The sequence below is a fragment of the Bifidobacterium sp. ESL0800 genome, assembly GCF_029395355.1.
Lineage (GTDB): Bacteria > Actinomycetota > Actinomycetes > Actinomycetales > Bifidobacteriaceae > Bifidobacterium.
The window spans coordinates 980418-1441790 of record NZ_CP113913.1 but is presented as its reverse complement, the minus strand read 5'-3'; the positions used below and the strand labels follow the sequence as shown (position 1 = coordinate 1441790).

The window sequence follows — 461373 nt, the reverse complement described above, 5'->3', positions numbered from 1 at the left end:
TTCGTGGCCGAAGACGACCGGCAGTGTCTCGCCGGAAAGCGGGTGCGGCTCGGTGGCCGAGTTGCCGCCGTTCTGCTCGCCGTCATAGTAGAGATGCAGGTCGGAGCCGCACAGCCCGGTGAAAGCGGGGTGGATCTTGATGGTTCCTGGCTTGAGTTGTGGTTCCGGAATGTCGTCGATCTGGACGTGTTCCTTACCGTAATAACGAACAGCTTTCATATTTTGCCTCCTTGCAATAACTTAAAACGTTCTATCATTATATGTGCGAATCGGCTGTGAATATCGGAAAATAGTAATTAAAAATGATTGATTCCTCACATTGATAACAATGGCTATGCGGCAAAATGATTAATGTTCATAGATTTGACCAAATATAGTTTTAGTGACCTCAATGCAAAAGGCTCTGCCATAATTGGAAGGTTTGCGGTAAGTCATGAGAGGGGATTAGTGTAGCAGGCTATGGATATGGAAAATACGGGTGTTGAGGCAGCCGGTGTCGATGGCTTGGGCCCGCTGATCAAGGTGGCGAATACCCTGATCGAAAAGGAACTCAACAACCGTGTCGCTTCGATGTTCGAGGGATACAGCCTCACCGGGCCGCAGATCACCCTGATGGTCTATCTGCACGACGCTCGCGGGCGCTGCGTCACCCAGCGTGAGATCGCCGACCGCTTCGTGCTGAGCCATCCCACGATTCGGGGTATCGTCAAACGGCTCGAGAGTGCCGGGCTTATCGAGACTTCGCAGCTGGAAAGCGACCGCCGGCAGATTCTGCTCGAGCTCACTGCCGCGGGGCAGCGGCTGATGGACGCTCATATTGACGATATCCACGCCGTGATGGGGCAGATCAACGCGCGTATTACCGACGGTTTGTCGCAGGCCGAGCAGAAGAGGTTGGTCGGCGCTCTCAAACGAGTCGTCGCGAATTTTGCGGAATAAGTGTGATGGTACTCGTTAAAAAGGTATCTTTATATATCAAAACTGTAGCTTGCTATAAATTAGGAAAGGTTGGCAATGACAAATCAACAATCGCAAAAGCGCAAAGACGGGGAGCGCAACGCTTTGGGTGCGCGGCCGGTATCTGAGCAATCCATACCATCCGAATCGGGGCGGGAGAGCAACGTGCGATCTGCACAGCCGAAGTCAGCTGGGAGTGAAGGCACCGTAGCGTCGATTACTCCGCGTCAGCGCGGGCTGATGATGGCGGTGCTGCTGCTGGGGTCGTTCACGGCGTTGATGGCCGAGACGTTTCTGAACAACGCGCTGCCGACGATTATGGGCGCGTTCGCCGTCGGCCAGGCCACGGCGCAATGGCTGACGACCGCCTACCTGCTGGTGGTCGGGCTGATGATTCCGATGTCGGCGTGGGTGTTCGAGTCCTTCAACCTGCGCACCACGTTCGTGACCTTGATGGCCGTTTTCCTTGTCGGCTCGGTGATCTGCATTTTCGCGCCGAACTTCTGGGTGCTGCTCGCGGGCCGCATTATCGAGGCGATTGCCGCCGGCGGACTCATGCCGTTCATCCAGAACGTCATCCTCATGATGTTCCCGCCCGAAAAACGCGGCATGGCCATGGGCATCACCGGCCTGGTCATCGGTTTCGGCCCGGCGGTCGGCCCCACGATTTCCGGCCTGATTCTCAAGGTCTCGGGTTGGAAAACGCTGTTCGTCATCCTCGCGCTCGCCAGCGCCGTCACCGCGATTCTCGCCGTCCCGCTGGTACGTAACGTCACCTCGCCGCACCACAGCACCACCGACGTCATCTCCTTCGCAGAGTCCATCTTCGGCTTTGGCCTTATTCTTTATGCGCTTTCCGAGGTCGGCAACACCGGGCGCATCACGTTGCTGCTTGCGGTGCTGTTCGTCGTCGGCGTGATTATCATGACGCTCTTCTGCGTCCGCCAGTTCAGGCTTTCCACGCCGCTGCTCGACCTCCACGTCTTCGGCAACGCCCGCTTCAACCTGTGCACGCTCTTGAGCACCATCTCGAACATCGCCATGGTCGGCGTCGAACTGGTGCTGCCGCTCTACCTGCAGACCACACGCGGCGAATCGGCGCTCACGAGCGGCTTGGTGATGATGCCCGGCGCCTTGGTGATGGTGGTCTGCAACCCGATTTCCGGCACGCTGTACGACAAGCTCGGCATCAAGAAGCTCTCGCTTTTCGGCTTCCTGATGCTCTTGCTCGGTTCGGTGCCGATGCTCTGGTTCAGCGCGAAAACCAGCCTGTGGCTTATCGGCCTGTGCTATGCGCTGCGCATGGTCGGCATTTCATGCACGATGATGACCACGTTCACCGCCGGCATCAACCTGAGCGCCGCCCGCCTCACCGCCCATGCCAATGCCGCCTCGTCCACGGTGCGTCAGGTCGGCGGGTCGCTCGGTACGGCGCTCGCGATGCTGGTCATCTCGCTTGCCGCGACGTCTCAGGCCTCTGCCGGCAAGGCCGCAGCCCAAGCCATCGGCTACAACTGGGGCTTCATCCTCATGGTCGTCTTCGCGCTCATCGGCCTCGCCGCCTCGTTCTTCCTGCCGAACGCCGACACCGAGCGTAAGGCCATCGCCACAGCGAGCAAGTGAGCGTAAAATCTGTGAGAAAAGCACTGGTCCGCGGATGATTCGGTGCTTTTCTCATGGGTTTTGGGTGATGACGGCGCAAAAATATCGTTGAAATTCATCGGCAACATCGCAATGAGGCGTAAATGAATAAGATGATACTGCCAAGAAACGAAGCGAAAAAGAGAGCCGCTTGACAGAATCGAACTGTCGACCTTCTCATTACGAGTGAGACGCTCTACCAACTGAGCTAAAGCGGCAATTGCCCGAGCGGTATGCACCACTCGCGCACAAAACAATAATAATACCGGGTACTGTGTATTTTGTCCACAAGCGTCGCGTTCGGCCGTGTCTCGTTGGGCTGACTTGGTTTTTAGGGCTTGTTTTTACCATGCAATCGTGAAATTGCGAGGGAATTTGGCCGTGGAAACTATGGAATTGCGGGGAATCAGGGCGATGTGACGTTGAAAGACATGAGCGAAGCCGGCAATGACAAAGGCCCGCGCGACAATATATAAGAAGATATAAGGAGCAGGCAGGCTGGGAATCGCGCGAAAAGGGATGGGCAACTTGGAAAATGAAAAGCCGGCGGTATCGACGCCAAGCAAAGGTTTTGAAGATTTTTACGCCATCATCCCGGCCGGGGGCACCGGCTCGCGTCTTTGGCCGCTGAGCCGAGGGGCCAGGCCGAAGTTCCTTTACGATTTGATGGGCAGCGGACGCACGCTCATTCAGTCCACGTTCGACCGGCTCGCGCGGCTTGCCGGCTCCGACCGCATCGTGGTGAGCACGGGCTGGAGGCACGTCGCCGCGGTCGAGGCGCAGCTGCCGGAGCTCAAGGAATCCAACGTTTTTGCCGAGCCGGTGCCGCGGGATTCGACGGCGGCTATCGCGCTGGCCACGGCTATTCTGGCTAGGCGGCATGGAGAGAAGATCGTCGTCGGGTCGTTCGCGGCCGATCATGTCATTCGAGGCAAGGAGGCGTTCGCCGAGGCGGTGCGGCAGGCCGTGGCGGCTGCGCGTGCCGGGTATGTGACCACGATCGGCATTGCCGCCTCGCGGCCGTCGACGGCGTTCGGCTATATCCATCAAGGCCGGTCGCTGGCCGGTGAAATTCCCGAGGCGCCAAGCGCGCGTCTGGTGGAGCGTTTTGTCGAGAAACCGGATTCGGCCACGGCTCAGGCCTACCTTTCCACCGGTGAATATCGCTGGAACGCCGGCATGTTCGTGATGCGTGCCGACGTGTTGCTTGAGCATTTGCGCGAATATAAGCCCGATATGTATGACGCGATTTCGCATATCGCCGATGCCTATATGGCCGTCGATAGCGATGCTGATAGTGATGAGGCCGCCTCCGAGGCCGAAATCGCTGCGGCGAAGCGTACGGCAATCGAGACCGGAAATGGTGATAACGGCGAAGACGGAGATCATGCGGATGTGATTGGAGCTATTGGCGGCGATGACGACAATGACGACGATTCCGGTGGTGCCGCTGACGTCGACGGCGGTAACGACGCTGATGCCGGCAATGAGGCCGCTATCGACAACGATGCCATCGATGAGGCGATGGCGACCTACTGGCCGGGCATCGAGAAAATCGCGTTCGATTACGCGGTGGCCGAGCCGTTGAGCGTGGCCGGCGGCGTGGCGATGGTTCCAGGCGACTTCGGCTGGGACGACATCGGCGACTTCAATTCCGTGGCGGCGCTTCTGCCCAGTACCGGCACCCGCAACATCAAGATCCTGGGCGACGGTGACAAGGTCGTCAGCCTCGACAGCGCCGGCGACGTGGTGATGCCGCTGACCGAACGCACCATCGCGCTGCTCGGCGTCAACGATATGGTCATCGCCGACACCCCCGACGCGCTGCTCGTCGCGCCGCGCGCCCGTAGCCAGGAGGTCAAGGATCTGGTCGCCTATCTTGAGCGGGTTGGCTGTGACGACATCCTCTAGTCCTTCCGCTCCTGCCGGTTCTTCTGTCCGCCGGGCGCCGTCCCGCCGTCGTATGTTCTCTGTTGAACTGCTACGGCTTTTGGCCATCGGCGGCATCGCCGTCTTCCACGCGTTTCTGCCCACGTATGGGCAGATAGTGGCTCTGGGCCCTCAGGCTGCGGCGATGGCGAGCCGTTCCGGGGCACTCATCCCGGCGCTCGCGGTTCTGGCCTCGACCCGTCCGCTGGTATGGGCTGTGGCCGTTCTCGAATTGCTGGGGGCGTGGGGCAACCATGTGTTCTTTATGATTTCGGGATTCTTCCTTGTCCCGAAGGCCGCCGAACGCTCGCGTGAGCCTCATTACTGGGCTGGCCAGCTTCGTTCGACCGCTCACCGCATATTGAAAGTGGTTGCCGCGGTAGTGTTCTACGCCGTGATATTCATGGCCGTGAACCGCTGGATCATGCCGGTCAGCGATGCCGGAACCATGTGGTGGGTCACCTACAACCTCGAATTCATCTGGCTGTATATGTTCTTCATCGCGCTCGCGCCGGTCATCGGCTGGGTGGCCGGGCGTTGCCGGAAACGTTGGCAGGCTGGCTTGGTGGGGATTGCGCTGGTGGAGCTATACGTGCTGAACGCTTACGTCGCACTGGGCGCACGAGGGGATTTCGGCCAGCTCTCCGCTATGAATTGGCGTAAGCAGATCGGTGCGGTGAGCTATCTTGCCTCCTTCATCATTGCCGGGGTATTGGGCAGTGTGATCCGGCGGTCGCGCAGGAATGTTGCGGCGGGCGAGGTTTCGGGCAAGACTTCAAAGCGAGAACCGGCGTGGCTGACCAGGCGTTTTTGGCTCGCGGTGATCGTGGGTGTGGCGGTTCTGGCGATGGTGCTTTCGGCGGTGTTCGTCGCGCGTGACGATTATGGCCTGCTGTCGGCGCTGTCGTTCAAATCGACTTCGGTGATTTCGTTCCTTTTGGCGCTCTCTTCGTTGATGATCGCGGTTTGCGGCGGGCGTGTCCGTAAGGGTACCAATGACGAGGGCGTTTCCTTGCCACGGAACGGAAATGTGAGATCTGCCGCCGAGATGCAAACTGCTGGGTCCGCTGCAGCGCCTCCGGCTGGAAAGACTAAGGCTGCACTCGAGGCGCTGGCGTCGGGGATTCTGGGCTTTTATATCGCTCAGGCGTTGGGTTACAGCATCATGGAAATCGTCCAGACGTATTTCACGGCTATCCCCCTGAAACATGTAGCCGCAGCCGCGCTCGCAGGTTCTGTATTACACTCTGCTTTCTGGGAGGTGGCGTGGTTCCTGACGGCCATTGTCGTCGCCTTGGCGCTTGTCGTCATCATCTGTCTCTTCGACCGTTTCGTCCGTCAGCCCTTGTTGCGCTTGGTCAATTTGGCGTAGACGGATTGCGGTATGGCGAAAATCGGATTCGTTGCGATTGTGGACAGCTGCTTTGTCTGGATCGTAGATGGATTCTGTTCCTTGGGAACTGACGGCGTTTGAAGTTGGTGGTCGCTAGTTCGAGCGGGATGATGACGCTGGCGATGAAGCCGGCGATGGTCGGTCGGTCCTGTGGGGAGAAGGCCGACTGACGTGTCAGGAGCAGGTCTTGAGCGAAAGCGGTTGTCTGTTCGGGATCCGATCGTGTCAAAGGTTGCAGCATAAGGCTTCTGATCACTTCCGATGCGATCTTGCACTATAGTGTCAATAGTGATACTATGGTGCAATGGGAGATATAGGGAAGCTGGTCGGGAAGATGCGCAGCAGCCCGAAAGGCGTGCGCTATGAAGATTTGCAGAAGGTGTGCGAGGCCTATTTCGGCCGACCTTGCCAGCGTTCCACGATCCATTGCCTCTACAAGACGACTTGGCCGGGTAATCCGAGGGTAAATATCCAAAACGAGCATGGCAAGGCGAAGGCGTACCAAGTTCGTCAGATCCTGAAGGCCATAGATAAAATGGTCGATGACCATACGTTAGGAAAAAAATGAGCGATATTCATCATTACACATATCGAGTCAGTTGGAGTCCGGAAGATGGCGAATTCGTGGGCACGGTCGCAGAGTTTCCGAGTCTTTCATGGCTGTCTTCCAGCCAGATTGAAGCGTTTCAGGGCATCCTTGATATGACGGCGGAAACAGTGGCCGATATGCAAGCCAATGGTGAGAAGGTGCCTGATCCCATCGCGGACCGTCACTATTCCGGAAGGTTCGTCGTGCGGGTCACTCCGGAGCAGCACCGTGAACTGGTGCTTGAAGCTGCTGAGGAAAAGGTGAGCCTTAATCGGTTGGTCAGCGGCCGTGTCTTGGTGGGCGCCTGAATTTTAGCGGTGTCGATATACGTCTGTTTACCTCTCATTCGGTAGATGGTGCCTCGTGGAACGTGGATTTTTATTACGCTTGAAAAGTTGTTGATTGAGTTTGAAATCGGTCGTGCAACAGGGTTTATCGGCACGACGCTTTTTGTGCTGTTGTGTCCGCTTTTGTGAGTAACTTGGTGCTATGTAGCAAGCGGGGAAACGGCATTTTCGGATAAGCAACGACAAAGCCATGAAGCCCCCGCGGCACGTGATGAAAGGACCTTAATAATATGGCCATCAATCCTCCTATCGACGCCACCAAGACCCCGGAGTGGGCGGCGCTGCAAAAGCATTTTGACGAACTACAGAGCGAAGGCATCGACCTCAAGAAGTGGTTTGCCGACGAACCCAACCGCGTTGAAGAGCTGAGCTTCGATGCCGGCGATCTGCACTTCGACCTCTCCAAGGACCTCATCAAGCCCGAGACCCTGCAGCTCTTCGCTAACCTTGCCAAGGCCGTGCACCTCGAGGATCGCCGCAAGGCCATGTATTCCGGCGTCCATATCAACAACACCGAGGACCGCGCCGTGCTGCACACCGCGCTGCGCCGACCGGTTTCGGACGAAGGCAAGTACATCGTCGACGGCCAGGACGTGGTCAAGGACGTGCACGAGGTGCTCGACCGCATCTACGCGTTCGCCGACAAGGTACGCAGCGGCGAATGGCGCGGCGTGACCGGCAAGAAGATCGAGACTGTCGTCAACATCGGCATCGGCGGCTCCGACCTGGGCCCGGTCATGGTCTACGAGGCCCTCAAGCCCTACGCAGACGCCGGCATTTCCGCCCGTTACGTCTCCAACATCGACCCCAACGACATCACCGAGAAGACGAAGGACCTCGACCCCGAGACCACGATGTTCATCGTCGTCTCCAAGACCTTCACCACCCTCGAGACGCTCACCAACGCTCGCGAGGCCCGCACCTGGCTCTTGAACGGCCTCAAGGCCTCCGGCGCCATCGACGGCAGCGACGCCAAGCGCGCCGAAGCCATCCGCAAGCACTTCATCGCAGTCTCCACCAACCTGAAGGGCGTCGAGGAGTTCGGCATCGACCCGACCAACGCCTTCGGCTTCTGGAACTGGGTCGGCGGCCGCTATTCCGTGGATTCCGCGGTCGGCACCTCCATCGCCATCGTCTGCGGACCGAAGCGCTTCGAGGAATTCCTCGCCGGCTTCCACGAGATGGATGAGTACTTCGCCAACACCCCGATCGAGAAGAACGTCATTGCGCTGATGGGCATGTTGAACGTCTGGTACCGCAACTTCTTCCACGCGGCCACCCATGCCGTGCTGCCCTACGACCAGTACCTGCATCGCTTCCCGGCCTATCTGCAGCAGCTCACGATGGAATCCAACGGCAAGTCCGTGCGCTGGGACGGCACCCCGGTGACCTGCGACACCGGTGAGGTCTTCTGGGGCGAGCCCGGCACCAACGGCCAGCACGCCTTCTACCAGCTGATCCACCAGGGCACGCAGCTCATCCCCGCCGACTTCATCGCCTTCGCCAACACCCCGAACCCGGCGAAGGACGGCGACCAGGATGTGCACGAGCTCTTCCTGGGCAACTATCTGGCGCAGACCAAGGCGCTCGCTTTCGGCAAGACCGCCGACGAGGTGCGCGCCGAGGGCACGCCTGAAGCCATCGTGCCGGCCCGCGTTTTCAGCGGCAACCGTCCGACCACCTCGATCTTCGGCGATGCGTTGACCCCGTTCTCGCTGGGCGAGCTGATCGCGCTTTATGAGCACATCACCTTCACCGAGGGCACGGTCTGGGGCATCGACTCCTTCGACCAGTGGGGCGTCGAGCTCGGCAAGCAGCTTGCCCGCCAGATCACTCCTGCGATCTCGCAGGACGACGAGGCGCTGGCGGCGCAGGACGCCTCCACCCAGAGCCTCATCCGTTTCTATCGCGCGCATCGCAAGTAGTCAAAAGCGCTGAGGCATTGTGCCTTCTTCCGACTTGATGTTTGGACGAGGGTAGCAATGCGGGCAAAGTGCTCAGTCACCATACTCGGGTGACTGAGCACTTTTGTGTTTCTGAGCGTATGATGCGTGCGTATGATGCGTTGAAAAGCTGATTGTTGGCCTCACTTTTCTGCTTTTCAACGCAGTAGCTAGCGTCGATGCGTTCAAAAGCATGAAAAGGCCCCGAAAACGTGCTTTTCAACGCAACTTACTGAGTGGCTACCGATTAGCGATGGAAAACGGGCGGGGCAGCTTATTTGATGGTGTATATCGTCGTGTACAGGTCTTTCATTTCCTTGCTCGGCTTCGCGTCGTCCAGTTCTTTGTAGACGGGATTGCCGTCTCCGTATTCTTTGGTCTCGTAGAGATAAATCCTGATTTTGTCTTCTATGGCCCAGTATTTCTGCGATTTTTCAGGATTGTTCATAATCTCGTCACGTGAGCCGAGAGCTTTGATTTGCTCGAGCAGTTTTTGCGCTTTGCCCATGCGTTTGAGGGACGCGTTTGCGTAGGCTTTGATGAACGGGTCTTTGGACGCGGTGACGCTTTGCGCGGAGGTCTCGCAGTTGGTGATGATGGTCTGTATGGTATTGACGGAATCGGGGTCATCGTTGAGGTTTGTGTATTTTTGCGCGTCCTCTTGGCAGGTTTTGATGGTGGCGGTGTAGCCGACCACCGAATCGCTGAAGTTGTTGAGTACGTTGACGTACTTCTTATTTTTGGCTTGGTATGCCTGGTAGGCCTTGCGGATATTGCCGTAATCGCGGTAGGCCTGCGTTTTGGTGAATTTGCTTCCCGAATTGGCCACCGTGGCCGTGGCGGCCTTGAGATCGTCGAGATCGTCCTGCTCGATGGTGTCGGCTGGGCCGTTCATGCCGCTGCTTTGGGTGATGATATAGAGTGCGTTACCGAGTTGGTCTTGTGGCTTCTGGATATCCGCGGTGAACGTGTCGTTCGCCTTGTTGAGGATATGGGATTTTCTCACGCTCTCTTCGAATGCCTTGTCGTCTGAAGCCGAGGACGACGAGGCGGAATGGCCGCCGAGGTGCGGAAGGACGAACGGTGCGGCAATAAGCACTATGACAAAGAGGAAGGCGCAAGCGCTCGCGATTTTCGACTTGGGTTTGTCGCTGCTTTCTTTGCTGTCGTCGTCATCGTCGTCTTCGTCATCCGTGTCGTCGTCATCGTCGTCTTCGTCTTCGTCTTCGTCACTGTCTTCTTCATCGTCGTCGATATCGTCCGCGTCATCGCTGTCGTCGCCTTCTGCGGTATCGTCTTCATCGCCATCGGCGACGTTATATCCGGTATCGTCTTTCTGATTGTCTTCGTTGCCGTCGCCATCGCTGTTTTCATCCTCGTTTTCGGCATCTTCGTGGATCCCGTTATTGCCGGTTTTGCCGTGTCTGTTGTCACTTTGGTCCAACCACGGCTTGCTTTCGCGCTCAACTCGGTTGTCTTCGTCTTTGTCATCGACGTTGCTTTCGGTGGGTATTTGGCCGGAGTGCGTCGAATCGAGTTGGGATGAGGTGTCGTCGATGGATAGATTCTCGTCCGATACTGGTATTTGCGTGTCTTCCGACCGCTTCTTCCATTGACGCAATGTTGGCCGTCTCTTTCATGCCCTCAAGATGATAAGGCTGTTATCTGCTCTCGTTGAGCATTGTATCAGTGCGTTTGGCAAGGTGCTGGGCCTCCCTGCCTTTCAAGAGCCAGGGTCCTTGTATCATGAGTGAGAGAAGCTGTCCGGTGGTGAAGCCGAATGTCGAGAATGAAGCGACGTCAGCTGAACATGTTCGTCAGAGAACGGAGAAGATATGAGCGCAGGGATAATTGTATTGCTGGTCGTGTTGGCCATCGTCATCATTCTTTTGGTGTGGGGCATTGTGTCCTATAACCATCTGGTCGCGTTGCGCAACCGCGTGCAGAACGGGTTCTCGCAGATTGATGTGCAGCTCAAGCGGCGCACGGATCTGGTGCCGAATCTGGTCGAGACCGTCAAGGGGTATGCGACCCACGAATCGCAGGTTTTCCAGAAGGTGACCGAGGCACGCGCTGAAGCCGTCAAGGCGGCCAGCAGTTCTTCTGCGACCACCGCCGATCGTGCCCAGGCCGAGTCGGCTTTGAGCAACGCTTTGATGGCCCTGCAAGCCACCGCCGAGGCGTATCCCGACCTCAAGGCCAACCAGAACTTCCTGCAGCTGCAGGACCAACTCTCCGATTTGGAGCAGAAGATCGCCTACGCCCGTCAGTTCTACAACGATGTGGTGCAGAAGCTCAACACGGCCGTCCAGACGTTCCCTTCCAACGTGATCGCCGGCATGTTCCACTTCAGCCAGGCCCAGTATTTCCAGGTCGCCGAATCCGACAAGGCGGTGCCGCAGGTCAAGTTCTGAGGTTGCCGGTGAAGCGATGGTTCTGATACGCAACATGAAATCGTGGGAAGGCGCGTGGTGATGGGCGAGGTCTACAGCCTCAAACGGCTCGGCAAAGCGGCTCTGGTGGCCCTGGTGGTGGTTGTGGTCGTCGTCGGCTTCTACGGGTTCTGCGCCTGGCAGGGCAGCGGCAGCGGCAACCAGATGAGCTACAATTCGCTCGATGACGATGCTGTGGTGATGTCAAATGGCGATTTGCGTATCACCCAGCATATCGACGTCAAGCTGGGCAAACGCAAGGGGGGCGACAACGGCGCCAAACCGTGGCGTGAACTGTTCCAGCGTTACCGCTTGGCTGACGCCCCGGGAAAAGCGGCGGATGAGATCGAGGACGACGAGGACACGCTCAGCGCCATCACCGACGTCTCGGTCAAAAACGTGACCACGGGCCAGACCTATCGCCATGGCGACGCGGATTCTCCCAACGCCCTGCACAGCTCACGCTGGGACGCGACGCAGGCCGGGACTTGGTACGCGCGCAATCTGGGGCCTGATGCGAATGTGGATGACGACAAGCCCGGCGTGGATTACCGGCCCGCGGCCATGAGCTCGGCCAAATACGACGTCAAGAAGCAGCAGGACGACATGGCGAAGAGGCAGCAAAGGCAGCAGATTCTGCAGGGGCAGACGCAGAGCCGGCAGCAGACGCAGGCCGGAGGCGACAAGAACACGGATACAAACGCGGATTCAGATACCACGGATTCAGGCACAGATTCGGACGCAGGTTCCGATACGAAATATTCTTCGCGCGACTGGTATCCCGGCACAAAGCCTTCGGAAATGGGTGCGGCGCGCGACGTCATCGAAATCGGCTGGAACATTCCGACCACCACGTCGGCCGAAAGCATGAAATTCGACGTGACGATGACGTTCAAGGACGTCGTCAAGGTCTACAACGACGTGGCCTATATGAAGTGGGAGCCGGTCGCCGACGACAACGGCGTCCCCATCGGGCGTTTTCATGCCAAGGTTTCTCTGCCGCAGGGCACGAAAGCCGGCACGATGCGTCAGTGGATGGATTATCCCGGCAAGGGCACCATCAGGCGAGCGGGGCAGCGCAGCATCGAGATGAGTGCCGAGCACGTTCCCGCCAGGAATCATATCGACTTGGTCTCCATGTTCGGCCATCACGGTATGGGCCAGGTCCGCTACCGCGTCCACAGGGCCGCGAAGGAGGACGTGGTCTCGTGGATGGAATATGAGCGGATGAACTCCGTCAAAAACAGCGGCGACACTCGCTTTGTGCTGCTGAAGTACATCGCGCTTCCCGTGATTCTCGCTCTTGCGGTGGGTATCGCCGCGGTCATCGCCAGCAACAGGAAGGCTTGGATACGCGGAGACGTGGATTATGTGCGCGACATCCCGTCTATCACGCCCGGCGTCGCCGCCGACCTGATGGATGATCTCATGCCGGATGACGTCGGTGACGCCAGCCTGGCGTCGCGGCAGACGGCGTCCACGCTGCTTGAGCTGGCGAGCAAGAAACGTATTGCGGTGTATCCGGGCAAGGCGGATTGGTATTCGGGGCTCGACCTCGCCGCCCCGGCCGCCGACGTCAGCAAGCAGGCCGGCACATGCCTTGACCAGGCGCTCGGCAGAGGCAAAAAGGCGGACACCGTCACCATCGCGGTACTGCCGAAATCGTCCAGAGCTGCCGGCAAAGGACGGAAACTTTCGAAGTCGGAGAAAAGCCTGTTGACCATGCTCATGGACATTTCCACCAAGCTTGGTTCCCCGACCTTCGACTTAAGCCAGGTCAACGATCGGCTCGGCGATTGGGAGAAGGGCGCGAAGGCGCAGGACAGGTTCTTTACCAGCGTCGACACCGAATACGCGAGTGGCGAGTACTCCAAGCACTTCGTGTTCTCTTACGTTGCGGCCGCGGTGCTGGTTGTCGTCGGGGCTTTGGAATCTCTGATCATCGACGGCCTCGCTTTCAGCGAATTGGGTTCCGGAACGGACGATTACGGGGCCGTCTGCGACCAGTTCCACGGCCAGTGGGGGCTGTCGCTTATCCTCGGCGTGCCGGTGATTTTCGTATTCGCATTCCTCTTCAGGCTGTTGAAATTCAAGGTCTTGACGCCGGCGGGCAGGCAGACGGGCACGCAATTGCTCGGCCTGCGCCGGTATATGGAGGACTTCAGCGACTTTTCCGAGCGCGACGTACCCGACCTGGCGCTTTGGGACCAATATCTCGTCTATGCCACGGCTTTCGGAATCAGCGGGAAAGTCACCAAGCGAATGGCGCAGGTGTTCCCGAACCTCACCGACTCGTCCTGGCTGGACGGCAACGCCGGTGATTCGCTGCTCTACTGGTCGTACTACCCGTCGGTCGACGGCGTGGGCGACGGCAATGGGGCGGCAGGCGCCGACGCGGGGCAGGCGCTTTCCGGTGTTGACAGCTTCGGTGGTTTGGGCGATTTCGGCTCGCAGATCGCCTCCGGCTTCGACACCCTCCAGTCCACGTTCGCCGACTCCTTCAGCGACTCCGATGGTGGTTCCGGTGGTGGTTTCAGCGGCGGTGGCAGCTTCGGTGGTTCCGGCGGCGGCTCGGGCGGCGGCAGCTTCGGCGGCCGCTGAGCTGGCTGTATAACTGGAAACGCAGATGGAAGAAGAAGAGGTTATGAAGGGGGACAAAGACTGGTCGGTGAGGCTGCGGGCCATCGTCTCGTCGGTGATTCTCGCGGCGGTGGTCACGGCTTTGGTGGTGTTGGTACTGGCGCCTTCCGGCGATGGCACCATGAGCTATCGGTCACTCGATTACGACATGACGGTGCGTCCCAACGGCGACCTGCGTGTGGTCGAGCATGTGGATGTGAAGCTGGGCAAACGGCGTGACAGCGATGGCGACAAAGCCCCGTGGCATCAGCTCTTTCAGCGCTACAAGCTCGATTCCAAGCAATTGAGCGCCATCACGGACGTATCGGTGAAGGACGCCAGAACCGGCGAGGAGTATGCGACCGGCGATCTGGCCGACGACTCCGATCTCAAATACCTGCCTGACGACGGGTGGGACAGTGAATTCGCCCGGACCTGGTATGCGGTCAACGTCTCGTGCGGCTCCTCCGTGCGCTACAAGCCCGCCGGGGCCGCCGGGCCTAGCAAGAAAACGGATGACGACCGTCCGATTGACAACGGCATGTTCGATGGTTCCTATGGAGGCGTGGTTGGCCCCCAGCTGAATTCCAATGATCCCAGTGTTCCAGGGCAAGGCGGCAATAATTCCGGTAATTCAAACAACCCCTCAAGCTACGTACAGCGGGTCCGTCCCCGTGCAGGCCGACTCGTGGCTCCAATCGAAGCCCGTTCCCAATCCCGAGTCCAATCCTCAATCAAACCGCGTGTCCACGCCGCTGCCGATACGCGCGATGACGACGGCACCTGCGCCACGGGCGAATCAGGCGATACCATCGAGATCGGCTGGAACATCCCGGCGACCTATACCGCAGACAGCATGAAATTCGACATCGCCATGACCTTCAAGGATGTGGTCACGCGCTACGACGACGTGGCCTACTTCAAGTGGGAGCCGGTGGGCGACGACAACAGCGTGCCGGTCGACAATCTGCACGCACGGGTGACGCTGCCCAAAGGCCGGGCCAAATCCGATGGATCTCAGTCCGGCAAGACGGACATATCGTCGGTAAACCTGCCTCAGCAGTGGCTGCATTTTGCAGGCAACGGCGATATATCGGCCCACGGCAGCCGCACCATCGAGTTCAACGCGCGTCACGTCGGGGCCCGCCGGCACGTCGATCTGGTGTCGATATCGCCGGCTTCGTCGATGGGTAAGGTGCGGCACACGCAATCCGGCGATCATGCGCAGGCGGTCGTCAGCCACGAGAAGACCGAACGATTGAAGGCGGCGGTGGTCAGCGCGGCCAATCTCATCTGGCTGGTGGTCTCCGTTGCGGTGGCGCTGGCCGCGCTGGGCTATCTGATGAACAAGTTCATCCGCATCGCGCCTGAAGCATCGTACCGGGGTGAGGTGGATTATTACCGCGACATTCCGCAGATCACGCCGGTGGCCGCCGCCCATCTGATGGACATTCTGGAAGGTTCGCCGTCATCCAGATTCGGCAGCCGCGTCGTCGGTACGAAGTACGTCCGGCGACTGGCTTCCCGTCAGATGGCGGCCGCGATGCTTTCCCTGACGCGCAAGAAACTCATCGCCATCTACCCGGGCAAGGCCGAATGGTACGAAGGGCTCGACCTTGCACAGGCCGACTCCTCCCAGGTCGCGCAGCGTGTGCGGGGCAACGCTTCGTCGCTCGGAGTAAAGACCAACACGATCGTGATTTTGCCGTTGGCCTACCAGATTCACGGCGATATTTTGCCCGATTCCCAGCGTCACGACAAGCTGGATCTGACTTTTTCTGAACAAGCGCTGCTCAAGCTGCTCAAATCCTTCGCCGATCATATCGATTCGCACGTCTTCGATCTGAAGCAACTGCACAAAAAGAGTCGTAAGTGGACTGCAGGTGGTGATCTCTACCAAGCGTTCAGAACCGAGGCGGACGAGGAATTCAAGCACTTCACGCTGGCGCATTCGCAAGGCGAGACGATATTCAAGGTCTGCGCGCTGCTCGTGGTGGCCGCGCTGATTGCGGGCCTTTACCTTTGGCATCTCTACCGGGTGGGGCTGCCCGACTTGGCGCTCATTGCTGCGTCGGCGGCAACGTTCATCGCCATTCTGTTCCTGTCGCTGATGCCCAATGAAACGTTGAGTACCGACGGGCGCAAGGCGGCGGGCCCGGTGCTTGGCTTGCGCAAGTATATGGAGGATTTCAGCGATTTCTCCTCTCGCGGCCCGCAGAACTTGGCGCTCTGGGACCAATACCTGATCTACGCCACCGCGCTGGGCATCAGCGGGGAGCTGGTGCGCAAGATGGCCGAGGTGCAGCCGGCGCTCGCCGACGCGGCCTGGCTTGACGAGAACGCCCAGGGCTCGCTGCTCTACTGGACGTATTGCGGTTCGGCGTGGACCGGCGTCTCGCCCTCCGCCGCTTCGGGCTTTGGCGCCAGCGGCGGTTTCGCCGATCTGGGCGCGCAGCTGAGTTCCGGTTTCGGCAGCTTGGGTGCGTCGCTCGGCGGCGGTGGCGGCTTCGGAGGTTCCGGTGGCGGAGCCGGCGGCGGCAGCTTCGGTGGACGGTAGGAAGCAATATTGAAGGAATCGAATTGAGAGAAAAGAGCCAAGACATATGAGCGGGAAAAGCCTGAATCTCAAGCGAATTGCCAAAGTATTGCTTGCGGCATTGATACTGACGACGATGATCGGCCTCGGAGTGGTGGCATGCGGTTCGCACGTTCGGCCCTATAATCCTTACGAGTCGGATTTGAAAAAAATGAATGCCGACCTGGTCTATAACTCGCTCGAAGACGACGTGAAGGTGCTGCCAAACGGAGACTTGCACCTTACCGAGCACATCGATATGGAGCTTCAGACACGTGAAGACAAGGATGGTAAGGCCAAGCCGTGGCGTCAGCTCTACCAACGTTATACGCTCAACCGCACCGATAAGGCGAAGGGTCCTTTAAGCGACATCGTCGACGTGTCCGTGAAAAACACAAGCAACGGGCAGGAGTATGCGCACGGCACCAGCGGCGACATCACCGATCCCAACTGGGATGCGAACCATGCCAATCAGTGGTACGCCGAAGACGTGGGCGGCAAGAACGGCACCGGGCACACGCCTTACCTTCCGGCCACAATGAAGGCTGACCAGTATGATCAATCGTCTGGCGCGGCTGGGTCTTCGGCCGCAACGACGGGTGCTCAGCCTAGTGCGGCAACGAACGTGCAGGTAGGTGGCGACGATACCATCGAAATTGGCTGGAATATACCATCTACCGATTACGCAAGTTCGCTGAAATTCGATGTTGATATGACGTTCAAGGACGCGGTGCAGGTCTACGACGACGTGGCTTACCTCAAATGGGAACCTATGGGCGATACCAACGGAACACCGGTACGCAATTTCGATGCCACCGTCGCCTTCCCTGATGGGGTCAAGCAAAACGACACCAATGAATGGATGCATTACGTTGGTAGAGGTTCGGTATATCCGAATCCCGACGGCACTCTTTCGGCGCATGCCTTTGAGGTTGTGCCGGGCAGACATGTCGATTTGGTGACGATGTTCCCGTCTTCGGTCATGGGACAGGTGCGGCATCGCATCGCAGGCAAACACAAGCAAAAGGTGATCGATCAGGAGCGTGACGAGCAAAAGTCTTCCAGCCCCAACCTTCAACGGCCCGCCCGTCGACATTGGAATATCTATCTGCCGTTCGTCATCTTGGAACTCGTCGCCATGGCTATCGGCGCGGTGTTCGTGGCGTATACCAACCGCAAGGGCAGCTACCACGGGCCAGTCGAGTATTATCGTGATATTCCGAAAATCAGCGCGACGGCGGCAGCTCAATTCCTTGACGAGATGCAAGGGACTCAAGGTGATTCGAAGCTCGACTCGCGTCAGCTTGCCGCCGCCATGCTCTCGTTGCAAAGCAAAAAGGCCATCGGCATCTATCCAGGCGAATCCCAGTGGTACGCCGGAATCGACTGGGCACACGTCACTGACAAGGAAATCGGCGATTGCATGAAACGTGGCGCAGCCGGTGAATTCGACGGGCAATCGTCTAGCGCGGCCGCCAAGCCTTACGGCCGGCACAGCAATGCCCCGAGTGCCAAAGAACCGTTGTATGAAAGAATCGGCAAGGAAAAGGGCGGTTTGGTCGACACCGTCGCAAAGACCACTGGTTTTGGTGGACGCAAAACGACTACCATCGTGTTGTTGACAAAGGTTCCAAAAGCCACCAAAGGTGCTCAAATTCTAGAAGATCCGATTGTGAGCACGCTCACCGGGCCGGAGATTGCGCTGATGGAGCTCTTACAAGCGATGGGTGAACGGCTCGGTTCCGACGTCTTCGATTTCAAGGATGTCCACGACAGGCTCTCGAATTGGTCGGAAGGCGCCAGCCGCGAGTCGAACTTCGTGCTCAGGGTGGAGGCCGAATACCGTGCCATGAAGCTGACTAAGGCATCGACGGTGTATACGGTATTTGAGGGCATCCTGCTGGTGGCCGGTGTGCTTGGCTTTGGCTACCTCTACATGATGTTTATGAGCGATCCTCTTACTGCGGCCAAACTGTTTGGAGCAGAAGCGCTGTATTTGCACGGCGATATTGCCAGGATGCTCAAGATCTTCCTGCCCGTGGTGTTCGTGTTGATTGTCGAAATATCACTGTTGCAGAAAGTCATGCTCAGCAAGAAAGGCAATCTGCTTGCCGGCCAGTTGCTGGGGTTGTGTAAATATCTCCTTGATTTCGGTGATTTCAAGGAGAGCGAGCCACAGGACCTGGCGCTTTGGGATCAATATCTCATCTACGCCACTGCCTTTGGCATCAGCGACAAACTGGCCAAGGGCATGACCAAAGTCTGGCCACAGATGACCGATGACAATTGGCTTGATACCAACGCTTCAGGCAGTCTGCTTTACTGGCCGCTCTACTCTGCGAGCCACGACGTGCAGGGCTATTCGTCTTCAAACTTCGACCTCGGCAATTTTGCCGACCTTGGCGGTCAGTTAAGCTCTGGCTTTGCCAGTATGAGCAGTTTCAGCGGAGGGGGCGGCTTCGGTGGTGGAGGCGGTGGTAGCTTCGGTGGTTCCGGAGGTGGCTCGGGCGGTGGCAGTTTCGGTGGAAGGTGATAGCTGTGGGTCATAGTCTTAATTTCAGACGCATTATTCGGCAGATTCCCTTCTGCCTGGTTTGCACGCTGGTGGTCGCGCTGTGCATGATCATTCCGTATTCCGACAGTGTGGCCGACGCCGAAACCAAAGCGGAGGAGTCCTACAAGACCACGTGGGTGGAGAAGAACCCCGGCTGCGCTACCCGTCCCGACAGCTCGTTCGGCAGCAGCGCAATGGTGATCGACCAGTCGCACGACTTCGATGCCAAGCCCAGGATCTCCTATAATTCCGTGGATTATGACATGGCGGTGCAGCCCAATGGCGACGTGCGGCTGAACGAGCATTTCGATGTGAAGCTCGCCGAGGAGTGGGCCAATAATCGGGCACTTGAGTGGGATGATCTCCTTACGTGGATCGACCTGACTGACGAGCCGACGTTCTATCGGTTCCCTGGGGCCCAACTGGGCGCGGTGACCGACGTGAGTGTCCGCGATGCCGCGACCGGACAGGTCTACCGCCATGTGCCGCAGGATTGGCAGTATCAGTGGTCCAACGCATCCGACAAGAAGAAATTCCAGCCCGGTATGTGGACGGCGGATACCATGGTGGGCAAAGATATCAAGGATTATGCCCCCGCCACGAGTTCCGGCGCTGCCCCGTTGACGGCAACGGATGCAAAGAACGCGCGGAAGATGGATATGGTCACCCTGACTTGGGCGATTCCACCGGTGAAATCGGCCGAAAGCCTCAAATACGACGTTTCCATGACGTTGAAGGATGTCGTCACCCGTTGCGGCAACCATGCGTACTTCCGCTACGACACGTACGGCAACACGGATACCGGCCCGGCCAAGCACATGCATATGCGGCTGACGCTTCCCAAAGGTACCAAGGGCACGCCGAAAGGCTTTGTGGGCTTTCCCGGCCGGAAATCGGTGAAACGCGACGGTGCCAGACGGTTTGATTTTGACGCTTACGACGTCTCCGCGGCTTCGTCGACGGAATTCGCCGCCATATTCGATGCTTCCGGCATGGGGCAGGTCGCGCACGACGCCGTATGGGATGGGACCAAAGGAAAATTCCGGGACAAGGGCAGTGCCGAGGACACGGATCGGAAGGATGATTCCGAGGCTGATAACGATGACGATAATGAGGCCGAGACCGATGCCGGAAAGACCGACCAGGATTCGTCTTCCGATTGGCATTCACTGGCATTCGCGTTTGCGGTGATATTACTGGCGTTCCTGGTCTTCGGCGGCATCATGATTGTCATCACCAACCGACGGACCAGTGTCAGCGGTGACATTCCCTATTGCCCAGACATCCCGTCGATGAGTCCGGCCTGCGCCGCGCGGTTCATCGACGAGGTCCAGCCGCCCGGCTCCTCGATGGTCGCAGCCTCGAGCCGCGAGACACGGGCGATGCTCTCCACCTTGCTGTCGTTGGCCGACAAGAAAGTGGTGGCGCTCTATCCAGGCGCGGCTTCGTGGTACGAAGGCATCGACCTGCAGACCGCGGACGTCGAGCGGATACAGGCCTGTGCCGAAGCGGGCCGGAAGAATGAAGACCGGCAAAGCCGTGAAGACGGGGATGGCCATGGCCCGTCCCCGCACCGAATCGCGCCGACAAGCCGTATCGGTATATGGCTCAGCCATCTGCTGTGGCGCACCGCCCTCGGCAGGTATATTCGCCGGCATCCGCGTCTGGCCGTCATCTTCGGCGGTATCGCCAAGCCCGCCGACGGACGGACGGTTACGGTACGGCTTTTGGCGGCGGCGCAAGGTGCGCAACATACGAAGAACGGGCAGGGCACACTGGGGCTGCAAGGTGCGCAGGGTACGCAAGGTGCGCCGGATGCGCAAAGTGCGCAAGGCTCGCAGGGTACGCAAAGTACGCAAGACTCGCAGGATGCGCAAGGTTCGCAAGGTTCGCAGGGCACGCAAAACTCGCAAGGTACGAAAGGCTCGCGGGACGGTGGCGAGACTTCTGCCGCGTCCCCGCGGCTGTGCGAATCCGAACTGGCGTTGCTCGAGTACCTGCAGGCGTTCGCCGCGTGGCAGGGCTCACGTACCTTCGACTTGAACCAGCTGCGTAACTCCACCCAAAGCTGGAACCGGATGGAGGGTGACGGCCCGCGCCATGCGCACGACACCGATCCCGCCGAAGCCGATGTGATCAACCGGTTCAACGATGCACAACAGGTGTGGGACGAAGGCCCGGAGCTTCAATGGGGCTTTACGAGTGCGGCCAATGAGGAATATATGGGGCTGAGGCTGACTCAGTTCTCACGTGTCGCTGTGGGCGTGTTGGTGGCAATCGCCTGTTTCGTAGGTCTCGGCTACTATATCCTGCTGCAAATCTGGGATATGGGGTATCAGAAGGTCGCGCTCGCGCTGGGGCTGCCTGCGGTGTTCCTGGCGTTTATGGTGGTGACGCTGATGCGCTATGTCGAGCTGAGCCCAAACGGCCGGCTTGCCGCGATCCGATTGGTAGGATTGGTGGAATACATGAACGACTTCAGCGATTTTTCGGCGCGCGGCGTCGAGGACCTCTCGCTGTGGGGCCAGTACCTGATTTATGCCGCTGCGTTGGGAGTGGACAATAAGATTTTGCGCCAACTGGCGTTCCGTGTGCCGGGCAATGCGTTCATGAGCGGTTGGCAATGATGCGGATGGTGGCTGGCCGCCGGCTCATCGGTGTGCGCGGTGCTGTTGATGCGATGAAAATCACGGAAATAGGCTTGGAATGCTGATTTTGCTCGCAACTTCAATTGATCATGCGAGCAAAATCACGGAAATCGGCTGATCATGCTGATTTTCATCGCATCGTCGGCTGGGTTGCGTTGAAAAGCAGAGAGCGCGTAGCAAGCATCTGCTTTTCAACGCACTGAATCGGCGGATCGGCTTGGCTCACCGGTTGGCGTCGTCGAGGGTGAGCTGGTCGTCGTCGGCGTCGTAGTCGAAGAGCTCGCCGTAACGGCCCCAGGTCACCGCGATATCGAACTGCTGTTGCGCTTCCTCGTCGGTGTGCTGGCTGCGCAAAAGGTCGAGGATGAGCTCGCCGCGCAGGCCCTTGTCTGGATGGTTGCGCAGCGCCCAGTCGATGGTGCGTACCAGCGGCGCATGGTCCATGATCAGCTGGGCGAAGAGCTTCTTGGCTTCGAGTACGTCGGCGTGGCACCAACGATCACCGTCGCGGGTGACAGTGCAATGGCCGCGGCTGACGGTCAGCAGGCCGAGCATCGTGCCAGCGTCGATGAGCGGGAAGAGGTCATCCACCTCGAAGGAAAGGTCGGCCGCGAGGTCTGCCAGATCCACGCCACCCTCATAATTCGAGACGACGTCAAGCAGGCCTGCAAGGCCGCCGGGAGTGGCGTTCGGGAGCAGCTCATCCGGTGCACCGTTCTTTTTCGTCTTGACGACATTTTCGTGAGCTGTCAGTTTTGCGTTGGCTTTCGCTTGCGCGTTGTCGGCATCATTGGAATCGTCGTGTCGGTTACGGTCTGTGCGGCTGTCGCTGCTCATGCTCCCGCTGTCGTCGGTGCCATTGGCATTGGCATTGCCGTTCTTGCCGTTGCCGCTGCTGGTATCATGCTGCGATAGGCCTCCGGCGTGGTCGTGCTTGTTGGCCTGTCCGTGTGAGCCGTCTACGTCCGGTGCCGGCGCGATGGTGTCATAACCGTTGGTAGCGTTGTCGCCGTCGCGTTTTGTCGTGGTGCTATGGCGGCCCAGTGCGCTGGTCTGGACGTCTGTATCGTTCGCACCTCCGGTTTGGGCGGTGCCGTCGCCTTGTGTGAGGTTGTCTGAACGTTTTGCTTCTTGTGAACCTTTGACATGGCCGGAATCGGTGGTGTCGTAGCCGTAGCCGTCTGACGAGGATTTCTCCGTGGTACCAGATTTGACCGCCGTACCCGCCTCCGTGTTTTCGGCATTGTCGTTTACCGCATTGGCACGGCTGCGCTGCGACTCCTGACCGGTCAGGATGGTGTAGAGCTTGTCGACCATCGCCTCGAATTCGGGGGAGTGCTTGTCGCGCGGGCGCGGCAGATTGACCGGAACCTGCGCGATGAGGTGACCGGGGTGTGAACCCAGAACGACCACTCGGTCGGCCATCTGCACCGCCTCCTCGATGTTGTGGGTGACGATGAGGATGGATTTGATGCCGCTGCGGTTGCTGTTCCAAAGCTTCAGCACTTCCTGACGTAGGTTTTCGGCGGTGAGCACGTCCAGAGCGCTGAACGGCTCATCCATGAACAGGGCATCCGGGCGCAGCACGAGTGCGCGGGCGATGCCGATGCGCTGCTTCATCCCGCCGGAAAGCTCCTTCGGATAGGCGGATTCGAAGCCGTCAAGGCCGATCGCATCGATGGCAGCCAGCGCGCGCTTGTGGCGTTCTTCGCGCGGCACCCCGCGCGCCTCGAGCCCGAGCTCCACATTGTCTTCAACGGTGAGCCACGGCATGAGCGCGAAGGTCTGGAAGACCAGTGCAACTCCAGGGTTTGGGCCATTGAGTGCCTTGCCTCGGTATGAAACCTGCCCGCTGGTTGGCTGGATGAGTCCGGCCAGAATCCGCAGGAATGTCGATTTGCCGGCGCCGCTGCGTCCGAGGATCGCGACGATTTCGCCTTCGTGCAGGTTGAAGGAAATATCGTCGAGGACGGTGGTCTCGCCTCCTTTTTCGGAGGTGAAGCGCTGGCCCACGTGGCTGGCCTCGATGACGGCATGGGTGCCGTTCGCGTCGAGGTCGGCATATTTCGGATTGTGGTGGCCACGGGTGCGGGTTTCGGTGGTGATACCGGTGCCGGTTTGCGTGCCGCTGGCAACGGTCTTGTAAAGCTTGTTGAAGTTCATGATGGATTCCTTTGTTTGGTGGTTTCCAAACGATTTATTCGGTCGGTACTATTGATTGGTTTTCAGCATTAGCAATCGGATTTGCCGAAAACCGTTCAGTTAGAAGCAGCCAGTGACCGTTTTCTTGCTTTTGCGTTCAGCGGTGCAAGAAAGTGGTTACTGAGGAGTCATCAGCGGCTGTTTTCTTGCTTTTGTGTTCGGTTATGCAAGAAACCGGCCATTGCGGGGCTGTGAGTGGCGGTTTTCTAGCATCGATGATTGAGAATGCAAGAAAACGGACACTCGAGTTTCTGCTTATCATGCTCATCGAATCTCCTTAACTCATCCGACGACGAAACGACGGTCGGCGAGTCGTTGCAGGGGGTTCCAGAACAGTCGGTTGACGGCGACGACGAAAATGGCCATCACGGCCACGCCGATCAGTGTCTTCATGCTTTCGGCGTGCGCGGTGGCTTCGGCGATATAGGAACCGAGGCCGCGGGCGACGAGCGTGTGGCGTCCGTAACTGACGATTTCCGAGACGATGGAAGCGTTCCACGCGCCGCCGGCGGCGGTGATGCCGCCGGTGACCCACGAGCCGAAAACCGCCGGCAGGATGAGCGTCTTCCATTTCATCCATCCGGTGATGCCGAAGTTTTTGGTCATTTCGATGAGGTCGTCGGGGATGGCGGACGCGCCGGCGATGACGTTGAAGAGGATGTACCACTGTGTGCCCAGTGCCATCAGGAGGATCGAGCCCCAGTTGATGTCGACGCCGAGTGCGACGAAAACCATGACCACGAACGGGAAGATGAAGTTGGCGGGGAAGCTCGCCAGCACTTGTACCAGAGGCTGTACCAACCGCGAGATCTTCGGGTTCATGCCGACGATGGCCCCGAGCGGCACCCAGATCACCGAGCAGACCACGGTCAACAGCGCCACGCGCAGGAAGGTGAAGCCGCCCAAGCCGAAAGCCCGCCCAAGCTCGCCCAATCCGGTGGTCCGGGCGATGGCGACAATCAGCTCTGCGGCTCCGGCGATGACCAGAACACCGACAATGACATCAAAGACCACATCACCAGCGCGACGGCGTCCGGGTTTGGCACCCCACTTCGAGCCGGTGCGGCCGAGCGGACGGGTGGCCCAGTCGAGCAATTCGCCGACGGGACGGAAGATGCGGGCGAGGAAATCGTCGATATGCGACTGGCGGATCAGCGTCAAAACGGCGCTGCGCTTAGGCTCGCTCGATTCGCTTTGCGTGATGCGGAACTTTTCGGCCCAAGCGGTGAGCGGTTTCCAGACCAAAACATCGATCAAAAGCACGACGATGACCATGGTCAGGATGGCCCAGCCGATTTTGCCGGGGTTCTCTTCGCTCGCCGCAGCCTCGACGTAGCTGCCGATGCCGGGCAGCGCGTAGGTGCGGTTACCAACCGAGATCATTTCCGAGGCGGTCAGGAAGAACCAGCCGCCGCCGACGCTCATCATCATGTTCCAGAGCAACGGAATCATGGAATTCGGAACGTCTAGCACCCAGAAACGTTGCCAGCGGGTCAGCTGCAGGTTGCGCGCCGCCTCATCGAGTTCCTTCGGTTCGCTCTTGAGCGACCGGTAGAACGAGAAGGTCATATTCCAGGCCTGCGAGGTGAAGATGGCGAAAATCGACGCGGCCTCCACGCCCATCATCGAGCCGGGGAAGAGGGCGAGCCAGATGGTCACGGTCGCCGAAAGGAAGCCCAAGATCGGCACGGATTGCAGGATGTCGAGCAGGGGGATGAGCACCTTGCCGAGCCTGCGCGAGCGCGCCGCGGCCAGTCCGTAGACGAAGGTGAACACCAGCGAGAAGAACAGAGCGATGGCCATGCGAAAGACGGAACGCAGCGCGTAATAGGGCAGGTTGCGCGGGTCGGTCGAGACGGTGGAAGGGATGCCTTTCGGCCCGACCGGAGAGTTGATGGCCGGCAGGATCCATGCGATCAGGCCGAAGAGTGCGAGGATGCCGACGGCCACCACACAGTCCGAGATAAGGCGTTTGGTAAAGCTGGCGTTTCGCCCCGCGTTCGATGTCCCTGGTGCGGCACGGTTGAAATTGAAGGAGAAATTGGTCATGATGATTCCTCATGAACGGCGTATCGTGGCGTCGGCGCATTGCGCAACGCGCGGTTGACGTTGCCGATATTGCCGGCAAACCGGATATTCTTGGCGAACCGGATATCTGGCAAGCTGGGCATACTTGGCAAACTGGGCGCGACCGGCAAACCAGACACGACCGGCAAACCAGACACGACCGGCAAACCAGACACATCTGGCAAACCGGGCATCAGAAATGTACGATTCCGGCGATGGCGGCTTTCAATCCTGAAGTCGGCAGGCGCAGACTACGGGTTGCGAATCGTGAATCCTTGATGCGGTTATTTGCCGGTATGTCCGTAATTTTTGGCGTGACGGATACGTTTAATTAATTTGAAAAGGATCTCGAAGACGGAATCCTTGGCAGGTAAGGCGGAATCGTTTCACGCTGTCTTACGCTCGTAGCGTTACAGGCAAACCGAACAATTTCACATCCAGCACCGGGTCATCGTATCGAGATGGGGTTGTGCTTGAGCGCACAAATGATGCAGATCGTTGATACTACTAGGAAGATCGCTTGTCATGATCCCCACCTCCTTCGACTCGGTGCGTATGGCGCAGGAACAATTACCGCCACCAAAATAAGGGTTTCGACGTGGCTTGTCAAATTGGTTCGTTTCGATCGGGTATCTTCGTGTCTGTATTGATTTGACAATCGTGTTTCTGTTGCTTGGCTTGTCTCAATGTCCACTTTCTGGCATCGGTGAGTCGTTGTGCCAGAAAGTGGACACTGACGGGTTGTAATAAGCGGCCTATTTCTTGCATTTCAGGCAGTCTGTGCCGGAAAACGGTCATTTAGCGGCTGCCAGCGGCCGTTTTCTTGCATTCGTTTGGGATTGTGCCAGAAAGTGGTCGCCGAACAGCTGTCGTTGTGTGATTTTGGATGGAGAAAAATACGTCATCGAATACATAACGCGTGTGTCGCCGTATTTCGCTAAAATAAAAGTTTGTTATGCCAAGAGGCGGGCTGCCGCATGGGTTCGCTTCTTCATTTGGGTTCAGCCTTGTGGCTTCGTCCGTTGGTTCGGACGCTCCCGCAGCGGCGAATCGGCAACATTCCGTCGGGTTCCGGCGGAAAAGTAACGGGCGCGTTCGGCATCATTTGCCGCCATGGCACGAAAGTGCGGCGCCGCCCCTGACATGTACGCTGATATGCGGCAGCGACAGGTGAAACAATGGTTAACGCTATTGAGGCATTTGATGCCAAGCACATGAAGCCCTCGGATTCTATCCCGGAGTTCCGTCCCGGCGACACCGTCGAGGTCAACGTCAAGATTCAGGAGGGCAACAACTCCCGTCTTCAGGCGTTCACCGGCATTGTGATCGCGCGCCAGGGCGCCGGCCTGCGTGAGACGTTCATCGTCCGCAAGGTCAGCTTCGGCTGCGGCGTGGAGCGTCGCTTCCCGCTGCACTCCCCGGTGATCGATTCCATCAAGGTGACTCGTCACGGTCGCGTTCGTCGCGCCAAGCTCTATTACCTGCGTGCCCTGCGTGGCAAGGCCGCTCGTATCACCGAGCGTCAGGACAACAGCGCCAAGGCGTGAATGCAGGCCTAACGGCTTTTGTGCGAAACGGCAGTCGGACACTATGTTCCGGCCGCCGTTTTTGCTTTTGCGCTGATTTCGGGTTTACGCGGCGTGAAGACCGGTATCCCTGAAGGCCGGTAGAGAAGAGCTATCGGGGAGTCGGCAGAGGGGGTAGGCAGGCGTTTTGCGACTCTTGAGAAAGTAATACATATGCATGACATCGCTGTACCATCCCACAGACTATGATGGTTTTCGGTTATCGTTGGGTCGCCGTTTCGGGCGGCCGCGAACGTGGACATGCATATACATACGGCAGGAGGCTCGGATGGCAGGGGATGATATGCGTGACGATGAGCGACGCGAAGCCGATTCGCATATCATCGAGGTCGCGGATTACGGGGTGAGCCCCGAACCCCGGCCGCGCGCCCTGCGCAGCAATCCGGAGCACGCCGATTCCGAGTCCGTTGACGACACGTCGTTGCAAGGCTTCCTGAGCTTCGTGATCCCGTTCGCCGTGTTCGTGCTCGTCCTGGTGCTGCTGCGGGTATTCGTCATCGGGGTCTATGAGATTCCGTCCGGCTCGATGGAGGACACCATCCAGATCGGCGACCGGCTGGTCACCAACCGTCTCGCGCGGCCGATGAACAAGCTCAAACGCGGCGATGTCATCGTTTTCAAAGACCCGGCTCACTGGCTCGCAGGCACCGACAATCACGGGTCTGACGACCTCATCAAGCGGATCGTCGGCATGCCCGGTGATGTGGTGGCCTGCAAAGGCAGCGGTTCCCCGGTCACCGTCAACGGCGTGGCGATCGACGAAGCCGCCTATATCAAGCCCGGCAGCGAACCCAGCAATTTCGCGTTCAAAACCAAAGTGAGTGCCGGCAACGTTTTCGTGATGGGAGACAACCGCGGCAATTCCGCCGATTCTCGTTATCATGCCGACGATGGCAACGGCGGGCTGGTGCCGATGGCCAATATCAGCGGGGTGGCGATGCTGACCTTCTGGCCATTCAGCCATTTCAAGGTGGTCAAGTCGCATCGTGAGGTGTTCGCCGCCGTTCCTGGTGTGCCGAAATCATAAGCTGAAATACGTAGACATGATGACGGGTAATTAAGCAAGTTGGTAATATTGTATTACGTTATGGCAATTTGAGGCGCGTCTGTGGTGGGGTATCCTCGTTTTGGGTAATGGAAGATTGCTGGAAGGCATGATATATGGACGTCGAAGCGGCTTCGGAAGCCAATGGTGACACCGCACGCAAGCGTCGCGGCACGGCCCACCACGTTGCACCGCCGACCTTGGATTTGGAACGTGAACTGGCTGGCGGCGGTTTTGACCTCATCGTCGGGTTCGACGAAGTGGGCCGGGGTGCACTCGCAGGCCCGGTGATGGTCGGGGCGGCCGCGGTATGGGCTCGTGATTTGGCGGAAGGCGGGCTTGACGTGCCGGGCGGCGTCGCCGATTCCAAGCTGCTGAGCGAGCATAAACGCGAGGCGATGTTCGAGGATTTGCGTTCGTGGTGCGCGGCCAGCGCGGTCGGGCAGGCCAGCAATAAGGAAATCGACGAGTGGGGCATAACCTACGCGCTGGGTATCGCGGCCCTGCGTGCGGTGGGTGCGGTGGAACGGGAGCTGAACGTCGGCTCCGACCCGCTTCGCGTCGGAGCGATTCTGGATGGGCCGAACGATTATATTTCCAAGGCCGCCGGAACGTTCGACGCCCCGATCGTCCCGATTTTGCCGGTCGTGACCACCAAGGTGAAGGCCGACCAGAGCTGTGCGCTCGTCTCCACGGCGTCCGTCATCGCCAAGGTGACGCGTGACAGGCTTATGGTCGCGCTGGCGCAGGGCAACCCGAATTACGAGCCATACCAATGGCGGCACAACAAGGGCTACGGTTCCGCCGCGCATCGCGCTGCCATCGCCGAATATGGCCCGACCCCGCTGCACCGTACCAGTTGGCATCTTCTCTGAAACGAAAGACGCTGCAAATGGCTGGAAGACGAACCGTGTGCGCGAAGTGACTCGAGAAACAAACCGATAGCCCAGGCCGAGTAGACTTGTGAGCGTTCACTGAAGGTGTGTCTTGCTGGGCCAAGCACCGGAAAAGCAAAGGGAGACAGGAATGAGCGCTCAACGCAATCCGGGCAAACGGCCGTCGATGTTCGAGGTCGCCAAAATGGCGGGCGTCAGCCATCAGACGGTTTCCCGCGTCATCAATCATTCCTCCGAGGTCTCTGACGCGACCCGCACCAAAGTCCAGCACGCCATCGACGTGCTCGGCTACCGCCCCAGCAATTCCGCGCGAACGTTGGCTTCGCGCCGTTCCCGCACCATAGGGCTGATCGCCGGCGGACTCAGTTTTCTTGGGCCCATTTCCGCGATTTCCGCCATCGAGACCATCGTGCGTCGCCACGGCCTCTTCCTCATGGTCTCCATGGTGCACGAGGCGCGCTGCACGCAAAGCGAATTCGAGGATCTGTGCCGCACCTTCGAAGAGCAGAACGTCGACGCGTTCATTTTCCTGACCCCTACGGATATCATGTTTTCGGCGGCTTGCAGCACCAGGCTTTCAGAACCGCGCGTCCTGATCACCTCAACCCACGGCAACATCTCGATGAGCCGGGCCGGCGGCTTGATGGACGCCGAAGGCCGCGGCCGCACGGCTTTGGTCGGTATCGATCAATGGGGCGCGATGCACGAGGTGGCGCGCCTCATCGCCCGCTTCGGCCACCGTTCGGCGCTGTATTTCGCAGGTCCCGTGCAATGGCGCGATGCGGTGACGCGGTTGCTCGGCTGGCGCAAGGCGTCCTCCCAGTTTCGTATCGAATCGCGTGAGATTCGTTGCAATTCCTGGGATTCCTCCGAGGCTTACGCGCGCATGAACCACGAGCTGGAAAGCATCGGCTCGGCCGGTGCCGAAAAACCCACCGTCATCGTCACCGCCAACGACGCCCAGGCGATCGGTGTGACCCGCGCCCTGCACGAGCACGGCTTGCGTATTCCGCAGGATGTCAGCGTCGTCGGTTTTGACGACATGACCGGCGTCAATGACATGTGGCCGCCGCTGACCACCGTTCGTTCCGATTTTGAAGGCCTTGGCACGGCCGCGATGCGTGAGACCTTGCGTCTGCTCGGCGAAGGCGGGGAAACCACGTTCGTATCCAACGCCCACGGGGTCGGTCTCATCCCTGCCGAAATGATTCAGCGCCACTCGCTGGGGCCGGTGCCGCGGCATTAAATGTTGATTGCGTTTTCGGCATCGCGGATGGCGCCGATGGTGATGGCGGTACGCAGCACGTAGGCGTCGCGCGGGTCGTTGGCGTCCCATCCAGTGGCATCGGCGGCGCGTTTGATGCGGTAGCGAACGGTGTTCGGATGGACGTTCAGAGCCTTGCCTGTGGCTTCCAGCGATCCGCCGAAGTTGAGGAACGCCGAGACGGTCGGCAGGGTCGGGTCGTTTTCGTTCTCGCTTTTGAGACTTTGATAGACGCTCTGGTACAGCTCGTCGATGGCGTCGGTATCCCCGACGAGTGCGCGTTCCGGCAGCATATCGGAGGCTCTGGCCGGCCGGGGCAGCGGATGTATCGCAGGCATGACGTGGAACGCGCAAAGCACGGCGCCCAATGATCGTGCGGCCCCGGCGACATTGCGTCGTGTAGGCCCGAGACATACCGGCTTTTCGCGGTCGAACGCTTTCATCACCGCCGTGCACGTCACCTCTGGGGTAGCTGCGCCTTGGACCACGACAAGGCCGATGGTCAATCCGTGGCTGCGTCCGACCAGGCAATATCGGCTGCCAAGGTCGTGGGCGCCTTTGATGAAGATGGATTTCGCCGTTTCGTACGTGATCGCGGGAACGCCTGCGATGGTGAAGCAGTTGAACGTTTCTGGCCAGCCCAACACATGCAGCAGGGAGACGACCCGTTCGTCGTGGATTCCGCGGGCCAGGCATTCGAAGGCTATGGTCTCCAGATTTTCGCGGTTGCCCAGCGCTTCGAAGGCCTTTGCCTGTGCGGCCGCCTTTTCGCTGTCATGGCTATCGGCGATGACGGTGATTGGCGATGTCTGGTTTTGGTCGCTGGAAAGTCTCTGGCCCATAACTTCTTTACCGTGCACGATGTCGGCCGAGCCTGCGGCGAGGCTCAGAAAATCGGCTGGTTTCCGCGACTCCGTGCCGTTGTTGTCGCTATCGTGCATGCTCATACTTACGATTCTAGTCTGTCGATCCCGCAAATTGAGCTGACCGCGGTGTCTGGTTTGTCGGCTACGCCGGCTGTGTCGGCTGTGTCGGCTGTGTCGGCATTGTTGACGCCATTGACTTGTCTCGCACGCGCCTGTGTGCGTGGTATCCGTGAATCCTGCCAGAACGTCAGGAGCACAAAGCCCAGAACGAAGACCAGCGGAAGCATATGACGCTCGAAATTATTGGCTGGGGAGGTGACCATGACCCCCATGAGCAGCAGCAGCGGAAGGTGGGTGGCCAGCGTTTTCCAACGGCGCAGGATGACTTCGGCTGCGCCTAAGAGCAAGGTGAAGATGACGTAGCTGTTGCCGTGGGTAAGCCAGCCGAGCATGGGCTTCGAGCTCCAGTCCTTCGCCCAGTTGGTGACTTTTTTACGCCAGTCGGAGCACCAGTTGCCGATCCAGTCGGTGAAGTTCCCGTTGCCGGCGTAGACGACGTAATAGGTCATGTCGATATACGGCGGATCCATGATGTCGAAATACCCGTAGCTTTTGGCCAGCAGTGCGTCGAGCGCGATGCGCGGGTTGGCCTTGACGATTTCGAGCCATGCGGCGTTGAAGTTCTTCATATCCTTTTTTGTCACCGTTCGCCAGCGATAGCTGACGCGTTTCGTCTGGATTCCCGACGATTTCACCGGGTCGGCGTCCTGCTGGTAGTAGGCTTCGGCCATCTGGTCGAGGTTGAAGATCGGGGCCAGCTTGTTCCTGGCATCCTGCGGGATGCCGTTCGGGTTGAGCACGGCGACGCGCGCGATCTGCTGAAGCTGGACGCCGTGGCTTTCGATGGGATCGCCGTTGATGATGGCGCCGTCGCGCGTGGCCAGCCCGACCGCGCCCTGGAAGGCGATGACCGGCAACAGCATGCCGATGATATAGGTTTTCCAGCGTTTACGGTCGGCGAGCAGGGCTATCACCAGTTCAAAAAGGATGATATATATCGCGTATTTCGCCGAGATCATCATGACCACTGTCGAAAGAAAAAGCGCGATGAAGGTGCGTTTGCGCAGGTGAAGGACGATTCGGTCGTAAGAGGGTTCGCAGTCGCGGTCTGTGGCTGTATCGTTGGCGCCGCCAGCATTCGCAGCCTCGCTGTCGCCTATGGTGTCTGGTTTTCGAGAGGTTGCCGGTGATGTCGGTTTCTTGCTTGGCCGAGGTCGGTGCGATTTCGCGGTGCAGAGCACTTCGTAACCCACGCCGAACCACCAGACGAATGCAAAGGCGAACAACGGCGATTTGGTCAGGCTTATCGTAGAAAACAGCACCAGGGGGCAGACCAGGAAGAACAGGAGGATGAAAAAGCGGGGAAGCGGGCCGACGAACCTTGAACGTTCGACTTTTTCCGCCTGAAAGTCCGGCCGGCCTGTCTTGCAAGACGAAGCCGAGAGAAGATCGACAAGGCGTTTACGGGGCTTGAGCCAGGGATGGTTGAAGAAACGGTTCGCGGTGGCGGCCAGACAGAATGCCGCGAAGAGCAGCTGGCCCGAGGCGAGCACGACGATGCCCCAGTCGTTGGAGCCGGTGAAATAGCGGGAAACCGTTCCGGCGGCGCCGTAAATCAGCGTGAGCACGATATTGTGCTGATCGGTCAGATAGGTGGGTTTGGCAGGCCACAGGTAGTGGGCGGTGGGGTAGATGTCCATCGGCACGAAGGAGAAGAAGCCGATATAGGGCTGCCTCATTCCCGTCCATTGGTTCCAGGCCCAGCTGAATTCGCGGAACTGGCTGCGGATATCCGCGCCGAACGCCGCGACGAGAGTGATGGGAACCCAGAGCCAGCCGATGATGAGGATAAGGGCGATTTTCCACCATTTGTCGGTGGCTGCCATCATGCCGCGGTGCGTTCCAAGACGGATGCCTGAAGCGATGTGCCCGATGCGTTGCCGAATCCTGGTGCGTAGCCAAAGCCGATTGTCTAGTTTTGCGTTCTGTCTGCCGTTTGACTGGCCGGATGACGCGCTTGTTGAACCGGTGTCTAGATTTCTCGCTTTGCTGTTGGCAAGCTTGCGGATTCGACGGCGCTCGCGTCTCGCGGCGAGTTTCGCACGAATTTCGAAATGATAGGGAATCAGACATTGCCCGCGTCCGAAACGGACGAGCTCGACGATGACGGCCACGCAGATGACGAACGTTCCCGCGAAGATGGCCGCATTATTCCACGAGAAGGCTCGTATCGTGGCGATTGCGGGATTGAGCTCGTATTGCCGGTACAACGGCCCGAGCGAGGTGCACACCGCGATCCACAGGCTTGCCGCCACCGCCAGCGCCCAGCGCAGGAAAGCGAAAAGCCCGCCGAAACGCGTTGATGTCGCGGACTTCGTGGAGGTGTCGGTATCCGCTGTGGAACCCGAATCGTTGGTTGCCGAATACGAGCAAGCAGCGAGCCGGCTTTCGCCTTCCGACGCCTGCGAATACGGTTCACCGTCGTTTTGACGGTTTGCTGCATTCGTCGGCTCGGAATTATTCATAACCGGCATTCTATCGTCTGATATCAACCTCGCCGGTCCCGTCCGCCGCTCGATTTGTAGCAAACCACAAAGGATTTCGACGCCGGGCATGCATACAGTGGCCGGTATGAATGATGAGACCGATTTTTCGATTGCGCGGTGTGCAGGGCAGATCGAGGCGCAATATGCGGATTTCGTGCGTCAGGCTGGGGCGCGTAGGCCGCAGATGGCGGAAACCCGCGGAGCCGTGGATGAACTGGTGACGCTTGCGGCTGTTGACTCGACCAATATCCTGGCCCGGAAGCTGATGGCAAGTGGCGGGCTGAGCGTTATTGATGCACAGGGCGGGCCGCGTTTGATTGCGATATGCGCCGATGTACAGAGCGCCGGGCACGGACGTCTCGGGCGGAAGTGGGGCGACAAGGCCGGTGGGGCCTCGTTGCTGGTGACGTTTTGCACCGCGCTGCCGGAGCGCCTGGTGAGCAATTCGCATTACAATGGGTGGTTTACGATCATTGCCGGCCTTGCCGCGCTCGACGCCTTGCATGGGGCGTTGGCCGAGTGCGGTGCGAAACCGCTTGACCGAGCCGGCGACCTTGAGCTCAAATGGCCCAATGACATTTTCTATGAGGGGCACAAACTCGGCGGCATTCTCTCCGAGATGGTCTCGTTGCCGCAGAGGACGGGGCGTTTCAACATTGCCAGAGGTATGGAAGAAAACGGTGACGAGACCCGCGAACCTGCCGTCGGCCTGATGTTCGGCATCGGCATCAATCTCGATATCGCGCGGGAAAATCTGCCGACCCCGATTTCCACTTCATTGCAGCTGCTTTACGGCCCATTGCCCGATTCCGCGAGGATGCGTGACATGGTCGCCGCGCGTCTGGCGGTGTCCCTGAAAAGACGTTTGGCGACTTTCGTCGCCGATCCGCAAACCGAATTGCCGAAGTTGCTCGGCGAGACGCGCAGCAGATGCTGGACGCTGGGACGGCAGGTCGAGGCGAGATTCATCGATGGTTCAACGCTCGTCGGCACGGCGCTTTCCCTCAATGCCGACGCTTCGCTGACGATACAGGACGGGTCCGGCGCCTGTCACGTGGTCAAAACCGGCGACGTGGGTGTGCTGGCCTGAGGTTTGTGCAAACCTACAAAAGCGGGCGGGCGATTTTGTCGATTTGTGCGGTACCTCTGGTGGGGAATAGACGATAGGTTGGAACCTATGGTCAAAAATGTCAATAAACTGTTGGTGGCGAACCGCGGCGAAATCGCGTTGCGGGTTATTCGTACGGCTCACGAAATGGGGATACCGACCGTAGCGATCTACGCCGAGCAGGACAGAGATGCACAATATGTAGAGATGGCCGACGAAGCCTATCTGCTGCATGGGGATTCCTACCGTTCCTATATGGACGAAGACTTGATTATCGACGTGCTGCGCCGAAGCGGGGCCGACGCCGTCCACCCCGGCTACGGCTATCTTTCCGAAATCGCCTCCTTCGCCGACAAGGTCATCAAGGCCGGCGCCACATGGATCGGGCCGAGCCCGACGGCCCTGACGGACCTCGGCGACAAGATCACCGCACGGCGTGTGGCCAAGCGCGCGCACGTGCCTCCGGTGCCGGGTCTCTCCGAGCCGGTCAGCAACATGCGTGAGCTGCTTACCTTCGCGCAGATCAACGGCTATCCGGTGATGATGAAACGCACCGACGGCGGTGGCGGCAAAGGCATCACCCTCGTGCACAACGACGACGAGCTGCGCAGCTTCTACATGAACCACGACGCCCTCGAAGGCGGTGACCTGGGCGAATACTTCGTCGAACTGTTCATCGACAAGGCGCGCCACGTCGAAACCCAGTCCGGCCGCGACAGCCATGGCAACTTCACCGTCTACTCCACGCGCGACTGCACCGTGCAGCGCCGCAACCAGAAGCTCATCGAGGAGGCTCCGGCACCGTTCCTGACCGACGACGAGACCGAGCAGCTCGAGCGCTACTCCCGCAGCCTCTTCAGCGCCGTCGACTACGTGGGGCTGGGCACCTGTGAGTTCATGGTCACCGCTCAGCACAAGGTCTACTTCCTCGAGGTCAACCCGAGGCTGCAGGTCGAGCACACCGTCTCCGAGCAGGTCAGCGGCCTCGACCTGGTGCGCGAACAGATCAACATCGCCAACGGCGGCGAGCTCACCCAGGCCCCGCAGAGCCACGGCCACGCTTTTGAGCTGCGCATCACCAGCGAGGACCCGGACAAGAACCTCACCCCGTCCGGCGGCACTCTGACTCGTCTGGATTGGCCCAGCGGCCCGGGCATCCGCATCGATTCGGGCGTGAAGGTCGGCGACGTGGTCTCCCCGAAATTCGATTCGATGATGGGCAAGCTCGTCGTCACCGCGCAGGACCGCCAGACGGCGGTCGCCCGCGTGCGTCGTGCGTTGAAGGAATTCAATCTGGAAGGCGTGCCCACCCCGAAGTCGCTCTTCGATACGATTTTCAACGATCCGGAGTTCACCGCCGAGAATCATCCCTTCTCCGTTTATACCAAGTGGCTCGAGCGCAAGTACCTCAACCGCAAGCCCGACACCGCCGGCAGCGGCCAGCCTGCCTCGCTTTCGGCTGGTGAGGAACAGCAGCCCAAGAAGCAGGAGACCGATTCCTTCGTCATCGAGGTCGACAACAAGCGCGTGAAGCTCACCGTTCCGCGCGATATCGTCGACAACCTCACCGGTTCGGCCCGGGCCCGCGGCTCGCGTCGGCCCACCCAGCCGCTGCGCGGTTCCTCGTCGGGGGCCGTCGAAGAGCGCGCGAAGGCCAACGACGGCAAGTCCGGCGTCATCGACTCGCCGATGCAGGCCATCGTCACCCGCGTCAACGTCGCCGAAGGGCAGAACGTTGCCAAGGGCGATCTGCTGGCGGTGCTCGAGAGCATGAAGATGGAGAACTACGTCTACGCGCCCGTCAACGGCACGGTGCAGAAGATCTTCGTGGGTCCGTCCGATTCCGTGGACGCCGGCACCACGCTGATGAAGATCGACGTGGACGGTGCTGCGCAGCGCGAGAAATCCGGTGCGAACGACAACGCCAAGGACGACACGAAGCAGGGAGGGGAGCGCTGATGACCGACATCATGACCACCACGGCCGTTGAAAAGGCCATCCAGAGCGACAAGCCGATCGAGCAGCAGCCGATTCGCGCCTCTGTGGCGCGGGCCGCCGAACTGGCTCGTGACGCCGAAAACCACGCCCACGATCGCCAGAGCGCCAAAGGCAAGTTCACCGCCCGCGAGCGCCTCGACCTGCTCTTCGACACCGGCACGTTCCAGGAGATCGGCCGATTCTGCGGCGGCAACATCAACAAGGGCCTCGCCGGCTCGGCCGTCATCACCGGTTTCGGCGACGTCTACGGCCGCAAGGTCGCCGTCTATGCGCAGGACTTCTCCGTGCGCGGCGGCACGCTCGGCCACGCCGAAGGCGAGAAGATCTGCCACCTGATGGACATGGCGCTGAGCCTCAAAATTCCGGTCGTCGCGTTGATCGACTCGGGCGGCGCGCGCATCCAGGAAGGCGTCGAGGCGCTGACCCAGTACGGCCACATCTTCCGCAAGACCTGCGAGGCGAGCGGCTATATCCCGCAGCTTTCGTTGATTCTCGGACCCTGCGCGGGCGGAGCGGTCTACTGCCCGGCCCTGACCGACCTGATCATCATGACCCGTCAGAACTCCAATATGTTCGTCACCGGTCCTGACGTCGTCAAATCCGTGACCGGCGAGACGATCTCGATGGAGGACCTCGGCGGCGGCAAGGTGCACAATGCCGTTTCCGGCGTAGCGCATTATTTGGGCGAGGACGAGGCCGACGCCATCGATTACGCGCGTACCGTTCTGGCCTATCTTCCTTCGAGTTCCGAGGACAAGCCGCCGGTCTACGCCTACGCGGCCACCCGTTCGGATCGCGCCACCGCCGAACGCCTCGCCTCCATCGTTCCCGACAACGACCGCCAGCCTTACGACATCTGCGAGGTCATCCGCTGCATCGTCGACTACGGCGAATTCGTTCAGGTCCAGGAGCTCTACGCCAAGTGCGCGGTGGTCGGTTTCGCTTGCATCGAAGGCCATCCGGTGGGCATCGTGGCCAACCAGCCCAACGAGCAGGCCGGCATTCTCGACGTCAATTCCAGCGAGAAAATCGCACGGTTCGTACGCCTTTGCGACGCGTTCAACCTGCCCGTGGTCACGTTGGTGGACACCCCCGGCTACAAGCCCGGCAGCGACCAGGAGCACGCGGGCATCATCCGCCGCGGCGCCAAGGTCATCTACGCCTACGCCAACGCGCAGGTGCCGATGGTCTCGGTCGTGCTGCGCAAGGCCTTCGGCGGTGCTTATATCGTCATGGGTTCCAAGGCCATCGGCGCGGACGTCAACTACGCTTGGCCTTCCAGCCAGATCGCGGTGCTCGGCGCTTCGGGCGCGGTCAACATCATCCACCGCAAGGACCTGCACAAGGCGGCCGAACGTGGCCAGGACGTCGAAGCGCTGCGCCAGCAATACATTGACCAGTACGAAAGCGAGACACTCAACGCGAACCTTTCGCTGGAAACCGGCCAGATCGACGCGATGATCGACCCTGAGCAGACGCGCGACGCCATCGCCGAATCCCTGCGGCTGCTGCGTGGTAAGAAGCGTACGCGCCGCACCGACAAACACCATGGGAACCAGCCCATGTAGGCCCGTGCAGCGTTTGAGCACAAAGCGCAATCCAAGGCGCGACCGATAAGATGGTCACTGAACTTACTGGCCACGTACTGGATTGTCCGCCGTCGATCTCTTGATTTTTTGCAATAACCGTATTCACGAGAATTCCAACCAAATATAAGGAAGACAATGACTGAAAACACCTTCTTCTTGAATCGTCTGAGCACTGAGCCCCATGCGCTCGTCTTCGGCGGTCAATCCACGCCCTGGGTCAGCTCCCTGGCTGACGAGTGCACCGACCCGACGCTCGCAGCGAAGCTCAAGGCGCACGCCGATGCTTCGGCCCGCCTGCTTTCGGCGGTCACCCCCGATCTGCTCGCCACGATGGGCGGCACGGTCGACCTCTTCGGCTTCAAGGCCAATCCGGCTCGTCTCGGCCACGCCGCCGACGCGGCCGCCAGCGTTCCCGGCATCGCCCTGGCGCAGCTGGGCGCGCTGATCGACGCCGAAGGCCTCGGCTATAGCGTAGCGAAAGCCAAGCCGGTCGCCGTCCTCGGCCATTCCCAAGGCATCATCGCCGAGCATATGGTCGACGCCATTGAGGCGGCAGGTTCCATCGACGAAGCCCGCGACGCCATCGACGAGATTCTCGCCATCGCGCGCCTGATCGGCGCCGCCGGCACCCGCCAGTCCCGTCTGCTCCCGGTCTCCACCAAGTTCGGCGAGGCCACCCCGATGCTCTCGGTGCGCGGCGCGAACAAGCGTCAGATCGAGGTGCTGGTCAGCCGGGTGGTCAAGCCCCGCGGCCCCATCGCCTTCGCCGTGACCAACGCCACCGACAACTATGTACTTTCCGGGCATCCCGAGGATCTGGCGGCGTTCGTCGTCGAGGTCGGCAAGGAGCACCGTCGTCAGGCCAAGCTGCGCGCGGACAAGGTGCGCGGCGGCGAGGTCTTTGACCCGATCTGCGAATATCTCGAGGTCACCGTTCCCTTCCATTCCCCGCTGATGGCCGAGGCCGTCGAGTCCACCGTCAAGTGGGCGCAGGCCTGCGGGCTGGACGCCGATCGTGCCCGCACGCTGGCCAGTGAAGTGCTGGTCAACCATGTCGATTGGGCCTCACGCACCGACGCGTTGCTCAAGAGCAACGATCCGACCAAGCTGTGGATCGTGGACATGGGCCCGGGCAACACCGTCGGCAAGCTCGTGGGCGCTCTGGTGCAAGGCACCGGCGTCGGCGTGGTCGAGGCCGACAGCGAAGAGGCCCGCGCCGCGCTTTCCACGATGGAAGAGGAACCGAACCGCACGCAGGATTGGCGCAAGTTCGCCCCGCGCGTCATCTCCACTCCCGCGGGCGACAAGATCCGCACCAAGTTCAGCGACCTGACCGGCAAGCCGCCGGTGCTGCTGGCAGGCATGACCCCGACCACCGTCAACGCGGACATCGTCGCGGCCGCCGCGAACGCCGGTTACTGGACGGAAATGGCCGGTGGCGGTCAGGTGACCCCGGCCGTTTTCGACCGTAACGTCGCCGCGCTCGATCGCCAGCTCGAAGAGGGTCGCACCATCGAGTTCAACGCGATGTTCATGGACCGCTACCTGTGGAACATGCAGTTCGGCCCCGCCGGCATCGTCGCCAAGAAGCGCGCTTCCGGGACCCCGATCGACGGCGTCGTGATTTCCGCCGGCATTCCCGAGCTCGACGAAGCCAAACAGCTTGTCGCCAATCTCAACGAGCAGGGCTTCCCCTACGTCGCCTTCAAGCCCGGCACCGTCGACCAGATTCGTCAGGTCGTGCGCATTGCCAAGGCCGTCGCCCCGGTCTGCGTCATCATGGAGGTCGAAGGCGGGGCCGCCGGCGGCCACCATTCCTGGGAATCCCTCGATGTGCTGCTGATGGACACCTACGCCGACGTGCGCGCCTGCTCCAACCTCGTGTTGGTCGCCGGCGGCGGCATCGGCACCCCCGACCGCGCGGCCGATTACATTTCCGGGCAATGGTCGCGTGCCTACGGCAAGCCCGACATGCCCGTCGATGGTGTGTTGATCGGCACCGCCGCGATGACGGCCAAGGAGGCCCACACCAACCCCGACGTCAAGCGCATGCTTGTGGAGACCCCGGGAATCTCGCCGAAACCCGACGACTCCGACCCGTTCGCACCTCTCGGCGAGAACTGGGTGGCCGCCGGACAGGTCGCGAAAGGCGGCGTCGCCAGCGGCCTGAGCCACCTGCACGCCGACATCTACGAGCTGGAGAACGCCTCCGCCCGCTGCGGCCGCCTGCTGGTTCGCGTGATGAAGCATCCCGAAGAGCTCGAAAGCCGTCGTGATGAGATCATCGAGGCTCTTTCCAAGACCTCGCGTCCCTACTTCGGCGATCTCGACAAGATGACCTACGTCCAGTGGGCGCAACGCTTCGCCGAACTTTCCTACCCCTGGGCCGACCCGACCTACGCCGACCGCTTCCTGCACCTGCTGCAGCGCGCCGAGGCCCGCGTCTGCGATCAGGAGAGCGGTGAGTTCGCCTCGCTGTTCACCTCCCGCGCCGATGTCGAGAACGACCCGCAAGCCGCCATCGAGCGTTTGCAGCAAGCCTATCCGCGCGCCGCCGAGGTCACCGTGACCCCGAGTGACGTGGCCTGGTTCCCGACCCTGATCCACGAGTACCACAAGCCGATGCCCTTCGTGCCGCAGATCGACAACGACCTGCTGCGTTGGTGGGGCCAGGACCAGCTTTGGCAGTCCGAGGATCCGCGCTATTCCGCCGATTCCGTACGTGCCATCCCCGGCCCGATTTCCGTGGCCGGCATCACCACCGTCGACGAGCCGATCGGCTCCATCCTCGGCCGTTTCGAGGCCGCCGCGCTCGAGCGAACCCGCGAGATCAACGGGGGAACCCAGCCGCAACAGGCGTTCGCGGAGCTCGATGCGGTCATCGACGCCGAAGACTTCATCCGCAAGTCGCCGAATATCTCCTGGGTCGGCCATCTGATGACGAATCCCGCCTTCGGCACGCCGAACGGCGACAAGTATTACGAAATTCGTCCGGTGGGCGACGAGGACGGCACCCAGATGTTCGACCTCGATATCCACCTCGACACCTTCTGGGACGATGATCCCGACGGCGGACTGAGCAAGCACGCCGTGCGCGACATCGTCATCCCGCTCAACGTACGTCCCACCGAATCCGGTCTCTTCCCGGTCGTCGACCGCGAGCGCCTCCCGAAGCACGTCTACGCGATGCTTGCCGACACCGCCGGCATCGGCAACACCGCCATCACCGGCGACAAGCTCACGGCGATGCCCGAAATCGAGGAGATGAGCGACAAGAAGGCCTTCCCCTATGGGCGGGCGCACTCCAGCTACACCTTCTCCGCCAACCTCGGCTACGACCACGAGGCCGCCACCGCCGGCAACATGCCCGGTTCCCTGAACGCCTCGCGCATCGCCCCGGACGCTCTGGTCGGCCCGGCCTGGCCCGCGATCTACACCGCGCTCGGCTCGGTCTACGTCCACGGCTACCCGGTCATCGAAGGCCTCTTAAACGCGGTCCACCTCGACCATCAGATGGAACTCGAGGTCCCCGAAGATGAGCTGCTGGGTCATGTCGGCGAGAAGATCGACCTGACCAGCTGGGCCGACGCCTACGCCGAGTCCGCATCCGGCCGCATCGTCACCATCCACGTCACCCATACCGCCATCAACGGCACTGTTTTGGCCCACGAGGTCGAACGTTTCGCCGTGCGTGGCCGTTCCTATTCCGACGATCTGCCGGTCGATGTGCCTGATTACGGCGACTATCTCACCTATCGCAAGGCTCACACCGGCGCAGGCACGCCGTTCGACGAGGCCGAAGAGAAGGGCCTGGATCAGGTCGCTTCCACCCCGCGTCGCATGCTGCGTCGCGTCACGTTGACCGCGCCGAGCGAGATGACCGCATTCGCGCGCACCTCCGGCGACTTCAACCCGATCCACACCTCGCGCCGCGGCGCCGCGGTTTCCGGTTTGAAGGCCCCGCTGGTGCATGGCATGTGGCTCTCCGCCGCCGCCCAGCACGTCGTGCAGGCCCGCGACGACAAGGGCGCGCACTACGAGATCGCCGGCTGGACCTACAACATGTACGGCATGGTGCAGCTCGGCGACAAGGTCGAGATCTCGGTCGAGCGTATCGGCAAGCTGCGTCACGGCGGCATGACACTGGAGGTCACCTGCCGCATCGACGGCAACATCGTCTCGCGCGGCACCGCCGCCGTCCGCGCCCGCCGTTCCGCCTACGTCTACCCGGGCCAGGGCATCCAGCAGCAGGGCATGGTCCTCGATGAACGTGCCAAGTCCGCCGCCGCGCGTGAGACCTGGGAGCGGGCCGACAAGCTCACCCGCGAAAAGCTCGGCTTCTCGATACTGGCCATCGTGCGCGACAACCCGAAGACGCTCACGGCCAACGGCGTGACCTACCATCACCCCGACGGCCTGCTGAATCTCACGCAGTTCACGCAGGTGGCGCTCGCCACCGTCGCCTACGCCCAGACCTCCCGCCTGCGCGAGGCCGGCAGCGACATCTGGCCCGCCTACTTCGCCGGCCACTCGCTGGGCGAGTACAACGCGCTGAGCTCCTTCGCCGGCATCATCCCCTTCGAGACGGTGCTCGAGCTGGTCTTCCAGCGCGGGTCGGCGATGAACAGCCTCATCGAACGCGACGAGCAGGGCCGTTCCAACTACCGTATGGCCGCGCTGCGCCCGAACCAGTTCGGCGTGGGCGACGACGGTGTGGACGACTATGTGAAGTCCGTCAGTGAGGCGAGCGGCGAGTTCCTGCAGATCGTCAACTACAATCTCTCGGGCCAGCAGTACGTCATCGCCGGAACCTTGAAGGGCCTCGAGGCGCTGAAGGCCGATTCCGCGCGTCGTGTCAAGGAATACGGCGGCAAACCTGCGCTTATGTATGTGCCCGGCATCGACGTGCCGTTCCACTCCATGCTGCTGCGCAAGGGCGTGCCCGACTTCCGCAACAAGCTCGACACCCTGCTTCCGGCGCATATCGACTACGACCGCCTGGTTGGCCGCTATATCCCGAACCTGGTGGCAGCGCCCTTCGAGATGACGAAGGAATTCGCGCGGAAGATCGTCGAGGTCGTACCGTCCACCCGCATCCAGGAAGCGCTTGACAACCCGGAGGTGTGGGACTCCTACGCCGCCGACGAACAGAAGCTCGGCCGTCTGCTCTTCACCGAGCTGCTGGCTTGGCAGTTCGCCTCCCCGGTGCGTTGGATCGAGACGCAGGCCATCATGTTCGGCGACCCGGCCCAAGGCGGTCTCGGCGTGGAGAACTACGTCGAAGTCGGGCTGGGCAACCAGCCGACGCTGGCCAACCTGGCTACCAAGACCCTGCGCCTGCCCGACTTCTCGGGCGCCGAGGTCTCGGTCTACAACCTCGGCCGCGACGAGCAGCGCGTGTATATGACGGATTCTGACAGCCTTGTCCCTGAAGAAGATAATGACGATGCTGATTTGTCTGCTGAAACTGCTGCTCCCGCCGCAGCCCAGCCAGCACCTGAGTCGTCTCCGGCTACCGTCGCTTCCGCTGCTGTTGCATCCGCACCAGTTGCCGCTGCTCCGGCTCCGGCCGCTGGTTCCGGCGAACGTCCCGCCGACCTGCCTTTCACCGCTTCCGACGGCATCGGCATGCTTCTGGCCTACGCGGCCAAGGTGCGTCCTGACCAGATCGGCGAAACCGACACCACCGACACCCTGACCAACGGTGTCTCCTCGCGCCGCAACCAGCTCTTAATGGACATCAGCTCCGAGCTGGGCGTGGCGAGTGTGGACGGCGCCGCCGAGGCATCGATCACCGATCTCTTCGCCTTGGTCAACAAGGTCGCCCCGCACTACAAGCCCTTCGGGCCGGTGCTCTCCGACATCGTGCGAGACCGCATCAAGAGCCTCTTCGGCGCCGCCGGCGTGAAGCTGGCGCAGGTCGAGAAGCGCGTCACCGACACCTGGCAGCTTGGCCAGGGTTGGGCCTATGCGGTACTCGCCACATTGGTGCTCGAGACCCGTGAGGGCTCCTCGTCACGTGGCGGCGATCTGGCCAGCCTCAGCACTGAGCAAGCGTCCAATGCCACTGCGGCCAACGCCCTGATCGACGCCGCCGTGCAGAAGGTGGCGGCCGATCACAATGTGACCGTCGCGTTGCCGAGCGCCGGTGGTGCCGGCGGCTCCGTGGTCGATTCCGCTGCCCTTGACGCGTTCGCGCAAAAGGTCACCGGTGCCGACGGCGTGCTCGCCAAGACCGCGCGCTTCGTGCTCGATGAGCTCGACATCAAGGCCCCCGCCGCCGATGCCGACGAGAATGATGACGCCGCCGTTCTCGATGCCGTCGAAGCCGAGCTCGGCAGCGACTGGCCCGAGCAGGTCGCCCCGCGCTTCGACGAGCGCAAGGCCCTGTTGCTCGATGACCGCTGGGCCACCGCGCGTGAGGACCTCGCCCGTCTCTATTACAACCACGATCAGAAAGTCTCCGCGCTGAGCTTCATCGGCGCAGGCCCTGAGGTCGCCGATCAGGCCACCTGGTTCGCTTCCAAGGCCGAAACCGATGGCAACAGCATTCTCGCCTCCACCTTCAACCGCATCGCGGTCGAGGCGCGCAGCGATGCCAAGAACGACCCGAAGGCGTCCCGCTTCGCCGGCGACGTCGCCGTGGTCACCGGCGTGGCCGCCAACTCCATCGCCGGCCAGGTCGTCGAAGGCCTGCTGGCGGGCGGCGCGACGGTTATCGCCACGTCCCACAGCTTCAGGCAGTCGGTGAAGGCCTGGGCCGAGCAGGTCTACCGCGAGCACGCGGTGGGCGACGCGAAGCTCTGGCTGGTTCCGGCCAACCTCTCGAGCTATCGTGACGTCGATGCGTTGGTGCGTTGGGTCGGCGGTGTCTCCAAGAAGACCACCGGCGCCACCACCACGATCCTGAAGCCGGCCTACGAGCCGAGCCTCTTCTTCCCGTTCGCGGCGCCCCCGGTACACGGCACCATGGCTGATTCCGGCCAGCTCTTCGAATCTCAGGCGCGCCTGATGCTCTGGGGCGTCGAGCGCGCAATCACCGGCTTCGCGGCCATCGGCGGCGACACCGATGTGCAGCACAAGCTCCACGTCGTGCTGCCCGGCTCCCCGAACCGCGGCGTCTTCGGCGGCGACGGCGCGTACGGCGAGGTCAAGTCCTCGTTCGACGCCATCGTCACCCGTGCCCGCGCCGAGAAGGACTGGTCCGGCCGCGTCACCTTCGCCCACCCGCTGATCGGCTGGGTGCGAGGCACCGGCCTGATGGGCGGCAACGACCCGCTGGTCGACGTGGTCGAGCGTCACGGCATCCGCACGTATTCCACCGCTGAAATCGCGCAGCAATTGCTCGACCTGGCGGACGGCGATGCGCGTCAAAAGGCCGTCGAAGCCCCGCTTGCCGCCGATTTGACCGGTGGATTGGGCAGCGAGCCCATCGACATCAAGGCGTTGCGCGCCGAGGCGGAAGCCGATCAGGCCAACTCCGCGGCGGCAAGCGCCGATGACGACACCGATACCGGCAACGCTGATCATAAGGACGGCAAGGCGACGCTCATCAAGGCGCTGCCCACCCCGGACCCGCCGCGTCAGGCCGAGGTCGATCTGGCGGACTGGCGCAATGTCACCGTCAAGCCGGAAGACCAGATCGTCATCGTCTCCATCGGCGAGCTGGGTCCGTGGGGTTCCGGCCGTACCCGCTTTGAGGCCGAGCTGGGCATCCACTCCGATGGCAGCGTCGATCTCTCCGCCGGAGCGGTGCTCGAGCTGGCTTGGAACATGGGCCTGGTCACTTGGCAGGACAGCCCGAAGGCCGGCTGGTACGACACCGACGGCAACCTCGTGCCCGAGGCGGACATCGCCGAGCGCTACCACGACGAGGTCGTGGCCCGTTCCGGCCTGCGTCCCTTCGACAACGGCATGGGCGGCGACTACAAGGACGACACGGCCAGCGGCGAGGTGGAGATTTACCTCGACCACGAGGTCACCTTCTCCGTGCCCGATGAGGAAGCCGCCCAGCAGTATGTCATCATGGACGCCGAGCACACCTCCATCGCCCGCGACGAGGAGTCCGGCGAATGGTCGGTGACCCGCAAGCCCGGCTCCCTGATCCGTGTGCCCAAGCGCTTCGCGATGAGCCGCACGGTCGGTGGCCAGTTCCCGAAGGGCTTCGACCCGGTGCGCTGGGGCATCCCGGCCTCCATGGTCGGCGAGGTCGACCAGATCGCCCTGTGGAACATCGTCACCACCGTCGACGCCTACCTCTCCGCCGGCTTCACGCCCTCGGAGGTCCTGCAGACGATTCATCCTTCGATGGTCGCCAGCACGCAGGGCACCGGTTTCGGCGGCATGGCCAGCATGCGCAAGCTCTATCTCGACCGCTTCCTCGGCCACGAGATCCCGACCGACATCCTGCAGGAGGCCCTGCCGAACGTCGTCGCCGCGCACGTCATGCAGTCCTACATCGGCGGTTACGGCAACATGATCCAGCCGGTCTCGGCCTGCGCCACCGCTGCGGTCTCGCTGGAGGAGGGCGTCGACAAGATCGCCCTGCACAAGGCGGACTTCGTGGTCACCGGCGCGATCGACGACATCGGCGTGGACTCCGTGATCGGCTTCGGCAACATGGGCGCCACGGCGGATGCGAACGTGATGTATGGCAAGGGCATCTCCGACCGCTTCTTCTCCCGTTCCAACGACCGTCGCCGCGACGGCTTCGTCGAGAGCGAGGGCGGCGGCACGATGCTCGTCACCCGTGGTGATATCGCGTGGAAGTTGGGCCTGCCGGTGGCGGCCGTGGTCGGCTACGTCCACAGCTTCGCCGACGGCGCGCACACCTCGATCCCGGCTCCGGGCCTTGGTGCCCTCGCCGCGGCTCAGGGTGGCAAGGACTCCCAGCTGGTCCGCCAGCTGGCACGTCTCGGCGTCGCTGCCGACGACATCGCGGTGGTCTCCAAGCACGACACCTCCACCAACGCCAACGATTCCAACGAATCCGAGCTGCACAACTCCATCCAGCACGCCATCGGCCGCAATGACGGCAACCCGTTGTTCGTCATCTCCCAGAAGAGCCTGACGGGTCACGCGATGGGCGGCGCCGCGATCTTCCAGATCGACGGGCTCACCCAGCTCTTCCGCTCCGGCGTCATTCCGGCCAACGCGGCTCTGGACTGCGTCGACCCGAAGATGCGCAAGGACGACCACATGGTCTGGCTGCGCAAGCCGCTCAACATCGGCTCCATCAAGGCCGGCCTGGTCACCTCGCTCGGTTTCGGACACGTCTCCGGCTTCGTCGCCCTCGTGCACCCCGGCGCTTTCGAGGCGGCCGTCGCCAACGAGTACGGCCAGGATGCGCTCGAGGCGTGGCGCAAGCGCGCCAACGAGCGTCTGGCCCGTGGCGAACGTCGCCGTCTGCTCGGCATGATGGGTGAGGCCCCGCTCTACGAGGAGATCGACAACCGCCGCTTCCACGAAGACAGCAAGGCCTACGATTCCCACGAGGTCGAGAAGGCGATGCTCTTGAACCCCGACGCCCGTCTCGGCGCCGACGGCTACTTCGAGTAATCGATAGAGAGACAAAGAAATTTCATTTCTTCGTTGAACGGTTGACATAAGACAGTCCGTCTCCGGTTTCTGTGCCGGTGACGGACTTCTTGCTTTTGGTCGGCTCTTGTGATCCGATAACGCGAATCTATTGGAATTGTTATGATTTGTGGCTGACATGGGATTATGTATTCTCGCAACGGTTGTATTATGCTCTCAGAATATTTTATTGAGATTTTTTACTGCAGAGAACGTTTTTCTTTAATCGGAAGTTACTGAAATATACCATTTTTCTTGGGTGTTTCTTGGGTGTGCATTATCTGTGATACACCTACTCTCACAAAGGTTGTGTGACAAATACCACATTGATGGTGTCTGTCGACGAGACGATATTTTTCATTTTGTCTGACGGCGAGGCGAACGCAGATTGACAAATGGGTCCATTTATTTCAAACGTTTCTAGTAATGCATTGTTATACTAATAATTAGTACTTATGGAATATGGGTGGTGCGTTGAACGGCTGAATCCGTCATCCATGCAAACGGCGGATGGTGAAGAACCGTGGGAAAGGAAGAGAAGCGATGAAGTCTTTGAACAAAGCGATAATCGGCATGCTCGCCGCTGCCGCGATGATTGCCGGATCGTTCGCCACGGCGGCGTCGGCCGATGAAACCGTCGAGCCGCAGGATGTTGCAAGCCAGACGGACTCTTCTGCTTCCTCTTCCGTCTCGTCTTCTCAGAAAGGCGTTGTTTCGCCGCAGCAGTCAACTGCTTCAGGCAAGTCAACATCTTCAGACACACACTCCGAGGCGGATGCCAAGGCGTCTCAGCCTGTTGCCGCACCACTTGCCGCGCAACAGCCCCAGGCGCAGGCCAACCCGGACCCCTCGATCAAGTTCCAGGCCGATTGGCGCAACCGCGAGAAGGGCAGCCCGGAGGTGCACTGGTATGTCCAGGAAATCGCCCCGAATCAGGACGTGCTGCATATCGGCCCGGGTGTGCTCGGCGATGCCAACAGCGGTTCGCCGATGCTGGTACTCCAGGTCAACCCGGATGCCAAACCACTGTACGAGAAGATCGTGCGCATCGTTTTCGACGATGCCCCCAACACGCATGTGGTGGCGACGAGCGGTAACGGTGCCTGCTCCGGCTTCCCGAACGTCACGCGCATCGATAATGTCGGTGATCTTGATTTCAGCCGTCTTCAGGGGCAGACCGGCAAACTCGATCTGTCTGGGTTCTTCGACGGCGATGACAGCCTGCCGAGCGTCGACCTGACCGGTTGGGGGAGCGGCCGTACCGCCCCGGGCGCCGGCCTTCCCGGTGTCAGCGCTTCCAGCAAATGGAAGACCGGTGTGTCTATCAAGATGAACGATATGTTCCATTACGACCCCAGTCTGACCACCATCGTCGGTCTGGACAATTGGGATATGTCGGCCGTGGTGGATACCAGCGCGATGTTCCGTACGCCGGGCTTCACCGACTATGAGCATTCCCCGTTGAGGGACATCGGCGATCTGTCGCGCTGGGATCTGGGCAATGTCACCGAGTCCGAATACATGTTCTACGGCGACAGCAACCTTACCGATATCGGCGATCTTTCCCATTGGAATCTTCGCGAAGACACGAGGGCGGAATTCATGTTCGCTTACACGGGCATCGTCTCTTTCGGCAACGTCTCGAATTGGGGCATGGGCAGCATGCGCAGTATGCCGGGGTTCTTCGAAGGAATGAGGAATCTGACCGAGCTGCCGGGCATCGGCAAGTGGGACGTCAGCAAAAACACGAGCTTCGATGCCTTCTTCAAGGACGATGCGTCGCTCACCTCGCTCGACCTGACCGGCTGGCATACCGATTCCGCGCGAGGTGCCATACACGCAATATTCCGCAACAATCACGCGCTGAAGGAAGTCAAGGGGCTGAAAGACCTGAACGTCTCCAACGTCATCAATATCGAGGAGGCTTTCTATGGTGCCGACAACCTTACCTCGCTCGACCTTTCCGGCTGGGACACCCGAAATGTCAGGTATTGGTCGTGGGCGTTTTCGCCGCATCTGAGCGAGCTCAAACTGGGGCCGGACACCAAGCTGGACGTCTCCTGCTTCAGCTATTCGGATCCTCTGGGCGGCGGTGCCACCGAGAAGTCCGGATACACGGGTCGCTGGACGAAAGGCGACAACACATGGACCAGCGATGCCGGCGATGACGATCAGTCGCTCGCGACGCTGACGCGTTCCGACGAGTTTGGCGGCGGCACCTACCGCTGGCAGGAATTCGCCGAGGTGAGATTCAGGAAGAACGCTCCGAAAGGAGCGAAGATCACCGGCAAGCCAATGACGATACGCAAGGTTGGTGCCTATGCCGAGAAGATCAAGATCACGGTTCCGCCTGTGATGTTCAGTGCCAAGGATTACACGTTCGTCGGGTGGAATACCGGCAAGGACGGCAAGCAGAAGCAGTATGCGCAGGGCGATGTCATCACCGGCTTCAAGCGTGGCCAGAGCGTCCGTCTCGCTGCGCGGTGGGAGAAGAAGCCTGCCCCGGTTGCGCCGGTTAAGCCTGTTGAGCCGGTTGAGCCGGTCCATCCCACCGTGCCCGTCGGACCGGCTTTGCTGCACTACACTTTGCGTTATGAGTCCCGTCCGCCTGCCGGATTGACGGCCACCGGGTCCGTGCCCGACGACGAATTCAGCATCGAGCTTGCTTCCGCAGGCAATTTCTTGCATTACAATCGGACGATCGCTCAGAACGGTTATGCGGTTGAAGGGTATACGTTCGTCGGATGGAATACCGAAGAGGACTTAAGCGGCGGGACCTATCCGGCGGGGAGCATCGTCAAGGTGGCTCCCGGTATCACGACGTACTATGCCGAGTGGCAGAAGGATTCCGCCCCGGTGCCGGCTCCGTCGCCTACGCCTACGCCGAGCCCGACTCCTGCCCCTGCTCCGAGCCCGAACCCGAGTCCGTCGCCGACTCCCGAGCCCATGCCGACGCCGAGCCCGGAACCCAGTCCTGCTCCGTCTCCGAGCCCGACGCCGACACCCGGTAAAGACGATGGCGGCCACGATGGCGGCACTGCCGATAACGGCAGTAACGACGACGACAGCGCCGACAATTCCACTCAGAATAATGGTATTGTGCCGCAGGCCGCTACCTTGCCCGCCCCCGCCGCCGTTTTGCCTGTGCCCGCACCGATGGCCCGCGTCGCCGGCAACGCCGGAAGAACTCCTGTCCCTGCCGGCTCCGACAACAACGCCACGGCGCCAGCGGCTCCGCAGCAGCGCCGGCGTCCCACCTGCGTTCCTGCAAATGTCTATAACAGGATGCAATCGGGCAAGCGCGGTACCCAGCCCGCCAATTGGCTCGAGTCCACGGATGCCCCGTACGCCCAAAACGCGGCATGGAGCCTCTCCGACTACAACGGCCTGCCGAAGTGCGCGATCGAAGCGTCGGCCCCGACCGCGGCCGTCGGCGTGCAGTTCAACTTCTGGTGGTTGTTGGTCTTCCTCGTTCCACTGTTCCTGCTGCTGCTTGCCTCCAGGAACAACGGCTACATCCTCGCCCGCCACCGTGATCTGGATTCCGTTACGATTTCGAGGTGAGCGTCATAAGGCCTGATTCGGTTCCCGCTGCTTCGTTCATGCCCCGTTTGCAACCGGTCAGGCCGTCATACTTGTTTCTTGTCGAAAGCCTGGGTGTTGGTCCTCGATATTGTGATATGTTACACAGTATGACCAATAAAGGTCCATCGGCCCTTGATGGTTCGAGGCTGATGGATGGTGAGAGCGAGCTAAGCAAAAGGGAGGAATCATGAAGTCGTTGAAAAAAATCGTGATTGGTTGCTTTGTCGCTATTGCTATGGTTGCTGCTCCGGTCGCGGTCAACGCGCAAACGGATTCCAACGTTGCTCAGTTCGATCAGATTTCCGCCACCGTGCCGAATAAGCCCGTCACTCCCACCCCCGAGCCTGGTAAGGTTCCCGTCACTCCTATCGAGGGAGACAATGCGGCTTGCGGTGATGCCTCGAACGCTGATGTCCAGCAGTGCGTCGCGACCCAGCCGCGTTCCGCTATTTCCGCGAGTGTTCCTCTGCATTTCGACTGGTCGGTGTTGGCGGCGTTCGCGGCACTCACTTTCGTGGTTCTGATCGTGGCCTACAATTACGAGTCCAGCAAGGCCCGGCACAACATGTACGCGCAACACTATGATGGTCGGTTCATCGTCAGGTAAGTCCCTCGGATAGGTCGGGGCAGCGGGTGTATCCGTTGTCGCGTCGCGGTCGGTGGCATGGCCACTGTTGCTGATGGTGTTCAGTTGTTTTCCATTTGATATTTGATGTGTTCTCGCAATCAGGCTGCGATAGCCTTTCACAAGACAGCCGCATAGCGCCGTCCTGTGGTCTTTAGCCGACGTATTCCCTTTCCTCTGGAATCGGCTTGAATCAGGTCTGCAAGGTTCGCGTAATCGGAACAATTGATGAAAGTGGCTCCTCGCACGGTGTCTTTTTCGGACAAGTCGAATGCTTTGACACCTAAAACGCGGCTGGTGATAGGCGAAACGTTCGTTTTCCGGCATTTTCCTGGCAGCGAATAAAGGCGGAAAAAGCCCTTTTAAGAGAATAATCATCATTTTCACGGCCGTTTTTGAGCCTTTTACCTGCCATTTCTGACCACTTGTACTAAAACCTATCGAGCAAAATGTGATACGTGTAACGTTTTTTAATGTAATAACAGTTTAATGGCGATTCGTGGGCGTGGCAGTGAAGAGCATACTCCGAACCGAAATGCATAGAGCGGTAAAAGGAAAGGGAGGAACAATGAGATCGTGGAATAAAGCGTTGATCGGTCTGCTTGTCGCCTCGGCAATGGCTCTCGGAACGGGTGCTGCGGCGTCGGCCGATCAAGTCAGCCCGAGCACTGCCGACGGGCAATCGAGTGTTCAGGAGGCCCAGAACGGGGATGCCGGCAGCGATGCGAGCAAACCCGCCGAGGCGAATGCCGATCTGAAGCAGCCGGCCAGCCCGGTGCAAGAGGCGGACAAGACCTTGTCAAAGGCGGGGGTAGGCGATTCCGCAACGCAGCAGAAGACCGTAGACAAGAGCGATCAGTCCCTGAAGATTTCGGCCGCTCCGGCCGCGCAGCCCAAACAGGCGCCTGCCGCGCAAAACGCCCAGCCGGCCCAGCAGCCGCAGGCGCAGAGCGACCCCTCGGTTATCGATGAGGGCGACTTCGGCGGCGATTCCAACGGCGATCATCAGGTTCACTGGAAGTTGAAACATGAGGGCGAGGAAATCGTTCTTCATTACGGTGCCGGCATTTATGATCTGGATAGCTATTTTGACCCTTATAGCTGTATGAAGCACGAGTGCTATGGACATTCGGATCTTCTCAATTACAAGAATTCTCTGACTCGTATCGTGTTCGATGATGCTCCGCATACGCAATTGGCGCAGACTTCAAGTCAGCACTATAGCTACATAGGTTATGCGTTCATGCCTGCCCTCCAGCATATTGACAATATAGGGAATGTGGATTTCTCCCTGCTTGCGACTTCGGAACCCGGAACGCTACGGATGTACTTTGTGAACGATCCGCAATTGAAGGATCTTGATTTGACCGGATGGGGGACGTCGCGCACTGCGCCAGGCATGGGACTGCCTGGCAACAACGCCGACAGCAAGTGGAAGACCAGCAAACAAATAGATGCGTATCGTATGTTCCAAGAAGATCCGGCATTAACTACCATTACGGGGCTCGATGACTGGGATACCTCGGCCATCAACGATATGAGTGGTATGTTTTGGACCAGAAATGTTGATTCGAATACTGCATCCTCATTGGAGAGCGTCGGCGACCTGTCGAACTGGGATGTGCATAATGTCAAAAGCTTTTCGCAGTTGTTTGACGATAACATGAAACTGACTACTGTCGGTAATTTGTCACGCTGGAAGGTCGGTAATTCTAACGATTTCAGTTGGATGTTTGAGAATACTGGAATATCTGATCTCGGGAATCTGTCCCAATGGGATATGGGCAACGCAACAAGTTTGTGGGCTATGTTCTCTGGAATGCCGGTGACTGCACTGCCGGGAATCAAGGATTGGGATGTTAGCAAGGTCGAGTCTTTTGGTGAAATGTTCGAGAACGATAAAAACCTAGAATCGCTCGATCTTTCGGCTTGGAACACTGCTTCGGCCAAGGCTATACAGGAAATGTTTGCGCTTGACTCCAGCCTGACCGATGTCGGTGATTTGTCTGGTTGGAACACTGCTTCGGTCATCAACATGCAACAGATGTTTGAGGGAGCTTCCAGTCTGACGCATATCGACGGCCTATCAAATTGGAAAACTGGCCAGGTCAAGTGGATGGATCATATGTTCGATGGAGTTTCCGGTCTGACCTCGCTTGATTTGACAGGTTGGGATACCTCCAAGGTCACCGATATGAGTTACATGTTCTGGTACGCAGGTGTGACCAAGGTACAGGGTATAGAAGGCTGGAAGACTTCGGCTTTGACGAATATGCGGTTTATGTTCAACGGTGCCTATGGCATCACTTCCTTGGATTTGTCGAACTTTGACACTCGTAATGTTACTGACGGCATGGGCTCTTTGCCGTACTATCTCTCCACCTTGAAGTTGGGGCCGGACGCGCATTTGCAGGCCTCGTTCTTCGATGCCACACCCCGTGAGGCCGGTGCGACTGAGGCCAGCGGCTATACCGGCCGTTGGACGAAGGATGATGGCTCTTGGACCAGCGAAGCCACTGATGATAGCGGAAGCTTTGCCACTCATACTCAGGAAGACGGTTTTGCCGGCACGTATGTCTGGCAGGTGTTCGGTAAAGTGGTCTTCTTGTCGAACGCGCCTGATGGAACCACCGCTGAAGGCACGACGGAGGATGTTCGTGTTGTCGGTCCTGATGCTACGAAGCTTCAGGCAGAGATTCCTGAATCCGGCTACACCGTCAACAACTACACGTTTGTCGGTTGGAATTCGATGCCGGATGGTTCTGGTGACGAATTCAAACCCGGCGATGGGCTTGTCGGTTTCACCGTTCCTGGTACGACATTCCATCTTTATGCACAATGGCAGAAGAAGTCCTCTGTGCCGACCACGCCTATCAAACCGGTGAGCCATGTGCGCTACGTGGTTCGTTACGACGCGAACGCCCCTGCCGGTGTGGTGCCCAGCGGCTCGATGCCTGACGAGAATCTCAACGTGGACGTGACCGATGGTCTCGATTACATGCACTATCAGCATTCTGTGAAGGCCAATGCCTACACAGTCTCCGGCTACAGGTTCGTCGGTTGGAACACCAAGTCCGACGGCACCGGTACCGCCTACAAGGCGAACGATCCGATATCGCTGGCGCCTGGTGTGACCACGCTGTATGCCCAGTGGAGCGACCATACTTCACCGAGTGAGGTCACGCGTCCGACGAAGGCCCGTTACGTCATCAAGTACGCGGCGAACGCGCCTGCAGGAACGAGCGCCGAGGGTGAGATGGCCAACGAGTCTTACACGCTCGAAAAGGGCAAGGACGGCGTCACCGATCCGACCGCGTTCAATTACAAGATCAAGGGCTCATCGTTCACGGTTTCTGGCTACAAGTTTGTCGGCTGGAATGTTCAGGCCGACGGCAAGGGCGCAAGCTATCAAAAGGATGACGTCTGCAACCTGACTCCTGGAATGTTCACCTTCTACGCGCAGTGGGAGAAGAAGGGCACGTCGGATGGTTCGAAGCCCAATCCGAGCCCGAGCCCGACGCCGATTCCAACGCCGAATCCTAACCCTAACCCGAATCCGGGCAATGGTGATGGCAGCGGCAATGGTGACAACAACGGCAACAACAATAACCACAATGCCAACAACAACCATGGCAATGCCGGTAACAATGGTAACGGCGGCAACAACAACGGCAACGGCAACAACGGTGGCGCTGCAGCACCTGCTCCGCTGGCTCCGCGTCCGTCCGTCGTCTACCGCTACATCCCGTACCGCGTCGCTGTTGGTGTGGCTCCGAACGCCGTGGCTCCGGTTCCGACGCCTGCGCCTGGTGGCCAGCAGGACACCACGGTGAAGGCCACGCCGAAGCAGAAGGCACGTCCGAAGTGCATGCCCGATGATGTGGCCAAGAGGCTGAACTCCAAGAAGAAGCATGCCAAGAAGGTCGCGTGGCTCGAGGCCGACGAGACTGCTTACGGCACGCCTGCCGCGTGGACCGATTCGGACTATGAAGGCCTGCCGAGGTGCTCCTTCGCCTCGCCGACAACCAAGTCCGTTGAAACCACCCAGAGCAAGGGCTTCAATTGGTGGTGGCTCCTGCTGCTGCTCTTGGTAGTGGTGGTCGCTGGATCGACCTACATCTACGAGAAGAACAAGCGCAACGGCCAAGAGAGCGCTCAGCACTTCAACGGTGCGACCGGAGAGGGGATTGAGCTCTGATTGGTGAAAAGGTGAAGGACCGTTTGCCTTCCTGATCCTGGAACCGATTCAAGGGTTGATTGAAGAGCGGCGGATGGTATCGATGATATCGTCTGCCGCTCTTTGCCGTTCGTTTTTAGTAAGGTAAGCCGGGCGCCCGCCAATCTCATATCGGGCGGGTAGCATAAAAGCGTGATTGAGGTAAAGAAAACCGACGATGGAGCAAAACCGTACGGTTCTGCCGTGCTCGGGTTAGGGCACGATGTCGTCGACGTCGCGGCGTTTGCCGAGCAGTTGGGGGAGCCGGGTTCGCGGGGCAAGCTGTTGTTTTCCGCGCGCGAGCTGCGGCAGGCGGCCGCACGCGCCAAAGCCAAGCACGACGACGAGGCGACGCATCTGGCCGCTAAATGGGCCGGCAAGGAAGCCGTGCTCAAGGCGTGGTGCGAGGCGCTGGGTGATCGGCCGAACCCGTACACGCTTGATGATTTTCCGTGGGGCTTGCTTGAGATTCTCGACGATTCGCGCTCGCGGCCGCATGTCGTCTTGGCTCCCGCGTGTGACGCAACGTTGCAGGAGTCGCTGGGGGCGAGGGATTCGTTACGTTGGCATGTGTCCCTCAGCCACGATGGGCCGGTGGCGTCGGCCGTTGTGCTGCTGGTAAGCGATGTCCGGGCGTAAATTGCCGAGCTCAAGGCGAAGGCCGTCTCGTTTCGGCGACCGGTGATTGATAGGGTTCTGAGGTTATTCAACAGTGGTTTCCTGCGAGAGCTGGTCGTCAAGCCAGTCGTCGGGATAATTGCCGAGATAGCCGTGACGTTGCCGCCCCGGCAGGGCAGAATTCCTGTCGAGGGCGGCATTTTTGCGATGTTCATTTTTCGATGTTTTGTATGGTATCGACGGCGATAGATTGTGTTAAAATATAGCTACCTACCGGTCGGTAACTAAGTGGTTATCCTGGAATTCAGGAATGGCCGGATTGGCGAAAACCGAATGAATATAGGTGTAGCGCGGGCTTCAGCGATGAGACCGGCCAGACATAGGGAAAGGTTGCATAATGACCAATCAAACAACACCAGTGACCAACGCGAAGGATCTCAGCGTAGAAGAACAGGCGGCGCTGACCAGCGGCACCAACCCGTGGAGCATCGGCTCGGTGCCCGAAAAGGGCCTGCCGAACTACACGATCACCGACGGCCCGCACGGACTGCGCAAGGCTCAGAACCTAGAAGGCATGGACGTCGACAAGGCCGTGCCCGCCACCTGCTTCCCGCCGGCCGCAGGCATGTCGTCAAGCTGGAACCCAGATCTGGTGCGCGAGACCGGCGAGGCCATGGGCGAGGAGTGCGTCCAGGAGCAGGTCGCCGTCATCCTCGGCCCCGGCATCAACATCAAGCGCAACCCTCTGGGCGGACGCTGCTTCGAGTTCTGGAGCGAGGACCCGTACCTGGCCGGCCACGAGGCCGTGGGCGAGGTCGAAGGCATCCAGTCCAAGGGCATCGGCACTTCGCTCAAGCACTTCGCGGCCAACAACCAGGAAACCGACCGCATGCGTGTGAGCGCCAATATGTCGCAGCGCACCCTGCGCGAGATCTACCTGCCCGGTTTCGAACACATCGTCAAAACCGCCCAGCCGTGGACGATCATGTGCTCCTACAACAAGATCAACGATGTCTATTCCTCGCAGAACAAGTGGCTGCTGACCGACCTGCTGCGCGGGGAGTGGGGCTTCAAGGGCATCGTCATGTCCGACTGGGGCGCCGTCCACGACCGTGCCGCGGCCCTGAACGCCGGCCTGAACCTCGAGATGCCGCCGACCAACACCGACGAGAAGATCGTGCACGCCGTCCGCGACGGTGAGATCAAGCCCGAGCAGTTGGAGAAGATGGCGCAAGGCATGATTGATCTGGTCTCGAAGACCCGTCCGGCGATGGAGAAGGGTCAGGCTGGCTATCGCTACGATGTCGACGCACATGATGATGTCGCCCGTCGCGCCGCCCGCGAGGCCATGGTTCTGCTGAAGAACGAGGACGATCTGCTGCCGGTTGCCCCCGGCACCAAGCTCGCCGTCATCGGTGAGTTCGCCCGTACCCCGCGCTATCAGGGCGCCGGTTCGTCGCTGATTAACCCGAACAAGCTCACCAGTTTCCTCGATGCCCTGAAGGATCGCGGCGTCGACGCGGCCTTCGCACCCGGCTTCACGCTCGATGACGACGCGCAGGACCCGGCGCTCACCGGCGAGGCGGTCGACACCGCCAAGGGCGCCGACACCGTGCTGCTCTTCCTCGGCCTGCCCGCCTCTTATGAATCCGAAGGCTTCGACCGCACCTCGCTCGATATTCCGGCCAAGCAGGTCGAGCTCTTAAAGGCCGTCGCCGCGGCGAACAAGAACGTTGTGGTCATCCTCTCCAACGGTTCCTCGGTCTCCATGCCGTGGGCCGACGACGCCAAGTCCATCCTTGAGGCGTGGCTGCTCGGCCAGGCCGGCGGTGCAGCCACCGCCGATATCGTCTTCGGCGACGCGAATCCGTCCGGCAAGCTCGCGCAGACCATCATCAACGATTTGGACGACGATCCGACCATGATGAACTGGCCGGGCGAGGAAGGCCACGTCGATTACGGCGAGGGCGTCTTTGTCGGCTATCGTTACTACGACACCTTCCACAAGCCGGTCGTGTACCCGTTCGGCTACGGTCTGAGCTATACCGCGTTCGAGGTCTCCGACGCCAAGGCGGAGAAGACCGGCCCGCAGTCCGCTCGCGTCACCGCGACCGTGAAGAACACCGGTTCCGTTGCAGGTGCCGAGGTCGTGCAGTTCTATGTCGCCCCGCCTGCCGAGGCCGTCGCGCGACCCGTCCACGAACTCAAGGGCTTCAGGAAGGTCTATCTTGAGCCTGGCGAGTCCGCTGAGGTCTCCATTGACTTGGATTCGCGCGCGTTCGCCTACTGGTCCGAGCGCTTCGCCGACTGGAAGGTCGAGGAGGGCACCTACGGCATCGAGGTCGCCACGTCCTCGCGTGACATCGCCGACACCGTCTTCGTCGATCTCGACGACGACGGCAAGACCGCCCAGCTCACGCAATGGTCCACGTTCAAGGAATGGAAGGACGATCCGATCGGCGGTCCTGTGGTCGACAAGGTCGTGGCCAAACTCGACCAGCAGTTCGGCCACAACATCATTCCCGACAGCCAGCTGATCGTGATGTTCCTCGACAGCTGCCCGGTCGGCGGCATGTCGATGCTGCTCGGTGCCGACGTGGCCGAGGCCCTCGCCAAGGAGCTCAAGGCCGAATATGAGAAGGTCTCCAAGTAACAAAATTCACCCTACCGGGCAATCGATGATTGCTGGATAGCATGAATGAATGTGCAGCACGGAAGCGTTGATACATCGTCATCAGCGCTTCCGTGCTTTTTCTTCCGTTTATTGAAAAAGGAGAATGGCTTAATTTCGGCATTTTCAAAATCAGGTTCCGGCATTGGCACAGCACGGAATGTCAATTGGCGTTGAATTCATCGTTTGGTGCTATCTGGATGGGTTGAAGAATATTGTCACTTCATCGATCACACGAGTCTATGAATGAACGTGTCGCCAATTCCATGCTTCGTGTATACTGAAAGTCGTTGTTTTGCGCGGCTTTGTGGTCGCAACGAACGGCACGCGGATGTAGCTCAATGGTAGAGCCTCAGTCTTCCAAACTGATTACGCGGGTTCGATTCCCGTCATCCGCTCCATTGCGGCGGTAAATGAATTTGCGAACTTATAGCGTTGTATAAGATATCGCCTCGCCGTCGTTTTCGGTGTCACGAACGATGTGATTGACGCTGGTAACGCCGGAAACCTTGATGGGGCAATGCACAGAAGGTTCATCAGATCAATGAGGCATGGCCATGACGAATGATTCGACAGATGCAGACCGCAAGTCCTCACAAGATACTGCGCAGAAGACGCCGGTTTCCAGCGTCGCCCAAAAGGCCGAGAAAACGCGAAAGCGCAACGAGGCCGTCGAGATCGTGGAAGGCAAGGTCGAGAAGATCAGCGTTTCCAAGCACCCCGAGGCTTCCATCCCACAGACCGACCTTTCCCTGGCCGACATCAAGCGCAGCCAGTTCCGCCCCATACGCTGGGTGGTCTACCTGGTCATTCTGCTGGTCGCGATTATCGGCCCCTACTGGTTCGGGCGTGTGCTCGCCGTGCGTCACACCACACAGATCGTCAAGCTCTTGAGCCCGTTTGCGCCGCAGGGTGTTGCGCTGGTCTCGTGGGCGGTGACCGTCTTCGCCCTCGCCACTTTCGCGCTTTCTTTCGTCGAGGCACATGCCTGGCTGTGGCGTATCCTGTTCCTGCTTCTGCTGGCTTTCGAACAGCTGATCGCGGGGGTCTCGCTTCTGAAATTCCAGTTCTGGTATTCCACCTACGTCATGTACGGTTCCTCATCCATGCTGCCGAACGCGGCGAACCTCGGCATCATCGCGGCGTTGATCGCGGCGGGTGTCTACGCGATCGTTTTCGTCGGCCTGCTTGTCTGCATCAGGAAGGATTCGCCGTTGAACGTGCTGACCCGTAGCTGGGCCTCGTTCCTGATGTACTTCGTCATCGAAGGCATCGCCCTCTTGATCGTTCTCTTCAGCGGTCTGCTCGCCGCCGTCTGACGCATATCGATTTCGATCATGCGATGAAAATCAGCATTTTCGTCCCAGATTCTTGATTTTCCTCGCAAGCCCAAATGAAGATGCGATGAAAATCAGGATTTATCGGTGTTTTTGCTGATTTTCCTCGCAGGTTCAATCGGTGGTGTGAGCATTCTCATGATTCGGAGGCTGATTCGCGCTGATTTTCATCGCATCGTTCCGGTTCGCGACAGCTCGACGGATAGTCAGATATCGGGGCGATGACCGTTGATGGAAACATGAATGTCTATTCATCCGTACCTGTTCCTATACTTGAAACTTGGCGTGTATTCGCCCGCGGATAGAGAGCGCTTCGGCATAATGCCGGCGGCACCGCGCAGCAACTATAAGGAGGATGCCGTGGCACTTACGGCTGAAGAAAAGCACGAGATCGTAACCAAGTATGCGACGCACGAAGGCGACACGGGATCTCCCGAGGTTCAGGTTGCGCTGCTGAGCAAGCGTATCTCCGATCTGACCGAGCACCTGAAGAGCCACCAGCACGACAACCACTCTCGTCGTGGCCTGCTGCTGATGGTCGGCGATCGTCGTCGTCTTCTCAACTATCTGAAGAAGGTCGACATCAACCGTTACCGCTCCTTGGTCGAGCGTCTTGGTCTTCGTCGATAGCTGTTGTATGCCCGGGCTCCGCGCTCGGGCTTTTTCAGAGGTTTGATTTGATTGGACATGGACGTTGGTAAACGTCTAGAAATGTTCGCTGGTGTTGAAACCGACGGCCCTAAGGTGAGGGTCGATAATTGAAATATCTGGATATGCGTTCCGGCGTGAGTGCCGGCGGCGCTGACCCGGACTGAGAAGTGAAAGTCAACGTGCCGTCCACCAACGTTGGTGAGGCCAGATAAGCCATACAGCAACCAAGGTCGGACGTTGACAAAGCATTTTGCAGTATGTTGGATAGATAAGAAATTAAACAAAGGAGGAACCCTTGGAGGGTCCCGAAATCAAGGCCGTAGAGGCCGTTATTGACAATGGAACATTTGGCAAGCGCACCTTGCGCTTCGAAACGGGCCGTTTGGCCCAGCAGGCGGACGGCGCCGTAGCCGCCTACCTCGATGACGATTCGATGGTCCTTTCGACCACCACCGCCGGAAGCAGCCCGAAGGAGAACTACGATTTCTTCCCGCTGACCGTCGATGTGGAAGAGAAGATGTACGCCGCCGGCAAGATCCCGGGCTCGTTCTTCCGTCGTGAAGGCCGTCCTTCGAACGACGCCATACTGGCCTGCCGTATCATCGATCGCCCGCTGCGCCCGCTCTTCCCGCACACGCTGCGCAACGAGGTGCAGGTCGTCGAGACCGTGCTTGCCTGCAACCCGGACGATGCCTACGACATGATCGCGTTGAACGCGGCTTCGGCTTCCACCATGATCTCCGGCCTGCCTTTCGAAGGCCCGGTCTCCGGTGTGCGCCTGGCGTTGGTCGACGGCCAGTGGGTCGCCTTCCCGCGTTGGAGCGAGCGTGACCGCGCGGTCTTCGAGCTCGTCGTGGCCGGCCGTGTCGTCGAAAACGGCGATGTCGCCATCGCCATGATCGAGGCCGGCGCCGGCAAGAACGCCTGGAACCTCATCTACGACGAGGGCCAGATCAAGCCGGATGAGGAAGTCGTGGCCGGTGGGCTGGAAGCCGCCAAGCCGTTCATCAAGGTCATCTGCGAGGCTCAGAACGAGCTCAAGGAAAAGGCCGGCAAGGGCAACGACAAGGAATTCCAACTCTTCCCGGAATATACGGACGAGCTCTACAAGCGCATCGACGAAATTGCCCACGCCGACCTCAACGACGCCCTCTCCATCGCGGCCAAGCTGCCGCGTCAGGAGCGCATCCACGAGATCAAGGAAGACGTCCGCGCGCGTCTCGCCGACGAATTCACCGACATGGACGACGCCGAAAAGGAAAAGGAACTCGGCAACGCCTTCAAGGAACTGCAGCGCCAGATCGTGCGCCGTCGCGTCCTGACCGAGGACTTCCGTATCGATGGCCGCGGCCTGCGCGACATCCGCACGCTTTCCGCCGAAGTCGGCATCGTGCCGCGCGTGCACGGTTCCGCGCTCTTCCAGCGTGGCGAGACCCAGATTCTCGGCGTCACCACGCTCAATATGTTGAAGATGGAGCAGACGCTCGACGCCATCTCCGGACCGTCCACCAAGCGTTACATGCACAATTACGAGATGCCGCCGTATTCGACCGGTGAGACCGGCCGTGTCGGCTCCCCGAAGCGTCGCGAGGTCGGCCACGGGGCCCTGGCCGAGAAGGCGCTCGTGCCGGTGCTTCCCAGCAAGGAAGACTTCCCGTACGCCATCCGCCAGGTCTCCGAGGCCATCGGTTCCAACGGTTCGACCTCCATGGGCTCCGTCTGCGCCTCCACGCTCTCGCTGCTCGACGCGGGCGTTCCGCTGAAGGCTCCGGTCGCGGGCATCGCGATGGGCCTCATCTCCGGTGACGTCGACGGCAAGCACATCTACAAGACCCTGACCGACATCCTGGGCGCCGAAGACGCGTTCGGCGACATGGACTTCAAGGTCGCCGGCACCTCCGAGTTCATCACCGCGCTCCAGCTCGACACCAAGCTCGACGGCATCCCCGCCGACGTTCTGGCCGCCGCTCTGCAGCAGGCGAAGGAAGCCCGCACCACGATCCTCGAGGTCATCAACGAGTGCATCGACGCTCCGGCCGAGATGAGCCCGTACGCTCCGCGCATCCTCACCACCACCGTTCCGGTCGACAAGATCGGCGAGATCATCGGGCCCAAGGGCAAGATGATCAACCAGATTCAGGAAGAGACCGGCGCCGACGTTTCTGTTGAGGACGACGGTACCGTCTACATCGCTTCCGAAGGCGGCGACGGAGCCGAGAAGGCCAAGGAGACCATCGACGCCATCGCGCATCCGCACGTCCCCGCTGTCGGCGAGAACTTCAACGGCAAGGTCGTCAAGACCACGAGCTTCGGCGCGTTCGTCAATCTGACCCCCGGCACCGACGGCCTGCTGCATATCTCGCAGATCCGCAACCTCACCAACGGCGAGCGTATCGACGCCGTCGAAGACGTGCTGAAGGAAGGCGACACCGTTGAGGTGACCGTCCAGGGCGTCGACGACCGCGGCAAGATCTCGCTGGCCATTCCCGGCTTCGAGGATCAGGAATCCGGCCCACGCGGCGGTGGTCGTGGCCATCGTGACCATGACCGTGACGAGCGTGGCGGGCGTGGCTATCGCGGCCACCGTGACCATGACCACGATCGAGATGATCGTCGTCGTTCCGATCGCGATGATCGTGATGACCGTCGTTCTCGCCGCAGCCGTGACGACCGCGAGGATCGTGACGATGCTGATTTTGAGGATCGTCCGCGTCGCCGTCGTGAGGACCGTGAGGATCGTCGTCGTTCCGATCGCGATGATCGCGACGACCGTCGTTCTCGCCGTAGTCGTGAGGACCGTGAGGATCGTGACGATGCTGATTTTGAGGATCGTCCGCGTCGCCGTCGTGAAGATCGCGATGATTACCGTCGTTCCGATCGCCACGAAGGACACCGCGGTGGTGGCCGTCGCAACGATCGCAACCCGCGCTATGCCACCGACGATCATTATGACGAATATCGCGAGGACCGCGAAGAGCGCAGCGAGCGTCCGCGCCGCCGTGTCCGCCGTGACTTCGATCCGTTCGATGACTGATCGACTGATTGTCTGATCGATTGATCGGTTGGCTGATGACGTGTTTGATTGATTCAATCCGTTAACCGGCCAATCGCCCGATAGACGATAACTGGCCTGCAACCTGCTTGATTGGGTTGCAGGCCAGTTTGTTTGTTATGGATATGTTTGTTGTGGATGAATGTGCATCGTTCGGCAATTTTTCCCGCGACACGCCTCAAATGTGGATAACCCCTATCATTCGACCACACTACCCGTTTCAGCTTGCGTTCCCGGGTAGGAAGTGGATTGAATGGATATATGAACAATGCACTATCGATTCCTCGGCCAGCACGTACGGATATGCCCTTTGCGCGGCACAAAAGGATATTGCTGCCTGCCGAGGTGAGAGGAAGACCCGTCAGGAGGTTGCGGGCGCAAAAGCCGGCTTCCGTGATTTCCTCGATTCCGCCTCCGGCAAGGTCGCCGTCGTGTGCGAAACCCCGGCCGTGTCGCTCGCCTCGCCCGTTGCCCGTGCTCGCATTGCCGAGTTCCCCGCAATCCTTGAATGCGCCTGATCTGCCGTTGAATGCGTCTGCTATACCACGGACGCGAGGTTTTGTGCAGGCTTTCGGAAGTCTGCCGGCCGGAACGTGGCCATCCGTTGCGTGGAAGGCAACCCCCTTCGCTTCGCCCTCGGCCGCGCCGATGCCCCGTCCTGCCATGGCGCAGGAAAGAAAGGTTCGTCGCTCTCAGACCGCTCCCGTGGTGGTAACGACGCTTACGAGACCTCCGGCGTTGCGCGCAGAGCAGGCAAGCGAGGCCTTTGCGATGCAAGAGATACAAGAGGAACGCAAGGAGCAAGACGGCCGGACTTCATCTCAGGACTTGTCGGAAATCAAAAGCGTTGCTGCCCGCGCGGTCGGCAGGCGCTCGGCGGTTTTCCTCTCGGCGAGTGGGGGAGTGGGGCTGAGCGGGCTCTGTTCGCTGACCGCCTTGCAGCTCAAAAATCGGGGCAGACGCACCGCATTGGTAGATGCGGACTTTGCTTCCGGTGGGCTCGATGTCCTTCTAGGACTTGAAAACGACAAGGGACTGCGGTTCGGCACCCTGAACGCGCCGTTGGGCAAACTCGACGGCGAAGTGCTGTGCAAACGGCTTCCGCATTGGGAAGGCATTCCCGTCCTGGCATTCGATTCATGGAACAGTGAGGTGCCCGAATGGTGGGAGGCCGAGGCTGCGATGGCGGCTTTGGAACGCAGCGTGGACATAGTGCTGGTCGACGGCTCGCGTGGCAGGGTTATCGATATGGTTCCACAGTTGCGGCACGCACTCGTCGTTCTGGTGACCGAACTTTCCGTGCTCGGCCTTGCCCGTTGCAGGGCCTTGATGCAGCGGGTCTCTTCGGGGCGTATAAGCTCGTCCGGTCGAGGTGGCGCCAGCTGTGCTGATGGGACCGATGGCTCCTGCGATCTCTCTGATCGTCTATCCTCTCGTTCGAATGGCGCGGATATCGCGAAGGAAGAGGGCGGTATCCGAAACCTCGAAAACCCCGCACCTGTGCGTCTCGCGGCGATTGTAGGCATCGAGCCGAGAGGAACGTCACGGCGACGGGGCGTGGTGAGTGTCAACGAGGCCAGCGAGTATTTGGGGCATCGGGTCCTTGGACCGATGTGCCTCAACAGCGCGAGAATCAGCGATGCGCTGGAAGGGCTTGGGCTCAAAATCTCGAAGTCCGACCGTTCGGTGATGACGCAGTTGGCCAATGCCCTTAGCGACGCCGTTGAAGGAGATGAGCAGCGATGATGTTCGGACCTCTGGAGGAGCTGGCCCATGAGCCTGCGCTGACCGATATCGCCGTGACCTGCGAGGGCCGGGTGTGGGTCGATCGGGGTAGTGGAATGAGCGAATACCGCCCGGCAGTGCCGTTTCGTTCGCCACAGGTCGTCCGCGAATACGCGACCCAGCTGTGCGCGCAACTGGGCAAGCGGCTCGATGACGCCTGCCCGATCGCCGACGCCTCCAGTGTCGAAGGTATTCGTATCCATGCGGTCATTGCGCCGATTGTGCCTATGGGCGCGAGCATTTCCATACGTTTCCCGAGCCGAACGGTTCCGAGGCTGAGCGGGCTTGGGGCGCGTGGCCTGTTTCCGTCTTCATGGTTCCCGCTGCTGTGCGGCCTGGTTTGCAAACGTGCGACGATACTGATTACCGGCGGTACTGGAGCCGGCAAGACCACACTGCTCAAGGCATTGCTCGCCCAAGCCGATCCTGCCGAGCGCGTGGTCAGTGTCGAGGAGGTGCGGGAACTGGGCACGCTCGGTCGTGGCAATCATGTCTCACTGGTCGTTCGCGAGGCCAATGTGGAAGGTGCGGGGGCGATAGGTCTGCCGGAATTGGTGAAGGCCACGTTGCGTATGCGCCCGGACCGCATCATTCTAGGAGAATGCCGAGGCGAGGAGATCGCCGACCTGCTGCGGGCATTCAACTCGGGGCATCATGGCGGCATGGTCACCCTGCACGCCGACAGCGTCGACCGTGTGCCCTCTCGATTGGTGTCCTTGGGGCTTTTGGCCGGACTTAGCGCGCCGGCTCTGTCGATGCTTGCCGCCGGGGCGTTTGACGTCGTCCTGCATCTTGAGCGCAGCAACGGCAAACGGCGGATTGCGCAGATTGGTCGGCTTTCCAAGGATTCCGAGCGTTTTGTCGGCGAGGCGATAGCGACTTGGGACGGAGCGGGAATGCCGGTTCCCGGGCCCGGATGGGACGCCTTCTTGAGGCATTGGACGGGGTGATTATATGGATTGCAGTGCTTTGATGGCCGGGTTGCTGCTGACGGTTGCGGTTCTTTGCTTTGGATGGCCCAATGTTGCCGGCAAACATCGGGCTCTGGGTTCGGCTTCCGCGGCGACGACACCGATGCACAAGGCCGGTATTCTTTCGTGTGTCGACGCTCTGAGGGCGTCGGTCAAAGCTGGTGGTTCGCTTGAGGAGGCTTTTGCCGAGCAGATGCAGGGCGAACCGTTGTGCGAGACCGCGTCGATGCCCGATCTGGCGCAGTTGCAAGACATCCTGCATTCGCGATTAGGGCCAAAGGAAACGCCGGAACAGGCGGATCAGGCGGCGGTTGAGCTGGACCTGGCCTGCAGGCTCAGCCAAACACTTGGATGCGAGGCCTCGCATTGTCTGGATGCGGTGGCTTCGTCCTATAAACGCAACCGGATGATGAAGAATCTGAAAGACAATGCCTTCACCGTGCCGCGTTCCACCGTAAAGCTCCTCTCCCTATTGCCTTTGGCCACACTCGTTTTGGCGCAGCTGATGGGAGCGGAGCCGATTGCGTTTCTTTTCGGCAACAGTGCGGGGCAGGTTTGTCTGCTGCTGGGAGTGGGAACGTATGCGTTGGGAATGCTGTGGATGAAAGCGTTGATGGATGGTGTGGATGCGGCGCAAAGAGGGCGGAGCGGAGAACGCAAATCGGCAGGATAGAAGAGGTCGAGGCTTGCTGTTTTGCGTAACCGCAGTGAGAAATTGGACAGAGGGTCGTGGTAAAGGCCGCATTTGACGTGGGGGTTGACGCGGAAGCCGTGTTGGATAGCGGATTGAATGCAAAGCCGCGAGAGTCATGAAACCACGATCCGAAACATATCGCAAAAGCAAAGGTCGGTGGCAATGAATGCACTTGTTTCAGGGTGTTTGGCGGCTGTCGCATGGATTTTATGGAACCCGCCTGCGCGGATGCTTTCACGGCAATTGAAGGCTTTGAGCGCAGGTTTTGCGGCCCGTCCGTCACTAGGGGTTATTTTGGAGATGATGGCGGTGGCCATGCGCGAAGGTTCGTCGATTCCCCATGCCCTCGAGGTCATCGGCTCGATTGTAGGCGGAACGCTGGGAGACGGACTTTGCCGGGCCTCGCGTTCCTTGATGCTCGGGTTCAGCTGGGAGGACGCATGGTTCGCGGCTTCTCTGGCCTGTCAAAAGAGCGGAGAAGGTAACGGGCAAGAATCAGGTTCGACGGCCAAGAATGCCCGGAAACGGCAGAATGGCGACGATGATTCGGCTTCGGATGAGGTCGCTGCCGCCCTAGAAGCGTTAACCGTCATTGACGATGCCCTGAAAAGCACGTGGACTCGTGGCGTTTCTCCCGTCGGTCCGTTGGAAAGCGCCGTCGAGCAGCTGGATGCCAGGGCTCGTGCCTCCATCGAGCAATCCGCCCAGAGACTTTCGGTCAGGCTTCTTTTGCCCACGGGTCTTTGTTTTCTGCCGTCATTCATGCTCATCGGCATCGTTCCCGCCATAGGTTCCTTCATCGGGCGCTGAGCCGATATCGGTTGATGTTGACAACTTTTCTTCGATTCCACATTCGATGCACATTTTTTGTGGATGAAAAGCGCGACACGCCCGGAATGTGCATAACCCCGAGCATCCGACCACAGTGCCCGAAATCCCCTCGGTAAACGAGGAACTTCTGTCAGACTAGGAGTGTCGCAACCGCAGCGGCTGCGATGCCAAATTTCGAAGAAATCAAAGGAGTAATCATGGCTAAGGAATTGATGACGATGGATCAAACCGGAACCGGTGCCGTCACGGGTTTTGCTTCCCGCTTGTCCGAGCGTTCAAGGCAGGTCAAGGGGCAGCTGTGTCTGCTCGATGCCCGTTTCCGCACTGCGATGGCGCAACCCGACGAGGGCGCGGCGACGGCGGAATATGCGGTGGTTCTTGTCGCCGCCACGGGGTTTGCGGCGGTGCTGGTGGCTTTGCTCAAATCCGGTGCCGTAAAGACGCTGCTGATGGCGTTGGTCAAGAAGGCGCTCAAGGTGGTCTGAGTTTTCTCGGATCATCGGTAAGGAAACGACGGAAACGGACGATGCGGGTTGCGGGCAGGAGGCAGAGCACGATGACACTTCAGAAGATGCAATCGCAAGGATTGATTGATCGGCAGGATAGGTGCCGCACGCCAATGGCGGCCAGTACAACTGGTGCAGCCGGTCGCTCTCCATTGGCTTACGCACGTCGCCTGTCGCAGAAGTTGCGCGCTCGCGTGGCAGGCAACCGGCATCGTCGTTCCGGCCGTTGCGCTCATTGGCCGGAACGGGGGAACGACGAGGGTGCCGTCACCGCTGAATTTGCCGTGGTGCTTCCGGCGGTGATGGCGATGGCGGTGCTGTTGATGATGCTGGCCCGGGCGGTCACGGTGGAGATGAACTGTCAGGACGCCGCTTCTGCAGCCGCTCGGGTGGCAGTGGTATCCAACAGCGACTCCGAAGCCCGTTTGGCTGCGCGAGATGCCGCCGGCGGTGATGCCAGTGTCTCCATATCGCGAGGGTTCAAGCAGGTCAACGTGACGGTGAGTTGCCGCGTCGTGCCCGATCCCATGCACGTTTTGCCGATGGCCGTGGTCGGCAAGGCGACTGGAGTGATGCAATAATGGGCCGGCAGAAAAGTCGTCTCGACCGAGAAAGGGCCAAATGCATCGATTCAATTGTTTCGATACAAGACCAGGAGCGTCGCCGCCAAGCATCAACGCGATCGTGGTGTGTCGGTTCTGCCGGCTCGACGAATTCAACTATCTCCACTGGTTTGGTGAGTGCGGTTAGTCCGGCGGGTTCGGGTATTTCGGCGGGTTCGACTGATTCGGTTGATTCGGATTGTTTGGCTGCTTCTGCCGGTTCATATGCTTCTGCCGGTTCATCTGATTCTGTTGAACACCCTCGATCTCGGATTCTTCATGTACGTGATGAAGGCTCCGGAACCATCAACGGGGTCATGCTGATTGCCGTCACGGCGATTCTTCTGTCGGCGATCGCCTTGGGCGGCAACCTGCTGGTCTGTGTCTCTCAGGCCCGGTCCGCCGCCGACCAGGCCGCCATCGCCGGAGCGGCGTCCGCACGGGATGGTGATTTCGACCCGTGCCTCAAAGCCAGACTGGCCTCGACGTTGAACAAGTCCTCCCTCATTACATGCAAGGTGAATGAGGAAGATGTCACCGTCAAGGTCGGGGTGAAAACGGCAGTTCCGTTCGCCCCGTTGGTCTCCCGTATGGCTCGTGCCGGGCCGGTAGAATGTTCGTAAGAACACCGCGCAATCGCATTCGTTCACAGCCGGGTCACCATTTCATGTGCCGGTGCCATGGTGTCAATGCCTGAACGTCAGGGCGTGAAAGCCGTGAAGCCGATTCTGTCAGGTGGGCGCAGCGCTGAAGCGATGTGATGGGGAAACGAGTGATTTCGCCGCTGAGGCATGGTGAAAAATAGTCGGGTGAAGGTAGGTTAGAACTATGGCACTTGCATTGTATCGACGGTATCGGCCAGACACATTTGACGGCATCATAGGGCAGGATCAGGTCACCGTCCCGCTTTCCCGGGCATTGGATGAAGGCAAGCTCACCCATGCCTATCTCTTCAGCGGGCCGCGCGGCTGCGGCAAGACCAGTTCCGCGCGAATCCTGGCCCGGTGCATCAATTGTGCCAAGGGCCCGACCTCGCATCCATGCGGCGAATGCGAAAGCTGCAAGGACCTGGCTACCGGCGGCCCCGGTTCGATCGACGTGGTCGAGATCGATGCCGCCAGCCACAACGGCGTTGAGGACGCGCGTGAGCTGCGTGAACGCGCCGCTTTCGCCCCGGCTCGCGATCGATACAAGATCTTCATCCTCGACGAGGCCCACATGGTCACCCAGCAGGGGTTCAACGCCCTGTTGAAGATCGTGGAGGAGCCGCCGGAACACGTCATGTTCATTTTCGCCACCACGGAGCCGGACAAGGTAATCTCGACGATTCGTTCGCGTACCCATCATTACCCGTTCCGTCTGGTGCCTCCGGAGGTCATGGGGCCGTATCTGGAGGAGGTGTGCGACAAGGAGAAGATCGATCTGGAACCAGGTGTGCTGAAGCTCACCATGCGGGCCGGCGGCGGTTCGGTGCGAGACACGCTTTCCGTGCTCGATCAGCTGATGGCCGGAGCCGTAGACAACGAGGTGTCATACGATTCCGCGGTGGCTCTGCTTGGGTTTACCCCCGACGAACTTATCGGCGAGGCGATTGACGCCGTTATCGACAAGGACGGCGAGAGACTTTACGGCGTGGTTGAAAAGGTCGTGGTAGGCGGCTTCGAACCCAGACGGTTCGTAGAGGATCTGCTCTCGCGTGTCCGTGATTTGCTCGTGCTCACCCTCGGTGGTGAGAAAGCCGAAAACGTGCTGAGCGACGACTCTGCGGTCGAGGACATGAGCGATTTGCACCGCCAGTCCAAAGCGTTGGGGCTTTCGACCCTTACGGCGATGGCCGAGACCATCAACGACACCTTGGGCAATATGACCGGTGCGATTTCCCCTCGTATGCGTCTGGAACTCTTGGCCGCGAAACTGCTGGCCGGCCGCGAGAACGGTTTTGCGCCGAGTGCGGTCCAAGCCGGAACCGGTGCCGCGAGTACGGGCTCATCACGGCCTGCTGCCGCCAACAACGAGTCCCGGCAAGGCAACAATGCGCCGCAGAGCCGTGGTGGCTTCATCGGTTCGAGCAGAAACGCTGCGAACCAGCGGCAAAACAATCGTCAGGCAGGTGCCGGCCCGGCAGCCGCTTCCCAAGCTCCGGAGCAGCATAACGCTTCACGGACTCAGCAGGTTGGCAATAATCCCGATTCGCCGGTTGCGGGCACAGGCACCGCATCTGTATCTGCGTCGGCCGGTATCGGTGAACCTCACGGATGGCAAGGTAATGCGAACGGTGGAATGCAACCAGATCGGCATTCTTCTGATCCCAATGCAGCAACCAACGCAGCCGGTTCCAACCCTGAACGACAGCAAGGCGATCAGAAGGCCGCGACGGTACAGGTGAACGTCGATCCGAATGCCACCGTCGAGCAACGATGGGATATCGTGCTCAAGTCATTGCCGGAGGATGTGCGTGGGTATGTCGCGCACGACAAGGTGCCCACGGTTTCGTTGGCGAGAAACGATGCCGGCAAGTCTCGCCTGTCGATGACCTTTGATTGCCCCTTGAGCCAGCATGCCTTCGCTTTGGCGCTTGCCTCCGATGCCGAACACAACGGTCAGAAGGCCGCCAACGTGGTGCTCGCCGGGGTGCGCTCCGTCTTTGGGCCTCACACGATGATCGCTCCGACCGGGGTGGCCGCGAACGGTGAAAAAGTCGTTTCCACCAAGCGTATGAAGCCCGAAGAACTTGCCAAGGTCAAGCGTGATATCGCGCTTGCCAAGGTCTCTGCGACCGGAGGGCTGGGTATGGCCGCCGGGCAGAGCGGGCATAGCGCCTCGGCTCCCAAGGAGCAGAAGAAGGCGCAAGCCGATGCCGCCGGCGAATCCGATGATTCCTCCCATCGAGCCGCTTATCCGGTAGGCGGGAACGGCAGGGACGGCGAGACCGTAAGTCGAGCCGATAGTACTGACACGAAACCCGGAAACGGTTCATCGCAAGGTGATGCCGCAGGAGCAGGTGTACCCGCAACGAACCGGGAACATGATGCGCAGAACCTTGCGAACCCGATGGCCATGAGCCCAGGATCGCAAAATCCGATGGACGACGATTACGATCCGTGGATGAATCCGCTGCCGGCGCCGGGCTCTGGCAACGGTACAGCAACGAATTCAACCGGAGGACGACAAGCGGCGGCGACTTCCGGCGGCAACGCCTCGCAACAGTTCGATGGCAACGCTACAGGCCGGCCTGCGCCCGTCGAAGGATCGGCGAATCAGGCTGTCGAGCATCACAAGAAGCATGTCGCGGTGCCTGATCTGAGCGACGGCATCGACCCATGGGCCACGCCTTCGTCCGATCAGGCTGCAGCCGGTTCCAGCTCCGGCGCAGCCGGAACCGACGGTGATTCTGCAGGCCGGCAGTCGGGAGACACAGGTGCGGCGCGCAACGCGACATCCGCTTCCGGTCCCGACAATTGGCAGACGAGGCCGCCGGATTCATCCGCCAACGGCTCCTATGCCTCACCGGACGGTATAGATGCTGGGAGGAAGCCGATAGCTGCGGAATCGAATAATTCTCGATCACGGTCCGCTGCCCCGAACGGCAGCCCCGCCGCTAATCCCGATGACAGGGGAGACGTGGCCGCACGGTTCCAATATGCCGATGACTCGGCCGAAGACGCCGATCAGCGTCCACGGGTAGCGGCCGAGGACGATGACTATTCGATGAGCGACCAGTCGTTGGGTGATGTCACGGCCGTGGGGCTGGATGAGCTTTCCAAGCTGTTCGATGTCAAGAAGGTCGAGACCTTCAAGGCGGACGATCCGAAGAATCCCAAGAACATCAAACCGGCGGAAAAGCATCCCGAAGAGGAGAGGTAGCAAGTAGATGGCATTGGCTTATGACGGCGCGATACAGCGTCTTATCGATGGTTTCGCGCGCCTGCCGGGCATCGGTCCCAAGGGTGCCCAGCGCATAGCTTTCTATCTGCTTTCGGCCAGTGACGAGGAGGCTCAGGACCTCGCCGACGCCATCCGTGAGGTCAAGGAGAAGGTGCGCTTCTGCGAGATTTGCGGCAATGTGTGCGAGACGAGCCCGTGCCCGGTCTGCTCGGATCCGCGCCGCGACCATTCCATCATCTGCGTGGTCGAGGAGCCGAAAGACGTGATGAGCATCGAGCGCACCCGCGAGTTCCACGGCGTCTATCATGTGCTGGGCGGCGCCATCAACCCGATGGCCAACGTCGGCCCAGGCGACCTGGCCATTCCCAAGCTGCTTGACAGGCTTAAAACCGACGAGGTCAAAGAGATCATTCTGGCGCTGGACCCCAATATCGAAGGGGAAGCCACGGTGACTTATCTCAGCCGCTTGCTTTCTCCGCTCGGTCTCAAGGTCACGCGTCTTGCCAGCGGTTTGCCAGTTGGTAGTGACTTGGAATACGCGGATGAAATCACGCTGGGCCGTGCCTTGGAGGGCCGCCAGGAAGCCTGAGCGCTGCCTTCGAAAGCATTGAAGGAAACTGTTCATCGGGCTTGCCTTGGCATTGAGAAAAGCCTGAGCGCTCGCATCGTATGCCCGTATGGTGATAAGCGGCCCAGTCGGGCGGGAGACTGGCCTATAATTCAATCATTACTGTCAAAAGTCGGCCATAAGAACGGGTTACGTCGCACTTTTCTTGTGTCATGCCTTTTGTTGGTCGATGTCGAGATGTGGCGGCATGCATTTTTCAGATGCATCTGCCGGAGAGAACAAGGGGAGAATTGTGGCGCTGATCGTGCAGAAATACGGCGGGTCCTCCGTGGCCGACGCCGAGTCCATCAAGCGCGTCGCCAAAAGAATCGTGGAGACAAAACGTAAGGGCAACAACGTCGCCGTCGTCGTTTCGGCGATGGGGGACACCACCGACGACCTGATTGACCAGGCGATGAGCATCGATTCCAATCCTCCCGCCCGCGAGATGGACATGCTGATGACCGCTGGCGAGCGCATCTCGATGAGCCTTCTGGCGATGGCTATCCACGCCGACGGCGAGCGCGCCTACTCCTTCACCGGTTCGCAGGCTGGCTTCATGACCGACGCCCGTTTCGGAGCGGCACATATCAAATCCGTGAAACCCGAGCGCGTGGCCCATGTCGTCGACGATGGCAAGATCGCCATTGTCGCCGGATTCCAAGGCATCAACGCCGATGGCGATTACACCACGTTGGGCCGTGGCGGTTCCGATACCTCGGCGGTGGCGCTCGCAGTGGCAATGGGTGCCGATATCTGCGAGATCTACACCGACGTGGACGGCATCTTCACCGCGGACCCGCGTATCGTTCCCAGCGCGCGGCGCATCCCCTCCATCGGCTACGATGCCATCCTCGAAATGGCCTCCTGCGGTTCGAAGGTCCTCGCCTTGCGTTGCGTCGAATACGCCCAGCGTTTCAATATGCCGTTGCATGTGCGCAGCTCGTTCTCGCACCGGATGGGTACGTTGGTGGTGCCGGAGGGTGTCGATGCGCGCAAATTGCCGAATCTGGATTAAACAATCCGAGAATGGGCCGGTTAGCACGGATTCATCAAGAAAATATATGGATATGAACTTCAACGGCAAGAGAGCAAAGGAAACACAATGAGCAGTGACAATACGAAAGACGAGGGCGTGAATTTGAGCGATCAAGGCAAAACCGGCGAAACCGGCGAAACCGACAATAAATCGATGGGCGACATCTTCCCGGATCTCGGCCCCGAGACCCCGGTGATTTCCGGCGTTGCGCACGACCGCACCGAATCCCTCGTGACGGTGCGCGGTGTTCCCGACGAGCCCGGCATGGCCGCACGCGTGTTTACCGAACTGGCCAAAAGCGGCATCAACGTCGACATGATCGTGCAGGCAGGAGCTTCGACGGGCAAGGCCGACATCTCCTTCACTGTGCCCGATGCCACGGTGAAAACGGTGGAGAAAGCGCTCGACGGCAAAAAGGCCGAGCTCGGTTACGGTTCCTATTTCGTCGATTCCGAGGTCGGCAAGGTCGCGGTGGTGGGCGTGGGCATGAAAACCCATTCCGGTCTCGCCGCCAAGTTCTTCGAATCCCTGAGCGCCAAGCATATCAACGTGATGATGATCTCGACCTCCGAGATCCGCATCGCCGCCCTCGTCCCGCTCGACCAGCTCGACGACGCGGTGCGCGCGTTGCACACAGCGTACGGCCTCGACGCCGATCAGGTGGAAGCGGTGGTCTACGGCGGCACCGGCCGCTGAACGCCGTGCATCGCTGGCTGTCATATCGTTCGGTGAAGTCATTGACTTGAAAAGATATGGGCGCATCGTATTGGCCAACCAGCCAGATGCGATGCGCCCGGGCATAACGTGGATATGGCCGATAACGGGGTTGGATACGAGTGGTTCGATGATCGGCGGTGTCGGTGATCAATCACCGTCCATTTGCGTAATCGGGTATCCGCTTCTGTCATGTCTCATAAAGCCGCGTGCAGCCGTCCCCGCGCAGTACCTTGCGCTATGATGTGGCACGTAGCGCCCCGCAGTGTTTCACTTTGGAGCGATGGATGTCTCATGAGGTTGCGGCTGCGGAAGCCACGAGTGAACGGCCGCCAAAGGGGAGGAAACAGATGACTGAATCTAACGGAGAACAGCGCAAGGTCAACGTAGCGGTGCTGGGGGCCACCGGACAGGTCGGCATGGTCATGCGTCGCGTGCTTGACGAGCGGAATTTCCCCATTGATAATCTGCGTTTCCTGGCTTCCTCACACTCGGCGGGCACCGTGCTCAAATGGCGCGACCGCAGCATCGTGGTCGAGGACGTGGCCAACGCCGATCTCAAGGGCATCGATATCGCGATCTTCTCCGCCGGCGGTGGCACTTCGAAGGTCTGGGCGCCGAAATTCGCCGAGGCCGGCGCCTATGTCATCGACAATTCCTCGCAATGGCGTATGCACGACGACGTGCCGCTGGTGGTGGCCGAGGCCAATCCCGACGATCTTGACGACATTCCCCGTCGCATTGTCGCGAACCCGAACTGCACCACCATGGCCTGCATTCCGGTGCTGAAGGCACTCGATACCCACTTCGGCCTGAAGCGGCTGATTGTCAGCTCTTATCAGGCGGTTTCGGGAGCCGGACGCGCAGGCGTCGAGCAGTTGATGAACGAAGCCAAGGCCGCCGTCGACCAAGGTGCCGACAAGCTCGTCTTCGACGGTTCCGCCATCGATTTCCCCAAGCCTACCAAGGTCGTGCGCACCATTGCCTTCAACGCCGTGCCGTTCATCGGCGCCATCGTCGACGACGGCAGCGAGGAGACCGACGAGGAGCAGAAGTTGCGTAACGAAAGCCGCAAGATTCTGCACTTGCCCGACCTCGCCGCCTCCTGCACCTGCGTGCGCGTCGGCGTTTTCACCGCGCACGGCATGTCGGTCAACGCCGAATTCGAGCGCGACGTCACCCCCGACATGGCCCGCGAGGTGCTGAAGGACGCGCCGGGCGTCGAGCTTGCCGACATCCCCACCCCGCAGCTGGCCGCCGGCAAGGACCCGAGTTTCGTCGGCCGCATCCGCCAGGACCAGGCCGTCGACGGCAAGAAGGGACTGGCGTTCTTCATCGCCAACGACAACCTGCGCAAGGGCGCCGCCCTGAACGCCGTCGAGCTCGCCGAGATCGTGGCACGCAAGCACTTCGGCGCATGACTCGTCGCGTCGTTAATGCGGTGAAAATCGTCGAAAGAACTTCAAATCGCTGATTTTCATCGCAACGTCATTTGGCGATGCGATGAAAATCAGCGAAAACGGTTCAGAATCTTGTTTTTTAGCGCAACTTGGGCAGTGAGGTGAACGAGCCTACTGACTGAAGTTCGCCAGCTACAGAGATAATCACGAAAATGTGCCCAAATGTGTGATTATCTTTGCATGGGTGCATTTTTAATCATAAAAAAGGGCCTGAAACTGTGATTATCTTTGCAGGGGCTATGAGTATGCGGAGATAATCACAGAATATGGTGCAAAAGTGTGAGTATCTCTGCATAGGTACCGCAGAAGCAGTCGTAATCGCATGATGAGTGCTTCGGCGTGTATCTGTTGCGCCTGACATACCGGTCGCGTGGCATACTGGGGGTATGTCGAAGGCATCAAAAGAAGCGCAGAAACAACTGGATCGCATCGTGGCGTTGGGCTATCCCGACGTCGCGGATATGAGCGCGGCGGCGTTCCGTGCGCTCGCGCGGCCGTTGATCGACGCGCTGAAAGACAGCGACTTGGGCGAGAACATCCTTCTTGTGCCTACCCACGAGTTGGTCAGCCCCGAATCGTTGATCGCCCGAACCAGCATCAATCGCATGGCCGGCTTCACCACCATGCCCCCGCGCGACGTCGCCAGTTTTCTGCCGCAGGCGGGTTTCGAGCCGCCGGAAGGCCCGTTCTATCTGGTGGTCGATCCGCATACCGGCACCGCCTACGTCAACCGCGAGCCGGACGTGGCCCGCAAGCTCATCGATTCCGACGAGCGTATGCCGCTGACCCTTGAAGAGGGCCTCGCCATCGCCACCCAGCATCCCGATTGGCTGGTGAAGAAAAACGGCTTCAACCTGCTCGGCTCCCGCAGCGCCGACGGCCGCGTGCCGAGCATCTGGATGAGTCAGAACGCCCCGCGTCTGGGCTCGGTCTGGCCCACCTCCCGTCACACGTGGCTCGGCAACGCCTACTGCCAGGCGCGTCGCGGCATCTCCCTGTTCCACTGATCCGTCACCCCTCATCAACATCAAAAGTCCCTTTTTGATTGATGTTGGTGCCACCAAGTCCCCTGTTTTTGGGTGATTTGGTGTCGAAAGTGCTATTTTTCGCCATCTTGGTGCACCAAGATGGCCGTTTGAGCGAGATTGATGTGAAAAGTGGCGTTTTTGATGGGGGTTGGTGGCACCAACATAGCTGAAAGATGTCGATTCGGGAGGGGTTTCGGACTTTTGGGACACAAAGATGTCGCATCCCGAAACAGTTGTGCCGCCTGCCTTGGTTGCGGCTATAGTAAGTCTTTATATCCGTCATCATCACGGTGACGGCATCTCGTTGTAGTCGTGTCGCAACGTGCGGTACGCAACAAAAAAGAAAAGGAGGAGTGATGGGTCAGGATCAAGCATCATCGGTATTTGATCTCGCGGCGGTTGCCACACAATCCAATGGAGGTAACAATGACCTGCTGCTGCCTCCCCGGCGTTTCGTAGGAGAACCGCAGAAGCCCAGCAAAATGCCGTATACGAAGTATGTGGCCTACGACAAGCAGGTTCCGTTCGATTACCCCGAACGCACCTGGCCGACTAAAAAACTGCGCCGCGCCCCGCGCTGGTGCTCGGTCGATCTGCGCGATGGCAATCAGGCGCTGGTCAACCCGATGGATTCCGAGCGCAAGCTGCGTTTCTGGAACCTCCTGATTTCGATGGGCTTCAAAGAGATCGAAGTCGGTTTCCCCTCGGCTTCCGACACGGATTACGATTTCGTGCGTCTGCTGATCGAACGCGAGCTCATCCCCGATGATGTCACCATCGTCGTGCTGACCCAGGCCCGCGAACATCTGATCCGCAAGACCTACGAATGTCTGCGCGGTGCCAAAAGAGCCGTCGTGCATTTCTACAATTCCGTTTCCGTCCTTCAGCGCGAGGTCGTCTTCCGCAAGGACAAGGCGGGCATCAAGAAGCTGGCGACCGATGCGGCCGAACTGTGCAAGGACCTCGAAGGGGCGGCCGACGACACGGATTTGTATTATGAGTATTCGCCGGAATCGTTCACCGGCACCGAGCCGGATTACGCCGTCGAGGTGTGCAACGCCGTCATCGACGTCATCAAGCCGACGCCGGAGCACAAGATGATCATCAACCTGCCGGCCACCGTCGAGATGACCACGCCGAACGTCTTCGCCGACGAGGTCGAGTATGTCTCCCGCAACCTCAAAGACCGCGATTCCATCGTGCTTTCGCTGCATCCGCACAACGACGAGGGCATGGGCGTGGCCGCTGCGGAACTGGCTGTGCTCGCCGGGGCCGACCGCGTCGAAGGATGCCTCTTGGGCAACGGCGAACGTACCGGCAACGTCGATCTGGTGACGCTGGGCCTCAACATGCTCACGCAAGGTGTTGATCCGCAGATCGATTATTCGGATGTTCCGAAGATTCGCAAGACCGTCGAATACTGCAACCAGCTCACCATCTCCGAGCGTCATCCCTACGCCGGCAGCTTCGTGTTCACCGCCTTCTCCGGCTCCCATCAGGACGCCATCAAGAAGGGGCTCGAGGCCCGTCAGGCCGTGGCCGAAGAGCGCGGGGCGAACCTCGACGATTTCGTCTGGCTCGTACCCTACCTGCCCATCGACCCCAAGGACATCGGCCGCAGCTACAAGGCCATCATCCGCGTCAATTCGCAGTCCGGCAAGGGCGGCATGGCCTACTTGCTCAAGACCAACCACAACCTCGACCTCCCGAAGCGCCTGCAGATCGAATTCGAGAAGGTCGTGCAGGACTACGCCGACAAGACCGACAAAGAGGTCAAGGACGACGATATCTGGAGGCTCTTCAAGGACGAGTACCTTCCGGTCGAGGAAAACGGCGCGTTCGCGATCGGCGAGGCCGTGGGCGACAATGGCGACGACGATCTGCAATCGTGGGGCCGCCTGAAGCTCTTGAACGTCTCGGTTTCCTCGGGCGCGGACGGTTCCGACACCGTGTTGAAGGCCAAGCTCTTGGACCGCGGTGCCGAGCCGGGCGCCGACCCGATCGAGCGCGAGGTCAGTGGCGCCGGCAACGGCCCGCTTGACGCCTTCCTCAACGCGCTTTCGTCCATCGCCATTTCAGTCAGCGTCATGGATTACGCCGAGCACGCGATGACCGCCGGCACCGACGCGATGGCCGCCTCGTACGTCGAGTGCCAGATCGGTGGCGAGGCCAATGCCAAAATCATCTGGGGCGTCGGCATCGATTCGTCGATTACCACCAGCTCGCTGAAGGCGGTCATCTCCGCGATCAACCGTTCGATACGCTAGGGTTCCATACAATCCAAGAGTTATCAATAGGTATCAAGAGATATCAATAGATATCAAGCAATAGATATCAAGCAATAGATATCGAGGGATACCAAAAGCGGGCTTGCTTTCCATAGGCAAGCCCGCTTTTGGTTTATTCGGCGGAATCCGATTTGTTTGGTTTCTTGTTGTGGCTGCTTGTTGCCGTTCCAGCCCTAATGGCTTTATTGCGACGAAGATTCGGCGTTGCCGCTTTCGCCGCTATCAGTGTTGGTGGGCCCCTCGGTCGTCTCCGTTGCCTCGGATGAGCTGTCGGAGTCGTTGGACTCGGTTCCGGCGCCGGTCTCGTTACTGCCGCCTGTGGTGCTACCGGTGTTGCTGGAATCTATACCTTCGGAGCTGTAATACTTGCGGCTTCCCCACCCGGAATATGAGGAACCTGCCCCTGTGCCCCACGTGCCGTCGGGGCCGCCGATCTTGCCTTCGTCCTTGGCCACGGGGAACGCCTCGTTGGGCGTGTCGGCCAGCGCCTGCTTCATGTATTGGGTGAACAGGTGCACCGGGTAGTCGCTGCCGGTGCCGTAATAGCCGATGGACGGCATCGGCAGGGGCTTGCCCTTGTTGTTCGGGTCGGGGTTCCACATCGCGAACACGGTCACGGTGTTCGGCGAGAAGCCGGCGAAGCTGCCTGCCGTCGAATCGTTGGCGGTGCCGGATTTGCCGGCCACGGCCTTGCCGATTTTGAGCGCTTCGGTCGCGGTGCCATATTGCACGGTTCCTGTCATCGCCTTGGTCACGAGCGCGGCGTCATTGGCGCTGAAGACCCTCGTGGTGTCGGTGGGTGAGCGGTACATATCCTTGCCCTGCGAGTCCTTGACGGACGCGACGATATGCAGCGTCGGTTTGTTGCCCTGGTTGGCGATGGTGGAATAGGCCTGGGCGATGTCTTTGACATGCACGCTGTCGTTGCCCAACACGGTGAAGGCGTTGTCTCCGGTCACGAGCTTCGGGTCCATGCCCGCGGCTTGGGCGGTCTGGGCCACCTTCTTGGTCCCCAGATGCTGCTGCAGGTCCATGTAGATGGTATTCACCGAGTTCGCCGTGGCGTTGTAGAGGTTGGTGTAGCCGAAGCTCTGGTTGCCGAAGTTCTGCACCGGCGTGTTGATATTGGTGAACGTGCGCGGGGAGTTGCCGTTGAAGGTCGTGCTGAGGTTGACGCCTTCCTCGGCCGTGGCCATCAGCGCGAACGGTTTCATCGTCGACCCGGGTTCGTAGAGGGCCTGGGTCGCGTTGTTGAGCGGCTTGGTCAGGTAGTCGTCGCCGCCGTACAGCGAGATGATCGATCCGTCCTTGGGATTGACGCTCATGCCGCCGATTTGCACGCCGGCAGGCACCAACCCGTTGCCGTCCTGCGAGGGGCTGGCGACCTTGAACATCAGATCCTGCTTGCCTTTGTCGATGGTGGTGACGATGGTATAGCCGCCGGTGTCGATGTCGTCGCGGGTAAAGGCCCCGCTGCCGGTCAGTTCGTCCCGCACCATCTGCAGGATATAGCCGTTGGTGCCTTTGTACGAGCTTTGCTGCGATTGCGGAGGCACGGTCGACGGCATTTTCGGGTTGGCCGCGGCGTCTTTGGCGCTGATGTAGTGCTGACGCTCCATGATGCCGATGACGCGTGTATAGCGTTGCTGCGCGCGCTTGGGGTTGACCGCCGGGTCCCAGTTCGAAGGAGCTGGAATGATGCCGGCCAGCAGCGCCGCCTCGGGCATGGTCATGTCTTTGGCGTCTTTGTTGAAGTAGGCCTTCGACGCGGCCTCGATGCCGTAGGCTCCGCGTCCCAGATAAATCGTGTTCATATAGTTGCACAGGACCTTGTCCTTGTCCTGCGACTTCGTGATCTTCATCGCCAGAATCGCTTCGCGCACCTTGCCGGAGTAGGTGTGGGTGTCGCCCATATAATAGCGTTCCGCGTATTGCTGGGTGATGGTGGAGGCGCCTTGGCGTGCGCCGCCGCTGACGTTGTTGAGGAAGGCGCGCGCAATGCCTTTGAAATCGACGCCGGTGTCTTGGTAGAACGTCTGGTTTTCACTGGCCACCATGGATTGCCCGATGTATTTGGGCAGGGCGTCGCAACTGATGATCTCGCGGTTCTGGGTGGCGAAATCGCCGACGGGCGTGGTGCCGTCTGCGTAATAGACTTTCGTTTTCTCGGCCATCGCGATTTTTTCTGGGAGAGGAATTTCGGTGGTGGCGTAAAGATAGGCGAACACACCGGCTCCGACGAGGGCGAGCAGGGCGATGATGCCCAGCGTCCATTTGAGAATACGATGTTTGTGCTTTTTTGGTGCTTTGCGTTGTGGGCCCTGTTTTCTCGGACGGTTGTTCGCGGCGTTGGCGCTGCGGCGTGGGTATTGGCCGCGCGCTGTCTTGGCGTGTTGGTGTTTGCGTTTGGGCTTTGTCCTACCTGTGCCTGCGGCGCGCGCCGAAGCCGTGCGAAACTCTGTGACCATGCCAACTACCGTAATGGTTGCCCCTGAAAAACGACTGGGATTGGCGGGCAAAAGTGGTTTAGTTGTGCAGTTTCGGTAACGAAAGATAGGGAGGCTTTCTCGGCTCGCTGTTGTTTTCGCAAATACGGGCATAATCCTTGCCTAAGCTCTATCATACGGTTGATGAGTATCCATTTATGCGATTTCTGTTACATTGGTTATGTATGAAGTTATGTGCTGATGCCCTTTTCGTTATAAAGGGCTAGACTCGTAAATGGAATTTTGCACGTGAAATAAAGGAGTCAATATGAGTATTCGCGTGGCAGTGGCAGGCATCGGCAATTGTGCCTCGTCCCTGATTCAAGGTGTCGAGTATTACAAGGACGCGAAGGATGATGAGAAGATCCCCGGCCTGATGCACAACAACTTCGGCGGCTACCGGGTCCGCGACATTGAGTTTGTGACGGCGTTCGACGTCGATGCGTTGAAGGTCGGCAAGGATATTTCCGAGGCCATCGGCGCCTCGCAGAACAACACCTACAAGTTCTGCGACGTGCCGAACAAGGGTGTCGAGGTGCTGCGCGGGCCGACCTACGACGGCTTGGGCGAGTACTACAAGAAGATGATCACCGAGTCCGACGCCGAGCCCGTCGACGTGGCGCAGGTGCTGCGCGACAAGAAGGTCGACGTGCTGGTCAGCTACATGCCCGTCGGCTCGGAGCAGGCCGACAAGGCCTACGCGCAGGCCGCGATGGACGCCGGCTGCGCCTTCGTCAACTGCCTGCCCGTCTTCATCGCCAGTGACCCGGAGTGGGCGCAGAAGTTCCGCGACGCCGGCGTGCCGATCATCGGCGACGACATCAAGAGCCAGGTCGGCGCCACCATCACCCACCGCGTGATGGCCCGCCTCTTCGAGGACCGCGGCGTGCGCCTCGACCGCACCTATCAGCTGAACGTCGGCGGCAACATGGACTTCATGAACATGCTGCAGCGCTCGCGCCTGGAGTCCAAGAAGGTCTCCAAGACCCGCGCCGTCACCTCGATCGTGCCTCATGAGATGGATCCGCACAACGTCCATATCGGCCCGTCCGACTACGTGGCGTGGCTCGACGACCGCAAGCTCGCATTCGTGCGCTTGGAAGGCACCACCTTCGGCGACGTGCCGATCAGCCTTGAGTACAAGCTTGAGGACTGGGATTCCCCGAACTCCGCCGGCATCGTCATCGACGCCGTGCGTGCCGCCAAGATCGCGCTCGACCGTCACCTCTCCGGCCCGATCCTCGCGCCGAGCTCCTACTTCATGAAGTCCCCGGCCGTCCAGCATGAGGATTCCGAGGCCCGCCAGCTCGTCGAGAAGTACATCGCCGGCGAAGTCGAGGCCGATGAAGCCGAACTCGACGCCGATGTGAAGACCGCCAAGGACAACGGCAAGGACGTCTGGCACGCCTGAGTGAGTGACGCTTATGCGTCATTCCGGTTGAATTGATCTGATGGCCGTCATCTGCATGAAGCAGGTGGCGGCCATCGTCGTATGCCATGGATGTCACTGTAGTCTGGATGTGTTCGGCCTTGCGTTTGCTGCTGGTAAACGGACTTTGGCGTCGTGTTATAGTCCGTTTACCAGCAGCAATATGTCTGCATAATACAAAATACGCCTTTCCCGACATCTGTAAATGGGATATCGGAAAAGGCGCATTCGGTAAGGTTCGTACTACCGCTTACTTGCTCAGCAGCGGGCCGACCTGCTTGTCGTAGGCGATCAGGGCGCTGTTGATGACCTGGTGCATGTCGTAGTAGGCGTAGGTGCCCAGCCTGCCGCCGAAGACGACCTGCGGTTCGCGCGCGGCCAGGTCCTTGTAGCCCTGGTAGAGCTTCTGGTCGTCGGCGGTGTTGATGGGGTAGTAGGGCTCGTCGTCGCGGCCGGCGGCACGGCTGTACTCCTCCCAGACCACGGTCTTGTCGGGGTTCTGGGACTTGCGACGCTCCGGGTTGAAGTTCTTGAACTCGATGGCGCGGGTGTAGGGCACGTCGCCGTCCACGAAGTTCATCACCGGGCAGCCGAAATGGTCGCCCTCGTCGTAGCGCCGCTCCTTGAAATCGACCGTGCGCCACTTGAGGTCGCCGAGCTGGTAGTCGAAGTACTTGTCGACCGGGCCGGTATAGACCACGGGCACGCGGCCGACGACGGCCTTCTTGTTGAACGGCTGGCTTTCATCGAAGAAGTCGACGCCGAGGGTGACGTGGATCTTCGGGTCGTCGATCATGCGCTGCATCCAGGCGGTGTAGCCGTCGGTGGGCAGGCCCTCCCAAGTGTCCTTGAAATAGTGGTTGTCGTAGTTGAAACGCACGGGCAGGCGCTTGATGATCGACGCCGGCAGGTCCTCCGGCGCGGTCTGCCACTGCTTGCTGGTGTAGTTCTTGATGAACGCCTCGTAGAGCGGCCGGCCGATGAGCTGGATGCCCTTGTCGTTGAGGTTCTCCGGATCGGTGCCGGCCAGTTCGCCGGCCTGCTCGTCGATGAGCGCCTTGGCCTCACCCGGTGTGTAGTGCGCGTGGAAGAACTGGTTGATCGTGCCCAGGTTGATCGGCATGGGGTAGACCTCGCCGTCGTGCGTGGCGTAGACGCGGTGCTGGTAGTTGGTGAACGACGTGAAACGGTTGACGTAATCCCACACGCGCTTGTTGGAGGTGTGGAAGAGATGCGCGCCGTACTGGTGGATCTCGGCGCCGGTCTCCTCGTCCATGTAGGAGTAAGCGTTGCCGCCGATGTGTTCGCGCACGTCGATGATCTCGACGCTGTGGCCGTGCTCGGCCGCCTGCTGGGCCACGGTGAGGCCGAACAGCCCCGCCCCTACGACCACCAGATCGGGCAGTTGCGTATTGTTCTTGTTGTCGCTCATCTGTTTCCTTTCAGCCTCCGCGGTCCATCGGCAAGGCGTTCCGTCAATTGTGTTGCGCCGTCAACGTGACGCGTATCGTCTCCATACTACAAGCCAGTGGGCACTCCGATTGTGGCGGTTGGGCGCAGGTTGATGATGCTCGTCGGCGAGTTGCCGTATGCGCGGTGGTGCGTGCCTTGGTAGGGCGCGTGCAAATCATCGGTTTTATGCCGTTCGGTGAATGGATTCGAATTGCGATGTTGTTTGTACGTATTTCGTTTTTCCGGCTGATGCGCGGCAATTGGATACTGAGTTTGTCGGATAGCTCTAAAACGGATTGTCGAAGGTCGTGTGCTCGGTCCCGGTATGGGGTATACTGGTTAAGCCTTCACGTGGCGTTATGTCACCCAATCCCCCCAGGGCAGGAATGCAGCAAGGGTAAGTGGCCTCTGTCGGGTGCGTGAAGGTTTTCTTATACCTTCGCGACCATACCGGCCTTTAGACTTTGACTATGGCTATGAGTGGGAACGAAACGTTGGATTTCAGTGGTTACGCCGCAATGGATGCGGTGAAAACGATGCTGGACGATGCCTGCGAAACCGGCGCCCGCACGCTTCTGGTGGCCGGTGCGCCAAGGAGCGGCAAAACCGAATTCGCGCTGGCGGCGACGCTCGAGGGCATCCAGCGGTTCGGCGACGGCAGGGTTTCCATGGCGGTTTCCGGGCGTCAGGCTGCCGACAGGCTTTCCGACCGAATCATTCGTGAGGTCCGTTCCACTTCAAGCGCCCGGCCGGTGACCACACTTTCCGCCATCGCCTTTCGTATGATTTCGCGGATTCGTGAGAGTCGCCACGAGCCCCTGCCGAAACTCTTGAACGGGGCGGAGCAGGACGCCTTGTTGCGTCAGGTCGTGGCGGTGCATGTCGGGCACGCCCGAGCCGGCGAGCTGTGCGATACCTGCGAGCTGATGCGACGGTATTTTGCCGCGGACGATTGGGTCGATACCGTCTACGGTGATGACGGAAGCGCGGCGGGCAGAGGCTCGCGCGGCTCGGCCTTCCGCAGGCAAGGCGCAACAACGGTTCGCGACACGACATCGCAACCCCGCTCCACGTCGAAGGGCATCGGGAGCAGCGACGTACTCTTTGCGCGCGGTATCAACGATGCGTTTGTAATGCAATTGCGAGACATGCTGGCTCGTATGGACGAGCTGGGTCTGGGGGCCGCGCGCGAAGACGAGGTCCTCCGTTTGCTTGCGGATTCGCGGAATGCAAGCGATGCCTACAGCTTGCGCGATGAACGGCTCGGTGTCCAGTGGCGGCTGGCATTCGCCCTGCGAAAAGAGTATATGCAGGCCGTGGTCGACGGCTATCCGGGCGAGTCCCGGCTCGATTCCTCGCGCCTGCTGGTTGAAGGTGCGCTGGCGGCTGCACAAGTGGACGCGCGGGTGCTGCCGACATTCGTGGTGATCGACGACTTCCAGGATCTGACGCTGGCCGGGCTTTCGTTCCTCGAGGCGTTGGCACGACGTGGCGTGAGGCTGCTTCTGGTGGGCAATCCCGACGAAGCCGTGCAGACCTTCCGCGGTTCCTACCCCGAGTATCTGTTCATGCGCGCGCAGCAGCCACCGCTTTCGGCCGAGACGATGACACTGCCGACGCGAAGGATTTGCCAGGCCGCGAGTATCTCGGGCAGATCTTATGACGCGCAAGATGGCGCGGGACACAATGATTCTCCGGATTCGGCGAATGAAAACGGACTTGTCGAAACCGGCGCTTCCCGGGCCGTCGGGCACAGCAATAATGGTGAACCGGTTTTGGGCAATCATTTCGCCGCGTCGTCCTCATATCTCGATTTGCTGGCTTCACGCGTCTCGCTTTCCATCGCCGCCAACGAACAAACTTCCGTGGCATTGCCCGACCGCCCCGGAAAACTGCCGCGCCTGACCGCAAGCCTTCCCATCGAGACCTTGGACGCAAACGACCCGAAACCGAAGGACGGCAGCGTAAGAACCCTGCTGTATCGCAACTTGCGCGAGGAGCTGGACGATGTGGTCTGGCGCATCAAGGAAACGCATCTTTCTAGCGGCCGGCAATGGAATGATTTCGCGCTCATCGCCCACGACAACGACACGGTGCGCGCGTTCGGCGAGCGGTTGCGCGGCGACGGGGTGCCGGTTCGTTACTCGGCGGTCACCAAGCCGCTCAAGGACGATCCGAGCGTGCAGGGGCTGTTCGCGTTGCTGGAATTGGCAAGGCTGCGACACGACGGTATCGATGCTTCCGGCATGTCGTTGGGCGAGACGGCAAGATATGTGCGTAGCCGCGTGCAGACCTTGTTGGAAAGTCCGTTGGTGAGCCTGCGTTCGTCTTCCGCGGCTTACCCGGCGCGTCTGTCCCCGGTGGAATCGGTGATGAAGGCCATCGCCTCGTTGGCTCAGGTGATCGACGGGGAAACGGACAACGAAACCACCGCGGCGAATGGCGAAGGAGCCAGGCAGTCTTTGGACGTCACCGCGCAACTGCCGCGTCTGCAAACTACGTGGAAGGCGTTGCGGGATCGGGCTGTCGCGCAACGTACGACGGGCGATATCGAAGTCGATAACAGCCTTCTTTCAGATGACGGACAGCAGAGCGAAGGTGATATGCCCTTCGGCGTGGATGCGATGTATATCATGCTGGCGTTCGATGTTGCCGACATGGACGACGCATCGCAGACCGAAGCTGAATCTGCCGGTGACGCCGCAGCGGTTCTGGAATTGATTGGCAAAGTGGGTGGCGACCTTTATTCTCGGGCTTTCGGCCATGTCTGGGATTTGGTGGCCAAAGTCGAAAAGGGACTGGCCGCCTTGCCGAGCCGTGAGCCGCAGTATGCGCTCGGGCTGGCATGGGATGCCTGTCATGTGGCCGTTTCCTGGCAGGTGGCAGCGCTCGCCAACAACGCCGACGGCCGTGCCGCCAACGACCGGCTGGACGTGATGATGCGGCTTTTCGCCTACGCTTCCGGCGCGGGCGAAAAGCAAAGCGTCGGGGACTTCATTTCCAGCGTCCGTTCGATGCGCATTGAGGCCGATTCGTTGGCCAAGGTCGCGCCCATCGATCAGGCGGTCACGCTCACCACCCCCGCCGGTGCCGCGGCCGGCCATTGGCCCTTCGTGTTCATCGCCGAAATCCAGCAGGATGTCTGGCCGAACCTGGCAGCGCGCAACACCATGTTCGGCGGCGAGAACCTTGCCGACGTCGTCCTGCACGGCGGCATGCGCGACGAGCTCGAGCCGGGCATGGCCGGAGGAGACCCGGAGCTTGCCCAGGTGCTTTCGGCCGAGCAGAAAAGCTTCCTGGTGGCGCTGACGAGGGCGAGCGAGCAGGTGACGTTGAGCGCAGTGCTGAGCGATGACGCCGTCCCGTCCGATTTTCTCTATACCTACGTGCCCGAACGCTTCGATCGCGTGCGCGACGCGGATCCGGCGGCCCGGGATTACACGCCGCTTGCGGATTCCGGCCGCTTTGCCGGCCTTGATGCCGACCCGCGTGGGCTGGTGGCGGCCTCGCGCATCGAGCTGATGCGTCAGACGGATGCTGTTGCAAGCGCAGCGCGCAAGGACGCTGACTCGACTGACTTTGCGGCCGGTCCGTTGCAATCGGAGGCCATGTCTGACGCCGCATCTTCGGTGCGGATTCAGGATGCCGCCGTGTCGCTGGCATTGCTTGGCGACGCCGGGCTCGAAGCGGCCGATCCCGAAAGCTGGCCGTATACCTTCAACCTGCACGGTGAAGCAGGTGTGCGTTCAGAAGTCGGAACAAAAGCGGATGCCTCGAAATCATCACAATCCGATAAAACCGTTTTGCCCGCGGGCTTGCAGGCCGCCCAACCCTCGCGCAACGCATCGAACAACAATGATTCATCGTCCTCGGCTCCCACGGTAACGCTTTCCCCCTCGCAGGTCGACCGAATCTGGGCATGCCCGGTCTGCTGGATGCTCGAAAGCCAGTTCGCCGGCCCGCGTCCGTCGAACGCGGCCACCGGTTTCGGCACGTTGATCCACAAAGTCGCCCAGCTTGCCGGCGAGGCCGGCCTGGATTCCCCGAATTTCATGGCAGAAAAGCCCGAAAACGAACGTATCGAGGCGATCGCGGCTCGCATGATGGAGATGTACCATGAACTTGCCGATGACCTCGATGCCATTGACGACCCCGAGCAGCGCTACAAGGCGGAAAGCAAGGACGAAGGTGCGCAGCAGACGCTCACCGATATCGCGACCTACTTTGTGACTTCGAATGGCAAGGATTACCCTTACGGCAATCTCAAGAACTTCGCCGTGGGCCGTTTGCAGCATGCGGATAGCGAGTATGCGTTCGCGGCACGGTTCGGCCTTGACGACATCTGCGCGGCCTATAACGCCATCGACGGCATCGACCCGATCGACCTCGACGATCTCGCAGGTATCATGGCGGCACTCAACGGCGGCTGGCCCGAGGGCATGAACACGGATCTGCAGGTACGTCTGACCGGACGTATCGACCGGCTGGAATGGCGGGACTTGGGCGACGGCAAGGCGCATGTGCGCCTGATTGATTGGAAAACCGGGCACAAGCACACAGCCAAGCAGATGTTCAACGATTTGCAGCTGGTCTGCTACCAGCTCGGTCTGGCGTTCCCCGAAGCGGATCGGTCTGGCGAAAACGATGGGAGCAGGACTTCGAGTGTGCTGCCCAATGCCGGATTGCACGGGGTCGAGGCCTTGAAGGCCATGCCCGACATCACCCAAAGCGCCCTGTTCGATGTTGACTCGACGCCGGCTCCTGCCTATGGCTATCGGGTTCCGGAAACGCTGTTCCAGCCGCCGCTTTTCCACGGAGGGGCATTGAACAGCACCGGTTTCACGCCGCGCAGCCACTATGCCGATTTGCAGAAACTCGCGGATATTGCCGACCTGCCGGCCGACGCGCCACAAGGTGTGGGCGAACACGCCTGGCAGCAGTTCCTTTCGCTGCGTGGCACCCAGGCCGTCTGGGCGCTGACGATGATCTCGCGTATCTTCTACGCTGCGGCGGCCTCCCGCTCGAGCGTGCTGGTCGCGCGGCCGCAACCCGACCACGTGACCTGGTGCAGGATGAAAACGGTGTGCCCGGCCTGCGCCGGCGAGGTGGATACGGTCTATGAAGTCAGGAGGGGCTGAGATGGCGGAAGACGAACGGTTGGGCCGGTTCGATGATATCGAAGGCGTACAGGTCGGTATGAATGTATCCGAATATGATAACCGTAACGGGATGAAACGCAGAACCGGCGATACCGGTGATACTGTCAAGACCGCCAATACCGACAGCCCAGAGCAGGCAGCCGTCATCAACGCGCCCGAAGACGCCGACGTGCTCGTGGTCGCCGGCGCCGGATCGGGCAAGACCTACACCATGACCCGTCGCATCATCAACCTGATCGAGGTCGGCGTGCCGCCCGAGAAGATCCTCGGGCTGACCTTCACGCGCAAGGCCGCCTCCGAGCTGCTGGGCCGTGTGTCCGGCGCGGTGGCCGAAAACGCACGGGCGAACGAGGCCGTGGCGAGCGTTGCCGGCGCCCCGCGTCGCGCCAACGTGTTTCTCAAACCGCAGGTCTCCACCTACGACGCCTTCTTCCAGTCCATCGTGCGCCAGTACGGTCTCTTGGTCGGCTTCGACCAGAACACCCAGCCGCTGAGCGAGGCCGGAGCCCACCAGCTTGCAGTCTCCGTCATCGACGAGAACATGGACATCCTGCGCGGGCAGGGATTCGGCGGATTTGCCGATATCGTCGCCAGCGTGCTGAGCCTTTCCAACGCCATCAGCGGCTCGATGATCGGCGAGCATTGCGTGAGCGTCCCCGACGCCATTACCCGTATACGCGCGTGGGATCAGGCGTTCATCGCGCAGATGGACGCTGTCATCGGCGAGGAAGCCGTGCCTGAAGACGAACCGAAACCCGGAAAACCGCCGAAGCGCAGGAAGAAGGAGCGCGACGAGCAATTCGCCGAGCGCATCGCCGATTACCGTGCAGCTGGCCATGGTCTCGCCGTCTTTCGCAGCGCGGGGTTGCGTAGTGTCGCCCAAAAACGCGAAGTCCTGTTGACCTTGGTCGAGCGTTACCACGAACGCAAGCAGCAGCTCAATATGGCGGAATTCAACGATTTCACCGTCGCCGCCTACGCATTGATCACCCGTTTCCCCTCGATCGGCGAGCGTCTGCGCCACCGCTATACCCACGTCCTGCTCGACGAATATCAGGACACGTCCACCACCCAGGCCGCGCTGATCGCCGCCTTGTTCCATCCTGACGATTCCACTTCTTCTGCGTCACCATCACGGCATTCCGCGGTCAATGCCGTGGGTGACCCCTTCCAGTCCATCTATGCCTGGCGTGGTGCCAGCCCGGGCGCGTTCCGCATGTTCCAACGCGATTTCGGTATGGACGAGAGTGCCAAGCCGTATTCGCTGAGCGTCACCCGACGCAATGCCCGGGTGGTGCTCGAAGCCGCCAACGACCTGACCCAGCCACTGCGCTCGCCTCAGGCGACGCCATCGAGTTCGCCGATGCGCGAGGTGCCGGTGCCGGCGTTGACCACGATCGACACAGCCAAGGAAGGCACGTTGGGCGTGCTCGGTTTCGACACGCTCGGCCAGGAGATCGATGCCGTGGTACGGTTCGCCAAAACCTCCATCGCCAGGCATACGCCCAAAGACCCGGGACGCAAAGACGTCCGGCCGCATGTGGCCGTCCTGTTTAGAGGCAAGAGCACCATGCCGCAATTCGCTTTAAGGTTGCGTAAAGCGGGACTGACGACGCTGACCGTCGGCTATTCGGCCCTTCTGGACCGGCCTGAAATCCGTGATGTGCTGGCTTTGCTGCACGTCGTTGCCGATCACACGGACTCGGGCGCCCTGATGCGTCTTTTGGCAACGCCGCGCTTCGGCTTGGGCAGCAGCGATTTGGAGGCTCTGGCCAAGCTCGCCAGCCGGCGCAACGACGAATACCGCTTCCGTGCCTTGGCCGCCTCCGGACTCGTACCGGCGGACGCCAAGCCGGAAAACCGGGCAAAACTGGTCGCCGAGCATCGTGATCAGGTGCCCAACATGGTCTTCTTGGCCGACGTACTGAGTGACGACAAGCTCGGGTCCTCCCTGGATTCGCCTCGTGTCGCCTCGCTTTTCAGCGCGTCCGGACTTGCCGCCATCCGTCATGCGGCGGGAGTTTTGCGGCAGGTCAATGCCGTCGCCAACCATGCCCTTGTCGAGATCATCGAAACCGCCATCGAAGCGCTCGATCTGGATATCGATACGGTCGTGGCCCAGGCCATTCAGGAATCTGGAAAACAGGTGGATCCGGCTCTGGCTCGTTCGCCGATGAACGCTTTGGTGGATCTGGTCAACACCTATACGCAGGAAATCACTGAAGGTGCCACGCCAACGCTGCGCGGATTCGTCTCCTGGGTGGATTCCCTGAAGAGCATCCCCGACGAGACGGCGGCGGTGCCCGACGAACCGGTCGACGTGGTGCTGATGACCATCCACCAGTCCAAGGGCCTTGAATGGGATGCCGTGGCCATGGTCGGTATGAAGGCCACGGGCTTCCCGTCCAATCAGGGCGACAGGCTCAAGATCGATCTGGACGAAGATCATATCGGCGGCTTGAAAGAGGGCGTCTGGCAGGCTCCGCAATACCACGAGACGGCCAATACCTGGCTCGACAACCCCGCTGCCGTGCCCGTCCCGGTGCGTGCCGACGCCGATATCCTGCCCCGCTTCCCGCACGACGCAGGGATCGGCGACGACCCGCTTGAGGCGTTGCGACAGCTTTCCAGCGTGGAGGTGGTGGGCAACGAGTCCGAGGGGCTGATGCGGGCCTTCGACGCGATCGACGGAAGTGACGGCGACGCGCTTGATTCGGGCACAACCACGTCTTGTGACGGCAGTGGCGCAATCTATCTGTCGCAGCAGGAGGAATACGGCCGCCGGTTGCACGCCGACGAACGCCGGCTCGCTTACGTCGCGTTGACGCGCGCCCGCGAAGAAGTATTGATGACCTACAGCCGTCACGCCGAACTCTCGCGCGACCCCGCGGCGGCCGGATCGGGCCACGATGCCAAGCCCTCGAATTTCCTTACCGAAGTGCATGACGCTTTGGCATACCGGGATGATGTGGTCGTGGTCGAGGACGATACGCAGGTCTCCGATAGCGATAGCGGCAACTTGGCCTATGTTGAAGGCGCGAGTATCGAGGATATATCACAAAGTGATAATCCGGCGGTTGGGCATGCCGGTGCTGGCAATAGCGATGTCGAAACCGGAAGTGCAGCAGATGCGGATTCGGACGATCCCCGCTCGTTGGCACAATTGAACGCTCCCAGGCCAGACGGCCTTTTTGTCGGCTCAAACGCCAAGGAATATGTACGGGCCATCGTCGAGGAGGCTTGGCAGACGCCTTTGGACGAGGACGAACGAGAGCAGGCGGACGAAACCTTGCCGTGGCCCGCCTCGTTGAGTGAGTCGATGGCGGGTCGGTTGCATCGTTCGGCTGTATTGACCCGGCAGATGCGCGAGCGTCTGGTGGGTCGGGTCGAGAGCAGCAGGGCCGGCGATGGCGGGGCAGCCGACGTCCAAGGCGAGGCCGGCAACCCCGTCGCAGCCCAGGCCCGAGAAGCCGGCATCCAAGATGAAAACGATGCCGTCGCACTTGCGGTCGACCGCATAGCCGCCGATTTGCCCGAAGGCCAGTCGCTCGCCAAGCGCACGCGTATGCTGTTGGCCGACGACGATCTGATGCCGTCAACGCAAGTCGTGCAAAACGGCGACGGTAGCAGAGCCGATCGTTTGTTCGGCAATGACAGTGGGAACGGCAATGGTGGGGGCGCGTCCTGGAACGGCAATGGCAGCATGCCTGGTAACGCGTTCGACGACGTATCCGACGCGGTGGCCAGTCGCCCGCACCGCAACGCTTCCCGCGCCGAAACCACCGACGCATTGGATGTCGTCGTTCGTCGGCGCGGTGAGCGCATTCTTGCCAGCCGCCGCCAGAATGTCACTTCGTTGCAGGCCAGCGCCGGCAACATGAGCGCCAGGGAGAGCCGTGAGTATTGGCGCGCTCTTGTGCGTCCGATTCCTCGCGTGGCCTCGCCGGCAGCGCAGGCCGGCACGCGTTTCCATGCCTGGGCGCAGCGCTTCATCGATGCGTACGGTGTCGATGAGGTTGCCGACATGCCTGCCGACGACGGTGTTGCGGCCATTGCGGCTGGTGGTGAGCTCGAGACCCGCGCCTCGCTGATCGCCGGTCTCGAGCAAGCCGAACGGCACCCCCAGCCCGAACAGAGCGCGACGGATCGCAAGATTCTCGCGTGGCAGCGCAGACTGGTCGAAGGCCGTTGGGCGTCGCGCCGCCCGTACGCTGCCGAAGAGCAGATCGTCGTCGCCATCCCCGAGCTCGGTGACCGCATCGTCAATGGCAAACTTGACGCGGTCTTCTATGGCGGGCTCGATGAAACCGATGCGACGAAACGCTTCACCATCGTCGATTGGAAGACCGGCAAGAGGCCGATGACGCCGGAGGACATCGACCGCAAACTTGCCCAGCTCGACATGTACCGGCTGATGTTCGCGCAGATGAAAGGCATTCCGCTCGACAGCATCGACGCCACATTGTATTACGTCAGTGTCGCCAGCGAGGACCGCCGTGAGGAACATGCCAAGCCCAAGTCCAAACCCGAAATCCTGAAGGAGCTGAACGCCGGGATCCCGGTTTCCGGCGATGAGGACTAGCGGTCAGCGATGAGGACGAAACGTCGGCGCTGAGGGGCGAATGTTGGTAAACGTGGCAGGTGTTTGCGCTAAAAGCTAGACACAAAAGGCAAAGATGTATAACGCGCGGTGCTATAGTATCCGTGGTTTGCGCTCAGCGAGCGTTCAAACGCGCCGATTGGGCGAGTATGGCTCGCAGCGTAACAGATGATGGGTATGATGTAGTGGTTTGATTTTTGACTTGACTTTCAACAAAGTTTCTGGCCGGAAGATGAACGGCCGTGCCGGTAGGGGCCGGCAGGCGCCAGGCGCTCAATAACTACGGAGGAAAAGGACGTATGCACAATATTGCGAACGGTGACGGCGGAATCGGAGTGGTGTATTCCCCGATGATCTGGAGTGACGTCGAGGCCATTACCCGGCAGTTCGACGAGACCTGGGGACATTATGGACTTACCGGCAACGACAGTAAGCTTTCGATGCTGCTCTCCTACCACTTTGTATTGCATTATATCGCGCCGTCGACGCGCGGCGAGATTGCCCACAAGAACGGCGAATTCATGGGCGTCGCGCTTTCCCGGGTTCCCGGCCAGCCGGTGATGTTCGGCAACGTCGCGCAGGAGATGGCGAAAATCGACGAACGGCTCAACTCCACCCCGGCCGGGCACAACGCGCTGGCGGACACGGAACTCGGCTTTGAGATCGAGCGGCGCATGGAGCGCCAGTCCGGCATCAACGCCAAGGCGCCTGCCGAAGTCGAGCTGTTCCTGGTCTCCTCCGCCTCCCGAGGCCACGGTGTCGGAGGAGCGCTGTGGAGCCGCACCATGGATTATTTCGAGCGCTCGCAAGTGCCGATGTTCTATCTGCACACCGACTCGGATTGCGACGTAAGCTTCTACGACCGTCATGGCCTCAAGCGTGTCGCCGAGCGCGACGAGCAGCGTCATCCCGACGACGGCCGCGACCCGCAGCTGGCTCCCACCAAGATGTTCATCTACGCCGGCGTCCCCGCCAAGGTCAAGCAGGTCGTTGCATAGATCTTTGAGAGCGGTACGAACCGCGGTTGATATCATGCAATGAATACCGATGGATTGGTATGTTTGCCTTTGCCGGATTTCGGAAAGCGGCCGTGTGCCGCTTTTCGTGTATTCGGCAAGGTTTGTTCCATGATTCCGTTTCTGTATCGGAACCGAAGAGTTACGCTGCGGGCTTTCGTCCGACTAGAACGGATAGACTGGATACATACATTGAAAGCATTGAATGATGTAGTTGACATGTCTTGCGATGATTCGCTGGTTTCGGCATGGGGAAACCGCGATTTTGATGCCGCCCCTCATCCTGACTTGTCGGAAAGGATCGTGGAAAGTAAATGAGCAACGTGGTGCGTTCTTCGTCGAGCCAGCGTCACAAGTCGCCGTACGGGCGGCTTTTCGCCATTCCTGGGGCCAAGGCGTTCTGTATTTCCGGAGCGGTGGCCAGGCTTCCGATCTCGATGATGAGCCTGGGGATCGTGCTTGCGTTGAACCATATGTACAACAACTGGACGATTGCCGGCACGATGAGCGCGGCCTACATCCTCGCCGTCGCCGTCGTCACGCCGTTCTACGCCCGTCTTTTCGACCGGTTCGGCCAGCGCAAGGTCGGCTGGCCCGCGCTGGTGGTCTCCGTGCTGTTCATGCTGGTTTTCGCGTTCGCCGCGTGGGCGCGCGTCTCCATTCCCGTCCTGTTCGTGCTGGCCATTTTGATGGGCCTGACCCAGTTCGCGTTCGGCGCGCTGGTGCGTACCCGCTGGGCCTACGCCCTACGCGACCCGAAAGACAGCGACCTGCTCGACACGGCCTATGCGCTCGAGGCCGGCATTGATGAGATGGTCTTTATTTTGGGCCCGATCCTCGCCGCAGGGCTCGCCACGTCGGTCAGCCCCGTCTCCCAGCTCTTTGTTCCCACTATCGCCTGCGCGCTCGGAGGAGCGGTTTTCTTCAGTCTTAAAGGCACCCAGCCGCCCGTTCTGGAAAGCGTGGCGGTCGTCGCGGCCTCTCCCACGGACGCCGACGTCAAGGCCGCCTCAGCCAATCGTGGCGGCGACGAAGGCCTGCGCCTCGAAGAGGACGGGGTGAGCCTCAAACAGCTGCACACCCACGCTCCGAAGCCCAAAAGCGTGCTGCTCTACGGCGGCGTGATTCCGCTGCTGGTCGTCTTCGTGGTCTTCAACATGAGCTTCAACGAGTTCGACGTCTCGGTCACCGCGATGATGAAGGCCATCGGCCGCAGCCAGTTCCTGGGGCTTCAGCTGGCCATGTTCGCCGTCGGCTCCTGCGTCGGTGCGTTCATCTTCGGCTCGCACAAACCCAAGGGCTCCAACTGGAAGCATATGGTGGTCTACCTGGCACTGCTGACCTGCGGCTACGTGCTCTGCCGCCTGGCGATGGACAACCTCATCCTGCTCGGCGTCTTCTCGGTGCTTTCCGGCTTGTGCGTCTCGCCGCTGTTCGCCACCGGCAACCTGATCATCAAAGACATCGTCCCGCCTACGAGCCTCACCGAAGGCCTCTCGTGGGTCACCACCGCCGGCACGGTCGGCACGTCCTTCGGCTCGTCGCTGGCCGGCATGGTGCTCGACGTCTCCAGTCCGCATGTCGGCCTGCTCCTGCCGATCGCCACCACCTTCGCCGCCGTGCCCCTGGCCGTGCTCGGCTGGGCTTTGGCGCGTAGACGCTGAGACGCAGTGACATCCCGAGTTGCTGATGGTGATATGTGGCGTGCGGAGTCAGGGATATACGTTTCGTGCCCCAATGCTGCCGTTGTAAAGCCGCAGTCGACGCAAGCCGCGGCCCACAATGTTCATTTCGCCTCATTTTCGTGTTGTTGGTGCCACCAAGTCCCCGTTTTTTGCCACATATAAGACCATATTCATTAAAAACGCCTTGCTTGGTGCACCAAGCAGGCCAAAATTGAGTGAATTCACACTCATTCTTATATAATTCGGGGTCTTGGTGGCACCAAGACCCCGAAAACGAGCGTGAATTTGTTATAAAAGAAAAATCGAGAATTGCATGATCCCGTGTATCGGTGATTTGCCGCTTTTTATCCGGTTATTGTGGTTTTGTTGCCAGATGCTGCGAGACTGCTGCATCTCCTGTATCGTCGGCGAAGGAGAAGGTTGTCGCCGTGCCTGATCATCTTTGCGTCAGTGAATGGTTCATGTGCCAATACTCGTTTGCCTGATGCCTGTTGCAACGCGGAGATGATGGTTTTGAAGATATCCGAATACGTGCCGAATTCGACAAGATCATAGAAGTCTTGGGCGTAGACGGTGATGATCTTCCATCCCGCTTTTCTGAGTCGTTGCCTTTTGTGCGTATCCGAGATTACCTGTGCCTTGTCGAAATGATATTGTCCGTCATATTCAATTCCGATATGGTGTTTCGGCCATGCGAGATCAATCGACCAGTTATGTCCTTCTTCAGGATCGGCAACCTGGGCATTGACTTTCAGACCGCCTAGGCCCAGTCTCGCTAACTGTATCCGTAGACGACTTTCCATTGATGAATCCGTATTCTCTCGCATAAAACTCAATGAGGTCGCGCATTTCTTCAATTGTGGTGTATTCGGGTGCAGCTTGTCCATAAACATTTGAAAATCACTGAGCGAAAGACGTCGAATGGCATGGTTCCCGCGCATCATGCTATCGCCGAGAACGATAAGCTCTGTCCAGTCGAGATAAGCGGCCATCTGCCACCAAACGAATACGGGCGGAACCGCTGAGATCACTTCGTCGACATCAATGGGTTCAAAATGGATTCTTGATGTATGGCAGGAGATGAGTTCGGCATTGGGCAATCGGTCGGCGTTGCTCCTGTCGGTGAGGATATGGATCTTATCCTGGTTGATGCTGGAATGTGAGGGCAGTTCAATGCGTAACAATTTGAGTGCCGTAGTGTGACAGGCGATTATCCCTTTGCCGAATATTGCTGTTAGGCCGTGAAGGGAGTCTGCCGTTTCATTGCGGATGGCATCGAGCTGTTGGTAAGCGATGCTTTGCGTATCATAAATGTTTGTCATGCATTCAAGCGTAAATGCTATTGCCTTCCGAGTGAAGCTAAAACGGGTACTGTGGTCGAATGCTCGGAGTTATCCACATTTCGGCGTGTCGTTCGGTTTTAAATGTGAAAAGTGCAATTTTAGGGTGGTCTTGGTGCACCAAGCGCATCGATATCAGGTAAATCGGCATCAATTCTTTAAAAATCGGCCATCTTGGTGCACCAAGATGGCGTTATTCTGGCAAATGACTCCTAAATCTGTTGAATTTCGCTCACTTGGTGGCACCAACATATACAAAATACAGGAAATGCGGGGGAGCGTGAGATTGTCGTTGTACGATTGACGATGAATTGTTTTTTAGGCTGGAAGGTAGGAGTGATGATCAGAGTTTCAGTGGTCGGTGCGCAGGGACGCATGGGCGGCAGTGTGGTCGAGGCGGTCAAGGCCGCGGACGATATGCAAGTCGCGCAGCAAGTCGGTGAGAATGACGATATCGCCGCCATTACGCCGGACAACACCGACGTAGCGGTGGAGTTCACCGTGCCGAACGCCTCACTGGATAATGTGCTGAAACTCGTGGCTCAAGGTGTCAACGTCGTGGTCGGTACCACCGGTTGGACCGCCGAGAAGCTCGATCAGGTCAAGGCCGCACTTGCCAAGGCACCGCGCCACGATCAGGCGGTCTTCATCGCCCCGAACTTCGCCATCTCCGCGGTCCTGGCCGACAAGTTCGCCGCGCAGGCCGCCAAATACTTCACGTCCGCCGAGGTCATCGAGCTGCACCACCCCGACAAGGTCGACGCCCCTTCCGGCACCGCCATCCACACCGCCCAGGCGATCGCCGAGGCCCGAAAGCAGGCCGGTTGCTCCCCGATGCCCGATGGTACGCAAGGTGAGGCGGCCTCGCGCGGTCAGGTCGTCGACGGTGTCCACGTCCATGCCGTGCGCTTGCAGGGCCTAAACGCCCACGAGGAAGTCCTGCTGGGCAACACCGGCGAGCAGCTCGTCATCCGCGCCGACAGCTTCGACCGCGCCTCCTTCATGTCCGGCGTCCTGTTGGCCGTGCGCAACCTCGCCTCCGGTTCCCACCCCGGCCTGACCGTAGGCCTCGACGCGTTCCTCGACCTTTAAGGTAGGGACGTTAAGCGTCCCGCCCGGCAAGTAGCGTTGAAGTATGAGTGAGTCTTCTATGCATCTTCTTGATCCGGCGCCATTCGGCCGTGTTATTCCCGCTATGGTCACGCCGATGCTCGGGGATGGTTCCATCGATTTCGAGGCATCCGCGGCATTGGCCAAGCATTTGGTCGCCTCCGGGGCCGACGGCCTGCTGGTCAACGGCACCACCGGTGAATCCCCGGTCACCCACATGGATGAGAAGGTCAAGCTCGTTGAAGTGGTCAAGGAGGCCGTCGACGTGCCGGTGATTTCCGGCGCGGGTTCCAACGACACCGCCCATACGGTACGTATGGTCGAGCAGACGCAGGAGGCCGGCGCCGACGCGGTGCTGGTGGTCGCTCCTTACTATTCCCGTCCTTCGCAGGAAGGCATTTTCCGCCATTATCAGGCGGTCAACGAATCGGCGGACAAGCCGATCATCGTCTACGACGTCCCAGGACGTACGGGCGTGCATCTTGAACTGGAGACCTACCGTCGGCTGGCCGGGCTCGAGAATATCAAGGCGGTCAAGGACGCCACGGGGGACATCGCCGGAGCGGTGCGCAAGCGTATGGAAACCGGTCTGACCTGGTACTCCGGCGACGACGCGCTGTTCTTGCCGTTCCTTTCCATCGGGGCCGTCGGCATCATTTCGGTGATTGCCCACGTCGCGTCCGACCCGATGCGCCAGCTCGCCGATGCCTTCGACCGCGGTGATATCCGTCAGGCCCAGCGCCTTGCGGTTCGTCTGGCCCCGCTGGTCGATGCCATCAACGGCACCGGATTCCAGGGTGTGCTCGCCAAGGCCGCGCTGCACGAGCGCGGATGGCTCGACGAGACCACGATGCGCCTGCCGAATGTCGGTCCGGGCCAAGCGGAATTTGAGCGTGCCCATCAGGGTATGGTCGCTGCCGGTATCCTGGATGCCTAGGTTTTAAGAAGGTTTTGACGATACAGCAAGGCAAAAGCACTACTCATTGCAGCGGGGAAGTCGGCGGCGCGTAAGCGTCCAGCGGGCTTTCGTCCGCTGTTTTTATACCTCGTCCACACACAGGTGCGGACACTAAGAAAACAGAAAACAGTTAAAGAATATGACAGAAACAAAAGAAAAAACTACCGCCACGCATCGCCGTGGCAGCGCCAGCAAGGCACGCGCTCGCAAAAGCGAAGAAGTTGCCGAGAATTCCGAAAAGCGCACGAGTGCCAAGAGCGGTGAGAAACGCACAAGCAGCAAGCGTAGCGAATCCCGTAGCTCCTCCCGTTCGGGCGGACGTCGGTCGAGCGGCTCGAATTCGTCTCGTGCCCCACGTGGCGGAAGCCGCTCTGGTGGCCGCCGTTCCAACCCGCGTACGGTTTCGCGCACTCCCGGCACCTCGCCCAACCAGGACGCCGTGCTGATCGCCCCGCCGAAGTACCGCAAGGGCTCGATGCGTATCGTCCCGCTCGGCGGCTTGGGTGAAATCGGCCGCAACATGAACGTGGTCGAATACAACGGCCATCTGCTGCTGGTCGATTGCGGTGTGCTCTTCCCCGACGAGGAGCAGCCCGGCGTCGATCTCATCCTCCCTGATTTCAGCTATATCAAGGACAGGCTTGACGATATCGAGGCGCTCGTGCTGACCCACGGTCACGAAGACCACATCGGCGGCGTGCCCTACCTGCTGAACCTTCGCCCTGACATCCCGCTGATCGGCTCGAAGCTCACGCTCGCCTTCGTCAAGGCCAAGTGCGAGGAGCATCATCAGAACCCGCGTTGCGTCGAGGTCAACGGCCGCGACAAGCTCAAGGTCGGCCCGTTCAACCTCGAGTTCGTCGCCGTCACGCACTCCATCCCGGATGCATTGGCTGTGTGCATCAACACGCCTGCCGGCACCGTCATCGACACCGGCGACTTCAAACTCGACCAGCTGCCCATCGACCATCGTATTACAGATTTGGTGGAATTCGGCAAGCTCGGCGAGAAGGGCGTCGACCTGGTGATGGTCGATTCCACCAACGCCGAGGTCCCCGGCTTCGTGCGTCCCGAAAGCACCATCGGCCCCGAGCTCGAGCGTGCCTTCAGCGAGGCTACCCGCAAGATCATCGTCGCCAGCTTCTCCAGCCACGTCCACCGCGTCCAGCAGGTCGTCGACGCCGCGCACAAGGTCGGCCGCAAGGTCGTCTTCGTTGGCCGTTCGATGGTGCGCAACATGTCCATCGCCGCCGATCTCGGCTATCTGCATATCCCCGAAGGCACCGTGGTCGATCTGAAGAAGGCCAAGGATATTCAAGACAACAAGCTGGTCTACATGTGCACCGGTTCGCAGGGCGAGCCGATGGCCGCGCTCGGCCGCATCGCCGACGGCACCCACCGCGACATCACCATCAACGAGTTCGACACCGTCGTGATGGCCAGCTCCCTCATTCCCGGCAACGAGAACGAGGTCTACGGCATGATCAACAAGCTCGTCCAGAAGGGCGCGCGCGTGGTCAACCGCGACAACGCGAAGATCCACGTCTCCGGCCACTCCAACGAAGGCGAGCTCACCTACTTCTACAACATCCTGAAGCCCAAGTGCGTCATGCCGATCCACGGAGAGAACCGCCACCTGGTCGCCAACGGCCTGGTGGCCGTCAAGACCGGCGTCGATCCGAAGAACGTCGTGCTCGCCGAGGACGGCGATGTGGTCGATCTCTATCACGGCCAGGCCGCGGTCGTCGGTTCTGTGCCGTGCGCCTACGTCTACGTCGATGGCGATACCGTCGGTGAGCTGACCGACGACGAGCTCGAGAAGCGCAAGATCCTCGGCACCGAAGGCTTCGTTTCCATCTTCGCCGTGGTCGATACCGACGCCAAGAACGTCATCTCCGGCCCGAAGGTCTATATGAACGCGATTCCCGATGACGAGAGCGATCTCGACAAGGTGCGTCGCCAGATCGTCGGTCAGCTCGAGGACGCGATGATGCAGGGCACCCACGATACCCACAAGCTCCAGCAGATCATGCGCCGCACCATCGGTGGCTGGGTCTCCCGTCAGCTTCATCGCAAGCCGATGATCGTCCCGGTCGTCGCCGACATCGCCCACGACGTGATCGACGGCACCCCGTCCGGCAAGTGAGGCTGAGCCCGTTGTACTTGGGCTTTGTCCGATTTCGACAATACCGTCGAACCGAATCCAAGTAACTAGTGTTGCATTTCCCCGGTAGGCTTCGCGCTTGCCGGGGAAATTGCTATGTGAACGTTTCCCGAACCTCTCGCAGGCAGACGTGGTCCGTGGCTTTCGGCGGGATACAGTATTGAGCTTGGAATTGGCAACGCTGACTTGCAGACGGCCGAAACCGCCGCGGTGCGGGTTGGTATGTATGTTCTTTACGGCAATGATATGAAAAAGAAAACGATACGGACCATGAGGATTGAACGTATGAAAAAGATATTTCCTGCCACAGCGATTGGCGCATTGGTTCTGTTGATCATCGGTACGTTCGCCGATCTGCGCATCGATCAGGCGCTGTACATGCCCGGTAATGGTTTTTCGGCGTTCTTTGAGCGGCTGGCTCCGCTTATCGGCGCGACCGTACTGATGATTGGTGCGGCGTTGCTCTTCTGGACCTACAGATTCGTACGAGAGAATCTTGCGAAACTTGTGCTTTCAGGCCTTGTCTACCTCGGTTCGACGTTGTTGGGACTCGCATTGTGTTACAAATACTGCCATCTGTTCGGCGTCGCCTACGGCGTCATCGTCGCCATCCTGATCGCCGCCATCGTCTATAAGATTCCCGACGAGTTGAAGCGGCGCTATCGCTGGGCCGGCATCGTGATCGTGGCGGTGTTCCTGTGTTCGATGGGTGTGCTGGAAGTCGCCAAAATCCTCTGGGGCCGTGTCCGTTTCCGCGCGATGCAGGGCGATCTTGACCTGTTCACGCCGTGGTATCACCCGAACGGCAAGCACTATCTCGTCGCCGCTGGTGGTGTGGCCGACAATATCAAATCCTTCCCCTCCGGCCATTCCCTGTGGGCCGGCTCAACCTTGTCGCTCTGCCTGCTCGCCCTGGTCGAGCCGCGCTGGAAAAGCAAGGAGGGCATGGTTTTTGGGCTTGCGCTGGTTTACGCGTTGGTCGTCATGTTGAGCCGTATGATGCAAGGCGCCCATTTCCTCTCCGACGTCACCGTCGGTTTCGCCCTGCCGCTGCTCGCGCTCTGGCTGGCGCGCCATCTGCTGCTCAAGCAGCTTGCGCAGCACTATCCGCAAGAATATGCGCTGGTATGACTGGTTCATACAGGATAGATTGATACGCAATTAATAAGAGCGGTGGCTACCAGGCTTGGTGGTCGCCGCTCTGATATTGTTTGTTATTTCACCGCGGAAACGTAGACCTTGTGGCTGCGGGGGAACTCGCGCTTGAACGCCTGTTTGACGGCGTGCTTGCATTCGTGGACGTCGTGCTTGTCCGAAGTGAAGGCCGTGCTTTCCTCGCGATAGCCCAGCTCGTGCAGAATCAGGCCGTTTCCGTCGTGTTCGAGGCAGAGCGAACGGTCTTTTTTGGCGGTCCAGAACGTGAGTTTTTTATATTCCGATTTCGCCGGCGTCGCGTTCTCCATCATGCTCAGCGCTTGTTTCACAGGAATCAGTCGCATAGCCCGGCCTCCTTCAGATCTCGTTCGAGCATATGGGTGAATTCGTCTTTCTGCAGCACCGAGGAGATGAAGAGCACATCGATATCGGTGTTGTTTTCGTTGACGACGAACGCGACCCGCGCCGAGCCCGTGCGTTTGAGATTGATACGGCATTCGTAGACGCATTGCCCGTTCACTCGCGCCGACACCGCGCGCTTGACCTTCGACATTCCGGTCTCCAGCTGCGTCGCCAGGGCCTTTTCAATGCAGGCTTTGATGGTCTTTTCGTCATCGCGATGCTTTTTGAAAAACTGCTTGCACCCCGAGCGTTCATAGCTAATGTTCATGGTGACACAGCTTTCCCGATATTCTCTCAACTCTTTTAGCATAAAGCGCTGCTAGACATCATTGACCGTATTGTCCCGATTTTGCGTGTGTCCATGACCCGTCGCGAGATTTTTTGGGGGTATATCCCGACCTTGAAATCGACGTCCAATCATGGCTTTGGCTGAAAATACTGTCCGGTGACGGCTCCGGCTGGCATAATGGAATTATCGTATTATTTCCCAATCTCAAAAGGAGCGAAATGCCAGGAGCGAATCTTACCCGTGTCGAGGCCGAGGAACGCAAGTCGATCATCACCGGTCCGGTCAGCTATCATGTTGACCTTGACCTTACGAAGGGGCCGAAGAATTTCCCGTCAGTTGCCGTCATCACGTTTGACGCGAAAGCCGGGAGTTCCAGCTTCGCTGACCTCATCGCCGACGAGGTCAGCATCATCGAGCTCAACGGCGAAACGCTCGATCCGTCGAAGTATTACGTCGACAATCGCATTGAGCTGCCGGCTCTCTTGGAACACAACACCCTGAAGGTCGTCTCCTCCTGCCAGTACTCCACCACGGGCGAGGGCCTGCACCGCTCGGTCGACCCGGCCGACGACAACGTCTACCTCTACTCCCAGTTCGAGGTGCCGGACGCCCGCCGCGTCTATGCCGTCTTCGACCAGCCCGACATCAAGGCCACTTTCGACTTCGAGGTCACCGCGCCCGCTTCCTGGCTCGTCACCTCCAACATGCCGGTGGCCTCCACCGCCGAGCTTGACGCGATGACCGAGGAAGGCACGCTGCAGTCGCATCCGGCCGAGCGCACCAAGCGTTGGATCTTCGAGACCACCCCCAAGATGAGTTCCTACCTCACCGCGATTTGCGCCGGCCCGTATGCGCAGTGGCACACCACTTACGCCAACGAGGACGGTCGCACCGTGCCGATGGCCCAGTATTGCCGCCAGTCCTTGAAGGATGATTTTGCCAAAGACGCGGACTATCTCTTCGACATCACCAAGAAGGGCTTCGCTTTCTATGCCAAGACCTGGGGCGTGCCGTATCCGTATGCCAAGTTCGACCAGATCTACGTGCCTGAATACAACGCGGGCGCCATGGAGAACATCGGCATGGTCACCATCCGCGACTCCTACGTCTTCGGCTCCAAGGTCACCGACGCGCTGGCCGAGCGCCGCGTCGTCACCGTCCTGCACGAGCTGGCGCACATGTGGTTTGGCGACCTGGTGACGATGAAGTGGTGGAACGACCTGTGGTTGAACGAGTCCTTCGCCGAGTTCATGTCCTCCTTGTCCACCGCCGAGGCCACCGATTGGACCGATTCCTGGGCCACCTTCACCTCCGGCGAGAAGAGCTGGGCCCTGAACCAGGACCAGCTGCCGACCACTCACCCGATCACCGCGCCGATCAACGACCTGCACGACACCGAGGTCAACTTCGACGGCATCACCTACGCCAAGGGCGGCTCCGTGCTGAAGCAGCTGGTGGCCTACGTCGGCCGTGAGAAGTTCTTCAAGGGCATCAACAGCTACTTGAACAAGCACAAGTACGACAACGCCACGCTGAAGGACCTGCTGGTCGAGCTCGAGGCCGCGAGTGGCCGCGACCTGAAGACCTGGAGCAAGCAGTGGCTCGAGGAATCCGGCATCAACACCATCTCGGCCGACGTCGAGGAGAACGGCGACGGCACCATCAAGTCGCTCACGCTGACGCAGACCGCGCCAGCCGATCACCCGGTGCTGCGCGCGCACCGCATGGCCATCGGCTTCTACAACCGCGACGCGGCGACCGGCAAGATCGTGCGTACCGACCGCATCGAGCTCGACGTCACCGGCGAGACCACCGTGGCCGCCGAAGCCGCCGGCAAGAAGCGCCCCGACTTCATCATGCTCAACGACGATGACCTGACCTACACCAAACTGCGCTTCGATGGCAAGTCCAGTGAGTTCGCTGCCGAACATCTCTTCGAGTTCGACGATGCCCTGGCTCGTGCCGTGGTGTGGCTGGCCTTCTGGGACATGACCCGCGACGCGCAGTTCCCGGCCGAGCGCTTCCTCGACCTGAGCCTGAAGATGCTCTCCACCGAGCACGAGTCCACCACCTTCCGCTACGCGCTGCGCTGCCTGAAGATCACCGCCACGCAGTATGTGGCTCCCGCCCGCCGCGAGGCCGTGCGTAAGCACGTCGCCGAGGGCCTGTGGGACCTGGCCAACGCGGCCGAGGCCGGCAGCGACGAACAGTTCCAGCTCGTCAGCGCCTATCTGGACTACGGCGCTCAGGGCGACGCCCCGTTCGTCTCCAACGTCAAGGGCCTGCTCTCCGGGTCGCTCAAGCTCAAGGGCCTCGAGATCGACAACAACATGCGCTGGGCGCTCACCAAGGCGCTCGCCGCCGTGGGCGAGATGGACAACGAGGCGATCGACGCGGAACTGAAGCTGCGCGACACCACCGACAACCGTGAGTTCGCCTACGGCGCCAAGGCCTCTGTGCCGACAGCCGTTGCCAAGGCATGGGCCTGGGACGCCTCCATCCGCGACCTGAGCCTGACCAACTCCCAGCTCGAGGCCGCGGCGCTCGGCTTCTCCGGCAATCTGAGCGGCAAGCTCGCCGAGCCCTATGCCGCCAAGTATTTCGAGACCGCCGACTGGATCTGGGAGAACCGCACCTTCCACATGGCCGAGTCGCTCTTGAACGACCTCTACCCGGCGTATGCGGACGCCACAGAGCTGGTTCGCCTGGGTGACGAGTGGCTCGATGCCCACCAGGACGCCGCGCGCGCCCTGCGCAACATCATCATCGGCAACGTCGAGTCCTCCCGCCGCGCGGTGAAGGTCGCCGCCTACAACGCCAGCCTGAAGTAATTCGTCTGGTAACAGCCACAGAAGTGAAACCCCGCCGCATGTAATCCGCGGCGGGGTTTCGCATACATGGCCACTACGCCCGGAACCTGTTCACCGCCAGTCAGGCGAGTCTGGGCAAATGCGACGAAATCGGGCAGTGTTGCGGGGCGGTGCGGCGCACGTGAAGTCTCTTGAGTAAGATGAAGTCCAGTACTATTCGTGCAAGCGGAGGATAAAAGCAGCATGCCTAATATGTTTGGAACCGATGGCGTTCGCGGACTGGCGAACAGGGATTTGACCGCAAGGCTGGCGCTCGACCTGGGCGACGCGGCGGTGCGTGTGCTTGGCGATTCGTCCGGAACCGAGGAAGAGCACAAGGAGGGCCGTCGGCGTGCGTTGATCGGCCGTGACACCCGTGTTTCCGGCGATTTTCTCGCTTCGGCGCTCGCGGCGGGCATGAGCGCTGGCGGCTTCGATGTCATCGACGCCGGCATTATCCCGACTCCCGGCGTGGCGTATCTGACCAGCGAACTCAACGTCGAAATGGGCGCTGTCATCTCCGCTTCTCACAACCCCATGCCCGACAACGGCATCAAGTTCTTCGCTCGCGGCGGCTTCAAGTTGCCGGACAAGAAGGAGGACGAGATTGAAGCGGTGCTTGGCAAGGATTGGGATCGTCCGACGGGTGCCGGCGTAGGCCGCGTAAGTCATGACATCAATACCGCCACCAATATGTATATCGACCATCTGGTCAGTGCCATCGCGCCGATTGCGCCCGACAAGACCCAGCCCAAGCCGCTGAAGGGCCTGAAGATCGTGGCCGATTGCGCCAATGGCGCCACTTCCGTGGTCGCGCCCGAGGCCTTGCGTCGTGCCGGAGCCGAGGTGCTGGTCATCAACGCTTCGCCTGACGGCTACAACATCAACAAGAAGGCCGGTTCCACCCACCCCGAGCAGCTGCAGGCGATGGTCAAGGCCTCCGGTGCCGCGATGGGCGTGGCCTTCGACGGTGACGCGGACCGCTGCCTGGCTGTGGACGAAGACGGCAATATGGTCAACGGCGATCAGGAAATGGGCATCCTCGCGCGTGCCAAGAAGCGCGAAGGCAAGCTCAACCACAATACGCTGGTGGTCACCGTGATGAGCAACCTCGGTCTCAAGCTGGCGCTGAAAGACATGGGCATCTCGACGGTGCAGACCAACGTCGGCGACCGCTACGTCCTTGAGGAAATGCTCAAGGGCGATTATTCCATCGGCGGTGAGCAGTCCGGCCACGTCATCAACCGTGAGTTCGCCACCACCGGCGACGGCACGCTGACCGCGCTCACCCTGTGCAACGAGGTCGTCAAGTCCGGCAAGTCCTTGAAGGAACTCGCCGCCGACTTCCCGCAGCTGCCGCAGCAGCTCATCAACGTTCCCAAGGTCGACAAGAAGGCCGCGCCCACCAACGCCAAGGTGCAGGACGCCGTCGCGCGCGAGGAGAAGCTGCTCGGCAACACCGGCCGCGTGCTGCTGCGTCCCAGTGGCACCGAACCGCTGGTCCGCGTGATGGTCGAGGCTGAAACGCAACAGCAGGCCGATGAGGTCTGCCAGCGTCTGGCCGCCGTGGTCGCGCAGGAGCTGGCGATCTGATGTTCTCCCGAAATTCCAAAGTCGACACCGAACTCAATCGTGCGGTCGAGCACCTGATCAAAACCGGCGGCAAGGAGAAGATTCTGCCCATCGTGCAGATGGGGGAGCCCGTGCTGCGTCAGAATGCGGTGGAATATGATGGCCAGCTGAGCAAGCGCACGCTATCTAAACTCATTGAGGCCATGCGCGTCACGATGCTTGAGGCGCCGGGCGTCGGCCTGGCTGCCCCGCAGATCGGTCTCGGCCTGCGTATCGCTGTGGTGGAAGACCATGTGCGCGTCGGCGGCAGGGGAGTCGACGACAACCCCGAAGGTCATGTCGGTGGCAACAACGGCCAGGATACGCCAGACGTAGAGAACAGCGTGACCGATGACGACAACGAAAACGTCATCGACGACACGAACGATCCGCGCGAAATCGCCGAATTCCCGTTCCGTGCCATCATCAATCCGACCTATGAACCCATCGGCTCCGAGCAGCGCAGCTTCTACGAAGGCTGCCTGAGCTTCTCCGGCTATCAGGCTGTTCGCCGTCGTTGGCTCGACATCGTCGCCCGTTGGCAGGACGAGGATGGCAACAAACACGAGGAACGCCTGCACGGCTGGCCGGCCCGCATCTTCCAGCACGAAACCGATCATTTAAGCGGCGAGGTCTACATCGATCAGGCCGAGATCCGTTCTTTGGCGACCGACGAAAATCTCGAGGATTATTGGTGCGAAGACCCGGTTCCGGCAGATGCCGCCAAGGAGCTGGGTTTCAAGCTTGCCTAGCGTCGGTTGTGCTTCTTGCTGAGTTTCCTTGCTGTCGATATCTTTCTCGGATTACGCGAACGATCCAAGATTCGACTTGGCGCATTTTCCTTACGGACTATGCGCCTTCGGTGCCTTATGAGGTTCCGTTCTTCGTCCTTTCCTCATAGATGGTGAGTGCCTCGTGCCAGGAATGTGTGTGGTATTTGCCCATGATGTGGCTTCGATGCGAATAAACGGTGTTGGAGGAAATACTCAGATGCTCGGCGACCTCGTCCGTTCCCATTCCTTGCGAGCACAGATTGATGACGCGTAATTCGGCCGGTGAGAGAGGCAGGGGCTTTTGTTGAAAGCGCAGTGTAGCAGTCATACGCTCCTGTGTCTGTACTAGGTCGTTATCGCCGGATGAATCAGCGCTTTGAAGATTTACGGACGCAGGGAGTGCATCGCCATAGCGGCCTTGAGTTGCAATCCGTTGTTGAATTGGTGTGTTCGGATTTGTCAATTGATCTGTTTGGCAGGCAACGTGTTCAGGGTCTGAAGCCACGCCTTTGTGGGTAGTCCGTGTTTGCCGCCTGTTGGGGTCGTCATCGTCGTTTGCCGAACGATGAGGATTGTGGGATTTCCGTTCCCGCTGTTTGCGGCGTTGTGTCGTTTGCCTGTTTGTGCAATGAGAGGGAGGGATGGTCCTTTTCGGTTCGAGCGGCTGGGTAGGAGGATGCAATATCTTTTGGTGATAGATCTCTTTGAGCTCGGCAGGAAGTGCGTGGTTCAGCTCGGCCTTGTTGATAATGCAGCGAAGATACTGTTGGGAAGCGGTCGAATTGATGTGTCTGTTGATGTGGGCGGTGATGCCGATGAGAATGATGTCTGGTCGGGAATCCTTGATTGTTTTCAGAGTGGGTTCAATAATGTCGCTGTTGACGGATAAATCGATGATGAGTACATCAGGTTGACGAGGAGAATATAGACATTGGTGAATCCCCGCGTCGAGTTTTGTCGTCGGCCATATTTTGATATGGCAGCCGTCGCGATTTTGGACACTGCCCACGATGCTGGCTTCGTGCTCCAATGCGCAGGGGTCATCGTCGATGATGACAATACGTAGTTCGCGTCTTGGCGATGATTGTGCCTCTTCCATGACTCGATTTTATATAAATGTGTTGCAAAACGCCAATTATTTAGACAAAATTCAAGATTTCTTGATTTTTTATGAATTTCTGTCTTCTCATTTGACATTTGCAAATATTGTGCAAGTCAAGGTCTCATCCGTTGACCAGCTGGCTGGCGCGCTGGTAGGAGATGCCCATGGCTTGGCCGATTTGCCGCAAGGTGAGGCCGACCTGACGCAATCCTTTCGCGGCTTTGCGGGATTCCTGCGCCGCCAGCGTATTCGCTTTCTTGGACTGCTCGCGGTAGCGTTTCATGGCCTCCAGGTGCGCCTCCACCTCTTCGGGGAACTTCACTTCTTTCGTCATGGCGAAGTTTTGGTCCCCGGTCATGATCTCGATGAGGTCGCGAGCCATGTCGTCCACTTCGCTGAGTTTGCGTGCCTGGGTCACCCCGACACCGGGAATGGTGAGTATCCAGTATTTCTCGCCCGCTTCGATGGTAACTGGATAACTCTCTTTGTGTACTGTCGGTTTGCCGTCGGCGGTCGTCCCCAGATAGTCTTTCTTTATGAATCTCCTTCTCATTTCAGCCAGTCCTTTCCTAATTTGACCGATGCCTCTTTAATGATTTGTCGGGCGGTATTTTTTTCAAGATCGTTATGTCGGGGTATAGGGATTATCACATCGTCTAGATAGAAAATCTCGTGGTTTCCTCCCTGTCGTTCCCGTATCTCTATACCCTTTGCCCTGGCTTCTTTGCGCATCTGTTTGATGAGCCATTTTCGTAAGACCATATATTAAACCCTCCACTAGATATAAAACACAATCCTGCACTTGTATAAAATTGCAATTCCACACTAGACAAAATATGATGATGTATTGCTTTCGTCTGTTCTTCGTAGCTTAGAGAATTCGGCTCGCAAACCGTGCCAAAAACGGGTGCTGTGGTCGGATGCTCCTGGTTATCCACATTCTCGGGCGTGTCGTTTTGGTTTATCCACGGTTTGCCGGTCTCGAGCTCTGGTTATCCACATGATCGTTGTCCGTGTGATTGTGGTGAACACAAAGTTCGATTTATCGATTGGGTTCCGGCAGAAGGATGGGCATCGGTCAGGTTCCGGTTAAGGGTGAGGTATCGGCCAGATTCCGAAGGAAAACCGTAAATCCGGCGCAACGTTGCGAAAACGCGGACTTGGCAACGGCTGCGTGTAAGATAGGGACTATCAAGATGTGAGCGTTCACATTATCGGCGATACGATATCGCTGCGTTCATGCGGTACTTGTGGGCTGGAGGAATATGCTCGTGGCGATTGACGGGGCACGTGCTTTGTCGCAGGCGACGGCAAATTCCCTGCAAACGCCGTAGCCAGAGCGATAGTAAAGGAGCTAGATCACCATGACAGTTGCATTAGACACCACGGAACACGTGGCGGCGATAGCCGAAAAGATACGCGCGGGCAAAACCTCGCTGGGTATCGAATTCGGCTCGACCCGTATCAAGGCCGTACTCATCGACGACACGTATTCGACGATTGCCGCCGGCGACCACGGCTGGGAGAACCACCTGGAAAACGGCCTGTGGACCTACTCGCTCGACGAGGTGTGGTCCGGCCTGCAGGCGGCGTACGCCTCGCTCGCCTACGACGTCGAGAACGCCTACGGCGAGAAGCTGACCAAGATCGGCACGATGGGCTTCTCCGCGATGATGCACGGCTATCTCGCCTTCGATAAGGACGGCAAGCTGCTCGTGCCCTTCCGCACCTGGCGCAATTCCAACACGCACGACGCCCACGAAAAGCTCTCCCAGCTCTTCCAGTACAACATCCCCGAGCGTTGGTCCATCGCCCATCTTTACCAGTGCATCCTCAACAAGGAGGAGCACGTCCCGTCCGTCGCGTTCTTCACCACGCTGGCCGGCTACGTCCACTGGAAGCTCACGGGCAAGAAGGTGCTCGGCATCGACGACGCGTCCGGCATGTTCCCGATCGACCCCGAGACCCACGGCTTCAACAAGCATATGCTCGCCCAGTTCTCCGCGCTGCCCGAGGTCGCCTCGCAGCCTTGGAAGATCGAGGACTTGCTGCCGACACCGCTGGTGGCGGGAAGCGACGCAGGAACGCTGACGGCTGAAGGCGCGAAGCTGCTCGACCCGACCGGTACCCTGCAGCCCGGCACGCCGCTGGCACCGCCTGAAGGCGATTCCGGCACCGGCATGGTGGCCACCAACTCCGTGCGCGTGGGCACCGGCAACGTCTCGGCCGGCACCTCCATCTTCGCCTCCGTCGTGCTCGACCATCCGCTCGAACGCCTGCACCCGGAAGTCGACCTGGTCTCCACCCCGGCCGGCGACCCGTGCGGCATGAGCCACGCCAACAACTTCACCTCCGACTTGAACGCGTGGATGAAGGTATTCAGCGAGTTCGCCAAGGCCATCGGCACCCCGCTCGACGCCGGCACACTCTACGGCACGCTGTTCCGCACGGCAATCGGCCCGGACGCCGACGCCGACGCCGGCGGTCTGATCAACTACTGCTTCTATTCCGGCGAATTCCTGGCAGGGCTCGAAGAAGGCCGCCCGGTCTTCGCCCGTGGCCCCGAAAGCAAGATGAGCCTTGCGAACTTCATGCGTGCCCAGCTCTTCGGCGCGTTCTCGCCGGTCAAGATCGGCATGGACATCATGACCAAGGACGAGCACGTCAAGGTCGACTCGATGGTCGGCCACGGCGGCATCTTCACCACCCCGAAGGTGGCGCAGAAGATTCTCGCCGCCGCGTTCAACACCCCCATCAAGGTCATGTCGACGGCGGCCGAAGGCGGGGCTTGGGGCATGGCAGTGCTCGCCGATTACCTCTGGCACAAGGACACCCCGCTGGATGTCTATCTCGACCAGCGTGTATTCGCCGATGCCGCATCGACCACCGAAGAACCCGACCCGAAGGACGTCGCTGGCTTCGAGGACTTCTTCGCCCGGTTCACGCGCGCGCTGCCGATCGAAAAGGCCGCCATCAAGACCATCGATCTGGAAAGCTGAGAATTTTGGTTAACGCCGCGTTCAGGCCGTTCAATGAATTCGAACGTCCTGAACGCGGTGGAATCCAGTAATGAATACCAATCATCAACGAAGAACATAACAGAAACAAAAGGAAGTAATGATGACATTCGAAAACCCATTCGAAGGCAAGACCATCTGGTTCGGCGTCGGCTCGCAGGACCTCTACGGTGAGGAAGCGCTGCGTCAGGTCGCCGAGCAGTCCACCAAGATCGTCGATGCGTTGAACGCCACCGGCAAGATCCCCGTGAAGCTCGTTTTGAAGCCCACCCTGAAGTCCTCCGACGGTGTCAAGGAATTCATGACAGAGGCCAGCGCCGATCCCAGCTGCATCGGCGTGATCGCCTGGATGCACACGTTCTCGCCGGCCAAGATGTGGATCCGCGGCCTGCAGGTGCTGACCAAGCCGCTGCTGCAGCTCAACACCCAGTTCCACAAGGAGATTCCGTGGGACACCATCGACATGGACTTCATGAACCTCAACCAGTCCGCCCACGGCGACCGTGAATTCGGCTACATCCTCACCCGCCTCGGCATCCCGCGCAAGATCGTCGTCGGCCACTACACCGACCCTGAGGTCGCCGAGCGCATCGCCACATGGGTTCGCGCTTGCGCCGGCTGGAACGAGGCCCAGAACATGCGCGTGATGCGCTGGGGCGACAATATGCGCAACGTCGCGGTCACCGAGGGCGACAAGACCGAGGTCGAGCGCGTCTTCGGCACGCAGGTCAACACCTGGGCCGTCAACGAGCTGTGCGGATACTACGACAAGGTGAAGGACGATCAGGTCAAGGCCATCATCGAGGACTACAAGGCCAAGTACGACGTGGCCCCGGAGCTCCTGGACGCCCGCTATGAAGAGCTGTTCATCGCCGCCAAGGAAGAGGCCGCGATGGTCAACATGATGAAGGACAACGGCGCCACCGCCGCGGTCGACAACTTCGAGGACCTCGGCACCCTGCCGCAGCTGCCGGGCGTGGGCGCCCAGCGCCTGCCCAGCGAGTACGGCTACGGCTTCTCCGCCGAAGGCGACTGGAAGACCTCGGTGCTGGTGCGTATCGCCAGCGTCATGGGCTACGGCCTTGAGGGCGGCTCGAGCCTGATGGAGGACTATTCCTACAACTTTGTGCCGGGTCACGAGATGGACATGGGCTCGCACATGCTCGAGGTCTCGCCCTCGGTCGGCACGATCGCCAAGCCGAAGCTCGAGATCCATCCGCTCGGCATCGGCAACAAGTCCGATCCGGTGCGCCTGGTCTTCACCGTCGCCCCGCACAAGGCCGCAACCGTCATCTCCATGGCCGACATGCGCGAGCGTTTCCGTCTGCTGATGGACGTGGTCGACGTGGTCGAGCCGGAAGGCTCCTTGAAGGCCCTGCCGTGCGCACGTGGCCTATGGCAGCCCCGTCCGTCGCTCAAGAGCGCGGCCGAGTGCTGGCTGCGCGCCGGCGGTTCGCACCACACCTGCATGACCACCTCCTTCGGCCGTGAGGGCTGGGAGGACTTCGCCCGCATCGCCGGCGTCGAACTGGCCACCATCGACGAGAACACCACGCCGCGCGACTTCGAGCGCGAACTCGAGCTCTCCGAGATGTATCACCGCCTCGACAACCACTGCTGAAAAGTTCGTTCGATGATGCCGATTGGTAGGTAACCGATCGCAGTCATTCGAATACATCGGGTTGGGCGTCTCATGGAAATACCGTGAGACGCCCAACTTCGTTGTCGGAAGATTTCAGATTTTAGGATGCCGGCGTGCTGTCTGGGCGGTTGCGGATACCGGTAGCGATAATGTAAAAATCCAATAATCCAGACTTACCTGTTCGGATTGACAAATTGAAACAACTGTGTACCATAGAAAACGTAAGCGATACACAGTTGTATCAAGCAATTGAGTATCCGAAAAGAAAAGCTGTGTTTGGACGGTTTTATCGGTTTGCCCAATATAGTGCGCAGATGGTAGCGCATGGATGCACAGACAAAGGAGCCAAAATGGGTAATGCAAAGAGAATTGTTGCAGTTGTAGCTGCGGCGGCGACGATGATTGGCCTGGCCGGCTGCGGCTCGGGCAATTCGGACGGCAACAAAGGTTCGGAATCGAAGGCCGATCTGATCTTTTGGGGCTGGGACACCGGTAACTCGATGAAGAAGATCATCGCGAACTTCGAAAAGGCCAACCCCGGCGTGAAGGTGAAGTTCAACAATACTGGCACCGCGGAAAAGACTTCGACCGCATTGTCCAACGCGGTGGCGGCCAAAAAGGGTATCCCGGATGTGGTGATGCTCGAAGACCCGACGGTCACGCAGTTCGCGGTCACCGGCGATCTTGCGGATCTGAGCCAGTTCGGCGCCGACAAGCTGGCGGACGATTTCACCGCCGGACCGTGGAACAAGCTGCAATACAATGCCAAGCCCTATGCGCTGCCGATCGATGCAGGCCCTGAGATGTTCTTCTACAACAAGGCCGTTTTCGACAAGGCCGGGGTCGACGGCGAGTCGATCAAGACTTGGGACGATTACTACGAGGCTGCCAAGAAGATCAAGGCCGCCGGCTCCTACATCACCAACAGCTCGGGTGCCTCGGGCGACTATCAGCCCTTCACCGCGCAGGCCTGGCAGGCCGGTGCCAAGCCTTGGAAGGTCGACGGCGAGAAGATCACCATCGATATGACCAAGGACCCGGGCATGAAGAAGTACATCGAGTTCCGTCAGAAGCTGATCGACGAAGACCTTATCGACACCAAGACCGCGAACTGGTCGGACGAATGGAACCGTGAGCTGAACGACGGCACCCTCGCCTCGCTGACCATCGGCGCATGGATGCCGGTCAACCTCATGAGCGGCGCTCCCGACCAGAAGGGCAACTGGCGCGTCGGCTCGCTGCCGCAATGGGAAGCCGGCAAGCAGGTATCCGCAGAAGACGGCGGTTCCGCGCTCGCCGTGCCGAAGGCCAACAAGTCTCAAGCCGCGGCCTACAAGTTCGTGCGTTACATGACCCACGACGCCGGTGCCCAGCAGATGGCCGACAGCGGCACGTTCAGCAGTTTGAAGAAGATCCTCAATTCGAGCTCCTTCACCGATCCGAACAGTGCGGCCAACAAGAAGGTCAACGACTACTTCGGCGGGCAGAACGTCAACAAGATTCTGGCCGAGGGCGCGCAGCGTCCGACTGAGAAGTTCCAGTATCTGCCCTACAACCCGTTTGCCCAGACCGCTTATGGCGATGAGATTTCCAAGGCTTATCACAAGGACATCACACTTGAGAAGGCCATGAGCAATTATGCCCAGAAGCTCGCCGATCACGGCAAGCAGGAAGGCTACACCGTAACCGTCAAGTGATAGGTGCTGCGGTTTGGTTTTGGCGATCCGCACAGACACGGTTGCGGCGGGTTGTCGGTTGCGGCGGGTTGGCTGACGCCGGTGATGCGGCGTTCATGGCCGTGATCGACATGGCTGGAGTGCCGGGCATGACGCCGTTGCCGCGGCCCTGTCTGTCGCGGAACGATATCGGCAGTTCGGGTTGGCTGCATATGTTGTCAAAAGACAAACCGCAAACACATTGATTGATTGAGAACGCTTCCGGTGTCCATTGCCGGATTCGGTCGGTCGCTGCGACGGGATATCGTTCAGACATCCTGGGTAAATACGCGACAAACCGGGCAAACGACACTGGAAGCATTCTGCTGCAATGGGTCAAGGATCCATTTGTTTGAGCCATGGAATAAGGAATAACCAACATGTCTGTCTCCCACATGCCAACCGTTAGCCGTTCGGCGAAAGGTTCTGGTCGTGCTTTTCGCTGGCCGAATCTGCTGACGCCTGACGGACGGGGCATCGCCTACGGCGGCGACTATAACCCTGAGCAGTGGCCGGAGGAGACCTGGGACGACGACATTCGCCTGATGAAGGAGGCCGGGGTCAACGTCGTGGCTTTGGCCATCTTCAGCTGGGGCCGCATCCAGCCCGATCCGCAGACCTGGGATTTCGATTGGCTCGACCGCATCGTCGAAAAACTCGGCAAGGCCGGTATCGCCGTGAATATGTCCTCGGCCACGGCGACTGCGCCGATGTGGCTGTATCAAATGCATCCCGAGGTGCTTCCGCTCGAATCGGACGGCACGATCGTCCACCCCGGTTCGAGGCAGTCATGGAGTCCGTCAAGTCCGGTTTTCCGCAAATACGCTCTTTCGATGTGCCGCAAGATGGCCGAGCACTATAAGGACAACCCCTATGTGGTCTCGTGGCATGTCGGCAACGAATACGGCTGGAACAATCGCCATGATTATTCGCCGGATTCGCAGTATGCCTTCCGCCAGTGGTGCAAGGCGCGTTACGGCACCATCGAGGCTGTCAACGAGGCCTGGGGCACCGCGTTCTGGTCCCAACAGGTGCGTTCGTTCGACCAGATCCAGCTGCCGATGCATCCCGGTGATGACGTGATGATCAATCCGGGTCTTCAACTGGATTTCGAGCGTTTCGGCTCCGATGCCCTGAAGGATTTCTTTGCCGCCGAGCGCGATGCCATCGCCGAAATCTGCCCCGGCAAGCCGTTGACCACGAATTTCATGGTCGCCGCGGATCAATGCGTGATGGACTATGCCGATTGGAGCGACGAGGTTGATTTCGTCTCCAACGACCAGTATTTTGAACCGGGTGCGAAGCATCTCGACGCCTTATTGTGCGGCGATGCGTTGGTAGACTCGATTTCGCTGCGTCTGCCTTGGTACTTGATGGAGCATTCGACCTCGGCGGTGCAGTGGAAGCCTGTCAATGCCAGAAAACGCGGCGGCGAATTGATCCGTGATGCTCTGGCGCATGTGGCCATGGGCGCCGATGCCATCAATTTCTTCCAAGTCCGTCAGTCCGAAGCCGGGTCGGAAGCCTTTCATTCCGCTATGATTCCTCACGCCGGGGAGCAGACCAAAATCTTCCGCGAAGTGTGCGAGCTTGGCGAGGCCTTGAACACGCTTTCGAAGGCCGGCCTGCAAGGCAGCAAGGTCGAACAGGCGGATACGGCCATCCTTTTCGATGCACAATCGCAGTGGGCGACCGAGTGCAAGACGCTGCCGACCAGAAAGCTCAGCCATCTCGACGATGTCTCAACTTGGTACAGCGCATTTCTGGACGCGGGGCACCGTGCCGACGTCGTGCCGTTGCGTGGGGATTTCAGCGGTTATACCACGATTGTGTTGCCTACCGTCTTGTCGCTTTCCGATCAACAAACGCAACGTATTGAGCGGTTCGTTGCCCGCGGCGGAACGGTGATCGTCGGTTACGCCACAGGGCTTGTCGACGAGGACTTCCATGTGGGTCTTGGCGGCTATCCGGGGGCCGGCAATGGGCTGTTGCGTAAAATCCTGGGGGTGTCGGGCGAAGAATTCAATATCCTTGGGTCTATCGATGGAGAGTACGATTCCGTGCAGCTTTCGAACGGCGCCGTTTCAAGGCTTTGGCAGACGGTCATCGGGTCGGTCGCTGATTGCGTTACGGTGCTTGCCAGCTACCAAGGAGACGAGGCAAAGGATTGGGAGCTGGAAGGCATGCCGGCGATTACTCGTAATGGTTATGGCAAAGGACGGGCCTATTACATCGGCTGTGACTTGGATCGGCAGGCGTTGGCGTCGTTCCTGCGGCGATATCTGCGGTTGGGGATGACCCAGACGCATTCCGGGGCCGGTGTCGATAACGTTGAGCAGACAACGATGCGGGGTTCTGTCGACGCCCTTGACAACTCGGACGCGTTCAATGCGTGTTCCGATTTGGTCCATATCCGTCGCAACGGCGAAGGATTCGCCTTCGATTTCTACCTCACTCGTGGCCGTCAGCCGGTTCGTATCGATCATGTCGACGGAGAAGTCGTCTTCCTTTATCGAGGTCGTGTTGAAAACGCTGGAGCTGACCGACAAATTGCCGAAGGCGGTCTGCAAATGGCTGATGGCGAGGCAAGTGTCCGTGCTCAGGCGGAGGATGCTGCCGTTGTCCTCGAACGCAACGGGATATTGATCACTCGGCAAACGTGTGGTGATGCTACATTGAAGAGTGCAGCAAAGGAGGCTGAACAATGACCGAAGGTGCGATCCATGATGATCAGACTGCCGATCACAAGCATGTCACGCTGAGAAATGTCGCCCAGGCCGCCGGGGTGTCGCTTAAGACGGCATCCAACGTCATCAACGGTACCGGCCGCATGACCGATGCCACGCGCCTTCGCGTCCAATCGGTTATCGCAGACCTCGGCTACCGCGTCAATGTCGCCGCGCGCAACTTGAACCGTGGGCTCACCGGGTTCATCACCCTTGCCGTGCCGTCCCTGACTCCGCCTTATCTTGCGGAACTGGCGAACCGGGTGATCGATGAGGCCCGCAAACGCGATTATTCGGTCTATGTCACCACCTATGCGGAGGGCTCGGCAAAAGGAGCCAGGGAAGTATTGCAAACATTCAATCCGACGGTTTCGGACGGCATCATTCTTTCGATGAGCGAGCTGGAGGATATTTCGCCCGAGGATTTCGATGTCGATTACCCGCTTGTGGTTGTTGGCTCGCGCACCACTTGGGGGCGTGTGGATCATGTGACTCCGGACGATGTTCAGGCGGCGGCGAAAGCCGCACAATACCTGCTCGAACATGGCAGCTCACGTCTTGCCGTCGTCGGCGCGCGCAAGCCGCTCGATGAGCGGTCATTGTTGAATGCCGTGGAAGGCAATGATCAGCTACGTCTGAAAGGCATTGTCGAGGAATGCAACCGGCGTCATGTGCGACTTGTCCCTGAACTTATCGGCATCACTTCACAGGATTGGAGCATAGGCGCTGGAGCCCGTGCGACGCAAGGGCTGATCGATGACGATATTGCGTTCGATGGGCTGATCGCCCTCAACGACCAGCTTGCCATAGGGGCGCTTTCGGCGCTCGCGACGAACGGCATCAAGGTTCCCGATCAGGTGCAGGTCATCGGCTTTGACAATATTGAGGAGTCCTCGTATCTGCAGACGCCGCTGACCACGATGGATTCGCGCCTGACCTGGACGGCTCCCACGGCTGTGGAACGTATCATCGGCAGAATCAAGGGGAAGATCTCGACCCCTGAACTGCTTACCGTGGATTCCCGCGTTATCGCGCGCCAAACGACAAGGCCGTAACGAAGGCAAAAACGGGGGTCTCAATAGCGAGATGTCCGTTTTCCAGTGTGCTGTAAACCCTATGAATTTAGTGCTTTTGTGATGAATTTCGCTTCAAGATAGCATCGTATTCGGCCTACAGTATTGTGTAATAGGCAACTTCAGGAATGCGTCGAATAGTCAGACGTAGCCGTCAGGATTGCCGCTGGAAAGGTGCTTTTATGTTCGACCGTCGGCTTTTCACCCTCGTTGACCGCAGTGGCGCATTCGTCGTCGCGAAAGTGCTGAGCCTTTGGGTTTCTCTGCTCTCTGATATCGGATTCGCGTTCATCGCCGTTGGTCTGCTCGGCAATCTTTTTCCGGTGCTTACCAGTGCCAACGACGGTGTCAAGCCGTCGCTCGTCAACAAGCTGCTGAAGGATTTCCAGGCCGTGCCGCAAGGTTATTCGGCCTTCATCTTCGCGCTGGTGGTCGTCGCGATTATCAAATACCTGGCCATACGTGCCTCGCATTTCTTCGGTACCGAAGCTTCGGAACGTGTCAAAATCGCCTTGCGGGAACGTCTGTATAACAAGATGCTCGATTTGGGCCCTACGTATTCGGAGCACGTGAAAACCGCCGATGTCGTGCAATCGCTGGGCGAAGGCGTCGATCATATACAAAGTTACTTTGAAGATTATCTGCCCCAGTTGGTTTTCGCCGTTCTCGGTCCTTTGACGCTGTTCGTGACGATTCTGCCGTTGAACGCACCGACGGCAGGTTTGCTTCTGGTCTGCGTTCCCATCGTCATCGGCATCGTCTGGTGGGTGTCGGTGGCCACTTCTCGCGCATTTGATAGATATTGGGACGCATACACGGATATGGGTGCCACGTTCCTCGACAATGTTCAGGGGCTGGAAACGCTGAAGACCTTCGACGCCGACGAGGCTGCCGCCCGACGTATGGACCGGAAATCGGAAGATTTCCGAAAAACCTCCATGAAGGTCCTTCGCCTTGAACTTCGCTCGCACTTCGCCTTGGACCTGGTCTCTTATGGCGGCACTGCAGGTGCCATTGCCATCGTCATCGCCCAGGTGGCCAGCGGTCATCTGAAGCTTCCCGCCGCATTGGTCACCATACTGCTTTGTGTCAGTTTCTTCGTCCCGTTGCGTCGTCTTGCAATGTGTTGTGATACGGCCTTGAACGGGTTGGCTTCGATCAAACGGATCTATGCGATGCTGGATGTCCCGGTGACCGGGGACGGACAGGCGGCATTGCCGCAAGGCGTAGAGGATTGTTCGATTACCTTCCGCAATGTCGATTACACATATGAGCCCGTCGATTCCGAATCCGACAATGCTGCGTCTGTCGATAATGCTGTCTGCAGAAATGACGCTGCTGTAAGAAACGCGGCCGGACACAAAGACGGCGACGGCTCTCAACCTCACAAAGCCTTGGACGGTGTTAGTTTCAGTGCCCGTGCCAACGGTTTCACCGCCATTGTCGGGGTGAGCGGTTCCGGCAAATCCACCATCGGCGCGCTGATCGCCGGTACCCGCAACGATTATGTTGGTTCGATCCGACTGGGTTACCGCGTGCTGGGAAGCGTGGGCAGCTGTGAATTGCACAGTCTCAAGAACCGTTCGCTGTGCGATGCGGTCACACTCGTCGATTCCCGCAGTCATCTCTTTACCGGTTCCTTGCGCGAAAACCTTCTGATGGCCAAGCCCGATGCCACGGCCAACGAAATGTGGCTCGCGCTTGAAGGCGCCCATATCGACGATTTCGTCTATTCCCAGCCTCAGCGACTCGATATGCGTGTAGAACCGGACGCCGGCAATCTTTCGGGCGGGCAGCGTCAGCGTCTTGCCATCGCCAGGGCGTTGCTGCGTGACAGCCCGATTTACGTGTTCGACGAGGCCACCAGCAGTGTCGACGCCGAAAGCGAGGAACTGATCGATGTCGCAATCCGCGATTTGGCCAGAACGCATACGGTCATCGTCATCACCCATCGTCTTTCTCAGGCCAGGGATGCCAGCAATATCGTCGTTCTGGACGGCGGACGTGTGGTGGAAAGCGGCACTCACGACGGACTGATGGCCATTGAAGGCCGATACGCCACGATGTTCGCCACCCAGGCATCAATCGAGCATGTCTCGCATCGTAACAGCTGGGGAAGTGCCTATGCCAAGCCCCGATCCGCCGAACATGAGGTGCGCAGGCCATTTGATTTTGGGTTGCTCGATTATCAGGATCATGACGAGTTCGATGATTTCGGCAATCGGCCTGAGACTCGAGATGCCGCGAAAACCAAAACGGATAAAACGAATAAAACGAATACGAAGCAGACGCGTCATCGCTCGGACGCTGTTGCCGCGGCCGGGCATCGGGTAAAAACCGAAGCCGCTCGTGTACATGTTGCAACGGGCAAAGCCACCACGGATCGCGCGCAGCGCCTGAAATATGCCGGGGGAAAGACTTCACTGAAAAAGTCCGTGGTCACCGCGTCTTCTCCGCTCAACCCTGTTTCGGCCACGGCGATCAGTCGGCATTCCGATGGAAAACGGAGTGACGAACCTGCAAAACAACACGATGAAGCAGATGCGATACTGGACGTCGCCAATCGTCCTCGCACCCAAAACAAGCAGATGGGAACCTTCCATCTGACGTTGAGGCTGCTCGGATGCGTCGGGCGCCTGACCCCGTTCATCGTCGGTGCAAGCCTATGCGGGACCATTGAACGGCTTGCGGAAACCTTCATGCCTGTTTTCGGCGTACTGGCTTTGATGGCGTTCTTCGGCCATCCGGTTTGGAGCGTGAATGTCGCCTTCGCAATTGTTGGCGTGGTGGTGTGTGCCATTCTTAAGAGCTTCATGCATTATGCCGAGGAATATATGAACCGCGAGATGAGCTTCCGTGTGGTCTCGCTGTTCCGCTCAAAGGCCTTCGAATCCCTTCGTCGTCTTGCCCCGGCGAAACTGGCCGGACGAGGCAAAGGCGACTTGACGACGTTGGTGACCTCCGATGTCGAGTTGCTCGAGACGTTCTTTGCCCACGCCATTTCTCCTGTCGTCATCGCGGTGACGACTTCGGTGGTGTTTGCGGTGGCGCTGTTCACCCTCGATCCTTGGTTCGCGCTGTTGCTCATTGCCGCCCATCTGGTCGTAGGCTTTGTCTTGCCTCGGCTTTATACGGGTAATGTGCGCGGGATAGGTGCGAGAATTCGTTCCGATTCCGCCAAACTCGGCGACAGGCTTATCGATGATATGCACGGTATGGATGAGATCATCAGATTCAACCAAGGCCGCCGTCGTCTGACCGATATCATCGCGGAAGACAAAAGTCTGTGGCTTTTCGAGGGCAGGCTGAGCCGCAAAGATGGCGTGTTCGGTGGTCTTGGCGCGGTTTGTGTCGTGGCCGCCACATTTGTGGCGGTGAGAATCATGTTCGGCATCGTTACGGCCGATCCTGTCTCGATGGCCAGGTGTGTGGTTGCAGTGATGCTCATTTTCGGCTCGTTCGGCCCTGCTCTTGCGTTGAGCGACTTGCCCGGGAATCTCAACCAACCGTTGGCGGCTGCCAGGCGCATGTTCGCCTTGTTCGACGAAGTGCCTGCGGTTCAAGAGACCGGAAAGGACACGCCGAAATTCGAAACCGTCTCGCTCAAGGATGTGACTTTCGGCTATCCGCTTTCTTCCAACGGTTCAACTTCCATTCCTGCTTCTGCGTTGGTGCTGAAAGACTTCAACCTCACCACGTTGCACTCGGGGATTCTTGGAGTGCAAGGCCCGTCTGGACATGGCAAATCCACGATCTTGAAGCTCATGATGCGCTATTGGGACCCGCAGGGCGGCGCCGTCGATTTCTCCGGGGAACCTTTGGCCGGCGTCGAGGCGCATTATCGCCGCCGTGTGGAGACGATGATGGATCAGGACACGTATCTGTTCGACGGAACGATTCGCGATAATCTTCTGATCGCCGACCAGCATGCCTCTGATTTGCAGATGCATGAGGCGCTTGAACGCGCTTCGATCGATAGTCTTATCGAGGCTTTGCCGGACGGCCTGAACACGAAGGTGGGCGAGCTCGGCTACAGACTTTCCGAAGGCGAACGTCAGCGCATCAGTCTGGCGAGAATCTTCCTTACCGGCGCCTCCTTGGTGCTGTTCGACGAACCTACGAGTCGTGTCGACGCTTTGAATGAATCGGTGATTCTTCATTCCATCAACACGCTGGCCAACGAGCGCCCGGTCTCCATCGTGTTGGTCTCCCATCGCGCTTCCACCATGCAGATCGCCGATCGCGTCATCACGCTCTAGCCGGCGCGGTTTTTCGGGTTGGCTAGTAGTCTGGATACCAGTTGACGACAAAAGGAGCTATTGCGATGAGTGCTGAAGAAACTGTTGGAACTGCACCGGAAATTCCGAATGTCACGTTGAGTGATGGCAACATGATTCCACAGGTCGGGCTGGGTGTGCTACGTATCGGCGATGATGAGGTGACCGACGTCGTCAAGTCCGGGCTTGAGGTCGGATACCACCATATCGACGCTGCCGCGGGGTACAACAACGAGCCGGGCGTCGGCCGTGCGCTTGCGGAAACGGGCTTCAATACTGGCCAGGCGCGCAAGACCCTGTGGGTGACCACCAAACTCAAGGACTCCGAGCAGGGTTACGACAACGCGCTCAAGGCCTTTGACCGCCAGATGGGTGATTTGCGCCTCGATTACGTCGACATGTATATGCTGCATTGGCCGACGCCTTTCAACTGGCGTTCGGGCGAGACGTGGAAGGCGCTGATGAAGCTGCGCGACGAAGGGCGTGTGCGTACGCTCGGCGTCTGCAATTTCCTGCCGGAGCATCTCGAGCGGCTGCACCGCGAAACGGGGGAGTGGCCGACCGTCAACCAGATCGAGCTGCATCCCACCTGGCAGCAGCGCGAAGTGGTCGCGTTCTGCCGTGAGCACGGCATCGCGGTGGAGGCGTATTCGCCGATGGCCCGCGGCGCCGACCTCAACGCCGGCGACGGCACCATCGCCCGCATCGCTTCAGCCCACGGTGTTTCGTCTGCTCAGGCCATCCTGCGTTGGCATATCGAAAACGGCACCATCATCATCCCCAAGTCCGTCCATACCGATCGCCAGCGCGAGAACCTCGATCTCTTCGGCTTTGCTTTGACGCCAGACGAGCATGCGCAGATCGACGCATTGGACGGGCCGACTCGCGCTGGTCACGATCCGATGACGTTCACCTATGCGTGATGGCGTCTGATGGCGTCGTGTGACGATGTCGCGTGAGGATGCCGTTTGAGGGTGTCGCGTGAGGGTGCTCCGTGAGTACTGGCGTCAGGGTATTACGTGAGAAAGTCGTGCGGCGCGAGCGGCTTTTTGCGACTGTGAACGATGGTATATTTTGAGCTGTTATTTGCGTTTATGTGCGGTTGCTGGTTATGTGATGTGATTCTTCTGCGTTGCGAATGTTTGCAATTGTTGTGGAAACGCGACGATTCGCCGACGGTTGCAAAAGTCGGATTCGATGCTGTAATGTGACCTACGTTACATTTCAACTATAGAACTATAGAGGAGCATAACCATGCCTCAGAAGATCAAAGCATCCGTAGCGTACGGCGTCGGCAAGGGATTTGCCCAGCCCGAGGAGATCATCATCGACGACCCGATCGGCGCCGAGGTACTGGTGGACGTGCAGGCGAGCGGTCTGTGCCATTCCGATCTGCATCTGGTCGAGGATGATGACCAGTTCTTCCCGTTCCCGGCCGTCATCGGCCATGAGGTCGCGGGCATCGTCGAGGCTGTGGGTCCCGAGGTCCAGGGCATCAAGGTCGGCGACCATGTCGTCGCTTCGCTCGAGCAGGTATGTGGCCATTGCGCCAACTGCCTGAACGGGCATCCGCAGTCCTGCTCGCAGCAGCAGGAGTGCGTGCGCAAGCCCGGCGAGAAGTCGCGCCTGTCCTTCCCGGACGGCCGCCCGATCACGCAGGCTTTCGGCACCGGCGGTTTCGCCGACAAGGCGCTGATTCATGAGAACCAGCTCGCCGTGGTCAACAACGAGGTGAAGTGGGACGAGGCCGCCTGCATCGGCTGCGCCACCATCACCGGCGCCGGCGCCGCGATCAACACCGCGCACGTCCGTCCCGGCGACACCGTGGCCGTGGTCGGCACCGGCGGCATCGGCCTCAACATCATCTCCGGCGCTCGCATCTGCGGCGCCAAGAAGATCATCGCCATCGATTTGCTCGACAATAAGCTCGAGTTCGCGAAGAAGTTCGGCGCCACCGACGTGGTCAACTCCTCCAACGAGGACCCGGTCGCCAAGGTTCGCGAGCTCACCGACGGCGGTGTCGACGAGGCGTTCGAGGCCATCGGCTTCGAGTCTACGATGAAGCAGTGCTGGGATATGCTCGGCGTCGACGGAACCGCCTACTGCATCGGCTTGGCTAAGCCCGACGCGACCATCAACCTTGAGATCAACCCGGCCGACCTGCTGGTGCACCAGCGCGGCTTCAAGGGCGTGTGGATGGGTTCGACCAACATCAAGCACGACATCCCGATGTACGCCGACCTCGCCGTCGACGGCCGCCTGAACATGCACGACATCGTCAGCCAGCACATCAACCTCAGCCAGATCGACGAGGCCTACGTCCAGCTCAAGCAGGGCAAGGTCATCCGTTCTGTCATCACCGAGTTCTGATTGCTTAGTTTCGCGTTCGGCACCGGCCCCACTCGTCGCGGTCGCCGAATGCGTATCGATAATTGAATAACCCTCATTGGCCGGTCTTGCTCCTCCGTAACAAGCCCGGCCAATGTTGGTTGATGAGGTGTTTTATGCCTATCGTTAATAAGTAAAATCTCTGTTTTTTTATGCTTTTGCCAGTGGTCTTGTAAACCGTTGGAATATAAAGGTTTGCGCGCTTTTCTGCGACGTTTTACGTATTGCAAAGGGTACTTTCTGCGACGTTTTACGCATTACGAACACCGTCTTTTGCGACGTTTTGAGAACTGAGTCAATGTAGGGTGCTATATGAAGTGATAGTGCTAGTCGATGTTGGTTTTATGGGATTTGCATTGGTATCGGCATAAATGCGAAAGCTACTGATTCGACCTCAGTGAAGAAGTCAGTTTATTCTATAGCAAATAAATATTATATATGGGATCACTTTGATATAATAACAATATTAAAATAAAAGAAAGATAAAGGAGGTGATGACGAGTGGATTTTGAATATGACCCGGATAAAAGCTCACGAAATCTTGTCAAGCATGGCGTTGATTTTGAACAGGCACAAGTGCTATGGGACGATCCGGATTTCATCGAAGTGCGTCTTGCTTATACCGATGAGCCACGTTGGGCGATTGTCGGCATGATGCGCGGCAAGCATTGGACCGCCATCATCACTTATCGCAAAGATCGTACAAGAATTATCAGTGTTAGACGTTCGCATCCCAAGGAGGAACGGATATATGAAAATGAGAAAAGCAGCTGAACTCGACCGCATTTTTGACAATGGTGACGAGAGCATACTTGATTATGCCGATATGAGTACATTGCGTAAGCCCAATAAAGATAAGGAAGAGCAACGTTCTCTGAGCCTTCAGATGCCGGAATGGCTAATTGGCGTCCTTGATGGCGAGGCTGCGCGCGTCGGCATCAGTCGCCAAGCCGTCATCAAGGTTTGGCTCACCGAGCGTGCTGATCGTATGCGGGCGATGTGAGCCAAGGTATTTGCATGTGCAACTCGATACAACGAATGGTTTGACATTATAGGGCGGATTTGCCGGTCAGGTGTCTGAACAGTTCCGGGTCAACGGGCTTGTCGAGACGAAGCGTAGAAATGACGACATTCAGCTCTCTTCCGTCGTCGGCAAGGTTGTGGTCCGGATGAATGCCGGTGACGGCGGCGACATGGCCCACGTAATAATAGGTCTTTTCCTTCTCCTCTTGTTTACGACGAATGAAGATCGGGACGAAGTGAGAACGTTGCCATTCCGGTCCTTTGGCATTGGTCATGAGCCAGACAAATTCATTTGAGTTCAACGTTCTCTGATTCTTGCTGAACCACTCGATTTCGCTGGTGTTGAGGAATCGGTCACCATACTGGCTTGCTTCGTACTTGATGAAAATGGGCAATGAATCCGTCTCACGGTCAAGCTTGTAGCCGCCCACGTTTTGCGGTACCTGCTCGTTCTTCCATCCGCACAGCCTCATGACGTCGAAGATACTGTATTTCTCTCCATAGATGAATCCGCGTGTGCGTTCGAGTGACGTATTTGAGATTTGCTTGTATCGTTCCTGGCAGTTAAACAGGCCTGCTTGTATGGTATCGGCGAAGAACTGGGCGAACGTTGAATTTGAGCGTAGCGATTGCAGCAGCCAATCCTCGATGATGAATGTACCGTTTTCGGTCTGACGTATCAGTGGCACATTGCCGAAACGTTCTTTGTTTTTCGTAGTGAAATACGTCAGATCAAGCACGTGGAATGCTTGTGCGATCTGCTCCGGGCTGTTGTCCGCCTGGGGGAATTGAGCCGATAGCGTTGCTCTCAGATTTTCGGCTGAGAGCTCGTGATTGGAATCTGGCCCAAGGTAACGAGCGATATGATGCTCAACCGAGGTGTTGGATGTGTCCGGCAACGTGATATCGCAAAGGTCTGCCAGAACCATTAATTCATGTGGTCTCAATCCGCGCAGTAATGTTGAGGTCAGCATTTTAAGAACCCCGTCTTCCCGCGCGTCGGTGGGTTGCAGCAACTCGAGATATGATGTCTGCGTGTTCTTGCCACGGGAAAGGCTCTGCTCGCGGGAACGGACGAATTGCAGATAGCTATCCTTCTTGTCCGCCAATGTACAGATTAATGACGGATCCGTTTTGGCAAAATCGGTGAGCATGGGAATGCGGTTCAGCTGGTTTCGTAGCTGCCGGTATTGGCTGGAAAGTAACCGCATTTCGGAGAGATCCGCCTTATCGATCGATGCCAACACCCTTTTCTCGGCAATGGGATCGAAGCTTACCGAAGAAAGACCGATCGATTTTCGCTGCAGATTTTTACGTTCGATGTCCCGATCGCCAGTATTGCCATAGAGGGCAATAGGGATGAGATAGTTGTTCGCGTAGTTGCCGATGAAATCGATGATGGTGACGGATTCTTTACCGGGGTATTTACGCAGGCCGCGGCCAAGCTGTTGGGTGAAAATAATGCTGGATTTGGTCTGACGCAGCATGACGATCTGGTTCAGCGAGGGAATGTCGACGCCTTCATTGAAGAGATCGACGGTGAAGATGTAGTCGAGTTCTCCTTTTTCAAGCTGTCTGATAGCTTCGTCTCGGTCGACTGCATTATCCCCGGTGACAGCTGTCGTGTGGTATTTGCGTTCGGCTTGCTGATTCCATTGAGCATTGAACAAGGCCGAGAGTTCTTTCGCCTCTTTTTGCAAGCTACAAAAGACCAAGCCTTTTACCGGAGTTCCTGGATCTTCATAAGTTTGCAATCTGTCGATGATGTAGTGGACGCGCTGAGGCGATACCAATTTCTGTATCCATCCGTTGAGTGCCGTGCGCTCTCCGGTTTGTGCCACGTCAATGCTTCTATTGAGTTCGCCTATCGTATTTGGATCAGGCTTGTCCTCGATATACTCATGGACGCCGTAATAATGGAACGGGCACAGCATGTTCTCTTCCAACGCTCGTTGGAGACGAATGTTATAGGCAATGTTGTTGCCGAACAGGCCAAAGATGTCGGCGTCGTCGGTCCGTTCTGGCGTCGCCGTCATGCCGAGGAGAAAATCCGGCGTGAAGTGATTTAGCACTTTCCTGTAGGAATCTGCTGCGGAATGATGCGCCTCGTCGATAAGAATATAGTCAAAGGAATTTGGCTCGTAGGAATCCAGATTGTTGACCAGCGTTTGCACTGTCGCGAAAACATATTTGCGATTGCCCTGCTTGCTTGTTCCGGAAAGCAGGCCTAGATCTTCATCTTCGCAGCCGAGCACTTTTTGGTAGGACTCCATGGATTTCTTGAGTATCTGTTGCTGCTGGGCGACGTAAAGCATTCGCTTTGGTCTGCATTGTCGTACATCAAATGCCGAAAGATATGTTTTGCCGGTTCCCGTGGCCGAAACGATGATGGCTTGACTTTCTCCGGCTTTTCGCAGCTGAGCCAGATTCATCAGCGCTTCCTGCTGCATGGCGTTGGGTTCGATCGTCGTGATTTTAGGCTGTGGCAGGACGCGTTGCACAGGAGCATAATGTTTGAAATCTTCCTCGTATTGTTTCAGCCATTCGTCCGTGAGCTGGACTGATTCACTCAACTGGTCATCGATCTCGTTGTTGATTTGTTGAGTCAGACCGCTGTTGGTCTGTGAGGAAACTCTGAGGTTCCATTCTTTGTTAAGCTTGAGCGCGCTGGATGTCAGATTCGAGCTGCCAATGTAGGTTGAATCCAGTTCTTTTCCGCCTTCGGTGCGATGACGGAAGACATACCCTTTTGGATGATAACGATAGCTTGGTATCGAGGTCGAACCATGATTTTCAGAATCGGCTTGCCAAATATATATCTTGATATTGGTGCAATTCTGAATTTGCAGAAGGGTTTTGAAGGCTTCAGGTTTGTTGAAATAGTTATAGGTAGAGGTAATGATGCGACCTGATCGCTCGCTTGTTTCTTTACCGAAATTCAGAAAATATTGTTTGAGGCTTTTGAGTTCCTCATTGTTGAGGAATGCGACAGACATGTCAAAATCATGACATTGATCCAACTCGGATTCTATGGATTCCTCCATGGTCAACCCATTGCGATTCGCAATAAGGGTCGGAGTAAGGGTGTTGTCGGCATTGGGATTTTGATGGATGAATCCTGAGGTTATCGCTTCCACCAATGAATCGTTCGAAGGCGCGGTTTCGTAAGTCATGTTTTCCTTGTTTGCTTCGTGTTCAGTCATCGTCTTTCTCACCTGTCCGGTTCTCCACCACTAGATGTTGCACTGTTTCTCGATCGGCCGGAGCCCAATTCAGTGTTTTGAGTTCGCTTTGGGGGATCCAACGAAGCTGGGTGTGTTCAGTGAGTTCGGGTTCACTGTCGACAAGGGAGCATAAGAAGGTGGTAAGTTCGATGGTCCCGAAATCATAGTGTTGCTGAGCTGAGCATATTTTGGAGCCAACCTTGATATCACAGAGCAGTTCTTCTTTGATTTCACGTCGTAACGCTTCCTCTGGTGTTTCACCGCGTTCGATTTTCCCGCCAGGAAATTCCCAATACCCAGCCAAGGATTTTGCCGGTCCTCTTTGTGCACAAAGAATTGTGTCGTTCCTTCTTATTGCAGCTCCGACAACCTGCACTGGTGCAGTATCCATATCAATAACATCCTTTGAGAAAACGTTATGTCCAGGATAGCGCAGAATGACGTTTCTTTCGTGTGGGGAATTGCGGTCTGTCGCTATTCGGCGCACAAGTTTTTTGGTCTTATCCCTCCAACAGCCAATCAAGGGCGTAAACCTGACGAATGCCGTTGTGGCTGGTGGGGCGTTCGTCGTCCAGGGTGATGAGGGTCTTGGGGTAGTTGTCGTCGATGGAGCGGAACGAGGAGAGCTCGCGCTCCAAGGTTTTGGGGTTGTGGACCGATTCCGAGACCTGATAGTAGGCTGGGCCATCCACGCCATTGGTGACGAAATCGATTTCTCCGCCGGTGCTTTGCCCGACGTATACCGTTCCTGCGCGTCGCTTGAGCTCGAGGAACACGATGTTCTCCAAGATTCGGCCGGTATCGCGGACTTTGCCGGAAACGAGTATGCGGCGCAGCCCCATGTCGACGGCGTAGTATTTGCGTTCCTGCTTGAGGATGCGTTTGCCTTTCACGTCGTAGCGCTGGGCCGGGTAGAGGATGAACGCGGAGCAAAGCGCCTCCAACAGATTGGTTACCGTAGGCGCAGAGATGCGGGTGCCGAACGAGGTCATCGTGTCGCTGATGGTTTTCGCCGTCGTCAGGTTGCCGATGTTGTCGAACATGAAACGAGTGACCGCCTCCACCGCTCCGGTGCGGGTGCTTCCTAGACGTTGTGACACGTCCTTGATGAGAATGGTGTTGAGGATGCCTTCCAGATAGTCGTGGATGAGGGTGTCGTCGCCGTCGAATTCTGTGGTAGCGGGGAAGGACCCGTCATGGATGTAGCGTGACCAGGTTCGTTGGATTGATTCCGCTTCCGGCGCCGCTGAACAGTACTCGGCGAACGAAAGCGGCATGACCGGTATCTCTACGTATCGGCCAGAAATGAGCGTGGCGAGCGTGCCGTTCAGAAGCATCGCGTTCGAGCCGGTGACGTACGGGTCGATGTCCGGGTGGGTCTGCAGGCTGTCGAGGACCTTTTGGAAGTCGGGCACATTTTGGATTTCGTCAAGCATCACATAGTGTGTTCCCGTGCCTTGGCAATGCTCGATGATGAATTCGTGGAGCCGGTGATAGTCGAGCAGCGGCTCGTTCTCAAGTTGTTCCAGATTGACGGAGATGATGTGGTCGCGGGGCACCCCGGTCGAGATGAGGCGATTGGCGAACAGTTCCAGGATGGTTGATTTGCCGCAGCGCCGCACGCCGGTGACCACCTTGATGACAGGCTTGTCCCGCCATTGTTCCAAGTGATGGAGATATTGCGGTCTGTCGATCATGATGCCTCGAATGCATAAGTTGAAAAGTGTTTTTTAACTTCTCGTAAAAATATATCAAGTTAAAAAGTATTTTTCAACTTGGTTAAGAAGGTGCATAAGTTAAAAAGTATTTTTCAACTTATTGGACTCTGGCCCCGTGGTAGTTGTCGCTGGAAGTGCTGAGCACAAAGGTCGTGAGATACGAACACTGGATTGGCGAGTTTCCGCCGGTTCTGGTTTTGTATCTCACGACCTTTGTGCTGCTCGTGCGTTAAACACCGTCACTGTTCGAACGGGTACTTCAGGCCCCACTCGCCACGGATCTGGTCCATGAGCTTCATGATGCGCAGGGTGTCGGCGTGGGGCATCTCAACGCACTCGCTCTTGCCGTCGAGGATCGCGTTGGCGGCGCTCGCCACCTCGTACTCGTAGCCGGTGAGCTGCGCGGGGACGTCGACATGGCGGGTGAGGCGATGGTCGAGACCGTAGAGGTCGATGCCTTCGATGTTGTTGATATTTTGGCAGACCATGTATCCCTTGGTGCCCCAGATGGACCCGGTTCGGTCCGAAGGACACATCATCGAGGCCGTGGCCGTGGCCATCACGCCATCGCTGTAGTGCAGGGCGATGGAATCGGTCGCGTCCACGCCGGTCTTGTAGGGGACCATGGAGGTCTCGATCTCGGAAATCGTGCGCTCGCTGGTGTCGGCGCCGAGCGCCATGTCGAAGAAGTTCAGCGGATAGACCCCGACGTCGAGCAGCGCCCCGCCTGCCATCTCGGGGTCGGTCATGCGGGCCTTGTGCGTGGTGGGGTAGCAGAGGTTGGCCGTCGCGGCCTGCACTTCGCCGATTTCGCCGGAGGAGATGATGTCGGCGACGAGCGCGCGCGAGGGCATGTAGCGCGTCCAGATGGCCTCGCAGCAGAGCAGCCCGGTCTCGTGGGCAGCATCAAGTAGTTCCTGCGCCTGCGCGGTGTTGGCGGTGAACGACTTCTCGACCAGGATGTTCTTGCCGGCTTTGAGGCACGCGATGCCTTGCTCGGCATGCAGCGCGTGCGGCGTGGCGATATAGACGAGGTCGACCTTCGGGTCGGCCAGCAGCTCGTCGTAGGAACCGTACGAGACATCGAACCCGTATTTATTCGCGAAATCCGAGGCTCGGCCGGCGTCGCGCGCGGCGACCGCATACGGTTCGATCAAGCTGCTATATCGCGGATCGCCGGTCATCTTCACCAGCGTATCGGCCATTGATTTCGCGATGCCGCCCGCGCCCAAAATCGCGACATTGACTTTGAGCCCTTTTTCCTCCGCTTCGGTGCGGTTACCGTTCAATCTGCTCATTGTTATCTCCTTGCGCATCGCAAATGAATATATGACCAGTCTAGAAGAGGGTATTCCTCATATGATCGCCGAATAACGGAAACGGGTCTTTGAGCTGTATGGCGTATAAAAAGGTGCCGCAACCCTATCGTTTGCGACACCTAATACGTGGATCTTTGATTCTTGCTTATTTGACCGCAGAACTATGCCTTGGCTGCAGCTGCCTTCGCGGTTTCGACTTTGGCGTCGGCCTCGTCGGCCGCGACCAAGCCCTTCTTCTCGTCGTGGCGACGCCACCAGGAGGAGAGCACCGAGCCGGAGATGTTGTGCCAGACGCTGAAGAACGTCGAGGGGATCGCGGTGATCGGAGCTGTGGCGAAGGAGGTCAGCGCCAGCGTGGCGCCCAGGCCGGAGTCCTGCATGCCGACCTCGAAGGTGATAGCCTTCTGCTGCGCGTAGCCGAAGCCCTTCGGATAGACCTTGTACATGAGCCTTGAGAAGCCGAAGCCGAGCCCGTAGCCGCACAGGTTGTGCAGGATGACCACGGGAATGGCCAGCGCGGTGGCCGTGCTGAAGAGGCCGGCGTGGTTGGCGGCGACGACGATGCCGATGATCAGGAGGATCGCGGTCTGCGAGATGATCGGCAGCACGTCGGTGACCTTGGAGATCTTGTCTTTGAAGATGGTGTGGCAGATCACGCCGAGCGCGACGGGGATAAGCACCACCTTGACGGCGGTCAGGAAGAGCGACTGCCAGGGAATCGCCACGTACTTCGAGGCGAGCAGCTGCATCAGCAGCGGAATCATGAACGGCGCGAGCAGGGTGGAAAGCAGGCCGATGGAGACGTCGAGCGCCACGTCGCCTCGTGCCAGGAAGCTCATCACGTTCGACGAGGTCCCGGACGGGCAGCAGCCCACGAGGATGACGCCGACGGCGAGCGGGCCGTCGAGGTGGAAGATGGCGCAAAGGGCGACGGCGATAAGCGGCATGATGACGTAATGGGCCACGGTGCCGACGATGACCATCAGCGGCTGCTTCAGAATTCGTGCGAAATCCTCAAGCGAAAGCGTCAGGCCCATGCCGAAGAGCACAATGCCCAAGAGCCAGCTGGTGTCATGCTTGGCCCATTCGCTGGTCTGCGGGACGAAGTAATTGAACACCGCCCAGACAATGACGATCAGCGTGAACCATTTGGTGATCCAATCCGCTACCTTTTTTACCTTTTCCATCTTCCTTCAACCTCTTTCCCTGTTTTTGGGTATGCGAGCCATGCTAGGGAGAAGTTTTCCGAATCGGTCGATTTGTCTCAAAAATAGAAACCTTCTGTCCGTATAGTGGACATATATTGAGTCGACAATGGTGATGCTGCTCGAATCCCGGCGGGTTTAGCGGCTGTCTGCTGTTAATCTTGCCGTGTGTCAGGCGGTGAAGCGGCAAACATTGGTTATGATCTGTTGCGAGTTCCTTCTTGTATTTGTCTCATGCTGAAAGTGGAATGGAGGCGTGACGCGTCAATCGAAAGATCCGGAGAAATACGGACGGGGCACCCGCAGCTATACGATGTCGCATATCCGCGGCAAAAACACGAAAATCGAAGTGCTGGTCCGTTCCTATCTGTTCCGCCGTGGGTTGCGTTTTCGCAAGAACGACAAGCGTTACCCGGGCCACCCGGACGTCGTGCTGCCCAAGTGGCACACAATCGTCTTCGTCAACGGCTGCTTCTGGCATATGCACGCTGGTTGCACGAAATTCTCGATGCCCAAGTCCAATGTCGAGTTCTGGACGGCCAAGCTGGTGCGCAACCGCGACCGCGACATCCGTCAGCGAGCCGAGCTCGAGGCCGCCGGTTGGAAGGTTCTTACGGTTTGGGAATGCGAGCTGACCAAAAGTCGCCGCGAGGATACGCTGGAACGGCTTTATCGCCGGATTGTAGGCGACGAGGTTGCCGAAAGCTGAGGAATCGTCACCGGTTTGCGTGTCTTTTCCGCCGATACGTTGGTTTGCAGGAATTTTGAGACGTCGAGAAGGCTGTTCTCGTCGCGATTTTCCGGTGAGGCATAGCTGCTGAAAGTCTGCGATGCTGAGGAAACGGCTTGTGGCGTAATCTTCCGATCGGTCCAGATTTGCCGGCTTTCACGACCGTGAGCGGGCTTAGTGTGTCACAAAATCCCGAGAAGCAGGAGTGACGAAATCACGTCGCTTACTGCTGCAGCTCCTCCAGCTGTTTCTTGGCCTTGTGAAGACGCACGAAGATCTCGTTGCGTTTCGCACCGTCTTTCGCGCGGGCGTGGTCGCCTTCCAGCTTGGCTATTTGGGCGGTGAGCTCGGCGATTGCCGTCTGCTTGGCCAGTCGCGCGTCGAGGTTGCTGCCGTCGTCGTCGCCGAAAATGACCTGGGCGCACAGGCTCTGCCATACTTCATCGAGCGTTTCGCCGTTCACCGACAGCGCCGCGGCTTGGGGCTTTTGCCATGTGCCGACGTAGGTCCGCATTTGCGACTCCCCTTGATGCCCGGCGCGAACCGGCAGAATGCGTTGCAACGCTAATGCGCATTGCGTCTCGCCGCTTTTGGGTTGGGAAGCGTTGCCGTTGGCGCTCGACGGGTTGACGCCGCTGTTGTTCTCGTCGCCAAACCTCACGTCGCGGACGCAGACGAAGAGAATGTTCGAGCCCGAACGCAGTTTCGCGATATGTTCCATCACCTCGATGGGCGCGTCCTTGCAGTTCTGTTCGATGCCCATCACCAGAACTTCGCGGACTTTCCTGCCGGCAGCGACGCCGATGGTGTTCGGGCGCAGCAGGGCAAGCATGGTGATCGATGCCACGTCTCCGACGAAGCGCTGCTTGAGCCGCGAGGAAACCGGCGGCTTCAAATAAAACATCTGTTTGGGAAGTGCGCTTTTGGCCTCCGGGATGGCGCAAGTTGCAGGCAAGCCGAGTGTGGGGGCTGATATGGTCCCGCAGTGTGCAACAGTCATTGTTGGCCTTCCTTTGCCTTGGGCGGTATCTTGCCGTTTCATATTGACGACCTATGGTTTAAGACTAATCGCAATTGCCGATTATTAAAGTATTGCGTAACGCGGAGCGTCGCGATTCGCAATCTTAACCGGGAATGGAAATCTGGAATTGTCGGTTGCAACCGTGGTGCGTCGTCGTTTTCGGCGCCTTCGACCGGGCTCTGCGTTTCGGGATCTACGCGCCGTGGCGTACCGGACAGGATTCCGTGTACAATACAATATGTTGCCCGGGTAGCTCAGGGGATAGAGCACCGCTCTCCTAAAGCGGGTGTCGTGAGTTCGAATCTCATTCCGGGCACAGATCTTCTTTGAGGGCAAGGGACAATCCGACTGGTATCGAGGATTGAAGCTGATTCGTCTTTCCGTGTTTTCATCGTGGCTCTCGTTTTTCCGCGGGCTGTGGATTCGTTTGCGAATATGTTGCTTCGTCTCTTTTGCTGTTCGCGTTCACATCGAACCCACAGCCAAAACCACGATCAATCGGATTTGTGTTTCTCTATCAGGCCTGCACGTAACTGTCTGTAGGGGATTGGTAGCCGCAGTTCATCATTTCGCTGTTGTAGGCGATCACGCCCTCGCCTTTGGCAGGCAGCACGATGAGGCCGCCATAGCCGCGGTGGGCGGCGATGTCGTCGAGCGTGTCGCTTGCGGAATCCAAGGCGCTCTGCTTGGCGAACCTTACGCGCTCGGAGACCTGATGGCAGGCCACCGTGCGGATATATGCCTCGCCGATGCCGGTGCCGGAGGCGGCCACAGTCTCGTCGTTGGCGTAGGTGCCGCATCCCGGCAGCGGGGTGTCGCCGACGCGGCCGTGCATCTGGTTGGTGATGCCGCCGGTGGAGGTCGCTGCGGCGAGGTGGCCCTGTGCGTCGCGGGCGACGGCGCCGATGGTGCCGTGCTTCTCCCACTCGTCGCCGTCCCTCTGGGCTTCCAGCAGCGACTGTTTGCGCTGCTCGGTGATGAAATAGCTTTCCTCGCGTGTCTCGACGCCCCAGTCTTCAAGCTCCTTGTCCTGCGGTTCGGCGAAGAGGACGTGCTTGGTCTGCTCTTTGACGGCTCGTGCGGCGTCGATGGGGTTCTTGACCGTGCGTACGCCCGTGACCGCCCCGACCTCGCCGTCGCCGCCCATCAGGCAGGCGTCCATCTGGGCGATGCCGTCGCTGGTCAGCGCGGCTCCGCGGCCGGCGTTGAACTCTGGTGCGTCCTCCATGACGTGGACGGCGGCGACGACGGCTTCCTCGGCGCTGGCTCCGGCCTCAAGTTGCGCATATCCTGCCTCAAGCGCCCGCTCGAGATCCTTCCTGGTCTGCGCCACGCGTTCGGGGGTGCTGTGCCTGCCGCGGCCGCCGGCGCCGCCGTGGATGACGAGCAGGATGCCGTCTTCGCCGCCTTTGGTGACGATTGATTTGACGGGTAGGGTGGTCGTAGCCATGGGTTCGTGTTCCTTTCGACTGATTGCTGGCGCTGACGCCAGAGTTGATACAAGGGTATAGTACGCCGGTGGGCCAGCGAAACGCGGTCGAAAATCACGATGCCGTTTTTGAGATTGTTGGGTACATGTTGTTGGTTTGTCTATATACTGTCTTTGTTGTTGAACAGATTGGCTTCTATTCACATCGAGTTCTCTAGACCGATGTTGGGCGTCTTCCGCGTCTATGGAGCCATGACCAGGGGGAAGAAATATGGTATCGAAACAATTGGGGAAACGTCTCGCTGCGGCTGCGCTGGCCGGCGCGACGATGGTATCGATGGCGGCCTGCGGGTCGGGCCAGGCCAAGACCGCCAACGCGAAACACGGCAGTACCAGCAGCATCATCTCGGTGAACAACACCGAACCGTTGAGCGCCTTGGTGCCGGCAGACACCAACGAAATGGGCGGAAGCCGCATCATCCGCTACCTGTTCGAGGGGCTGGTGAGCTTTGATGCCAAGGGCAGGCAGCATATGGAGGTCGCCAAGTCCATTACGGCCAACGCTGATTCCACGCAATACGCCATCAAGCTCAACGACGGCTGGAAATTCACCAACGGCGAGGCCGTCACCGCCCAATCCTTCGCCAAGGCCTGGAGCTTCGCGGCCAATGCGAAACACGCCCAGAAACAAGCCAGCCGAATGTCGATCATCAAGGGGTACGACGCGTTGCAGAAACCGGACGCCGCCGACGACGCCCAGCTTTCCGGTCTCCAGACCCCCGACGATCACACGCTGATCGTGACCTTGAACGCCCCGGATTCGGTGTTCCCCACCCAGGTCTCCCATCAGTCGTTCGCCCCGCTGCCCAGCGTGGCCTACAAGGACATCAAGGCGTTCGGCAAGCATCCGATCGGCGACGGCCCTTACATGTTCAAATCGTGGAGGCCCAACACGAGCATCACGGTGGTGAAGAATCCGGATTACCGCGGCAGCCGCAAGGTGATGAACGGCGGCATCGAATATCGTGATTATTCCAGTCCGGATGCGGCGTACGCCGATGTGCAATCCGGAAATCTCGACCTCCTGATGGACGTGCCGCAGTCTGCCTTGAAGACGTTCCGCACCGATTCGACCATCAAAGCCTATAGCCAGCCTGGTTCCGTCTATATGGGCATCGTCATCCCCGAACGTCTTGCGCATTTCGGGCTGAACAAGGAAGGCGACCTGCGTCGTCAGGCGATTTCCATGGCCATCGACCGCAATCAGATCATCGACAAGGTCTTCTACAACACCAAGACGGCCGCCACCGACTTCACTTCGCCGGGCGTTCCCGAGCATCAGAAGAACCTCAAAGGCACCGCGAACCTGCGTCATAACGCGGCCAAGGCGAAGCAGTTGTGGAAACAGGCCGACGCGATTTCCCCGTTCAAGCAGAAGCTCACCATATCCTATCCGACCGATGGCGGCCATAAGCCGTGGATCGAAGCGGTGTGCAACCAACTGAAGAACACCTTGGGCGTGGACGCCGTGGCGGATGCCTACCCGACGATGAGCGACATGCTCAAGCGCGTGCTGGACCGCAGCATCCAGACCCCCTATTTCTCCGGATGGTCGCTCGACTATCCCTCCGCCGAGGATTACATGACCCCGCTCTACTCCTCCGAATCGGCCGATGGGCATGGCACCAACAACGGCGACTACAAGAACCCGCAATTCGACGCGGCACTGCTCAAAGCGAAGTCGGAGAAGGACGTGGCCAAGCGCACCGCCGATTTCAACGCGGCCCAGGAGATCCTCCTGAACGACTTGCCGGCCATCCCGATGTGGTGCAACAACGTGTCGGCGGCTTCCTCGCCGAGCGTGGGCAATGTGCATTTCGACTATACGAATGTGCCGACCTATAACACCATTACCAAGTAGGCTTTCCATTAGCGAATAGGCTTTTCGCTGAAGGGGCGGTTTCCATGCTTAAGTGTGGGAAACGCCCCCTTTCCGTCTCTGCTGAAGATGCTTGGCTAAGGCTTGCCGGAAACTGTGTACAGATTTCTGTCGGATTCCCGTGTTTCCCACCGCTCTTTCCGGGTCCTCTATATGATGGGACGAACAGCGTCTGCTGTCGGTGCCATATGTAATGCGAAGGGTAATGTGAAGACCAAAGCCAAAACCAAAGCTCAGACTAAAGCGGTGTCGAAACGTACGGCGAAATCGAAGGCAAAGCCGAAACCCGCACCGAAAGCGAAGAAGCGCGGCGGTTTTCTGCGTGCGATTGTTGCGCTGCTGGCTTGGCTGTGTCTTCTTGTGGCCCTGTTGGGCACGTTCAGCCGTGAGCTGCCCGAGGAGCTGCAGTCGTTGCCCTATGTGCCTGCGGTTGCCGCGTTTACCCCGTGGTTTGCCTTGCTCGCTCTTCTGGCGCTGTTGCTTGCGTTGGTGTCGCGCAGATGGATGGCCGCGCTGTTGGCCATCGCGTGTCTTGGATTTCAGGGATGGCGGCAATATCCGTATTTCGTCGCTCAGACCCATCTTGACGCTGCCGCGATTTCGGCGGTCGGCGAAAACCATGCCGATATCCACGATTCCTATGCCCGAGTAATGACCGTCAATGTCTACAAAGGCCGGGCTTCGGCCAAGGCGATCGTCGATGCGGTGCGCGACCAGCGCGTGGAAGTGCTGGCGCTGCAGGAGACCACGAAGCCGTTCGTGCGCGCCCTCAGCGCTGAAGGTATCGACGAGTACCTGCCTTACTCGCAGATCTCCTCGTCGGACGGCAAGTACGGCAACGCACTGTTTTCGGCCACGGCGTTGGATTCGCCGGCGGACGACGACGTCGATTCCAGCGCTTCCTTCATGCCAGGCGGCACTGTTTCGTTTGCCGGCGGCAAGATGCCCGTCCGCTTCGTTTCGGTGCATACCACGTCTCCGAAACCGGGTTATTGGACGCAGTGGCACGCCTCGCTTGATGACGTGGCGACGATGCGCTCGCACAAGCACACCAGATATGTGCTGATGGGTGATTTCAACGCGACCACCGATCACACACCGTTGCGCAACATCTTGGGTTCGCGTTTCCACGATGCCGCACAAAGTTCCGGCAGCGGGTTCGTCTTCACGTGGCCGGCGAACAGACCCGGTCTTCCCAAATTCGCGGGCATCGACCATATCGTCCTGGACCGGGGAATCGTCGCCGGGCAGGTCGGCACAGTCGCGATTCCCGGGTCGGATCACGCCGCGTTGCTCGCGACCATCGCGGTGAAATGACCCGAAAATTGTGACACGATACACATTCATCTACATGGGTGGCTAAGATGGGAGGCAGGCAGTTGAATGCCGAACGTACAAGTGAGATTACAACGAGGAGTGCTCATGGACGAGAAAACATTGGTAGACAAGCTTTCCAAGGTTACTACCATCACTGATTTGCAGGCGGTCGCCAAGGAGATCGGAAAGCCTATGACCGTTGAGCAGGCCGACAAGGCGCTGAACCGTCTCTTCGGCGCGGAAAACGATACTGGCGAACTGATGGGTGATTCCGTGGCGAAGGCCGCGAAGGACATCTTCGGCTGAGTTTGTAGTCTTAGAAACAAAGGGTTGGGTCCTGTTCCAATGTCATGACTGGAACAGGACCCAACCCTTTACTTATATGACTTATATGCGTTGAATAGGTCACACCGCGTTGGAGATGGCCTCCACGCTCGCCTTCGCATCACCGAAGAGCATCGCGGTGTTGTCGTTGAAGAACAGCGGATTCTGCACGCCGGCGTAACCGGTGCCCATCGAACGCTTCAGGACGACGACCTGCCTGGCCTCCCAGACGTGCAGCACGGGCATGCCGGCGATGGGGGAGTTCGGGTCTTCGGCGGCCGCCGGGTTGACGGTGTCGTTGGCGCCGATGACCAGCACCACGTCGGTGTCGGCAAAGTCGTCGTTGATCTCGTCCATTTCCATGACGATATCGTAGGGCACCTTGGCCTCGGCCAGCAGCACGTTCATGTGTCCAGGCAGACGTCCGGCCACCGGATGGACGGCGAAACGGACTTCGACACCCTGCGCGCGCAGCTTCTCGACCAAGCCGGCCACGGCCTGCTGGGCCTTGGCGACGGCCATGCCGTAACCGGGAGCGATGATGACCGAGTGGGCGTCCTTGAGCATCTGCGCCACGTCGGCGGCGTTGGTCTCGTGGACTTCACCCTGGATCTCCTTGGCGTCGCCCGACTTGGCGGGCTTCTCGCCGAAACCGCCGAGGATGACGGAGACAAACTTGCGGTTCATGGCCTTGCACATCAGGTAGGAGAGGATGGCGCCGGAAGCGCCGACCAGCGAGCCGGTGATGATCAGCAGGTTGTTGTCGAGCATGAAGCCCGATGCGGCCGCCGCCCAGCCCGAATAGGAGTTGAGCATCGAGATGACCACCGGCATATCGCCGCCGCCGATGGCCGCCACCATGTGCAGGCCGAGCAGCAGGGCCAGCACGGTCATGATGGCCAGCGGCCAGATCGAGTTGGTGGGGATGAACCAGGCGATCATCGCGATCATGACGATGAAGACAATCAGGTTGATGAGGTTATGGCCGGGGATGAGCAGCGGCTTGGACTTGATCTTGGCCGAAAGCTTCAGGTAGGCGATGATCGATCCGGTGAAGGTCACCGCTCCGATCAGCACGCCGATATAGGTCTCGGCCAGATGCGCGCCGTTCGGGCTTTTTTCGGTCAGCCACGAATTGTAGCCGATCAGCACGGCCGAGATGCCCACGAAGCTGTGGAGCATCGCGATCAGCTCCGGCATCTGTGTCATCTCGACGGTGCGTGCCTTGTAAATGCCGAAGGAGGCGCCGATGATGAAGACCAGGGCGATCAAAAGGGCCGTCACCCACACGGGACGGGCCGAGTCGACCAAGGCCAGTGCGATGGTCGCGACGATGGCGATGGCCATGCCGATCATGCCGAGGATGTTGCCGCGGCGGGCGGTTTCCTGCTTGGAGAGACCTGCCAGAGAGAGAATGAACAGTACTGCCGCCAATAGGTAGGCGGATTGGGCGATGGATTCGAGTGTCATGATTTCACGCGTCCTTCCTGAACATGCTGAGCATTCGGTAGGTCACCAGGAACCCGCCGAACACGTTGATCGAGGCGATGGCCGCCGAAATCACGGCCAGAACCGTCACGAGCGTATTCGCCGAGCCGATCTGCAGCAGCGAGCCGATGAGGATGATGCCCGAGATGGCGTTCGTCTGGCTCATCAGCGGTGTGTGCAGCGAATGCGTGACGTTCGAGACGACGTAATAACCGACGAAAATCGCGAGGATGAAGATCGAGAACGTCATCGTAAGCTTCGAGTCGGCGAACGCCAACGCGACGGCGAGCAGGATGGCCGCAATGGCCATGAGCACGGTGTTGCGTTTGTTCTTTTGTGCCGCAATAGCGGCTTCCTTGGCCTTGGCGGCTTGCTCTTGGGCCTGTTTTTCCTCGGGGGTGAGTTGTTTGGCTTTGTCATCGGCCTTGGCCGCGGCGGAAACCGCAACCTTTGGCGGCGGCCACAGTATCTTGCCCTCCTGGGTCACGGTCATGCCGCGCTGCACCTCGTCGTCAAGGTCGAGCGTGACTTGCCCGTCTTTCTTGGGTGTCAGAAGCTTCATCAGATTGACCACGTTGGTGCCGTACAGCTGCGAGGTCTGCTGGGGCATGCGACTGGCGAGGTCCGTGTAGCCGATGATGGTCACGCCGCCCTCGGTGGTGATCTTCTTGCCGGGCTGCGTCAGCTCGCAATCGCCGCCGCCGCTGGCCGCGAGGTCGACAATCACCGAACCGGGTTTCATACCGGCCACCGCTTCCTTGGTAATGGTCAGGACGCCTTGGCCACGCACCAGCGCGGTGGTGATGACGATATCGGCGTTCGCTGCCTCTTTGATGTAAAGCGCCAGCGTCGCCTTTTCCTGGTCGTCGCTCAGCGCTTTGGCGTAACCGGTGTCGGATTTCTCCTGCTGTGCACCCTCGGCGTGCACGAAGGTAGCACCGAGGGATTCGATCTGTTCGGCGGCTTCCGGGCGGACGTCGAAGGCGCGGACCTCGGCGCCCATCGAAGCGGCCGCGCCGATGGCGGCCAGCCCTGCCACGCCGCCGCCGATGACGAAGACCTTGGCCGGAGCCGTCTTGCCGGCTGCGGTGACTTGCCCGGCGAACATGCCGCCGTAGGATTGTGCGGCTTCGATGACCGCGCGGTAGCCGGAGACGTTCGACATGGTCGAAAGCACATCCAGCGACTGCGCTCGCGAGATGCGCGGCACCGCGTCGAGCGCCAGGGCCGTGATGTTGTGGTGGGCCAGGGTGTCGAGCAGCTCGGCGTTGCTGTGCGGTGCAAGGCGGGAGACCAGCATGGCACCCGGCTTCATCCGAGCGATTTGCTCAGGCGTCGGCGTGTCGACGGTCACTACGATGTCGGCGTTCCAGACATCCCCAGCCGCGCCGATTGTTGCGCCTGCCTCGTTGTAGTCGGTGTCGGAGAAACTTGCCTCTTCTCCGGCGTGGGTTTCGATAGAGACATCGTAACCGAGTTTTTTCAGCTGACCGACGGTTTTCGGCGTCGCCGCAACCAGCCTTTCACCCGGGGAGGTCTCCTTAGGTATTCCGATAATCACAGTTGTTCCTTTCATGGGGCCATGATGCTTAAGCATCATCATAGTTACTGCACAACTTCTCTGTTGCTTTTACATCCCGTCTTTGGGCACTTTTCAGTTACCAGTATAGCCGTTCGTTGCAAAGTACCGAGAATAAGAATCATGCATTTCTCGACGCGCGTGAAGACGGAATCTAACCTCGAGTTACTCGAGGTTAGACTGCTGAGCCGTTAAAAACGAAGCACTGTGAGCTTCGTTTAGGCAATGTGAGCGCGCTCGACGCGCGTGAAGACGGAATCTAACCTCGAGTTACTCGAGGTTAGATTGCGTACCGGCCGTCGCCGCCGTCGACTGCTGCTCGGCCTCGGCGTTTTCGAGCTTGGCGCGCACCTCGTTTAAGAGGCTTTGCGCACGCTTGGCCAGCGCCTCGCCGACCTCCCACTGGTGCATCGATTGGTCGAGGTTCAGGCCACCGGCCTCCAGCGCCTGCACGGCCTTGATGAGGTTGTCGCGCGCCTCTTCGTACGGCATCTGCGCGATCTGATCGCGTTCCTTGTCGGTGAGGCTCGAAGCCGGAGCCTCTGCCTTGGTGTTTTCGTTCTTGTTGTCTGCCGCATCTTTGGTTGCTGTTGCCATCGTTAGTCCTTATATTTTTGTTCTATTGCTTGATGTTATTGGATATTCGTGGTGCCGTGAAGCTGCCGCCGTTTCCGTTATTTCGGATTGACGGTTTTCGCCTCCGTGACCACCTCGCCCTTCTTAAGGGTCAAAGTCAGTGTGTCGCCGGGGGAGACCACCGAAGCGTTGTCGAGCACGTGTCCGTTGGCCGCCTGCACCACGGCATACCCGCGGTCGAGCGTGGACTGCGGGCTCAGGGCCTTGAGGCTGGCGTGCAGCTTTTCGACGGTCAGGCTGGCGTCGTCCACGATTCTGGTCAGTCCCAGCTGCATGCGCTGCACTGATTCGTCCAGGAAACGCTGGTGCGGCTCGAGCATCGTGCGCGGATGGGTGAGGCTTGGCCGGTTTGCGTAGCCTTCGATGACGCGGATTTCGTTGTCGACGCGGGCGCGAACGCGCATGTTCATCTGCGTGCGGGCGTTGGCGATGAGCTGCCATTGCTCGCGCACGTCCGGCACCACTTTCTTGGCGGCGTCGGTGGGGGTGGAAGCGCGCAGATCGCTGGCCAGATCGATCAGCGTCCAGTCATCCTCGTGGCCGACGGCCGAAATGATAGGAGTGACGCAGGCTGCGGTGGCTCGCACCACGCCTTCGTCGGAGAAACCGATAAGGTCCTCGAAACTGCCGCCGCCACGTGCCACGATGATGACGTCCACGTCCGGGTCGGCGTCAAGCTTTTGGATCGCGGCGGTGACCTCCTGTGGGCACTGCACGCCTTGGACGTGCGCGTGCACCACCTTGAATTTCACGGCCGGCCAGCGCAGGTTGACGTTGGTGATGACGTCGCCTTCCGCGCGTGCCTGGGGGGCGCAGATCAGGCCGATGCACTTCGGGAATTCCGGCAGCGTCACCTTGTTCTCGGCGTCGAACAGGCCTTCGCCTTTGAGCTTCTTGCGCAGCTCGTCGATCTGGGCCTTGAGGTCGCCGGCGCCGATGCGGCGGATGTCGTCGGCCACAAAGCTCAGGCGCGTGGCCTTGATCCACACGTCGGGCTTGCCGTGGATGACCACGCGGTCGCCTTGGTGGAAGCCCGAGGCCATGGCCACGAAGTTGCGGAAGCCCATCACCGATATCGAGATGTCCTCGAAATTGTCGCGCAGGGTGATATAGCCGGAACTGGCGCGGCGCATGTTGATTTCGACGATCTGCCCCTCGACCCATGAACCGGGCCAGCGGCGCACGGCGTCATGGTATTTCTGGCTGACCACGCTCACCGGCCAGGGGTTCTCGGGCGTGGTGTCGCGCGCGAGCCGCGGCAGCTCGCCGGGACGTCTCAACCCAAGTTGGCCCCCCGGTCCCGGATCGGTGCCCGGACTTGCGTTTTGGTTGGGTGCCGCATACCCATATCTCGTGTTGAATGCCATGATTCCACAATCCTCTTGATGAAGGACAAGGAAGGCTATCTTGAGACGAATATCAAGATTCCTTGATTCGAGGCTGGACAAATGTTCAAGGTTTTTGCGAGACAAGCCGACGAAAAAACAAATGTGAAAATTTTAGACTATGAATTTCCGCACTATTCCGCCATTATTACTAAATCTGGGGGAGAAACGCCGATTGAATCCCTAGATATAGTATTTGGGGCGTCGTATAGTGAGGGAAGACACAGAAAGTTACACGCGTGTGATTTCATCCATGTGATTTGTAGATCTGTGTCGGCGTCTTGTTAGTTGCAGAGGAAGGTATGTGATGCAGGCTCAGGTTCTGGATGCGCCGGCAAAGCCAACGACGGCGACAAAAACCGTACTGGTGGAAAAGCGTGACGGGCGGATTGTTGATTTTGACCCGGTGAACATCATCGCGGCAGTGAAATCGGCCTTTAAGGATCTCAACAAGGAAGTCGGTCCTGAAGAGGAACAGATGATCCGCGATCTCGCCAACGGCATCGAAGGCGAAGTCAAGGAGCGTTACAGCGGCCCGGCCAAGATCGAGGACATCCAAAACCTCGTCGAGCACGGACTGGTCGAAAACCATCTCTACGAAGTGGCTCGCAACTATACGAACTATCGTCTCAACAAGGACATCGACCGCGCCAAGGCCACCGATATCAACGCCGCCGTCGACCGCTTGGTCAACAAGGACGAGACGCTGGTGCGCGAGAACGCCAACAAGGATTCCAACGTCTACGCCACGCAGCGCGACCTCTTGGCCGGGGCCGTCTCCAAGGCCTCCGCCTTCTCGATGCTCCCGAAGCGCGTCTCCAACGCCCATATGAAGGGTGACATCCACTTCCACGATGCCGATTACTCGCCGTTCACCGCCGAGACCAACTGCTCGCTGCCGAACTTCGCCGACATGCTGCACAATGGCTTCGAGCTGGGCAACGCGATGATGGACACCCCGAAGTCCATCGGCACCGCGGCCACGCAGATCACGCAGATCATCAAGGACATCGCAGGCGACCAGTACGGCGGCCAGACCGTCAACCGCGCCGACGAGATGCTCGACGAATACGCCCGCAAGGACTATAAGAAGTTCCTCGACCAGGCCCACACCATGATCCCGGACTCCATGCCGGAGAACGTGGCCCAGGAGATCGTCGACGGGCTGAAGGCCAACGAGCCCAAGACCCTGCACTTCGACGCCGACCGCAAGCCGATTCCGCAGGACACTCCGTTCCACGCTGACGCTCCGAAGCTCGAGCAGATCCGCGAGATCTACGCCAAGATCATGACCCGCAAGGCCATCTACGACGCCATGCAGACCATGGAATACCAGATCAACTCCAACCGCGTCTCCAACGGCCAGACCCCGTTCGTCACCGTCGGCTTCGGGCTCGGCACCTCGTGGTTCAGCCGCGAGATCACCCGCTGCATCTTCCTGGTGCGCATCTTGGGGCTCGGCCGCGACCACCACACCGCGATCTTCCCGAAGCTCACCTACGCGATCAAGCACGGCGTCAACTCCGAGCCGGGCGATCCGAACTACGACCTGAAGCAGCTCGCGCTTGAGTGCTCGACCAAGCGCATGTACCCCGACATTCTCTTCTACGAGAACCTCGTCAAGATCACCGGCTCCTTCAAGGCGCCGATGGGCTGCCGTTCGTTCCTGCCCAGGTGGACCAATCCCGACACCGGCAAGGACGAAGAGGAAGGCCGCTTGAACCTCGGTGTGGTCACCGTCAACATCCCGCGTATCGCGTTGGAATCTCGCGGCGATAAGGACCGGTTCTGGAAGATCTTCGACGAGCGCATGGACGTCGCTCACGAAGCCTTGCAGTTCCGTATCATGCGTTGCAAGCAGGCCAAGCCGATCAACGCGCCGACGCTCTATCGTTACGGTGCCTTCGGCCGTTTGAATGCCAACGACAACGTCGATCAGCTCTTCAATCGCGACCGCGCCACCGTCTCGCTGGGCTATATCGGTCTTTATGAGGCGACCAGCGTCTTCTACGGCAAGGACTGGATGCAGGATCACAGCTGGGATGCGGAAGGCAAGGAATTCGCGCTTTCGATTGTCAAGAAGATGAACGCGCTGTGCGCCAAATGGGCCAAGGAAGAGGGCTATCACTATTCGCTCTATTCCACGCCTGCCGAGTCGTTGACCGACCGCTTCAACCGCATGGACCGTGAGAAGTTCGGCCGCGTGCCGGGAGTGACCGACCACGACTTCTATACCAATTCGTTCCACTATCCGGTCTGGCTGTCGCCAACCCCGATGGAGAAGCTCGACTACGAGAAGGACTTCCCGTACTATGCTTCGGGCGGGTTCATCAACTACTGCGAGTTCCCGACCCTGCAGACCAACCCGAAGGCGCTCGAGGCCGTGTGGGATTACGCCCACAACATCGGCATCGGCTACCTCGGCACCAACACCCCGATCGACCACTGCTATGTCTGCGGCTTCGAGGGCGACTTCGAGCCGACCGAGGAGGGCTTCAAGTGCCCTGAGTGCGGCAACTCCGACCCCGACAAGTGCAACGTCACCAAGCGTACCTGCGGCTACCTCGGCAACCCGGTGCAGCGCCCGATGGTGCACGGCCGTCACGAGGAGATCACGCACCGCGCCAAGCACATGAGCGGCGAGACCGGCCATGTCGTGCTGAAGGACGGCACCGAGCGCGAATGGTACGAAGAGGCCCGTTGATTCGGTAGTTTTCCAGATTTCCAGATAGTGGGGTAAAGGCGGTTCACTGGTTGTTCGGTGACCGCCTTTGCTTTGCCCGGTGATGCTGGAACTACCGAGTGATGAAGCAGCTTCTTTTTTATTATTGTGCGAGAGATTTTCCCACGTCACGAGTTTGAGGTGGCGGTTGAAGCAAAGGGGGAACGATATGGGCAAGCTGGCAGGTGGCAAGTTGCATGATTTCGCCGCGGGTGAGAGCGAGCGTGGGCCGTGGATTCCCACGGCGCTGGCCAATAACCCGAAGGCGGGGCAGTGGACGAGCGAGCGGCTCAGCCACGACATGATCGCCGACTACAAGCCGCTGGTGATGACCGACGGCGAGGGCATCCGCTGCTCCGTCTACGTTTCCGGCTGTCCGTTCCACTGCGTCGAGTGCTTCAACGAATCCATCTGGGATTTTCAGGCCGGCCATCCTTATACTCAGGGTTTTGAGGACAAGGTCATCAAGGATCTGGGCAATGACGTCGTTCAAGGCATCACCTTCCTCGGCGGCGAGCCGCTGCTCAACACCGGCGTGCTGCTGCGTCTTGCCAAGCGCATCCGTAAGGAATTCGGGCACAGCAAGGACATCTGGTGCTGGACGGGCTACACGTGGGAGGAACTCATGCGCCCCGGCGAAAGCGACGACAAGCTCGAGCTGCTGCGCGATGTCGACATCCTGGTGGACGGACGATATATGAAAGACCACCACGACTCGCTTCTGCAATTCCGCGGCTCCAGCAACCAGCGCATCATCGACGTGCCGGCCTCATTGCGCGCGCACGACGAATCCGGTTCGGTCAAACCGGTGATCTGGTCCAAGCTCCACGACCAGCACCGCTTCATCCCCGAGGTCTACGGCAAGGACCGCTCCGCCGGCGAAGGTGCCGCGAGCTGATCGACGGTTCGGGCGGTTTGGGTATTCAGAGGATACGCAACAGGTGAGGGATTCATCAACCTTTTTGACTACGACGTGACAAAGCTGGTGGACAACGAATGCGACAACGCGAAGAAGCATGAAACGTGATGGTTGTCAAGAGATGTAGGTCACACTGCTTACTACTGTGAGCTGAATCACGGTGAAGTTCCTTACTGCTGGGCTGTGTCGAGACTAATCTAGCAATGTATATGTGTGTAAACTCACAGCGTCAGGTTACGTAAAAACGCGGCGGGTTTATGGGAATGGTGAGGATTCAGGCATGGCTGACGTGATGGAAACCAAGACAACGGAGCATGAGGTTACGCCCCTGCGGGTCGGGCTCGATATCGGTTCAACTACGGTCAAGGCCGTTGTGCTGGACAAAAGCAGCGACCTGAAGGACGTGCTCTTCGCCGATTATCGGCGTCATAACGCCAATGTGCGCGCCACGGTGGCCGGGTTGCTGCGTGACGTCAAGAAACAGCTTGAAGAGGACGGGCGGGGCTGCCAGCCGATCAACCTGGCCATCACCGGTTCCGGTGGCCTGGGCCTGGCCGACGATATGAACGTGCCGTTCGTCCAGGAGGTCATTGCCGAAACCAAGGCCATCGACCAGGTCTACCCCGAAGCCGACGTCATCATCGAACTCGGCGGCGAAGACGCAAAGATCACTTATCTCAAGCCGACACCGGAGCAGCGCATGAACGGTTCCTGCGCGGGCGGCACGGGCGCGTTCATCGACCAGATGGCCACCCTGCTGGATACGGATGCCAGCGGCTTGAACGACATGGCCAAGAATTACAAGATTCTCTACCCGATCGCCTCGCGCTGCGGCGTCTTCGCCAAATCCGACCTGCAGCCGCTGATCAATGACGGTGCCGACAAGCCCGACCTCGCCGCCTCCATCTTCACCGCAGTGGCCACGCAGACCATCGCCGGCCTCGCTTCCGGCCGTCCGATTCACGGCAACGTGGTCTTCCTCGGCGGGCCGTTGTTCTTCCTTTCCGAGCTTCGCGAGGCCTTCGCACGCGCGCTTGAAGGTAAGGTCGACAGGTTCATCGTTCCCGAGAACGCCCACCTTTATGTGGCCTATGGTTCCGCGCTCATGTGCGGCGACGACAACGAGCTCGATGTCGGCCAGCACTTTGAGCCTCGCAGCTGCCAGGAGATCATCGACGACCTTGAGGCCTTGAAGAACAAGCCGGTCGACACCGCCACGATGCCGCCGCTCTTCCCGACCGAAGAGGACCGGCGCGAATTCAACGAGCGCCACCATAAGGAGCAGATCAAGGTCGGCACGCTTGAAGGCGCAAAGGGCCCGCATTTCCTTGGTATCGACGCCGGCTCGACCACCATCAAGGCGACGCTGATCAACGACGACCGCGAGATCGTATGGTCGTCCTACGGCACCAACGACGGAAGCCCGCTCGATGCGGCCGTCGAAATCGTGCGCAAGATCGAGAACGAATTGCCGGCCGAGGCGTGGATCGCACGCAGCTGCGCCACCGGTTACGGGGAAGGACTGATCACCACCGGCCTGCACCTGGACGAGGGTGTGGTGGAGACCATGGCGCACTATCGCGGCGCCGAAATGGTGAGTCCCGGTGTCACCGCCGTCATCGACATCGGCGGTCAGGACATGAAGTACCTCGCCATCGCCGACGGCGTCATCGACTCGATTTCCGTCAACGAGGCCTGCTCGTCCGGCTGCGGTTCGTTCCTGCAGACCTTCGCCTATTCCATGGGCCTGACCATTGAGGAATTCACCCATGCTGCGCTGAGAAGCGACCATCCGGTCGACTTGGGTTCGCGCTGCACCGTGTTCATGAACTCATCGGTCAAGCAGGCGCAGAAGGAAGGCGCCACTGTCGAGAACATCGCGGCGGGTCTGTGCTATTCCGTGGTGCGCAACGCGCTCTACAAGGTCATCAAGCTGCGCGATTCAGGCCAGCTCGGCGACACGATCGAGGTGCAGGGCGGTACGTTCCTGAACGACGCCGTGCTTCGCGCCTTCGAACTGCTGACCGGCAAAAAGGTGACCAGGCCGAACATCGCCGGCCTGATGGGTGCCTTCGGCGCGGCTCTGACCGCCCGTATGCATTATGAGGATGCCCACGAACTCGATGAGAGCGCGGAACATACCAAATCCGCCATCGTCGAGGGCGATGAGCTCGACCATCTGTCGATGACCTCCGAACGTGACGTGTGCAAGCGCTGCCAGAACCGTTGCAAGCTCACCATCACCACTTTCCAGGACGGTTCCCGTTACGTCACCGGCAACCGCTGTGAGCGCGGCGCCGACGCCAAGGCAGAACGCAGCGACCGGCCGAATCTTTACGATTACAAGTACAAGCGCGTCTTCGCCTACCGCAGGCTCACCGACAAGAAGGCCTACCGCGGCGAGATCGGCATCCCGCGCGCGCTGAACATGTACGAGAACTACCCGTTCTGGTTCACCCTCTTGACCAACCTCGGCTTCAAGGTCCGGCTTTCCGGCCGATCGAGCCACGAGCTCTTCCAATCCGGCATCGAATCCATCGCCTCGGAGAACATCTGCTACCCGGCCAAGATGGTGCACGGGCACATCAAGTGGCTGCTGGACCGCGGGGTCAAGACCATCTTCTACCCGTGCGTCTCCTACGAGGAGAACCTGGTCGAAGGCGACACCGACAACCATTACAACTGCCCGATCGTCGCCAACTACCCGGTCGTCATCGAGGCGAACATGGCCGAGCTGCGCGAACCCGGCATCCGCTACATGCGCCCCTACTTCAACCTCGCCGACCATGAGTTGATGGTCGATCGCATCGTCGAGGAATTCGCGTGGACCAACGTCACCCGCGAAGAGGCCGAGAAGGCCGTCAAGGCCGCGTACGCCGAAGACAAGATCTTCAAGCACGACGTGCAGCAGGAAGGCCTGCGCGCGCTCGCCTATATGAAGGAACACGACTGCCGCGGCATCGTGCTGGCCGGCCGTCCCTATCACATCGACCCGGAAATCAACCACGGTATTCCTGAGACCATCTGCTCGCTGGGAATGGTGGTGCTCTCCGAGGACTCCATCTGCGAGTTGCAGCCGGGCCAGAACCTGCACTTAAGCGAGTTTTTGAGCGAAGGCGAGAAGGACCCGCGAGCCAAGGACGAAGGCGGGTTCCGCGAGGTGGGCGATCGCAAGGTCATCAACATGCCGTTGCGTGTGGCCAACCAGTGGGCCTATCATTCCAGGCTGTATGCGGCGGCGAATTTCGTCGCCTCCTACCCGGGGCTCGAACTGGTGCAGCTCAACTCCTTCGGTTGCGGCATCGACGCCATCACCACCGATCAGGTCAGCGAGATCTTGGCCGACAAGGCTGATGTCTACACGCTGCTGAAGATTGACGAGGTCAGCAACCTCGGTGCGGCGAAGATTCGTCTGCGCTCGCTCAAAGCGGCCATCGAGGAACGCGAGGCCAACAAGGCCAAGCTCGCGCGTGCCGCGGCCAAGGCTGAGATTGAAGCAAAGCCTGCTGGCGATGCCGACAATCAGAGAGTCGTGGCGGAATCCAAGCAGGTTGCTGCAGAAGAGCGCGCCGAAAGCGGTGCCGACGAAATGGCCAAGCAGGCTGCCGAAGCGAAGGCTCGCGAAGAAGCCGCCGCCAAGCGCGAAGCCGAATTGAAGGATGCCGAGAGCAAGCTCGAAGAAGCCAAAGCGCAATTGGCTGCAGCCCAAGCTGCCGTCGATGCAGCGGAAAACAAGGCTGAAACCGCCAAGCAGAACGTTGCTGCGTCTGCAGTTGTCGATTCCACTGATTCTTCTGATGATTCCGATAACGCGGAAGCCCCAGCCGCTCATCAGGGCGAGTTCCGCAAAACCGGTTCCAAGGCTCCGACCCCGGGCCGTCAGGTCTTGCTCGACAGCGTCATGAAGGCGAACCCGAAGCTCACCGAGTCGATGAAAGAGGCCTCTCGCCGGGCCAATGGCAAGGGTGCCGCCGCAGGCAGCGCGAAAACTGAGCGGACAAACGTCGCTTCGAACGCAGGCAAGTCCACTGACGGCAAAGACAAGAAACGCAGCAAGGGCACGATTTCCGCCTACGCCCACAAGGTGCGTTTCGAGAAGACCATGCGCCGCGACTACACCATCGTCGCCCCGCAGATGAGCCCGGTGCACATGAGCCTGGTCGAGGCCGTGATCCGTTCCGGCGGCTACAAGTTCGACGTCTTGAAGATGGCCGACCAGCAGGACGTGGAGACCGGCCTCAAATATGTCAACAACGACGCGTGCTACCCGGCCATCATGGTCGTGGGGCAGCTGGTCGACTCGATCATCAAGGGCAAGTACGACCCCGACAAGGTCTGCTTGGCCATCACGCAGACCGGCGGTATGTGCCGTGCCACGAACTATTATGGCCTGATCCGCAAGGCGCTGGTCGACGCCGGCTACCCGCAGGTGCCGGTCATCGCGCTCTCCACTCAGGGCATCGAGGACAACCCCGGTTTCACGGCGACCCCGACGCTGTTGTGGCGTGCGGTCAAGGCGTTGGTCATCGGAGACCTCTTGATGAAGTGCCATTACCGCGTGCGGCCGTATGAGAAGGTCAAGGGCAGCGCCAACAAGCTCTATGAGATGTGGGACAAGATCGTGCGCGAGACCATCGAGCATCACGGCCATTCGGCGACCGCCAAGCGAAAGATCGGCAAGGGTTATCTGCCCTACCAGACGCTGTTGAACGAGATCGTCAAGAGTTTCGACGCCCTGCCGCTGCGCAACATCCCACGCAAACCGCGCGTCGGCGTGGTCGGCGAGATTCTCGTGAAGTACCATCCCGACGCCAACAACCATCTGGTCGACCAGATCGAGGAACAGGGTTGCGAGGCCGTGGTGCCCGGCATCATGGAATTCATGACCACCCGTCCCTACATCACCGACTGGAACGAGAAGAACACCGGCATGGGCGGCAACAAGAAGCTCTATGCGCTGATGCGTTGGGGACTCGACCGGATCCTGAACCCGGTGCGCCGGGCCATCGACCTTGCGCACGGCAAGTTCAGCCAGGACACCCCGATGCCGGAGCTGGTGAAGATGGCCTCCACGGTCACCTCGATCGGTGTGCAGGCCGGCGAAGGCTGGCTGTTGACCGCCGAGATCCTGGAACTCATCAAGTCCGGCTGCCCGAACGTCGTGTGTGCCCAGCCGTTCGCCTGCCTGCCCAACCACGTCACCGGACGCGGCATGTTCGGCAAGATCCGGCGTCTGCATCCCGAGGCCAACATCGTCTCCATCGACTACGACCCCGGCGCCTCGGCCGCCAACCAGCTCAACCGTATCAAGCTGATGATCGCCGCCGCAAAGAAGGCCGATCAGAAGCTGGCCAAGGCGGACTGAACGGTCGTCGATAGTCGTTGATTGAAGCCGTATCAACAATCTGAAAGCCGGGCGATACCTGTTGGCGGGTATCGCCCGGCTTCCGTTGTTGGCCGAGAGGCCATGATACCGGTTTATGCCATCGGTCCATAAAAGATGCGATAGATGAAATGAAAGAGCACGAGGGCTCAATACCCAAATCAGTAGCCCCACTCGGCGCACTGAGTTTTACTGCTCAGCCGCCAAGTCTCACCATTCGGCACGCCAGTATTGCGCAGCGGCGGGGATGGCTTCGCGCGGCACGCCCAGACGCGCGGCGGCCATCGCGGGCCAGTGCGGGTTGCGCATCGCGGCGCGTCCGATCGAGACGGCATCGACCTGGCGGGTGCGCAGCATCGTCTCGGCCTGTTCCGGGCTACAAATGCCGCCGACCACGCTGACGACCGCGTCGGTGTCGGCCAAGGCGCGCTTGATCTGTGCTCCCAACACCGCATGGAATCCGGGGCCGGAAGGCTGCAGTGGTGTGTTGACCAGCCCGCCGGAGGACACATCGACCCAGGTGATGCCGTGGTTTTTGACCAGATCGCGCATCAGACGCGACGTGGCCTCCACATCAAGCCCGCCTTCGACCCAGTCGGTGGCGGAGATGCGGATGCCGAGCGGCTTGGTTTTCGGCCACACCTCGCGTACCGCGTCCACGACCTCGCGCGTGAGCCGGAATCGGTTCTCCTCGGTGCCGCCGTATTTGTCGTCGCGGGTGTTGGTCAGCGGAGAAAGCGACTGATGAAGCAGATAGCCGTGTGCGGCATGGATCTGAATGACGTCGTAGCCGGCGGCGTCGGCGCGGCGTGCGGCCGCGGCAAAATCCGAGACGATCTGTTCGATGCCGGCTTTGTCCAGTTTCGTCGTCGGACGATAGCCTTTGGCGATGGATTGGTCGGTCATCCCCACCGTCTGCCATCCACCGTCCTCGATCGGTGCCGAACCGCCGTGCATGCCGGGAAGCCAAGGCTTGCCTGAGGCGCGGCCACCCGCGTGGTTGAGCTGTACGGCTGCAGCCGCGCCTTGCGAGTGGATGAAGGAGACCAGGTGCCGGTGAGCGGCCTCCTGTTCGTCGCTGTATATGCCGAGGTCTCGCGGTGAAATTCGGCCGACCGGATCAACCCCGGTCGACTCGATGGTGAGCAGCCCGAACCCGCCGGCGGCGATGGACCCGTAATGCTGCAGGTGCCAGTCGGTGGCGACCCCGTCCATCTTCTCGACGGCATATTGGCACATGGGGGAGAGGATGGTGCGGTTGCGCAGCGCGAGCCCCGTCCCGTCCGGCGTGGGAATGGTCAATGGTGAAAACAGCGTGCTGCGATGGTCTGTGGTCATGTTCTGCTCCTTTATCTCACCGATTTCGATATTCCCATTCTAAGCATGGCGGATTGATTTCGACGTTGACTCGACGGCACGGGACGAAACACGATGGTATAGTTTCGTAGCCATGGTGATGCATGATGGATATCACCGGTAGTGAGGTCGGAGTCGACTTGAAAGTCAAGGACGACAGTACAGAAGATTGCGTAGGCAGATATGAACGGAACAGATCGATTGGCAAAGTTGCCGGACAGGATTCTTTTCGGTGCGGCGTATTACGACGAGTATGTGCCGCGTGGGCTTGACCGGGTTGACAAGGATATGGAGATGATGCGGCATATCGGCATCGATACCATCCGCATCGCCGAATCGACGTGGAGCACGTGCGAGCCTCAACCGGGTGTCTTCGATTTCTCCCATATCGACCGTGTACTCGACACGGCTGAGCGGCATGGCATTTCTGTGATTATCGGCACGCCGACCTACGCCGTGCCGACGTGGCTGGTGCGCATGCATCCCGACGTGCTTGCGGTGACCCCGGAGGGTCCCGGCAAATATGGCGCCCGGCAGATTATGGATATCGTCAATCCTTCGTACCGGTACTATGCCGAACGTGTCATCAGAAGACTGATCGCTCATGTCGCCCAGAATCCCGCGGTCATCGGCTATCAGGTCGATAACGAGACGAAATACTATGACTGCGTCTCGCCCGATATGCAGATGTTGTTTGTCAAATATCTTCGCGAGCGGTTCCATGACGATCTGGATGTGCTCAATGCCGCGTTCGGACTTGACTATTGGTCGAACCGCATCAATGCTTGGGAGGATTTTCCCGACGTAACCGGAGCCATCAACGAGTCGTTGCGCGCGCAATTCGACAGGTTCAGGCGTTCGCAAGTAGCGCAGTACCTGGCTTGGCAGGCCGGTATCGTACGCGAATACGCCAGGGGCGACCAGTTCGTCACCCATAATTTCGATTATGAATGGCGCGGCTATTCCTTCGGCGTGCAACCGGCGGTCAGCCATTTCGAGGCGGCCAAGGCGTTGGATATCGTGGGTGTCGATATCTACCATCCCAGCGAGGACGAGCTTACCGGCAAGCAGATCGCGTTCGGTGGCGATATGGCCCGTTCGGTCAAAGGCGGACAGAACTATCTTGTGCTCGAAACCGAGGCGCAAGGCCAGCATGGTTGGTTGCCCTATCCCGGTCAGCTTCGTTTGCAGGCCTACAGCCACCTGGCCAGCGGTGCGGACAGCGTGATGTACTGGCATTGGCATTCTATCCACAATTCTTTCGAGACTTACTGGAAGGGTCTGTTGAGCCACGACTTTGAGCCAAATCCGACGTATGAGGAAGCCGGTGTTTTTGGGCAGGAAATCGCCCGGCCTGAGGTGCAGAGTTGCTTAAAGCATTTGCGCAAGCGCAACCAGGTTGCCATCATGGTGTCCAACGAGGCGCTGGGCGCACTTGACTGGTTCACGCTGGAAACCGGATTCCCGACTGACGGCGGGCTGCGTTATAACGACATCGTTCGAATGTATTACGATGCGTTGTTCGAGTTGAATATAGAAACCGATTTCGTGCCAGCAGACGTCGATGTTGCGACTCTGAACCAATATAGACTCGTGTTGACGCCGGCGCTGTATTGCGCTCCGCAAAGTACTGTCGATACGTTGCGCGCCTACGTCAAAGCTGGCGGCCACCTGCTCTCCTCGCTGCGTTCGTTTGTCGCCGACGATGATGTGACGGTCTGGCACGACCGGGCTCCGCATGGGCTGACCGACGTGTTTGGCATGAGCTACAACCAGTTCACGCGGCCGAATGATGTCGGTGTCGTGCCTGCGGCAAAAGACTACGGAGCTGCTCTTGCCGTACCAAAGGCTCGAAGCCAAGCCGAAGCTGAGACCGAGACGAAAAGAGTGACGCAACCGGAAACCAAGGCCAAGGCGTTGATTGAGCTGCTGAAACCGAATGGCAACGGCACGCAGGTTTTGGCTGCTTATGACCATCCGGCTTGGGGAGTCTACGCTGCGATCACCCGCCATGTCTTTGGCTTCGGCTGGGCGCAGTGGGTCGGTACTGTTCTTGATGCTGACGCAATGCGTGCTGTGGTTCGCGATGCTGCCAATGCTGCAGGCGTCAGGTCGTTGGGCGTCAGCTTGGCCGGGCAGGTAACAGTGCGTGTCGGGTTTAATCAGAACGGTGAACGCATCGTTTATTTTCTGAACTATTCACCTGATCCGGTGTCCTTCGCCTCGCCAATATCAGGCAAGGTGGTCGTAGGAGGCATCAAGGTCGCTTCCAACGGATCGGCGATTGTGGATCACGCGTCCGGTCCGGCGTCCGGAACTTGCATTGAAGCCGGAGACGAGTTGACGATTGGGCCTTGGAATCTGGCCGTTGCCGTCGTCCAAAAGGGGGCACGCTGATATCCGGCCGATGGGATCGGTGCCGGTCGATTCGATGGTTTGTTTGATGTGGTAAGTTATACTGGCAATTATGGCTAACTCAAAGGGGAAGCGGATACGTAAATCTCCGGAACAACGTAGAAAAGAAATTATCGATGCAACTACGCGGTTGATGAGTGAACGGGGATACAACGGCTTTACGCTGACTGATATCGCCGATGCGATAGGTATGAGTCAGCCCGGCTTGATGCATTATGTGAAGAATAAGGAAAGTCTGCTTTCTTCTGTTATCACGCAAATATACGACAATGCGGGCACTCCTGAAGAATTCATACAGTCGGGATTGCCGGGAAGCGATAGCAATAACTTGCTGTTCCCGGCATATATGCGTTATTTGGTCGGATATAATGCCCAGCGTAAATCCCTTGTGCAGCTCTACAATGTTCTGTCGACCGAAGCGGCCAATCCCAATCATCCTCTGCATAAGCTTTTCACGAATCGGCCACAGCAGATTTGGGAGCACTATTCGGAATTCATATGGAAGATACCGCCCGAGATAGGGGAGTGGAACAACATGCGGCCTTCTGTGCGCAGATGTATGGAGTTTTTGGACGGTATACAACTGCGGTGGCTGCGTAAACCTCCGATCGATATGCTGACCGAATGGCTTGATATCGAGTCCTTGCTGTTTCCCTCCCCGATCTGGGATGGTTATCGATCGTTATGAGCAAATACCATAATCGACGGCAATCTATTGTTTATGCGGCTTGATGACTTCAACCTCAATGTCGCTGGGTGCGTTGAAGGAAATCGACATGTCTGACTGCCCCTGTCCGTTGTCCTTCTTCCAAGATACTTGTATGGGACCGTGCGGGGTGGCGACTGAGCCGGAGGCTTTTTCGAGCCCGGCCGCATGGGGGGAAATCCTCGCGCTTCGATACCCCGGTGAACTTGGTTTGACGCCCAGTATTGCTGACGGTAATTCGTAGAGGGCCAACGCACCCCAGGCATGGCAGTCGCTGCGCTGTTTGAGGTCGTCTTCCGCGCAGGTCGTCATATGGTTGCTGAGCATCTTCTGCCACGGAGTCCATAATGTTGATGTTTCGTCGTAAAGGTCAAGTTCCTCCAAAGCCCGGAAGAGATAATATGCCATCGCGATCGAACATTGCGCATAGTGTTTCGGGTCCTCAAGTGTCGTCATGACGTTTTTCCGGGATTGCTCGATATCGCTGGTATGCGTCAATGCGGCGAATACCTGGCAATGCTGACTGATGTCGGAGCAGGAGGGTCCATCTGTATACATTCCATGGGCATCGCGGCAGAGGAGATTGACGGCCTTTTGTATGTCGCTTGCTTCTCTGGCACACGTCTCCGCCTTGCCTTGATCGCCAAGATGCTTGTATATCTTCGATGCATATTGCAGCGCCATGATATAGAGCAGGCTTTCCATGGTCAACGGACCATCGAGGATCGCCGTAGGAACGCCTCTTGTCTTGTTCCACTCCGGTGTCCAGTCGATGAACGACCAACAAGGATCCGGGGCGTCTATGCCGCCGACTTTACCTACAATGCCGTCTTTGGTCAAGTGGTCATGGAAGTAACCGAGAATGTCGTCCACAAGGGGCATATGCTTCTTCAGAAGTTCCGTGTCGTCAAAGTACATCATGTGGTCGTAGAGTATGCCCACGAAATAAAGGGAATACCCGGGAATGACGTTTCTCGTGTTATTCGGCCAGCTGGCATTGAGCAGTCCCTCGGCTTGTTTGGCGTTCGAGAACGCCTCGATGGCTTGTCTGGCCAGCCGATCGTCGGCGGAGACTGCATACGTGTAGAGAATTTCAGTACGAGAATCCATAATGTATTGCAATTGCTCGTAAAACGGGCAGTCCTCGTAGGTTTCGTGCATACAGCGCCGCAGTGTGCGCAATGACATATCCCAGATGTTGTTCAGCGTCTTGTCTTGAATGTTGACCGTTGTCGTGGCGTCAAGAGGGTATTCCGTCTGACGATAGTCAAACCGCACAATGGTCACGGGCTTTTTCCCGGCAGTGACCTTCAGGCGGACGAAGCGGAACGTGCGCAGCCAGAAGGGCTCGTAGATTTCGGGTTCGCTTGTGGTGCCCCGGCCCGTGGGGTGATACGTGTCTGTGTAGCCGGCAAGAACCCCGTGTTCGCTGTCGGTCCTGTCTCCTTTCACTGGCTGGTCTTCGAATGCTGAAGGATGTTCGGGAGCGTATTTGACGTAGCCCTCTGATTGGAGGATGTCGATGCGACTGCCTGCTCCGCCGGTTAGAGCCAATGTGAGATATCCGGTCATGAGTTCGCCGGCGTCTACGACAAATTCCTTGACGGTTCCGGGTTCGAGCGTGACCGGAAGCGACGGACCTGAACGGAAGGAGCGTGAAGTGTCCCGCATGAACGGGATAGCTCGGGGTTGAAGATTATCGGGACGCAGGATGGAAGGCAGCTGCGCGGCGGTATATTCGTATGAGTTTGACCAATCCATGAAAGAGGAACTGTTCGACGTCATCCAGTGGTTGTCGGTGACGGAAGGCGCATAATCCTCCATAATCTGTAATGGAGCAAAGAATGGATTTTCGCTGACGATTCTTCGATTGGTGTCGATACGCGATTGCCAAGAAGCGTCGGTTGCCAGAGTGGGATTGCCTGTGACAGTGTCGCAATCCATGGATTCCAGCCAGAACCCGGGGCATGTGGTCGAGACGACGCTGTTGTTGCCAGGGGCATCGGATGGGTAATGAAGCACTGTAGCTGCGATGACGTTGTCCTCTTTATGCAGTGCCCCGGCGATGTCGCAAAGGTCGTAGCATCGTCTACTCGAATCTGTTTTGGCGGGACCGGCCTGAATGAACGTTCCGTTGACGAATAGTTTGTAACGGGCGTCAGCGCAGACTCTTACCTGGAAGTGTTCCGGAATGGTATTGATGTGAAGTATTTTCCGGAAGTTGGCGAAAACGGCCCGTTGTTTCGCCGCTGCCGTATCAGGCTGTCCGTTTGGCGCGACAGGCCATATCCAATGGCTTTGAGCGGTCGTGCTGGGGGTTTGGTTGTTTTCCATCGATGCTCCTTTGCTGAAATATCGATAAATGGTATCTTGTAAAGACAAGATAAATATAGCATACTTTATTGTTATTGAATAATCATTGATATGAGTTCGTTATTATTGGTTGACAGTTTGCAGTTCGATTATTTTATGATACTATCTTTGTTTGGAAAGATAAATATTATTTTTCCTTTCTTCTATCGAGGAAGATGTTAGAGAAAGGGGTCCTATGGACCAGGAAGACATGAGCACTGTGGCTTCGGCTTCACCACGACTAGAGCAGTACAATGCAGCCATCGCTGCGGCTGACAAGGATCCGACGCTGTCTCCGGAAACAGGAAAGCCGTTTGGCGCGGTGACCATAGCTCGTTATGGGGCGGCATTCCTTGGCTTTGGTATTTTGTGGATGATCGGCATCAATTCTGTATCGGCCTTTATCATCCCGCTGCGTCTGAAGCAGATGGTTCCGAACCCGGAAGCGGTCATCGCCATCAACGGCACGGTATCCTCCGTGTTTTCGCTGCTTTCGAATCTGATATTCGGTAATTTCTCCGATCGGACTCGATCTCATTTCGGACGTCGTACGCCTTGGATTGTGATCGGTTCTCTTATCGGCGGTATTTTTATGTTCCTTACTGGCATGGCGCCAAATGCTTTCCTGATGGTGCTGTGCTTCGGTTTGGCGATGGCTGGTCTCAACATGATGATTGCTCCTGTGGTCGCCATGATTTCCGATCGAGTGCCATCGGGTATCCGTGGAACGATGAGTGCTTTTTACGGAGCCGGGTCGACTGTGGGAGCGCCTTTGGGTACTCTGCTGGCGACAAAGCTCATGAATAATCAAACGGCTTCTTCGATCTCTGCCGGCGCCTTCATGCTTGTCAGCGGCTTGCTCTTGCTGGTCTTGGTGCCGCGAGAGAAGTCTGCGGACTTCCTCCCCAAGACTTCCGGCGGGCTCAAAGACATTTTGGTTTCCTTTACTCCTCCAAGGTTTAAGACCAATCATGATTTCTACAAGGCCTTTGCAGGTCGTCTTTGCATGCTGATGGGCTATCAGATGATTGCGGCTTATCAGCTGTATATCATTACCGATCACGTCGGGCAGAGCAATACCAAGGCTGCGGAGACGATGTCGGTGATGTCTATCATCTCCATGGTTGTCTCGTTGGCCGGTCCTGCGGTTTCCGGTCCGTTGTCGGATTTCCTGGGCCGTCGTAAGGTTCCTGTGGTCATTGCATCCGTGTTGTTCGCCATTGGCGTGGCGATGCCGTGGGTGATGCCGACGACGATGGGCATGTACCTGTACGCAGGAATAGCGGGTTTGGGCTATGGCGTGTATTCGTCGGTTGATCAGGCGCTGAACGTTGACGTTCTTTCAGATAAAGAGACCGCTGGCAAGGATCTCGGTATCTTGAATCTTGCCACAACATTGGGCCAGATGATTGGCCCTGTGCTGACGTCTACGATAGTCATGGTCACCGGCGGCTATCCGGTCGCCTTCGCGGTTTCGATTTGCATGGCAATTCTTGGCTCGGTATTTATCCTGTCCATCAAGAGCGTACGCTAAACCGCTACAGAGTTACATTATCTGGTTCATTCGTAGAAAACAAGAATTCTGCGAATGAACCAGATAATTGTCTGTTTGGCAAGGTTTGACAAGAAAGATTTTTGGTTTATTGCCATCAAGCGCTATGAGTAAGTTGGAATTACGTAGACGTATCTGTTGATCACATCGTTTTATGGAGATTTATGACGGAAGATAAAAGGTTACCGTACCAAAACCCGAACCTAAGCGACGGCGAACGTATCGCTGACCTGTTGGGGCGTATGACGCTGGAGGAGAAGGTCGGGCAGATGATGCAGCTCGACGCCAGGGGCGGCGACCTGAAGCACCTGATCGTCGAACGCCATGTCGGCTCGATCCTGCACACCCGGCCGTCCGATCTGCCCAAGGCCGTCGATATGGTGCGCAAGAAGACCAGGCTCGGCATCCCGCTGGTCATCGGCGACGATTGCATCCACGGCTATTCGTTCTGGGAGGGTGCGACGATCTATCCCGAAGAGCTCGGCATGGCCTCTTCCTGGGATCCGGCGAAGGTCGAGAAGATGGCGCGGGCCACCGCCGAGGAGGTCTCGGCGACCGGCGTGCACTGGACCTTCTCGCCGGTGCTCTGCATCTCGCGTGACACCCGTTGGGGCCGCGTGGGCGAGACCTTCGGCGAGGATCCGACGCTGATCGGCGAGTTCGCCAGTGCCATGGTGCGCGGCTATCAGGGCGGCGCCAAGGCGGGCGAGCCGCTGGCAAAAGACGCGATCCTGGCCTGCGCCAAGCATTTCGCGGGCTATTCCGAAACGCAAGGCGGACGTGACGCCAGCGAGGCCGACCTTTCGCACCGCAAGCTCGCCTCGTGGTTCCTGCCGCCCTTCGAACGCGTGGCACGTGAGGGCGTCGGCACGTTCATGCTCGGCTACGAGTCCATCGAGGGCGTGCCGGTGACCTTCAACCACTGGCTCTTGAGCGACAAGCTTCGTGGCGACTGGGGCTACAAGGGCATGCTGGTCACCGATTGGGACAACGTCGGCCGTTCGGTCTGGGAACAGAAGGTCAAGCCTGATTTCGTGCACGCCGCGGCCGATGCGGTCAAGGCGGGCAACGATCTGGTGATGACCACGCCGCAGTTCTACGAAGGCGCGATCGAGGCCGTCAAGTCCGGCCTGCTCAAGGAAAGCGATATCGACGAGGCCGTTTCGAGGATTCTCGCCGTGAAGTTCCGCTTGGGGCTGTTCGAGGACCCGCGGCTGCCCGACCAGAAGCGTATCGACGCGGTCATCGGCAACGAGGCACACCGCCGGACCAATCTCGAGCTCACGCGTGAGTCGGTGGTGCTGCTGCGCAACGGTTCGCGAGCCTGGAACGCGGATGGCGCCGATGGCGCCGACGACTCGCAGGCGGACAAGCCTGTGCTGCCGCTTGATGCGAAGTCCATTCATCGCCTCGCCGTCGCAGGCCCGCTCGCCGACGATGCCCAGACGCAACTGGGCGACTGGGCCGGCAATTCCGGCCAGGTCTCCTGGATGCCGGAGGGGCAGCCGCGCGAGATGATCACGACGGTGGTCGACGGTCTTAAGGCGCTCGGCAAGGATGATGATTTTGAAGTCACGTACACCAAAGGTGCCAACGTGGTGGTGCTCAAGGATGATCCGAACGGTCCGGTGTTCCCCGATGGGCAGCCGCGTCCGAAGGTGGCGTTCCCGGCGCCGCTTGACCAGCGTTTGCTTGATGAGGCCGTGGAGAACGCCCGCCAGTCGGATGCCGTTATCGCCGTGGTCGGTGACACCATCCCGCTGATCGGCGAGGGCCGGTCCTCGGCGACCCTGGAGCTTCAGGGCGGTCAGGTCGCGCTGTTGGATGCGCTCGCCGAAGTCGCCAAGGCCGACGATAAGCCGTTCGTCGTCGTGCTGCTGAGCTCGAAGCCGCAAGTGCTGCCGCAAAGCGCCCTGAACGCCGATGCGTTGCTCTGGGCGCCGAGCCCGGGTATGGAGGGCGGCCGCGCCATCGCCGAGATTCTGATGGGCGTCACCGCCCCGAGCGGCCGTCTGCCGATCACTTTCCCGCGTCACGCCGGCCAGCTTCCCGTCTATTACAACCAGATTCGCGGCCAGCACGCGTGGCGTTACGCCGATCTGACGCAGGATCCGGCGTTCGCGTTCGGCGAGGGCCTGAGCTACACCACCTTCTCCTACGGCGAGCCGCAGATCGAGGGCGGGGAAACGCCGTTCGGCGCCGACGAGACCCTGCATGTCTCGATCGAGGTGACCAACACCGGCAGCAACGCGGGCACCGAAGTGGTGCAGGCCTATGTCGGCGACCTGGTCACGTCGGTGAGCTGGACGGACCGCGAGCTGAAGACGTTTGGCAGGGTCGAGCTGAAGCCGGGGGAGAGCAAGACCGTAACGCTCGACATCCCCGTCTCCGCGTGCTCCATCGTCGACGCGGACGCCAACCGCATCGTCGAGCCCGGCGAGTTCGAGCTGCTGGTCGGCCATTCCTCCCGTCGCCGCGACCTGAAGCGCACGACGTTCACGGTCGAGTGATCGCGCTGGTCGGTTTCTGAAATGTGCGCGAATCCGTTGCGATGGCTGACGGGTTCGCGCACATTGCTGTTGTATCGGGGATATGGGCCGGAAACGGTGCGTAGGATTGGGTTTCACCTGGTGAGAGCAGGCGTTTGGTATCGATGATGTCGCCCAACGATATTCTGTGGTTTCCAAACCGCATATATGTCCTTCGTCGCGCAAAATCACTGCGCAACCCGCGTAATCGCTCGATAAACTCGCCGCGAGCGCATACGATAAAAGGTATGAACACTACTCCACGGGTGAGCTACGCCCATCTTGGCGCCAAAGTCAACAGCAAGCATGTGGCCAGTCTGCTGCGTTTCTTCGCTTCCGGTGCCAAGCCGGAGCGCGACGACGGCTACGGTGTCGAGATCGAGCATCTTCCCGTGCGTGCTGGCAGCGACCGGGCGGTCGGTTACGCCGAAACCGACGGCATCGAAACACTTCTGGAACGCCTTCGTCCTTACTATGACCCTGACAAGGAATTCGTCGAAGACGGCCATCTGCTCGGCCTTGCGCGGCCGGGTATCAGCCTGTCGCTGGAGCCGGGCGGTCAGTTCGAGACCTCAATTGGTGTATTACATACCCCGCAGGAACTGCTCGATGTCTACGCAAGATTCCGCCGCGAAATCAATCCCATCCTCGACGACCTCGGCTTTCGGCTGATCAATTACGGCTACCAGCCGGTTACCAGCTTTGCCGACATCACCATCAATCCCAAACGCCGGTACGCGGCGATGAACGAGTATCTGGGCCATGTCGGCTCATACGGGCCCTGTATGATGCGCTGCTCGGCCTCCACCCAGGTGAGCATCGACTACAGCGACGAGGCGGACGCCATCGCCAAAATGCGCGTCGGCACCGCGTTGGGACCCATCATCTCCATGTTCTTCCGCAACTCGCCGTATTTCGAAGGCGCCCCGAATCCCTTCCCACTGCTGCGCCAGCGCATCTGGGACAAGGCCGACCCGCAGCGCACCGGCATCACGCCCGGGCTTTTCGACCCGCGTTTCGGCTGGGAGGATTACGCCCGCGACGTTTTGGCCACCCCGCTGATGTTCGCCGACCTCACGCACACGCCGGAGGCTGCGGGCTTGAGCGAGGACGAGCAGGAATTCGTCGCCTTCAGGCGCAACGCCGCCGATATCTACCCCGACCGTGAGCTCAATGCCTACGAGGTCGGCCACATCCTATCCACGCATTTCAACGATGTCCGCCTGAAAAAGGTCATCGAGCTGCGGCATTGGGATTCGCTGCCCATCGAGCGTGCGGAACTGCTGACGCAGACTGTGGGCCGCATTTTTTACGACGATGTGAATTTTGCGCGCTGGAAGTCGTTCGTTGAAGGGCTTTCCGTTGTGGATGTCGAAGAAGCGAAAGCCGATTTGCAGGCTCGCGGCATGGAGGCCCGGCCGTTCGGCTTGGCCATGGATGAATGGCAGGATGCACTTGGGCTTGAAGATACCCGAGCCGACATTCCCGGCGACCCGGTTCATCCCGAGGTGTTTCAGAGGTAAACCTCGCTTTACTTACCGATACCCCTCCCACATCGGCATCGGCATCAGTTCGGCCTCGCACTCGGCCCACATCTCGTTCAGGTCACGTTCCGGGGCGCGCAGCCACCGCAGCTGGATGCCGTCCATCATGCTGAAACCGGCCTGCAGCAAGTGCTCGATATTCGTGCCAACGGGTACGTACCAAGGAATCCGCAGCATTTCCTCAAGCAGGTTCTGATCGCGTTTTCTGAAGTATTCGTGTGCCGGATGCTTCGCATCGATGGCTTCCGCGTCCAGCGTGGAGAACATGTGGACCTGCTCGGGCCGTTTGGCGTTGATGGCCACGACCTCGCGCCACATGCGTGCCACATTCGGCCTGTCGGTCATCCTGAAATGATCCATGATGGCTTCGGTGCCTGGGTCGTATATCTCGTCGAGGACGATATTGAGCAGCCCCTCTTTGCTGCCGACGTGATGGAGCACCCCGGCCTTGGTCATGCCCACGGTATTGGCGATTTTCTGCAGCGAAGTCCCGTAATACCCGCGTTGACCGAACGAGACGACGGCGGCGTTGAGGATCGCGGTGCGGCTATCGGTGCCGTTGTCACGTTTTTTGGCGTGGGTGAGATGCAGCATGATTCAAAGGCCTCTTTTATATACGACAATCTTTTATTATTCCTTACGAGCTAGACCGAATGCGGCTCGCTGTCGTATATTCTTTGCTCTTCAATGATAGTTGCTTCTGCTATACAGCGATGCCGTGCCCTATAAAACATCGGACACGGCATCGCGGGCATGTCGGAAGTCTTACTTGACCCGGCGGATCATCATGATGAAAATGGTGCCGACGAGCAGGAAGACGATGGCGACGGGGAAGACCGCCCTGTAGCCGCCGGTAAGTCCGATGAACAGGGTGGTGAAGGCGGGGGCGAGGGCCTGGCCGATGGTGTTGGCGAGGTTCAGGATGCCGAGATCCTTGCCGGCTTCCTGCGGATTGGGCAACACATCGACGTTCAGCGCCTGATCGACGGACATGTAGCAGCCGTTGCCGAGACCGGCGAGCGTCGCGTAAATGTAGATACCCGTGGTGGTGGGGATGATCCAGGCCACGAGCATGCCCAAGGCGATGATGACGCAGGCGATGGCGACGATGAACTTGCGGCGATGCAGATAGTCGGAAAGCGGGCCGGAGACCATCGAGGCGAGGATGGTGGCGACCAGCGTGATGATTGACATGACCTGCATGGCGGTGCCGGCATCCTTGATGCTCAGATGGATGTAGCGCTCAAGGATGAGCAGCTGGTAGCCCGAGATCATGAACGTGCCGATGATGAAGGTGAGGCGGCCGAAGAGGGCGAGATAGAAGTCGCGGCAGTTCTTGGTCGGCGGAATGAACGACTTGAGGATGTCGAGAGCGGTTGTCGCCTTGGTGTTGTTCTCCGCGGACTTCTCGCGTGGCCAGATGATGACGGTGAGCAGACCGGAGAACAGGAAGATGCAGGTGCCGATGGTCAGACCGGTGTTGAGCTTGGTCAAAAAGAAGCTGCCGACGAAGTTGCCCAGCTGGATGCCGGCGATCTGACCGGCACCGTAGAGCGCCGAGAAGGTGCCGCGCACGTCCTCGGGAATACGGTCGGAGAGTACGGCGACGGCCGGGGCGATGAGGCAGTTGATGCCGACCTGTACGATGCACCAGCCGATGACCATCCACAGCAGCGAAGTGGAGTGTGCGGTCAGGAAGTAACCCGCGGCACCGATGACACCGCCGGCGACGATCCAGGGGGTGCGCTTGCCGATTTTGAATTTGGAGACGTCGGAGAAAGTCCCGAAAACGATGTTTGAGACAAGTGCGAAAATTGAGCTGACGGCGTTCATGGTGCCGAGTGCGCCTTCTGCGGAAATGCCTTTGATGCCCGAGAAGACCTGCGGCAGCAACACGCCTGAGCCCATGCTGAAAGGAATGCCCCACATCAGCGAGACGACCAGGAAACCAAGGGCGAAGCGGAATTTGTGCTCCAGCGGTTTTTGGGTATCGGGCGCGAGATTCGGTGGCGTCACATATATTTCTGCATCCATGCATGTCCTCCTTGATTCCGCGGCAACAACATGGTTACCGTCCGGTCGGTAAGTATTATATCAGAGTAATTATGTATAAAAAACAATAAATACGGTAATCGTCCGAAATCGCTCGTCCCGTTTAATTGAAAAATCAATAAAAGCAGGTATTTCAGTGTTTCGTGAATATTCTGCAAGCTTAAAAACGGCAAACGGATAGAACGTCGAAGAATGGCGAATTTCGGCTTGTTCCGCGCGGGTTGCGGCAGGTTGTATTGTAGCCGGTTCGTAATAGCGTTATATAGTCTGTCGGCTTCGGTAGTCCCTCGTTTTCGACCGGATGCGTGCTACGGATTTAGGCGTGTTCTGGTGCGAAGCGGGACGAGAGTCATGGGGGAGAAGCGACGGTTGCGCCAATACGAGTTAGGTATGTGAAAAGAGGGTTGGATGAGCAAGGCACTTGATGCTCCCCAAAATATGCAGGTGACGGCAACGGACCGGGAGCATCCCAAGCATCTGATTCGCACGTTGCTGCACAGCCTGCGAGAATACAAGCGCGAAACATGGCTGACACCGGCTTTCGTGATGGTCGAGAGCATCCTCGAGATCCTCATCCCCACCGTCATGGCGCAGCTGATCGACCAAGGCGTCTCCGGCGGGTCGATGCCGGCGATCTGGAAGTTCGGCATCATCCTTCTGGGCTGCGCGATCGTCTCGCTGTTCGCCGGGTTCATGTCCGGGCGTTACGCCGCCATCGCCTCCTCCGGTTTCGCCAAGAACCTGCGCCACGATTTGTTTGAGAAGGTGCAGTCCTTCAGCTTCACCAACATCGACCGCTTCTCGACCGGCTCGATCATCACCAGGCTCACCACCGACGTCACCAACGTCCAGTTCGCCTTCCAGATGATTATCCGCGTGGCCGTGCGCGCGCCGATGATGGTTATCGTCGCCTGGATCTTCTCCTTCAGGATCAGCCACTCGATCTCGATGGTCTTCCTGATCATCATCCCGATCCTGGGCGTGGGCCTCACGGCGCTCTCGCTCTCCGTCCACCCGATTTTCGAGAAGGTGTTCCACACCTACGACCACCTGAACAACATCGTCGACGAGAATCTGCAGGGCATCCGCGTGGTGAAGTCCTACAACCGCGAGGAGCACGAAAGCCACAAGTTCGGCGCCGTCTCTAAGCGCATCTACGACTACTTCTGCCGCGCCGAGCACGTCATCGCCTTCAACTGGCCGATTCTGAACACCTGCATCTACGGCGCCATGCTCATCATCTCGTGGATGGGCACCAAGCAGATCGTCGGTTCGCACAACAACCCGGCGTTGGGCCTCACGACCGGCGACCTCACCGCGCTGGTCACCTACGCCATGCAGATCCTGATGGCGCTCAATATGGTCTCCATGATCATCGTCATGGTCGTCATCTCCCGCGCCGACGCCGAGCGTATCTGCCAGGTCTTGAACGAAGTGAGCACCGTGCGTGACAATAGCCATCCGATCACCGAAGTGCCGGACGGTTCCGTCTCGTTCAAGGACGTAACCTTCCGCTACTCCGAAGGCTCCGAGAAACCGGTGCTCGACGATATCAATCTCGACATCGCTTCCGGCAAGACCATCGGCATCGTAGGCGGCACGGGCTCGTCCAAGTCCAGCCTGGTGCAGCTCATTCCGCGGCTTTACGACGTCAGCTCCGGCTCGCTTTCCGTGGGCGGCCACGACGTGCGCGACTACGACCTCGTCGCCCTGCGCGACGCGGTGGCCATGGTGCTGCAGAAGAACGTGCTCTTTACCGGCTCCATCGCCGAGAACATCCGCTGGGGCAACCCCGATGCCAGCGACGAGGACGTGGTGCGCGTCTGCAAGCTCGCACAGGCCGACGGGTTCATCCGAGAATTCCCGAAGGGCTACGACACCTATATCGAGGAGGGCGGCTCCAACGTCTCCGGCGGCCAGCGACAGCGCCTGTGCATCGCCCGAGCCCTGTTGAAGAAGCCGAAGATCCTGATTCTGGACGACTCGACCAGCGCCGTGGACACCAAGACCGACAAGCTGATCCGCAACGCCTTCGCCACCGAGATTCCCGACACCACCAAGATCATCATCGCCCAGCGCCTCGCCAGTGTGCAGGAATCCGACGAGATCGTCGTGCTGGACGAGGGGCGCATCCTCGACCACGGCACGCATGAGCAGTTGTTGAAGACCTGCGGCGAGTACCGGTCGATCTATGAATCCCAGACGAAGAACCAGGGCAAGGGGGATGACGACGATGAGTGAGCAGAACCTGACTACTACCAAAGACGTGAAAGATAGCGTGAACAAGCAATCGAAGAAGGCCGGCAAGGCCATGAAGAAGTCCAAACCCGCCGTTCCGCCGATGAAAAAGGCGCCGAAGGGCACCGCCAAGCGTCTGATGGGCTACATTTTCCATTATCGCTGGCGCTGCATCGTGGTCATCATCGGCATCCTGGTATGTGCAGTGACCCAGTCGCTGCCCTCCTTCGTGCTGCAGCCGCTGATCGACAATTGCATCATGCCGTTTATCCACGCGCAGACCCCGGACTGGCGGCCGTTGATCGAGATGACCGTCGTGGTCGGCGCCATCTACGCGGTGGGCATGCTCTGCTCGTTCATGTGGAACTACATGGTCGTCGACATCGAACAGGGTGTGCTGAAGACCGTGCGCGACCAGATGTTCGACCACCAGCAGAAGCTGCCGATCCGCTACTTCGACACCCATGAGCACGGCGACATGATGAGCCGCTACACCAACGACACCGACACGTTGCGCCAGATGGTCTCCCAGTCGCTGCCGCAGCTGCTGATCTCCGGCTCGTCGGTGGTCGTCGCCCTGTTCGCGATGCTCTGGCTCTCCGTGCCCTTCACCATCTTCACCGTCGTCTTCGTGGCGCTGATGCTGCTGCTGGTGCGTGTCATCGTCAGCCGTTCCGGCCGCTACTTCGTGCGCCAGCAGGAGACGATCGGCGACGTCAACGCCTTCGTCGAGGAGTCGGTGAACGGTCAGAAGGTCGTCAAGGTCTTCAATCACGAGGACGCCACGCAGGCCCGGTTCGATAAGAAGAACGACGAGCTCTTCCACGCCTCCGCCCAGGCCAACATATACGCGAACATCACCATGCCGGTCATCGGCAACATGGGCAACGTGCTCTACGTGCTGCTGGCCATCGTCGGCGGTATCGCCGGCATCAACGGCTGGTTCAACTTCGGCATCAGCGGCACCGGCACGCTGACCCTCGGCGCGATCGTCTCGTTCCTCACCCTTTCCAAGGCTCTGATCAACCCGATCAGCCAGATCTCCTCGCAGATCAACATGATCATGATGGCCTTGGCCGGTGCTGCCCGCATCTTCAACCTCATCGACGAACCCGCCGAATCCGACGACGGCACCGTGCGTCTGGTGAGTGTCGAGCTCGGCGAGGACGGCCGCACGATGACGGAAACCGATCACGAGACCGGCCACTGGGCTTGGAAGCGCGAGGCCAGCGACGACGGCACACGTTCGCTCGAGGCCGCCAAAAAGCTCAAGGGCTCGGCCCGCGAGGTTGCGATGAAGGCTCACGAGAAGGCGGTCACCTCGCCCGACGGCCGCCTGACGCTGCTGCGCGGCGACGTGCGCTTCACCAACGTCTCCTTCGGCTACAACCCCGACAAGACCGTGCTGCATGACATCACCTGGTTCGCCAAGCCCGGCCAGAAGATGGCCCTGGTCGGCGCCACCGGTGCGGGCAAGACCACCATCACCAACCTCATCAACCGGTTCTACGACATCCAGGAAGGCCAGATCCTCTACGACGGCATCGATGTGAAGAACATCAAGAAGGACGACCTGCGCCGCTCGCTGGGAATCGTGCTGCAGGACGTCAACCTCTTCACCGGCACGGTACTCGACAACATCCGCTACGGCAAGCTCGACGCCACCGACGAGGAATGCATCGCCGCGGCCAAGCGCACCAACGCCGACGGCTTCATCCGCATGCTGCCGCAAGGTTACAACACGGTGCTTGAGGGCGACGGCAGCGGCCTTTCGCAAGGCCAGCGCCAGCTGATTTCCATCGCGCGCGCCGCCGTGGCCGATCCGCCGGCCATGATCCTCGACGAGGCGACCAGCTCCATCGACACCCGTACCGAGGAGGTCGTCGAGCAGGGCATGGACAACCTGATGGCCGGGCGCACCGTCTTCGTCATCGCCCACCGCCTCTCCACCGTGCGCAACTCCGACATCATCATGGTGCTCGACCACGGCCGCATCATCGAGCGCGGCACGCACGACGAGCTCATCGCCCAGCACGGCGAGTACTACCAGCTCTACACCGGCAAGCTCGAGTTGGAGTAAAGCTGGCAAAGCGAAGAATTCCATCAATAAACGAAACCCTGCCGGACGGTCAAGCCGCGGTAGGGTTTCGTTGTCTTCGGGTTCCTTGGGCTTATGATTTCACCAGGCGTTTGATGGCGGCGACGGCCTCGTCCATCTTTTCGTCGGCCACCGGGCCGCCCTTGGCCGCGGCCGTGGCGACGCAGCTGTCGAGATGGTCTTCGAGCAGGAGCAGCGCCACCGACTTGAGGGCGCTGTTGGCGGCGGCGATCTGGGTGAGCACGTCAATGCAGTAGGTGTCGTTCTCCACCATCGCGGTGATCGCCCGCACCTGCCCTTCGATGCGACGCAGCCGGGTGACCAGTTTCTTCTTGTCCTGGACGTAGCCGACGTGGGCGCAGTGCTCGTAGGTGTTTTCGCGCGCGACGGCCTTTGTGCCATCCGTGGATGCGTTACGGTCGCTTTTGTCGTTTTGCGAGGATTGCGTCATCGTCTTTCTTCCTTTCGATTGGCACATGCTGGTGATGTGTGGCATTCGTTGCGATGCTGAGCTGAATCTATTGACACAGTATACCCCTAGGGGGTATGGTTAATTTCAGTTACAGCGAAGCTGCCAGCACTCTCGCAAGACGGTGCGGGCGGCGGATGGTGAGGGGGGGTCGTATGTTTATCAATGTTGCGGTGGTTCTGGCGGCGCTTGTGGTGAGCGTGGCCATCGTCTGGTACTTCTTTGCGCCGCGCAAGGCCGCGCAGGCCAGCCGCGAGGGGGCGGTACAGACCGCGCATATCGTGGTGAAAGGCGGGTATACCCCGGCTGTCGTCGACGTCGAGGCCGGAACTCCGGTGCGCTTGCAATTCGATCGGCAGGAGGACGGTGAGTGCTCGTCGCATGTCGTCTTCAGCGACCTGGGCATCGACCAGACCCTGCCGGCGTTCAAGACCACCGACGTCGAGTTCACGCCGAGCAAGCCCGGAGACCTGCCCTACGCCTGCGGGATGAATATGCTGCACGGCATGGTGCATGTGCTGCCGAAAGGCGCGAAAGGCAACGGCTGAACGTTTGATCGATTGGGTTCGGCCGTGGTGACGGTTGTTGCCCTTGCGGACGGATTGACGCAACGTGTTGAACGAGATTGAGGAATTGCCGTTGTCGGCGGGAATATTGACAACTACGGATAGTACGGAAATGAGACGGAGCAGATATGAGCCAAGTGCGTAACCAGACCGTGGGGCAGCCAGGGGCCAACGGCGCCGAAAACGGGCAGAACGGTGCCGATCCGGATGCCGAGCGCAAGCGCGAGATCAAGACGCTTCAACGCCGGCTTATCGTCGCCGCAGTGCTGACGATTCCGGTGTTCGTCTTCGCCATGTTCGGTATGTGGTTGAAGGCGTTCGTGCCGATGGGGGTTATCGAAATCTTTACCAATCCGTGGGTCGAGCTCGTGTTCATCACCCCGGTCATGTTCTATTCCGGCTGGCCGATTCACCGCACCGGCTGGCTGGCGCTCGCTCACCGAGCCCCGGAGATGAACTCGCTGGTGGCGCTGGGCACCGCCGCGTCCTACATTTATAGCGTCGTGGTCACCATCGCTCCAGGTATTCTGCCGCCGAGCGCGCGCGATCCATATTACGAATCCGTCGGTACCATCATCACGCTGATGCTGCTGGGCCAGCTTTTCGAGGCGCACGCCCGGCTCGGCACGGGTGAATCGATCCGCGCGCTCATCAACCTCACGCCCAAGCGGGCGCACGTTGAACGCGATGGCATTCAGCTGGACATCGACGCCGAGCAGGTCAAGGTCGGCGATATCGTCGTCATCAAGCCGGGGGAGCAGCTGCCGGTGGATGGCGAGGTCATCGACGGCCGCAGCTCCGTCGACGAATCCATGATTACCGGCGAATCCATGCCCGTTGCCAAAGGCGTTGGCGATAGCGTCACCGGTGCGACCATCAACGGCAACGGGACGCTCCGCTACCGGGCCACCAAGGTCGGCCGCGACACCGTGCTGGCGCAGATTATCAAGCTCGTGCGCACCGCCCAGACCTCAAAGGCGCCGATCCAAAAGCTCGCCGACAGGATTTCCGGCTACTTCGTGCCGGGCGTCATCCTCATCGCCATCTGGACCTTCGTCGTCTGGTGGCTGCTGGGCCCGGCGCCGCAAGGCCTTTACGGACTGGTCTCCGCCGTGGCCGTGCTGGTCATCGCCTGCCCGTGTGCGCTCGGCATCGCCACCCCGCTTTCCGTGACAATCTCCACCGGCAAGGCCGCACGTTACGGCGTGCTCATCCGCTCCGCCGAGGCGCTGCAGACCGCGCGCGACGTCGACACCGTCGTGCTCGACAAGACCGGTACCATCACGCGTGGTACGCCAGAGCTGACCGATATCGGCTGGATTGGGGGTTCGCCAGCCGAAAACGATAACGACGGGACAGACGAGAACGATAGGACAGGTGAAAAGACGCATCAAGAGCATCTGCTTTCTTTGATTGCTGGAGCCGAGCAGGTCTCCGAACACCCGCTCGCGCAGGCCATCGTCAAGGGTGCCCGGCGCCGCAAGCTGGAAGTGCCGAAGGCGGATTCGTTTGAGGCCGTGCCGGGCAACGGAGTGGTGGCGAAAGTCGAAGGCCGCGATGTCGTCGTCGGCAATGAGGAATTGATGAAAGCCCGACAAATCGATATGTCGTCATCACGCAAGGCCCAAACGATGTTCGCCGATTATGCCCGAAAAGGCAAGACGCCGATTCTGGCCGCTGTGGATGGAAAATCGGTCGCCGTGCTCGCGGTGGCGGATACCGTCAAACCGGATTCGGCCAAGGCCATCGCGGCGTTGCGTCAGCGTGGGTTGCAGGTGGTCATGCTGACCGGCGACAACCAAGCGACCGCCACCGCCATGGCCAACGAGGTCGGCGTTGATCGTGTCATCGCCGGCGTGCGCCCGGAACGCAAGGCCGCCGAGATCGTGCGCTTGCAGAATGAAGGGCACATGGTCGGCATGGTCGGCGACGGCATCAACGACGCCCCGGCACTCGCGGCCGCCGATGTCGGTTTTGCCATCGGCACCGGCACCGATGTAGCCATCGAATCCTCCGACATCACACTGGTGTCCGGCAGTCTCACCGGACTCGTGGCGGCCGTCGACCTCTCGCGCGCAGCCATGCGCAACATCAAGCAGAACCTCGGTTTCGCCTTCGGCTACAACGGTATCGGCATCCCCATCGCCGCCGGCATCCTCTATCCGCTCTGGCACATCATGTTGAACCCGATGATCGCCGGGGCCGCGATGGCATTCTCCTCGCTTTCCGTGGTCCTGAACGCCAACCGTCTGCGTGGTTTCGACCCGGAGGCGGTCAAGCCGCGTCGTTTCGCCTTCAAGCTGCGTGACCGCCACGTCGAGCTCAAAGACACTTCAAAATCTGTTGGCGCATCTGAGGATGCGTCGCATAACAAGAACAACCAACCCGCGAAAGCGAAAGAAGGAACCACTATGGATATGAATATGAACAGCGGCGCGAGCGCCGTCAAGGATCCGGTCTGCGGCATGATGATCGACCCGAAGACGGCCGCCGGCAGCCAGGATTACAACGGCAAGACCTACTACTTCTGCAGCCAGGGCTGCGTCGACAACTTCGCCGCCGACCCGGCCAAATACGTCGGCTGAAAGTCGAAACCGGTATATAGCGCCCGCGCTCTGGCCAAGTCCTGACTTCTTTTCGTGTGTTAAGGAAATGACGTTTGATGACTACGCGGTCAGTGTGGGCGCTTATTGCTGTTTCCGGCAAGGAAGATTGGTTTCATATATTTCGGGACAATTATTTATAAAAAAGTCGCAAAAGACAATCGGGGCGTGTACACTGTAATCAGTGATTCGATGAAGGCCTTGTCTCTTGTCTTTCGCTGAAAATTACGGGTATCCGGTTTTACTGGAGGACTGGGAATCCGCAGGTTGTGTGGTGAAGCGACGTCGCTTGTTCTTTCTTTCCAAATTCTTTTGGCCCGCTTCACCATGCCCGTTTCATATTGTCTGTTTGGCGGCTAAAGCAAGGTTCGTTTTATGATTGGTCTTGGATAGACGGTCGAAATATTGAATAGGGGCAACGAATGAGACGAGCGGTGGTGGGAATTGCGGCGCATGTGGACGCGGGGAAGACCACGCTGTGCGAGGCGATGCTCTATCGCACCGGAGAGATACGCAAGCTTGGGCGGGTCGACCACGGCGACGCGTTCCTCGACACCGACGCGATGGAGAAACGACGCGGCATCACCATCTTCTCCAAGCAGGCCATTTTGCGTCAAGGTGATTTCGAATTCACCCTGCTCGACACGCCTGGACACGTTGATTTCTCGGCCGAAATGGAACGGACGCTCACCGTGCTGGACTACGCGATTCTCGTGGTCGGTGCGAATGACGGGCTGCAGGGCTATACCGAAACGTTGTGGCGCCTGCTGGCGCGCTATAACGTACCAACGTTTATCTTCATCAACAAAATGGATGCCGCCGGAGCCGATAAAGCAGGGCTGATCGGGCAGATGCAACAGCGGTTTGCCGAAGGTTGTGTCGATTTTCAAGGCGACGCTGAACCGGGAAAGCAAGAAGAGGTCGCGTTGCTTGACGAGAGTGGCACGGCGATGGACGAGCTTTTGGACGACGGCAAAATTTCGGATGACACCTTGCGTTCGATGGTCGCCGAGCGCCGGATTTTTCCTTGCTATTCCGGGTCGGCGCTGAAGCTCGAAGGTATCGACGAGTTCCTTGCCGGGCTCGAACGGTTCACGCAGCGGAAAAATTATCCGAGTGTGTTTGGCGCTCGCGTCTATAAGATCTCGCATGACGGGCAGGGCAATCGCCTCACTTGGCTCAAGGTCACCGGTGGTGCTCTCAAGGTGAAGGAAACGCTGACCAACAAGCGTGATGATGATTTTGGGAAACCAGAAAATGCCGATAAGCATGCCGGCGCTCACTCGTCCGGCAAATCTATGAGCGGTAATCAGAGCAAGAACAATGGTGCTCAATCTGATAATGGATTGCCCGAAACTGAAATCTGGCAGGAGAAGGTCGATCAGATTCGGCGGTATTCCGGGGCCAAATTCGAGCTGGTCGACGAAGTCGCAGCTGGCGACGTATGCGCGGTAACCGGCTTGACGAAAACCTTCCCGGGCGAGGGCCTGGGAAGCGAGACTGACGCTGGGGAGTCCGTGCTTCAACCGGTGTTGACCTACACGGTTTTGCCGGGCAAGGCGGGAGCAGACGCCGAGTCGCAAAACCATGTCGACGAAACACCGAACGACGATTCGTCATCAACCCAGCAACTCTCCAAGCCCGCTGAGGTTACGCCACAGTTGCACAGGATACTGGTGGCGTTGCGTACGCTCCAAGACGAGGATCCGGCGCTGGGCGTGCGCTGGGTGTCGCGGCTCGGCGAGATTCATGTGCAGCTGATGGGCGCTGTGCAGATTGAGATCATCACCCAGATGATGCACGACCGTTTCGGTATTGACGTCCATTTCGATACGGGCGGCATTCTTTATCGCGAGACCATCACCGCGCCGATTGAAGGAATTGGCCATTTTGAGCCGTTGCGTCACTATGCCGAAGTCCATCTGGAACTTGAGCCGGGCGAGCGCGGCAGCGGCATGCATTTCGAGTCCCGCTGCAGCCTTGACGACCTCGACCGCAACTGGCAGCGCGCGATTCTGGCCCACTTGCGTGAAAAGGAACACCTCGGCGTCCTCACCGGTTCGCCAATCACGGATATGACGATATCGCTGATTGCCGGCCGCGGCCACGAGAAGCATACCGAAGGCGGCGACTTCCGCGAGGCGACCTACCGTGCGGTGCGTCAAGGCCTGATGGAGCTCAAGACGGCGGGCAAGTGCCAACTTCTGGAACCGTTCTACAGCTTCCGTCTCGCGGTGCTGCAGGACTTGTTGGGCCGTGCGATGGCCGATATCCAGCGAATGAGCGGTACGTTCGACGCTCCGCGATCCGACGGCGATTACGCCGAGCTGGAAGGTGCTGCCCCGGTTAGCGAGATGCGCGATTATGCGATGGAAGTCAATGCCTACACCCACGGCCAAGGCTCGTTGACCTGTGTTTTCGCCGGTTATCGACCTTGCCATAATGCCGACGAAATCATCAAACAAACCGGCTATGACCCGGAAACCGATCTTGAAAACACGCCCGATTCCGTCTTCTGCGCCCACGGCGCCGGCTACGCGGTCAAATGGAACAAGGTCCCCGATTTCGCGCATCTCGGTCAAGTGCTTCAAGGCTGAAACTAGACATATTTTTGTTGATTTTCTAACGATTTCACGATGACACACCTCATCCCCGCAGGTCGTTATTATCGATAGGGAAACGCGGTTTTGACCGTTATCGGCGACCGCGGAATGAAGCGTGGAGGACGAGAAATGTCATATATCGACGTGCGGGGCGAGACGAAGCAATATAAAACCGGGGATACCGCCATTTATGCGAACCACGACGTGACCTTTTCCATCAACCAGGGTGAGCTGGTGGTCATCCTTGGCGCCTCAGGTGCCGGAAAATCGACATTGCTCAATATTTTGGGCGGGATGGACACCTGCGACGCCGGTCAGGTGATCGTCGACGGCAACGACATCGCGCAATATGACGCCCGACAGCTGACGACCTACCGCCGTTATGACGTCGGCTTCGTCTTCCAGTTCTACAATCTTGTCTCCAACCTCACGGCGCGCGAAAACGTCGAGCTTTCCGCCGAAATCGTGCCGAATGCCGCCGACCCGACCCAGACGCTCATCGACGTCGGGCTCGAAAACCGGCTTGACAATTTCCCGGCCCAGCTTTCCGGCGGTGAGCAGCAGCGCGTGGCCATCGCCCGCGCCGTGGCCAAGAAACCGAAGATTCTCCTGTGCGACGAACCGACCGGAGCGTTGGATTACAACACCGGCAAACAGGTGCTGCGCATCCTGCAGGACCAGTCGCGTGCGCTCGGTTCGACCGTCATCATCGTCACCCATAACGCCGCCATCGCGCCCATTGCCGACCGCGTCATCCACATGCGCGACGCCCGGGTGCAGTCCATCGAAGAACACGCAGCTCCGGCCGACATCAACGACATCGAATGGTGAGGGGTATGACAGATAAATACACGAGGCGTTCGAGGTCAAGGCAGGAAAGCCCTGACACCGTACGATTCCGCGGTTCCAAACGGATGCTTTGGCACGATATCTGGCAGTCGTTTTCCAAATCAAAAGGCCGTTTCTTCTCCATCGTCTGCCTGGTGGCCTTGGGTTCCTTCGCGTTGGTCGGGCTTACGGTCTCCGGGCCTGATATGCGTGACACCGGCAACGCCTATTTCGCCGAACATCATCTGGCCGACCTGAGCGTCATCTCCAGCTACGGACTCGACAAGGCCGACCGACAGCAGATCGACAAGGCTCCCGGCGCCTCGCGTATCGAATACGGGTACCTCAAGGACGTCGTCGTGCGGGGCAGTGACGAGAGCATCCGCGTGCTTTCGGCGCCCAAAGAGGTCTCGACCTACCATCTGGTGAATGGCCGTATGCCGAAGACGCCGCGTGAAGTGGCCGTCGACTCGGCGCACCAAAGCCGATACCCCATCGGTTCCACAATGCATATCAGCGAAAAGGCGGATGCCTTGGGCCGTAAGGTCCTGCGTCACGACAGCTTCAAGGTCGTGGGGGTCGTGGATTCCACCGAGATCCTGAGTCACGTGAACAGCGGTCCTTCGACCTCCGGCTCCGGTTCGCTGGACGGGTACGCGGTGGTGACGCCGGGCGCGTTCAAATCCGACGACTATATGATGGCCAGGCTGACCTATACCGACCTCGACCATATGCGCGACCACTATTCCGCCGCCTATAACGATGCGTTGCAAGTGCATAAAAAGGCGCTTGACCGGATTCTTGCCGGACGTCCCAAGGTGCGGCGGCAGGCCATTGAGAAACAGGTCAAACCGCAGATCAATACCGGACGAAAGCAGGTCAACGACGCCAAAGCGCAGCTCGAAGGCGCTCGGCGGCAATTGAGCGACGCGAAAACTCAACTTGACAACGGCAATCAGCAGCTGGCCGATTCCCAGCAGCAGCTGGCCACGCAGGTCGCGTCGGCGCAGCAGCAGATCGCCGCAGCCCAAGCCAAGATTGCGCAGGGACAGAGGGAATACGATACCAACAAAGCGCAGTATGATTCGGGGGCTGCGCAGATTGCGGCGGCGAGCCAGCAGGTCAGCGATGCCTACGCGCAGCTGAAAGCCGGGCAGTCGCAGATTGACGGGAACTCGGCCAAGCTCGAGGCGGGCAAGAAGCAAGCTGATGATGCGGTCGCGCAGGTTATAGCCGCACAACAGAAGGTCACGCAGGGTATAGCCGCGTTGCAACAGCAGATTGCCGTCGGCAATGCTCAGCTTCCTTCACTTTCCGGTGCCGAGCACGACGCATTGCAAGCCCAGCTCACCCAACTCAATGCGCAATTGCAGCAGCTCCAATCCCAAGCCCAGGTCATCGCGCAGAAATACGCGGAGGCGACGCAGGGTCGCGATGCCTTCATCAACGGCACCTACAATCCCGGTCTTGCTCAGATTCAGGCGGCGCAGGCCCAGCTCAACGCCAAACGAGCCCAGGCGGATGCCGGAAATACCCAGCTTGCCCAAAAACAACAGCAACTTGCGGCGGCCAAGACAAAGCTCGATCAGGCTGCCGCACAGCTTGCACAGGCCCGGTCCAAGGTCCAGCAGTCCCAGCAACAGTTGGCAGCCAGGCGGCAGCAGGCCAAAGCGCAGATCGACGCCGCGCAGACGCAACTGAGCGATAAAACCGGCGAATACAACGCCAAAAAGGCCCAGTTCGACCAGGCCGAGCCCGGCGCGAAATCGAAGATCAAAGCCGCCGAGCGCAAGCTCGACGATGCCACCGCGATGTTGAACGCCGTGGACGAGCCGGTCTATTCCGTGGATTCCAAGCGCGAGACCCCCGGGGCCGACGGCTACAAGATCTACGATTCGATTTCCGTGATCGTCGATTCGCTGTCGCGCATCTTCCCGTACTTCATGTATCTGGTCGCGGCGCTGGTCACGTTCACCACGATGACCCGTTTCGTCGACGAAGAGCGTATCAACGCCGGCACGCTCAAAGGGCTGGGCTATTCCGACCGCGATGTGATGAAGAAATTCGTCGTCTACGGTTTCATCGCCTCGATTCTGGGTGCGGCAATCGGCATCTTCGCCGGACATACGCTCCTGCCGATGATCGTCTACAACGCCTACAAGGTCGGCTTCAACGTGCCGATTATCCGCCTCGGATTCCACTGGCAGGTCACGTTGCTTGCCTTTGTGCTGGCCATGCTGAGCGCCGTGGTGCCCGCGGTCTGGAGCGCCGCTCGCGAGCTGAAGGAACGGCCGGCCGCGCTCATGCTGCCAAAACCGCCGAGCGCCGGGTCCAAGATCCTGCTGGAACGCATTCCCCTTATCTGGAACCGCCTGAACTTCACTCACAAGGTGACCGCACGCAACATCTTCCGTTATAAGCAGCGCATGTTCATGACCATCTTCGGCGTGTGTGGTTCGGTGGCGCTCCTGACGGCAGGATTCGCGGTGCAGGGTTCGATCTCCGGTATCAACGAGCACCAGTTCGGCGGCGTGATGCATTACAACCTCATTGCGGCTGAGAATGCCCACGTCACCGACCAGCAAAGCAAGGCCATCGACAGCCGTCTTGAGAAGTCCGACATCAAGCGTTCGTTGCCGGTCCACTACGAATCGGTGAGCAAGGTCGCCGGACGCAATGGCGACAAGCAATCCGTCACGATGCTCGTACCGCGCGATACCGCAACCTTCGACGATTACATCAAACTCAACACGCGCCGTGGCCACCACCCGCTTTCACTCGAGAAGAACGGGGCCGTGATTTCCGAACGCTTTGCGAACCTCGTGCACGCCAAAAAGGGCGATACCATCGACTTCCAGAACAGCGCGGGCAAGACCTACCGTGTCAAGGTCACCGGCATCTGCGAGATGTATCTCGGCCATTTTATGGTGATGAGTCCGTCGGCCTATCGTTCCGTCTTCGGGCAACGCTACCAGACCAATGCCTATATGGTCACGCTCAAGGATGGGAGCATGGACAACACCAAGCGGCAGGCGGCCTCGTTCATGCGCTTGGGCGGCATCCAAGGTGTGGTGCAGAACACGACCCTGATGCACCAGATCGACGTGGTGGTCAAGGCCTTGAACCAGATCATGTGGGTGCTCATCATCGTGGCGACCATGCTCGGCGTGGTCATCCTCTACAACCTCACCAACCTCAACGTCTCCGAGCGCGTCCGCGAGCTGTCGACCATCAAGGTGCTGGGCTTCTACAACGGCGAGACCACGATGTACATCTACCGCGAAACCATCCTGCTTTCGGCGCTCGGCATCGTCGTCGGCTACGGCTTCGGCGCGTGGCTGCACCGTTACATCATCACCGCTGTCCCGCCGGACGACGTGATGTTCGACCCGTCGATCGGCTGGCTTCCGTTCGTGGTGCCGGTGGTCGTGGTCGGGCTCATCACCGCCGCGCTGGGATGGTTTGTCAGCACCAAACTTAAACGTCTTGACATGCTTGAGGCGCTGAAGTCCGTCGACTGAAAACGAGCCGGTTAACGGCTGTGGCGGGTCAAGGCCTGATTGAAGAAGCGGTATTCGTGTTTGGTCGAGCCTAGGGCGGCGTCCATCATCCGGCGGTAATCGGCCATGGACGAGTCGGCCGCCAGCCTGTCGCAGATACGCAGTTCCTCGAGCGTGCGTGAGGCGAAACCGGGGTCGGCGTACATGCCGATCCACAGGCCGTAGGGATGGTGGTCGAGGTCGAGTCGGCGCTCGCGGACCTGTGCCTGCATTTCCTGGCCGACCACGGAATAGACCCAATAGCAAGGCATGAGAACGGCGGCCAGCGCGGAGTAGGAACCGGTGTCGGTGAAGCGGTGTTCGTGACCGAGATAGGCGGCGGTCGTCTCGCTCATCGGTGCGCGCTCGGTGCTGAAACCGTGCTCCCGATACCATTGTCGATGGAACGTCAGCCCTTCCTCCAGGCCGTACGAAGCGGCGTCGGCGAAGAAGGCGCGTTCGTGCGGATCGTCGGCCCGGCTGCTCGCCAGGGCCAGCAACGAGGTGTAGTCGGTCAGGTAGATATCGTCCTGATGCAGGTAGAACGAGAAATCCTCGAGTTCCAGCGTTGTGTCGAGCATGCGCTCGAGGAACGGCATGGTGGCGATGCGCTCGCGGATTTCGGTAGAGCGACGCCAGTAATCCTCGGTGAAGCTCAGTCCGGTGGGGGAGTGCTGCCAGGTGAAATCCACGGGTCCGTGGCCGTGGCCGACGTGCAGGTTGTCGGCGGCGGCGATGGCACCGGTCATCCACGCCTTGGCGCGTTTTGCGGTTTCAATCCAGTCGGCGCATTGTGGGCGCAAAGCCGCCAACGTGCTGGAAAGCGTATCGCCGGTGCCGTGCACGTTGCGGGTGCGAACGGCTGCGCCTTCGATGCGGGTGACGGTTACCGATACCGCCGGCTGCTTCGAAACGGGTCCGGTCGGCTGATCGGTTGTCGTTGTGTCGTTTGTGCCGGTTTCGCCGCACGGTGCCGGAACCGCAAGGATATCGGTGCATTCCGCACTGCCGTTCAATGCCAGAGCCCCGCCCTTGGCGTAGACGGCGACGCCGAAGTGGATGGCCACGGATGTCGCCAGCTGTTCCATGTCTTCGTAGGATTTGGGGGCATGAGGAACCGGAACATGGTGTTTGGTTTTGACTGGTGTATCGGGAGGAATGGTGGTATCTGAAGGCTTGTTTCCGGCAGTTTTATCGTGGGCACTGTCACTGTCTAATTTCGTCTCATGGCTCATCGCGTCGAGAGCGGCCAGTTCCATCGCATTCGGCGTGATGATGTCGGCCAGCGGAATCAAGGTGGTCAATGCCGCTTCGGCCTCGCAGGTGAGCAGACGGTCGCCGGACTTGGCGTACATCACCGGATCAAGCACGATTGTGGGCCGGCGTTTGCCGTGGACCTCATAATCGTGCAGCAGCGCTTCCAGCCATTTTCGTACGGTATCGACCAATTCCGGTGTGCCCAGCATCCCGACTTTCATGGCATCGATATCGGCGTCGTCGCTTACGGCCTTGAGCTGGGCGAGCAGGAACGACGGCTCGACGTTGACGATGTCGGTGACGCCTCGCGTGTTCTGCGCCAAGATGCTGGTCATCGCCGCATAGCCGAAGACGCCTTGCGCGGTGAACGCCTTCATATCCGCCATCGTGCCCGCCCCACCGATCGGGTCGGAACCTTCGATGGAAAGCACGCGTAGGCGGGAAGGCAGGGTCACGCCGAGGTTCTTGTCGTAACGTTGCTGCATGTTCAGCAGCTTGGCGATGTCCTGTTGTGAATCGTTGTTGCATGTGGTTGTCGTATTATTGGTATCCAATGGTTCTGAATGCTCCCGAATTCGATTGCAATGAGTATAACGAGCAGTATCGTTGATTGTCTGGTACTCTCTGTCTAGTTTTGGTTGTCGTGCCATTTCCACGCATGGTCCATCGGTCCCGAGCCGGCTCCGAGGTCGAGGCCGGCGGCGATGCAACCGGTCAGGTAGTCCTTGGCGTTTTGTACGGCCTCGGTCAACGATTCGCCTTTGGCCAGTCCTGCGGCGATGGCGCTGGAAAGCGTGCAGCCGGTGCCGTGCGTGTTGGGGTTGGCGATGCGGGTGTGACGGAACCACGTGTGCTCGCCGTTGTCGAACAGCAGGTCGTTGGCTGCGCCGCGCCGGTGCCCGCCTTTGATGAGCACCGCACAGCCGCCACAGCACTCGCAGATGGTACGGGCAGCAGTGATGGTGCTCGCTTCGTCGCTGATGATGAGCTCGTGCGTTGGCGTGGTGTCGCAATCGCGAACTGGTCGGGTCCCGAGATTCGCGATGGTTTCGGCTTCGGGGATGTTCGGTGTCACTAGGGTGGCCAGCGGCAGAAGCTTCGTGCACAATGCGTCGACCGAGGCCTTGCTGCTCAACCTCTCGCCGCTGGAAGCGATCATCACCGGGTCGACCACGATGTTGGTGGCATTGAAGTGTCGGAGTCGATCGGCGATGACCTCGATGAGCTCGGCGCTGGGCACCATGCCGATTTTGACGGCGTCGGGCCGGATGTCCTCGAAAACGATATTGATCTGCTCGGCCAACAGCTCCGGCGACGTGGCGGCAGAGGCTCGCACACCCGTGGTGTTTTGCGCGGTGATCGAGGTGATGGCGCTCATCCCGTAGACGTCGCAGGCCATGAACGTCTTGAGGTCGGCCTGGATGCCGGCCCCGCCAGACGAATCGCTGCCTGCGATGGAGAGCACCGTCGGCAGTTGATAAGAGTGAACGCCGGAAGCGCTTTGCGTTGTACGCTGCGACATCTCAGAGGCGCTTGGCGCGTGCGGCGTTCCACGAGTCCACCATGGCCCGGGCAACGGCGTGCGGGTCGTCGGCGCCGGCAATGGCCGAGACGACGAACCAGCCGGCGGCCTCGGTCTGTGCCAGCTCCGGCAGGTCTTCCAGCTTCACGCCGCCGCCCACGACGATGGGGTAGTTCGATTCATGGCACAGCGCGTTGATGGATTCGGTGTCCTGCGTGTGGCGCTGGTGATCGGCGCCGATGACGATGCAGTCTGGCTTGGTGGTGCTTGGATGCAGCGGCCCCGCGCCGATGTAGTCGATGGTGCCGTCGGGAAGCGCGTTGGCGGCTTTGACTTCGTCGAGCACCTTGCAGCTCAACCCGATGATGGCGTCCGGTCCGAGCAGCTTGCGCGCTTCGACCGGGTTCATGTCGTCCTGCCCGATATGCACGCCGTCGACCTTGATGCCGGTATCGCGGCATTGCCAGGCCGCGTCGACGCGGTCGTCGATGACCAGCGGGACGGTTTCGGACGCGCCGGCCTGGGCGATGACCTCAGCGCTCTGTCGCGCGATTTCGACGATATCCCTGGCGTCACCCGGTTTGACGCGGATCTGGAGGAAAGTGATGCCGCCGGCCAGCGCCTGTCGCACGATGTCGGGAACGGGCCGCGATTTGGTGTCCGCCGGGCCGAGCACGAGGTAGGAACTCAGGTCGAAGTGCTTGCGCATGGAGGCGAATGATGGATTGTTGACAGTCATGATGATTGGCTCGATTCTTTGTGGTCAAGTAATACGCTGTGTGGTGTATTCAGGACAGAATCGGCGAAGCGGCGATCTGCGCGGGCGTGGTCGACCAGAGGCCGTCCAAGAAAGCGACCTGGAAGGAACCCGGACCGTGTGAATTGGACTCACCGGTTTCGCTGGCGCGGTTATAGAGGGCGCTTGCGGCGAGGGCTGCGGTCAGCGGGTCGGCGACGGCCAGATAGGTCGCGGTCACACCGCCCAGCGAGCAGCCGGCTCCGGTGATCTTGGTCATCATCGCGCTGCCGCCGGGCAGACGATAGGTGTGTTCGCCGTCGGTGACGAGGTCGGTTTCGCCGGAAACAGCCACCGCGCCTTGGCCCTGAGCGTCGGACTTGGCGATGAACCGGGCCAGTGCCTTGGCCGAGGCTTCAGCCGCTTCGACGTCGTCGGCGGATTCCACACCGACCGGCCCGCTCGATTGCTGTGCAGCGCTGTCAGTCGCAGCTGTAGCATCTTCGCTCATCGGCAGCTCCCACATCTCGCGCAGTTTGATGACTTCAGAAGCGTTGCCGCGGATGATGGTCGGAGGCACCGCCTTGAACGATTTCAAAATGGCGGTGCGCGTGGTTCCCATTCCCGCAGCCACCGGGTCGAGCACCCAACGATGGTGATCGGCGTGGAATTTCTCGGTGATCGCTTTCAACGCATCCTTGTAGAACGGCAGCAGCGTGCCCACGTTGATGTAGCTGGCCCCGCTCGCCGCCTCGCCGCCCGCGATGTCATCGGGCAGGAAGCTCATCGCCGCGGTGCCGCCCGCCGCCAGCTGCGCGTTGGCCACGAGGTTGATGGTCACGAAGTTGGTGAAGGACTGTGCCAGCGGCGTGGTGTCGCGCACGGTTTGCGCGGCCTTGCGGATATTCGAACGCAACGGGTCGTCCGCCGCCAGATCCTTGAGATTGCCGAGATTGTTGTTTGATGATGAGTATGCGTCATTGACCATATTCGCGTCTCCCTACGATGGTATTAACCAACAGGTTCCAAGGGTCGAGCGTTGTGCTCGTCTCAACTTGCGCTCCCGTGTCAAACGGTCTCGCAGGTTCCCCTGCACTTACAGCTCAAGACGCTATGCGCTTCATTGGACAAGCGGTGGACTCTGCCGTCACGGTCTGGAAGTGGAGTATGCGTCTGTCGCGGATTTGGCAGGGAGGCAAGGGGCGACGATATACTGCAGACGGTTGTTTGCGGCAGTTGATGATTGGACACAGGAGATTGGCTATGGCCTCGAGAATACGATATTTCGACATTGCGAAAGGCATTGCCATGATATGCGTGGTCCTTGGCCATAGCGTGCTGATGGTCGTGCCGATGAGCGGTGCGGCCCGGCTGGTCTATATATTCTGTTTTTCATTCCATATGCCGTTGTTCTTCATACTGTCGGGCTATTTCATGCATGCCGACCGTCCCTTCGCCTGGCGCAAGGAATCCCGTGAGCTGTTGCTCACCTATGCGCTGACCGCCGCCGCGGTGGTGGTTCTTCACGCCGTGCTTGCCTTGGCCCTGCACCACGATACGGCCCATGTCACGGGTACCTGGCTGCTCGCGGCGTTGTACGGTTCAGGTGCGAATACCGGCAACGAGTTGATTGCGATGTCCAGGAGTATCGGGGCCATCTGGTTCCTTCTGGCGCTGTTCTGGGCCCATCTGCTCGTGCATATCGCCTACCGCTTGCCTGCCACGCCTTTGTGGATTATTGGATTCTTCGCGCTTGGATATCTGTCGTCCCGTTATGTCTGGCTGCCGTTCAGCGTGCAGGCGGGGCTGACGGCGTCGTTGTTCGTGTATTTGGGATGTCTCGGGAAACGGTTTGACGTCATCGGGCTTTTCCGCCGTTGGCCAGTCCTCTGGCTGCCGTCGCTGGCGGTATGGGGCCTGGCGATATGGAAATTCAGCTCGTTCGGTTTGGCGACCAACGTGTACGGGCAGACCCCGTTGCTCTCCATCGTCGGATCGGTATGCGGCTCGTTGTGCATCATCGGGGCCTCGCAACTCGTCGATCGTTGGCTGCCATACCTGAACAGGGCATTGGCGTTTATCGGGCGATACACGCTGGCGATTTTCTGCGCGCATCTGCTGGAAAACGATGTGCTGCCTTGGATCACCATCATGTCCAAGATCCAGCCGATTATCGGCTATCAGGCCGAGCCGTTCCTCATTTTCGCCGTCAAGTCGGTGCTGATTGCCGTCATGGCGCTGGTGCTCTACCGCATCCCCGCTATCAATGCCGTCTACTTCCCTTCACTGCGCAGAAAGCAGGCTGTGGTGAAAGGATAGGGCCTGCGGTGTGTGGGTTGAACGTGTTTCAGGTCAAAAAGTGCGTTTTAGCTGACTCAAAACGCACTTTTTGACCTGACATATTGAAAAAGTGCGTTTTAGGAAACCTTAAACGCACTTTTTGACCTGATAAATTACCGATTACCAGCGCACGGAGATGCGCTCGCGGTCGTGCGGATGGTCGGACTCGATCTCGTCGACCATGGCGATGGCGTAGTCGGCGTAGCTGATGGCGCTCTTGCCGTCCGCGTCGGTGGTGTAGTCTTCGCCGGCGAGCACGTAGTGGCCGGTGCGCGGGCCTGCGGCCTGGAAATCGCCGGCGGGGCTGATGTAGGTCCAATGCACGTCGTCGCGGCGGCGCAGAGCGTCGAGCGCCTTGCCCATCGCCAGCGGCACTCCCTTGATGTTGTCGGGGAACGAATCCGAGAGTTGGGCGGTGTGCTCCTTGTTGGTGTAGAGGCTGCCTGCGCCGCCGACCACCAAAAGGCGCGTGTCGGTGCCGGAGAGGATGTCGGACAAGTGCTTGAGCGAGGTGCTGTATTCGTCGAATTTCGCCGGGTCGAAGATGCCGAAGGCGCTCACCACCGCGTCGAATCCGGCGAGATCGTCGGCGGTCAGGTCGTAGAGATCCTTGATGATGGCGTGCTGGGCGTCGGTCTTGTTCTCGCCGCGCACGACGGCGGTGACGTCCATGCCGCGATTGACGGCTTCGTCGACGATGCGCTGTCCGGCCTTGCCGTTGGCGGCGACTACTGCAATGTTCTTGCTCATTTGGTTCCTTCGTTTGCGATGTGTGGGTGGGTCGATCTCATCCACGGCTCTTACGTTCCGTTCGTTGCCGCGTGGATGTGCGGCATTACTTTTCACTATAATGCCAATCGTCATGTCGCATGGCCTGTGGTCACGTGAGATAGTAGATACCTCGTGTCAGCGTTGGAATGCCGCGCGAATGGGCCATCATTGGCTGGCGGCGGAATATGCCATGGGGCGAACGAGCGGCTGATTGAGAAAGTCGCATGCCGCCAGTCGAAGATGCAGTATTGCGGATTACCGGAATACCAAAGGATTCAGCGTCGTTGTGTTGCCGCGCCGTTCCAACCGTCTATCAGCGCGTCGAGGGCTTTGCGGTATTCGGCTTGCATGCTCCATGGGGTACTGGTATCAGATAGCGGCGCCAGCAGCATGGCCAGTTCGGGGGATTGACGCATGGCTTCTTCTCGTGTTGCGTCCGAAGGGTCGGTGGTGGATCGTTCGCTGTCGCCGAAGGGAGCGACGGCCTCGGCCAGCACATAACCGGTGGTCAGGATGGTGGCGCCTTGGATCAGGCCCAGCAAGTCCGTGGGTTGATTTTCGTCGGCAAGTATGGGTATGAACGGTTTGATGGCCTCGGCGAGGAGCTGATATTGCTCCAGGGTGTCGATCGGGTGCGTGGCCACCAAAACGGCGGCGTTGGGGTGGCGCAGCAACGTGGTGTGCAGATGCAGCGCATAATAACGGATGTATTCGTGCCAATCACCGCCTATTCGGGCGATGGAATCGGCATCCTTGTTTACTCCTGAAAGCGTTTCTCGCCAGATCTGTTCGGCGATGCCGTTCAAAAGGGCATTTTTGTCGGGCAGATGGCGGTACAGGGCCGTGTAGGAGACGCCGATGCGCTTGCCCAGTGCTCGAAGGCTCAGGCCGTCAAGGCCGTCCTCATCCACGATGGCCAGTGCGTTTTTCAGAAGCGTCTCGCGGTTGAGCGTGGCCCTGCCTTTGCTGGCGCTGGATTTTCCCGCTTCGGCTTTGCTTGTCATATGCTCCCCGCTTATCCGTTGTCCGGCTTCCGATACTGGTAAGCCCAATCGGAGAGCCGGGCAACGGACACGCCTCATTGTCTAACGGTCTGTTTTGGCCTGCCTGTGGAATCCGATGAGCACCAACAACGCCAATACTACGCTCACGGCCACGATGATGCCCGTCGGTTTGAGGGTATCGCCGACGTGCGCGCCCTTGAGGCTGATGCGCTCGATGGCGTTCAAGGTCCAGTAGATCGGCGAGAGCTTGGCTATGGGCTTGGCCCAGCCGGGGAAGGTGCTCACGGGGGTGATGGCCCCGCCGACGCAGGCGGCGAACATGCCGATGAGCACGGAGATGGAGATGGCCGTCATCTGCGAGTTGGCGAAGAGAGTGATCGCGACGCCGAAGAGCGTGACCATCACCAGGAACACCGCCGCGGTCAGTGCCAGCGCCCAGAAGTCGCCGTGGATGCGATAGCCGTCGATGGGCACGGCCGCTGCGACGACGATGATGAACTGGGCGACCTCCATCAGCAGCGCCACCACAATCTTGCCGGCCACGACTTGCCCGACCGGAGTCGACGAGACGCGCAGCCGGTCCCACGTGCCCCATTTGCGCTCGTCGAAGAACATCTCGACGATGAACTGCACGGTGAAGAAGGCGAAGAGGATGGCGAAGGCGGGCACGGCCAGCTCGGTGCCGTTGACGTTGCGATAGCCTTCGGCCAGCAGGGTGTTCTTCATGCCCGGCACCATGAAGGGGGTGAGCATGATCGGCACGGCGGTGTCGATGAGGAAGGCCGCCGGGTCGTGGGCCTGCAGGGTGAGGTTCAGGCGCGTGGCGGCGCCAATGCGTTGAAGTGACATCAGTCGTTCTCCTTCATGGTTGGCGTATGGTTGTTGGCGGTGTTATCAGCGCTGTTGCGCGCCATGGCTGAGACGCTGGAATCCTTTACGGCCCCGTTCGGGGCGTTCTTGGTGGATGCGGTGACGACCTCATCGCGGATTTCGGAGTCGGTGGGTTTGCTGGGTTCGCTGCTTGTGGTGACGGTATTTATCTGAGCCGCAATATCGTTGATACCTTTGCTGTCGGGCTCGCTGATGATGTGATGGTAGGCGTTCTCAAGGCTGGCCCGAGTGACTTTCACGTCCGACAGCCTCAGGCCAAGACGGTTGGAGACGGTTGTCAGCTGGGCGAGCGCCTCGCCGGGGCCGCTCTTTCCATACCGACGTTCCAGGTGGGCGTCAGCCACTGTCCAACCGGGTATGTCTGGTTGTGTGCCACCTTCGAACGTCGCCTCGATCACCGCTTCGGCGTGCCGGTCGATGACTTCGCGTTGTGTGCCGCTCTCGACGATTTGTCCGCCGTCGAGGAAGGCGATGTCGGCCCCGAGTCGTTCGAACTCGTCGAGATAATGACTGGTGTAGACGATGGCGGTGCCTTCGGCCGCAATGGCTTTGACAGCCTCAAAGATGCTGGCCCTGGCGTCGATATCCGCGCCGACGGTCGGCTCATCGAGGAACAACAGGCGTGGGTGGTGTACAAGAGCGATGGCGGTATGCAGGCGGCGTTGTTGGCCGCCGGAAAGCCGGGATGCCTTTTGCTTGGCTTGAGATTCGAGGGAGAAGATCTCGAGCAGTTCGCTTGCGCGGGCTTTGGCGCGTTTTCCGCTCAATCCTTGCAGCATGCCGAAGTTCACGAGATTCTGCATGGCGGTCAGCTGCGGGTAGAGGCCCAGTTGCTGCGGAGCCAGCCCGACAGCGTGTCCGAGTTCGCCGGATTTCGAGTGCTTGACGTCGATGCCGCAGACCGTCGCCCGCCCCGAACTCTGCCGGCTCAGGCCGGTCAGGATCGAGATAAGCGTCGATTTGCCGGCGCCGTTGCGTCCCAGCAACCCGAGCATCGAGCCGTAGGGGAGCGCAAGATCGATGCCTTTGAGCACTTGATGGTCGCCGAATGATTTCTTCAGATGATGACAGTCGATCGCGAGACCATGTTCGGTGTCGCCCTGTCTGATGTTAACAGCGTTCACATAAACGATGTTAACATTGTTCACAACGAGGGCGGCTCTGTTCGCTCACGGCGATAATCGGGTGCTCTGTGTGAGCGATATCGGACTCATCGCGTCAAAAAGCGGCAGCCGCGCCGCCTTTCTCTGCTTTTCGACGCAGGGAAGTGTGTGATTGCGTCAAAAAGCAGATTGCAAGGGTGATAACGCTGCTTTTTGACGCATCGCATTGACTCAGCGCGTTCAAAAGCAGATTCCGCACGTGGTTTTCCTGCTTTTCGACGCGGCGGCGCAATTTCTCCATACCGCTCGCCGACGGCGAACCGGGCCGTGCGTCGGGGTAAAGTGGCAGGACGACGTGCGGTGGGGTGAAGACACGCACATACATAGAGGCGGCGGGAATTCGTGCTACAGATCAAAGACATCAGCAAGCAATACAAGACCGGTGATTTCATTCAGAAGGCGCTCGACCACGTGAGCCTGACCCTGCGCGACAACGAGTTCGTCGCCATTCTGGGCCCGTCCGGTTCCGGCAAGACCACCCTGCTGAACATCATCGGCGGACTTGACCGCTACGACGACGGCGATTTGGTGATCAACGGAACGTCGACCAGAAAATACAAGGACCGAGACTGGGACTCCTATCGCAACCACACGGTCGGCTTCGTCTTCCAGAGCTACAACCTCATTCCGCACCAGACCATCCTCTCCAACGTCGAGCTGGCCCTGACGATTTCCGGCGTCTCCCGCGTCGAGCGTCGCAGGCGTGCCAAAGAAGCCTTGGAAAAGGTCGGCCTGGGCGAGCATATCAACAAGAAACCAAACCAGCTTTCCGGCGGTCAGATGCAGCGCGTGGCCATCGCCCGTGCGTTGGTCAACGACCCGAGCATCGTTCTCGCCGACGAGCCTACGGGAGCGCTCGATTCCGAGACGTCCGTGCAGATCATGGACCTTCTGAAGGAAGTGGCGCAGGACCGCTTGGTCGTCATGGTCACCCATAACCCCGACCTCGCCCATCAATACGCCAACCGTATTGTCGAACTCAAGGACGGTGTGATTCGTGGTGATTCACGCCCCGTCGAAGCCGAAGAAATGGCGGACGAGAAGCCGGCCGTCCACCGCACGATGGGTAAGGCCTCGATGTCCTTCGCCACCGCGGTGGCCCTGAGCTTCAACAACCTCAAGAGCAAGAAAGCCCGTACGATCCTGACCTCCTTCGCCGGCTCGATCGGCATCATCGGCATCGCGCTGATCCTCTCCGTCTCCACAGGCGTGAACCGGTATATCGCCGACATCCAGAAGGAGACGCTGACCTCGTACCCCATCGAGATCAACGAGCAGACCTTCGACATGAACAAGATCATGAACACCGCCCAGGCCAGCGCCGATGCCAAGAAGAACGAGTCGGGCAAGAGCCGCAACGGCATCTATCCCGACGATTCCAGCATCAAAGGCGCCTCGTCGATGACCTCCGGCATCACCAGCAATAATCTGAGCCCCTTCAAGCAATATCTTGACAAGCCGGGCAACGACGTGCGCAAGTATGTCGGTGACGTCGGCATCCAATATTCCTACGCCCCCAAATTCTCGGTATTCACCCACGATTCCAAGGACACGCTCGTTGACGTCAGCGGAGTGAAAGTCGGCGGGGCACAGGGCATGCAGAGCGCGGCCAGCACCATCGCCGGGCTCAACTCGTCCTCCGGTGATATCTCGAACCTGCAATCCAAACAGATGGCGATGCTGACCGGCAAAACCGACGCCAACAAGGCCCCCGATGCCTTCGCCGAGATCATGCCCGGCGAGCACGCCGACAAGCAGCCCATCAGCTCGGTGATCCGCGACAACTACCGGATGGTCAAAGGCCACTGGCCCAAGTCAAGCGACCAGGTGGTCCTCGTACTCGACAAGAACAACCAGATCCCGCTGACCCAGGTCTACGAGCTCGGCCTGCTTCCTTCAGCCGACTACAACGACATGATGAACCGGCTCAACAGCGGCGAAAAGGTCAAGACCGACACCAAGCGCATCGACTATTCCAAGGCGATGAACCAGTCGTTGACCTTGCTGCCCGCAGCCGACCAGTATGTCAAGGGCGCGGACGGCCATTACAAATATGTGGGCAACGACGCCGACCAGATCGGCAAGCTCATGGACTCCGGGTCCGCGGTGAAACTCAAGGTCGTAGGTGTCATCCGTGCCGATGCCAATGCCAAGACCACGCCGTTGGCGCCGGGAATCGGTTACACGCGCATGCTCACCGACCAGCTGATCGACCACGCGAAATCCAGTGAGATCGTGGCCGCACAGAAGGCCGATCGCACCCACAACATCTTGAACGGCATGACCTTTGCGCCTTCCGACGACGCGACGAAGGCCGCCAACGCCAAGGCCTACGTCGCCTCGCTGCCCGTCTCGGACCAGGCGAACATGGCCAAGACGCTGATGACCCAGGCGCCCGGCGGCATGGGAGCGGCGAGTGCCGACCAGTCCGCCGACGTCACCCGGCAGCGTAATGCCGCTGCGGCCGCCGCCGGCAATGCCGCCGTGGCCAGCAATCCGCAGGAGGCGATTTCCGGCATGGGCGAGCAGCAGGTGGCGCAGGCCTTCAGCAACTATCTCGCCACGGCCCCCGAAAATGTTCTGGTCTCGATATACAACCAATACGTCTCCACCGGCACCTACTCCGGCAATCTCGCCGATTTCGGCGTCATCGGCCGCGACGCCCCGAGCTCCATCAAGATCTACGCCGACAGCTTCGACGCCAAGAACGATATCGAGGACGCCATCAAGCGCTACAACGACGGCGCGAAGAAAAAGGACCGCATCGTCTACACCGATTATGCGGGCCTGATGATGAACTCGGTGACCACCATCATCAACGTCATCACCTACGTGCTGATCGCCTTCGTCGCGGTCTCGCTGGTGGTCTCCTCGATCATGATCGGCATCATCACCTACATCTCGGTGCTCGAGCGCACCAAGGAGATCGGCATCCTGCGCGCGATGGGCGCTTCCAAGCACAACGTCTCCACGGTCTTCAACGCCGAGACGGGCATCATCGGCCTGTGCGCCGGGGTGATCGGCATTGTGGTCACACTGATATTGATCGTGCCGGGCAACGCGGTGATGCACCACTTCATGGGCACCGACCAGGTCAACGCCGCGCTGCCGCTGACCGGTGCGATTGTGCTCATCGTCCTGTCGGTAGTCCTCACCTTGATCGGCGGGCTCATCCCGTCGCGCAAGGCCGCCAAGCAGGACCCAGCCACAGCGTTGCGCACCGAGTAGTTCGGCTGGCATCGGCGTCCGTGCAGAGATAATCACGAAAATGTGCCGTTTTCTGTGATTATCTCTGCATCTCGCACGAATCTGCAGAGATAATCACATTATTCGCCCTGATTCTGTGATTATCTCTGTATCTCATACGGATTCGCGGAGATAGTCACGATTTCGGCTCTGATTCTGTGAGTGTCTCTACATCCCTTACCAACAGTTCGGCCCCGCCAGCAAGTCAGGTCTTGTGGGCGGGGCCGAATGTCTCGTTGGTATTGTGACGCCGGACTAGCGTTTGCCGGCCTGGAGCTCACCGCTGCGCTTGGCTGCGGCGGTCATGGCCAGGGAGCTGACGAAGTTGACCGGCTTGTCGAAGTTGGGCTGGAAGAGCATGTCGGTACCCGCCAGCTGGTCAACGGTGAATCCTGCTTGGATTGCCACGGAGATAAGGTTCGCGGCCATTGAGATGTCATGCTTCGCTGCAAACTGGGCTCCGAGAATGCGACCGGTGGCGCGTTCGTAAACGATGGTTGCGATGACGGGAGTGGTGGAAAGCATGAATTCCGGACGGTAGTTTTCCTCTATGGTCACAGCCTCCGCCTCGATATGACGCCGATTGGCCAAATCGAGGGTCATCCCGCTGGAAGACATCGACAGATCATAGAGCTGGATGGCGCTGGTAGCCTGTGTGCCGGCGTATTCCTTGGTGGGCTCTTCGATGTTTTCTCCGATCAGCGACGCTTCGCGGATGGCGTTGGTGGCCAGGGGACGATATTCGTCGGTGTTTGTCGGGTTGTAATGCACAGTCGCGCAGTCGCCGGCGGCGAAGACGTCATCGAGGATGTCGTTTTCGGGGGTGGCGGCACGCATATATTTGTCGACGATGATGGCACCGTAGCCAAGCGTGCGCAGCTGGGCGGAGACGAGGCTCGTGTTCGGCACGAAACCGGCCCCCAAGACGGCCAGATCAGCGGTATATTCCCCGAGTTCGGTGACGACGGTGACCCTGGATTCAACGCCGTCGCTGCCGAACTCGGGACGGAAAGCGACAACCTTCTGATTCATGGCCAAGGTGACGCCGTGGTCCTTGAATGCCGCCTCGGCCTGATCGGTGACGTTTTCGTCGTAGTTGTTGTCGAGTACATGCGGCAGGGCGTCGACCAGCGTGACCTTGATGCCGCGGGTGCTCAGCTGTTCGGCGAGCTCGCAGCCGATATATCCGGCACCGACCACCACGACCGACTTGATGCTCTTCGTGCGTTCGACGATGCGCTTTCCGTCGTTGTAGTCTTTGCACAGCATCGCCTGGCCGTTGTCCAATGCTTCGCGCAGGCCTTGGATGAACGGTGTGGCGGGGGAGGACCCGGTGGTGATGACGAGTTTGTCGAAGCGGTATTGCTTGGATTTGCCGGTTTCGAGATCGGTGGCTTCGAGTTTTTTGCCTTTGACGTTGATGTCGTTGACCTCATGACGCATGTGCATGTGCGCACCGGCCTTTTCAAGCTCTTGGGGCGAGGTATAGAACATCTTTTCCGTGCTGCTGACGTGGTTGCCCACCCACAGGGCGATGCCGCAGGAGAGGAAGGAGACGGTGTCGTTCTTTTCGAATACGTCTACCGTCCAGTCGGGATGGTTACGAAGAATGGAAGTGGCGGCAAACGTTCCGGCGTGCGTGCAACCAATGACGGCGACTGTAGTCATGAAAACTCCCTTTGACGATTTCCAGGAACCCTGTATTACTTCACAAAAGGGTGATGCTTGTCCTTTTCAAATATAATACCTAAAAGACTCGACGGTTTCGTTGCGGTTATGGATTGGTTAAAACGTTTTAAGTTTGATTTCTCAGCCGAATTCATACCTTGAAATACGATAACGGCAAGTATTTTGCGATGGCCCACGATAAATGTCGAATTTTTACATATCGTTCCTCGCAAGAAGCGCATACCGAAATTTTATGTATTATGACATTTGCCGACTGCTGTATGTATGACGTCGATTGTCGGCTTGCCGAGATACTTTTTGGGGGACCATGAATGATGCTTTCGGCTCACCGATGTTCACGCATGCACCCATCGACTCCGGACGCAGTGTCGAGGGTATGAGAGGGGGTGAGCATGGGCGGTAAGGCGAAAACTGTCAATGCAATGTCTGCCATGATCGCGATAAGCCTTGTTGTGGGAGGGGCCTGCGGTTCCTTGGTCCGCTTGGCTTTGGGCGCGATGCCGCCTGTCGATGCAGCCTGGCCTTCGATGACGATGGGCATCAATCTTTCCGGGGCTGCCTTCCTCGGATTTGTCACGGCGTATATGTCCCGTCTTGGTGCGGATATCGGAACATGGAAGATGACGAGACTTGGCCTCGGCACCGGCCTGATCGGCGGGTACACCACGTATAGCACGTTTATGCTTGAAGTCGCGAAGCGTGTCAATGGCGGACATTTGGGCGTTGCCATGTCGTATCTGCTGGGCAGCATAATCTTCGGTCTTTTGTGCGCGATGTTGGGGTTGAAGATCGGCGAAGTCTTTGGCAAACGCCGCGTCAGGATCAACGCATCGCAGCCTGTCGAATTCAGCGACTCGGCAGAACCCGATCGCCGCCCATTGATGACGGTCGCTTTCATCATCTTCTTCTGTTTTGTCCTTTTGGCGCTGTTGTCCGATTGGAGTCATTGGCGGGAAGGCGGCGCGCTGGTTCTGTTGGTTGTGGCCTCGCTGCTCGGCGGCCTGGGTGCTTTTGCGCGCTACGGCGTCGATGCGTGGGTCAACAGCCATATCCGTCTTCCCCTTCCCTGCGGCACGATTGCCGTCAACCTTACCGCGAGCCTCGCGATGGGCCTGGTGACCGGTTGGTGCGCGAGAAATACCGGATCGTCGACGGTGCAATATCTTCTTGCGTCGGGGCTCCTTGGAGGTTATTCGACGTTCAGCACCGCCAGCGTGGAAGGGGCGAAGCTGATACTCGGCGGCAAACCGGGTTGGGCTTTCATCCACACGGCCGGCATGATGGCCGTAAGCCTGGGGCTTCTGCTGCTTGGCATGCTGGTCTAGGTTGCGGATGAGGTAAGGTTTCGATTTCGGCTCCGCGCCGCTGTCATGGCCGGAGATGTGGTATGGAATTTTCTTTTGACGCGCAATCCGTCGACTTTTCAATATTGGTCTTTCTGCCTCATGGGCTATCCATACGCAAGGCCCTTAGGGGTTCTGGTACGCTTGACTAAAGGGTGCCACATGACCGATGACGTGGTGGCGGCATTGCTTGTGTTGTTGTGAAGGTTAAGGGTTGGAAAGGAAAATCATGGTAGGACTTATCTTCCTGATTGTCGTTCTGGTAATCATCATCGCGCTCATCATCGCCGGTATTTTCGTGGTGCCGCAGCAGCAGGCGTATGTCATCGAGCGTTTCGGCAAGTTCCTGAAGGTGCAATTGGCCGGTATTCATCTCAAGATTCCGTTCGTCGACCGCATCGCCACCAAGACCAACATGCGCGTCAACCAGCTGAACGTCAAACTCGAGACCAAGACGCTCGACAACGTCTTTGTCACCGTCGTCGCCTCCACGCAGTTCCGTGTCGATCCCAACAACGTGGCCACCGCATACTACGAGCTGCGCGATCCGGCCGGCCAGCTGCGCAGCTACGTCGAGGACGCGTTGCGTAGCGCCATCCCCGCGCTCTCGCTCGACGACGCGTTCGCCAAGAAGGACGACGTGGCCGCCGACGTGCAGAAGACGGTGGGCGGCGAGATGGCGAAGTTCGGTTTCACCGTCGTCAAGACGCTGATCACCGCCATCGACCCGAGCCCTGCGGTCAAGACCGCGATGGATTCCATCAACGCCGCCCAGCGCGAGAAGGAAGCCACCCGCCAGCGCGCCGATGCCCAGCGCATCCAGATCGAGACGCAGGCCACCGCCGACGCCGAAAAGACCCGTCTGCAGGGCGAGGGCCAGGCCAACTACCGCCGCGAGATCGCCAACGGCATCGTCGACCAGATCAAGAGCCTGCAGGCCGTGGGCATGAACATCGCCGACGTCAACAATGTGGTGCTCTTCAACCAGTACCTCGACGTGATGCGCTCGCTGAGCGAATCCGGCAATGCCAAGACGGTGGTGCTTCCTGCCTCCACACCCGGCGGCTACCAGCAGCTCTTCGACGAGGTCACCAAGGCCATGGTCACCTCCAACGAGGCGAAGTAGAGACGGATCGGCAAGGTTCGCGACAAGGTCCACAATTTTGCTGATTTGTGAGCGGAGTCACAATTTGTTTACTATAATGGACAATATTGGTCAAGATGTCCAGATATTTGGACAATTGGCCTAGGCACAACGTCGTGTCATTACGTTGGGCGGATTCCTCACTCATCTGTGGAGTCCGCCCAACGCTTATGCTGCCAATTGTTGAACATAGCGGTGCTGGGAAAACTGCATGTGCGCTGCTGCGGCAGTCCGTTTTCCGGCAGGTTTGCATGTTGTTGCTGGGGGGTGAATGGTCGTAAGCGGCAGTTTCCCTGCACTGGTATGAGATCGGTTCCTTCGGCCGTCAGCTGGCAAGAAACTCGGGGATGGCATCGGCCGCATCGAGTCCCTTGCGGTACATCGCTTCCAGGCCTTCGTCGGTCTTGCTCAGCGTATCGAGCCCGCACAGGTCGTCGGGTGCCAGGATCAGCACCTTGCCCTCGGAGGCAAGCTTTTCGGCGACCTGCATCTCCTCGTTGTAGGTGCGATAGCGGTTCTTGAGCCGTTCCGCGGCAGCGGGGTATGTCCGCTTCAGCAGCGCTGCGGGCGCGGCGTCCTTCTTGGCCTCGCGCACAAAATCACGCCGGTGGGTGAGGATGAGCACGATGCGGTCGTAGCCTTCGCGCACTGCCAGTTCGACCGGAATCGGGTCGGCGATGCCGCCGTCGTAATAGGGAACCCCGTCGATGACGTAGGGTTCGCAGGCCACCGGCACCGCGCTGGAGGCTTTCATGATGTCGTAGTCGTCCTGGTGCACATCCGACTTGTCGAAATAGCGCGCGTAGCCGTTGCGGGCGTCGCAGGCCACCACGGTGAACTTGGTAGGGGAGGCGGCGAAGGCCGTATAATCCACCGGATATTCGCCGTCGGAATTCGAAAGCGTGCCGTAGATGTAGTCCAGATTGGCGTAATTGTGCAGCTTGATGAAGTTGTCGGCGCTCGCGTATTCCTTGCGGCTGGCATACTGCGTATAGAACGTATAGGTGCGTCCGCGCTGGCCGGAGATATAGGAGATCATGTTCGCGCTGCCCGCGGAGACGCCGTAGCACTTGTCGACGGCGATGCCGAGGTCCATGAGCTTGTCCATCACGCCCGCACCGAAAATGGAACGGAAGCCCCCGCCGACGTCGATCAAAGCAGTTTTCGTCATCTCTTACCTTCCTTCAAAGCCGAAGTCATGCTGTTTGGTTAACCGAGCATACGTCCGCCTTACGGACATTGTTTCGCCCTTGGCCGGAGGTTGTGCAAACGGTGATATGGTGACGAATTATCGCTTCAGGAAGGTCCGCGAAGCGCAAAGACAGGTTTGACAACCGATCAGAAGTCGAGGCGTTTGGCGGCCAGGGCGGCCATGCGCTCGCTGGTGTCCGAGTTCTGAAGCGTCACGCTGCCAACGGCGGTGGGATCGGTCAGCTCATCGGAGGCTTCGAGCAGGTCGTGCAGATGACGGGCGGTGCCTTCATTGCCGTCGATGATGGCGGTGGAGGCGGGAAGCAGCTGCCGGAAATAGTCGCGGTAAAAGACGAAATGCGTGCAGCCGAGCACCACGGAGTCGATGGAGCCGAGGTCATAGCCGTCAAAATAGCGATGCAAGGTGGCCATGACCAGCTCGTGGTCTTCCAGCCGGTCGTGCTCCACGATTTCCACGAGGTCCGGGCAAGGCTGGCGGTAGATGGTGTTGGTGGCGCTGAAACGGTGCATCAACGCGGTGAACTTCTTTTCACGAAGCGTCAGCGGGGTGGCGGCGACGATGACGCGTTGCGGTGTTCCGTTCCCACGGTCGCATGCCACTTTCAGCGCCGGTTCCATACTGATGATGGGCAGGTCGTAGGTCGCCCGCAGATCATCGACGGCGGCCGAAGTGGCGGTGTTGCAGGCGATGACGATGGCCTTGACGCCCAGGCGCACGAAGCGTTCGACGATGGCGAAGGAAAGTCTGCGCACCTTTTCAGGCGTCTTGGTACCGTACGGGGCGTTGGCCGAATCGCCGAAATAGATGATGCGCTCGTTCGGCATTTGCCTGCGTATTTCCCGCACCACCGAGATACCGCCCAGTCCCGAGTCGAACACGCCTATCGGAGCGTTTGATGCCATGCTGTCCTCTTTCACCACGATCTAACCGTTCTGATCTAAGCTTAGCGATTTCGCTGTTGTATCCTATCGTTTTCAACGAACATGCACATGATAGCCAATTGGATGAATCGTCGGATCTGCTGCTGCGGCGGCGCTCGGCGCCCGGCTCGGGCGGATGGTGCATCCCGACACGTTCACTTGCCGCCCTTGAGCGTGGCAACAGGTAGACTGTCGCTTATGAGTCTTCCGCACTTCGTCTATAAAGGCCACGGTACCGGCAACGATTTCGTCATCTACATCGACCGCGAGGGCCGTTTCGAGCCGACCGGCGACGAGGTTCGCCATGTCTGCGACCGTCATTTCGGCATTGGTGCCGACGGCCTGATACGTCTGACGAAACCGGAGTATGTCAGCGACCTTTCCGCTTTTCAGGTGGCGCTTTGCCGCGACGGCGATGCGCAATGGTTCATGGACTATCGCAATGCCGACGGGACCCTGGCGGAGATGTGCGGCAACGGTACCCGTGTGACGACGTTGCTCGCCCAACGCGCCGGCTTTGCCGAGGCCCCGGGCGGCGCGCCTTTCAGACTGGGTACGCGAGCCGGAATCAAAACGTTGCTTTCGCTGGGTGCGGCGGCGCCATACGGCGACGATGTGTTTCAAGTGAGCTTGGGAGCCGGCAGGATCGGTGAGTTGGACACCTATAAGGTCACCATTGCCGGGACTGTTGGTGAGGCCGCTGGGACTTTTGTGGATATGGGCAATCCCCACGTCGTATCCGTCCTTCAAGACGGCAAGGCCACGCTTCCTGCGCTCGAGGATCTGAATCTCGTCGTCAAGCCGACGGTCATGCCGTCAATCGAGACCGATCAGAACGCTGAATTCGTGCGTATCGACGCCTGTGACAAAGCCGCCGACACGGGTCGTGCCACGATGCGGGTCAATGAACGTGGGTGCGGGGAAACGCTTTCCTGCGGCACCGGGCTTGGCGCCACAGCGGTGACGTTGAGAGCGAAAACCGGAGTGAGTCATTGGGACATCGCCATTCGCGGCGGGCTCGTGCATGTCGACGTCAGCGACGACGACGTACTGCTTACCGGTGCCGCTGTAATCGTGGCGAAGGTGGAGCTGCTGTAAAAGGCGGAAGCGTTTTATAGCCTACAACAATCTGAACGCCACAAAAGCAAACGGGAAAGACCGGTATTGAAGATCGGTGTTCGAGTACAAAGAAACCCGTACGGCTGTCTATGATGACGGCTGTACGGGTTCCTGATAACAATCCAAAGGTCTATCAGGCGAAGATCGCGGCGCCTTCCTTGACGAAGATGAGCGCGATGATCGCGAAGATCCAGACGATGTCGACCATCCAGTCGTAACGCATGCGATAGTAGGTATTGAGGCCCTTACGCCAATGCTTGCGTGGGATTTTCTGTACCGTTACCGTGGCATGTGTCAGCCCCATGAACATGAACGTGGTGGCGAACATCATGGTCATGCACCAAGGGCAGAGTGCCTTGATGACGAACATGGACTGGCTCATCAGCCAATAGGCGTAAGCGATGCAGGTGACGCCGCCGATCCAGGCCGCTGCCGAGAACCAGTAAGGAAGCTTGACGTTGCAGGCGCCGACCACCGCGACGGTGACGAAGACCGAATAGAAACAGATGCCGAAGAACGCGTTCGGGAAGCTCAGTCCGCCGATCTTGATGATCTCGGCCTGCCAGGATTCCGCGACGGTGGAGCAGGAGAGCACGGAGTTCACATCGCAGCCCAACGCCTTGTTCGGGTTGCGGGCCAGCTTCAGGGTATCGGCTGCCAGCATCAGCGAGGCGAACAGGCCGATGCCTGCGCCTAGGCACATCACTCCATAGTTCCAGATGGGTCCATGGAAGAACCCTTTGGGTTCGCGGTTGTCGCTAAATTCAAGGGTCGGTTGGCCGTTGGGAGCGATCGATGCTCGTTCCATGTTCCTCACGGCGGCTGCGCTGTGTTTAGTCGACATGCATATCCCTGCTTTCTGTTCCCTGGCATTTCATCGGCTGTCGGGCTCATAGGCCTACGATAGGTCTATGACTAGCGACGAATATAACGATTGCGGCCCGGTTTCCGGTTGGGACCTTCACTGTCATACGGTCTTTTCCGATGGTACCAAGACTCCCGCCGAACTGGTCGACATTGCATGTGCAAAAGGACTGCACGGCGTCGCAATCACCGACCATGATACCACTGCGGGTTGGAATGATGCACGGATTGCCGCTGAAAGTCGGGGTTTGACGTTGTTGCGCGGCAGCGAAATCACCGCACAGGACGACCATGTTTCCGTTCACATGCTTGCCTATCTCTACGATCCCGAAAACGAAGGCATCGTTGAGCTGTTCCGTTCGACGCGCCAAGCCCGTATCGAGCGCGCCAGGCGGATGGTCTCGCGTCTGGCCGAGGATTTTCCCATCACTTGGGACGATGTGAGAGACCAAATCAAAAAAGGCGAGGAGACGACGGTGGGTAGGCCCCACATGGCCGATGCGTTGGTGGCGGCAGGGTTCTACCGCACGCGCTCCGAGGCGTTTGCTGGAGCCATCTCGTCTTCCAGCAAGTATTACATACCGACGCCTTCGCCTACCGCCTTGCAGGTCGTGCAGGTGGTTCGGCAGGCCGGAGGGGTGAGCGTCGTCGCCCATCCCGGCGATTACAGCCGCAACAGGATTTTGCTTTCCGCCTCCCAGATCAGGCGACTGGCCGATGCTGGATTGGGCGGGCTTGAGGTGTGGCATCGTGGAAACGGAAGCGACGAGCGCCGGCGTCTGTTGAACCTTGCCGACGAGCTCGGCTTGCTGGTCACGGGAGGTTCGGACTGGCATGGGGCCGGCAAGCCGAACGAGTTGGGAGAGAATCTGACCTCGGATGACGTCGTGGCGCAAATCGTGCAACGCGGTGCCATCGGATTGGTCTCCTGAGCCGCCGTTTCGGTTGACGTCGCTTGGCTGGTCTTGAACCGCAGGCTTCGGAACGGTGATGTCGGCACAAATGTGTTGAACAAGAAAAATGCCCAATCATGTGAGACGTGTCACAAAAAACTGGGCAATGTTGCTATATGTTATTCTGCAGGCGTAATTATCTTGGTGAACGTTTCGTCTAAAGGGCTCCGAACCCGACGGCATGCTTGGTCTCCGAACCGACGATGGCATAGCCCAGAGCGCCTGCCGGCACCATGATATGACGGTCTTTGTCGTCGACCAGGTCGATTGGCTCGCCTTTCGACACGGCGTCCGAAATGGCTTTGCTCACTTCTTCAGCGCTGTTGTCGGTCGTGAAATTGACCGGACGTGCCACGTTTTGGATTCCGAGTTCGACATCCATGTGTTACCTCTTTCGTTTAGGGATTGTTCTTAGGTTTTATTGTGCCCGAAGGCTGGTCATTACGCTTTTGGCTAGGATTGCCGCGTTTGTCCACTGGCGGGGAACAGAACGGGTCGGTTTCGCCGGCTTCATGGAGAACGGAGACGTGCTGGTTGCCGTTCGGCCGGGTGCGCCTTTATCTCTCGTCGTTGCTCGTTGAACTGGTGTGGTCGGCGTCTGCGGAATCGTCTGATTCGGGCTGGCTGTCCGCGTCACCGGAATCACGATCATCGCGGTCGGTTTCGTCGGATGCCGACACATCATAACCGGCTGGGGCGTCATCGTTTGATACGTCATCCTGTTGGACCGCGTCATCCGGTTCTTTTTCGATTCCGGATTCGGCCGCCTCTACGTCGCCGTCGTCCCGTTCGTCTTGGGTTTCGATCTCGGTACTCGATAGAGAACGATTCTTTTCGGCCTTTTCCTCGGCTTCCTCAAGCCCCATCTGAGCATCGTGCAATGCCTGCTGCTCCTGTTCAAGCAGGGGAATCAGGGCCGTGGGGGCGTCGTGGTCGACCTTTCCTCTCGTTGCCGACCCGCTGTAGACGTCGTCCTCTTGCGAATACTGGACGTGCCAAGAGACTTCGGATCTGCCGTTTTGGTCGTTCTCGTCGTCGGCCCGCGTTTCGGCGTTGTTTTCGTTTTCGGGGTCGTCTGCTTCGTCATCGCTCAAGACGGGCTTCTTTTCGGCCTCGCTCAGCACCATCGTGGCCGAAGATGAAGGATTCGGCATGTCGGGGTAGGAGGGCTTGCCCGCTGTCGCCGGCTTCTGCCGGTCGTCGGTGCGGTCATCGTCTTCGTCTTCCAAGGCGTAGGAACGTGACGGCTTGAAATGTACCGGACGGTCGGCGGTGCTGTCGCTTGCCTCGACAAGTTTGGTGACTTCGGCTGAACCGGTCCTGTCGCTTTCGTCCTCCTCCTGTTCGTAGGAATGCCGCGAATCGTTGTGTTCGCTCTTTGAAGAGGGGGCATCGTCTTTCGCGGGCACGACCGCCGAGGCCGCGGTTGCCGCGCCCTTGGCCTTGTTGGCGACCACCGTCAGCTGATGCGCGAGATGCTCGACCTGCGCTTTGAACTGCAGGATCCTCGCATTGTCCGCGCGGGACAACGCTTCGATGAAATCGCCGACCTGTTGCATTTGCAGCCAAAGGTTGGCGCGGAGGAGGATGAGGTCGTCGATTCGCGAGCCCATGATCCCGCCATAGGCGTTCATCAGTGCATTGCGATGGTCTTCATCCATTTTGGCGAACATCCAAGCCAGGTCGCGTGCGGGGTCGTTGATCTGCATGTCCTGCCAATTGTTCACGGCCGTGATGGTGGAACCGGAGAAGAGGAAATCCCCGTCCGCAAATCCTCCATGGGTCAGGGTGGTGGAGAAGGACCAGAGGCCTTCGGTGTCGATGATCTTGGCCCAGCTGGATGTGATGGCAGGCGGCACATGGCCGGCCTGTTGCAGTCGTTTGATCCAGCCGGTCAGCTGGGCTCGAATCTGTCCGGTGGTGAACGCCGGGAATTTCGCATCGTCAAGGAAATCCGTGCGCTGGCGGTGGATGGCCCCGATGGCGGTGCCCACGCTCGCCGCGTCCTGGCAGGTCAGCAAATCAAGTTGGCGTGCCTCTCCCTCGACGTGTGGTGCGACCAGCACCGAGTTTTTGCCGGTTGCGCTGCCTTTCCCCGCGGTACTGAACGCCAACGCGCGGTCCAGCGCGAAGCCCAATCCGCTCATTTCATGGGACGAGGCAAGAACGCCAGCCGCTTTCGCACGTCCCGCGAGAAGCTTTTTGCCTTTTGGATCGCTGGATACGAACACGTCGTACTGCCGTCCTGCCGTGTCCTGCACCACGGCGTAATCGATGCCGGCGTCATTGTCGGCCTTGTCGCTGCGGTTGTACTCGCACACCCCGGCCATGGATGTCTCGGGCATGGCGGCTGAGGCGAGGGCCGCCAGCATAAACTTGCTTCGTAAAGTCACATCTACCAGATTAATACACCCCTATGTCCTTGCAGTCCGTTCGCTTTCAAGGAATTACAGGGCTATCGGGTGCGGCTGGCAGAATGGCAGATATGGACACCAGGGATACGCAGGCCAAGCTTCAAGGGCTTGACGACGCCCAACGCGCGGCCGCCACGGCCCTTGACGGCCCGGTTCGCATCATTGCCGGTGCCGGTGCGGGCAAGACGCGCACCGTCACACGGCGCATCGCCTATGCCTGCGCCAAAGGCGAGTGGGATCCGAGCCGGACGCTCGCGGTGACGTTTTCGGTGAAGGCCGCCGATGAGATGAGGCAGCGATTGGCATCGCTCGGCGTTGCAGGCCAGGTCACCGCGGCCACTTTCCATTCCGCCGCCTTGCACCAATTGCGCAAGGTCTGGTACGACATCAGCATCGCTCCCTTCCCGCATGTCATTGCCGATCCGCAGGAAATCATCGCGAGAGCGCTCAAACGGGCCACCGGATCCGACCAATACGACGGTATCGCCAGGCGCGATCTGCTTGCCGAGATCAACTGGGCCAAGGTCTCGCTGATAGCCCCGGAGGATTACCAACGTGTCTGCGCGGCCACGCATAGGATGCCGCCGGCCGGGCTTGACCCGCAACGTTTCACCGACGTCTACACCTGCTATGAACAGGAGAAGACCTCACGCGGCGAAATGGATTTCAACGACATCCTGCTGTTGACCTGCCATGTGCTTGGAGGTTTTGAGGAGCAGGCCGCGCAGATTCAGCAGTCCGTCGGCTGGCTCACCGTCGACGAGTATCAGGACGTCTCACCCCTGCAGCACCGCCTGATGGACCTTTGGCTGGGCGATAATCGCAACGTGTGCGTGGTGGGCGACCCGGCCCAGACGATCTATTCCTTCGCCGGGGCTTCGAGCTACGACCTGCTCAATTTCGCGGGGGAGTTCGGTGATCTGCGCGCCGATATCAATCTCAATACCGATTACCGCTCCACGCCTCAGGTCGTCTCGATGGCCAACCGTGTCCTTGCTTCCGCGCCGGACCGGGACCAATACCTGCGTCTGGTTTCCGCCAGAGACAAAGGCGAAGGTATGCGTGTGGTCAAAACCGCCTACGACAGCGACGCCGAGGAGGCGCAAGGCGTGGCCGGTCGCATCGCCCAGTTCGTCGCTCAAGGCGCCAAACCGTCGCAGTGCGCGGTGCTCACACGTCTCAACGCCCAGCAGCAGGTGGTCTGCAAGGCCTTGAAATCGCAGGGAATCGCCTACCGCACCCGTCACGACGTCGGGGTGCAAGACACGGTACTTCAGGACGACAATGAAAGCCGTCGCGAGGCCATGGAGATTTTGGCGAGCAGGCGCGAGCCGGGGGTCACGGTCTCTTCGATCCATGCCGCGAAGGGTCTGGAATTCAAGCACGTGTTCATCATCGGTTGCTCGGAAGGCCTGCTGCCGTACGGTTCCCCGGCTCCCGGCGACGCCTTGGAGGAGGAGCGCCGCCTCTTCTACGTGGCCGTCACCCGAGCCGAGGATTCCCTGCATCTTTCCTACGCACGCAGCAAGGACGGCGTCTCGACCTTTTCGCGCACTCCAAGCCGCTTTTGGTAGGTTCGCGGATTCGATCGGTTTGTGAATTCGGTAGGTTTGCGAATTCGACCGGCTCGGCGCAATTTTGCCGGCAACGATTGTGAGATTACAGGAAAGGCCGGTATCGACTGTTGATATGTCGATGCCGGCCTCTGTTTGTATTACTTTATTCGATTTTCAGCCTTCAGAGACGACTTCAGTTTTGCGGTTTGTCTCCGTTATCCGGCTGGATGCCATTGCCTTTGTCGGATGCGCCATCATCGTTATCGGATTTCGATGATTCATCGTCTTTGTCGGTTTCGGTGCTGTCGTCTTTGGCGGTTGTTTCGCTGCCCTCGCCATCGTCGTCGCCCTGGGCGTCAAGCAATTTCTCGAGTTCGGCGTCCCAGTCGATGCCGTGCTTGGAATCAGTGGCATCGCTGCCATCAGCGGCGAAGGTGGTGATGTTCGCGTCCGGATTCGTATTGGCGTCGGATGGTGACGTTTCGGTGTCGTCGACCTGCGCCTGCTTGCCGTCGATATCCGGCAGCTTCGGCAGCAGATCAGGATGCGACCACTTTTCGTCGCGGGCTTGGTCGCCTTCCTGCGCGCCGATCTTTTCCCAGATGTCGGCGGCTTCGCGCATGCGCTTGGGGCGCAGCTCCATGCCAAGCAGGTTTTCGAAGGTACGTTCCGCCGGTCCGCCGACCGCACGTTCGCGGCGTACCATCTCACGCAACTGGTCGATGTGCGGGATATGGGCCACCCCGGCCTTCCACGTCACCGCGTCGACCCAGCCTTCGACCAAGGCCAGAAGCGTCTCGAGGCTTTCGAGCGCCTCTTTCTGTTCCGGAGTATCGGCAATGCCGACCTTCGTCAGATCGACGGCTCCGGAAATCGAATCAGGGTCCATCGAGGTCGCGTCACGCAACTGCTCCTCCATGGCGTCCAGATCGATGCTGATGCCGCGTGCGTACTTGCCGATCAAGGCCTCGAAGCGGGGCATGAGCCACGGCACATGGGCGAAGAGACGGGCATGCGCCACTTCCTCGAGCGCCAGGAACGCCAATACCTCGGACTGGTCGATTTCCAGCGTCTTGGCGTATTCGATGGAGTTCTGCGCGATCAGCGCTCCGGCAGGGTTCTTCTGCAGGGCGATACCTTGGTCGAAACTGCCGCGCACCTCGTGCGAAAGCTGGCCCGCCGCATGCCCGAGCTGTGTGGAGAAAGCCGTGTTGCCGAGAATCTTGATGAGATTGGCAGGGTCCTTCATATTGTCGGGAATCGGCACGGGAATCGGACCGGCAAAGACACCGGCTATCTCGCCGTCGCCGAAGGCGTCGCCAAAGCGCTCCGAAACGACGCTGGAAAGCGCGTCGCTCATGGATTGCTCCACCGGGCTGGCGAATTTCGCCCACGAATCGACCGTCGCATTGACCCAGTCGGCGCGGGTGAACACCTGTGGGTCGCCTGGGGCGGGGTCGATGGTGCTGGCGGTGTCGAGCCAAAGGTTCGCCTCGCTCATCGCCTTTCGCACGGCTTCGCCCTCACTCGCCGTGACGGTCTGCTCGCTGCCCTCGTCATTGGCGATGGCCAAGGCCAGTGAGGTCGCCAGTTTCACGTTGACGGGGCCCTGCTCGGCGCTTTGCTGCATATCACCGACGGTGTTGAGTCCGCTGGTGGTGAATGCGTTCATCAGCGCCTTCACTTCGGCGGGCTTGGGCAGTTTGGTCGGATCCTGGCCGAGGAGCTGGTCTTTGACCGCGTCAGGCAGTGCGTTGAGCTGTTGGAATGCCATGTCGCCCTGCATCTGACCGAAGCAGTCGATCAACCATTGGTGTATCGCGTTTTCGTCCATCGGTATCGTCCTTTATCTTTCAAGTCCCGGCAATATAACGTCCGTATGTCTTCCCATATTATTGTCTTCTATGGTCTTATCGCTGTAATCTTCCGCTACCGACGAGATTGCGGCCAAGCCGGGAATATATCGTGGCCGGCGATGTCTCTTGGCTGCGCTCGTAGGTTTTATGAAGGCGTTGCGTCTGGGCAAGGCAGCATACTGGTTGATTATGTCACGCAGCAATCAGGACCAGGGGTATCAAGGCCATCGGATGCCGATGTCACCGGCGGGCGAAGATACGACGGATTCGTCGTGGCCCAGTAACGATGATTTCGATGGCATTATCGGTGCGTCGGCTTCGGACAACCGTGCTTCGGGCGATGTTGCAAGCCCGATCGGTGCGGATGCCGATTCTCCTTTTGATACGGGCGCCGAGAGCGATGAAGCGGCCATCGACGTTCGCGGTCGTCTCGGTATCTGGTACCGTTTCACCCGTTATTGTTCGCGTCATTCGCTGCGCTATTTTGCTGGCGTCATTTGTGCGGTGCTGTGTTTCCTGGTGCTGCTTCTGCCCAGTCCTTACGTTATTGAAACGCCTGGCCCGACCCAGGACGTGCTGGGTACGTCTGACGGCAAGCAGGTGATCGCCATCACCGGCGCGACCACGCACAAAAGCCGTGGCAAGCTGCTGTTGCTGACCGTCAACGCCCAGGGCGTCCCGGGCTCGCCGGCGCTCGGTATCCAAACCCTGATCGCATGGATCGACCCTCACCAGCAGGTCATGCCCAGTGAAGCCGTGTTCCCCGTCGGCCAGAGCTCTCAGGAATATGAAAAGACCGCCACCAAGCAGATGACCGGTTCCCAAGACTCCGCCACCGCGGCGGCGCTCACGTTCGCAAAGCGACACAAGATAGCCGGGGCCTCGCACGCCAAAGTGGAAATGCACGTCGACGACATCGGTGGTCCCTCAGCCGGCATGATGTATGCGCTGGGTGTCATCGACAAGCTCACCCCGGCCGACGAGACCGGTGGCAAAACGATTGCGGGCACCGGTACCATCGACAAGAAAGGCAAGGTCGGCAAAATCGGCGGTATCCAGCTGAAAATGCTTGGTGCCAAACGCGACGGTGCCACCTATTTCCTTGCCCCCGCTAGCAATTGCGACGAGGTCGTCGGCCATGTGCCGAACGGCCTGCGCGATGTCAAAGTCTCAACGCTGGACGAAGCCTACCGCGCTTTGGTGGCCATTGGGCAGGGCAAGGCCGATAGCCTGCCACATTGCACGGTGAATTAAATTAACCTTGCCGCGGGCAACGTGCACTATTTGACGGATATTGACTGGACAGATTGCGCTAACTGTCTGGTATTGCCCGCAATGTGGATACGACGCCGCGACGTGGCGCGTGCTGTTCCCTATGTTTGCTATATTAGAAGGGTGAATGAAACGGCATCAAAAAACGCTGAAGAGTTCGGTTTTCACAACGGTGACATCGTGCAGGAATGGCTGTGGGATGACGACGTAAGTGAGTCCACTCGAGAGAAAATCATGGATTTGACCGGTCAGGATCTGGTCGATGAAGATTATGATTCTGCCGTCGATGGCGTCATCATCTGGTGGCGCGACGGCGATGACGAGGACGCCTTGGCCGACACCATCATGGACGCGCATGGGGTCATCGGTGAAGACGGCCCGCTTTGGATTCTCACCCCCAAGCCGGGTCGGCCGGGCGCTCCTGCCTCCAATACGGTGCAGTCCGCCGCCAAGACCGCCGGCATGAACGCGGCCACGCCCCTGACGGTTTCCGAGGATTGGAACGGTATCCGTCTGCGTGCCTTCGGCAAAGGTCGCTGAAACCGTAGCGGTTTGGCGTAGCCAGTCGTTTTCAAAAGTACATATGCTTGAGGATATGGAAAGTCTCTGCTGACGCCTTGTCGGCGGAGACTTTCGTATTGTGTGGCGTCGGATTTGCGATTATGGCTTGTATTGCATTTTGGTCAATGGGGGAGAATACGAAGAAAGTCCCCGTCGGCGATGAACCGATGAGGACTTTCTTCTATTGAATTGTGCTGCAGCCTAGAGTCCCGGGTAGAGCGGGAAATCCTCGGTGAGCTTGGTCACCCGGGCGTGCAACGCCTCCACATCAGCGTCCTTGCCCGCGGCCAGGGCAGTGCCGATGATGTCGGCGACCTCTTCGTACTGCGGGGCGGCAAATCCGCGGGTGGCCAGCGCTGAGGTACCGATGCGCAGGCCGGAGGCCACGGAAGCCGGGCGCGGGTCGAAGGGCACGGTGTTGCGGTTGACGGTGATGCCGCACTGCGCCAGCAGGTTCTCGCCGGTCAGTCCGTCCATCTCGCTGTCTCGTAGGTCGACCATGACCAGATGCACATCGGTGCCGCCGGTCAAAACGGTGATGCCTTGCGCCGCCACATCGGGCGCGTTGAGGCGGTCGGCCAGGATCTTCGCGCCCTCGAGCGTACGTTCCATGCGGTGCTTGAACGCCTCGGTGCCGGCGACCTTGAAGGCCACGGCCTTGGCGGCGATGATGTGCATCAGCGGCCCGCCCTGCTGGCCGGGGAAGACGGCGGAATTGATCTTCTTGCCGTATTCCTTCTTGGCGAGGATGAAGCCGGAGCGCGGCCCGCCCAGCGTCTTGTGCGCGGTCGAGGAGACGACATCGGCGTAGGGGACCGGGCTCGGGTGCAGGCCCGCGGCCACCATACCGGCGAAGTGGGCCATATCGACCCAGAACTTCGCGCCGACCTCATCGGCGATCTCCTTCATCGCCTTGAAATCCTCGATGCGCGGGTAGGCGCTCCAACCGCCGATGATCAGCTGCGGATGGACCTCGAGCGCGCGCTGGCGCACGATTTCGGGATCGATCAGGAAGGTGTCGGGATTCACGCCGTAGGATTCGGCGTGGTAGAACTTGCCGGAGAAGTTCATCTTGGTGCCGTGGGTCAGGTGGCCGCCGTGGTCGAGCGCCAGGCCCAGCACGGTGTCGCCCGGCTTGATGAGCGCCTGATAGACGGCGGCGTTGGCCTGTGCGCCGGAATGAGGCTGAACGTTGGCGAACTCGGCGCCGAAGAGTTCCTTGGCGCGGTTACGCGCGAGCGTCTCGATGCCGTCGACGAATTCGCAGCCGCCGTAGTAGCGGCGTCCGGGGTAGCCTTCCGCGTACTTGTTGGTCAGAATGGAGCCCTGCGCGTCAAGAACGGCGCGGGGTACGAAGTTTTCGGAAGCGATCATCTCAAGGCCGTTCTGCTGGCGCTTGAGTTCGTCCTGAATCAGCGACGAGATTTCGGGGTCCGCTTGTGCGATGGGTGCATTGAACACGTCCGACGAACTCTGCACGACTGCAGGGTTGGATGTGTCGGCTTTAAATGGTTCAGCCATTTCGAACTCCTTTTTCATACTCGTCGGCTGCCGGGAATGCGGCAGATTTTTTCCGCTTCGTCCGCTCCTTGACAACGAACGGAATTCCACGGATTACGCAGCAAAGAGGCTTGCGCTTGTTGCTGCGTAAGTGCCATTATGCCAGATGGCTGCCGGAACATGCCTCATTTGTTCTGTTTGTGGACAATTCGTCATTGAAGGAACCGATGATCTGCGACATGCACGGTATACGGCGATTTCGGAAGTCGGTGATGAAGGCAGCCGGTGGAACGTTGATGAAACGTCGATAAAACGGCAACGCAGGGAACTGTGGGCGATGAGGGATTCGAACCCCCGACATCCACCGTGTAAAGGTGGCGCTCTAACCAGCTGAGCTAATCGCCCGAAGACTTTTTTTACTTTACCGCAACCGTTGCCCAGCGGGGTGTCGGCGGATTGACGTGCCGCGCCCCTGGCGGCGAATATGGTCATTATGTTTTACGATTGTACTTTCTTGAGGCCTTCGATCTTCCTTCCCCGTCCCTCAAACGCCATGGTGACGCCTCCTCCGGCCGGGGGATGGCGATAATGAGGAGCTTTCTGCGACGATGCTTGGTGGTAGCATGCCGGAAGACGGCGGTGACAATGACGGCAAAGAGATCAAGGTTGAAGAAGGCGAACCGCGGTGCCGCGTGTTCGATCGGGGGTGGGCGATGAGGCTGCGTGATCGTTTTCCGAAGCTGATTGGGCCGTTGGTGATGTCGGATGATGAGTTCTGGTCGCTGCATCCGTTGCGGCTGCGCGTGATCATGGGGTTTGTCGGGGGCGTGTTTACTTTGATGGGCTTGTTGCTCTGGTGTTTGGTGGCGATTGGACTTGGGGCCGGCGACCTGCTGGTGCATCATCCCGTTGCTTTGGGACGTGTGATGCCGTGGTCTGATTTGGCTGCGTTGGTGGTGGCGGCGCTGACATTGGTGGTTGTGGGTGTAGCAGTGTTGGTGCTGGTGTTTCATAGGAGTGTTGGGGTAAAACGTGTGGTGTCGCTGCTGTGCCGTTATATGCCGGTGCTGTGTGTGCTGACGGCGGTGGGCGTGTTTGCCTCGCGTGACCGGTATTGTGCGGTCTTCGGTATCTGTCTGTTGGCGATTGGTTCGTTTCCCGGTTTGGTGTTGAACCGGTATGTCAGATGGGTGAAGGTCAAATGAGTTTCACGGCGATCAGGCTTGCGGGCGTGGATTGCAAGGGTGTGTCGGACTATGTTCAGGACGTGGGTGCCGATGTGTCGAGTGCCGTCGGGGCTGGCGGTCGGTCTTCGGATTCGTCGCCGTCGGGTGCTTGGTCGTTTGATTTCACGCTGACCGGTCCGATGTGGTGGGAGTTCGCGATGGCGTCGAACGCCTATGGGCGTGGGTTGCGACATATCTATGTGCCAGGCTCCGTGTTTGTCGTTGTGCTGTTGCTGGTGGTCTTCCTGAGTAACGGGACCTTGTATTTTCCTAATGATGAATGGTGGGTTCTTGTTCTTGTCGGGCTTCTTGTTGTGTGTTTGCTGCTTTGCGGTGGTCCGTTTCCTCGTCGGGTTGTGATGAACCAGTCGACGAGATTGGTGTCGCAGTGGTTCCCGGTGCCGAGCGGAACTGGTCCGGAGATGCGCAGTGCGGTGGGGCAGTGGAAGAACGGTGTATTCGACAGGCGTTGGCTGACGCCGTGCCGACTGTGGGCCGATGGCGGCGGCGTGGTGTTGCTGCGTCGTGTGAACGGCGAGGAGTATACGGTACGTGCTTCTTGGTCGCAGTTGGATTGTGTGCGGCTGACGGAGCATGCGGTGGTGTTGTCGCCTTCGGCGGGTGGGAAGGCGTCGATTGATATCATTCCGGCTGTGGCGGATGTGAAACTTGCGGATTTGGACTGCTGTGTTTTGGTGGATCGGTCGGTGTTGCCCGATGTGGAAGGGTTCGTGGCCTGGTGCCGGGATCGCATCGCGGGCGCCGCGCCCCGCTCTCGTGGCCTGCGTGCGTGGGTACGTCGTTTCCGTTCGTCGTTGTATGGGGACCGTGAGTTTTTGTATGGCCCGCCGAAGGGTATGCGTCCAGGGTGGTGAGGGCGTTGAGGCTATTCGTGTTGAGAGAAGATTGAGAGATGGCGGTTGTCGGTAGTGGATGGAGTCGGTGATGGCTGATGGTCTGGCAGGAAGTTTCCGTCCCGAGTGGACGTTGGGGTCGATAGGTTCGATAGCGTTCAATCCGGAGCAATGGTATATGTTGATTGGTGGCCCGGATTATCTGCGTTTCCTGGTGCCGGAGAGTCTGTTGCCGTTCTCGTATGGTGTGAAGAACGGGTTCAGGAATGGTTTTGACGATCTGTTGCATGGAGGCAGATGATGGGCGGGCGTTTTTTGTCGGGCGGATCGGTCGGCGGTTCCTCGCCGGAGTCGTTGGGTCCGTTCCGTTTTGTGTTGGGTTATCGGGAGTTCAAACAGCTGTTCCGCGCGGAGAACGGCGCCTACATGCGCAAGATCGGGCTCATAGGGACGGTGTGTGCCGGGTGGGCTATTCCTGCTTCGTTTATTGGTGGGATAGTGCCAATGTTTGAGGGAGAAATCGAATGGACTGTGAGCAACATCGCGGGAAATTTTGGTGGTTTTTTGATTGGTTGTTTTTTTGTGTGGTGTCTGGTGCGTCCGCCGTTTCTGTTTGTGTTCCGTTCGGGTGAGGCGCGTTCGTTCTTCCGGTTCCACGGGTTGCGTGTGCCTGGGGGCGTGGACCCGCGCGGGCTGTCGGTGTCGGTGTCGACGTCGTTGTGCGCGTTGGGCGGCGAGGAGGTGGCGGCCGACGGGACGGTGGTGCGTACGCCGTATGCGTTCATGCGGCGGTGGCCGGTGGTGACGTGTCGTTTCGTGTTTCTGCCGGTGGCGGATTGGCGCAGTGATTCGGCGGTGTGGAACATGGTGGGGGTGAACTGGGCGTTCCGTCCTGAGTGGGATGGTGAGGGTGTGGCGTTGCCGCGTTCGGGTGTGCCTGGTGTGTGGCGTGTGTCGTGGTGGGTGCATGGGCGTGTGCGTGAGGCGTCGGGGAGGTACCGGCGTGCGAGGCGTCTGGCCTCTCGTGGGGTGCGTGACCCGTCGGCGGTGTCGGAGGCGTTGGCGTTGATGCGTCCGGAGCTGGAGTGGCTGGCGGAGGGTGAACGCCTCAACCAGCAACACAAACAGCAAAAGACAGGGGATGCCGCGCCCAAGGAGGATGAGCGCTGATGGAAAGTTCTGAAAATGTGAGGTTGCCGATGGAAGGATTCGCGGGCGCGTACAGTGCCGCAGTTGGGCCGGTCAGCCGGTCTTCGGATTCGTCGCCGTCGGGTGCTTGGTCGTTTGATTTCATGCTGACTGGTCCGATGTGGGGCGAGTTCGTGGAGGCGGCGAACGCGTACGGGCGTGGACTTCGGCGTATCTTCGCGCCGTTCGTAGTGTTTTTTGGTGCTTTGTGCCTGATGATTGTCGGGGTGATGCGGTCCAGGTTTTTCGGTGATTCCGAGTCGGTGAAGTTGTTCGCTGGGTTATTTGCCTTCATGGTCGTTGCTTTGCTTTTCTGTTGGGGCCGGTTGGATTCTTTGGTGGTGTTGCGTTCGATGTTTCGTTCGTTGTCGGATTGGTTTGCGGTGCCGAGTACGAGCACGGCGGAGTTGACGCGGGTGTTCGCCACGTGGCGTTACAAGAGTTTTGATGCTCGTTGGCTAACGCCGTGTCGTCTGTGGGTGAATGACGGCGGCGTGGTGTTGCTGCGTCGTGTGAACGGCGAGGAATATACGACCCGTGCGGCGTGGTCGGATCTGGCGTGTGTGCGGCTGACGGAGCATGCGGTGGTGTTGTCGCCTTCGGCGGGCGGGAAGGCGTCGATGGACATCATTCCGGCGGTGGCGGATGTGCGGTTCGCCGATCTGAACGGCTGTGTTTTGGTGGACCGGCGGGTGATGCCGGATGTGGAGGGGTTCGTGGCCTGGTGCCGCGAGCGTATCGCGTCTGCGGCGGTCCCGTTGCCGTCGCGTGGCCTGCGAGTGTGGCTGTATCGTTTCCGTTCGTGGTTATACGGGGATCATGAGTTTTTGGGCGGCCCGCCGGCGTGGGCGGCGAAGTGAGTCGTCGATGGTGATGTCCTTTATTCGTTCTGGTTTAAGTGAAAGTAGTAGGGCCATCGGGTTGCGTCGTAACGGCCACGTATACTGGGAACATTGCGTAGATCACCTCAGGAGGCAGAACTGATGGCTGAAGAGTCGGAGAACAACCAAAGCTCGACGGGAATAGAATATGCTGGAAAGCGCAAGTGGGGTTATGACGTTGACCAGGTGAATGAGTTCTTGGAACGTGCCCACGAGATGTATGACAGGAATGACGGCGAGCTTACCCAGCAGGACATTCAGAGCGCCGCGTTTACGTTCACTAAAGGTGGTTACGTCATTGCCGAGGTCGACGCCGCGTTGGCGCGCCTTGAGCATGCAGTCGTGGACAAGGAGACGGCCCGCCAGATTGCAGGCAATGGTGCTGTCGCGTGGCAGGCTCGTACCCAGCAGCTTTACAGCATGATAAGCGATCATGCCAAGCGCAGCCACAAAGATCGTTTCATTCGTGGGGAGAAGAAGCGTCCTTCCTATGATGTCAAGCAGGTGGACCGTCTGGTCGATCAGATCATTACCAAATCCGCAGATGATCTGGGCGTCAGGTCCATGAGCGGCGAGGAAGCCAAGGACCTTGCCGATCTCAATTCGAGCACCGTGGCCAACGTTATTTTCACTCAGCGCAAAGGCAGCCGGGGTTACGACGAGCGCCAGGTTGATTATTATCTCGATGCGTGCGTTCAGCTGTTGAGCCGCGTTGAGTCTTATGCGCGTATCACCGATTACAACGAAAAGAACGCTGCCGCAGCCGCAGCCGCCCAGCCAGTTGGGGCACGCACGGTTCCGGTCGCCCCGCAGTCGCAGCCGGTTTCCGGGCTCAACAATGTTCCGGTCAGCCCGTTGATCGCCGATAACGTATCGGGTCCCTCGGCCGACCCTACGGTTCCGGCCGCTCAGCCCCTCGCTTCCTCGTATCAGTCTGCACAGCAGGCACAGACGACTCAGCCCGCTGCTTCGTCGAGTTCCTTCGATGCAGTCCAGACGAATGTCCAGCCGGCATCGGCCGATGATTTCGGCGCGGCTTCTTCTTCGACGTTCGATTTCAATACGACGGTTCCCGACGCCGCCGCCCCGGTAATCCCGAACTTGCCCGATGGCGTTGGAACACAAGGCAATAGCAGTAATGCTTCTGTTCCATCGCAAGACACTGCGACGGATGCCAGTTCCTCATTGGCCGCTTTGGCGAACATGGCCCATACCACCGAGAATCTCTCTAACAACACTGAGGAGGCGCCTTTCGCCACACCTCAGGTGCCGACGCTCAACACCCCGCTTCAGGGGAACGCAGACAATGGCGCCACCGGTGCTGATTCCGCTCCTTTGTTCGGTGCTTCCAGCAGCAATGCAGGTGGTAAGCCGGCAACGACCCTCAACAACTCTGACGTTGATATTCCCGACATCTCGTTCCCTGATTACAGCGCTTTCAAAGGTGACGATCAGAAGACCGGTGAGTGACGCATCCACTCAAGGCGAACGCCGTGTCATGGGTCGTTTATCATGAGCACTGTGCCAAACGAACTGTCCGATCCAGCCGATAGTCAATCCAACACGTCGTGGGGACTTGGTCGCCGTCTTTTGGTGACCATCCCTATTTTTATCGTGCTTTTGGGCATTCTTGTCACGGTTTCCAATCTCACCAGCGTGCCGTGGAAAAGGGAGCCGACGGGCCAGTCGGTGTCCACTCTTTCGCCGAATACCGGTGTTGTGTTCGATAATCCCCAAGATGTGCCGTTGGCGCATCGCGACAGTTTCAAGGTTTCCTCGCGTACGGTCACTTTGGATGTCAAGCGGCCTGCCACCGGTGAGGTTCAGCATGTCCATGTTCTTCTTCGGGCACCGAAGGATTCGGCAGGCACGAACGTCAGGCACCCCGGAGTCGTATTTATGCACGGTGCAGGCTATGGAACCGCGGAAAACAGCTTCGGTGACGCCGCCGCAGACCTTTCATCGGCCGGGTTCGTCACTGCCGTGATGGACAAGCCCGTCTGGTCGACCAACGACATCACCCGAGATTATCCGGCAAGCGCCAAGGCCTATGACCAGGTCGTGCGCTACCTGCGTACGCAGCGCAATGTCGACCCGGATAAGGTCGGTCTTTACGCGACTTCCGAAAGCACATGGATTTCGCCCTACGTCATCAAATATGACAAACGCATCGCTTTCCAGCTCCTCTTGAGCCCCATGGTCTACGGCCCCCGACAGTCCTTGGGATTCTTCGTCGGACAGGACTTCTCGCTGGTCGGCGCCAATAACGGCTACCAATCAATCGTGCGCAGGCTGTTCCACGCCGATACCGAAATGATGGGGCTTCATAACCTTGATTTCCCGATGGATCTGCGCGAGGCCTACGCAGTGCCGACCATGGTGGTCTATGGCTCGAAAGACGTCCTGACCGCGCAGGTCGAGGGCTTGGAACATATTCTCTATTCCGCCCATCGCGCCGGCAACCGCAACGTGACGGTGCGCAGCTATGCTGTGGCCAACCACGTTCTGCGGCTTGGCGACGAGGCAGACACCGGCACCCCGTTCGCGGATGATTACATCAATGACGTCATCTCGTGGGCCGTGGGCACCGTCGCCGGCCTCAAGCAGACGAGCGAGCTCGTCGCCGGCACCACCATCCGTCAATCCATTGCGGTGCCGGTGGAGCTGAAGGCGGATCGCAGTCTCACCGTCTACGGTTCCATGGTCAATGTCGGCATGGTGGTTCTGCTTGCCGCGGCGTTGCTCATGGCACTGGTCGGCTGTGCGATGAAGGGTTGGCGGCTGGTTCATCGTAATCACAATAAGGTGTTCGGCTTCATGCGGGGCTTTGGCAGCGAGCTGTTGGCCGTTGCCGTGACGACGTTGGCGACGTTCGTGCTGTTCGCTGCGGGACTTGGGCAGGTCATCATGGCCGTGGTCAAGCTCGGCTGGGGCGGCGCGCCTAGCGAAAACCCCGGCATGATGTATTGGAGCTGGCCGGTCATCCAGGTGGTTTCGACGCTGGTGGTCTGGGCCTGGGCCCGTATTCTGGCGCGTTGCATCGAAGTGGCACAGGTGCGCGGACTGGCGCAATTCCCGCCGCGCAAAGGGGCGATCAGCGATGTGGTCAGTGGCCGGGAGCCGGTGTTCGCCTCGAAACGGTTCGGCCGTGTCTTCTTCTGGCTGGTCGCTGCGGCGATGTTCAGTGTCCTGCTGTTCTTTGCGTTCTGGGGCCTGTTCATTTTCTGATCAGACATGTCGGATTGCGTATCGGCTTGATTTCGATGGACATGAATGTCGACGGATATTGTGGTTTCGTCCATGCGACAAGCGGTGCTCGTAGTATGAATCTGTGAAGTGAATCGGGGAGGTGAGGCGGATGGCGCTGTATCGCGATGAAGGCGTGGTCTTGAAAACCGTCAAACTCGGCGAGGCCGACCGCATTATCACCTTGCTGACCCGCACCCACGGCAAGGTGCGTGCCGTCGCCAAAGGCGTGAGACGCACCAAATCACGGTTCGGCGGGAGGCTGGAACCGTTCATGCGCGACGATCTGCTCATCGCCGAAGGCCGTTCGCTGGACGTCATCTCGCAGGCCGCTTCCATTTCCTCCTATGCCGCGCGCATTTGTGTGGACTACGACGCCTACACCGCCGCCAACGTCATCGCCGAGACGACCGACAAACTCGTCTCCACAGAACACGAGCCGGCCCAACGCCAATACATGCTGTTGATTGCTGCATTGGCGGCGTTGGCACGTGCGCTCCATCCGGCCGAAGCCATCAGCGATTCCTATGTCATGCGGGCTTTGGCCCAAGCCGGTTGGACCCCACGCCTTTCGTCCTGTACGGTTTGCGGCAAGCGTGACGACCTCGATTACTTTTCCGTGGCCTCCGGCGGGATACTATGCTCCACCGACCACACCCCGGATTCGAAACGCATTGATCTGGACGGCCGTGAACAGATGGAGGCGCTTGTCGAGGGGGACTGGAAAGTACTTGATCGTGCACCTTTGAAGGCCGAAATTCGGCGATTTGTTGAAGAATGGGGTGAATATTACCTCGAACGACCCATCCGCTCGCTGAAGTTGCTAGATTCATAAGTATGGCTTTTGAACATGTGGACTACACCTCGCTTGACGTTCCGGCGGCTCCTTTTTCCGACCCGTCGATTATCCCGGCGTTCCCGAAAGGCAAGGTTCCCCGTCACCTCGGCGTCATCATGGACGGCAACGGGCGTTGGGCTCAGCAGCGCGGCCTGACCCGCACGCACGGCCATCAGGCAGCCGAGCCGGTCGTATTCGACACCATCGCCGGCGCCATCGAGGCGGGCGTGCGTTACCTGAGCCTCTATACCTTCTCCACGGAAAACTGGAAGCGTAGCCCGCAGGAAGTGCGCTTCCTGATGGGCTTCTCCCGAGACATCATCCACCGTCGCGTCGCCCAGATGGATGAGTGGGGCGTGCGCGTGCGCTGGTCGGGCAGGCGGCCGAGGCTCTGGAAGTCCGTGATCGACGAGCTTGAGGTCGCCATGGAACGGACCAAGCACAATTCCACCATCGATGTGGTTTTCTGCATCAATTACGGCGGCCGTTCCGAAATCGCCGACGCCGCGGCGGCCATCGCCCGTGATGTGCGAGACGGCAAGATCAGCGGCGATCGCGTCACCGAATCGATGATTGCCGATCATCTTTACAACCCCGATATTCCCGATTGCGACCTGGTCATCCGCACGTCCGGCGAGCAGCGCACCTCGAACTTTCTGCCGTGGGAAGCGGCCTACGCGGAACTCGATTTCGCACCTGAACTTTTCCCGGACTACGGACGCAAGGCGCTGTGGCGTTCCATCGACCACTACGTTCACCGCGACCGTCGTTTCGGCGGTGTCAAGACCAAGACGAAGTGACGAGCCGCTCAACCGGCGCACAAAACCGCGCAAGGTAGGCCACAAAAAAGTGATGGTTCTTCCGAATTGATTTGGAAGAACCATCACTGATATCTGACGATCTCGAATGCAGCAATCACCTATCTACATATCTTATTGTCATATCCCATCGTCACAAAATCAAAGATAGAGCTGTCTTATTTCTTACCGACAACCGATTCGTCGCCGATGATCTGGCAATGGATGCATGCCGGAATGGCGGAATCGATCGGTGGCAAATCGATGAGATTATCCGGGAACGGATTGTCTCCCAACGAACGTTTCTCGATCAGCGATACCAGCTTGCAGACCGCCCAATAGCCCATTTCATAATAAGGCATGGCGACCGAGGCCAGTTTAGGTGTGAAGGTGTCAACGATATTGCTGTCGTTGCCCACGCCGATGACCGACAAATCCTTGCCAACAGTCAGACCGCGGCGTGCGGCGCATTCGTAGATATACCAGGCGCGTGCATCGTCGTAGCAGAAGAACGCGTCGGGTTCCACTTCGTCGAAAAGCGAGGAGACCATGCCGAGTGCGTCACCGTCCTGAGAAACATTGACGACCATTTTCTGGTCGAAAGGAATCTTCGCTTCATGGAGGGCTCTGCGATAGCCTTCAAGTCTGGTAGCTTGGGCGATGGTCGGTGCCGCATTGCCGATATAGGCGATTTTTTGGGCTCCGGAGTCGATAAGTTTCTTGGTGGCGTCGTAGCCGATGGCGAATTCGTCGGGTTCGACGATGGGGAAGCGGTTATCAACGGTATTGGTGGAAATCAGAACAAGCGGCGAATGGACGAGATCTTCGGGAACTTCGGTGACTTGGCTCGACGGCTTAGAATAGAGGAATCCATCCATTCCATAGCGTTGAAGGACGGAAATCTGATCCGTCTGGCTGCTTGAGCCGTCCGTATCCACAAAGAGGATGATATAGCCGTAATGGCTGGCCGCATCCTGTGCACCCTGCAGGGTCTGTGCAGTGTAGGGGATGTGATAGATATCCTCGGCGACAAACCCCAAAATACTGGTTTTGCTGGTACGCAAGCTGCGCGCCATCGGGTTCGGCTTATAACCGAGTTCGTCGGCTATCTCGCGCACCTTTGCGGCGATTTGCGTTTTTACGCGCCCGGCATCTCTGTTGTTGAGTACCAAGGAGACAGTGGAGATCGAAACTCCGGCCTTCTCCGCCACGTCTTTCATAGTCATCATGCTTTTTAATCTATACCCATTTACGGACTAAGTAAAACGCAATGACTAGTATTTGAAACTCATGCTCATTTCATTGGAAATTGGCGGTTTATTTCGTTTGACTTAGAATGTCGTCAACAAGTTGCTGTTTCTCTTTGATTTGTCCGGAAAAACCGGGACGTATGTCGAGTTTAAGTGTGACGCCAGTGCGATAGCCCTGGGCTGCCAACACCATGGTGGCGTCCCGCACCGTTTTGAGTACGTCGTCAAGATCGCCTTCGATGTTGGTGAACATCGCGTTGGTCTCATTCGGCAGGCCTGACTGGCGGATCACATCGACGGATTGCGCCACGTATTCGCTCAGCTCCGAGCCTGTCCCGCTGGGGGCGATGGCCACCGCCGCCACTGTATTGATGTAGGGTTTGCCGGTTTCCGGGTCGAGGGGAACGCTTTGTTTTACGGCGTTGCGGTCGGGGTTTTCACTCATATTGATCTCCTTTTGATCTCTTTGAATCATCAACAGCATGCTACCTTCAAGGCTTGGCATTGCTGGTTGCCGCGGTTGGGTGGAGGTGTCACGCTATGTCGATAAAGTAGGCACACAAGCAAATGTCATGGAACGGCTGATTAAAGCCGATAATCGGAAGGTGTGTCGTGGCTCAATCCAAACTTGATGAAGTCGTATCGCTGGCCAAGCGTCGTGGTTTCGTGTTCCCTGCGGGGGAGATTTACGGCGGCACACGTTCCGCATGGGATTACGGCCCACTCGGTGTCGCGCTGAAGGACAATATCAAGCGCGAATGGTGGCGTTCGATGGTGGTCACCCGTGGCGATGTCGTCGGCGTCGACACCTCCATCATCCTGCCCTCGGCGGTCTGGGAGGCTTCCGGCCATGTCAAGGTCTTCAACGACCCGCTGATCGAGTGCCTCAACTGCCATAAGCGCCAGCGTGCCGACAAGTTGCAGGAGTCCTACGCCGAGAAGCACGGTGACAAGATGCCGGAAGACGGCCTGAAATCCATCGTCTGCCCCGACTGCGGCACCCGCGGCCAGTGGACGGAACCGCGCGACTTCAATATGATGCTGCGCACCCACCTGGGCCCGGTCGATGATGAGAACTCGCTGCATTATCTGCGCCCGGAGACCGCTCAGGGTATCTTCGTCGACTTCAAGAACGTGATGACCTCCTCGCGCAGCAAGCCGCCGTTCGGCATCGCCAATATGGGCAAGTCCTTCCGTAACGAGATCACTCCCGGCAACTTCATCTTCCGAACCCGCGAATTCGAGCAGATGGAGATGGAGTTCTTCGTCGAGCCCGGCACCGACGAGGAGTGGCACCAGTACTGGATCGACACCCGCACCCGCTGGTACACCGACTTGGGGATCAACCCCGAGAACCTGCGTCATTACGAGCATCCAAAGGAGAAGCTCGCGCACTATTCCAAGCGCACCGTCGACATCGAATACAAGTTCGGCTTCAAGGGTAGCGACTGGGGCGAGCTCGAAGGCGTGGCCAACCGCACCGACTTCGATCTTTCCGCGCATCAGGAGCATTCCGGCGAGGATCTGGCCTTCTTCGATCAGGCCAGCGGCAAGAAGTACATCCCCTACGTCATCGAGCCGGCCGCGGGTCTGACCCGTTCGCTCATGGCCTTCCTGGTGGATGCCTACGCCGTCGACGAGGCACCGAACACCAAGGGCGGCGTCGACCGCCGTACCGTGCTGCGTCTCGACCCGCGCCTTTCCCCGGTCAAGGCCGCCGTCTTCCCGCTGAGCAAGAAGGCGCCGCTGCAGGGCATCGCCCACGATCTGGCCGCCGAACTGCGCCAGCACGACTGGATGATCGACTATGACGAGGCCGGCGCCATCGGCCGCCGCTACCGTCGTCAGGACGAGATCGGCACCCCGCTGTGCATCACCGTCGACTTCGACACGGCCGACGATCACGCAGTGACCATCCGTGAGCGCGACTCCATGAAACAGGAGCGTGTCGACCTCGACAATGTGGCCCAGTACGTCGCCGACCGCATCGGTGAGAAGCGCGTGCGCTATCCCGAAGGCCCGGCTTCGATCGTCGGCAACACCGCTGCCGATGGAGGCGTCGACTTCGCCAAGGAATCCGGCATCGACGAGTCCGCCCCGGTGAAGATCGCCGAAGCAGGAGGCCTCTACTGAAGAACTTTGAGGAATGGCTGAAGAAAGTGGATTATTCGGAGGCTCGGCAGCACTTTGATGAGGGCTGGGACGAGGCGCTCAAGGCGCTGCCCGGGCTCGATCCGAGCGAGACCAGTGCCGCAGCCGGCGAATACGAGGCGGACGCCGACGGCAAGCCGCTGCCGAAGATCGCACCGGTCGATTTGGGGCCCATTCATGTCGAGACGCCGGTGGTGCTCTCGCCTATGGCGGGTGTGACCAACTGGCCGTTCCGCTCGATTTGCCGCGCCTACGGACCTGACGGGCTCTATGTCGCCGAAATGGTCACCGCTCGCGCGCTGGTGGCCCGTAATCCCAAGGCGCTGCGACTGTGCCGCTTCGCGCCGACCGAAAAGATTCGCTCGCTGCAGCTTTACGGCGTTGACCCCAATATCACCGCGCAGGCCGCTCGCATGGTGGTTGATGGCGACTTGGCCGACCATGTCGACCTCAATTTCGGTTGCCCGGTGCCCAAGGTCACCAAGCGTGGTGGTGGCTCGGCGCTGCCATGGAAGACGGACCTGTTCCGCGAGCTCATCCATCGGGTGGTCGAAGTGTGCCGCGACGCAAACATTCCGGTGACTGCCAAAATCCGTGTCGGCATCGACGCGGACCACACCACGTTCCTTGATGCGGCGCGTATCGCCGAGGATGAGGGGTGCGCTGCCGTGACGCTGCATGCGCGTACGACCGCCGAATACTATGGCGGCCATTCCGACTGGAGCCGCATCGCCGAACTCGTGGACGCCGTTGACGTTCCGGTGTTCGGCAACGGTGACATCTGGGGCGCCGAGGACGCGCTGGAGATGGTGCGGCAGACGGGTTGTGCCGGCGTCGCCATCGGCCGTGGCTGCCAGGGCCGCCCGTGGATCTTCTCCGACATCAAGCACGCCTTTGCCGGTTCCAGCGAGCGTTTCAGCCCGACTCTCGGGGGCCTGTGCCAGATCATCATGACACACGCCCAGCTGTTGCTGCGCTTCTACGACGGTGACGAGACGATGGCCGTGCACGATCTGCGCAAGCACATCGCTTGGTATCTGAAGGGATTCCCGGTCGGTGGATCCACGCGTCGCGAATTCATGGAATCCGAGACATTGGATGATGTCAAAGCCGTCATGGACAGACTTGATCCATCCATTACCTATCCCGAGCGCGTCACCGACAAGCCCCGCGGCCGTGTTCGCTACGCGAAAAAGGTCCACGTCCCGTACGGCTGGTTCGATTCGCGCACCACCACCCACGAAGAGCGCGAGCGGCTTTTCGGTGACGACCCGATGGACGCCAGCTACTGATTAGGATTAGTGACTAGTTCCGGTTTATCTTGTTGAGTGTTGGAGGCGGGAATATGCGATGATCAGGCGTAAAGCTTGGCCTACCGGCCTGGAGGGTGCCTGAGCATTGTATATTTCCGCCTCCAACGCGTCAGTCGGATATTTTTGGTGTCTAATAAAAAATTGGAAAAACATGTGGTACACCCCGGGAAATAGTCTTAATTTAGGCGTGTTCTGCGATAGAGTAATAGGCATAACCGTGAAGTGACAGGAGACTATGGTGAGCGAGATTGCCCAGAATGACAATTTCAACGATAAGACGAGCATCAAGGTGGTCGGAGTCGGTGGCGCCGGTGGCAACGCCGTCAATCGAATGATTGCCGAAGGCTTGCAGAACGTTGAATTTGTAGCGATTAATACCGACGCGAAAGATCTGCTCCGCAGCGACGCGGATGTCAAGATTTCCCTGAGCGACCATTCCAGCCGTGGGCTGGGAGCCGGGGCTGACCCGGAAAAGGGCGCCAAGGCTGCGCAGGATCACCAGTCGGATATCGAAGAGGCGTTGAAGGGCGCCGACATGGTCTTCGTCACCTGTGGTGAGGGTGGTGGCACCGGTACCGGTGCAAGCCCCATCGTCGCGCGTGCGGCGCATCAGCAGGGTGCTTTGACCATCGCGGTGGTCACTCGTCCGTTTGCTTTCGAGGGTCCGCAGCGTGCGGCTTCGGCAAAGCTCGGCATCGAGAACCTGCGCAAGGAAGTCGACGCGCTCATCGTCATTCCCAACGACCGCCTCCTGGAGCTTTCCGACAAGACCATCGGCATCGTCGACGCCTTCAAGACCGCCGATACCGCGCTGCTGGCCGGCGTGCAGGGCATCACCGACCTCATCACGATGAACTCCTACATCCATGTCGACTTCTCCGACGTCACCGCCATCCTGCGTGGCGCGGGCACCGCGCTCTTCGGCATCGGCTCCGCACGTGGCGAGGATCGCGCCACCCAGGCCGCCGAGATCGCCATCAGCTCCCCGTTGCTTGAAGAGAGCATCGAGGGCGCGCACGGTGCGCTCATCAATATCGCCGGCCCGACCGACCTGAAGCTGCAGGAAGCCAGCGACGCCACCGAATTGGTGCGCAAGGCCATCCATCCGGAAGCGCAGATCATCTGGGGCCTCGCCCTGGACGACGCCTATGGCGACGAGGTCCGTGTCACCGTCATCGCGGCGGGCTTTGACGCCGAAGGCAAGAAGGACGCCGAGAGCCTCGATACGGTTTCAAAGTCGGCGGAGCCTGCCGCCCACACCTATGAAGCCGAATCGCAGACTCCTCTGGTGCGTCATGTGCCCGATTTGGACACTCCGACCGTCGCGCATACCCCGGAGACCGATTTGTATGATGATCCGGATGAATCGTCCTCGCCCGACGATCCCGGCGATCTCGATATCCCCGATTTCCTGCGCTAAAGAGTAGACGAAAGGATTGTTATGGCTGGATACATGAAAAAGGCGATGTCATATCTCGGTATGGCTGACGTCGTTGATGACGATGACGACGAAACGCAGGAAACCGAAGATGCCGTATCCTCTGATTTCGATTCGGACACTACCGTGACGCCTATTACGCCACAAGCGACTCCCGCTACACGCACTCAGGACAGTGCTTCCTCGGCGCGAACCGCCAAGCCTTTCCCGGCAGGTCGTATCAACCGCATCACCACTATTCATCCCAAGACCTATGACGAGGCCCAAAAGGTCGGCCGTGCCATCCGTGACGGCATTCCGGTGGTTCTGAACCTCACCGGCGTCTCGGAAGCCGTTGCATACCGAATCGTGGATTTTTCGGCCGGCGTGGTCTTCGGGGTCCGCGGGTCGCTGGAGCGTGTCACGCCCAGGGTCTTCCTGTTGAGCCCGGCCCAGGTCAACATCAAGGTGGACCAGTCGTCCGATGAATCCGAAGATGATTTGTTCTGAGGTTTTATGCTCTTTACCTTCCTTTATCTGCTCAAGTGGCTTATCGGCGTTTATGAGACGGTGCTCTTTATCAGGGTGCTGATCGACTGGGTGTTCGTGTTGATGCCGCGTTGGCGTCCCGGGCGAGTGATGGGGGCGATCGTCAATGTGTTTTATGTGCTGACCGATCCGCCGTTGCGCTGGTTGCGTCGCTACATTCCCGTCATTCGGATGGGCAATGGGGGATTGGACGTCACACCGATGGTTTTGTGGTTCATTCTGGCCGTGGTGGAATTCATCATCTGAGTATCTTTCCGGTGTGAGGGTATACTGCATGGTGTAGCATGTATTCAAGAGTAAAAATCAGAGGCATTATGCCCAAAGTGAGGTGTAAAAGTATATGGCACTGTTAACGCCGAAAGATATCAGGGAACATGCCTTCCAAACTGTACGTTTTAAAGAAGGATACGATGTCGAAGAGGTCGACGACTTCCTCGATCAGGTGACCGAGACCGTCGAAGCTCTCGGCAAGCAAGCTATGGCGAACGGCAACGGCCAGTCGACGCAGTCGTTGGGTCCGGATGTCAGCAAGCTCAATTCCAAGATTTCCGATCTGACCAGCCAGGTCCAGGCCCTGAGCCGCGAGAACCAGACCCTGAAGACGGCGGCGAGCCAGCAACAGAGCACCGCCAATCATCCCAACGCAAGCGTGGACGCCTCCAAGCTTGCCGAGGCCGAGGAAAGCAACAGGGCACTTGCCGAGCAGAACAAGCAGCTGAAGGATCAGGTTGACCGTTTGAATTCGCAGATCGATCAACTCACTGCCCAGGCGGCACAGGCCGCAGGCAAGAAGGACATCGACAACCAGCTTGTCGCGGTTCAGCACGAGCGCGATGAATTCCGCAACGGCAACGAGAAGCTTTCTCGTGAGTTGGAGCAGGCCAAGAAGCAACTCTCCAATGCAAGTCAGCAGGCCAAGCAACTGCAGGATCTTTCCCGTCAGCTTGAGGAATCCAAGCAACGCGAGAATCAGCTGCGTGCCCAGGTCTCCAAGATTGAGCCGAACACCGAGACCGGCAGCCTCCAGAAGATCGCAGGGGCCGCGGCCGGTGCTTCCAGCGAGCCCGAGCGTGCGACCGCCATGTTGACGCTCGCCATGCAGCTGCACGATCAGTACGTCGACAAGGGCAAGGCGAAGGCCAAAGAGATTACGGACGCCAGCCAGACCAAGTACAACGATCTGGTCAACAAGGCCAACGACTATTCGACCCGCACCCGCAACGAATCCGACGAGTACGCCAAGCAGACTCGCAGCAAGGCTGAGGACTATTCGAAGCAGACGCGCTCGGAAGCCGATGCCTACGCGCAAAAGACCCGCACCGCTGCCGACGATTATTCCACGCAGAAGCATTCTTCGGCCGATACCTACGAGGCCGAGGTTCAGCGTCGTGCCGGCGAATACGATCAGAAGACTCGCGCCGCTGCCGAGACCTATGCTCAGCAGGTGCGCGACAACCTCGCCTCTCAGTCCAAGGTCATCGAATCGAATATCCAAAGCCTCAAGCAATTCGAGACCGAGTATCGTACCCGTCTGACCGAGTTCCTGGGGCAGCTTGTCTCCCAGGTTAGCGATACGAATACATACAACAAGATGGAAGAGTCCAAGGACTGATTCGGCCATCGATATGAAGAATGTATCCCCTAAACGGCCGCGCGATCGTGTGGCCGTTTTCGTTATCGTTGCGGTTGTGGCGCTGTTGCTCGACCGTCTGACCAAATTGTGGGCGCAAACCGCACTGGCCGACGGCAGGACCATCGTCGTTATCCCGAACCTGTTGGGCTTGACGTTGGTGCACAATCCCGGGGCTTCGCTCGGGATGGGTTCGTCGGTCACTTGGCTCATTTCCTGCCTAGCGTTGGTCGCTTGCGTAGTGCTGGTATATCTGGCCTTGACTACAGTCTCACTTGGGTGGACAGCTGCGTTGACGTTGGCGTTCGCCGGGGCTTTCGGCAATCTCATCGATCGTGTTGTCTTTGCCCACGGATTCCTCAATGGTTCCGTGGTGGACTTCCTGAACTACGGCTGGTCGGTCGGCAACGTGGCGGATATAGAACTCGGAATCGCAGCGGTGCTTATCGTAATCCTGCTGTTGATGAGCGTTCCGTTCAGTGTGAAAGACCTCAAAGGTATCGAAGCTGACCGGAAAAGTAATGAAAAGCCGGTAGACAGTGTCGAAAACGGGGGAGCGGACGGCCGATGAGTCGACTGGTCCCCGCCCCGGATGCTTTGATCGGCAAGCGATTCGATGTTGCCGTCGCCAAAATGCTTGGCGTCTCGCGGTCCAAGGCCGTTGAGCTTATCGAGGCTGGCGAGGTTTCTGTCTTACAAAGACGTATTTCGAAATCCGGGACGCTCGCTAGTGGCGATACCGTCGAATTCGATATCGTCGAGCAGGATCCCGAGCCTGAACCGTTGGCGGAAGGCATGGCCGTCGTCTATGAGGACGACGATATCGTGGTGGTGGACAAGCCGGTCGGCGTCGCGGCCCACGCCTCTGCAGGTTGGACGGGACCGACGGTGTTGGGCAGTCTTCTGGCCCGTGGAGTGCATATCACTTCCATGGGGGCTCCCGGCAGGCATGGCATCGTCAGCAGACTCGATGTCGGTACCAGCGGATTGATGCTGGTTTGCAAATCGGATTTGGCGTACCTTCAGATGCGTCGTCAATTCGCCCATCATGAAGTGACCAAAATCTATCATGCCTTGGCGCAGGGCAACCTCACCAACGACAAGGCGACCATCGAGGCGCCCATCGGACGGGCCAAAGTCTCGGATTTCCGTTTCACCGTTACGCCGCTCGGCAAAAGGGCGATCACGCATTTCGACGTGTTGGAGCGTTTCAACGAGGCGACGCTGGTGAGCGTCAATCTCGAGACGGGCCGCACCCATCAGATTCGGGTGCATTTCTCGTCCATCGGCCATCCGCTGGTAGGCGACCCGATGTACGGTGCCAACCCCGTATTCGCGCAACGTCTGGGCTTGACCCGCCAGTGGCTGCATGCGATGCGTCTGGAGTTCAAACATCCCCGTACCCATCTTCACACTGTTGTGCAATCTCGTTATCCTGCCGATCTGGCGCATGCGTTGAGTGTCGTGCGCGAGGACAGGCTTTCCCTCTGACCTGGTGGTTCATCCCGCGACGGCGGTACTGCCAATTCCAGAATTTCAGCGTTCGGAAAAGTACCAGGGTCTGGTCGATTCGGTATCGTGGAGACTATGGCCAATTCGGGAAATTTCGTTCAGTTGCATAACCATACGCATTATTCGTTGCTCGATGGTGCGTCCAAGATTCCTGATCTGATCAACCGTGCCAAAGAACTCGAAATGCCGGCCATCGGCATCACCGACCACGGCAATATGCACGGCGCCTACGAAATGTGGAGCAACGCGGTAAGCGCCGGTATCAAGCCGATTATCGGCATCGAAGCCTATGTGACCCCCGAGACCTCCCGTACCGACAAGACCCGTGTGCACTGGGGCACCGAAGCCCAACGCAGCGACGACGTCTCCGGCGGCGGCTTCATCACCCATATGACCCTCTGGGCCGAAAACGACGAAGGCTTGGTCAACCTGATGAAGGCCTCGTCCGTGGCCAATCTGGAAGGCCGCGTCGGCAAATGGCCCCGTATGGATTACGACGTGCTCGAAACGTATCACAAAGGCGTTATCGGCACCTCGGGCTGCCCGTCCGGCATCATCCAGACCCGCCTGCGCTTGGGGCAGTACCAAGAGGCCTTGCGTGCCGCGCACCAGCTGCAGGATATCTTCGGGCGTGATAATTTCTATATCGAACTGATGGACCACAATCTCGAGATCGAGAAACGCGTCTCCAAGGACTTGCTCAAGATCGCCAAGGATCTCGGCGCTCCCATCATCGCCACCAACGATTCCCACTACGTCCACGAGGCCGACCGAGGCTCGCAGGACGCGATGCTCTGCATCAACTCCGGCTCGCACCTGGACGATCCGAACCGCTTCAAATTCGACGGTTCCGGCTACTACATCAAGTCCGCCGAAGAGATGAGAGCGCTCTTCAAAGACCTGCCCGAGGCCTGCGACAACACGTTGGAAGTGGCCGAACGTTGCAACGTCATGTTCGACGACCACGAGGACGGCGCGTTCATGCCGCTGTTCGACTGCCCGGACGGCTGGGACGAGACCTCCCTGTTCCTGCATGACGTGCAGGCCGGCCTTGAGAAGCGTTACGACGGCAATGTGCCGGACAACGTGCGTCGCCAGGCCGACTACGAGTGCGGCGTGATCTGCCAGATGCAGTTCTGCGGCTACTTTCTCGTCGTCGCCGACTACATCAACTGGGCCAAGACCCACGGCGTGATGGTCGGGCCCGGCCGTGGCTCCGCCGCAGGCTCGATGGTGGCCTACGCGATGGGCATCACCGAACTCGACCCGCTGAAGCACGGCCTGATCTTCGAACGATTCCTCAACCCGGAACGCGTCTCCCTGCCCGATATCGATATCGATTTCGACCCCGAAGGCCGTCAGAAGGTGCTCGATTACGTGGCCGACAAATACGGGCACGACAAAGTGGCGCAGTGCGTCATCTACGGCACCATCAAGACCAAGCAGGCCTTGAAGGATTCCGCCCGCATCATGGGCTACGAGTTCTCCGTGGGCGACCGCATCGTCAAGGCGCTGCCGCCGAGCAAGAACGGCAAGGACGCCAGCCTGAAGGAGATGTTCGACCCGACCAGCAAGAAATACGCCGAGGCGCGCGAGTTCCGCGAGCTCTACGACTCCGACCCGGACGCCAAGCGCATCACCGAGGAGGCCAAGGGCATCGAAGGGCTGATCCGCCAGACCGGTGTGCACGCCTGCGCCACCATCATGTCGGCCACGCCGATCACCGACACCTCGCCGCTGCTGGAACGTACCGACGGCACGGTGACCACAACCTTCGAATACCACACCTGCGAAACGCTGGGGCTGGTCAAGAACGACTTCCTCGGCCTCTCCAACTTGACGGTCATCCGCGACACCTTGAAAAACATCGAGCTCAACGGCAAGCAGTCCATCGACTACACCAAGATTCCGCTGGACGACAGGCCGACCTACGACTTGTTGACCCGAGGCGACACCCTCGGCGTCTTCCAGCTCGATGGCGACGGCATGCGAGCGCTGCTCAAAAGCCTCAAGCCCGACAACTTCAACGATATTTCGGCACTTATCGCGCTGTATCGCCCGGGCCCGATGGATGTGGACTCGCACAACAACTATGCCAAGCGCAAGAACGGCCTGCAGCCCATCACCCCGATCAACGACGAGGTGGCCGAGGCGCTCGCCCCCGTGCTCGACGAGACCTACGGCCTGATCGTCTATCAGGAACAGGTGCAGTCTGCGGCGCGAATACTCGCCGGTTACTCGCTGGGCCGAGCAGATGTGCTGAGGCGAGCGATGGGCAAGAAGAAGCCCGAGGTGCTGGCCAAGGAACAGGTGCCGTTCTTCGAGGGCATGAAGGAACACGGCTACTCGCGCAAGGCTGCACAGGACGTCTGGGACATCTTCGTGCCGTTCGCGGGCTACGCGTTCAACAAGGCGCATTCCGCCGCCTACGGGCTGATCTCCTACTGGACCGCCTACCTGAAGACCCACTATCCGGTGGAATTCATGGCTGCGTTGCTGCAGAACGAACGCAGCAACAAGGACAAGACCGCGCTCTACCTCGGCGAGGCGCGGCGCATGGGCATCAAGGTGCTGCCGCCGGACGTCAACGAATCCCGTCTCGAATACGCCCCTGTCGGCGACATCATCCGCTTCGGCTTGGGCGCGATCCGCAACGTCGGCGACAAGGCGGTTGACGGCATCATCACCGAGCGTGAAAGCAAGCGTGGCAAGTATGTCAACTTTATGGACTTCATTCGCAGGGTTCCGCTCGATTCGCTCAACAAGAGGTGCATCGAATCGCTGATCAAGGCGGGTGCCTTCGATTCCATCGACCCGAACCGCCGCGCGCTGTTCCAGATTCACGAGACCGCCATCGATTCCGTCATCAGCCTCAAGCGCAAGGAAGCCGAGGGACAGTTCGACCTCTTCGCCGACCTCGGTGACGACGGCGATGGGTCCGGCGAAGACGCGATGGGCGACGCCCAGGTCACCGTTCCTGATATCGAGGAATGGGACAAGAAGACCAAACTGAACTTCGAGCGCGAGATGCTGGGCCTCTACGTCTCCGACCATCCGCTTTCCGGCATGGCTTCCGTGCTCAACAGCCTGCGCGACATGTCCATCGCCCAGCTGCTCAACAGCGCCAAAAACATGGACGACCGGCAACAGGTCACCATCGCCGGTCTCATCACCTCCGTCGACCGTCGTGTCTCCAAGAAGGGCAATCCGTGGGCCATTGTCACCATCGAAGACATGGAGAGTTCCATCCAATGCATGTTCTTCGGGCGCGCCTACACGTCGGCCGCCGAATCGATGGCCGTCGACGAGGTGGTGCAGATTCGCGGGCAGGTCGAACTGCGCGACGAGACGGTGAGCATGCGGGCCAACGAAATGGAAGTGCCGAACCTGGTGGACGAAGACGAGCGACCGTTGGTGCTCACGTTGCCACAGACCGCGCTGAACCGGTCGCATGTCATGCATCTGGGCCAGATACTCACCAAGCATCCCGGAGTCTGCGAGGTGAAACTGGCTATCATGGATTCTGCCGGGAACGCCCAGGTGCTCACGTTCGGTGACCGTTTCCGCGTCAAACGCGACACGTCGCTGTTCGCCGAAATCAAGATTCTTTTCGGCCCCAAGTGCCTGCCTGCAGCATAAGCACAAATGCTCGATGGACAGTCAATCTCAGAATGTGAGTTGGGTCTCATACCGAGAGGTTGTTCAGAATATGATAAGAAAGTATGGAAAATAATACCATGCGAATTATCGATCTGCGCTCTAAGCGCCTCACCCGCGCGCAAATGCTGGAGGCCATGCCTCGTGCCGAAATGGGCACGAACGAAGCCAGCAGCGCTGTGCGCCCTATTCTCGATGATGTCAAGGCCCGTGGAGCTGCGGCCTTGCGCGATTTCGAGGAGAAATTCGATCACATTCGCCCGCACCATCTGCGTGTGCCCGTAGAGGCGATGCAAAGCGCGTTGAAGGAGCTGGATCCGGAGGTCCGCGCCGCCATCGAGGAATCGGTGCGCCGTATCCGCAAGGTCTGCGCTTCTCAGGTGCCGAAAGATTTTTATACCGATCTGGCTGAAGGCGCACGTGTCGCCGAACGCTGGATCCCGGTTGAGCGTGTGGGCCTCTATGTGCCGGGGGGCAAGGCGGTCTATCCCACTTCCGTGATCATGAACGCCGTGCCGGCTCAGGTCGCGGGCGTCTCGTCGTTGGCCATCGCCACGCCGCCGAGCGCCGACAACGACGGTCTGCCGAACAAGACCATCCTCGCCACTTGCGCCATCCTCGGCGTCGACGAGGTCTATGCGGTCGGCGGGGCACAGGCCGTCGCCATGTTCGCTTATGGCGCCAACGGTTCCGAGCCGCAAGACGGCGAGGTGCTCTGCGAACCGGTCGACAAGATTACCGGTCCGGGCAACATCTTCGTGGCCACGGCCAAATCCATGGTCTCCGGCATCGTCGGCATCGACGCGGTCGCCGGGCCTACGGAAATCGCGATTCTCGCGGACAAGACTGCCAACCCGAGCTGGGTGGCCGCCGACCTGATCGGCCAGGCCGAGCACGACGAGCTCGCCGGTTCCGTGTTGATCACCGACAGCGAGGAACTCGCCAAGAAGACCCAGGAAAGCCTGGATTACCGCGTGCCGCGCACCATGTCGCACGAGCGGGTCGCGACGTCGCTGACCGGTCGCCAGTCCGGCATCATCCTCACCGACGGCTTGGACCAGTCCGTCGCCGCCGCCAACGCCTACGCCGCCGAGCACTTGGAGATCCAGACCGAGAATCCGGACGAGGTCGTGCCTCGCATCAAGAATGCCGGCGCCATCTTCCGCGGACCGTATTCGCCGGTCCCGCTGGGCGATTACATGTCCGGCTCCAACCACGTGCTGCCCACCGGCGGTACCGCCCGCTTCGCCTGCGGCCTGGGGGTGCACACCTTCATGAAGCCGGTCGAAGTCATCGAATACGACGAGCAGGGCTTGAAGCCGCTGGCGTCGCTCATCAACGCCTTCGCCGTCTCCGAAGACCTGCCCGCCCACGGCGAGTGCGTGCTGAGCCGTTTCGTCGACGATCCTTACGACAAGGCCACCTTGAAGGAACAGGAACGCAAGGCCGGTCTGCGTAAGTAGCCATAACTGGTTTCGTTTTAGCGGCTTTGCTGTTCCGTTCTCGGTTTCGGCAAAGCCGCTTCAAGTTTAGGATGAAAACCGACTTGTGATTCCATGCAATTGAATTCTTAAAAAGGTTGATTTTCCGAGATTATGAATAGTAGATTCGCCGGAATACGTATTGCCGGTATGAAAGTTATATGCGTCGCCGCAAGGCGAAGGAAGAGGAACAGATTATGAGCGATACGATTCCGCAGGATCTGCCGCTGCGCAATGACCTCATCGGGGAGGTGCCGTATGGTGCGCCGCAGCTCGACGTACCGGTGTGCCTGAACGTCAACGAAAACCCGTACCAGCCTGCGCCGGCGGTGGTCGATGAAATCGCCGAGGACGTCCGCAGGATCGCTCCGACATTGAACCGTTATCCCGACCGCGAGCATAACGCGCTGCGTCAGGCCTTTGCGGATTATCTCGAACGCGAGTCGGGTGTGAAGCTCGGCGTCGAGCAGCTGTGGGGCGCCAACGGCAGCAACGAGATCATGCTTCAGCTCTTCCAGGCCTTCGGCGGGCCGGGTCGCAAGGCGTTGGGCGCGGACCCCACCTATTCGATGTACCCCGAATATGCGCGCGACACGTTCACGCGTTGGATCACGGTTGATCGCAACCCCGATTTCTCGCTCAACCTTGAAACTTTGCTCGCGGCGATGGAACGCGAGCAGCCGTCGATCATACTGCTGACCAGCCCGAACAACCCGACCGGCACCATCCTGCCGAGTGACCAGCTTGAGGCCGTGCTCAAAGCCGCACAGAACGCTGAAGTGGACGGTGCAGCACCAGGTGTGCATCCGGTAGTCGTAGTGGACGAAGCCTATATCGAGTTCCGTACTCCCGGCACGCCGAGTGCGCTTGAACTGCTGGCTCGTTACCCGAACCTTGCGGTGAGCCGCACCATGAGCAAGGCCTTCGCTTTCGCCGGCGCTCGTGTGGGCTATCTCGCCGCCGCACCCGGCATCATCGATTGCGTGCGCATCGTGCGCATGCCGTACCACCTTTCCGCCGTCACCCAGGCCACGGCGCTCGCCGCGTTGAAACACACCGACGAGCAGTTGAGCCAGGTCGAGCATCTTCGCAAGACCCGCGAGGCTACTGCCGCATGGCTGAAGACGCAGACTTGGCACGGCAAGCCGATTCAGGTGGCGGATTCGCAGTCCAACTTCGTGCTGTTCGGTGGCTCTTTTGAAGACCGTGACCGCATTTTCGACGAACTGCTGAAGCGCGGCGTGCTGATTCGTGTGGTCGGCCCCGACGGCTGGCTGCGCGTGTGCATGGGCACCGACGAGGAGATGGCGCGTTTCCGCGAGGCGCTGACACAAGTGCTGGCACAGCTCGAAAACGAGTAGCGGTTATCGTAGTCTTCTCTTACGTTTGCCAGTCGTCTCTGCCGTGCTCGCGAATCCATTGCTTTTGTAATACTTACGTTATGTATATACTGAACGATCTCGCTTGGCTCCGCGATGAATTATGATGGTATGGATATGGAAATGTGAACGGCGACAAAGGAGCGGATATGGCAAGAACGGCGACGATAGTGCGCGAGACCAGCGAATCCAAGGTGGAGCTGAGCCTGAATCTTGACGGCACCGGCAAAACCGACATCGAGACTTCGGTGCCTTTCTATAACCACATGATGACCGCGCTCGGCAAACATTCGCTGATCGACCTGAAAATCCGGGCAAGCGGCGACACCGACATCGACGTGCACCATACCGTCGAGGACACGGCCATTGTCTTCGGCGAGGCGCTGAAGCAGGCGCTGGGTGACAAACGTGGTATCCGCAGATTCGCCGATGCCACCGTGCCGCTTGACGAGGCGCTCGCCCGCGCCGTGGTCGACATCTCCGGCCGTCCGTACGCCGTCTGTACCGGGGAACCGGCCGGCTTCGAATATGCGATGATCGGCGGGCATTTCACCGGCTCCTTGGTCCGTCACGTCATGGAATCCATCGCCTTTCACGCCGACCTGTGCCTGCATATGCAGGTGCTCGCCGGCCGCGACCCGCATCATATCGCCGAAGCCGAGTTCAAGGCGTTGGCCCGCGCGCTGCGGTTCGCCTGTGAGCCGGACCCGCGAATCGCCGGCATCATTCCCAGCACGAAAGGGGCGCTGTGATGAGCGAATCTCGCGATGACGACAAGCGAAACGACGGTGTCGATGATTCGGCCGATTCCGATGGTGAGAACGGCGGGCTGTTCAGCGATGAAGAGCTTGAAGCGGCACTGGCCGGCTTCGAGAAGGAATTCGCGGACGACCCTGACGGCAAGAACGTCGGCAAGGACGAACCGGCGGATTTCGGCTCGAACGGCTCAGACGACGCTTCCGAACAGGCCGATCGCAAGATCACCGACGAACTGGACAAGATGGATTTCGACGAAGAGCTCGAAGGGCTTATCGGAAATCGCGCCAAGGTCGCCATACTGATCACCAGACTGATTTCGGCGGATCTGCTCGCCGCGTTCTGCCAGATCGCCGATATCTCCGCCGATTGCATGGCCGACGAAAACGGTGCCGTCGCCGTGCTGCACAATCTTGACGGCGACGCCCCTGAAAGCGCTGCGCGAGATCTGACGAGCGTGGTCAACGGTATGCCGGCCGTGCTTTCGGTCAATCGTGCGGACAAGCTCGTTTCCACCCTGTATATGGGAGGGGAACCGGGCCAGCAGTTCGCGCCTCCGGTGCTGTTCACCACCACTCCGAGGTGCGTCGAGGATCTGATGCTCGGCATCACCGATGTTTCGGGGCTCAAAGAGCAAGGTGAACACATTGTGGCGACCGCTGATTTCGACCGTAAAAAGGCCTTGGGGGTGATTGCCGACCATACGCGTTCGCGTGGGCGCGGCAAACCGAGCATTCAGTAAACGCGGTCTGCGCGGGTGCGCGATGGCGATTGGCGTTAAGGTGGCGGTGTGGCAGCGCATGGACGGGAGCTTTGCCGCAAAGCCGAAAACAAGACATGAGGTTTCGTGACGGGAACCGAATGGGTTCGAGCCCGCTGCTGCATACCCCGTTTCGCGTTATCTGAATAGACTTCCTATATCGCATGGTGAATAATTGCGATGAATTGCGGAAATTCGGACGATACTGGAACTATTCAGATATGTAAAAAGAAACGGGGAATGACATGACCGCAGTGGTGGTGTTCGATTACGGCTTCGGCAACGTGCGCTCGATGATGCGCGCGTTGGCCCATATCGGCCTTGAGCCGACCTTGACCAGCAACCGCCGCCAGGCATTGGAGGCCGACGGGTTGGTGGTGCCCGGTGTCGGCGCTTTCGCCGCGTGCATGGATGGTCTCAAGGCCGTCGGTGGCGACCGGATCATTGTCGAGCGTCTCAAGGCTGGACGGCCGGTGCTGGGGGTGTGTGTCGGTCTGCAGATCATGTTCGCGCAGGGCACTGAAGGCGGAACGAAAGCGCAGGGTCTTGGAATCATTGACGGCAGCGTGGATCTTCTCGACGCGGACGTGGTGCCGCATATGGGTTGGGACACGATCAGCGCGCCGCAGGATTCGGTGATTCTCGACGGGCTTGGCGACCAACGCTTCTATTTCGTGCATTCCTACGCTTCGATGAGTGCGTCCATTCCCGCGCGTCCTGTGGCGACGGCGAATGCCGTGACATTGGGAAGTGACGGCTATCACGGCCACGTACAATCGTCCATCGACGAGGCGAGTACACAAAAGGTGGGATTCTGCGATTACGGACGCAGCCGTTTCGTGGCGTCCTACGAGCGCGGTCCGCTTTCGGCCACCCAGTTCCATCCCGAGAAGTCGGGGGAGGCCGGGGCGCAATTGCTGAAGAACTGGGCGGCGACGCTCTGAACCTCAAACGTTGCGGAATCGTGGTCTACGGTTGGCAGAAGGTATGGATTAAAGGCTCATCAGAGGTGCTGCAGACGATGTTCCGAACGGTTGTGTTTTGACATTCTGTATTACTTATTAACCGGTGGTCGAAAGAAATCGCCACTGAAAGCGAGGAGAACAATATGCTGACATTGCTTCCGGCCGTTGATGTCCGAGGTGGCAAGGCCGTGCGTCTGCGTCAAGGCGAGTCAGGTTCCGAAACCGATTATGGCAGCCCGTTTCAGGCGGCTCAGGCATGGTTCGACGAGGGCGCAAACTGGATTCATCTGGTCGATCTGGACGCCGCGTTCGGCACCGGTGACAACCGCTCGAAACTGCGAGAGATCGGCGAGAAACTGGGCGGCAAGGTCCATATCGAAATGAGCGGCGGCATCCGCGACGACGCAAGTCTTGAAGCCGTCTTCGCAGCCGGCGCCTCACGCGTCAACATCGGCACCGCCGCGCTGGAAAACCCGGAGTGGACGGCCAGGGTCATCGAACAATACGGTGGCAAAGTGGCCATCAGCCTCGACGTCAAAGGCCATACCCTGGCCGGTCGCGGTTGGGTGAGCAAAGGCGGCGACCTTTTCGAGACCATGGCCATGCTCGATCGTGCCGGTTGCCGGCGTTATGTGGTCACGGACGTTGCCCACGACGGCATGATGGATGGTCCGAACCTCGATCTGTTGCGTGAGGTCGCCGAACGCACGCCGGCCCATGTCACCGCTTCCGGCGGCATTTCAAGCCTGGATGACATCCGTGCTGTCGCTCAACTGGGAAGCGTCGGCGTCGATGCCGCGATCCTCGGCAAATCCCTCTACGTCCATGCCTTCACGCTCAAGGAGGCCTTGGCGGCCGTTGGTTGATCGTTTCTGTCGAAAATCCTATTCGCTTACATCAGCGAAGCAGTGGGTATGGAATTGTCTTTCGAGGAAATCGGCCCGGAGGTGTCCGGCAAATCGTCCTGTCGCTGGCTCATTTGGTTGATTTGATTGAAGATTTTTAGGTAGATCAAGGATTTGGCATAGGCGAGCCACGAGAACCCCAGCAGCAGACAGGCGATGCGTACATATTTGGTGAATACGAATAAGGCGATTGCGGCGATGTCTACGGCTACGATGGCAAGTGTCTTGCCAAACGTCGCCCAAGGTATCCTCAATGCGTTCAGCAGTGTGGCTTTGAAACTGTTCTCGAACCTGGCTTGCAGAGGGCAATAGAATTCGAAGGTCATCAATAGTATGATTCCCGCTATGACAAGTATCGGAAGTACGATATAGGACGAATTCGAATTCAGGGAATTCCAGAAGGACAAGGCGAAAACGATAACTGCGCCGATTGCTGCGAATACGATGAACGCTGCAAATGAACGCAGAAACTCGCGTATGAAGCGATGAAGGTATTCCCGGCCCAGATTGATGTCCTCGTGATCGTCGTAGGCGAAGACGGTGCTGTAAAGCGCTGTTCTGGCGGAACCGATGGTGATGATCGGAATGCAGGTAAGCAGGAATAGAAGGTTCAGGATAAAGTAGCGGACGCATAGAGTCAGAAATCGCCAAAATGGGCTGTTGATATTGAAGTGCATGACGAAGTTGGCTCCTTTGGAATCGGTGATGGCGCTGTTCCGTCTGGGTGCGATTGCGGCTTACCCAATACTAAATATTAGATTGATTAATTAATTGTATATAATTAGGATATTTGTATAAATTAGTGGTCATTGATCGCCTGCGTCCCAAGGGGGTAATATGCGTTTTGATTTTGGGCCGGCAAGTCTGCGTTGGATATCCATGGCGGTGGCCTTGATCAGTGTGGCCAGTTTGGGCGCAAGGGGCACCGTTCCGGTTTTGACCACGATGCTGATAGCTGCGACGACCGTCATCCCGCGGTCGAAGATGGGGACGGCAACCGAATTCACGGGAATGTTGGTGAGGTCGAAAAATGTTATTCGATCATGTTCAATCTTGTCAAGTTCTGCATAGATGTCGCTTGCGGATGGCCTCTCGACTTCATACGAGGGCCAGACGAAATCGTCGTTGTCGAGAATCTTGGATTTCAATGCCGGGGAAGCGAAAGCCAAGAGGACTCTGCCTACGGCAGTAGGAACCAAAGGCAGAACGTCACCGACATGATAATACAAAGGCAACTGCTGATGACCGTCCCTGCGATCGATGATGAGAGCGCCGGTGTCTTGTAGAGTAGCCAGCTGAACATGAAGATTGGTGGCTCGCTCCAGATTGTCCAGGCAAGGCGAGGCGGTTTCCTGAATGGAGAGCATCGGTTGCGCCGTCTGCGCGAGATTGATCAGATGCATCCCGATTGAATAATTGCCGTTGCGCCATCGTTCCACGGCTCCGTGGGCGACCAGTCCTGAAAGGATTCTGCTGGTGGTGCTTATCGGAAGTCCGCAGCGGTTGGAGATTTGTGTGAGGTTGAGTTGAGGATCTTCTGTGGTAAAACAATCGAGAATCGCGAAAATCCGTTCGATCATGCTGGTTTTTTCGGATGTCTTTTTGGCGTCCGGAGCCATGGGTGAGCGATTCTGCTTGTTCATGGCTTAATTATAAATAGACAGGCAATTGAGGCCTTTCTGTTTTTCCACTGAGTGGAAATGGAATTTTTGTCTCGATTTCCTCACGATATAACTTGTTCTAACGAACGAGTTGACGGGTACATGGTTACCGACAAGGACCGGCGTCTTGCTTTGCAGGTACGTATCGGGACTGCGGGAATGGTGCCGGGCAGCGTTCGTTGAATTGTGGCCGATATCTTCAAGGAAGAGCTGACGGAGTCGTCGTTGTCGACGCAACGGTTCGGACTGTTCATGAAGTCGCAGAAGAAGGAGGAATAGTGGAAGCGTCACGGAAAGATGCCACGCTTAAAGCCCCATTGGTGCAAGAGTCAATTGCTGGCAAAGCCAAAAAACGTAACGGACAAGTGCAAGGCAGCCCAAAGAGAGGCAGGCATAGGCGGATATCCCATGGCTTCAAGTTGTGGCTGCTCGTCTCGCCATTCCTTTTGCTCTGCGTGTTGTTCAACTATATCCCGCTGTTCGGGTGGATCTATGCCTTCTTTGACTATCAACCGCCAATCCCGCTTTCGGAAAGCAAATTCGTAGGGTTGCAGTGGTTTGAGATGCTGGTGAGGAATCCTGCCCAGATGAGAACCATCGGCCAGGTGTTGGTCAATACCTTTGCCATAAGCGGGCTGAATATCCTGACGACGTTCTTCCCGATGATCTTCGCCATAGCGCTTAACGAGATTCGTGCCAAATGGTTTAAGAACCTGGTTCAGACATTGACGACATTGCCTAACTTCATCAGCTGGGTTCTGGTATACTCCATCGCTTTCGCCATGTTCTCCTCCAATGGCATGGTCAACGATCTTTTGCAGAACATGCATTTGATTGTCCACCCGATCAAGTTCCTCGATTCCGATTCATACACATGGATCAAGATGGTGGTGTGGAACCTTTGGAAAACGCTTGGATGGGGCTCTATTCTTTATCTGGCCGGAATCTCCGGAATCGACCAGGAGCTGTATGAGGCAGCCGAAGTCGATGGCGCCAACAGGTTCCAGCAGATCATCCACGTCACGATTCCTCAACTGATGCCGACTTATTTCGTGTTGCTGATGATGGCTGTCTCCAACTTCCTCAACAACGGCATGGACCAGTTCTTCGTTTTCCAGAACGCGTTCAACGCTCAACACATCCAAGTGCTGGATCTTTATGTATACAACATCGGTATGGGGCAGAACTCCCTGTCGTTGGCGACGGCGATTTCGATGCTCAAATCATTGGTAAGTGTGGTTTTGCTGTTCTCGGTCAACTGGCTGTCCAAGCATACCCGCGGTGAATCGATTATCTAGGAAGGAAGGAACTACATCATGAAAAATGATCATTCTCAGAGCTCCTCTCCGGCGCAGCAACGAACCAGGGGAGAAAAGGTATACAACATCTTCAATATTGTTTTCTTCCTTATTGTGACGTTCATCTGTGTATACCCGTTCTACTACTTGTTGATCAATTCCATCTCGGACAATAACCTGTCTGCGGCAGGTGCCATACGATGGCTGCCGGCAGGTATCCATCTTGGCAATTACAAGGAGGTCTTCGGCCTCGAAGGGCTTCCTCAGGCGGCGTTGGTGTCGCTCGCCCGTACGGTCATCGGCACGGTACTGACGGTGATCGCGAGCGCATACCTCGGGTTCATGTTCACGCAGCAGCAGATGTGGCACAGAAGTTTCTGGTACCGTTTCATTATCGTCACCATGTACTTCACCGCCGGCATCATCCCGATGTTCATTACGATGAAGAATTACGGACTCACCAATAATTTCTGGGTGTATATCCTTCCGGTCATCGTGCAGCCGTTCAATATCATCCTGGTGAAGACATTCATCGAATCGATTCCCAAGAGCCTTCAGGAGGCTGCGGAGATGGACGGGGCCGGCACTTTCACTGTTTTCGGAAAGATCATTTTGCCGATGTGTACGCCGATTTTGGCCACGGTGGCTATTTTCACTGCCGTTGGCCAGTGGAATTCCTTCCAGGACACCTTGATCTATATGACGGATTCCAAGCTGTATTCCTTGCAGTATCTGCTGTACACCTATATCAACCAGGCGAACTCGCTGGCGGCTTCCGTCAAGGCTAGTGGAGGTTCGGCGGTGAATGCGGCCGCGATGGCGACCCAGCAGACACCGACCTCGATTCGTATGACAGTTTCTGTTATCGTCGTCCTGCCCATTCTCTTCATCTACCCGTTCTTCCAACGGTTCTTTGTCAAGGGAATGATGCTTGGGGCGGTCAAGGGGTGATTGATCCCGCTATGTTTGGGAGTCGATACTCTCGATATCAAAAAGGATGTGAAATATAAAAAGAAAGGGAGGGCAAAGATGTCCTTACGAAAGAAAATGATCGGTGGCGTCGCACTGGCGTTGTCCGCGGCGATGATGCTCGCCGGTTGCGGTTCGTCCGGTGACAACACTGCAGGCGACAAGGACGACAATTCGTTCATGAAGGTCGATGTGTATGATGACCTGGCCAACTATCAGGGCGTGCAAAAAGGTTGGTTCGCCAAGGTGGTCAAGGATAAGTTCAACATGCAGCTGAACTATATCTCACCGAATGTCGCCGGTGGCGGAACCACGCTGTTCGATACGCGTACCGCCGCAGGCAATCTGGGCGACATCATCATCTCGACCGATGCCTTCGGCCGTGGTGCCAAACTCGCGAAGACCAACCTGATTTCGGATATGACCCCGTACCTCAAGGGTATGAACAATATCAAGAAATACAAGCATGCCACCGATGCCACCAACAAAGTCCTGGGCAAGACCTCCGGGGTCTGGGGCATCCCCAATTCGTTGTCCGACAGGAGCCCCTCGACGGCCAGCGAATCCGTGGAGCCGACGTACGGCCCGTATCTGCGTTGGGATCTCTACAAAGAGGTCGGTTATCCGAAAATCAACACCTTTGAGGATCTGCTTCCGGTACTGAAGAAGATGCAGACGTTGGAGCGACAGAAGACTGGTGACAACAAGGTCTATGCGCTGAGTCTTTTCAAGGATTGGGACGGCGACATGATGACCGTCGCGAAGGGTCCTGCCAATCTCTATGGCTACGACCAGGTCGGTTTCGAACTGGCGAAGGCCGACGGTTCCGACTACGAGCCTATAACCGCGAAGAACGGCATCTATGAGAAGGCTTTGAAGTTCTTCTATGAGGCGAACAAGGCCGGTATCGTCGATCCTGATTCCACAACCCAGAACTATGACACCCTGCTTTCCAAATACAAGGACGGCAAGGTACTGTTCTCCTTCTGGCCGTGGGCCGGACAGAACGCCTACAACACGCCTGAGCGCACTGCCCAGGGCAAGGGCTTCATGATCGCTCCCATGAAGGATCAGAAAATCTATTCCAAGGGCGCGACACCCGATGGCGGCATCACCATGATCGCTCTCGGCTCGAAAGCCAAGAACAAGCCTCGTCTGGTCAAGTTCATCGATTGGCTGTATTCCCCTGAAGGCATTTATGACTCCAGCTCGCAAGACGGACTTTCCGCCGGCCCGAAGGGGCTGAACTGGAAGGTAGAAAACGGCAAGCCGGTTCTTACCGCCTTCGGCGAGAAGGTCATCAACGGCGGCTCCGCGAACGTTCCGAAGTCCTACGGTGGCGGCTCTTACTCCGATGGTATGTCCAAGCTCAACTTCCCGAGCGTTTTGGTCGCCGACAAGGATCCCGGCACCGGCTATACGTATACGTCCTCTGCATGGCCGAGCGTTCTGGAGAAGAACAACGACAATCCATTGCATAAGGATTGGCCCGAACATATGGGAGGGGCCAAGACCACTATGGAATATCTTGAAAAGAACAAGATGATCGACGTCGCTCCTGGTGCCACCGTGGTGCCGCCTCTTGAGGATTCGAAGATTTCGACCATCAAGAGCTCGATCAGGACCGAAATCGTCAATTCCTCCTGGAAGGCGTCGTTCGCCGGAAGCGATGCGGAATTCCAGCAGATTCTCAGCGGCATGCGTTCCAAGGTCGAGGGGCTGGGGTTGAAGGATGCCCTTGCCTTCGATTTGAAGAATGCCAAGGATCAAGACAAGTCCCGCAAGGCCATTGTCAAAGAGTTCGCCAATAAAAAGAGCGATTCGACCAGCTCGTCGAATTGACGGGTGGTCTGATCGGCACCTTTTAGGTGCATGATTCCGGAACTTGGATGAAGCAGCTGACATTATGAGCCGAGAGAGGCAATGCCATCTCAGCTGCATAATGTCAACTGCCGAATCCGGGTTCATCAATCAAGGATATAAGGTTCCGTTCCTCTAGTATCTGCGGCGAGGGCCTGATAACGAAGTTAAGGGAAACAATGAAATTTTCAAATGGTGAGTGGTTGGTACGTGACGGTTTCGACGTCAAATATGCAGCGAACGTCTACACCGCCAAGATCGAACCGAAGAAGCTTACGCTGTATTGCTCGTATAATTTCCCGATTTTCGAAACCGGAATGACGCTGGACGGCGGGATCATGACGGTCGAGGTGACCAGCCCGCGTCCTGACATCATCTCCACGAGAATAGTCAATTACAAGGAAGACCGCAGCCATTGTCCGACCTTCCCGCTCAATACCAATGATCCGGACGTCGATATCGAGGAGAACGACGAAGCCTGGACCTTTACCTCCGGACACACCAGCCTCAAGATCGGAAAGGGCAAGAAGCATGATTTCCGTTTTTACTATGACGGAAAGCCGTTGACCGGAGCGGGATTCCGTTCCAAGGCGTTGGTGACCGATTCGGATGGTGCCGCCTATATTTCAGAACAACTGGATATGGGGGTCGGCGAGAAGATCTACGGACTCGGCGAGCGCTTCACCAACTTCGTGAAGAATGGCCAGAGCGTCGATGTCTGGAACGCCGACGGCGGTACGGCCACTGATCAGGCTTACAAGAACGTCCCGTTCTATATGAGCAACCGCAACTACGGCGTCTTCGTCGACAGCCCGGGCAAGGTGAGTTTTGAGATCGGCTCGGATCGTGTGCAGCGCGTCCAGTTCTCGCTTGAAGGCCAGGAGATGACCTATTGCGTCATCGGCGGCTCCTCGATGAAGGATGTGCTCAACACCTATACCGATTTGACGGGCAAGGCGCCGCTGGTGCCGGAATGGAGTTATGGGCTTTGGCTTTCCACCTCGTTCACCACTGATTACGACGAGGAAACGGTGATGAAGTTCGTCGACGGCATGGCCGAGCGACATATCCCGTTGAGCGTCTTCCACTTCGATTGTCGTTGGATGAAGGAGCTGGAGTGGTGCAACTTCGAGTGGGATTCGGACAAGTTCCCCGATCCCGAGGGCCTTTTGAAGAAGCTGCACGACCGCGGTATCAAAGTGTGCGTGTGGATCAATCCTTATATCGGCCAGAAGTCCCCGTTGTTCGAGGAAGGCGCGAAAGGTGGTTATTTCATCAAACGTACCAATGGCCAGGTCTGGCAATGGGACAAGTGGCAGGCCGGTATGGCCATCGTCGACTTCACGAATCCCGAGGCAGTGAAATGGTATCAGAGCAAGTTGCGTCACCTGATGGATCAGGGTGTGGATTGCTTCAAGACCGATTTCGGTGAGCGCATTCCCGTCAAGGACGTGGTTTATTTTGACGGTTCCGATCCGAAGCTGATGCACAACTATTATGCCCAGCTCTACAACAAGGCGGTTTATGATCTGATCTGTGAGCAGAAGGGCAAGGAGAACGCCATTCTTTTCGCTCGTTCCGCGACGGTCGGCGGCCAGCAGTACCCGGTTCATTGGGGTGGCGACAACTCCTCCAACTATCCGTCGATGGCGGAGTCGCTGCGTGCCGGGCTTTCATTCGGCATGTCCGGTTTCGGGTATTGGAGCCATGATATCGCCGGTTTTGAAGACAAGCCGACGCCGGATCTGTACAAGCGTTGGACGCAATTCGGGCTGTTGTCTTCCCATTCTCGTTACCACGGGTCGCGTGAGTACAAGGTGCCGTGGCTGTATGGCGACGAGGCGGTGGACGTGGCCCGTGAATTCACCGAATTGAAGCAACGTCTGGTTCCGTATCTGGTGCGTATGTCGCACGAGACCCACGAGACGGGCGTGCCGATGATGCGTTCGATGGTTTTGGAATTCCAGGACGATCCGACTTGCGAGGACATCGATACCCAGTACATGCTGGGTGACGACATCCTGGTGGCACCGGTCTTTTCCGAAGACGGCGCGGCGCGTTTCTATGTGCCGGACGCTGGCGGCGAGCACGCAGGCGAGCCGTGGAAGAACCTCATCACCGGTGAGAGCTATGAGCCCGGCCGTTGGTATAGGCAGACCTACGACTATCACACCTTGCCGGTGCTGGTGCGCCCCGGCGCCGATCCGCTAAACGAACAGGAATAATCGGGTATCGGTAATCAGGCGATCCGGCGGTTCCAACGAATGGCGCCTGCTGGATTGCCTGCTTGGTCATATAAAGGAAAGAGAGAAGATATGAGCGCAAGTACGCGTTGGTCGCTCGATGATTTCACGCTGGAAGAAAAGGCAAGCCTGACGTCCGGTGGGGATTCGTGGCACCTGCAGGCAATTGCCGATAAAGGTGTTCCCGGCTATATGGTCACTGATGGCCCTCACGGCTTGCGCAAGGCGGCGAATTCATCGGGTTCTTTTGAAACGAAATCGGTTCCTGCCACGTGCTTCCCTCCGGCTGCCGGACTGTCCAGCTCATGGAATCCGCAACTGGTCGATGAGGTCGGACGTGCGATGGGAGAGGAATGCGTGCAGGAGCAGGTCGCGGTGATTCTCGGTCCCGGAGTCAATATCAAACGCAGCCCCCTGGGCGGACGTTGCTTCGAGTTCTGGAGTGAGGATCCCTATCTTTCCGGCCATGTCGCGGTCGGCATGGTCACCGGCATCCAGTCGGAAGGCGTCGGCACGTCGTTGAAGCATTTCGCCGTCAACAACCAGGAGACCGATCGTATGCGCGTCTCCGCCAATGTCTCCGAACGCGCGATGCGTGAAATCTATTTCCCTGCCTTCGAATACATTGTCAAAACCGCGCAGCCGTGGACGGTGATGTGTTCCTATAACCGCATCAACGGCGTGTACGCGGCACAGAACCATTGGCTGCTCACCGATATCCTGCGCAAGGAATGGGGATTCAAGGGAATCGTCCTGAGCGATTGGGGAGCGGACCATAACCGGGTCGATGCCCTGAACGCGGGCATGAACTTGGAAATGCCGCCCACCGATACCGACAGCCAGATCGTCGATGCGGTACGTGATGGCCGTATCGATGTCGTCCAGCTCGACCGAATGGCTTCCGGGGTGCTTGACCTGATGGGCAAGGCCCATAAGTCCATGAGCGCCGAAGGCTACCGTTACGACGTTGATGCCCATCATGAAACGGCTCGCCGTGCCGCACAGGAATCGATTGTCATGCTCAAGAACGAGGGTGGCATCCTGCCGGTCGGCAAAGACCGGCATCTCGCCGTAATCGGCGAGTTTGCCCGTACCCCTCGTTATCAGGGTGGCGGCTCCTCCCACATCAATCCGACCAGGTTGTCGAGCTTCCTCGATGCGCTTTCGTCTCGCGGCATTCAATTCGACTTTGCTCCCGGTTTCACATTGGACGACAAACCTCAGGATGAGCAGTTGACCAAAGAAGCGCTGAATACCGTGAAAGGGGCGGATACCGTACTGATGTTCATAGGTCTGCCTGATGAGATGGAGTCGGAAGGCGGCGACCGGACGAGTCTGGACCTGCCTGCCAAGCAGATTGACTTGCTGACGCAGGTATCGGCAATCAACAGCCATGTCGTGGTGGTGCTTTCCAACGGTGGCGTGGTCTCCGTGGCCCCGTGGCGTGACAAGGCCCAGGGGATTCTGGAATCCTGGTTGCTCGGACAGGCCGGAGGCGAGGCGCTGGCCGACATCATCGAAGGCGACGTCAGCCCCTCCGGAAAGCTTGCCGAAACGATTCCCATGAAACTGCAGGATGATCCGACAATCATGAATTGGCCGGGTGGCGCCCGCAATGTGGACTACGGCGAAGGCGTGTTCGTCGGTTATCGATATTACGATACCTTCGATAAGCCTGTGGCCTATCCCTTTGGCTACGGCCTGAGCTATGCCGATTTCAAGTTCAGCGACATAGAGGTCGATAAGACCGGATCGTGCGCCGCGTTGGTGGAGGTCACCGTCACCAATACGTCCAATGTCGCCGCCTCGCAGACCGTCGAGATCTACGTCGCACCCGGTCAAAGCGAGGTCCAGCGCCCACGTCATGAGCTCAAAGGATTCAAAAAGGTGTTCCTTAAGTCGGGCGAGTCGAAGACGGTCTCGATTCAGCTTGACGCACGGTCGTTCGCCTATTGGTCCGACGAATATCACGACTGGCATGTTGAACCTGGCGTTTATGGCATCGAAGTGGGGACTTCCAGCCGTGACATTGTCCAGAGTGTCGAGGTTCGTCTTGACGGTGACGGCAAATCCCTGCCATTGAGCGAATGGTCCTTCTTCTCGCAGTGGCAGGAGGATCCGCTTGGTGCCAAGGCGATCGAGCAGATGGAAGCGGACGCTGCAAAAGGCAAGGCGCCCAAGTTGCCGACCGATGATGCGCTGCTGATGTCTTTGCTCGCAGGAACTCCCATCAATTCGTTCGGTGTGCTCATGGGCAAGCCGGGCACGGAGGTTCCGGGCTATCTGCTGAAGGCCTATGGACAATTGAGGAATAAGTAGATTTGAGAAAATCAAGATTCCGGTTTTCGGCATTCGCTTGATGTGATGGCCGGAATCTTTCGGACGGTTTGATGTTGGGGAGTGTACGTTGGGATTGGATTTAGCTGCAGGGCCGTATCGCCTGTCGGCGCAACAGATTGATTTTGTCAACCGTGTCGTCGCAGGCATGAGCGATGAGGAGAAGATAGGCCAGCTGTTTTTTGTCATCGGTCAAGAAGGTGACGATTCCCGCTTGAAGGATTTTATCGATCGATATCATCCCGGTGGCATCATGTATCGACCGGACAAGGCCGGCAAGCTGCAGCATAAAGTGGCGACGTGCCAGGGGAATAGCAGGATTCCGCTCTTCATCGCGGCGAACCTTGAGGCCGGCGGCAACGGTTTGGTCGCCGAAGGCACGTGGTTCGGCCGTCCGATGCAGGTCGCCGCTACGGCCGATCCCCATCAAGCCTATGAACTCGGCGATGTCTCCGGATATGAGGCGCGTCAGGTCGGTGGCAACATGTCGTTCTCGCCGATCGTTGACCTCGATCTGAACTTCCGCAACCCGATCATGAACACCCGTACCTTCGGCAGCGACGAAAGCACGATCATCGCCATGTCCGACGCCGAGATCGAAGGCTTCAAGGCCAACGACATCATCCCCGTGGCCAAGCACTTCCCCGGCGACGGCGTCGATGAGCGTGACCAGCACCTCTTAAGCTCCATCAACTCTCTGAGTGTCGAGAAATGGATGGAATCGTACGGACAGATCTACCGTCACTTGATCGAGCGCGGACTGCCTGCAGTCATGATTGCCCACATCATGCAGCCCGCGTGGGAACGCCGCCTGTGCCCGGGCATCGAAGACAAGGATCTGCGTCCCGCTTCCGTGTCCAGGCTGTTGATTGATGGTTTGCTGCGTGGTCAGCTGAAGTTCAATGGGCTTGCCATCACCGACGCCACGCCGATGATCGGTTACAATGACATCATGCCACGCTCGCAGGCGCTGCCGACCACCATCAACGCCGGCATTGACATGATCCTGTTCAACAAGGACATCGATGAAGATTACGGCTACGTGCGCGAGGCGGTCTCGAACGGCACGCTGCCGATGGAACGCGTCGACGAGGCCGTCACTCGCATCGTCGCCACCAAGGTGGCCCAAGGCGTCATGGGCACGGACGGCAAGCTTAAGAACCCGTCCTCGCCCGACTTTGATCTGAAACTCGAGGAACATGGCAGACTTGCCGCCGATCTCGCCGCGAAATCGGTCACGCTGGTCAAGGACCGTGACAATATCCTGCCGATCACCCCGAAGAAGTACCCGCGCGTGCGCCTGGTCGTGCTTGGCGACACCGACGACGGCGGCTTCAAGGAAGGCGGTCTGGTCGCCGACAAATTCAAGAAAAAGCTCGAGGGCGAGGGCTTCAAAGTCACTATATTCGACCGTAAGCACCTCGATTTCCAGGAGGTCTTCGAAGGCGGCGTCAAGGAAGAGGAGGATCGTTTCGACCTCGCCTTCTACGTCGCCAACGTCGAAACCGCCAGCAACCAGACGACGACGCGTCTCGACTGGATCCACCTCATGGCCGCCGACGCGCCGTGGTTCATGCGCAGCATCCCCACGGTCTTCGTCTCGACCTGCAACCCCTACCATCTCTATGACATCCCGATGGTCTCCACCTACGTCAACGCCTACACCGGCAACGATGTGACCATCGACGCGATCGTGCGCAAGATGACCGGCAAGGAGAAATTCGAAGGCAAGAGCCCCGTCGATCCCTTCTGCGGCCATTTTGAGACGCGCCTGTAAGGCAAATGGAAACCAAGGAGGTTGTGATGGAAGTGTCGGATATTTCGATTAACCATATGCGCGAGCCGATCGGCTACGATTTCGCAGGCCCGATACGCATCGAATTCGCAGCTCGGCTCGATGGTGAGGGCGAACATACCGACGTCTTGAAACGCGCGGTCATCTCGGAGAGCGAGACCGTCTACGATTCGCGGTGGCAGCAATACGAAGATAACGTCTTCGACGTGGCGCTTGATTTGTCGCCGCGCACCCGCTACACCGTCACCGTAATGCTCAAAGACGGCGAAAACGAAATCGAAGGCACGACCTTCTTCGAGACTGGCAAGATGGATGAGCCGTTTGCCGGCTCTTGGATCGGCAACCCCGACAAGGACCTGCAGAACACATTGCTGCGTCGCCGTTTCGAGACCGGCAAGCATGTCGCTTCCGCCCGTCTCTATGTCACCGGCCTTGGTCTTTATGAAGCATATCTGGACGGCGAAAAAATCGGCGACGAATACCTGGCTCCAGGCACCACGGCCTACGACAAGCTCGTGCAGGTGCAGACCTATGACTTGAGCGACACGGTTACTGGCAACGATTTTGCAGCCAAGCCGCACGAGTTGCTCTTCTCGCTGGCCGATGGCTGGTACAAGGGCAACTTCGGCTTTGACGGCGGACGTGACGCGATTTATGGCGACCGGCAGATGGCCATCGCCGAGCTGCGCCTGCGCTATGACGACGGCAGCGAAAAGGTTATCGCCACCGATCCGTCGTGGGAAACGACTTCGGGCAAGGTCACCAAATCGGCCATCTACTATGGCGAGGACTATGACGATACGATTCAGGTCGGCAACTGGCAACCCGCGGTAACCGTGGACCATCCCACCGACATGCTCGCCGACCGCCTGAGTCCGCCGATCACCATCGACGAGTATCTGCCCGTCAAAGAAATCATCACTACACCCGCCGGCGAGACCGTGCTCGATTTCGGCCAGAACCAGGCAGGATGGCCCGAGTTCTTCAACCGCGAACCCAAAGGCACAACGGTTACGTTGCAGGTCGGCGAGATTTTGCAGAATGGCAACTTCTACCGCGACAACCTGCGCGAGGCGCGTGCCGCCCTCAAGTACACTTCCGACGGCGAGGAGAAGTGGGTGCGCCCGCATTTCACTTACTACGGCTACCGTTACGTCAAGGTCACCGGCAACACCAAGCCGGTGAAGGCCGAGGACTTCCGCGCGGCCGTCATGTTCTCCAAGATGGACGTCACCGGCGGCATCGAAACCGACAACCCCAAGGTCAATCGGCTGTTGAGCAATATCCTGTGGAGCCAGAAGAGCAACTTCTTCGACGTGCCCACCGATTGCCCGCAGCGCGACGAACGCCTCGGCTGGTCCGGCGACGCCGACGTGTTCTCCGCCACCGCCGTGCTCAACATGGACGCCTACGCCTTCTACAAGAAATACGCCAAGGACATGGGCATCGAACAGGCCCAGCATGACGGCATGCTTACGATGTACGCGCCGGCCATGGGCGTGGACGACGGGGGAGCCGCCGTGTGGGGCGATGCAGCGACCATCGTGCCGTGGAACGTCTTTGAGGCCTACGGCGACCCGGCGATCCTGCGCCAGAACTACCGGGCCATGAAATCGTGGGTCGATTGGATCGGCAAGGCCACCAAGACGAAGAACCTGTGGACCGGCTGCTTCCAGTTCGGCGATTGGCTTTCCATGGACGGCGAGAACCCGGCGATGCCGACCGGCAGGACCGACGAGGATTTCATCGCCTCGGTGTATTACTTCTATTCCAGCTCCATCGTCGCCCGCAGCGCGAAACTGCTTGGCCACGATGAAGACGCGGAGCACTACGCTTCTCAGGCCAAGGCCATCAAAGCGGCCATCGCCAAGGAATACATCACCGCCAACGGCCGCCTGGCCATCGACACGCAGACCGCCTACGCACTGGCCCTCTATTTCGACCTGGTGCCGGAAGACCAGAAACAGCGGGTTCTGGCCGATCTGGTCACCCGCCTTGACAAGGACAACAACCATCTGAAGACCGGGTTCGTCGGCACGCCGCTGATCTGCCAGGTCCTTTCGGACAACGGGCAGCACAAACTCGCCACTCAGATTTTCCTGAACGAGGATTTCCCCAGCTGGCTCTACGAGGTCAACCTCGGAGCCACGACCGTCTGGGAGCGTTGGAATTCCGTGCTTGCCGACGGTTCGATGAACCCTGCCGGAATGAACTCGCTCAACCACTATTCCATCGGCGCGATCATGGAGTGGGTGTATCGCTACGTGCTGGGCATCGCCGGGCATGAGGACGGGTATCGAACTGTCGCCCTCGCCCCGCAATTCGACTATCGGTTGAAGCACGTGCGTGGCCATTATCGCAGCTCCTACGGTGATTTGCGCGTCGAGTACCAGCTGGAAAGCGACGCGCGGCATACGGTCACGTTGGACGTCGAGGTGCCGTTCGGCCAGAGCGTGACGGTGAAGCTGCCTCGCAGCCGTAACGCCGAAATCAACGTCAATGGGCAGGTCGTTTCGCAGCCTTTGGTGCTGACCAACGGGACATACCATATCGCGTATCGACCGGACGAGGACTATATTGAGCACTACAACCTCGACATGCCCGCCGCGGCCTTGATGGCCGACAAGGAACTGTTGGGGCAGCTCGAACCCATTAACGGTGTCTTCGGATTCCTGCAGCAGGACGGCAACCTCAACAACTTCGGGTCGCTCTCCCTGGTCAAGATGAACACCATGTTCCCGTTCGTCAACATCTCGACACAGGACTTCGGCAAGATCAAGGCCATCATGGACAAGACGCCGTTGGAAAGCGAAAGGAGATTCCTCGATGAAAGGCGCTCTCTTTGATTTGGACGGCGTGATCGCCGATACCGCCGTCTACCATTTCCGAGCCTGGCGCAAGCTGGTTAAAGACCATTTCGACCGCGAGCTTCCGGACAAGCTTGAGGAAAAGACCAAAGGCGTCAGCCGCGCCGACTCGCTCAAGGTGATTCTGGACTATCTGGGGGTCACCGTGCCGCAGGAGCAGTTCGATGCGCTGGCCGCCGAAAAGAACGAGGCCTATCGCGCACTTCTCGCGGGGCTCACCTCGGCCGATATCCTGCCGGGCATCCCCGAGCTGATTGCGCAGATGAAGCGGCACGATGTGAGGCTATCGCTGGCATCGGCGAGCATGAACGGCCCGTTTATCCTCGAAAAACTCGGGCTTTCCGACACCTTCGACGCCATCGCCGACCCGAGCAAAGTGGCCGCAGGCAAGCCCGCCCCCGACATCTTCCTGGAAGCGGCCTCAGAGATCGGCTTCGACCCGGGCGATTGCGTGGGCCTTGAGGATTCCGTCGCAGGAATCACCGCCATCAACGCCGCCGGAGCGTTCTCGGTGGGCGTCGGCAGCCCCAGCGAACTCGGCCATGCCAAGCTGCTGGTGCCGGATACCTCCGCGCTGCAGTACGACGCCATCGAAACGGCGTTTGAACGGCGCTAGAGCACAAAGGTCGATCGGTAGGAAACCGGAATGTTTGGAATTCCGGCGAATTGAAATCGCTATCGATTGACCTTTGTGTTTTTAACTGGGATGTAATGTGTCCGTGGGAATATAGAACCATGGATAAACAGCAAGAATTCGCCTTGCGTACCGTCGAGGAACGCGATGTGCGATTTATTCGTTTGTGGTTCACCGACGTGCTGGGGACGCTGAAGTCCGTGGCCATCGCTCCTGCAGAACTCGAGGACGCCTTCGAGGAGGGCCTCGGTTTCGACGGTTCGGCAATCGAGGGCATGACCCGCGTTTCCGAGGATGACATGATTGTGCATCCCGACCCCTCCACCTTCCAACTGTTGCCGTGGCGCGACGGCCCGCAAGGCACCGCCCGCATGTTCTGCAACATCCTCACCCCCGATGGCGAACCGTCGCTCGGCGACCCGCGCCACGTCTTGGAGCAGGAGCTTCAGAAGGCCAAGGAGAAGGGCTTCACTTTCTACGTTCACCCGGAAATCGAATTCTATCTTTTCCAGCAGCAGGACGATTGGGGCAAGCCGCCCACTCCGGTGGACTACGGCACCTATTTCGACCACGTGCCGCGCAGCCCCGGGATGGACTTCCGTCGCGCCGCCGTCAACATGCTCGAGCAGATGGGCATTTCCGTCGAATACTCGCACCACGAGGTCGGCCCAGGCCAGAATGAGATCGACCTGCGCTACGCCGACGCGATGGCGACGAGCGACAACATCATGACCTTCCGCACCGTAGTCAAGGAGATCTCGCTGGAACGCGGCATCCACGCCAGCTTCATGCCCAAACCCCTGACCGACCAGCCCGGCAGCGGCATGCATACCCATCTGAGCCTGTTCGAAGGGGATAGCAACGCCTTCTACGAGGCCGGCCAGGAATTCAACATGTCGCTGATCGCCCGCCAGTTCGCCGCCGGCATCCTCTACCACGCCCGCGAGATCAGCGCGATCACCAACCAGTACGTCAACTCCTACAAGCGCCTTTGGGGCGGCAACGAGGCACCGAGCTACGTGTGCTGGGGCCACAACAACCGTTCCGCCCTGCTGCGCATCCCGCAGTACAAGCCCGGCAAGGGCAATTCGGCGCGCATGGAATACCGCGCGCTCGACCCGGTGGCCAACCCGTATCTCGCCTTCGCGGTGCTGCTCGCCAGTGGGCTGGACGGCATCGAGCAGAAGATGACGCTTTCGGAACCGACGAGCGACGCCGTATGGGACCTGACCGACGCCGAGCGCAAGGCGATGGGCATCCAGCCGTTGCCTGAGAGTCTCGACGAGGCGTTGAAGGTCATGGAGAAGTCCGATTTCGTCGCCGGAGTCCTCGGCGAGCACGTCTTCGAGTACTTCCTGCGCAACAAGCGTCAGGAGTGGGACGATTACCGTCGTCAGGTCACCCGCTACGAGCTCGAGAAGTTCCTGCCCAAGCTCTGAGAGGCGAATACACAGGATTACGTTCATAGCCGGAAGCCGCACGATGATATCGGATGCAGGCTCCCGGCTATTTGCGTTGCATACATTGACGCGTCTTTGCCGTCTTTGCCGTCTTTTTTCTCGTGCAGACGTTCGGATTCGGGCGTGTTGTGTGCTTTTTTGACACGTCCCGTTCGTACTATTTCATGGTGAAGATGCTTGAATATAGGCGAGTCAAAAGCATCATCGACCAATCGCGTGACAGAGACGAGAGAACGATGGCACAGGCAGCAGTGCGCCGCAATGGCGGGGGAGCCGATGACGAGGTTATGGCCCCTCAAGAGGCGCAATCGAGCGGAAAGACGCAATCCGGCAATGAACGAAACGGCACGGCAGAATCCGCCAACCCACGTTTCTGGAACCTGCCCGTGTTCACCTTGGTCGCCATGAGCTTCATGCTCGGCATGAGCGAATTCATCGTCGTCGGCATCCTGCCGAACATCGCCCGCGGGCTTTCCGTCTCGGAGGTCGCGGTCGGCAATCTGGTCTCGATATTCGCCTTCGTCTACGCTCCGGCCACTCCGATCGGTTCGGCCCTAAGCGGGCGTTTCCCGCGCTTTCCCACACACATGGCGCTTACGGTCGTGTTCATCCTGGGCAACGCATTGTGCGCGGTAGCTCTCAATTTCGCGTTCCTTGTGGTGGCCCGGATGATCATCGCGCTGGTTTCCGGCACGCTGGTGGCGATGTCGATGACCTACTCGGGTGAGGTCACCGATCCCAGTCATCGTACGAAATTCATCGCCTGGGTGTTCTCGGGATTCTCGCTTGCCTCCGTTGCGGGCGTACCCGTGGGAACGTGGCTCGCGGGCGTGTGCGGCTGGCGCTGGACGTTTTGGCTGATCGTCGCCTTGAGCGCGGTGCTCATGGTTGCGATGATGGTGGTGTTGCCTCGTGGCGGGCAGATGCAGCATATCGGTTTCTTCGCGCAATTCAAGCTGTTCTTCGACCCGCGCATCGATCTGGGCGTGGCCGCGGTACTCTGCGGGGCGGCGGCCAGCTATGTCTTCTATACGTATCTCACCCCGATCATGCGCGACGAAATCCACCTGCCGAAGCAGTATCTCAGTGCCGGCCTGGTCGTGTTCGGCCTCGCCTGTCTTTTCAGCAACCTTTACGGCGGTAAACTGGCTGGTCGGGGCAACGGTGTCGAGCCGTTGGCGCGGATCCGGCCCATCTATGTGGCTCAGACGATCTGTCTCTGCGCCTTGCCTCTCGTCCATTTCCTGCCGTGGTTCGGCGTGCCGCTGCTCATCGTGCTGGGCATGCTGATGTACCTGCAAAATTCCTCGTCGCAGGTGCTTTACATGGATGTGGCCGAAGCCGCGCACCCCGGCTGCCTCAACCTCGCCTCGTCGCTCAACTCGATGTCGTTCAACATCGGCATTGCGCTGGGCTCGGCCGTCGGAGGTCTGGTCAACAGCCTGCTCGGCCTGACCTGGCTTGGCCCGTTCGCCGCTGTTTTTGCGCTTTTAGCCGTCGTCATCACCACCGTGCTGTGGAAATATGTCAAGTAAAAAATGATTGACACGTTCTGCAGTGCTGATATGTTGCAGAACGCTGTCATCATGCGGGTGTGAGCGGCTTATCTATGACGATAACGTCGTGAAATTACCATTTTGAGCCGCTTAACGCTGGTGAGTGGCTTATTTATGGTAATTGGCGTGTGATTCTACCATTTTTGAGCCACCGGGAGTGAGCGAGTGGCTTATCTATGGTAATAAAGTTCTGTTATTACCATATTTGAGCCGGTGATGAAGCCCCTACTTGCGCGGGTCGCCGAACCAGTTGTTGTAGATCAGTGCGAAGTTGCGGTTGCCATAGCTGGAGCAGGCGTCTCCCTCGCCAAGGCCCGCCTTGAGCGAGGCGGTGTTGGGCTGGTAGGGCGTGTAGACGTAGAGCAGGGCGGTGGCGGAGTTGCGGATATAGACCTCAGAACCGCCGCAGCTTTTGTTCGGATGGTACTGCACGTAATTGAGCGTGCCGGCGTGGTATCCGTATTGGCTTTCATGGGCCTGATAGTACTTGAACCGCTTGGCCGCGCCGTAGACCTGATTGAAGAAGCCGGCATAGCGCGGGTCACAATCGGCGTCGTCCGGGCAGCTCAGGCCCATGGCGGCCTTGTATTGGAAATCGGTGGGATTGGCGGTGCCGATGAGATGCTGCTCCTTCTGCATTACGGTCAGGAGTACTTTTTCGCTGACGCCGCAGGCCTGCGAGGACTTGTAGATGATGGCGCTCGCGGACTCGCCTTTGGCTCCTTTGTAGGCCTTGCAGAGACTGTCGGCGGCGATGTCGGAGGTATCGAAGGTTTTGACCGGCAGGCAGTTCGCGGAGGTGCAGTTCGGTCCGTGACGAATGATGAAGGCCTGAACTTCGGCCTGGCTCATGGCATCGGCGTTGAAGAACTGTGCGTCCGAGATGATGTTGCCGGGGTCGAAATCGTACTTTTGTACCATCTCTTCCTGCCGCTTCTGCACGTCCGTGACCTCGATATGCCATTGGACCATGCGAATCAGCCCCATCACCAGTGCCATTACGCAGATCACCGCGACGATGCCGCCGAGTACTACCCCGGCTTTTGCGGGCACGCCGGCCTTGCGCCACTTGCGTTTGCAGGTCGCGATGAATTTGGAAGAGGAACGGGAACGCTTGCGAGACTTGGAAGATGATGCCACGTCACCCATGCTATCGTGCGCCCCTGAGAGTTTACCGGCAGAAAAGTCCAGTGCGTGAAAACCGCTGCGAAGGTATATCGGTGTATTCAGGCCAGCACCTTGCGGATGCGCTTGAGGCTGGCGGGGGACTTGGTGCCCAGTTCCTGCGCCCACAGCGAGACGTAGAACTCCTCGAGCATCCAGCGCGCCTGCTCCACCTGCTTGCCGAACGCCTCGCGGCGAGGGCCGGCGGGTTCGGCCTTGAGTTTTTCCTGTGCTTTGGTGACCAGATCCTTGGCTTCGTCGGCCTCCCAGGCCCAGCGAACGTCACGGTTCTTGTCGGCTTTGGCCTTGTCAAGACGCATCAGGTCGGCGTGCAGATAGCGCTCGATATTCGGCAGGGCAAATGGAGGCGTCTTGCCTACGAAACCGGGGTAGACGAGCGTCGCGATATGTTCTCGTACCGATTGCAGCACGGCCAGCATCGTCAGATCCGCCTTGCCTCCCACCGCTGAATCGACGGCGGCATAGCGTTTCAAGATGGCGATGACGTCGTGGGCCACGGCGTAGACCGTGTCCTCAAAGGTTTGCGTGACTCCGCTTACCGCCTCGGCCAATGCGGTGTCATCGGCGAGCTTGTCGATATGGGGGAGCAGACGTTTGACCGCTGCCAGCTCGAGGTCGTCGACCAACAGTTTCGTGGATTTGTATGGTGCGCTCGCCAGCATCAGCGCCTCGCTGCCAAGCCAGCGGGAGGAGATACGGTCTTCAGGCAACTTCAGTTTCTCATATGCGGCCTGCCAGAGCATCTCGGCGCGGGAGACAGTAGTGGCGCCGGCTTTGTTGAGGAGGTTCGCCTGTGCGACCACCTTGCCTTGCGATCTGGCCTTGCTGGCCTGTTGTTCCACGGTTTTTCGTGCGCTGGCCTGCGCCTGACGAGCGAACTTGTGTTGCAGCTCGACCAGCGATTTGCCGGTTCCGAGCACGCGGTAACGCTGGGCTTTACCGTGACGTTGGGCACGGAAGGTCGCGTCATCGATGATGACGGGATTATTGGCGTTGACGGCATCGACGTGGTTGCTGTTGCCTTTGCCGTTACGTTTGCTGCCATGACGGCCTTTGCCGGGTGTCGGCGGCAACGGTTCCTCGACGCTGAACGTGACGCGCAGGTACGGCGAAAGCTTGTCGAGCTGGTCGCTGTTGAAATCCTCGGGATGGATGGTCGCGTTGACGTTGGTGATGGCGGCGTACGTGAAGGCGTGCGCAAAATCCGGCCAGCGTGCGGTGCCGGTTGCCTCATCGACAGGTGGCAGATTCGGCTTGCCTTCGGAACCTGAGCCGGGCAGATTCGGATACCGTTCGTCTATGGCCGTGCGAATCGTGCGGGCCGTGTCGGGAGCGGGCACGAACTGGACACGCAGGGATTTCGGCAATGACTTGATATAGCCAAGAATCAGTTCGTCAAGCAATCCTGGAACATTCCAAGTGAACTGCTCGGGGGTCAATCGGGACAAGGCTTTGATAGGGATATGCACCGTCACGCCGTCGGCCGGGTCGCTGGGGTTGTAAATATAGCTCAGACGCAGATTAATGGGAGTGCCGTCGGTGCCGAGCGTGTGCCACTGGTCAGGGTAATCCCGCAGGTCCACGGATTCGTGCGATTGCAGGCGTTCGACCTTGTCCGGATCGAAATCAAGCAGATGCGGCTGCGCCTCGTGGATGGACTTGACCCATTTGCCGAGGTCGGCGACGCTGGTGACATCTTGGGGAATGACGGTGTTGTAAAAGTCGAAGAGGTCTTCGTCGCTGACGGAATCGGAAATCTGACGGGTGCGATTGGTGTCGTCCACCGCGTCCTGCAGGATGTCGCGGTTGGCCTCGACGAAATCGTCGTAGGAGAAGCGCTGCTGAATATCACCTTCGACCAGGCCTTGCCGAATCAGGAAATCTCGGGCTTCGGGAGGGTTGATACGTCCCCATTGCACCGGTCGATCCTGCACAATCGGAAGGCCGTAGAGCAGTACTTTCGAGCTGGCGATGGCACTGCCACGCGAGCCGGACCAATGCGGCTCGGCATAGGTGACGCGGGTGAGGCTTCCGGCCAGCGGCTCGGCCCACGCGGGGTCGATGGCGGCGGAGTAGCGCGCCCAGAGACGGGAAGTTTCGGTCAGGTCGGTCGACATCACCCACGGTGGGGTCGACTTGGCGACGCTCGAGGCGGGGAAGAGGGCGAAGCGAGTGCCGCGCGCGCCCTGATATTCGTTCTTCGACTGCTTGGCCGCACGTTTCATCGCTCGTGCCTTGGCGGCCCCCTTGAGTCCGGAGAAGTCAGAGGCTTTGGGTTCGCGCACCACCTGCATGCCCATCATCGACAGCAGGCCGGCGAGCATGGAGGAGTGGATACCCTGTGCGTCCCACGAGCAGCAGAGGGCATGCGCCGCCTGCTGGTTGATAGGCAGCATGAGGATTTCCGGTGCCGGACGCGAGATTGGAGCGGGTTTGCCGACCTTGAAGTGCATTTGACGGCACATCTGCCGCAGCTGGGAGACGAGGTCTCGCCATTGCCGCAAGCGGATGAAGCTGAAATATTCGGATTTGCAGATCTTGCGCAACTTGGCATTGCCGGTATGGTTGCCGTCGCTACCCTCGTCCGGGCCGAAAATGTGGTCCCACATATTCAAGGCGGTCAGGAAATCGCTGGTCTCGTCGGCGTAACGATTGTGGACGCGGTCGGCCTCGGCTCGGATTTCGTCGGGTCGTTCGCGCGGGTCCTGCAGACTCAGGAAGGCGACGATGACCAGCACTGCGGCGAGCGTGTTGGGTGTGGCCTTTTGTGCGGCCTCGAGAATCATACGGCCGAGGCGAATGTCGATGGGAATACGCGAGAGCTGGCGGCCGGTGTGGGTCAGGCGCACTTCGCCGTGCTTGCGTGCGATGGCCTTGAGTTCCGTGAGCTCGTTGAAACCGTCGGACACCGATCTGGTGTCGGGCGGGTCAATGAAGCCGAAATGGGTCACGTCGTCGGCGGTGCGTGCCACGCCTACCGAGAGCATGTGGAGGACCACCGCGCCTAGCGAGGTGCGCAGGATCTCTGGCTCGGTGAAGCGCGGCCGGGACTCGTAGTCGTCCTTGGAGTAGAGCCGGATGGCGATGCCGTCGGCGATACGCCCGCAGCGGCCGCTTCTCTGATCGGCGCTGGCCTGGCTGATGGCCTCGATGGGCAGGCGCTGCACCTTGGCGGACTTGGAATAGCGCGATATACGCGCTTCGCCGGGGTCGACCACGTAGCGGATGCCGGGCACAGTCAGCGAGGTCTCCGCCACGTTGGTGGCGATGACGATGCGCTGGTGGGAATGGTGCTCGAAGACGCGATGCTGTTCCTTCGAGGAAAGCCGGGCGTAGAGCGGCACGATTTCCAGCGCGTCGGGCCGGCGCATGTCGGAGGCGCGGGGGCCGAAATGATGGCGGATGGCATCTTCATATTCGTGGATGTCGCGCTCGCCGGAAGCAAAGACCAGAATGTCGCGCGGCCCGCGGTCGTGCGAGGAATGGATGACCAGCTCGGCGCAGGCGCGTGCCACCGCGCGTGGCATGTCTTCGCTGCCCGTGTTGCCCGAAGTGCTATCTGCTCCTGGAATTTCGCCGTTCTCATCGGGCAGCGACCCGTCGGCGAAACCGGGGACGTGACGCATCAGCGCCGGCATGCCTCCCAGCGGCTCGTAAACGATTTGCACGGGGTAGGTACGTCCGGAGACTTCGATGACGGGAACCTTGGCGTGCAGCGCGTGTTCGAAATGCTCCTTGAACTTCACCGAGTCGATGGTCGCCGAGGTGATGATGAGCTTGAGGTCGCGGCGCTTGGGCAGCAGGGCGGTCAGGTAACCCAAGAGGAAATCGATGTTGAGGCTGCGTTCGTGCGCCTCGTCGATGATGATGGTGTCATAGCGAGTCAGCTTCGGATCGTGCTGGATCTGCGCCAAGAGAATGCCGTCGGTGACGATGCGCAAACGTGTCTTGGGTGAGCTTTCGTCGGTGAATCGGACCTGATAGCCGATTTCCTCGCCGAGCTTCACGCCCATCTCGTCGCAGATACGTTCGGCCACGGTACGGGCGGCCAGGCGACGCGGTTGGGTGTGCACGATCTGATGGCCGTGGGTGCCTCGTCCCATCTCCAACAGCATTTTCGGAATCTGTGTGGTCTTGCCGGAACCGGTCTGGCCGGAGACGATGACGACCTGCGAATCGCGTACGGCTTGCTGGATCTCGTCATGTGCCGCGCTGACCGGCAACTCTTGAGGATAATGATATTTCATGTGTTTCTCTATTGTACGCACACGCAAGCATGACTATCTAAAAAATGAAGCCTGGATGCTGGGTTCATTGGTACCTACATGCCGCTTTGTGCGTGCGAATCTTCAGTGCCGAACCTCGATGACACGATAGCCCTTGGAGCTTGCGTATTTCGTAACTAAAAAATCGTCGCCGAGTTCTGTCGACAGCCATTTGATCAGCGAATCGCTGCCGAGGTTCTTCTGCACGACCAGATAAGCGTAGCCATTGGTGCTAAGCCGAGGGAGCCAGGCCATCAGCAGGGTATGCAGCTCGTCCTTGCCCACGCGGATGGGCGGGTTCGACCAGATGAGGTCGAAGGTCAGATTTGCCGGTATGTCTTCGGCTTTTGCCGCATGGATTCGTTTGCCGAGTCCCAGTTTTTCGGCGTTGGCCTTTGTCAGTTCCAGCGCTCGTTCGTTGACGTCCAGCGCCCAGATATCGGCTTTCGGCGATCCCAGCCCCATCGCCAACGCAATGGGCCCCCAGCCGCAGCCGATGTCGAGGAACGTGCCGGATTCGGGAGGTTGCGGTGCATGCCTCAGCAGAACGGAGGTCCCAAGATCAAGCCGGTGCCCCGAAAACACCCCGTTGGACACCTCGACGTCCACCTCGTGCCCGCGCAGCGAAACGTGCAGGTTCCGCCGTACGTCGCGCGACGAGGGTTGCGCGGAAAAATACTGCTCCGCCTTGCGTGCCTTGTTCGCGTGGCCACTTGCCTGCCTTGCTTGATTCGGCCGTGTCTTTTCGGTGCTGTTCTCGCCCATGCTGTCCTGTTCGTTCAATCACGTTCATGGCCCGTGCCATGTATCGATATCAGAGCCTCCATACTAGTTTCTGTGCCGGAACAGTGAACGTGGGTTCACCTCATCGAATATGCTGATAACAGAAAGATGGACAACTGACGAAAGGCTGATTTATTGGCGAATGATGATATGCGTGGCGACGCACAAGGCGAGGTGCTGCGCAAGCGGTCCGATATCCTTCAGGAACACAGCGACAGCCGTGCTCCGGGTGCCGAGGAATGGAGCGAGCGCGAGGCGCGCAATGAGCTCAAGCACGTCGTCGGTCTGGGCGAGATGCAGGACGAGACCGACGTCGAATACCGCAAGGTGCGCCTCGAACGCGTGGTCTTGGTGGGGGTGTGGTCGAACGTCGAGACCACCATCGAGCAGGCCGAGGAATCATTGCGTGAACTGGCGGCGCTCGCGCACACCGCCGGTGCCGTGGTCTGCGACGGTGTCTTGCAGCATCGTCTGAAGCCCGACGCTGCCACGTACGTCGGTCGCGGAAAAGCCAAAGAGATCGCTGGAATCGTGGCGCAAAACGAGGCCGATACCATCATCGTCGACGGCGACCTGGCCCCGAGCCAGCGCCGTGCGCTCGAGGATGCCACCAAAGTCAAGGTGGTCGACCGCACCGCCGTCATCCTCGACATCTTCGCCCAACATGCCACCAGCCGTGAGGGCAAGGCGCAGGTCGAGCTGGCACAGCTGGAATACATGCTCCCCAGACTCCGCGGCTGGGGCGGTTCGCTTTCCCGTCAGGCGGGCGGTCAGGCGGCCGGCGTCAACGGCGGCATCGGTTCCCGTGGCCCGGGCGAGACGCAGATCGAGATGGACCGCCGCGTCATCCGCACCCGTATCGCCCGTCTCAAAAAGCAGATTCGCGCCATGGCTCCCGCTCGCGCGGTCAAACGCGGCTCACGCCATCGCTACGGCCTGCCCACCGTGGCCGTGGTCGGCTATACCAACGCCGGCAAATCCTCGCTGGTCAACCGACTGACCAACTCCGGCGAGCTGGTCGGCAACGCGCTTTTCGCTACCCTCGACACGGCGGTTCGTCGCGCCAAAACCGAGGACGGACGGCTCTACGCCTACGTCGACACGGTTGGCTTCGTGCGCCGCCTGCCCACCCAACTGGTCGAGGCGTTCAAGTCCACCCTTGAGGAAATAGCCGAGGCCGACGTCATCCTCCACATCGTCGACGCGTCCACCACCGACCCGTTTGCGCAGATCGAAGCGGTCAACGACGTGCTTGCCGGCATCGACGGCGTCTCCGACATCCCGCGCATCCTCGCCTTCAACAAGGCCGATCAGGTCGATCAGGGCACGCTGGATCGTCTGCACAACATCCGCCCGGACGCGCTGATCGTTTCCGCGGCCAGCGAAAACGGCCTGAGCGACTTGCGCGCGAGAGTAGAAAAGGTGCTGCCGGTCCCGCAGGTCCACGTCGAGGCGCTGTTGCCGTATAGCGACAAGGCCGGTTCCTTGCTCTCTCGCGTGCGTGAGTATGGAAAGGTCGAGAAAGAGGATTATCGGGCCGATGGTGTTGCGCTTGAGGCCGACGTCGACTCGCGTTTGGCAGCTCAGGTGATGGATCAGGCGGTCGGTTAGTCGTTTCGGAAGCCGGTCTCTTTGTGAAGTGTCGGATCTGAATAAGAAATAATATAATAGATACAGAAACGGCGAATGCGACCGCCGTCGGATTTATGTATGCTACCTGATAAAATAACGGTAACCGCAAGGTTTCGCTAAGACGCCGATTCGGATTCGGTCGGGCGATTGCCAACGGTGCGAAGGCGGAATGATTCGTTCGTCTTGATTTTGCGCCCGTTCAGGTTTGCGGTTATCACAATGACGAGAAGCATGGCGCAGCTATACCGTTGCGTCGTGGTCTGCTCGCATGGCTGTGTGAAAAAGGGTTTGAATGAAGGGACGAGGAGAGGCGCAGCCGATTATCGTTCTTCTTAGAACATTCATGCGGAAAGAGGTTCAATCATATGTCCAATTCCATTAAACCAACCAAGCTTGCCATCATCGGGGCAGGGGCCGTCGGCTCCACGCTCGCCTTCGCCGCTGCCCAGCGCGGCGTAGCCCGGAATATCGTGCTCGAAGACATTAACAAGGACCGTGTCGAGGCCGAAGCCCTTGATATGCAGCACGGTTCCAGCTTCTATCCCTCCGTGACCATCTCCGGCAGCGACGACATCGAGATCTGCCGCGACGCCGATATGGTGGTCATCACCGCGGGTGCCCGCCAGAAGCCCGGCCAGACGAGGCTTGACCTCGCCGGCGCGACCATCAATATGATGAAGTCCATTGTTCCGGGAGTCATCAAAGTCGCCCCGAACGCCATCTACATGCTCATCACCAACCCGGTCGACATCGTCACCCATGTGATGCTCAAGCTTTCCGGCCTGCCGGCCAACCAGATCTTCGGTTCGGGCACCAACCTCGACACCGCCCGCCTGCGCTTCCTGATCGGACAGCAGACCGGCGTCAACGTCAAGAACGTCCATGCCTACATCGCCGGCGAGCACGGTGATTCCGAAGTGCCGCTGTGGGCCGAGGCCACCATCGGCGGCGTCTCCATGTGCGATTGGAAGGCGCTGCCGGGCCATGATCCGCTCGACGCCGCCAAACGCGAGGAGATCCATCAGGAAGTCAAGAACGCCGCCTACCGCATCATCAACGGCAAGGGCGCCACCAACTTCGCCATCGCCATGTCCGGCGTCGATATCATCGAATCCGTCCTGACCGATTCGAACCGCGTGCTGCCTGTGTCCTCGCTGCTGCAGGACTTCCACGGCATCTCGGACATCTGCATGTCGGTGCCGACCCTGGTCAACCGTTCCGGCGTCAATTCCCATATCAACACCCCGCTTTCCGACCACGAGCTTGAGCAATTGCGCTGTTCTGCGGAGACGCTGAAGGCGGCCGTGGCTAAGTTCGGTTTCTGATTTCCCGGTTGCCGGCGTAGGTGTTTCCCCGCCGGTTATGCCTGGTAAAAGCAAATGTCGTCCTGCTTTTTGGCAGGGCGACATTGTGGTTTTGCATCCTTTTGACGCGGCCGTTTTCTGAAACGTTGACAATGAGAAAGATTGTCGGTTTTAGTGTCAAGGAAAAACGAAATGCACAATATTGTGCGACCTGCTTGTTCTTCGGCTGTGAGCCGTAAAACCCAACTGAAGTATAGGTTTTGACGCGTATAGTGTCACGAGTAATGCGACGTGTGGCGCTTTGAAAGCGAATGCACGTCAAAAAAGACGAAGACGTAAAGGAATATGGGTTCCGGCTTTGACGACGGCAAGGATTGGGAGGCAGACAAAGTGATGACTTCGCAGGAGCGAGAGACCGGAGCGTTGAATGCGCAAGGGCAGATGCAGTCGGAAGGTCAGGGCAAGGCCAAGGAGCACCAGACCCGATTGATGGTGACATTGGGACTCACCTTGACGATTTTCGCAGTTGAGGTGGTCGGTGCGGTCATCACCGGCTCGCTGGCGCTTTTGGTGGATTGCGCCCACATGCTTACGGATGTGGCAGTGCTTACCGCTTCCACCATCACGGCCGTGCTGATGCGCAGGAAACCCAATAAGGAACGCACTTGGGGCTGGGCCAGGCTTGAGCCGATCACCGCAGGGCTGGGCGCGTTGATATTGATGGCCGTAGGTGTTTACGCCTTGGTCGAAGCGGTTCTGCGGCTCGCCGGATTCTCGCGCGACGAGGTGCAAAGCGTGGGTATGCTGCTGGGCTTCGGCGTTCTGGGCTTGGTGTTCAACGTGATTTCCGTGTTCGTGCTTTCCGGCCAGCACAAAGACAATATGAACATGCGTGCCGCATTCCTGGAAACCATGAACGACGCGCTGGGCTCGTTCACCGTCGTGATCTCCGCCATCGTCATCATGACCACCGGCTGGCATGGTTTCGATGCGCTCGCCGGTGCGGTCATCGCCCTGCTCATCGTGCCCAGGGCTTTCGTACTGATGAAGAACGCTGTGAAAGTACTGCTTGAAGAAACCCCTGAAGGCCTTGATCTCGACGAGGTGCGCAATCATATGAAAAGCGTTGACCACGTCATCGACGTCCACGACGTACATGCCTCGACCGTGGCGACCGGCATGCCGATCCTGACCGCACATGTCGTGGTGGAGCCGGGGCTTACGATGGAGCAGGGTGCCGATATCCTGCATCGTCTGCACACCTGCCTGACCGAGCATTTCTCGGTTTCGATTCCGCATACCACTTTCCAGTTGGAGCCTCTTGGCTTCAGCCAAGCGCAAAGCGAGGAGATTCATCGCTGAACGGGGTTCGGCCGGATTGTGGGGCATACGGTGAATCTGAATTTGGGTGTTGGAGGTTCCACGGTTTTGGTTGGATAACTCGGGCAGCTGGAGTCTCAATCAACACATTGGCATTGGAGCTTTCTCGGATTCCGGGACACGATTTTCGAAACAACGATGCCGGTACGCAGATTGACTGCAGCGCCGGCATCGTTCTAGACAAATAGTGGTTCAGATCTTGCGCAGAACCGTAACGACCTTGCCCATCACCTTGGCATACGTACCGTCAATGGGGGAGTAGGACGGGTTATGCGGCATCAGCCAGACATGGCCGTGGTCTTTCTGGAACGTCTTGACCGTGGCTTCACCGTCGAGCAATGCAGCCACGATATCGCCGTTTTCAGCGGTCTCCTGTTCGCGTACCACCACAAAATCGCCGTCGCAGATGGCGGCGTCGATCATCGAATCCCCATGGACCTCGAGCATGAAGAGATTGCCGTTGCCGGTGAGCCGTTCCGGTAATCTCATCACATCCTCGACGTGCTGTTCCGCCGTGATGGGTGTGCCGGCCGCGATGCGACCTACCAGCGGGATGTCATGCGACTGGGCGATGGCCTCGTCCGTTTCGTCCTGAGGGCTGAATGGAAGGACCGTAGAGGTGGGGTTGCTTTCGCCGATATTGGATTGTGGCTCCACCAATTCGATGGCACGTCCCTTGTTGGCGTTCATTCTGATATAGCCCTTGTCTTCAAGGACCTCGAGCTGGTGCTTGACCGATGAAGGGCTCTTCAGCCCTGCCTTTTCGCCTATCTCGCGGAAGGAAGGCGCGAAACCGTAACGGGAAACATGACTGCGCACGGCCTCCAATACCTTGCGCTGCCTGTCCGTCAACGGCTGGTTCGGCGCGGCCTTGGCGAAGTTGCCATGTGGTGAATGGATAGGTGGAAGCGTGCTCACGGTAATTCCTTTCGGCGTTTGACTTACAGCATAACCCATTTTCTCAAGAATTTCAAACAGATGTTCGATTCGGCCTTGCTTTTTTCGAACATCTGTGTCAATATAGAACAAACGTTCGTTAGTACAGATGTTCGAAGGAGTGCAGAAGATGAGTGTAAAAACCAGTGATTCCAAAGTTCGCAGCGCTTCCAATCGTCGCCGCCTCGCACGCAACAGGGTTGTTGCGGCGCTCGTGCTCGCCGTCGTCGCGTTCTTCGCGTGGCAGGCAGTTGCCCCGCATGTCGCGAATTCGGCCACCGGCGAGGCCAATGTTGTCAGCTATACGGTTCGTCCCGGCGATACCTTGTGGTCATACGCTCGGCAGATTACGCCGGAAAGCAAGAATGTGGGAGACACGGTTGCGCAAATCATGGATCTGAATCAGCTTGATTCGGCTCAATTGCAGCCGGGCCAGAGGATTGTGGTGCCTGACGAGTCTTGAATCTGTGGGTGAACGCTTCACTTTGTGCGATATGAACTGTTCGTAGAGATGGGAATACGACATGTCTGATTGCCATGGCCGGTTATTCACCATACCGAACAGGCGACTGTGCCGGAGGGCATCGAATCGTCTAGACACACCGTTTTCCCGGCCTCTGGATAGGGTGACAGTATGCATTGTCCCTTTTGCCAGAATAATGACACTAAAGTAGTTGATACGCGTATCAGCGAAGACGGTCATTCCATCAGACGCAGACGCGAATGCCCTGAGTGCGGGCGAAGATTCACAACGGTGGAGACAACGATGCTTCTGGTTACGAAGCGTTCTGGCAACTTGGAACCATTCGACCGTCAGAAAGTCATCGACGGAGTCCGTAAGGCGTGTCAGGGTAGGCCTATTGACGAAGATGCGCTGAAGCAGCTGGGGCAGCAGGTAGAAGAGGACCTGCGTAGTCAAGGATTGGCGCAAGTCAAGTCCGAAGACATCGGTAAGGCCATCCTGAAGCCGTTACGTGAGCTCGATGAAGTCGCTTACCTGCGTTTTGCCAGCGTATATCAGAACTTCAACGGACTGGCCGATTTCCAGAAGGCTATCGACGAGTTGAAACAGGATAAGGCTCTCAGTAAATAAGGCGTTGCATCGGGGTTTCTGCACGACGGAAGCGGTTGAAATGCAATGGTTTCGCTGGCTTTTGATTGTGGCTATATGTGCACTGATATCGGTAATGGAAAGTCTGCAATGGCAATTTGATTGTCGTCGGCGGTTTGTTCAGGCAAGCCACCGGCGACAATGGTTATATTTTCGGCACTCTAGATGTTGAGCAATCGTCTGTCGTTTTCGGTTTGGGCGATGACGAGACGTTGCGTCGGGCGGGTCATCGCCACATAAAGGTCGGAGGCGCCGGAGAGCCTTGACGGGGCGTCTTGGGCGATTTCGCCGGGTTGTACAAGAATCACAGCGTCGTACTCCAGACCTTTGATCATCTGTGTGTCGCAAACACTCAACGGTGCGTCGCTGGGCGATTCGTCGAAGTCGGGATTCGAGCCGGTTGCGTTGCCTGGACTGCTCGGAATATCGATTTCCATCAGTTTTGAAGCGAGCGTTTGACCCTTGAGTTCGGTCAACCGACGATAAAGGTCTTGGCGTATCGTGGTGCTCAGCGAGTCCGGAGCGATGATCGCCACGCGTCCGGTGCCGTCGTCGGCAATGAACTGCCTGACCAAATCCAGCGCCTCGTCGCCGATTGCCTCCAACAGCCTGTTGTCTGAGCCGTTTCCGTCTCCGATGTTCACGCGTTTGACCGAATCGGCCATGGTGCGTACGCCTTTGGTGGTCGAGACATACAGCCCTTCGTTTTGCGCGAAATGTGTCGCCAGCCTCGAGACTTCCTGTGGGTTGCGGTAGTTGATGGTCAGTTCCTTGAGGTCCCAACCCTTGGCTCCGAACAGGCGGTCCATGGTCTTTTCCCAGCGTCGGGTGCCACCCAAAGCCGAGGTCTGTGCCACGTCGCCCACGATGGTGAACGAGCGTGACGGGCAGCGGCGCATAAGCATCCGCCAGTCCATCGCCGTGAGCTCCTGGGCTTCGTCGATGACGATATGCCCGTATGTCCATTCGCGGTCGGCGCCGGCTTTCTGTGCCACGGCTTCGGCGTCCAGGCCGTTGATGTTGTCGACCAGCATGGATGAGGTCACGATGCCCGAGCCGATCCCGGCCTGCGCCAGCGTGTCGCGAGCGAACTGTTCTTCTTCCTCGCGTTTGGCTTTGGCAGCGGCAACGCGCGCCGAGACCTTCGGATCGGGGCCGAGCAGTTCCATGGCTTCGTCGAGAAGCGGGATGTCGGAAACGGTGAGCGGCGAATGCTTCGGACGTGTCAGCACCGCGATGTCGGCATCGGCGAGCCATGGGGCGAATCGACGCAGCTGCGCGGGTTTGGCGAACATCTGGTCGATCAGCCACGGCGCGTTCATCGGCAGCCAGGCGAGGTTCAGCGTTTTGCGAATCTCGTCATGCATTTTCAGCTGCATCGCCACGTCGGAGATTTCCGATTGCTCCGGCGTGTAATCAAGATTCTCGACGTACCGGTTGCGCATCGCGCTCAAAACGCTGCGCACAAAGGTCTGCCGCGCTTTGTTGTGGGGCGAACGGGTGCGTTTGGCATCTTCCAGCGCCTGCATCACATCGGACTTGCGCATGGGCACATTCATGCCGTTGATCCGAACTGTCGGCAGATTTTTCGGGACGCGTTGGCGTGCGGCGACGGCGTTGGCGACGGCATGGGCCATACGCGCCTCGCCCTTGAGCTGTGCGGCACGAGGCGTATCGAGTTTGCGGGCGTCGAAACCCGGAACCAGGTCGCCGATGGTGCGCGACACCACCCCGGTCTCGCCCAACGAGGGGAGCACCTGATTGATATAGCGCAGGAAAGCGGAGCTCGGCCCCACCACGAGCACCCCGGAACGTTCGAGCCTGCGACGATGGGTGTAGAGCAGATAGGCGGCACGGTGCAATGCGACCGCGGTCTTTCCGGTGCCCGGACCGCCCTGTACCACGACGGCACGGTCCATCGGCGCGCGAATGATGCGGTCCTGCTCGCCTTGGATGGTGGCCACGATATCGGTCATTTTGCCGGTGCGCTTGGAATTGAGGGAGGCGATCAACGCTCCCTCGCCGGTCAGTGTCCCTGCCTGTTCGGCCTGGCCGACCTGACCGGAGTTGACGTCAAGCACTTCGTCCTCGATGCCGACCACCTTGCGAAAATTCAATGTGATATGCCGGCGCATGACGATATCGCCATGATGCGAAGGCGTTGCCTCGTAGAACGGTCGGGCCGCCTCGGCCCTCCAATCGGTCAGGATCGGTTCGTGGCTGGCGCTGGAAAGCCCCATACGCCCGATGTAGCGTTTCTCTCCTTTGTCGCTGTCGATGCGGCCAAAGACCAACCTGTCTTCGACGCCGCGCAGCTGGGTGAGCCGGTCCTCATACATGGTGGCGAACGAGTCCCGTTCGGTGCGCATGGTGGGGGAGCCGTGGGCACCGGCGGCGCGGACTGTGTCGAGGCGTGAACGGGTCTGGCTTCTTAGCGAGTCCAACCGTTCGTACGCGCGATCCACCGCGTGCTGTTCCTCATCGATTTGCGAAGAGTAGCTCGACATGTATAGGCTCCCCTTTATCCGGCCGGTTTCAGTTGCGTTTGTTGCTTGGAAAACTCGAATTAACAAGTTTAGTCTGTGCTCCCTATTTCCTTGGGCCCGATTGTGCTCTTGGAAAATGACGTCTGCGCGACGGGATTGTCGTTGCTGCGCCCGGAGGATGGGTTGCCGTTGCTCTGGATGGTTGATTCGGGCGTTGGCTCTTGGTGGTGTCTCCATGCATCTGTCTCTAAATGATGGAAAACATTTTTTTTTGAGATAGGCAAGAATCAAAAATTTGACGTAAAACGGATTTTTTTGAAGAAAAAACAAGTTTTTTGCGTTTTTGTGGGGAAGAATGGTGATAAGTGGGGTAAAGTGGTGAACTAGTTGTAAGACTTAGCGATATTGCCGGCATGTAGTAAGAAGGAGGCGAGATGACGGGACAAGACAAAAACCCCATCATCGGCGGGTCGTCTCCTGATTCTTCGAAGCCCGTCTCCTCCCCCGGAGGTGTCGGCGCCGGTTGCCCGCCTGTCGATTCCGGTGATCTACCGATGCAGAAGGCGAGCGCAGCCAACGGCACCATGATGCCAGCTGCTCAGAGTGAGCCTTTGTTGCTCGGCACGTACACCCCGAAAATCGATCAAAAGGGACGTATGGCCTTACCGGCCAAAATGCGAGCGCAACTCGGTGCGGGCATGGTGATGGCCCGCGGCCAGGAAAAATGTGTCTACTTGTTGCCTCAGACCGAATTCCGGCGTATAGCGGCGCGTATCCAGCGTGCCTCGATGGGCAACAAGGCAACCAGAAGCTACCTGCGCGTCTTCCTGTCGGGCGCGGTCGAGGGCGAGCCGGACAAGCAGGGCCGCGTGCTGGTGCCGCAGAACTTACGTGCCTATGCAGGTCTGGGCGACGAGATCGTAGTGATCGGCGTCGGCACCCGCGCCGAAATCTGGAACAAGGAATCCTGGGACGCCTATCTGGCCGACCAAGAGGAAGGCTATTCCGACATAGCCGATGACGTATTGCCGGCGGTGGAGTGGTAATGACTGATTTGACAAACATCCATACCCCGGTTCTGCTCGACGATTGCGTCCGGCTGGTGGTACCTGCTCTCGACCACCCTGGCGCCGTCGTGGTCGATTGCACGCTTGGCCTGGCCGGTCATGCGACGGCGTTTTTGAAAGCCGCCCCGCAGGCCAGGCTTATCGGCATCGACCGTGATGAAGAAGCGTTGGGGATGGCGACGCTGCGCATGAAGGAAGAGGGCCTTGAGGACCGGTTCATCCCGGTTCACGCAGCATTCGATGAATTCGACGATGTGCTTGAAGAGCTCGGATTGAGGCGTGTGGACGCCGCTTTTATGGATCTGGGGCTTTCCAGTCTTCAGATCGACGAGACCGACCGCGGGTTCTCCTATTCCCACGACGCTCCTCTTGACATGCGTATGGATACCAGCCAGGGTTTCGATGCCGCGCAGATTCTGGCCGAATATCCCCAAGACGAGCTCGTCCGGATCTTCCGCGAGTATGGGCAGGAACGCTTCGCCAAACCGATTGCCCGCGCCATCGTTCGTCAGCGTGAGAAGGAACCTCTGAAGACCTCACGCCAACTCGATGAGTTGGTCGACCGCATCGTTCCCAAATCCCACCGTGCAAAGGGCAACCCCGCCAAGCGCGTCTTCCAGGCTTTGCGCATCGAAGTCAACGGCGAACTCGACAAGCTCGGCCGTACATTGCCGCAAATAGCCAACAGGCTGGCCCCCGGCGGCAGGCTGGTCGTCGAATCCTACCATTCGTTGGAGGACCGTACGGTCAAGACGTTCATGGCCCAGGGGCTTAACGTTGACGCTCCGGTCGATCTGCCGGTCGTTCCCGCAGACGCGCAGCCGTTCTTCAAAGAGCTGACCCGCGGTGCACTGAAGGCCGACCAGGCCGAAATCGAGCATAATCCGCGTTCCGCCCCCGTCCGGTTGCGAGGGGTGGAACTGACCCGGGAAATACCGGAGCGCTGGCGCATCAGGTTCGCTCAGGACTCCAAGGAAGATCCGGTACATACTCCTGACAGGCACGCTGCATTCGCGCGTGACTTGCGGCATGACCGGAACAAGCGCAGCCAAGGCACACGCAATCAAGGCAATCCAGGGGAAAGGAGGAGATGATGAGCGCGTCAACAGCCAGATCGATTCGTTCCCATGTCGCCCCAGCCGGACGTGACGATGACGGCCATACGGCATACGCCCGTCCGAGGCTTCAGGTTGTCGCCGGAGGCAAGGAGAAAAAGGAAAGCGAAAATACGGCTTTTCAGATTTTCAGCCGTATCAAAACCGTCTCGGTGGTTCATGTCATCATCTCTGTTCTTTTCCTTTTCGCCGCGTTGCTCGGTTCGCTGGCGTTGCGCACCCAAATGGTGCAGAATTCCTTTGAACAGGCCCAGGTACAGGCCAACATCAGCAAGCTCAACCAGGATGTCGAAGACGATCAGGCCAAGCTCGACAGCCTGCAGGCCAGTCTTCCAGACCGGGCCCAGAAAATGGGCATGGTGCCTCAGTCCGGTCCTTTGTCGATAGATCTTCAGGGCTACCAACCTACGGGTAAGGGTCAGTGATATGCGAACACATGCCAATAAAACCAAAGGCAAGCAATTCGTGCGGCGTTGCACCGTGATCGCTACGGTGCTTTCGCTCATATTCATTGTGTGCTTCGGCCAGTTGGCCAATCTTCAGTTGCTCAACGGCCGTGAGATGGCCGAGGCCGCCACGGCGGGACGTACATTGAAAGTGCCCGTCCACGGGATGCGCGGCAAAATACTTGATGCCAACGGGGCCGTTCTGGCGCAAAGCGTGGAGCGCTACACCATCATCGGAGATCCGAAGGCCGCACAGGAATACGACCCGATCTGCAGCACGCAGATCACCGACAACTGCACGATGCCCAAAAAACAGGGCGGCAAGACGATCGGAGTGGTCGGGGCTGCGCGTGTGGCACGGATGGTCGCGCCGGTACTGGGCATGGATGCCATGGAGCTGGGAGGCAAACTCGCCGGTTCCGGCCGTTATGTGGTATTGAAAAAGGACGTGGAACCCGCCGCCAAGCGCAAGCTCGACAAGCTCGGCCTCGGCGGCATCGTCTACGGCGAGCTTTCGCAGAACCGCGTCTATTCCGACGGTGCGCTGATGGGCGCTTTCCTCGGTGGAGTCGACGACAAGGTAAAGGGCGTCTCGGGCATGGAACGCGTCGAGGATGCGGCGCTTGCTGGCAGTGACGGGTTCAAGATCTACCAGCAGGGCAACAACGGCGTCGAAATCCCCGGTACCCTGACCGATTCCAAATCCGCCAGCAACGGCAGCGACGTGAAGCTGAGCCTCGATTCCGATGTCGACTGGTTCCTCAAGAAAGTGCTGACTGACGGCAAGAACCAGTACAAGGCCGAATGGGCCATCGCCTGCGTCGAGGACGTGCGCACCCACCAGATCATCGCCCTTGACGATTCCGATGACATCCAGGCCGGCAGCGACCAGGCCAAGCTCAGTGTTTCCCGCGCGGTTTCGGAGACCTTCGAGCCCGGTTCGATCGGCAAGACCTTCTCGATGGCGGGATTGATGCAGCACGGCATCCACCAGATGACCGATCATTTCCAGGTGCCCGACCGGCTTGACAAAAACGGCCAGATCTTCACCGATGTCTCCCCGCACCCCCTGAGCAATTGGACCTTGGCGGGCATCCTCCAGCAATCCTCGAACGTCGGCATGGTGATGTCGTCCAACGATTACAAGGACCAGGACCGTTACGACATGCTCACCAAATTCGGCATCGGCCAGCCTTCGGGGCTGAACCTGCCGGGGGAGTCTCGCGGAACCCTGACCAACCCCAACGCATGGGACAAGCGCACCCGCGACACCATACTGTTCGGACAGGGCTATGCCACCAATGTCATCCAGCTGACCAACGCCATCGCCGCCATCGCCGACGGGGGCATCTACCGCAAGCCTTCCGTCGTCGATTCCACGATCGACGCCGACGGGCATGTCACCAAACAGCCGATGGACGAAGGCACGCGCATCATGGACGCCAATGTGGACGCGCAGCTGATGAACGCGATGGAGTCCTCGGGCGAGGAATACGAGAAGACGACCGGGGTGACCGGCTACCGGGTTGCCGGCAAGTCGGGAACCGCGCAGGTGGCCGGCCCCAGCGGCGCCCTCGACAGCATCATCAGCGATTTCACCGGCATCCTTCCCGCCGACAACCCGCGCTTCGTGCTCACCGTGGTGATGCGCAACCCGCAAGGCGTATACGGTGGCCTCACCGCCGGAGCGCTCTTCAAGCAGATCGGTGAATTCCTTATGCAGAAGTACGAGGTCCCGACTTCCCAGCCCCGTAACAATGCTATTCCTGTGTCGTGGTGAGAATGGCAGCGAGCGCTGACAATCGTTTTAAACCGAGTTGGGCGGCGGAGGTTGTCGGCTATCCGAAGTTTCCTATGGGAAGGGTCGAAGCATGAGCGTGGTAAGCGAGTCGATTTCGCGGCGTGTGACCTTGGGCTATATCGCCAATCATTATGGTTTTCAACTCGAACCGAAGTTTTGCGATGGGGTCACGGTCACCTCGATTGCCGATAGTCTCGATTCGGTTCGACCCGGGGCCCTTTTCGTGCTGAAAAACGTTGATGACCCATCGTCGCTTTCCTTGGCTGCGGCACGTGGCGCGTACGCGCTCATGGTGCCGGCCTCGCTTGCCACGGCGGCGCAATCCGCAGGGGTTCCGGCCTTGCTTGCCGATCCCGACCCCGAAACCCTGGGAGCTTTGGCTTCCGACATCGCCGGAACTCCGGCCAATACCATGGCGGTATTCGTGGTGTGCGGCGACGACGACCAGGAGATTCAGGCCGATGTGGTGCGTCTGGCGGATTTCCTGCACATGCTCGGCAATCCTGTGGGCATCATCAGCGCCTCCGGTTCCAGCTCCTTGGAGCGTGAACTGGTAATGGATTACCCTTTGGCAATCCTCGACGTTCAGCATACGCTGGCCGTCTGTTCGGAAGACGGGGCGGCGGCGATGGTGATCTCCGCCGACAGCGAGACGTTGCGTCCTCAAGCCCTGCAAGGCGTCAATGTCGATGTGCTTGGGTCCATCGAACCATTGAATAAAGCCCAATCGGACGATATGCTCGAATCTGCCCGAAGCCGTTATGGCTTCAGCATCGACGAGCGCAAACGGCTGGTCACCTGCTCCGAGGAATCCGGTTGGCTGGTCGGGCAAACCGTGGTGACGGGCGGCTTGCAAGGTCAACGCAGGCTTTCCCTGGCCATTGCCATGGCGCTGGATGCGGGGGTGCGGCGCAGCAACATCCGCAATGCCCTTCGTGTCTCGAAGGAAATGCAATGATGGCTTTGCAGGCCGGGTTGCAGGTGGACTATGGTGTATGGGCCGATCGCGGAATACATTGCGGAAACATTGAAGAATACAACACAAAAGGTGGCTTGCGTTGAGTGCTAAGATGACGGGGACTTCGGAGAGCCGGTCCGGGATGATGCCGATGACGATCGAGGAGGTTGCACAAGCGGTCAGCGGTCGCATCGTCGCACCATCCGGTTACGTCGTACCCGATGGGGCTGTGGCCACTTCGACGTATAGCGATTCGAGGCAGATCAAGTCAGGATCGATTTTTGTCGCGATCGCCGGTGAGCGTGTGGACGGGCATGATTTCGTGGCCGGCCTCGGCGCGAGGGGCGCGGTGGCCGCGTTGGTCGAGCGTGTTGTGAACGGTGTCGACGATATTACGCAGATCGTGGTCGACGACACTGTCGCGGCTTTGGGGCGTTTGGCGCACCATAATATCGTGCGTCGTCGTGAACTTGATTCGCCGTTCAGCGTCATCGGCATCACCGGGTCGGTCGGCAAGACGACTACGAAGGATCTGCTTGACTCCCTGCTTTCCACCATTGGCGAGACGGTGGCTCCGGTCGGTTCCTTCAACAATGACATCGGCCTGCCCTTGACGGCGTTGAAGGTCGGGGAACACACCCGCTTTTTCATCGCCGAAATGGGGGCCAACCATGTCGGCGAAATCGCCAATCTGACCCGTATCGTGCCTCCGGACGTGGCCGTCGTCCTGAAAGTGGGCGTCGCCCATCTGGGGGAATTCGGTTCCGTCGAACGCATCGCCCAGGCCAAAAGCGAGATCGTACAGGGCCTGCTCCCGGACGGTATCGCCGTCCTGAACGCCGACGACCGGCGTGTGGCGGACATGACAAAATTCGCGCCGGGCAAGGTGCTCTGGTTCGGATTGAACGGTGAGGCCAAACCTGAAGCCAGGCGGATGAGCGCCGCCGACATCACCGTCGACGCATTGGATCGTCCGAGCTTCACTTTGATGACGCCCGAGGGTTCCAGCGCACCGGTGCATCTTGGTATCGGCGGGGCGCACAACGTCATCAACGCGCTTGCCGCCGCCACCGTCGCCCGTCATTTCGGCATGCCGTTGGCGGATATCGCCTCGGGTCTCGGCGGTGTGAAGCATATCAGCCCGCATCGCATGGCCGTTTCCACCGTCGGTCTCGGCGATGCCGCGTTCACGCTCATCGATGATTCGTTCAATGCCAATCCCGATTCCATGAGGGCGGGGCTTGACGGGCTTGCACGCTGGGACGCCGCGGAAACGTCTGCGGGCCAGAGGGCGGGAAACGCAGACGCCGCGGGCACGGAACCTTATCGCATCGCCGTATTGGGGGCCATGCTTGAGCTTGGCGACGACGAGCTCGAACTGCATCGGCAGATCGGCACCTATGCCGCCGGCCTCAATATCGACGAGATCGTCGCCGTGGGCAACGAGACCGACCATCATTTCGACCGATTGGCCGAGGCGCTGGCCCGGGGTGCCGAACAGGAGAATAAGGACGCAGGTACGGCGCAAAGGCGCGGGCGTACCCCCGTCGTGGTGCAATGGGTACATAGTTCAGTTCAGGCCGAACGATTGGTCGCCGAGGCTGCCCGCCGGCACGGCAATACTGTTGTGCTGCTCAAAGGCTCGCATGTTTCGGGGCTTTCCGCCTTGGCCGAGCGTTGGGCGCATATGCAACAGCAGGAACGTACAGAAGTGGAGCCGAAACATTGATTTCCCTCATCATCGGCATCGTGGTCTCGCTCGTGGTCACGATGGTCGGCACGCCGGTCATGATCAGAGTGGTGCACCGGCTGCACTACGGCCAGTACATCCGTCAGGACGGTCCTCAATCGCATCTGTTGAAACGCGGCACGGCCACGATGGGCGGTGTGGTGATCATCTTCGCCGTCCTGCTCGGTTGGGGCGCTTCGGCTCTCTACCGTGGGCTTAGCGGCGGCCAGGCTGTTTCGTGGTCGGCCGTTCTGGTGCTGTTCGCGATGGTTTCGATGGGTGGCTTGGGATTCATCGATGATTTCGCCAAAGTGCGCAAAAAACAGAACACAGGGTTGAGCGTCGGCGGAAAATTCTTCGGCCAGTTCGTCTTCGCGACCATTTACGCGGTACTTGCGCTTCTGCTTCCCACCAAGTCCGGATTCCCCTCCGCGCAGGCGGGGATGAGCTTCATCGAGCATCCGTTCTTCAGCTTCGAGTTCGCTGGTAAGATCGTCGCCGTCGTCATCTTTGTGATCTGGGTCAATTTCCTGATGATCGCATGGACCAACGCCGTCAACCTGACCGACGGGCTGGACGGGCTGGCCACCGGTTCGTCGATGATCTCCCTGGCCGGCTACACCATCATCGCCTTCTGGGAGAGCTATCATGTCAAGGGCGGTCCGAAACCGGGTTATTCCTATGCGGTTTCCGATCCGCTGGACCTGACGATCATCGCGGCCTGCGCCGCCGTGGCATGCTTCGGATTCCTCTGGTACAACTCGAACCCCGCCACCATCTTCATGGGCGACACTGGTTCGCTGGCATTGGGCGGGCTTTTCGCCGCGCTTTCCATCGCCACGCACACGGAATTCCTCGCCGTGATCATCGGCGGCCTCTACGTCATCGAGGCGATGAGCGACGTCATTCAGGTCGGCTGCTTCAAGCTGACGCACAGGCGAGTCTTCAAAATGGCACCGATCCACCATCATTTCGAGCTGATGGGCTGGAGCGAGCAGAAGGTCGTCGTGCGCTTCTGGATGATCGAATTCATGTTCGTGCTGATCGGTCTCATGGTTTTCTATGCCGATTGGGCGTCGCGCACCGGATTGCTGCTCTAGAGGCGATACACGGATACAGCGTTGGCGGACAAGCTTGAAGGAAGGAAATTGAGATGCAGGCAACTGAGGATTCCGGATTTTCGTCGGTACGTCGTGGCGGTGCGGCAAACGGGTCATCGCAGCTCGATGTGAACGGCAAAACCGTGTTGGTGGCCGGTCTCGGGGTTTCCGGTCGAGGGGCGGTAGAGGCGTTGCAGGGCCGTGCGGGTCGTGTGGTGAGCGTGGATGAGAAGAAGCCCGAAGCCGATCTGCATTCCTTCGACGAAATCGATTGGAATGATGTCGATATCGTGGTCGCCTCCCCGGTTTTTGCTCCGCGTACGCCGTTCATTCTTGAGGCCCAGAGCCGTCATATTCCGGTGATCAGCGAGGTGGAACTGGCGTGGGGCCTGCGGGTCCCGGCCGAGCATTCCCAGACGCATACGCCCGCCCCATGGATCGGCATCACCGGCACCAACGGCAAGACCTCCACCACGCAGATGGTCTCCGCGATGCTCACCGGCTGCGGCTTGGACGCCCCGGCCGTGGGCAATATCGGCAAGTCCGTCAGCCTGGCTGCGAGCGACCCGAAACATGATGCCCTGTGCGTGGAACTGTCGAGCTTCCAGATGCATTTCACCGATTCTTTGGCACTGGACTGCGCGGCCATCACCAATATCGCCGCCGATCATCTCGACTGGCATGGCGGCATGGCCAATTACGCGGCCGACAAGTCGAAGGTCTTCCACGCTGCCCAACGTGTCGTGGTCTTCAACGCCGACGACGAACGTGTCACGGCCTTGGCCGAGGCTGCCCAGACCGGGCCGGAATGCCGGAAGATCGGTTTCACCCAACATGGCCCGAAACCCGGCCAGATCGGCGTTGTCGACGGTTGGATCGTCGATGCCAGCGGCCTGGCCGGAGCGCCTGAGGGCGATATGAACGCGCTGGCCAAGGTAACTGAATTCTCCCACCTGTGTGAACCTGACGGCACCGTATACCCGCATCTGCTCGCCGACGCCATCACCGCTCTCGCTCTGGCGATGGGCCTGGGCGCCGACCCGGGCCATTGCCTCGACGCCCTGCGTGCCTTCGCTCCCGGTGGACACCGCATCCAGACCGTCGCCACCGCACATGTGAAGGACGGCGGAACGGTGCGTTTCGTCGACGATTCGAAAGCCACGAACGCCCACGCAGCCCATGCCTCGCTTTCCAGCTACAAGCCCAAATCCGTGGTCTGGATCGCCGGGGGATTGGCAAAAGGCGGCCATTTCGAAGACCTCGTAGCCGATCAGGCCAAGACGATCAAAGCCGCGGTCATCATCGGCGTCGACCAGAAGCCGATGCTTGACGCGTTCGCCGCCAGCGCGCCGGATATCCCGTTGACACTTATCGATCCCAACGAACAGGCTAGCGTCATGGCCCGTGCGGTCGAGGCTGCGGGAGCCTACGCACAAAGCGGTGATGTGGTGCTGATGGCACCGGCCTGCGCCTCGATGGACCAGTTCGTCTCCTACGCCGACCGTGGTTCGCAATTCGCCGATGCCGCCCATGACTGGATGCAAAAGCATGGCTAGACGCGTATACGAAACCGAAGAACGCAAGTCGGGCAAGACGGCAAGAAAAAGGGCTCGCACCGGCCGCAATGCCGTGTCGGGGATCGGGCGGCGCGAAACCGAGGGCAAACGGCATTCTCCGTCGCTGGCCGATTTGTTATTTCGCTTGGACAAAGGCAGAAGTGCTGCCGATGAGCCCGAGCAAGCGGATACGTCTGACGTGCTTGCCGTTGACGACTATAGCGGCATCCATGCGCTGATGAACCCGTTGTGGTGCTACTACGGTTTTCGCATCGCCGTCATCGCTCTGACCTGTTTCGGCGTCGTCATGGTTTTTTCCGCCTCTTCGGTGACCATGATTGCCAGAGGGGCTTCGCCATGGAAACAGGCGATGATGCAGGGGGCCTACTGCCTGTTCGGCTTCGCCGTCTGCGCCTTGGCGATGCGGCCGCATGCGAGCAGTTATCGGAAATGTTCGTTCGCGTTTGTGGTTTTCTCGATTTTCCTCCAGCTGTTGACGGTGACGCCGCTCGGTGTCGAGGTCAATGGCAACAAGGGATGGATCGGCATCCCCAACAAGTTCACCATGCAGCCGGCGGAGGTCATGAAACTTGCGCTGTGCGTGTGGATGCCATGGGCGGTGGCTTCGGCCGTAAAACACCACAGGTTTGAAGGGGTAAAAGCCTATCTGCCCATGATATTCATCTTTCTGGCCTGCCTTGGTGCGGTGATGCTCGGAGGCGATCTCGGCACGGCGATGATTCTGGTGATCATCGGGGTCACGGCGATGCTGGTCGGCGGGTTCCCGACGAAATGGCTGATCGGAGCCGGCCTCGTCCTGGTGGTTCTGGTCGTGCTGTTCGTGGTGACCAGTCCGAACCGTATGCTCCGTATCACATCCGCTTACCGGCCGTGCCCGGCTTCGGCGTTGCAGGGGGAGTGCTACCAATCGGTGCATGCCAAATACGCCATGGCCTCCGGAGGCTTTTTCGGGGTCGGTATCGGCAATTCCCGCGAGAAGTGGAATTACCTGCCTGAAGCGCACAACGACTTCATCTTCGCCATTATCGGCGAGGAAACCGGGTTCGTCGGTGCCGCGGCCGTGGTCATTCTTTTCGCCATCCTCGGTTGGTGCATGTTCGTCATCGCCTTGCAGACCCCGGACAAGTACGCCTCACGGGTGCTGATCTGCATCGCCATCTGGATCGTGGGCCAGGCGCTGGTCAACATCATGGTCGTCATCGGCCTGTTGCCGGTGATGGGCGTCCCCTTGCCGTTTGTCTCTGCAGGTGGGTCGAGCTTGGTGATGTGTCTGTTCGCCGCAGGCGTGGCCACCAGTATGATGAGGATGCAGCCTCAGATTCAAGCCGGCATCGCCGCGTCGCGCGTGTGACCGGTTCGGAGGATATCGGCGAAACACCATGGATACAAGCCAAGGAAAAGGGAAGATGAAGCATATAGTATTGGCCGGAGGCGGCACGGCGGGGCATGTCAACCCGCTATTGAGCGTGGCGTCCGCCATCAAACGCGACGACCCGCAGGCCGCCATCAGCGTTATCGGCACCGACGTCGGCCTTGAGCGTGACCTGGTGCCACAGGCAGGCTTCGAGCTCGACACCATCGCCAAGGTTCCATTCCCGCGCCGTCTCGATATGCAGGCGCTGCGTTTCCCCGGCCGTTGGAGGAGGGAACAGAAGAAGGTCCGTTCCATCCTCGAGGCGCGCAAGGCCGATGTGGTGGTCGGTTTCGGCGGTTACGTTTCGGCCCCCGTCTACTCGGTCGCGCATTCCATGGGCTTGCCCATCGTGATCCACGAACAGAATGCCAGTGCCGGCATGGCCAACAAACTGGGTGCCCGCTGGGCGGATTTCATCGGTACTGCTTACGAAAACGCCGGTCTGAAAGCGCATGGAAACACCGAGATTCGTCGTGTCGGGCTTCCGTTGCGTCCGGTGATGGCGGAATTGTGCCAAAAGCTGGGCGATGACAGGCAACGCACGCGAAAGCTCGCCGCCGCGCAACTCGGCATCGACCCGACCCGTCCGCTGGTGGTAGTTACCGGTGGATCGCTGGGCGCGGTAAGCCTTAATGAGGCCGTCAGCGGTGCTGCGGCGGATTTGTTGAAGGTCACCCAGGTCATCCACCTTACCGGGCGCAACAAAAGCGCTGAGGTGGGTCAGCGTGTGAAAGCGACTGTAGGGGAGCAGGCGCTCACCGACCTGGACCCGGCCCATGCTGGGCGTGGCGACTACCATATGGCGCAATATCTGGAACGAATCGACCTGGCATTTGCCGCGGCCGATCTGGTGATCTGCCGTGCAGGCGCCGGAACGACGAGTGAACTGGCCGCCATCGGCATGCCCGCGGTCTACGTGCCGCTGCCGATCGGCAACGGCGAACAGCGCTTCAATGCACAGCCGGTGGTCGACGCCGGCGGTGGGTTGATGGTCGCCGATGGTGATTTCACGTCTTCCTGGGTGCGCGAGCACGTGCCGTCCCTGATCGCCGAACGTGAACGGCTGCAGTCCATGGGCCGCAAGGCGTACGATTACGGCATCCGCGACGCCGCCGAAACCATGGCCGGCATCGTCCTCGACTACGCAGGCCGCAACCGTTAATCATCCAATCCTCAGCCGATTACACCCGAAGTCTCGCCGAAAGTGCGGTTAAACGGCATCTTGGCAGCTTTTGAATGCGGTTTTCCAGCATGAATATGATTAGCTGCTGGTAATCGGCATCTGGATCGCTGTGATGTGCTGTTTTCCTGCATGAATGCTGTTTGCTGCTGGCAGACGGCATTTCGGTGATTGTTATGTGCCGTTTTCTAGCACGAAGGCGAGTTGATGCGTGTACTGTCGGCGTGTTTTTGCCGCAATGACACGGCAATTGCAAGCAGTCTGCGTGGGTTTGCCGCTCGGATGCCGACCAAGGCATGTGACCGGTGTATAACGGCATTAGTGATGTTTTTCTTTGTCAAACGTAGTGTCCAAGGAGCGTATCGTGCACTCAACTATCGGCTCTGAACCCATCCTGCTTGACCCGACGCGGGCAGCGTTCGGCTCGTCCGACACGTTGGCGACGCTGGGGCCCACCCATTTCATCGGCATCGGCGGGGCCGGGATGAGCGTGCTCGCCGAGATGCTCAATGAAGAAGGCGTCGAGGTCTCCGGCTCCGACCGGCAAGCCAATGCCAAAACCGATCGGCTGACAGCTCTTGGCATCAAGGTCTATATTGGCCAACGCGCCGAAAACGTGAAGGGTGCGCATACCGTCGTCTATTCCAGCGCTATCAAGCCCGATAACCCGGAAATCGTAGCCGCGGCCTTTGCCGGGGCGCATATTGTGCATCGTAGCGACATCCTCGCGTTGCTCATGGCCAGCAAATGCGCGGTGAGCGTCGCCGGGGCGCACGGCAAGACGACCACCAGCTCCTTGATTTCCCATATCCTCGTCAATGCAGGTGCCGAGGCCGATAGTGATGCCAATGCACAGGCCGGTGCGCGGGCCGTCACATTGGCCGACCCGAGCTATGCCATCGGCGGTTCCATCCAGGGCCCTGACGGTGTCGCCATCGACGGCGGACATGCCGGCGGCGGTGACGTTCTGGTGGCCGAGGCCGACGAATCCGACGGCAGCTTCGAGAAATACCGGCCGTCGTTCGCGCTGATCACCAACGCCGAAGCCGACCACCTCGACCATTATGGCGACGCCGAGCACTACCAGCGCGCATTCGTCGAATATGCCCGCCACGCCAAGGGATACGTCGTCATGTCCATCGACGACGAAGGCGCGCAGGCCATCGTGAGTGCTCTGCCGGCCGAGGTGGCGGCCAGGACGATTTGCTATACGACCAGGACCGTCAACGATATCGACGAGATCATTGACGTACAGGACATTGATAGCTTTGATGGTGCTCGCCACGCCGGATCGGACGCGAAGGCTGAGGATTTGGATGACAACACGGTCCAAGCTGCTGTTGCGGTCTCAAGTGCCCTCGCCCGTCCACAACTCGTTCATATCCTTTCCGAGCAGGAAAGCGCAGGAGCGGGCACTGAACGTTTCACCATTGAGCTGCCCGCCGGTTTCGCCGGGGTCGAGCAGGAACGTCGTGTACCCGTCGCCCTGCGTATTCCCGGCATCCACAACGCCCGCAACGCCACCGCGGCCATCATCGTCGCCACGCTGCTGGGCATGGACCCGGCGCTCGCGGCTCGCACTGCCGCAACGTTCAGAGGAGCCTCTCGACGTTTCGAGGTCAACGGCGTCGTTGACGGAGTGACGGTCGTCGACGACTATGCCCACCATCCCACGGAAATCGCCGCGCTGCTCGATGCCGCGCGCCGGCGCTACCCGGATTGTGCCATCCGTGTGCTTTTCCAGCCGCATCTGTTCAGCCGTACCAAGTTCTTTGTCGAACGGTTCGCCGCCGCGCTGGCCAAGGCCGACGATGTCGTCGTAGCGCCGATCTTCCCGGCACGCGAACGTCAGGAGGATTTCCCTGGCATCACCTCGCAGGTCATTGTCGATGCCGCTGCCGGTTTGCGCCATGACCCCCCGCAAAGGTGGATTCTCGCTTCGCAAGATCTGCAAGGCGGTGCCGAAACGTTGGTGCGTCACTCGAATCCCGGCGATGTCCTGATTACCGTCGGGGCCGGGGACGTCACTGCGATGGATGCTGCCATGCTGGAAATGCTCGAGGCACGTGCGCAGGAGTCGCACTGATGGTCGGCCGTCGTGTAGCCAGCGGGCGTGGAAGCGAGGGCGGTTCGCGCAGTCGTGGGAGAAGCGCTTTTTCCTCTTCCGCCGACGGGTCGCCGGCTTCCGACGATGAGGGAGCGGTCAATGATTTCGGCGTGCGCACCGGAAGACGCAGAAAAACCGAACATTCGGATTTTCGCTTTGGCGACAATGCGCAAGGCAATCCTCGCCCGTCACGTAAGAGTACGAAGGAGGATTCGTCGCGTCAGGCTCGTTCAGTGGTATCCGGCACATCAGTCGGCGATAGTGGAACCGTTGATGCGCACCGCAGAAAACGTAGGGTCGCTGTCTCGAAAACGGTGTCAGACCGGAACGAATCCGCCGAAGTCTCTGACAAGCCAACGTCCACCGGCAAAAAGTCGGTCGGTTTTTTCCGTCGTAGCCTATCTGTCAGGCCGAAATATGGAATCGATGAGCCACTGACGGATGCCGATGAAGCTTCGCAATCCGTCCGCTCGCCGCGTTCGGCATCCTCGGCCAGTGCCGTCACCAAAAGCACGCCCGGTGGTTTCATCGATGCCAGAGCGCTGAAAAACGAGGATTTGGTAGGGCAGACATTGAACCAGACGACCGGGGCGTTGGGAGTCGCGGCTCGTCCCAAGGTCATCGATTTCAACGCCCGGGTGAAGGAACGTCGGCGTGTCCACGCGTTCAAGACAGCGACCAAGGTCTTGGTCTCCCTTGCGATTGTGGCTCTTTTGGCGGCTCTTTGCTGGTTGCTCTTCTTTTCGCCGGTCTTTCTGCTCGATGCTCGTCAGATTTCGGTGTCCGGCGAAAATCAATGGGTCGGCAAGGCCAAAGTCGTTTCCATCGCCGACAAGCAGGCCGGCAAGTCCTTGTTGTTGGTCTCATCCGGCGATGTCGAAGATGAGCTCAAAGATATTCCGGGCGTTTCTATGGCAAAGGTCGAGAAACAATATCCGCAAGCGATGAAGGTGACTATCGTCGCGCAGGAGCCTGCAGCGATGCTGAAGACGCCTGATGGCAGTGAGACCGCCGTCGACGGTTACAGCCGGGTGCTCAACAAGGTCGGCAAGGCGTCGACCAAGGGCATTCCGGTCATCGAAGTGAACGATGTAAGAGCCGGTCTTCGCAACCGTTCCGTTCAGCAGGCCTTGAAAGTGCTGGATCTTCTTGACGGCAATATGCGCGGCTCGATTACCAAGGTGACGGCCAAAACGCAGGATTCCGTCACCACCGAGCTCAACGGCGGCGACCGCGTCATCATTTGGGGCGATGCCTCTGATATGAAACTCAAAAAAGCCGTGGTCGACAAGATCATCAACGATCCGACCAAGATCGGCGACAAGCATCAGGTCGATGTTTCGGCCCCGTTGCGACCGATTATCAAGTAGCTCGCGGTATTCGATTCGGGCTACGGAGGGAAGTACGGCTGACATCCTGTGATTGCCGAATTGCGTATGCTGAGAAAATCACGTTTTCCTGCTTATTTTTGTGATTATCTCTGTACTCTGATTCGAGATACAGTAAAAATCACATTTTTCGGGCTATTTCTGTGATTATCTCTGCACCCCATAGGCAGTCTGCGTGAATAGCTAGTGCTTGGCCATCAGTTCGTCGGTGTCGAAGAGGATGGTCACCGGGCCGTCGTTGGTGAGTGCCACTCGCATATGCGAGCCGAATCGGCCTTCTTTTACGGTGATGCCCTCCGACCGTAGCGCCTCGTTGAATTGAAGCCAGACGCGCTTGGCGTGTTCCGGTTTGCCGGCGGTGATGAAGCTCGGCCGGTTGCCATGGCGTACGTCGCCGAACAGCGTGAACTGCGAAACCGACAGGATCTCGCCGCCGACCTGGCCAAGCGAAAGGTTCATCTTGCCGTTTTCGTCTTCGAACACGCGCAACTTGCTGATTTTGCGAGCGAGCCAGTCGACCTGTTCCTGCCCGTCCTCGTCGCTGACCCCGACGAGCAGCACAAAACCCACGCCGATATGCTGCGGTTCGAACGAAGAATCCACCTCGCCGGTCGCCTCGTCGACGACATCGATATCGGCTTTACTGACTTTCTGCAATACGATTCTCATGGTTACCAAGTCTAGTCGAGTGATGGCTATCGTGATGAGTTTTGGCGTTTAAGAATTATTGAAGATGGTTGCTGACTCGTCGTCTGAATAATGGCGTGGGGAGGGGGCGACAATGCTGTGTATCCGCTCGTTGGAATACCACCCCAATTACCACCCGAACACCCTTTTGAAGATTTGGCGGCGGGAAGCAGCGATGTCCATGACGTTATATCGTCAACGCGACGTAGGCAACGACGTATGAACGACCCGCTAGACGACCCACATCCATCCCGGAAAGAGGGTTTTAAACCAAGATAAGCCCTCGTTGATGTCAGCGTGCAAACGGCTTGAAAACGCCGGAACCGCAACGAAAAACGCCGCCAAGGCGAACCCTGGCGGCGTTGAACTCGTGGAGATGCGGGGAATTGAACCCCGGTCCGATGACCGAACCCTCAGTCTTCTACGTGCGTAGTCCGCTGGCCTTTTGGCGGTTTTTCTGCCCCCATCCGTGTCGCGGACAATGGATGGCGAGCATATCTACAGTTAAAGTCCCTGAGTCACCCTGTGGTTCAATGGCTCAAGCAAGTCCTCTAATGACGCCCAACATCCTCCCGAAGACGAGAAGGAGTGGACGGAGCAGCAGCTCACTGGTTAATCCTGGCGCTTGGCTCAGGCAGCGAGTGCGAACTCAGTGCGATTAGATTTAGCACTTGTTGTTTCGTGGAGGTCATCGCGAGTGGACTCCACATTCTCGGCACGCTTCCCTGCGACGAACAGGTCACCGTCGAAACCGATCATCCCCAATCTTGAATTATCAAATATCAAGCCCGGTTTGCACCGGAATACCTAATATTAGCGTGGCTGGGCGACGAGTATTACTTGTACCTTCTTTGAGCGTAATTATTGAGAAAATCGGTTTGGCCATTCGAAAGTCAGTGGAAGGGCAGTCGCATATTGCAAAAAGCCGGCATTCCGTCCCTGTGTCGGAACGTCTTTTGTCTCTGTTTCATAATGTATCTGGAATATGCTCTATGCGTACCGAGTTCTTCGTTTCAATGACAATGTTCTTTGCATTATTATTTAATAATATAAAACATTGAAACGAAAAGGCATATATTGCAGATTCGATACATCGTTGATTTGCCAATAAACAGCGTTGTTTTTCATGTTTTTATTTGTGTGATGATTAATGATATGCGGTTGACACGCAGGAACTTTCTGATTTTTTATTTTGGGAAACATAGTGTACATTAATAGATGTGCGAAGAAGTAAATAGAGTTAAGCACGAGGGAAGAGTGGCTGTCTGGGTCGCTCTTTTACCTAGATTACGAGGAGGTACTCAGGTGAGAAACGTTAACACGGCGAAAAAGGTGCTTGCGCTTGCGGGAGCTGCGGCCATGCTGCTGTCGGTAGGGGCTTGCGGTAGTTCCAGCGGGTCCGGCTCCGAGGGCGGGAAAACCGTTTTGAAGCTTGCCGCTTTCGAGGGCGGCTATGGCTCCGCGATGTATCGTGAAGTGGCCAAGGCCTATGAAAAGGTCAATCCGAAGGTAAAGGTCGAGGTCACCACTTCAAAGAAACTCGGCGATCAGATCACGCCGGGCATGAAGGCCGGCAATTATCCCGATCTTATTGAGCTGGGGCAGGGCAATGAGTCCGGATTGGTCGAGACCATGCTCAAGGACAAGGCGATCGAGAATGTCACCGATGTCTTGGACATGAAGGTTCCTGGGGAGTCGAAGACGGTGAAGGACAAGCTCGTCCCCAACATCATCGGCCTCTATACCAATCCCTATGGCACTAAAGACACGTATCTGATGCCTATGTATTATTCGCCTTCCGGACTGGTCTATAACCAGACCCTGCTGGAGCAGAACGGCTGGAGCGTCCCGACGAACTGGGATGAGTTCTTCAAGCTCGGCGACGAGGCGAAGGCCAAGGGTATTTCCCTGTTCACCTATCCGACGAGCGGTTATTTCGATTCGTTCTTCAATGCCCTGCTCGCCGATATCGGCGGTGACGACTTCTACAAGGACGTCATGACATACAAGAAGGATGTCTGGAAGTCCAAGGACGCGACCGAATCGCTGCAGTTGGTGCAGAAGCTGGTTACCAAGTATCTGAATCCGAATACGGTCGGCTATGCCAATACCCAGGACTTCACCAAGAACCAGCAGTCCATACTGGACGGCAAGTCGCTGTTCATGCCCAACGGCACTTGGATCATCAACGAGATGAAGGATGCGCCGCGTACCGACGGATTCAAGTGGGGCTTCGCTCCCGTTCCTTCGCCCAAGGCCAACGGCACCCGTTACGTTAACACGACCGTCGAAGCCACGTGGATTCCTTCCAAGGCCAAGAACAAGGAAGAAGCCAAGAAGCTCATGGCCTTCTTCTATTCCGACACCGCTGCCAAGATCTTTGCCAAGACCGGCGCCATCCAGCCCATCAAGGGTGCGTCCGACAAGGTCGACGATTCCATGAAGGTCTTCTATGACGGCTACAAGATCCCCGGCGTCAAGGTCATCACCGGTTCCTTCTCCACGACCGCTTCGGTCGAGGGCAAGAACATCAAGGACGATCTCTACACCGCAATCGATTCTGTCGCCTCCGGCCATAAGAGCCTGGATCAGTGGCAGACGGCTTTGAACGATACCAGCAACGCGTTGAACGCCGCTGCGTCGAAGTGAGGTTCGCGCAATCAGGTATCTGAACGGCTTACGTTAGATACCTGATCGCCGGTAGTCCCGGTCTCCGTCGTATCCCAGACATCTGTACGATGGTCGTACGACGGAGACCATTGTTGTTTTCATATGGATTTTATGGAGAGGAACCTGATAAAGTTGTCAGTTCACACGCGTAAAAGAAAGGGCAAAAAATCCGAGCTTGAACATCAGCATTCCGTTTTCGGCTTGTTGTGTGCATTGCCCACGGTCATTCTTTTTGTCATATTCATGGTCATCCCCACTTTCAACGTCTTCCGCATGTCGTTCTTCAAATGGAGCGGATTCTCGGACGACAAGACCTTCGTGGGCTTGAGCAACTTCAAGACGTTGGCCGGAGATATGAATTTCGTCCATGCCTGCCAGAACACGGTTTTGTTGTTGGTGCTGGTGACGGCGGTGACCCTGCCTTTGGCGATTGTCTTTGCAGCGGTATTGCTGCAGGATCGAATAGTCGGCGCTGGTTTCCTCCGATTCATCATGTATATTCCGTCCGTGCTCTCCGCCGTCGTGATCGCGGCGATTTTCTCCGCCATCTATGATCAGAAGAACGGTCTGTTGAATGGAACGTTGGGGTTCCTCGGGCTTGGGGCTTTGAAACGCGTTTGGTTGGGAGACCAGAAGATCGTCATCTATTCGGTGGCTTTCGCGATGCTATGGCAGTCGCTCGGCTACTACATGGTGATGTATATGTCTTCGATGGCCGGTGTCGATCAGGAGCTGTACGAAGCCTCGGAAATCGACGGTGCCGGTAAGATTCGGCAGCTGATTTCCATTACCATTCCTCTTATCTGGCAGAATATCCGTACTACTCTCACCTTCTTCATCATCAGCTCGGTGAATTTGAGCTTCGTCCTGGTCACTGCGATGACCAATGGCGGACCTGATGGAGCTTCGCAGACGATTCTCGGCTATATGTACCAGCAAGCGTACACGAATTCCACCTATGGCTATGGCATGGCCATCGGCGTGGTCATCTTCCTCTTCAGCTTCCTGCTCTCCCTGATCGTCAATCAGGTCACCAAGCGCGAGATTCTGCAGTTCTAGGAGGTTTAGCACTATGAAGAACGCAAATATGGAAACGAAAACCTCCCATGGTTTTCACATGAAACCAGCCAAGAACCGCGGCGACGCCCATGCGTGGACGGTCGGCAGGATTGTCGGTGAGTTCGTCCTGGTCATCTCTGCTTTGATGATCCTCATCCCTGTCGTTTGGGTGTTCATCGCCTCGTTCAAGGACAAAAGCGAGTTCTACGGCAGTCCGTGGACCTGGCCCAAGGGCTTCCACTGGCAGAATTATGTCGAGGCGTTTCAGGACGCGCATCTGGGCAAGTACTTCCTGACCTCGGTAGTGGTTACGTTGGTGGCCATGGTCATCGCTTTGGTCGTGGCCTTGCCATGCGCCTACGTTCTGGCACGGTTCGATTTCCCCGGCAAGAAAATCATCAAGCTTGGCATCCAGGCCGGTCTGTTCATCAATGTGAACTACATCGTGGTGCCCATTTTCCTGATGCTTGTGGGTGCCGATAAATTCGTCATGAAATTCCTGCCTTCCGGATTTTTCGTCAATAACGCGTTTATCCTCGCGGTGGTATACGCGGCCACGTCGTTGCCGTTCACGGTGTTCCTCCTGCAGGATTTCTTCGCCACGATCCCCACGACCTACGAGGAAGCGGCGCTGATTGATGGTGCCTCGCAGTTCACTATCATGGTGCGTATCTTCTTCCCCATGGCCGGGCCCGCCATCTCGATGTCGATGCTGTTCAACTTCCTGAGCTACTGGAACGACTACATCATCTCCATGACCCTGATGACCGGTGAGAACAAGACCGTGCAGGTCGGTCTGCTCAACCTGATGCAGACGCAGAAGGCGGCGACCAATTACGGGCGTCTCTATGCCGGCATGGCCATTGTGATGATACCGGTATTGATCTTCTACGCACTGGTGCAGAAGAAGCTGTTGGAGACCTCTAACATGGGAGGAATCAAATGAACGAGAAGTGGCATGGTTTTTTGCTCGGCGCGTTGAAGTTGCTTGTTTTTGTGGCTTTCATCATCGTCACCATCATCGGGCAGCGTTCCACGTCGTGGTTGAATCTGGGTATCGAATGCATTGGTCTGGCCGGAGTCGTTTTCATGCTTTGGCTATACAACCATTCGCAGCGATAGCTATCCAAAGGTGAATTGATACAAGATGAACGAGGATTACCTCGCCAATATCCGGCCGTCGCATCGCCAGCTTCATTGGCAGCACATGGAGATGTACGCATTCATCCATTTTGGCATGAACACCATGACCGACAGGGAATGGGGACTGGGAAACGAAGACCCAGAACTCTTCGATCCCGATGCCTTGGATGTCGATCAATGGATGGATGCGCTTGCATCGGCCGGAATGACCGGTGTTATTTTGACATGCAAGCATCACGACGGCTTCTGCTTGTGGCCGTCCGCCTACACTGAGCATACGCTCGCTTCCAGCCCATGGAAAGGCGGGAAAGGTGATCTGGTCCGTGAGGTCAGTGACTCGGCCCGCAGGCATGGCATGGAATTCGGCATCTATCTTTCCCCCTGGGATCGCACCGAGCGCACCTACGGTGAGGGCAAGGCATATGACGATTTTTATGTTGGCCAGCTCATCGAGCTGCTCACCCATTACGGGCCGATCTTCTCGGTATGGCTCGACGGCGCCTGCGGCGAAGGTGCGAATGGACGTAAGCAGACCTATGACTGGCAACGTTACTACCACGTGATCCGAGCCCTGCAACCCGAAGCCGTCATCAGCGTCTGTGGCCCTGATGTACGGTGGTGCGGCAACGAGGCGGGGCATACCAGAGCCAATGAATGGAGCGTCGTTCCGGAGTCGTTGCGTTCTGCGGAATTGACGGCATCGAAATCGCAACATAGCGATGACGGGCGTTTTTCCAGAGTCGTAAGCTCCGATACCGATGATTTGGGTTCCAGAAAGGCGTTGCAGGGCTATACCGGCCCTCTGGCATGGTATCCCGCCGAGGTCAACACTTCTTCCAGGCACGGTTGGTTCCACCATCCCGCTGAAGACAGCCAGGTCCGCTCGGCAGACGAGATGTTCGAGATCTGGTGCCGTAGCGTCGGAGGAAACTCGACGCTGTTGCTGAATGTGCCGCCGAACAAGCATGGTCTCCTCGCTCAATCGGATGTCGACATGCTTCGGGGGCTCGGCCAAAGAATTCAGGATTTCAAATCACGCTGCATTACCGATGGCGTCCATATCGGCTTTTCGTCGAATGGTGATGATGAGCTCGCCGAACGATTGCTCTCGCCGGCTGATGACGGCTCGTTCTGGGCGCCTGCCGCGGATGATGGAAAGCCTGGAATCGAGATCGATTTCGATGTGCCGCGTCGGGTGGAAGCCGTGGTCTTGCGTGAGCAGATTCGGCAGGGACAGCGCATCGATCGGTTGAACGTCTACCTCGACGGACGTCTGGCGGTCAGTGCGGGGTCGGTGGGTTATCAAAGAATCCTGCGTTTTGAGCCGCAGACGGTCAAGCGGGTTTCCGTGGTAATCACCGAATCCAGACTTCAACCGACACTTGCGCTGGCAGTAGCGGTAGGGGGATGAAGCGGCAACGTCGGGATCGGATTGACGGGGATTCCCGGATTGCAGTAACCGGGTCCTGCCTCTGAACGACGGTTTTGCGTGATTGTCTTTAAAGCGAATTGCTGTGGAAATCAGCAGAAATAGATGTTATGAAAGGAAATTACTGTGAGTACAGGTCGTTTTACCATTCCCAGCGAGGAGCATTTCGCTGAGGAGACCAAAAAGCTGGCGGATAGCTGGGGGGCTGACGCCATTCGTGATTCGGATGGGACGAAACTTGACGGCGAATTGATGAAGCTCGGCAAGAAAATCTATAGCGCGTATTTCCCGACTCGGGCGCACAACGAGTGGATCACGCTGCATATGGATGAGACCCCTCAGGTCTATCTGCTGACCCAACGTGTGCTCGCCGACAATGGGCAAGTGGTCATCCCTCTGATGGCCACTTTTTACGCCGAGCAGCTCAAACCCAACTATGACGCCGATCCCGCGAAATATTGGGAAGTGATTGACCGTACCACCGGAGAAGTCGTGCCTACGCGGCGTTGGAGCGTCGCACAGGCCAGCGATACGGTCACGGTCGACGGGGCGGAGCCGATGCATGAGTATACGGTCTCTTTCCTGGCTTATATCATTTGGGATCCCGTTGAGATGTACAACCATCTCACCAATGATTGGGGAGACAAGGAACACGAGATCCCCTTCGACATCTATCATCCCGCCACGCGCAAGTTCGTGTTCGACACGTTCGATAAGTGGCTCAAGGACCATCCACAGACGGATGTGGTCCGTTTCACCACGTTCTTTTACCAGTTCACGCTGCTATTCGACCAAAAGCACAGGGAAAAGGTCGTGGATTGGTTCGGATGCGCCTGCACCGTCTCGCCGCAGGCGCTCGAGGATTTCGCCGACGAATACGGGTATCGCCTGCGTCCCGAGGATTTTGTGGACGAGGGCTGCTACAACTCGTCGTTCCGCATACCCCGCAAACCGCAGCGCGATTGGATAGATTTCCTCTCCCGTTTTGTACGTGGCAACGTCAAAAAACTGGTTTCCATGACGCATGAGGCCGGCAAGGAAGCCATGATGTTCCTGGGCGACCAGTGGATCGGCACGGAGCCGTATATGGACGGGTTCGGTGATTTGGGTCTGGACGCCATCGTCGGGTCGGTCGGCGACGGCACCACCCTGCGCATGATCTCGGATATCAAGGGCGTCAAATACAAAGAAGGGCGGTTCCTGCCGTACTTCTTCCCCGACACGTTCCATGAGGGCAACGACCCGAGTATCGAGGCATGGGACAACTGGCGCAAGGCAAGGCGCGCCATCCTTCGCAGCCCCATCGACCGCATGGGCTATGGCGGCTACCTTTCCCTGGCGGCCAAATTCCCCAAATTCGTCGATGCGGTCAGCCAGATCTCCGATCAGTTCCGTGAGCTATATGAGAAGACGGGGGGAGAAGGCTCCGAAGGCGTGTTGAACGTCGCCATACTCAACTCGTGGGGCAAAATGCGTTCGTGGATGGCCTATACCGTGGCGCACGCCCTGCCCAACAAGCAGACCTATTCCTATTACGGCATTCTTGAGGCGCTTTCCGGTATGCGCGTCAACGTCAGGTTCATCTCCTTTGACGACGTGTTGGACTCGGGTGTTCCCGAAGACATCGATGTCGTGGTCAGCGGAGGGCCTGCAGATACTTCGTTCAGCGGCGGCGAGGTCTGGAAAGACCCGCGTCTGGTCTCGATCTTGCGTTCGTGGGTGCGCGATGGCGGCGGGTTCGTCGGTGTGGGCGAGCCTTCCAGCCTGCAATGGCAAGGGCGCTTTTTCCAATTGGCGGATGTGCTCGGAGTCGATGAGGAACGCTTCCAGACCCTGTCGGTCGACAAATATTTCCCGAAGACGGTTGCCGATCATTTCATCACGGCTGATGTCGCCGCCGGTGACGCGGTTGATTTCGGCGAGCCCATACTCAACACCTATCCTGTCAATGAGCAGGTCGTGCTCCTCAAAGCCGTTGGAGGTCAGGTTCAGCTCGCCGCCAACGACTACGGGCATGGCCGCGGTGTGTACGTTTCCGGGCTTCCTTATTCGGCTTCGAACGCACGGATGCTGGAACGTATGTTGTTCTTCGCCGCTCATCGTGAAGATGATTACGGATTCTTCAGCTCCTCGAACCCGGAATGCGAGGTGGCGCGGTTCCCGAAGACCGGATGGTATTGCGTGGTCAACAACACGGGCGTCTCGCAGCGCACCGTCGTCAGCTTGCCGGACCGGAGTTCCAAGGAATTCGAGTTGCGGCCCAACGATATAGCGTGGTGCAGGTTGTAGGCTTCGCGCGGCGAACCGGTTGGAAAAGGAAAGAAAAACCTCTTAACAAAGATCTTTCTGTCATACGCATTTGATATATGAGGAGATTGGATATTATGCCTACAGGTTTTGAGCGAGGGTATGTTGTCGGCGTCGATATCGGTGGAACGAAGATAGAGGCTGTTCTGTTGTCTGACGAAGGCGCCGTTGTCTCTTCTGGTCGGCTTCCTGCCCGTCAGGGCGGCGATCAGGTGGTATCCGATGTCGAGGCTTTGGTGCGTCAGGTGGCCGGCACGCTTTTCTCCAAGCTCGCGATGATCGGTGTCGGCATCCCCGGTCAGGTCAATGCGCAGACGGGACATGTCAGCAATGTCGTCAATCTTGGCATCGGCGAGTACGATCTGGGTTCTGTGCTGCAACGTCGGCTCGGATTGCCGGTGCGTGTCGAGAACGACGTGAATGTCGCCGCCCTTGGCGCTGCCGGCATCGCCAAGGCTCCTAAAAAAGGGACCACGGTCTTTCTGAATTTCGGCACCGGACTGGCCGCAGGCATCATCATCGACAACCAGCTGCAGCATGGCGAGAGCGGGGCGGTAGGGGAAATCGGTCATTTGCCCGTTGACCCCAATCGGTTCGACTGCCCGTGTGGGCAAAAGGGCTGTTTGGAAACGGTCTGTTCGGGCTCGGCGGTCTCGCGCCTGTGGCCGTATGACAATCCCGCGTTGCCCGGGCTGATTGCCGCTGCGCAACGTGGGGAACGCAACGCGTCCGAGATACTGGCCAAGGTGACCCATGCGATGGGTGACGCCGTGCAGATTGTGGTCCAGTTGACGGATCCCCGGCGAATCATCATCGGGGGAGGCATGGCCAAAACAGGGAAGCCTTTGCTCGACCTCATCAGCCGGGAAATCGGAACGCGCGAGAAGCATTGTGCTTTTCTTCGCAATCTGGATATTGCTTCCCGTCTTGAGCTTGCCCGGTTGGATGAGCCGCTTGGGGCTATTGGCGCTGCACTGCTCTGTCGCTGATGTAGTTGTGGGAAACGATGATCGCCGCCCCGGTCAGCGAGATGTCGGGGCCGCATTGGCAACGACGAATGGTCGTATGCTTGCGGAAAGTCGAGGCTGTGGTCCGGTCCGCATAACCCTGTGCGGCGTCGCAGAATGTGCTGTTGATGATGTCCGGAGGCCCGTAGATGCAGACGTCCTGCACGTCAAGCAAGCCGATCGGCATCGACAATGCCGAGGCGAGTTGTTGGCCCGCATCGGCGAGAATCCGGGTCTGCTCGTCGGCGTTCTTGCCGTGAAGCCGTTTGCGCAGGGCTGGCGCCGACAGCGCCATTTCCAGACAGCCGTGTTTTCCGCAACGGCAGAGCGGCCCGTTCGGATCGATGGAGATATGGCCGATTTCACCGCCTGCATGGTTTTCGCCGACGATTACCGTGTCGTCTATCAGCGTCGCCGAGCCGATGCCGCGGTCGATTTTCACGAACAGTACGTTCGGGCCGGCCTGTCCGAAGTAGCGCTCGGTCAATACCGAAGCCGCCGCGTCATTGGTGATGAACACCGGCATCTTGAAGCGCTGCTCCAACGGTGTCTTCAGGTCGAGGTTTTCCCATCCCAGCTCGGTGGAACGTCGGATCACGCCGTCCTGTACCACGCCGGTTGCGGCGATTCCGATGCCGATGATGTTGCTGGTGCGTTTGGATAGTTTTTCGATCAGTCGGATGACGTCTTCGGGTCTGACTTTTTCTCCGGCGCCCAATACCGTTTCCGAATGAATGAGCGGGGCTCCCAGAAGGTTGGTCACGGCCCCACGTATCAGATGGGCTTCGGAAAGGTCGATGGAGATGACATGCAGCCGTGTGGTGTCCACGCCGAGCAAGGTGCCGTGCTTGCCTTTGCCGGTGTTGTGGGTCTCCTGGCCGTTTTCACGCAGTATGCCTTCGTCGAGCATGTCGCCCACGACGTCGGAGACCGCCACCCGTGACAACCCGGTTTTGCGTCCAAGTTCGGCACGCGAGTATTGACGGGAAGGAAACAAGAGGCTGAAAATCAGTAGTCTGTTGTTCCTTCGGACGTCTGCAGGACTGGCTTTGCTGCTTTTGCCAGGCGTGTGCAGTGTCAGAGAGGTTTTTCCTGAGGACGTCTCCATGTGCCTTCCTTCATTGTTCGTTAGATTTTATGGTAGTGTAGGGCGCTGAAATCTAAGGATATATACTTTCTTTTATCTTACTTTACATACCATAAGACATGCTGCAAACCAAGCAAATTGCATATTTCCAATTATGTAACTATTCTTAACAATATAACCAATACGGCTGATGCTTCTGATGGTTCAAGAAGCATTGCGCAGTTGGGGCAGGCGGGGGCCGTAGGCGATGTGCGGTTTGCCGAAGTGCCGGCTTCATGCCGATTGGCGATGGTATTCACGGAAACGGTGGAAAGGAACCAATGATGGCGAACAACGAGGTCACACTGGCGAATGTTGCCGGGCATTTTCGGCTTGAAGGTGAAGTCTCAAGCATCAAAGCGTATGGTGACGGGCATATCAACAGGACCTATCTGGTGACGACCGACAGGAAACGCTACATCCTGCAGAAGATGAATACCAATGTATTCCCGGACACCGAAAACCTCATGCGTAATATCGAACTGGTCACGTCTTATCTGCATTCGAAGGGCAAAGAGACCCTTGACATCGTCAGGACCGATGACGGGGCGACGTACTATGCCGATGCGACGGGTGCATGGCGCATCTATGCGTTCATCGAGCACACGATCTCTTATAACATGGTCCCCGACGCAGAGGTCTTCAGGGATGCGGGTGCCGCTTTCGGCGATTTCCAGAACGAACTTGCCTCGTTTGACGCTTCGCAGTTGAAGGAGACCGTGGCCCATTTCCACGACACGCCGAGCCGGTTCCTCGATTTCAAGGCCGCGCTCGCGCAGGATCGCGAGGGCAGGGCATCCGGCTGCCGAGAGGAAATCCGGTTTTTCGTCGACCAGGCAGATTGGTATCCGAAGATTACGGACGAGCTTTCAAACGGGAGTATTCCGCTGCGGGTCACGCACAACGACACCAAGCTCAACAACATTCTGATGGATGCCACCACCCATAAGGCTCGGGCCATCATCGACCTGGACACCATCATGCCCGGTTCGATGCTTTATGATTTCGGCGATTCCATCCGTTTCGGTGCCTCCACGGCGCTTGAGGATGAACGGGACCTTGACAAAGTGCATTTCAGCACGGAGCTTTTCAAGGCTTACGCACGTGGTTTCCTCGGCGAAGTAAAGCCAAGCATCACCGATGGCGAGCTGAGGCTGATGCCGGAAAGCGCGATCATCATGACATTGGAATGTGGCATGCGCTTCCTGGCCGATTATCTTTCCGGCGATACCTATTTTGCCACCTCTTATCCGGAGCACAATCTTGTGCGCTGCCGTACCCAGATCAAACTGGTGCGTGAGATGGAGCGAAAGCTGGAAGACAGCCACCGTATCATCGATGAAGTCATGAAGGAACTGGGATGACACAACCAAAAACTCTGGATATGAAGACGGCGAAAAGCGCCGGTGCCGGTCGGGCTTTCGGATCCGAGGACGGAAAGGATGCCGGGCATGATTTCAACGAGGTGTATGACCTGATCGACGCATTGCTCGGATTTGCGCGTGTGAATCTGGGACTTGCCGCCGAGGATGTCGATTGGGCGAGGAATCGTGTGCTCGAGTTGTTCGGCCTTGCCTCTTATGTTCCCGGTGACGTTGAGGCACCGGCCGAGGGCCCGGCGGGTTTTGCCGACCCTTCCCGATTGCTGCATCGTCTCTGTGTGTCTTTGGACGCCCTTGGTCTTGCCGACTCATATAGCGAAGAAGACGTCGACGATATGGTCATGGGAGCGCTTTCCGCCCGTCCGTCGACGCTCCGGAAACGTTTTCGTAAGGTCGAGGCATCGCAAGGCGCCATGAACGCGATGGATTGGTTCTATCGGTACTGCGTTGCCAATACCGCTGTCAAGAAGGCGCAGCTTGACCGCAATCCCCGTTTCGAATCCCACGGACTGATCATCACCATCAACCAGGCCAAACCGGAATTCAAGAACATGAAAAAGGCCCGGTCCGGCAACAGCGTATCCGGCGGTTATCCTCGTTGCACCATCTGCCACGAGAACGAGGGATTCGCGGGTCGTGACAAGAGGACGCTGCGCACCATACCGGTTGAGTTGGGCGGGGCCCCCTTCTTCTGGCAGTTCTCGCCGTATGGGTATTTCCATCAGCATGGCATCTGCGTGAATATGGAGCACACGCCGATGCATGTCGATCGCACCACCTTCGGCAATCTTATGGATTTTGTCGATCGGTTCCCCGGCTACTTCCTTGGATGCAATGCGGCCTTGCCGCGAATCGGCGGATCGGTGCTCGCCCACGACCATTATCAAGGCGGCGGTGAGCTGATGCCGATGCATAAGGCTCAGGCGTGGAAACGGATGGGCGTGCCGGGGCTCGATAAGGTGCAGGTCGAGATCCTTGACTGGCCTGGCACGGCGATTCGTGTGGTGTCAAGATCTCGTGAGGCTATCGTCGAGGTCGCTGACACGATTCGTCGGGGATGGGAAGGCTACGACAATGCAGGACTCGATATCCTCGCCAAGGGTAAAGACGGCAGGCAGTCCGCGGTCTCTCCCAGCGTCTGCCTTACCTTGCGAGGCTATGAGATGAATCTGATTCTCCGTAACAACGCTGTCAGTTCGCAATATCCGGAAGGCATTTTCCATGTTCATCCACAATTCTGGGCCATCAAACAGGAACCGATCGGACTGATTGAGGCGCAGGGGCTGTTCGTGCTGCCCGGACGGTTGATCGGTCAGCTTTCCGCTCTTGAACAGGCGCTGGTGGAAGGTCGCCCCCTGCCGCAAGAAGAAAGCGAATTCGCGTTTGAATGGAACGAGTTGCAGGAGGGGCTGCGGGGGCCGCGTACCGCTGGCAACGTCCATGCTGCGGTTCGTGACGAGCTGGGAAGCGTGTGCCGGCGAATTCTGGCCAATACTGCGGTGTTCAAACACAAGGAGGACACCATGGGCTTCCTTGAGGGGCTTGGGCTTACCGTGCAATAAGCCCTTGAATGGTATCTGTATCTGGAAGTAAGACAAGTGCCGAGTATCGGCGATTCCATCCGGCCCGGCGATAAAACCGAAAATGCAACAAAGGAGAAAACCAAAATGGCAGAAATCATCATTACGAAGAACGAGGATGAGGCCGGCGAAATCTATGCCAAGTGCGTGGCGGATTTGATCGAGCGCAAGCCTAACGCGGTGCTGGGGCTGGCCACGGGTTCCAGTCCGTTGGCGGCCTATCGTCATCTTGCGGCCGAAGTCAAGGCGCGCAATCTCGACGTCAGCCAGGTCCGTGGGTTCGCGCTCGACGAGTATGCGGGCCTTGACCCGGCCCACCCGCAGTCCTACCGCAGCACCATCACCCGCACGGTCGTCGAGCCTCTGGGCCTTGACCCGGCCAAGGTGCGCGTGCCCAACGGCAATCTGGAGACCATCAAGGACGCCGGGCGCGAGTACGATGCGGCCATCGAGGCCGCCGGCGGTGTGGACGTGCAGATCCTCGGCATCGGCACCGACGGCCATATCGGCTTCAACGAGCCGGGCTCCTCGCTCGCCAGCGGCACCCGTATCAAGACGCTCGCCGAGCAGACCCGCATCGACAACGCCCGCTTCTTCGACGGCGACATCAACCAGGTGCCCACCCACTGCATCACGCAGGGCATCGGCACGATCATGAAGGCGCGCCACCTGGTGCTGCTCGCGTTCGGCGAGGGCAAGGCCGAGGCCGTCAAAGAGACCTGCGAGGGCGGCATCAGCGCCTTCTGCCCGGCCTCCGCGCTGCAGCTGCACCCGCACGCCACCATCATCGTCGACGAGGCCGCCGCCTCGAAGCTGGCGCATAAGGATTACTACCGTTACGCCTACGCCCACAAGCCGGCGTGGCAACAGATCTGAGAATATCCCTCAGGCTGATTGCCGCCATCCTGGTTGTCAACCGGCGCGGGCCAATCAAGAAATTCGGCAGGTTGCGACGTCGGTATTCCATTGGCGCCGCAACCTGCCAAGGCGTTGAAACGCCGTGGGGTATGGCAGAGCGCATCTTTATCGTCAAACGGCACAATGTGCCACGATAGTGATGATGGTAAGAAAGCATTCCAAGCAAAGCATGAAGGAACGTGAGTGGGAATGTCAGATGAAAACAGGCAGCAGACCGTTGAACAGGTCACGAAAGCCGTTGAAGGCGAGGCGATTGACTGGCTGGTGGTGCACCATGCGCGAAAAATCGACGCACGGGGCATCGAGGACGGTTTCTGGCTCATCGCGCACGATGGCGTGATAGCGGCGACCGGCAACGGGGAAGCGTCGCTGGTCTCGGCCTGTCGTGGGTTCGGCATTACCGATGGTGCTGCTGGAAGCGATAGTGGGACGGGACAGGCCGAGGTGCTGCCGTTATCCCTGAAACCGGGAGTGAGCGAGGTCGACGCCCAAGGCAGGAACTTTACCCCCGGTTACATCGACATCCATGCGCATGGTTCGTGGAATCGCTCGTTCGACGACGGCCTCGAAGGCATCGATATCGCCCGTACCGGCCACTTGGTGCACGGTACCACGCGTCAGGTGCTCTCGCTGATCACCAATCCGATGGACGTGATGTGTGCGAACCTGAAGAACGTCAAAGCCGCGATGGGCAAGCGGCCCGATATTCTCGGCTCCCACTTGGAGGGCCCGTTCCTGGCGCTTTCACGCAAGGGCGCACACGACCCGAACTGTCTGAAGGACTCGACCGACGATCTGGTGGACCGTCTTCTTGACGCCGCCGACGGTTCGATCCGTCAGATCACCATCGCCCCGGAGCTGCCTCACGGGATTTCGGCCATCAAACGGTTCGCGGCTGCCGGTGTGGTGCCGGCGGTGGGCCATTGCGATGCGGACTACGAGACGGCCAGACGCGGTTTCGAGGCGGGTGCCGGCATCATGACCCATATGTTCAACGCGATGAACGGGCTCAAGCACCGCGAGCCGGGCCCGATTCCGGCGGCGGTGGAGGATCCGCGCGTCACCATCGAGCTGATCAACGACGGCTTCCACGTCCAGAACCCGGCGCTGAGGATGGCGGTGAAATTCGCGCCGCATCGCTTTGCCTTCGTCACCGACGCGATGAGCGCCACGGACTGCCCGGACGGAGCGTACAAGCTGGGCGCGCTGGACGTCACGGTCAAGGATGGCCACGCCCGTCTGGTCTCCAACGGCTCCATCGCCGGTTCCACGCTGTTGCTCGAGCATTCGGTCGCGCGCGCGGTCAACGTGCTCGGCATGGCTCCCAGCGATGCCGTTGAAGCGGCGACGCTCACCCCTGCCCGCGCGTTCGGCTTCGACCACGCCAACGCCGTCACCGGTGCGCCGCTGGGTCTGCTTTCGCCGGGCTATGCGGCGGACCTTCTGCTGAGCGACCCGAAGACCTGGCAGGTCGAACACGTCTGGTGCGCCGGACGTCGGATCCGCTGAGACGGATGCAGGTTGCTGATCGGCAATATCGGGATATCACCGATCGCGTCCCGATATCGCTGATTTACAAAAGCTGATTCACAAAACACAAAAAGACCGTCATCACAGCAATTCTCTCCTGCGATGACGGTCTTTTTGCATATCGGCCTGTTCTGGTTTGGCCTTGGCTTGTATTGCGATATGGAGGCTTTACTTCTCCGCCTCGCCCAGATAGTCCGGAATGCTCTCCGGGTACTCGGGCCAGGCGCCGTTTTGCGTGCAGACGTAGGCGGCGGTGTTGACGGCGGCGCGATGGGCGTCGACCAGCGACGAGCCGGTGAGCACCTTGGCGGTGAACGTGCCGGAGAAGGAATCGCCGGCACCGACGGTATCCACCACGTCGACGCGCGGGGTGTCGAGAGTGGAGGATTCGCCGTCCTTGGCGATGATGGTGCTGAAGGTCGAGCCGCCGGTCAGGATGACGTAGTTGAGACCGTACTGCTCCATGAACCAGTTGCAGGCCTCTTCGTCCGAGGTGCCGCGGATGTCGAACATGTCGCGCAAAAGCAGCAACTCGGCATCGTTGATCTTGAAGACGGTGGCGTAGCCGAGCAGTTCCTCGATCAGCTCCTTGGAATAGTGGTCGCCGCGGATGTTGATGTCGAAGAACTTCATGGCGGTCGGCTTGGCGTGCTTGAGGAGCTCCACGATGGTGTCATGCGATTCCTGGCTGCGAAGGGCCAGCGTGCCGTAGCAGATCGCGTCGGCCTTCTCGACCATGGCGATCAGCTCGCGGGTGTAAAGGATGTGGTCCCAGGCGACGCCCTTGATGATGGTGTACTCGGGGATGCCGTTCTTCAGGGCGACCTCGACGGTGGAGGTGGGCCAGGCGTTGCGTTGCACGATCGATTCGACGCCGGACTTCTTGATCGCTTCGATGAGCTCGTCGCCCAGCGGATCCTCGCCCACGGCGCTGATGGCGTGGCCTTCCGCACCGTTCATAGCGGCGTGATAGGCGAAATTGACGGGGGCGCCGCCCGCACGCTTGCCGGTGGGAAGCATATCCCAGAGCAGTTCTCCCAGAGATACAACGATTGGCTTGGTCATGATGTGATCCTTTCTTACATGTTTATACGTTTTTTTCAATGACGAAACTCTTGAGTTGCGGCAGATGGCCTGTTCGCCGAAAAGCTACCGCAGAGCAGTATCGTTTCCCTTTATCCCGAATTACCTGGCGGGCGGTCGGTTCGGAAATAGGAAGGTCGGTCCAAAAACTGGGTGATGGCCGTGGCGGCGGCACCGAGTACGGCCGCGTCGGTAGGCAGGCTGGAAAGCGTGATTTCGGTCGATTGCGCGATCTCGGGGATGACCCGTTCGTCTACCACGTTCTGCGCCGAATCGAGCAGGTGGCGGCCTCCGAGCGCTCCGATGTCGCCGAGTACGATGCGGCGAGGGTTGAAGGCGTTGCAGATGATGACGCATCCGTAGCCGACGTAACGTCCGATTTCGGCGACCAGACGACGTGCTTCGCGGGTTTGTTCGGTGTCTTTGTTTTGCCCGTCAGCCAGTGCGAACAATGCCTGGCAGGCTTCGAGATGAGCCATGGACCCAGAGCCTGGAATGATGCCGAGCTCGTCGATCCGCTGGTGAATCGCGCCTGCGGAGCAATAGCATTCCAGACATCCCACATTCCCGCATTCGCATTTCCTGCCGTCTATGGCATCGATCGAGACGTGGCCAAGTTCGGTGGATGCCCCAAGATTGCCGTAGACAAGCCTGCCGTTCTCGATGACCCCGAGGCCGACGCCTTCACCGAGAAGGAAATAGGCAAGGCTTCCGGAGTCGGCGAGCCCGCCGAACAGCCGTTGTGCCAAGGCTCCGGCCCGGGCATCCTGTTCGATGAAGACGGGAACGGGGCAGTTTTGCCCGAATTCCTCCTGGAAGTTGATGTTGCGCCAGTGCGGCATACTGGAAACGAGCGCCGCATAACCGGTGCCGTGCAGGTACGGGCCGGGCACCGCCATGCCGATGGCGACGATATCGGGGTCGGTTTGAAGCAGGGAATCGATGGTTTCGTGCGTGGAGGCGATGGCCGCGTCGATGGTGTCGTCGCTGACCCGCGGCATGTCGGTGAGGCTCAGGCATCTGCCCTTGAGGTCGAAAACGCCGATCTGCACCAGGCTGCGCGCGAATTTGACACCGATGAAGTGGAACCGTTCGGTGTCGATGTTCAAGCCGATGGACCGGCGACGTTTGCTGCCTTTCATATCGCCGGTTTCGGCCACGATGCCGGCGTCGATCAGGCGTGCGGTGATTTTGGTGATGGCGGCAGGCGTCAGGCCCAGCGCCTTGGCGATTTGCGCTCGCGAAGAGATGCCGTAGTGGTAGAGATGCCACAGCGTCCGTGAACGGTTGCGTTCGGAGACGACGGATTGGGGCACCGGTTTACGAATCGGGTCTTCGGTGAAGTCCGGTATCGATGGTGCCAGATGGTCGGTCGAGAAAGGTTGCGAAGTGCTTTGAGATGGTGATGATTCGCTGTTTTCGCGCATCCGCACCTCCTTGGGCCAACCCTGCGTCCGGTAACCGCCATCCGTGATGGTCACCGATTAATGAACTGACTTCATATATTAACGAGGTTAACGTGAAACTGCAAATCCGGTTACTGCCAAGCGGTTATCAAAGAATTTGCCGAAGTATGGTGGGGTGCCATGTTTCCTGTTTTTCTGCCTCCGCACGTTCTTCCTTGAGACACGATTGGCTCTCGGATCAGTGAAGTCGACTGTCGGTCACGAACAGGGCATGGGTGTCTCCGGCGGCTTTGCCACGTTGGAAACGATCGAAGATCTTCAGGCGTTCGACCGTGCTTTTGGCCAGCGGCTGGGGCAGATCGTCGCGTGAGAACCAGCCGACCTTGAGGCTTTCGTCATCGCCGACGAACGGTTCGGCGTTGCCGCCGGGTTTGAGGCGACACAGGAACGAATGATCCATATATTGCGTGCGGTCGCCGTTGTCGTAGGCGATGATTTCGGAGGAGGAAACCACGGCGACCAAGTCGGTGACCTCGGCGTCGATGCCGGTCTCCTCCTTGATTTCGCGCACCACCGTGTCTGCCGGTTGCTCGCCGGGTTCGTTGATCCCGTAGACCATCGCCCACTGCCCGGTGTCGGTCCGCTGCCCGAGCAAAATGTGTCCGTGCCCATCCTCCACGAGTCCGGTGACCCCGTTGAGCCACAGCAACTCGTGCCCGATCTTCTTGCGCAGTTCGATAATGAACGATGGCGTGGTCATATCTTGCCTTTCCTGGATTCTAACTGACGTGTTGGAGACGGAGATATACATTGTCCGACACGCTCCGGGCCGCTCAGGCCGAGTCTTTACGGTCGGACAACGCATATCTCCGTCTCCAACACTCTGTATTATCAATTATTATCGTTTATCTGCTTTCCAAACCACGCAGCACGCGGCCTGAGTTACTCTCTTGAAACATCAAAAGTAGTGTGTGGGGCGGGCAGATATGCGATGTGGGGCGTAAGCTTGGCATAGATTTTGCCTTCGCGCTCGTACATCGCGCTCACTTCGCCTACGTGAAGCCCACAGGGCTTCACGCTTAACGGCTCAGCTAAACATTGCATATCCACATCCCTCACACGATGAGAACGTAACTTTTCCCGGAGAATTACTTTCTGGCTGCCGCGCGCTGCGCCATCCACTCTTCTACATCGTCGATCTGCTTGGGGATATCCTTGGAGATCCACTCGGGGCCGTTGGCGGTCATCAAGACGTCGTCCTCGATACGCACGCCGATGCCGCGCATCTCCGCGGGGATCAGCAGATCGTTCTTGGCGAAGTAGAGGCCCGGCTCGATGGTGAAGACCATGCCCGGCGTGATCTTCGCGCCCTGGTAGGACTCGTAACGGGCCTGCGCGCAATCGTGCACGTCGAGGCCGAGGTGATGAGCCACGCCGCAGGCGAGCCAACGGCGGTGCTGCTGGCCTTGAGGCGAAAGCGATTCCTCCACGTCGACTTTGAGGATGCCCCAGTCGTGCAGCTTCTGCGCGATGACGCGCATGCAGGCGTGGTGGATGTCGGAATAGGTGGCACCCGGCTTGGCGGCCTCGAAACCGGCCTGCTGGCTATCGAGCACGGCCTGGTAGATCTTCTTCTGCAACGGGGTGAACTTGCCGTCCACCGGGAAGGTGCGGGTGATGTCGGCGGTGTAGAGGCTCTCGACTTCGATGCCCGCATCGATGAGCACCAGTTCGCCATGGCCTACGACGCCTGTGTTGCGCATCCAGTGCAGGATGGGCGCGTGCTCGCCGGAAGCCACGATTGTGCTGTAGCCGACGGTGTTGCCTTCCTCGCGAGAGACGGCGTTGAACTCGCCTTCCAGCATACGCTCGCTGCGCGGCTTGCCCACGGCTTCGGGAATCCGGGAGAGGATGCGGTCGAAGCCATGCTTGGTGGCGGCGACGGCCTTGCGGATCTCGCCGACCTCGTACGAGTCCTTTTCCATACGAGCGGTCGAGGCGAACTCCTGCAGTTCGTTGTCGGCCTTTTCGTTGGCGGCGGGGTCGGGGAAGCCGTTGGCCTCGCGCACGTTCTCGACCTCGGCGGTCATCTGGGGGTCGGCCAGGCGGATGACGCGCATGCGCACGGCTCCGGCCTCGGCTCCGACGTCCTTGCCCAGAGCGTCGGGCAGCTGGGCGATGTCGTGGGTGGGGATGCCGGTCATCGCGTGGAGCTCCTTCAAGCCCGCGCGCGGTCCGACCCAGTACTCGCCGTAATGCGCGTCGGCGTAGTAGGCCTCGGTGCTGTTGTCGGCGCGGGGGGCCACGAAGAGCTCGGGGGTGTGGGTCTCGCCGGCCTTCGCCTCGGGCGACTCGGGGTCGACGGGGTTCAGGACGAGCACCGCCCCGGCCTCGTAGTCCTGGCCAAGCCCGGTGTAATAGGAGAACTCGGTGTTGGGGCGGAAGGCGTAGTCGTCGTCGTTGTTGCGCGTCTTGGGCTGGCCGGCGGGGATGACGATGCGCTCGCCTTCGAAGCGCTTGCCCAGCGCCTTGAGGCGCGCGCCGATGAACTTGCTGGACTCCAGCGGCTCGATGTCCGGCTCCTGGTTGTCCCAGCCGGTCTTCATGAACTCGCCGAACGCCTTGGATGTGGTCGGCCGAAGCGTCCGGTTGTTGGTCCTGTCTTCCATCGGTTGGTCCGCTCCTGGCGCCTGCGCCATTTCCGCTGCTTCGTATTCCTTGTCCTTTTCGGTTACAACCACCCTCAACGATGCTCCTTTTCCTCGTTTCTGCATTATCATACTGGATTATACAGTCGTGGAGCCGTTGTTTTCGTATCGTGGATATTCCCGAACGGATCGTCTTCAGGCCAGTGCCGTCATCGACGTCTGTCGATGACGGGCATATACAGGTCCGGCATCTCCTTTCCGTCGGCTGCCTTGCGTGATTGGGTGAGGTTGCGCAGCCTCCAGGTCATCGTTCCCGGCGTCGTCGAATCTTCGCCGTTGAGAGTCAGCAGGCTGCATTCATACGGTTGCGCCGGCGTACCCAGCGTCTTGCCGTATCGCTCGCTGACCAGAAAACCGTCGTAGGGGTTGTCTGCGTGACTGTCGGGCCGGAAGCGCCACTGCTGCGCGGAATCGTGCCTGTTGGCGGCGTGCCCTTCGATGCTGACGCTGCCGTCCTCGTTCGCGGTGAGTCCCAGACCGCCCCAGCCGCCTGAAGGCACGGTCGCGAAACTCAGCGTGCCGTTGTCGTTGCGGGTTATGGTCCATGCGCTGGAAGTGTCGTCCATGCTGTTGTACGTGCCCCACAGGGCCGAGAGGATGATGCCGCCACCTCGGGCGGTGTAGCCCGGATGAATGTAGTAGAGGTCGCCGATATCGTCGAAGCGGTCGGAGGTGATTTGGAAGATGTCGTGTCCCAGATCGTTGTGTTCGCAGGTTCGGGCGATGATGTTCGGTTTTTCCGTCAGCTGCAGCTCCAGCCCGTGCTCGTTCGGCGAGGGCCGGTCCCAAGGTGCGGGCAGCGCGGAATCCGGAAATATCCTGGCCATGGCGTCGTAGGTCATAGGGTCGTATTCCTTGAGTTCCGAGCGGACGTTCACCGCGCCTCGCACGCCGTCGTTGATGCCGTCGCGAGGCTCGGCGCAGACGTTGAACCAGACGGTGGCCATGGTGGCGAAGAACTCGTCGGAATCCTGGATCGCGTAGGTGTGGGCCCACAGTCCCTCGGACCGTGCATGCGCGTAGGCGCGATAGTAGATGTTGCGGAGGGTGAGGTCGTGCATCTGCTGGATGCCGCCGATCAGGATCGAATGGCCGAATTCGTGGATGAGGATGTTTTCGTTGCGGTAATGGGTGTTTTCCTCGGGATTGGGGCTGTTGAGGATGCGCAGGATGTTTTTCTCGGAGATGGAGGCTATCCAACCGTCGCGCGTCGGTACCCCGCCGAGCCCCTCGACGTCGTACATGTCCTTGGAGAAGTTGCAGCGCTGTTCCGGGAGCATGTAGACGTTTTCATGCATGCCATAGATGGCGAAGACGTTGTTGGATTCGATCATCGCCTCGACTATCCCGGTGCCTGGCTTGCCCAGTTCGGTGTCGATCTGCTCGATGGCCATGTGCATGGTGGTGTCTGCCACCGTGTCGTCGGCCACCACGGGGATGCCCGCGTGTGATTGCATGCGTTTGGTATAGAACGAGAGCACGGGGATATGGCGATATATGGCGTCGGGCGCGTGTCTGCCCTTCTCGTCGGCGATGGCGTGTCCTCTGACTTGTAACGTCAGCTGCTGATCCGGATCGATCGTGCCGCTGTACGCGATACTTGACAGGTGCAGATTCGGGTCCAGGTTGCGCATGCAGTTGCCGCTGGTCGCGCCGATCTCCTTATTGTCCCGGTCGAAAAACAGGGTGTCCGTGACGCCTTGCTCGGGCTTGGCTTTAAGGGTGACGACAGTGTCGCCGTTGGTGAGGGTGAAATTGTCGGGATTGATTGCTTCGGCCTCATCGACGTATTCGTCCCAATAGATTTCAAGGAACTCGCACTCTTTGAGCACGCGTATTTTGATGATTGACGGCCCGTTGTGCGGATCTGGCACCGAATCGATCACCGCCCCGGTGCGTTGGTCGATGTCGTGGCTTGCACGGATTCCAGTCTGATTTGTGTCGATATTGGTTGTCATCATACTCCTTTGTTGCCATCGGAGGAGAGCGGCGGAACAGGGAAACGTCCCCTGTACACGGTGTCGAGGGAATCGCACGGTGAGGGCGTGCGATGCGAATTCGTTGACATGGCTGAACGCGTGTTGCGGCGTTCCTGTGGATGTGTCTGCTTCACGTCAACGGCCTCCTTTGCGTTGTCGGTGGTGTCCGGCTGCATCGCCGGGACACCATGAATAACTTGCACTATAAGGGTGCTGCATGGTTCATCAAGTCGAAATATGACCAGAATAGAGGATTTTTCTCTGATTTTTTTGCAGTGCCTTACGGAACTTGACCGATGCCTCGGAATAAAATGGCGACGCCTTGGTTGTTTTTTCCGCGCAGCGTAGCTGGATATGCTCTTTCATACAATGGTGATGTCTATTTTTCAAGGGTATCAAGCCAAAACGAGGTCTTATGTCATTCGAGCATCCGAAAACCAACGGGGTCACCATTCGCGAGGTCGAGCGCGAGATCATGAGCCGGCGGACCACCCACGAACAGCTGGGCCATGATCTCGAGGTGATGGATCTGATGCTCGACCTCTTGGGCCACCCGGAAGACACGTTCCGTATCATCCATATCACCGGTACCAACGGCAAAGGCTCCACCGCCCGCATGGCCGAAGCCATCTGCCGCGCCTACGGCATGCGCACCGGTCTTTTCACCTCGCCGCACCTGCAGAAGATCAACGAGCGCATCGCCGTGGACGGCCAGCAGCTTTCGGACGACGACTTCATCGACACGTGGATGCAGATCAAGGACTTCGTCGCCCTGGTCGACCAGAAGATGAAGGCCGACGGCAAGGCTCCGATGAGCTATTTCGAGATCCTGACGGCGATGGCCGTCTGGAAGTTCGCCGACGCCCCGGTCGATGTGGCCGTCTTCGAGGTCGGCATGGGCGGGCGTTGGGACGCCACCAACGCCCTCAACGGCGATGCTGCGGTCATCGGCCCGGTCGACATGGACCACATGCAGTGGCTGGGCGACACCCCCGCGAAGATCGCCACGGAGAAGGCCGGCATCATCAAGCACGAATCCACCGCCATCATCGGCGCGCAGCCTCACGAGGCCGAGGTCATGCCCATCCTGGAACAGGCCGCAGTCAAGCAGCACGCCACGCTGATCCGCGATGGCGAAGAGATGGAGGTCGTTTCGCGCCAGCCCGCGGTCGGCGGTCAGGTGGTCACGCTGCGCACCCCGAACGGCACCTACGAGGACATTCCGGTCGCCAAGTTCGGCGAGCATCAGGCGCACAACGCTTTGGCGGCGCTCGCGGCCGCCGAAACGGTCATCCCCGTGGCCGGCCAGCTCACACAGGATGTGGTGGCCGAGGCGCTGGGCGGGGTGAAGATTCCCGGACGCATCGAACAGGTGCGCACCTCGCCGACCATCATCATCGACGGCGGGCACAACGCCAACGCCGCCGAATCGTTGCGTGCGGCCCTTGAGGAGAACTACAGCTTCGAGCAGCTGGTCGGCGTGGTCGCGATGATGGAGGACAAGCAGGTCGAGGAATACCTCGGCACGCTGGAGCCGATTCTGAGCCAGATCATCGTCACCGAGAACTCGTGGCGAGACCGTGTGATGCCCGCCGAGGAACTTGAGAAAATCGCCGTGGGCGTGTTCGGCCGCGACCGCGTCACCCGCATCGATAACCTGCCCGACGCCATCCAGGAGGCCGTCAACATGGTCGACGCCGATGATGAGCTGGGTGTCGGCTACGGCCACGGCGTGCTCATCTGCGGCAGCTTCGTCACCGCCGGCGACGCCCGCACGCTGCTGGCCGAGAAGAAGAACCCCGAGCTGGCACTGCCCAAGGCCCAGCGCGTGGTCGGTAAGCCGAAGGACTCCGATGATGCCGCATCCGCCAAGAAGGACGAGGACATCGTCTCCGAGGTCTTCGGAGACACGTTCGGCGATTTTGGAGTGCGTCAGGTTCCCTTCGAAGGCGAGAGCGAGCCCGGCACCACCGCCGAGCAGCTTCGGCGCAAGCAGAACGGTGACGACAAGTAACAGCGAACATCTCTCGGGGCGTGACGACGCTAACCGAACGCCTCTTTGGGTACAAAGGCCTTGTAAGAATGGCTCCGGGCGACCCCTTTGCCGTTTATTTGTCACTTTTTACGTGCTTGCTGGCTCCATCCACGTAAAAAGTGACAAATAGACGCGGTAAATGTCACTTAATTCCGTGGAGCACGGAAGCAAGCAAGTAAAAAGTGACAGTTGACGATACGGTCGGCGGCAGCGTGATGGGTTTCGGCGCCTTCGGTACGCCCGTCATCTGCCATGTCGTATCGTCGGCGATACCGCTTGCCGGGAATGCGGTATACACATGGATACAATAATATTTGGATTGACTACGAACGACAGGGCAAAACGCAGGAAGGCGAAGGTCTTATGTATCTCAAGGAACTGACGCTCAGGGGCTTCAAGTCCTTCGCCTCTGCGACCACCTTGCGTTTCGAGCCCGGCATCACGGCTGTGGTCGGTCCCAACGGGAGCGGCAAGTCCAATATCGTCGACGCCCTGACCTGGGTCATGGGCGAGCAGGGGGCCAAGAACCTGCGCGGCACTTCGATGGAAGATGTCATTTTCGCCGGCACTTCCTCGCGTCCGCCGCTGGGACGCGCGCAGGTCAGTCTCACCATTGACAACACCGATGGCACGCTCGATATCGATTACACCGAAGTCACCATCAGCCGCACCATCTACCGCAACGGCGGCAGCGAATATGCCATCAACGGTTCACCTTGCAGGCTTCTCGATATACAGGAACTGTTGAGCGACACCGGCTTGGGCCAGCAGATGCACGTCATCGTCGGCCAGGGCAGGCTTGACGAGATTCTGAAAGCCGACCCCGCCGGTCACCGCGCCTTCATCGAGGAAGCCGCCGGCATCCTCAAACACCGCAAGCGCAAGGAACGCGCGATACGCAAGCTCAAAAACACCGAAGCGAACCTCGCCCGCACCGACGATCTGCTGCATGAGATTCGTCGGCAACTGGGGCCGCTCGGACGCCAGGCCAAGATCTCACGGCGCGCGGCCAGCATCCAGATAGCCTTGCGTGACGCACAGTCGAGGATCTTCGCCGAGGATGCCCAGAAATCCATGGAAAGCCGGGCCAAGCTGCGCCATGATTTGGGTGATGTGCGGCGAGAGCTCGAAACCGCGCAGCGCGAACTGGCCAAGGTGAAAGTGCATATCGAGCAGGTCGAGGCACTAAGTAGCGAGTCCAGCCCGGCTATGGCCAAGATCAACGAGACCTGGCACGAGCTTTCCGGCATCGAGGAGCGGTTCCGTTCACTGGCATCGCTTGCCGACGAGCGCGCGCGGTCGCTCGCAGGCCAGATGATCACGAACTTCGGCGAAGATCCCGATATCCTCGAATCCCGCGCCAAGGAGTTGGACGGGCAGGCCGAAGCACAGAAGAAGGCCGTTGCCGATATGCGTCTGGCGTATGATAAAGCGACGGAATCGCGTGCGGGCGATGAAAAGCAGCTCGCCGTAGCCCGCCAGACCTTGACGGAACTGCGCAAGGCGGCGCAGGAGCATACCTCGAAGGTCGCCAATCTGCGCGAGCTCAAGACCCGCGAGGAATCGGCCATCGAGCTGGCGCAAAGCCGTGCCAAGGATTTCAGCGGGCAGCGTGATTCCCTCGCCAAACAGCGTGACGAGGCCACGGCCCAGCGTGACGCCTTTGAAGCGGAAACGCAGAACGCCGGTGAAGAAGACAGCGCAGCCGATCTTGAGTCCGCAAAAACCGCGATGCAACAGCGACAGGAGGAGCTTGATGCTCTGCAGGAGCAGCTGCGGGCGGCGAACGCCAAGGTGACAGCCCTCAAGGCCAAGGCCGATGCGCTGAACGAGACTCTGGAAAGCCGCAATGCTTCCGGTGAGTTGGAGCAGGACGATGCCGTGGCGGCGTTGGGCAGGCTTGCCGACTTCATTCATGTCGAGGATGGCTGGGAGGAGGCCATCGCCCATGCGCTCGACCAATTTGCCAGTGCCATCGTGGTGCCCGGCAAGTCCAACATGGTTCAGGCCCTGCATCGGGCGAGTGCTGACAAGCTGGGACAGGCTGTTGTATTGCATCCGCTTGAACGTGCGTACGGCGATGATGCCGACAGGCAAGGCGAGGACGACCATGCGCAAGACGGCCACTATCCGGTTCGTTGTGCCGCTGCTCTGGTAAGTGCTAACGGCACCGCCAAAGACCATGATTTCGCCGCCAACGTCGTTCGCGCCGTTCGCCTGCTGCTTGATGACGTCGCTGCGGTACCCGATATCGAAACCGCATTCCAGGCAGTGGAAGGTAATCGCGAACGGTTCAGCCAGGCGGTCACCAAATCCGGCGAGGTGGTCAACGCCGTCGGTGCCATCGGCGGTTCCTCGCGTTCGCAGAGCGACCTTTCATTGGCCGCGAGGCGAGACAAGGCGGCCGCGGAGGCCGAAAAGCGCAAAGAGGAAGCAGCGACGATCGGGCCGAAAATCGAAGCCGCGAAAGAGGCTCGTGACAAGGCTCGACTCGAAGTCGACCGCCAGTCGCAGCAGCGCATTCAAGCCAAGGTAAAGGCCGATCAGGCACGCAAGAACCTTCAAAACGTTGAACAACGCGTCAAGCAACTGACACGGCAGCTGGCCGGAATTGACGAGAAAATCAAGCAGACCGATGACGAAAGGCAGACTCACCAGCTCAAACTCGAGGACTTGAGCCAGGCGCTTGACTCTGCCGAACGAACCGATGCGGAAAACGAGGATTTCGACGATCTGGACAAGCGCGTCCATGAGCTTGAAACCACGCTTGACAAGGCGCGTGAGCAGGAAGTCTCCGCCAAGATCACTTTCAACGACGCCAACCGCAAGGCCGATTCGCTGGTTCGTCAGGCCGGTCTGCTCCACGATCAGGCAAGCGAGGCGGTAGCGAGACGCGCCAAGATGAAAGCGCTCAATGAGAAGCGTGAGCATCAACAGGCCCACGACCGGCGGATCGCCACCGACGCGCGGGGCATGGCCGCGTTGGTGGCTTCGGTGCTGAAGACCGTGGTCGCCAAACGCGATGAACTTTCAAAGGCTGCCTCAAGCCACGATACCGAGCTGAAGCAACTGCGTGCCCAACGTGACGAAGCCGAGCCCAAGGTCGCCGCGTTGCAGCAGCACGAGCACGAGCTGGACGTCAACCGTGAGCGTCTGGCCGCACAATACGGGCAGATCGAGCAGAAGGTCTTGGATACGCTGGGCATGGGGCTCGAGGCGTTGGTCGACGAATACGGACCGGACAAACCGGTGCCGGTGCTCGACGACGAAGGCCATCCGATTGCGCTTGAGAACGGTGATGATGAAGATGACGCCGATAACGGGGAAGCTACCGAAAATGCCGACAAAACCGAAAGCGTTTCTGACGCCGGCAACAACCATGCGGCAGCTGAGAATGTGCCGATCGATGCCGACCATTACCAGATGGTGCCTTACGTCCGCGCCGAGCAGGAGAAACGCCTCAAGAAGGCCGAACGCGATCTGAAGGCGCTGGGCAAGATCAATCCGCTGGCGGCCGAGGAGTTCGATGCGCTCGAGACGCGCAACCAGTACCTGAACGATCAGCGCAACGATGTCGCCAAGAGCCGCGACGACCTGCTGAAGCTCATCAAGGACCTTGATCACACGATGATCGAGGTGTTCAAAAACGCCTTCGACGACACGGCCGCCGCATTCGAAAAAGTCTTCGCGACGCTCTTCCCGGGAGGCAAGGGGCGGCTGCGCTTGGAGAACCCGGATGATCTGCTCACCACCGGCGTCATCGTCGAGGCCAGCCCGGCGGGCAAGCGTGTCAAGCAGCTGAGCCTGCTCTCCGGCGGCGAGCGTTCGTTGACGGCTTTGGCCTTGCTCTTCGCCATTTTCACCGCGCGTCCGAGCCCGTTCTACGTGATGGATGAGGTCGAGGCCGCGCTCGACGACATCAACCTGACCAGGCTCATCAACGCGTTCAACGACCTGCGCCGGCACGCCCAGCTCATCATCATCACCCACCAGCAGCGTACGATGGCCATCGCCGATGCGCTCTACGGGGTGACGATGCGCTCCGACGGTGTCACCGCGGTCGTAAGCCAGAAACTCGCCAACAACTAGGCAATAACTAGACATGTCGCAAGGCTTGCCGGGAACATCTGCCGATTTTTCTGCACGAACTGTGCACAGGAATTGGTCGTGAAATAACGCTAGTCTACTATCCTGATAGAAGACGACTCGATAACTGCAATGCGGTGGTCGTTACGGACAAACGGATTTGAAGGAGATTGCATGTGCGGTATCGTCGCGTTCTGTGATAAGGACATCATCGACAAGGACTATACGATCCAGTCGATGATGAAGATGATCCAGCATCGTGGCCCGAACGTCAAGGGCAGCGGGTATTACACGAACGACACCGTGGCCATGGGGTTCCGGCGTCTGAGCGTCATCGATCTGGCGGGCGGCAGGCAGCCGATCTACAACGAGGACGAGTCGGTGCTCATCACCTTCAACGGCGAGATCTACAATTTTCAAAGCCTGCGGGAAGACCTGATCGCCGCCGGGCACACGTTCCGCACCAAGGCCGACACCGAGGTGCTGCTGCACGGCTACGAGGAATGGGGCATGGACGGGCTGCTGGGGCGCGTCCGCGGCATGTTCGCGTTCCTGATCTGGGACGACAACAAGAAGGCCATGTTCGGCGCCCGCGACTTCTTCGGCATCAAACCTTTGTATTACTATCATGAAGGCGGCACGTTCATCGTCGGCTCCGAGATCAAGTCGTTCCTGGTGCACCCGCACTTCAGGAAGGAACTCAACGAACGCGCGCTCAAGCCTTTCCTGATGAACCAGTACAACGATCTCGACGAGACCTTCTTCAAGGGCGTCTATCGTTTCCCCGCCGGGCATTGGTTCGAATACCGCGACGGGAGGATGGACACCCATGAGTTCTGGGACGCGGATTACCGCCATGTCGACTACCGGCGCAGCGACGAGGAGACCATCGACGCCATCGACAAGGAAGTGACCGGATCCGTCGAGGCGCATCGCGTCGCCGACGTCAAGGTCGGGGCGTTCCTCTCCGAGGGCGTGGACTCCAGCTACGTGACCACGATCCTGAAGCCCAACGAGGTCTTCAGCGTCAACTTCGACGAAGGGCCGTTCGACGAGGCGGGCAAAGCGAAGGAACTCGCCGACCACGAGGGGCTGCACTTCAACCAGTACAGCGTGAAGGCCGACGAGGCGTTCCGGGACTTCGCCGAGATGCAGTACCACCTGGACGAGCCCGACGCGAACCCGTCGGTGATCCCGCTGTGGTACCTCTGCCGGCTCGCGCGCAAGAAGGTGACCGTGGTGCTCTCGGGCGAGGGCGCGGACGAGCTGTTCGCCGGGTACATGAACTACGGCGTGCACACCAGGAGCCGCGCGATCTGGGACTTCGCGGCCGACATCCACAAGCTGCCCAACGGCATGCGGCGCATCGTGGCCAACACGGTCGAAAAGATGCCGAATTTCCCCGGGCGCACGCAGATCTACACGCAGGCGGCGCATCCGCGCGAATACTACGCCGGCCAGTCCGTGGGCTACGACATGGCCCAGCCCACGATTTTCACCTCCACGCAGGCCAACGCGGTGCTGAAACCGCAGTACCGCAACGGTCTGACGGTCAACGGCCTCTACCAGGCCGACTTCGACAAGGTCGCGGACGCCGAGGAACTCAAGCAGATCCAGTACATCGACCTGAAGCACTTCATGTTCAGCGACATCCTGCAGAAGGCCGACAAGATCTCGATGGCGCATTCGCTCGAGCTGCGCGTGCCCTACCTTGACCGCAAGGTGGCCGAGCTGGCGCAGACCATCCCCTCCTCGAAGCTCCTGAACAGCAACAACTCCAAGGACATCTTCCGCAAGGCCGCCAACCGGCACCTGCCCGAGGAATGGTCGAAGCGGCCGAAGCTCGGCTTCCCGACCCCGATCAAGGCGTGGCTGCGCGAGGAGAAGTACTGCGCCCAGGTGCGTGCGCTCTTCAGCGAGGACTGGGTGGCGCAATTCTTCGACCAGGAGAAGATACTCCGGCTCTTGCAGGACAACTTCGACGGCAGGATCGACGCGCGCCGTCAGATCTGGAACATCTTCACGTTCCTGACCTGGTACAGGCTCTTCTTCGTCGACTTCGAGGAGACCAGACGCAAGTACGAGAAACTGCAGCCAGACGTGCAGGAATTCATGGACAAGGGCATCCTGGTCTGAGCAATTGGTCCGTGGGGCGGCTGCGCTGCTCAACGCTTGCTCCGCGTATTGTTTTCTGCTTCGTACACTGCTTCTATCGCAGCGAAAGACGGGTTCCGCGCCTCAAAGATGTCGCGCCGGAACCGGATTTGATAGTTACTGCTGCCGAGCTCTGAGCACCTTGGCGCGGGCGACCGTGTCTTCGGCGAGAATCGTCTGGGCGTCGATGATGGGCAGGTCGGGAAGCGGGAAGGCCTCGTTCAACACCGAAAGTTCGGTGCAGCCGAGCACCACGATGTCGCAGCGGTAGGGCGCCGAGGCGGACTTGTCGAGGAACGCGTCGATGACCGTGCGGTAGCGTTCCAGGCTCAGTGGTCCGCCGCTTTTCACATCGTCGTAGATCAGTGAATCGATACGTTTCTGCAACTCGTCATTAGGCTCGACGAACGTATAGCCGGCCGCCTCGATCTCGCGCTGGTAGAGCCCGGAATGGCGCGAGCCCTCAGTGCCCATGAAGCCCACGCGCGGGTGCGTCGCCACCGGCAAGTTGCGTTTCATACGCTCGACGGCCCCGGCGAGCATGTTCATGATCGGCACGTCGGTGAGCTCCTGGAAGCGCGGCAGCATGAAATGCGCGGTGTTGCAGGGAATGGTGATGAAGCTGGCACCGATGGCCGTCGCCTTGGCGATGTCGTCGGCGATGACGGGGAACGGGTCGTCGCCGCTCTGCCCGAGCATGAACGCCGTGCGGTCGGGTACGGAGGCGTCGTTGAAGACCACATAGTCGAGGAAGTCCTGATCGGTGTCGGCGTCGCTCATCTTGTCGATCAGCCGGATATACGATTCGGTCGCCAGGGTGCCCATGCCGCCGATAACCGCAAAGAATGGTCGTCTCATCTTGTCCGTCTCCGTCTGTGAAAAATTACCATACCAGCAAACCCCAAGGATACCGCTGTATGCCACCAATACGCATTCGCGGCTTTGTCTCAATCGGCTATTTGAGGTCTGCCTTCTGCTTGAAGTACTGCGCGTAACGCTTCTTGTAGATCGAGAACGCATGGCGGATCAACAGCCAGCGCATGGGGTTCCTGTCCTTGCGGTATTCCAGCGTCGTGCCCCAGTCGCCTTTGGCGACCATCTCCATGCCGCGCCGCTTGTCCTCGCCTTCGACCACGTAGTCGCGGAAGATCGAGCGCGGAATCTCCATCCAGAGCTTGCCGCCACGGCCGATGACGGTCTTGCCGTCGAAGGCGGAGTCCTCGACCAGGTCCTCGACGAAATAGCGGGCGAGGTTGTAGCCATTGAGCGTCACGAAATAGCTGGAACGGCCCTGACGCAGGTTGATTTCGAAAAGCTTGTAGGTCTGGTCGCGGTCGTCGTATTTCATGTCGAAATTGGCGACGCCCTCATAGCCGATGTCCTCGAGGAACGCCTTGATTTTCAGGCAGATCTCCTCGTTGTAGTCGGGGATGATGGCCGCGTAATTGCCCACGGCCTCCGGGGTCGGGTCCTCGAGCAGGGGATGGCCCAGGAACATCATGCGCACGCGGTGGTGGCGGTCGACGTAGGCGTTGAGCACGCGCATGTGCGAGTCGTCGCCCGGGATGAAGTCCTGCAGGATCATTTCGGCGTGATACCCGGCGCCATACGAGAGGTTGATGAGCTTGTCCAGCTCCTCCGGCGTCTCGATGACGAACGCCTTCTTGCGTCCGGGGAAGTCGATGTCGAGCCAGGCGGCGGAATCAGCCGGTTTCATGGCGACGGGGAAGTCGAAGGGCAGGTTCTTGTATTCGCCGCGTGCCGCGCTCTCTTCGGTGATGACTTTGGTCTTGGGGTACGGCAGACCGTAGCGCTCACAGGTCTCGTAGAACGTGTTCTTATAGCTCAGCTGACGATTGAGCGCCGGGTCGAGCGTGTTGAAGACGTAGTAGGGCGCGAGGTCCGCGCTGCTATGGCTCAGAAGGTTCGCATACAGGTCGCCGCAGGGGATAAGCAGCAGCGTCGTGTCCGGCAGGCTGGCCTTCATCGTCTTCGCGTAGTCGATCAGCGTCTTGCGGAAGGTCTCGATCTCGCCGAAGCCCTCGACGATATGTACGTCGACGATTTTGCTGAATCGTGTGGGCGCGAGCTGGAAGTGCGCGAAGGCCGTCGAAACGATGCCGTACGCCTCGTGAAAGGCGCGGGCCATACCGTAGGCGTTGATATCACTGCCTAAAAGGACCGGTTGAAATTGCTTCATGGTGCTAGCTTACCTCTTGAATATTTTCGAAAATGGCGGAAACGGATGACGACTACCAATGACAGATGACGAACGACGGATGGCGGCTGGTCAGCTGAACAGCCGGGTGACGATAGAGGTGTCGCCTTCATAGGGCGCGTGCCTGCCGTCCACTTTGAGCCATTGTTCCTCGCCCTTGCCGACGATAAGTATGACGTCAAAGCCGTCGTGTGCCCGAGCCTCGGCGATGGCGGTTTCGACGGCCTTCTGACGGTCGACAACGATGCTTGAGTGCACGTTGGGATCGGTGACGGCGGCTTGCATCGTCTCGCAGATATCCTCGGCGCGCTCACGGTCGGGGTCGTCGGTGGTGATGATGATGCGATCGACACGGTGTTGCGCGGCCTCGATGATCTCCTGCCGGCGATCTACGGCCTTGCCGCCCGCGGAGCCGCTGACCAGTGTAATACGCGGTTTCTTCGCTTCGTATCGTTCGACGACGAAGTCGATCAGCGCGGAAACGCTGGCGAAATTATGCGCGTAGTCGACGATGGCGATATTGTGCCCATGCGAGTCCTTGAACTGTTCCATGCGGCCTGAAATACGCACGTTTTCGAGGGCGTGCGAGATTGATTGGTAATGAAGATTCGCCCCGGCGATTCGTGCGATGGTGAGTGCGGCGGCGGCATTGGCATAGTTGAAGTCGCCGTCCATGTCGAGCTTGTAGATGTCGGATCCGTCCGGTAGATCGGTGGCGTCGGCTCCTTGGCTTTGCGGGTCTGCGATGGAACGTGGGTCGCCCGTGCCCGTGCGGCTTTGAGACGGCATATCCGCTCCCGCCACGTCGATATGGAATGCTGTGTGATTCCTATCCGCCGGCCATGCAACGGTATCCGCCTCCGCGCCATTGCTGCGTCCTTCGCTGTGCAGCGCAAAAGTGGTGACGGGAACATGGGCGGCGGCAGCGTCCTCCTCGATCAGGTCGGCGTGGTCGCAGTCGGCACCCAGCACCAACGCCTTGCTGTTGGTTGTGATCTGACGTTTGCAATACAAGTAGTCCTCGAAGGTGGGATGCTCGATCGGGCTGATATGGTCCGGCGAGATGTTCAGAAACGCACCGACGTCGAAGTTGAGCCCATAGACGCGATCGACTTTGTAGGCCTGGGACGAGACTTCCATCACCAGGTAGCGCATCCCGTTGTCGACTGCCTGCCGCATCATCCTGAAGGCGTCCATCGATTCCGGTGTCGTGAGCGCGGAGGCCGTGTACGTATGGCCGTCAAGGCAGTTGTCGACGGACGAAAACAGGGCGGCCTTCCCGTCGCTGGCGGTGTTCAGGATCGCCTGAACGAAGTAGGCGGTGGTCGTCTTGCCCTTGGTCCCGGTGATGCCGATGAGCGCGAGCTCGTCTTGCGGGCGCCCATAGAATTGCGCGGAGAGCAGGCTCATGGCCTTGCGGATGTCGGTGACGATGATGCCGACGGCACTGCAATCCGCGCTGAAATCCGTTTCCGAGACGTAGGCCTTGAGCCCACGTTCGTCACAGCCGGAAAGATACTCGGTTTTGAAATGTCCCTTGCAGCATAAGAGCGTTCCGGCTTGCACCTGCCGGGTGTCGTAGGTGATCGAGGTGAACGCCTCGTCGGCACCGGCGAAGCGAGCGGGGTTGCGTGACCATGTCTTGTCTTGGATGATCTCGCGGAGGAGATGATGCTTGTCAAGCAATGCAACCGCAGTTGCCACACTCAGAGCCATATCAAACCTTTCTTGCCAACCACATAAGGCTAGCGCATCGGGCGCGCGGAAACAGGGGATGGACGCCACAATCGAATGGAACTTACACATCACGGCGGTCCCACGGTGTGTTCCGGCAAAACCGACACGTGGTTTCGCGTGGTCCGGCGGCCGGCGTTGACGGTTGCGCCGCGTTGGCATTATCTTCGTTTTGCAAGGCATGCTCAATAGGAAACCCGTACGAAAGCAACGGTCTAAAGGTCTTTCGTACGGGTTCGCCGGCTTAGGATGCGCCTGTTACAGCCAGTCGTCGGTGATGGGTCGGCGGCCACGGGATTCCATCCACAAGTTGAATGAATCCTTCCACTTCTTATGGGCCGCGCGCTGCCAATCCATCAGGTCGCCGAGCCTCAAGTTGCCGACCTGCGGATAGAGCGTGGACATGGGCCTGATGAGATCGACGGCCGCGGTGGTGTCGGCGGTGGCGTCGTGGAAGTCGCCGTGTGGCTCCACGCCGTAATATTCGGTGGTGTAGGTCAGTGTGCGCTTGCCGTGACGGTGCGAGATCTCGCGGTCGATGACCAATGGATCGACCACCAACAGCTCGTCAGGCAGTGCCGTGAGCTTCCAGCGTTTGAGGTCCCCGGCCAGCATCCGCACGTCGAACGGTGCGTTGTAGGCGAGCAGCGGGATGCGTTTGGCGAGTGCTGCGGTGACGATGGAAGCGATGGCGGCGATGGCATCACTGGGTTCGGCGCCGTTGGCCTCGAGGAATTCGTCGGTGAACCCGTTGACCCGGCTTGCGCCCGCGCTGATGTGCCGATGCGGATTGACGACCCATTCCGCCACAACGTCACCGGCGTAGCCTTTCGCCGGGTCGCGCAAAACCAGCGAGGCCGAGACGATGGCGTCGGTGGGACCGGTGCCGGTGGTCTCGGTGTCGAAACCAAGCAGCCACGCCTCTTTCAGCGTCGTATCGTCATCCTGCATGGGGGCAAGCGCGACGGCATCGAGCATGATCGCCGCGTTGTCTGCGTCCGCGTTGTTCTTCATTGTTGTCATAATCATATTGTGCGTTCCGATTCCGACATCGGATTACTTTTGGGTTGGCGGGCATCGATCCACGTTCGTGATGATTCGTCTTTCGTCCGGATCGGCGATATCCCCAGAATCGGCTTTTGGCTGGTCATGTCGGCAAAACCGTATATGTGCGTCATCAATGTCATAATAAATGGCGGCAAAAGCGCGTGTCGGCCGAGGCAACGGCGATGCGTAGAATAGTAACGTGACACAAACCGATCAGGCACAGCCCAAGCAGCAGGAGCGCGAGACGACCGCCCAGAAGCGTGCGCGTTTCGAAGCGCTGGCGATGCCTGCCGTCGATACGCTCTATCGTCAGGCGATGAAACTGACGAACAACCCGGAGGATGCCCAGGATCTGGTGCAGGACGCCTACGAACGCGCGTTCAAAGCCTTCGACAGTTTCCGCCCCGGCAGCAATTTCGAGGCGTGGATGACCACCATCGAACGCAACGCCTACTTCAACCAGTACGCCAAGGCCAAGCGCCGCCCGCAGCGTGCCAACGATTCCACGGGGGAGTACGACGACTGGGATATCTACTCCGCTTCCGACCACTCCTCGGAAGGGCTGAAATCCGCCGAACAGGAATACCTGGACGGGTTCGCCCCGGCCGAGATCATGCAGGCGTTGGATTCGCTGTCGCCCGAGCGTCGGCAGGTTTTCATCGACACCGCCATCGACGGCAAATCCTACAAGCAGGTCGCCGCCGAACAGGGCATCAAAATCGGCACCGTGATGAGCCGACTCAATCGCGCACGCTCTCAGCTGAAAGATGAGCTGACCGACTATGCCCGTCAGCGCGGTTACGGCAAGGATGCGTCGGCAAAAACCGCAAAGAAGGCCAAAAAACCGGTTGCTGTGCAGGATTCAGGAGCAGTCGAACAGGCCGGGAAATAGAAGAAACCCGTATCTTCACTATCCGCGAACCCCAAAACAGCCAAAATGAGTAATAATAGTTAATTAGATGTCACGAAAGGAACATATCGATGGACGGACGAATCGAGCGTACCAGCCGAGTGGTGGTGAGAAGCCAGCACTCCGACGGTCTCACGCGTACCGACATCGAGATTTCCGGTTACGATTGCGCCAATCATCTCTCTGACGACGAATGTTTCAATCCGGAATCCTGCTGCGACGCGCGCGAGAAGGCTTTGATTGCCGAGTTGCGTGAGCTCTTGCGACCGACGGCTGCCCCGGAATGCCTGATTGCCAAGCTTCAGGCGACGCTTGACCGTTGCTGCCTTGAGGAATCCTGCGGCGGTGACGTCGCTGCCGTATAAATGCGATTTACGGCATCGTTTTAATGATTTTTGTGTCTATTCTTTTTAGTGTACGGTTTTCATCTGCGTTGATGTGAAACCTTTATTCGGCTGTATCCGGCTTTTCGCAACCGGAACAATCAGCGCGAAACGCATACTCTCACAAGGCCAAACTTCGGTTATCAACAACACTTTTGGCCGATAACCCCGACTTGACGTTTTCCGTTATCTGCATATGAAAAATGCCCCGCACTTGCTGCGAGGCATTCCCCATATTTACGTACCTAACGGAACTCAGGCATTTGGCCTTTTGCCGTGGTTGGCCGCCTTCTTGCGGCGGTCCTTACGCTTACGTCCGCGCATTCCCATGATGGACTCCTTTGCAGTTCTATGAATAAGCCTTAGGTATTATCGCACGTTGTTGCGACTTCATACAAGTCCCCGCCCTGAACTGAACGGAGGCTTGCGGTATTCGTCACGCTGGCTCAGCGCTGTTCGGCCTTGAAATAGAGGTTGGTCGAGCTGGTCTCGCCCGGAGCCACGACGATCAGATCCTTGCCGCTGTTGAACGCGTTGGCATAGGCGGTCTGCGGCTCGATGGCGACGCCGGCCGGGTGGCTATCGGGCGCGAAGCCGGTGCCGGTGCACATCTGGAAGGAGGTGATGGTCTTGTCGCCGCCGACATGCACAGTGAGCCCGTCCGGACGGTTCAAAGTGGCGAAGGTATTGCCCTCGGCGTCGCGCTCCACGTCGGTCCACGCGTCGTCGAACGGCTGCTCGGTCAGTGCGGTAGGCGTGCGCAGGTCGAACTTGGTGCCGTCCACGGGCTCGGTGCCGGTTGGCAGCAGACGTTCGTTGACGGTGACGTGCGTGCGCGCCGGAATGGTGACCTTGCACTGTGCGTTCTGCCCGTCGATCTCGTCGCCGTAGCCGCCGAAGCCGTTGGCGATCCACGGATGGATGGCCAGAGCCCAAGGAGCATTGACGTTGTCGTTGTTGGTCGCGGACAAGGTGAGCGTAAGACCGTCGTCGCCTAAGCTGAAGATGGCGCGGACCAGCAGATCGAAGGGATAGCCCTTCATGTTGCCGGTGCGCCAGGTGAGTGCCACGCGGTCCTCTTCAAGGCTTTCGAGGTTCCAGAAGGCCCGGTAGCCGTAGCCGTGGATCGCGTTGTGCTTTTCGTGTTCGTCGATGGGCAGCTCGTAGGTCTTGCCTTCGAAGGTATACACGCCGTCTTCGATGCGGTTGGGGAAGGGGACGAGCAGTTGCCCGTTGGAGCAGGGCACGGTCTTGTCCGGGTCCCACGAGGCGATCATGTCCTGGCCGCGGTAGGTGAGTTTGCGCAAGGTCGCGCCGAGCTCGGTGATTACCGCCGTGTAGTCGCCGTGCGAAATGGTGAATTGTTGGCCCGAGCGGAGGGGCAGTGTCGTTGAAGTCATATCAACTCCTGTTATAGAAACGTAATTGTTACCGTTCACTATTCTAATATGACACTCTGTCTGATTCTGCGGCACGTGCGGCTCAGACGAACATGTCATGATCCGTATTGTGCTGTTTTTAAAGCTCTTGGTGCACCAAGATGGCCGAAATATGAAGAATGAGCCTCAATTCCGGGTAAAAATGGCCTCTTGGTGCACCAAGATGGCCGAAATATGAAGAATGAGCCTCAATTCCGGGTAAAAATGGCCTCTTGGTGCACCAAGAAGGCCGAAAAACGAAGATTGCCTGCCCAAAATGGCTAATACGGGCTTCTTGGTGCACCAAGATGGCTATTTTTACGACATTGAGAATCAGAAGGTTGTTTGTGGGTTCACGGATTTGGCGAGCCGACTTTACCAGGTGCCGATTTCGGCGACGGTGGCGCCGAGCACGCGTACCAGGTCATTTGGATTCACGCCAACGCTGAAACCGCGCTTGCCTCCGGAAATGATGATTTCGTCGAATTGCATCGCACTTGCATCAAGCACTGTCTTGTGTTTGGTGCGTTGCCCCAACGGCGAGATACCGCCTACCACGTAGCCGCTTTCACGTTGAGCCACCTTCGGATCGGCCATGGCCGCCTTTTTGGCTCCGACCGCGGCGGCTAGGTCCTTCATGTCCAGGTGCCCGCTGACAGGGACAACGCCGATGACCCGTTCCTCGCCGGTGTCGGCCATCAGCGTCTTGAACGAGCGATGCGGATCGATACCCAGTTTTTCCGCGCCTTCGAGCCCGTAGCCCTCGTCCATGTGATCGGAGGAATGCTCGTATTCGTAGATCTTGAAGGGGATACCCGCTTCGGTCAACTCGCGTGTGGCCGGGGTCGACGCGGTTCCCGCCGCCTTTTTATGCTTCTTGCTCATGATTTCAGTTTTAGCATCTAACGCGATGAAACGCGCAGAAATCTGTGGATGGTTGCTTATACGAAGAGGCTCCAACCCATATAGGCTGGAGCCTCTTTTAATACGTTGCCTAATTAACAGGCACCTGCATTATCGCAGGGTGCTCACTTGCTGATTTCAGCGAAGTAGAGCAGGGTGCGGATCATGTTGCAGGTGAAGCCGTACTCGTTGTCGTAGAAGGCAACGGTGCGGGCCAGCGTGGTGCCGTCGATGGTGTTGACATCGGTCTGGGTGGGGTCGAAGACGCCGCCGTGGGTGTCGTCGATGATGTCGGAGGTGACGATGCTGTCGCCGTTGTAGCCGAAGGTCTCGTTGTTCTCGAAGGCCTTCTTGGCGGCGGCGTTGATCTCGTCAACGGTGGTTTCCTTGTTGAGCACGGTGAAGAGCTCGGTGAAGGAGCCGTCGGGGATCTGCACGCGCTGGGCGTGGCCCTGCAGCTTGCCGTTGACCGAAGGAACGACCTTGCCGATCGCCTTGGCGGCGCCGGTGGAGTGCTCGATCGTGTTGACGGCGGCGGCGCGGTTGTTGCGCGGCTTGGAGCCACGAGGGCCGTCAAGCAGCATCTGGCTGCCGGTGTAGGCGTGCACGGTGGTCATGAAGCCGACCTTGATGCCGAACTCGTCGTCCATCATCTTGACGAGCGCCGCGAAGGAGTTCGTGGTGCAGGAGCCGGCGGAAACGATGTTGTCGCTGGGTTTGAGGATCTCCTGGTTGACGCCGAAGACCACGGTCGGGGTGGTGTCGTCCTTCGCCGGAGCGGAGATGAGGACCTTCTTGGCGCCGGCGTCCAGGTGAGCCTGGCTCTTGGCGGCGGAGGTGTAGAAGCCGGTGCACTCGAGCACGAACTCAACGCCATCGTTCTTCACCCACGGAATGTTGCGGGCGTCCTTCTCGGCATAGACCTTGTATTCCTTGCCGTCGACCACGATCGCGTCATCGGTGGACTCGACCTTGACCGGGGTGCCGTCGTCGTGACGGAAGGTGCCGTGAACGCTGTCGTACTTCAGCAGGTAAGCGAGCATGGCCGGGGTCGTCAAATCGTTGATTGCTGCGACCTCGATGTCACTGGCCTCGCCACCGCGGGCCTGAAGTTCGAAAATGCGACGGAACGCAAGGCGGCCGATGCGGCCGAAACCGTTAATACCAATCTTTACTGTCATGTAATTCTCCCTAAAGGAAACAGTTCGGGAACACGGGCTCGTGCCCTTCACTGTATATTTACCAACACTTGTTACTTTAACTTGTCTGCTCTACTAAAAAAGGTGTTTTCCCACGTTTCCGGGTCGAAACCGACCAAAACTTTGTTAGCGCTCACAATTATCGGCCGCTTGACCAGCATGCCATTGGTTGCAAGGAGTTTCAGCTGCTCGTCTTCGCTCATTTCGGGCAGTTTGCTCTTGAGTTTCATTTCGCGATAAGGCATGCCCGAGGTGTTGAAGAAGCGTTTGAGCGGCAGGCCGCTCGCCTTCCACCAGCGCTTGAGTTCGGCGGCGGTGGGATTGTCGGTTTTGATGTTGCGTTCGCTGAAATCGATGCCCTTCTCGCCGAGCCATTTGCGGGCGCGGGCGCAGGTGGTGCAGTGGTTGTAGCACACGAAAAGCACTTTGCCGTCGTGTTGCGCCGGGTCGGGTTTCGTGGTTGAGGTTGTTGTATCGGTCATGGTGGGTCCTTTCAGTGCATTATTGATTCGATTCTAGGTTTTTGCGAGGTGGCATGAAAGCGGGAAATGCCGGTAGCGCGGTCAGATAGTGTTCAATGGCTCACGCTCGATCAGCGTGCAAACGGCACCCGGGGTTTCGGATACGTATCATGGGAATCCGGTTGGAATCATGCAAGATGAAGTGATGCAAATGCTGTTATCGATTCGCTTTCAGCGTGACGTGTTGAGCAGGGCCGAGACCTGCGAGGCCAGCGGTCCCAAGGTCTGCGCGGCCTTGACGTTGGTCGTGAACGTCGGCAGTGCGACTTTTCGCGGGAAGGTGACGATCAGCGTGCCGTCGGAAACGCTGATCGAGGCCGGGCGACCGTCGAGCAGTTCGTTGCTCACCCCGAGCACGGTGTCGCTGTGCATCGCGCCGTTCTTCAGTTCGTATTTGAGTCCGGTTTCAGTGACCCCGCGTGAGATGTCGGCATGGGAAAAGACCGAAACCATGCGGTCGGCGGTATCGGTATCGGCACCGGTACTGTCGCAGTGATTGGCGTATGTTCCACCGTCGCTGTTGTTTCCAGGCTGCGGGGTGTCCCGCGTGTCGCGATGGGTTTGGATACCCGCCCGGTCGTGGGTTCCTGTGCGTAAGACAGCGGCGGGGAAGTGGACCGACCCGTTGCAGATGGCGGTGACTACGCTGTGTTCGCCGTATAGCAGTCCGATGCCGCCGTTGTGGGCGAGCAGTGCGAGCATCTGGATATTGGCGATGGTGTGGTCGAGACGGCCTCCCAAACCGCCGTAAATGCGGAAGTCTCTAAATCCTCTCGCCCAGCCGGCTTTGAGCGCCGAAAGCATGTCCGGATCGTCGTGTTCCGGCGGCAGCGCGATGGTCTCAACGCCTTGCGGAACCTTGGCGTTGGCGGAATCGAAATCACCGATCACCAGGTCGGGGCGGATTCCCGCTTTGTCTACGTGGTCCAGCCCACCGTCCGCCGCGATGACAAAGGCGTTCTCCGGAAGTTCGTCTGCGGACGGTTCGTTGCCGTAGTAGGTTCCGGCGGCGAAGACGATACATAAATGAGAAAGGGTCATATATGAACTGTACATGTGTAGGGACGCACATTTTTTAGAGCGTCAAAAAAATGTGCGCCAAATGAGTATTCGGCATTTTGAACATGTCACGAAATCGTTGCAATGATGCTATTATGCTATGAGCAATGTTCGTTTTTGGTTCGCATTTTTGAGGCCCTTGAAAATGTGAGTCCGCCAAACATAAAGGAAAGCAATCATGATCAACCATATCGGTGTATATACGCTCAATTTCGATGCCGAAAAGGCCTTCTACCAGGCCGCGTTGGCACCTCTTGGGTATGTGCAAGGCGCGGAATTCCCCGGAGCCGTGATGTTCGCGGATGCCAAGGACGGCGACAGCGTCTGGATCGAGGCTGCCAAGGAGGGCACGACTCCCTCGCCGATCCACCTCGCGTTTTCGGCGGAAAATGAAGAAGCGGTGAAGGCGTTTTATGAGGCCGGACTCAAGGCAGGCGGCAGCGATAACGGCGCGCCCGGCCCGCGTCCGAACTACGGCCCGAACTATTATGCCGCATTCGTCCACGATCCCGACGGCAACAATATCGAAGCCGTGATCAACAAGTAGGCCCGAAGCCCGCTTCACGATGGTGGTGAGGCGGGCATTCCACCTTCATCGGCCTGATGCGTCGATTTGACAGGATGCGGTTTCCAAAGGGGGAAACAATGGAGACAGTTACAGATGAGAGCACGATCGTCGTGCGTCACATCACGCCGGCCGATTTTGAGGCCAAGGCGAAGGTGCACTCACAGACCTGGCACGAGACCTATCAGGGCAAGCTGCCGCAGTGGCTGGTCGACAAGATTACGCCGGAATTCGCGCTTGAAGTCACGAAACGCCACGACCCGGCGAATGTGTTCGTGGCGCTGGTGGACGATGAGGTGGTGGGCTACGCCGAACTCGCCAATCCCGCCCGTGAGCCCAGCAGTTATCCCGATTGCGCGGAATTGGGCGCAATCTATGTGCTCAACCGTTGCCAAGGCATGGGTATCGGCCGCAAACTGGCGCAGGCGGTTTTCGACGCGTTGCCCACCAAGCGTGTGGTGCTGTGGGTGTTGGAATCCAACACAAAGGCGCAGGGCTTCTACCGCCATATCGGGTTTCACCCCACCGGCCAGGTGCAGACTGAGGATGGCGGCGCGATGAGCGAGCTGGAGTACGCCAATTTCGACACTTCGGCGTGACGCACTCGGCTTGCGGCATTGTCGCGACGGATGGTATACTGAGTTTTTGGCTTGAGAAATCAAGAAAGTGGGTGCGCCCCACCTGGAAGCTTTTCGTAGCTTCGGGTTCAAGGCATTGCTTGTGTTTGCAAGGAATCGGGAAACGGGATAACCGTTGTTTCCGCTGCGTCGATTTATTTTGACGGCTGTGTTTTGAATTTTCGCTGCGATTGATGTCGGCTATTCGGCATCGTGAGGTTTCCGGATGATGACGTGTCCAGCAGCAGCAAGGATTGGAGTTCATCATCAGCGCAGAACCACGCATTAACGACGAGATACGCGTTTCCAAGGTACGCCTGATCGGCCCGAACAGCGAGCAGGTCGGGGTCATCGCGACCTCGGTGGCATTGAATCTGGCCAAGGAAGCGAATCTCGATTTGGTTGAGGTGGCGCCGAATGCGGATCCTCCGGTGGCCAAGCTCATCGATTACGGCAAGTACAAATACAACGAGAAGATCAAGCAGCGCGAAGCCCGCCGCAACCAGAGTGCGGCCGAAATCAAGGAAATTCGTTTCCGCTTGAAGATCGACGAACATGACTTCGAGACCAAGAAGGGCCATGTCATCCGCTTCCTTTCTGGCGGCGACAAGGTCAAGGTCACCATCATGCTGCGCGGACGCGAGCAGTCCCGTCCGATCGGCGGCGTGGAGCTTTTGCAGCGTCTCGCCGATGAGGTCTCCGAATACGGCACCATCGAGTTCTACCCGAAGCACGAGGGGCGCAACATCTTCATGACGCTGGCTCCCAAGGGCAAGAAGGTGCATGCCCAGTCCGAGCAGCGCCGTCGTGGCGCAGACACCCGCGCCGACCGCCAGGCTCGTCAGAGGGCTCGTCTTGCCGCCAAAGAGAAGGAAAAAGCTCAGGAGGCCGGCGCCGCGAAAGCCGCGGTCAACGAGGCCAAGGCAGCAGGTTCATCCGCTCCGGATAGGGCTGCTGCGAATCCGGCAGCCAAGGCAGCACCGAAGACAAGCAAGGGCGAAGCTTCTGCCACGTCGGCCAAGCCTGCAAAGGACACCGATACGGCCGCGAGTGGCACAAGGGCCGCAAAGCCGAAGTCCGCTGCTGCAGCCAAGTCCGCCAAACCGGCCAAGCCGGCACCAAAGGCCAAGAAGTAACAACAATTTTTGTACGAGCCGATGGAAACGTCGGCAGGTACAGGGCATCGAAGAACGAATTCGATATCCGAAGAAAATAGGAGGGCAGCAATGCCGAAGATGAAAACCAATTCCGCCGCGAAAAAGCGCGTCCGCGTCACCGGTACGGGCAAGCTCATGCAGGCTGGCACCTCGATGCGCCACAACCTTGAGCACAAGTCCGCGCGCAAGCGCCGCAACCTCTCCCGCGACCAGGTGCTGGCCACGGCTCAGAGCAAGAACATGCGAAAGCTGCTCGGCCGCTGAATCGGCTTGGGTTATCGGTTTTAACAGGTTTAATAGAAAGCTAGAGGAAACAATATGGCACGTGTCAAGCGCGCAGTGAACGCTCACAAGAAGCGTCGCGTCGTCTTAAAGAGGGCTTCGGGCTACCGCGGCCAGCGCTCCCGTTCGTATCGTCGTGCGAAAGAGCAGCTGCTCCATTCATTTAACTATAACTTCCGCGACCGCAAGGCGCGCAAGGGTGACTTCCGCAAGCTGTGGATCCAGCGTATCAACGCCGCCGTCCGCGCTCAGGGCATCACCTACAACCGCTTCATGCAGGGCCTGAAGCTCGCGGGCATCGAACTCGACCGCCGCGCTTTGGCCGAGCTGGCCGTCTCCGACGCCGACACGTTCAAGACCATCGTCGATCAGGCGAAGGCCGCTCTGCCCAAGGATGTGAACGCTCCCGTCGCCGCCTGAATACGATAGAATATTCAGACATCGATATGTCAAGCCTCCGCAATCGCGGGGGCTTTTCGCGTATATAGTGCAATGCAGGTCGACTTGTCCGTATTGAGACGTGTAGCGTAAGAACTATGAATACTGATGGGGCGCACAAGCGCGGGCAAGGCAGCCAGACCGTGCCGCAAGCGCAGCAGCGCGGAAACGTGCGGATGGCGGGAGCGGAACCTGCTTCGGCGCGGCCCGGCAAGAGTGCGCGAACCGATGGCGCCCGCGACGAGGGCGTCGCGCGGTCGTTCGGCGAAGTCGTACAAAAGGGACTGGAGCACGCTGACCTCGTCCGTCGCAAGCGCAGGATCATCAACGCGATGAAGGCGTTGGCGGCGTTTCTAGTGATCGCTGCCGTCGCCTTGGCCCTCTGGCTGCCGGCCAATCAGTATGTCAACGCCCGCCGGCAGGAGGCCGAGGCCGTCGCTGCCATGAACCGCGTCCGTAAATGGCCGCAAGGCAAAGTGGTAGAGGAATACAGGGCCGCACAACGGTATAACGCATCCATAGCCTCGAGCGGACAGCGTTCGTTGGGGGAGTTCAGTGACCCGTTCGCCTCCGCCGTCAAGAACTCCAAGGGAGGCAAGAAGGCGTTGACGACTTCGCAGAAGGACAAGACCTATCAGGAGCTGCTGAACGATGGCGGCGGGGTGATGGGGGTCATCCACATTCCCAAGATCTCGCTGAAACTGCCGATCTACCATGGCACTTCCGATGAGGTGCTCGACAAGGGCGTGGGCCATCTTTACGGCACCAGTCTGCCGGTCGGCGGGAAATCCACCAACACCGTGCTGACCGGGCATCGTGGCCGGCCTTACGAAACGTTGTTCACCCGGCTGGACCAGCTTCGGCAGGGCGATGTCATCTACATCGATACCTTGGGCCGTACCATGGGCTATCGGGTCACGGCCATCCATGTCGTCTCGCCGGACGATGTCCACCTTTACAAGGTGCGGCAAGGCAAGGATCTGGTGACGCTGATGACCTGCACACCTTACGGGGTCAACACGCACCGCCTGGTGCTGACGGCGGAGCGTCGTCCGATTCCCAAAGACATTCCCTACCCGGAGGATTCCGTGGGCGACGGCTTGTTGTGGGGTACGATCACGGCGTTGTCAATTATCGCTGTCGGAATAATTTTTATTCTGATCAGGCATCGTCGTCATTGGCCGGTTCGTCACGCAAAGCGTGATTGATCGAGGGTAGCTGAACCTTAGGGAGAGTAACTCGACAGGCATGACGCAGTGTTGGTACACCGGTTCCCGTCAAGCGAAAATAACTGTTCGTTTCGCGTTAATTAGTAATTCGAATTGGATTATCGATGTATTGCCGCACTAATATGAGAGATGTAATTCAAGTGCGATGGTTGCGCGTGAATATCTCGATTTCAAGGTGGCTATATGGTACAAGGCAAGATACGAAGAACATGGTGGGGTTCGGCGCTGTGTGCGCTGGCCGCCATATGCTTCGCCTTTGCCTCGTTGGCCATTGTGCCGCCTGCATCATCCGATTCGCCCGTTTCGCAGCTCAACGCCATCGCCAACGCCGACGAGGTCTCGACCAGATCCGGCGATGAGGAAACCATCTCCTACGCCCCCAAGCTTTTCAAGATGCTGGCCAACAACCAGCGCATCGACACCGCCGCCGACGAGATGCGCGTCGATTTCGTGCTGCGTGTGGCCCACAACCAGGTCAATACCTCCGCCAACAAAGGCGTCGACCACCTGAACGGGCAAGCCAACGCCGTCTCCAAGGGCGGGCTACGGTTGCGCTTTGGCTACGGAGCCTCCTCGACCGGCTCGCGCAAGGCCGTCAGATACATCCCCACCATCGCCAGCAGCAACATGGCCGGTACGGTGGGCGCGCTGAACTGGGCGAACAACCAAGAGGAATTCTTCACCATCCACAACCTGATCGCCTCCGGCCAGTACGACTACCTGCTGATCTCAGTGGAGTGCGACATCGACTATCCCAACTCCGTGGACACTTCGGCGCTTGGCGGCGAGAAGATGAACCAGTACCTGTGGGCGCAGATCCCCAACGCCTCCGGCAATTGGCCCAGCGACAGCGACGAGCGCAATGACGTCGAGAGCGGCTACCAGACCAACGTGCTGGCGGGCAACCCCGCCTACGTCTACGACAACGTCTGCGGGTCGGGAAACAACCAGGACGGCCTGCGTTGCAACGGTCCGAAGTCGTTCATCGGCTGGAACGACACACCCCTGCTGTGGAGCGGCAACCAGGCCAACTGGGGGCTGGTCACCGATTATGGGCTCAACGGCCTTGGCATCGGCTGGGCGCCGGCCCGCTCGTTCTTCGTCATGTGGTACAACCGTGCGCCAGCCAGCGATCCCTGTTCGAAGAACACCTCGTTCTACTATCAGTGGCTCGGTCTCAAGGGCGGCAAGGACTGGGTGCCCGTGGACGACCTGACGCCGCACGCCGAAAGGGTCGACGGGCAGAACGCGCTCAATGGCCACGACGGCTTGTGGTTCGCCGGCAGCTCCACCGCCAACGCCGCGTTCAACGCCCGCAACATCCTCAACCCCAACGCCGCCAGCCTGGTGCCCCGCCAGGGCCCCGGCGGCTCGGTGAGTCCGGCGGTCAACATCGACGGCTCCTACGATCTCGAGAAAGCCAAGACCGACCAGGGCCTCGACGGCTACTTCAAGCTGGTCACCTGGCCCATCACCACCAGCAACGACGGCTCGATGAGCCAGTGCCTGGCCACCACGCCTCCCAACGCCAAGAGCGTCACCCCGCACGACGCCTTCAACCCGCTTGAGGGCGGCCACGAACAGGGCATTACCGACGGCATGGACCAGGCGCAGGTCGACTATCTGGTCGACAAGGGCTGGACCATCGACACCGCGTTCGACAAGTACTCGCTGCCCGAGCCTGTGGCCCCCGTCATCGACACCCCTGCCGAGAACACCATCGTCGTGCAACATCCCACCATCACCGGCACCGGCGTGCCGGGGCACAAGGTCTCGCTATACGCCGAGGACACTAACAAGCCGATCGATGCGGGCGACGTCGACAATGCGGATACCAGAGGGCGACTGGTGGGAACCGCGATTGTCGGGTCGGGCGGCAAGTGGTCGATCGTCGACAACGACAACACCATCGTCGATGGTTCCCAGCGCTATCATGCTTGGCAGACCGAGCAGACCAGCGGATACGACCTGACTTCGCCCTTCTCCAACATCCGCACGTTGAAATTCGCGCCGTCGACCATCGATTCGGCCGCAATTACGGTACCGCACACCAAGCGCACCAGCAATGGTGAGCTGCCGGCCGGCAGCAAGGTGCATATCTCTGGCACCGCCGCCCCCTCCATGGCGGGCGAGAACCTCACGCTCTACGCCACCCACACCGTTTCAGCTGGTGGAGACAGAACGGGGGAGGCCAGGGAAGTCACTGACTGTTCCCTGACGTTGACCGCAGCCGGCGAGCAGAACTGGAGCTGCGAGATTGATCCCTCGTTCTTCCTGGACGAGGCGGCGCAGGGCGATACTTACGTGTTCAACGCGGTGGTCACTAATCCCCAGGACAACTCTAAGGTTCGCTCTGGCGACGCCTTCGCCACTCTCGACATGACCTCGACCCAGCTGGCCGTCGATTCCAAGCCAGCCAAGGGCACGGTCAGCGGCACGGCGCACCACCTAAAGACTGGAGTAGCGGCGGACACAGGGGCGAAGGTCACAGTCACTTGGCCCGACAATACCACGGAAAGCGTGACGGTCGGCGCCGACGGCCGTTGGTCGTTCAATATCCCCGAAGGCTTGACGCAAGGCGAGGCAAGGATCACCGCCGACGACCATCCGGACGAAACGGCTCAGAACAACGAGGCCGGATGGGTCACCTACAACCTGGCCGTCACCGAGCCGGTTCCGGTTTTGCCGATGACCGGTGACAGGAGCAATCTTTTGGGCCTCATCCTGAGTATCGTCGCCGTGATGTTGGCGATCGGAATGGGCTTGTTCGTCTCGATCGAATACTTCATGAAGCACGGAAAGGCGGTGGATGATTCGTAACCAGATATCGCGTCGCGCGGGGCTGTACGTTCCACTGCACTTTGCGCGATGGCCGGACGGATGGTAAAGCGTCCGCCGGCAACATGAAAAAGACAACAACCATTTTTTAGATATTTTGCCATAGAAAGAGAGCAACCATGAACAACACACATATCAAGGCGTTGGTGGGAGGCCTGGCCGCAGCGGCCACGCTCCTTGCCTTCAGCCCATTTGGCGTGGCCAACGCCGCCGAGACCCCCATCACCATCGATCCGATGGATCCTGCCTCGCGCGTGGCGACATTGACCATCGAGGGCAAGGGTTCGGCCATCAAGGGGCACTCGTTCACCGCGCTGCGCCTCGGCGTCTACATGAGCGCCTCCAAGAACGGCGACAACGAGCTGACCAGCGTGAGCACGAGCTCCAAGAACGCCGACAGCACCGGACCCGCCGACGAGCATATCCTGCCGGCCATGAAAGACGCCTACCTGGCGGCCTCGGGTGCCTCGGCGCTGCCCACGGGCTATGAGGACAACGTCATCGGTGCGGTGTCCAAGAACTGGTTGGGCTATGTCTCCGCCATCAACACCAGCAATGAGGACACGACGTCGAATTCGCGCGCCAAGGCCTACGACGGCAAGCTGCGCCAGTTCGTCACCAACCTCTCCGGCAACGCCAACGTCAAGAAGCGCATGGCCGACACTACCCGTGATGACGTCTCCACGGTCGTCGGGCCCACCTCGGGCGCCGACACCGACGACATGACCGCCCAGTTCACCGGCCTCAAGGGCGGCATCTATCTGGTGGTCGACACCACCGCCTCGCTCTCCGGTTCCTCGCCGGCCTCCATCCCGATGCTCGTGGGCACCCAGGTGACCTCCAAGGACGGGCAGAGCATCTACGACACCTTCGCCAACGACGCGGCCAACAAGCTGGGCGTCATCAAGATGAAGAGCGCTACGCCAACTGTGGAGAAGCGGCTGATCAAGCCTTCCAACGGTGCAGCCGGCATCGGCGACGAGCTCACCTACCAGATCATCGCCAGCATCCCGCTGACCACGGGCTTCAGCCACTACAAGTACGTGCTCACCGACCAGCCGTCGGCGGGCCTGACCTATGAGCCGGACGAAACTACTGTCGAGATCAGCAATTCCGAAATCTTCGACACCGCAGGCAGCCAGGCCGTGGACGTCCCCGCGCCCACGGGCTACGAGGTCACGCCGGCGGTTGGCTCCACGCCCACCTCCGGGCAGGCCATCACCTTCAACCTTTCGAAGGTCATCCGCCTGATCTCGCAGGGCGACGGCACCTCCGCGCACCCGCAGTACTTCGGCAGCCACTTCATCAAGATCACCTACAAGATGAGGGTGGACGATCAGGCGGTCGCCGGCAACGTGCACAACGGCGTCAAGCTCGCCTACTCCAACGACACCCAGAAGCAGCCCGACAACGACAACGGCGACGACAACACCGCGCCGAACCCGCCGGCCAGCGAGGGCGTGATCGACCACACCAACGATCCCAACGACCCCAACCAGCCCAAGGTCTACTTCTACAACTTCGGCATCGTCGACCAGGCGCGCAACAACCACAGCACCAAGCTCGACGACGCGACCTTCCAGATCAAGGACAGCGACGGCAAGATCATCAAGTTCTACCCGGTCAAGGATGAAAACGGCAAGGTCATCAAGGGCAGCTACAAGAAGGCCGCCGACCAGCGTGACTCCAACACCGAGGCGATTACGTCCTTGAGGCGCGCCTCCGCCCCGAACGACGCCGTTAACGGCAGCCTGACCGACGGCCAGCTGCGCTTCGACGGCCTCGCCGCCGGCGTCTACACCGTCGAGGAGACCGATCCGCCGACCGGCTACTCCGAGATCTCCAAGTCGACGTTCACCGTGACCATCGACACCGACGCGCCCTATTCCGCCGCCGCGCCGCACTACAAGAACGGCGGCGACGTCTTCGACCTGGTCGAGGCGAACGAGACCGGCTGGACCCATGCGCAGAACCCGACCCACTTCATCGAGGTCAACGAGGTCAACTCCATCTCGCAGCTGCCGATGACCGGCGGCGCGGGCGCGATCCTCATTGGGCTGGTCGTCGTGGTGCTGCTTGCCGGCGCGGGTTCGATCTACATCTACACCCGCCGCAGCGAGAAGACGCTCGACAACGAGAGCTGATAAGGAAATAAGGTAGGAATCTCTTTTTCGGCACCTTGGCCGGAATCGTGACGGTAGCGATATCGCCGCGGTTCCGGCCTTTCTCGTCTGGAATCATAACTACGTCTAGAATCGGAATTATGAACGAGACGGACAACCTGCTGGGGCAGTTTCTGGCGCATATCGGCGTCGAGCGAGGGCTGGCGAAATCGACGGTAAGTGCTTATGAAGCCGACGTCAAGAAGTACCTGGGCTGGCTTTCCTCGCGGGGAGTCGACGACTTGAATACAGTGACGGCCCACGACGTCGAGGATTATGTGGCGGCGCTTGACAAATCCGGGGAAAGCGCCCGCAGCAAGGCGAGGCGGCTCGCCAGCGTCCATGCATTCCACAAGTTTGCGCTGATGCAGCAGGTGGTCGACGACGACGTGTCCGCGCGGGTGAAGGCGCCGAAAGCCGCAGGCCATCTGCCCGATGTATTGAGTATCGACGAGGTGTCGCGTCTGCTCGACGCGGCGGCGATGGGAGGTTCGTCCGACCCGGTGGTCCTGCGCGACAAGGCATTGCTGGAATTCATGTATGCCACTGGCTGTCGTGTCTCCGAGGCCACCGGCGCGGATTTGAACGACATCGACTTCGACGAACGTGTGGTGGTGTTGACCGGTAAAGGCTCGAAGCAGCGTCTGGTGCCGTTGGGGGAGTACGCGCTGAAGGCGTTGCGACGCTATATCGCCGAGGGTCGGCCGGAGCTCGAGGCCAAAGCGAAGGGCAGCAAAGAGCGCCGGGCGATCTTCCTCAACAAGCGAGGCCGGCGCATCTCGCGCCAGTCAGTGTGGGAGGTCGTCAAAACGGCGGGTGAACGCGCGCATATCGACAAGCCGCTGCATCCGCACACGCTCCGTCATTCCTTTGCCACCCATCTCATCCAGGGCGGCGCCGACGTACGCACCGTCCAGGAGCTGTTGGGCCACGCCTCGGTGACCACCACGCAGATCTACACCCACGTCAGCCCCGAAACCCTGATCGAAACCTACCTGACCGCTCATCCGCGGGCACGGTAATCGGTGGCGGTGGTTGCAGAGATAATCACATTTCTGGGCTGGTTTTCGTGATTTCCGCTGTAATTGATAGATAAGTGCAGAGATAATCACGTTTTTAGACCGTTTTCTGTGATTTTCTTTGTATTCGATGTACCGATGCAGAGAAAAACACAGTTCAAGATGATTGCATCGATGTTGGATGAAGAGTTGATGACATTGGTATACCAGCGGATTATGATGATTATCGGTATGGCGTATGCGATGAGGCGGGAGCGGTATGATGGCCAAAGGTAAGAGGAAAACGCGCAAGTCCGGTTCCCAGAGGGCGGCGACGGTTCGGTCACAGGCTTCAAAGAGTCAATACCGCGACGGCGGCTTCAGCGAGGCGCGCTGGATGGGCGAGGAGAAGCCGGCCGGGCACGTGGTACAGGGCAAACTGAAATTACAGGGCACCATCCATGTCAAACCAGTGGACGATAGCGTCGATGAAGCCAGCCAGATTCGCAACCTTCTTGCCACAAGCCATGATGAGGTCGTTGGTGGCGTCGCTGCGAAAACAACGAAACGAGCCGAGGACGCAAAAAATACGACATCGGATGGATCTGCGAATGCTGGGGCCACAGCTCAAGCCGGAAGTGCCGTACGAAATGTAACGAATGCGCATAAACCCGCCGGTGGCTCCGTGAACAGGCCTGTTGGTAAAGTGAAGGCTATGCCTACCGATCTTCTTGGACGAAACTATGAGACTTTTCCCGCCCCATCGCCGCTTGACCACCATGGTCCGGCGCGCATCATCGCGATGTGCAATCAGAAGGGCGGGGTCGGTAAGACCACCAGTTCCATCAATATCGGCGGTGCGCTGAGTCAGTACGGCCGGCGCGTGCTCATTGTCGACTTCGATCCGCAGGGTGCCGCCTCCGTAGGCCTCGGTATCAACGCGAACACTGTCGATGCCACCATTTACAACGCGTTGTTCGACCCGTCGCTGGACGTCCACGACGTGGTGCAGCACACCGAATTCGAGAATCTTGACATCATCCCGGCCAATATCGACCTTTCCGCAGCGGAAGTGCAGCTCGTCACGGAGGTGGGGCGCGAACGCATCCTCGCCAGTGTCCTCGAAGGCGTGAAGAACGAATACGACGTCATTATCGTGGACTGCCAGCCCTCGCTGGGCCTCTTGACCGTCAACGCGCTCGCCGCTGCCGACGGCGTGATCATCCCCGTGGCCGCCGAGTTCTTCGCGTTGCGTGGCGTCGCCCTGCTGATGCAATCGATCGAAAAGGTGCGCTCGCGCATCAACCCGCAGCTCGAGGTCTACGGCGTGCTGGTGACCATGTACACCTCGACCCTGCACTGCGAGGAAGTGCTGCAGCGTATCTACGAGGCGTTTCAAGACAAGGTCTTCCATTCCGTGATTTCCCGTTCCATCAAACTGCCCGATTCCAACGTCGCCGCCGCGCCGATTACGATCTACTCCCCGAACCACAAGACGGCCAAGGAATACCGTGAAACCGCACGGGAGCTTATCTCCCGCGGCATTGTGGATTAGGACAGCGCTTTTGCCGGGGTGTGCCTGCGGTTTTAGCTGGCGCTGTCAATGTATTGCGTAAGTGAGGTGTCATGAACGAAGACGAGCGTAGCGCTCCCGTTGATGACGCAGCACCGACCGCGATTTCGACGCCGAAACGCGTGAGCGCAACAGAGGCCGAAAACCGTCAACAGGTTCGGGGTCAAGGTTTTTCGGTGAGTCTTTCCGTCTATTCCGGGCCGTTCGACGCGCTGCTGACGATGATCGCCAATCGCAAGCTGGAGCTGACGGAGGTCTCGCTTTCGGCCATCACCGAAGAATTCATCGACTACGTGCGCGGGCTCGACATGGCCCGCGACATGGAGCAGGTCAGCGCCTTCCTCGACGTCGCCTCCGTGCTTGTGGAGGCCAAAAGCGCGGCGATCCTGCCGGGCGACGAGAACGGCGAGCGTGACGAGCAGAGCATGGAGGCGTTGCGCGAGCGCGATCTGCTCTTCGCCCGGCTTGTGCAATACCGTGCGTTCAAAAGCGCGGCCAACAATTTTCGCGAGCTGTTCGCCGTCAATTCCGGGCGGTTCCCGCATCCCGCCTTCAGCGATCCGCCCATCGCCGCGATGCTGCCCGAGCTGGCTTGGACGCTTGGGCCAGAGGATCTGGCCCGGATCGCCGTCGAGGTGTTCTTGAATGCCCCTGCCGATGAGGTCCGCCTCGATCAGCTGCACGTCTCGCAGGTCGATTTGAAGGCGCAGTCGCAGATCGTGCGAGACCGGTTGCGTGGTCTTACGGTCGGGGATTCGATGACCTTCGGCGAGCTGACGAGCGATGCGGCCAGCAAGTTGGTGGTCGTCGCCAGGTTCTTGGCCATTTTGCTGTTCTTCAAGCAAGGTGTATTACAGTATAAGCAGTCGGGTCCTTTTGAGGATTTGCATCTGCGTTGGGTGCCAGGCGCCGATAACGGGGACGATGCCGTGGAAGTGAACGAAGGTGATTTCGCATGAGCGGGACCGATGATATGGCCGAAAACGGCACGAAACCGAGAGTGGAAATGGGATTCGTTGAATCCGATGCGGAGATGGGAATGGATAATCTAACGACTTCTGAGATTGATGATGCCGCTGAAGATGATGCCCAAAGCGAAACCGGGAACGCGGCCGATAAGGCCGATCAGAATAACCGTGAGCACTCCGAGACGCGCAACGCTGGCTCGGCGCTCGGGCCAGATACGCCTTCCACGCGTCCCGAATATGTGGATTTTTGTGTCGACGATTTTCCCGGTGGGCTGCAATCCTGCCTTGAAGCGATTCTGATGGTGGCCGATCAGCCGCAGCAGGCGGCTGACCTGGCCCGTGTGCTGGCGACGGACGAGGATGAGGTCACGACGGCGCTTGAGTCGATGCAACGTGAATATGACGGCGACGCGGCGCGTGGCCTTGCACCTCGCGGCTTCGAGTTGCGTCATACCGCACGCGGCTGGCAATACGGCAACCGTGCGGTGTTCGAGCCGGTCGTTTCCGCTTTCGTCACCGACGGGCAGATGGCCCGGCTTTCGCAGGCGGCACTCGAGGCGCTCGCTATCGTCGCGTACAAGCAGCCGGTCACCCGTGCCCAGATCGCGGCCATCCGCGGGGTCAATTCGGACGGGGTGGTGCGTGCGTTGAACGTGCGCGGCCTGATTCGTGAGGAGGGCGCCGACCCGGACTCCCGTGCGGCGTTTCTGGTCACCACCGGACTGTTCCTCGAGAAAATGGGCCTCGAGTCCCTCGACCAGCTTCCGCAACTTGCCCCGTTCATGCCAGCCGCCAGCGATGTGGTCAGTCAGGCGGAACAAGCCGATACCGCAGCAGCCTCAGTCGCCGCCGACGCCGCAATCTAGGATGGGCTTCAGCCGGTTTCGAAAGTCGCTTGTCAAACCCTAAAACAGGCGCGAATCGTTCCGTTATCGAGCAGATGTGGCACTGCGTCAAACGGCGATGTAAAGCGCTTGGTAATCTTGCATTGGTAGTCTTGGTTCGGTAGCGGTAACGCAATATAACGGAAACGGAAGGGTATATCGACATGTGGCAGGGCAATGTGACGGAACGTAAGGCGGGCCCGCCAGAGGTCGGTGTCTCCGTCATCATTTTCGCGTTGGCCCATTCGCACAATCAGAACGCAGGGAACGCTGGAAAAGCGCAAAAAGTCGCGCACGACGAGCTGTGGATACCGCTGGTGCGGCGCGTACGCGAGCCCTTCAAAGGCATGTGGGCTTTGCCGGGCGGGGATTTGCTGGCAGGCAGGTCGCTGGAATGGTCGGCGTTCGTGGCGCTGGAGTCGACCACGAATCTGCGCCCACGCTATCTCGAACAGCTCTATACCTTCGGCGACCCGCATCGTTCCGGATCCGCCCTGCCCATGGTCTCCATCGTCTACTGGGCCTTGATCGGCAGCGCCCAGGTCGACGATCTGCGTGACGGCGACAACGTGCAATGGTTCGCCGAATCCGCACTGCCGCCGCTCGCCTTCGATCACGCCGACATCATCAGATATGCGTTGGACCGTCTGCGTTCCAAGATGTCGTACCCCGATGTGGCCTCCAAATTGGTGGGCCCGCGCTTTACCTTGCGCCGTCTGCACGATGTCTATGAGGCCATCGCAGGCCGCCGGTTCGATCTGGGCAATTTCCGTCGCAAGATGCTCGCTTCCGGCCAACTCGAGGAGACGGGGGAGAAGCTCGCGGAAGGCCGACACAGACCCGCCGCCGTCTATCGCTACAAACCGGGAATCGTGGATGAGGACAATGAGACATTGAAATCCTGGGACAAGCAGCTTAATGCTGAGCCGGACCGTTCCGGCACAGTGCCTAGTGCTTCTGTGGCCGGCGATGATGCGCTTTCCCCTTTGACTACCGACTGAAAGACCGTAGCGGGCAAAGGGTTTCCTGTTTTGCGCCACTGGTGACCAGGCCATGCTATCGAAACCACGGATTTTACGGATTAGCAAATAGCGTATCCGTGTCGGGATACATGGATACCATTGTGAAGGTTTGTGTGTAAGTAGAAGGTTAGAGTAGTTCTATCTGATAAACACCCAAGAAAAGGTAACTAGGAGAGGCTTTTATGGCGGTACGTGGTGATATTCGAAATGTGGCGATCGTGGCTCACGTCGATCACGGCAAGACCACGCTGGTCAATGCGATGCTTCAGCAGTCGCATGTGTTCAGCGAACGTGAGGAAGTGCCGGACCGTGTGATGGATTCCAACGACCTCGAGCGCGAAAAGGGCATCACCATCCTAGCCAAGAACACCGCCGTGCAATACACGGGCCCTCTGGCCGCCAAATACGGTGAGCCCGACGGCATCACCATCAACGTCATCGATACCCCCGGCCACGCCGATTTCGGCGGCGAGGTCGAGCGCGGCATCTCCATGGTCGATGGCGTGGTGCTCTTGGTCGACGCTTCCGAAGGCCCGCTGCCGCAGACGCGTTTCGTGCTGCGCAAAGCGCTTGAGGCCAAGCTGCCGGTGATTCTTTGCATCAACAAGGTCGACCGCCCCGACGCACGTATTTCCGAGGTCGTCAGTGAATCCACCGATCTGCTGCTCGGCCTGGCCCAGGATGTCAGCGAGGAAGGCGTCGATCTCGATCTCGATTCCCTCTTGGATCTGCCAGTCATCTATTGCGCCGCCAAGGCGGGCTACGCCTCGCGCAACCAGCCGGAAGACGGCGGCCTGCCCGACAACAAGGACCTCGAGCCCCTGTTCGACACCATCATTTCCAATATCCCCGCGCCACAATACACCGAAGGCGCACCACTGCAGGCGCATGTCACCAACATCGACGCCTCCGACTATCTCGGACGTCTGGGCTTGGTCCGTATCTACAACGGCACGTTGCACAAGGGCAAGCAGTATGGTCTTTCCCGCGTCGACGGCTCCATCGAGAACTTCAAGCTCACCGAGATCCTGCGCACGCAGGGCCTCGACCGCAGTCCGGTCGAAGAGGCCGGCCCCGGCGATATCGTCGCCGTCGCAGGCGTTGACGACATCATGATCGGCGAGACCATCGTCGATCCCAACGACCCCAAGCCGCTGCCGCTCATCCACGTCGACGACCCCGCGATCTCCATGACCTTCGGCGTCAACGACTCCCCGCTGGCCGGCCGCGAAGGCAAGGACCACAAGCTCACCGCCCGCATGATCAAGGACCGCCTCGACCGCGAGCTCATCGGCAACGTCTCCATCAAGGTGCTGCCGACCGATCGCCCGGACGCATGGGAGGTGCAGGGCCGCGGCGAACTCGCGCTTGCCATCCTCGCCGAGCAGATGCGCCGCGAAGGCTACGAGCTGACCGTGGGCCGTCCGCAGGTGGTTACCAAGACCATCGACGGCAAGCTGAACGAGCCTATGGAATCCGACACCATCGACGTGCCTGAGGAATACATGGGTGCCGTCACGCAGCTCATGGCCGACCGCAAGGGCCGCATGGACTCCATGGCCAACCACGGCTCCGGCTGGGTGCGTATGCAGTTCACGGTTCCTTCCCGTGGTCTGATCGGCTTCCGTACCGCCCTGCTGACCGCCACCCGTGGTACCGGCATCTCCAGCTCCATTTCCGCAGGCTACGCCCCGTGGACGGGCGAAATCGTGACCCGTCAGAACGGTTCCATGGTCTCCGACCGCGCCGGCACCGCAACGCCTTACGCCATGCAGCGGCTGCAGGCCCGCGGCAACTTCTTCATCGAGCCGCAGTCCAATGTCTATGAAGGCCAGGTCGTCGGCATCAACAACAAGCCCGACGAACTCGACGTCAACGTCACGCTCGCCAAGCACATGACCAACATGCGTTCCTCCACCGCCGACGTGCTTGAGACGCTCACCCCGCCGATCAAGATGAGCCTTGAAGAGGCTCTTGATTTCGCCAACGAGGACGAGTGCGTCGAGGTCACTCCCGAAGCCATCCGTGTGCGCAAGGTCATCCTCGACCGCGACGAATGGTACAAGTGGCACGCTCGTCAGCGTCGCCAGAACGCCAGCAAGGCCAAGTAAGGTTTCGACCTTTTCGCTATTTTCATGCGCATCTCTTCATCGTTTCGGTTGAAGGATGCGCATTCTTGTAATGTCGCTCGTGCGGTGTTCATTTTCCGCCGTGACGAGAACAAGGCCGATTGTCAACCATCGGTCGGTGAAAGTGCTTTGTGGGTGATGGTTGATTTGACCGCCCGATGGGGCATACTGGCACTATGACATCTCCAGCCGCATCCTTCAAAACCGCCGAACGCAAGGCAGATCTGCCGTTCTCGTACCGATGCAGCGCTTGGGTCCGTGCGCTGATATGCGTGGCGACGGGAATCGCCGCCGGGGTGTGCGGCACGCTGGTGCATCGGCTTGGAGCCCAATACAATCTGCCGGTCGGCCTGATTCTGGCATTGCTGATTATCGCCATCTCGGCCTGGAGTTCCCGCGCGCGCAGCGGGGTGGTGGGGCTGGCACTGCATCTGATCGCGTCTTCCGGAGTCATCGTCGTGGCCTCGTTCACCGCCGCATCCGGCGATATTCTGCTGCCGATGGGTTTCTACAGTTCAGATATGCCGTTTTTGAGCCAGAACGCGTTTTGGTTCTGGTTTATCGGCATGATTGCCATCCAATTCGTCATGGTCTTCCTGCCGCAGCACTTGTTCGCTATTCCCGCTTCTAGAAGACGGTCCGTCGCCCATCGCGATGCTGCGTCGGTCGATACCGTTTCCCGCGAGGTGACGCAACCATGAGCACCGTCAAGGGGAACACAATAGACAATACTTCGGGGCAAACCAAGCCGCCAGTCCCGCATAATTTGTTCTTCCTGGGGCCTCTCGGCTCGTTCACCCATCAGGCCGCGGCGAGTGCGGCGCAGACGTTGGGTGCAGGCGAGCAAGGCGTTGACCTCGTTGCCCGCGAAAACGTTCTGTCCATCATCCGCGACGTCGAGGCCGGCCTGGGCTGGGGCGTCATCGCTTGGGAAAACAGCGTCGAAGGCTACGTCGTCCCGAATCTCGACGCGGTGATCGATGCCGGTGATCTGGCCGGTTTGCGCCGCTTGAGCGTGGATATCGCTTTCGACGCTTTTGTGCGGCCCGGTGATGCCGGCGCGTCTGAAACCGACCATGGTGGGCAAACCCCGCTACATCAGATAACGGCGCATCCCCACGGATTGGCGCAATGCACGAAATTCGCCAGAGCCCGCGGCCTGACCCCGGTTCCTGCATCGTCCAATGCAGCGGCCTGTCGCGATGTGAAACCGGGACAGGTGGCGCTCGGTCCGGCTTTATGTGGTGAATTGTATGGTCTCAAAACCCTCGAACGCAACGTCCAGGATTTCAGCGGAGCCAATACCGATTTCCTTGTGGTCGCGCCGCGGGACGATGTTCGCACGGCTTTGCAAGCCTATCGACACGAGGAAATCGTCGATTTCGAGACGATTATCGCGGTGGTCCCGTTGAGCACCGGACCCGGCGTCATCGCCAAACTGCTCGATTCCGTGCGCGACGAAGGACTCAATATGACCAGCCTCATGTCGCGGCCCATCAAAGGCCATGCCGGCACCTACAGCTTCATCATCACGTTGGACGCCGCGCCTTGGCAAGTCAATTTCAACCGTCTGCTCCACCGGATGGTCGCCGAGGGTGACTGGATCAAGACCCTGGCCGTCTACCCGCGCGGGGAGCATCCGAACCCGCCGGTCGACACGTGGATGTTGCCGCAGGGCGGGATATGCCGCAAGCGCGCTGACACCAGCGAGATAAAGACGAAAGAGGAAAGGGAACTGCTGTGGTGAAATCGGTCGGGATTGTCGGTCTCGGGCTTATCGGAGGTTCGCTGGCAAGGTTGTTGGCGGCTCGCGGTGTCGAGGTCGTCGCGTGGAACCATCACGAAAAGCCATACGCCGCTGCCCGACGGGATGGGATTACCTGCGTAGGTTCGTTGGAGGAACTTGCTGCGGCCAAACCCGAGGTGCTCTTCCTTTGCAACCCTCTGAAGGCCATGCCCGACATGCTGCGACGGCTGGCCCCGGTGCTCGACCGTAATGCAACCACACTGAGCGATGTCGGCAGTGTCAAGGCGATGGTGCGCCGCCAGGTCGTTCAGGCCAGTCTCGGCGATTGCTACGTCGGGGCGCATCCGATGGCCGGCACCGAGTTCTCGGGGTTCGCGGCCAGCGATCCGGCCATCTATGACCATGCGTTGTGGGCGGTCAGCGTCGATGAAACCACCGATTATCAGCGTTTTCTTCAGGTCGCCACGCTGATTACCGGCGTGGTCGGCAACCGCGCAATCGTGCTTGACGATCAGACGCATGATCGTGCCGCCGCGATGATCTCCCATGCCCCGCATGTCGTTTCCACCGCGTTCATCAACGGGCTCACCGCCAGCCCCGATCGCAACGTCGCCGCCGCCCTCGCCGCAGGTTCTTGGCGGGACATGACTCGTGTGGCCTTGACCGATCCCGATCGCACCCGAGCGATGGTCGAGGAGGACGCCGACAACGTCGAAGCGCTGCTACGCAACCTGGCCGGCAGGCTCACGTCGTTCGCCGATGACCTGCATGAGCGCGACGATGCCGCGCTGACCCGGTTCTTTGCGGCCGGCCAGCCGTTCCGTGACTATAAGGCGAGGGAACGAAAAACCGGAAAATCCGGCGAATCCGGTGATATCGAACGTATCAGCATCGACATCCCCAAGTCCGGCTGGCAACGCACGTTCCTCGATTCCGCACGCCGCGGCGAACACGTCATCCGTTTCATTGAGCCTTGGCAGGTCGAAATCGAAACGCGCTCCAAAATATGATGTCATACATCCTGTGGGTGGTCGTGCCGTGTCTTTCGTTCCGGAATCGGCTTGAGCGCGACGATGCGCTCGCGGGGAATGTCTACGTCCTGAGCGGGGCGTGACCCGTTGGCGGCAGGGTCGCGCGTGATGCAAAGCGTCTTGCCGTCCCAAGAACGGACGTGGCCGAGAAAATCGCGGAACTGCTGACGACCGGTCCGTTCGTCGCGTCCGTCGAGCGTGCGGACCATCAGCCGTGCTCCGGCGGGAATCGATTTCGGCAGTGGCATGTTTCCTCGTTTCGTGTTATGGCATCCTGGATGTCGTTTCCATGATAGGTCTTTTGGACTGCCCGCAATCTTTTGCGCTGTGCTTCGGGTGCGGCAGCAAACTAACTATGGTTTATTGTGGATACCATAATAAATAGCAGGTAAATCAGCCGGAGCTCGGAAACAGCAAGGCCGATTCGTGAGATCGGCATACCACGGAAATGAAAGGAGGCGTGCAATGGAATATCGACGACAGGTAGACCGGTTCCTCGACTTTCTGAAAGCCAACCGCGGCCTTTCCGCCAATACCGTAAAGGCCTACCGTACCGACCTGCTGGAATGCTTGGGTTTTCTTGCCGATAACGGCGTAAACAACCTCGACGTTGTGAGGCTGGAGGACCTGCGCGGGTGGATGGCGCACGAATCGCGCAGTCACGCCCGCAGTTCCATGGCGCGCAAGACCGTGGCGGTGCGCAACTTCTTCGCCTGGGCCGACGAACATGACCTCATTGCCACGAATCCTGCGGCCACGTTGATGACGCCGAAGATACCGCAGACATTGCCCACCGTGCTGAACGAATCGCAGGCCGAGCGGCTGATGGAGACCGCCGATGCGGATTGCGGGGAAGTCAAAGAACCCCGGAATAAGGCCGATGGTCAACATCTCGCGAAAAGCGAAGAGGAAGACCTCGGCGATGATGGAACGCATAGACCTCGCAGGATAAATGAGAATCCGTCGAAGATCGGTGCGAAAGACGAAGCGCTCGCGCTGCGCGACGCGGCGATGGTCGAACTGCTCTATGCCACCGGCATCCGCGTTGCCGAGCTGACCGGTTTGGATATCGGCGACGTCTCGTTTGACACCCGCACGGTTCGGGTCACCGGCAAGGGCGACAAGCAACGTGTCGTGCCGTTCGGCGCCCCCGCGTCTCGATCGCTTGAGTCTTGGCTGTCGGTCTCCGGCCGCCCGGTGCTGGTCAAGGCTGGAAAGCAATCCGGCAAATCGTCGAAAACGACTTCACGCAAAAGGGGATCAGTCCACTCGCCCGATGCTCCTGATCGTAGTGATGCCCTGTTCCTCGGGGCTCGTGGCGCTCGCATCGACCAGCGGGTGGTGCGTGAAGTGGTTCATACGAAAGCCGAGGAAGCGGGTGTGCCCGATATCGGTCCGCACGCCTTGCGGCACAGTGCGGCGACCCACCTGCTCGACGGCGGTGCCGACCTGCGTGAGGTGCAGGAGATGCTCGGCCATTCCTCGCTCAAAACCACCCAACGCTACACGCATGTCTCCATCGAACAGCTCAAAAAACGATATCGGCAGGCTTTCCCGCGGGCGTAACCATATAATATTTATTTTGTGTTGATTCTTACTAATTATTGATTCCTATTGGTTTTTCTCGATTTTTTTGCTGTTCATTTTATGGATATTGACTTGCATAATTCATGAACCGGCGTATAAATAAAAGATAACAGCAAAGAGGTTGGCCTTTACAGCCGGCCTTTTTTGTTAGATGTGCAGGTTCTCTGCACAACAAAAAAGAAAGGGAGAAATCTTATGAAGAAGAAAGGTCTGGCCCTCGCAGCTGTCGTCTGCTCAGCGGCCATGCTTCTCAGCGCCTGCGGTGGCTCCGGCTCTTCGTCGAGCTCATCGTCCGATGGCGGCAAAGATATCATCACGCTCTTCAATTCAGAGCCTCAGAACCCTCTGATTCCCGGCAACACCAATGAAACCGGCGGCGGCATGGTCTTGCGTGGCCTGTTCTCGCAGCTGGTTCGTTTCGACGTCAAGGGCAACCCCGTCGACGATCAGGCGCAATCCATCAAGCCCAATGCCGATGGCACCCAGTACACCATCAAGCTCAAGTCCGGTCTGAAATTCAGCGACGGCAGCCCGATCAAGGCCGAGAACTTCACCAAGGCGTGGAGCTATGTCGCCAATGTGAAGAACGCCCAGAAGTGCTCGTCCTTCTTCTCCACGATCAAGGGCTACAAGGATCTCCAGAAGACCAGCGGCCTCAAGGGCGACGAACAGCTCTCCGGCTTGAAGGTCGTCGACGACTCCACGTTCACCGTCGATCTGGATTCTCCCGACGCCACGTTCCCGATCAAGGTCGGCTATTCCGGCTTCGCACCGCTTCCTGCCTCCTTCTTCAAGGATCCGAAGGCCTTCGGCAACAAGCCCATCGGCAATGGTCCGTACAAGTTCGATTCCTGGAACCACGGTACCGACATCAAGATCGTGAAGAATCCTTATTACAAGGGTGACGACAAGCCGGCGAACGACGGCGTTGATTTCAAGATCTACACCAAGTCCAGCGCCGCGTACGCGGACGTTCAGGCGGGCAACCTGGATGCCATGAACGCCATCCCTCCGGAGGATACGAAGAGCTTCCGCACCGACAGCAGCCTGCAGGCTTATGCCAAGCCGGGTTCCTCGATCCAGCAGTTCACCATTCCTTCCGACCTTCCTCATTTCCAGATCGGTACCGAGGAAGGCACGCTGCGTCGCCAGGCCATCTCCATGTCCATCGACCGCGACACCATCATCAAGAAGGTGCTCAACGGCCTCGGCGAGACCGCGCACGAGTTCACCGCTCCGGTGATCCCCGGTTATTCCGCAACCCTCAAGGGCAACGAGAACCTCAAGTACAACCCCACCAAGGCCAAGGAACTCTGGCAGAAGGCCGATGCCATCTCGAAGGACAACGACAAGCTGACGCTCGCCTACAACTCCGACGGCACCTCCAAGCCCGTCTTCGACGCGATGGTCAACTCCATCAACAACACCCTGGGCTCCGGAGTCTCCGCCACCAACCCGATGCCGACGTTCCAGGAGTTCCGTGACGCCATCTCCAACCGTAAGGTCAAGGGCGGCTTCCGTTCTGGCTGGATGCCTGACTATCCGTCTGCCGAGAACTATCTGGTGCAGAACTTCGCCACTTCCGCGGGTCATGGCAATGGCTCCAACGATGGCGATTACAGTAACCCGAAGTTCGACGACGAGCTCGCCAAGGCCTATGCGGCCAAGTCCGTCGACGAGGCCAACAAGGATTATCAGCAGGCTCAGGAAGTGCTGCTGAACGATCTGCCCGCCGTCCCTCTGTACTACATGGCGAATCAGGGCGTCGCGGCCAAGGGCGTCAAGGGCTTCGCCATCGATTGGCAGTCCTATCCGACCTTCATCCAGATGCACAAGTGATGCATTGAAGGAATCGTACGGGATCCTGACATCGCAGTGTCTCGATTCGCGTAGGAAACAGGGCGGGAAGATGCGAAAGCGTCTTCCCGCCTTTGCATACCCGGGTGGTGTTCCGTTACTGTGGCGGTCTGTTGGCGACGTGCCGTTATTGCAGACGAAGCGCGACGATGAGATTGTGTTCGCCCGCATCATTTTGCGCGATTTAGCCGGAAAGTGTCCGAATAGTGTTCATTGGGGCTTATCGGCAGCCTCAAAGAGGTTCAATGCATCTTGCGGCCGTTTGCCGGGCCGAGTATAAGACTTTCGACATGATTTGCCGTTGATACCGAACAGAGAGATTGAAGGGAAGAAGAGGGACAATGAAGAAACGAATGCTTGCGTTTGCCGCGTTGACATGCTCGCTGGCCATGGTTTTGGCCGGTTGCGGCGCATCGAACACAGCGGGGAGCGAAGACGGCAACGGGGTGATCACCGCCTTCGACACGGAGCCGCAGAATCTGCTCGTCCCCGGCAACACCAACGAGTCCGGCGGCGCCAGGCCCGGCACGTTGCTCTTCGCGGGTTTGGTATCGTTCGATGCCAAGGGCAAGGCTTCCAACGAGGTGGCCCAATCGATCGAGAGCAATGCGAACGCCACCCAATACACCGTCAAGCTCAAACCGGGCTGGAAGTTCAGCGACGGCACCCCGGTGACGTCGAAATCCTTCACCAGGGCCTGGAGCTATGTGGCCAATGTCAAGAACGCGCAGAAGTGCTCGTCCTTCCTCTCCACCGTCCAGGGCTATGACGATCTGCAGAAGGCCGGAAGCCTCAAGGGCGACGAGCAGCTTTCCGGTCTCAAAGACGTCGATGATTCCACCTTCACCGTCACCATGTCGAAGCCGGACGCGACCTTCCCGATCAAGGTCGGCTACCTCGCCTTCGCGCCGTTGCCGGAGTCGTTCTATAAGGACCCCAAGGCCTTCGGCAACGCTCCTATAGGCAACGGGCCCTACAAGCTGGAGGGCTGGAACCACAACACGGAAATCCGGCTGGTGCGCAACAAGCTGTACAAGGGCAATGTCAAGCCGAAGAACGAGGGCGTGACGTTCAAGATCTACACGAAGGTGGACGCGGCCTACGCCGATGTGCAGGGAAACAATCTTGACGTGCTCGACACGGTGCCCACCGCCGATGCCAAAAGCTTCAAAACCGACCAGAACGTACAGGCATACAACCAGCCCGGTTCGATCATCCAGATGTTCACGATCCCCTCGAACCTGCCGCATTTCGTGTCGGGCACGCAAGAGGGCACGTTGCGTCGTCAGGCCATTTCCAAGGCCATCGACAGACAGGGCATCATCGACAAGGTGCTCAACGGCACGGGTACGCAGCCGGTTGATTTCACCTCGCCCAAGACCCCGGGATTCTCCAAGGGCCTCAAGGGCAAGGACAACCTTGTCTATAACGCCGCCAAGGCCAAGGAACTGTGGGCCAAAGCCGATGCCATTTCCAAAGACAACGACAAGTTCACCATCTCCTACAACTCGGACGGCCCCTACAAGGCGATCTACGACGCCATGGTCAACTCCATCAAGAACACGCTGGGCATCGACGTGGCCGCCGACCCGATGCCGACCTTCCAGGAGTTCCGCAACGCCGTCGACAAGCGCAGTATCAAGGGCGGCTTCCGCTCCGGCTGGCAGCCTGACTATCCCTCGGCCGAGAACTATCTGTTCCAGGAATACGATTCCGCCGCGGCCCATGGCAGCGGTTCCAACGACGGGGATTACCAGAACCAGAAATTCGATCAGCTGATGGACGAGGCCTATGCGGCGCCTTCCACCGATGCCGCCAACGCCATCTACAGCCAATCGCAGGAGATTCTTTTGAACGACCTGCCTGCGATTCCCATGTATTACGATAATGCGCACGGTGTGGCCGCCAAGGGGGTCAAAGGCCTGGCCGTCGACTGGCAGAATCTGCCGGTTTATAGCCAATTGCATAAGTAATATCGGTTTTATCCGGTATTGATATGCGGCTGAGATGATGTGGAGACAGGCTTTTATGGCATCGTCTCCACATTTTTCTTAACATTCTTGACTTGTGTCTGCGCTACACTTACAGACATATGTCTAAAAGCCGAAGGGATTATCAGTGCTTTCAAGCAGTTTGGCCAATCCTAGGCTTAGGAAAATAAGGAGTTAACCGATGGGCAAGTATCTTCTGCGCCGTATTCTGCAGATGATCCCCGTGGTTCTCGGCACAACGTTGTTGGTTTACGCCCTCGTCTTCGCGCTTCCCGGTGATCCGGTGAAGGCGATGTTCGGCGACAAACCGGTCAATGCTGCGGTCGCGGCCCAGATTCGCGCGGAGTATAACCTCGATAAGCCATTCATCATCCAATATCTGCTGTTTCTGAAGAATGCGCTGACACTGAACTTCGGCAACACATTCTCCGGACAGCCGGTCATCGACGAGATAGGCAGGGCCTTCCCGGTGACCATCAGGCTGGCGTTGATGGCCTTCGTCTTCGAAGCCGTTTTCGGTGTCATCTTCGGCATCATCTCGGGACTGAAAAAGGGCAAGTGGTACGATTCCGTCATCCTGATCGTCTCCCTGCTTCTGATTTCCGTGCCGACCTTCGTCACCGGCTTCCTGGCGCAGTACTTCCTCGGCGTCAAGTGGCGTCTGCTGCCGGTCACCGCGGGCAGCGATCCCGGCTTTCTCGACCTGCTGATGCCGGCCATGGTGCTTGGTTCGGTTTCGATGGCCTATATCATCAGACTGACGCGTTCCGAGGTCTCCTCGAACATCGCCGAGGACTATGTGCGTACCGCCCGGGCCAAAGGCATGAGCAACCGATCGGTGATCGTCCGTCACGTGCTGCGTAATTCCCTGATTCCCGTGGTCACCTATCTGGGCCAGGATCTGGGAGCGCTGATGGGCGGCGCGATGATCTCGGAGACCATCTTCAACGTCCACGGCATCGGCTTCCTGACCTATCAGAGCATCCTCAAGGGCGAAAGCAACATGGTCGTTTCCATCGTCACGCTGCTGACCCTGATCTTCGTGGTATGCAACCTGATTGTCGATATGCTTTACGCGGCTCTCGATCCGCGCATCAGGTACGCGTGAGTGGGGGAGGAGACCAAATGAGCGAAACAACAACAAATACAACCATGGCCGATTCCCGTGTGCTTCCAGGGCAGGAGCGGTACGTGGCACCGCCGGATGCCGTCAAGCTGCAGGAAGTCGATTCGGTCGACGAATCCGCACCTGCCACCAGCATGTGGGCCGATGCGTGGAGAACGCTGCGCAAGAACCCGCTGTTCATCGTTTCGGCGATACTGATCCTCTGCGTCATCTTCGTGGCGCTGTTCCCGGGTGTCTTCACCCACCAGAACCCCAACTTCTGCCAGCTGGACCATTCCCTGGAAAAGGGCAGCGCCGGTCATCCCTTCGGCTATGACACCCAGGGCTGCGACGTCTTCACCCGTACCGTCTACGGCACCCGCACCTCGCTTTCCGTCGGCATTCTGACCACGCTGCTCGTGATGGTCGTCGGCTCGCTGATCGGAGCCCTCGCCGGCTTCTTCGGCGGCTGGATCGATGCGGTGCTGAGCCGTTTCACCGATATCTTCATGGCCATCCCGCTGCTGCTCGGCGCCATCGTGGTGCTGCAGATGTTCCGCACCTCCGGTTCGGTTTGGAAGATCGTGCTAGTGCTGACACTGTTCGGTTGGACGCAGACCGCGCGAATCTCGCGAGGGGCGGTGATGGAGACCAAGAACCTCGAGTTCAACACCGCTTCCACCGCTTTGGGTTCGACTCCCTGGCGCAACCTGATGCGGCACATTCTCCCCAATTCCATGGCCTCGATCATCGTGGTGACCACCACATCGCTCGGGACCTACATCGTCTCCGAGGCGACCCTGAGCTTCCTTGGCATCGGCCTGCCGACCACGACCGTGAGCTGGGGCGGCGACATCTCCAACGCGCAGACTATTCTGCGCACCGATCCCTCCGTCCTCTTCTATCCGTCGGCCGCGCTGGCCATCACGGTGCTCGCCTTCATCATGATGGGCGACGCCGTCAAGGACGCGCTTGACCCCAAGAGCCGTACGGCGTGAGTGCGGAGGAAACACGATGAGCGAAATGAACAGCAAAAGCGAAAAGAACGAAAAACTCTTTGAAATGCAGCGCGAGCAGGGGCCGATCCTTGAGGTCAAAGACCTGAAGGTCGACTTCACCACCGGCGACAAGCGTGCGGTGCATGCCGTACGCGATGCCTCCTTCAATGTCTACCCCGGCCAGTGGGTCGCGATCGTAGGCGAATCCGGTTCCGGCAAATCCACTTCCGCCATGGCGGTCTTGGGTCTGCTCCCCGGCACCGGTCACGTTGTGGACGGCTCCATCAAGCTGGAAGGCGAGGAGATCTCCGGCTATACGCGCAAACAGTATGAGCAGCTCTTGGGCGACAAGATGGGCTTGGTCCCGCAGGATCCGATGAGCAACCTCAACCCCGTCTGGCGCATCGGCACCCAGGTCGAAGAGGCTCTGAAGGCCAACCACATGGACATCTCCCACGAGAAGCGTTCGAAGCTGGCCAAGGCTTTGGCCGGCGGAGAAGTCGCGGTCAAGAGCGAGGACGATGAGACCTTCATCGGCTCCAAGGAGCTTCCTGACCTTCTGAAGGCCGCCGAGGTCGCGCTTGGCGAAGCCGGCGTGAATGCCGACAAAGCCCAAAAGAAGATGGACTATTTCAAGCAGGAATGGGTTCCGGGTTCCGAGACCCGTTGGCGCGTGGCCGATGACCTGATCAAGGCCGGGGTCAACGACGACAAGGCTTGGAGTATCGCCAAGAAGTATGTGCTCGGCAGCACCATGACCGACCGTATCTCCGGTCTGTTGCAAGAGGCCGGGCTGCCTGACGCGGCCACCCGTGCCCGTCAGTACCCGCATGAGTTCTCCGGCGGCATGCTGCAGCGTGCGCTGATTGCCATCGGCCTGGCCTGCCGGCCTGACCTGCTGATCGCCGACGAGCCCACCAGTGCCCTCGACGTCACCGTGCAGAAGAGGATTCTCGACCATCTGCACACCCTGACCGACGAGCTTGGCACCGCAGTGCTCTTCATCACCCATGATCTGGGTCTGGCCGCCGAACGCGCCCAGCAGATCGTCGTGATGTACAAGGGCCAGGTCGTCGAATCCGGCCCGTCACTCGAGGTGCTTCAGCATCCGCAGCATCCCTACACCAAGCGTCTGGTGGCCGCGGCCCCGTCGCTGGCCTCGCAGCGCATCATCTCCGCCAAGGAGCACGGCGAGAACGCCGAAAACCTGATGGAGCATCACGTCAAGGGCGAGGAAACGCTCGAGAAGAGCGAGCACATCATCACGGTGAGCCACTTGACCAAGGAATTCAAGCTGCCGCGCAAAAAAGAGATGTTCAAGGCTGTCGACGACGTATCGTTCTCGGTCAAGCGCGGCACGACCTTGGCGATTGTGGGCGAATCAGGTTCGGGCAAGTCCACCGTGGCCAACATGGTGCTGAAGCTCCTGAAGCCCACCAGCGGCACGGTGACCTACGAAGGCAAGGACATCAGCGAGTTCGAGGGCAAATCGCTGCTCGACTTCCGCAGGCATGTCCAGCCGGTCTTCCAGAACCCGTATGGTTCGCTCGACCCGATGTATTCCATCTACCGCTCCATCGAGGAGCCGCTGCGCATCCACAAGATCGGCGACAGGAAGAGCCGCGAACAGCGCGTCCGCGAGCTGCTTGATCTGGTGAAGATGCCGCAGTCGGTGATGCAGCGTTATCCGAACGAACTTTCCGGCGGCCAGCGCCAACGCATCGCCGTCGCACGTGCCATGGCACTGAACCCGGACGTCATCGTCTGCGACGAGGCCGTTTCCGCCCTCGACGTATTGGTACAGGATCAGGTGTTGCAGCTGCTGAACGATCTGCAGGCCGAGCGCGGATTGAGCTACCTCTTCATCACCCACGATCTGGCTGTGGTCCGTCAGATCGCCGATGAGGTCGTGGTGATGCAGAAGGGCAGGCTCGTCGAGCATGCCACCACCGACGAGGTCTTCGATCATCCGCAGCAGCAGTACACCAAGGATCTGCTCGATGCGATCCCCGGTGGTCATCTGCAGCTCGGTCTGGACTGAGTCTCGGCAGGTTGTGCCGGTAAACGCTCGATAGGATTTGCCGGCAACGTTTCGTCAATCCCGTCACCAAGTGTGGCGGGATTTTTCATATGTGCAACCAGCATCTTGTGCCGGGAAAGTGATATCGACTGGAAGAATACGGCTTGCGCTGCTTGTGCGTCGCGGTCTATGGGTCCATTGTGCCCGTGCCACGCTAGACTGGCGGCATGAGCATAACAGTGACTACTTCGAATCTGAACGGTATCCGTGCGGCCAAACGCAAGGGCGTGCTTGACTGGGCCGAGGCCCGCATCCCCGACATCTGGTGCATGCAGGAGGTCCGTGCGCCGCAGGAGGAAATCGACCCGATTTTCGAGCGCATGGCGGATGGATATGAGAAGGCCGGCAAGGTCTCGCAGGCTGATAATCTTGGCCGTATGGACGAGGTCTGCCGTATCAAGGGGCGTGCCGGTGTCGGCCTGTTGAGTGACCTCAAGATCGAAGAGCAGCGCTACGGGCTGATGGACTTAAGCGAGGACGTCGATTCCGGCCGCTGGATCGAGGCCGATGTCACCACGCCGTCGGGCATGAAGCTCACCGTCGCCAGCGTCTACGTACACGCGGGCAACACCGATGATCCGAACAAGATGACGCAGAAATACCGCTTCCTCGACCGCATGCTCGAACGCATGGCCCAGCTGCGCGACGAGGCCGAAAAAGGCGGCCGTCAGGCGCTGCTGTGCGGCGATATGAACATCGCCCACACCCCGTTGGACATCAAGAACGCCAAAGCCAACGAGAAACATTCCGGCTTCCTCCCCGAAGAACGTGCGTATGTCGACAAATGGCTCGACCCGGCGCAATATGGCTTCGTCGATGTGATGCGAAAGCTGGCCGGGGACGTGCAGGGGCCGTATACCTGGTGGAGCCAGCGCGGTCGCGCCTTCGACAACAACGTCGGCTGGAGGATCGACTATCAGCTCGCCACTCCGGGCCTGGCCGAGAAGGCTATGTCCTTCGATATCGACCGTGCGCCAAGCTACGACACCCGTTGGTCCGATCATGCGCCATTGAGTGTGGTCTACGACATCTAGACTCACATTTTTAGGGCGTTGAAAAAAAATGCGAGCCGCGCTGGGACGTAGCCCGGTGATAGGCTTGAAGCATCATTCGAGGTTTTGAAACGAGGAACTATGGGATTGTTCGGATTCGGCAAAAAGAAGCATCGCGAAGACGAGGATGAAGCCGAGGTCAAGGATACCGAAGCACAGGGCGAGGCCGCTGATTCCGGGGTTGACGATAACGGCACTGATGCCGAAAACGTAAGCAATGAGAACACGGAGATGGAGGGGAGTGAGGACGAGGCAGATGCCGTCGAGGACCACAAGGTTCCCGACGAGCCGAGCGAGGCCTATCCCGACCGTGGTGAGCTTTACGGGCCGTGGGACATCGAAGAGGAAAAAGCCCCGAATTACGACGAGTATCTTGACATGGGCGCCTATTATCTGCCGTTCATGCAGGGCATCGAACTGAGGGTCAAGGCCAACCGTGCCAGCGGCCAGGTGCTTGGCTGCACCATTTCCTACAAGACCTCCAGCCTGGAGATCGAAGCGCTCGCGGCTCCCAAGACCCTGAGTCTTTGGGGCGGGGTTAGTGACGATCTGCTGGCCGCCAACCCGAACGCGAGCAAGGAACCGGGCGTTTTCGGCACGGAAATCAAGTTGCCGGTCGTCGTCAAGGGCGGCAAAAAGCTGATTACCCGTATCGTCGGTGTCGATGGGCCGCGTTGGATGCTTCGCGGCATCTTCTCCGGTCGTGCCGCCACTCATCCGGAAAGCCCGGAGACCAAGGCTTTGAACCAGTTCTTCTCCGATATCGTGGTCGACCGTGGTGAAGAGCCGCTGGCACCGCGCGACCTGATCCCGATGCATGCGCCGGTTTCGCCTGAAGAGCGGCGCAAGGCCGACGAAGCGGCCGCCGAGGCCGACAAGGACGGTAAGGACCACAAGATTCCCAAGCGGATCAAGGGCCCGTTCGTCGCCGACCAGCAGACCGAGGTGCAGACCACGATCTCGCGTGGCCCGATGTTCTCGGAATTGCGCTGATTCGCCGTGTTCCTTCGATTCGCCGGTTCGCCCGTTACGGGTGGGCCGGCGAATGATGTACCGGCGATATTCAGTTCGAGACGATAAAACCTATCGGCAAATAATTCGTGACAAACACGGCAAACGTGGCAAATATTCTCAAACGGAACGGAAACGATGAGCGACACCAAAAAACGTCAGGGATTGGCGGCACTGGCCGCTGCCGGGAACGGCGAGGATTTCTCCGTCATCGATGCCATCGGCGGGATTCGCGGAGTCATCGAATCGATGCTGCCTGGTTTCGTCTTCGTGGTCATGTTCGTTGTCACCTCGGATCTTAAAGCGACGATTATCGTCTCGGCGGTGCTTGCCGTGCTTCTGGTGCTGGTGCGCCTTGTGCAGCGGCAGACGGTGCTCGGCGCGTTGGCCGGGCTGATTTCCATCGCCATCTGCCTGATCTGGGCATGGAACACGCACGAGGCCCGCAACTATTACATGTACGGATTCATCACCAATGCCGTTTACATCGTGGTATTGGCGATCACCCTGGCCATTCGGGTGCCGGGGGTTGGTTTTCTGGTTGAATTCATCCGTTCTCTGCCCACCGAGCATCTTCGTGCCTGGCTTGCCGATTGGCGAGGCGACAAGAAACTTATGCGTGCCTACGACATCGTCACGGCCATGTGGATCGGCGTGTTCGCGCTGCGGCTGGTGGTGCAGGTGCCGCTGTATCTGACCAATCACGTTACCTGGCTGGGCACCACGCGTCTTTTGATGGGCCTGCCATTTTGGGCGCTGGCGATCTGGGTTTCCTACCTTCTGATTGCCGATCCGATGAGGCATCATCCCAAGTTCAAGTCTGACGATGAAGGGGATGATGGTGACGATGGCGAAGACGGAAACGTTGTCGGCAATGCCATCGCAGATGGTGCAAACGCCGGGGTGAATGCCGCCGATTCGGAGAAGACGGTATCCGCCGAAAAATGAAGGTGTCGATGGCGCTATGAAGTCGGCAAATGTTGCGAATGTCTTATTCGACTAAAGGCATGGATATCCCGAAATCCACGGACAAGGGTCAACGATAGACTGGTTATTCCAGTCATCAGGGTATGCCGGTTGTGATAATGGTTGATATCGTCGGCATAGTCGAAAAGAACAACGTTAATCGGGCGTAAAGGCCGCTACCGGATCGCGTCCGCACACATTCAAGAAGCAGAGGTCAGCATGCAAGCCACAGTACGTATCGAACGTTACGCCGATCAGGGGCGCTGCGTCGCCCATATCGACGGCCGGGTGGTTTTCGTGCGTTTCGCGCTGCCCGGCGAACTGGACACCATCGAACTCGACGAGCCGCACGATCGTGACGACCGTTTCTGGACCGGCGAGGTCGTCGACGTCGTGGAGGCTTCTGAGAACCGTGCCGAGCCGCTGTGGCCGTTGGCCGGTCCTCTGGCTGCCGGCGGGGGAGTCGGCGGCGCCGATCTGATCCACGTCTCGCTGCCCGGCCAGCTCAAATGGAAATCCGCCGTGATCACCGATCAGATGCGACGCATGGGTCATCTCGACATCGATGAGGTGCCGGTCACCCGCATGGACGGAGACAACGACGAAAAAGGCCTGCACTGGCGCACCCGCATCGAGCTGATCGCCGACGAGGAAGGTCGTGCCTCGATGCGTCGTCGGGCCTCGCATACGCGTGTACGCATCGATACGATGCCTTTGGCCAGCCGCGCGTTGCTGGCCGTCGCCCGCGACCGGAAACTCTGGGACGAGCAGTTTGAGCCCGGCGCCAAAATTCGCGTCGCGGTTCCCGAACCCCGCGATATCCATACTTCCCGTGTGTCGAACAAAACGTTGCTTGAGGCCATCGGCGACAATTTCGCCATCACGGTCAATGGCCATCTGCACGCCGGCTCCAAGCGTTTGAAGGAAGTCGTGGATGTGGACGGCAAGCGCTACAAGTACGGCGTCGAGGCCGACGGGTTCTGGCAGGTGCACCGCATGGCCCCGCCGACGCTGGTCAAATATGTGATGAGGCTGGTCAGCCAGGAGCTTTCCGGCGTGCAATCCGCCACGCTCTGGGACCTGTTCTCCGGTTCCGGTCTCTTCACGGTGCCGTTGGCCAAGACCTTCGGTCATACCAGAATGCTGTCCGTGGAAGGCGGGCGCATGGCCGTGCGCAACGCCGAACGCAACCTGCATATCGCCAAGGACGCCAATGTCACCGCGCTGCAGGGCGACGTTTCCCATTGCCTGCGTCGTGTGCCCGAAGAACTTGCGAATCCCAATATCGTCGTGCTCGACCCGCCGCGTGCCGGAGCCAAGGCGCAGGTCTGCCGTCAGCTGGCCGAGGCGGGTGCGCACTCAATCATCTATATCGCCTGCGACCCGACCAGCCTCGCCCGCGACACGGCCACGCTGACCAAGTTGGGTTATGGCCTCAAATCGATTCAGGCGTTCGACATCTACCCGATGACCCATCACGTCGAGACCGTGGCGTTGTTCGCCCGTAACGGCGAGTGAGACAGATACGTTGATGCGTCGGGGATTGGGAATCGTTCTGAGTGTCTGCATGGCCTTGTCGGCCGTGCCGGCGCTCGCGTCCTGTGCCCCCAAAAATGCCGCAGTAGGCGATACTGCAACGGCGGCTGGCCACATCAATCACGACAGTGTCGACAAATCCGACATCCTGATCGGCGTGGTCACCACCGGCGATGAAGAACTCGACCGGACGGTGCTGCAAACGTTGCAAAAAGCCGATATCAAGGCTGTTTACGCTCCTATGCCGGACAGAAGTACTACACTCAATCCGGTTCAATCCTTCAAAGATATGACCAGACGGCCGGTTACCGCCTTCGTGGTTGACAGTCTCGATATGCAAGGAAACCAGCGCAATAGTTGGACCGAGGCTTTGCAGGTTGCGCGCGACGCCGGTATCCCGGTGATATTGGTCAATTCGGCGAATCCGCCGAAGGATGCGAAGACCTATGCCGAAATCTTGCGGATAGTGCCGACGGGGCAGGGCAATGGCACGGTTCCGTTCGACCAGGCCGTGCAAAGCGCGATCAACGACAATCCGCACCCCAAAACCATCAGCGTGACGTTACCGTAAATATGCGGTGAAGGCTCATCGCGAACGCAGCCGATACGATAAGGTGACACAGCATATACTTGGAAACAAGGAACAGGCCGCACCAGTGTTTTCAGATGTCGGCGGGCAAGCAAGGAATCGTATCAGCGGCCGTGAGCCACGTATGGGCTGGATAAGGCACGCGTGAAGGGGCAACCAATGAGTACCACCGGGATGTTTGGGCAGGGCGTAGGCCAAGTGGTCGGCGAAACACCGGTAAACGGGCAAGACGGCGACAACAGGAATGCTGCCGATAACGGCAACGGCGGAGCACAGAGGAGGAGCGCGAACCGGCTTCCTCGGATTTCGGAGACGGGCCTGACCAAAGCCGAAGTCGCCGAACAGGTCGCACAGGGCAACGTCAACAAAGTCGACACCGAAAGCTCGCGTTCGTTCGGGCAGATTATCCGCGAAAACGTCTTTACACTGTTCAACGCCATCATTTTCGTGGCCATGGTCCTGGTGCTGCTGACCGGGCAATGGAAAGACGCCGTTTTCGGACTGGTCATCATCATCAACTCCGGTATCGGCGTGTTCACCGAAATGCGGGCCAAGCACACGCTCGACAAGCTTTCGATCCTGGTCGCCTCGCGCTCGCTGGTACGTCGTGACGGTCAGGACGTCGAAATCGAACATGAACAGATCGTGCTCGGCGATCTGCTCTGGCTGCGTAGCGGCGAACAAGTGCCGGCCGACGCCACCATCGTGCACACATGGGGTCTTGAGCTCGACGAATCCATGCTGACCGGCGAGTCGCGAACCGTCAAAAAAGGCGAAGGGTCCGAGGTCTATTCCGGTTCTAACGCAACATCGGGTATGGCGCTGGTTCGTGTCGACGCAGTAGGCGAGCAGGGGTACGCCGCCAAACTGACGGCCAAAGCCAAGGTCTACAAGAAAACCGTTTCCGACCTGAGCCGCGGCATCAACACCATCCTGAAGGTGATGACCGTCATCGTCATTCCGCTGTGCATCCTGTTGGTCGCCTCGCAGATCCGTACCGTGGGTGGTTGGCAGGTGGCCTTCTCGACGGGTGCGTGGCGTTCGGCCATCGTCTCGGCCGTGGCCGGGGTGGTGGGCATGATTCCCGAGGGACTGGTTTTGCTGACCTCGCTCAACTTCGCGATTGCCGCGATGCGTCTGGCCCGCCAACATACGCTGGTTCAGGAGTTGGAAAGCGTGGAGACGCTGGCCCGCGTGGACGCGCTGAACCTCGACAAGACCGGCACCATCACCGACGGCGGCATCGTCTTCAATCAGGTCGTCATGCTCGGGACTTCTGATGTCGTAGGTCCTAGCGCCGACGCCGATATCGTGGTGGATGCCCCGTCCGGCGAAAACGCCGTACATGCCAGCGTGACCGTCGGCACCACCGATGACGAAAAGGCCGCAGTGGTACAGGCGCTATACGATCTGTCCAATGAAGAGAACCCCAACGGTACCGGTGCCGCCGTGCTTAAGGCTTTGAACGCCAAGGGAGTGCGCGACGAACCGGTCGATGCCCGGGTACCGTTCTCTTCTGCCCGCAAATGGAGCGCCATCGTGCGCGGCGGCGACATCTGGTATATGGGTGCTCTGGAAATGCTTTTCAGCGGTTTCGCAGGCGAACATACAGCCGCCAAGAACATGGTGGCCAAATACGCCAACCAAGGCATGCGCGTGCTGCTGATCGCCTGTGCTCCCGGCTCCTGTGCCGATGCTCAGGCGGCAACCGCTTTCGCCGACAATCCGTGTCTCATCTCCGCCTCCCGGCCGGTCGCGCTGGTGCTCTGCCAGGAGCATATCCGCAACGACGCCGAGGAGACGCTGGCCTGGTTCCGTGACCAGGGCGTGCGTTGCCGCATCATCTCCGGAGACAGCCCGGCAACCGTCGGCGCCATCGCGAAGACGGTTCGTCTGACCGGCGATCGCGAACCGGTGGCCATGGACGCCCGCGAGCTACCCAGTGACGTCAAGAAACTCTCCACGGTCATGGAGAACGTCGACGTGCTCGGCCGTGTCTTGCCCGAGCAGAAGAAGGCCATCGTCGAGGCTCTACACGAGACCAAGCACGTCGTGGCGATGACCGGTGACGGCGTCAACGACGCGTTGGCCTTGAAAGAGGCCGATCTGGGCATCGCGATGGGCAACGCCGCACCCGCCACCAAGGCCGTGGCGCAGGTCGTGCTGGTTGATTCCAAGTTCTCCCACCTGCCCAGCGTCGTGGCCCGCGGCCGTCAGGTCATGGCCAATATGGAACGCGTCTCCTCACTCTTCCTGGTCAAAACCGTCTATTCCGCGCTGATCTCGCTCGGTGTGGTCTGCACGTTCATTCCCTTCCCGTACCTGCCGCGCCATATCACGTACATCGGCGCGTTGACCATCGGCATGCCGGCCTTCATCCTTGCGCTCGCGCCGAACAGCCGGCGCTATATTCCGGGATTCCTGGGGCGCGTGGTGCGTTTCGCCTTGCCGGGCGGCATCGCGGTGGCGCTCTCCGTCCTGCTTACCGCTTGGACGTTGCCCGGCCTCATGGGCTGGAACGTCTCCAAGCCGGGCGATCTGTTGAAGCTGCGTGACATCTGCGCCATCATCGTCTTCGTGCTGGGCATTCTGGTGATGGCCCGCGTGGCCCAACCGCTGAAGTCCTGGCGCGGTGTCTTGGTGGCCGCGTTTGCCGCGGCGGGTCTGATCGGCATGTTCATTCCGATCGTCTCCGATTTCTTCGAGCTCCAGTTCCCGACCGGATGGACGTTGGTCGCCACGCTTATCGTGCTGGCGCTTTCCATCGTCATCTTCGCAGGCATCCAGACGATTGCCGATCTCTTTGGCCGTCTTTTGGCTTGTCGTCCCGTCTTCATGAAGAGGAAAAGATAATGCTCCGATTCATGTGGTGGAGACGGTTGCTGTCATTGGCCTTTAATACGGCAATATTTTTCGCCTGATTTCGTCGTACGCAAATATACATTCATATACGACGCCGAATATTCTTTTTTTTAGGCATGTTGGTGCATCCAAGTCCCCTTGAAATCGCAAATGTATGTTCAAATCCTCGATTTCAAGGGGTGTTGGTGCACCAAGATGCCTGTTTTTGGCGAATTAATGTGAAAAGTCTTGTTTTTGGGAGGACTTGGCGGCACCAAGAACGGGAACGAATGACAAATTTGGTGGTCTAAATGGGTGGTCTCATATTTTGAACATGACAAATCATTGGAATAGAGACGATTTGGCGATATTTTTCTGTTAAGGAATGCTTTGGTAACTCCATCGACTTACTTGTGTCTGATAATGGCAATAGTTATGTGATATCAAGAATCATGACGAAAGAGAGATCGAGATATGACATTGAGCGACCGCCAACTGAATATTCTACATGTAGGAGACGCAGTCTTCGACTATTATCGAATCTCCGATTTGCCCGGCATCGAGCACCTGCCGTATTCGTTGAAGGTCTTGGTCGAAAACCTGCTGCGTCGCATCGACGGCATCAACGTCACCGAAGACCAGGTCAACGAGCTGCTGAAGTGGGACCCGAATGCCGAACCCAGCCACGAGATTGAATTCGGGCCCTCACGCGTGCTGATGCAGGACTTTACCGGCGTGCCCTGCATCGTCGATCTCGCCACCATGCGTGATGCTGTGGCCGAGCTGGGCGGGAATCCCGAGGTCATCAACCCGCAGGTCGAGGCCGACATGGTCATCGACCACTCCGTGCAGATCGACCACTACGGCGTCGCCGACGCGGTGACGCGCAACATGGACCGCGAATACCAGCGCAACGGCGAACGCTACCGTTTCCTGCGCTGGGGGCAACAGGCGTTCAGGAACTTCCGCGTGGTGCCGCCGGGAACCGGCATCATCCATCAGGTCAACATCGAATATCTTGCAAAAATCGTGATGAGCAAACCAGGGGAGCGCGGGCGCGATCTGGCCTACCTCGACTCCTGTGTCGGCACCGATTCGCATACCACCATGGTCGGTGGCCTGGGCGTGCTCGGCTGGGGCGTCGGCGGCATCGAGGCCGAGGCGGCCATGCTCGGCCAGCCCATCTCCATGCTCGTGCCGCGTGTGGTCGGCTTCAAGCTCACCGGCTCCATTCCCGAAGGCGTCACCGCCACCGACGTGGTCCTGACCATCACCCAGATGCTGCGCGAGCACGGCGTGGTCGGCAAATTCGTGGAGTTCTACGGCGACGGTGTCGCTTCCGTGCCGCTGGCCAACCGCGCCACCATCGGCAACATGAGCCCCGAATTCGGCTCGACCTGTGGCATCTTCCCGATTGACCAGGTCACGCTCGACTACCTGCGCCTCACCGGTCGCAGCGACGAGCAGATCGCGCTGGTCGAGGCCTATGCCAAGGCCAATCGACTCTGGGGCGACACCAGCGACCCTGATTATGTGGAGCCGGAATATTCCGAGTATATGGAACTCGATCTTGGCACGGTCGTTCCTTCTATCGCCGGCCCCAAACGTCCGCAGGACCGCATCAGGCTTGACGAGGCCAAGGCCACGTTCGAAAAAACGCTGCCTGATTATGAGACGCCGAACACGAATCATGACCCGGTGCCGGTACATACCGATTTCCGCGGTGACTTCGAGATCAGGAACGGCGACGTCGCCATCGCATCGATTACCAGCTGCACCAACACCTCCAACCCATCGGTGATGATCGCCGCCGGATTGCTCGCCCGAGCTGCCCGGGCCCACGGCCTCAAGCCAAAACCGTGGGTCAAGACCTCGCTGGCCCCGGGTTCGCAGGTTGTGGCCGACTATCTCAAGAAAGCCGGTTTGCAGGAGGACCTGGATGCATTGGGTTACGAGCTAGTCGGCTTTGGCTGCACCACCTGCATCGGCAACTCCGGCCCGCTGCTGCCCGAGATTTCCAAGGCGGTCAATGACAATGACCTGACGATGACCTCGGTGCTTTCAGGCAACCGCAACTTTGAAGGGCGCATCAGCCCCGATGTCAAGATGAACTATCTGGCCTCGCCGCCGCTCGTGATCGCCTACGCCATCGCCGGCACGCTCGACTTCGACTTTGAAACCCAGCCGCTCGGCACAGACATCAAAACCGGCCGCGAAATCTTCCTGCGCGATATCTGGCCGTCCAATGAGGAGATAGCCAAGGTCGTTTCGACTGCCGTCAATCGTGAGATGTTCGTACGCGACTACGCCGACGTCTTTGAGGGTGACGAACGCTGGAAGTCCCTCGACGTACCGTCGGGCAAACGCTTTGCGTGGGATCCGGACTCCACGTATGTGCGTCGCCAGATCTTCTTCGACGGCATGAGCGCCGAACCGCAGCCGGTTCAAGATGTGCGCGGCGCTCGCGTCTTGGCCTTGCTTGGCGACTCCGTGACCACCGACCACATCTCGCCGGCCGGTGCGTTCCCTGCCTCGAGCCCTGCAGGCAGGTACCTGCTGGACCATGGCATTGAGCCAAAAGATTTCAACTCCTATGGTTCCCGTCGCGGCAATCACGAGGTCATGGTGCGTGGCACGTTCGGTAATATCCGTCTGCGCAACCAGTTGCTCGCCTCGGTGGGCGAAGAGATACGCCCAGGCGGATTCACCTATGATTTCGAGGCAGGCAAACCGACCACGATCTTCGACGCCTCGCTCGATTACCGCAAGGCTGGCACCCCGTTGGTCGTGTTGGCGGGCAGCGAATACGGCACCGGTTCCTCGCGCGATTGGGCGGCCAAGGGTACGTTGATGCTCGGTGTCAAGGTCGTCATCGCCCGCAGCTTCGAACGCATCCACCGCTCCAACCTCATCGGCATGGGAGTTCTGCCCCTGCAGTTCCCCGAAGGCCAGTCCGCACAATCGCTTGGTCTCGACGGCACGGAAACCTACGATTTCCAAGGTATCGAGACGCTCAACAACGGTGTGATTCCCAAGGCCGTCCACGTCATCGCCACCAAGCCAGAAGCTGAAGGCAACCCAACTCCCAAGCCCATCGAATTCGACGCCACCGTCCGTATCGACACCCCAGGCGAGGCCGAGTACTACCGCAACGGCGGCATCCTCCAATATGTCCTGCGTCGGCTGATGAAGTAGAGGCTGGAGTCCGACGATGACAGTAGTTGGAAACACTCGATAGATAACAAATCGGGGATGGCAGAAATCGTCTGTCATCCCCGATTGAGTATGTGCTATGGGCCTTGGGTTAGTCGGCTTTTAGTTGTCGCTGTCGCCGAAAATCTGCAGCAGATAGAGGAACATGTTGATGAAGTCGAGGTAGAGGTTCAGCGCGCAGATGATTGAGATGCGGTTCAGCATCACGGTATCGCCGCGTTGCTCAGCCACATCGAACATGGCTCTCGTCTGCTGGGCGTCGTACATCGTCAGCCCGGCGAAGACAATGAGGCCGATGGCTCCGGTGATCATGAGCGTGGTCTGCGAGGGAGCAAAGAACATCATGATGACTTCGCCGACCAGCAGCACCAGAAGCGCGACGAACAGAATCGGGCCGGCCTTGAGCATGTCCTTCTTGGTGGTCAGCGAAAGCATCGTCAACACGAAGAAGAACGCGACGCACAGCCCCAGCGCCATGCCGATCGACGGCAGGCTGTAGGTGTAGAAAATGGTGGCGAGCGTGAAGCCGGTCAGCGCAGCATAGAGATAGAACATGGCGCGTGCGGCGCCTACGCTCATCCTGTCGATGCGCCAGCCCAGCACGACGGCGATGGCCACCTGCACCACGGCCAGGCCGATCCAGCCGATCATGCCCGTGGCTATCAGGAAGCCCTCGAGTGCGCCGGTCATCTGGGTGAACACGGCGACCACAGCGGTCAAGAGCAGGCCGAGCGTCATCTCGCCGTAGGCCTTGGTGGTGGAGACGTGGCGTGCGCGTTCGAAGGAATAGGCGGTCTGCCCGTTCATCGTCATCGTCGGGGCCGCCGTCCCGGCACCCGCACCCGCATATGCAGGCTGTCCGTATTGCGGTTGCGCGTACGGCTGTCCGTACTGCATGTTCCGGCCTTGGCCGTAAGGCTGTCCCTGAGGCTGGCCGTATTGGTTGTATTGTTGCTGCCCGTAGTTCTGTCCGTATGCGTTCGGCTGCCCGTAAGGCTGTTGCGTGTTGTTGTCTTCAGGCCTGTTCCCGAAAGCCATGCCTGCTCCTTTTGTCGATTTTCATTGACACTTGTTGGTTATGGTTATCAGTCTATCCGCAGTTACTGGCAATTGGCTGAGTGTGAACAACGTAGGATTTGAGGGGTCGAGAATACGCTGCTTGGTCTTCTGTCTCTTACAGTGGTCGAAGGAAGCGTTGCGCTTCACGTAGAGCGGAGATTATGATGCTGCACGATTAGCATGGAAAGCATAGAAGGGTTTGTTCCAAGACGTTTGGAAACAATCACACGCATCATGGAGGCGGCAATGACCGACAACAAGGTTCCGGATATCACATTGAACAATGGCATCACTATCCCTCAGTTGGGATTGGGCGTGTTCCAGACCCCGGAGGGGGAGACCACGGCCAACGCGGTGGATGTCGCGCTGCGCTCGGGCTACCGCCATATCGATACGGCGAAGGTTTACGGCAACGAACGATCCGTGGGAGAGGGCATGCGTCGTTCCGGCGTTGCCCGCCATGAGATCTTCCTGACGACGAAGCTTTGGAACGAGGACATCCGCCAAGGACGCACGTGTGAGGCGTTCTATGAGAGCCTTGACCGTCTTGGCACCGATTACGTGGACCTCTATCTCATCCATTGGCCGGCAGACGGCTGGCAGCAGGCGTGGAAGGACATGGTTGCGCTCTATCGCGACCGTCGTATCCGTGCCATCGGCGTGTGCAATCTGCAGGAGCATCATGTGAAGGAATTGGAGGGGCTCGGCACGGGGATGCTACCGGCGGTCGACCAGATCGAGTCCTCGCCGCAGTTCGGCAACCAGGAGCTGGTCGATTTCGTCAAGTCACAGGGCATCGCCGTTGAGGCCTACAGTCCGCTCGGCGGTACCGGCGGTTCGCTGCTCTCTTCGCCGCGGCTTGCGCAGATCGGTGCGAAATACGGCAAATCACCCGCCCAGGTCGTCATCCGCTGGCACCTGCAGCGCGGCGTCATCGTCATTCCGAAATCCACGCACGACGAGCGCATCAGGCAGAACATCGACGTGTTCGATTTCGAGCTGAGCGAAGAGGAAATGTCGCAAATAGCCGGTCTTGAAACCGGTGTGCGAACCGGCGGCGACCCGGACAATTTCGACTTCTAGTTTCTCAATATCGTTTACATAACAATTGCGCCTTACATAACGATTTCGCCGGTTCCTTGCTGAAAAGAAACCGGCGAAACCAGTATGGAACGAAAACTATCGTGTATTGTGCGACGTTACTTATTGGGGTTGAAGGCTTGCGAGGTCGGGGCTTCCTCCTGCTGCGGGGCGCCGTTGATATCGCGGTGGATGTTCTGCATCTGCGTCTCGATGTTCTGCAGGCTGCGCGCGCAGTCGAGCAGCGTCTGCGAATGCTCGGTGAGCTTGGCGTCCGGCAGGTCGGACTTGTAGCGCAGGGCGTGCTCCAGGCTGGCCCAATAGTCCATGGCGATGGTGCGGAACTGCACTTCGACCGGCGTGTAGTGCTCGCCGTTGGAAAGGAAGACCGGCACCGCGTAGATGACGTGCAGGCTGCGATAGCCGTTCTGCTTCGGGCTTTTGATGTAGTCCTTGACGCGCAGCACCTGGATGTCGGATTGACTGGAAAGGTAGTTGGCTACGGAATAGACGTCGTCGCGATAGTTGCAGATCACGCGGATGCCGGCCACGTCGAAGAGATTGTCGCGTATCGACTCCGTGCACATCGGCAGGTTGCGGCGCCTGAGTTTGCCGAGAATCGAATTGACGGATTTGAGCCGGCGTTCCATATGGTGGATGGGGTCATGGGCGAAATGGACATGGAACTCGCTGTCGAGCACTTCGAGCTTGGTGCTGATCTCGTACATCGCGCCTTCGTAGACCTGCATCATGTCGATGAATTCGGTGATTTCGTCCGCCGGGAACAGCTGTGAGCCGGCGGCGTCCGTGCCGTTTTGGGCCACTTTCTCGAGCCTTGCCTGGATTTCGGCGGTGTTGATGCGTTCATGTCGATCTAATATCACGTCTTCCCATCTTACCGAGAGCCATCTATCTAAACTGAATATCGGCTGAAAATCCGACGTGAATATCGTAGGCGATACCGGTCGTTAGAATCACCACTATCGGGTTCGCCCGCGGTCGAACGAAAGGTAAAGGGTATGGAAACGAAGAGCAACGTGGCCCGTGTCGTCTCCATCATCGGCCCTACCGCGTCCGGCAAGACCGGATTGGGCATAGCCTTGGCGCAGCAGCTTGCGAAGGGCGGTCAAAAGGCCGAAATCGTCAATGCCGATGCCTACCAGATGTATCGCTTGATGGATATCGGTACGGCCAAGGCGAGTGCGCAGGAGCAGGCCGCGGTACCGCACCATCTGCTCGATATCATCGACCCCGGCGAGACGATGACCGTAGCCAGATTCCAGAAACTGGCGCGCCGGGAAATCGACGAGCTCAAAGGCAGGGGGGTACGCCCGATTCTGGTCGGCGGTTCCGGCCTGTACGCGCGCGCGGCCATCGACGATATCGCGTTTCCCGGCACCGACCCCGAGGTTCGTTCCCGGCTCGAAGCGAGGGAACAGGCCGAAGGCGCCGGATTGTTGTATGACGAATTGAAGCGCAAGGATCCGGAAGCCGCCGGGCGTATGGACCCGCACAACGCCCGTCGCACCATTCGGGCGCTGGAGGTCATCGAGATCACTGGCAGGCCTTATTCCGCAAGTCTCCCGCGATACCGTTACGTCATCGACTCCGTACAGATCGGCCTTGATCTGCCGCGCGAGGAGCTCGACCGGCGCATCGACATCCGCACTTCCCAGATGCGAGATCAGGGGTTTGTCGATGAGGTACGACGCATTCGCCCGCTGCTCGGCGTCACCGCCTCGCGCGCTTTGGGCTATTCCCAGATCGAGGCGTATCTTGACGGCGAAATGAGCGAGGACGAGGCGTTCGCCGACATCGCCCAGAAGACCAAGCGCCTGGCCCGCAAGCAGATGGGTTGGTTCGGCCGCGACCCGCGCATCCATTGGCTCAATGCGCTCGACGAAGATCTGCCGGCCAAAGCGCTGGATATCGTTTCTCGTGCGGATGCTGGCAAATACGACGAAGCCGATGCCCATGCTGATGAGCATCATGTAGCCCATCACTTGGGCGACATCGCTACCCGTTGAGAAAACGGCTAAAGCCGCCACAAAAGGGGCTTTTTGCACGGTATTGATGAGAAAAGCGCCAAAACCGGCCTCAAAAAGTGCTTTTCTCCACAGTTATATGTGAATCAGTCGGAAAGCGCCAAACCGGGCTTTGAAAAGTGCTTTTCTCACTGATAACGGCAGAAGCTCAGTGCGCGGGACCTTGGTCCCAGCCCGAGATAAGGAAGATACGGGTGGGGTTGGCCAGTCGGATGATCGAGGCGAACATGCGCTCCAACCCTGAGATGTCGTGTTCGAGCAACGCCAGGCCGGTCGCTTTCCGATAGCTCTCGAACGTGACCGTGCCCCAGTTCAGGTCCCAGCCCACGGCGTGCGTGAGTTCGGAGACGAACATGCGCAGCACCATACCGTTGCCGTAGGCGAAGGGATGCAGGGCGTTCAACTCGTCATAGACACCTGCCAGAGCACGGATGAAACCGGCACGGTCAAGCCCTGAAAAACAATCTTGCTCGCCCAGCTGCGAAAAGATGTTGGCCGCCCCGGTTGCGATAAGCGAAGCGGGAAAATACGGGCTTTGTCGTTGACGATTCTGGTGGATTTCCCGGTCGTTCGCGCGATTCGGTTGGTTTGTGAAGTCGTCGATACCGTGCATCGTGCAGCTTCCACCATCGCCGCGCACCATTCCTGCATCGGTCATTGCCCCGACGAACAGGCCGCGATGAATGGTTTTCAGCTCGTCAAGTCCGCCGTATGCCGGCCACCCATAATCAATGAGCCGTACGCAGCGGGCGAAAATTCGGTCGTCGCGAAGCTGCGTTTCTGTGCTGATGTCGGCTTGATCGTGCTGGCCGTTGTCAATCCTGCCGCCTGAGTGCGCAACGGTAACCGATGAGTGTTCTCCGGCGTTGTCGTCTTCATCTTTTTGATATGCAGACGCTTTTTGGCTCGGCCGTTGTGCGTGGCGTTCGGGTGCTTTCGCGAAATCCGAAAGGGCTATGGTGCCGCGCTGATAGCCGTTGGCGGCCATCACCATCGCATCGCTCACTACGATGCCCGATAGCTCGCAGTTTTTGTACGAGAATGCGACCGCGCTCGCGCGTTCGGCAGGTGTCATGACCATGTTTCCATCGTAAGGCCATGGGCGACGTTATCACTATGGGCGAGCCTTTACGAAGTCACTGGCAATAAGCGCGAAGCTGTCTGCACAATATTTCAGGGATTTGCGGGCAATCGCAACCCGCCGGCATTTGAAAGGGTTGGGCAGATTGGCCGTTTGACGGGGCCGAGGGGACGGGCTTGAAGTAGAATCACAGTTGTTATGGCACGTAAGACACAGACGAACGGCAAGAGCGCGAAGACCCGTCGCAGCAAAGCGAACGGGTCAACTTCAGGTAAGGATATCGAGGCGACGAAGGTCATGCCGCCTGCCGATGCGACGTTTTTCGAGCGTCATGCCACCTTGTGCCGTATCGCCGGTTTCTTTGCGTTGGTCATCGTCGCGATCATGTTCTGTGCCTCCGAATGGTTCCATGTAGACGGTTTCCTTGGCCACTGGCTGCACATGGTCGCCGCGGGCCTGTTCGGCATGATGAGCGTCGTATTGCCGATTTTTCTGCTGGTTGTGGCCTATCAGGTGCTGCTCGACCCGGCCAAGCACAAGCGCAACCTGCGTCTGATCATCGGCTGCGCGCTGCTGTTCTGGTCGATCTGCTCGATCATCGATGCCATCGTCGCCTCGCCGTCGCGCGACTTCGATATGGATGTGCTGCGCGGTGCGGGCGGCCTGCTTGGCTTCGTGCTGGGCTCGCCGTTGGCTTGGGGACTTTCGAGCGTATTCGCCGTCATCATCTTTGTCGTCGTGGCGATATTCTCGCTGCTGCTCATCGTTAAATTGGATATTACCAAGATTCCCGAACAGTTGCAGGATTGGTTGCAACGACGGAAAAGCGAGAATGGTGGCGAAGACGACACCGTCGAAAACACCGGTGTAGGCATTCAAAGCGAGCAGTTTCCCAACGAAGTGCGCGTGGGTGATGAGACGTTGCAGCTTGCCGAGGGCGTGCCGACCCATGATGGGCAGGACGAAAGCATCGATGCCGACGCGTCAACCCAGCCTCGCAAACGTGGTATCGGTGCGTTCTTCTCTCGCATTTTCGGCCATGGCGGCAATGACGGCGACGACATCGCGAAACTTGAACGTTATGCCGGCGACGAGGCCTTTGACAGGGCTGCCGATCTCAATGGCGAGAGCGACGAGACGCAAATCATCGAGGGGCATCGACAGCCGATGGTCGATCCGGTCACCGGCGAAGTCCAACAAGTCGTTGACGGGGCAGTGCCGTCTTCATCCATGCCGAACGGTTCAGGCGGATTCGGAAGCGACGGAACCGCCGACTCGGCAATCGCTGGCGGCGCTACAGGCGTTCAGCCTGGCGCTTTTGCGGGCCCTGGGGTGGCAGGCGCGTTGGGGCCGTATGGAGCATCTGCGGATTCGCAGGCCTCCGCTAGTGGCCAGGCAGGCGATCCGTGGGCTGCGGTCGGCAAGGACGGCAGCGCTGCCGACCCCGTGATGCCACAAGTGAGGGGCATCGCCGGGGGAGCGGCGAATCTGCCCGCTTCCGTCGCCAATCTTGACGGCGGCGATGCGGTGGCCAGACACGAGGCCGAGAACGCCGCGGATGAGGAGACTAACCAGCCCTACCACCTCCCCAGCCTTGATATTCTGGTAAAAGGCAAGCCGCATCTGGCCCGCACCCAGGCCAACGACAACGTCATCAAGGCGTTGAGCGCGACGTTCCACCAGTTCAACATCGATGCCAAGGTCGTCGGCTTCCTGCGAGGGCCTTCCGTCACCCAGTACGAGGTCGAGCTCGGCCCGGGCGTCAAGGTCGAGAAGGTCACGAACCTGCAGCGCAACATCGCCTACGCCGTGGCCTCCACCGACGTGCGCATCCTCTCGCCGATCCCCGGCAAGTCCGCCATCGGCATCGAGATTCCCAACATCGACCGTGAGATCGTGCATCTGGGCGACGTGCTGCGCAGCGACAAGGCCGTGAACGACCCGAACCCGATGCTCGCCGGCGTCGGCAAGGATGTCGAAGGCCATATCGTCACCGCCGATCTCACGAAGATGCCGCATCTGCTGGTCGCCGGCGCCACCGGTTCCGGCAAGTCCAGCTTCATCAACTCCATGCTCACCTCGATCATCATGCGGGCCACCCCCGAGCAGGTGCGTCTGATCATGGTCGACCCCAAGCGCGTCGAGCTTTCCGCCTACGCCGGTATCCCGCACCTGCTGACCCCGATCATCACCGACCCGAAGAAAGCCGCGCAGGCTTTGGAATGGGTGGTCAAGGAGATGGACGCCCGCTACGACGACCTCCAGTTCTTCGGATTCCGCCACATCAAGGACTTCAACAAGGCCGTGCTCGCCGGCAAAGTCCATGTCCCGCTCGGCTCGAAACGCAAGGTCGCTCCATATCCGTATATTCTCGTGGTCGTCGACGAGATGGCCGACCTGATGATGCTGGCCAAGAACGACGTCGAAAGCTCCATCCAGCGCATCACCCAGCTGGCACGAGCCGCAGGCGTGCATCTCGTGCTCGCCACCCAGCGTCCGTCCGTCGACGTCATCACTGGTCTGATCAAAGCCAACATCCCCTCGCGTCTGGCCTTTGCCACCTCTTCGGCCACTGATTCGAGGGTCATCCTCGACTCCACCGGCGCCGAATCGCTGATCGGCCAAGGCGACGCCCTGTTCCTGCCGATGGGTTCGGCCAAGCCGATCCGTGTGCAGGGCTCGTGGGTCGGGGAGTCCGAGATCCGCAAGGCCGTCGAATTCGTGCGTACCCAGCGCAAGCCGCACTATCGCGAGGACATCGAGGAGATGGCCAAAAAGGCCGAGGCGAACGAGTCGCATCCCGACGAGGAGATCGGCGACGACATGGACACGCTGCTCGAAGCGGCCAAGCTCGTGGTCACCACGCAGTTCGGCTCCACCTCGATGCTTCAGCGCAAGCTGCGCATCGGCTTCGCCAAGGCCGGACGCATGATGGATCTCTTGGAATCGCGCGGCGTGGTCGGCCCGTCCGAGGGTTCCAAGGCCCGCGAGGTCCTGGTCCAGCCCCAGGATCTGACCCAGGTCCTCGACTTCATCCAAGGCAAGGCCGGAGCAGTGGCGCCGTCGGCTTCCCAAGGCGACACCGAAGCGGCTTAGGCGACACCTCGGTATCGCCGCCGCGCTAAGGTAATGAGTATGCAACAACGAGATGGGAAAAAATCGCTTCTGGACGGGTGGAACAGCCCACCGAACCTGGTGACCTACACGCGCATCGTGCTGGTCCTGATCTTTTTATGGGCCGATATCGCGGCAGGCGCTTGGGGGCAGCACAATCCGTGGCTGCGTTTCGCCGCGGCAATGCTGTTCATCGTGGCCGCTTCGACCGACAAGCTTGACGGCTGGATGGCCCGCACCTATAACCAGGTCACCGAGCTGGGCAAACTCATGGACCCCATCGCCGACAAGCTGCTGATCTGCTCGGCGCTTGTGGTGGCTTCCGTCTTCGGCGAAGTGCCGTGGTGGGTCACCGCGCTGTTCCTCATCCGCGAGATCGGCATCACCGTCATGCGCTTCTTCGTCATTGACACCGGCGGCAAGGTCATCGCGGCGGACAAGGCCGGCAAATACAAGACGCTCACCCAGTGCATCGGCCTGGGCATGCTCCTGATGCCGGTATGGGCGCTCGATTCGACGATCGGCAATCCGGGCCTGGTGGCGCTTCGCGGCGGTGGTCCCACGTTCGCTCATATCGCCAACGGTGCCCCCGTATGGTGGTTCGGCTATTACTCGTTGGCGGAATTCATCATCGACGTCGCTTTGATTCTCTGCCTGTATTCCGGATATGTCTATGTCCGTAATGTGGTGCGGACTCGGAAAAGTTCTTGAGGCTTCGATAAAATCTACCCCAAGCTGTTACCTACCGATTGGTAGGTGGCTTGGGGTGATTTTATATCTCGTCCGTTGACGACGGGAATATAATGATCGGCTCGATTCGGTTTTGGGAAGGCAATGATGGAACGTAAAAAGACACCGGGGAATGTCTCCGAGACGATACGCGATATGGGGGAATTGACCTCGAGCGGCACCGTTCCTTCGATTCAACCACGTTGTGATGCGCTTGCCGCAGGCATTCTCAAGGGTGCCAAGACTCGCGGGTGGAAGATCGCCTCTGCCGAATCACTGACGGCAGGTCTGCTCGCCGATGCGTTTGTCCGTATACCTGGTGCCTCCGAAGTCTTTCTCGGATCCGCGGTCACCTACGACATTCGTGCCAAAGCGAGTGTGCTCGGTGTCGATTCCGATCTGCTGCGCCTTCAGGGTGCGGTGCATCCGGAAGTGGCACGACAGATGGCCGAGCGGACCGCTGCCCTTTATGGGCAGCCGCAATATGGAGGTCGGATACTCGGCCTGTCGACCACCGGCGTCGCCGGCCCGGGCCCTGACGGAGACAAGCCCGAAGGCTTGGTCTATGTCGGCATCAGCGTTCCCGGTTCAGGCGATGGCGAAGCAAGGCGAACCGTGGCCGTCGAGCTTCGGCTTACCGGTTCGCGAGAAGAGATACGTCACCTTACGGTGCTGGACGTATTGCAGTCTGTGATGCAGCTCACATCGCTCACAGAGGAATAAACTCCCTTCTTAGCTGTTGATGAAAGTGACAGAACGAACAGCATGAAACAAGGAGGGGTGGCGTAATGGAAACGATGACTCGACCACAGGAGCAGATGAGAATGAACACGCTTGCATCAGAGGCGAGGCGCCCAAGCAATGCGCGCAACAGGGATTTGACCCCTGCTCAAAAGCGCGCAGTGGCTTTCGCGCAACAACAGGTTTTGAAGGCCCGTGCCGCCAAGAAGGCGAAGGATGAACGCCAGGCGGTGCTTAACAGGATGTGGCAGGAAGAGGATGCCGAGCAGTCCAAGCCGAGGGCGGCCGCACGCAAACACGACACCGAGGGAGACGGTCGCGACGTCTCGCTGCGCGAGGCGATTGGCCACGTGCTGCGCGACCTGCGTACCCGAGACCACAAGACGCTGCGTGAGGTCAGCGAAAAGGCCGGCGTTTCGCTCGGATATCTTTCCGAGGTGGAGCGCGGGCAGAAGGAGGCCAGCTCCGAACTGCTGGCGTCCATCGCCGAATCGCTGGGTTTGAGCACCTCGCAGATGCTGCGGATGGTAGCGGATTACCTCGATTACACCGAGGCGTGACCTCACGGGTTCATACCGCTTGATTATAAAAGCTCATCGGCTTATGGCCGGTGGGCTTTTGTGCTGTTGACGGCTTGTGGTTTCGCATATGGATTCGTATTCGTTGACGCTGGTAGACTTGTCGGCGTGAAAGAACGTGAATTTTGGCAGTTGCTGGAAGAGGTGCTTGGACGCACGTACGGGCGTTCGCTGGCGCATGATCAGGTATTGACGGCGCTTGACGACATGACCGTGGTCGAGGCGCTCGCAGACGGCGTCGAGCCGCGCGTCGTGTGGAATGTGCTGTGCGACCAGCTGCAGATTCCGGATTCGCGCCGTTGGGGCAAGGACCACAATGCGCCGCCGCTTCCGGCGAAATAGATTTCGATTGTTTCAGGCCTTCCGGCGCGCCTATTCGAACAAATGTTCGTATCTTGTTCTATGATTATTTTGTTAGTCAGGAACGAATAAACGGGGTTAGAGGCCCAAAAGCCCGGAAAACCACGGCGTGTCGAAAAGGCAAGCATTCGACCACATAACCCCGTTTCGCTTGCATAAGTAGCGGATTGCTCCTTATTCTGGTAGTGCAGGAGCGAACGTAAAGGAGAACGATGGCACAGCAATCAAAAACCGCCAAGGGCGGCAAAGCCAAGAACGCCGGGCCCCAAGCCAATGGCGAACATGGCATCGACCCGCGCAAGCAGGCGGCGCTCGATACCGCGCTCAAACAGGTCGAAAAGGACTTCGGCAAGGGCTCGGCGATGCGGCTCGGCGACAAGCCGGTGCAGGACGTCGAGGTCATTCCCACCGGTTCGCTGGCACTTGATATGGCTCTCGGAATCGGAGGTCTGCCCCGCGGCAGGATCGTCGAGATCTACGGTCCGGAATCTTCCGGCAAGACCACGTTGGCGCTGCACGCAGTGGCCAATGCGCAGAAGGCCGGTGGCGTGGCGGCCTATATCGATGCGGAACATGCGCTCGACCCGGTCTATGCCAAGAAGCTCGGTGTCGATACGGACCAATTGATCATTTCCCAGCCAGACAACGGCGAGCAGGCGCTTGAGATCGCGGATATGCTGGTGCGCAGTGGCGCACTGGATATCGTGGTCATCGATTCGGTGGCGGCTTTGGTGCCCAAGGCCGAGATCGAAGGCGAGATGGGAGACAGCCACGTCGGTCTGCAGGCCAGGCTGATGAGCCAGGCGCTGCGCAAGATGACCGGTGCGTTGGCCCAGTCCAACACCACCGCCATCTTCATCAACCAGTTGCGCGAGAAGATCGGTGTCTTCTTCGGCAGTCCGGAGACCACGACCGGTGGCAAGGCGCTGAAGTTCTATGCTTCCGTGCGTCTCGACATCCGCCGTATCCAGACGTTGAAGAACGGTGATGAGGCGGTCGGCAACCGCACCAAGGTCAAGGTCGTCAAGAACAAGATGGCGCCGCCTTTCAAGTTCGCCGAATTCGACATCCTCTACGGCGAGGGCATCTCCCGGGAGGGCTCGGTGCTCGATATGGCGATCCAGTGCGATGTCGTCAAGAAGTCCGGATCGTGGTTCACCTACGAAGGTGACCAACTGGGGCAGGGGCGTGAGAACGTCCGTCAGTTCCTCAAGGACAATCCGGCATTGACCGACGAGATCGAACGCAAGGTGAAGATCAAGTACGGTCTGATTGAAGACGATTCCAAGCCTGATGACGGTGGCGACGCTTCTCGGGATTCTGGTTCCGCTGCTGAAGGCGATGCCGCAGCTGCAAGCGCATCTGCTGGGAGTACCCCATCTTCGGGTTCAGAGGCGAAAGCCTAGTTTTCCGGAGCCGACTCCATGATCAGTGTCGAGGAATTTTTGCATGGTCGCCATCTGCCGGATGCGTCATCCGAAGATGGCGACCATGGCTCGACCGATGGCGGTCGTGTCGTTGAGAGACAGGCAGGCAGCAGTGGTGGGGGCTCGTCGGATTCGGGCTTGACAGGCGGTGCTGTTACAGCTTCGTCCGCCTTCGATTCACACGATGGCAACGCTGACGATGATATGGTCTCAGACCGGCGCCGGACATCGACACGGTCGAAAAGGCCGAACAGGGCCCACACCCATGCGGTCGCGATAGCCAGCAATTACACCAGTGGTTTCGGGGGCAGTCTCGATGCCGACGACACGTTCGACGGCTCGCATAAGCATGGAAAATACGGCAAATACGGACGTGGACGCGGCAAAAGCCGTTACCGCAGATATCGCGGTGGGGCACCTGTGAAACGTGTACCGGATGATCCGGCCGATTCGGATGCCTGTCGCGAGGCGGCGTTGACGTTGCTCGATGCCGCTGCCCGTTCTTCCGGAGCACTTATCAAGCGACTGATCGACAAGGGCTATGATCCTCAGGTCGCCGAGGATGTGGTGATGCGTCTGGTGGATGTCCATCTCATCGATGATGAGGAATACGCGCGTGCTGTGGTGCGCAGCTGTGCGGGGCGGATGCTCGGTTTCCGTGGAACCACCATGGAATTGAGACGCAAGGGCGTTGACGATAAGCTGGCGCAAAGCGTAGCGGCCGAAGCCCGTGAACAAGGCGTTTTCGAAGATGCCGCCTGGCAACTGGGGCGCAAGATTGCGCTAAAAACGGAAGGCTTGGAACTTCAGGTACGTCGTCGTCGCTTCTGGAGCGCCGGAGGACGCAAGGGCCATGATCCGGAAACGCTGCGTCGGGTCGCCCATGAGCTGTTTGATGATGATGATGGAGAACGATGATTGTTCTTTTTAAGACGATGATCGCCAACAAGTTATCATTTAATAGTTAGATTTGACATCTATTGTTGATTCGTTATAGAGTTATCGAGTCATTTCCATGTCAAAGCTGAATGAAATGTTGAAGGCAGCGTAAGAGACGATGAAGAAAGAAATGATGTAATTGTAAAGAAGCAATTATTCGAAAAGAAAGCTGACGACAATGGCAGTCAAAGGCGCTAATACATATCGAAACCCATCTTATCTTGAAAGTTCCGTAGGAATTTTCATGTTCTTCTGCTCGTGGGGCATCTGGTGGTCCTTCTTCTCAAGGTGGCTCACCGATCCGACCAAGGGCCTGGGCATGACTTCAGCCCAGCAGGGTGAAATCTACTCCATCAATTCGCTGGTGACGCTTATCCTCATGTTTGTGTATGGCGTTATCCAGGATAGCCTGGTCATCAAGCGTCGTTTGGTGATCGTGATCTCTTGCATCGCCGCGTTGGTGGGCCCGTTCGCTCAGTTCATCTATGCCCCGATGCTGAAGGCCGGCGGATCCATGAAGTTTCTTGGAGCGCTGCTTGGCTCGGTGGTGCTTTCGGCTGGCTTCATGGCAGGCTGTTCCTTGGTCGAAGCTCTGACCGAACGTTGCAGTCGCTTCTTCAACTTCAAATACGGCCAGTCGCGTGCATGGGGTTCCTTCGGCTACGCCATCGTGGCGCTGATCGCCGGCCGTCTCTTCAATGTCAATATGATGTACAACTTCTGGCTTGGTTCCCTCTTCGGCTTTGGTATGCTTTGCGTCTACGCTTTCTGGCGTCCGGCCGAGCAGGTCGAGGAAATGAAGAAGGATGCGGATCCGAATGCTCCGCACAGCAACCCGAGTGTCAAGGAAATGGTTTCCGTGCTCGGCATGGGCTCGCTGTGGGCGATGGTTGTCTTCATCTTCTTCACCAACACCTTCTACACCGTTTTCGACCAGCAGATGTTCCCGAACTACTATGTCAGCCTCTTCTCCAGCAAGGCTGCTGGAAATGACTGGTACAGCAACCTCAACGCGATCCAGGTGTTCTGTGAGTCCGCGATGATGGGCATCGTCCCGGTGATTATGGACCATATCGGCGTGCGCAACTCGCTGCTTTTGGGCGGTGTGGTGATGTGCCTGCGTATCGGCCTGTGCGGCATTTTCCACGACCCGGTGATGATTTCGGTGGTCAAGATGTTCCACGCCATCGAGGTTCCGCTCTTCAGCCTTCCTACGTTCCGTTACTTCACGTTGCATTACAACACGAAACTATCGGCGACGCTCTACATGGTCGGTTATCATGTGGCTTCCTCGCTCGGCCAGACCGTGATGTCCACTCCGCTGGGTCTCTATCACGACAAGATGGGCGACCGCGTCACTTTCCTCACCATCTCCGCCATCGTGTTGGCTGCGGTGATCTATGGTCTCTTTGTCATCAAGAAGGATGACCAGCAGGTGGGCGGCGATCCGTTCATCCGTGTCAAGGACCGTAAGAAGGCCGAAGCTGAAGGTCAGGCCATTCAGGCCGAGGCCGCCAGCGACGAGCTTCCCGCCTGATTGTCCAACGGTTTGGCTTGTCTCTGACAATACAGACGAAACCACAAAATTCCATAGCGATGTAAGGCCTCCGTGTCGATCAAGGTATGGGGCCTTACATGGATAACAATAATTACCATATATGAGAAAAGGATCAAAGATGACCACCGAATCTCCTGTTTACACCCCAATCCGCGACCACGGCGAGGAACTCGCCAAAGCCGAGGCCGGCGTCGAGACGCTCGCCCTCGAGCGCGAGGACCGCTGGTACCCCAAGTACCACATCGCCTCGAACGGCGGGTGGATCAACGACCCGAACGGCCTGTGCTACTACAAAGGCCGCTGGCATGTCTATTACCAGCTGCACCCTTACGGCACCCAGTGGGGGCCGATGCACTGGGGCCACGTCTCCAGCGCCGACATGGCCGCCTGGCGCCGTGAACCGATTGCTATGGCCCCGAGCCTCGAGCAGGAGAAGGACGGCGTCTTCTCCGGTTCGGCCGTGATCGACGACGACTGCAAGTTGCGTTTCTACTATACCGGTGAGCGTTATCTTAACGGCATCGATCCGTCTGGCGGCCAGTGGCAGGTCCAGATGGCGGCCGTCGCCGAGGACGACGAAGCCACGAAGCTCAACAAGCTCGGCATGGTGGTCGATTGTCCGCGTGAAAAGGTGCACCAGCACTTCCGCGACCCGAAGGTATTCAAGTGGGACGGCGTCTGGTACATGGTGCACGGCGTTTCGGACGTCAACGATCACGGCCAGCTTTGGCTCTACACCTCCAACGACATGGTCCATTGGGAGTTCAAGAATGTTCTTTTCCAGGATCCGGATCCCGATGTCTATATGCTCGAATGCCCCGATTTCTTCCCGTTGAAGGACAAGGACGGCAACACCAAGTGGGTCATCGTCTTCTCCGCCATGGGCGCGGAGGCGCAGGATTACATGAACCGTAACAACAGCAATGCCGTATATATGATCGGCACGTGGGAGCCGGGCGAGGCGTTCAAACCCGAAACCGAACTCCGGCTGTTGGATTGCGGAGCGAACTATTACGCTCCCCAGTCGTTCGAGGCGAACGGCCGGCGCATCATGTATGGCTGGATGAGCCCATTCAAGCAGCATGCGCCGATGCAGTCCGACGGCTGGTGCGGCCAGATGACCCTGCCCCGCGAATGCTTCCTCGGCGCCGACGGCGACCTGCACACCGTACCCGTCCCGGAAACCGACAAGCTCCGCATCAACACCTTCGAGCACGTCGCCCGCCCCATCGAGGCCAACGAGGAGGCCCTGGTCGACGAGGACGCCGAAGCCGTGGAGATCGAACTGGACATCGACCTCAACGACACCACCGCCGAGCGCGCGGGCCTCAAGGTCCACGCCACCCCCGACGGCTCCTACACCTACGTCGCCTACGACGCGCAGGCCGGCACCGTGGTCGTCGACCGCCAGGCCGCGGCCCGCGGCGACCGCGGCTACCGCGCCGCCAAGCTCACCGACGCCGAACTGGCCGCCGACGAACTCAAGCTGCGGGTCTACGTCGACCGCGGCTCGGTCGAGGTCTACGTCAACGACGGCCTGCACGTGCTCAGCTCCTACAGCTACCCCTCCGAAGGCAAGCGGGGGGTCTTGCTCTCCGCCGAATCCGGCGTCCTCGCCGTCGACCGGCTCACCGTCCACGACCTCAAAAGCATCGGCCTGGAATAATGAGAACAAATATCTGATCTGATCGCTTTATTAGGGGCTCGGGCATAGTAGGGAATGATCTGCCGTGTCCGGCCCCTTTCTTGCTTCCGTGCAGATCCGTGACCATGTATCCCATTTGACAGCGGCAAATCGAGGATTAACCGTTCCATGTCCAGACGACACAGATGGCAATACAACTGTCGGTATTCGATATAAAAGTGAAGTGAGACCTCGTATACCCCGGGTTCTGTCGCGTGTCGCCACGCGGATGGCCATCCATCTCGACCTGACGTTGCCGCCAGGCTCCAGCGGCCTACCCGAAGGCCGGGCGAGCAGCCCGTGTCGAAAGCGAAGTTCCGACGTGCCTTCTGCTTGGCCTTGCTCCCGATGAGGCTTGCCAGCGGCCTACTGTTGCCAGCGGCCCGGTGGTCTCTTACACCGCCGTTTCACCCTTACCCAGCCAAAGCCGGGCGGTCTGTTTTCTGTTGCGCTTGCTCTCAGGTCACCCTGGGCGGACGTTATCCGCCATCGTGCTCTGCGGAGCCCGGAAGTTCCTCAGCCACCCTGGACGTGCCAGGTGCGGCCGCGACCATCAAGAGGTCTCACAAACATCCAATTATAGCAAAGTATTGCCCGTGGCGTGGCGTACAAGCGAAAGGCGTATTTTCGGCGTACATCCAGCTTGCCCCAAGTGAAGACGCTAGACTGGAAATTAGCAGCACGGCAATGATGTTGCTGCTGGCACATAGGTGGATCAAACGCCACCGAACCTAACAGGAGGTCGACCATGGATATAGTCGTTACCGGACGTCACATGCAAGTCAATCAGAAGTTCCGTGATGTCGTAGACACGAAAATGAAGCGTGTCACGTCGATTGCCCCGGACGCTGCGCGTGCACAGATCGTCGTATCCCGTGAAGGCAACCCACGTCAGGCCGATACCGCCAAACGCGTCGAGATCACCATCGAGGCCGGAGCCACCGTGGTGCGTGCCGAAGCCTCAAGCTCAGACGAATACAGCGCTCTCGATATTGCGTTGGACAAGCTGACGCTGCGCCTGCGTCGCGTCCGCGACCGTCGCAAGTCCCATCGTCCGACCCGCAAGGAGCAGAAGACCGTCGACATGGGCGTGCTGCCTCTCGACGAACCGATCAATCCGGAGCCCCCGGCATTGCAGGAGCCCGAAGAGATCGAGCATCCGCTCTCCACCGATCTCGGGCCCGGCGAGAGCGTCGAGGTGCAGGTCGGCGATACCCCCATCGTCATTCGCCGCAAGCTGCATATCGCCGATCCGATGACCATCGACGAGGCCCTCTACGAGATGGAGCTCATCGGACACGACTTCTTCCTCTTCGTCAACAGTGAGACGAATCGTCCTTCCGTCGTCTATCGTCGCCACGGCTGGAGCTACGGCGTCTTCGAGATCGACACCGCCGAAAATGTCAAGAAGGCGAACAAGGCGGCTAAGAACAAAAAGCAGATATGATTTGATGGCGTGTCTCGACAACAGAAATTCCGACAATTCGGATTTTCGGTAAGTGGATTTCGTCAATGTAGCGTTTTTCGACCCACCGAAATCAATCGGTGGGTCGATTCATATCGAGGTGAGAACTGTCCTGTTTTGTGAACTTTATCTCTGAATAAAGGGAAAATCTGCGCCGCCGCGTAAGATTACCATTAGTCTGTGCCAAGCCTCGGTTGGCTTGGTCTTGCTCGTTTATGGGAAACGAACTAGGGAGCGAAATTGGTAGATATCGTCGATAAGGCCCTGCGCATGGGCGAGGGCCACCAAATCAAGAAACTTGAGAACGTGGCCAAGGCGACTAATGCACACGAGGACGAGATTGCGGCCCTGAGCGACGAGGAGCTCGCCGGGCAAACGGCCAAATTCAAGCAACGTCTCGACAACGGCGAGGATTTGGACAAGCTCATGCCTGAGGCTTTCGCCACGGTGCGTGAAGTCTCCAAGCGCACACTCGGCCAGCGGCACTTCGACGTGCAGCTGATGGGTGGAGCGGCTCTGCACTGGGGCAACATCGCCGAGATGAAAACCGGTGAAGGCAAGACCTTGGTCGCTACGCTTCCTTCATATCTCAACGCTTTGGAAGGCAAGGGCGTCCATATCGTCACGGTCAACGACTACCTCGCCAGCTACCAGAGCGAGCTGATGGGCCGTATCTTCCGATTCCTCAAGATGAACGTCGGCTGCATCATCACCGACCAGAAGCCTGCGGAGCGCCGCAAGCAGTATCTGGCGGACATCACCTACGGCACCAACAATGAGTTCGGTTTCGACTACCTGCGCGACAACATGGCGTGGGAGAAGAACGAGCTGGTGCAGCGCGGCCACCACTACGCCATCGTCGATGAGGTCGACTCCATTCTTATCGATGAGGCGCGTACGCCTCTGATCATTTCCGGCCCGGCCGAAGGCGGTGTGACCCGCTGGTACCGCCAGTTCGCCAAGCTCGTGCTGAAACTGACGCGCGACGAAGACTACGAGGTCGACGAGAAGAAGAAGGTCGTCGGCATCCTCGACCCGGGTATCACCAAGGTCGAGGACTTCCTGGGGATCGACAACCTGTACGAGCCCAGCAACACCGCGCTGATCGGCTATCTCAACAACGCCATCAAGGCCAAGGAACTCTTCCTGCGCGACAAGGACTACGTTGTCACCGGCGGCGAAGTGCTCATCGTCGACGAGCACACCGGCCGTGTGCTGCCCGGCCGCCGCTACAACGAAGGCCTGCACCAGGCCATCGAGGCCAAGGAAGGCGTCGAGGTCAAGGCCGAGAACCAGACCTTCGCCACCATCACCCTGCAGAACTACTTCCGTATGTACGACAAGCTCGCGGGCATGACCGGTACGGCAGAGACCGAAGCCGCCGAGTTCATGAACACCTACAAGCTGGGCGTGCTGCCGATTCCGACCAACAAGCCGATGATCCGCGTCGACAACGACGATCTGATCTACCGCACCAAGAAGGAAAAGCTCACCGCCATCATCAAGGATGTCGCCAAGAGGTACAAGAAGGGCCAGCCGGTGCTGCTCGGCACCGCCTCCGTCGAGTCCTCCGAGGTCGTCTCCTCGCTGCTGGATGTGGCCGGCATTCCCCACCAGGTCTTGAACGCCAAGCACCACGAGAAGGAAGCGGCGGTCGTAGCCGTCGCAGGTCGCAAGGGCGCCATCACCGTGGCCACCAACATGGCCGGCCGTGGTACCGACATCATGCTCGGCGGCAACGTCGAGTTCCTCGCCGACCAGAAGCTCAAGAGCGAAGGCTATTCCGCCGACGACACGCCGGAAGAGTACGAGAAGCGCTGGCCCGGCACCCTGGCCGAAATGAAGGAACAGGCCAAGGACGAACACGAAGAGGTCACCAAGCTCGGAGGCCTGTATGTGCTCGGCACCGAGCGCCACGAGTCCCGTCGTATCGATAACCAGCTGCGAGGCCGTTCCGGCCGTCAGGGCGATCCGGGTGAATCCCGTTTCTACCTGAGCTTGGAAGACGACCTGATGAGGCTGTTCAACACCCAGCTCGTCGCACGCGTGATGGCCAAGGGTCTGCCCGAGGGCGAGCCCATCGAATCCAAGAGCGTCTCGAAGGGCGTGCGCACCGCGCAGAAGTCCGTGGAATCCCGCAACTTCGAAATGCGTAAGAACGTCCTGAAATACGACGACGTGATGAACAAGCAGCGCAAGGTCATCTATGCTGAGCGCCAGGCGGTGCTGCGCGGCGTCGATATCCACGAGGATATCCTGCGCTTCATCGACGAGACCGTCGAAAGCTACATCAAGGGCGCCAACAACGGCAGCGACAAGCCCGAAGAGTGGGATTGGGACGGGCTGTTCAGCGCGCTGAAGACGGTCTATCCGATTTCGGTCGAACAGGACGACGCCAAGAAGAAGGCCGAAGGCCTCAAGGGTGAAAAGGCTGTTGACGCGGTGAAGGAATTCATCGTCGACGACGCCAAGCAGCAGTATGCGGGCTACGAGGACCAGATCGGCGACGACGGATTGCGTCAGCTCGAACGCCGTGTGGTACTTGCGGTGCTCGATAAGAAGTGGCGTGAACACCTCTACGAGATGGATTACCTGAAGGACGGCATCGGCCTGCGTGGCATGGGCCAGCGTGATCCGCTGGTCGAGTACCAGCGCGAAGGCTTCCAGATGTACAACAAGATGATCGACGCCATCAAGGAGGAGAGCATCCAGCTGCTCTTCCACGTCGACATCCAGCAGGTCGCCAAGACCGAAGACGTCGAAGCCGAGACCGAAGCGGCAGAGGCTGCCGAATCCTCCGCAGAGGACGAGGCCGTTGACAAGGCTGCGCAGGCGGCCGGCGTCGGATCCGTTGACGACGGGGAGGCCGCGGAATCGAAGGCCACAGTCGCTTCCGCCCCGGCCGATCCGGATACCGCCGATGAGGATGCCGACGAAGCCGATACTGCCGAAGAGGCAGAGGCCGGCACCAACACCGAGCCAGGCATCGTCGGCCCGGCGCCGATGAGCCACGCCGAAGGCAAGGTTCCGGCCAACAAGCGTCCGAAGGCCGACGAGCTCAAGAGCCCGTGGTCCGATGGCAGGACGTTCCCTGGCACCAAGAAGAACGATCCGTGCCCTTGCGGTTCCGGTCGCAAGTACAAGATGTGCCACGGACAGAACGAAAAGAAGTGAAATCCGTGCTGGTTATCCGGTAGCCTGCTGTTGTCGGATATAAAGCAAACGGTGGTTGACAGAGATTTTGCCAACCGCCGTTTGTTTTATATGTAGCAGGTTGTGGTGGTGAAAGATATCGAAGGTTTCAGACCCTGGACCCATCGTCGAAATAATCCGTCTGAGTCTGATGGAATCCCTTATGCGTGATCAAGAGCCCCGCGCCTCCGATTAAGGCGCACAGTCCGAAGACAATGCCCATGATGCCCGCGAATTTTGGAAAGAAGACAGCGGCGATCAGGCCTGCGATGCCGACGATGAGCAACCCCCAGAACACGACTTTTACCGGGTCCAGGTGCCCAAGGTCGGGATTCGGGGGCGTGAAGTCATCGAAGCCATCCATGACGTCGTCGACGTCAAGCCAGCTGGAACCTTCGAAATCCCTTGGTCCACGGGGCCTTGAAGACGAAGAGGATCCCTTGGCAAAGGAGTCCGGCGTGATGTCTTCGATGGAGAGCTGCGCCTTCTTCTCCTCCCGTTTTGCGTGTTTCTCGAAACGTTTGGCCTGGCGACTGCTGCTGATATCGTCAAGGTCCTCGGCGTGTTCGTCCTCGAAGCGTTTCCATGCTTCCTCAAGTTCGGCGGTATCCGGGTGTATATCCTGCGTGTCTCCGCTTTCACCCAAACCGGCGTCGCAACGCGCGTGGGAATCGGCGTCGTCCCGTTTGTCGTCACTGCTGTTGCTATCCTTGAGGCTAGTCATACCGACCACTCTAACCCAGCGGTCGGCCAATTGTGTTTCGAGCGCATGCCTTTCAGACGTGCGAGATTTCAGGGAGGTAAGAGCTCGTGCTCTATTGGTTCTTTGTGAAGGGACTCGGCCCGATCGCCCGTTGGCGTATGCATCCCAAAGGTGTCGGCGTCGAAAATATTCCCAAATCCGGCGGCGCCATCATCGCCTCGAACCATCTGGCTGTCATCGACGACGCGCTGATTCCTCTGACCAGCCCGCGCATGATCCATTTCATGGGCAAGGCCGAATATTTCGAAGGCAAGGGGCTCAAGGGCAAGTTCATCAAATGGTGGTTCACCTCCGTCGGTGTGTTCCCGGTCGACCGTTCAGGTGGCTCGAAATCGCTCGGAGCGCTCGCCCACGCTCGCGAGATCATCGAGGACGGGCATCTCTTCGGCATTCACGTGGAGGGCACGCGTAGCCCCGACGGAAGGCTTTACCGGGGGCACACCGGCGTGGCAAAGCTTGCGCTGGAAACCGGTTGCGACATCATTCCCACGGCCGTCATCGGCAGCAGGAAGATACAGATGCCCGGCCAGGTCATCCCGAGTTCGGGGCATACCAAGGTGATCTACGGCAAGCCGATTTCGGTGCGTAAAGTAGATCCCGACACCATCACCCATGACGAGCTGCGCGAGCTGACCGACCATGTCATGGCCGAGATCGGCAAGCTCAGCGGTCAGGAATACGTTGACGAATATGCGCAGACGGTCAAAGCGCGCATGAAAAAGGCGCAAGAGGCCGCCCAGCTCGAACAAACGAAACAGGCCTGAGAAACCGCGACCGGATCAGACAGGTGACACGGCACGACAGCGCGATCGGCCGGACACGTCGAACAAACGGGATAGGTCAAGAGGCCTGATGATGCGGGCCGATCGGATAAGGCCAATCAGGTCAAACGAATTGACGTGATTGGCCTTGACTGTACTCTTGACTGAACCTTTGACAACGGCCAGCATCCATGACGCGAAGCCGTCGCCTTAGCAGCCGGGTACGAAACTTCGAAAGGTTTGCGAATAAGCGTCGCCTTAGCAGGGGAGTGCGGAAGCTTTGCAAGGCCCGCGAATAAGCCTTAGACCACGGTAAGCGTGATGACGGTCGGGTTGCCGTCGTTGCCCCGCACACGAACCTGCGCCCCGGGGTCGGGGGATTGGAAACGAACCTGATGGGTCAGGTCGCCCAAAGGCGCGGAAATCTTGACTTTCAGCCCCAGGGCTTCCAACGTCTTTTGGGCGTCGTTCTCGTTCTTGCCGCGCACGTCGGGAATGGTCACCGTCTCGGGCCCCTTGGAGACCACGACATCGACCTTGTCGCCCCAATGCAGCTGCGTGCCGGCCTTGGTCGACGTGGAGACGATGGAACCCGCCGGCACCGAATCGTTGAATTCCTCGCTGTAGTTCGGCTTGAGTTTCGCGTCGTCGAACGCCGCCTGCGCGTCATCCTTCGTTCGCCCGGTCACATCGGGCATGCTCACCGGCATCGGTCCCTTGGAAAGCACCAGCGTCACCTTGCGGTTGTGGGCAACCGTCGTTCCGGGCTTGGGCGAGATGGATTTCGCGGCCCCTGCGGGCAGGTCTACGGAATATTCGTCCTTGCTCTCATCATGGACGATGTTGGTGAAACCGGCCTGGGAGAGGGTTTCCATCGGTTTTCTGCCGGCGGCACTCGTGGGGTCGAGGATGTCTTTGGGCACGGTGACGTGCCGGACGCCCTTGGAGACGACCACCTTGAGTTTGGCGCCGGTGCGCTTGCTTACGTGTCCTCCCACGTCGCCGGGATCGGTGGAGATGACCTCGCCCTTGCTGACCTTGTCGCTGAATTCTTCGGACACCTGAAAGGGGACGCCGGCCACCTTGAGCGTGCTTTCGAACGGTTTCCATTTGACGGCGGTGATACGGCAGGCGCTGTTGGTGCTGCAGCTCAGGTCTTCGGGCCTGGGCACGCTGTAGTAGCTTCCTGGGCCGAGGAAGTACCACCATGCCGCGCCGGCTGACATAAGCAGCGCCAACAGTGCCAGGATGATGGTCGTGATGACCACTGGCTTGCGAAGGCGTGAACGTTTTTGGGGCATGGTCTTGGCTGTTGGATTATCGCCGTTCGGTCCCTCGACCTGTCCTTCGGTAGGCGCGTCCATCAAGCCGATGGTCATGGTCGGATTGTTCGCGGCCGCCGTCCCGTCGTTGGCCAGGGTCCGCCCGCCGATGGCCTGTGTGGCCGCGTTGGGGAAGGACTGGTGTTCGTAGGTGCCGGGGCTCATGGCTTGCGTTTTTTCGTAGGCAGGGGAAGCGGAAGCCGCCGGCAGCTCGGGTGAAATGGGCGACGGCTTGGTATCCTCACCAGTTGTGGCTGGTGGGTTCGGCGGCAAAGTGCCGACAAGCGGGGAAGTGGCCTCCTGCCCGGCCGCTTCGGTATCGGCGGGCACGTAGCGGTATTGCCAGCCGTCGACGCCGATACGCGAGCTCAGTGTTTTCAGCTCCTGCAACGCGGCCGCGGCATCCACGGGACGATTTTCGACTGTACGGGCCGTCAGATGAGCCACAAAGGCCGAAATCGAAGGGTCTATGCCTTGGCAGACGCCCTGAAGCGCCGGTACATCCTCGTGGACGTGTTTGAAGACCATCGTCACCGGGTTGTCCGAGGTGAAGGGCACCTGCCCGGCCAGCATCTCCCAGGCCATGATGCCTACGGAATAGAGGTCGCCTTGAGGTGTGGCGAGATTGTTCTCGATCATTTCGGGAGCCAGATACGCCGCCGTGCCCAAAAGCATGCCGGTGGTCGAAAGCGTCGCCTCGCTCATCGCCTTGGCCAGCCCGAAATCGGTGATCTGCACGCGCCCGCGGTCGTTTAAAAGGATGTTCTCGGGTTTGATATCGCGGTGCACCACGCCGGCCCGGTGTGCGCTGGCCAGCCCGTCGAGTGTCTGGGAGATGATGCGCACCGTCTCGTGGACGCTGAAGGTGCCGCGTTCGTTCATCTCGTGGCGCAGATTGACACCGTGCACGTATTCCATGACCAGATAGTCGCGGCCGCCGGCCGTTCCGGAATCGTAGACCTGCACGATATGCGGGTTGCTGATGGCAGCGGCGCTGCGGGCCTCGCGGTGGAACCGGGCGACGAACTGGTCGCGGTGCGGGCCTTGGGCCAGCTGCGTGTGCATCACCTTGATGGCCACGACGCGTTCGAGTCGTTCGTCCTTGGCCCGGTAGACCGTGGCCATGCCGCCGTCCGCAATCGGCCCCAAGACGCGGTAACGCCCGTCGATCAGTTGGCTTTGCGGTTGCGTTTCGGCTTCGCTCATGACTTGGCTGTGTCCCTTGGTTACTGGTAGGTACGAATGTCTTAATATTACATGCCACAAGGTACGTCAAGGATTCGGTACGCGACGGGCCTGAGACCGGTCACCTCAGTTCGTCGTCGATGAAACGTGCGCAGGAAGCCGTCAGCGTCGCTCGGCCGGCTGGGGATATATGGGTTTTGCCGATGGCATTTTGCGTTTGCTGCCATAACTTGTGGATGCGTTTGCGTGAGATGTCAATGGCTCCGTTTGAGGCGAAGAGACTGAGCACATGCGTTACGTCGGCATCGCTTCGGCCGGGCTGCCGGTAAGCGTTGATCAGCATGGCCCGATCCGTTTCATTGGCCGATTGCAGGGCGTCTGCGAGCAGAACGGTGTGTTTGCCTTCACGGATATCGCCGCCGACCGGTTTGCCGGTGGATTGCGACGACCCGATGACATCGAGCAGGTCATCGGCCAGCTGGAACGCCACGCCCAAAGGCAGACCGATTTCGCGTGCGACTTGATGGGCGGCAACCGGAGCCATGCCGGCTGCGCAAAGCCCAAGCTCAAGAGGGGCGATGGTGGTGTAGCTCGCCGTTTTCCACGCGAAGACGTTGAGCGAGGCCTCGATCAGTTCATGCGGGTGCTCAAGGCTGATCGTTTCGGCTCCCAGATCCAAGGTCTGGCCGATTTCCACTGCCCTCTGCATCGCAAGGAAGGTGTGCAGGTTCGCGTTGGCGTGCTGCAATTCGGGGTTTTCCAGAGCGTTCGACGCGATGTCGAGCGAGGCCGTGGCGAGCATATTGCCCAGCATCAGGGCCAGCCCGGTCCCGAAATTGTCGGGTGCGTCGTTGCGGGCCAACGCGACGTGGGCGCTGGCGCGGCCGCGACGCTGCGGTGAGTCGTCGATGATGTCGTCGTGGATCAAGGCGCTGGTCTGGTAGATTTCGATGGCGCAGGCCAGATCGAGCATGGCCGATGGTACGTTATCAGCATCCTTGCTGGTATGCATGCCGGCAAGATTTGTATTGTCTGTTGGCGTCTCTGGTTGATGAGTCGCAACGGATTTCTTCGCTGATTCGTCACCGGTTCTATAGCTGCGAAATGCCGACAAGGCAAGGAGCGCGCGGAGCCGTTTGCCACCGCGGTTGGCGCCCAAGCCCTCGTCGAAGACCGCCTGCAGGGTCGGTTGCAGATTCGCGGCCACGACATTGTGGTCATCGTCGTGCATCCATTCCTGGCACAGTTCGGCGATACGTCGGTCGATGACACGGTTGTCCACACAAGCTTCCATAGGTTCCAAGATTATCCACATCAGCCTACTTGGTTATTCACATCGCTGTATGAGCTTGAGAAACGGCGGATTTCCAACGTTTATGAGCGTTCGACCACAGTAGCCGAAATCGGCACGGAAAACAGCCGAAGTGTGCCATAGTGAATCAGACAGGATGTGTTTCCGCGTTTGACGGCTATGCCGATGAAGACGGAATGATAATAAAAAGGAGCAATCATGGCAAAGAACACATCAGCCAAGGCCGGAGGCAAGACGTCACCAAGACATCTCGAGCCGAAGCCTGCGTACACACGGCCGCAACACGCTGCGGATGGTCGCGGGAAGCCGGGAATAGGCTCTGCCGGCGGCACAAGACGAGGGGCGAAGGCCCGGAAACACTCGATGCCGGCGATGTCGGTTCCCGCTTGCGCGTCGGGCGCCAGCGGGAACCAGACGAGGCATCGCTGCTGTGACCGGTTCGACAGGCCGGTCGATCTGGACTCCGTAGACGAACGTATCATTGACGCCGCGATAGCGCAGGATGCCGCGTTCGCATGCGAGGACTTCGAACAAGAACCTCAAGACGAGCGGCTGGAAGCTTTGGCGAGACGGTTGCAGCAGTGCAAGATGGAGAAAGGAATCGCCAAGGCGAACCGCGACTGGCTCGATGCCCCGTTCTGTGAATGGAACGAGAACCTGTGCAATCACGTGCACAGCATGTCACCAAGCAATGCTTTGGCGATTTGCGTGGCCATGGCGGATATGCTTTCCGCGCGTGATGCCCTGATCATGTCGTTGGTGGGCGCGACGAGCACGGAGATCGGGGTCAAGGCGATGCTCGACTTGGCGGCCGAACCCCACGACCCGGCCAATGTCATCCGCCTCTATCGCTTGTTGGACGCCGCCTTCAATGACGCCGAAGCCTCTCCAGATCTTCAACGTTGCGCGTGCGGAATCGACATGCTCGTCGATATGTCGACCTTGGTCTGCGGACGTTTCGAGGTACAGCCGCTGACCGTCGCTGCATACGGGTCATGGTGGGTGGGTAGCGATGATGCGCTCGACTATGCCCGTCAGGCGCTTCGCTTGGACGGGCAATGCACGCTGGCGAGGATCATCTGCTCGGCGCTCGATCAGGGTTTGCGTCCGGCCTGGCGGGTGTAAACCTGCGAAGGCGCTCTTCGGCGTTGTGGAGCGGAAAACGGAAACAGAACAAAGGCGGATGGGCATTTTCGCAATTTTTGACGAAGCCAATCATGATCAATGGGAATAATCGTCCTTGTTTGATGGTTGACTTTTATAGTCACTGGTTTTTCTAATGTGGTGGATTCGCGCCGTCTGATGGGCGTGGGAATAATGATTGTTCACTTGAGGAGGGTACGTTTGGCCAAGAAGGAACAGGCAACAACCGTAGAGGCTGAGCAAAGCGAGGACAGCAAAGTCACTCGTAAGTCGAAGGCCACCCGTTCGTCTTCTTCAACGACTACGCGTAAGGCGACGGCCAAGACGAAGAAAGCCAAGAAAACCACTGCTGTAAAAAAGTCGTCCAAAAAGACAAAGAAGGACGGCAATAATCCCGCGAAAAATCATGATGCCATTGACATCAAAGAGGATTCCGAGGATATTGCAAACGATGACGAACTTCAGGATGCCGATCTTGAAGATGTCGACGATGTTGAGGAAGTCGACCAGGATGAGGATTTCGACGATTTGAGCGATGACTCCTCTGCCTTGCCGGATGAAGACGACGAGGACGGGGATTCCGAGCCCGAGGATGACGATGAGGACGAGGACGACGACAGCGCCGCTTCCCATCGCAAGGCAGCTGCACTGCCGAAGGCCAAGGGCGCGTTCGTGGTCAGCAACACTGATGACGACGATGACAATCTGACCCCCTCAGGCAATCCGAAGCGCCGTGTGGTCGCGGCCGGCGCCACCGCCGATCCCGTCAAGGATTACTTGAAGCAGATCGGCCGTGTCAGCCTTCTGAACGCCGAGCAGGAAGTCGACCTTTCCGAGCGTATCGAGGCCGGGCTCTACGCCCAGCATCTGCTTGAAACCCAGTCCGAAGGCATGGATTTCAAGCGCAAGCGTGAGCTTAAATGGGCTGCGAACGACGGCAAGAAAGCCAAGGACCACCTGCTTGAGGCCAACCTTCGTCTCGTCGTCTCGCTGGCCAAACGATATACCGGCCGCGGCATGCTCTTCCTCGATCTGATTCAGGAAGGCAATCTGGGCCTGATTCGCGCGGTCGAGAAGTTCGACTGGAAGAAGGGCTTCAAGTTCTCCACGTACGCCACTTGGTGGATTCGTCAGGCCATCACGCGCGCCATGGCCGACCAGGCCCGTACGATTCGTGTGCCCGTGCACATGGTAGAGGTCATCAACAAACTTTCCCGTGTCCAGCGCCAGATGCTGCAGGATCTGGGCCGCGAGCCCACGCCTGACGAGCTGGCCCGCGAGCTTGACATGCCGGTCGAAAAGGTGCAGGAAGTGCAGAAGTACGGCCGTGAGCCGATTTCGCTGCACACCCCGTTAGGCGAGGACGGCGATTCCGAGTTCGGCGACCTGATCGAGGACACCGACGCGATCGCGCCGAGCGAAGCCGTTGCGTTCTCCCTGCTGCAGGAGCAGTTCAAGCAGGTGCTGGAGACGCTTTCGCCCCGTGAGGCAGGGGTCATCAAGATGCGTTATGGTCTTGAAGACGGCCAGCCCAAGACGCTGGACGACATCGGCCGTGTCTATGGGGTCACCCGTGAACGCATCCGTCAGATCGAGTCCAAGACCATGTCGAAGCTGCGTCACCCGTCACGTTCGCAGACGTTGCGCGACTTCCTGGACCAGTGATCATGCTTTCGAGGCCCGCCGCTTTTGTGCGGCGGGTTTTGTCTATCTGATGGATCCGTGAGAGGAAATCTGATTGTCCGGTAGTGTTCGATGCTCGGATTCGTTTCGATATTGAGCTTGGACGAGACGTTGAAAGCCTTCGTCGGTAGACGCCGACCAACTACTCTGTAATGCAGAATGGCTTTGGCGAGGCTGTTGGGTATGGTGATAATTCGTGGCTCAACACCGAATTTCTTTTGTTAAGGTAGGTATGAAAGCGAATGGTTGAGGAATACAGTGCCAAGGACCTGTCCGTACTGGAGGGGCTCGACGCCGTGCGCAAGCGCCCGGGCATGTATATCGGCACCACCGACAGCCAGGGGCTCATGCACTGCCTGTGGGAGATCATCGATAATTCCGTCGACGAGGCGCTCGCCGGTGCCTGCAACAAAATCGTGGTCACGCTGCATACCGATGGTTCCATCGAAGTGGCCGACAACGGCCGCGGCATTCCCGTGGACGTGGAGAAGAAGACCAAGCTCACCGGTGTCGAGGTCGTGCTGACCAAGCTGCACGCCGGCGCGAAATTCGGCAATTCCTCCTACGGAGCTTCCGGCGGGCTGCACGGTGTCGGCTCCTCGGTGGTCAACGCGCTGAGCTCGCGACTCGACGTTGAGGTCGACCGCAACGGCAAGACCTACCATATGGCGTTCCATCAAGGCCATCCGGGTGTCTACGACGATCCGGACACCGAGCACCGCTCGCCCGACAACAAGTTCAAGAAGACCCGAAAGAACAAACCGACCGAGCTTGAAGTCATCGGCAAGGTAACGCCTAAAACCACCGGTACCCGTATCCGTTACTGGGCCGATCCGGAGATCTTCAACGACACCGCGCATTTCAGCTACGAGCAGCTCATCGACCGTGTCCGCCAGACCAGCTTTTTGGTACCGGGCCTGAAAATAGTCGTCATCGACGAAAACATCCCGGAAACCGGCGATGCTGCCGTAGACGACATGTTCGAGGTGGACGGACCCCAAGAATCCGGGAGTATACGCGCCGATTCGGATACGGATTCGGATGCTGCAAGCGCTGGGCAGACGCCCACGTTGGCGGCGGCATTCGACGGCAACGAAGGTGATCCTGCGTCGAAGACTCGGCAGGGCGAAGATGGCCAGAGTGATATGGCGGCGGATGGGGAATCGACATCCGGCAGCGCCGGGGAACCTGAAGCGGACAATGCCGGGCAAGCCGATTCCGCAGCTCGGATGTCGGCCGATGATACGCAATTGAAAACAGACGAGTCTCAGGATGACGGCAACGCCTCTCTGAACGTCGAAACCGACGGTCAGCCTGCGCATGCGCATAAGCGCGTCGAAGAGTTCCTGCATACGGGCGGCGTCAAGGATTTCGTCGACTTTCTTTCGAAAGGCGAACCGGTTTCGACCGTCTGGAGTATCTCCGGTGACGCCGACTACACCGAAGAGACGCAGGCGGTGGATGCCAACAGTGATCTGCACGCCGAGAAGATCAAGCGTGATTGCTCGGTCAATATCGCGTTGCGCTGGGTCAACGGTTACGACACCACCATCCGCAGCTTCGTCAACGTGGTCGAGACACCGGGCGGCGGCATGCACGTCGATGGGTTCCTGCAATCGATCACCAAACAGGTGCGCAAGGCCGTCGAGGCCAACGCCCGCAAGCTCAAGGTCAATCTCAAGGACTCGAAAAACAAGGTCGAGCGTGACGATATCCTCGCCGGCCTCGTCGCCGTGGTCACTGTGCGCATCGCCGAACCGCAGTTCCAAGGCCAGACCAAGGACGTGCTCGGTACGGCCCCGGTGCGTCCAATCGTCGCCAGAATGACCGACAAGCAGTTCGGCGAGATGATCAACGGGTCGCGCCGCGGCTTCAAGGAGCAGTCCGGACGGGTCTTGGAAAAGATCGTCGGCGAGATGCACGCCCGCGTCCAGGCGCGCAAGACCAAGGAGGTCACCCGCCGTAAGAACGCGCTCGAATCCGCCTCCATGCCAGCCAAGCTTTCCGACTGCCAGCCAGGCAACGACGATGTGGCCGAACTGTTCATCGTCGAGGGCGATTCCGCTCTGGGAACGGCCAAGGCGGCACGCAACTCCGGCTTCCAAGCGCTGCTGCCGATCCGCGGCAAGATCCTGAACGTGCAGAAGGCCAGCATGACCCAGATCCTCGCCAACAAGGAATGCTCGGCAATCATCCAGGTCATCGGTGCGGGGAGCGGCGCCAACTTCGACGTCACCCAGACCCGTTACGACAAGGTCATCATGATGACCGATGCCGATGTCGACGGCGCCCATATTCGCATCCTGCTGCTGACGCTCTTCTATAGGTTCATGCGACCGCTGATTACCCACGGCCATGTCTACGCCGCCGTCCCGCCGCTGCACCGCATCGCTCTGACGGGCAAGCATAAGGGCGAGTTCATCTACACCTACTCCGACGACGAACTGGCCGGCAAGCTCGTCGAGCTCGATCGTCAGGGCATCACCTACAACCCCGACGTGCAGCGCTACAAGGGCCTGGGCGAGATGGACGCCGACCAGTTGGCCGACACCACCATGGACCCGCGCAGCCGGATGCTGCGCCGGATCTCGATGGAGGAGGCCGAGGACGCCAGTGCCATCTTCACGTTGCTGATGGGCGACGAGGTGCCGCCGCGCCGCCAGTTCATCGTCGACAACGCCGACGATTTCGACCGCACCAAGATCGACACCTGATAACGAATGCGATAATAGCTTTGCCCATATCTCAATTATTGCGATATGGGCAAAGCTCTATATAGTAACCGGGCTTGGTCGCGAGAGTCTTTATTTCTACGTTCGTCTTGTGGAGATACGAAGTCTCGTATCATGAGACGAAGGTGTTTTGTTTCGGTTTTTTCGTCCCCACCGGTATGAGAAAATGAAAACGTTGTCTTTCATTCGGTTGTCGGAACCGACAATTTTGAAACCGGTGTCATGGCCCGAAGGAGCTCTCGTGACCAATCTGTTGCTGGCCGTCATCTATCTGGCGTTCATTTCGCTGGGTCTGCCCGACTCTCTGCTCGGCGCAGCCTGGCCGAGCATGCGCCCGCAGATGGGTGTGCCGCTTTCCTGGGTCGGCGGCATCTCGATGATCATCTCGGCCGGCACCATCGTCTCGGCGTTGCTCTCCGACCGGATGACATTGCGTTTCGGCACCGGCAGGCTGACCGCCGTCTCGGTAGGGCTCACCGCAGTGGCGCTGTTCGGATTCTCGGTAGCGCCCAATTACTGGGTGCTGGCCCTGATCGCGATTCCCTACGGTCTGGGAGCCGGCGGCGTGGATGCTGCCCTCAATAACTACGTGGCCATTCACTACGCCAGTCGGCACATGAGCTGGCTACACTGCATGTGGGGCATCGGTGCCTCGGTAGGCCCTTACATCATGGGATTCGCGCTTTCCAACGGGCAAGGTTGGCCTTGGGGGTATCGATACATTTCCATCATTCAGATCGTGCTGACGGTGATCATCGTATTCTCTCTGCCCTTGTGGAAGAACCGCAACGACGTTCCGACGGCGGTCGGCTCGGATCAAGGTGAAGACAAGGCTCCTGTTGACGATGTCGAAGCTGTTGCAGAAACCGAGACCAAGTCCGCGACGGAATCCAAGCCTGTCAAACCGTTGGGTGTGCGTGGGGTGCTGGCCATCCGAGGCGCCAAAGAGATCCTCGTAATGTTCTTCTGCTATTGCGCCATCGAGACCACCGCAGGCCTATGGGCTTCAAGCTACATGGTCGGCCACGACGGCATCGGCAAAGTCACCGCTGCATCTCTGGCAAGCCTCTTCTATCTCGGCATCACCGCAGGACGTGCGTTGAGCGGATTCATGACCATGAAATTTGACGACCCCACCATGATTCGCATCGGGCAGGTGGTTCTTGGGCTGGGGCTGATGATCATGTTGCTGCCGCTGCCGGGCCATGTCGCCACCGTCGCGGGTCTGGTATTGGTCGGCCTGGGTTGTGCGCCGATCTATCCGTGCGTCATCCACTCCACCCCCTCGTTTTTTGGTGCAGAGCGCTCTCAGGCGATCATAGGGGTGCAGATGGCTTGCGCCTATGCGGGGTCGCTGGTGATGCCTCCCGTGTTCGGTCTGGTCGCCCAGCACATCTCGATAGCGCTGTACCCGTGGTACATGCTGGTCCTGCTCGTGCTCATGGTGCTGATGCACGAAATGCTGCGGCGTAAGGTGCCTGTCAAGATTTCATGACTCGGCTGCGACGTCCTGAGGCATTGCGATAATCGAACATATGTACGAATGCTTGGACCTGTTTTCGCCTCCTACGCGGGAGTGGTTCAGGCGTGCGTTTGCTGCGCCCACGAACGCCCAGCAAGAGGCTTGGCCGCATGTCAAAAGCGGTGAACATGTCCTGGTCGTCGCGCCTACCGGTTCCGGCAAAACGTTGGCGGCTTTCCTGTCCGCCATAGACGGGCTGATTGGCAGGCAATTCGTTCAGCACGCAGAACCTGCCGCCAGGTCCAAGGCGGACAAATCGGATAAGCCGGGCAAAAGAGAGGAATCATCGGATTGTTCCGATAAGTCTGACAAGTCTGGCAAACCGACGGCTAAGGCCAAAACAGGCAGGCCGGGTCGTGAGGGAAAGATTGAAGGCGCGACGAAGCCTGGTGTCAAAGTCCTGTATATCTCGCCGTTGAAGGCTCTGGGAGCCGACGTTGAGCGCAACCTGCGGGTGCCGTTGGAGGGCATCGCCGCGCAATGCGTCGCTGACGGTATCGACCCGCCTGACATCGACGTGGCCATCCGTTCGGGGGACACCACGGCCAAGGAGCGCCGCCGCATCGCCGCGCATCCGCCGGATATCCTGATCACCACTCCCGAGTCGCTGTATCTGCTTCTGACCTCGAAGGCCCGGCGCATCCTGAAAAGCGTCGAGACCGTCATTGTCGACGAGGTGCACGCGCTTGCGGCCACCAAACGTGGGGCGCATCTGGCGTTGAGCCTGGAACGGCTTGACCTGCTGACAGGCCGGAAAGCGCAAAGAATCGGGCTTTCGGCGACGGTGAACCCGGCGAAGGAAGCTGCGTTTTTCTTGGGCGGAGACCAGCCTGTCACGATTGTCGATGCCGCCGACCCTGTGCATATGGATTTGAACATCGTCGAACCCGTCGCGGATATGGGGGCGCTGGGCACCGCCTGCGATGATGAGGGCGGGTTCCATGTTGGAGGCGTCGGTGGAAAATCCGCAAAGCCGGGTGTAGGATCTGCAATTCATAGCGATGGCGGTTCTCGTCGTATTAGCGGCGTCACACCCGCCATGCGTGCGTTGGCAGAAACTCAGGAAGACTGCGCAGGCCGGAACGGGAATAGTGACGATGCCTCGAATCATTCGAATTCCCTGGCCAAGCAAGGCGATTATTCCTCGCCGACTGCCTCTGCTTCGCACTCCATCTGGCCGGCCGTCGAGCGCAGCATTTTGGACGAGATTCTTAAGCATCACAGCACGTTGGTGTTCGTCAACTCGCGCGGACTGGCTGAACGATTGACTGCACGTATCAACGACCTATACGCCGAAACTGAATGTGGGGTAGAAGTCGATAATCGTTCCTACGGCGACGGCAAACATTACGATTCCGTCGTCGGTTCCTCCAGTGCATTGGTTGGCTCGCATTCAAAGTCCGAGGCCATCGCCATGGCGCATCACGGTTCCGTTTCCAAGGAACGGCGCAAGATCATCGAGGACGACCTGAAACATGGCCGTCTGCGTTGCGTGGTCGCCACCAACAGTCTCGAGCTCGGCATCGATATGGGTTCGGTCGACATGGTCATTCAGGTAGCGCCGCCGCTGTCCGTCTCATCGGGCCTGCAACGCGTCGGTAGGGCGGACCACCGTGTCGGCGGCGTCTCCCACGCGCTGTTCTACCCGTTGACCCGGCAGGAGTTGATCACCTCCATGGCCACCGTGGAAAGCATGAGACGCAGTGAAATCGAGCCATTGGCTGTACGCCATAACCCTCTTGACATTTTGGCGCAGCAGACAGTTGCCGCGGCGGCGATGGACGATCTGAAAACCAACGATTGGTATGCGGCTGTCCGTCGAAGCGCCCCGTTCGCCACGCTTTCACGCGACATGTTCGATGCGGTTGTCGGTATGCTGACCGGTGCCTACAACTCCGAGGAGTTCTCGGCTTTCAGACCTCCGCTGCAACTCAATGCCGAACAAGGCATTATCTCCGCTCGTCCCGGAGCTCAGCGTCTTGCCGTCACCAGCGGCGGCACCATTCCCGACCGCGGCACCTACACTGTCGTCCTGCCTGAGGCCGATGCCGGTTCGGGGCGCAAGAAAGTGGGGGAGCTGGACGAGGAGATGGTCTACGAATCCCGCGTGGGCGACGTCATCACACTCGGCACCTCCACCTGGCAAATTGACGAGATCACCAACGACCGCGTGGTGGTCACCCCGGCTCCCGGACGAACCGCGCGGCTGCCGTTCTGGCACGGGGAAGGGCCTGGCCGCGACGCGGGATTCGGGGCGTTGCTGGGCGCGTTCGTCCGCGAGATCGGCAACGGTCTGATATCGGCATCGGCCTCAGTTTCAGTTTCGCCTTTGCAATCATCGCAATCTGATAATGACAACGCCGAGCCTCATTTCGATGCCGCCACCGAGCAACGCCTGCGCGACAATGGTTTGGACGATAACGGCAGAGCCAACCTTGCACGCTTATTGGCCGAACAGAAGGCTGCTACCGGCGCATTGCCGACCGACAAAACCCTGGTCATCGAACGGTGCCAGGACGAGGAAGGCGACTGGCGCGTCATCCTGCATTCGCCGTTCGGTCGTCGTGTGCACGAACCATGGGCGCTCGCCATTACCAACCGGCTCAAGCGCAAATACGGCTTCGACGGACAGACCTACGCCACCGACGACGGCATCGTGGTGCGTCTGCCCGAGCAGGACAGCCATGTGGGAGCCGTAGAGCTCTTCCAGTTCGACGCCGACGAGTTGCTGCGAGACGTGGAGGAGGAGATCGGCGACTCGGTGCTCTTCGCCACTCGGTTCCGCGAATGCGCCGCTCGTTCGCTCTATATGCCGAGGATGAACCCCGGCAAACGTGTACCGCTGTGGCAACAGCGTCTGCGCGCCTCGGAGCTCTTGGCCGCGGCGAAGACACAGCATAATTTCCCGTTGATTTTGGAAACCGTCCGCGAATGCCTGCAGGACGTCTACGATTTGCCCGCATTGAAGCGGCTGATGACCGATATCGATGACGGCAAGATCGAAATCCATGACGTTGAAACGCAAAGCCCGTCGCCGTTCGCGCAAAACCTGCTCTTCGGTTTTGTAGGATCGGTGATGTACGAATACGATTCACCCCAGGCCGAACGCCGTGCTTCGCTTCTTGCGATGGATCCGGATGTCTTGGAGGAGTTGCTCGGAAGCGGCCATATCGCCGATGCGCTCGATCCGAAGGCTATCGCACAGGTCGAAGAGGAACTGAGCCATCGGCAGTTCTGGAACGAACTCGAGCCTGATGACGTGGCAGGCCGAATGGTGCGTTTCGCCAAAACGCATGGGCCGTTCAGCGCCGATCAGGTCGTCAAAGAACTCGGCTTGGACGCGGCCACGGCGGTTCATGAGCTCGATGATCTCAAAGCTCGTGGTGTGCTGATGGTCGGAACATTCGTCAACGGTATGCCGAGTCCGCAATATCTGCACCGCGAAGTCTTCCGTCGCATCCGCTCGCGCTCGCAGACATTGACGCGCAAGTCTCTCAAACCTGTAAGCGCTGAAATCTATCAATCGTGGCTGCTGGTGAGGCAGGGGATTGGTGCAAAAGCCGACGGTTCCGCTTTCGAACATATGCCGGATGATTATCAGACTGTCGTTGACCAAGATGGAATTGACGATGAAGCAGAAGATATTCGGCCGGACTCTCAAGTTGTCTGGCCGCGGTTTGCCGGAGCGGACGGCCTGTTGCGCGTCATCGAACAACTGGAAGGCATGCCGTTGCCTGCGGCGATGTGGGAATCGTCGGTGTTCCCAGCTAGAGTGCCGGACTTCAGCCCGTCAATGCTGGACGAGCTTCTTTCGGTCGGCGAGGTCATTTGGATGGGTTCCAAGGATGAAAGCTCATCCGCTAGTCCTGAGTCAGCCACAAAGCCTGGCAAAATCGCGTTCTATCTTACTGGTTCTCCCTTGCTGAGCAATGTCAGTAACGATGGTGATGATCATAAAAATTCGGCCGATAACGGCATCATGGCTGCATTGGGACTTGGCGGTTCCTATCGTGCGGAACAGCTGGAAGCGCAATGGCGACTTCATGACGGTGACCAACCTCAGGAGGTTGTGGACCCTTTGACCGGAGAAATACGAATGTCATCTGCTGGTGACTCCGGTTTCGAACGTGCAGTGTGGTCGTTGGTGTGGCGAGGGCAGGTCACCAATTCGTCGTTCGCTTCGGTTCGCGCATTGCTGCAAAATGGCAGCGGCTCTCAAGCTTCGCGTCATTCGTATGCAAGAGCGTCGCTCAGCCGTCATCGGCTATACGGCCGTGCGCGGGTCGAGCGACGTCCGCAATTGCCGGGGACGTTGGCGGGATTATGGTCGGCTGTGCCGCAATCTCAAGACGTAAAGCCGGAGCAGCGTGCCATCGCGCAAGTCGAGACGTTGCTCGACCGTTATGGCATCATTGCCCCGCCGTTGATGGATATGGATCCGGGAGACTTAAGTTTTTCGGATATCTATCCGGTTTTGAAACAGATGGAAGCCACCGGCACGTTGGTGCGCGGCATGTTCGTTCGCGGTCTTTCCGCGGTCCAGTTCGCCGAACGCACCACTATCGACCAATTGCGCCAGTGGCGAGTACAGAACGCTCCGTTCGCGGTGGCGCTCGATGCTGCCGACCCCGCCAGCCTTGTCGGTGGGGCGGTTGCATGGCCGTCGTTAGACATGTCCGACGATTCGGCAGATGTCGCCGAAAACAGCAGCGTCGAAGCCGATCAACAGAACGATTCGGTTGCCATTCAATCTGCCGACGTTGACGCTGCTGAAGCGATAAGAGATTCACAGGCAGATGAGAGGCAACGCGATATAAGCAAGTCGTCGGTTTTGTTGAACGATACTCTGTCTGCTAATGCTACCGTTGGATCCGCGCGTAAACGTGGAAAGCCGGTCCAGCCTCGGCGTTTGGTCGGTTCCATGGTCGTCTTCATCGAAGGCAAGCCAATACTCTACGCCATCCCGTCCAGCCATCATCTCCTGTGTTTCGATGCCACCGATTTCCAATTGCAGCGTGCCATCACGCAATTGGCCGATACCTTGCGCTCACAGTATGCATCGGGCCTGCGGTCGGGCAACAGACGTGGCAGCGTCACCTTCCGTGATGTCAACGGCGAGCCTTTCACCGCCCTGAATCACTACACACAGTTGCTACGCACCGCTGGTTTCACGCCGTCGCCGCAGGGAATGAAACTGTATCGATAGTCAAAGGCAACAGGCCGGTACCTCAACGGACGAAATGAAAAAGTCGTCTGGTTGGTGATAGTATCGGTCTTATTCTGGTACATGCAACTGGTGGTGTGTGTATCGTAACCGACACCGTGATCTATTAAGGAAGATGATTGTGGTGTCGAAGATTCCGCTTTCTCTCGAAATTATATTTTCTCTTGCAACGGCCAAAGCCCGTGTGTCAGGTAACGACGATTCGGCCGTCACCGCCGAGAAAATGACTGCCCGCACACCCAAGGTGGCCAATGATGACGAGTGAGGATCGTGGCTATCCGTTGCTGATTGCCGTCGTCGTCACCGGGATGACGACCTATATGCTCTATCCCTTGCTGACCGTCCAGCTGCTGAAACTCGGCTTCAGCGCCGCCGACGCCGGTCTGATCCTCGGAGTGCTGTCGGGAGTCGGCCCGTTATGCTCGTCGCTCTGCGGAACGGTGATGTCGAAAATCGGCGCGAAGCCCGTTGCGGTCGCTGGCCTCGCCCTGCGTGCGTGCGGATTGGCGGTTTTCGCCACGAACGCCACGCTGTTTGTGTATCTGGTGTGTTCTGCGGCGGCATCGCTGGGAAGCAGCAGCGCCAGTCTGGCGGTCAAGACTGAGCTGATGCGCCGGGCCACCTCGCGCAGGATGGTGACGTTGCGCTCGATGGCTGTCAATTCCGGTGCGTTGGTGGGTCCGGCGATCGGCGCAGGCCTGTTCGCGTTGCTGGGGTTCAGGCGTCTGGTGTTGGTTTCGATTGCGTTGTATGCACTCCTTGCGCTGCTGATGATATTGCTGAGGTTCAGCCCGCCGGAAGATGAGCAGGCCAAGGTCTCGCCAGAAGATGTATCCGCTGGGCGCGACGAGCGTGAGCAACGCCGGAAGAAGCTGTTCAGCCGAGACAGTGCTTTCCCGATTCTGCTGGTACTGACGTTCGTCTATTGGACCGTCTACGCGCAGTGGTCGTTGGTGGTGCCAATTGGTTCCTACGCGGGGTTCCATACGCAGACCGCGTCCAACGCGATCTATATGGGCAACGCGGTCTTCATTCTCATCCTGCAATATCCCTTGCTCGTCCACACGCTCGGCAAGGTGAAGGATACCACGATCCTGCTGTTGGGATTCGCGTCGTTTGTCATCGCATTCGGCGCGTTGTTGGCCCCGAGCGGTGCGCTGCAGATTGTGGCATTCGCCGTGGCCTTCAGTCTTTCGGAGCTGTTGATCAGCCCGACGCTCGACCTGCTGACAGGCAGGATTCGCGTGGCGGGTTCCATGCTCTCGCGCGCTTACGGGTGGACCGGCACGTTTTCCGGCGTCGCGTCGCTGGTCGGTTCGTGGCTCGGCGGATGGCTTATCGACGTGTGCCGCGGTATTTCCGGGGTACCGCTTTTCTGTCTGCCGCTGGTGGCTTGTGCGCTGTTGTTGATTGTCCTGTTCAAAAAGAAGGAGCCCTCGCTATGATGCATTTGTGCTTTCCGGTTTCGCATATCGGCGCGATGCAATAGCAATGTTAAACGGTTTAAAGAAAATAATAAATGGCCGCAGTCAAGATGGAAATTACAGACTGCGGCCATTTTAATCATCTATTCGTTCTATGCCACGAACTCGATTGGTGCGGGCAGATCCACTCCCGAGGCGTCACGACGCATGTCAGGCTTTGGCAGCTCGACGGGGGTGCCGCCGGACGTGCTGGCGTAGAGGGGATAGGTGCCGATGGCGGCGCAGGTCAGCGTGTTCTGGCCTTTGAGGAAGCGCTGCGAGCGGACACCACCGGTGCCGCGACCCTTGGTCGGATACATCTCCAGCGGGGTCACCTTGGCTGCACCTGTCTCGGTACCGGGCAGGGACGCGTCATCGCCGGCAACGGTGAGCACGACGGCTCCGGAGGCCGAATACAGCCCGTTCTCGCCCTCGTCATAGGTCCAGGCGATCTTGCCTGCCGGTACGACGTTGAAGGCGACGACATGCTGTCCCTCGGCCAGTCTGATGCCGTTCATACCGCCTGCGCTACGGCCTTGCGGACGCACCACCTTGGCCTCGAAAGTCAGCAGCGAGGAATCGGAGGAAATGAAGACGATACGGTCATCGTCGGCGGCGGGAGCGGCGAATACGACGGCGTCCCCGTCCTTCAGATCGATGACGGGCCAGGAATCCATGGTACTGGGCGATTCGCGGTTCCAGCGCTTGACGATGCCGTTGCGCGTGCCGATCGCCAGCGGGGTAGTGGCGGCGTCGGTGTCGGATGCCTTTGCGGCATCTGTGTTCCCGGATTCGGTCTTGCCGGAAACGTCGCCGATGGCGATGGCCGCCACGACGTGCTCGCCGGCAACCGGCTCGGTACTGGTGGTCATGCCCAGCAGTTCGTCGGCGTTCACCCCTCCGGAAACGCTGAGGTTCTCACTCGCTGGCAGGTTCGGCAGGTCCGCGACATGGGCCAGAACCAAACGTCCCGCGGAAGTGATGAGCCCGTAGCTGGAAAGCGTCGTCGAAGCGAAGATCGAAACGATCTGGTCATCGTGTGCGCGTTTGCCGTTTGCCTCGCGAGTCTGCCAAAGGTCGACGGCGCTCGGCGAGGTACGGGCGATCAGCCCGGTGGCGCTTAACATGACGGCGCAGGGTTCGTCGTCGAGGCGCAACGCGGCGGTGGCTTCCTCTACGTTGCCGGCCTTCTTGGCCTTCTTTGCGGCTTCGACATCTTGAGCTGCCTGGGATACCGTATTCTCTACGCGGATGGCGGCCAGAGCAGAGGAGTCCGGGTTGGCGTTGGCGCCATCGATGGCGGAGCTTGAGGAAGCCAGGGAACGCACCGGCGTCAGGCTGCCGTCCTCGTGGCGTTCCAACAGCACGGTGCGTCGCGGGTCGCCCCATTTCTCGACGGCCTCGTCCATTTCGGAAACGATGACCTCGTCAAGGCGTTCGCCGGAAGCGAGGATCTCATTGAGACCCTCGATCTGCTTTTTGAGATCATCCTGTTCGGCCTCGAGTTCGATGCGGCTCATCTTGGTGAGCCTGCGCAGCCGCAGGTCAAGGATGTATTGCGCTTGGATCTCGTCCAAGTCAAAGACGGCCATTAAGCGCGTCTTGGCGGCGTCGGCGTTCTCCGAGGTGCGGATGACCTGGATGACCTCGTCGATGTCGACCATCGCCAGCAGCATGCCTTCGACCAGATGCAGTCGTTCCTGCGCCTTGCGCAGCCGGTATTCGCTGCGGCGGTGGATGACGTTGCGTCGGTGCTCCACCCAGACCTCGAGCATCTCTTTGAGGCCCATGGTGTGTGGACGTCCGTGGACGAGCGCCACGTTGTTCATGGTGAAGTTGTCTTCCAGCGGCGTGTACTTGAACAGCTGTGCCAGCACGGCGTTGGGGTCGAAACCGGTTTTGATCTCGATGACGATGCGTGTGCCGTTGTGCCTGTCGGTCAGGTCGATGGCACCGGAGACGCCTTCGATGTGGTGGTTCTTCACACCTTCCGAGATACGTTCGAGCACGCGTTCGGGGCCGACCATGAACGGCAGTTCGGTGACGACGATGGCCTTTTTACGGGCCGTCACGTTTTCGATGTGTGTGGCGGAACGGGTGGTGAGCGTTCCACGTCCGCTCTCATAGGCTTCGCGGATGCCGTCTCGACCGATGATGATGCCGCCGCCTGGCCAATCCGGTCCGGGCACATAGTCCATCAGCTGCTCAAGCGTGGCGTCGGGATGCTTCATCAGGTATTTCGCCGCCGCGACCACCTCGCCGAGGTTGTGGGTGGCCATGTTGGTGGCCATGCCCACCGCGATGCCGGAAGCGCCGTTGACCAGAAGGTTCGGGATGGCTGCCGGCAGCACGTCCGGTTCTTTGAGCTTGTTGTCGTAGTTGGGGGAGAAGTCGACGGTGTCCTCGTCGATGTTCGCGTTCATGCCGAGCGCTGCGGGCGCAAGCCTGGCCTCCGTGTAACGAGAGGCCGCCGGCCCGTCGTCAAGCGAGCCGAAATTGCCGTGTCCGTCCACCAGCGGCAGACGCATCGCGAACGGCTGGGCAAGGCGCACCATGGCCTCGTAGATGGAGGAGTCGCCGTGCGGGTGCAGCTTGCCCATCACCTCGCCGACGGCGCGAGCCGACTTCATATAGGGTTTGTCGGGGGTCAGGTTCATCTGGCCCATCTGGTAGATGATGCGTCGCTGCACCGGCTTCATGCCGTCGCGCGCGTCAGGCAGTGCACGCGCGTAAATCACCGAGTAGGCATACTCGAGGAAGGATTTGCTCATCTCATCGTCGAGTGGCGTTTCGACGATGTTCTCCTTGACCGTGTGCGGGTCATAGGATGGTTTGGCCGTTTTGCGACGTTGAGCCATACTGAAAAGCACCTCTATCTGTTAACAAACAATCCGTCTCATCATATCGGTTGCCCTCGTCGAGGGCGGACCGGCATTGTTGATGAAGCAAAGACCTTGCGGGTCCGGTTTTCGTCGCGCAGTGATTCAATGGGAATATGAGTGTTGAAGTCGAGCCTATGGACGAACTGCTGGAATTCCGCCAAATCGATGCTTATGGCAGCAGTCGTCATATTTCCGCGGTTCTCCCCGCTTTGAGCGCCGCCATCGGGCACGCGATGCCGACAGCCATCCATCCCGATCCGGAGGGTGCGAGGGCAGCGCTGGGCTTTCCTGAAACCGATTCGGCGGTCATCGTCTTGGTGGATGGCCTGGGCTTCTGGAATCTGGCCATGCGAGCAGGGCACGCTCCGTATCTGCGTGGTCTGATGCACCAGGAACGTAACGCAGCGCCAATCGCCACCTGCATTCCCAGCACCACGCCGATCGTCATGGGGGCTTTCGGCACCGGCACCTGCCCGGGCATGACCGGCATGACCGGTTTCACCCAGCGCAACGAGCAAACAGGGGGAGTGGGCCAACTCATCAGTTTCGCCGGTGCGCCGGATCCGGAGGACCTGCAGCGCCAGCCTACGGTTTTCGAGCGTCTGGTTGAGGCAGGTGTGCGTGTGACCAGCGTGGGCCTGCCGAAATTCGCTCATTCGGCGCTTACACGGGCGGCCTTGCGAGGCCCTGAATATCAAGGTTCCCGCCATGAGGAGCTTCGCGTGCGTGCCGCGCTCAAAGCCGCCGCCAGACCAGGGATTACGTATTACTATCTTGACGATGTCGATAAAGCAGGTCATCACTATGGTCCGTTCAGCGAACAATGGGCGACCGCGCTTGAAAATGCTGATGGGCAGTTGCAGGCATTGAGACGAGGATTGAAGCCCGGGACCCTGATGGTCGTCGTTGCGGATCATGGGATGGTGGAAGTCGATTTTGACAAGCAGATCGACATCGCGAATCGCGATGAACTGACACATGACGTTGCATTGGTCGCAGGTGAGCCTCGTATGACGATGCTCTATGCCGAAGAGGGTGCGGACGTCGATGCCATGGCCAGACGTTGGCGCGAAGAGTTGGGTGATTGCGCACGGGTATTCACGCGTGACGAAGCGATTGAAGACGGTTTGTATGGCAACGTCGAAACTCGCATCAGACCATTGATCGGTGACGTGGTCGTCTGTGCCAAAGACAATGTCACGATTGTCGATTCACGTACGCAAAGCGAAGGGTCGATGGGCCTCAAAGGCGTTCACGGATCCCTGACCCGTCTTGAACGAGAGATTCCGTGCCTGATCGATGTCGCCTGATTGATGGTGATGTCCTGTTTTGTGAGACGATGATGCCTGCCAGCCGAATATCCGATCAGGCTGACAGGCATCACTGCAATAGACATCAATGCAAGAAAGCGAGAAATATCATTCTCCGAACAGAATCTCGTCCCAACTGGGCACAGCGGAACGTCCCGATTTGCGCTTGCCGTGTTTGTGATCGTGGTGTTCGCTACCGTTGTTGCCGTCTTTCGCCGTCTGATTGCGTTCGTCGGCAAGTTGGGCCGTGTCGGAATGGTCGGTTCCGGGCTGTTGCGGCGACTCGTTGCCGAGTACGCTGAAGGTCTGCGACGGCGTTTCGTTGGTGCGGTCGGGCAGCGGTAGCGACATGGCATCCGCCGGCACGCTTGGCGTCGCCGTCATAGACGGGGTTTGAGGATTTGTTGAAGTCGACTGTCGGCCTATGGTTGGTGCCGGGTAAGGCAGGGAGACGGAACCCATGGCGACGGAATTGTCTTCGGCGTTGCCGTCGGAAACCGGATCTGCGCCAGAACGGGGCTGGGAAGTCTCGGGCTCCTCATGTGTCTGTTCCTGCATGGAGGCCACGGTGCTGGCGATTCGCGCGGAACGCACGGAATCACCGGGCAGGGCCTGCGATGCGGCAAACGTCGACGCTGCCATCGCGTCATTGTCATCGCTTCTAGCCGACGATGCCGTTGCGTTCGTGGCGGTGCCTTCGGTGTTTTCCTGCGTTTGCCCTGAGCCGACGACCTGAGCGGCTGCATCCGACGTCTTCTCGCCGGTACGTTCACGTTGAATGCTGGTGTCCGTCTCGCCGAGCAGTATCTGCGCCGCCGTGTTCTGGCATTCGACGGTGTTGTCATGCATATTCCACGTCCATTCGGCACGTATGCGATTGCGCTGGGTGCTGAATGTCGCCGTAATCAGCCAAGGTTCCCTTCCCCGGCGTGTCGCGCCCCACTTGACGGATTCCATGCCGATGCGGGCGGCGGCGAGCGTACACGCGATGAGATCTTCGACAGAGTGGACCTTGCTTCCTTTGGGTGCGGAAACGGCAAGGAACTGTTCGATGGCGTATTGCTTTTCCGTCTCGACCGCGGCGGAAAAACGTCGTACCAACGCCTGGCTCAGACCGTATTTCTCGGCCACTTTTTCAGGCTGCGCGCCGGCTCTGATCAGTGCCTGAATGCTTGATATTGGTAGGGTTTGCGCCAGTCCTGGATTATTGATTTCCTCGGCCTCGCTAAGTATTTGGCGTGCCTCGAGAATGGCATGCTCCAACGTGTCATCCACCGGTATCCGGAACTTCAATCCCTTCGAAACGAACACCAGCTCGCCATCCTCGTCGACATGGTCGAACCGAGCATCCGTAACTGAACTGATTGACATGCGAGCACCACTTTCCTACAACAATAAAACTACAAGAATTTTACTTTATTCCATTATGTCCCTCGTGTCGTACTTTACGAATTTGCGAAATCGTGTATCCTTTTGCCCGTAAAAGACATTTAGAGGTGCCAGCCATCGGTAGCACATACCGAGAACCAAAAGAAAGGAAGGCGAAATGGCCCAAGATTATGATTCCCCTCGCAACAAGGACGAGGACGAGGAATCCCTTCAGGCGTTGAGTAAAAGCAGCAGGGACTCCGCCGAGGACATCGACGACGACGAGAACGCCATCGCCGAGGATTACGAGTTGCCCGGTGCGGATTTGAGCAACGAGGATTCCTCGGTGACCGTCATTCCCATGCAGGGAGACGAGTTCATCTGCTCGGAGTGCTTCCTGGTCAAGCACCGCAGCCAACTTGACCATATGGGCCCCGACGGCCCGGTCTGCAAGGAGTGCGCCGCCTGATGGCCTATGCCGAAAGCTACAACGAACCGGAAAACGTCGAAGTGCTCCTGAAGGCCGATGCCGACGGAAACGTGCCTGCCCTGCGTTATGCGCACGCGGGTGATGCGGGTGCCGACCTGACCTGCACACAGGACGTCGAGCTCAAGCCGTTCGAACGCGCCTTGGTGCCGACGGGCGTCTCGATCGCGCTTCCCTGCGGCTATGTCGGGCTGGTGCATCCACGCAGCGGATTGGCGGTCAAGTCGGGCGTGACGGTTTTGAACGCGCCAGGCACCATCGATGCGGGGTACCGCGGGGAAATCAAGGTGCCGCTGATCAATCTCGACGCCGAACATACCGTGGTTTTGCACGCAGGCGATCGTATCGCGCAGCTGGTCATCCAACGTTACGTTGAGGCGCGGTTCGTCCCCGCGGCAACGCTTCCCGGCAGCGATCGTGCCGAGCGCGGGTTCGGTTCCACCGGGTTGGCGAGCAGATAGCGACGCTCCGTCCTTTAATCAGATAGAATGAAACCAGAGATACGGTGATGGGAGCGGGCATGGGCGATACGGTTTCTGACAACAATTCGGCGAAGATGCTGGGCTGCGAGATCAGCACGGACCCGCTCGACCCGTTGCAGCCCATCGTGCGCGCCTGCCGTGCCCATCACCCGGATGCCGACCTTGCTATCCTTGAGCGCGCCTATCGCCGTGCCGTCTGGCAGCACCGCACCCAGCGTCGTCGTTCCGGCGAACCGTATATCATCCATCCGCTGGCCGTCGCCCAGATTCTGGCCGACCTCGGCATGGGATCGTTGGTGGTCGCCGCAGGATTGTTGCATGACACCGTCGAAGACACCGATTACACGCTCGATCAGTGTCGTGAGGAATTCGGCGACACCGTCACCGGTCTGGTCGACGGGGTCACGAAACTGACCCGCATGGAGGTCGGCGACTCGGCGCAGGCCGAGACCATTCGCAAGATGGTTGTGGCCATGAGCCGCGATGTGCGTGTGCTGGTCGTCAAATTGGCCGACCGCCTCCATAACGCACGTACCTGGCGCTACGTCAAACCGGCCAATGCCCAGCGCAAGGCTCGGGAGACGCTTGACGTCTATGCGCCCCTTGCCAACAGACTCGGCATGAACGCCATCAAGACCGAACTTGAGGAGCTGAGCTTCAAAGTCCTCTATCCCAAGATCTACAACGAAATCGTCGTGCTCGTCAACCGTCGTGCCGGCCAGCGTGACGTCTACCTGAAGCAGATAGTCAGCGAGATCAACGAAGACCTCGCCGACCAGCACATCAAGGCCACCGTCACCGGCCGGCCGAAAGACTATTTCTCGATTTATCAGAAGATGATCGTACGAGGCCATGATTTCTCCAATATCTACGACCTGATCGGCGTGCGCATCATCGTCGATACCATCCAGGACTGCTATGCGGCCCTCGGTGCCGTCCACGCCCGCTGGAGCCCGATTCCCGGCAGGTTCAAGGACTACATCGCCATGCCGAAGATGAACATGTACCAGAGCCTGCACACCACGGTGGTCGGCCCCGGCGGCAAGCCTGTCGAGATTCAGATCCGCACCTGGGACATGCACCGGCGCAGCGAATTCGGCATCGCGGCCCACTGGAAGTACAAGGAAAACGGGCAGGCCGGACGCAAGTTGAGCGAGCCCGACAAGACCGACAAGAAGCGCGAAAGCGAAGAGAACCAGGATCTGAGCGAAGCCGACAACCTCAAGTGGATCCAGCAGCTGGCCGACTGGACCAGCGAGACCCCGGACTCCGACGAGTTCCTCGGTTCCCTGAAAGAAGATCTGGGCAGCGCCGAAGTCTACGTCTTCACCCCCAAGGGCAAGATCATCTCCCTGCCGGCCAACGCCACCCCGATCGATTTCGCCTACGCGGTGCATACCGAGGTCGGCCATCGCACCATGGGTGCGCGCGTCAACGGCCGTCTCGTCCCGCTCGACACCGTGCTCGAAAGCGGCGACACCGTCGAGATCCTGACCTCGAAATCAGAAACCGCCGGTCCTTCGCGCGACTGGCTGAGCTTCGTCAAAAGCCCGAAGGCGCGCAACAAGATCCGCCAGTGGTTCAGCAAGGAACGCCGCAGCGAGGCCATCGACGAGGGGCGCGACGAGCTCACCCGCGCCATGCGCAAGCGCAACCTGCCGGTCTCGAACCTTCTGACGCCGCAGGCGTTGGTCGGAGTGGCCGACGAACTCAATTTCGACAACGCCGACGCCGTGTTCGCCGCTATCGGCGATGGCCAGGTCTCCACACAGAACGTCATCTCGCGACTGGTCAAAGACGCCGGGCAGGACGAGGTGGAAGAGGACGTCGAGCAGGAAGCCCTGCCTTTAAAGCACGTCGAGCGCCGCCGCGATACCAACAAGCTTGGCATTTCGGTCAAGGGCGTGGAAGGCGTCTGGGTCAAGCTGGCCCGGTGTTGCACGCCCGTCCCCGGAGACAAGATTCTCGGTTTCATCACCAAAAACGAGGGCGTATCGGTGCATCGCGCCGATTGCCAGAACATGCTCAATCTTGAGAAGCAACAGCCCGATCGCGTGGTCGAGGTCGCCTGGACCAGCGCCAAGGGCCTGTTCATGGTCAAGATCCAGGTGGAGGCGCTCGACCGGCCGCACCTGCTGACCGACGTCACCCAGGTGCTTTCCGACCATGGTGTCAACATCATCAGCGCCACCGTCGCCACCGGCTCCGACCGCGTGGCCACCAGCCAGTTCTCCTTCGAGATGGCCGACCCGCAGCACATGAACACGCTTTTGAGCGCGGTGCGCAAGATCGACGGCGTTTTCGACGTCTACCGCCTGACCGGCGCCAAGGATTCCGCTGTCCCGCACATGCGCAAGATGTAAGGGACGGTTTGCCTTTCTATTAGGTCCCTGCAAGTGTGATTATCTCCGCGTCCATGGCAAATATGCAGAGATAATCACAAAAAATGCTGCAAAATCGTGATTATCTCTGCATGGAAAGTGCAGATGCAGAGATAATCACGAAAATAGGTCTAAAAGTGTGCTTTTCTCTGTATATGCGCTCCGCACGACGTGATCGATGGTGAACTCGGATGAAAAGGGGCGGCGCACAGGAAGGTATGAATGCGAAATGCCACGCTGCTTTTGCTGGCGTGGCATTTCATGGGTTCGACGGATGACGGCGACTCTACTTCACTACTTCGACCGAGACGATGCCGGCCGGTTCCAGCGGCATGTCGTTGCCGTCGGTGGGCAGGTTCTGCAGGCGGTCGACCACGGACTTGCCGGCGTCATCCGCCACCTGCCCGAAAATGGTGTGGTGGCCATTGAGCCAGGGGCAAGGCACGGTGGTTATGAAGAACTGCGAGCCGTTGGTGCCATGCTGACGGCCGTCGCGTCCGCGGCGCAGTCCCGCATTGGCCATGGCGAGCTTGTAGGGTTCGTCGAATTTCAGGTCCTCGACGATCTCGTCGTCGAATTCATAGCCCGGGCCGCCGGTACCGTTGCCCAGCGGGCAGCCGCCTTGGATCATGAAGTCCTTGATGATGCGGTGGAAGGTCAGGCCGTCGTAGAAGGGCTTGTTCGACTTCTCGCCGGTGGCGGGATCGGTCCATTCCTTTTCGCCGGTTGCGAGGCCGACAAAGTTCTTGACGGTTTCCGGCGCTTTGTCGTCGAAGAGGTTCAGGACGATGTCGCCCTCTGTGGTATGCATGATTACATTAGTCATAGGTTTCATTTTCACACCGATTGAGGACTTGCCAGGTCGATAAGCCGATAGACTAAGGAACTCGCCGACTGTGCGCGATGTGCTATGGACTCAGCCTCTGGGAGGGGGCGGCAGGAATTGTCGTCATTGTGCGATTATTGTCCGCGTCATCACCAGAATCTATAAGGTATTAGTCAGTTCGGGCCGTGTTTGACTGTAATATTCGGGTATGGTAGCAACTGCGATTTATTACAGGGAGAATATATGACGTCATCCGGTATCCATCAACACGACGACACGGATATCTCTGAACTGCTTGCCGATTTTCAACGTTCGGATGAGGTGGTCAGGGTCAACCACACCCCACGCAACGTCATCATCGCCGTGGTGGTTGCGGCTCTGGTCGTCGGCATCGCCTTCTTCGGCTATCGTGGTTTCACGGCAAACCAGGCCGGAGCGGCCAAAGGGTCGCCATCCAACCCGGTCAAGATCGGCGTGGTCGGCGTCACCAACCCGGAATGGCCGATTTTCAAGTCCGAGGCGCAAAAGCAGGGCATCTATGTCGATCTGGTCGATTTCCAGGACTATACCTCCGAGAACCCGGCCGTGGACGCCGGCAATCTTGATTTGAACGAGTTCCAGCACATCCTTTACCTGGCCAACTACAACATGAAGAACCACAAGGATCTGCAGCCGATCGGCGGAGTCGCGGTTTATCCGCTTGGCATCTATTCCAGCAAATACAAGGACATCAAGGACATTCCGGCGGGCACCACCGTCCCGGTGCCGAACGACGAGACCAACCAGGCCCGCGCGTTGGGCGTTCTGAAATCCGCCGGCCTCATCAAGCTCAAGCACCGTTGGACCGCGTTCACCACGCCCGCTGATATCGACACTGCCGACTCCAAGGTGAAAGTGGCGCCGCTGAAGGCCGAACAGGTCGCCAATGCGCTGAAGGATCCGCAGGTATCCGCCGGCGTGGTCAACAACGACTATGTCAAGGACGCAGGGCTCAAGGCCACCGACGCGATCTATCAGGACAATGCCGAGAGCAAGGAGGCCCGCCCCTACATCAACATCTTCGCCTCCCGCGCCGCCGACGTGAGCAATCCCACATACCTCAAACTCATCAAGATCTTCCATTCCAAGAAGGTCTCGGACGGGGTCATGAAGAAGTCCGACGGCAGCGCGTCGCTGGCCGGCAAGTACAGCGCCGCCGATCTGCAGGGCTTCATGAAGGACATCGAGAAGGACGCGGCGCAGGCCAAGTGATGCCCGTCGACAGACGGTCAATAGGATTTGAACGGGCCCGGACAGGGCGTGCAAACAACGAAATGCCGAGGTGAAAACAGGAACATGGCGGAACCAATCATCGAGCTTGACCATGTGGTCAAGGAGTTCAGGGCGAAAGGTGCCCGAACGTCGACCCGTGCCGTCGACGACGTGTCGTTGAGCATCGACAAGGGCGACATCTTCGGCATCATCGGCTATTCGGGCGCGGGCAAGTCGACCTTGGTGCGCATGATCAACGCCTTGGAACGCCCGACGTCCGGCACGGTGCGCGTGCTCGGGCAGGACATCACCTCCTTGGGTGAGTCGTCGCTGCGGCCGCTGCGTCAGAAGATCGGCATGATTTTCCAGCAGTTCAACCTCTTCTCCACCAAGACGGTGGCACAGAACGTCGCCTATCCCTTGGTGCTCGACCATTGGCGCAAGGACTATCTGGAGCGTCGCGTCAACCTGTTGCTGCGTTTCGTCGGCCTTGCCGACCAGGCGGACAAGTATCCTTCGCAGCTTTCCGGCGGCCAGAAACAGCGTGTCGGCATCGCTCGCGCCTTGGCCACGAATCCCGAGATCATCCTGGCCGACGAGGCGACCAGCGCCCTCGACCCTGAGACCACCGGCGAGGTGCTCGACCTGCTCAAGCAGGTCAACCAGGTGCTTGGCGTCACCATCGTGCTGATCACCCATCAGATGAACGTCGTCCAGCAGATCGCGAACCATGTCGCGGTGATGAGCGATGGCAAGGTGGTCGAGCGTGGAGACGCCTACAGCCTCTTCGCTTCTCCCGAGCAGGAGGTGACCAAGCGCTTCATCGCCACGGCTATCTCGGGGCTTCCCGACGCCGAGCGCGTCGCCGACATCCACCGCCAGTGGGCCGGACGCATCGTCACGGTGCTCATCCGTCAGAAGGAGACGCGCAACGAGCTGAACGGTTCGTGGGTTTCCGCTTCCGGCCAGAACATCTCGGAGCTCATCTCCAAATACGCGATACCCACCAATCTGGTCTACGGCGGCATCGACACCGTGGCCGGCTCCGCCATCGGCGCGATGACCTACGAGCTGGCCGGGGACGCCGCCCTTGTCGAAGACTTCCTCGGCGAGCTCGCCCTGAACAGCGACGTCTTCGATTTCGGTACACGGCAGGCGCCGGTGGAGTACGGCGAGGCGGTGCTGCGCCCCATGCCGCGCAAGGCCGGCAAGGGCTCGGCCACGGCGGATGGCTCCGAGCAATCGAAAGAGCAGGCCAACGAAACGCACAACGGGGGAGAGACACGATGAACGCTATCAGCGCTATCAACAACACGGCTTCCGGCGTCGTGACCTTGGCGTCGACGCAGGATTGGTCGGTGCTCAGGCCGATGCTTTTCCAATCCATCGCCCAGACACTGGAGATGGTGTTCGTCACGCTTCTTCTCGGCGGTATCCTGGGCCTTATGCTCGGCGTGGTGCTTTACGGCACGCGCCCGGGCAACCTGTTCGCCAACGCCACGGTCTACCGGGTGCTTGACATCATCGTCAACATCGTCCGGCCCATTCCGTTCATCATCTTCCTGGCGGCGATGCAGCCGTTGACCATCAAGGTGGTAGGCACCTCCATCGGCACCATGGCGGCGATCTTCCCGATGGTCATCATGGCCACGTTCGCCACTTCGAGGCTGGTCGAGCAGAATCTCGTACCCGTCGATTCCGGCGTCATCGAGGCGGCCCGGGCCATGGGTGCCTCCAAATTCACTATCGTGCGCACCGTGCTGATCCCCGAGGCGCTCGGCCCGCTCATCCTGGCCTACGCCTTCCTGTTCATCTCGATCCTCGACATGTCGGCCATGGCCGGCTACATCGGCGGCGGCGGACTCGGTAATTTCGCCATCGCCTACGGCTATCAGAAGTTCGATCCGACGGTGACCTGGACCGCGGTGATCATCATGATCGTCCTGGTTCAGGTGGTGCAGGCCATCGCCAACATGCTGGCCAAGCGCATTCTCAAGCGTCAGCAGTAACGAAGGCGCGGAATCGTCATCTCTACATGTTGATGATGTTTGATGATGTTTGATGATGTGATTAAAAGCGGTACAGAGTAAGAGATTAACGGAAATGAGGTTGCTATGACGGATCAGACGGATCAGACGGTTCATATCGATATCAAGGATGATCTGATCGCCATACGTCGTCATCTCCACGAATATCCGGAGCTGGGTTTCAAGGAATTCGAGACGACCAAATACCTCCGAGACCAATTGCAGTCGCATGGCATTACGGTGCTTGACACCACGTTGGAAACCGGTTTGGTGGCTGAAATCAAAGGAGACAATCCGGGGCCTCGTATCGCCCTTCGCGCCGACATCGACGGATTGCCGGTTTGTGAGCGTTCCGGTGTGGACCGTCCTTCCAAAAACGAAGGCGTCATGCACGCCTGTGGCCACGACATCCATATGAGCGGTTTGCTCGCGGCAGCCTTCTGGTTAGCCGAGCACAGCAATCGCATCCGAGGCTCGGTCGTGATTCTCTTCCAGCCGGCTGAGGAGACCAGCGAGGGCGCGCAACATGTCATCGCCGCAGATGCGTTGGGCCATCTCGACGCCATCGTCGGCACTCACAACAACCCCGACTATAAGCCGGGTCAGATCGCCGTCGGGGAAGAGCCCATGATGGCCGGCTGTGTGCGTTTCCGCGTCACCTTCAACGCCGACGGCACCCATGGTGCCTATCCCGAGGCCGGCACGGGCCCCATGGAGGCGATGGCCTCGACCATTCTGGCATTGCAAGGCATCGTGAGCCGTAACGCCTCTCCGTTCCGGCCGGTCGTGCTGTCGGTTACTCAAGTGCAGGGCGGCGACGTCTGGAACGTCATCCCGGCTCATGCCGGTTTCATGGGCACCATTCGTTATTTCTATCAGGACGACGGCGATCTGGTGGCCCGTCGATTCCGCGAAGTGGTCGAATCCACGGCTGCCGCGTACGGCATCACTGCGGATATCGTATACGACACCGTTGCCGGCCCTCTGGTCAGCGACGCACATCTGGCGCAAGTCGTCGCGCGTGACGTTCCCGATTACGCCGAGCTCGCGCCCATCAAGCCGTCCATGGCCGGTGAGGATTTCTATAATTACGGCGAACTGGCTCCCATGGTCTTCGCGTTCATCGGATCCAACGGGCAGCCGGGCCGTCATGGCCTACACAACCCCGAGTTCGTCGCGCTTGATGGGGCCATCAAACCCGCAGCGGAATTCTATGCCAACGCCGCGTTGCGTCTGGGGGATGAATGGAGTCATCGCTGAGCGCTGCTCTGCCACGTTTGGCTCATTGGGTATTTCTCAGCCACACCAGCGGATATGATGAAGACATGACTCAACTACGTTTCGCTTTGGCCCAGATCGACACCTGCGTGGGTGACCTCAACGGCAATGCCGCCACCGTCCTGCAATTCAGCCGGATGGCTGCGCTCAAGAAGGCTCAGGTCGTTGTTTTCCCGGAAATGACCCTGACCGGCTACCCAATCGAGGATCTCGCATTCCGGGCCACCTTCCGCAAGGCCGCTGCCGACAAGGCCGACGAACTGGCGCAAACCTTGCAAAAAGAAGGTTTGGGCTCGCTTTACGTGGTGGCCGGAACTGTCGGGACCTCCGAGGCGAGTGACGTCGACGGCAAACCGACCAACCGCTTGGTGGTATTGCACGAAGGCTCGGTCTTCTCGACCTACGACAAGCATTTCCTGCCCAATTACGGTGTGTTCGACGAGTTCCGTATCTTCGAGGCCGGCCAGCATTCCGTCATTCTCGATATCGAGGGCGTGAAGGTCGGCGTCGCTATCTGCGAGGATATCTGGCAGGACGGCGGGCCGGTGGCCGAGCTGGCTGAACAAGGCATCGACGTGTTGCTGACGATCAACGGCTCGCCGTATGAGGAAGGCAAAACCCATACGCGGCTTGATTTGGCCGTCAGGCGTGCGCACGAGGTCCATGCCCCGCTGATTTACTTGAACCAGGTCGGCGGGCAGGACGACCTGATCTTCGACGGCGGCAGCTTCGTGGTCGATGCCGACGGCACGCTTGTCGAGCGCTCGCCGATGTTCGTCGAAGACCTGAGTTATTTCGATTTCGATTCCGCGGCCGGCCATCAACAGGTCGGCACGCTTGCCGCATTGCGTGACCCCGATGAAGAGGTCTATGCGGCCTGCGTTCTGGGGCTTAAGGATTATATGGCCAAGAACCATTTCACCGGTGTCGTGCTCGGCCTTTCCGGCGGCATCGATTCCGCACTGGTGGCCGCGATGGCGGCCGACGCGGTGGGCGGCGAGCACGTGCAGGGCGTCTCCATGCCGAGCATGTATTCCTCCGACGGCTCCAAGGACGATGCGGCCGACCTGGCCCGCAACATCGGCGCCAAATACGACATCCAGCCCATCGAGCCGTTGTTCAAGGCGTTCCAAGGCCAGCTCGAGCTCGACGGCATCGCCGCCGAAAATTTGCAGGCGCGCATCCGTGGCGTCATCGTGATGGCCTATTCGAACTCCAAGAACCTGCTGGCGCTCGCCACCGGCAACAAGTCCGAGCTGGCCTGCGGCTATTCCACGATTTACGGCGATGCGGTCGGCGGCTACGCCCCGATCAAGGATTTGCTCAAGACCCGGGTCTGGGAGCTTTCGCGTTGGCGCAACCGCGCGGCGGCCGCGGGTGTCGGCGTCGGAGGCCTCAAAATCGTAGGCAACGAAAACGGGGGAGCGGGCGTGCCGCTCAAAGACGGGGTGATGATCCCGGTCTCGAGCATCGAAAAAGCCCCCAGCGCCGAGCTGCGTCCCGGTCAGAAGGATTCCGATTCGCTTCCGGAATATGCGCTGCTCGATCAGGTCCTGGCGGCCTACATCGAGAAGGCCCACGGTCGTGCCGATCTGCTGAAAGACGGTTTTGACGAGGGTACTGTCGACACGGTGATGCGCTTGGTCGACCGTGCCGAATGGAAGCGTCGCCAGTATCCGCTCGGTCCCAAAGTCACGTCGTTGGCGTTCGGTCGTGACCGTCGTCTGCCGGTGACCAGCGCTTTCCGCGAATAGACGTGGTGTCGGGCGGAAACACGGCGGTTTGCCGGTTCCCATGTGCTCTAATCGGCAGAGCGAAAATCAGTGATCGCGCCCACAATATCGGCGAAGACAGAAGCGGCTTGCATTTGGTGGTGCCAACTGGTTATCATTATGCTTTGGGCGAAGAAGTCTGTCAGAGACCGTCAGCCCGCGAGAAGAAAGATACTACCATGAGCAATCCGATGCCTCAGCCCAATATTCCGCTCCCCTCGATTCCGCAGCCTTCGGGTTCTCCCGTTGGAGGCGTTCCCGCGCCGTCTTCCCAGCCTGGTACGGTGCCGATGCCGCATGCGATGACCGACCCGCAGGCCGGCCAGCCGCAATTCACCTCGCAAAGCAATCAGAATTTCCAGCCGATTCAGCCTGTTGCGCAACCGCAGCAAGGCCCGGGCCGGCAACCGTTCAATGCTCCTGTTTCGCCGGAATTTCAGCAGCAGGAGACTTCGCAGTTTAATGACGGACAATATCAGCAAGGACAATCGGCGTACGCCACCTCGCAGCCGGCACCGCAGAATCCTCCGATCGATCCCACGGTTCAGCAATACCAGCCCCGATACGACGTCCCGGTTCAGACCGGCATGGCGCCGGTCGGTCAGCTTTATACCGGGCGCAGTCTGGTCAAGTGGATTCTGCTCGGCATCATTACCTTGGGCATTTACAATATCGTCATTATGACTGGTGCCACCGATTCGCTCAATACCGTCGCCGGCCGTTACGACGGCAAGAAGACGATGCATTACTGCCTGCTCTACTTCCTGGTCGGTCCGATTACTTTGGGAATCGCCTCATTGGTCTGGTACCACAAGATGAGCAATCGCATCGGCGATGAACTGCAGCGTCGCGGCTATGCCCGTGAACTCTCCGCTTCCGATTTCTGGCTTTGGGATTTCCTCGGCTCCCTCATTATCGTCGGTCCGTTTATTTATTTCTACAAATATCTGAATGCGATCAACACACTCTGCGCCGACTACAACCAGCGTGGCTGAGCTTGTCGGCTACGCCTTCGGACGAGCCGAAGCGACGTGAAACCGATCCGGGCTAAGGTAAGAAAGACCATGTTGCCGATAGAGGGGAATTGCGATGGTCGATGTTAGGCAAGACACGAATGATGATGAGAGCAGACAATGGTATTTCAATACGGCAACGGGCAAGCCCGAGTTGGGCAAGCTTTCGCCCGTAGGCCAGCGAAGTGGTCCATACAAGTCCCGAAAGGATGCGCAGGACGCTTGGAAGATCGTCAGGGAACGCAACCTGATCTGGGATGAGCAGAACCGTAAATGGAATGCCTGGGACAATGATTCGGATGATGCCGAGTCGGAAAACCAAGAGGCATGATTGCCGTTCTTCGGTGGGGAACCAATAACTGGTCAATATTCAAGTATGGATATATTGGCCAGTTTTTTATCCCTTGATATAAAAAGTGACGTACATCACATTTTTTTGAGTTGTTGATACGTCAAATTCAGAATCGGCTGTAATGCCCGCAACCGTTGTCGTTATTGGCTTTTGGTATTTTCCCAACATTTTTGAAAAGCAAAGCTGCATACAAAAAGGCAAAAAAGTGATGTAGGTCACATTTATTTGGCTGTGTTTGTGACGAAGACCACTCTACAATGGGAATCGAACGCAACGTGAAGATGCGTTGCTCCACTAATAAGGAGTGCTAAATGACCGCAGTAGATCAGACTGCTTTATCTGCCGAGGAGCTGCAGGCGAAGGCCTGGAACGGCTTCGTCGGAGGAGACTGGCAGAAGGAAATCGATGTTCGCGATTTCATTCAGAAGAATTACACGCCGTACGATGGCGATGAGTCCTTCCTCGCCACGGCGACCCCGAAGACGAAGGAAATGTGGGAGTACCTCGACAACAACCAGCTTGCCGTAGAGCGCAAGCAGCGTGTGTATGATGTCGATACCCACACCCCGGCCGGCATCGACAACTTCGGCCCCGGCTACATCATGGACAAAGAGCATGATAATGTCATCGTCGGCATTCAGACCGATGAGCCTTGCAAGCGCGCCATGATGCCGAACGGCGGCTGGCGTATGGTCGAGCAGGCCATCAAGGAAGCAGGCAAAGAGCCTGATCCCAACATCAAGACGATCTTCACCAAGTATCGCAAGACCCACAACGACGGTGTCTTCGGCGTTTATACCAAGCAGATCAAGCTCGCACGCCACAACAAGATCCTCACCGGTCTGCCCGATGCCTACGGCCGCGGCCGCATCATCGGCGACTATCGCCGTGTCGCTCTCTATGGCGTCAACTATCTGATCGCCAAGAAGAAGGAAGACAAGGATTCGATTCCTTATCGCAACGACTTCACCGAGGCCGAGATCGAGCATTGGATCCGCTTCCGCGAAGAGCATTCGGATCAGATCACCGCGCTGAAGCAGCTCATCAACCTCGGCAACGAGTATGGCCTCGATCTTTCTCGTCCGGCTCAGACCGCTCAGGAAGCCGTGCAGTGGACCTACATGGGCTACCTCGCCTCCGTCAAGAGCCAGGATGGCGCCGCCATGAGCTTCGGCCGTGTCTCCGCCTTCTTCGATTCCTACTTCGAGCGCGACCTCAAGGCCGGCAAGATCACCGAATCCGACGCTCAGGAGATCATCGACCAGCTCGTCATGAAGCTGCGTATCGTCCGCTTCCTGCGCACCAAGGACTATGACAACATCTTCTCCGGTGATCCATACTGGGCCACCTGGTCCGACGCCGGTTTCGCCGATGACGGACGCCACATGGTCACCAAGACCTCGTTCCGTCTGCTCGCCACCTTGGCCCTCGATCACCTGGGACCAGGACCAGAGCCGAACATCACCATCTTCTGGGATTCCAAGCTGCCTGAAGGCTACAAGCGTTATTGCGCTCGTACCTCCATCGCCACCTCGGCCATCCAGTATGAGTCCGACCGCGACATTCGCGACCACTGGGGCGACGACGCCGCCATCGCTTGCTGCGTCTCCCCGATGCGTGTCGGCAAGCAGATGCAGTTCTTCGGCGCTCGTGTGAACTCCGCGAAGGCTCTGCTCTACGCGATCAACGGCGGCCGTGACGAAATGACCGGTATGCAGGTCATCGACAAGGGCATCATCGATCCGATCAAGCCCGAAGCCGACGGCACCCTTGACTATCAGAAGGTCAAGGACAACTACGAGAAGGCCCTTGAGTGGCTCTCGGAGACCTACATCGAAGCGCTGAACATCATTCATTACATGCATGACAAGTATGCGTATGAGTCCATCGAGATGGCTCTGCACGACAAGGAAGTCTACCGCACCTTGGGTTGCGGCATGTCCGGCCTGTCGATTGCTGCAGATTCGCTCTCCGCGCTCAAGTATGCGAAGGTCTATCCTATCTACAACAAGGATGCGAAGAACCTCGAAGGCCATGAGAAGGAATATGTCGAAGGCGCGGATGACGACCTGGTGGTCGGCTATCGCACGGTCGGCGACTTCCCGATCTACGGCAACGACGATGATCGCGCCGATGACCTCGCCAAGTGGACCGTCTCCACGGTCATGGATCAGATCAAGGCTCTGCCGGTCTACCGCAACGCGGTTCCGACCCAGTCCATCCTGACCATCACCTCCAACGTGGTCTATGGCAAGGCGACCGGTTCCTTCCCGAGCGGACACAAGAAGGGCGAGCCTTACGCCCCCGGTGCCAACCCGGAGAACGGCATGGATTCGCACGGCATGCTGCCGTCCATGTTCTCGGTCGGCAAGATCAACTACAACGACGCGCTGGACGGCATTAGCCTCACCAACACGATTACCCCTGACGGCCTCGGCCGCGATGAGGAAGAGCGCGTCACCAACCTCGTCGGCATCCTGGATTCCGGCAATGGCCACGGTCTCTATCACGCCAATATCAACGTGCTGCGCAAGGAGCAGCTTGAGGACGCCGTCGCGCATCCTGAGAAGTATCCGCACCTCACCGTGCGCGTCTCGGGCTATGCGGTGAACTTCGTCAAGCTCACCCGCGAGCAGCAGCTCGACGTGATTTCCCGTACGTTCCATCAGGGTGCTGTCACCGAGTGACAGAACTCACGGTAGTAACGTGGTGAATAATTGATCTGAAGGGGCGGAGCGTCAGCTCCGTCCCTTCACTCATGTTTCATAGGTTTTTCAACAGGCTTTGACGGGGATACAAGCGACGGTTTATCTATGGAATATCACATGCATCACGTTGCGCTTGAGGCGCACCGGGCGACTGGGATTTTACTTTAAAATCCGTTAATATGGAATGAAGAATTTAACAAGGAGGGCAATGATGTCCGAAACGACTCAATTTAGAACCACGACGCAGCATATGCTGAAGGTTTCGAAAGTATATGCGAAGCACACGTTGATGGGCGGGCTTTCGGGCTTTCAATCTCCTATAGGATTGGACCGTCACGATCGCATCAATGCACTGCGTACCGGCGACATCGGCTTCGTGCATTCATGGGATATCAACACGTCGGTCGACGGACCAGGGACCAGAATGACGGTGTTTATGAGCGGATGCCCGTTGCGCTGCCAGTTCTGCCAGAACCCGGACACATGGAAGATGCGTGACGGCCAGCCGGTCTATCTCGACGATATGATCGAGCGTGTCACGCGTTATAAAGACGTTTTTCAGAGCACCGGCGGGGGAGTCACCTTCTCGGGTGGCGAGTCGATGATGCAGGGCAAGTTCGTCTCCCGCGTCTTCCACGCGGTGCATCAGGAAGGCATCCACACCTGCCTCGACACTTCCGGCTTCCTGAACAAGGACTGGACCGATGAGATGATCGACGACATCGACTTGTGTCTGCTCGATGTCAAGTCCGGCGACGAAGAGACCTATCACAAGGTCACCGGCAGCCAGCTGGCACCGACCATCGATTTCGGCCAGAGGCTCAACAAGGCCGGCAAGAAGATCTGGGTGCGTTTCGTGCTCGTCCCGGGGCTTACGGACAGCGTCGAGAACGTCGAGAACGTGGCCAAGATCTGCGAGAGCTTTGGCGATGCCGTCGAGCACATCGATGTCTTGCCGTTCCACCAGCTTGGTCGTCCGAAGTGGCACGAGCTCCACTACGATTATCCGCTGGAGACCAAGGAAGGGCCGTCCAAGGATCTGAAGAAGCGTGTCCGTGACCAGTTCAAGGCCCACGGTTTCGAGGTCTTCTAAAGAGATAAAAGCCATATATATTTATTGTTCATGCACCGGACAGAGCGATTTCACAATCCTCGTCCGGTGTTATAGTATGCAACATAAGCGCGGATCCGTTATCGGCGGGGAGCTTTCGGAAGAACGGTTGTGCCGCACGGTGTGTGGCTGGCTTATTAGAACCGACGGGGTGGCCCGAAACAGCCTGTTTCAAGCGGTCGTATGAAATTGCGATCTCGGGGGATTGTGGTCTCGATGGTGTCGATGGCCTGATTGATTCGGGAATGCGAACCAATACGACAAGCGGGGTGGTACCGCGGTGTGCGGGTGTCGCGTCAATGGCGCGGTGAAGCTGCATCGTCCTCGCAGGACATGGCAATGAAACCTGCAAGCGAGGAGAGTGCGGTGAGCGAAACCACCAATTCACATGTGTACCCCAAAGCGTCCGTAGGCGAGCAGAGCGCGCACGTCGCGCCGAACCCGAGCTTCCCGAAGATGGAAGAGTCGGTGCTCGACTATTGGGACAAGGATGATACCTTCAACAAATCCGTCGAACGCAATCCCAGCGGCGACCACAGCGACAACGAATTCGTCTTCTTCGACGGCCCGCCTTTCGCCAACGGCCTTCCGCACTACGGTCACCTGCTGACCGGCTACGCCAAGGACGTCATTCCTCGCTACCAGACCATGAAGGGCCGCAAGGTCAGCCGCGTTTTCGGCTGGGACACCCACGGCCTGCCGGCCGAACTCGAAGCGCAGAAGGAGCTCGGCATCGAATCGGTCGACCAGATCGAGGAGATGGGCATCGAGAAGTTCAACGACGCCTGCCGCAAGTCCGTTCTCAAATATACGAACGAGTGGAAGGACTATGTCCACCGCCAGGCCCGCTGGGTCGATTTCGAGCATGGCTACAAGACGCTGAACACCACCTACATGGAGTCGGTGATGTGGGCCTTCAAGACGCTCTACGACAAGGGCCTGGCCTACAAGGGCTACCGCGTGCTGCCGTACTGCCCGAAGGACCGCACCCCGCTTTCCGCGCACGAGCTGCGCATGGACGCCGACGTCTACCAGGACCGCCAGGACACCACCGTCTCCGTCGCCGTCAGGATGCGCGACGAGGACGACGCCTACGCCGTCTTCTGGACCACGACGCCTTGGACCACGCCCACCAACTTCCTGATCGTTGTGGGCAACGACATCGATTACGTCGAGGTGAAGCCCACCGAGGGCAAATTCGCCGGCAAGAAGTTCTACCTGGGCAAGCCGCTCTTGGGGTCGTACGCCAAGGAACTCGGCGAGAACTACGAGGTCGTTCGTGAGCTGAAAGGCAAAGAACTGGTCGGCCGCCGCTACTGGCCGGTCTTCCCGTACTTCGCAGGTGACGAGGCCGAGAGCGAGGGCCATGTGCCCGGCCCGAACGCCTACCAGATCCTCGCCGCCGACTACGTCGACACCGTCGAGGGCACCGGCCTGGTCCATCAGGCGCCTTATGGCGAAGACGATATGAACACGCTGAACGCTGCCGGTGTCAACTCCATCGACGTGCTCGACGCCAGCTGCACCTTCACCTCCGCATGCCCGGACTATGAGGGCATGTACGTCTTCGACGCGAACCTGCCGATTCTGCGCAACCTGCGCGCCGGCGACGGCCCGATCGCTCGTGTTCCCGAGGACCATCGTGCTTTGCTCTTCCAGGAGAAGAGCTACGTACACTCCTACCCGCACTGCTGGCGCTGCGGCACCCCGCTGATCTACAAGCCGGTCTCCTCGTGGTTCGTCTCCGTGACCAAGGTCAAGGATCGCCTGCTCGAGAACAACCAGAAGATCAACTGGATCCCCGAGAACGTCAAGGACGGTCAGTTCGGCAAGTGGCTGCAGAACGCACGCGACTGGTCGATCTCGCGTAACCGCTTCTGGGGCTCGCCGATTCCCGTCTGGGTTTCCGACGATCCGAAGTACCCGCGCGTCGACGTCTACGGCTCGCTCGATGAGCTGAAGGCCGATTTCGGCGACTATCCGCGCGACGGCGAGGGCAAGGTCAACATGCACCGCCCCTACATCGACAACCTCACGCGCGTCAACCCCGACGACCCGACCGGCAAGTCGCATATGCACCGCATCTCCGACGTGCTCGACTGCTGGTTCGAGTCCGGCTCGATGCCCTTCGCGCAGTTCCATTACCCCTTCGAGAACAAGGAGTACTTCGAACAGCACTTCCCGGCCGACTACGTGGTCGAATACATCGGCCAGACCCGCGGCTGGTTCTACGTCTTGCACGTCATGGCGACGGCCCTTTTCGACCGTCCCGCCTTCAAGAACGTCATCTGCCACGGCATCGTCCTGGGCGACGACGGACAGAAGATGAGCAAGCACCTGCGCAATTACCCGGACGTCAACGGCGTGTTCAACGACTACGGCTCCGACGCGATGCGCTGGTTCCTTATGTCCTCGCCGATCCTGCGCGGCGGCAACCTCATCGTCACCGCCGACGGCATCCGCGACACCGTGCGCCAGGTGCTGCTGCCGGTGTGGAGCTCGTACTACTTCTTCACGCTCTACGCCAATGCGGCCAACGGCGGCAAGGGCTACGACGCACGCGCGCTGCGCGCTGACGAGGTGGCCGGACTGCCCAACATGGACCGCTACCTGCTGGCTCGCACCCGCCGCCTGGTGGTCGCGGTCGAGCACGCGCTCGACACCTTCGCCATCTCAGATGCCTGTGCCACGGTGCAGGACTTCATCGACATGCTCACCAACTGGTACATCCGCAACAACCGCGAGCGGTTCTGGAACGAGGATGAGCAGGCGTTCAACACGCTCTACACCGTGCTCGAAGTTCTGATGCGCGTCATGGCGCCGCTCGCCCCGATGGAGTCCGAGTCGATCTGGCGTGGCTTGACCGGTGGGGAATCGGTGCACCTTGCGCAATGGCCGTTCGTCACCGTTGCCGACGAGCAGTCCCACGATGTCGGCGCGAACGCCGAATCGACCAGTGAACTCAACCAAGGTAAAGAGACCGAGCTGGGCCGTGTGCTGGTCGATGAGCCGGCCTTGGTCGACGCCATGGAACAGGTGCGCGAGGTCGTTTCCGGCACGCTCTCGCTGCGCAAGTCCTGCCAGATTCGCGTGCGCCAGCCGCTGGCCAAGCTCACCGTTCTGGTCGACAATCCCGATGGTGTCGCCGATTACGACGATATCTTGAAGACTGAGCTCAACGTCAAGGACGTGGAATTCTCCACGCTCGCAGACGCCGGCAAACACGGTCTGAAGATCGTGCACGATCTCAAGGTCAACGCCCGCAAGGCCGGCCCGAGACTGGGCAAGCAGGTGCAGTTCGCCATCAAGGCCTCCAAGTCCGGGTCGTGGCATGTCGACGAATCCGGTGCCCCGGTCGTCGAGACTCCAAATGGCGACCTGAAGCTGGAGGAAGGCGAATATACGCTGATCAACCAGGTCGAGGAGGTCGCGGCCGCCGATCGCGCCAACGACGTTTCCGCAGCCCTTCCCGGTGGTGGTTTCGTCATCCTCGACACCGAGCTCAACGACGACCTGATCGCCGAAGGCTATGCGCGTGACGCCATCCGCGCCGTGCAGGACGCCCGCAAGGCCGCTGATCTCGACATCACCGACCGCATCGGTCTCAAGCTCGATGTGCCGGCGGCCGATGCGCCCAAGGCCGAGCAGTTCCGCGATCTGATCGCCCACGAGACGCTCGCCACGACGCTCGAGATCAACGCCGACGCATCCGCTGACGAGCTGAAAGTAACCGTCGCGAAACAGTAACAGCCGTCGTTGTTTTAGTGGCAAAACAGAAATGCGGCAACGCTCGGTAGGGTGAGAAAAGGGTTGTGGTCAACCGGTGTCATCATCGGTTGACCACAACCCTTTTTATATCGTAAAAATCGCTTTATTACAGAGCTAACGTTCAGGTGCGATTGAACCGCCGTTGCATGATGGTGCTAAGCCTTTTTATTCCTAATCCTCGTATGAAGTGTCCGGACCGATTGTCGGCAACTCGCTGGGGACTCCGACATCCGGTATCCGCAGTCCCAGATTGGTGATGAACCGCTGGATGATTTTGCCGTCGTTGTCGGTGGTGTTGAGTTTCGAGACCTTTCCGTTGATGCGGATTGTCGGAGGGAAGAACCCTTTGCTGTCATTCATATCGGTAAAAAGCTCTTTCCGCTTGGTGTCATAGACCGTTGCCTTGCTGATGAAGGATGCATACGGTGCCTTGACCGCGGCTTCGGCAACATCACGGCTTACTCCGGCCTTTTGCGCCTGGGCTGCGATTTGCTTGTCGCTGACGTCTTTGTAATGAACGGCGTCGGGCTGGAAATCTTTGGCGAACAATGCGCCCACGAATGCCGTCACGTGTTTCGCATCGTGTTCGGATACATACGCCACCGCATTCGCCGCCCGGGTGGCATACCGATTCGTGGAAGGAGTGTCATACAGATTGACGATATGAAATTCCAGATTTATCTGTCGCGCCTCCTGCAGTTTTTCCAATGTCGGCGCAAGCGCGCGAGTCAAGTCCCCGCAGTAGGGGCAGAGGAAGTCCTCATAGATTTCCACGGTCGGGGCTTCGGAATTGCGCTGCGTCTCGCGGTAGGCGGGGAGTCCGCCCTCTTCGGTGGAATTGGTCGGCTTGTCTTTGACTCGCTGCAGGTCGTCATAGGCCTGGGCTTGGGTTTCGGGAAGTGTCTGTTTCGACTTCTTGCCTTGATTGATGCCGATGGAAATGCCGATGACCAGAACCAGCACCATCACGATGGCTACGGCGATGCCTCCGATGATCAACTGGTTGCGTCCGATGACGCCGCCGTTGGATTGTGTACGGGTTTCGCCGTCGCTGACACTGTCCGGGGGCGTGGAAGTCAGGATGGATGGAATCCTACGCTTTGACGAAGCGCGCGACCGGGAATGTTTACCGATACCGCTCATTTCCTGATCACCCGATTCCTTTCCAAGTGTCTTTCAAAGTCGCCGAATTGTCGATTACGTCACTATTTTGAAGTTTATCGCTTTGTTGAGATAATCGGTGGTCCGCTCAAGACAAATATCGTGGAAGCCTACTGATGTGAGGGTTGTGAACGTGTAACAGGCACAGACGCGATAATGATTTTCAGCTGTTTTGAGGAGAGAGTTTTACTGGTCGTTGACATATTACATCTTAAATTTCATCCTGAAGGACGATGGCGAAGCGATCGTAATAGCGTATTCTCGAATATCGGTGAAGAGCTTTGTACATACAAGCTGCATAATGCTCCAGGGGAAAATCGGTAGGCAGAACATTTAAACCAAACAAGAACCTTTATATATATGGTACAGACTATAAGGAATAGCTGAGTGAAAAACAATATCGGCAATATGGATGTAACGAATCAATCAAAACAAACGGCATTGTCCGGATTGTCCGGCTCGAGTCGGCAACGGCGTTTCGGACTGACGACCTTCGACATCAAGATGATCGGCGTGGTGCTGATGGTGGTCGACCACGTCCACCAGATGTTCGCCTCGCAGGGCGCGCCCAACTGGCTCGACTGGTTCGGCCGGCCCGTGGCCACGCTGTTCTTCTTCGTCAGTGTCATCGGCTTCTCGCACACGCACAGCAAAAAGACCTACATGATCAGGCTTTACGTGTGCATGGTCCTGATGGCCGTGCTCGACATGGTGCTTCAGCACGTGGTCAACTATGACGGGGCGGAACTGGCCAACAACATCTTTCGCGACCTGTTTATCGGCACGATTTTCATGGCTGCCGTCGATTGCTTCGAAGCCGCCTTCAAAAAACGCGGAAACAAAGCCGCTTCGGGATTTGGAGCAGGGGTGCGTGGCGGCGATGAGCGCACCGGCTCGGTGCACGGTGTCATTTTCGGCCGCGACGATATCGCTGCAGCGGGAAAGAACGGTTCCGTCCCTGACCAGAACTTGATATATGCGAGCAGGCATTCCGCCGCCGTCACCCGCGGTTTCCGTGTGAAGAAAACGGTTGAAGGCATTCTGTTGCTCGCCTTGCCGTTCCTCCTTTCGCTCGTTCTGCTCCCGTTCATGGCTCAAGGTGACGGCACGCAAAGCCCGGTGATGATGTGGGTATTGCGTATACTGACGGCGGTCGATCCTGCGATTTTGCTGGCAGAGAACACCGTCATGGTGCTCCTCATCCCGGTGATGTACGCGCTGCGTAATGTCAGGCACAGCGCCCTCTGGCAGAGTGCGGCCATCGCCGTGGTCGCGGGGCTGTATGCCCTGGCTGGCCAGACGCAGTGGATGATGATTTTCGCCATCATTCCGATCCTGCTCTACAACGGTGCGAAAGGACGGGGCGACAAATACTTCTTCTACATCTTCTATCCCGCGCACATAGCCGTTCTCTATGTGCTGGCAAGCCTTGTCTGAATGTGTGTGGCAGGCGTTATCCGGCTGGTGGTGGGTTTCGTCGAGGAAGGGTTGGCACGGTAAACGTTCCGTGGGATTGGTTGAGAGAGCTTAAATATTGGGGAATCCGACTGACTTCTGTGAGATCTTCGGAACCCAATGAAAGCTCTATGGAACCGATGAAAACCCTATGAAAGAGGTTCCGCTGTAACTTCATTGTTGCCGCGGAACCTCTTGGCTTTGCCTGACGCTTCCGTGACGAAACGGATATGCGGTGATATCAGCGAGGTTTTGTCTTCGCGTACTCGCTTATGACAGATACTTCTGCTGTATTGCAAGCGCCTTGCCGTCCGAGCCTATCGAAGGCGTAATCTTGGCGTCGCCGACCTGCTCGCGGTGGAGGCCGAGCGAATGGACGAGCGTGGGTTCAATGTCTTGAATCACATGAAGATGACGATAGGGCCACATGGTGCCGTTGATGCAGATGGTCGGGGTCGAGAAGCGGAAATTATCCTGCATCTGAACGTAGAGTTCCTTGCGCTCGGTGGTATATTTCGTGGCCTTGTCGACGTAATCGTTGTAGGTGCCTTTTGTCGAGTTTTCAGCGACCGTCTTGCTGACGCCGGCTTTCAAGGCCTGTTCGATGATTTCCTGATTGCTGACGTTGCGGTTGTTGTTTTTGTTCGGTTGGTAGCCTTTTTCAAACAGGGCCGTTGACAAAGCAAGCGATTTGTCTGGCTCCTGCGAGGCGATATAGGCGAAGGCGCTCGCCGAACGGGTGGAGTATTTGTTTTCCGTCTTGGAATCGAGGAAGTTGAGTGGGTGGATGTAGAGATTGATTTGGCGGGCTTCCTGCATTTTTTCCAACGGCGTGGAAAGCCCTTTTTCGACAGTGGCGCAACCCGGGCAGAAGAAATCGACGTAAAGGTCAACGCTTGGGGCCTTCGGGTTGTAGTCACTGGCTTTGAATGCGGGCAGACCGCCTTGTTTTGTCATACCCTTCGGCTTCTGCGCCAGCGCCTGGAGCTGCTGGTAGTCGCGTTCCTCGCCGTGCCTGCTGAACCAGAAGGCGTAGCAGCCGGCGATGACGATGATGACCACCAAAACTGCTGCGACGATTGACCAGATGACGAGAACGCGGCGTTGCTGTATCTTCTCATGCAGATCGAGGGCCTTCTCTTTCAAGAGTGTTGTGGACGCTTTGGTATCGTCGTCGGTGCTGTCGTCGGTATCGTCATCGACGTTGTCGTGGATATTGTCGCTCATTTGTGTAGTGCTGCCGTTCGTTTGTGCTATCGGGGACTGAGAATCCGTAACTTCATCGGTCCTTTGGGATTTGGGATTACCGTTGTCGCCATTGTTGGCGTTGATATTCGTGGTGTTCACATCTGTCGTTTTGGGCTTCTGACCGTCATTTGCCCGACCATTGTCTGTTGCCATGACGTTTTCTCCCTTTGACCCTTTTCATTCTGTGACGAAAATCTCATTTTGCGTCCCTCCGCCACTCTACTAGTTTTCCGCCGCAAACACCAATGAAGCCGTGGAGCAAACCATTATTTGAAAGGGATGGAGAAAAAATAGATCGTTATGAGGCAAGGGAGTCGATGACGATAATCATACATTTTTTAATCTGCATTGTTGCTGAGGGGAATGCAGAGTATACAAGTGTATTGTCGATAAGGTGTACCAATTGTGCATATTTCTGATGAGTGATTAAATTAATTCACCGTGCTATTCTAGCTTGTAAAGGGGTTACGAAGGGGTGATCGAGATGGATGCTTTACTCGCGCATATTAATGATGATCATAGTCGTAAGCAAACGTTGAAAGAGCATCTGTCAAATACTGCTCAATTTTCAAAGCATTTCGAAGATAGATTTGAAGATATCGCATTTTTAGCTGGATATCTACATGACGTCGGAAAGGCGACAGAGTGTTTCCAGAGCTATCTGATTCATGGCGACGCTAAAAGAGGTGATATCGTCCACGCGTTGCAGGGTGCTTTTGTGAGTGCTCATTTTCCCGTCAAGGATCAGTACCAGATGCTGACGCAGGAAATTCTCGAAGGAGTGATCGCAAAGCATCACGGTGATTTGCCTGATTATCTAAGTCCGGATGGGAGCAGTTGTTTCTTCGACACAATGACTGATGCTCGGCAACGGGATGAACGTTATCATTTTGACGAGGTCAAGCAAAACCTTAGAAAACTGGATTTGGATTTGGAGAGCTCCTTTAATGTCGCAGCAACCGATTCCAAGACATTCATAGACGCAGCAATGAGTAATGGTTACGGTGGTGCCCATCGTCAGAACTCGTTGTATTTTGCCATGGGACTCTATACCAAGTATATTTACTCACGACTGATTGATGCCGATCGATTGGACACTGCGTGCTTCAACCAAGGCGAAAAGGAACAAAGTCGTAAACCTGACTGGACTGACCTTATTGAACGATTCGAGTCGCATCTTGGCGGGTTCGACAATACATCAAAAGTCAATCAGATCAGGGCTCGAATCTCGCAGCAGTGTCTTGACTCCAGTGCAAGGCCAACTGGAATCTATCGTCTTTCCGTGCCCACTGGCGGCGGGAAGACGTTGGCCTCGTTCCGTTTCGCTCTTCACCATGCGCAGCAAACAGGCAAATCGCATATCATCTATGTGATTCCCTATTTGTCCATTACCACTCAGACATCACGGGACCTGAGAAAGTTCCTCGATCTGGCTGACGATGACGATACGTTATTGGAACACTATTCCAGCGCAGCCAATCAAGGCGAGCAAAAAGGGATGTCCGAGCAGGAGCGCGATGAACGTGAGAAAAAACGGCAAGAAGCAGCGCAGCGGTGGGATAATCCGGTTGTCGTGACGACCATGGTGCAGTTCTTGGAGACGGTGATGTCTTCGCACGGTACCGATTTGCGAAAGTTCCACAATATGGCGGACAGTGTCATTGTCTTCGATGAGATTCAGGCGTTGCCAATCAATACAATCCATTTGTTCGATGAAGTTGTCAGTTTCCTCGCGAAGATATTGAATTCCACCATTCTGTTGTGTACTGCTACACAGCCTCCTCTCGAGTCGACTGAGCGAAAGAATCTATTGATTTCCAAGGAACCGGATTTGATTTCCGAATCCGAAGGCTATCGAGAACGGTTGCGTAGAACGAATATCGTGGCATCGGCTGATGAAAAATCCGTTGAAGAAGTGGCCGACCGTGTTCTTCAATTGGCGTTGGAAGATGGAAGCTGTCTGGCTATCGTCAACCTGAAATCCGAAGCTCGAAGAATCTACGAACGCGTGATGGAAGACCAACGGGCACAAGAATGCGAAGTTATTCATTTGAGTACGTCGATGTGTGGCAGGCATCGACGCGATCAAATTGAAAGGATGGAAACCCTTTTAAATCCCGTCAACGACTGCATCCGGAAGGGAGAAACCTATAAGGGCAAGCCGGTTATCTGTATCAGTACTCAACTTATCGAGGCCGGCGTCGATGTGTCCTTTGCCTGCGTAGTGAGGGCGATGGCTGGGTTGGATAGCATTCTGCAGGCTGCAGGACGCTGCAATCGTAGTGGAGAGTCGGAAACCCCGAAGAACGTTTATGTCTATCCAATCGCCAACGAGTCTGGACTGAGCAAGCTTCAGGACATAGCTATAGGGAAGGAGATTACTCTGGGGTTGCTGCATGATTATCCTAAGGCAGACCTGCAATCCAAAGATATGCTTGACGCGTTCTACCGAGAATATTTCCATGAACGTAGCAAGGGCGGCAGAATGGATTATCCTATGCCCGGCAAGAAGACAGCTTATGATTTGCTGTCGGTCAATCGTTCGGCGAGAGCATTGTATTCCGAACATGCGGATAATCAGAGCTATACGCATTGTCTGGCGCAGTCGTTCAAGACAGTCAGCGACCATTTCCATGTAATTCCCGACATGACCAAAAGTGTCGTAGTTTATTACCAAGACAGTGATAAGTGGATTGATTTGTTGCGTCATGGCGATATCCGGCAACAAATCAAAGCCCTTCGGAAACTACAGGATTATTCGGTATCGCTTTTTGACTATGAGTTTCAGAAGCTGGATAAGCAGGGTGCTTTGGATCTTGTCAATAAGGATTTCAATGTGTGGCAATTGAATAAAGATCACTATAAAGAAGGGTATGGCGTAGTGCTCGACATAGAGATGCCATTGCTAATGGTCGATAAAGAATCGAGGTGCTGAATGAAGCGATATCGCAATTCCATAGAATTCGAGGTATTTGGACCCTATGCCTTGTTCTCAGAGGTCGCGACACGGACGGGAGGTGAAAAATTCTCCTATCAGGTTCCTACCTATCAGGCGTTGAAAGGCATTACCGAAAGCGTCTACTGGAAGCCGACGCTGATTTGGAGAATAGATGCCGTTCGCGTCATGAACCGTATCCAGACCGAGAGCAAAGGTATCCGCCCCATCAAATACAAAGGCGGTAATGACTTGTCGTACTACACCTATCTGAAGAATGTGCGCTATCAGGTGCTTGCGCATTTTGAATGGAATGAGCAGCGCGAGGATCTTGCGGCCGATCGCAACGAGAACAAGCATCATAACATCGCCAAAAGAGCCGTAAAACTTGGAGGTAGACGCGACATCTTTCTCGGCACCCGTGAATGTCAAGGTTACGTGGAACCGTGTGAATTTGGTTCTGGTGAGAGCTTCTACGATGGATATGGCCAGATGGATATGGGATACATGTTCCATTCGTTCATCTATCCAGACGAAAATCCCGATCATGATTTCACAGCGCAATTTTGGCGGCCGGTGATGAGCGATGGTGTCATTGAATTTCCGCGTCCGGATTCTTCGGATCTTGACTCGCATATCATTCGAGGGAATCAGCCGATTCGGAAGTTCGAAATTGGCCGGAACCTTGCCGAAGCAGAGGGGCAGGCATCATGAGTCTTTGGTCGAATCTGTTGCAAACCTATGGATCCATTCAAGACAAAACCGGTGTTGCGCCACTGGACAAGGAGGGCAATCCACAAATCAAAAAAACCTTGCTGCCTTTGTTCCATACAACGATTCCAACGAATTTGCACGTCACGCTTGATGCCCAGGGCAATTGCATCAGCATCACCAGGGACAAGGATGTTGTCACGATTATCGCTCCTTGCACTGAGGCGTCGATGGGACGGTCTGGGATGGATCCGAAGCCTCATCCGTTATGCGATCAACTGAAATATGTGGATAGCACCTTGGAGCCGAAGGCGTTTGAGTCGTATATGAGCCAACTGAGTAGTTGGAAGGGCGATAACCCCAAACTCAACGCGATCTATGAGTACTTGAGTCGCCATAGCGTTGTCGAGGATGCGTGTGATCGGCATATCTACGAATCTCAGGAAGATGGATTCGTCAAGCTTCCCAAGGGTGAGGAAAAGGTCGGAGTGCGCTTTTCGGTACGAATCCCGGAGGATGATGAGAAGAACGTCTGGGAAGACAAACGGCTTTGGGAATTGTGGATAGCTCGGCAGAGCGACGATACGATGGCTGATGGGAAAGATGCCTTGGGTGGCGACTTCCATAGGCAGGCTGGGAATTATCCCAAGAATATCGTTGGGACAGCTGGTAACGCGAAACTGATTTCAACCAATGATGCGGGTAAACATAATTTCGTGTTTTATGGACGTTTTGTCTCTGTGGATGAAGCAAGCAGGATTGATTCGGTTACGTCTCAAAAAGTTCATGCCGCTTTAAAGTGGCTGATTAGGAATAATGGTACATTGACCGATAAGCAAGCGATAACGATCTGGGCCGTTGGCGGTATGCCTGATGTGACACTTCCATTTGGCAACTCATATGAGGTCGAGCAGTCGGCTGAAGAGCATCTGACCGATTCCGAACGTATCAGTCAGCTACGGCTGGACACCGGAAGCGATTACGCCAGAAAGTTTGGACAGATAGTCAGAGGATTCGGCTCGCCGGATACGTTGCGGGACCATTCGCGGATGGTCGTCATCGCGATTTTTGATGCGGCGACTTCGGGTCGGCTAAGTCTCACGTTCTACCAGGAGTTTCTTGAGAAAGACTATCTGGAGTGCATCGCAAAATGGCATGAGGATTCCACGTGGCCGTTGATTCGCTTTGAGTCTGCATCGCAGGAAGCCAAAACAAACGAGTCTGAGCACGTGAGACCGGTGGAATATTTTGGTGCTCCTTCCTATCTCGACATCGTCAACTGTGTATATGGATCAGGTGAAAGAAGTGGCGCATCATATACACGTTTGAAGACCAAGGTGCAGAAGCAACTGATCCAATCGATGTTCAGCAATTCGGCATTACCGCGTGAATTCGCGCAGGCGGCGTTCAATAACGTCATCCGTCCAACCAGCTACGACAAGGAGAATAAATGGAGATACGACGTTGAAGTCGTGTGCAGTATCTGGAAGAAAATCTATATACAAAGTGGGAAGGAAATAACTGTGGAATTGGATGAGCAACGTCAGGATAGGGACTATCTTTATGGGCGACTGTTGGCGCTCGCGGATCATCTGGAGGGCGGCGTGCTGTGGAAACAGAAGGCGGATAGGCCCACGACTGCAGTGAAACTTATGACGAATTTCGTCGCCAGACCTTACACGACGTGGGGCAACATCATGGATCAGCTTGTTCCTTATATAAAGTCGCTCAAGGGTAGTCAGTGGTTTCAGAATGACATTGACGAGGTCATGTCGTTATTTAAGGATGGCGAATATGAAGACAACCGACCATTGCAGCCGTTGTATCTGCTGGGATATTCGCACGAGCGTAGGAAGCTGCAGAAGAAACCGCTGAATGAATCCGAGTGATGGAATAAGCAATAACGCAATAACAACAGCAATTAAGGAGTAATAATGCAAAGTTTGCAGAATAAGATTGATTTTGTAGTCGTCTTGGGGGTCGAAAACGCCAATCCCAATGGTGATCCACTGGGCGGCAATCGTCCAAGGACCACTGCTGATGGTTTAGGCGAGATATCCGATGTGGCCATCAAGCGTAAGATGCGCAATCGTGCACAGGACGAGGGTGAGAATATCTTCGTCCGCATGCAAGAACGTGCTGATGATGGCGCCAAATCTTTATCCGAGAGGCTGGGCAATTTCCTTAAGGGTCTTCCGAAAGAGGATCAGAAGAACAGAGACGTGGTTTTCGATAAGGTTTGTCAGCAGTGGTTTGATGTGCGTGCTTTCGGCCAGGTATTTGCCTTTAAAAAGAAGGATACCGGGGCAGAGGGGGTGTCGATCGGGGTCCGTGGACCGGTGTCGATTCAATCCGCTTTCTCTACTGAGCCGGTTGCCATCGATAGCGTGCAGATCACGAAATCAGTGAATAGCGAAACGACGGATGATGGCAAGAAGTCCAGTGACACGATGGGCACTAAGTACCGCATTTCGGGCAAGGCTGTTTACGTGACCAAGGGCAGCATCAGCCCTCAGCTTGCTGAAAAGACCGGATTCTCCCAGGAAGATGCTGAAATAATCAAGAAGACATTATTGACTTTGTTCGTCAATGACGAGAGTTCGGCGCGTCCCTCGGGTTCGATGGAGGTATTGAAGGTCGTCTGGTTTACCCATGACTGCAAGGCTGGCCAATACTCTTCGGCGAAGGTGCATCGTTCGGTGAAAGTGGATACGAATAACGATAAGGTCAAGGTCGAGGTGAACACAGACGAGATTTCAGGACTAAAGTATGAAATTCTCGATGGGCAGTGATTACGCCATGTGCCGAGTGATTCCTGCTATAGGTGGCGTCGCATCATGACCGTGAGCATAATGAGCTACCGTGAGTTGCTGAACGGGTCAACCGATTATCCCGAGGATGATTGGCTGGCCCTTTCGGGCATTCAGCATTATGCCTTCTGCAAGCGTCAGTGGGCGTTGATCCATATTGAGCAACTATGGCAGGAGAACGAGCGTACTACGGCAGGCCAGATTGAGCATCAGCGAGTCGACGATTATGGGAATTCCGAGACTCGTGGTGATCTGCTTATCCTACGAAGCCTACGCGTGTTTTCTCGGAAGGTCGGTATAACAGGAATCTGCGATGTCGTCGAATTCCACAAGGATGACGACGGCGTCGCACTGCATGGCCGCGAAGGCAAGTGGAAACCCTATCCAGTCGAGTATAAACATGGCCACGCTAAGACGAAAGACGAGGACAGGTTGCAGCTGTGTGCCGAGGCAATGTGTCTGGAGGAGATGCTGGCCTGCGACATTGCCGAGGGCGCGTTGTTCTACCGTGAGACGAAACGGCGTGAGGTGGTGGAGCTTGACGACGCATTGCGCGATCAGGTGGTGAATCTGACCTGCCAGATGCACGAGATGTACCAACGTGGGTATACTCCCAAGGCTAGGCGCACTAAGTCGTGCAATGCCTGTTCGTTGCGGAATCTTTGTCTGCCGGAATTGGGCCGAAAGCAGTCTGCAAAAGCCTATATTCAGCAATGCATAAGCGACGATGCTGCTGGTGGAAAGTGAGGGCGAGATAGTTCATGCGACAATTGCTAAATACGTTATTTGTTCTCTCTGAAGATGCATACCTTTCGTTGAAGGACGACAATGTGGTCGTGCAGAACAAGGATGAGCGGCTGGCGTCCATACCATTGCGTTCGATTGAACAGATTCTCTGTTTCAGCTACAAAGGTGCTTCGCCGGCGTTGATGGGCAAATGCGCCGAGTTTGGAGTCGCGGTCTCGTTTTTCTCTCCGCGTGGCAGGTACTATTGTTCGATTCTCGGGGAGAAGAACCGAAATGTGCTGTTGCGCCGGCAACAGTTTCGGATTGCGGATGATGAAAAGCGTAGCCTGCCGATAGCGAAATCCTTTATCGCTGGGAAGGTGTTCAACTGCCGTTGGGTCCTCGAACGGACGAAACGAGACCATGCTATGAGGGTGAATGTGGAACGGCTGGCCGGGCAGAGCGCGGCGTTGCACTCTGCACTTGGCCAGATCGGTGGATGTTCCCGTATCGATGAGTTACGAGGATTGGAAGGAAATGCCGCGAAGGATTATTTCTTTGCGTTTGACGATTTGATACTACGCAATAAAGACGATTTCTTCTTTGAGGTCAGAAGCCGAAGACCGCCTTTGGATCGTTTGAACGCATTGCTTTCATTTGTGTACACGTTGCTTACTAGTGACTGTACCGCAGCGTTGCAAGGTGTCGGGCTCGACCCATATGTCGGTTTCATGCATGTTGATCGGCCGGGTAGGGTTTCACTGGCGCTGGATCTGATGGAGGAATTGCGTCCGGTGGTAGCCGATCGGTTCGTGCTGAGCATGGTGAACACCGGGGCGATCAAACCTGCGGATTTCGAGGAACGCGAAAATGGCGGAATCTTCCTGAACGATAAAGGGCGCAAAGTGGTTCTTACGGCTTGGCAGAAACGTAAGATGGAGGAACTGACACATCCTTTTTTGAACGAGAAAATGACGTGGGGACTGGTGCCGTATGTGCAAGCGCTGCTGCTCGTACGGACGCTTCGGGGAGATCTGGATGCCTACCCGCCGTTGATGTGGAAGTGAGATGACTTCGCGATGATGGTGGTTGTTGCCTACGATGTGAATACGGAGACTCCGCAGGGCAGAAGACGGCTGCGACTTGTTGCGAAGGCGTGCGTCAAATTCGGGCAGCGTGTGCAGAACAGCGTCTTTGAATGCCTGGTCTCACCCTCAGACTTGTTGGTGTTGAAGAATGAATTGGTGAAGATTATTGATGTCGAATGCGATAGCCTGAGATTTTACAATCTGGGAGCGAAATATTCGAATCGGATCGAGCAGGTCGGGCGACAAAGGCATTTACCGTCGGATGGGATCATGATGGTCTGAGTCTTTTGCTGTCGCTTCGATTTTCGGCAGTTTGAGGTTTTGAAACTGTAAGCTGCGACATAAGGTAGTGTGAGTGGTGCGAGAGTGAAGAGCTCAGTATTTTACCGTAGGTTCGCACCTTTTTTATGAAAGAATTTCCAGATTATCGTTTTCTGGAACGTTGATTCTGGTAGTCGGCTGATAATTAAAGAGTGATTTGGACAGGAAATTGCTGTCCAAGGCTTTTCAGATGACCGTGCTGAACGTCAAGGTATGGTAATTGCTATACTGATGTTCGCATTTTGGAATCTTTGATTCCAAAATTGCAGTCGCCCCTCCACGGGGGGCGTGGATTGAAATGTGGACAAATCATCCAATACCGATAACGTGCGTTGTCGCCCCTCCACGGGGGGCGTGGATTGAAATACCCTCACCGTGCGCCCGCCCGTGGGGCCTGCGGGTCGCCCCTCCACGGGGGGCGTGGATTGAAATCAGCCTTGTTTGAATCGGTCACGGGCGGATTCTTGTCGCCCCTCCACGGGGGGCGTGGATTGAAATTGATTCAGACCATTTGCCGTAAGCAAAACTTTAATGTCGCCCCTCCACGGGGGGCGTGGATTGAAATCATGCCATTGCCGACACCGGTGAGCGCGTCCCTGGTCGCCCCTCCACGGGGGGCGTGGATTGAAATCGGCTTGACCAGATCAAGGAAACCCGAGCCGAGGTCGCCCCTCCACGGGGGGCGTGGATTGAAATAAAGGTACTGCTGTTATTGCCAAGGGAAGTCTGTCGTCGCCCCTCCACGGGGGGCGTGGATTGAAATACTCCGAAGAGAACATTGGACGCGGAGAAGCTGAGTCGCCCCTCCACGGGGGGCGTGGATTGAAATCTGAATGATAAGATCACGAACGTCAACGGCACTGTGGTCGCCCCTCCACGGGGGGCGTGGATTGAAATAGTTTGCAAGTGCGGTGCAATGCGAGGGCAGCCGGTCGCCCCTCCACGGGGGGCGTGGATTGAAATCTGGCCCCTGTAGGCATAATGACGGATCGGGCTCGTCGCCCCTCCACGGGGGGCGTGGATTGAAATGGGTTCTC

Annotated in this window: 317 protein-coding genes, 4 tRNA genes, 3 other RNA genes, 5 pseudogenes and 1 CRISPR repeat array (2 of these 330 running past the window's edge); of the genes and pseudogenes, 240 read left to right on the top strand and 89 right to left on the bottom strand. The window is 58.9% G+C overall.

Going from position 1 to position 461373, the window contains the following annotated elements; all coding sequences use genetic code 11:
* On the bottom strand, positions 1–219 hold the 5' end (the start) of the coding sequence (locus OZX75_RS05660; protein WP_277145695.1) for a 2,3-butanediol dehydrogenase. 846 nt of this gene lie to the left of the window's left edge; only the first 219 of its 1065 coding nucleotides appear in the window; it begins with the start codon at positions 217–219; its stop codon lies beyond the left edge, outside the window.
* Between the two features lie 240 nt (positions 220–459).
* On the opposite strand from OZX75_RS05660, the gene OZX75_RS05655 reads away from it, so the two are divergent.
* Both OZX75_RS05655 and OZX75_RS05650 read left to right on the top strand, forming a co-directional pair.
* Positions 460–939, top strand: coding sequence for a MarR family winged helix-turn-helix transcriptional regulator (locus tag OZX75_RS05655; RefSeq protein WP_277145694.1), 480 nt, complete (start codon positions 460–462; stop codon positions 937–939).
* A gap of 75 nt (positions 940–1014) precedes the next feature.
* The gene (locus OZX75_RS05650) at positions 1015–2580 is read left to right on the top strand and encodes an MDR family MFS transporter (RefSeq protein ID WP_277145693.1); all 1566 of its coding nucleotides are present in this window, start codon (positions 1015–1017) and stop codon (positions 2578–2580) included.
* 163 nt (positions 2581–2743) lie between these two features.
* Here the strand turns inward: OZX75_RS05650 and OZX75_RS05645 are convergent.
* Positions 2744–2816: transfer RNA gene (locus tag OZX75_RS05645), tRNA-Thr, on the bottom strand.
* Between the two features lie 310 nt (positions 2817–3126).
* On the opposite strand from OZX75_RS05645, the gene OZX75_RS05640 reads away from it, so the two are divergent.
* From OZX75_RS05640 to pgi, 5 genes are all read left to right on the top strand, one after another.
* Positions 3127–4509 carry a mannose-1-phosphate guanylyltransferase gene (locus tag OZX75_RS05640; protein WP_277145692.1) on the top strand — a complete coding sequence of 461 codons (1383 nt, stop codon included), beginning with the start codon at positions 3127–3129 and terminating at the stop codon, positions 4507–4509.
* Positions 4493–5899: an acyltransferase family protein gene (locus tag OZX75_RS05635; RefSeq protein ID WP_277145691.1), complete on the top strand. Its 1407-nt coding sequence runs from the start codon at positions 4493–4495 to the stop codon at positions 5897–5899. The genes OZX75_RS05640 and OZX75_RS05635 overlap by 17 nt, the downstream gene beginning before the upstream one ends.
* A 325-nt stretch (positions 5900–6224) precedes the next feature.
* The gene (locus OZX75_RS05630) at positions 6225–6488 is read left to right on the top strand and encodes a hypothetical protein (RefSeq protein ID WP_277145690.1); all 264 of its coding nucleotides are present in this window, start codon (positions 6225–6227) and stop codon (positions 6486–6488) included.
* Positions 6485–6817 (top strand): type II toxin-antitoxin system HicB family antitoxin, encoded by a 333-nt coding sequence (locus OZX75_RS05625; RefSeq protein WP_277145689.1) that lies wholly within the window; start codon positions 6485–6487, stop codon positions 6815–6817. Before OZX75_RS05630 ends, OZX75_RS05625 begins: the two co-directional genes overlap by 4 nt.
* Before the next feature lie 269 nt (positions 6818–7086).
* A complete protein-coding gene (pgi, locus tag OZX75_RS05620; RefSeq protein ID WP_277145688.1) occupies positions 7087–8781 on the top strand; it encodes a glucose-6-phosphate isomerase in 1695 nt (564 codons plus the stop codon).
* A gap of 292 nt (positions 8782–9073) precedes the next feature.
* Here pgi and OZX75_RS05615 read toward each other — a convergent pair whose 3' ends face one another.
* Entirely contained in the window at positions 9074–10420 is a 1347-nt protein-coding gene (locus OZX75_RS05615) for a hypothetical protein (RefSeq protein WP_277145687.1), read from the bottom strand.
* Between the two features lie 214 nt (positions 10421–10634).
* On the opposite strand from OZX75_RS05615, the gene OZX75_RS05610 reads away from it, so the two are divergent.
* From OZX75_RS05610 to OZX75_RS05590, 5 genes are read left to right on the top strand one after another with little or no spacing between them, the layout of a single operon-like run.
* Positions 10635–11213: a LemA family protein gene (locus OZX75_RS05610; protein WP_277145686.1), complete on the top strand. Its 579-nt coding sequence runs from the start codon at positions 10635–10637 to the stop codon at positions 11211–11213.
* 42 nt (positions 11214–11255) lie between these two features.
* Positions 11256–13832: a DUF2207 domain-containing protein gene (locus OZX75_RS05605; protein WP_277145685.1), complete on the top strand. Its 2577-nt coding sequence runs from the start codon at positions 11256–11258 to the stop codon at positions 13830–13832.
* A 43-nt stretch (positions 13833–13875) separates the two neighbouring features.
* Positions 13876–16407: a DUF2207 domain-containing protein gene (locus tag OZX75_RS05600; RefSeq protein ID WP_277145684.1), complete on the top strand. Its 2532-nt coding sequence runs from the start codon at positions 13876–13878 to the stop codon at positions 16405–16407.
* Positions 16408–16453: 46 nt separating this feature from the next.
* The gene (locus tag OZX75_RS05595; RefSeq protein ID WP_277145683.1) at positions 16454–18958 is read left to right on the top strand and encodes a DUF2207 family protein; all 2505 of its coding nucleotides are present in this window, start codon (positions 16454–16456) and stop codon (positions 18956–18958) included.
* A gap of 5 nt (positions 18959–18963) precedes the next feature.
* Entirely contained in the window at positions 18964–21606 is a 2643-nt protein-coding gene (locus OZX75_RS05590; RefSeq protein WP_277145682.1) for a DUF2207 family protein, read from the top strand.
* A gap of 243 nt (positions 21607–21849) precedes the next feature.
* Here OZX75_RS05590 and OZX75_RS05585 read toward each other — a convergent pair whose 3' ends face one another.
* Together OZX75_RS05585 and OZX75_RS05580 are read right to left on the bottom strand one after the other, a co-directional pair.
* Complete coding sequence (locus OZX75_RS05585; protein WP_277145681.1) at positions 21850–23790, bottom strand: ABC transporter ATP-binding protein; 1941 nt, start codon at positions 23788–23790, stop codon at positions 21850–21852.
* Positions 23791–24111: 321 nt separating this feature from the next.
* Complete coding sequence (locus OZX75_RS05580; protein ID WP_277145680.1) at positions 24112–25878, bottom strand: ABC transporter permease; 1767 nt, start codon at positions 25876–25878, stop codon at positions 24112–24114.
* 11 nt (positions 25879–25889) lie between these two features.
* On the opposite strand from OZX75_RS05580, the gene OZX75_RS05575 reads away from it, so the two are divergent.
* The 5 genes from OZX75_RS05575 to OZX75_RS05555 all read left to right on the top strand — a co-directional run bounded on the left by OZX75_RS05575 (position 25890) and on the right by OZX75_RS05555 (position 30669).
* Positions 25890–26231 carry a hypothetical protein gene (locus tag OZX75_RS05575; protein WP_277145679.1) on the top strand — a complete coding sequence of 114 codons (342 nt, stop codon included), beginning with the start codon at positions 25890–25892 and terminating at the stop codon, positions 26229–26231.
* An 843-nt stretch (positions 26232–27074) separates the two neighbouring features.
* Complete coding sequence (gene rplS / locus OZX75_RS05570; RefSeq protein ID WP_277145678.1) at positions 27075–27443, top strand: 50S ribosomal protein L19; 369 nt, start codon at positions 27075–27077, stop codon at positions 27441–27443.
* A gap of 307 nt (positions 27444–27750) precedes the next feature.
* Positions 27751–28509 carry a signal peptidase I gene (lepB, locus tag OZX75_RS05565; protein ID WP_277145677.1) on the top strand — a complete coding sequence of 253 codons (759 nt, stop codon included), beginning with the start codon at positions 27751–27753 and terminating at the stop codon, positions 28507–28509.
* Between the two features lie 134 nt (positions 28510–28643).
* The gene (gene rnhB, locus OZX75_RS05560) at positions 28644–29402 is read left to right on the top strand and encodes a ribonuclease HII (protein WP_277145676.1); all 759 of its coding nucleotides are present in this window, start codon (positions 28644–28646) and stop codon (positions 29400–29402) included.
* Between the two features lie 151 nt (positions 29403–29553).
* Positions 29554–30669, top strand: a complete 1116-nt coding sequence (locus OZX75_RS05555) for a LacI family DNA-binding transcriptional regulator (RefSeq protein ID WP_277145675.1) — start codon at positions 29554–29556, stop codon at positions 30667–30669.
* Here the strand turns inward: OZX75_RS05555 and OZX75_RS05550 are convergent.
* Together OZX75_RS05550 and OZX75_RS05545 are read right to left on the bottom strand one after the other, a co-directional pair.
* Positions 30666–31634, bottom strand: a complete 969-nt coding sequence (locus tag OZX75_RS05550; RefSeq protein ID WP_277145674.1) for a PucR family transcriptional regulator — start codon at positions 31632–31634, stop codon at positions 30666–30668. The genes OZX75_RS05555 and OZX75_RS05550 overlap by 4 nt on opposite strands.
* Before the next feature lie 2 nt (positions 31635–31636).
* Positions 31637–34138 (bottom strand): DUF6020 family protein, encoded by a 2502-nt coding sequence (locus OZX75_RS05545; protein ID WP_277145673.1) that lies wholly within the window; start codon positions 34136–34138, stop codon positions 31637–31639.
* Positions 34139–34244: 106 nt separating this feature from the next.
* Between OZX75_RS05545 and OZX75_RS05540 the strand changes: the two genes are divergently transcribed.
* From OZX75_RS05540 to leuA, 30 genes and pseudogenes are all read left to right on the top strand, one after another.
* A complete protein-coding gene (locus tag OZX75_RS05540; RefSeq protein WP_277145672.1) occupies positions 34245–35249 on the top strand; it encodes a biotin--[acetyl-CoA-carboxylase] ligase in 1005 nt (334 codons plus the stop codon).
* Positions 35250–35336: 87 nt separating this feature from the next.
* The gene (locus tag OZX75_RS05535; RefSeq protein WP_277145671.1) at positions 35337–37226 is read left to right on the top strand and encodes an ATP-binding protein; all 1890 of its coding nucleotides are present in this window, start codon (positions 35337–35339) and stop codon (positions 37224–37226) included.
* The gene (locus tag OZX75_RS05530) at positions 37226–38833 is read left to right on the top strand and encodes an acyl-CoA carboxylase subunit beta (protein ID WP_277145670.1); all 1608 of its coding nucleotides are present in this window, start codon (positions 37226–37228) and stop codon (positions 38831–38833) included. The genes OZX75_RS05535 and OZX75_RS05530 overlap by 1 nt, the downstream gene beginning before the upstream one ends.
* Before the next feature lie 156 nt (positions 38834–38989).
* A pseudogene (locus OZX75_RS08665) lies at positions 38990–44342 on the top strand (fatty acid synthase subunit beta domain-containing protein); the annotation flags it as partial.
* Between the two features lie 140 nt (positions 44343–44482).
* A pseudogene (locus OZX75_RS08660) lies at positions 44483–45244 on the top strand (hypothetical protein); the annotation flags it as partial.
* Between the two features lie 222 nt (positions 45245–45466).
* A pseudogene (locus OZX75_RS08655) lies at positions 45467–48412 on the top strand (beta-ketoacyl synthase N-terminal-like domain-containing protein); the annotation flags it as partial.
* A 561-nt stretch (positions 48413–48973) separates the two neighbouring features.
* Positions 48974–51994, top strand: a complete 3021-nt coding sequence (locus OZX75_RS05520; protein ID WP_277145668.1) for a BspA family leucine-rich repeat surface protein — start codon at positions 48974–48976, stop codon at positions 51992–51994.
* Between the two features lie 208 nt (positions 51995–52202).
* Entirely contained in the window at positions 52203–52622 is a 420-nt protein-coding gene (locus OZX75_RS05515) for a hypothetical protein (RefSeq protein WP_277145667.1), read from the top strand.
* A gap of 586 nt (positions 52623–53208) precedes the next feature.
* Entirely contained in the window at positions 53209–56838 is a 3630-nt protein-coding gene (locus tag OZX75_RS05510) for a BspA family leucine-rich repeat surface protein (protein WP_277145666.1), read from the top strand.
* 222 nt (positions 56839–57060) lie between these two features.
* Positions 57061–57495, top strand: coding sequence for a holo-ACP synthase (locus OZX75_RS05505; protein WP_277147451.1), 435 nt, complete (start codon positions 57061–57063; stop codon positions 57493–57495).
* Positions 57496–57871: 376 nt separating this feature from the next.
* Positions 57872–60127, top strand: coding sequence for an exo-alpha-(1->6)-L-arabinopyranosidase (locus OZX75_RS05500; RefSeq protein WP_277145665.1), 2256 nt, complete (start codon positions 57872–57874; stop codon positions 60125–60127).
* Positions 60128–60472: 345 nt separating this feature from the next.
* Positions 60473–60546 (top strand) — tRNA-Gly (locus tag OZX75_RS05495).
* Positions 60547–60702: 156 nt separating this feature from the next.
* Positions 60703–61464 carry a hypothetical protein gene (locus OZX75_RS05490; RefSeq protein WP_277145664.1) on the top strand — a complete coding sequence of 254 codons (762 nt, stop codon included), beginning with the start codon at positions 60703–60705 and terminating at the stop codon, positions 61462–61464.
* Between the two features lie 378 nt (positions 61465–61842).
* Positions 61843–62112, top strand: coding sequence for a 30S ribosomal protein S15 (rpsO, locus tag OZX75_RS05485; RefSeq protein WP_277145663.1), 270 nt, complete (start codon positions 61843–61845; stop codon positions 62110–62112).
* Positions 62113–62428: 316 nt separating this feature from the next.
* The gene (locus OZX75_RS05480; RefSeq protein WP_277145662.1) at positions 62429–65167 is read left to right on the top strand and encodes a polyribonucleotide nucleotidyltransferase; all 2739 of its coding nucleotides are present in this window, start codon (positions 62429–62431) and stop codon (positions 65165–65167) included.
* 137 nt (positions 65168–65304) lie between these two features.
* Entirely contained in the window at positions 65305–65703 is a 399-nt protein-coding gene (locus OZX75_RS05475; protein WP_277145661.1) for a hypothetical protein, read from the top strand.
* A gap of 253 nt (positions 65704–65956) precedes the next feature.
* Positions 65957–66931 carry a CpaE-like family protein gene (locus OZX75_RS05470; protein WP_277145660.1) on the top strand — a complete coding sequence of 325 codons (975 nt, stop codon included), beginning with the start codon at positions 65957–65959 and terminating at the stop codon, positions 66929–66931.
* Positions 66928–67920 (top strand): TadA family conjugal transfer-associated ATPase, encoded by a 993-nt coding sequence (locus tag OZX75_RS05465; RefSeq protein ID WP_277145659.1) that lies wholly within the window; start codon positions 66928–66930, stop codon positions 67918–67920. Before OZX75_RS05470 ends, OZX75_RS05465 begins: the two co-directional genes overlap by 4 nt.
* Before the next feature lie 4 nt (positions 67921–67924).
* Positions 67925–68614, top strand: a complete 690-nt coding sequence (locus OZX75_RS05460; RefSeq protein ID WP_277145658.1) for a type II secretion system F family protein — start codon at positions 67925–67927, stop codon at positions 68612–68614.
* A gap of 321 nt (positions 68615–68935) precedes the next feature.
* The gene (locus tag OZX75_RS05455) at positions 68936–69445 is read left to right on the top strand and encodes a hypothetical protein (protein ID WP_525930282.1); all 510 of its coding nucleotides are present in this window, start codon (positions 68936–68938) and stop codon (positions 69443–69445) included.
* Positions 69446–69663: 218 nt separating this feature from the next.
* Positions 69664–69951 carry a DUF4244 domain-containing protein gene (locus OZX75_RS05450; RefSeq protein ID WP_348519483.1) on the top strand — a complete coding sequence of 96 codons (288 nt, stop codon included), beginning with the start codon at positions 69664–69666 and terminating at the stop codon, positions 69949–69951.
* Positions 69952–70085: 134 nt separating this feature from the next.
* Positions 70086–70553 carry a TadE family type IV pilus minor pilin gene (locus tag OZX75_RS05445; RefSeq protein WP_348519482.1) on the top strand — a complete coding sequence of 156 codons (468 nt, stop codon included), beginning with the start codon at positions 70086–70088 and terminating at the stop codon, positions 70551–70553.
* Complete coding sequence (locus OZX75_RS08650; protein ID WP_525930231.1) at positions 70553–71197, top strand: Rv3654c family TadE-like protein; 645 nt, start codon at positions 70553–70555, stop codon at positions 71195–71197. Before OZX75_RS05445 ends, OZX75_RS08650 begins: the two co-directional genes overlap by 1 nt.
* 205 nt (positions 71198–71402) lie before the next feature.
* Entirely contained in the window at positions 71403–74438 is a 3036-nt protein-coding gene (gene dnaX / locus OZX75_RS05435; RefSeq protein ID WP_277145655.1) for a DNA polymerase III subunit gamma/tau, read from the top strand.
* A gap of 7 nt (positions 74439–74445) precedes the next feature.
* Entirely contained in the window at positions 74446–75048 is a 603-nt protein-coding gene (gene recR / locus OZX75_RS05430; RefSeq protein ID WP_277145654.1) for a recombination mediator RecR, read from the top strand.
* 271 nt (positions 75049–75319) lie between these two features.
* On the top strand, positions 75320–76084 hold the full coding sequence (locus OZX75_RS05425; RefSeq protein ID WP_277147445.1) for an aspartate kinase: 765 nt from the start codon (positions 75320–75322) through the stop codon (positions 76082–76084).
* Between the two features lie 174 nt (positions 76085–76258).
* Positions 76259–76801 (top strand): ACT domain-containing protein, encoded by a 543-nt coding sequence (locus OZX75_RS05420; RefSeq protein ID WP_277147443.1) that lies wholly within the window; start codon positions 76259–76261, stop codon positions 76799–76801.
* A 368-nt stretch (positions 76802–77169) separates the two neighbouring features.
* The gene (locus tag OZX75_RS05415) at positions 77170–78240 is read left to right on the top strand and encodes an aspartate-semialdehyde dehydrogenase (protein ID WP_277145653.1); all 1071 of its coding nucleotides are present in this window, start codon (positions 77170–77172) and stop codon (positions 78238–78240) included.
* Between the two features lie 425 nt (positions 78241–78665).
* The gene (locus OZX75_RS05410; RefSeq protein ID WP_277145652.1) at positions 78666–79286 is read left to right on the top strand and encodes a DUF5701 family protein; all 621 of its coding nucleotides are present in this window, start codon (positions 78666–78668) and stop codon (positions 79284–79286) included.
* Between the two features lie 377 nt (positions 79287–79663).
* Positions 79664–81574: a 2-isopropylmalate synthase gene (gene leuA, locus OZX75_RS05405; protein WP_277145651.1), complete on the top strand. Its 1911-nt coding sequence runs from the start codon at positions 79664–79666 to the stop codon at positions 81572–81574.
* 203 nt (positions 81575–81777) lie between these two features.
* On the opposite strand, the gene OZX75_RS05400 is transcribed toward leuA, so the two are convergent.
* Positions 81778–84063, bottom strand: a complete 2286-nt coding sequence (locus tag OZX75_RS05400) for a transglycosylase domain-containing protein (RefSeq protein WP_277145650.1) — start codon at positions 84061–84063, stop codon at positions 81778–81780.
* Positions 84064–84349: 286 nt separating this feature from the next.
* Between OZX75_RS05400 and OZX75_RS05395 the strand changes: the two genes are divergently transcribed.
* Complete coding sequence (locus tag OZX75_RS05395; protein WP_277145649.1) at positions 84350–85492, top strand: inositol-3-phosphate synthase; 1143 nt, start codon at positions 84350–84352, stop codon at positions 85490–85492.
* A 268-nt stretch (positions 85493–85760) separates the two neighbouring features.
* Here the strand turns inward: OZX75_RS05395 and glf are convergent, their stop codons facing one another.
* Entirely contained in the window at positions 85761–86942 is a 1182-nt protein-coding gene (gene glf / locus OZX75_RS05390) for a UDP-galactopyranose mutase (protein ID WP_277145648.1), read from the bottom strand.
* Between the two features lie 358 nt (positions 86943–87300).
* On the opposite strand from glf, the gene ffs reads away from it, so the two are divergent.
* The 5 genes from ffs to OZX75_RS05365 all read left to right on the top strand — a co-directional run bounded on the left by ffs (position 87301) and on the right by OZX75_RS05365 (position 99401).
* Positions 87301–87397, top strand: an RNA gene (gene ffs, locus OZX75_RS05385) — signal recognition particle sRNA small type.
* Positions 87398–87438: 41 nt separating this feature from the next.
* Positions 87439–92100 (top strand): PD-(D/E)XK nuclease family protein, encoded by a 4662-nt coding sequence (locus OZX75_RS05380; protein WP_277145647.1) that lies wholly within the window; start codon positions 87439–87441, stop codon positions 92098–92100.
* Between the two features lie 91 nt (positions 92101–92191).
* Complete coding sequence (locus OZX75_RS05375; RefSeq protein WP_277147441.1) at positions 92192–96703, top strand: ATP-dependent DNA helicase; 4512 nt, start codon at positions 92192–92194, stop codon at positions 96701–96703.
* A 317-nt stretch (positions 96704–97020) separates the two neighbouring features.
* Positions 97021–97719 (top strand): GNAT family N-acetyltransferase, encoded by a 699-nt coding sequence (locus tag OZX75_RS05370; RefSeq protein ID WP_277145646.1) that lies wholly within the window; start codon positions 97021–97023, stop codon positions 97717–97719.
* 332 nt (positions 97720–98051) lie between these two features.
* The gene (locus tag OZX75_RS05365; protein ID WP_277145645.1) at positions 98052–99401 is read left to right on the top strand and encodes an MFS transporter; all 1350 of its coding nucleotides are present in this window, start codon (positions 98052–98054) and stop codon (positions 99399–99401) included.
* 365 nt (positions 99402–99766) lie between these two features.
* Here the strand turns inward: OZX75_RS05365 and OZX75_RS05360 are convergent, their stop codons facing one another.
* Complete coding sequence (locus tag OZX75_RS05360; RefSeq protein WP_277145644.1) at positions 99767–100744, bottom strand: endonuclease domain-containing protein; 978 nt, start codon at positions 100742–100744, stop codon at positions 99767–99769.
* A 357-nt stretch (positions 100745–101101) separates the two neighbouring features.
* Here OZX75_RS05360 and dapB point away from each other — a divergent pair, with 357 nt between their 5' ends.
* From dapB to OZX75_RS05340, 4 genes are all read left to right on the top strand, one after another.
* The gene (dapB, locus tag OZX75_RS05355; protein WP_277145643.1) at positions 101102–101854 is read left to right on the top strand and encodes a 4-hydroxy-tetrahydrodipicolinate reductase; all 753 of its coding nucleotides are present in this window, start codon (positions 101102–101104) and stop codon (positions 101852–101854) included.
* Positions 101855–101897: 43 nt separating this feature from the next.
* Complete coding sequence (dapA, locus tag OZX75_RS05350) at positions 101898–102809, top strand: 4-hydroxy-tetrahydrodipicolinate synthase (RefSeq protein ID WP_277145642.1); 912 nt, start codon at positions 101898–101900, stop codon at positions 102807–102809.
* Positions 102810–102969: 160 nt separating this feature from the next.
* The gene (locus tag OZX75_RS05345) at positions 102970–104976 is read left to right on the top strand and encodes a ribonuclease J (RefSeq protein ID WP_277145641.1); all 2007 of its coding nucleotides are present in this window, start codon (positions 102970–102972) and stop codon (positions 104974–104976) included.
* A gap of 303 nt (positions 104977–105279) precedes the next feature.
* A complete protein-coding gene (locus tag OZX75_RS05340; RefSeq protein WP_277145640.1) occupies positions 105280–106125 on the top strand; it encodes a phosphatase PAP2 family protein in 846 nt (281 codons plus the stop codon).
* 83 nt (positions 106126–106208) lie between these two features.
* On the opposite strand, the gene OZX75_RS05335 is transcribed toward OZX75_RS05340, so the two are convergent.
* Complete coding sequence (locus OZX75_RS05335; protein WP_277145639.1) at positions 106209–106493, bottom strand: hypothetical protein; 285 nt, start codon at positions 106491–106493, stop codon at positions 106209–106211.
* Positions 106484–106819, bottom strand: coding sequence for a hypothetical protein (locus tag OZX75_RS05330; RefSeq protein WP_277145638.1), 336 nt, complete (start codon positions 106817–106819; stop codon positions 106484–106486). Before OZX75_RS05330 ends, OZX75_RS05335 begins: the two co-directional genes overlap by 10 nt.
* 239 nt (positions 106820–107058) lie before the next feature.
* Here OZX75_RS05330 and pepN point away from each other — a divergent pair, with 239 nt between their 5' ends.
* From pepN to OZX75_RS08645, 3 genes are all read left to right on the top strand, one after another.
* Complete coding sequence (gene pepN, locus OZX75_RS05325; protein ID WP_277145637.1) at positions 107059–109671, top strand: aminopeptidase N; 2613 nt, start codon at positions 107059–107061, stop codon at positions 109669–109671.
* Positions 109672–109893: 222 nt separating this feature from the next.
* Positions 109894–111282 (top strand): phosphoglucosamine mutase, encoded by a 1389-nt coding sequence (gene glmM, locus OZX75_RS05320; protein ID WP_277145636.1) that lies wholly within the window; start codon positions 109894–109896, stop codon positions 111280–111282.
* Positions 111282–112052, top strand: coding sequence for a peptide deformylase (locus tag OZX75_RS08645; protein WP_277145635.1), 771 nt, complete (start codon positions 111282–111284; stop codon positions 112050–112052). The genes glmM and OZX75_RS08645 overlap by 1 nt, the downstream gene beginning before the upstream one ends.
* 115 nt (positions 112053–112167) lie before the next feature.
* On the opposite strand, the gene OZX75_RS05310 is transcribed toward OZX75_RS08645, so the two are convergent.
* The 3 genes from OZX75_RS05310 to OZX75_RS05300 form a co-directional block, all read right to left on the bottom strand.
* A complete protein-coding gene (locus tag OZX75_RS05310) occupies positions 112168–113172 on the bottom strand; it encodes a helix-turn-helix transcriptional regulator (RefSeq protein ID WP_277145634.1) in 1005 nt (334 codons plus the stop codon).
* 124 nt (positions 113173–113296) lie between these two features.
* Positions 113297–113728: a hypothetical protein gene (locus tag OZX75_RS05305; protein WP_277145633.1), complete on the bottom strand. Its 432-nt coding sequence runs from the start codon at positions 113726–113728 to the stop codon at positions 113297–113299.
* Entirely contained in the window at positions 113725–113907 is a 183-nt protein-coding gene (locus OZX75_RS05300) for a type II toxin-antitoxin system HicA family toxin (protein ID WP_277147439.1), read from the bottom strand. The genes OZX75_RS05305 and OZX75_RS05300 overlap by 4 nt, the downstream gene beginning before the upstream one ends.
* Before the next feature lie 632 nt (positions 113908–114539).
* Between OZX75_RS05300 and OZX75_RS05295 the strand changes: the two genes are divergently transcribed.
* The 10 genes from OZX75_RS05295 to brnA all read left to right on the top strand — a co-directional run bounded on the left by OZX75_RS05295 (position 114540) and on the right by brnA (position 131016).
* Entirely contained in the window at positions 114540–116174 is a 1635-nt protein-coding gene (locus OZX75_RS05295; RefSeq protein ID WP_277145632.1) for a xylulokinase, read from the top strand.
* Between the two features lie 121 nt (positions 116175–116295).
* Positions 116296–117813, top strand: coding sequence for an L-arabinose isomerase (araA, locus tag OZX75_RS05290; protein ID WP_277147437.1), 1518 nt, complete (start codon positions 116296–116298; stop codon positions 117811–117813).
* Between the two features lie 371 nt (positions 117814–118184).
* Complete coding sequence (locus OZX75_RS05285) at positions 118185–119531, top strand: ABC transporter substrate-binding protein (protein WP_277145631.1); 1347 nt, start codon at positions 118185–118187, stop codon at positions 119529–119531.
* Between the two features lie 413 nt (positions 119532–119944).
* Entirely contained in the window at positions 119945–122257 is a 2313-nt protein-coding gene (locus OZX75_RS05280) for a beta-galactosidase (RefSeq protein WP_277145630.1), read from the top strand.
* Positions 122254–123330, top strand: a complete 1077-nt coding sequence (locus tag OZX75_RS05275) for a LacI family DNA-binding transcriptional regulator (RefSeq protein ID WP_525930230.1) — start codon at positions 122254–122256, stop codon at positions 123328–123330. The genes OZX75_RS05280 and OZX75_RS05275 overlap by 4 nt, the downstream gene beginning before the upstream one ends.
* 200 nt (positions 123331–123530) lie before the next feature.
* Positions 123531–127607, top strand: coding sequence for a thiol reductant ABC exporter subunit CydD/CydC (locus tag OZX75_RS05270; RefSeq protein WP_277145629.1), 4077 nt, complete (start codon positions 123531–123533; stop codon positions 127605–127607).
* A gap of 65 nt (positions 127608–127672) precedes the next feature.
* The gene (locus OZX75_RS05265; protein WP_277145628.1) at positions 127673–128548 is read left to right on the top strand and encodes an aldo/keto reductase; all 876 of its coding nucleotides are present in this window, start codon (positions 127673–127675) and stop codon (positions 128546–128548) included.
* Between the two features lie 331 nt (positions 128549–128879).
* The gene (locus OZX75_RS05260) at positions 128880–129995 is read left to right on the top strand and encodes a zinc-binding dehydrogenase (protein WP_277145627.1); all 1116 of its coding nucleotides are present in this window, start codon (positions 128880–128882) and stop codon (positions 129993–129995) included.
* Positions 129996–130514: 519 nt separating this feature from the next.
* On the top strand, positions 130515–130787 hold the full coding sequence (locus OZX75_RS05255; RefSeq protein WP_277145626.1) for a BrnT family toxin: 273 nt from the start codon (positions 130515–130517) through the stop codon (positions 130785–130787).
* A complete protein-coding gene (brnA, locus tag OZX75_RS05250) occupies positions 130765–131016 on the top strand; it encodes a type II toxin-antitoxin system BrnA family antitoxin (protein ID WP_277145625.1) in 252 nt (83 codons plus the stop codon). The genes OZX75_RS05255 and brnA overlap by 23 nt, the downstream gene beginning before the upstream one ends.
* Before the next feature lie 46 nt (positions 131017–131062).
* Here the strand turns inward: brnA and OZX75_RS05245 are convergent, their stop codons facing one another.
* The 5 genes from OZX75_RS05245 to OZX75_RS05225 all read right to left on the bottom strand — a co-directional run bounded on the left by OZX75_RS05245 (position 131063) and on the right by OZX75_RS05225 (position 138484).
* Entirely contained in the window at positions 131063–134239 is a 3177-nt protein-coding gene (locus OZX75_RS05245) for a DUF3427 domain-containing protein (RefSeq protein WP_525930229.1), read from the bottom strand.
* Positions 134232–134657 carry a (deoxy)nucleoside triphosphate pyrophosphohydrolase gene (locus OZX75_RS05240; protein ID WP_525930281.1) on the bottom strand — a complete coding sequence of 142 codons (426 nt, stop codon included), beginning with the start codon at positions 134655–134657 and terminating at the stop codon, positions 134232–134234. Before OZX75_RS05240 ends, OZX75_RS05245 begins: the two co-directional genes overlap by 8 nt.
* A gap of 103 nt (positions 134658–134760) precedes the next feature.
* A complete protein-coding gene (locus OZX75_RS05235) occupies positions 134761–135957 on the bottom strand; it encodes an ATP-binding protein (protein ID WP_277145623.1) in 1197 nt (398 codons plus the stop codon).
* A 260-nt stretch (positions 135958–136217) separates the two neighbouring features.
* Positions 136218–137276, bottom strand: coding sequence for a Gfo/Idh/MocA family protein (locus OZX75_RS05230; protein ID WP_277145622.1), 1059 nt, complete (start codon positions 137274–137276; stop codon positions 136218–136220).
* A 182-nt stretch (positions 137277–137458) separates the two neighbouring features.
* Positions 137459–138484 carry a bile acid:sodium symporter family protein gene (locus OZX75_RS05225; protein ID WP_277145621.1) on the bottom strand — a complete coding sequence of 342 codons (1026 nt, stop codon included), beginning with the start codon at positions 138482–138484 and terminating at the stop codon, positions 137459–137461.
* Positions 138485–138758: 274 nt separating this feature from the next.
* On the opposite strand from OZX75_RS05225, the gene OZX75_RS05220 reads away from it, so the two are divergent.
* Positions 138759–139211 carry a very short patch repair endonuclease gene (locus OZX75_RS05220; RefSeq protein ID WP_277145620.1) on the top strand — a complete coding sequence of 151 codons (453 nt, stop codon included), beginning with the start codon at positions 138759–138761 and terminating at the stop codon, positions 139209–139211.
* A gap of 244 nt (positions 139212–139455) precedes the next feature.
* Here the strand turns inward: OZX75_RS05220 and OZX75_RS05215 are convergent, their stop codons facing one another.
* Positions 139456–140232, bottom strand: coding sequence for a DUF4391 domain-containing protein (locus OZX75_RS05215; protein WP_277145619.1), 777 nt, complete (start codon positions 140230–140232; stop codon positions 139456–139458).
* Between the two features lie 264 nt (positions 140233–140496).
* On the opposite strand from OZX75_RS05215, the gene OZX75_RS05210 reads away from it, so the two are divergent.
* Positions 140497–140569 (top strand) — tRNA-Arg (locus tag OZX75_RS05210).
* A 201-nt stretch (positions 140570–140770) separates the two neighbouring features.
* Here OZX75_RS05210 and OZX75_RS05205 read toward each other — a convergent pair.
* On the bottom strand, positions 140771–141703 hold the full coding sequence (locus OZX75_RS05205; RefSeq protein WP_277145618.1) for an isoaspartyl peptidase/L-asparaginase family protein: 933 nt from the start codon (positions 141701–141703) through the stop codon (positions 140771–140773).
* 250 nt (positions 141704–141953) lie between these two features.
* On the opposite strand from OZX75_RS05205, the gene OZX75_RS05200 reads away from it, so the two are divergent.
* The 3 genes from OZX75_RS05200 to OZX75_RS05190 all read left to right on the top strand — a co-directional run bounded on the left by OZX75_RS05200 (position 141954) and on the right by OZX75_RS05190 (position 145244).
* Entirely contained in the window at positions 141954–143603 is a 1650-nt protein-coding gene (locus OZX75_RS05200; protein ID WP_277145617.1) for a peptide ABC transporter substrate-binding protein, read from the top strand.
* Positions 143604–143777: 174 nt separating this feature from the next.
* Positions 143778–144938 carry an endonuclease/exonuclease/phosphatase family protein gene (locus tag OZX75_RS05195; RefSeq protein WP_525930280.1) on the top strand — a complete coding sequence of 387 codons (1161 nt, stop codon included), beginning with the start codon at positions 143778–143780 and terminating at the stop codon, positions 144936–144938.
* A 105-nt stretch (positions 144939–145043) separates the two neighbouring features.
* Positions 145044–145244, top strand: a complete 201-nt coding sequence (locus OZX75_RS05190; RefSeq protein ID WP_277145615.1) for a hypothetical protein — start codon at positions 145044–145046, stop codon at positions 145242–145244.
* A gap of 99 nt (positions 145245–145343) precedes the next feature.
* Here the strand turns inward: OZX75_RS05190 and pntB are convergent, their stop codons facing one another.
* From pntB to xseA, 4 genes are all read right to left on the bottom strand, one after another.
* Entirely contained in the window at positions 145344–146732 is a 1389-nt protein-coding gene (pntB, locus tag OZX75_RS05185; protein WP_277145614.1) for a Re/Si-specific NAD(P)(+) transhydrogenase subunit beta, read from the bottom strand.
* Between the two features lie 4 nt (positions 146733–146736).
* The gene (locus OZX75_RS05180; RefSeq protein ID WP_277145613.1) at positions 146737–148326 is read right to left on the bottom strand and encodes a Re/Si-specific NAD(P)(+) transhydrogenase subunit alpha; all 1590 of its coding nucleotides are present in this window, start codon (positions 148324–148326) and stop codon (positions 146737–146739) included.
* A 273-nt stretch (positions 148327–148599) separates the two neighbouring features.
* Positions 148600–148926, bottom strand: a complete 327-nt coding sequence (locus OZX75_RS05175) for an exodeoxyribonuclease VII small subunit (RefSeq protein ID WP_277145612.1) — start codon at positions 148924–148926, stop codon at positions 148600–148602.
* Between the two features lie 77 nt (positions 148927–149003).
* The gene (gene xseA / locus OZX75_RS05170; protein ID WP_277145611.1) at positions 149004–150332 is read right to left on the bottom strand and encodes an exodeoxyribonuclease VII large subunit; all 1329 of its coding nucleotides are present in this window, start codon (positions 150330–150332) and stop codon (positions 149004–149006) included.
* Between the two features lie 325 nt (positions 150333–150657).
* On the opposite strand from xseA, the gene nrdD reads away from it, so the two are divergent.
* The 3 genes from nrdD to OZX75_RS05155 all read left to right on the top strand — a co-directional run bounded on the left by nrdD (position 150658) and on the right by OZX75_RS05155 (position 159356).
* Positions 150658–153054 carry an anaerobic ribonucleoside-triphosphate reductase gene (gene nrdD / locus OZX75_RS05165; protein WP_277147431.1) on the top strand — a complete coding sequence of 799 codons (2397 nt, stop codon included), beginning with the start codon at positions 150658–150660 and terminating at the stop codon, positions 153052–153054.
* Positions 153055–153250: 196 nt separating this feature from the next.
* Positions 153251–153970 carry an anaerobic ribonucleoside-triphosphate reductase activating protein gene (gene nrdG / locus OZX75_RS05160; RefSeq protein ID WP_277147429.1) on the top strand — a complete coding sequence of 240 codons (720 nt, stop codon included), beginning with the start codon at positions 153251–153253 and terminating at the stop codon, positions 153968–153970.
* A gap of 301 nt (positions 153971–154271) precedes the next feature.
* Positions 154272–159356, top strand: coding sequence for an acyl-CoA dehydratase activase-related protein (locus OZX75_RS05155; RefSeq protein ID WP_277145610.1), 5085 nt, complete (start codon positions 154272–154274; stop codon positions 159354–159356).
* A gap of 228 nt (positions 159357–159584) precedes the next feature.
* Here OZX75_RS05155 and OZX75_RS05150 read toward each other — a convergent pair whose 3' ends face one another.
* On the bottom strand, positions 159585–160712 hold the full coding sequence (locus OZX75_RS05150; protein WP_277145609.1) for an oxidoreductase: 1128 nt from the start codon (positions 160710–160712) through the stop codon (positions 159585–159587).
* Between the two features lie 201 nt (positions 160713–160913).
* Between OZX75_RS05150 and OZX75_RS05145 the strand changes: the two genes are divergently transcribed.
* Both OZX75_RS05145 and OZX75_RS05140 read left to right on the top strand, forming a co-directional pair.
* The gene (locus tag OZX75_RS05145; RefSeq protein WP_277145608.1) at positions 160914–163127 is read left to right on the top strand and encodes a beta-galactosidase; all 2214 of its coding nucleotides are present in this window, start codon (positions 160914–160916) and stop codon (positions 163125–163127) included.
* A 70-nt stretch (positions 163128–163197) separates the two neighbouring features.
* Positions 163198–163833: a TetR/AcrR family transcriptional regulator gene (locus tag OZX75_RS05140; RefSeq protein WP_277145607.1), complete on the top strand. Its 636-nt coding sequence runs from the start codon at positions 163198–163200 to the stop codon at positions 163831–163833.
* 24 nt (positions 163834–163857) lie between these two features.
* Here the strand turns inward: OZX75_RS05140 and OZX75_RS05135 are convergent, their stop codons facing one another.
* Positions 163858–166185: an alpha-L-rhamnosidase-related protein gene (locus OZX75_RS05135; protein ID WP_277145606.1), complete on the bottom strand. Its 2328-nt coding sequence runs from the start codon at positions 166183–166185 to the stop codon at positions 163858–163860.
* Positions 166186–166399: 214 nt separating this feature from the next.
* On the opposite strand from OZX75_RS05135, the gene OZX75_RS05130 reads away from it, so the two are divergent.
* From OZX75_RS05130 to OZX75_RS05120, 3 genes are all read left to right on the top strand, one after another.
* Complete coding sequence (locus tag OZX75_RS05130; protein WP_277145605.1) at positions 166400–167737, top strand: MFS transporter; 1338 nt, start codon at positions 166400–166402, stop codon at positions 167735–167737.
* Positions 167738–167919: 182 nt separating this feature from the next.
* On the top strand, positions 167920–170265 hold the full coding sequence (locus OZX75_RS05125; protein ID WP_277145604.1) for a glycoside hydrolase family 3 N-terminal domain-containing protein: 2346 nt from the start codon (positions 167920–167922) through the stop codon (positions 170263–170265).
* A 266-nt stretch (positions 170266–170531) separates the two neighbouring features.
* The gene (locus OZX75_RS05120; RefSeq protein ID WP_277145603.1) at positions 170532–171806 is read left to right on the top strand and encodes a glutamate-cysteine ligase family protein; all 1275 of its coding nucleotides are present in this window, start codon (positions 170532–170534) and stop codon (positions 171804–171806) included.
* Positions 171807–171818: 12 nt separating this feature from the next.
* Here the strand turns inward: OZX75_RS05120 and OZX75_RS05115 are convergent, their stop codons facing one another.
* Both OZX75_RS05115 and OZX75_RS05110 read right to left on the bottom strand, forming a co-directional pair.
* A complete protein-coding gene (locus OZX75_RS05115; protein ID WP_277145602.1) occupies positions 171819–172421 on the bottom strand; it encodes a TetR/AcrR family transcriptional regulator in 603 nt (200 codons plus the stop codon).
* 171 nt (positions 172422–172592) lie between these two features.
* Positions 172593–173861 carry an MFS transporter gene (locus OZX75_RS05110; protein ID WP_277145601.1) on the bottom strand — a complete coding sequence of 423 codons (1269 nt, stop codon included), beginning with the start codon at positions 173859–173861 and terminating at the stop codon, positions 172593–172595.
* 426 nt (positions 173862–174287) lie between these two features.
* Between OZX75_RS05110 and OZX75_RS05105 the strand changes: the two genes are divergently transcribed.
* Together OZX75_RS05105 and OZX75_RS05100 are read left to right on the top strand one after the other, a co-directional pair.
* A complete protein-coding gene (locus OZX75_RS05105) occupies positions 174288–176120 on the top strand; it encodes an ABC transporter ATP-binding protein (protein WP_525930228.1) in 1833 nt (610 codons plus the stop codon).
* Entirely contained in the window at positions 176104–178197 is a 2094-nt protein-coding gene (locus OZX75_RS05100) for an ABC transporter ATP-binding protein (protein WP_525930227.1), read from the top strand. The genes OZX75_RS05105 and OZX75_RS05100 overlap by 17 nt, the downstream gene beginning before the upstream one ends.
* Before the next feature lie 91 nt (positions 178198–178288).
* Here OZX75_RS05100 and OZX75_RS05095 read toward each other — a convergent pair whose 3' ends face one another.
* On the bottom strand, positions 178289–178540 hold the full coding sequence (locus tag OZX75_RS05095; RefSeq protein WP_277147423.1) for a metal-sensitive transcriptional regulator: 252 nt from the start codon (positions 178538–178540) through the stop codon (positions 178289–178291).
* Between the two features lie 299 nt (positions 178541–178839).
* Here OZX75_RS05095 and OZX75_RS05090 point away from each other — a divergent pair, with 299 nt between their 5' ends.
* From OZX75_RS05090 to OZX75_RS05070, 5 genes are all read left to right on the top strand, one after another.
* A complete protein-coding gene (locus tag OZX75_RS05090) occupies positions 178840–179232 on the top strand; it encodes a cupredoxin domain-containing protein (protein WP_277145600.1) in 393 nt (130 codons plus the stop codon).
* A gap of 146 nt (positions 179233–179378) precedes the next feature.
* On the top strand, positions 179379–181835 hold the full coding sequence (locus OZX75_RS05085) for a heavy metal translocating P-type ATPase (RefSeq protein ID WP_277145599.1): 2457 nt from the start codon (positions 179379–179381) through the stop codon (positions 181833–181835).
* A gap of 440 nt (positions 181836–182275) precedes the next feature.
* On the top strand, positions 182276–184450 hold the full coding sequence (locus OZX75_RS05080; RefSeq protein ID WP_277145598.1) for a GTP-binding protein: 2175 nt from the start codon (positions 182276–182278) through the stop codon (positions 184448–184450).
* A gap of 135 nt (positions 184451–184585) precedes the next feature.
* Positions 184586–185287, top strand: a complete 702-nt coding sequence (locus tag OZX75_RS05075) for an ABC transporter ATP-binding protein (protein ID WP_277145597.1) — start codon at positions 184586–184588, stop codon at positions 185285–185287.
* Positions 185288–185292: 5 nt separating this feature from the next.
* Positions 185293–188805 carry an ABC transporter permease gene (locus tag OZX75_RS05070; protein WP_277145596.1) on the top strand — a complete coding sequence of 1171 codons (3513 nt, stop codon included), beginning with the start codon at positions 185293–185295 and terminating at the stop codon, positions 188803–188805.
* An 11-nt stretch (positions 188806–188816) separates the two neighbouring features.
* Here OZX75_RS05070 and OZX75_RS05065 read toward each other — a convergent pair whose 3' ends face one another.
* The 4 genes from OZX75_RS05065 to OZX75_RS05050 form a co-directional block, all read right to left on the bottom strand.
* Positions 188817–190634 carry a bifunctional hydroxymethylpyrimidine kinase/phosphomethylpyrimidine kinase gene (locus OZX75_RS05065; protein WP_277145595.1) on the bottom strand — a complete coding sequence of 606 codons (1818 nt, stop codon included), beginning with the start codon at positions 190632–190634 and terminating at the stop codon, positions 188817–188819.
* Positions 190635–190708: 74 nt separating this feature from the next.
* The gene (gene thiD / locus OZX75_RS05060; RefSeq protein ID WP_277145594.1) at positions 190709–191602 is read right to left on the bottom strand and encodes a bifunctional hydroxymethylpyrimidine kinase/phosphomethylpyrimidine kinase; all 894 of its coding nucleotides are present in this window, start codon (positions 191600–191602) and stop codon (positions 190709–190711) included.
* A gap of 1 nt (position 191603) precedes the next feature.
* Complete coding sequence (locus tag OZX75_RS05055; RefSeq protein WP_277145593.1) at positions 191604–192341, bottom strand: thiamine phosphate synthase; 738 nt, start codon at positions 192339–192341, stop codon at positions 191604–191606.
* Between the two features lie 49 nt (positions 192342–192390).
* Entirely contained in the window at positions 192391–193326 is a 936-nt protein-coding gene (locus OZX75_RS05050) for a hydroxyethylthiazole kinase (RefSeq protein ID WP_277145592.1), read from the bottom strand.
* A 17-nt stretch (positions 193327–193343) separates the two neighbouring features.
* Here OZX75_RS05050 and OZX75_RS05045 point away from each other — a divergent pair, with 17 nt between their 5' ends.
* Complete coding sequence (locus OZX75_RS05045; protein WP_525930226.1) at positions 193344–194657, top strand: acyltransferase family protein; 1314 nt, start codon at positions 193344–193346, stop codon at positions 194655–194657.
* A 141-nt stretch (positions 194658–194798) separates the two neighbouring features.
* On the opposite strand, the gene OZX75_RS05040 is transcribed toward OZX75_RS05045, so the two are convergent.
* The 5 genes from OZX75_RS05040 to OZX75_RS05020 all read right to left on the bottom strand — a co-directional run bounded on the left by OZX75_RS05040 (position 194799) and on the right by OZX75_RS05020 (position 198748).
* On the bottom strand, positions 194799–195428 hold the full coding sequence (locus OZX75_RS05040; protein WP_277145590.1) for an NAD(P)-dependent oxidoreductase: 630 nt from the start codon (positions 195426–195428) through the stop codon (positions 194799–194801).
* 296 nt (positions 195429–195724) lie between these two features.
* Positions 195725–196453 carry a TetR/AcrR family transcriptional regulator gene (locus OZX75_RS05035; protein ID WP_277145589.1) on the bottom strand — a complete coding sequence of 243 codons (729 nt, stop codon included), beginning with the start codon at positions 196451–196453 and terminating at the stop codon, positions 195725–195727.
* Positions 196454–196534: 81 nt separating this feature from the next.
* On the bottom strand, positions 196535–197302 hold the full coding sequence (locus tag OZX75_RS05030) for an ABC transporter permease (RefSeq protein WP_277145588.1): 768 nt from the start codon (positions 197300–197302) through the stop codon (positions 196535–196537).
* Positions 197302–198468 (bottom strand): ABC transporter ATP-binding protein, encoded by a 1167-nt coding sequence (locus OZX75_RS05025; RefSeq protein ID WP_277145587.1) that lies wholly within the window; start codon positions 198466–198468, stop codon positions 197302–197304. The genes OZX75_RS05030 and OZX75_RS05025 overlap by 1 nt, the downstream gene beginning before the upstream one ends.
* Positions 198469–198562: 94 nt before the next feature.
* Entirely contained in the window at positions 198563–198748 is a 186-nt protein-coding gene (locus OZX75_RS05020) for a hypothetical protein (RefSeq protein WP_277145586.1), read from the bottom strand.
* A gap of 101 nt (positions 198749–198849) precedes the next feature.
* Between OZX75_RS05020 and OZX75_RS05015 the strand changes: the two genes are divergently transcribed.
* A complete protein-coding gene (locus OZX75_RS05015) occupies positions 198850–201735 on the top strand; it encodes an ABC transporter ATP-binding protein/permease (RefSeq protein ID WP_277145585.1) in 2886 nt (961 codons plus the stop codon).
* 273 nt (positions 201736–202008) lie between these two features.
* Here OZX75_RS05015 and OZX75_RS05010 read toward each other — a convergent pair whose 3' ends face one another.
* Positions 202009–203421, bottom strand: a complete 1413-nt coding sequence (locus tag OZX75_RS05010) for an FAD-dependent oxidoreductase (protein WP_277145584.1) — start codon at positions 203419–203421, stop codon at positions 202009–202011.
* A gap of 443 nt (positions 203422–203864) precedes the next feature.
* Here OZX75_RS05010 and OZX75_RS05005 point away from each other — a divergent pair, with 443 nt between their 5' ends.
* Together OZX75_RS05005 and OZX75_RS05000 are read left to right on the top strand one after the other, a co-directional pair.
* Entirely contained in the window at positions 203865–204767 is a 903-nt protein-coding gene (locus OZX75_RS05005) for a fluoride efflux transporter FluC (protein ID WP_277145583.1), read from the top strand.
* A gap of 247 nt (positions 204768–205014) precedes the next feature.
* Entirely contained in the window at positions 205015–205911 is an 897-nt protein-coding gene (locus tag OZX75_RS05000) for an SPFH domain-containing protein (RefSeq protein WP_277145582.1), read from the top strand.
* A gap of 343 nt (positions 205912–206254) precedes the next feature.
* Here the strand turns inward: OZX75_RS05000 and OZX75_RS04995 are convergent, their stop codons facing one another.
* Together OZX75_RS04995 and murI are read right to left on the bottom strand one after the other, a co-directional pair.
* Positions 206255–207100, bottom strand: a complete 846-nt coding sequence (locus OZX75_RS04995; protein ID WP_277145581.1) for a patatin-like phospholipase family protein — start codon at positions 207098–207100, stop codon at positions 206255–206257.
* Between the two features lie 167 nt (positions 207101–207267).
* Positions 207268–208044 carry a glutamate racemase gene (murI, locus tag OZX75_RS04990; RefSeq protein ID WP_277145580.1) on the bottom strand — a complete coding sequence of 259 codons (777 nt, stop codon included), beginning with the start codon at positions 208042–208044 and terminating at the stop codon, positions 207268–207270.
* A 216-nt stretch (positions 208045–208260) separates the two neighbouring features.
* Here murI and dapF point away from each other — a divergent pair, with 216 nt between their 5' ends.
* On the top strand, positions 208261–209160 hold the full coding sequence (dapF, locus tag OZX75_RS04985; protein ID WP_277145579.1) for a diaminopimelate epimerase: 900 nt from the start codon (positions 208261–208263) through the stop codon (positions 209158–209160).
* Between the two features lie 154 nt (positions 209161–209314).
* On the opposite strand, the gene OZX75_RS04980 is transcribed toward dapF, so the two are convergent.
* The gene (locus OZX75_RS04980; protein WP_277145578.1) at positions 209315–209989 is read right to left on the bottom strand and encodes a vitamin K epoxide reductase family protein; all 675 of its coding nucleotides are present in this window, start codon (positions 209987–209989) and stop codon (positions 209315–209317) included.
* A 103-nt stretch (positions 209990–210092) separates the two neighbouring features.
* Here OZX75_RS04980 and OZX75_RS04975 point away from each other — a divergent pair, with 103 nt between their 5' ends.
* On the top strand, positions 210093–210977 hold the full coding sequence (locus OZX75_RS04975; protein ID WP_277145577.1) for a PHP domain-containing protein: 885 nt from the start codon (positions 210093–210095) through the stop codon (positions 210975–210977).
* 178 nt (positions 210978–211155) lie between these two features.
* Here the strand turns inward: OZX75_RS04975 and OZX75_RS04970 are convergent, their stop codons facing one another.
* On the bottom strand, positions 211156–211380 hold the full coding sequence (locus OZX75_RS04970; protein ID WP_277145576.1) for a DUF3107 domain-containing protein: 225 nt from the start codon (positions 211378–211380) through the stop codon (positions 211156–211158).
* A gap of 175 nt (positions 211381–211555) precedes the next feature.
* Positions 211556–213391: a phosphotransferase gene (locus OZX75_RS04965; RefSeq protein WP_277145575.1), complete on the bottom strand. Its 1836-nt coding sequence runs from the start codon at positions 213389–213391 to the stop codon at positions 211556–211558.
* Between the two features lie 83 nt (positions 213392–213474).
* Between OZX75_RS04965 and OZX75_RS04960 the strand changes: the two genes are divergently transcribed.
* The gene (locus OZX75_RS04960; RefSeq protein ID WP_525930225.1) at positions 213475–214986 is read left to right on the top strand and encodes an ATP-dependent helicase; all 1512 of its coding nucleotides are present in this window, start codon (positions 213475–213477) and stop codon (positions 214984–214986) included.
* Between the two features lie 175 nt (positions 214987–215161).
* On the opposite strand, the gene OZX75_RS04955 is transcribed toward OZX75_RS04960, so the two are convergent.
* Positions 215162–216802, bottom strand: a complete 1641-nt coding sequence (locus OZX75_RS04955) for a zinc-dependent metalloprotease (protein WP_277145573.1) — start codon at positions 216800–216802, stop codon at positions 215162–215164.
* 211 nt (positions 216803–217013) lie between these two features.
* Between OZX75_RS04955 and OZX75_RS04950 the strand changes: the two genes are divergently transcribed.
* The gene (locus OZX75_RS04950) at positions 217014–218078 is read left to right on the top strand and encodes a YlbL family protein (RefSeq protein ID WP_277145572.1); all 1065 of its coding nucleotides are present in this window, start codon (positions 217014–217016) and stop codon (positions 218076–218078) included.
* A 141-nt stretch (positions 218079–218219) separates the two neighbouring features.
* Positions 218220–218636, top strand: coding sequence for a DUF3052 domain-containing protein (locus OZX75_RS04945; protein ID WP_277145571.1), 417 nt, complete (start codon positions 218220–218222; stop codon positions 218634–218636).
* A gap of 222 nt (positions 218637–218858) precedes the next feature.
* Here the strand turns inward: OZX75_RS04945 and glyA are convergent, their stop codons facing one another.
* Entirely contained in the window at positions 218859–220178 is a 1320-nt protein-coding gene (glyA, locus tag OZX75_RS04940; protein ID WP_277145570.1) for a serine hydroxymethyltransferase, read from the bottom strand.
* 310 nt (positions 220179–220488) lie between these two features.
* Positions 220489–220562: transfer RNA gene (locus OZX75_RS04935), tRNA-Val, on the bottom strand.
* Positions 220563–220780: 218 nt separating this feature from the next.
* Here OZX75_RS04935 and OZX75_RS04930 point away from each other — a divergent pair.
* The 9 genes from OZX75_RS04930 (at position 220781) to OZX75_RS04890 (ending at position 229190) form a co-directional block, all read left to right on the top strand.
* Positions 220781–221362: a hypothetical protein gene (locus tag OZX75_RS04930; protein WP_277145569.1), complete on the top strand. Its 582-nt coding sequence runs from the start codon at positions 220781–220783 to the stop codon at positions 221360–221362.
* Complete coding sequence (locus tag OZX75_RS04925; RefSeq protein ID WP_277145568.1) at positions 221344–222258, top strand: hypothetical protein; 915 nt, start codon at positions 221344–221346, stop codon at positions 222256–222258. The genes OZX75_RS04930 and OZX75_RS04925 overlap by 19 nt, the downstream gene beginning before the upstream one ends.
* A gap of 70 nt (positions 222259–222328) precedes the next feature.
* Positions 222329–222538 (top strand): hypothetical protein, encoded by a 210-nt coding sequence (locus OZX75_RS04920; protein WP_277145567.1) that lies wholly within the window; start codon positions 222329–222331, stop codon positions 222536–222538.
* Between the two features lie 365 nt (positions 222539–222903).
* Positions 222904–223407 carry a hypothetical protein gene (locus tag OZX75_RS04915; RefSeq protein ID WP_277145566.1) on the top strand — a complete coding sequence of 168 codons (504 nt, stop codon included), beginning with the start codon at positions 222904–222906 and terminating at the stop codon, positions 223405–223407.
* Positions 223407–224285: a hypothetical protein gene (locus OZX75_RS04910; protein WP_277145565.1), complete on the top strand. Its 879-nt coding sequence runs from the start codon at positions 223407–223409 to the stop codon at positions 224283–224285. The genes OZX75_RS04915 and OZX75_RS04910 overlap by 1 nt, the downstream gene beginning before the upstream one ends.
* 123 nt (positions 224286–224408) lie before the next feature.
* A complete protein-coding gene (locus OZX75_RS04905; RefSeq protein WP_277145564.1) occupies positions 224409–225776 on the top strand; it encodes a DivIVA domain-containing protein in 1368 nt (455 codons plus the stop codon).
* 42 nt (positions 225777–225818) lie between these two features.
* Positions 225819–227534, top strand: a complete 1716-nt coding sequence (locus OZX75_RS04900) for an alpha/beta hydrolase family protein (protein ID WP_277145563.1) — start codon at positions 225819–225821, stop codon at positions 227532–227534.
* 130 nt (positions 227535–227664) lie between these two features.
* Positions 227665–228387, top strand: coding sequence for a DNA repair protein RecO (gene recO, locus OZX75_RS04895; RefSeq protein WP_277145562.1), 723 nt, complete (start codon positions 227665–227667; stop codon positions 228385–228387).
* A 2-nt stretch (positions 228388–228389) separates the two neighbouring features.
* The gene (locus OZX75_RS04890; protein WP_277145561.1) at positions 228390–229190 is read left to right on the top strand and encodes an isoprenyl transferase; all 801 of its coding nucleotides are present in this window, start codon (positions 228390–228392) and stop codon (positions 229188–229190) included.
* A gap of 176 nt (positions 229191–229366) precedes the next feature.
* Here OZX75_RS04890 and OZX75_RS04885 read toward each other — a convergent pair whose 3' ends face one another.
* Complete coding sequence (locus OZX75_RS04885; protein WP_277145560.1) at positions 229367–230416, bottom strand: LacI family DNA-binding transcriptional regulator; 1050 nt, start codon at positions 230414–230416, stop codon at positions 229367–229369.
* A gap of 88 nt (positions 230417–230504) precedes the next feature.
* Positions 230505–230912 (bottom strand): thiamine-binding protein, encoded by a 408-nt coding sequence (locus tag OZX75_RS04880; protein WP_277147421.1) that lies wholly within the window; start codon positions 230910–230912, stop codon positions 230505–230507.
* A gap of 137 nt (positions 230913–231049) precedes the next feature.
* On the opposite strand from OZX75_RS04880, the gene OZX75_RS04875 reads away from it, so the two are divergent.
* The 15 genes from OZX75_RS04875 to priA all read left to right on the top strand — a co-directional run bounded on the left by OZX75_RS04875 (position 231050) and on the right by priA (position 248873).
* Positions 231050–232570, top strand: a complete 1521-nt coding sequence (locus tag OZX75_RS04875) for a glycine--tRNA ligase (RefSeq protein WP_277145559.1) — start codon at positions 231050–231052, stop codon at positions 232568–232570.
* A gap of 86 nt (positions 232571–232656) precedes the next feature.
* Complete coding sequence (gene dusB / locus OZX75_RS04870; protein WP_277147418.1) at positions 232657–233880, top strand: tRNA dihydrouridine synthase DusB; 1224 nt, start codon at positions 232657–232659, stop codon at positions 233878–233880.
* A gap of 259 nt (positions 233881–234139) precedes the next feature.
* On the top strand, positions 234140–235321 hold the full coding sequence (gene ftsZ, locus OZX75_RS04865) for a cell division protein FtsZ (RefSeq protein WP_277147416.1): 1182 nt from the start codon (positions 234140–234142) through the stop codon (positions 235319–235321).
* Positions 235322–235342: 21 nt separating this feature from the next.
* Positions 235343–235828, top strand: coding sequence for a cell division protein SepF (locus OZX75_RS04860; protein ID WP_277145558.1), 486 nt, complete (start codon positions 235343–235345; stop codon positions 235826–235828).
* A gap of 6 nt (positions 235829–235834) precedes the next feature.
* Complete coding sequence (locus tag OZX75_RS04855; protein WP_277145557.1) at positions 235835–236113, top strand: YggT family protein; 279 nt, start codon at positions 235835–235837, stop codon at positions 236111–236113.
* A 94-nt stretch (positions 236114–236207) separates the two neighbouring features.
* Positions 236208–237479, top strand: a complete 1272-nt coding sequence (locus tag OZX75_RS04850; RefSeq protein ID WP_277145556.1) for a DivIVA domain-containing protein — start codon at positions 236208–236210, stop codon at positions 237477–237479.
* A 13-nt stretch (positions 237480–237492) separates the two neighbouring features.
* On the top strand, positions 237493–238068 hold the full coding sequence (locus tag OZX75_RS04845) for a signal peptidase II (RefSeq protein WP_277145555.1): 576 nt from the start codon (positions 237493–237495) through the stop codon (positions 238066–238068).
* The gene (locus tag OZX75_RS04840; protein WP_277145554.1) at positions 238065–238988 is read left to right on the top strand and encodes an RluA family pseudouridine synthase; all 924 of its coding nucleotides are present in this window, start codon (positions 238065–238067) and stop codon (positions 238986–238988) included. Before OZX75_RS04845 ends, OZX75_RS04840 begins: the two co-directional genes overlap by 4 nt.
* 96 nt (positions 238989–239084) lie before the next feature.
* Positions 239085–242648, top strand: coding sequence for a DNA polymerase III subunit alpha (dnaE, locus tag OZX75_RS04835; protein WP_277145553.1), 3564 nt, complete (start codon positions 239085–239087; stop codon positions 242646–242648).
* A gap of 83 nt (positions 242649–242731) precedes the next feature.
* On the top strand, positions 242732–244129 hold the full coding sequence (gene hisD / locus OZX75_RS04830; protein WP_277145552.1) for a histidinol dehydrogenase: 1398 nt from the start codon (positions 242732–242734) through the stop codon (positions 244127–244129).
* Positions 244130–244344: 215 nt separating this feature from the next.
* The gene (locus OZX75_RS04825; protein ID WP_277145551.1) at positions 244345–245508 is read left to right on the top strand and encodes a histidinol-phosphate transaminase; all 1164 of its coding nucleotides are present in this window, start codon (positions 244345–244347) and stop codon (positions 245506–245508) included.
* Positions 245509–245675: 167 nt separating this feature from the next.
* A complete protein-coding gene (gene hisB / locus OZX75_RS04820; protein ID WP_277145550.1) occupies positions 245676–246278 on the top strand; it encodes an imidazoleglycerol-phosphate dehydratase HisB in 603 nt (200 codons plus the stop codon).
* A complete protein-coding gene (locus tag OZX75_RS04815) occupies positions 246278–247024 on the top strand; it encodes a hypothetical protein (RefSeq protein WP_277145549.1) in 747 nt (248 codons plus the stop codon). Before hisB ends, OZX75_RS04815 begins: the two co-directional genes overlap by 1 nt.
* Before the next feature lie 263 nt (positions 247025–247287).
* A complete protein-coding gene (hisH, locus tag OZX75_RS04810; RefSeq protein WP_277145548.1) occupies positions 247288–247986 on the top strand; it encodes an imidazole glycerol phosphate synthase subunit HisH in 699 nt (232 codons plus the stop codon).
* A gap of 164 nt (positions 247987–248150) precedes the next feature.
* The gene (gene priA / locus OZX75_RS04805; protein ID WP_277145547.1) at positions 248151–248873 is read left to right on the top strand and encodes a bifunctional 1-(5-phosphoribosyl)-5-((5-phosphoribosylamino)methylideneamino)imidazole-4-carboxamide isomerase/phosphoribosylanthranilate isomerase PriA; all 723 of its coding nucleotides are present in this window, start codon (positions 248151–248153) and stop codon (positions 248871–248873) included.
* Positions 248874–248899: 26 nt separating this feature from the next.
* On the opposite strand, the gene OZX75_RS04800 is transcribed toward priA, so the two are convergent.
* Together OZX75_RS04800 and OZX75_RS04795 are read right to left on the bottom strand one after the other, a co-directional pair.
* Complete coding sequence (locus OZX75_RS04800) at positions 248900–249589, bottom strand: YesL family protein (protein WP_277145546.1); 690 nt, start codon at positions 249587–249589, stop codon at positions 248900–248902.
* A 129-nt stretch (positions 249590–249718) separates the two neighbouring features.
* A complete protein-coding gene (locus OZX75_RS04795; protein WP_277145545.1) occupies positions 249719–250531 on the bottom strand; it encodes an IclR family transcriptional regulator in 813 nt (270 codons plus the stop codon).
* A 629-nt stretch (positions 250532–251160) separates the two neighbouring features.
* Here OZX75_RS04795 and OZX75_RS04790 point away from each other — a divergent pair.
* The 10 genes from OZX75_RS04790 to OZX75_RS04745 all read left to right on the top strand — a co-directional run bounded on the left by OZX75_RS04790 (position 251161) and on the right by OZX75_RS04745 (position 267571).
* On the top strand, positions 251161–251871 hold the full coding sequence (locus OZX75_RS04790; protein ID WP_277145544.1) for an ABC transporter permease subunit: 711 nt from the start codon (positions 251161–251163) through the stop codon (positions 251869–251871).
* Between the two features lie 18 nt (positions 251872–251889).
* Positions 251890–252822, top strand: a complete 933-nt coding sequence (locus tag OZX75_RS04785) for a carbohydrate ABC transporter permease (protein ID WP_277145543.1) — start codon at positions 251890–251892, stop codon at positions 252820–252822.
* Between the two features lie 78 nt (positions 252823–252900).
* On the top strand, positions 252901–254682 hold the full coding sequence (locus OZX75_RS04780; protein WP_277145542.1) for an ABC transporter substrate-binding protein: 1782 nt from the start codon (positions 252901–252903) through the stop codon (positions 254680–254682).
* Between the two features lie 197 nt (positions 254683–254879).
* Complete coding sequence (gene yicI, locus OZX75_RS04775) at positions 254880–256925, top strand: alpha-xylosidase (protein WP_277145541.1); 2046 nt, start codon at positions 254880–254882, stop codon at positions 256923–256925.
* 90 nt (positions 256926–257015) lie between these two features.
* The gene (locus OZX75_RS04770) at positions 257016–259262 is read left to right on the top strand and encodes an exo-alpha-(1->6)-L-arabinopyranosidase (RefSeq protein WP_277145540.1); all 2247 of its coding nucleotides are present in this window, start codon (positions 257016–257018) and stop codon (positions 259260–259262) included.
* 88 nt (positions 259263–259350) lie between these two features.
* Positions 259351–261057, top strand: coding sequence for a glycoside hydrolase family 3 protein (locus tag OZX75_RS04765; protein ID WP_277145539.1), 1707 nt, complete (start codon positions 259351–259353; stop codon positions 261055–261057).
* 26 nt (positions 261058–261083) lie between these two features.
* On the top strand, positions 261084–263921 hold the full coding sequence (locus OZX75_RS04760; RefSeq protein ID WP_277145538.1) for an alpha-L-rhamnosidase: 2838 nt from the start codon (positions 261084–261086) through the stop codon (positions 263919–263921).
* Complete coding sequence (gene pgmB, locus OZX75_RS04755; RefSeq protein WP_277145537.1) at positions 263902–264558, top strand: beta-phosphoglucomutase; 657 nt, start codon at positions 263902–263904, stop codon at positions 264556–264558. Before OZX75_RS04760 ends, pgmB begins: the two co-directional genes overlap by 20 nt.
* Positions 264559–264677: 119 nt before the next feature.
* Positions 264678–266015, top strand: coding sequence for a glutamine synthetase family protein (locus tag OZX75_RS04750; RefSeq protein WP_277145536.1), 1338 nt, complete (start codon positions 264678–264680; stop codon positions 266013–266015).
* Positions 266016–266440: 425 nt separating this feature from the next.
* Complete coding sequence (locus OZX75_RS04745) at positions 266441–267571, top strand: MFS transporter (RefSeq protein WP_277147414.1); 1131 nt, start codon at positions 266441–266443, stop codon at positions 267569–267571.
* Between the two features lie 246 nt (positions 267572–267817).
* Here the strand turns inward: OZX75_RS04745 and OZX75_RS04740 are convergent, their stop codons facing one another.
* From OZX75_RS04740 to OZX75_RS04730, 3 genes are all read right to left on the bottom strand, one after another.
* On the bottom strand, positions 267818–268741 hold the full coding sequence (locus OZX75_RS04740; protein WP_277145535.1) for a LasA N-terminal domain-containing protein: 924 nt from the start codon (positions 268739–268741) through the stop codon (positions 267818–267820).
* Between the two features lie 77 nt (positions 268742–268818).
* Positions 268819–273024 (bottom strand): ATP-dependent RNA helicase HrpA, encoded by a 4206-nt coding sequence (hrpA, locus tag OZX75_RS04735; protein WP_277145534.1) that lies wholly within the window; start codon positions 273022–273024, stop codon positions 268819–268821.
* Between the two features lie 102 nt (positions 273025–273126).
* Positions 273127–273807, bottom strand: a complete 681-nt coding sequence (locus tag OZX75_RS04730; RefSeq protein ID WP_277145533.1) for a class I SAM-dependent methyltransferase — start codon at positions 273805–273807, stop codon at positions 273127–273129.
* 168 nt (positions 273808–273975) lie between these two features.
* Between OZX75_RS04730 and hflX the strand changes: the two genes are divergently transcribed.
* The 3 genes from hflX (at position 273976) to OZX75_RS04715 (ending at position 278123) form a co-directional block, all read left to right on the top strand.
* Positions 273976–275436: a GTPase HflX gene (hflX, locus tag OZX75_RS04725; protein ID WP_277147412.1), complete on the top strand. Its 1461-nt coding sequence runs from the start codon at positions 273976–273978 to the stop codon at positions 275434–275436.
* A 386-nt stretch (positions 275437–275822) separates the two neighbouring features.
* Positions 275823–276782, top strand: coding sequence for an L-lactate dehydrogenase (locus tag OZX75_RS04720; RefSeq protein ID WP_277145532.1), 960 nt, complete (start codon positions 275823–275825; stop codon positions 276780–276782).
* A gap of 420 nt (positions 276783–277202) precedes the next feature.
* Positions 277203–278123 (top strand): cation diffusion facilitator family transporter, encoded by a 921-nt coding sequence (locus OZX75_RS04715; protein ID WP_277147410.1) that lies wholly within the window; start codon positions 277203–277205, stop codon positions 278121–278123.
* A 210-nt stretch (positions 278124–278333) separates the two neighbouring features.
* Here OZX75_RS04715 and lexA read toward each other — a convergent pair whose 3' ends face one another.
* A complete protein-coding gene (gene lexA, locus OZX75_RS04710) occupies positions 278334–279041 on the bottom strand; it encodes a transcriptional repressor LexA (protein WP_277147408.1) in 708 nt (235 codons plus the stop codon).
* Between the two features lie 166 nt (positions 279042–279207).
* On the opposite strand from lexA, the gene OZX75_RS04705 reads away from it, so the two are divergent.
* Positions 279208–279540 carry a LysM peptidoglycan-binding domain-containing protein gene (locus tag OZX75_RS04705; protein ID WP_277145531.1) on the top strand — a complete coding sequence of 111 codons (333 nt, stop codon included), beginning with the start codon at positions 279208–279210 and terminating at the stop codon, positions 279538–279540.
* Between the two features lie 171 nt (positions 279541–279711).
* A complete protein-coding gene (nrdR, locus tag OZX75_RS04700; protein ID WP_277145530.1) occupies positions 279712–280170 on the top strand; it encodes a transcriptional regulator NrdR in 459 nt (152 codons plus the stop codon).
* 179 nt (positions 280171–280349) lie between these two features.
* On the opposite strand, the gene OZX75_RS04695 is transcribed toward nrdR, so the two are convergent.
* Complete coding sequence (locus OZX75_RS04695) at positions 280350–282695, bottom strand: HelD family protein (protein WP_277145529.1); 2346 nt, start codon at positions 282693–282695, stop codon at positions 280350–280352.
* A 533-nt stretch (positions 282696–283228) separates the two neighbouring features.
* On the opposite strand from OZX75_RS04695, the gene mraZ reads away from it, so the two are divergent.
* From mraZ to OZX75_RS04635, 12 genes are all read left to right on the top strand, one after another.
* Positions 283229–283720, top strand: a complete 492-nt coding sequence (mraZ, locus tag OZX75_RS04690) for a division/cell wall cluster transcriptional repressor MraZ (RefSeq protein ID WP_348519497.1) — start codon at positions 283229–283231, stop codon at positions 283718–283720.
* On the top strand, positions 283720–284835 hold the full coding sequence (gene rsmH, locus OZX75_RS04685; RefSeq protein ID WP_277145528.1) for a 16S rRNA (cytosine(1402)-N(4))-methyltransferase RsmH: 1116 nt from the start codon (positions 283720–283722) through the stop codon (positions 284833–284835). The genes mraZ and rsmH overlap by 1 nt, the downstream gene beginning before the upstream one ends.
* Positions 284835–285281, top strand: coding sequence for a cell division protein FtsL (gene ftsL / locus OZX75_RS04680; protein WP_277145527.1), 447 nt, complete (start codon positions 284835–284837; stop codon positions 285279–285281). Before rsmH ends, ftsL begins: the two co-directional genes overlap by 1 nt.
* Before the next feature lies 1 nt (position 285282).
* Positions 285283–287082 (top strand): peptidoglycan D,D-transpeptidase FtsI family protein, encoded by a 1800-nt coding sequence (locus OZX75_RS04675; RefSeq protein WP_277145526.1) that lies wholly within the window; start codon positions 285283–285285, stop codon positions 287080–287082.
* A 91-nt stretch (positions 287083–287173) separates the two neighbouring features.
* Positions 287174–288061, top strand: a complete 888-nt coding sequence (locus OZX75_RS04670) for a UDP-N-acetylmuramyl peptide synthase (protein WP_277145525.1) — start codon at positions 287174–287176, stop codon at positions 288059–288061.
* 142 nt (positions 288062–288203) lie between these two features.
* A complete protein-coding gene (locus OZX75_RS04665) occupies positions 288204–289790 on the top strand; it encodes a UDP-N-acetylmuramoyl-tripeptide--D-alanyl-D-alanine ligase (protein ID WP_277147407.1) in 1587 nt (528 codons plus the stop codon).
* Entirely contained in the window at positions 289787–290890 is a 1104-nt protein-coding gene (mraY, locus tag OZX75_RS04660) for a phospho-N-acetylmuramoyl-pentapeptide-transferase (protein WP_277145524.1), read from the top strand. The genes OZX75_RS04665 and mraY overlap by 4 nt, the downstream gene beginning before the upstream one ends.
* 143 nt (positions 290891–291033) lie before the next feature.
* On the top strand, positions 291034–292446 hold the full coding sequence (gene murD, locus OZX75_RS04655; protein WP_277147405.1) for a UDP-N-acetylmuramoyl-L-alanine--D-glutamate ligase: 1413 nt from the start codon (positions 291034–291036) through the stop codon (positions 292444–292446).
* Complete coding sequence (locus OZX75_RS04650) at positions 292439–293818, top strand: peptidoglycan glycosyltransferase FtsW (RefSeq protein ID WP_277145523.1); 1380 nt, start codon at positions 292439–292441, stop codon at positions 293816–293818. The genes murD and OZX75_RS04650 overlap by 8 nt, the downstream gene beginning before the upstream one ends.
* Before the next feature lie 55 nt (positions 293819–293873).
* A complete protein-coding gene (locus tag OZX75_RS04645) occupies positions 293874–295043 on the top strand; it encodes a UDP-N-acetylglucosamine--N-acetylmuramyl-(pentapeptide) pyrophosphoryl-undecaprenol N-acetylglucosamine transferase (RefSeq protein WP_277145522.1) in 1170 nt (389 codons plus the stop codon).
* A 379-nt stretch (positions 295044–295422) separates the two neighbouring features.
* On the top strand, positions 295423–297147 hold the full coding sequence (locus OZX75_RS04640) for a UDP-N-acetylmuramate--L-alanine ligase (RefSeq protein WP_525930279.1): 1725 nt from the start codon (positions 295423–295425) through the stop codon (positions 297145–297147).
* Entirely contained in the window at positions 297147–298538 is a 1392-nt protein-coding gene (locus tag OZX75_RS04635; RefSeq protein ID WP_277145520.1) for a cell division protein FtsQ/DivIB, read from the top strand. The genes OZX75_RS04640 and OZX75_RS04635 overlap by 1 nt, the downstream gene beginning before the upstream one ends.
* Positions 298539–298739: 201 nt before the next feature.
* Here OZX75_RS04635 and dtd read toward each other — a convergent pair whose 3' ends face one another.
* Together dtd and ssrA are read right to left on the bottom strand one after the other, a co-directional pair.
* Positions 298740–299225, bottom strand: a complete 486-nt coding sequence (gene dtd / locus OZX75_RS04630) for a D-aminoacyl-tRNA deacylase (protein ID WP_277145519.1) — start codon at positions 299223–299225, stop codon at positions 298740–298742.
* A gap of 386 nt (positions 299226–299611) precedes the next feature.
* Positions 299612–300006: a transfer-messenger RNA gene (gene ssrA, locus OZX75_RS04625) on the bottom strand.
* A 542-nt stretch (positions 300007–300548) separates the two neighbouring features.
* Here ssrA and OZX75_RS04620 point away from each other — a divergent pair.
* The 7 genes from OZX75_RS04620 (at position 300549) to OZX75_RS04590 (ending at position 308840) form a co-directional block, all read left to right on the top strand.
* The gene (locus tag OZX75_RS04620) at positions 300549–301892 is read left to right on the top strand and encodes a carbohydrate ABC transporter substrate-binding protein (RefSeq protein WP_277145518.1); all 1344 of its coding nucleotides are present in this window, start codon (positions 300549–300551) and stop codon (positions 301890–301892) included.
* Positions 301893–302156: 264 nt separating this feature from the next.
* The gene (locus OZX75_RS04615; RefSeq protein WP_277145517.1) at positions 302157–302972 is read left to right on the top strand and encodes a carbohydrate ABC transporter permease; all 816 of its coding nucleotides are present in this window, start codon (positions 302157–302159) and stop codon (positions 302970–302972) included.
* Between the two features lie 13 nt (positions 302973–302985).
* A complete protein-coding gene (locus OZX75_RS04610) occupies positions 302986–303918 on the top strand; it encodes a carbohydrate ABC transporter permease (RefSeq protein ID WP_277145516.1) in 933 nt (310 codons plus the stop codon).
* Positions 303915–304094, top strand: coding sequence for a DUF6903 family protein (locus OZX75_RS04605; RefSeq protein ID WP_277145515.1), 180 nt, complete (start codon positions 303915–303917; stop codon positions 304092–304094). The genes OZX75_RS04610 and OZX75_RS04605 overlap by 4 nt, the downstream gene beginning before the upstream one ends.
* A 25-nt stretch (positions 304095–304119) precedes the next feature.
* Complete coding sequence (locus OZX75_RS04600) at positions 304120–305526, top strand: alpha-L-fucosidase (RefSeq protein ID WP_277145514.1); 1407 nt, start codon at positions 304120–304122, stop codon at positions 305524–305526.
* Positions 305527–305670: 144 nt separating this feature from the next.
* The gene (gene gnpA / locus OZX75_RS04595; protein WP_277145513.1) at positions 305671–307833 is read left to right on the top strand and encodes a 1,3-beta-galactosyl-N-acetylhexosamine phosphorylase; all 2163 of its coding nucleotides are present in this window, start codon (positions 305671–305673) and stop codon (positions 307831–307833) included.
* A gap of 95 nt (positions 307834–307928) precedes the next feature.
* Positions 307929–308840 carry an ROK family protein gene (locus tag OZX75_RS04590; protein ID WP_277145512.1) on the top strand — a complete coding sequence of 304 codons (912 nt, stop codon included), beginning with the start codon at positions 307929–307931 and terminating at the stop codon, positions 308838–308840.
* On the opposite strand, the gene OZX75_RS04585 is transcribed toward OZX75_RS04590, so the two are convergent.
* The gene (locus OZX75_RS04585) at positions 308812–309966 is read right to left on the bottom strand and encodes an ROK family protein (RefSeq protein ID WP_277145511.1); all 1155 of its coding nucleotides are present in this window, start codon (positions 309964–309966) and stop codon (positions 308812–308814) included. The two genes, OZX75_RS04590 and OZX75_RS04585, sit on opposite strands and share 29 nt — an antisense overlap.
* Before the next feature lie 299 nt (positions 309967–310265).
* Between OZX75_RS04585 and OZX75_RS04580 the strand changes: the two genes are divergently transcribed.
* The 4 genes from OZX75_RS04580 to nagA all read left to right on the top strand — a co-directional run bounded on the left by OZX75_RS04580 (position 310266) and on the right by nagA (position 315373).
* Positions 310266–311348: a phosphotransferase enzyme family protein gene (locus OZX75_RS04580; RefSeq protein WP_277145510.1), complete on the top strand. Its 1083-nt coding sequence runs from the start codon at positions 310266–310268 to the stop codon at positions 311346–311348.
* 20 nt (positions 311349–311368) lie between these two features.
* The gene (locus OZX75_RS04575; protein ID WP_525930278.1) at positions 311369–312928 is read left to right on the top strand and encodes a UDP-glucose--hexose-1-phosphate uridylyltransferase; all 1560 of its coding nucleotides are present in this window, start codon (positions 311369–311371) and stop codon (positions 312926–312928) included.
* A gap of 105 nt (positions 312929–313033) precedes the next feature.
* Entirely contained in the window at positions 313034–313822 is a 789-nt protein-coding gene (gene nagB / locus OZX75_RS04570; RefSeq protein WP_277145508.1) for a glucosamine-6-phosphate deaminase, read from the top strand.
* Between the two features lie 231 nt (positions 313823–314053).
* Positions 314054–315373 carry an N-acetylglucosamine-6-phosphate deacetylase gene (gene nagA / locus OZX75_RS04565; protein ID WP_277145507.1) on the top strand — a complete coding sequence of 440 codons (1320 nt, stop codon included), beginning with the start codon at positions 314054–314056 and terminating at the stop codon, positions 315371–315373.
* A 189-nt stretch (positions 315374–315562) separates the two neighbouring features.
* Here nagA and OZX75_RS04560 read toward each other — a convergent pair whose 3' ends face one another.
* The 5 genes from OZX75_RS04560 to OZX75_RS04540 all read right to left on the bottom strand — a co-directional run bounded on the left by OZX75_RS04560 (position 315563) and on the right by OZX75_RS04540 (position 322552).
* Positions 315563–316459, bottom strand: coding sequence for a carbohydrate kinase family protein (locus OZX75_RS04560; RefSeq protein WP_277145506.1), 897 nt, complete (start codon positions 316457–316459; stop codon positions 315563–315565).
* A gap of 110 nt (positions 316460–316569) precedes the next feature.
* Positions 316570–317904: an ROK family transcriptional regulator gene (locus tag OZX75_RS04555; RefSeq protein WP_277147325.1), complete on the bottom strand. Its 1335-nt coding sequence runs from the start codon at positions 317902–317904 to the stop codon at positions 316570–316572.
* Between the two features lie 217 nt (positions 317905–318121).
* Positions 318122–318643, bottom strand: coding sequence for an NUDIX hydrolase (locus tag OZX75_RS04550; protein WP_277147323.1), 522 nt, complete (start codon positions 318641–318643; stop codon positions 318122–318124).
* 388 nt (positions 318644–319031) lie between these two features.
* Positions 319032–320657 (bottom strand): aminopeptidase P family protein, encoded by a 1626-nt coding sequence (locus OZX75_RS04545; RefSeq protein ID WP_525930268.1) that lies wholly within the window; start codon positions 320655–320657, stop codon positions 319032–319034.
* A gap of 83 nt (positions 320658–320740) precedes the next feature.
* On the bottom strand, positions 320741–322552 hold the full coding sequence (locus tag OZX75_RS04540) for a hypothetical protein (protein WP_277147318.1): 1812 nt from the start codon (positions 322550–322552) through the stop codon (positions 320741–320743).
* Between the two features lie 433 nt (positions 322553–322985).
* On the opposite strand from OZX75_RS04540, the gene OZX75_RS04535 reads away from it, so the two are divergent.
* The 4 genes from OZX75_RS04535 to asnB all read left to right on the top strand — a co-directional run bounded on the left by OZX75_RS04535 (position 322986) and on the right by asnB (position 330827).
* On the top strand, positions 322986–324584 hold the full coding sequence (locus tag OZX75_RS04535) for a bifunctional folylpolyglutamate synthase/dihydrofolate synthase (protein WP_277147317.1): 1599 nt from the start codon (positions 322986–322988) through the stop codon (positions 324582–324584).
* Between the two features lie 203 nt (positions 324585–324787).
* Positions 324788–324916, top strand: coding sequence for a hypothetical protein (locus OZX75_RS04530; protein ID WP_277147315.1), 129 nt, complete (start codon positions 324788–324790; stop codon positions 324914–324916).
* Positions 324917–324968: 52 nt separating this feature from the next.
* Positions 324969–328694: a chromosome segregation protein SMC gene (smc, locus tag OZX75_RS04525; RefSeq protein ID WP_277147313.1), complete on the top strand. Its 3726-nt coding sequence runs from the start codon at positions 324969–324971 to the stop codon at positions 328692–328694.
* A gap of 171 nt (positions 328695–328865) precedes the next feature.
* Positions 328866–330827: an asparagine synthase (glutamine-hydrolyzing) gene (asnB, locus tag OZX75_RS04520; RefSeq protein ID WP_277147311.1), complete on the top strand. Its 1962-nt coding sequence runs from the start codon at positions 328866–328868 to the stop codon at positions 330825–330827.
* 135 nt (positions 330828–330962) lie between these two features.
* Here the strand turns inward: asnB and OZX75_RS04515 are convergent, their stop codons facing one another.
* The 4 genes from OZX75_RS04515 to OZX75_RS04500 all read right to left on the bottom strand — a co-directional run bounded on the left by OZX75_RS04515 (position 330963) and on the right by OZX75_RS04500 (position 335820).
* A complete protein-coding gene (locus OZX75_RS04515; RefSeq protein ID WP_277147309.1) occupies positions 330963–331703 on the bottom strand; it encodes an aspartate/glutamate racemase family protein in 741 nt (246 codons plus the stop codon).
* 97 nt (positions 331704–331800) lie between these two features.
* Positions 331801–333045, bottom strand: coding sequence for a carboxylate--amine ligase (locus OZX75_RS04510; protein WP_277147307.1), 1245 nt, complete (start codon positions 333043–333045; stop codon positions 331801–331803).
* A 90-nt stretch (positions 333046–333135) separates the two neighbouring features.
* On the bottom strand, positions 333136–334779 hold the full coding sequence (locus tag OZX75_RS04505) for a UDP-N-acetylmuramoyl-L-alanyl-D-glutamate--2,6-diaminopimelate ligase (RefSeq protein ID WP_277147305.1): 1644 nt from the start codon (positions 334777–334779) through the stop codon (positions 333136–333138).
* A 276-nt stretch (positions 334780–335055) separates the two neighbouring features.
* Positions 335056–335820: an exonuclease domain-containing protein gene (locus OZX75_RS04500; protein WP_277147303.1), complete on the bottom strand. Its 765-nt coding sequence runs from the start codon at positions 335818–335820 to the stop codon at positions 335056–335058.
* Positions 335821–336127: 307 nt separating this feature from the next.
* On the opposite strand from OZX75_RS04500, the gene OZX75_RS04495 reads away from it, so the two are divergent.
* Both OZX75_RS04495 and OZX75_RS04490 read left to right on the top strand, forming a co-directional pair.
* The gene (locus OZX75_RS04495) at positions 336128–336736 is read left to right on the top strand and encodes a sigma-70 family RNA polymerase sigma factor (protein WP_277147403.1); all 609 of its coding nucleotides are present in this window, start codon (positions 336128–336130) and stop codon (positions 336734–336736) included.
* Positions 336737–336825: 89 nt separating this feature from the next.
* A complete protein-coding gene (locus tag OZX75_RS04490; protein WP_277147301.1) occupies positions 336826–337119 on the top strand; it encodes a hypothetical protein in 294 nt (97 codons plus the stop codon).
* A gap of 273 nt (positions 337120–337392) precedes the next feature.
* On the opposite strand, the gene OZX75_RS08640 is transcribed toward OZX75_RS04490, so the two are convergent.
* From OZX75_RS08640 to OZX75_RS04465, 6 genes are all read right to left on the bottom strand, one after another.
* Positions 337393–337467: a 50S ribosomal protein bL37 gene (locus tag OZX75_RS08640; RefSeq protein WP_003817083.1), complete on the bottom strand. Its 75-nt coding sequence runs from the start codon at positions 337465–337467 to the stop codon at positions 337393–337395.
* A gap of 116 nt (positions 337468–337583) precedes the next feature.
* Positions 337584–338537 (bottom strand): aldose 1-epimerase family protein, encoded by a 954-nt coding sequence (locus OZX75_RS04485; protein ID WP_277147299.1) that lies wholly within the window; start codon positions 338535–338537, stop codon positions 337584–337586.
* Positions 338538–338930: 393 nt separating this feature from the next.
* Positions 338931–339440, bottom strand: a complete 510-nt coding sequence (gene ybaK / locus OZX75_RS04480) for a Cys-tRNA(Pro) deacylase (protein WP_277147297.1) — start codon at positions 339438–339440, stop codon at positions 338931–338933.
* A 143-nt stretch (positions 339441–339583) separates the two neighbouring features.
* Complete coding sequence (gap, locus tag OZX75_RS04475) at positions 339584–340639, bottom strand: type I glyceraldehyde-3-phosphate dehydrogenase (protein ID WP_277147295.1); 1056 nt, start codon at positions 340637–340639, stop codon at positions 339584–339586.
* Between the two features lie 71 nt (positions 340640–340710).
* Entirely contained in the window at positions 340711–341139 is a 429-nt protein-coding gene (locus OZX75_RS04470; protein WP_277147292.1) for an arsenate reductase family protein, read from the bottom strand.
* A 210-nt stretch (positions 341140–341349) separates the two neighbouring features.
* Positions 341350–342219, bottom strand: coding sequence for a thiamine diphosphokinase (locus OZX75_RS04465; RefSeq protein WP_277147290.1), 870 nt, complete (start codon positions 342217–342219; stop codon positions 341350–341352).
* A gap of 196 nt (positions 342220–342415) precedes the next feature.
* Between OZX75_RS04465 and OZX75_RS04460 the strand changes: the two genes are divergently transcribed.
* The 17 genes and pseudogenes from OZX75_RS04460 to OZX75_RS04380 all read left to right on the top strand — a co-directional run bounded on the left by OZX75_RS04460 (position 342416) and on the right by OZX75_RS04380 (position 361856).
* Complete coding sequence (locus OZX75_RS04460; protein ID WP_277147288.1) at positions 342416–342784, top strand: VOC family protein; 369 nt, start codon at positions 342416–342418, stop codon at positions 342782–342784.
* Between the two features lie 98 nt (positions 342785–342882).
* Positions 342883–343401 (top strand): GNAT family N-acetyltransferase, encoded by a 519-nt coding sequence (locus OZX75_RS04455; RefSeq protein ID WP_277147285.1) that lies wholly within the window; start codon positions 342883–342885, stop codon positions 343399–343401.
* Positions 343402–343648: 247 nt separating this feature from the next.
* Positions 343649–344336: pseudogene (gene infC, locus OZX75_RS04450) on the top strand (translation initiation factor IF-3); the annotation flags it as partial.
* Positions 344337–344645: 309 nt separating this feature from the next.
* Positions 344646–344840, top strand: a complete 195-nt coding sequence (gene rpmI / locus OZX75_RS04445; RefSeq protein WP_277147283.1) for a 50S ribosomal protein L35 — start codon at positions 344646–344648, stop codon at positions 344838–344840.
* A gap of 54 nt (positions 344841–344894) precedes the next feature.
* The gene (rplT, locus tag OZX75_RS04440; RefSeq protein ID WP_277147281.1) at positions 344895–345278 is read left to right on the top strand and encodes a 50S ribosomal protein L20; all 384 of its coding nucleotides are present in this window, start codon (positions 344895–344897) and stop codon (positions 345276–345278) included.
* Between the two features lie 116 nt (positions 345279–345394).
* Positions 345395–346504 carry a class C sortase gene (locus tag OZX75_RS04435; protein WP_277147279.1) on the top strand — a complete coding sequence of 370 codons (1110 nt, stop codon included), beginning with the start codon at positions 345395–345397 and terminating at the stop codon, positions 346502–346504.
* A gap of 204 nt (positions 346505–346708) precedes the next feature.
* Complete coding sequence (locus OZX75_RS04430; RefSeq protein WP_277147278.1) at positions 346709–349345, top strand: Ig-like domain-containing protein; 2637 nt, start codon at positions 346709–346711, stop codon at positions 349343–349345.
* A 137-nt stretch (positions 349346–349482) separates the two neighbouring features.
* Positions 349483–351507: an isopeptide-forming domain-containing fimbrial protein gene (locus OZX75_RS04425; protein ID WP_277147275.1), complete on the top strand. Its 2025-nt coding sequence runs from the start codon at positions 349483–349485 to the stop codon at positions 351505–351507.
* 119 nt (positions 351508–351626) lie between these two features.
* The gene (gene xerD, locus OZX75_RS04420; protein ID WP_277147273.1) at positions 351627–352547 is read left to right on the top strand and encodes a site-specific tyrosine recombinase XerD; all 921 of its coding nucleotides are present in this window, start codon (positions 351627–351629) and stop codon (positions 352545–352547) included.
* A gap of 691 nt (positions 352548–353238) precedes the next feature.
* Positions 353239–354078, top strand: coding sequence for a ParA family protein (locus OZX75_RS04415; protein ID WP_277147401.1), 840 nt, complete (start codon positions 353239–353241; stop codon positions 354076–354078).
* A 71-nt stretch (positions 354079–354149) separates the two neighbouring features.
* Positions 354150–355055, top strand: a complete 906-nt coding sequence (locus tag OZX75_RS04410; protein WP_277147271.1) for a segregation and condensation protein A — start codon at positions 354150–354152, stop codon at positions 355053–355055.
* A gap of 248 nt (positions 355056–355303) precedes the next feature.
* Entirely contained in the window at positions 355304–355930 is a 627-nt protein-coding gene (gene scpB, locus OZX75_RS04405) for an SMC-Scp complex subunit ScpB (RefSeq protein ID WP_277147399.1), read from the top strand.
* A gap of 182 nt (positions 355931–356112) precedes the next feature.
* Positions 356113–356949: an NUDIX hydrolase gene (locus OZX75_RS04400; protein ID WP_277147269.1), complete on the top strand. Its 837-nt coding sequence runs from the start codon at positions 356113–356115 to the stop codon at positions 356947–356949.
* A 203-nt stretch (positions 356950–357152) separates the two neighbouring features.
* Positions 357153–359081: a translational GTPase TypA gene (gene typA, locus OZX75_RS04395; RefSeq protein ID WP_277147267.1), complete on the top strand. Its 1929-nt coding sequence runs from the start codon at positions 357153–357155 to the stop codon at positions 359079–359081.
* A gap of 194 nt (positions 359082–359275) precedes the next feature.
* On the top strand, positions 359276–359800 hold the full coding sequence (locus OZX75_RS04390; RefSeq protein ID WP_277147265.1) for an alcohol dehydrogenase: 525 nt from the start codon (positions 359276–359278) through the stop codon (positions 359798–359800).
* A complete protein-coding gene (locus tag OZX75_RS04385; protein WP_277147263.1) occupies positions 359797–360846 on the top strand; it encodes a prephenate dehydratase in 1050 nt (349 codons plus the stop codon). Before OZX75_RS04390 ends, OZX75_RS04385 begins: the two co-directional genes overlap by 4 nt.
* On the top strand, positions 360840–361856 hold the full coding sequence (locus OZX75_RS04380) for a prephenate dehydrogenase (protein ID WP_277147261.1): 1017 nt from the start codon (positions 360840–360842) through the stop codon (positions 361854–361856). The genes OZX75_RS04385 and OZX75_RS04380 overlap by 7 nt, the downstream gene beginning before the upstream one ends.
* 2 nt (positions 361857–361858) lie before the next feature.
* Here OZX75_RS04380 and OZX75_RS04375 read toward each other — a convergent pair whose 3' ends face one another.
* Positions 361859–362125 (bottom strand): DUF6725 family protein, encoded by a 267-nt coding sequence (locus tag OZX75_RS04375; protein WP_277147259.1) that lies wholly within the window; start codon positions 362123–362125, stop codon positions 361859–361861.
* 217 nt (positions 362126–362342) lie between these two features.
* Between OZX75_RS04375 and OZX75_RS04370 the strand changes: the two genes are divergently transcribed.
* The 13 genes from OZX75_RS04370 to acnA all read left to right on the top strand — a co-directional run bounded on the left by OZX75_RS04370 (position 362343) and on the right by acnA (position 382685).
* A complete protein-coding gene (locus OZX75_RS04370) occupies positions 362343–363443 on the top strand; it encodes a tyrosine recombinase XerC (RefSeq protein ID WP_277147257.1) in 1101 nt (366 codons plus the stop codon).
* Positions 363444–363659: 216 nt separating this feature from the next.
* Positions 363660–365303 carry a peptide ABC transporter substrate-binding protein gene (locus OZX75_RS04365; RefSeq protein ID WP_277147255.1) on the top strand — a complete coding sequence of 548 codons (1644 nt, stop codon included), beginning with the start codon at positions 363660–363662 and terminating at the stop codon, positions 365301–365303.
* 359 nt (positions 365304–365662) lie between these two features.
* Complete coding sequence (locus tag OZX75_RS04360; protein WP_277147253.1) at positions 365663–367294, top strand: peptide ABC transporter substrate-binding protein; 1632 nt, start codon at positions 365663–365665, stop codon at positions 367292–367294.
* A gap of 199 nt (positions 367295–367493) precedes the next feature.
* Positions 367494–368420 (top strand): ABC transporter permease, encoded by a 927-nt coding sequence (locus tag OZX75_RS04355; protein WP_277147251.1) that lies wholly within the window; start codon positions 367494–367496, stop codon positions 368418–368420.
* Between the two features lie 17 nt (positions 368421–368437).
* Positions 368438–369415, top strand: coding sequence for an ABC transporter permease (locus OZX75_RS04350; RefSeq protein WP_277147250.1), 978 nt, complete (start codon positions 368438–368440; stop codon positions 369413–369415).
* A gap of 25 nt (positions 369416–369440) precedes the next feature.
* On the top strand, positions 369441–371456 hold the full coding sequence (locus OZX75_RS04345; protein WP_525930277.1) for a dipeptide ABC transporter ATP-binding protein: 2016 nt from the start codon (positions 369441–369443) through the stop codon (positions 371454–371456).
* Between the two features lie 206 nt (positions 371457–371662).
* Positions 371663–372529 carry an exodeoxyribonuclease III gene (locus tag OZX75_RS04340; protein WP_277147245.1) on the top strand — a complete coding sequence of 289 codons (867 nt, stop codon included), beginning with the start codon at positions 371663–371665 and terminating at the stop codon, positions 372527–372529.
* A 99-nt stretch (positions 372530–372628) separates the two neighbouring features.
* Positions 372629–373540 (top strand): DUF3710 domain-containing protein, encoded by a 912-nt coding sequence (locus tag OZX75_RS04335; RefSeq protein ID WP_277147243.1) that lies wholly within the window; start codon positions 372629–372631, stop codon positions 373538–373540.
* Between the two features lie 156 nt (positions 373541–373696).
* Positions 373697–374506 (top strand): DUF3159 domain-containing protein, encoded by an 810-nt coding sequence (locus OZX75_RS04330; RefSeq protein ID WP_277147241.1) that lies wholly within the window; start codon positions 373697–373699, stop codon positions 374504–374506.
* Positions 374507–374743: 237 nt separating this feature from the next.
* Entirely contained in the window at positions 374744–376042 is a 1299-nt protein-coding gene (locus OZX75_RS04325) for a class I SAM-dependent RNA methyltransferase (protein WP_277147239.1), read from the top strand.
* A gap of 49 nt (positions 376043–376091) precedes the next feature.
* Positions 376092–376631, top strand: a complete 540-nt coding sequence (locus OZX75_RS04320) for a type 1 periplasmic-binding domain-containing protein (RefSeq protein ID WP_277147237.1) — start codon at positions 376092–376094, stop codon at positions 376629–376631.
* 177 nt (positions 376632–376808) lie between these two features.
* Positions 376809–379502: an HAD-IC family P-type ATPase gene (locus OZX75_RS04315; protein WP_277147235.1), complete on the top strand. Its 2694-nt coding sequence runs from the start codon at positions 376809–376811 to the stop codon at positions 379500–379502.
* Between the two features lie 462 nt (positions 379503–379964).
* Positions 379965–382685, top strand: a complete 2721-nt coding sequence (gene acnA, locus OZX75_RS04310) for an aconitate hydratase AcnA (protein ID WP_277147233.1) — start codon at positions 379965–379967, stop codon at positions 382683–382685.
* Positions 382686–382805: 120 nt separating this feature from the next.
* Here acnA and OZX75_RS04305 read toward each other — a convergent pair whose 3' ends face one another.
* Positions 382806–383741, bottom strand: a complete 936-nt coding sequence (locus OZX75_RS04305; RefSeq protein WP_277147231.1) for a Bax inhibitor-1/YccA family protein — start codon at positions 383739–383741, stop codon at positions 382806–382808.
* 267 nt (positions 383742–384008) lie between these two features.
* Between OZX75_RS04305 and OZX75_RS04300 the strand changes: the two genes are divergently transcribed.
* Positions 384009–384845, top strand: a complete 837-nt coding sequence (locus OZX75_RS04300; RefSeq protein WP_277147229.1) for an aldo/keto reductase — start codon at positions 384009–384011, stop codon at positions 384843–384845.
* Between the two features lie 116 nt (positions 384846–384961).
* Here OZX75_RS04300 and OZX75_RS04295 read toward each other — a convergent pair whose 3' ends face one another.
* The gene (locus OZX75_RS04295) at positions 384962–385726 is read right to left on the bottom strand and encodes a GTP pyrophosphokinase (protein ID WP_277147227.1); all 765 of its coding nucleotides are present in this window, start codon (positions 385724–385726) and stop codon (positions 384962–384964) included.
* Between the two features lie 135 nt (positions 385727–385861).
* On the opposite strand from OZX75_RS04295, the gene miaA reads away from it, so the two are divergent.
* Positions 385862–386869, top strand: coding sequence for a tRNA (adenosine(37)-N6)-dimethylallyltransferase MiaA (gene miaA, locus OZX75_RS04290; protein ID WP_525930267.1), 1008 nt, complete (start codon positions 385862–385864; stop codon positions 386867–386869).
* A 166-nt stretch (positions 386870–387035) separates the two neighbouring features.
* Here the strand turns inward: miaA and OZX75_RS04285 are convergent, their stop codons facing one another.
* Positions 387036–387968, bottom strand: coding sequence for a Fic family protein (locus OZX75_RS04285; protein ID WP_277147225.1), 933 nt, complete (start codon positions 387966–387968; stop codon positions 387036–387038).
* A 198-nt stretch (positions 387969–388166) separates the two neighbouring features.
* On the opposite strand from OZX75_RS04285, the gene OZX75_RS04280 reads away from it, so the two are divergent.
* The 9 genes from OZX75_RS04280 to OZX75_RS04240 all read left to right on the top strand — a co-directional run bounded on the left by OZX75_RS04280 (position 388167) and on the right by OZX75_RS04240 (position 399080).
* Positions 388167–391064: an FtsK/SpoIIIE family DNA translocase gene (locus OZX75_RS04280; protein WP_277147223.1), complete on the top strand. Its 2898-nt coding sequence runs from the start codon at positions 388167–388169 to the stop codon at positions 391062–391064.
* Positions 391065–391103: 39 nt separating this feature from the next.
* On the top strand, positions 391104–391793 hold the full coding sequence (gene pgsA, locus OZX75_RS04275; RefSeq protein WP_277147221.1) for a CDP-diacylglycerol--glycerol-3-phosphate 3-phosphatidyltransferase: 690 nt from the start codon (positions 391104–391106) through the stop codon (positions 391791–391793).
* 210 nt (positions 391794–392003) lie between these two features.
* Positions 392004–392534 carry a CinA family protein gene (locus tag OZX75_RS04270; RefSeq protein ID WP_277147395.1) on the top strand — a complete coding sequence of 177 codons (531 nt, stop codon included), beginning with the start codon at positions 392004–392006 and terminating at the stop codon, positions 392532–392534.
* A gap of 65 nt (positions 392535–392599) precedes the next feature.
* Positions 392600–393112, top strand: coding sequence for a helix-turn-helix domain-containing protein (locus tag OZX75_RS04265; protein WP_277147219.1), 513 nt, complete (start codon positions 392600–392602; stop codon positions 393110–393112).
* A gap of 126 nt (positions 393113–393238) precedes the next feature.
* Positions 393239–393472: a DUF3046 domain-containing protein gene (locus OZX75_RS04260; protein WP_277147217.1), complete on the top strand. Its 234-nt coding sequence runs from the start codon at positions 393239–393241 to the stop codon at positions 393470–393472.
* A 230-nt stretch (positions 393473–393702) separates the two neighbouring features.
* The gene (recA, locus tag OZX75_RS04255) at positions 393703–394896 is read left to right on the top strand and encodes a recombinase RecA (RefSeq protein ID WP_277147215.1); all 1194 of its coding nucleotides are present in this window, start codon (positions 393703–393705) and stop codon (positions 394894–394896) included.
* Between the two features lie 225 nt (positions 394897–395121).
* Entirely contained in the window at positions 395122–395835 is a 714-nt protein-coding gene (locus tag OZX75_RS04250; RefSeq protein ID WP_525930276.1) for a regulatory protein RecX, read from the top strand.
* A gap of 199 nt (positions 395836–396034) precedes the next feature.
* A complete protein-coding gene (locus tag OZX75_RS04245; RefSeq protein WP_277147212.1) occupies positions 396035–397393 on the top strand; it encodes an MFS transporter in 1359 nt (452 codons plus the stop codon).
* A 121-nt stretch (positions 397394–397514) separates the two neighbouring features.
* Positions 397515–399080 carry a glycoside hydrolase family 32 protein gene (locus OZX75_RS04240; RefSeq protein ID WP_277147210.1) on the top strand — a complete coding sequence of 522 codons (1566 nt, stop codon included), beginning with the start codon at positions 397515–397517 and terminating at the stop codon, positions 399078–399080.
* A 199-nt stretch (positions 399081–399279) separates the two neighbouring features.
* On the opposite strand, the gene rnpB is transcribed toward OZX75_RS04240, so the two are convergent.
* Positions 399280–399664, bottom strand: an RNA gene (rnpB, locus tag OZX75_RS04235) — RNase P RNA component class A.
* Between the two features lie 182 nt (positions 399665–399846).
* Here rnpB and hpf point away from each other — a divergent pair.
* Together hpf and secA are read left to right on the top strand one after the other, a co-directional pair.
* Positions 399847–400545, top strand: a complete 699-nt coding sequence (gene hpf / locus OZX75_RS04230) for a ribosome hibernation-promoting factor, HPF/YfiA family (RefSeq protein WP_277147208.1) — start codon at positions 399847–399849, stop codon at positions 400543–400545.
* A 258-nt stretch (positions 400546–400803) separates the two neighbouring features.
* A complete protein-coding gene (gene secA / locus OZX75_RS04225; protein ID WP_277147206.1) occupies positions 400804–403737 on the top strand; it encodes a preprotein translocase subunit SecA in 2934 nt (977 codons plus the stop codon).
* 127 nt (positions 403738–403864) lie between these two features.
* Here secA and OZX75_RS04220 read toward each other — a convergent pair whose 3' ends face one another.
* Positions 403865–404479: a DUF308 domain-containing protein gene (locus OZX75_RS04220; protein ID WP_277147204.1), complete on the bottom strand. Its 615-nt coding sequence runs from the start codon at positions 404477–404479 to the stop codon at positions 403865–403867.
* Positions 404480–404565: 86 nt separating this feature from the next.
* On the opposite strand from OZX75_RS04220, the gene OZX75_RS04215 reads away from it, so the two are divergent.
* Positions 404566–405282 carry a lysophospholipid acyltransferase family protein gene (locus tag OZX75_RS04215; RefSeq protein WP_277147202.1) on the top strand — a complete coding sequence of 239 codons (717 nt, stop codon included), beginning with the start codon at positions 404566–404568 and terminating at the stop codon, positions 405280–405282.
* A 299-nt stretch (positions 405283–405581) separates the two neighbouring features.
* Here OZX75_RS04215 and OZX75_RS04210 read toward each other — a convergent pair whose 3' ends face one another.
* Positions 405582–407807, bottom strand: coding sequence for a Stk1 family PASTA domain-containing Ser/Thr kinase (locus OZX75_RS04210; RefSeq protein WP_277147200.1), 2226 nt, complete (start codon positions 407805–407807; stop codon positions 405582–405584).
* Positions 407808–407907: 100 nt separating this feature from the next.
* Positions 407908–409080, bottom strand: coding sequence for a polyprenyl synthetase family protein (locus tag OZX75_RS04205; RefSeq protein ID WP_277147198.1), 1173 nt, complete (start codon positions 409078–409080; stop codon positions 407908–407910).
* 216 nt (positions 409081–409296) lie between these two features.
* Between OZX75_RS04205 and OZX75_RS04200 the strand changes: the two genes are divergently transcribed.
* The 7 genes and pseudogenes from OZX75_RS04200 (at position 409297) to OZX75_RS04170 (ending at position 422847) form a co-directional block, all read left to right on the top strand.
* Positions 409297–410223 carry a hypothetical protein gene (locus tag OZX75_RS04200; protein WP_277147196.1) on the top strand — a complete coding sequence of 309 codons (927 nt, stop codon included), beginning with the start codon at positions 409297–409299 and terminating at the stop codon, positions 410221–410223.
* A 219-nt stretch (positions 410224–410442) separates the two neighbouring features.
* Positions 410443–411906, top strand: a complete 1464-nt coding sequence (locus tag OZX75_RS04195; RefSeq protein ID WP_277147194.1) for an RNA polymerase sigma factor — start codon at positions 410443–410445, stop codon at positions 411904–411906.
* A 260-nt stretch (positions 411907–412166) separates the two neighbouring features.
* On the top strand, positions 412167–414638 hold the full coding sequence (locus tag OZX75_RS04190; RefSeq protein WP_277147192.1) for a DNA gyrase/topoisomerase IV subunit B: 2472 nt from the start codon (positions 412167–412169) through the stop codon (positions 414636–414638).
* Positions 414639–414897: 259 nt separating this feature from the next.
* On the top strand, positions 414898–416151 hold the full coding sequence (locus OZX75_RS04185) for an MFS transporter (protein WP_277147190.1): 1254 nt from the start codon (positions 414898–414900) through the stop codon (positions 416149–416151).
* 40 nt (positions 416152–416191) lie between these two features.
* Positions 416192–420757, top strand: a pseudogene (locus OZX75_RS04180) (DEAD/DEAH box helicase); the annotation flags it as partial.
* A gap of 760 nt (positions 420758–421517) precedes the next feature.
* A complete protein-coding gene (locus OZX75_RS04175) occupies positions 421518–421667 on the top strand; it encodes a hypothetical protein (RefSeq protein WP_277147186.1) in 150 nt (49 codons plus the stop codon).
* Positions 421654–422847, top strand: coding sequence for an MFS transporter (locus OZX75_RS04170; protein WP_277147185.1), 1194 nt, complete (start codon positions 421654–421656; stop codon positions 422845–422847). The genes OZX75_RS04175 and OZX75_RS04170 overlap by 14 nt, the downstream gene beginning before the upstream one ends.
* 131 nt (positions 422848–422978) lie before the next feature.
* Here the strand turns inward: OZX75_RS04170 and OZX75_RS04165 are convergent, their stop codons facing one another.
* A complete protein-coding gene (locus OZX75_RS04165) occupies positions 422979–425723 on the bottom strand; it encodes a DNA gyrase/topoisomerase IV subunit A (RefSeq protein WP_277147183.1) in 2745 nt (914 codons plus the stop codon).
* A gap of 137 nt (positions 425724–425860) precedes the next feature.
* Between OZX75_RS04165 and OZX75_RS04160 the strand changes: the two genes are divergently transcribed.
* Complete coding sequence (locus OZX75_RS04160; RefSeq protein ID WP_277147181.1) at positions 425861–427057, top strand: alkaline phosphatase family protein; 1197 nt, start codon at positions 425861–425863, stop codon at positions 427055–427057.
* A gap of 108 nt (positions 427058–427165) precedes the next feature.
* Here OZX75_RS04160 and sepH read toward each other — a convergent pair whose 3' ends face one another.
* Entirely contained in the window at positions 427166–428428 is a 1263-nt protein-coding gene (gene sepH / locus OZX75_RS04155; RefSeq protein ID WP_277147179.1) for a septation protein SepH, read from the bottom strand.
* A gap of 175 nt (positions 428429–428603) precedes the next feature.
* Between sepH and OZX75_RS04150 the strand changes: the two genes are divergently transcribed.
* The 3 genes from OZX75_RS04150 to OZX75_RS04140 are packed head-to-tail and all read left to right on the top strand — an operon-like array spanning position 428604 to position 431757.
* Positions 428604–428894, top strand: coding sequence for a DUF4193 domain-containing protein (locus tag OZX75_RS04150; RefSeq protein ID WP_277147177.1), 291 nt, complete (start codon positions 428604–428606; stop codon positions 428892–428894).
* Positions 428894–429373 (top strand): dUTP diphosphatase, encoded by a 480-nt coding sequence (gene dut, locus OZX75_RS04145; RefSeq protein WP_277147175.1) that lies wholly within the window; start codon positions 428894–428896, stop codon positions 429371–429373. The genes OZX75_RS04150 and dut overlap by 1 nt, the downstream gene beginning before the upstream one ends.
* Before the next feature lie 59 nt (positions 429374–429432).
* Positions 429433–431757: a RelA/SpoT family protein gene (locus tag OZX75_RS04140; RefSeq protein ID WP_277147173.1), complete on the top strand. Its 2325-nt coding sequence runs from the start codon at positions 429433–429435 to the stop codon at positions 431755–431757.
* A gap of 304 nt (positions 431758–432061) precedes the next feature.
* On the opposite strand, the gene OZX75_RS04135 is transcribed toward OZX75_RS04140, so the two are convergent.
* Complete coding sequence (locus OZX75_RS04135; protein ID WP_277147171.1) at positions 432062–432601, bottom strand: peptidylprolyl isomerase; 540 nt, start codon at positions 432599–432601, stop codon at positions 432062–432064.
* 243 nt (positions 432602–432844) lie between these two features.
* On the opposite strand from OZX75_RS04135, the gene OZX75_RS04130 reads away from it, so the two are divergent.
* The 10 genes from OZX75_RS04130 (at position 432845) to ileS (ending at position 447860) form a co-directional block, all read left to right on the top strand.
* A complete protein-coding gene (locus OZX75_RS04130) occupies positions 432845–433852 on the top strand; it encodes a MetQ/NlpA family ABC transporter substrate-binding protein (RefSeq protein WP_277147169.1) in 1008 nt (335 codons plus the stop codon).
* A gap of 84 nt (positions 433853–433936) precedes the next feature.
* Positions 433937–435142: a methionine ABC transporter ATP-binding protein gene (locus OZX75_RS04125; RefSeq protein WP_277147167.1), complete on the top strand. Its 1206-nt coding sequence runs from the start codon at positions 433937–433939 to the stop codon at positions 435140–435142.
* An 80-nt stretch (positions 435143–435222) separates the two neighbouring features.
* Positions 435223–435861: a methionine ABC transporter permease gene (locus OZX75_RS04120; protein WP_525930275.1), complete on the top strand. Its 639-nt coding sequence runs from the start codon at positions 435223–435225 to the stop codon at positions 435859–435861.
* Positions 435862–435966: 105 nt separating this feature from the next.
* Positions 435967–437139 carry a M20 metallopeptidase family protein gene (locus OZX75_RS04115; protein ID WP_277147163.1) on the top strand — a complete coding sequence of 391 codons (1173 nt, stop codon included), beginning with the start codon at positions 435967–435969 and terminating at the stop codon, positions 437137–437139.
* Positions 437140–437204: 65 nt separating this feature from the next.
* Positions 437205–438911 carry an NAD+ synthase gene (locus OZX75_RS04110; RefSeq protein ID WP_277147161.1) on the top strand — a complete coding sequence of 569 codons (1707 nt, stop codon included), beginning with the start codon at positions 437205–437207 and terminating at the stop codon, positions 438909–438911.
* Positions 438912–439108: 197 nt separating this feature from the next.
* Positions 439109–439924 carry a DUF4234 domain-containing protein gene (locus OZX75_RS04105; protein ID WP_277147159.1) on the top strand — a complete coding sequence of 272 codons (816 nt, stop codon included), beginning with the start codon at positions 439109–439111 and terminating at the stop codon, positions 439922–439924.
* A 94-nt stretch (positions 439925–440018) separates the two neighbouring features.
* The gene (locus tag OZX75_RS04100; RefSeq protein ID WP_277147157.1) at positions 440019–440273 is read left to right on the top strand and encodes a hypothetical protein; all 255 of its coding nucleotides are present in this window, start codon (positions 440019–440021) and stop codon (positions 440271–440273) included.
* Positions 440274–440605: 332 nt separating this feature from the next.
* Positions 440606–442981 carry a formate C-acetyltransferase gene (gene pflB, locus OZX75_RS04095; protein WP_277147155.1) on the top strand — a complete coding sequence of 792 codons (2376 nt, stop codon included), beginning with the start codon at positions 440606–440608 and terminating at the stop codon, positions 442979–442981.
* 232 nt (positions 442982–443213) lie between these two features.
* On the top strand, positions 443214–444095 hold the full coding sequence (gene pflA, locus OZX75_RS04090; protein ID WP_277147393.1) for a pyruvate formate-lyase-activating protein: 882 nt from the start codon (positions 443214–443216) through the stop codon (positions 444093–444095).
* A 357-nt stretch (positions 444096–444452) separates the two neighbouring features.
* Entirely contained in the window at positions 444453–447860 is a 3408-nt protein-coding gene (gene ileS / locus OZX75_RS04085) for a mupirocin-resistant isoleucine--tRNA ligase (protein ID WP_277147153.1), read from the top strand.
* Between the two features lie 192 nt (positions 447861–448052).
* Here the strand turns inward: ileS and OZX75_RS04080 are convergent, their stop codons facing one another.
* The gene (locus tag OZX75_RS04080; protein ID WP_277147151.1) at positions 448053–449024 is read right to left on the bottom strand and encodes a DsbA family protein; all 972 of its coding nucleotides are present in this window, start codon (positions 449022–449024) and stop codon (positions 448053–448055) included.
* Positions 449025–449429: 405 nt separating this feature from the next.
* Between OZX75_RS04080 and OZX75_RS04075 the strand changes: the two genes are divergently transcribed.
* Positions 449430–450479, top strand: a complete 1050-nt coding sequence (locus tag OZX75_RS04075; protein WP_277147149.1) for a TraX family protein — start codon at positions 449430–449432, stop codon at positions 450477–450479.
* Between the two features lie 288 nt (positions 450480–450767).
* Here OZX75_RS04075 and OZX75_RS04070 read toward each other — a convergent pair whose 3' ends face one another.
* Positions 450768–451898: a DsbA family protein gene (locus OZX75_RS04070; RefSeq protein WP_277147147.1), complete on the bottom strand. Its 1131-nt coding sequence runs from the start codon at positions 451896–451898 to the stop codon at positions 450768–450770.
* Between the two features lie 331 nt (positions 451899–452229).
* Here OZX75_RS04070 and cas3 point away from each other — a divergent pair, with 331 nt between their 5' ends.
* The 7 genes from cas3 to cas2 all read left to right on the top strand — a co-directional run bounded on the left by cas3 (position 452230) and on the right by cas2 (position 460297).
* Positions 452230–454680 carry a CRISPR-associated helicase Cas3' gene (gene cas3, locus OZX75_RS04065; RefSeq protein ID WP_277147391.1) on the top strand — a complete coding sequence of 817 codons (2451 nt, stop codon included), beginning with the start codon at positions 452230–452232 and terminating at the stop codon, positions 454678–454680.
* The gene (cas5c, locus tag OZX75_RS04060; protein WP_277147145.1) at positions 454681–455394 is read left to right on the top strand and encodes a type I-C CRISPR-associated protein Cas5c; all 714 of its coding nucleotides are present in this window, start codon (positions 454681–454683) and stop codon (positions 455392–455394) included. It abuts the gene before it with no gap.
* A complete protein-coding gene (locus tag OZX75_RS04055) occupies positions 455391–457280 on the top strand; it encodes a type I-C CRISPR-associated protein Cas8c/Csd1 (RefSeq protein ID WP_277147143.1) in 1890 nt (629 codons plus the stop codon). The genes cas5c and OZX75_RS04055 overlap by 4 nt, the downstream gene beginning before the upstream one ends.
* Before the next feature lie 45 nt (positions 457281–457325).
* Positions 457326–458183, top strand: coding sequence for a type I-C CRISPR-associated protein Cas7/Csd2 (cas7c, locus tag OZX75_RS04050; protein ID WP_277147141.1), 858 nt, complete (start codon positions 457326–457328; stop codon positions 458181–458183).
* Between the two features lie 78 nt (positions 458184–458261).
* Positions 458262–458948 carry a CRISPR-associated protein Cas4 gene (gene cas4 / locus OZX75_RS04045; protein WP_525930274.1) on the top strand — a complete coding sequence of 229 codons (687 nt, stop codon included), beginning with the start codon at positions 458262–458264 and terminating at the stop codon, positions 458946–458948.
* A gap of 14 nt (positions 458949–458962) precedes the next feature.
* On the top strand, positions 458963–459994 hold the full coding sequence (gene cas1c / locus OZX75_RS04040; RefSeq protein WP_348519490.1) for a type I-C CRISPR-associated endonuclease Cas1c: 1032 nt from the start codon (positions 458963–458965) through the stop codon (positions 459992–459994).
* Between the two features lie 12 nt (positions 459995–460006).
* On the top strand, positions 460007–460297 hold the full coding sequence (gene cas2, locus OZX75_RS04035; RefSeq protein WP_277147135.1) for a CRISPR-associated endonuclease Cas2: 291 nt from the start codon (positions 460007–460009) through the stop codon (positions 460295–460297).
* 307 nt (positions 460298–460604) lie between these two features.
* Positions 460605–461373: a CRISPR direct-repeat array (repeat unit 32 nt; unit sequence GTCGCCCCTCCACGGGGGGCGTGGATTGAAAT) (it continues 192 nt past the right edge of the window).

What these genes read in the sequence shown, in the direction of transcription:
- OZX75_RS05655 (WP_277145694.1), top strand. Translation starts at nt 460, where the DNA reads ATGGATATGGAAAATACGGGTGTTGAGGCAGCCGGTGTCGATGGCTTG.
- OZX75_RS05650 (WP_277145693.1), top strand. Translation starts at nt 1,015, where the DNA reads ATGACAAATCAACAATCGCAAAAGCGCAAAGACGGGGAGCGCAACGCT.
- OZX75_RS05630 (WP_277145690.1), top strand. Translation starts at nt 6,225, where the DNA reads ATGGGAGATATAGGGAAGCTGGTCGGGAAGATGCGCAGCAGCCCGAAA.
- OZX75_RS05625 (WP_277145689.1), top strand. Translation starts at nt 6,485, where the DNA reads ATGAGCGATATTCATCATTACACATATCGAGTCAGTTGGAGTCCGGAA.
- pgi (WP_277145688.1), top strand. Translation starts at nt 7,087, where the DNA reads ATGGCCATCAATCCTCCTATCGACGCCACCAAGACCCCGGAGTGGGCG.
- OZX75_RS05610 (WP_277145686.1), top strand. Translation starts at nt 10,635, where the DNA reads ATGAGCGCAGGGATAATTGTATTGCTGGTCGTGTTGGCCATCGTCATC.
- OZX75_RS05600 (WP_277145684.1), top strand. Translation starts at nt 13,876, where the DNA reads ATGAAGGGGGACAAAGACTGGTCGGTGAGGCTGCGGGCCATCGTCTCG.
- OZX75_RS05595 (WP_277145683.1), top strand. Translation starts at nt 16,454, where the DNA reads ATGAGCGGGAAAAGCCTGAATCTCAAGCGAATTGCCAAAGTATTGCTT.
- OZX75_RS05585 (WP_277145681.1), bottom strand. Translation starts at nt 23,790, where the DNA reads ATGAACTTCAACAAGCTTTACAAGACCGTTGCCAGCGGCACGCAAACC.
- OZX75_RS05580 (WP_277145680.1), bottom strand. Translation starts at nt 25,878, where the DNA reads ATGACCAATTTCTCCTTCAATTTCAACCGTGCCGCACCAGGGACATCG.
- OZX75_RS05575 (WP_277145679.1), top strand. Translation starts at nt 25,890, where the DNA reads ATGAACGGCGTATCGTGGCGTCGGCGCATTGCGCAACGCGCGGTTGAC.
- rplS (WP_277145678.1), top strand. Translation starts at nt 27,075, where the DNA reads ATGGTTAACGCTATTGAGGCATTTGATGCCAAGCACATGAAGCCCTCG.
- lepB (WP_277145677.1), top strand. Translation starts at nt 27,751, where the DNA reads ATGGCAGGGGATGATATGCGTGACGATGAGCGACGCGAAGCCGATTCG.
- rnhB (WP_277145676.1), top strand. Translation starts at nt 28,644, where the DNA reads ATGGACGTCGAAGCGGCTTCGGAAGCCAATGGTGACACCGCACGCAAG.
- OZX75_RS05555 (WP_277145675.1), top strand. Translation starts at nt 29,554, where the DNA reads ATGAGCGCTCAACGCAATCCGGGCAAACGGCCGTCGATGTTCGAGGTC.
- OZX75_RS05550 (WP_277145674.1), bottom strand. Translation starts at nt 31,634, where the DNA reads ATGAGCATGCACGATAGCGACAACAACGGCACGGAGTCGCGGAAACCA.
- OZX75_RS05545 (WP_277145673.1), bottom strand. Translation starts at nt 34,138, where the DNA reads ATGAATAATTCCGAGCCGACGAATGCAGCAAACCGTCAAAACGACGGT.
- OZX75_RS05540 (WP_277145672.1), top strand. Translation starts at nt 34,245, where the DNA reads ATGAATGATGAGACCGATTTTTCGATTGCGCGGTGTGCAGGGCAGATC.
- OZX75_RS05535 (WP_277145671.1), top strand. Translation starts at nt 35,337, where the DNA reads ATGGTCAAAAATGTCAATAAACTGTTGGTGGCGAACCGCGGCGAAATC.
- OZX75_RS05530 (WP_277145670.1), top strand. Translation starts at nt 37,226, where the DNA reads ATGACCGACATCATGACCACCACGGCCGTTGAAAAGGCCATCCAGAGC.
- OZX75_RS05520 (WP_277145668.1), top strand. Translation starts at nt 48,974, where the DNA reads ATGAAGTCTTTGAACAAAGCGATAATCGGCATGCTCGCCGCTGCCGCG.
- OZX75_RS05515 (WP_277145667.1), top strand. Translation starts at nt 52,203, where the DNA reads ATGAAGTCGTTGAAAAAAATCGTGATTGGTTGCTTTGTCGCTATTGCT.
- OZX75_RS05510 (WP_277145666.1), top strand. Translation starts at nt 53,209, where the DNA reads ATGAGATCGTGGAATAAAGCGTTGATCGGTCTGCTTGTCGCCTCGGCA.
- OZX75_RS05500 (WP_277145665.1), top strand. Translation starts at nt 57,872, where the DNA reads ATGACCAATCAAACAACACCAGTGACCAACGCGAAGGATCTCAGCGTA.
- OZX75_RS05490 (WP_277145664.1), top strand. Translation starts at nt 60,703, where the DNA reads ATGACGAATGATTCGACAGATGCAGACCGCAAGTCCTCACAAGATACT.
- OZX75_RS05475 (WP_277145661.1), top strand. Translation starts at nt 65,305, where the DNA reads ATGGATATGTTTGTTGTGGATGAATGTGCATCGTTCGGCAATTTTTCC.
- OZX75_RS05470 (WP_277145660.1), top strand. Translation starts at nt 65,957, where the DNA reads ATGCAAGAGATACAAGAGGAACGCAAGGAGCAAGACGGCCGGACTTCA.
- OZX75_RS05465 (WP_277145659.1), top strand. Translation starts at nt 66,928, where the DNA reads ATGATGTTCGGACCTCTGGAGGAGCTGGCCCATGAGCCTGCGCTGACC.
- OZX75_RS05460 (WP_277145658.1), top strand. Translation starts at nt 67,925, where the DNA reads ATGGATTGCAGTGCTTTGATGGCCGGGTTGCTGCTGACGGTTGCGGTT.
- OZX75_RS05455 (WP_525930282.1), top strand. Translation starts at nt 68,936, where the DNA reads ATGATGGCGGTGGCCATGCGCGAAGGTTCGTCGATTCCCCATGCCCTC.
- OZX75_RS05450 (WP_348519483.1), top strand. Translation starts at nt 69,664, where the DNA reads ATGGCTAAGGAATTGATGACGATGGATCAAACCGGAACCGGTGCCGTC.
- OZX75_RS05445 (WP_348519482.1), top strand. Translation starts at nt 70,086, where the DNA reads ATGGCGGCCAGTACAACTGGTGCAGCCGGTCGCTCTCCATTGGCTTAC.
- OZX75_RS08650 (WP_525930231.1), top strand. Translation starts at nt 70,553, where the DNA reads ATGGGCCGGCAGAAAAGTCGTCTCGACCGAGAAAGGGCCAAATGCATC.
- dnaX (WP_277145655.1), top strand. Translation starts at nt 71,403, where the DNA reads ATGGCACTTGCATTGTATCGACGGTATCGGCCAGACACATTTGACGGC.
- recR (WP_277145654.1), top strand. Translation starts at nt 74,446, where the DNA reads ATGGCATTGGCTTATGACGGCGCGATACAGCGTCTTATCGATGGTTTC.
- OZX75_RS05420 (WP_277147443.1), top strand. Translation starts at nt 76,259, where the DNA reads ATGGGCGACATCTTCCCGGATCTCGGCCCCGAGACCCCGGTGATTTCC.
- OZX75_RS05415 (WP_277145653.1), top strand. Translation starts at nt 77,170, where the DNA reads ATGACTGAATCTAACGGAGAACAGCGCAAGGTCAACGTAGCGGTGCTG.
- OZX75_RS05410 (WP_277145652.1), top strand. Translation starts at nt 78,666, where the DNA reads ATGTCGAAGGCATCAAAAGAAGCGCAGAAACAACTGGATCGCATCGTG.
- leuA (WP_277145651.1), top strand. Translation starts at nt 79,664, where the DNA reads ATGGGTCAGGATCAAGCATCATCGGTATTTGATCTCGCGGCGGTTGCC.
- OZX75_RS05400 (WP_277145650.1), bottom strand. Translation starts at nt 84,063, where the DNA reads ATGGTCACAGAGTTTCGCACGGCTTCGGCGCGCGCCGCAGGCACAGGT.
- OZX75_RS05395 (WP_277145649.1), top strand. Translation starts at nt 84,350, where the DNA reads ATGAGTATTCGCGTGGCAGTGGCAGGCATCGGCAATTGTGCCTCGTCC.
- glf (WP_277145648.1), bottom strand. Translation starts at nt 86,942, where the DNA reads ATGAGCGACAACAAGAACAATACGCAACTGCCCGATCTGGTGGTCGTA.
- OZX75_RS05380 (WP_277145647.1), top strand. Translation starts at nt 87,439, where the DNA reads ATGAGTGGGAACGAAACGTTGGATTTCAGTGGTTACGCCGCAATGGAT.
- OZX75_RS05375 (WP_277147441.1), top strand. Translation starts at nt 92,192, where the DNA reads ATGAAACGCAGAACCGGCGATACCGGTGATACTGTCAAGACCGCCAAT.
- OZX75_RS05370 (WP_277145646.1), top strand. Translation starts at nt 97,021, where the DNA reads ATGCACAATATTGCGAACGGTGACGGCGGAATCGGAGTGGTGTATTCC.
- OZX75_RS05365 (WP_277145645.1), top strand. Translation starts at nt 98,052, where the DNA reads ATGAGCAACGTGGTGCGTTCTTCGTCGAGCCAGCGTCACAAGTCGCCG.
- OZX75_RS05360 (WP_277145644.1), bottom strand. Translation starts at nt 100,744, where the DNA reads ATGACAAACATTTATGATACGCAAAGCATCGCTTACCAACAGCTCGAT.
- dapB (WP_277145643.1), top strand. Translation starts at nt 101,102, where the DNA reads ATGATCAGAGTTTCAGTGGTCGGTGCGCAGGGACGCATGGGCGGCAGT.
- dapA (WP_277145642.1), top strand. Translation starts at nt 101,898, where the DNA reads ATGAGTGAGTCTTCTATGCATCTTCTTGATCCGGCGCCATTCGGCCGT.
- OZX75_RS05345 (WP_277145641.1), top strand. Translation starts at nt 102,970, where the DNA reads ATGACAGAAACAAAAGAAAAAACTACCGCCACGCATCGCCGTGGCAGC.
- OZX75_RS05340 (WP_277145640.1), top strand. Translation starts at nt 105,280, where the DNA reads ATGAAAAAGATATTTCCTGCCACAGCGATTGGCGCATTGGTTCTGTTG.
- OZX75_RS05335 (WP_277145639.1), bottom strand. Translation starts at nt 106,493, where the DNA reads ATGCGACTGATTCCTGTGAAACAAGCGCTGAGCATGATGGAGAACGCG.
- OZX75_RS05330 (WP_277145638.1), bottom strand. Translation starts at nt 106,819, where the DNA reads ATGAACATTAGCTATGAACGCTCGGGGTGCAAGCAGTTTTTCAAAAAG.
- pepN (WP_277145637.1), top strand. Translation starts at nt 107,059, where the DNA reads ATGCCAGGAGCGAATCTTACCCGTGTCGAGGCCGAGGAACGCAAGTCG.
- glmM (WP_277145636.1), top strand. Translation starts at nt 109,894, where the DNA reads ATGCCTAATATGTTTGGAACCGATGGCGTTCGCGGACTGGCGAACAGG.
- OZX75_RS08645 (WP_277145635.1), top strand. Translation starts at nt 111,282, where the DNA reads ATGTTCTCCCGAAATTCCAAAGTCGACACCGAACTCAATCGTGCGGTC.
- OZX75_RS05310 (WP_277145634.1), bottom strand. Translation starts at nt 113,172, where the DNA reads ATGGAAGAGGCACAATCATCGCCAAGACGCGAACTACGTATTGTCATC.
- OZX75_RS05305 (WP_277145633.1), bottom strand. Translation starts at nt 113,728, where the DNA reads ATGAGAAGGAGATTCATAAAGAAAGACTATCTGGGGACGACCGCCGAC.
- OZX75_RS05300 (WP_277147439.1), bottom strand. Translation starts at nt 113,907, where the DNA reads ATGCGCAAAGAAGCCAGGGCAAAGGGTATAGAGATACGGGAACGACAG.
- OZX75_RS05295 (WP_277145632.1), top strand. Translation starts at nt 114,540, where the DNA reads ATGACAGTTGCATTAGACACCACGGAACACGTGGCGGCGATAGCCGAA.
- araA (WP_277147437.1), top strand. Translation starts at nt 116,296, where the DNA reads ATGACATTCGAAAACCCATTCGAAGGCAAGACCATCTGGTTCGGCGTC.
- OZX75_RS05285 (WP_277145631.1), top strand. Translation starts at nt 118,185, where the DNA reads ATGGGTAATGCAAAGAGAATTGTTGCAGTTGTAGCTGCGGCGGCGACG.
- OZX75_RS05280 (WP_277145630.1), top strand. Translation starts at nt 119,945, where the DNA reads ATGCCAACCGTTAGCCGTTCGGCGAAAGGTTCTGGTCGTGCTTTTCGC.
- OZX75_RS05275 (WP_525930230.1), top strand. Translation starts at nt 122,254, where the DNA reads ATGACCGAAGGTGCGATCCATGATGATCAGACTGCCGATCACAAGCAT.
- OZX75_RS05270 (WP_277145629.1), top strand. Translation starts at nt 123,531, where the DNA reads ATGTTCGACCGTCGGCTTTTCACCCTCGTTGACCGCAGTGGCGCATTC.
- OZX75_RS05265 (WP_277145628.1), top strand. Translation starts at nt 127,673, where the DNA reads ATGAGTGCTGAAGAAACTGTTGGAACTGCACCGGAAATTCCGAATGTC.
- OZX75_RS05260 (WP_277145627.1), top strand. Translation starts at nt 128,880, where the DNA reads ATGCCTCAGAAGATCAAAGCATCCGTAGCGTACGGCGTCGGCAAGGGA.
- brnA (WP_277145625.1), top strand. Translation starts at nt 130,765, where the DNA reads ATGAAAATGAGAAAAGCAGCTGAACTCGACCGCATTTTTGACAATGGT.
- OZX75_RS05245 (WP_525930229.1), bottom strand. Translation starts at nt 134,239, where the DNA reads ATGACTGAACACGAAGCAAACAAGGAAAACATGACTTACGAAACCGCG.
- OZX75_RS05235 (WP_277145623.1), bottom strand. Translation starts at nt 135,957, where the DNA reads ATGATCGACAGACCGCAATATCTCCATCACTTGGAACAATGGCGGGAC.
- OZX75_RS05230 (WP_277145622.1), bottom strand. Translation starts at nt 137,276, where the DNA reads ATGAGCAGATTGAACGGTAACCGCACCGAAGCGGAGGAAAAAGGGCTC.
- OZX75_RS05225 (WP_277145621.1), bottom strand. Translation starts at nt 138,484, where the DNA reads ATGGAAAAGGTAAAAAAGGTAGCGGATTGGATCACCAAATGGTTCACG.
- OZX75_RS05215 (WP_277145619.1), bottom strand. Translation starts at nt 140,232, where the DNA reads ATGACTGTTGCACACTGCGGGACCATATCAGCCCCCACACTCGGCTTG.
- OZX75_RS05205 (WP_277145618.1), bottom strand. Translation starts at nt 141,703, where the DNA reads ATGGCTACGACCACCCTACCCGTCAAATCAATCGTCACCAAAGGCGGC.
- OZX75_RS05200 (WP_277145617.1), top strand. Translation starts at nt 141,954, where the DNA reads ATGGTATCGAAACAATTGGGGAAACGTCTCGCTGCGGCTGCGCTGGCC.
- OZX75_RS05195 (WP_525930280.1), top strand. Translation starts at nt 143,778, where the DNA reads ATGGGACGAACAGCGTCTGCTGTCGGTGCCATATGTAATGCGAAGGGT.
- OZX75_RS05190 (WP_277145615.1), top strand. Translation starts at nt 145,044, where the DNA reads ATGGACGAGAAAACATTGGTAGACAAGCTTTCCAAGGTTACTACCATC.
- pntB (WP_277145614.1), bottom strand. Translation starts at nt 146,732, where the DNA reads ATGACACTCGAATCCATCGCCCAATCCGCCTACCTATTGGCGGCAGTA.
- OZX75_RS05180 (WP_277145613.1), bottom strand. Translation starts at nt 148,326, where the DNA reads ATGAAAGGAACAACTGTGATTATCGGAATACCTAAGGAGACCTCCCCG.
- OZX75_RS05175 (WP_277145612.1), bottom strand. Translation starts at nt 148,926, where the DNA reads ATGGCAACAGCAACCAAAGATGCGGCAGACAACAAGAACGAAAACACC.
- xseA (WP_277145611.1), bottom strand. Translation starts at nt 150,332, where the DNA reads ATGGCATTCAACACGAGATATGGGTATGCGGCACCCAACCAAAACGCA.
- nrdD (WP_277147431.1), top strand. Translation starts at nt 150,658, where the DNA reads ATGCAGGCTCAGGTTCTGGATGCGCCGGCAAAGCCAACGACGGCGACA.
- OZX75_RS05155 (WP_277145610.1), top strand. Translation starts at nt 154,272, where the DNA reads ATGGCTGACGTGATGGAAACCAAGACAACGGAGCATGAGGTTACGCCC.
- OZX75_RS05150 (WP_277145609.1), bottom strand. Translation starts at nt 160,712, where the DNA reads ATGACCACAGACCATCGCAGCACGCTGTTTTCACCATTGACCATTCCC.
- OZX75_RS05145 (WP_277145608.1), top strand. Translation starts at nt 160,914, where the DNA reads ATGAACGGAACAGATCGATTGGCAAAGTTGCCGGACAGGATTCTTTTC.
- OZX75_RS05140 (WP_277145607.1), top strand. Translation starts at nt 163,198, where the DNA reads ATGGCTAACTCAAAGGGGAAGCGGATACGTAAATCTCCGGAACAACGT.
- OZX75_RS05135 (WP_277145606.1), bottom strand. Translation starts at nt 166,185, where the DNA reads ATGGAAAACAACCAAACCCCCAGCACGACCGCTCAAAGCCATTGGATA.
- OZX75_RS05130 (WP_277145605.1), top strand. Translation starts at nt 166,400, where the DNA reads ATGGACCAGGAAGACATGAGCACTGTGGCTTCGGCTTCACCACGACTA.
- OZX75_RS05125 (WP_277145604.1), top strand. Translation starts at nt 167,920, where the DNA reads ATGACGGAAGATAAAAGGTTACCGTACCAAAACCCGAACCTAAGCGAC.
- OZX75_RS05120 (WP_277145603.1), top strand. Translation starts at nt 170,532, where the DNA reads ATGAACACTACTCCACGGGTGAGCTACGCCCATCTTGGCGCCAAAGTC.
- OZX75_RS05115 (WP_277145602.1), bottom strand. Translation starts at nt 172,421, where the DNA reads ATGCTGCATCTCACCCACGCCAAAAAACGTGACAACGGCACCGATAGC.
- OZX75_RS05110 (WP_277145601.1), bottom strand. Translation starts at nt 173,861, where the DNA reads ATGGATGCAGAAATATATGTGACGCCACCGAATCTCGCGCCCGATACC.
- OZX75_RS05105 (WP_525930228.1), top strand. Translation starts at nt 174,288, where the DNA reads ATGAGCAAGGCACTTGATGCTCCCCAAAATATGCAGGTGACGGCAACG.
- OZX75_RS05100 (WP_525930227.1), top strand. Translation starts at nt 176,104, where the DNA reads ATGACGACGATGAGTGAGCAGAACCTGACTACTACCAAAGACGTGAAA.
- OZX75_RS05090 (WP_277145600.1), top strand. Translation starts at nt 178,840, where the DNA reads ATGTTTATCAATGTTGCGGTGGTTCTGGCGGCGCTTGTGGTGAGCGTG.
- OZX75_RS05085 (WP_277145599.1), top strand. Translation starts at nt 179,379, where the DNA reads ATGAGCCAAGTGCGTAACCAGACCGTGGGGCAGCCAGGGGCCAACGGC.
- OZX75_RS05080 (WP_277145598.1), top strand. Translation starts at nt 182,276, where the DNA reads ATGAGACGAGCGGTGGTGGGAATTGCGGCGCATGTGGACGCGGGGAAG.
- OZX75_RS05075 (WP_277145597.1), top strand. Translation starts at nt 184,586, where the DNA reads ATGTCATATATCGACGTGCGGGGCGAGACGAAGCAATATAAAACCGGG.
- OZX75_RS05070 (WP_277145596.1), top strand. Translation starts at nt 185,293, where the DNA reads ATGACAGATAAATACACGAGGCGTTCGAGGTCAAGGCAGGAAAGCCCT.
- thiD (WP_277145594.1), bottom strand. Translation starts at nt 191,602, where the DNA reads ATGTCGCAGCGTACAACGCAAAGCGCTTCCGGCGTTCACTCTTATCAA.
- OZX75_RS05055 (WP_277145593.1), bottom strand. Translation starts at nt 192,341, where the DNA reads ATGACTGTCAACAATCCATCATTCGCCTCCATGCGCAAGCACTTCGAC.
- OZX75_RS05050 (WP_277145592.1), bottom strand. Translation starts at nt 193,326, where the DNA reads ATGGTCAATGACGCATACTCATCATCAAACAACAATCTCGGCAATCTC.
- OZX75_RS05045 (WP_525930226.1), top strand. Translation starts at nt 193,344, where the DNA reads ATGGTATTAACCAACAGGTTCCAAGGGTCGAGCGTTGTGCTCGTCTCA.
- OZX75_RS05040 (WP_277145590.1), bottom strand. Translation starts at nt 195,428, where the DNA reads ATGAGCAAGAACATTGCAGTAGTCGCCGCCAACGGCAAGGCCGGACAG.
- OZX75_RS05035 (WP_277145589.1), bottom strand. Translation starts at nt 196,453, where the DNA reads ATGACAAGCAAAGCCGAAGCGGGAAAATCCAGCGCCAGCAAAGGCAGG.
- OZX75_RS05030 (WP_277145588.1), bottom strand. Translation starts at nt 197,302, where the DNA reads ATGTCACTTCAACGCATTGGCGCCGCCACGCGCCTGAACCTCACCCTG.
- OZX75_RS05020 (WP_277145586.1), bottom strand. Translation starts at nt 198,748, where the DNA reads ATGGAGAAATTGCGCCGCCGCGTCGAAAAGCAGGAAAACCACGTGCGG.
- OZX75_RS05010 (WP_277145584.1), bottom strand. Translation starts at nt 203,421, where the DNA reads ATGACTACAGTCGCCGTCATTGGTTGCACGCACGCCGGAACGTTTGCC.
- OZX75_RS05005 (WP_277145583.1), top strand. Translation starts at nt 203,865, where the DNA reads ATGTCTGCCATGATCGCGATAAGCCTTGTTGTGGGAGGGGCCTGCGGT.
- OZX75_RS05000 (WP_277145582.1), top strand. Translation starts at nt 205,015, where the DNA reads ATGGTAGGACTTATCTTCCTGATTGTCGTTCTGGTAATCATCATCGCG.
- OZX75_RS04995 (WP_277145581.1), bottom strand. Translation starts at nt 207,100, where the DNA reads ATGACGAAAACTGCTTTGATCGACGTCGGCGGGGGCTTCCGTTCCATT.
- murI (WP_277145580.1), bottom strand. Translation starts at nt 208,044, where the DNA reads ATGGCATCAAACGCTCCGATAGGCGTGTTCGACTCGGGACTGGGCGGT.
- dapF (WP_277145579.1), top strand. Translation starts at nt 208,261, where the DNA reads ATGAGTCTTCCGCACTTCGTCTATAAAGGCCACGGTACCGGCAACGAT.
- OZX75_RS04980 (WP_277145578.1), bottom strand. Translation starts at nt 209,989, where the DNA reads ATGGAACGAGCATCGATCGCTCCCAACGGCCAACCGACCCTTGAATTT.
- OZX75_RS04975 (WP_277145577.1), top strand. Translation starts at nt 210,093, where the DNA reads ATGACTAGCGACGAATATAACGATTGCGGCCCGGTTTCCGGTTGGGAC.
- OZX75_RS04970 (WP_277145576.1), bottom strand. Translation starts at nt 211,380, where the DNA reads ATGGATGTCGAACTCGGAATCCAAAACGTGGCACGTCCGGTCAATTTC.
- OZX75_RS04960 (WP_525930225.1), top strand. Translation starts at nt 213,475, where the DNA reads ATGGCAGATATGGACACCAGGGATACGCAGGCCAAGCTTCAAGGGCTT.
- OZX75_RS04955 (WP_277145573.1), bottom strand. Translation starts at nt 216,802, where the DNA reads ATGGACGAAAACGCGATACACCAATGGTTGATCGACTGCTTCGGTCAG.
- OZX75_RS04950 (WP_277145572.1), top strand. Translation starts at nt 217,014, where the DNA reads ATGTCACGCAGCAATCAGGACCAGGGGTATCAAGGCCATCGGATGCCG.
- glyA (WP_277145570.1), bottom strand. Translation starts at nt 220,178, where the DNA reads ATGGCTGAACCATTTAAAGCCGACACATCCAACCCTGCAGTCGTGCAG.
- OZX75_RS04930 (WP_277145569.1), top strand. Translation starts at nt 220,781, where the DNA reads ATGCCGGAAGACGGCGGTGACAATGACGGCAAAGAGATCAAGGTTGAA.
- OZX75_RS04925 (WP_277145568.1), top strand. Translation starts at nt 221,344, where the DNA reads ATGGGTGAAGGTCAAATGAGTTTCACGGCGATCAGGCTTGCGGGCGTG.
- OZX75_RS04920 (WP_277145567.1), top strand. Translation starts at nt 222,329, where the DNA reads ATGGCTGATGGTCTGGCAGGAAGTTTCCGTCCCGAGTGGACGTTGGGG.
- OZX75_RS04910 (WP_277145565.1), top strand. Translation starts at nt 223,407, where the DNA reads ATGGAAAGTTCTGAAAATGTGAGGTTGCCGATGGAAGGATTCGCGGGC.
- OZX75_RS04905 (WP_277145564.1), top strand. Translation starts at nt 224,409, where the DNA reads ATGGCTGAAGAGTCGGAGAACAACCAAAGCTCGACGGGAATAGAATAT.
- OZX75_RS04900 (WP_277145563.1), top strand. Translation starts at nt 225,819, where the DNA reads ATGAGCACTGTGCCAAACGAACTGTCCGATCCAGCCGATAGTCAATCC.
- recO (WP_277145562.1), top strand. Translation starts at nt 227,665, where the DNA reads ATGGCGCTGTATCGCGATGAAGGCGTGGTCTTGAAAACCGTCAAACTC.
- OZX75_RS04890 (WP_277145561.1), top strand. Translation starts at nt 228,390, where the DNA reads ATGGCTTTTGAACATGTGGACTACACCTCGCTTGACGTTCCGGCGGCT.
- OZX75_RS04885 (WP_277145560.1), bottom strand. Translation starts at nt 230,416, where the DNA reads ATGATGACTATGAAAGACGTGGCGGAGAAGGCCGGAGTTTCGATCTCC.
- OZX75_RS04880 (WP_277147421.1), bottom strand. Translation starts at nt 230,912, where the DNA reads ATGATTCAAAGAGATCAAAAGGAGATCAATATGAGTGAAAACCCCGAC.
- OZX75_RS04860 (WP_277145558.1), top strand. Translation starts at nt 235,343, where the DNA reads ATGGCTGGATACATGAAAAAGGCGATGTCATATCTCGGTATGGCTGAC.
- OZX75_RS04855 (WP_277145557.1), top strand. Translation starts at nt 235,835, where the DNA reads ATGCTCTTTACCTTCCTTTATCTGCTCAAGTGGCTTATCGGCGTTTAT.
- OZX75_RS04850 (WP_277145556.1), top strand. Translation starts at nt 236,208, where the DNA reads ATGGCACTGTTAACGCCGAAAGATATCAGGGAACATGCCTTCCAAACT.
- OZX75_RS04845 (WP_277145555.1), top strand. Translation starts at nt 237,493, where the DNA reads ATGAAGAATGTATCCCCTAAACGGCCGCGCGATCGTGTGGCCGTTTTC.
- OZX75_RS04840 (WP_277145554.1), top strand. Translation starts at nt 238,065, where the DNA reads ATGAGTCGACTGGTCCCCGCCCCGGATGCTTTGATCGGCAAGCGATTC.
- dnaE (WP_277145553.1), top strand. Translation starts at nt 239,085, where the DNA reads ATGGCCAATTCGGGAAATTTCGTTCAGTTGCATAACCATACGCATTAT.
- hisD (WP_277145552.1), top strand. Translation starts at nt 242,732, where the DNA reads ATGGAAAATAATACCATGCGAATTATCGATCTGCGCTCTAAGCGCCTC.
- OZX75_RS04825 (WP_277145551.1), top strand. Translation starts at nt 244,345, where the DNA reads ATGAGCGATACGATTCCGCAGGATCTGCCGCTGCGCAATGACCTCATC.
- hisB (WP_277145550.1), top strand. Translation starts at nt 245,676, where the DNA reads ATGGCAAGAACGGCGACGATAGTGCGCGAGACCAGCGAATCCAAGGTG.
- OZX75_RS04815 (WP_277145549.1), top strand. Translation starts at nt 246,278, where the DNA reads ATGAGCGAATCTCGCGATGACGACAAGCGAAACGACGGTGTCGATGAT.
- hisH (WP_277145548.1), top strand. Translation starts at nt 247,288, where the DNA reads ATGACCGCAGTGGTGGTGTTCGATTACGGCTTCGGCAACGTGCGCTCG.
- priA (WP_277145547.1), top strand. Translation starts at nt 248,151, where the DNA reads ATGCTGACATTGCTTCCGGCCGTTGATGTCCGAGGTGGCAAGGCCGTG.
- OZX75_RS04800 (WP_277145546.1), bottom strand. Translation starts at nt 249,589, where the DNA reads ATGCACTTCAATATCAACAGCCCATTTTGGCGATTTCTGACTCTATGC.
- OZX75_RS04795 (WP_277145545.1), bottom strand. Translation starts at nt 250,531, where the DNA reads ATGGCTCCGGACGCCAAAAAGACATCCGAAAAAACCAGCATGATCGAA.
- OZX75_RS04790 (WP_277145544.1), top strand. Translation starts at nt 251,161, where the DNA reads ATGAGAACCATCGGCCAGGTGTTGGTCAATACCTTTGCCATAAGCGGG.
- OZX75_RS04785 (WP_277145543.1), top strand. Translation starts at nt 251,890, where the DNA reads ATGAAAAATGATCATTCTCAGAGCTCCTCTCCGGCGCAGCAACGAACC.
- OZX75_RS04780 (WP_277145542.1), top strand. Translation starts at nt 252,901, where the DNA reads ATGTCCTTACGAAAGAAAATGATCGGTGGCGTCGCACTGGCGTTGTCC.
- yicI (WP_277145541.1), top strand. Translation starts at nt 254,880, where the DNA reads ATGAAATTTTCAAATGGTGAGTGGTTGGTACGTGACGGTTTCGACGTC.
- OZX75_RS04770 (WP_277145540.1), top strand. Translation starts at nt 257,016, where the DNA reads ATGAGCGCAAGTACGCGTTGGTCGCTCGATGATTTCACGCTGGAAGAA.
- OZX75_RS04760 (WP_277145538.1), top strand. Translation starts at nt 261,084, where the DNA reads ATGGAAGTGTCGGATATTTCGATTAACCATATGCGCGAGCCGATCGGC.
- pgmB (WP_277145537.1), top strand. Translation starts at nt 263,902, where the DNA reads ATGAAAGGCGCTCTCTTTGATTTGGACGGCGTGATCGCCGATACCGCC.
- OZX75_RS04750 (WP_277145536.1), top strand. Translation starts at nt 264,678, where the DNA reads ATGGATAAACAGCAAGAATTCGCCTTGCGTACCGTCGAGGAACGCGAT.
- OZX75_RS04745 (WP_277147414.1), top strand. Translation starts at nt 266,441, where the DNA reads ATGAGCTTCATGCTCGGCATGAGCGAATTCATCGTCGTCGGCATCCTG.
- OZX75_RS04740 (WP_277145535.1), bottom strand. Translation starts at nt 268,741, where the DNA reads ATGGGTGACGTGGCATCATCTTCCAAGTCTCGCAAGCGTTCCCGTTCC.
- hrpA (WP_277145534.1), bottom strand. Translation starts at nt 273,024, where the DNA reads ATGAAATATCATTATCCTCAAGAGTTGCCGGTCAGCGCGGCACATGAC.
- OZX75_RS04730 (WP_277145533.1), bottom strand. Translation starts at nt 273,807, where the DNA reads ATGGGCGAGAACAGCACCGAAAAGACACGGCCGAATCAAGCAAGGCAG.
- hflX (WP_277147412.1), top strand. Translation starts at nt 273,976, where the DNA reads ATGCGTGGCGACGCACAAGGCGAGGTGCTGCGCAAGCGGTCCGATATC.
- OZX75_RS04720 (WP_277145532.1), top strand. Translation starts at nt 275,823, where the DNA reads ATGTCCAATTCCATTAAACCAACCAAGCTTGCCATCATCGGGGCAGGG.
- OZX75_RS04715 (WP_277147410.1), top strand. Translation starts at nt 277,203, where the DNA reads ATGCAGTCGGAAGGTCAGGGCAAGGCCAAGGAGCACCAGACCCGATTG.
- OZX75_RS04705 (WP_277145531.1), top strand. Translation starts at nt 279,208, where the DNA reads ATGAGTGTAAAAACCAGTGATTCCAAAGTTCGCAGCGCTTCCAATCGT.
- nrdR (WP_277145530.1), top strand. Translation starts at nt 279,712, where the DNA reads ATGCATTGTCCCTTTTGCCAGAATAATGACACTAAAGTAGTTGATACG.
- OZX75_RS04695 (WP_277145529.1), bottom strand. Translation starts at nt 282,695, where the DNA reads ATGTCGAGCTACTCTTCGCAAATCGATGAGGAACAGCACGCGGTGGAT.
- mraZ (WP_348519497.1), top strand. Translation starts at nt 283,229, where the DNA reads ATGCAGAAGGCGAGCGCAGCCAACGGCACCATGATGCCAGCTGCTCAG.
- rsmH (WP_277145528.1), top strand. Translation starts at nt 283,720, where the DNA reads ATGACTGATTTGACAAACATCCATACCCCGGTTCTGCTCGACGATTGC.
- ftsL (WP_277145527.1), top strand. Translation starts at nt 284,835, where the DNA reads ATGAGCGCGTCAACAGCCAGATCGATTCGTTCCCATGTCGCCCCAGCC.
- OZX75_RS04675 (WP_277145526.1), top strand. Translation starts at nt 285,283, where the DNA reads ATGCGAACACATGCCAATAAAACCAAAGGCAAGCAATTCGTGCGGCGT.
- OZX75_RS04670 (WP_277145525.1), top strand. Translation starts at nt 287,174, where the DNA reads ATGAGCGTGGTAAGCGAGTCGATTTCGCGGCGTGTGACCTTGGGCTAT.
- OZX75_RS04665 (WP_277147407.1), top strand. Translation starts at nt 288,204, where the DNA reads ATGATGCCGATGACGATCGAGGAGGTTGCACAAGCGGTCAGCGGTCGC.
- OZX75_RS04650 (WP_277145523.1), top strand. Translation starts at nt 292,439, where the DNA reads ATGGCTAGACGCGTATACGAAACCGAAGAACGCAAGTCGGGCAAGACG.
- OZX75_RS04645 (WP_277145522.1), top strand. Translation starts at nt 293,874, where the DNA reads ATGAAGCATATAGTATTGGCCGGAGGCGGCACGGCGGGGCATGTCAAC.
- OZX75_RS04635 (WP_277145520.1), top strand. Translation starts at nt 297,147, where the DNA reads ATGGTCGGCCGTCGTGTAGCCAGCGGGCGTGGAAGCGAGGGCGGTTCG.
- dtd (WP_277145519.1), bottom strand. Translation starts at nt 299,225, where the DNA reads ATGAGAATCGTATTGCAGAAAGTCAGTAAAGCCGATATCGATGTCGTC.
- OZX75_RS04615 (WP_277145517.1), top strand. Translation starts at nt 302,157, where the DNA reads ATGGTCATCCCCACTTTCAACGTCTTCCGCATGTCGTTCTTCAAATGG.
- OZX75_RS04610 (WP_277145516.1), top strand. Translation starts at nt 302,986, where the DNA reads ATGAAGAACGCAAATATGGAAACGAAAACCTCCCATGGTTTTCACATG.
- OZX75_RS04605 (WP_277145515.1), top strand. Translation starts at nt 303,915, where the DNA reads ATGAACGAGAAGTGGCATGGTTTTTTGCTCGGCGCGTTGAAGTTGCTT.
- OZX75_RS04600 (WP_277145514.1), top strand. Translation starts at nt 304,120, where the DNA reads ATGAACGAGGATTACCTCGCCAATATCCGGCCGTCGCATCGCCAGCTT.
- OZX75_RS04590 (WP_277145512.1), top strand. Translation starts at nt 307,929, where the DNA reads ATGCCTACAGGTTTTGAGCGAGGGTATGTTGTCGGCGTCGATATCGGT.
- OZX75_RS04585 (WP_277145511.1), bottom strand. Translation starts at nt 309,966, where the DNA reads ATGGAGACGTCCTCAGGAAAAACCTCTCTGACACTGCACACGCCTGGC.
- OZX75_RS04580 (WP_277145510.1), top strand. Translation starts at nt 310,266, where the DNA reads ATGATGGCGAACAACGAGGTCACACTGGCGAATGTTGCCGGGCATTTT.
- OZX75_RS04575 (WP_525930278.1), top strand. Translation starts at nt 311,369, where the DNA reads ATGAAGACGGCGAAAAGCGCCGGTGCCGGTCGGGCTTTCGGATCCGAG.
- nagB (WP_277145508.1), top strand. Translation starts at nt 313,034, where the DNA reads ATGGCAGAAATCATCATTACGAAGAACGAGGATGAGGCCGGCGAAATC.
- nagA (WP_277145507.1), top strand. Translation starts at nt 314,054, where the DNA reads ATGTCAGATGAAAACAGGCAGCAGACCGTTGAACAGGTCACGAAAGCC.
- OZX75_RS04560 (WP_277145506.1), bottom strand. Translation starts at nt 316,459, where the DNA reads ATGACCAAGCCAATCGTTGTATCTCTGGGAGAACTGCTCTGGGATATG.
- OZX75_RS04555 (WP_277147325.1), bottom strand. Translation starts at nt 317,904, where the DNA reads ATGCGCGAAAACAGCGAATCATCACCATCTCAAAGCACTTCGCAACCT.
- OZX75_RS04550 (WP_277147323.1), bottom strand. Translation starts at nt 318,643, where the DNA reads ATGACCACGCCATCGTTCATTATCGAACTGCGCAAGAAGATCGGGCAC.
- OZX75_RS04545 (WP_525930268.1), bottom strand. Translation starts at nt 320,657, where the DNA reads ATGCAGAAACGAGGAAAAGGAGCATCGTTGAGGGTGGTTGTAACCGAA.
- OZX75_RS04540 (WP_277147318.1), bottom strand. Translation starts at nt 322,552, where the DNA reads ATGATGACAACCAATATCGACACAAATCAGACTGGAATCCGTGCAAGC.
- OZX75_RS04535 (WP_277147317.1), top strand. Translation starts at nt 322,986, where the DNA reads ATGTCATTCGAGCATCCGAAAACCAACGGGGTCACCATTCGCGAGGTC.
- smc (WP_277147313.1), top strand. Translation starts at nt 324,969, where the DNA reads ATGTATCTCAAGGAACTGACGCTCAGGGGCTTCAAGTCCTTCGCCTCT.
- asnB (WP_277147311.1), top strand. Translation starts at nt 328,866, where the DNA reads ATGTGCGGTATCGTCGCGTTCTGTGATAAGGACATCATCGACAAGGAC.
- OZX75_RS04515 (WP_277147309.1), bottom strand. Translation starts at nt 331,703, where the DNA reads ATGAGACGACCATTCTTTGCGGTTATCGGCGGCATGGGCACCCTGGCG.
- OZX75_RS04510 (WP_277147307.1), bottom strand. Translation starts at nt 333,045, where the DNA reads ATGAAGCAATTTCAACCGGTCCTTTTAGGCAGTGATATCAACGCCTAC.
- OZX75_RS04505 (WP_277147305.1), bottom strand. Translation starts at nt 334,779, where the DNA reads ATGGCTCTGAGTGTGGCAACTGCGGTTGCATTGCTTGACAAGCATCAT.
- OZX75_RS04500 (WP_277147303.1), bottom strand. Translation starts at nt 335,820, where the DNA reads ATGACAACAATGAAGAACAACGCGGACGCAGACAACGCGGCGATCATG.
- OZX75_RS04495 (WP_277147403.1), top strand. Translation starts at nt 336,128, where the DNA reads ATGCCTGCCGTCGATACGCTCTATCGTCAGGCGATGAAACTGACGAAC.
- OZX75_RS04490 (WP_277147301.1), top strand. Translation starts at nt 336,826, where the DNA reads ATGGACGGACGAATCGAGCGTACCAGCCGAGTGGTGGTGAGAAGCCAG.
- OZX75_RS04485 (WP_277147299.1), bottom strand. Translation starts at nt 338,537, where the DNA reads ATGACTTCAACGACACTGCCCCTCCGCTCGGGCCAACAATTCACCATT.
- ybaK (WP_277147297.1), bottom strand. Translation starts at nt 339,440, where the DNA reads ATGAGCAAGAAGCATAAAAAGGCGGCGGGAACCGCGTCGACCCCGGCC.
- gap (WP_277147295.1), bottom strand. Translation starts at nt 340,639, where the DNA reads ATGACAGTAAAGATTGGTATTAACGGTTTCGGCCGCATCGGCCGCCTT.
- OZX75_RS04470 (WP_277147292.1), bottom strand. Translation starts at nt 341,139, where the DNA reads ATGACCGATACAACAACCTCAACCACGAAACCCGACCCGGCGCAACAC.
- OZX75_RS04465 (WP_277147290.1), bottom strand. Translation starts at nt 342,219, where the DNA reads ATGACCCTTTCTCATTTATGTATCGTCTTCGCCGCCGGAACCTACTAC.
- OZX75_RS04460 (WP_277147288.1), top strand. Translation starts at nt 342,416, where the DNA reads ATGATCAACCATATCGGTGTATATACGCTCAATTTCGATGCCGAAAAG.
- OZX75_RS04455 (WP_277147285.1), top strand. Translation starts at nt 342,883, where the DNA reads ATGGAGACAGTTACAGATGAGAGCACGATCGTCGTGCGTCACATCACG.
- rpmI (WP_277147283.1), top strand. Translation starts at nt 344,646, where the DNA reads ATGCCGAAGATGAAAACCAATTCCGCCGCGAAAAAGCGCGTCCGCGTC.
- rplT (WP_277147281.1), top strand. Translation starts at nt 344,895, where the DNA reads ATGGCACGTGTCAAGCGCGCAGTGAACGCTCACAAGAAGCGTCGCGTC.
- OZX75_RS04435 (WP_277147279.1), top strand. Translation starts at nt 345,395, where the DNA reads ATGAATACTGATGGGGCGCACAAGCGCGGGCAAGGCAGCCAGACCGTG.
- OZX75_RS04430 (WP_277147278.1), top strand. Translation starts at nt 346,709, where the DNA reads ATGGTACAAGGCAAGATACGAAGAACATGGTGGGGTTCGGCGCTGTGT.
- OZX75_RS04425 (WP_277147275.1), top strand. Translation starts at nt 349,483, where the DNA reads ATGAACAACACACATATCAAGGCGTTGGTGGGAGGCCTGGCCGCAGCG.
- xerD (WP_277147273.1), top strand. Translation starts at nt 351,627, where the DNA reads ATGAACGAGACGGACAACCTGCTGGGGCAGTTTCTGGCGCATATCGGC.
- OZX75_RS04415 (WP_277147401.1), top strand. Translation starts at nt 353,239, where the DNA reads ATGCCTACCGATCTTCTTGGACGAAACTATGAGACTTTTCCCGCCCCA.
- OZX75_RS04410 (WP_277147271.1), top strand. Translation starts at nt 354,150, where the DNA reads ATGAACGAAGACGAGCGTAGCGCTCCCGTTGATGACGCAGCACCGACC.
- OZX75_RS04400 (WP_277147269.1), top strand. Translation starts at nt 356,113, where the DNA reads ATGTGGCAGGGCAATGTGACGGAACGTAAGGCGGGCCCGCCAGAGGTC.
- typA (WP_277147267.1), top strand. Translation starts at nt 357,153, where the DNA reads ATGGCGGTACGTGGTGATATTCGAAATGTGGCGATCGTGGCTCACGTC.
- OZX75_RS04390 (WP_277147265.1), top strand. Translation starts at nt 359,276, where the DNA reads ATGACATCTCCAGCCGCATCCTTCAAAACCGCCGAACGCAAGGCAGAT.
- OZX75_RS04385 (WP_277147263.1), top strand. Translation starts at nt 359,797, where the DNA reads ATGAGCACCGTCAAGGGGAACACAATAGACAATACTTCGGGGCAAACC.
- OZX75_RS04375 (WP_277147259.1), bottom strand. Translation starts at nt 362,125, where the DNA reads ATGCCACTGCCGAAATCGATTCCCGCCGGAGCACGGCTGATGGTCCGC.
- OZX75_RS04370 (WP_277147257.1), top strand. Translation starts at nt 362,343, where the DNA reads ATGGAATATCGACGACAGGTAGACCGGTTCCTCGACTTTCTGAAAGCC.
- OZX75_RS04365 (WP_277147255.1), top strand. Translation starts at nt 363,660, where the DNA reads ATGAAGAAGAAAGGTCTGGCCCTCGCAGCTGTCGTCTGCTCAGCGGCC.
- OZX75_RS04360 (WP_277147253.1), top strand. Translation starts at nt 365,663, where the DNA reads ATGAAGAAACGAATGCTTGCGTTTGCCGCGTTGACATGCTCGCTGGCC.
- OZX75_RS04355 (WP_277147251.1), top strand. Translation starts at nt 367,494, where the DNA reads ATGGGCAAGTATCTTCTGCGCCGTATTCTGCAGATGATCCCCGTGGTT.
- OZX75_RS04350 (WP_277147250.1), top strand. Translation starts at nt 368,438, where the DNA reads ATGAGCGAAACAACAACAAATACAACCATGGCCGATTCCCGTGTGCTT.
- OZX75_RS04345 (WP_525930277.1), top strand. Translation starts at nt 369,441, where the DNA reads ATGAACAGCAAAAGCGAAAAGAACGAAAAACTCTTTGAAATGCAGCGC.
- OZX75_RS04340 (WP_277147245.1), top strand. Translation starts at nt 371,663, where the DNA reads ATGAGCATAACAGTGACTACTTCGAATCTGAACGGTATCCGTGCGGCC.
- OZX75_RS04335 (WP_277147243.1), top strand. Translation starts at nt 372,629, where the DNA reads ATGGGATTGTTCGGATTCGGCAAAAAGAAGCATCGCGAAGACGAGGAT.
- OZX75_RS04330 (WP_277147241.1), top strand. Translation starts at nt 373,697, where the DNA reads ATGAGCGACACCAAAAAACGTCAGGGATTGGCGGCACTGGCCGCTGCC.
- OZX75_RS04325 (WP_277147239.1), top strand. Translation starts at nt 374,744, where the DNA reads ATGCAAGCCACAGTACGTATCGAACGTTACGCCGATCAGGGGCGCTGC.
- OZX75_RS04320 (WP_277147237.1), top strand. Translation starts at nt 376,092, where the DNA reads ATGGCCTTGTCGGCCGTGCCGGCGCTCGCGTCCTGTGCCCCCAAAAAT.
- OZX75_RS04315 (WP_277147235.1), top strand. Translation starts at nt 376,809, where the DNA reads ATGAGTACCACCGGGATGTTTGGGCAGGGCGTAGGCCAAGTGGTCGGC.
- acnA (WP_277147233.1), top strand. Translation starts at nt 379,965, where the DNA reads ATGACATTGAGCGACCGCCAACTGAATATTCTACATGTAGGAGACGCA.
- OZX75_RS04305 (WP_277147231.1), bottom strand. Translation starts at nt 383,741, where the DNA reads ATGGCTTTCGGGAACAGGCCTGAAGACAACAACACGCAACAGCCTTAC.
- OZX75_RS04300 (WP_277147229.1), top strand. Translation starts at nt 384,009, where the DNA reads ATGACCGACAACAAGGTTCCGGATATCACATTGAACAATGGCATCACT.
- miaA (WP_525930267.1), top strand. Translation starts at nt 385,862, where the DNA reads ATGGAAACGAAGAGCAACGTGGCCCGTGTCGTCTCCATCATCGGCCCT.
- OZX75_RS04285 (WP_277147225.1), bottom strand. Translation starts at nt 387,968, where the DNA reads ATGGTCATGACACCTGCCGAACGCGCGAGCGCGGTCGCATTCTCGTAC.
- OZX75_RS04280 (WP_277147223.1), top strand. Translation starts at nt 388,167, where the DNA reads ATGGCACGTAAGACACAGACGAACGGCAAGAGCGCGAAGACCCGTCGC.
- pgsA (WP_277147221.1), top strand. Translation starts at nt 391,104, where the DNA reads ATGCAACAACGAGATGGGAAAAAATCGCTTCTGGACGGGTGGAACAGC.
- OZX75_RS04265 (WP_277147219.1), top strand. Translation starts at nt 392,600, where the DNA reads ATGGAAACGATGACTCGACCACAGGAGCAGATGAGAATGAACACGCTT.
- recA (WP_277147215.1), top strand. Translation starts at nt 393,703, where the DNA reads ATGGCACAGCAATCAAAAACCGCCAAGGGCGGCAAAGCCAAGAACGCC.
- OZX75_RS04250 (WP_525930276.1), top strand. Translation starts at nt 395,122, where the DNA reads ATGGTCTCAGACCGGCGCCGGACATCGACACGGTCGAAAAGGCCGAAC.
- OZX75_RS04245 (WP_277147212.1), top strand. Translation starts at nt 396,035, where the DNA reads ATGGCAGTCAAAGGCGCTAATACATATCGAAACCCATCTTATCTTGAA.
- OZX75_RS04240 (WP_277147210.1), top strand. Translation starts at nt 397,515, where the DNA reads ATGAGAAAAGGATCAAAGATGACCACCGAATCTCCTGTTTACACCCCA.
- hpf (WP_277147208.1), top strand. Translation starts at nt 399,847, where the DNA reads ATGGATATAGTCGTTACCGGACGTCACATGCAAGTCAATCAGAAGTTC.
- OZX75_RS04220 (WP_277147204.1), bottom strand. Translation starts at nt 404,479, where the DNA reads ATGACTAGCCTCAAGGATAGCAACAGCAGTGACGACAAACGGGACGAC.
- OZX75_RS04210 (WP_277147200.1), bottom strand. Translation starts at nt 407,807, where the DNA reads ATGAGCGAAGCCGAAACGCAACCGCAAAGCCAACTGATCGACGGGCGT.
- OZX75_RS04205 (WP_277147198.1), bottom strand. Translation starts at nt 409,080, where the DNA reads ATGGAAGCTTGTGTGGACAACCGTGTCATCGACCGACGTATCGCCGAA.
- OZX75_RS04200 (WP_277147196.1), top strand. Translation starts at nt 409,297, where the DNA reads ATGGCAAAGAACACATCAGCCAAGGCCGGAGGCAAGACGTCACCAAGA.
- OZX75_RS04190 (WP_277147192.1), top strand. Translation starts at nt 412,167, where the DNA reads ATGGTTGAGGAATACAGTGCCAAGGACCTGTCCGTACTGGAGGGGCTC.
- OZX75_RS04175 (WP_277147186.1), top strand. Translation starts at nt 421,518, where the DNA reads ATGATTGTGGTGTCGAAGATTCCGCTTTCTCTCGAAATTATATTTTCT.
- OZX75_RS04170 (WP_277147185.1), top strand. Translation starts at nt 421,654, where the DNA reads ATGATGACGAGTGAGGATCGTGGCTATCCGTTGCTGATTGCCGTCGTC.
- OZX75_RS04165 (WP_277147183.1), bottom strand. Translation starts at nt 425,723, where the DNA reads ATGGCTCAACGTCGCAAAACGGCCAAACCATCCTATGACCCGCACACG.
- OZX75_RS04160 (WP_277147181.1), top strand. Translation starts at nt 425,861, where the DNA reads ATGAGTGTTGAAGTCGAGCCTATGGACGAACTGCTGGAATTCCGCCAA.
- sepH (WP_277147179.1), bottom strand. Translation starts at nt 428,428, where the DNA reads ATGTCAATCAGTTCAGTTACGGATGCTCGGTTCGACCATGTCGACGAG.
- OZX75_RS04150 (WP_277147177.1), top strand. Translation starts at nt 428,604, where the DNA reads ATGGCCCAAGATTATGATTCCCCTCGCAACAAGGACGAGGACGAGGAA.
- dut (WP_277147175.1), top strand. Translation starts at nt 428,894, where the DNA reads ATGGCCTATGCCGAAAGCTACAACGAACCGGAAAACGTCGAAGTGCTC.
- OZX75_RS04140 (WP_277147173.1), top strand. Translation starts at nt 429,433, where the DNA reads ATGGGCGATACGGTTTCTGACAACAATTCGGCGAAGATGCTGGGCTGC.
- OZX75_RS04135 (WP_277147171.1), bottom strand. Translation starts at nt 432,601, where the DNA reads ATGACTAATGTAATCATGCATACCACAGAGGGCGACATCGTCCTGAAC.
- OZX75_RS04130 (WP_277147169.1), top strand. Translation starts at nt 432,845, where the DNA reads ATGACGTCATCCGGTATCCATCAACACGACGACACGGATATCTCTGAA.
- OZX75_RS04125 (WP_277147167.1), top strand. Translation starts at nt 433,937, where the DNA reads ATGGCGGAACCAATCATCGAGCTTGACCATGTGGTCAAGGAGTTCAGG.
- OZX75_RS04120 (WP_525930275.1), top strand. Translation starts at nt 435,223, where the DNA reads ATGCTTTTCCAATCCATCGCCCAGACACTGGAGATGGTGTTCGTCACG.
- OZX75_RS04115 (WP_277147163.1), top strand. Translation starts at nt 435,967, where the DNA reads ATGACGGATCAGACGGATCAGACGGTTCATATCGATATCAAGGATGAT.
- OZX75_RS04110 (WP_277147161.1), top strand. Translation starts at nt 437,205, where the DNA reads ATGACTCAACTACGTTTCGCTTTGGCCCAGATCGACACCTGCGTGGGT.
- OZX75_RS04105 (WP_277147159.1), top strand. Translation starts at nt 439,109, where the DNA reads ATGAGCAATCCGATGCCTCAGCCCAATATTCCGCTCCCCTCGATTCCG.
- OZX75_RS04100 (WP_277147157.1), top strand. Translation starts at nt 440,019, where the DNA reads ATGGTCGATGTTAGGCAAGACACGAATGATGATGAGAGCAGACAATGG.
- pflB (WP_277147155.1), top strand. Translation starts at nt 440,606, where the DNA reads ATGACCGCAGTAGATCAGACTGCTTTATCTGCCGAGGAGCTGCAGGCG.
- pflA (WP_277147393.1), top strand. Translation starts at nt 443,214, where the DNA reads ATGTCCGAAACGACTCAATTTAGAACCACGACGCAGCATATGCTGAAG.
- ileS (WP_277147153.1), top strand. Translation starts at nt 444,453, where the DNA reads ATGAAACCTGCAAGCGAGGAGAGTGCGGTGAGCGAAACCACCAATTCA.
- OZX75_RS04080 (WP_277147151.1), bottom strand. Translation starts at nt 449,024, where the DNA reads ATGAGCGGTATCGGTAAACATTCCCGGTCGCGCGCTTCGTCAAAGCGT.
- OZX75_RS04070 (WP_277147147.1), bottom strand. Translation starts at nt 451,898, where the DNA reads ATGGCAACAGACAATGGTCGGGCAAATGACGGTCAGAAGCCCAAAACG.
- cas3 (WP_277147391.1), top strand. Translation starts at nt 452,230, where the DNA reads ATGGATGCTTTACTCGCGCATATTAATGATGATCATAGTCGTAAGCAA.
- cas5c (WP_277147145.1), top strand. Translation starts at nt 454,681, where the DNA reads ATGAAGCGATATCGCAATTCCATAGAATTCGAGGTATTTGGACCCTAT.
- OZX75_RS04055 (WP_277147143.1), top strand. Translation starts at nt 455,391, where the DNA reads ATGAGTCTTTGGTCGAATCTGTTGCAAACCTATGGATCCATTCAAGAC.
- cas7c (WP_277147141.1), top strand. Translation starts at nt 457,326, where the DNA reads ATGCAAAGTTTGCAGAATAAGATTGATTTTGTAGTCGTCTTGGGGGTC.
- cas1c (WP_348519490.1), top strand. Translation starts at nt 458,963, where the DNA reads ATGCGACAATTGCTAAATACGTTATTTGTTCTCTCTGAAGATGCATAC.
- cas2 (WP_277147135.1), top strand. Translation starts at nt 460,007, where the DNA reads ATGATGGTGGTTGTTGCCTACGATGTGAATACGGAGACTCCGCAGGGC.